This is a genomic window from Citrobacter amalonaticus (assembly GCF_002918555.1).
In the GTDB taxonomy this organism is placed as follows: domain Bacteria; phylum Pseudomonadota; class Gammaproteobacteria; order Enterobacterales; family Enterobacteriaceae; genus Citrobacter_C; species Citrobacter_C amalonaticus_A.
Window position 1 is genome coordinate 403,701 of sequence record NZ_PQMB01000003.1, and the last position, 461,373, is coordinate 865,073.

The 461,373-nt window shown below is 53.0% G+C and carries 448 protein-coding genes, 6 tRNA genes, 1 other RNA gene, 14 pseudogenes and 1 riboswitch (2 of these 470 running past the window's edge); of the genes and pseudogenes, 207 read left to right on the forward strand and 262 right to left on the reverse strand.

All coding sequences use genetic code 11. The annotated features are described in order from the left end of the window. The 13 genes from C3432_RS14465 to C3432_RS14520 all read right to left on the reverse strand — a co-directional run. A protein-coding gene (locus C3432_RS14465) for an S-type pyocin domain-containing protein (protein ID WP_103777294.1) crosses the window boundary here: on the reverse strand, nucleotides 1–857 show its start. Its footprint begins 862 nt before the window's first position; only the first 857 of its 1,719 coding nucleotides appear in the window; it begins with the start codon at nucleotides 855–857; the stop codon falls past the left edge of the window. Nucleotides 858–860: 3 nt separating this feature from the next. Next, a complete protein-coding gene (locus tag C3432_RS14470; protein ID WP_181012924.1) occupies nucleotides 861–1,358 on the reverse strand; it encodes a hypothetical protein in 498 nt (165 codons plus the stop codon). Nucleotides 1,359–2,164: 806 nt separating this feature from the next. Then, nucleotides 2,165–2,488: a TA system toxin CbtA family protein gene (locus tag C3432_RS14475; RefSeq protein WP_103777295.1), complete on the reverse strand. Its 324-nt coding sequence runs from the start codon at nucleotides 2,486–2,488 to the stop codon at nucleotides 2,165–2,167. A 20-nt stretch (nucleotides 2,489–2,508) separates the two neighbouring features. Then, nucleotides 2,509–2,865, reverse strand: coding sequence for a type IV toxin-antitoxin system YeeU family antitoxin (locus C3432_RS14480; protein ID WP_103777296.1), 357 nt, complete (start codon nucleotides 2,863–2,865; stop codon nucleotides 2,509–2,511). Nucleotides 2,866–2,890: 25 nt separating this feature from the next. Next, complete coding sequence (locus C3432_RS14485) at nucleotides 2,891–3,112, reverse strand: DUF987 domain-containing protein (protein ID WP_103777872.1); 222 nt, start codon at nucleotides 3,110–3,112, stop codon at nucleotides 2,891–2,893. A gap of 20 nt (nucleotides 3,113–3,132) precedes the next feature. Further along, nucleotides 3,133–3,612 (reverse strand): RadC family protein, encoded by a 480-nt coding sequence (radC, locus tag C3432_RS14490; protein WP_103777297.1) that lies wholly within the window; start codon nucleotides 3,610–3,612, stop codon nucleotides 3,133–3,135. Nucleotides 3,613–3,623: 11 nt separating this feature from the next. Next, nucleotides 3,624–4,088: an antirestriction protein gene (locus C3432_RS14495; protein WP_103777298.1), complete on the reverse strand. Its 465-nt coding sequence runs from the start codon at nucleotides 4,086–4,088 to the stop codon at nucleotides 3,624–3,626. Between the two features lie 138 nt (nucleotides 4,089–4,226). Then, a complete protein-coding gene (locus C3432_RS14500; RefSeq protein WP_103777299.1) occupies nucleotides 4,227–5,045 on the reverse strand; it encodes a DUF932 domain-containing protein in 819 nt (272 codons plus the stop codon). Nucleotides 5,046–5,161: 116 nt separating this feature from the next. Then, nucleotides 5,162–5,713, reverse strand: a complete 552-nt coding sequence (locus C3432_RS14505) for a DUF4234 domain-containing protein (protein ID WP_103777300.1) — start codon at nucleotides 5,711–5,713, stop codon at nucleotides 5,162–5,164. A gap of 63 nt (nucleotides 5,714–5,776) precedes the next feature. Then, nucleotides 5,777–6,232 (reverse strand): hypothetical protein, encoded by a 456-nt coding sequence (locus tag C3432_RS14510; RefSeq protein ID WP_103777301.1) that lies wholly within the window; start codon nucleotides 6,230–6,232, stop codon nucleotides 5,777–5,779. A 134-nt stretch (nucleotides 6,233–6,366) separates the two neighbouring features. Next, complete coding sequence (locus C3432_RS27685) at nucleotides 6,367–6,519, reverse strand: hypothetical protein (RefSeq protein ID WP_167809833.1); 153 nt, start codon at nucleotides 6,517–6,519, stop codon at nucleotides 6,367–6,369. 180 nt (nucleotides 6,520–6,699) lie between these two features. Next, entirely contained in the window at nucleotides 6,700–7,587 is an 888-nt protein-coding gene (locus C3432_RS14515; protein ID WP_103777302.1) for a GTPase family protein, read from the reverse strand. A 97-nt stretch (nucleotides 7,588–7,684) separates the two neighbouring features. After that, nucleotides 7,685–8,353, reverse strand: a complete 669-nt coding sequence (locus C3432_RS14520) for a hypothetical protein (RefSeq protein WP_258041617.1) — start codon at nucleotides 8,351–8,353, stop codon at nucleotides 7,685–7,687. A gap of 369 nt (nucleotides 8,354–8,722) precedes the next feature. On the opposite strand from C3432_RS14520, the gene C3432_RS14525 reads away from it, so the two are divergent. The 5 genes and pseudogenes from C3432_RS14525 (at nucleotide 8,723) to C3432_RS14540 (ending at nucleotide 10,679) form a co-directional block, all read left to right on the forward strand. Next, nucleotides 8,723–9,337: an inovirus-type Gp2 protein gene (locus C3432_RS14525; RefSeq protein ID WP_103777304.1), complete on the forward strand. Its 615-nt coding sequence runs from the start codon at nucleotides 8,723–8,725 to the stop codon at nucleotides 9,335–9,337. Nucleotides 9,338–9,409: 72 nt separating this feature from the next. Beyond that, entirely contained in the window at nucleotides 9,410–9,616 is a 207-nt protein-coding gene (locus tag C3432_RS14530; RefSeq protein ID WP_103766691.1) for a helix-turn-helix transcriptional regulator, read from the forward strand. 51 nt (nucleotides 9,617–9,667) lie between these two features. Then, a pseudogene (locus C3432_RS28535) lies at nucleotides 9,668–9,745 on the forward strand (putative zinc ribbon protein); the annotation flags it as partial. Nucleotides 9,746–9,885: 140 nt separating this feature from the next. Further along, on the forward strand, nucleotides 9,886–10,224 hold the full coding sequence (locus C3432_RS14535) for a DUF7828 domain-containing protein (RefSeq protein WP_103777305.1): 339 nt from the start codon (nucleotides 9,886–9,888) through the stop codon (nucleotides 10,222–10,224). Continuing rightward, a complete protein-coding gene (locus tag C3432_RS14540) occupies nucleotides 10,224–10,679 on the forward strand; it encodes a zinc-ribbon domain-containing protein (RefSeq protein ID WP_258041624.1) in 456 nt (151 codons plus the stop codon). Before C3432_RS14535 ends, C3432_RS14540 begins: the two co-directional genes overlap by 1 nt. 507 nt (nucleotides 10,680–11,186) lie before the next feature. Here C3432_RS14540 and C3432_RS14545 read toward each other — a convergent pair. Then, nucleotides 11,187–11,837 (reverse strand): GntR family transcriptional regulator, encoded by a 651-nt coding sequence (locus C3432_RS14545; protein WP_103777307.1) that lies wholly within the window; start codon nucleotides 11,835–11,837, stop codon nucleotides 11,187–11,189. Nucleotides 11,838–12,109: 272 nt separating this feature from the next. On the opposite strand from C3432_RS14545, the gene C3432_RS14550 reads away from it, so the two are divergent. From C3432_RS14550 to C3432_RS14580, 7 genes are all read left to right on the forward strand, one after another. Continuing rightward, complete coding sequence (locus tag C3432_RS14550; protein ID WP_103777308.1) at nucleotides 12,110–12,883, forward strand: SDR family NAD(P)-dependent oxidoreductase; 774 nt, start codon at nucleotides 12,110–12,112, stop codon at nucleotides 12,881–12,883. Nucleotides 12,884–12,897: 14 nt separating this feature from the next. Next, nucleotides 12,898–13,608, forward strand: a complete 711-nt coding sequence (locus C3432_RS14555; RefSeq protein ID WP_103777309.1) for an SDR family oxidoreductase — start codon at nucleotides 12,898–12,900, stop codon at nucleotides 13,606–13,608. Nucleotides 13,609–13,693: 85 nt separating this feature from the next. Further along, on the forward strand, nucleotides 13,694–14,974 hold the full coding sequence (locus C3432_RS14560; RefSeq protein WP_103777310.1) for an MFS transporter: 1,281 nt from the start codon (nucleotides 13,694–13,696) through the stop codon (nucleotides 14,972–14,974). Between the two features lie 17 nt (nucleotides 14,975–14,991). After that, nucleotides 14,992–16,131: a mandelate racemase/muconate lactonizing enzyme family protein gene (locus C3432_RS14565; RefSeq protein ID WP_103777311.1), complete on the forward strand. Its 1,140-nt coding sequence runs from the start codon at nucleotides 14,992–14,994 to the stop codon at nucleotides 16,129–16,131. Between the two features lie 2 nt (nucleotides 16,132–16,133). Then, the gene (locus C3432_RS14570; RefSeq protein WP_103777312.1) at nucleotides 16,134–17,015 is read left to right on the forward strand and encodes a D-hexose-6-phosphate mutarotase; all 882 of its coding nucleotides are present in this window, start codon (nucleotides 16,134–16,136) and stop codon (nucleotides 17,013–17,015) included. Nucleotides 17,016–17,024: 9 nt separating this feature from the next. Further along, nucleotides 17,025–18,143: a mandelate racemase/muconate lactonizing enzyme family protein gene (locus tag C3432_RS14575; protein WP_103777313.1), complete on the forward strand. Its 1,119-nt coding sequence runs from the start codon at nucleotides 17,025–17,027 to the stop codon at nucleotides 18,141–18,143. A gap of 2 nt (nucleotides 18,144–18,145) precedes the next feature. Further along, on the forward strand, nucleotides 18,146–18,865 hold the full coding sequence (locus C3432_RS14580; RefSeq protein WP_103777314.1) for a serine aminopeptidase domain-containing protein: 720 nt from the start codon (nucleotides 18,146–18,148) through the stop codon (nucleotides 18,863–18,865). Between the two features lie 36 nt (nucleotides 18,866–18,901). On the opposite strand, the gene C3432_RS14585 is transcribed toward C3432_RS14580, so the two are convergent. Continuing rightward, a complete protein-coding gene (locus C3432_RS14585; protein ID WP_103777315.1) occupies nucleotides 18,902–19,639 on the reverse strand; it encodes a FadR/GntR family transcriptional regulator in 738 nt (245 codons plus the stop codon). A 247-nt stretch (nucleotides 19,640–19,886) separates the two neighbouring features. On the opposite strand from C3432_RS14585, the gene ilvD reads away from it, so the two are divergent. The 5 genes from ilvD to C3432_RS14610 are packed head-to-tail and all read left to right on the forward strand — an operon-like array spanning nucleotide 19,887 to nucleotide 24,794. Next, entirely contained in the window at nucleotides 19,887–21,602 is a 1,716-nt protein-coding gene (gene ilvD / locus C3432_RS14590) for a dihydroxy-acid dehydratase (protein ID WP_248381650.1), read from the forward strand. Between the two features lie 49 nt (nucleotides 21,603–21,651). Continuing rightward, the gene (locus tag C3432_RS14595; RefSeq protein WP_181012925.1) at nucleotides 21,652–22,956 is read left to right on the forward strand and encodes an FAD-dependent oxidoreductase; all 1,305 of its coding nucleotides are present in this window, start codon (nucleotides 21,652–21,654) and stop codon (nucleotides 22,954–22,956) included. 10 nt (nucleotides 22,957–22,966) lie between these two features. Further along, nucleotides 22,967–23,863 (forward strand): NAD(P)-dependent oxidoreductase, encoded by an 897-nt coding sequence (locus tag C3432_RS14600; protein ID WP_103777318.1) that lies wholly within the window; start codon nucleotides 22,967–22,969, stop codon nucleotides 23,861–23,863. Continuing rightward, nucleotides 23,863–24,627, forward strand: a complete 765-nt coding sequence (locus tag C3432_RS14605; protein WP_248381648.1) for an HpcH/HpaI aldolase family protein — start codon at nucleotides 23,863–23,865, stop codon at nucleotides 24,625–24,627. Before C3432_RS14600 ends, C3432_RS14605 begins: the two co-directional genes overlap by 1 nt. Nucleotides 24,628–24,650: 23 nt before the next feature. Further along, nucleotides 24,651–24,794 carry a UxaA family hydrolase gene (locus C3432_RS14610; protein WP_219816742.1) on the forward strand — a complete coding sequence of 48 codons (144 nt, stop codon included), beginning with the start codon at nucleotides 24,651–24,653 and terminating at the stop codon, nucleotides 24,792–24,794. Nucleotides 24,795–25,313: 519 nt separating this feature from the next. On the opposite strand, the gene C3432_RS14615 is transcribed toward C3432_RS14610, so the two are convergent. Together C3432_RS14615 and C3432_RS14620 are read right to left on the reverse strand one after the other, a co-directional pair. After that, the gene (locus C3432_RS14615; RefSeq protein WP_103777320.1) at nucleotides 25,314–26,207 is read right to left on the reverse strand and encodes a dihydrodipicolinate synthase family protein; all 894 of its coding nucleotides are present in this window, start codon (nucleotides 26,205–26,207) and stop codon (nucleotides 25,314–25,316) included. 21 nt (nucleotides 26,208–26,228) lie between these two features. Beyond that, complete coding sequence (locus tag C3432_RS14620; RefSeq protein WP_103777321.1) at nucleotides 26,229–26,924, reverse strand: B3/B4 domain-containing protein; 696 nt, start codon at nucleotides 26,922–26,924, stop codon at nucleotides 26,229–26,231. 43 nt (nucleotides 26,925–26,967) lie between these two features. Between C3432_RS14620 and C3432_RS14625 the strand changes: the two genes are divergently transcribed. From C3432_RS14625 to C3432_RS14645, 5 genes are all read left to right on the forward strand, one after another. Beyond that, on the forward strand, nucleotides 26,968–27,570 hold the full coding sequence (locus C3432_RS14625; protein ID WP_103777322.1) for a helix-turn-helix domain-containing protein: 603 nt from the start codon (nucleotides 26,968–26,970) through the stop codon (nucleotides 27,568–27,570). A 61-nt stretch (nucleotides 27,571–27,631) separates the two neighbouring features. After that, the gene (locus C3432_RS14630; RefSeq protein WP_103777323.1) at nucleotides 27,632–28,093 is read left to right on the forward strand and encodes a GNAT family N-acetyltransferase; all 462 of its coding nucleotides are present in this window, start codon (nucleotides 27,632–27,634) and stop codon (nucleotides 28,091–28,093) included. A 26-nt stretch (nucleotides 28,094–28,119) separates the two neighbouring features. Continuing rightward, nucleotides 28,120–28,638 carry a GNAT family N-acetyltransferase gene (locus C3432_RS14635; RefSeq protein ID WP_103766665.1) on the forward strand — a complete coding sequence of 173 codons (519 nt, stop codon included), beginning with the start codon at nucleotides 28,120–28,122 and terminating at the stop codon, nucleotides 28,636–28,638. Between the two features lie 646 nt (nucleotides 28,639–29,284). Beyond that, nucleotides 29,285–31,105: an ATP-dependent nuclease gene (locus C3432_RS14640; RefSeq protein WP_103777324.1), complete on the forward strand. Its 1,821-nt coding sequence runs from the start codon at nucleotides 29,285–29,287 to the stop codon at nucleotides 31,103–31,105. Between the two features lie 414 nt (nucleotides 31,106–31,519). After that, complete coding sequence (locus C3432_RS14645; protein WP_103777325.1) at nucleotides 31,520–32,302, forward strand: PD-(D/E)XK nuclease domain-containing protein; 783 nt, start codon at nucleotides 31,520–31,522, stop codon at nucleotides 32,300–32,302. Nucleotides 32,303–32,807: 505 nt separating this feature from the next. Here the strand turns inward: C3432_RS14645 and C3432_RS14655 are convergent. From C3432_RS14655 to C3432_RS14670, 4 genes are all read right to left on the reverse strand, one after another. After that, on the reverse strand, nucleotides 32,808–33,986 hold the full coding sequence (locus C3432_RS14655; RefSeq protein WP_103777327.1) for a tyrosine-type recombinase/integrase: 1,179 nt from the start codon (nucleotides 33,984–33,986) through the stop codon (nucleotides 32,808–32,810). Nucleotides 33,987–34,150: 164 nt separating this feature from the next. Continuing rightward, nucleotides 34,151–34,224: transfer RNA gene (locus C3432_RS14660), tRNA-Gly, on the reverse strand. 79 nt (nucleotides 34,225–34,303) lie between these two features. Beyond that, nucleotides 34,304–35,056: an amidase activator ActS gene (actS, locus tag C3432_RS14665; RefSeq protein WP_103777328.1), complete on the reverse strand. Its 753-nt coding sequence runs from the start codon at nucleotides 35,054–35,056 to the stop codon at nucleotides 34,304–34,306. A 60-nt stretch (nucleotides 35,057–35,116) separates the two neighbouring features. Beyond that, nucleotides 35,117–36,010 (reverse strand): LysR family transcriptional regulator, encoded by an 894-nt coding sequence (locus tag C3432_RS14670; protein WP_103777329.1) that lies wholly within the window; start codon nucleotides 36,008–36,010, stop codon nucleotides 35,117–35,119. Nucleotides 36,011–36,219: 209 nt separating this feature from the next. On the opposite strand from C3432_RS14670, the gene C3432_RS14675 reads away from it, so the two are divergent. Genes C3432_RS14675 through idi form a run of 4 tightly spaced genes read left to right on the forward strand, consistent with a single transcriptional unit; the run spans nucleotide 36,220 to nucleotide 39,618 of the window. After that, nucleotides 36,220–37,701: a UbiD family decarboxylase gene (locus C3432_RS14675; protein WP_103777330.1), complete on the forward strand. Its 1,482-nt coding sequence runs from the start codon at nucleotides 36,220–36,222 to the stop codon at nucleotides 37,699–37,701. A gap of 11 nt (nucleotides 37,702–37,712) precedes the next feature. After that, nucleotides 37,713–38,291, forward strand: coding sequence for a UbiX family flavin prenyltransferase (locus C3432_RS14680; protein ID WP_103777331.1), 579 nt, complete (start codon nucleotides 37,713–37,715; stop codon nucleotides 38,289–38,291). A 14-nt stretch (nucleotides 38,292–38,305) separates the two neighbouring features. Continuing rightward, nucleotides 38,306–39,022 (forward strand): DUF554 domain-containing protein, encoded by a 717-nt coding sequence (locus C3432_RS14685; protein ID WP_103777332.1) that lies wholly within the window; start codon nucleotides 38,306–38,308, stop codon nucleotides 39,020–39,022. A gap of 50 nt (nucleotides 39,023–39,072) precedes the next feature. Next, nucleotides 39,073–39,618 carry an isopentenyl-diphosphate Delta-isomerase gene (gene idi / locus C3432_RS14690; protein ID WP_103777333.1) on the forward strand — a complete coding sequence of 182 codons (546 nt, stop codon included), beginning with the start codon at nucleotides 39,073–39,075 and terminating at the stop codon, nucleotides 39,616–39,618. An 88-nt stretch (nucleotides 39,619–39,706) separates the two neighbouring features. On the opposite strand, the gene lysS is transcribed toward idi, so the two are convergent. From lysS to xerD, 5 genes are all read right to left on the reverse strand, one after another. After that, nucleotides 39,707–41,224 (reverse strand): lysine--tRNA ligase, encoded by a 1,518-nt coding sequence (gene lysS, locus C3432_RS14695; protein ID WP_103777334.1) that lies wholly within the window; start codon nucleotides 41,222–41,224, stop codon nucleotides 39,707–39,709. A 9-nt stretch (nucleotides 41,225–41,233) separates the two neighbouring features. Next, nucleotides 41,234–42,332, reverse strand: a protein-coding gene (prfB, locus tag C3432_RS14700) for a peptide chain release factor 2 (RefSeq protein ID WP_103777335.1) whose coding sequence is annotated in 2 segments (ribosomal slippage) — nucleotides 41,234–42,256 and nucleotides 42,258–42,332 — 1,098 coding nt in all. Because the reading frame shifts where the segments join, the coding sequence is not laid out codon by codon here. Between the two features lie 217 nt (nucleotides 42,333–42,549). Continuing rightward, on the reverse strand, nucleotides 42,550–44,283 hold the full coding sequence (gene recJ, locus C3432_RS14705; protein ID WP_103777336.1) for a single-stranded-DNA-specific exonuclease RecJ: 1,734 nt from the start codon (nucleotides 44,281–44,283) through the stop codon (nucleotides 42,550–42,552). A 5-nt stretch (nucleotides 44,284–44,288) separates the two neighbouring features. Then, nucleotides 44,289–45,002: a bifunctional protein-disulfide isomerase/oxidoreductase DsbC gene (gene dsbC, locus C3432_RS14710; RefSeq protein WP_103777337.1), complete on the reverse strand. Its 714-nt coding sequence runs from the start codon at nucleotides 45,000–45,002 to the stop codon at nucleotides 44,289–44,291. A 23-nt stretch (nucleotides 45,003–45,025) separates the two neighbouring features. Beyond that, nucleotides 45,026–45,922, reverse strand: coding sequence for a site-specific tyrosine recombinase XerD (gene xerD, locus C3432_RS14715; RefSeq protein ID WP_103777338.1), 897 nt, complete (start codon nucleotides 45,920–45,922; stop codon nucleotides 45,026–45,028). Nucleotides 45,923–46,025: 103 nt separating this feature from the next. Here xerD and fldB point away from each other — a divergent pair, with 103 nt between their 5' ends. Next, on the forward strand, nucleotides 46,026–46,547 hold the full coding sequence (gene fldB, locus C3432_RS14720) for a flavodoxin FldB (protein WP_103777339.1): 522 nt from the start codon (nucleotides 46,026–46,028) through the stop codon (nucleotides 46,545–46,547). Nucleotides 46,548–46,659: 112 nt separating this feature from the next. Here fldB and C3432_RS14725 read toward each other — a convergent pair whose 3' ends face one another. Further along, nucleotides 46,660–47,067, reverse strand: a complete 408-nt coding sequence (locus tag C3432_RS14725; RefSeq protein ID WP_103777340.1) for a protein YgfX — start codon at nucleotides 47,065–47,067, stop codon at nucleotides 46,660–46,662. Further along, complete coding sequence (gene sdhE / locus C3432_RS14730) at nucleotides 47,048–47,314, reverse strand: FAD assembly factor SdhE (protein ID WP_103777341.1); 267 nt, start codon at nucleotides 47,312–47,314, stop codon at nucleotides 47,048–47,050. Before sdhE ends, C3432_RS14725 begins: the two co-directional genes overlap by 20 nt. A 256-nt stretch (nucleotides 47,315–47,570) precedes the next feature. Between sdhE and ygfZ the strand changes: the two genes are divergently transcribed. After that, nucleotides 47,571–48,554 carry a tRNA-modifying protein YgfZ gene (ygfZ, locus tag C3432_RS14735; RefSeq protein ID WP_103777342.1) on the forward strand — a complete coding sequence of 328 codons (984 nt, stop codon included), beginning with the start codon at nucleotides 47,571–47,573 and terminating at the stop codon, nucleotides 48,552–48,554. A gap of 89 nt (nucleotides 48,555–48,643) precedes the next feature. Here ygfZ and trhA read toward each other — a convergent pair whose 3' ends face one another. Beyond that, complete coding sequence (gene trhA, locus C3432_RS14740) at nucleotides 48,644–49,303, reverse strand: PAQR family membrane homeostasis protein TrhA (RefSeq protein WP_103777343.1); 660 nt, start codon at nucleotides 49,301–49,303, stop codon at nucleotides 48,644–48,646. A 162-nt stretch (nucleotides 49,304–49,465) separates the two neighbouring features. Further along, nucleotides 49,466–49,777, reverse strand: a complete 312-nt coding sequence (gene yqfB / locus C3432_RS14745) for a N(4)-acetylcytidine aminohydrolase (protein WP_103777344.1) — start codon at nucleotides 49,775–49,777, stop codon at nucleotides 49,466–49,468. A 52-nt stretch (nucleotides 49,778–49,829) separates the two neighbouring features. On the opposite strand from yqfB, the gene C3432_RS14750 reads away from it, so the two are divergent. Together C3432_RS14750 and bglA are read left to right on the forward strand one after the other, a co-directional pair. After that, nucleotides 49,830–50,561 carry a MurR/RpiR family transcriptional regulator gene (locus C3432_RS14750; RefSeq protein WP_103777873.1) on the forward strand — a complete coding sequence of 244 codons (732 nt, stop codon included), beginning with the start codon at nucleotides 49,830–49,832 and terminating at the stop codon, nucleotides 50,559–50,561. Nucleotides 50,562–50,678: 117 nt separating this feature from the next. Further along, nucleotides 50,679–52,112: a 6-phospho-beta-glucosidase BglA gene (bglA, locus tag C3432_RS14755; protein WP_103777345.1), complete on the forward strand. Its 1,434-nt coding sequence runs from the start codon at nucleotides 50,679–50,681 to the stop codon at nucleotides 52,110–52,112. Nucleotides 52,113–52,206: 94 nt separating this feature from the next. On the opposite strand, the gene C3432_RS14760 is transcribed toward bglA, so the two are convergent. From C3432_RS14760 to gcvT, 4 genes are all read right to left on the reverse strand, one after another. Beyond that, complete coding sequence (locus C3432_RS14760) at nucleotides 52,207–52,950, reverse strand: SDR family oxidoreductase (protein ID WP_103777346.1); 744 nt, start codon at nucleotides 52,948–52,950, stop codon at nucleotides 52,207–52,209. A gap of 61 nt (nucleotides 52,951–53,011) precedes the next feature. Further along, on the reverse strand, nucleotides 53,012–55,885 hold the full coding sequence (gene gcvP, locus C3432_RS14765; RefSeq protein ID WP_103777347.1) for an aminomethyl-transferring glycine dehydrogenase: 2,874 nt from the start codon (nucleotides 55,883–55,885) through the stop codon (nucleotides 53,012–53,014). Between the two features lie 177 nt (nucleotides 55,886–56,062). After that, complete coding sequence (gcvH, locus tag C3432_RS14770) at nucleotides 56,063–56,452, reverse strand: glycine cleavage system protein GcvH (protein WP_103777348.1); 390 nt, start codon at nucleotides 56,450–56,452, stop codon at nucleotides 56,063–56,065. A gap of 25 nt (nucleotides 56,453–56,477) precedes the next feature. After that, complete coding sequence (gene gcvT / locus C3432_RS14775; protein ID WP_103777349.1) at nucleotides 56,478–57,572, reverse strand: glycine cleavage system aminomethyltransferase GcvT; 1,095 nt, start codon at nucleotides 57,570–57,572, stop codon at nucleotides 56,478–56,480. A 315-nt stretch (nucleotides 57,573–57,887) separates the two neighbouring features. On the opposite strand from gcvT, the gene C3432_RS28540 reads away from it, so the two are divergent. Further along, complete coding sequence (locus C3432_RS28540) at nucleotides 57,888–57,947, forward strand: hypothetical protein (protein WP_445432938.1); 60 nt, start codon at nucleotides 57,888–57,890, stop codon at nucleotides 57,945–57,947. 74 nt (nucleotides 57,948–58,021) lie between these two features. Here the strand turns inward: C3432_RS28540 and ubiI are convergent, their stop codons facing one another. The 4 genes from ubiI to ygfB form a co-directional block, all read right to left on the reverse strand. Continuing rightward, nucleotides 58,022–59,224 carry an FAD-dependent 2-octaprenylphenol hydroxylase gene (ubiI, locus tag C3432_RS14785; protein ID WP_103777351.1) on the reverse strand — a complete coding sequence of 401 codons (1,203 nt, stop codon included), beginning with the start codon at nucleotides 59,222–59,224 and terminating at the stop codon, nucleotides 58,022–58,024. Between the two features lie 154 nt (nucleotides 59,225–59,378). Continuing rightward, nucleotides 59,379–60,557 (reverse strand): 2-octaprenyl-6-methoxyphenyl hydroxylase, encoded by a 1,179-nt coding sequence (gene ubiH / locus C3432_RS14795; protein ID WP_103777353.1) that lies wholly within the window; start codon nucleotides 60,555–60,557, stop codon nucleotides 59,379–59,381. After that, nucleotides 60,554–61,870 carry a Xaa-Pro aminopeptidase gene (gene pepP / locus C3432_RS14800; RefSeq protein ID WP_103777354.1) on the reverse strand — a complete coding sequence of 439 codons (1,317 nt, stop codon included), beginning with the start codon at nucleotides 61,868–61,870 and terminating at the stop codon, nucleotides 60,554–60,556. Before pepP ends, ubiH begins: the two co-directional genes overlap by 4 nt. 18 nt (nucleotides 61,871–61,888) lie before the next feature. Then, the gene (gene ygfB, locus C3432_RS14805) at nucleotides 61,889–62,467 is read right to left on the reverse strand and encodes a UPF0149 family protein YgfB (protein ID WP_146050923.1); all 579 of its coding nucleotides are present in this window, start codon (nucleotides 62,465–62,467) and stop codon (nucleotides 61,889–61,891) included. A gap of 166 nt (nucleotides 62,468–62,633) precedes the next feature. On the opposite strand from ygfB, the gene zapA reads away from it, so the two are divergent. The 3 genes from zapA (at nucleotide 62,634) to C3432_RS14825 (ending at nucleotide 63,806) form a co-directional block, all read left to right on the forward strand. Then, nucleotides 62,634–62,963, forward strand: a complete 330-nt coding sequence (zapA, locus tag C3432_RS14815; RefSeq protein ID WP_003026980.1) for a cell division protein ZapA — start codon at nucleotides 62,634–62,636, stop codon at nucleotides 62,961–62,963. A gap of 42 nt (nucleotides 62,964–63,005) precedes the next feature. Beyond that, nucleotides 63,006–63,189, forward strand: a non-coding RNA gene (gene ssrS / locus C3432_RS14820) — 6S RNA. 20 nt (nucleotides 63,190–63,209) lie between these two features. Further along, nucleotides 63,210–63,806 (forward strand): 5-formyltetrahydrofolate cyclo-ligase, encoded by a 597-nt coding sequence (locus C3432_RS14825; RefSeq protein WP_103777356.1) that lies wholly within the window; start codon nucleotides 63,210–63,212, stop codon nucleotides 63,804–63,806. 381 nt (nucleotides 63,807–64,187) lie between these two features. On the opposite strand, the gene serA is transcribed toward C3432_RS14825, so the two are convergent. Then, nucleotides 64,188–65,420, reverse strand: a complete 1,233-nt coding sequence (serA, locus tag C3432_RS14830) for a phosphoglycerate dehydrogenase (protein ID WP_103777357.1) — start codon at nucleotides 65,418–65,420, stop codon at nucleotides 64,188–64,190. Nucleotides 65,421–65,780: 360 nt separating this feature from the next. Then, nucleotides 65,781–66,440 carry a ribose-5-phosphate isomerase RpiA gene (gene rpiA, locus C3432_RS14835; protein ID WP_103777874.1) on the reverse strand — a complete coding sequence of 220 codons (660 nt, stop codon included), beginning with the start codon at nucleotides 66,438–66,440 and terminating at the stop codon, nucleotides 65,781–65,783. A 160-nt stretch (nucleotides 66,441–66,600) separates the two neighbouring features. Between rpiA and argP the strand changes: the two genes are divergently transcribed. Then, nucleotides 66,601–67,494: a DNA-binding transcriptional regulator ArgP gene (argP, locus tag C3432_RS14840; RefSeq protein WP_103777358.1), complete on the forward strand. Its 894-nt coding sequence runs from the start codon at nucleotides 66,601–66,603 to the stop codon at nucleotides 67,492–67,494. Here argP and C3432_RS27690 read toward each other — a convergent pair. After that, entirely contained in the window at nucleotides 67,445–67,669 is a 225-nt protein-coding gene (locus C3432_RS27690) for a hypothetical protein (protein ID WP_181012926.1), read from the reverse strand. The genes argP and C3432_RS27690 overlap by 50 nt on opposite strands. A 26-nt stretch (nucleotides 67,670–67,695) precedes the next feature. Here C3432_RS27690 and scpA point away from each other — a divergent pair, with 26 nt between their 5' ends. From scpA to C3432_RS14865, 4 genes are read left to right on the forward strand one after another with little or no spacing between them, the layout of a single operon-like run. Next, nucleotides 67,696–69,840, forward strand: coding sequence for a methylmalonyl-CoA mutase (gene scpA / locus C3432_RS14850; protein ID WP_103777360.1), 2,145 nt, complete (start codon nucleotides 67,696–67,698; stop codon nucleotides 69,838–69,840). After that, on the forward strand, nucleotides 69,833–70,828 hold the full coding sequence (gene meaB, locus C3432_RS14855; protein ID WP_103777361.1) for a methylmalonyl Co-A mutase-associated GTPase MeaB: 996 nt from the start codon (nucleotides 69,833–69,835) through the stop codon (nucleotides 70,826–70,828). Before scpA ends, meaB begins: the two co-directional genes overlap by 8 nt. A gap of 10 nt (nucleotides 70,829–70,838) precedes the next feature. Beyond that, nucleotides 70,839–71,624, forward strand: coding sequence for a methylmalonyl-CoA decarboxylase (gene scpB / locus C3432_RS14860; protein WP_103777362.1), 786 nt, complete (start codon nucleotides 70,839–70,841; stop codon nucleotides 71,622–71,624). Nucleotides 71,625–71,644: 20 nt separating this feature from the next. Further along, nucleotides 71,645–73,123 (forward strand): acetyl-CoA hydrolase/transferase family protein, encoded by a 1,479-nt coding sequence (locus C3432_RS14865; RefSeq protein ID WP_103777363.1) that lies wholly within the window; start codon nucleotides 71,645–71,647, stop codon nucleotides 73,121–73,123. Here the strand turns inward: C3432_RS14865 and srsR are convergent. The 3 genes from srsR to argO form a co-directional block, all read right to left on the reverse strand. After that, nucleotides 73,120–74,016, reverse strand: coding sequence for a LysR family transcriptional regulator SrsR (srsR, locus tag C3432_RS14870; protein WP_103777364.1), 897 nt, complete (start codon nucleotides 74,014–74,016; stop codon nucleotides 73,120–73,122). The two genes, C3432_RS14865 and srsR, sit on opposite strands and share 4 nt — an antisense overlap. Nucleotides 74,017–74,186: 170 nt before the next feature. Then, nucleotides 74,187–74,933 (reverse strand): oxidative stress defense protein, encoded by a 747-nt coding sequence (locus C3432_RS14875; RefSeq protein WP_103777365.1) that lies wholly within the window; start codon nucleotides 74,931–74,933, stop codon nucleotides 74,187–74,189. A gap of 268 nt (nucleotides 74,934–75,201) precedes the next feature. Then, nucleotides 75,202–75,837, reverse strand: a complete 636-nt coding sequence (argO, locus tag C3432_RS14880; RefSeq protein WP_103777366.1) for an arginine exporter ArgO — start codon at nucleotides 75,835–75,837, stop codon at nucleotides 75,202–75,204. 200 nt (nucleotides 75,838–76,037) lie between these two features. Between argO and dctP the strand changes: the two genes are divergently transcribed. Further along, nucleotides 76,038–77,084, forward strand: coding sequence for a TRAP transporter substrate-binding protein DctP (gene dctP / locus C3432_RS14885; protein WP_103777367.1), 1,047 nt, complete (start codon nucleotides 76,038–76,040; stop codon nucleotides 77,082–77,084). 41 nt (nucleotides 77,085–77,125) lie between these two features. Here dctP and C3432_RS14890 read toward each other — a convergent pair whose 3' ends face one another. The 6 genes from C3432_RS14890 to C3432_RS14915 all read right to left on the reverse strand — a co-directional run bounded on the left by C3432_RS14890 (nucleotide 77,126) and on the right by C3432_RS14915 (nucleotide 84,123). Beyond that, complete coding sequence (locus tag C3432_RS14890) at nucleotides 77,126–77,986, reverse strand: small-conductance mechanosensitive channel MscS (RefSeq protein WP_103777368.1); 861 nt, start codon at nucleotides 77,984–77,986, stop codon at nucleotides 77,126–77,128. A 126-nt stretch (nucleotides 77,987–78,112) separates the two neighbouring features. Further along, nucleotides 78,113–79,045, reverse strand: a complete 933-nt coding sequence (gene allS / locus C3432_RS14895) for an HTH-type transcriptional activator AllS (RefSeq protein ID WP_103777369.1) — start codon at nucleotides 79,043–79,045, stop codon at nucleotides 78,113–78,115. Beyond that, nucleotides 78,963–79,835: a DUF2877 domain-containing protein gene (locus C3432_RS14900; RefSeq protein ID WP_103777370.1), complete on the reverse strand. Its 873-nt coding sequence runs from the start codon at nucleotides 79,833–79,835 to the stop codon at nucleotides 78,963–78,965. The genes allS and C3432_RS14900 overlap by 83 nt, the downstream gene beginning before the upstream one ends. Before the next feature lie 110 nt (nucleotides 79,836–79,945). Beyond that, entirely contained in the window at nucleotides 79,946–81,208 is a 1,263-nt protein-coding gene (locus C3432_RS14905; protein WP_103777371.1) for a YlbE family protein, read from the reverse strand. A 16-nt stretch (nucleotides 81,209–81,224) separates the two neighbouring features. Further along, on the reverse strand, nucleotides 81,225–82,886 hold the full coding sequence (locus tag C3432_RS14910; RefSeq protein WP_103777372.1) for an acyl-CoA synthetase FdrA: 1,662 nt from the start codon (nucleotides 82,884–82,886) through the stop codon (nucleotides 81,225–81,227). A gap of 13 nt (nucleotides 82,887–82,899) precedes the next feature. Continuing rightward, on the reverse strand, nucleotides 82,900–84,123 hold the full coding sequence (locus tag C3432_RS14915) for an MFS transporter (RefSeq protein WP_103777373.1): 1,224 nt from the start codon (nucleotides 84,121–84,123) through the stop codon (nucleotides 82,900–82,902). Nucleotides 84,124–84,461: 338 nt separating this feature from the next. Here C3432_RS14915 and C3432_RS14920 point away from each other — a divergent pair, with 338 nt between their 5' ends. Then, entirely contained in the window at nucleotides 84,462–85,367 is a 906-nt protein-coding gene (locus tag C3432_RS14920; protein ID WP_016154378.1) for a carbamate kinase, read from the forward strand. Between the two features lie 48 nt (nucleotides 85,368–85,415). On the opposite strand, the gene fbaA is transcribed toward C3432_RS14920, so the two are convergent. The 12 genes and pseudogenes from fbaA to C3432_RS14980 form a co-directional block, all read right to left on the reverse strand. After that, complete coding sequence (gene fbaA / locus C3432_RS14925; protein WP_003027029.1) at nucleotides 85,416–86,495, reverse strand: class II fructose-bisphosphate aldolase; 1,080 nt, start codon at nucleotides 86,493–86,495, stop codon at nucleotides 85,416–85,418. A gap of 88 nt (nucleotides 86,496–86,583) precedes the next feature. Then, a complete protein-coding gene (gene pgk, locus C3432_RS14930) occupies nucleotides 86,584–87,747 on the reverse strand; it encodes a phosphoglycerate kinase (RefSeq protein ID WP_103777374.1) in 1,164 nt (387 codons plus the stop codon). 39 nt (nucleotides 87,748–87,786) lie between these two features. Continuing rightward, nucleotides 87,787–88,815, reverse strand: coding sequence for an erythrose-4-phosphate dehydrogenase (gene epd / locus C3432_RS14935; protein ID WP_103777375.1), 1,029 nt, complete (start codon nucleotides 88,813–88,815; stop codon nucleotides 87,787–87,789). Nucleotides 88,816–89,096: 281 nt separating this feature from the next. Continuing rightward, complete coding sequence (locus C3432_RS14940; protein ID WP_103777376.1) at nucleotides 89,097–89,813, reverse strand: nucleoside/nucleotide kinase family protein; 717 nt, start codon at nucleotides 89,811–89,813, stop codon at nucleotides 89,097–89,099. Continuing rightward, entirely contained in the window at nucleotides 89,810–90,319 is a 510-nt protein-coding gene (locus C3432_RS14945; protein ID WP_103777377.1) for an MltR family transcriptional regulator, read from the reverse strand. Before C3432_RS14945 ends, C3432_RS14940 begins: the two co-directional genes overlap by 4 nt. Nucleotides 90,320–90,334: 15 nt before the next feature. Next, a complete protein-coding gene (glpX, locus tag C3432_RS14950) occupies nucleotides 90,335–91,306 on the reverse strand; it encodes a class II fructose-bisphosphatase (protein WP_103777378.1) in 972 nt (323 codons plus the stop codon). Next, nucleotides 91,303–92,580, reverse strand: coding sequence for a zinc-binding dehydrogenase (locus C3432_RS14955; RefSeq protein WP_103777379.1), 1,278 nt, complete (start codon nucleotides 92,578–92,580; stop codon nucleotides 91,303–91,305). The genes glpX and C3432_RS14955 overlap by 4 nt, the downstream gene beginning before the upstream one ends. A gap of 23 nt (nucleotides 92,581–92,603) precedes the next feature. Then, nucleotides 92,604–93,983, reverse strand: a complete 1,380-nt coding sequence (locus tag C3432_RS14960) for a PTS mannitol transporter subunit IICB (protein WP_103777380.1) — start codon at nucleotides 93,981–93,983, stop codon at nucleotides 92,604–92,606. A gap of 27 nt (nucleotides 93,984–94,010) precedes the next feature. After that, nucleotides 94,011–94,454, reverse strand: a complete 444-nt coding sequence (gene cmtB, locus C3432_RS14965; RefSeq protein WP_103777381.1) for a PTS mannitol transporter subunit IIA — start codon at nucleotides 94,452–94,454, stop codon at nucleotides 94,011–94,013. A 315-nt stretch (nucleotides 94,455–94,769) separates the two neighbouring features. Then, nucleotides 94,770–95,885, reverse strand: a pseudogene (locus C3432_RS28545) (transketolase-like TK C-terminal-containing protein); the annotation flags it as partial. A 180-nt stretch (nucleotides 95,886–96,065) separates the two neighbouring features. After that, nucleotides 96,066–96,818, reverse strand: a pseudogene (locus tag C3432_RS28550) (thiamine pyrophosphate-dependent enzyme); the annotation flags it as partial. Continuing rightward, on the reverse strand, nucleotides 96,715–97,140 hold the full coding sequence (locus C3432_RS14980; RefSeq protein WP_374755470.1) for a hypothetical protein: 426 nt from the start codon (nucleotides 97,138–97,140) through the stop codon (nucleotides 96,715–96,717). The pseudogene C3432_RS28550 and the gene C3432_RS14980, both read right to left, overlap by 104 nt. A gap of 314 nt (nucleotides 97,141–97,454) precedes the next feature. Between C3432_RS14980 and C3432_RS14990 the strand changes: the two genes are divergently transcribed. After that, the gene (locus C3432_RS14990; protein WP_103777383.1) at nucleotides 97,455–98,213 is read left to right on the forward strand and encodes a M48 family metallopeptidase; all 759 of its coding nucleotides are present in this window, start codon (nucleotides 97,455–97,457) and stop codon (nucleotides 98,211–98,213) included. Between the two features lie 141 nt (nucleotides 98,214–98,354). Here C3432_RS14990 and speB read toward each other — a convergent pair whose 3' ends face one another. The 4 genes from speB to C3432_RS28230 all read right to left on the reverse strand — a co-directional run bounded on the left by speB (nucleotide 98,355) and on the right by C3432_RS28230 (nucleotide 101,771). Beyond that, nucleotides 98,355–99,275 (reverse strand): agmatinase, encoded by a 921-nt coding sequence (speB, locus tag C3432_RS14995; protein WP_103777384.1) that lies wholly within the window; start codon nucleotides 99,273–99,275, stop codon nucleotides 98,355–98,357. 143 nt (nucleotides 99,276–99,418) lie between these two features. Then, a complete protein-coding gene (speA, locus tag C3432_RS15000) occupies nucleotides 99,419–101,395 on the reverse strand; it encodes a biosynthetic arginine decarboxylase (RefSeq protein ID WP_103777385.1) in 1,977 nt (658 codons plus the stop codon). A gap of 8 nt (nucleotides 101,396–101,403) precedes the next feature. Continuing rightward, nucleotides 101,404–101,535, reverse strand: coding sequence for an acid stress response protein YqgB (yqgB, locus tag C3432_RS15005; RefSeq protein ID WP_103777386.1), 132 nt, complete (start codon nucleotides 101,533–101,535; stop codon nucleotides 101,404–101,406). Nucleotides 101,536–101,627: 92 nt separating this feature from the next. After that, nucleotides 101,628–101,771 carry a hypothetical protein gene (locus C3432_RS28230; RefSeq protein WP_308457670.1) on the reverse strand — a complete coding sequence of 48 codons (144 nt, stop codon included), beginning with the start codon at nucleotides 101,769–101,771 and terminating at the stop codon, nucleotides 101,628–101,630. 421 nt (nucleotides 101,772–102,192) lie between these two features. On the opposite strand from C3432_RS28230, the gene metK reads away from it, so the two are divergent. Beyond that, nucleotides 102,193–103,344: a methionine adenosyltransferase gene (gene metK / locus C3432_RS15020; protein ID WP_103777387.1), complete on the forward strand. Its 1,152-nt coding sequence runs from the start codon at nucleotides 102,193–102,195 to the stop codon at nucleotides 103,342–103,344. A 362-nt stretch (nucleotides 103,345–103,706) separates the two neighbouring features. Continuing rightward, nucleotides 103,707–105,122: a galactose/proton symporter gene (galP, locus tag C3432_RS15025; RefSeq protein ID WP_258041625.1), complete on the forward strand. Its 1,416-nt coding sequence runs from the start codon at nucleotides 103,707–103,709 to the stop codon at nucleotides 105,120–105,122. A gap of 56 nt (nucleotides 105,123–105,178) precedes the next feature. Here galP and hiuH read toward each other — a convergent pair whose 3' ends face one another. Then, nucleotides 105,179–105,589: a hydroxyisourate hydrolase gene (gene hiuH / locus C3432_RS15030; RefSeq protein ID WP_103777389.1), complete on the reverse strand. Its 411-nt coding sequence runs from the start codon at nucleotides 105,587–105,589 to the stop codon at nucleotides 105,179–105,181. A gap of 134 nt (nucleotides 105,590–105,723) precedes the next feature. Here hiuH and hprR point away from each other — a divergent pair, with 134 nt between their 5' ends. The 8 genes from hprR (at nucleotide 105,724) to ruvX (ending at nucleotide 112,019) form a co-directional block, all read left to right on the forward strand. After that, the gene (hprR, locus tag C3432_RS15035; RefSeq protein WP_103777390.1) at nucleotides 105,724–106,404 is read left to right on the forward strand and encodes a response regulator transcription factor HprR; all 681 of its coding nucleotides are present in this window, start codon (nucleotides 105,724–105,726) and stop codon (nucleotides 106,402–106,404) included. Continuing rightward, entirely contained in the window at nucleotides 106,394–107,761 is a 1,368-nt protein-coding gene (locus C3432_RS15040) for a heavy metal sensor histidine kinase (protein ID WP_103777391.1), read from the forward strand. The genes hprR and C3432_RS15040 overlap by 11 nt, the downstream gene beginning before the upstream one ends. A 38-nt stretch (nucleotides 107,762–107,799) precedes the next feature. Further along, the gene (locus C3432_RS15045; protein ID WP_103777392.1) at nucleotides 107,800–108,297 is read left to right on the forward strand and encodes a SprT family zinc-dependent metalloprotease; all 498 of its coding nucleotides are present in this window, start codon (nucleotides 107,800–107,802) and stop codon (nucleotides 108,295–108,297) included. Nucleotides 108,298–108,391: 94 nt separating this feature from the next. Continuing rightward, on the forward strand, nucleotides 108,392–109,099 hold the full coding sequence (gene endA, locus C3432_RS15050; RefSeq protein WP_103777393.1) for a deoxyribonuclease I: 708 nt from the start codon (nucleotides 108,392–108,394) through the stop codon (nucleotides 109,097–109,099). A gap of 74 nt (nucleotides 109,100–109,173) precedes the next feature. Next, nucleotides 109,174–109,905 carry a 16S rRNA (uracil(1498)-N(3))-methyltransferase gene (gene rsmE, locus C3432_RS15055; protein WP_103777394.1) on the forward strand — a complete coding sequence of 244 codons (732 nt, stop codon included), beginning with the start codon at nucleotides 109,174–109,176 and terminating at the stop codon, nucleotides 109,903–109,905. A 12-nt stretch (nucleotides 109,906–109,917) separates the two neighbouring features. After that, nucleotides 109,918–110,865 (forward strand): glutathione synthase, encoded by a 948-nt coding sequence (gene gshB, locus C3432_RS15060; RefSeq protein WP_103777395.1) that lies wholly within the window; start codon nucleotides 109,918–109,920, stop codon nucleotides 110,863–110,865. Nucleotides 110,866–111,039: 174 nt separating this feature from the next. Beyond that, the gene (locus C3432_RS15065) at nucleotides 111,040–111,603 is read left to right on the forward strand and encodes a YqgE/AlgH family protein (protein ID WP_103777396.1); all 564 of its coding nucleotides are present in this window, start codon (nucleotides 111,040–111,042) and stop codon (nucleotides 111,601–111,603) included. Next, complete coding sequence (gene ruvX / locus C3432_RS15070) at nucleotides 111,603–112,019, forward strand: Holliday junction resolvase RuvX (protein ID WP_103777397.1); 417 nt, start codon at nucleotides 111,603–111,605, stop codon at nucleotides 112,017–112,019. Before C3432_RS15065 ends, ruvX begins: the two co-directional genes overlap by 1 nt. Before the next feature lie 169 nt (nucleotides 112,020–112,188). Here the strand turns inward: ruvX and C3432_RS15075 are convergent, their stop codons facing one another. Further along, nucleotides 112,189–112,875 (reverse strand): IclR family transcriptional regulator domain-containing protein, encoded by a 687-nt coding sequence (locus C3432_RS15075; protein WP_103777398.1) that lies wholly within the window; start codon nucleotides 112,873–112,875, stop codon nucleotides 112,189–112,191. Between the two features lie 68 nt (nucleotides 112,876–112,943). On the opposite strand from C3432_RS15075, the gene C3432_RS15080 reads away from it, so the two are divergent. After that, nucleotides 112,944–115,202 carry an FAD-dependent oxidoreductase gene (locus C3432_RS15080; RefSeq protein WP_103777399.1) on the forward strand — a complete coding sequence of 753 codons (2,259 nt, stop codon included), beginning with the start codon at nucleotides 112,944–112,946 and terminating at the stop codon, nucleotides 115,200–115,202. Here C3432_RS15080 and C3432_RS15085 read toward each other — a convergent pair. Continuing rightward, nucleotides 115,199–116,179 carry a type IV pilus twitching motility protein PilT gene (locus C3432_RS15085; RefSeq protein WP_103777400.1) on the reverse strand — a complete coding sequence of 327 codons (981 nt, stop codon included), beginning with the start codon at nucleotides 116,177–116,179 and terminating at the stop codon, nucleotides 115,199–115,201. The genes C3432_RS15080 and C3432_RS15085 overlap by 4 nt on opposite strands. Before the next feature lie 17 nt (nucleotides 116,180–116,196). On the opposite strand from C3432_RS15085, the gene C3432_RS15090 reads away from it, so the two are divergent. The 8 genes from C3432_RS15090 (at nucleotide 116,197) to C3432_RS15125 (ending at nucleotide 122,872) form a co-directional block, all read left to right on the forward strand. After that, complete coding sequence (locus C3432_RS15090) at nucleotides 116,197–116,901, forward strand: YggS family pyridoxal phosphate-dependent enzyme (RefSeq protein WP_103777401.1); 705 nt, start codon at nucleotides 116,197–116,199, stop codon at nucleotides 116,899–116,901. A gap of 17 nt (nucleotides 116,902–116,918) precedes the next feature. Beyond that, nucleotides 116,919–117,485: a YggT family protein gene (locus C3432_RS15095; RefSeq protein WP_103777402.1), complete on the forward strand. Its 567-nt coding sequence runs from the start codon at nucleotides 116,919–116,921 to the stop codon at nucleotides 117,483–117,485. Further along, nucleotides 117,482–117,772, forward strand: a complete 291-nt coding sequence (gene yggU / locus C3432_RS15100; protein ID WP_003027101.1) for a DUF167 family protein YggU — start codon at nucleotides 117,482–117,484, stop codon at nucleotides 117,770–117,772. The genes C3432_RS15095 and yggU overlap by 4 nt, the downstream gene beginning before the upstream one ends. A gap of 7 nt (nucleotides 117,773–117,779) precedes the next feature. After that, nucleotides 117,780–118,373 (forward strand): XTP/dITP diphosphatase, encoded by a 594-nt coding sequence (locus tag C3432_RS15105; protein ID WP_103777403.1) that lies wholly within the window; start codon nucleotides 117,780–117,782, stop codon nucleotides 118,371–118,373. Continuing rightward, nucleotides 118,366–119,502, forward strand: a complete 1,137-nt coding sequence (gene hemW, locus C3432_RS15110; RefSeq protein ID WP_103777404.1) for a radical SAM family heme chaperone HemW — start codon at nucleotides 118,366–118,368, stop codon at nucleotides 119,500–119,502. The genes C3432_RS15105 and hemW overlap by 8 nt, the downstream gene beginning before the upstream one ends. Before the next feature lie 527 nt (nucleotides 119,503–120,029). Beyond that, nucleotides 120,030–121,016, forward strand: a complete 987-nt coding sequence (locus C3432_RS15115) for a TRAP transporter substrate-binding protein (RefSeq protein WP_103777405.1) — start codon at nucleotides 120,030–120,032, stop codon at nucleotides 121,014–121,016. A 51-nt stretch (nucleotides 121,017–121,067) separates the two neighbouring features. Further along, nucleotides 121,068–121,571 (forward strand): TRAP transporter small permease, encoded by a 504-nt coding sequence (locus C3432_RS15120; RefSeq protein ID WP_103777406.1) that lies wholly within the window; start codon nucleotides 121,068–121,070, stop codon nucleotides 121,569–121,571. Continuing rightward, nucleotides 121,571–122,872, forward strand: a complete 1,302-nt coding sequence (locus C3432_RS15125) for a TRAP transporter large permease (protein WP_103777407.1) — start codon at nucleotides 121,571–121,573, stop codon at nucleotides 122,870–122,872. Before C3432_RS15120 ends, C3432_RS15125 begins: the two co-directional genes overlap by 1 nt. A gap of 189 nt (nucleotides 122,873–123,061) precedes the next feature. Here C3432_RS15125 and ansB read toward each other — a convergent pair whose 3' ends face one another. From ansB to trmB, 4 genes are all read right to left on the reverse strand, one after another. Further along, on the reverse strand, nucleotides 123,062–124,108 hold the full coding sequence (ansB, locus tag C3432_RS15130; RefSeq protein ID WP_103777408.1) for an L-asparaginase 2: 1,047 nt from the start codon (nucleotides 124,106–124,108) through the stop codon (nucleotides 123,062–123,064). Nucleotides 124,109–124,295: 187 nt separating this feature from the next. Next, complete coding sequence (locus tag C3432_RS15135; protein ID WP_103777409.1) at nucleotides 124,296–125,015, reverse strand: YggN family protein; 720 nt, start codon at nucleotides 125,013–125,015, stop codon at nucleotides 124,296–124,298. A 50-nt stretch (nucleotides 125,016–125,065) separates the two neighbouring features. Continuing rightward, nucleotides 125,066–125,392, reverse strand: coding sequence for a YggL family protein (locus tag C3432_RS15140; RefSeq protein WP_103777410.1), 327 nt, complete (start codon nucleotides 125,390–125,392; stop codon nucleotides 125,066–125,068). Continuing rightward, nucleotides 125,392–126,111 (reverse strand): tRNA (guanosine(46)-N7)-methyltransferase TrmB, encoded by a 720-nt coding sequence (trmB, locus tag C3432_RS15145; protein WP_103777411.1) that lies wholly within the window; start codon nucleotides 126,109–126,111, stop codon nucleotides 125,392–125,394. The genes C3432_RS15140 and trmB overlap by 1 nt, the downstream gene beginning before the upstream one ends. Before the next feature lie 161 nt (nucleotides 126,112–126,272). Here trmB and mutY point away from each other — a divergent pair, with 161 nt between their 5' ends. The 4 genes from mutY (at nucleotide 126,273) to C3432_RS15170 (ending at nucleotide 130,258) form a co-directional block, all read left to right on the forward strand. Beyond that, a complete protein-coding gene (mutY, locus tag C3432_RS15155; RefSeq protein ID WP_103777413.1) occupies nucleotides 126,273–127,325 on the forward strand; it encodes an A/G-specific adenine glycosylase in 1,053 nt (350 codons plus the stop codon). Nucleotides 127,326–127,353: 28 nt separating this feature from the next. Next, complete coding sequence (locus C3432_RS15160) at nucleotides 127,354–127,629, forward strand: oxidative damage protection protein (RefSeq protein WP_042998071.1); 276 nt, start codon at nucleotides 127,354–127,356, stop codon at nucleotides 127,627–127,629. 74 nt (nucleotides 127,630–127,703) lie between these two features. Continuing rightward, complete coding sequence (gene mltC, locus C3432_RS15165; protein ID WP_103777414.1) at nucleotides 127,704–128,786, forward strand: membrane-bound lytic murein transglycosylase MltC; 1,083 nt, start codon at nucleotides 127,704–127,706, stop codon at nucleotides 128,784–128,786. A 215-nt stretch (nucleotides 128,787–129,001) separates the two neighbouring features. Then, on the forward strand, nucleotides 129,002–130,258 hold the full coding sequence (locus C3432_RS15170) for a nucleoside permease (protein ID WP_103777415.1): 1,257 nt from the start codon (nucleotides 129,002–129,004) through the stop codon (nucleotides 130,256–130,258). A 49-nt stretch (nucleotides 130,259–130,307) separates the two neighbouring features. Here C3432_RS15170 and C3432_RS15175 read toward each other — a convergent pair whose 3' ends face one another. Then, entirely contained in the window at nucleotides 130,308–132,443 is a 2,136-nt protein-coding gene (locus C3432_RS15175) for an ornithine decarboxylase (RefSeq protein WP_103777416.1), read from the reverse strand. Between the two features lie 532 nt (nucleotides 132,444–132,975). Between C3432_RS15175 and C3432_RS15185 the strand changes: the two are divergent. From C3432_RS15185 to C3432_RS15195, 3 genes and pseudogenes are all read left to right on the forward strand, one after another. Continuing rightward, nucleotides 132,976–133,602, forward strand: a pseudogene (locus C3432_RS15185) (DUF554 domain-containing protein); the annotation flags it as partial. 105 nt (nucleotides 133,603–133,707) lie between these two features. After that, nucleotides 133,708–133,783 (forward strand) — tRNA-Phe (locus C3432_RS15190). Between the two features lie 358 nt (nucleotides 133,784–134,141). Continuing rightward, nucleotides 134,142–134,387: pseudogene (locus tag C3432_RS15195) on the forward strand (transposase); the annotation flags it as partial. 135 nt (nucleotides 134,388–134,522) lie between these two features. Here C3432_RS15195 and C3432_RS15200 read toward each other — a convergent pair. From C3432_RS15200 to C3432_RS27480, 4 genes and pseudogenes are all read right to left on the reverse strand, one after another. Then, nucleotides 134,523–135,086, reverse strand: a complete 564-nt coding sequence (locus C3432_RS15200) for an inclusion body family protein (protein WP_103777418.1) — start codon at nucleotides 135,084–135,086, stop codon at nucleotides 134,523–134,525. A gap of 502 nt (nucleotides 135,087–135,588) precedes the next feature. Next, nucleotides 135,589–135,870 (reverse strand): annotated as a pseudogene (locus C3432_RS15205) (DNA topoisomerase); the annotation flags it as partial. A gap of 403 nt (nucleotides 135,871–136,273) precedes the next feature. Then, a complete protein-coding gene (locus C3432_RS28365) occupies nucleotides 136,274–136,657 on the reverse strand; it encodes an STY4528 family pathogenicity island replication protein (protein WP_374755471.1) in 384 nt (127 codons plus the stop codon). A gap of 197 nt (nucleotides 136,658–136,854) precedes the next feature. Then, nucleotides 136,855–137,559, reverse strand: a complete 705-nt coding sequence (locus C3432_RS27480; RefSeq protein ID WP_146050964.1) for a Crp/Fnr family transcriptional regulator — start codon at nucleotides 137,557–137,559, stop codon at nucleotides 136,855–136,857. A 103-nt stretch (nucleotides 137,560–137,662) separates the two neighbouring features. Here C3432_RS27480 and C3432_RS15225 point away from each other — a divergent pair, with 103 nt between their 5' ends. The 7 genes from C3432_RS15225 to C3432_RS15255 all read left to right on the forward strand — a co-directional run bounded on the left by C3432_RS15225 (nucleotide 137,663) and on the right by C3432_RS15255 (nucleotide 144,389). After that, on the forward strand, nucleotides 137,663–139,780 hold the full coding sequence (locus tag C3432_RS15225) for a TonB-dependent receptor (protein ID WP_181012929.1): 2,118 nt from the start codon (nucleotides 137,663–137,665) through the stop codon (nucleotides 139,778–139,780). Continuing rightward, a complete protein-coding gene (locus C3432_RS15230) occupies nucleotides 139,780–140,877 on the forward strand; it encodes an ABC transporter substrate-binding protein (RefSeq protein WP_103777420.1) in 1,098 nt (365 codons plus the stop codon). Before C3432_RS15225 ends, C3432_RS15230 begins: the two co-directional genes overlap by 1 nt. Then, nucleotides 140,874–141,851 (forward strand): FecCD family ABC transporter permease, encoded by a 978-nt coding sequence (locus C3432_RS15235; protein WP_103777421.1) that lies wholly within the window; start codon nucleotides 140,874–140,876, stop codon nucleotides 141,849–141,851. The genes C3432_RS15230 and C3432_RS15235 overlap by 4 nt, the downstream gene beginning before the upstream one ends. After that, nucleotides 141,848–142,624 (forward strand): ABC transporter ATP-binding protein, encoded by a 777-nt coding sequence (locus C3432_RS15240; RefSeq protein WP_103777422.1) that lies wholly within the window; start codon nucleotides 141,848–141,850, stop codon nucleotides 142,622–142,624. Before C3432_RS15235 ends, C3432_RS15240 begins: the two co-directional genes overlap by 4 nt. After that, nucleotides 142,621–143,235 (forward strand): hypothetical protein, encoded by a 615-nt coding sequence (locus C3432_RS15245; RefSeq protein ID WP_103777423.1) that lies wholly within the window; start codon nucleotides 142,621–142,623, stop codon nucleotides 143,233–143,235. Before C3432_RS15240 ends, C3432_RS15245 begins: the two co-directional genes overlap by 4 nt. A gap of 13 nt (nucleotides 143,236–143,248) precedes the next feature. Then, a complete protein-coding gene (locus C3432_RS15250; RefSeq protein WP_103777424.1) occupies nucleotides 143,249–143,854 on the forward strand; it encodes a hypothetical protein in 606 nt (201 codons plus the stop codon). A 259-nt stretch (nucleotides 143,855–144,113) separates the two neighbouring features. Then, nucleotides 144,114–144,389, forward strand: coding sequence for a hypothetical protein (locus C3432_RS15255; protein WP_103777425.1), 276 nt, complete (start codon nucleotides 144,114–144,116; stop codon nucleotides 144,387–144,389). Between the two features lie 128 nt (nucleotides 144,390–144,517). Here the strand turns inward: C3432_RS15255 and gss are convergent, their stop codons facing one another. Further along, nucleotides 144,518–146,377 (reverse strand): bifunctional glutathionylspermidine amidase/synthase, encoded by a 1,860-nt coding sequence (gss, locus tag C3432_RS15260; protein ID WP_103777426.1) that lies wholly within the window; start codon nucleotides 146,375–146,377, stop codon nucleotides 144,518–144,520. Nucleotides 146,378–146,573: 196 nt separating this feature from the next. Between gss and yghU the strand changes: the two genes are divergently transcribed. Next, nucleotides 146,574–147,440 carry a glutathione-dependent disulfide-bond oxidoreductase gene (gene yghU, locus C3432_RS15265; RefSeq protein WP_103777427.1) on the forward strand — a complete coding sequence of 289 codons (867 nt, stop codon included), beginning with the start codon at nucleotides 146,574–146,576 and terminating at the stop codon, nucleotides 147,438–147,440. 64 nt (nucleotides 147,441–147,504) lie between these two features. On the opposite strand, the pseudogene C3432_RS15270 reads toward yghU, so the two are convergent. From C3432_RS15270 to C3432_RS15320, 11 genes and pseudogenes are all read right to left on the reverse strand, one after another. After that, nucleotides 147,505–147,624, reverse strand: a pseudogene (locus tag C3432_RS15270) (molybdenum ABC transporter substrate-binding protein); the annotation flags it as partial. 38 nt (nucleotides 147,625–147,662) lie between these two features. Further along, on the reverse strand, nucleotides 147,663–147,911 hold the full coding sequence (gene hybG / locus C3432_RS15275) for a hydrogenase maturation factor HybG (RefSeq protein WP_103777428.1): 249 nt from the start codon (nucleotides 147,909–147,911) through the stop codon (nucleotides 147,663–147,665). A gap of 17 nt (nucleotides 147,912–147,928) precedes the next feature. Continuing rightward, on the reverse strand, nucleotides 147,929–148,270 hold the full coding sequence (hypA, locus tag C3432_RS15280) for a hydrogenase maturation nickel metallochaperone HypA (RefSeq protein ID WP_103777429.1): 342 nt from the start codon (nucleotides 148,268–148,270) through the stop codon (nucleotides 147,929–147,931). Further along, on the reverse strand, nucleotides 148,263–148,754 hold the full coding sequence (gene hybE, locus C3432_RS15285) for a hydrogenase-2 assembly chaperone (RefSeq protein WP_103777430.1): 492 nt from the start codon (nucleotides 148,752–148,754) through the stop codon (nucleotides 148,263–148,265). The genes hypA and hybE overlap by 8 nt, the downstream gene beginning before the upstream one ends. After that, nucleotides 148,747–149,241: a HyaD/HybD family hydrogenase maturation endopeptidase gene (locus C3432_RS15290; protein WP_103777431.1), complete on the reverse strand. Its 495-nt coding sequence runs from the start codon at nucleotides 149,239–149,241 to the stop codon at nucleotides 148,747–148,749. Before C3432_RS15290 ends, hybE begins: the two co-directional genes overlap by 8 nt. Then, on the reverse strand, nucleotides 149,241–150,944 hold the full coding sequence (gene hybC / locus C3432_RS15295) for a hydrogenase 2 large subunit (protein WP_103777432.1): 1,704 nt from the start codon (nucleotides 150,942–150,944) through the stop codon (nucleotides 149,241–149,243). Before hybC ends, C3432_RS15290 begins: the two co-directional genes overlap by 1 nt. Beyond that, nucleotides 150,941–152,119, reverse strand: a complete 1,179-nt coding sequence (gene hybB / locus C3432_RS15300; protein ID WP_103777433.1) for a Ni/Fe-hydrogenase cytochrome b subunit — start codon at nucleotides 152,117–152,119, stop codon at nucleotides 150,941–150,943. The genes hybC and hybB overlap by 4 nt, the downstream gene beginning before the upstream one ends. Continuing rightward, a complete protein-coding gene (gene hybA, locus C3432_RS15305; RefSeq protein WP_103777434.1) occupies nucleotides 152,109–153,095 on the reverse strand; it encodes a hydrogenase 2 operon protein HybA in 987 nt (328 codons plus the stop codon). Before hybA ends, hybB begins: the two co-directional genes overlap by 11 nt. Nucleotides 153,096–153,097: 2 nt before the next feature. Beyond that, nucleotides 153,098–154,216, reverse strand: a complete 1,119-nt coding sequence (gene hybO / locus C3432_RS15310; RefSeq protein ID WP_103777435.1) for a hydrogenase 2 small subunit — start codon at nucleotides 154,214–154,216, stop codon at nucleotides 153,098–153,100. 188 nt (nucleotides 154,217–154,404) lie between these two features. Next, nucleotides 154,405–154,692 carry a DUF2623 family protein gene (locus C3432_RS15315; RefSeq protein WP_103777877.1) on the reverse strand — a complete coding sequence of 96 codons (288 nt, stop codon included), beginning with the start codon at nucleotides 154,690–154,692 and terminating at the stop codon, nucleotides 154,405–154,407. Between the two features lie 83 nt (nucleotides 154,693–154,775). Continuing rightward, nucleotides 154,776–156,401, reverse strand: a complete 1,626-nt coding sequence (locus C3432_RS15320) for a methyl-accepting chemotaxis protein (RefSeq protein ID WP_103777436.1) — start codon at nucleotides 156,399–156,401, stop codon at nucleotides 154,776–154,778. 353 nt (nucleotides 156,402–156,754) lie between these two features. Between C3432_RS15320 and C3432_RS15325 the strand changes: the two genes are divergently transcribed. Then, nucleotides 156,755–157,795: an aldo/keto reductase gene (locus C3432_RS15325; protein ID WP_103777437.1), complete on the forward strand. Its 1,041-nt coding sequence runs from the start codon at nucleotides 156,755–156,757 to the stop codon at nucleotides 157,793–157,795. Nucleotides 157,796–157,904: 109 nt separating this feature from the next. On the opposite strand, the gene C3432_RS15330 is transcribed toward C3432_RS15325, so the two are convergent. Further along, complete coding sequence (locus tag C3432_RS15330) at nucleotides 157,905–158,408, reverse strand: ESA_00282 family adhesion-associated protein (protein WP_103777438.1); 504 nt, start codon at nucleotides 158,406–158,408, stop codon at nucleotides 157,905–157,907. 92 nt (nucleotides 158,409–158,500) lie between these two features. Between C3432_RS15330 and C3432_RS15335 the strand changes: the two genes are divergently transcribed. From C3432_RS15335 to C3432_RS15345, 3 genes are all read left to right on the forward strand, one after another. Further along, nucleotides 158,501–158,899 carry a hypothetical protein gene (locus C3432_RS15335; protein ID WP_103777439.1) on the forward strand — a complete coding sequence of 133 codons (399 nt, stop codon included), beginning with the start codon at nucleotides 158,501–158,503 and terminating at the stop codon, nucleotides 158,897–158,899. Beyond that, nucleotides 158,896–159,324 (forward strand): cytoplasmic protein, encoded by a 429-nt coding sequence (locus tag C3432_RS15340; protein ID WP_103777440.1) that lies wholly within the window; start codon nucleotides 158,896–158,898, stop codon nucleotides 159,322–159,324. Before C3432_RS15335 ends, C3432_RS15340 begins: the two co-directional genes overlap by 4 nt. A 77-nt stretch (nucleotides 159,325–159,401) precedes the next feature. Then, complete coding sequence (locus C3432_RS15345; RefSeq protein ID WP_103777441.1) at nucleotides 159,402–160,286, forward strand: SDR family oxidoreductase; 885 nt, start codon at nucleotides 159,402–159,404, stop codon at nucleotides 160,284–160,286. 43 nt (nucleotides 160,287–160,329) lie between these two features. Here the strand turns inward: C3432_RS15345 and exbD are convergent, their stop codons facing one another. Beyond that, on the reverse strand, nucleotides 160,330–160,755 hold the full coding sequence (gene exbD / locus C3432_RS15350; protein ID WP_103777442.1) for a TonB system transport protein ExbD: 426 nt from the start codon (nucleotides 160,753–160,755) through the stop codon (nucleotides 160,330–160,332). A gap of 5 nt (nucleotides 160,756–160,760) precedes the next feature. After that, nucleotides 160,761–161,495 carry a tol-pal system-associated acyl-CoA thioesterase gene (gene exbB / locus C3432_RS15355; protein ID WP_103777443.1) on the reverse strand — a complete coding sequence of 245 codons (735 nt, stop codon included), beginning with the start codon at nucleotides 161,493–161,495 and terminating at the stop codon, nucleotides 160,761–160,763. 261 nt (nucleotides 161,496–161,756) lie between these two features. On the opposite strand from exbB, the gene metC reads away from it, so the two are divergent. Continuing rightward, complete coding sequence (metC, locus tag C3432_RS15365) at nucleotides 161,757–162,944, forward strand: cystathionine beta-lyase (RefSeq protein ID WP_103777444.1); 1,188 nt, start codon at nucleotides 161,757–161,759, stop codon at nucleotides 162,942–162,944. A gap of 139 nt (nucleotides 162,945–163,083) precedes the next feature. Further along, nucleotides 163,084–163,743 carry a DedA family general envelope maintenance protein YghB gene (gene yghB / locus C3432_RS15370; RefSeq protein WP_103777445.1) on the forward strand — a complete coding sequence of 220 codons (660 nt, stop codon included), beginning with the start codon at nucleotides 163,084–163,086 and terminating at the stop codon, nucleotides 163,741–163,743. A 51-nt stretch (nucleotides 163,744–163,794) separates the two neighbouring features. Here the strand turns inward: yghB and C3432_RS15375 are convergent, their stop codons facing one another. Further along, on the reverse strand, nucleotides 163,795–164,694 hold the full coding sequence (locus C3432_RS15375; RefSeq protein WP_103777446.1) for an AraC family transcriptional regulator: 900 nt from the start codon (nucleotides 164,692–164,694) through the stop codon (nucleotides 163,795–163,797). 193 nt (nucleotides 164,695–164,887) lie between these two features. Here C3432_RS15375 and yqhD point away from each other — a divergent pair, with 193 nt between their 5' ends. Together yqhD and dkgA are read left to right on the forward strand one after the other, a co-directional pair. Continuing rightward, the gene (gene yqhD, locus C3432_RS15380) at nucleotides 164,888–166,051 is read left to right on the forward strand and encodes an alcohol dehydrogenase (protein ID WP_103777447.1); all 1,164 of its coding nucleotides are present in this window, start codon (nucleotides 164,888–164,890) and stop codon (nucleotides 166,049–166,051) included. 103 nt (nucleotides 166,052–166,154) lie between these two features. Next, nucleotides 166,155–166,982 (forward strand): 2,5-didehydrogluconate reductase DkgA, encoded by an 828-nt coding sequence (gene dkgA, locus C3432_RS15385; RefSeq protein ID WP_103777448.1) that lies wholly within the window; start codon nucleotides 166,155–166,157, stop codon nucleotides 166,980–166,982. A gap of 35 nt (nucleotides 166,983–167,017) precedes the next feature. Here dkgA and C3432_RS15390 read toward each other — a convergent pair whose 3' ends face one another. The 6 genes from C3432_RS15390 to C3432_RS15415 form a co-directional block, all read right to left on the reverse strand. Further along, nucleotides 167,018–167,452 (reverse strand): carboxypeptidase-like regulatory domain-containing protein, encoded by a 435-nt coding sequence (locus C3432_RS15390; protein ID WP_103777449.1) that lies wholly within the window; start codon nucleotides 167,450–167,452, stop codon nucleotides 167,018–167,020. Nucleotides 167,453–167,585: 133 nt separating this feature from the next. Continuing rightward, a complete protein-coding gene (locus tag C3432_RS15395) occupies nucleotides 167,586–169,757 on the reverse strand; it encodes a YgiQ family radical SAM protein (protein WP_103777450.1) in 2,172 nt (723 codons plus the stop codon). A gap of 402 nt (nucleotides 169,758–170,159) precedes the next feature. Beyond that, a complete protein-coding gene (ftsP, locus tag C3432_RS15400) occupies nucleotides 170,160–171,572 on the reverse strand; it encodes a cell division protein FtsP (protein WP_103777451.1) in 1,413 nt (470 codons plus the stop codon). Between the two features lie 88 nt (nucleotides 171,573–171,660). Next, complete coding sequence (gene plsC, locus C3432_RS15405; protein ID WP_103777452.1) at nucleotides 171,661–172,398, reverse strand: 1-acylglycerol-3-phosphate O-acyltransferase; 738 nt, start codon at nucleotides 172,396–172,398, stop codon at nucleotides 171,661–171,663. Nucleotides 172,399–172,579: 181 nt separating this feature from the next. Beyond that, nucleotides 172,580–174,838: a DNA topoisomerase IV subunit A gene (parC, locus tag C3432_RS15410; RefSeq protein WP_103777453.1), complete on the reverse strand. Its 2,259-nt coding sequence runs from the start codon at nucleotides 174,836–174,838 to the stop codon at nucleotides 172,580–172,582. 119 nt (nucleotides 174,839–174,957) lie between these two features. After that, complete coding sequence (locus C3432_RS15415) at nucleotides 174,958–175,350, reverse strand: YgiW/YdeI family stress tolerance OB fold protein (protein WP_103777454.1); 393 nt, start codon at nucleotides 175,348–175,350, stop codon at nucleotides 174,958–174,960. Between the two features lie 151 nt (nucleotides 175,351–175,501). Here C3432_RS15415 and qseB point away from each other — a divergent pair, with 151 nt between their 5' ends. The 4 genes from qseB (at nucleotide 175,502) to C3432_RS15435 (ending at nucleotide 178,542) form a co-directional block, all read left to right on the forward strand. Beyond that, nucleotides 175,502–176,161 carry a quorum sensing response regulator transcription factor QseB gene (gene qseB / locus C3432_RS15420; protein WP_103777455.1) on the forward strand — a complete coding sequence of 220 codons (660 nt, stop codon included), beginning with the start codon at nucleotides 175,502–175,504 and terminating at the stop codon, nucleotides 176,159–176,161. Then, nucleotides 176,158–177,507 carry a quorum sensing histidine kinase QseC gene (gene qseC, locus C3432_RS15425; RefSeq protein ID WP_103777456.1) on the forward strand — a complete coding sequence of 450 codons (1,350 nt, stop codon included), beginning with the start codon at nucleotides 176,158–176,160 and terminating at the stop codon, nucleotides 177,505–177,507. Before qseB ends, qseC begins: the two co-directional genes overlap by 4 nt. A 108-nt stretch (nucleotides 177,508–177,615) precedes the next feature. Continuing rightward, a complete protein-coding gene (locus tag C3432_RS15430; protein WP_103777457.1) occupies nucleotides 177,616–178,197 on the forward strand; it encodes an NAD(P)H-dependent oxidoreductase in 582 nt (193 codons plus the stop codon). Between the two features lie 30 nt (nucleotides 178,198–178,227). After that, nucleotides 178,228–178,542, forward strand: coding sequence for a putative quinol monooxygenase (locus C3432_RS15435; RefSeq protein ID WP_103777458.1), 315 nt, complete (start codon nucleotides 178,228–178,230; stop codon nucleotides 178,540–178,542). 53 nt (nucleotides 178,543–178,595) lie between these two features. On the opposite strand, the gene C3432_RS15440 is transcribed toward C3432_RS15435, so the two are convergent. From C3432_RS15440 to C3432_RS15455, 4 genes are all read right to left on the reverse strand, one after another. Next, nucleotides 178,596–179,783 (reverse strand): aminotransferase-like domain-containing protein, encoded by a 1,188-nt coding sequence (locus C3432_RS15440; protein ID WP_103777459.1) that lies wholly within the window; start codon nucleotides 179,781–179,783, stop codon nucleotides 178,596–178,598. 171 nt (nucleotides 179,784–179,954) lie between these two features. Next, nucleotides 179,955–181,145, reverse strand: a complete 1,191-nt coding sequence (locus C3432_RS15445; RefSeq protein ID WP_103777460.1) for a glycoside hydrolase family 88 protein — start codon at nucleotides 181,143–181,145, stop codon at nucleotides 179,955–179,957. 23 nt (nucleotides 181,146–181,168) lie between these two features. Then, the gene (locus tag C3432_RS15450; RefSeq protein ID WP_103777461.1) at nucleotides 181,169–182,437 is read right to left on the reverse strand and encodes an oligosaccharide MFS transporter; all 1,269 of its coding nucleotides are present in this window, start codon (nucleotides 182,435–182,437) and stop codon (nucleotides 181,169–181,171) included. A gap of 10 nt (nucleotides 182,438–182,447) precedes the next feature. Further along, nucleotides 182,448–184,268, reverse strand: a complete 1,821-nt coding sequence (locus C3432_RS15455) for a DUF2264 domain-containing protein (protein WP_103777462.1) — start codon at nucleotides 184,266–184,268, stop codon at nucleotides 182,448–182,450. A gap of 291 nt (nucleotides 184,269–184,559) precedes the next feature. On the opposite strand from C3432_RS15455, the gene C3432_RS15460 reads away from it, so the two are divergent. From C3432_RS15460 to C3432_RS15485, 6 genes are all read left to right on the forward strand, one after another. Further along, nucleotides 184,560–185,414: a helix-turn-helix transcriptional regulator gene (locus tag C3432_RS15460; RefSeq protein ID WP_103777463.1), complete on the forward strand. Its 855-nt coding sequence runs from the start codon at nucleotides 184,560–184,562 to the stop codon at nucleotides 185,412–185,414. Between the two features lie 171 nt (nucleotides 185,415–185,585). Then, complete coding sequence (locus C3432_RS15465; protein WP_103777464.1) at nucleotides 185,586–185,741, forward strand: XapX domain-containing protein; 156 nt, start codon at nucleotides 185,586–185,588, stop codon at nucleotides 185,739–185,741. A gap of 235 nt (nucleotides 185,742–185,976) precedes the next feature. Then, entirely contained in the window at nucleotides 185,977–187,185 is a 1,209-nt protein-coding gene (locus tag C3432_RS15470; RefSeq protein WP_103777465.1) for a PfkB family carbohydrate kinase, read from the forward strand. A 27-nt stretch (nucleotides 187,186–187,212) separates the two neighbouring features. After that, nucleotides 187,213–187,947: an outer membrane protein OmpK gene (locus tag C3432_RS15475; protein ID WP_103777466.1), complete on the forward strand. Its 735-nt coding sequence runs from the start codon at nucleotides 187,213–187,215 to the stop codon at nucleotides 187,945–187,947. A gap of 18 nt (nucleotides 187,948–187,965) precedes the next feature. Further along, a complete protein-coding gene (locus tag C3432_RS15480; protein WP_103777467.1) occupies nucleotides 187,966–188,928 on the forward strand; it encodes a nucleoside hydrolase in 963 nt (320 codons plus the stop codon). A gap of 2 nt (nucleotides 188,929–188,930) precedes the next feature. Next, a complete protein-coding gene (locus C3432_RS15485; RefSeq protein WP_103777468.1) occupies nucleotides 188,931–190,160 on the forward strand; it encodes a NupC/NupG family nucleoside CNT transporter in 1,230 nt (409 codons plus the stop codon). A 55-nt stretch (nucleotides 190,161–190,215) separates the two neighbouring features. Here C3432_RS15485 and parE read toward each other — a convergent pair whose 3' ends face one another. From parE to nudF, 5 genes are read right to left on the reverse strand one after another with little or no spacing between them, the layout of a single operon-like run. Continuing rightward, the gene (parE, locus tag C3432_RS15490; protein WP_103777469.1) at nucleotides 190,216–192,108 is read right to left on the reverse strand and encodes a DNA topoisomerase IV subunit B; all 1,893 of its coding nucleotides are present in this window, start codon (nucleotides 192,106–192,108) and stop codon (nucleotides 190,216–190,218) included. 27 nt (nucleotides 192,109–192,135) lie between these two features. Next, entirely contained in the window at nucleotides 192,136–192,717 is a 582-nt protein-coding gene (yqiA, locus tag C3432_RS15495; protein ID WP_103777470.1) for an esterase YqiA, read from the reverse strand. Next, complete coding sequence (gene cpdA, locus C3432_RS15500) at nucleotides 192,717–193,544, reverse strand: 3',5'-cyclic-AMP phosphodiesterase (protein ID WP_103777471.1); 828 nt, start codon at nucleotides 193,542–193,544, stop codon at nucleotides 192,717–192,719. Before cpdA ends, yqiA begins: the two co-directional genes overlap by 1 nt. Before the next feature lie 24 nt (nucleotides 193,545–193,568). After that, the gene (locus C3432_RS15505) at nucleotides 193,569–193,991 is read right to left on the reverse strand and encodes a DUF1249 family protein (protein ID WP_103777472.1); all 423 of its coding nucleotides are present in this window, start codon (nucleotides 193,989–193,991) and stop codon (nucleotides 193,569–193,571) included. After that, the gene (gene nudF, locus C3432_RS15510; protein ID WP_103777473.1) at nucleotides 193,988–194,620 is read right to left on the reverse strand and encodes an ADP-ribose diphosphatase; all 633 of its coding nucleotides are present in this window, start codon (nucleotides 194,618–194,620) and stop codon (nucleotides 193,988–193,990) included. Before nudF ends, C3432_RS15505 begins: the two co-directional genes overlap by 4 nt. A 204-nt stretch (nucleotides 194,621–194,824) precedes the next feature. On the opposite strand from nudF, the gene tolC reads away from it, so the two are divergent. The 3 genes from tolC to C3432_RS15530 all read left to right on the forward strand — a co-directional run bounded on the left by tolC (nucleotide 194,825) and on the right by C3432_RS15530 (nucleotide 198,300). Further along, a complete protein-coding gene (gene tolC / locus C3432_RS15515) occupies nucleotides 194,825–196,306 on the forward strand; it encodes an outer membrane channel protein TolC (RefSeq protein ID WP_181012930.1) in 1,482 nt (493 codons plus the stop codon). Nucleotides 196,307–196,462: 156 nt separating this feature from the next. Continuing rightward, nucleotides 196,463–197,134: a DUF1190 family protein gene (locus tag C3432_RS15525; protein WP_103777475.1), complete on the forward strand. Its 672-nt coding sequence runs from the start codon at nucleotides 196,463–196,465 to the stop codon at nucleotides 197,132–197,134. A 5-nt stretch (nucleotides 197,135–197,139) separates the two neighbouring features. Next, the gene (locus C3432_RS15530; RefSeq protein WP_103777476.1) at nucleotides 197,140–198,300 is read left to right on the forward strand and encodes a glutathionylspermidine synthase family protein; all 1,161 of its coding nucleotides are present in this window, start codon (nucleotides 197,140–197,142) and stop codon (nucleotides 198,298–198,300) included. Between the two features lie 39 nt (nucleotides 198,301–198,339). On the opposite strand, the gene ygiD is transcribed toward C3432_RS15530, so the two are convergent. Then, complete coding sequence (ygiD, locus tag C3432_RS15535) at nucleotides 198,340–199,128, reverse strand: 4,5-DOPA-extradiol-dioxygenase (RefSeq protein ID WP_103777477.1); 789 nt, start codon at nucleotides 199,126–199,128, stop codon at nucleotides 198,340–198,342. A 246-nt stretch (nucleotides 199,129–199,374) separates the two neighbouring features. Here ygiD and zupT point away from each other — a divergent pair, with 246 nt between their 5' ends. Further along, the gene (zupT, locus tag C3432_RS15540; protein ID WP_103777478.1) at nucleotides 199,375–200,148 is read left to right on the forward strand and encodes a zinc transporter ZupT; all 774 of its coding nucleotides are present in this window, start codon (nucleotides 199,375–199,377) and stop codon (nucleotides 200,146–200,148) included. Nucleotides 200,149–200,215: 67 nt separating this feature from the next. Here the strand turns inward: zupT and C3432_RS27710 are convergent, their stop codons facing one another. Next, on the reverse strand, nucleotides 200,216–200,392 hold the full coding sequence (locus C3432_RS27710) for a hypothetical protein (RefSeq protein WP_103777479.1): 177 nt from the start codon (nucleotides 200,390–200,392) through the stop codon (nucleotides 200,216–200,218). A gap of 549 nt (nucleotides 200,393–200,941) precedes the next feature. On the opposite strand from C3432_RS27710, the gene C3432_RS15550 reads away from it, so the two are divergent. The 3 genes from C3432_RS15550 to dsbI are packed head-to-tail and all read left to right on the forward strand — an operon-like array spanning nucleotide 200,942 to nucleotide 204,118. Continuing rightward, a complete protein-coding gene (locus tag C3432_RS15550) occupies nucleotides 200,942–202,738 on the forward strand; it encodes an aryl-sulfate sulfotransferase (protein ID WP_103777480.1) in 1,797 nt (598 codons plus the stop codon). Nucleotides 202,739–202,757: 19 nt separating this feature from the next. Then, a complete protein-coding gene (locus tag C3432_RS15555) occupies nucleotides 202,758–203,426 on the forward strand; it encodes a thiol:disulfide interchange protein DsbA/DsbL (RefSeq protein WP_103777481.1) in 669 nt (222 codons plus the stop codon). Between the two features lie 14 nt (nucleotides 203,427–203,440). Then, complete coding sequence (gene dsbI, locus C3432_RS15560; RefSeq protein ID WP_103777482.1) at nucleotides 203,441–204,118, forward strand: protein-disulfide oxidoreductase DsbI; 678 nt, start codon at nucleotides 203,441–203,443, stop codon at nucleotides 204,116–204,118. Between the two features lie 67 nt (nucleotides 204,119–204,185). Here dsbI and ribB read toward each other — a convergent pair whose 3' ends face one another. Beyond that, nucleotides 204,186–204,839, reverse strand: coding sequence for a 3,4-dihydroxy-2-butanone-4-phosphate synthase (gene ribB, locus C3432_RS15565; protein WP_103777483.1), 654 nt, complete (start codon nucleotides 204,837–204,839; stop codon nucleotides 204,186–204,188). Nucleotides 204,840–204,944: 105 nt separating this feature from the next. After that, a riboswitch (FMN riboswitch) is annotated at nucleotides 204,945–205,093 on the reverse strand. Between the two features lie 132 nt (nucleotides 205,094–205,225). On the opposite strand from ribB, the gene ubiK reads away from it, so the two are divergent. Beyond that, the gene (gene ubiK / locus C3432_RS15570; protein ID WP_146050963.1) at nucleotides 205,226–205,522 is read left to right on the forward strand and encodes a ubiquinone biosynthesis accessory factor UbiK; all 297 of its coding nucleotides are present in this window, start codon (nucleotides 205,226–205,228) and stop codon (nucleotides 205,520–205,522) included. A gap of 39 nt (nucleotides 205,523–205,561) precedes the next feature. Here ubiK and glgS read toward each other — a convergent pair whose 3' ends face one another. After that, complete coding sequence (gene glgS, locus C3432_RS15575) at nucleotides 205,562–205,768, reverse strand: cell surface composition regulator GlgS (protein WP_103777485.1); 207 nt, start codon at nucleotides 205,766–205,768, stop codon at nucleotides 205,562–205,564. A gap of 165 nt (nucleotides 205,769–205,933) precedes the next feature. On the opposite strand from glgS, the pseudogene C3432_RS15580 reads away from it, so the two are divergent. Beyond that, a pseudogene (locus C3432_RS15580) lies at nucleotides 205,934–206,220 on the forward strand (flotillin family protein); the annotation flags it as partial. A gap of 116 nt (nucleotides 206,221–206,336) precedes the next feature. On the opposite strand, the gene hldE reads toward C3432_RS15580, so the two are convergent. The 3 genes from hldE to C3432_RS15595 form a co-directional block, all read right to left on the reverse strand. Continuing rightward, on the reverse strand, nucleotides 206,337–207,770 hold the full coding sequence (hldE, locus tag C3432_RS15585) for a bifunctional D-glycero-beta-D-manno-heptose-7-phosphate kinase/D-glycero-beta-D-manno-heptose 1-phosphate adenylyltransferase HldE (protein ID WP_103777486.1): 1,434 nt from the start codon (nucleotides 207,768–207,770) through the stop codon (nucleotides 206,337–206,339). Between the two features lie 47 nt (nucleotides 207,771–207,817). Then, nucleotides 207,818–210,658: a bifunctional [glutamate--ammonia ligase]-adenylyl-L-tyrosine phosphorylase/[glutamate--ammonia-ligase] adenylyltransferase gene (glnE, locus tag C3432_RS15590; RefSeq protein ID WP_103777487.1), complete on the reverse strand. Its 2,841-nt coding sequence runs from the start codon at nucleotides 210,656–210,658 to the stop codon at nucleotides 207,818–207,820. A 110-nt stretch (nucleotides 210,659–210,768) separates the two neighbouring features. Further along, complete coding sequence (locus C3432_RS15595; protein ID WP_103777488.1) at nucleotides 210,769–212,070, reverse strand: CYTH domain-containing protein; 1,302 nt, start codon at nucleotides 212,068–212,070, stop codon at nucleotides 210,769–210,771. 241 nt (nucleotides 212,071–212,311) lie between these two features. On the opposite strand from C3432_RS15595, the gene C3432_RS15600 reads away from it, so the two are divergent. Next, nucleotides 212,312–212,932: a TIGR04211 family SH3 domain-containing protein gene (locus tag C3432_RS15600; RefSeq protein ID WP_103777489.1), complete on the forward strand. Its 621-nt coding sequence runs from the start codon at nucleotides 212,312–212,314 to the stop codon at nucleotides 212,930–212,932. Nucleotides 212,933–213,004: 72 nt separating this feature from the next. Further along, the gene (locus C3432_RS15605) at nucleotides 213,005–214,246 is read left to right on the forward strand and encodes a multifunctional CCA addition/repair protein (protein WP_103777490.1); all 1,242 of its coding nucleotides are present in this window, start codon (nucleotides 213,005–213,007) and stop codon (nucleotides 214,244–214,246) included. Nucleotides 214,247–214,296: 50 nt separating this feature from the next. On the opposite strand, the gene bacA is transcribed toward C3432_RS15605, so the two are convergent. Both bacA and folB read right to left on the reverse strand, forming a co-directional pair. Beyond that, nucleotides 214,297–215,118, reverse strand: coding sequence for an undecaprenyl-diphosphate phosphatase (gene bacA / locus C3432_RS15610; protein WP_103777491.1), 822 nt, complete (start codon nucleotides 215,116–215,118; stop codon nucleotides 214,297–214,299). Nucleotides 215,119–215,201: 83 nt separating this feature from the next. Then, nucleotides 215,202–215,564, reverse strand: coding sequence for a bifunctional dihydroneopterin aldolase/7,8-dihydroneopterin epimerase (gene folB, locus C3432_RS15615; RefSeq protein WP_103777492.1), 363 nt, complete (start codon nucleotides 215,562–215,564; stop codon nucleotides 215,202–215,204). A 106-nt stretch (nucleotides 215,565–215,670) separates the two neighbouring features. On the opposite strand from folB, the gene plsY reads away from it, so the two are divergent. Next, entirely contained in the window at nucleotides 215,671–216,288 is a 618-nt protein-coding gene (plsY, locus tag C3432_RS15620) for a glycerol-3-phosphate 1-O-acyltransferase PlsY (RefSeq protein ID WP_103777878.1), read from the forward strand. Between the two features lie 31 nt (nucleotides 216,289–216,319). Here the strand turns inward: plsY and ttdR are convergent, their stop codons facing one another. Continuing rightward, nucleotides 216,320–217,261, reverse strand: a complete 942-nt coding sequence (gene ttdR / locus C3432_RS15625) for an L-tartrate utilization transcriptional activator TtdR (protein ID WP_103777879.1) — start codon at nucleotides 217,259–217,261, stop codon at nucleotides 216,320–216,322. 210 nt (nucleotides 217,262–217,471) lie between these two features. Between ttdR and ttdA the strand changes: the two genes are divergently transcribed. The 10 genes from ttdA (at nucleotide 217,472) to ureG (ending at nucleotide 225,553) form a co-directional block, all read left to right on the forward strand. Continuing rightward, nucleotides 217,472–218,383: a L(+)-tartrate dehydratase subunit alpha gene (gene ttdA, locus C3432_RS15630; RefSeq protein ID WP_103777493.1), complete on the forward strand. Its 912-nt coding sequence runs from the start codon at nucleotides 217,472–217,474 to the stop codon at nucleotides 218,381–218,383. Continuing rightward, nucleotides 218,380–218,985 carry a L(+)-tartrate dehydratase subunit beta gene (gene ttdB, locus C3432_RS15635; RefSeq protein ID WP_103777494.1) on the forward strand — a complete coding sequence of 202 codons (606 nt, stop codon included), beginning with the start codon at nucleotides 218,380–218,382 and terminating at the stop codon, nucleotides 218,983–218,985. The genes ttdA and ttdB overlap by 4 nt, the downstream gene beginning before the upstream one ends. 48 nt (nucleotides 218,986–219,033) lie before the next feature. Beyond that, entirely contained in the window at nucleotides 219,034–220,497 is a 1,464-nt protein-coding gene (locus tag C3432_RS15640; RefSeq protein ID WP_103777495.1) for an anion permease, read from the forward strand. A gap of 123 nt (nucleotides 220,498–220,620) precedes the next feature. Next, nucleotides 220,621–221,445 (forward strand): urease accessory protein UreD, encoded by an 825-nt coding sequence (locus C3432_RS15645; RefSeq protein WP_103777880.1) that lies wholly within the window; start codon nucleotides 220,621–220,623, stop codon nucleotides 221,443–221,445. A 10-nt stretch (nucleotides 221,446–221,455) separates the two neighbouring features. Then, on the forward strand, nucleotides 221,456–221,758 hold the full coding sequence (locus C3432_RS15650; RefSeq protein WP_103777496.1) for an urease subunit gamma: 303 nt from the start codon (nucleotides 221,456–221,458) through the stop codon (nucleotides 221,756–221,758). A 9-nt stretch (nucleotides 221,759–221,767) separates the two neighbouring features. Further along, nucleotides 221,768–222,088 (forward strand): urease subunit beta, encoded by a 321-nt coding sequence (locus C3432_RS15655; RefSeq protein ID WP_103777497.1) that lies wholly within the window; start codon nucleotides 221,768–221,770, stop codon nucleotides 222,086–222,088. Next, on the forward strand, nucleotides 222,081–223,784 hold the full coding sequence (gene ureC / locus C3432_RS15660; RefSeq protein ID WP_103777498.1) for an urease subunit alpha: 1,704 nt from the start codon (nucleotides 222,081–222,083) through the stop codon (nucleotides 223,782–223,784). The genes C3432_RS15655 and ureC overlap by 8 nt, the downstream gene beginning before the upstream one ends. 9 nt (nucleotides 223,785–223,793) lie before the next feature. Beyond that, nucleotides 223,794–224,252, forward strand: a complete 459-nt coding sequence (gene ureE, locus C3432_RS15665) for an urease accessory protein UreE (protein ID WP_103777499.1) — start codon at nucleotides 223,794–223,796, stop codon at nucleotides 224,250–224,252. Beyond that, nucleotides 224,252–224,926, forward strand: a complete 675-nt coding sequence (locus tag C3432_RS15670; RefSeq protein ID WP_103777500.1) for an urease accessory protein UreF — start codon at nucleotides 224,252–224,254, stop codon at nucleotides 224,924–224,926. The genes ureE and C3432_RS15670 overlap by 1 nt, the downstream gene beginning before the upstream one ends. 9 nt (nucleotides 224,927–224,935) lie before the next feature. Next, the gene (gene ureG / locus C3432_RS15675; RefSeq protein WP_103777501.1) at nucleotides 224,936–225,553 is read left to right on the forward strand and encodes an urease accessory protein UreG; all 618 of its coding nucleotides are present in this window, start codon (nucleotides 224,936–224,938) and stop codon (nucleotides 225,551–225,553) included. A gap of 81 nt (nucleotides 225,554–225,634) precedes the next feature. Here the strand turns inward: ureG and tsaD are convergent, their stop codons facing one another. Then, on the reverse strand, nucleotides 225,635–226,648 hold the full coding sequence (gene tsaD, locus C3432_RS15680; protein ID WP_103777502.1) for a tRNA (adenosine(37)-N6)-threonylcarbamoyltransferase complex transferase subunit TsaD: 1,014 nt from the start codon (nucleotides 226,646–226,648) through the stop codon (nucleotides 225,635–225,637). Between the two features lie 236 nt (nucleotides 226,649–226,884). On the opposite strand from tsaD, the gene rpsU reads away from it, so the two are divergent. The 3 genes from rpsU (at nucleotide 226,885) to rpoD (ending at nucleotide 231,275) form a co-directional block, all read left to right on the forward strand. After that, complete coding sequence (gene rpsU / locus C3432_RS15685; RefSeq protein ID WP_001144069.1) at nucleotides 226,885–227,100, forward strand: 30S ribosomal protein S21; 216 nt, start codon at nucleotides 226,885–226,887, stop codon at nucleotides 227,098–227,100. Nucleotides 227,101–227,333: 233 nt separating this feature from the next. Next, nucleotides 227,334–229,079 (forward strand): DNA primase, encoded by a 1,746-nt coding sequence (dnaG, locus tag C3432_RS15695; protein WP_103777504.1) that lies wholly within the window; start codon nucleotides 227,334–227,336, stop codon nucleotides 229,077–229,079. Nucleotides 229,080–229,430: 351 nt separating this feature from the next. Further along, entirely contained in the window at nucleotides 229,431–231,275 is a 1,845-nt protein-coding gene (rpoD, locus tag C3432_RS15700; RefSeq protein ID WP_103777505.1) for an RNA polymerase sigma factor RpoD, read from the forward strand. A gap of 46 nt (nucleotides 231,276–231,321) precedes the next feature. On the opposite strand, the gene mug is transcribed toward rpoD, so the two are convergent. Further along, nucleotides 231,322–231,828, reverse strand: coding sequence for a G/U mismatch-specific DNA glycosylase (gene mug, locus C3432_RS15705; protein ID WP_103777506.1), 507 nt, complete (start codon nucleotides 231,826–231,828; stop codon nucleotides 231,322–231,324). 125 nt (nucleotides 231,829–231,953) lie between these two features. On the opposite strand from mug, the gene C3432_RS15710 reads away from it, so the two are divergent. Continuing rightward, nucleotides 231,954–232,029: transfer RNA gene (locus C3432_RS15710), tRNA-Ile, on the forward strand. 158 nt (nucleotides 232,030–232,187) lie between these two features. On the opposite strand, the gene C3432_RS15715 is transcribed toward C3432_RS15710, so the two are convergent. The 25 genes from C3432_RS15715 to C3432_RS15835 form a co-directional block, all read right to left on the reverse strand. Next, complete coding sequence (locus C3432_RS15715) at nucleotides 232,188–232,406, reverse strand: DNA-binding transcriptional regulator (RefSeq protein WP_023135249.1); 219 nt, start codon at nucleotides 232,404–232,406, stop codon at nucleotides 232,188–232,190. A gap of 67 nt (nucleotides 232,407–232,473) precedes the next feature. Continuing rightward, complete coding sequence (locus tag C3432_RS15720) at nucleotides 232,474–233,643, reverse strand: phage late control D family protein (protein WP_039516580.1); 1,170 nt, start codon at nucleotides 233,641–233,643, stop codon at nucleotides 232,474–232,476. After that, entirely contained in the window at nucleotides 233,640–234,125 is a 486-nt protein-coding gene (locus tag C3432_RS15725; protein WP_015406356.1) for a phage tail protein, read from the reverse strand. The genes C3432_RS15720 and C3432_RS15725 overlap by 4 nt, the downstream gene beginning before the upstream one ends. A 13-nt stretch (nucleotides 234,126–234,138) precedes the next feature. Then, nucleotides 234,139–236,580: a phage tail tape measure protein gene (locus C3432_RS15730; RefSeq protein WP_103777507.1), complete on the reverse strand. Its 2,442-nt coding sequence runs from the start codon at nucleotides 236,578–236,580 to the stop codon at nucleotides 234,139–234,141. Next, nucleotides 236,573–236,710: a GpE family phage tail protein gene (locus tag C3432_RS15735; RefSeq protein ID WP_032159022.1), complete on the reverse strand. Its 138-nt coding sequence runs from the start codon at nucleotides 236,708–236,710 to the stop codon at nucleotides 236,573–236,575. The genes C3432_RS15730 and C3432_RS15735 overlap by 8 nt, the downstream gene beginning before the upstream one ends. Nucleotides 236,711–236,724: 14 nt before the next feature. Next, nucleotides 236,725–237,060, reverse strand: coding sequence for a phage tail assembly protein (locus tag C3432_RS15740; RefSeq protein ID WP_088168974.1), 336 nt, complete (start codon nucleotides 237,058–237,060; stop codon nucleotides 236,725–236,727). 61 nt (nucleotides 237,061–237,121) lie between these two features. Continuing rightward, nucleotides 237,122–237,643, reverse strand: coding sequence for a phage major tail tube protein (locus C3432_RS15745; protein WP_001550210.1), 522 nt, complete (start codon nucleotides 237,641–237,643; stop codon nucleotides 237,122–237,124). Nucleotides 237,644–237,658: 15 nt separating this feature from the next. Beyond that, a complete protein-coding gene (locus tag C3432_RS15750; protein WP_103777508.1) occupies nucleotides 237,659–238,837 on the reverse strand; it encodes a phage tail sheath protein in 1,179 nt (392 codons plus the stop codon). A 129-nt stretch (nucleotides 238,838–238,966) separates the two neighbouring features. Beyond that, nucleotides 238,967–239,392, reverse strand: coding sequence for a tail fiber assembly protein (locus C3432_RS15755; protein ID WP_103777509.1), 426 nt, complete (start codon nucleotides 239,390–239,392; stop codon nucleotides 238,967–238,969). A 1-nt stretch (nucleotide 239,393) separates the two neighbouring features. Further along, a complete protein-coding gene (locus tag C3432_RS15760) occupies nucleotides 239,394–241,496 on the reverse strand; it encodes a phage tail-collar fiber domain-containing protein (protein ID WP_103777510.1) in 2,103 nt (700 codons plus the stop codon). A gap of 6 nt (nucleotides 241,497–241,502) precedes the next feature. Then, nucleotides 241,503–242,036, reverse strand: a complete 534-nt coding sequence (locus C3432_RS15765) for a phage tail protein I (RefSeq protein WP_103777881.1) — start codon at nucleotides 242,034–242,036, stop codon at nucleotides 241,503–241,505. Further along, nucleotides 242,029–242,937, reverse strand: coding sequence for a baseplate assembly protein (locus tag C3432_RS15770; RefSeq protein ID WP_103777511.1), 909 nt, complete (start codon nucleotides 242,935–242,937; stop codon nucleotides 242,029–242,031). Before C3432_RS15770 ends, C3432_RS15765 begins: the two co-directional genes overlap by 8 nt. Nucleotides 242,938–242,943: 6 nt before the next feature. Then, entirely contained in the window at nucleotides 242,944–243,291 is a 348-nt protein-coding gene (locus C3432_RS15775) for a GPW/gp25 family protein (RefSeq protein ID WP_001728620.1), read from the reverse strand. Next, nucleotides 243,288–243,929 (reverse strand): phage baseplate assembly protein V, encoded by a 642-nt coding sequence (locus tag C3432_RS15780; RefSeq protein WP_079917006.1) that lies wholly within the window; start codon nucleotides 243,927–243,929, stop codon nucleotides 243,288–243,290. Before C3432_RS15780 ends, C3432_RS15775 begins: the two co-directional genes overlap by 4 nt. 68 nt (nucleotides 243,930–243,997) lie before the next feature. Next, nucleotides 243,998–244,447 (reverse strand): phage virion morphogenesis protein, encoded by a 450-nt coding sequence (locus C3432_RS15785; protein ID WP_103777512.1) that lies wholly within the window; start codon nucleotides 244,445–244,447, stop codon nucleotides 243,998–244,000. Next, nucleotides 244,440–244,907 (reverse strand): phage tail protein, encoded by a 468-nt coding sequence (locus C3432_RS15790; RefSeq protein ID WP_103777513.1) that lies wholly within the window; start codon nucleotides 244,905–244,907, stop codon nucleotides 244,440–244,442. The genes C3432_RS15785 and C3432_RS15790 overlap by 8 nt, the downstream gene beginning before the upstream one ends. Further along, complete coding sequence (lysC, locus tag C3432_RS27830; protein ID WP_240437918.1) at nucleotides 244,870–245,115, reverse strand: Rz1-like lysis system protein LysC; 246 nt, start codon at nucleotides 245,113–245,115, stop codon at nucleotides 244,870–244,872. Before lysC ends, C3432_RS15790 begins: the two co-directional genes overlap by 38 nt. Further along, nucleotides 245,015–245,428, reverse strand: coding sequence for an Rz-like lysis system protein LysB (lysB, locus tag C3432_RS28015; RefSeq protein WP_103777514.1), 414 nt, complete (start codon nucleotides 245,426–245,428; stop codon nucleotides 245,015–245,017). The genes lysC and lysB overlap by 101 nt, the downstream gene beginning before the upstream one ends. Next, a complete protein-coding gene (locus C3432_RS15805) occupies nucleotides 245,425–245,922 on the reverse strand; it encodes a glycoside hydrolase family 24 protein (RefSeq protein WP_103777515.1) in 498 nt (165 codons plus the stop codon). The genes lysB and C3432_RS15805 overlap by 4 nt, the downstream gene beginning before the upstream one ends. Beyond that, nucleotides 245,909–246,205 carry a phage holin family protein gene (locus C3432_RS15810; RefSeq protein WP_103777516.1) on the reverse strand — a complete coding sequence of 99 codons (297 nt, stop codon included), beginning with the start codon at nucleotides 246,203–246,205 and terminating at the stop codon, nucleotides 245,909–245,911. Before C3432_RS15810 ends, C3432_RS15805 begins: the two co-directional genes overlap by 14 nt. Nucleotides 246,206–246,208: 3 nt before the next feature. Beyond that, entirely contained in the window at nucleotides 246,209–246,412 is a 204-nt protein-coding gene (locus C3432_RS15815) for a tail protein X (protein WP_103777517.1), read from the reverse strand. Next, complete coding sequence (locus C3432_RS15820) at nucleotides 246,412–246,918, reverse strand: head completion/stabilization protein (protein ID WP_103777518.1); 507 nt, start codon at nucleotides 246,916–246,918, stop codon at nucleotides 246,412–246,414. The genes C3432_RS15815 and C3432_RS15820 overlap by 1 nt, the downstream gene beginning before the upstream one ends. An 88-nt stretch (nucleotides 246,919–247,006) precedes the next feature. Continuing rightward, on the reverse strand, nucleotides 247,007–247,759 hold the full coding sequence (locus tag C3432_RS15825) for a phage terminase small subunit (RefSeq protein WP_103777519.1): 753 nt from the start codon (nucleotides 247,757–247,759) through the stop codon (nucleotides 247,007–247,009). A gap of 3 nt (nucleotides 247,760–247,762) precedes the next feature. Continuing rightward, nucleotides 247,763–248,830 carry a phage major capsid protein, P2 family gene (locus tag C3432_RS15830; RefSeq protein WP_001247243.1) on the reverse strand — a complete coding sequence of 356 codons (1,068 nt, stop codon included), beginning with the start codon at nucleotides 248,828–248,830 and terminating at the stop codon, nucleotides 247,763–247,765. Between the two features lie 76 nt (nucleotides 248,831–248,906). Continuing rightward, nucleotides 248,907–249,761 carry a GPO family capsid scaffolding protein gene (locus C3432_RS15835; protein WP_103777520.1) on the reverse strand — a complete coding sequence of 285 codons (855 nt, stop codon included), beginning with the start codon at nucleotides 249,759–249,761 and terminating at the stop codon, nucleotides 248,907–248,909. Between the two features lie 165 nt (nucleotides 249,762–249,926). Here C3432_RS15835 and C3432_RS15840 point away from each other — a divergent pair, with 165 nt between their 5' ends. The 3 genes from C3432_RS15840 (at nucleotide 249,927) to C3432_RS15850 (ending at nucleotide 253,824) form a co-directional block, all read left to right on the forward strand. Next, nucleotides 249,927–251,696: a terminase ATPase subunit family protein gene (locus tag C3432_RS15840; RefSeq protein ID WP_103777521.1), complete on the forward strand. Its 1,770-nt coding sequence runs from the start codon at nucleotides 249,927–249,929 to the stop codon at nucleotides 251,694–251,696. Continuing rightward, nucleotides 251,696–252,742 carry a phage portal protein gene (locus tag C3432_RS15845; protein WP_103777522.1) on the forward strand — a complete coding sequence of 349 codons (1,047 nt, stop codon included), beginning with the start codon at nucleotides 251,696–251,698 and terminating at the stop codon, nucleotides 252,740–252,742. The genes C3432_RS15840 and C3432_RS15845 overlap by 1 nt, the downstream gene beginning before the upstream one ends. A 98-nt stretch (nucleotides 252,743–252,840) precedes the next feature. Continuing rightward, complete coding sequence (locus tag C3432_RS15850; protein WP_258041618.1) at nucleotides 252,841–253,824, forward strand: hypothetical protein; 984 nt, start codon at nucleotides 252,841–252,843, stop codon at nucleotides 253,822–253,824. Between the two features lie 527 nt (nucleotides 253,825–254,351). Here C3432_RS15850 and C3432_RS15865 read toward each other — a convergent pair. The 13 genes from C3432_RS15865 to C3432_RS28235 all read right to left on the reverse strand — a co-directional run bounded on the left by C3432_RS15865 (nucleotide 254,352) and on the right by C3432_RS28235 (nucleotide 261,826). After that, nucleotides 254,352–255,083: a hypothetical protein gene (locus C3432_RS15865; protein WP_103777526.1), complete on the reverse strand. Its 732-nt coding sequence runs from the start codon at nucleotides 255,081–255,083 to the stop codon at nucleotides 254,352–254,354. Between the two features lie 82 nt (nucleotides 255,084–255,165). Then, the gene (locus tag C3432_RS15870) at nucleotides 255,166–255,606 is read right to left on the reverse strand and encodes a DinI family protein (protein ID WP_103777527.1); all 441 of its coding nucleotides are present in this window, start codon (nucleotides 255,604–255,606) and stop codon (nucleotides 255,166–255,168) included. Nucleotides 255,607–255,724: 118 nt separating this feature from the next. Further along, complete coding sequence (locus C3432_RS15875; RefSeq protein WP_374755472.1) at nucleotides 255,725–257,941, reverse strand: replication endonuclease; 2,217 nt, start codon at nucleotides 257,939–257,941, stop codon at nucleotides 255,725–255,727. Then, the gene (locus C3432_RS15880; RefSeq protein ID WP_080073830.1) at nucleotides 257,938–258,744 is read right to left on the reverse strand and encodes a DNA cytosine methyltransferase; all 807 of its coding nucleotides are present in this window, start codon (nucleotides 258,742–258,744) and stop codon (nucleotides 257,938–257,940) included. Before C3432_RS15880 ends, C3432_RS15875 begins: the two co-directional genes overlap by 4 nt. Beyond that, nucleotides 258,741–259,013 carry a DUF5405 family protein gene (locus tag C3432_RS15885; protein ID WP_103777529.1) on the reverse strand — a complete coding sequence of 91 codons (273 nt, stop codon included), beginning with the start codon at nucleotides 259,011–259,013 and terminating at the stop codon, nucleotides 258,741–258,743. Before C3432_RS15885 ends, C3432_RS15880 begins: the two co-directional genes overlap by 4 nt. Continuing rightward, nucleotides 259,010–259,414, reverse strand: coding sequence for a hypothetical protein (locus C3432_RS15890; RefSeq protein ID WP_103777530.1), 405 nt, complete (start codon nucleotides 259,412–259,414; stop codon nucleotides 259,010–259,012). Before C3432_RS15890 ends, C3432_RS15885 begins: the two co-directional genes overlap by 4 nt. Beyond that, nucleotides 259,411–259,995: a 3'-5' exonuclease gene (locus C3432_RS15895; RefSeq protein ID WP_103777531.1), complete on the reverse strand. Its 585-nt coding sequence runs from the start codon at nucleotides 259,993–259,995 to the stop codon at nucleotides 259,411–259,413. The genes C3432_RS15890 and C3432_RS15895 overlap by 4 nt, the downstream gene beginning before the upstream one ends. After that, complete coding sequence (locus C3432_RS15900; RefSeq protein WP_103777532.1) at nucleotides 259,992–260,219, reverse strand: TraR/DksA family transcriptional regulator; 228 nt, start codon at nucleotides 260,217–260,219, stop codon at nucleotides 259,992–259,994. Before C3432_RS15900 ends, C3432_RS15895 begins: the two co-directional genes overlap by 4 nt. After that, entirely contained in the window at nucleotides 260,219–260,446 is a 228-nt protein-coding gene (locus tag C3432_RS15905) for a DUF2732 domain-containing protein (RefSeq protein ID WP_001246237.1), read from the reverse strand. The genes C3432_RS15900 and C3432_RS15905 overlap by 1 nt, the downstream gene beginning before the upstream one ends. A gap of 67 nt (nucleotides 260,447–260,513) precedes the next feature. Continuing rightward, the gene (locus C3432_RS15910) at nucleotides 260,514–260,852 is read right to left on the reverse strand and encodes a DUF5347 domain-containing protein (RefSeq protein ID WP_026005870.1); all 339 of its coding nucleotides are present in this window, start codon (nucleotides 260,850–260,852) and stop codon (nucleotides 260,514–260,516) included. After that, nucleotides 260,816–261,016 (reverse strand): phage filamentation protein Fil family protein, encoded by a 201-nt coding sequence (locus tag C3432_RS15915; protein WP_103777533.1) that lies wholly within the window; start codon nucleotides 261,014–261,016, stop codon nucleotides 260,816–260,818. The genes C3432_RS15910 and C3432_RS15915 overlap by 37 nt, the downstream gene beginning before the upstream one ends. A 6-nt stretch (nucleotides 261,017–261,022) precedes the next feature. Beyond that, on the reverse strand, nucleotides 261,023–261,532 hold the full coding sequence (locus C3432_RS15920) for a phage regulatory CII family protein (protein ID WP_103777534.1): 510 nt from the start codon (nucleotides 261,530–261,532) through the stop codon (nucleotides 261,023–261,025). A 30-nt stretch (nucleotides 261,533–261,562) separates the two neighbouring features. Further along, nucleotides 261,563–261,826, reverse strand: a complete 264-nt coding sequence (locus C3432_RS28235) for a hypothetical protein (RefSeq protein WP_058655896.1) — start codon at nucleotides 261,824–261,826, stop codon at nucleotides 261,563–261,565. 130 nt (nucleotides 261,827–261,956) lie between these two features. On the opposite strand from C3432_RS28235, the gene C3432_RS15930 reads away from it, so the two are divergent. The 6 genes from C3432_RS15930 (at nucleotide 261,957) to C3432_RS15965 (ending at nucleotide 267,695) form a co-directional block, all read left to right on the forward strand. Next, nucleotides 261,957–262,529 carry a phage repressor protein CI gene (locus tag C3432_RS15930; protein ID WP_181012947.1) on the forward strand — a complete coding sequence of 191 codons (573 nt, stop codon included), beginning with the start codon at nucleotides 261,957–261,959 and terminating at the stop codon, nucleotides 262,527–262,529. Beyond that, nucleotides 262,529–263,551, forward strand: a complete 1,023-nt coding sequence (locus tag C3432_RS15935) for a phage integrase (protein WP_103777535.1) — start codon at nucleotides 262,529–262,531, stop codon at nucleotides 263,549–263,551. Before C3432_RS15930 ends, C3432_RS15935 begins: the two co-directional genes overlap by 1 nt. A 1,617-nt stretch (nucleotides 263,552–265,168) precedes the next feature. After that, on the forward strand, nucleotides 265,169–265,651 hold the full coding sequence (locus C3432_RS15950) for an Hcp family type VI secretion system effector (RefSeq protein WP_103777537.1): 483 nt from the start codon (nucleotides 265,169–265,171) through the stop codon (nucleotides 265,649–265,651). Next, on the forward strand, nucleotides 265,648–266,127 hold the full coding sequence (locus C3432_RS15955) for a DUF2778 domain-containing protein (protein WP_047499201.1): 480 nt from the start codon (nucleotides 265,648–265,650) through the stop codon (nucleotides 266,125–266,127). The genes C3432_RS15950 and C3432_RS15955 overlap by 4 nt, the downstream gene beginning before the upstream one ends. Further along, nucleotides 266,127–266,393, forward strand: coding sequence for a hypothetical protein (locus C3432_RS15960; RefSeq protein WP_103777538.1), 267 nt, complete (start codon nucleotides 266,127–266,129; stop codon nucleotides 266,391–266,393). The genes C3432_RS15955 and C3432_RS15960 overlap by 1 nt, the downstream gene beginning before the upstream one ends. A gap of 315 nt (nucleotides 266,394–266,708) precedes the next feature. Then, entirely contained in the window at nucleotides 266,709–267,695 is a 987-nt protein-coding gene (locus C3432_RS15965; RefSeq protein ID WP_103777539.1) for a sugar-binding transcriptional regulator, read from the forward strand. Between the two features lie 40 nt (nucleotides 267,696–267,735). On the opposite strand, the gene C3432_RS15970 is transcribed toward C3432_RS15965, so the two are convergent. The 11 genes from C3432_RS15970 to C3432_RS16020 all read right to left on the reverse strand — a co-directional run bounded on the left by C3432_RS15970 (nucleotide 267,736) and on the right by C3432_RS16020 (nucleotide 278,993). Next, nucleotides 267,736–268,740 (reverse strand): GRP family sugar transporter, encoded by a 1,005-nt coding sequence (locus tag C3432_RS15970; protein ID WP_103777540.1) that lies wholly within the window; start codon nucleotides 268,738–268,740, stop codon nucleotides 267,736–267,738. A 102-nt stretch (nucleotides 268,741–268,842) separates the two neighbouring features. Next, nucleotides 268,843–269,484 (reverse strand): L-fuculose-phosphate aldolase, encoded by a 642-nt coding sequence (locus tag C3432_RS15975; RefSeq protein WP_103777541.1) that lies wholly within the window; start codon nucleotides 269,482–269,484, stop codon nucleotides 268,843–268,845. Between the two features lie 30 nt (nucleotides 269,485–269,514). Continuing rightward, nucleotides 269,515–270,630 carry an S-methyl-5-thioribose-1-phosphate isomerase gene (gene mtnA, locus C3432_RS15980; protein WP_103777542.1) on the reverse strand — a complete coding sequence of 372 codons (1,116 nt, stop codon included), beginning with the start codon at nucleotides 270,628–270,630 and terminating at the stop codon, nucleotides 269,515–269,517. 9 nt (nucleotides 270,631–270,639) lie between these two features. Beyond that, a complete protein-coding gene (gene mtnK / locus C3432_RS15985; protein WP_103777543.1) occupies nucleotides 270,640–271,899 on the reverse strand; it encodes an S-methyl-5-thioribose kinase in 1,260 nt (419 codons plus the stop codon). A 1,177-nt stretch (nucleotides 271,900–273,076) separates the two neighbouring features. Next, complete coding sequence (gene fucO, locus C3432_RS15990; protein ID WP_103777544.1) at nucleotides 273,077–274,228, reverse strand: lactaldehyde reductase; 1,152 nt, start codon at nucleotides 274,226–274,228, stop codon at nucleotides 273,077–273,079. Between the two features lie 17 nt (nucleotides 274,229–274,245). Beyond that, entirely contained in the window at nucleotides 274,246–274,698 is a 453-nt protein-coding gene (locus C3432_RS15995; RefSeq protein WP_103777545.1) for a MaoC/PaaZ C-terminal domain-containing protein, read from the reverse strand. Nucleotides 274,699–274,719: 21 nt separating this feature from the next. Beyond that, a complete protein-coding gene (locus C3432_RS16000) occupies nucleotides 274,720–275,052 on the reverse strand; it encodes an L-rhamnose mutarotase (protein ID WP_219816749.1) in 333 nt (110 codons plus the stop codon). Between the two features lie 19 nt (nucleotides 275,053–275,071). Then, nucleotides 275,072–275,974 carry a dihydrodipicolinate synthase family protein gene (locus C3432_RS16005; RefSeq protein WP_103777546.1) on the reverse strand — a complete coding sequence of 301 codons (903 nt, stop codon included), beginning with the start codon at nucleotides 275,972–275,974 and terminating at the stop codon, nucleotides 275,072–275,074. A 48-nt stretch (nucleotides 275,975–276,022) separates the two neighbouring features. After that, nucleotides 276,023–276,892, reverse strand: coding sequence for an amidohydrolase family protein (locus C3432_RS16010; RefSeq protein WP_103777547.1), 870 nt, complete (start codon nucleotides 276,890–276,892; stop codon nucleotides 276,023–276,025). Nucleotides 276,893–276,911: 19 nt separating this feature from the next. Continuing rightward, complete coding sequence (locus C3432_RS16015; protein WP_103777548.1) at nucleotides 276,912–277,967, reverse strand: Gfo/Idh/MocA family protein; 1,056 nt, start codon at nucleotides 277,965–277,967, stop codon at nucleotides 276,912–276,914. 15 nt (nucleotides 277,968–277,982) lie between these two features. Then, the gene (locus C3432_RS16020; protein ID WP_103777549.1) at nucleotides 277,983–278,993 is read right to left on the reverse strand and encodes an L-rhamnose/proton symporter RhaT; all 1,011 of its coding nucleotides are present in this window, start codon (nucleotides 278,991–278,993) and stop codon (nucleotides 277,983–277,985) included. Between the two features lie 267 nt (nucleotides 278,994–279,260). Here C3432_RS16020 and C3432_RS16025 point away from each other — a divergent pair, with 267 nt between their 5' ends. From C3432_RS16025 to C3432_RS16035, 3 genes are read left to right on the forward strand one after another with little or no spacing between them, the layout of a single operon-like run. Beyond that, on the forward strand, nucleotides 279,261–280,403 hold the full coding sequence (locus tag C3432_RS16025) for an extracellular solute-binding protein (RefSeq protein WP_103777550.1): 1,143 nt from the start codon (nucleotides 279,261–279,263) through the stop codon (nucleotides 280,401–280,403). Between the two features lie 2 nt (nucleotides 280,404–280,405). Continuing rightward, nucleotides 280,406–281,560, forward strand: a complete 1,155-nt coding sequence (locus tag C3432_RS16030) for a CaiB/BaiF CoA transferase family protein (RefSeq protein ID WP_103777551.1) — start codon at nucleotides 280,406–280,408, stop codon at nucleotides 281,558–281,560. Next, nucleotides 281,560–282,681: a CaiB/BaiF CoA transferase family protein gene (locus C3432_RS16035; protein ID WP_103777552.1), complete on the forward strand. Its 1,122-nt coding sequence runs from the start codon at nucleotides 281,560–281,562 to the stop codon at nucleotides 282,679–282,681. Before C3432_RS16030 ends, C3432_RS16035 begins: the two co-directional genes overlap by 1 nt. Before the next feature lie 140 nt (nucleotides 282,682–282,821). On the opposite strand, the gene C3432_RS28025 is transcribed toward C3432_RS16035, so the two are convergent. The 4 genes and pseudogenes from C3432_RS28025 to C3432_RS16065 form a co-directional block, all read right to left on the reverse strand. Continuing rightward, the gene (locus C3432_RS28025; protein WP_258041619.1) at nucleotides 282,822–283,559 is read right to left on the reverse strand and encodes an IclR family transcriptional regulator; all 738 of its coding nucleotides are present in this window, start codon (nucleotides 283,557–283,559) and stop codon (nucleotides 282,822–282,824) included. Nucleotide 283,560: 1 nt separating this feature from the next. Next, a complete protein-coding gene (locus C3432_RS16055) occupies nucleotides 283,561–284,277 on the reverse strand; it encodes a FadR/GntR family transcriptional regulator (RefSeq protein WP_181012931.1) in 717 nt (238 codons plus the stop codon). A gap of 211 nt (nucleotides 284,278–284,488) precedes the next feature. Continuing rightward, nucleotides 284,489–284,617: pseudogene (locus tag C3432_RS28370) on the reverse strand (ISNCY family transposase); the annotation flags it as partial. Nucleotides 284,618–285,101: 484 nt separating this feature from the next. After that, nucleotides 285,102–285,803, reverse strand: a complete 702-nt coding sequence (locus C3432_RS16065; protein ID WP_103777556.1) for a FadR/GntR family transcriptional regulator — start codon at nucleotides 285,801–285,803, stop codon at nucleotides 285,102–285,104. 588 nt (nucleotides 285,804–286,391) lie between these two features. Between C3432_RS16065 and C3432_RS16070 the strand changes: the two genes are divergently transcribed. The 12 genes from C3432_RS16070 (at nucleotide 286,392) to fucO (C3432_RS16130) (ending at nucleotide 299,990) form a co-directional block, all read left to right on the forward strand. Then, complete coding sequence (locus C3432_RS16070; protein WP_103777557.1) at nucleotides 286,392–287,078, forward strand: RraA family protein; 687 nt, start codon at nucleotides 286,392–286,394, stop codon at nucleotides 287,076–287,078. A gap of 43 nt (nucleotides 287,079–287,121) precedes the next feature. Then, on the forward strand, nucleotides 287,122–287,886 hold the full coding sequence (locus C3432_RS16075) for an SDR family NAD(P)-dependent oxidoreductase (protein ID WP_103777558.1): 765 nt from the start codon (nucleotides 287,122–287,124) through the stop codon (nucleotides 287,884–287,886). Nucleotides 287,887–288,000: 114 nt separating this feature from the next. Further along, nucleotides 288,001–288,330, forward strand: coding sequence for a UxaA family hydrolase (locus tag C3432_RS16080; protein WP_103777559.1), 330 nt, complete (start codon nucleotides 288,001–288,003; stop codon nucleotides 288,328–288,330). Further along, entirely contained in the window at nucleotides 288,323–289,552 is a 1,230-nt protein-coding gene (locus C3432_RS16085) for a UxaA family hydrolase (RefSeq protein ID WP_103777560.1), read from the forward strand. Before C3432_RS16080 ends, C3432_RS16085 begins: the two co-directional genes overlap by 8 nt. 500 nt (nucleotides 289,553–290,052) lie before the next feature. Beyond that, nucleotides 290,053–291,303, forward strand: coding sequence for an MFS transporter (locus C3432_RS16090; protein WP_258041620.1), 1,251 nt, complete (start codon nucleotides 290,053–290,055; stop codon nucleotides 291,301–291,303). Between the two features lie 198 nt (nucleotides 291,304–291,501). Further along, nucleotides 291,502–292,902: a glucuronate isomerase gene (uxaC, locus tag C3432_RS16095; RefSeq protein WP_103777561.1), complete on the forward strand. Its 1,401-nt coding sequence runs from the start codon at nucleotides 291,502–291,504 to the stop codon at nucleotides 292,900–292,902. A 571-nt stretch (nucleotides 292,903–293,473) separates the two neighbouring features. Further along, on the forward strand, nucleotides 293,474–294,328 hold the full coding sequence (locus C3432_RS16105) for an amidohydrolase family protein (RefSeq protein ID WP_103777562.1): 855 nt from the start codon (nucleotides 293,474–293,476) through the stop codon (nucleotides 294,326–294,328). A gap of 12 nt (nucleotides 294,329–294,340) precedes the next feature. Next, a complete protein-coding gene (locus C3432_RS16110; RefSeq protein WP_103777563.1) occupies nucleotides 294,341–295,720 on the forward strand; it encodes a PTS transporter subunit IIC in 1,380 nt (459 codons plus the stop codon). A gap of 28 nt (nucleotides 295,721–295,748) precedes the next feature. Next, a complete protein-coding gene (locus tag C3432_RS16115) occupies nucleotides 295,749–296,744 on the forward strand; it encodes an aldo/keto reductase (RefSeq protein WP_103777564.1) in 996 nt (331 codons plus the stop codon). Between the two features lie 46 nt (nucleotides 296,745–296,790). Then, entirely contained in the window at nucleotides 296,791–297,891 is a 1,101-nt protein-coding gene (locus tag C3432_RS16120; protein WP_103777565.1) for a mandelate racemase/muconate lactonizing enzyme family protein, read from the forward strand. Nucleotides 297,892–297,920: 29 nt separating this feature from the next. Beyond that, nucleotides 297,921–298,826, forward strand: coding sequence for a dihydrodipicolinate synthase family protein (locus C3432_RS16125; protein WP_103777566.1), 906 nt, complete (start codon nucleotides 297,921–297,923; stop codon nucleotides 298,824–298,826). A gap of 12 nt (nucleotides 298,827–298,838) precedes the next feature. Next, nucleotides 298,839–299,990, forward strand: a complete 1,152-nt coding sequence (gene fucO / locus C3432_RS16130) for a lactaldehyde reductase (protein ID WP_103777567.1) — start codon at nucleotides 298,839–298,841, stop codon at nucleotides 299,988–299,990. Nucleotides 299,991–300,043: 53 nt separating this feature from the next. Here fucO (C3432_RS16130) and C3432_RS16135 read toward each other — a convergent pair whose 3' ends face one another. Further along, entirely contained in the window at nucleotides 300,044–300,655 is a 612-nt protein-coding gene (locus C3432_RS16135) for a GntR family transcriptional regulator (protein WP_103777568.1), read from the reverse strand. A gap of 249 nt (nucleotides 300,656–300,904) precedes the next feature. Next, a complete protein-coding gene (locus tag C3432_RS16140; protein ID WP_103777569.1) occupies nucleotides 300,905–301,672 on the reverse strand; it encodes a siderophore-interacting protein in 768 nt (255 codons plus the stop codon). A 241-nt stretch (nucleotides 301,673–301,913) separates the two neighbouring features. Between C3432_RS16140 and C3432_RS16145 the strand changes: the two genes are divergently transcribed. Beyond that, nucleotides 301,914–302,513 carry a PadR family transcriptional regulator gene (locus C3432_RS16145; RefSeq protein WP_103777570.1) on the forward strand — a complete coding sequence of 200 codons (600 nt, stop codon included), beginning with the start codon at nucleotides 301,914–301,916 and terminating at the stop codon, nucleotides 302,511–302,513. Here the strand turns inward: C3432_RS16145 and C3432_RS16150 are convergent. Both C3432_RS16150 and C3432_RS16155 read right to left on the reverse strand, forming a co-directional pair. Next, nucleotides 302,510–304,075, reverse strand: a complete 1,566-nt coding sequence (locus C3432_RS16150) for a methyl-accepting chemotaxis protein (RefSeq protein WP_103777571.1) — start codon at nucleotides 304,073–304,075, stop codon at nucleotides 302,510–302,512. The two genes, C3432_RS16145 and C3432_RS16150, sit on opposite strands and share 4 nt — an antisense overlap. Nucleotides 304,076–304,386: 311 nt before the next feature. Continuing rightward, nucleotides 304,387–305,907, reverse strand: a complete 1,521-nt coding sequence (locus C3432_RS16155) for a methyl-accepting chemotaxis protein (protein WP_103777572.1) — start codon at nucleotides 305,905–305,907, stop codon at nucleotides 304,387–304,389. Nucleotides 305,908–306,324: 417 nt separating this feature from the next. On the opposite strand from C3432_RS16155, the gene ygjG reads away from it, so the two are divergent. Further along, nucleotides 306,325–307,704: a putrescine aminotransferase gene (gene ygjG / locus C3432_RS16160; RefSeq protein WP_181012932.1), complete on the forward strand. Its 1,380-nt coding sequence runs from the start codon at nucleotides 306,325–306,327 to the stop codon at nucleotides 307,702–307,704. Between the two features lie 76 nt (nucleotides 307,705–307,780). On the opposite strand, the gene C3432_RS16165 is transcribed toward ygjG, so the two are convergent. Next, nucleotides 307,781–308,113, reverse strand: coding sequence for a tRNA-binding protein (locus C3432_RS16165; RefSeq protein ID WP_103777573.1), 333 nt, complete (start codon nucleotides 308,111–308,113; stop codon nucleotides 307,781–307,783). A 223-nt stretch (nucleotides 308,114–308,336) separates the two neighbouring features. Between C3432_RS16165 and ebgR the strand changes: the two genes are divergently transcribed. The 4 genes from ebgR (at nucleotide 308,337) to C3432_RS16185 (ending at nucleotide 314,560) form a co-directional block, all read left to right on the forward strand. After that, a complete protein-coding gene (ebgR, locus tag C3432_RS16170; RefSeq protein ID WP_103777574.1) occupies nucleotides 308,337–309,320 on the forward strand; it encodes a transcriptional regulator EbgR in 984 nt (327 codons plus the stop codon). 202 nt (nucleotides 309,321–309,522) lie between these two features. After that, nucleotides 309,523–312,615, forward strand: a complete 3,093-nt coding sequence (gene ebgA, locus C3432_RS16175; protein WP_103777575.1) for a beta-galactosidase subunit alpha — start codon at nucleotides 309,523–309,525, stop codon at nucleotides 312,613–312,615. Next, nucleotides 312,612–313,061, forward strand: a complete 450-nt coding sequence (locus tag C3432_RS16180) for a beta-galactosidase subunit beta (RefSeq protein ID WP_103777576.1) — start codon at nucleotides 312,612–312,614, stop codon at nucleotides 313,059–313,061. Before ebgA ends, C3432_RS16180 begins: the two co-directional genes overlap by 4 nt. Before the next feature lie 65 nt (nucleotides 313,062–313,126). Then, nucleotides 313,127–314,560, forward strand: a complete 1,434-nt coding sequence (locus tag C3432_RS16185) for an amino acid permease (protein WP_103777577.1) — start codon at nucleotides 313,127–313,129, stop codon at nucleotides 314,558–314,560. 212 nt (nucleotides 314,561–314,772) lie between these two features. On the opposite strand, the gene C3432_RS16190 is transcribed toward C3432_RS16185, so the two are convergent. From C3432_RS16190 to C3432_RS16210, 5 genes are read right to left on the reverse strand one after another with little or no spacing between them, the layout of a single operon-like run. After that, nucleotides 314,773–315,831 carry a glycoside hydrolase family 130 protein gene (locus C3432_RS16190; RefSeq protein WP_103777578.1) on the reverse strand — a complete coding sequence of 353 codons (1,059 nt, stop codon included), beginning with the start codon at nucleotides 315,829–315,831 and terminating at the stop codon, nucleotides 314,773–314,775. Beyond that, nucleotides 315,815–317,398, reverse strand: a complete 1,584-nt coding sequence (locus C3432_RS16195) for an alpha-glucosidase (RefSeq protein WP_103777579.1) — start codon at nucleotides 317,396–317,398, stop codon at nucleotides 315,815–315,817. Before C3432_RS16195 ends, C3432_RS16190 begins: the two co-directional genes overlap by 17 nt. Nucleotides 317,399–317,409: 11 nt before the next feature. After that, nucleotides 317,410–318,237, reverse strand: a complete 828-nt coding sequence (locus C3432_RS16200; RefSeq protein WP_016154601.1) for a carbohydrate ABC transporter permease — start codon at nucleotides 318,235–318,237, stop codon at nucleotides 317,410–317,412. Further along, entirely contained in the window at nucleotides 318,238–319,104 is an 867-nt protein-coding gene (locus tag C3432_RS16205) for a carbohydrate ABC transporter permease (protein ID WP_047499175.1), read from the reverse strand. Between the two features lie 9 nt (nucleotides 319,105–319,113). Next, the gene (locus C3432_RS16210) at nucleotides 319,114–320,400 is read right to left on the reverse strand and encodes an ABC transporter substrate-binding protein (RefSeq protein ID WP_103777580.1); all 1,287 of its coding nucleotides are present in this window, start codon (nucleotides 320,398–320,400) and stop codon (nucleotides 319,114–319,116) included. A 211-nt stretch (nucleotides 320,401–320,611) separates the two neighbouring features. On the opposite strand from C3432_RS16210, the gene C3432_RS16215 reads away from it, so the two are divergent. The 4 genes from C3432_RS16215 (at nucleotide 320,612) to C3432_RS16230 (ending at nucleotide 326,296) form a co-directional block, all read left to right on the forward strand. After that, nucleotides 320,612–321,658: a LacI family DNA-binding transcriptional regulator gene (locus tag C3432_RS16215; protein ID WP_103777581.1), complete on the forward strand. Its 1,047-nt coding sequence runs from the start codon at nucleotides 320,612–320,614 to the stop codon at nucleotides 321,656–321,658. A gap of 25 nt (nucleotides 321,659–321,683) precedes the next feature. Next, nucleotides 321,684–323,072: a phosphomannomutase CpsG gene (locus C3432_RS16220; protein ID WP_103777582.1), complete on the forward strand. Its 1,389-nt coding sequence runs from the start codon at nucleotides 321,684–321,686 to the stop codon at nucleotides 323,070–323,072. Continuing rightward, a complete protein-coding gene (locus C3432_RS16225) occupies nucleotides 323,069–324,136 on the forward strand; it encodes an ABC transporter ATP-binding protein (RefSeq protein ID WP_103777583.1) in 1,068 nt (355 codons plus the stop codon). The genes C3432_RS16220 and C3432_RS16225 overlap by 4 nt, the downstream gene beginning before the upstream one ends. A 141-nt stretch (nucleotides 324,137–324,277) precedes the next feature. Further along, a complete protein-coding gene (locus C3432_RS16230) occupies nucleotides 324,278–326,296 on the forward strand; it encodes an NADPH-dependent 2,4-dienoyl-CoA reductase (RefSeq protein ID WP_103777584.1) in 2,019 nt (672 codons plus the stop codon). Between the two features lie 109 nt (nucleotides 326,297–326,405). Here C3432_RS16230 and rlmG read toward each other — a convergent pair whose 3' ends face one another. Continuing rightward, on the reverse strand, nucleotides 326,406–327,542 hold the full coding sequence (gene rlmG / locus C3432_RS16235; RefSeq protein WP_103777585.1) for a 23S rRNA (guanine(1835)-N(2))-methyltransferase RlmG: 1,137 nt from the start codon (nucleotides 327,540–327,542) through the stop codon (nucleotides 326,406–326,408). An 84-nt stretch (nucleotides 327,543–327,626) separates the two neighbouring features. Here rlmG and C3432_RS16240 point away from each other — a divergent pair, with 84 nt between their 5' ends. From C3432_RS16240 to sstT, 4 genes are all read left to right on the forward strand, one after another. Beyond that, entirely contained in the window at nucleotides 327,627–328,127 is a 501-nt protein-coding gene (locus tag C3432_RS16240) for a M48 metallopeptidase family protein (protein ID WP_103777586.1), read from the forward strand. A gap of 299 nt (nucleotides 328,128–328,426) precedes the next feature. Continuing rightward, entirely contained in the window at nucleotides 328,427–329,425 is a 999-nt protein-coding gene (locus C3432_RS16245; RefSeq protein ID WP_103777587.1) for a Gfo/Idh/MocA family protein, read from the forward strand. A 275-nt stretch (nucleotides 329,426–329,700) separates the two neighbouring features. After that, nucleotides 329,701–330,669, forward strand: coding sequence for a TerC family protein (locus C3432_RS16250; RefSeq protein ID WP_103777588.1), 969 nt, complete (start codon nucleotides 329,701–329,703; stop codon nucleotides 330,667–330,669). Nucleotides 330,670–330,879: 210 nt separating this feature from the next. Then, nucleotides 330,880–332,124 (forward strand): serine/threonine transporter SstT, encoded by a 1,245-nt coding sequence (gene sstT / locus C3432_RS16255; RefSeq protein ID WP_103777589.1) that lies wholly within the window; start codon nucleotides 330,880–330,882, stop codon nucleotides 332,122–332,124. Between the two features lie 21 nt (nucleotides 332,125–332,145). Here the strand turns inward: sstT and C3432_RS16260 are convergent, their stop codons facing one another. The 3 genes from C3432_RS16260 to uxaC (C3432_RS16270) all read right to left on the reverse strand — a co-directional run bounded on the left by C3432_RS16260 (nucleotide 332,146) and on the right by uxaC (C3432_RS16270) (nucleotide 335,822). Beyond that, a complete protein-coding gene (locus tag C3432_RS16260; RefSeq protein WP_103777590.1) occupies nucleotides 332,146–332,700 on the reverse strand; it encodes a YgjV family protein in 555 nt (184 codons plus the stop codon). A 207-nt stretch (nucleotides 332,701–332,907) separates the two neighbouring features. After that, a complete protein-coding gene (locus C3432_RS16265) occupies nucleotides 332,908–334,395 on the reverse strand; it encodes a UxaA family hydrolase (protein WP_103777591.1) in 1,488 nt (495 codons plus the stop codon). 14 nt (nucleotides 334,396–334,409) lie between these two features. After that, nucleotides 334,410–335,822, reverse strand: a complete 1,413-nt coding sequence (gene uxaC, locus C3432_RS16270; protein WP_103777592.1) for a glucuronate isomerase — start codon at nucleotides 335,820–335,822, stop codon at nucleotides 334,410–334,412. Between the two features lie 472 nt (nucleotides 335,823–336,294). Here uxaC (C3432_RS16270) and C3432_RS16275 point away from each other — a divergent pair, with 472 nt between their 5' ends. The 10 genes from C3432_RS16275 (at nucleotide 336,295) to C3432_RS16320 (ending at nucleotide 343,258) form a co-directional block, all read left to right on the forward strand. Further along, nucleotides 336,295–337,596 (forward strand): MFS transporter, encoded by a 1,302-nt coding sequence (locus C3432_RS16275; protein WP_103777593.1) that lies wholly within the window; start codon nucleotides 336,295–336,297, stop codon nucleotides 337,594–337,596. A 132-nt stretch (nucleotides 337,597–337,728) separates the two neighbouring features. Next, nucleotides 337,729–338,505, forward strand: a complete 777-nt coding sequence (gene exuR / locus C3432_RS16280) for a transcriptional regulator ExuR (RefSeq protein ID WP_103777594.1) — start codon at nucleotides 337,729–337,731, stop codon at nucleotides 338,503–338,505. A gap of 350 nt (nucleotides 338,506–338,855) precedes the next feature. Beyond that, on the forward strand, nucleotides 338,856–339,518 hold the full coding sequence (gene yqjA / locus C3432_RS16285; protein WP_103777595.1) for a DedA family general envelope maintenance protein YqjA: 663 nt from the start codon (nucleotides 338,856–338,858) through the stop codon (nucleotides 339,516–339,518). A gap of 3 nt (nucleotides 339,519–339,521) precedes the next feature. After that, a complete protein-coding gene (gene mzrA, locus C3432_RS16290) occupies nucleotides 339,522–339,905 on the forward strand; it encodes an EnvZ/OmpR regulon moderator MzrA (RefSeq protein ID WP_103777596.1) in 384 nt (127 codons plus the stop codon). A 147-nt stretch (nucleotides 339,906–340,052) separates the two neighbouring features. Beyond that, nucleotides 340,053–340,421 (forward strand): DUF1090 domain-containing protein, encoded by a 369-nt coding sequence (locus C3432_RS16295; protein ID WP_103777597.1) that lies wholly within the window; start codon nucleotides 340,053–340,055, stop codon nucleotides 340,419–340,421. 36 nt (nucleotides 340,422–340,457) lie between these two features. Beyond that, nucleotides 340,458–340,763 (forward strand): DUF883 family protein, encoded by a 306-nt coding sequence (locus C3432_RS16300; RefSeq protein WP_103777598.1) that lies wholly within the window; start codon nucleotides 340,458–340,460, stop codon nucleotides 340,761–340,763. A gap of 2 nt (nucleotides 340,764–340,765) precedes the next feature. Further along, the gene (locus C3432_RS16305; RefSeq protein ID WP_103777599.1) at nucleotides 340,766–341,170 is read left to right on the forward strand and encodes a phage holin family protein; all 405 of its coding nucleotides are present in this window, start codon (nucleotides 340,766–340,768) and stop codon (nucleotides 341,168–341,170) included. After that, a complete protein-coding gene (locus tag C3432_RS16310) occupies nucleotides 341,160–341,456 on the forward strand; it encodes a YqjK-like family protein (protein WP_103777600.1) in 297 nt (98 codons plus the stop codon). The genes C3432_RS16305 and C3432_RS16310 overlap by 11 nt, the downstream gene beginning before the upstream one ends. Nucleotides 341,457–341,693: 237 nt before the next feature. After that, the gene (locus tag C3432_RS16315; protein ID WP_181012933.1) at nucleotides 341,694–342,086 is read left to right on the forward strand and encodes a DoxX family protein; all 393 of its coding nucleotides are present in this window, start codon (nucleotides 341,694–341,696) and stop codon (nucleotides 342,084–342,086) included. A gap of 173 nt (nucleotides 342,087–342,259) precedes the next feature. Beyond that, on the forward strand, nucleotides 342,260–343,258 hold the full coding sequence (locus C3432_RS16320; RefSeq protein WP_103777601.1) for a glutathione S-transferase family protein: 999 nt from the start codon (nucleotides 342,260–342,262) through the stop codon (nucleotides 343,256–343,258). A gap of 116 nt (nucleotides 343,259–343,374) precedes the next feature. Here the strand turns inward: C3432_RS16320 and C3432_RS28375 are convergent. The 5 genes and pseudogenes from C3432_RS28375 to mgtL form a co-directional block, all read right to left on the reverse strand. Further along, a pseudogene (locus C3432_RS28375) lies at nucleotides 343,375–343,617 on the reverse strand (hypothetical protein); the annotation flags it as partial. A 56-nt stretch (nucleotides 343,618–343,673) separates the two neighbouring features. Further along, nucleotides 343,674–345,632, reverse strand: a pseudogene (locus C3432_RS16330) (autotransporter domain-containing protein); the annotation flags it as partial. Further along, nucleotides 345,583–349,716 carry a BigA/YdbA N-terminal beta-barrel domain-containing protein gene (locus C3432_RS28555; RefSeq protein WP_103777603.1) on the reverse strand — a complete coding sequence of 1,378 codons (4,134 nt, stop codon included), beginning with the start codon at nucleotides 349,714–349,716 and terminating at the stop codon, nucleotides 345,583–345,585. The gene C3432_RS28555 and the pseudogene C3432_RS16330, both read right to left, overlap by 50 nt. An 841-nt stretch (nucleotides 349,717–350,557) precedes the next feature. Further along, nucleotides 350,558–353,266 (reverse strand): magnesium-translocating P-type ATPase, encoded by a 2,709-nt coding sequence (mgtA, locus tag C3432_RS16345; protein WP_103777605.1) that lies wholly within the window; start codon nucleotides 353,264–353,266, stop codon nucleotides 350,558–350,560. A gap of 144 nt (nucleotides 353,267–353,410) precedes the next feature. Next, nucleotides 353,411–353,464 (reverse strand): mgtA regulatory leader peptide MgtL, encoded by a 54-nt coding sequence (mgtL, locus tag C3432_RS28380; protein ID WP_146050960.1) that lies wholly within the window; start codon nucleotides 353,462–353,464, stop codon nucleotides 353,411–353,413. 449 nt (nucleotides 353,465–353,913) lie between these two features. Between mgtL and treR the strand changes: the two genes are divergently transcribed. From treR to nrdG, 5 genes are all read left to right on the forward strand, one after another. After that, nucleotides 353,914–354,861, forward strand: coding sequence for a trehalose operon repressor TreR (gene treR / locus C3432_RS16355; RefSeq protein WP_103777607.1), 948 nt, complete (start codon nucleotides 353,914–353,916; stop codon nucleotides 354,859–354,861). Between the two features lie 182 nt (nucleotides 354,862–355,043). Continuing rightward, nucleotides 355,044–356,462 carry a PTS trehalose transporter subunit IIBC gene (gene treB, locus C3432_RS16360; RefSeq protein ID WP_103777608.1) on the forward strand — a complete coding sequence of 473 codons (1,419 nt, stop codon included), beginning with the start codon at nucleotides 355,044–355,046 and terminating at the stop codon, nucleotides 356,460–356,462. 48 nt (nucleotides 356,463–356,510) lie between these two features. After that, on the forward strand, nucleotides 356,511–358,175 hold the full coding sequence (treC, locus tag C3432_RS16365) for an alpha,alpha-phosphotrehalase (protein ID WP_103777609.1): 1,665 nt from the start codon (nucleotides 356,511–356,513) through the stop codon (nucleotides 358,173–358,175). 399 nt (nucleotides 358,176–358,574) lie between these two features. After that, nucleotides 358,575–360,713: an anaerobic ribonucleoside-triphosphate reductase gene (gene nrdD, locus C3432_RS16370; protein ID WP_103777610.1), complete on the forward strand. Its 2,139-nt coding sequence runs from the start codon at nucleotides 358,575–358,577 to the stop codon at nucleotides 360,711–360,713. A 300-nt stretch (nucleotides 360,714–361,013) separates the two neighbouring features. Continuing rightward, nucleotides 361,014–361,478, forward strand: coding sequence for an anaerobic ribonucleoside-triphosphate reductase-activating protein (nrdG, locus tag C3432_RS16375; protein WP_103777611.1), 465 nt, complete (start codon nucleotides 361,014–361,016; stop codon nucleotides 361,476–361,478). A gap of 9 nt (nucleotides 361,479–361,487) precedes the next feature. Here nrdG and C3432_RS28030 read toward each other — a convergent pair. The 11 genes and pseudogenes from C3432_RS28030 to C3432_RS16430 form a co-directional block, all read right to left on the reverse strand. Next, nucleotides 361,488–361,592: pseudogene (locus C3432_RS28030) on the reverse strand (type II toxin-antitoxin system RelE family toxin); the annotation flags it as partial. Nucleotides 361,593–361,679: 87 nt separating this feature from the next. After that, entirely contained in the window at nucleotides 361,680–363,593 is a 1,914-nt protein-coding gene (locus C3432_RS16385; RefSeq protein WP_103777613.1) for a BglG family transcription antiterminator, read from the reverse strand. A gap of 22 nt (nucleotides 363,594–363,615) precedes the next feature. Then, the gene (gene dagF, locus C3432_RS16390) at nucleotides 363,616–364,356 is read right to left on the reverse strand and encodes a 2-dehydro-3-deoxy-phosphogluconate aldolase (RefSeq protein ID WP_103777614.1); all 741 of its coding nucleotides are present in this window, start codon (nucleotides 364,354–364,356) and stop codon (nucleotides 363,616–363,618) included. Beyond that, nucleotides 364,353–365,471, reverse strand: coding sequence for a DgaE family pyridoxal phosphate-dependent ammonia lyase (locus tag C3432_RS16395; protein ID WP_103777615.1), 1,119 nt, complete (start codon nucleotides 365,469–365,471; stop codon nucleotides 364,353–364,355). The genes dagF and C3432_RS16395 overlap by 4 nt, the downstream gene beginning before the upstream one ends. Continuing rightward, nucleotides 365,455–366,588, reverse strand: a complete 1,134-nt coding sequence (locus C3432_RS16400) for an amidohydrolase/deacetylase family metallohydrolase (RefSeq protein WP_103777616.1) — start codon at nucleotides 366,586–366,588, stop codon at nucleotides 365,455–365,457. The genes C3432_RS16395 and C3432_RS16400 overlap by 17 nt, the downstream gene beginning before the upstream one ends. A gap of 113 nt (nucleotides 366,589–366,701) precedes the next feature. Next, the gene (locus tag C3432_RS16405; protein WP_103777617.1) at nucleotides 366,702–367,346 is read right to left on the reverse strand and encodes a DUF4310 family protein; all 645 of its coding nucleotides are present in this window, start codon (nucleotides 367,344–367,346) and stop codon (nucleotides 366,702–366,704) included. 11 nt (nucleotides 367,347–367,357) lie between these two features. After that, nucleotides 367,358–368,134, reverse strand: coding sequence for a DUF4311 domain-containing protein (locus C3432_RS16410; RefSeq protein WP_103777618.1), 777 nt, complete (start codon nucleotides 368,132–368,134; stop codon nucleotides 367,358–367,360). A 22-nt stretch (nucleotides 368,135–368,156) separates the two neighbouring features. Next, complete coding sequence (locus C3432_RS16415) at nucleotides 368,157–368,456, reverse strand: DUF4312 family protein (RefSeq protein ID WP_103777619.1); 300 nt, start codon at nucleotides 368,454–368,456, stop codon at nucleotides 368,157–368,159. A gap of 2 nt (nucleotides 368,457–368,458) precedes the next feature. After that, complete coding sequence (locus tag C3432_RS16420; protein ID WP_012134368.1) at nucleotides 368,459–368,821, reverse strand: SFCGS family glycine-rich protein; 363 nt, start codon at nucleotides 368,819–368,821, stop codon at nucleotides 368,459–368,461. A gap of 10 nt (nucleotides 368,822–368,831) precedes the next feature. Further along, nucleotides 368,832–369,170, reverse strand: a complete 339-nt coding sequence (locus tag C3432_RS16425) for a glycine dehydrogenase (protein WP_181012934.1) — start codon at nucleotides 369,168–369,170, stop codon at nucleotides 368,832–368,834. Nucleotides 369,171–369,474: 304 nt separating this feature from the next. Continuing rightward, nucleotides 369,475–370,968, reverse strand: coding sequence for an MDR family MFS transporter (locus C3432_RS16430; RefSeq protein WP_103777621.1), 1,494 nt, complete (start codon nucleotides 370,966–370,968; stop codon nucleotides 369,475–369,477). Nucleotides 370,969–371,048: 80 nt separating this feature from the next. Here C3432_RS16430 and C3432_RS16435 point away from each other — a divergent pair, with 80 nt between their 5' ends. Then, a complete protein-coding gene (locus tag C3432_RS16435; RefSeq protein ID WP_103777622.1) occupies nucleotides 371,049–371,732 on the forward strand; it encodes a TetR/AcrR family transcriptional regulator in 684 nt (227 codons plus the stop codon). On the opposite strand, the gene cybC is transcribed toward C3432_RS16435, so the two are convergent. After that, entirely contained in the window at nucleotides 371,729–372,115 is a 387-nt protein-coding gene (gene cybC / locus C3432_RS16440; protein ID WP_103777623.1) for a cytochrome b562, read from the reverse strand. The two genes, C3432_RS16435 and cybC, sit on opposite strands and share 4 nt — an antisense overlap. A 185-nt stretch (nucleotides 372,116–372,300) precedes the next feature. Continuing rightward, nucleotides 372,301–373,653, reverse strand: a complete 1,353-nt coding sequence (gene pmbA / locus C3432_RS16445) for a metalloprotease PmbA (protein ID WP_103777624.1) — start codon at nucleotides 373,651–373,653, stop codon at nucleotides 372,301–372,303. Between the two features lie 95 nt (nucleotides 373,654–373,748). Between pmbA and yjgA the strand changes: the two genes are divergently transcribed. Beyond that, nucleotides 373,749–374,300 (forward strand): ribosome biogenesis factor YjgA, encoded by a 552-nt coding sequence (yjgA, locus tag C3432_RS16450; protein ID WP_103777625.1) that lies wholly within the window; start codon nucleotides 373,749–373,751, stop codon nucleotides 374,298–374,300. A gap of 82 nt (nucleotides 374,301–374,382) precedes the next feature. Here the strand turns inward: yjgA and mpl are convergent, their stop codons facing one another. Then, the gene (gene mpl / locus C3432_RS16455) at nucleotides 374,383–375,762 is read right to left on the reverse strand and encodes a UDP-N-acetylmuramate:L-alanyl-gamma-D-glutamyl-meso-diaminopimelate ligase (protein WP_103777626.1); all 1,380 of its coding nucleotides are present in this window, start codon (nucleotides 375,760–375,762) and stop codon (nucleotides 374,383–374,385) included. Between the two features lie 175 nt (nucleotides 375,763–375,937). On the opposite strand from mpl, the gene fbp reads away from it, so the two are divergent. Continuing rightward, a complete protein-coding gene (gene fbp / locus C3432_RS16460; RefSeq protein WP_103777627.1) occupies nucleotides 375,938–376,936 on the forward strand; it encodes a class 1 fructose-bisphosphatase in 999 nt (332 codons plus the stop codon). Between the two features lie 43 nt (nucleotides 376,937–376,979). On the opposite strand, the gene C3432_RS16465 is transcribed toward fbp, so the two are convergent. The 3 genes from C3432_RS16465 to C3432_RS16475 form a co-directional block, all read right to left on the reverse strand. Next, nucleotides 376,980–378,092, reverse strand: a complete 1,113-nt coding sequence (locus tag C3432_RS16465; protein WP_103777628.1) for a methyl-accepting chemotaxis protein — start codon at nucleotides 378,090–378,092, stop codon at nucleotides 376,980–376,982. 57 nt (nucleotides 378,093–378,149) lie between these two features. Then, nucleotides 378,150–379,400, reverse strand: a complete 1,251-nt coding sequence (locus C3432_RS16470) for an oligosaccharide MFS transporter (RefSeq protein WP_103777629.1) — start codon at nucleotides 379,398–379,400, stop codon at nucleotides 378,150–378,152. Nucleotides 379,401–379,461: 61 nt separating this feature from the next. After that, the gene (locus C3432_RS16475) at nucleotides 379,462–380,385 is read right to left on the reverse strand and encodes an aminoimidazole riboside kinase (protein WP_103777630.1); all 924 of its coding nucleotides are present in this window, start codon (nucleotides 380,383–380,385) and stop codon (nucleotides 379,462–379,464) included. Nucleotides 380,386–380,600: 215 nt separating this feature from the next. Here C3432_RS16475 and cscA point away from each other — a divergent pair, with 215 nt between their 5' ends. Further along, entirely contained in the window at nucleotides 380,601–382,034 is a 1,434-nt protein-coding gene (cscA, locus tag C3432_RS16480; RefSeq protein ID WP_103777631.1) for a sucrose-6-phosphate hydrolase, read from the forward strand. Between the two features lie 7 nt (nucleotides 382,035–382,041). Here the strand turns inward: cscA and C3432_RS16485 are convergent, their stop codons facing one another. The 5 genes from C3432_RS16485 to ytfQ form a co-directional block, all read right to left on the reverse strand. Next, nucleotides 382,042–383,037 carry a LacI family DNA-binding transcriptional regulator gene (locus C3432_RS16485; RefSeq protein ID WP_103777632.1) on the reverse strand — a complete coding sequence of 332 codons (996 nt, stop codon included), beginning with the start codon at nucleotides 383,035–383,037 and terminating at the stop codon, nucleotides 382,042–382,044. Nucleotides 383,038–383,115: 78 nt separating this feature from the next. Further along, nucleotides 383,116–384,117 (reverse strand): galactofuranose ABC transporter, permease protein YjfF, encoded by a 1,002-nt coding sequence (gene yjfF / locus C3432_RS16490; RefSeq protein ID WP_103777886.1) that lies wholly within the window; start codon nucleotides 384,115–384,117, stop codon nucleotides 383,116–383,118. Next, nucleotides 384,104–385,126 (reverse strand): galactofuranose ABC transporter, ATP-binding protein YtfT, encoded by a 1,023-nt coding sequence (gene ytfT, locus C3432_RS16495; protein ID WP_146050959.1) that lies wholly within the window; start codon nucleotides 385,124–385,126, stop codon nucleotides 384,104–384,106. Before ytfT ends, yjfF begins: the two co-directional genes overlap by 14 nt. Before the next feature lie 13 nt (nucleotides 385,127–385,139). Beyond that, a complete protein-coding gene (ytfR, locus tag C3432_RS16500) occupies nucleotides 385,140–386,642 on the reverse strand; it encodes a galactofuranose ABC transporter, ATP-binding protein YtfR (RefSeq protein ID WP_103777634.1) in 1,503 nt (500 codons plus the stop codon). Nucleotides 386,643–386,711: 69 nt separating this feature from the next. Further along, nucleotides 386,712–387,668, reverse strand: a complete 957-nt coding sequence (gene ytfQ / locus C3432_RS16505) for a galactofuranose ABC transporter substrate-binding protein YtfQ (RefSeq protein ID WP_103777635.1) — start codon at nucleotides 387,666–387,668, stop codon at nucleotides 386,712–386,714. A gap of 305 nt (nucleotides 387,669–387,973) precedes the next feature. Here ytfQ and ppa point away from each other — a divergent pair, with 305 nt between their 5' ends. Further along, on the forward strand, nucleotides 387,974–388,504 hold the full coding sequence (gene ppa, locus C3432_RS16510; RefSeq protein ID WP_036111433.1) for an inorganic diphosphatase: 531 nt from the start codon (nucleotides 387,974–387,976) through the stop codon (nucleotides 388,502–388,504). Between the two features lie 402 nt (nucleotides 388,505–388,906). On the opposite strand, the pseudogene C3432_RS28240 reads toward ppa, so the two are convergent. The 4 genes and pseudogenes from C3432_RS28240 to tamA form a co-directional block, all read right to left on the reverse strand. Further along, nucleotides 388,907–389,080 (reverse strand): annotated as a pseudogene (locus C3432_RS28240) (type VI secretion system tube protein TssD); the annotation flags it as partial. A 100-nt stretch (nucleotides 389,081–389,180) separates the two neighbouring features. Beyond that, a complete protein-coding gene (locus tag C3432_RS16520; RefSeq protein ID WP_103777637.1) occupies nucleotides 389,181–389,525 on the reverse strand; it encodes a gamma-glutamylcyclotransferase family protein in 345 nt (114 codons plus the stop codon). Between the two features lie 2 nt (nucleotides 389,526–389,527). Next, entirely contained in the window at nucleotides 389,528–393,307 is a 3,780-nt protein-coding gene (tamB, locus tag C3432_RS16525; protein ID WP_103777638.1) for an autotransporter assembly complex protein TamB, read from the reverse strand. Further along, a complete protein-coding gene (tamA, locus tag C3432_RS16530) occupies nucleotides 393,304–395,037 on the reverse strand; it encodes an autotransporter assembly complex protein TamA (RefSeq protein ID WP_103777639.1) in 1,734 nt (577 codons plus the stop codon). The genes tamB and tamA overlap by 4 nt, the downstream gene beginning before the upstream one ends. A gap of 215 nt (nucleotides 395,038–395,252) precedes the next feature. Between tamA and msrA the strand changes: the two genes are divergently transcribed. Further along, complete coding sequence (msrA, locus tag C3432_RS16535; RefSeq protein WP_103777640.1) at nucleotides 395,253–395,891, forward strand: peptide-methionine (S)-S-oxide reductase MsrA; 639 nt, start codon at nucleotides 395,253–395,255, stop codon at nucleotides 395,889–395,891. A 64-nt stretch (nucleotides 395,892–395,955) separates the two neighbouring features. Here the strand turns inward: msrA and C3432_RS16540 are convergent, their stop codons facing one another. Beyond that, nucleotides 395,956–397,011 (reverse strand): LacI family DNA-binding transcriptional regulator, encoded by a 1,056-nt coding sequence (locus C3432_RS16540; RefSeq protein WP_103777641.1) that lies wholly within the window; start codon nucleotides 397,009–397,011, stop codon nucleotides 395,956–395,958. Nucleotides 397,012–397,201: 190 nt separating this feature from the next. Between C3432_RS16540 and C3432_RS16545 the strand changes: the two genes are divergently transcribed. The 5 genes from C3432_RS16545 (at nucleotide 397,202) to C3432_RS16560 (ending at nucleotide 402,470) form a co-directional block, all read left to right on the forward strand. Further along, nucleotides 397,202–398,362 (forward strand): Gfo/Idh/MocA family protein, encoded by a 1,161-nt coding sequence (locus tag C3432_RS16545; RefSeq protein WP_103777642.1) that lies wholly within the window; start codon nucleotides 397,202–397,204, stop codon nucleotides 398,360–398,362. 10 nt (nucleotides 398,363–398,372) lie between these two features. Continuing rightward, nucleotides 398,373–398,516: a hypothetical protein gene (locus tag C3432_RS27715; protein WP_181012949.1), complete on the forward strand. Its 144-nt coding sequence runs from the start codon at nucleotides 398,373–398,375 to the stop codon at nucleotides 398,514–398,516. Beyond that, nucleotides 398,513–399,580 carry a Gfo/Idh/MocA family protein gene (locus C3432_RS16550; protein ID WP_103777643.1) on the forward strand — a complete coding sequence of 356 codons (1,068 nt, stop codon included), beginning with the start codon at nucleotides 398,513–398,515 and terminating at the stop codon, nucleotides 399,578–399,580. Before C3432_RS27715 ends, C3432_RS16550 begins: the two co-directional genes overlap by 4 nt. 11 nt (nucleotides 399,581–399,591) lie before the next feature. Then, entirely contained in the window at nucleotides 399,592–400,614 is a 1,023-nt protein-coding gene (locus tag C3432_RS16555) for a Gfo/Idh/MocA family protein (protein ID WP_103777644.1), read from the forward strand. A 518-nt stretch (nucleotides 400,615–401,132) separates the two neighbouring features. Next, nucleotides 401,133–402,470 (forward strand): hemolysin family protein, encoded by a 1,338-nt coding sequence (locus C3432_RS16560; RefSeq protein WP_103777645.1) that lies wholly within the window; start codon nucleotides 401,133–401,135, stop codon nucleotides 402,468–402,470. A 69-nt stretch (nucleotides 402,471–402,539) separates the two neighbouring features. Here C3432_RS16560 and C3432_RS16565 read toward each other — a convergent pair whose 3' ends face one another. Beyond that, nucleotides 402,540–402,746: a DUF1107 domain-containing protein gene (locus C3432_RS16565; protein WP_002886707.1), complete on the reverse strand. Its 207-nt coding sequence runs from the start codon at nucleotides 402,744–402,746 to the stop codon at nucleotides 402,540–402,542. A gap of 323 nt (nucleotides 402,747–403,069) precedes the next feature. Here C3432_RS16565 and C3432_RS16570 point away from each other — a divergent pair, with 323 nt between their 5' ends. Continuing rightward, complete coding sequence (locus C3432_RS16570; RefSeq protein ID WP_103777646.1) at nucleotides 403,070–403,627, forward strand: YtfJ family protein; 558 nt, start codon at nucleotides 403,070–403,072, stop codon at nucleotides 403,625–403,627. Here C3432_RS16570 and cysQ read toward each other — a convergent pair. Then, a complete protein-coding gene (cysQ, locus tag C3432_RS16575) occupies nucleotides 403,617–404,357 on the reverse strand; it encodes a 3'(2'),5'-bisphosphate nucleotidase CysQ (RefSeq protein WP_103777647.1) in 741 nt (246 codons plus the stop codon). The two genes, C3432_RS16570 and cysQ, sit on opposite strands and share 11 nt — an antisense overlap. A 188-nt stretch (nucleotides 404,358–404,545) precedes the next feature. On the opposite strand from cysQ, the gene C3432_RS16580 reads away from it, so the two are divergent. After that, nucleotides 404,546–406,489 carry a bifunctional 2',3'-cyclic-nucleotide 2'-phosphodiesterase/3'-nucleotidase gene (locus tag C3432_RS16580; protein WP_103777648.1) on the forward strand — a complete coding sequence of 648 codons (1,944 nt, stop codon included), beginning with the start codon at nucleotides 404,546–404,548 and terminating at the stop codon, nucleotides 406,487–406,489. A gap of 43 nt (nucleotides 406,490–406,532) precedes the next feature. Here C3432_RS16580 and C3432_RS16585 read toward each other — a convergent pair whose 3' ends face one another. Next, nucleotides 406,533–406,913, reverse strand: coding sequence for a winged helix-turn-helix transcriptional regulator (locus C3432_RS16585; RefSeq protein WP_103777887.1), 381 nt, complete (start codon nucleotides 406,911–406,913; stop codon nucleotides 406,533–406,535). Nucleotides 406,914–407,003: 90 nt separating this feature from the next. Here C3432_RS16585 and C3432_RS16590 point away from each other — a divergent pair, with 90 nt between their 5' ends. From C3432_RS16590 to ytfE, 4 genes are all read left to right on the forward strand, one after another. Beyond that, nucleotides 407,004–407,852, forward strand: coding sequence for an SDR family oxidoreductase (locus C3432_RS16590; protein ID WP_103777649.1), 849 nt, complete (start codon nucleotides 407,004–407,006; stop codon nucleotides 407,850–407,852). An 81-nt stretch (nucleotides 407,853–407,933) separates the two neighbouring features. Next, the gene (locus C3432_RS16595; RefSeq protein ID WP_103777650.1) at nucleotides 407,934–408,758 is read left to right on the forward strand and encodes an AraC family transcriptional regulator; all 825 of its coding nucleotides are present in this window, start codon (nucleotides 407,934–407,936) and stop codon (nucleotides 408,756–408,758) included. A 75-nt stretch (nucleotides 408,759–408,833) separates the two neighbouring features. After that, nucleotides 408,834–409,805 carry a DMT family transporter gene (locus C3432_RS16600; protein WP_103777651.1) on the forward strand — a complete coding sequence of 324 codons (972 nt, stop codon included), beginning with the start codon at nucleotides 408,834–408,836 and terminating at the stop codon, nucleotides 409,803–409,805. A gap of 82 nt (nucleotides 409,806–409,887) precedes the next feature. Continuing rightward, the gene (ytfE, locus tag C3432_RS16605; protein ID WP_103777652.1) at nucleotides 409,888–410,550 is read left to right on the forward strand and encodes an iron-sulfur cluster repair protein YtfE; all 663 of its coding nucleotides are present in this window, start codon (nucleotides 409,888–409,890) and stop codon (nucleotides 410,548–410,550) included. 59 nt (nucleotides 410,551–410,609) lie between these two features. Here the strand turns inward: ytfE and cycA are convergent, their stop codons facing one another. Next, nucleotides 410,610–412,022, reverse strand: a complete 1,413-nt coding sequence (cycA, locus tag C3432_RS16610; protein WP_103777653.1) for a D-serine/D-alanine/glycine transporter — start codon at nucleotides 412,020–412,022, stop codon at nucleotides 410,610–410,612. A gap of 318 nt (nucleotides 412,023–412,340) precedes the next feature. Beyond that, nucleotides 412,341–412,961: an FKBP-type peptidyl-prolyl cis-trans isomerase gene (gene fklB / locus C3432_RS16615; RefSeq protein WP_181012936.1), complete on the reverse strand. Its 621-nt coding sequence runs from the start codon at nucleotides 412,959–412,961 to the stop codon at nucleotides 412,341–412,343. Between the two features lie 407 nt (nucleotides 412,962–413,368). On the opposite strand from fklB, the gene C3432_RS16620 reads away from it, so the two are divergent. Next, the gene (locus tag C3432_RS16620) at nucleotides 413,369–414,019 is read left to right on the forward strand and encodes an OapA family protein (protein ID WP_103777654.1); all 651 of its coding nucleotides are present in this window, start codon (nucleotides 413,369–413,371) and stop codon (nucleotides 414,017–414,019) included. A gap of 46 nt (nucleotides 414,020–414,065) precedes the next feature. Here C3432_RS16620 and C3432_RS16625 read toward each other — a convergent pair whose 3' ends face one another. The 6 genes from C3432_RS16625 to C3432_RS16650 form a co-directional block, all read right to left on the reverse strand. Then, a complete protein-coding gene (locus C3432_RS16625) occupies nucleotides 414,066–415,001 on the reverse strand; it encodes a DMT family transporter (RefSeq protein WP_103777655.1) in 936 nt (311 codons plus the stop codon). Nucleotides 415,002–415,147: 146 nt separating this feature from the next. After that, complete coding sequence (gene rplI, locus C3432_RS16630) at nucleotides 415,148–415,597, reverse strand: 50S ribosomal protein L9 (RefSeq protein WP_012907347.1); 450 nt, start codon at nucleotides 415,595–415,597, stop codon at nucleotides 415,148–415,150. A gap of 41 nt (nucleotides 415,598–415,638) precedes the next feature. Further along, nucleotides 415,639–415,866, reverse strand: coding sequence for a 30S ribosomal protein S18 (gene rpsR, locus C3432_RS16635; protein ID WP_000135199.1), 228 nt, complete (start codon nucleotides 415,864–415,866; stop codon nucleotides 415,639–415,641). 4 nt (nucleotides 415,867–415,870) lie between these two features. Next, complete coding sequence (gene priB / locus C3432_RS16640) at nucleotides 415,871–416,185, reverse strand: primosomal replication protein N (protein ID WP_012134407.1); 315 nt, start codon at nucleotides 416,183–416,185, stop codon at nucleotides 415,871–415,873. Between the two features lie 6 nt (nucleotides 416,186–416,191). Next, complete coding sequence (gene rpsF, locus C3432_RS16645) at nucleotides 416,192–416,587, reverse strand: 30S ribosomal protein S6 (protein WP_044181355.1); 396 nt, start codon at nucleotides 416,585–416,587, stop codon at nucleotides 416,192–416,194. 159 nt (nucleotides 416,588–416,746) lie between these two features. Then, nucleotides 416,747–417,511, reverse strand: coding sequence for a TSUP family transporter (locus tag C3432_RS16650; protein WP_103777656.1), 765 nt, complete (start codon nucleotides 417,509–417,511; stop codon nucleotides 416,747–416,749). Between the two features lie 301 nt (nucleotides 417,512–417,812). Between C3432_RS16650 and yjfY the strand changes: the two genes are divergently transcribed. Then, nucleotides 417,813–418,097 carry a DUF1471 family protein YjfY gene (yjfY, locus tag C3432_RS16655; protein WP_103777657.1) on the forward strand — a complete coding sequence of 95 codons (285 nt, stop codon included), beginning with the start codon at nucleotides 417,813–417,815 and terminating at the stop codon, nucleotides 418,095–418,097. A gap of 109 nt (nucleotides 418,098–418,206) precedes the next feature. On the opposite strand, the gene C3432_RS16660 is transcribed toward yjfY, so the two are convergent. From C3432_RS16660 to ulaA, 6 genes are read right to left on the reverse strand one after another with little or no spacing between them, the layout of a single operon-like run. Then, nucleotides 418,207–418,893 (reverse strand): L-ribulose-5-phosphate 4-epimerase, encoded by a 687-nt coding sequence (locus C3432_RS16660; RefSeq protein ID WP_103777658.1) that lies wholly within the window; start codon nucleotides 418,891–418,893, stop codon nucleotides 418,207–418,209. Beyond that, nucleotides 418,893–419,747 carry an L-ribulose-5-phosphate 3-epimerase gene (locus C3432_RS16665; RefSeq protein WP_103777659.1) on the reverse strand — a complete coding sequence of 285 codons (855 nt, stop codon included), beginning with the start codon at nucleotides 419,745–419,747 and terminating at the stop codon, nucleotides 418,893–418,895. Before C3432_RS16665 ends, C3432_RS16660 begins: the two co-directional genes overlap by 1 nt. Before the next feature lie 9 nt (nucleotides 419,748–419,756). Next, nucleotides 419,757–420,407, reverse strand: coding sequence for a 3-keto-L-gulonate-6-phosphate decarboxylase UlaD (gene ulaD / locus C3432_RS16670; RefSeq protein ID WP_103777660.1), 651 nt, complete (start codon nucleotides 420,405–420,407; stop codon nucleotides 419,757–419,759). 12 nt (nucleotides 420,408–420,419) lie between these two features. Further along, nucleotides 420,420–420,887 (reverse strand): PTS ascorbate transporter subunit IIA, encoded by a 468-nt coding sequence (gene ulaC / locus C3432_RS16675; RefSeq protein ID WP_103777661.1) that lies wholly within the window; start codon nucleotides 420,885–420,887, stop codon nucleotides 420,420–420,422. A 9-nt stretch (nucleotides 420,888–420,896) separates the two neighbouring features. Then, nucleotides 420,897–421,202, reverse strand: a complete 306-nt coding sequence (gene ulaB, locus C3432_RS16680) for a PTS ascorbate transporter subunit IIB (protein WP_103777662.1) — start codon at nucleotides 421,200–421,202, stop codon at nucleotides 420,897–420,899. Nucleotides 421,203–421,217: 15 nt separating this feature from the next. Continuing rightward, nucleotides 421,218–422,615: a PTS ascorbate transporter subunit IIC gene (gene ulaA / locus C3432_RS16685; RefSeq protein ID WP_103777663.1), complete on the reverse strand. Its 1,398-nt coding sequence runs from the start codon at nucleotides 422,613–422,615 to the stop codon at nucleotides 421,218–421,220. A gap of 364 nt (nucleotides 422,616–422,979) precedes the next feature. Between ulaA and ulaG the strand changes: the two genes are divergently transcribed. Further along, on the forward strand, nucleotides 422,980–424,044 hold the full coding sequence (ulaG, locus tag C3432_RS16690; protein WP_103777664.1) for an L-ascorbate 6-phosphate lactonase: 1,065 nt from the start codon (nucleotides 422,980–422,982) through the stop codon (nucleotides 424,042–424,044). A gap of 106 nt (nucleotides 424,045–424,150) precedes the next feature. After that, nucleotides 424,151–424,906: an HTH-type transcriptional regulator UlaR gene (gene ulaR / locus C3432_RS16695; protein WP_103777665.1), complete on the forward strand. Its 756-nt coding sequence runs from the start codon at nucleotides 424,151–424,153 to the stop codon at nucleotides 424,904–424,906. On the opposite strand, the gene yjfP is transcribed toward ulaR, so the two are convergent. Continuing rightward, a complete protein-coding gene (yjfP, locus tag C3432_RS16700; protein WP_103777666.1) occupies nucleotides 424,903–425,652 on the reverse strand; it encodes an esterase in 750 nt (249 codons plus the stop codon). The genes ulaR and yjfP overlap by 4 nt on opposite strands. 181 nt (nucleotides 425,653–425,833) lie before the next feature. Between yjfP and bsmA the strand changes: the two genes are divergently transcribed. Both bsmA and yjfN read left to right on the forward strand, forming a co-directional pair. Further along, nucleotides 425,834–426,163, forward strand: a complete 330-nt coding sequence (bsmA, locus tag C3432_RS16705) for a biofilm peroxide resistance protein BsmA (protein WP_103777667.1) — start codon at nucleotides 425,834–425,836, stop codon at nucleotides 426,161–426,163. 152 nt (nucleotides 426,164–426,315) lie between these two features. Then, nucleotides 426,316–426,591 carry a DUF1471 family protease activator YjfN gene (yjfN, locus tag C3432_RS16710; protein ID WP_146050958.1) on the forward strand — a complete coding sequence of 92 codons (276 nt, stop codon included), beginning with the start codon at nucleotides 426,316–426,318 and terminating at the stop codon, nucleotides 426,589–426,591. Nucleotides 426,592–426,676: 85 nt separating this feature from the next. Here the strand turns inward: yjfN and C3432_RS16715 are convergent, their stop codons facing one another. The 15 genes from C3432_RS16715 to nnr all read right to left on the reverse strand — a co-directional run bounded on the left by C3432_RS16715 (nucleotide 426,677) and on the right by nnr (nucleotide 444,627). Next, the gene (locus C3432_RS16715; RefSeq protein WP_103777669.1) at nucleotides 426,677–428,299 is read right to left on the reverse strand and encodes an isovaleryl-CoA dehydrogenase; all 1,623 of its coding nucleotides are present in this window, start codon (nucleotides 428,297–428,299) and stop codon (nucleotides 426,677–426,679) included. 181 nt (nucleotides 428,300–428,480) lie between these two features. Continuing rightward, nucleotides 428,481–429,212: a 23S rRNA (guanosine(2251)-2'-O)-methyltransferase RlmB gene (gene rlmB, locus C3432_RS16720; RefSeq protein ID WP_103777670.1), complete on the reverse strand. Its 732-nt coding sequence runs from the start codon at nucleotides 429,210–429,212 to the stop codon at nucleotides 428,481–428,483. A gap of 66 nt (nucleotides 429,213–429,278) precedes the next feature. Then, nucleotides 429,279–431,732: a ribonuclease R gene (gene rnr, locus C3432_RS16725; RefSeq protein WP_103777671.1), complete on the reverse strand. Its 2,454-nt coding sequence runs from the start codon at nucleotides 431,730–431,732 to the stop codon at nucleotides 429,279–429,281. Between the two features lie 152 nt (nucleotides 431,733–431,884). Next, nucleotides 431,885–432,313 carry a nitric oxide-sensing transcriptional repressor NsrR gene (nsrR, locus tag C3432_RS16730; protein WP_103777672.1) on the reverse strand — a complete coding sequence of 143 codons (429 nt, stop codon included), beginning with the start codon at nucleotides 432,311–432,313 and terminating at the stop codon, nucleotides 431,885–431,887. Between the two features lie 207 nt (nucleotides 432,314–432,520). Further along, complete coding sequence (purA, locus tag C3432_RS16735) at nucleotides 432,521–433,819, reverse strand: adenylosuccinate synthase (protein ID WP_103777673.1); 1,299 nt, start codon at nucleotides 433,817–433,819, stop codon at nucleotides 432,521–432,523. A gap of 103 nt (nucleotides 433,820–433,922) precedes the next feature. Beyond that, nucleotides 433,923–434,120 (reverse strand): DUF2065 domain-containing protein, encoded by a 198-nt coding sequence (locus tag C3432_RS16740; protein WP_042321436.1) that lies wholly within the window; start codon nucleotides 434,118–434,120, stop codon nucleotides 433,923–433,925. A gap of 81 nt (nucleotides 434,121–434,201) precedes the next feature. Further along, nucleotides 434,202–435,206, reverse strand: a complete 1,005-nt coding sequence (gene hflC, locus C3432_RS16745) for a protease modulator HflC (protein ID WP_103777674.1) — start codon at nucleotides 435,204–435,206, stop codon at nucleotides 434,202–434,204. A 2-nt stretch (nucleotides 435,207–435,208) separates the two neighbouring features. Then, on the reverse strand, nucleotides 435,209–436,471 hold the full coding sequence (hflK, locus tag C3432_RS16750; RefSeq protein WP_103777675.1) for an FtsH protease activity modulator HflK: 1,263 nt from the start codon (nucleotides 436,469–436,471) through the stop codon (nucleotides 435,209–435,211). A 189-nt stretch (nucleotides 436,472–436,660) separates the two neighbouring features. Next, nucleotides 436,661–437,941 carry a ribosome rescue GTPase HflX gene (hflX, locus tag C3432_RS16755; RefSeq protein WP_103777676.1) on the reverse strand — a complete coding sequence of 427 codons (1,281 nt, stop codon included), beginning with the start codon at nucleotides 437,939–437,941 and terminating at the stop codon, nucleotides 436,661–436,663. A gap of 73 nt (nucleotides 437,942–438,014) precedes the next feature. Then, on the reverse strand, nucleotides 438,015–438,323 hold the full coding sequence (gene hfq / locus C3432_RS16760) for an RNA chaperone Hfq (RefSeq protein ID WP_103777677.1): 309 nt from the start codon (nucleotides 438,321–438,323) through the stop codon (nucleotides 438,015–438,017). 157 nt (nucleotides 438,324–438,480) lie between these two features. Further along, entirely contained in the window at nucleotides 438,481–439,431 is a 951-nt protein-coding gene (gene miaA, locus C3432_RS16765) for a tRNA (adenosine(37)-N6)-dimethylallyltransferase MiaA (RefSeq protein ID WP_103777678.1), read from the reverse strand. Continuing rightward, nucleotides 439,424–441,289 (reverse strand): DNA mismatch repair endonuclease MutL, encoded by a 1,866-nt coding sequence (gene mutL / locus C3432_RS16770; RefSeq protein ID WP_103777679.1) that lies wholly within the window; start codon nucleotides 441,287–441,289, stop codon nucleotides 439,424–439,426. Before mutL ends, miaA begins: the two co-directional genes overlap by 8 nt. Before the next feature lie 9 nt (nucleotides 441,290–441,298). Beyond that, entirely contained in the window at nucleotides 441,299–442,630 is a 1,332-nt protein-coding gene (gene amiB / locus C3432_RS16775; RefSeq protein ID WP_103777680.1) for an N-acetylmuramoyl-L-alanine amidase AmiB, read from the reverse strand. A 16-nt stretch (nucleotides 442,631–442,646) separates the two neighbouring features. Beyond that, complete coding sequence (gene tsaE / locus C3432_RS16780) at nucleotides 442,647–443,108, reverse strand: tRNA (adenosine(37)-N6)-threonylcarbamoyltransferase complex ATPase subunit type 1 TsaE (protein WP_103777681.1); 462 nt, start codon at nucleotides 443,106–443,108, stop codon at nucleotides 442,647–442,649. Then, nucleotides 443,080–444,627: a bifunctional ADP-dependent NAD(P)H-hydrate dehydratase/NAD(P)H-hydrate epimerase gene (gene nnr, locus C3432_RS16785; RefSeq protein WP_103777682.1), complete on the reverse strand. Its 1,548-nt coding sequence runs from the start codon at nucleotides 444,625–444,627 to the stop codon at nucleotides 443,080–443,082. Before nnr ends, tsaE begins: the two co-directional genes overlap by 29 nt. Between nnr and queG the strand changes: the two genes are divergently transcribed. Then, nucleotides 444,626–445,765 (forward strand): tRNA epoxyqueuosine(34) reductase QueG, encoded by a 1,140-nt coding sequence (gene queG, locus C3432_RS16790; RefSeq protein WP_103777683.1) that lies wholly within the window; start codon nucleotides 444,626–444,628, stop codon nucleotides 445,763–445,765. The two genes, nnr and queG, sit on opposite strands and share 2 nt — an antisense overlap. A gap of 269 nt (nucleotides 445,766–446,034) precedes the next feature. Here the strand turns inward: queG and C3432_RS16795 are convergent. The 3 genes from C3432_RS16795 to C3432_RS16805 form a co-directional block, all read right to left on the reverse strand. After that, a tRNA-Gly gene (locus tag C3432_RS16795) sits at nucleotides 446,035–446,110 on the reverse strand. 74 nt (nucleotides 446,111–446,184) lie between these two features. After that, nucleotides 446,185–446,260, reverse strand: a tRNA-Gly gene (locus C3432_RS16800). 68 nt (nucleotides 446,261–446,328) lie between these two features. After that, nucleotides 446,329–446,404, reverse strand: a tRNA-Gly gene (locus C3432_RS16805). A gap of 329 nt (nucleotides 446,405–446,733) precedes the next feature. Here C3432_RS16805 and C3432_RS16810 point away from each other — a divergent pair. Further along, nucleotides 446,734–447,474 (forward strand): arginine ABC transporter substrate-binding protein, encoded by a 741-nt coding sequence (locus tag C3432_RS16810; RefSeq protein WP_103777684.1) that lies wholly within the window; start codon nucleotides 446,734–446,736, stop codon nucleotides 447,472–447,474. 38 nt (nucleotides 447,475–447,512) lie between these two features. On the opposite strand, the gene orn is transcribed toward C3432_RS16810, so the two are convergent. After that, the gene (orn, locus tag C3432_RS16815) at nucleotides 447,513–448,058 is read right to left on the reverse strand and encodes an oligoribonuclease (protein ID WP_103777685.1); all 546 of its coding nucleotides are present in this window, start codon (nucleotides 448,056–448,058) and stop codon (nucleotides 447,513–447,515) included. A 106-nt stretch (nucleotides 448,059–448,164) separates the two neighbouring features. Between orn and rsgA the strand changes: the two genes are divergently transcribed. From rsgA to mscM, 3 genes are all read left to right on the forward strand, one after another. Beyond that, nucleotides 448,165–449,217 (forward strand): small ribosomal subunit biogenesis GTPase RsgA, encoded by a 1,053-nt coding sequence (gene rsgA, locus C3432_RS16820; RefSeq protein ID WP_181012937.1) that lies wholly within the window; start codon nucleotides 448,165–448,167, stop codon nucleotides 449,215–449,217. Between the two features lie 95 nt (nucleotides 449,218–449,312). Further along, nucleotides 449,313–450,296 carry an archaetidylserine decarboxylase gene (gene asd / locus C3432_RS16825; protein WP_103777687.1) on the forward strand — a complete coding sequence of 328 codons (984 nt, stop codon included), beginning with the start codon at nucleotides 449,313–449,315 and terminating at the stop codon, nucleotides 450,294–450,296. 67 nt (nucleotides 450,297–450,363) lie between these two features. Next, nucleotides 450,364–453,693 carry a miniconductance mechanosensitive channel MscM gene (gene mscM, locus C3432_RS16830; protein WP_103777889.1) on the forward strand — a complete coding sequence of 1,110 codons (3,330 nt, stop codon included), beginning with the start codon at nucleotides 450,364–450,366 and terminating at the stop codon, nucleotides 453,691–453,693. A gap of 226 nt (nucleotides 453,694–453,919) precedes the next feature. On the opposite strand, the gene epmA is transcribed toward mscM, so the two are convergent. Continuing rightward, complete coding sequence (gene epmA, locus C3432_RS16835; protein ID WP_103777688.1) at nucleotides 453,920–454,897, reverse strand: elongation factor P--(R)-beta-lysine ligase; 978 nt, start codon at nucleotides 454,895–454,897, stop codon at nucleotides 453,920–453,922. Nucleotides 454,898–455,231: 334 nt separating this feature from the next. On the opposite strand from epmA, the gene frdA reads away from it, so the two are divergent. The 5 genes from frdA (at nucleotide 455,232) to C3432_RS16860 (ending at nucleotide 459,163) form a co-directional block, all read left to right on the forward strand. Continuing rightward, nucleotides 455,232–457,016, forward strand: a complete 1,785-nt coding sequence (gene frdA, locus C3432_RS16840) for a fumarate reductase (quinol) flavoprotein subunit (RefSeq protein ID WP_103777689.1) — start codon at nucleotides 455,232–455,234, stop codon at nucleotides 457,014–457,016. Beyond that, on the forward strand, nucleotides 457,016–457,750 hold the full coding sequence (gene frdB, locus C3432_RS16845) for a fumarate reductase iron-sulfur protein (RefSeq protein ID WP_103777690.1): 735 nt from the start codon (nucleotides 457,016–457,018) through the stop codon (nucleotides 457,748–457,750). The genes frdA and frdB overlap by 1 nt, the downstream gene beginning before the upstream one ends. Nucleotides 457,751–457,760: 10 nt before the next feature. After that, nucleotides 457,761–458,156 (forward strand): fumarate reductase subunit FrdC, encoded by a 396-nt coding sequence (gene frdC, locus C3432_RS16850; RefSeq protein ID WP_103777691.1) that lies wholly within the window; start codon nucleotides 457,761–457,763, stop codon nucleotides 458,154–458,156. A gap of 10 nt (nucleotides 458,157–458,166) precedes the next feature. Then, entirely contained in the window at nucleotides 458,167–458,526 is a 360-nt protein-coding gene (gene frdD, locus C3432_RS16855) for a fumarate reductase subunit FrdD (protein ID WP_103777692.1), read from the forward strand. A gap of 106 nt (nucleotides 458,527–458,632) precedes the next feature. Continuing rightward, a complete protein-coding gene (locus C3432_RS16860; protein ID WP_103777693.1) occupies nucleotides 458,633–459,163 on the forward strand; it encodes a lipocalin family protein in 531 nt (176 codons plus the stop codon). On the opposite strand, the gene sugE is transcribed toward C3432_RS16860, so the two are convergent. Then, nucleotides 459,160–459,477 (reverse strand): quaternary ammonium compound efflux SMR transporter SugE, encoded by a 318-nt coding sequence (sugE, locus tag C3432_RS16865; RefSeq protein ID WP_103777694.1) that lies wholly within the window; start codon nucleotides 459,475–459,477, stop codon nucleotides 459,160–459,162. The genes C3432_RS16860 and sugE overlap by 4 nt on opposite strands. 380 nt (nucleotides 459,478–459,857) lie before the next feature. On the opposite strand from sugE, the gene C3432_RS16870 reads away from it, so the two are divergent. Beyond that, nucleotides 459,858–460,445 carry a helix-turn-helix transcriptional regulator gene (locus C3432_RS16870; protein WP_103777695.1) on the forward strand — a complete coding sequence of 196 codons (588 nt, stop codon included), beginning with the start codon at nucleotides 459,858–459,860 and terminating at the stop codon, nucleotides 460,443–460,445. A 34-nt stretch (nucleotides 460,446–460,479) separates the two neighbouring features. Here C3432_RS16870 and ecnB read toward each other — a convergent pair whose 3' ends face one another. From ecnB to efp, 3 genes and pseudogenes are all read right to left on the reverse strand, one after another. Beyond that, nucleotides 460,480–460,626: a lipoprotein toxin entericidin B gene (gene ecnB, locus C3432_RS16875; RefSeq protein WP_032940256.1), complete on the reverse strand. Its 147-nt coding sequence runs from the start codon at nucleotides 460,624–460,626 to the stop codon at nucleotides 460,480–460,482. Between the two features lie 107 nt (nucleotides 460,627–460,733). Next, a pseudogene (locus tag C3432_RS16880) lies at nucleotides 460,734–460,855 on the reverse strand (Entericidin A). 223 nt (nucleotides 460,856–461,078) lie between these two features. Continuing rightward, a protein-coding gene (gene efp / locus C3432_RS16890) for an elongation factor P (protein WP_042321361.1) crosses the window boundary here: on the reverse strand, nucleotides 461,079–461,373 show its 3' portion. The gene runs 272 nt beyond the window's last position; only the last 295 of its 567 coding nucleotides appear in the window; its start codon lies off the right edge, out of view — the gene reads right to left on this strand; its stop codon occupies nucleotides 461,079–461,081.

Genomic DNA, 461,373 nt, shown 5'->3' on the forward strand with positions numbered 1-461,373 from the left:
CCTATCAGTAACCCGGCTACCGATGCGCCAGCCCCGGCGGCGGCAACCTCCCCTAAACCAGCCGCACCCCGTACCGCCCATGTGCCATAGGTCAGGGTACGCCCACCCAGCAGCTCCAGCGAACTCGCCCCGGCGGTCGCGGCCTGCGCCCGCGTTGCGGCAGTTGCCGTGGCGACTGCCGCCTGATAATCCATTTCCTCATGGTTGCCGTTCAGCCACTTCCACAGGGCGCTACGTTTCTTCGGCTTCGGTATATCTTCCGGCCGCTGCGGCTTTTTCTTCGCCGTCTGCGCATGCTGAGGCGCGTCGGTATCCGTCGCCGCATCCGCTGGCGGTGCTGCACGGAAGAAGCTCATTTCTGCAAAGTTGTTGTGCGGCTCCCGCTGGCCTCCGGCATCGTTACAACCCTCGCCCCGCAGGCAGGATTTGGCAAACACCCGGTTACGCTCACGTTCTTCGGCCAGCCGCTTTTCTTCCGCCTCCTGCTCTGTCTTACGTTGTGCCAGAAATGCGGCCTGTTTCTCCGCCGCAATCTGCTCAGGTGATGGAGCGGCTCCCATCCACTGCCCAAGTGGAGCAATAATCCGGTTAGAGCCATAAGGACAGTCACAGCGCACAATTCCCCGATCAACCGCAACAGCAGTGCCGTGAATCGTCCAGCGAGGATCCCCTTCAACAACCGTGCCGGGTTTTCCACACGTCGGACAGGGAGTGGTTTTATCACCATTTCTGATAACACCATAGCCGTATACATTGTAATTAGTGAGAGATATGGATGGAATCAGCCTTGCGCCTGTAGTCGTTTTGTCGCAGGAAAGGGCTTTTCCCCTCCCGTGAATATCTGGTCGGTATCCCATAGATTACACTCCGGGAACAACCAAAAAATCATCCAGCAACGGTATGCCTTCCCTGACAGTCAGCATACTACCACTCTGTGGAGTACTGATTACTTCATCTCCGTTATCCAGCATACTGCCAACCAGCGCCACGCCTTTTCCCTCTGATTCATAGAGAAAGCCCGCGCCACTCACGATCCTTGCAGTGCTGCCATCTGCATAAGTGATAATGCTGCCCACAGTCAGCACACTGGCCCACTCACCATTCTCGAGATGGATTTTATAACCCTCGTTCGGGTCTGAACTGAATTCCTTTGCCGTACCACCGAGACGAGTCAGGCAACCAGCCACTGCAATCCGGTAAATCGCCGTCACCGGGTGGTTTCGCGCATAATCCTCCTGTTCGTCGATAAGCGCACGCACCTCCTCACTCATGGTTGTCAGTTTTTTTTCAGCAAAGGGAGACTGAGCAAGTTCTGCAAAATTTTCCGGAGTCAGCTCATCGGTGTATTGCATATTCATAAAAAATCCTTTTATTGCTTGTGGTTAAAAACCACCAAATCTTACCCTTGTCGTAACTTATCCAAAATTAATGCGCATTTTTTGCTCACAACATCGTAACAGCCGTCAATGAAATACTTTCCGCAATGATGCTGATGCAACCGCTCGTGGACCTAATTTCGTAGGACGCGGTAAACGCTTTTAAGAAATGAGGCGATAGATCCACACCTCGCTAAAGGCTGTTTTTTTCCATCACCTTTCGTAAGCGGATAAGATTGCTTGCCATGTATTAACACTCCTGAGTAGTGGTTAACGATACATGGCAATATTGACACTGGAATACAAGATTTGAAATTCACCTGCTGGAACAAGCACGTTCATTAACTGAGATTCTTAATGTTGTGATGGTTAATCGTTACCAATCACCATCATTATTAAGCTGGTCTTTAGTAGTTCATTCAGAAGTCAATGAGTTTTCACTCAGGGTATTCCTGGGGTTACCTGATTTCAAGGTCTATGAGGGGCATTGTGTATAGTTCCAAAGTGTAGAGCACGAACTATACGCATTACTATACACATGAATGTATAGATTTGAGTAGACGTTAAAAGAAGTGAGTCATGGAGCGGGCGAAGGGATTAGAACAAGACAACCAATAACTTGAAAAATATAGAATTTTCAAGTTATATCTTAACTTATACCCCCAAAGATACCCCCAAAGCACAGAGGCTTTGAATTCAAGTAATTACCTTTGTCGATAAATCAGCAGGAAGCGAGATGATAGCAAATGGCAGGCATACTCGAAAGCAGCGATACCGTTAGCATCAGACTAATTACGATTCATTAAACCCAGATCGCGACGGGCCCTCATGATATCAATAATCGTGAGATATGGCGTTTGTTCTTGCCAGCTAAACCCTCTGCGATCGATACGAACCAGTTCGTACTTTTCCACTAGAAAGTTAATGGCATTAGCGCGAGTGATACCGGCATCGATATGTTCCTGTATGACGGTTTCATCACAGAAAGGTGTATCGTTTAGTGTCAGGCCATAATGCTGTTCCAGCAGACGACTAAGTAGCATTTGCCAGATATTCACGGGCGACAGGCATGGCTTCGCCGCCCGCATATTTGTTGTAGGTAGAAATTTCATTTTTTCTCTCGTGAAAGTAATTAACGTTGAGTGGGATAAACAGCGATGTATACGTAGCCGCAACTGCCAAGGGTGTCGGCTTCGCAAGTAAGCCCATTGTGATATAGCGTGACGCAGTGCTGATGCTGGGGGGAAAGTTCTCCGCTGGTAAGCATCAGCTCCAGTTGCTTGAGTATCAACGGAAAGGCCTGATCCAGGTATAGCGCGTCATCGTCGCAGAAAGCACCGTTAAATCCGGCCCGATCAGCAAGAAAATGCAGGCGGTCGCCTTCTTGCACCAGCCGAGCTCCAAAACAGGGTGTGATCGTACTCTTTAGCCCCCAATGCTGGCAGGGGGGATTCTCCGGTATGGCACCGGATTCTGAGTGATAGTTCATTATTGTTCCTGATTAAAGTGAAGGATTAATTGAGAGTGACGCTTCGAAGAATGACATAGGGACCATTGCGGTCCTGACGACGTTCAGCAAACACGGCCAGTACACCGCTGATATCCTGCACCTCCCGACCAGCATAATGGCAGATACTGCCAGACCATTTATATTTGCCTGTACAGAAGCGAAACAGCCGTGATCCAGGTGGTTGTCGGTATATCGCCATCGCCTGACGTTTGCTGATAATTTTCATGCTGTTGCTTTCCTCTGAAATTACAGCCATCCCCGCTCGGCAAATGAGACGATATCCATTCCACCAACCACCAGGTGGTCCAGCAGGCGGATATCTACCAGATCCAATGCCTGCTTAAGACGTTCTGTGATTCTTCTGTCGGCACCGCTGGGTTCTGAATGTCCAGACGGATGATTGTGTGCGAGTACGGCCGCTGCAGCGTTATGTTTCAGACCTGCCTTCACCACTTCGCGTGGATGCACACTTATGCTGTTGATGGTTCCGAGGAACAGCATGTCATCGGCAATAAGCCGGTGCTGATTGTCCAGCCACAGGACTGTGAATGCCTCGCGATCCATTGGGGCAAGCTGCAGCCGTAGCCAGTCGCGGACGGTATGGCTGGAGGTAAATGCCGCACCGGGTTCACGTAACTGTCGCTCCAGTAGAGTCAGCGCTTCCTGGATGGTTCGCTGTACAGAGGCGGGTAATTCACAGGCAAACAGCGGTAGTTGCTGTTTCATGGTCATCCCCTTCAGTCGATGAGGTGCATGATGGCGCTGCATTCGGGGTGGCTTAGTGCGTAGCCACGCAACCGGTAATAGTGGGCCGTCATGGCATCACATTCCGTTCGGCAGGCATGATAGCTGTATTCCAGCAGACAGGCCGCGATACCGGCCGCCATGGAGCTCATTGCGCCGCGGTTGCCATTCATGGTATTGAACAGTGTCCACTGTTCATCGTTCTCATCATCCGGCTCGGGGGCCATAAAAGCCCCACCATTGCTGAGTGTGTAAAAACGCCAGATGCCGCCGCTGTAATTTTCACAAAGCCGGTCCATCCAGCCGAAGATACGGGGCTCCAGCAGTATCCACTGCGGGATACCGCCAAAGTGCTGCGGCCAGAAATGAAGTCGCTGTGCATCAGGCAGCAAAGTAGCGGTAATGGGAACCGTATTGTCAGTACTGACGGGCGTGTGCAGACTGGTGGTGTTACTCATGGGATATTCCTTATGAAAGATAATCATTGAGGGCCCGTTGAACAGGGCCTTACGGTTGAGAGGCAGGCTTAGGGGGGACAGAAAGATGGATTATTGGCAGGTTACCTCATCCAGGCAGAAGACCAAATGTAGTCCACTTCAGCTCATCACCTGCTGTAGTTCTTCTGCCATTACCCATAATGCGCGGTTAAGCTTGATGTCGCCGTCGATACCGTTTACTGCTCTCGTCCGACTACGTTTCCCCTGTGCTGAATGACCGGACAGACCTCCTTTACTCAGATTTTCCTGCAGGCGGTTGAAGACACTCCACAGGTCATTCTGTTCATCCTGCCAGCGGCGGGCACTCAGCACCTGAGATTCGGTGACGGGCTGATGCTCTTCACCAAAACGGTACGTCAGGGCTGCTTTCGCCAGCGCCTGCTGCGCCGGAGGGGGCAGCAACAGAGACTGCATGGCATCTCGCTTCTCCTCCACCCGGTCAAATACCCCGAGCACTTCATAAGCACCTTCAATGACTTTCTCCACCACATCTCCTTTATGGGGCACCCGCACTTCACCCAATGACGTCCCGCAGACCAGGCCGTTACAGCAGACGCTGCGAAACAGCCCCGGCAGCATCTGATAACTGCTGGAGCCGTCATGCGAGTTGAGCAGAATAATTTCCGGGACCTGCTGACCAGTAATTTGCCCTGCACGGCGTAAGCGCAGCATGTGTTTGGTGTGCTCCCGGCGACTCGGGTCAAGGACGCGAGTCTGGCAGGCAAAGAACGGCTGAAAACCTTCACGCTGCAGACTCTCCAGCAGTGTGATGGTGGGGATATAAGCATACCGCTCACTGCGGGAAGCATGTTTCTCTTCACCGAACACGCTGGGGGTATGCTGCATCAGTTCATCATGGGTTAAGGGGCGGTCGCGGCGGATCAGATTAACGCGACCAAAGCGGCTGGCTAATTTCATGGGATTACCTTTATGGATGACATAAACGAAAAAGCCCTGCTCGTATGAGCAGGGCTTCAGAGGGGTGTATCAGGGAATCGCAGGATTCTTTAATGACAGCGAAAGTTACCGCGCGGTTACTTCGACTCTGTATTGGTTGGGTTATTCTCCGCCGGTAAAGTGGCTTCAGCAGGCGCAGCGGTTAAGCCACCCTGGATAATTTTGTGTTTAGCAAAAGCCTCCGGCATCGCATTAATGCACCAGGTGATATAAAAGACATTGAAGATAATGACATAGAACACATTCATCTTCAGTTCGAACTTAAAGGTGTTCAGTACGTAGCTCTGAAGAGCCGAGCGTGCTTTAAAGGCCCAAATGATGTACATCACACCGCTGGCAATGGACAATACGCCGCCGAGCATGGCAATAGCGTCCATAGTCGAGTCATAACCATACATTCCCGGGTCGGTTGTGCCCATCAAACTGAGTTGGCGCGAAATACCGTAGCAGATGGCTATCCACAGCACGTAAAGGTCAGAGGAAAACGAGACTTTCGTGGTGTCGATAATGATGCTTTGTTTACGGTAGAGCCACATCAGTGGATAGATACCGAAGGTGACGAAGGACAGTAAGACAAAATTCAGCGTTTTCGTGTTAAGACGAGCTCCGAGCGTGGTGATGTCGGTCATAATTGATTTCCTTATTATTCGGGGGATTTATTCAGGAGGATAAATTTGTTGATAATGCGGGGCTTATGGAGCAGCAAATCCAGAAATGCAGCCATCCGTCCCGAATTCAGGAATGACTCCAGAGGCACCCTGCAACGTAAAGACAGCAGCCTTCACACCATCCCCTGAAACAATCACTTTTTTGCCTTTACGCAGTTGGTTCCAGCCAAAGCCAAAATTGTCTGAACCAACATGTGATTCACTGTCTCCCATCTCCACTTTTTCGTTATTGTCGATTTTCACTTCCAGCCGTTTTTCCGTATCGCTGCTAACCTGATTGCCATGAATATCGGTGAATATCACGGTGGCAGCGCGGGAAGCGGTATCCTCACAGGACAGATAAAGCGAGGACTGCCCCTTACCCAGAACGATAAATTCTGATACCCCTTGTCCCCAGCCTGAAGTCCACTTCTCAGTACTGCCGAAGCCGAAAGCGGCTGATGACATCAGTAATGCGGAAAGTACGATAATTTTTTTCATATAAACTCCTTACACGCCAAAGGTATCGACGAGGAAAATCATGGCGAACACGATGAATATCGTGAGCAGAACGTTGATGATGAAGCAGCGGAAGATTTTCCGTGCCAGTCGGTGTGGGAATGCCATAGAGCCCCTCAGTCTCTGACGATGAGAAAGAAGAGCAACCCGGCAAGAATCGGGTCGATAATCATCGCGAGAATAAACCATCCCCAGAACGACCTTCCGGCCCCCTTAGCCAGAAAGCCCAGCACGACGGCCAGAAAAATCCATAACAAAACCAGTGGCATGTCATCTCCTTATAATGTTTGGATGTGTGTATCCATATCTGTTTTATTTCAATCAGATAGCAGCATTTCAGCTCAAGTTTATAACCCGATTGAATGAAGGGATAATGAATAAAACCGATCGGAACGATCGACGAAATCGATCATGAATAAACAAAAATATTTATCGTTGGACGTGAAAAACTAATCGAAGAAGAAGGACCACACGCTGCGGGCAATATGAGCGACGGTATGCGTAACTGCCTGCAGAGTCTTACGGGCAATCAGTGGCAGTGGTGCATTGTCAATAACGCGGTCAAGTGTATCGACGACGGCGTCACTAAAGCCGCTGTGGGCGGTTTCCCGGACGGGCGCGGAGTGATATGACTGATGCAGATGGGGCAGCAGCGGGCTGCGTGCCTGCTTTGGGAGGCGGTTTATCATTTGCTCCACGATACGAGCCAGGTGATAGCGCCCTTTTACGGATACAGGAATAATTACGTCATTCTGTATACCCAACTGGCTGGCAACAGCCTGCTGTTTACGTTTGATATTCTCAAGCTGAGTGGACGATGGCGTGGCTGAGTGCCAGTTCCATCGTTCGGAAGGCTCCACTTTATCCACCTGATTGAGTATCCAGAGCACCGACGGCATGGTGCTGCCGCACTGCGCCAGGATTGCCTGATAAAATTGCTCTTCCACAGAGAAGGCCCGGTCATCCGCTTTTAGCACCCACAGCACCATATCCAGTTTCGGGAGTTGTTCCTGATAGAGCTCGCGGTATTCTTTATCCCGGCTCTGACTCTCGCCCACACCAGGCAGATCCACCAGCGTGAGATAATGTTGCCCAAATCGCAGACGTACGCGCTGTGGTTCACGGGTACAGGCTTCCACGGCATTAACGGCACAGATTTCACTGCGGAACAGGGCGTTGCAGAGGCTGCTCTTACCGACACCTGTTTTACCCATAATGCCAATGACGGGTTCGTAAGTAATTAACTGACTCAGTTCCTTCATCAGGGTGTGACGTAATACCCGGGGATAGCGACGTAAATGGCGACGGATAATCTGATATCCGGAAGGCTGTTTCATTGAACACTCCTCAGAAATGAAACAGGCCATCCCAGAGGATGGCCTGATGAACGATATGCGCTGTTACTCAATGAGATAATATATATCTGAGATTTTTTTAATGTTTACGTTTCAGCGCTGAACCTCCCCATGCTCTGACTCCGGGGATCGACCTCACTCTACGCTGGAGTGTCCCCAGATAGAGAAGAAACTCGTCGGGATTATCGGTGTTGTACCGAAAGGCAGATATTCCGCCACATAAATCCTCATTGATGAATGAGCCTTCCTGTACCTTTTCACAACAGGCCAGACGGGGATGCTTTCCCCTGCAGTACTGAATATTGCCCAGCTCGGTATTGTAATTAATGACTACCGGATAATCACTCCAGCCTCCCTCACGAGCCGCCTTTGCAACCGAACGGACCCATAACTCACTCAAACATTTCGCGATATCGCTGGCACTGGCATCCCCAGGAATGTAAAACAGTGCGTAAATGTAGGGGCGATTTACCCGTTTTTCGTTACATATCAGCCATGAATATCCAGCGACGCACTTCCCGTATTTAAGCACCCGCATGTGATTCAGAAAATGCTTCAGTGCCAGATGAGTCTTCCTGGCATGCTCTCTGGCGCTGTCTTCTGAATACGTGCTCCCCCTGTTGGATTGGGTGATCACAAACGAGAATTTCAGGGCTCTGACCGCGCCTCCGGCAGAGAGATTCCGGAATAATTCCTTAAAGGATTTTTCAATGTTTTTCGCCCGGCGAGAGGAGTAGTAACTGTTCATTTTGAAAACATACAAGTTATGTAAATTGACATACATGTTATAGCTAAATCATTATGAGTCAATGCCTTAGGCAATGGCATCGGCTGTGTGAAAAACCCACATATTAAGTGACTTAACCGCAGGACGGTTATGCCTGCACTGAGCCCTGAAACAACGATGTCTGTAGCGTCTGGATGGGGGATCACACCAGAACGGCAAACGTTGGATTAAGGAATAAAATGATATTTTATAGAGAAGCACTTTCATAACGTCCCCCTTCCATCTCTCCCCCAGAAAACAATCTCAACTGCTTCACGATCCCCATCCTCGTTTCAAAACTAACGCCAGTATCTATTCCCATGACGATATCACCCACATGGAGATTCAGACATGGCTTATCACGACATTACCGACATCAACTTTAATCATGCTCAGCACCGTCCCCTGCAACGTAAATTGCATCATCACCAGAACCAGTTATTTGAGCGTTACTCAAAGCTGCTGATGTTACGGGTGGACTTCTCCTACCGACTGAACAGTGACTCACATCGTGAGGGAGACATTCACGCCGCAGTAGCGGACATGACGCTACTGCTACAGCAAAGCCAGGACATCAAAGGGCTGGTGGGTTACGCATGGGTTCTGGAGCATACCGGACAGCATAGTTATCACATTCACGCTGCGTTTTACCTGAATGGCCAGAAGCATCGTCAGGCGTGGACGGTCTTTGAAGCGCTAAGTAATACCTGGAAGTATGTAACCTGGGATGAGGGGCATGCGTATCGCTGCAAACCCGAGGAGCATTATCGCGTGAGGGGTGAACGGGTGACGGCCCATGACGATACCAGGGGGCGTAAGGGAATGCAGTACATTCTGAGCTACCTCAGTAAACAGGCCCAGAAAAACCGGGGGGTTATTTACCAGTTGAGTGAGATTCCTGCTGCACCAGCCGCTGGCAGACGGCGAAACGCCAGCCAGGCTCCCGTTCAAAAATTACGGCAGTGAGTCATTGTTTGAAGAACGTTCGGTATCTCATCACACGAACGTCTTCTCCCTTACCTCTGACGGAGAAAAACGATGACCACCCCAACCAGTATTCTCAGCGATAAGTTAGTCGATATGGCCTTTATCACTCAGCTTACCGGCTTAACCGACAAATGGTTCTACAAGCTTATTCAGGATGGGATATTCCCTAAGCCTATCAAACTCGGACGAAGCTCCCGCTGGCTACAGAGCGAAGTGGAAGCCTGGTTACAGCAACGCATTGCAGAGTCACGGGGCTGAACACGCACGACGAAGAAACATAACCGCAGGACATGGCAGGCTCCGGTACGCTGGATTTGTCTGCAGTGCCATCGACAATACTGCGGGGAGCGCATGTGTCCGTTCTGCTACAGTATGGTCAAGTTATAGCCGCCGCAGCTAACTGAGTCATCCCCCTCAGCATCACCCACTCATACACTTAAATCTATACCCCGCCTGATACCAGCATGACGGTGCCCATACCGGGACGGTCTATGCCTGTGTGTCATATGACGGAGAGGACTATTACTATGTACCCAAAATCATTTCTTGCCCTCAATAACGCTGGTCGCCTGACCGGTGCCAGAACCGCACTACGCTCTCCTGACGAACAATACACCTGCCAACACTGCGGCAGTATTCTGGTGCTGCACGTTGACGCTGAGCGCCCGTGGTTTGCGCATACCGATGCTGCACTCACTGAGCGAGGCACGCAAGGTTGCCCTTACGTTCACCCTGCGGCTGATGAAATTCAGTTGATACGCGAGCTACGTCGTTACGTACCCAATGCGAAGCCGGTGGTCAGTCATGCAGATCAATACGCCAGTGAATATCACGCTTACGGAGATGAGGAGGTCATATGCTCCTGATGCCATGCTATTGGGCTCTGAATACCAGAGGTGAGCACACAGGCAGCAGAAGCGCGGCCAGCCAGCCTGAAGAAAGCTGGACATGCCCGTCCTGCGGATGTCGTTTGGTACTGCATTCTGATAACCCTGGCATTCGCGCCTGGTTTGAACACGACCAACGGTCAGTGGGGAATGATGTACTGAGGCAGTGCAAGTATCGGGACGACTTTGCCACATTGCCGGGAGACTGGCACACAAGGTTTATATTCACCTTCTTTCCTCTGGATGCCTCTGCGCCTGTGGAGGCCTGGTATTGCGTCTGGTGTGGGCATCACTATGCGGGAGAGAAGCACTGTGCGGGCTGTAACACCGGTATCTACAGCATCGAAGAAACCGCCTGGCGAGAGAATTATACCAGTCCTGTTGATAGTCTGGGTGACCTGCGTTCACTCCCTCGTGTGTCAGGAGGCCGGTAAAATGGCTATAAAATTCCGACCAACAGCACATGTGATTACTGCCGATGGTGAGTGGGTGGCGGTTGATGAGCTTTCTTATCTGCACGCCAGGCCGTTGCGCTGCGGCTCCTGCCACATACACGTGCTTGTCACACGAGATAGCAACGGGGCGTATGAGCTGATTCATCGGCCGCGGTCTGAGATAGGTAGAAGACTGCTCAGGCGCTGTCGTTACGGCAACCCCGTATCGGCGTCACGACGTTTTGAATTCAGAGAACTCTGACTCAGTCATTCGTTTGATAGTAGATTAACCCGCCCTAACTAGACGCTCCCGATCTATAGCGACGCCAGTCTAAATATCAATGTAATTGGATGGCGGTGAAACACAAGGGCACACTCAAGGTCAGTCCAACATTAGGACAGATTTGTCTACGGGCTCGGGGGCACTCCAAATGTTTACGGATAGTGCCAACTACACCAGTGGCACATCCGTTTCCGCATCCTGTCGACGCATTTAATAAAAGCACATCAACGGGCCAGCACTTTATAAGTAAACTCGGTGAAGTAATCGTTGACGTTTTTCGAGGCGCTGGCGGCGAGTTCTTCATCGCCATGACAGATATTGCGCAGCATTACAGCGTTCAGTTGTGATGCTTTCACCAGCTCATGCTGATTGCTGGCGCTAAGCTGAGCAAACCAGAAGCGGCTGGAAAGCCCCTGTAGTGGCGAAAGACACGGCTGCAGGTATTCATTCTCTGCTGCCAGGCCAATCAACGCATAGGCTTGCTTGAGTAATGCGCCAAACTGACGCATATGTGAAATATCGTGAATCGCCTCAAATGATTCCGCCAGTTGCAGCATTTCCTTCTTCTGCTGATGCGTACCGCGCCGGGTTGCCAGACGCACGGCGAACTCTCCCACGCAGCGGCGCAGTTCCAACACTTTGAGCTGTACCTCAACAGAAATGGCAGGGATAAAAACGCCTTTATACGGATAAATCTCCACCAGCCGGTCATTTGCCAGACGCTGTAACGCTTCCCTCACCGGGCTACGCCCAAAGCCCGTCAGCTCCATAAGCTGCGCTTCGGACACCATCGAACCTGGCGCAAGATCCTGAAAAATAATCATGCTTTCAATGGCTTCATAGGCCTGGTTCATTTTATTGACGGGCGGATTCATGACGTTCTCCCTGCTGAGTTGTGGGCATTATCCCTCTAACGCAACAAAAATGAAAATTAGAAATTCTCTGTTAATTAGACAGTTACGACAAAATTTGTGATCTCCATCGTAATTAACCCAACAGATGATGGATGTTTTTTCTGCAAAGTGCAAATCTAATAACCAACTAATATATCAGTTGTTGATTAAGTGATTGAGATATCGTCAACACAGGATGCTACTGCGGCTCTACACATTGCCGTCGCGTGTTGCACACTTAAAAGGAGAAGGTCGTGAGTCTACAAAACCAGGTCGCACTGGTGACCGGTGCGGGAAACATGAAAGGAATAGGTAAAGGCATTGCCTGCGCCCTTGCTGAGGCGGGTGCAGATATTGTCATCAACTACGTTATCAACCCAAAGGAAGCCGAACAGGTTGCCAACATCATTCGAGGGCTTGGCAGGCGCGCGCTGCTGGTTAAAGCCGATATTTCTCATCCAGAGCAGGTCCGCCAGATGTTTAAGGACGTCGACGCTCACTTCGGGCGTCTGGATATTTTGGTGAACAATGCCGGTGTTTGCGTCTGGGAACCCTTCCTTGATATCACTAAACCCGCCTTTGACCATGCGGTAAACATCAACATCAAAGGTACCTATGATTGTGCACGCCACGCTGCACGCATGATGGTGAAAAAAGGTATTCGTGGTCGCATCATCAATGTTGCTTCTGGACATGCTCGCCGCCCAATGGCGTTGATGGGCGTTTATGCTGCGACCAAAGCTGCAATTGATCAGATGAGTCAGTCAATGGCCTTCGAACTGGCACGCTATGGTATTACCGTAAACCAACTCTGGCCCGGGTTTGTCGATACTAATATCAACGATCCGAAGCCCGAACTGGCAACCGATGAAGGACGGAAGAAGTTGCTGGCAACAATTCCTATTGGCCAGCCCGCAACCATTGAAGAGCTAGGCGCCGCCGCAGTCTATCTGGCAGGAAACCACGGTGCCGTCGTAACGGGTGATTTTATTAAAATTGATGGCGGCCAGCATATCCGCTGCATTTAATCAGGAGAATAGAAATGGAAAACAAAAATACCATTCTGATTACCGGCGGTCAGACTGAACCCAACCTGTTATCCACGCTGGAAAAATATTATTCCCAACAGGGATGGAGCGTTTATTTTAGTCAGGAAACTGAATATCACAAAATGGCCATAGCTATTGACGAGATGACTATCGGTGAAAAAAAACTGAATGCCTTTATCTACATTTCCCCACCACCACGCCAGGGTTCAATGTTGGACGATGACGAACATATCATTGCCGAAACGATGAATGACGATCTGGAAAGAGGATTATGGTGGGTACAAAATGCCTGTAAAAAAATGGTACAACAAGGTGTGCAAGGACGTGTTGTCACGCTCGCACATATTGCGGCGTTAGTGCCTACTGAGCACTACTCTTATGGTGCTGCCAGCCAGTTGGCCCTGATGAACGTCTGCCGTTCTGGTATTCAGGAGCTGGTACCTTATGGCATTAAAATCAATACGATATTCCGTGGTTTTAGTGAAGAAGATCCGCAACAAAAAGCGTTTGTCGAGCAATTAAAGCAACTGCATAAAGACGATGGTATTCCACTATTGGAATATGTTAATGCTGAAGAGATTGCCAAAACCAGTATACTGTTAACCGATCCGGATATTCACAGTTTTAACGGGGCTATGTTAACGCTCGATGGCGGTTTTTATGTCACACGAAAAATACGCTATCTGGATCCTGTCAGGGAATGACAGAATAAAATAACGACAAAATAATTCTTACGAATAATTATGTATTATTTTTACCACTAACCTCATATTAGTGAAGGGTACCTCTATGAATACGCAATTCCGTCGTGTCATTCTCGTCATGCTGACGCTGGCGATGATCATCAATTATCTCGACCGTTCAGCATTAGCCTACGCGATGCCCTTTATTACTCAGGACTTTCATCTGACGCCTGAAGAAAAAGGCATTATTTTCGGTAGTTTCTCGATTGGTTATGCCTTATTTAATTTTATTGGCGGCGTGCTGGCTGATAAATTTGGCCCCAAGCGGGTGTTTACCTGGTCAATGTCCATCTGGTCAATTATTTGCGGTCTGACGGCAGGCTGTTTTAACTTCTGGACTATGTTTATTGCCCGTGCCTTTTTCGGTGCCGGGGAAGGTCCCATTTCTACCACGGCCAACAAAGTCGTGAATAACTGGTTTCCTTTAAATGAACGTGCCCGCGCTGTGGGCATTAACCAGGCTGGAGGCCCTTTAGGCGGTGCGATCTCCGGTCCGATCGTCGGTTTTCTGTGTATCACGTTCAACTGGCGTATTTCCTTTATCATCATTGCCTTTATCGGCATTACCTGGGCCATTATCTGGGCCCTGATTGCCACCGACAGGCCCCGGGATAACAAACGGGTATCTGCTGATGAAGCCCAATTGATTGAAGGCGATGAGGACGTGCTCATTCCAGACGCGGAGCCCGGTGCCCCAGCCCCTTCAATGTGGAGTGCGATCCTCCAGCCGTCTATTCTCGCCACCGCGCTGTCGCTGTTCTGCTTCAACTACGTGCTGTTTTTCTTCATGAACTGGTTCCCGACATTCCTCGTCGATACCACTGGGATCAGCCTGAAAGACATGAGTCTGGTCGGTGTGCTGCCGTGGGTTGCCGGGACGCTCGGCTACGTTTCCGGTGGCTTCATTATCGACTTCATCTACCGTAAAACCGGCAAACAGCTCTTCTCCCGCAAAGTGGTACTGGTGACCTGTTTCGGCATCTGCTCCGTCTGCGTGGGGCTGATCAGTCAGACGCAAACTGCGATGGGAGCTGTTGCGTTGATGACTGTCGCCTTTGGCTTCATGCAAATTGCCGCCCCCGCCTACTGGACGTTGATTCAGGACGCCGCGCCGAAAGAGTACGTCGGGAGCGCGGGCGGACTGATGCACGGTCTGGCTAATATCTCTGGCATCGTCGCGCCCACCGTGACCGGCTTTATTGTCGGCTCAGGCTCTTACGCCGCTGCTTTTATCCTCGCCGGTTGCCTCGGCGTACTGGGAGCAACTGTGGTGGCGCTGTTTGTGAAAAAAGCAGCCCGGCATGACGGACATAAATCCCTCGCATAGCACAAAAGGAGGACCGGGTGAAAATTATCGATTTCGAATCCGGGCTGTACCGCGTCCCGCTCACTGAGAACTGGGGGTCGTCAAACTACGCGTTCTCCAGTCTGGAATTTGTGGTGGTGTGGTTAAAAACGGATACCGGACATACCGGTACCGGCTGGACGTTCAGTACTGGCAACGGCGGCAGCGCGTTTAAAAACCTGATTGACCATTATCTTGCCGCTAAAGTGATGGGAGAAGATCCGCTGAATGTCGAGCGCCTGTGGAGCCGCATGTGGCTTGAAAGCCACGATATCGGCTCGGCGGGCGTGACGACCCACGCAATCGCAGCCGTAGATATCGCGCTGTGGGATCTCATTGGTCAGCAGTTGAATCAGCCGCTATACCGACTGCTCGGTGGCTATCGGGATACCTTACCGGGTTACGGCAGCGGCGTGAACCTGCATCTCTCACTCGATGCCTTGCTTGCACAAATGGAAGGTTTCCTCAGCGCGGGCTATCGCACGGTCAAAATGAAAATCGGCAGCGAGGATGTTGAGGACGATCTGGTTCGCCTGTTGGCAGTACGTAACTTTGTGGGACCTTCGATTAACATCGCCGTAGATGCCAACAAGAAGTGGTCCTCGGGTGATGCCGCTCGTCGGATGGCAATACTGAAGCAGGTCGGACTGTACTGGCTGGAAGAGCCGCTGCTCAGCGACGACATCCACGGTCACCGCCTGCTGCGCCAGAAATGCCTTGTTCCAGTTGCCGTTGGTGAAAGCCTGTACACCAAATACCAGTTCGCTCACTGGATCAGCCAGGAGGCATGTGACTACATTCAGCCGGATGTTTATCGGGTGGGGGGAATTACCGAGTTTGTGAAAATCGCGAAATTAGCTGAAAGCCACAACATACCCGTGATCCCGCATTTCGGTATGGAACTGATGGCGCATCTGGGCTGTGGCTTGCCCAACATCCAGCTCTTCGAGGGGTTAAAGGGGGCGAGTCTGAGCGAGATGGGAATAATTTCTCAATCCTGTCAGGTCGTAAACGGCACTATTCGTCCGGGCGAAAGACCAGGACATGGCATCACGTTCGATCGTCCCGCGCTGGCGCGCTATGCGATGAACGACGATCTGTTACACCAGCAAAATGTCACTACACGGACGGATGTCTGACAATGAACGTAATTCAACAGCTATTCGCTCTACCGGTGCTGGAGACGCTCAGCCCCGGGATTACCCGGCGGAAAATGGATGAACTGGATATTCTGGTGATTCAGACACCTTACTGCGACGCCGCCGTAGCCTTACAGGGGGCGCATCTGCTCGCCTGGAGGCCGTTGCGGCAAACAAATTCTGTACTGTGGTTAAGCGATAACACGCCGTTTAAAGCCGGAGTCCCCCTTCGTGGCGGTGTGCCCGTTTGCTGGCCGTGGTTCACCGATCTCGGTGGTGAGCCGTTTCACGGTTTTGCCCGCATTCTCCCGTGGCAGTTAATAGCGCTCAACAGCGCCAGAACTTCCCTTTCTCTGACATTGCGCCTTTGTGAGACACCGCAAACTCGCCAGTGGTGGAACCACGCTTTTCAACTGGAGTTGACGCTGAATTTCACGGCAGAGATCTGCGAATTGCTGCTAACCGCTCACGGTAATTACAGCTCCACCGCCGCCCTGCATAGCTATCTCGCGACGTCAGATATTCGTGCTACGCGTATTCACGGAGTGGGAACGAAAGGCTACGACACCGTTGCAGGGAAACCGCGACAGAATCTGCCATCGCCGCTCTCCCTGAATGGCGAATTTGGCGCGATCTGTTCACATGCGCAACCGCAGACGGTACTCATCACGCCGGACAGAACCCTGACGCTCACCCATGTCAATAACAGCAACGTAGTGGTGTGGAATCCCTGGCAGCAACGGGCTGCACAGATAAGCGACATACCGGATGACGGCTGGCAACACTTTGTCTGTCTGGAAACGGCGGCGATCGATCGTCCCCTTGTCAGCACGCCTCAGCATCCTGCTTCTCTGGGTGTGCAGTTTGCGCTCTCTCATCATTAAGGACACTTTATGCGTATTACGAACATAGATTGCTTTCTGGTCCGTCTGCCTTATACGCCAACAATGACGCGCACCACCGATAAACAAGGTCTCTTTAATGCCGCGCGGTCGCTAAACCCCACCCTGGATGCGTTGTTAGTGAGGGTCGAAACCGATAGCGGACTTACCGGTTGGGGAGAAGCATTTGGTCACGCCTGTAATCCCGCCAGTATGGCGCTGTTAAGCGGATTACTCGCTCCATTCTTTACAGGTGAAAAGTGCGACGACATCGAGGCGTTGATGCAGAAAGCACACTATGCCTTTCACAGCTATGGTCGTGGCGGTGCCATGATGTATGCACTTTCCGCACTGGATATCGCCCTGTGGGATCTGCGTGGCAAAGCAGAGAATCTGCCGCTATGGAAATTGCTCGGCGGCACGCGCTCCCAGGTTGAGTTGTATCCCAGCCTCGCCAGTTTCGACGGAAATGTCGCTAAACTCATGGAGTGTATTAATCCCTTAACTAAAAAGGGTTATCGGCATATTAAACTGCACGAACGAGATCCGCAGGCTATTGTGGAGGTTGCCCAGGCGCTGCCGGATGAGGTCACTCTGATGGTTGACACCAACTGCGCATGGAACGCGCAACAGGCAGAAGAGATTCTCCCCCAACTCCATGCTGCAGGTATCAACTTTGTTGAAGAACCAACATTTCCACCAGAAAACATAAGCCAGCTCCGTTACCTGCGTCAGATGACGGGCGCACGCGTTGCCGCAGGAGAAAACTTTAACAACAGCGAAGAGTTTGCGTTAAGTATGGCGCTTGATGCAGTAGATGTACTTCAGCCCAGTGTCGCCAAAATTGGCGGTATCTCCGCCGTACTGGACATTATTAAACACGCACGCGCGCATGAGAACGTTAGCCTGCTGCCACACTGTTTTTATTATGGTCCGGGGCTCCTTGCGAGCGCCCATCTCCTAAGCGTGTTGCCAAAACCCGTTCCACTGGAAGTACCATGGTTGATGTTTGAACAAATCCTGCATCCGTTTATGCATTTCGAACCGGTGATGGAACTGCCACAAGCGCCGGGTCTGGGCTTTACCCCTGATATCGACGTACTGGAACGCCATCTGATTGCGAAAGGATAAAAATGGACATTGTTATTTCTGACCGTCTGATTGCCAACACGCCTGCGCTCTGGTTTCGTCCAGCAGACGGTAATGCCAGCCGCAGACCGCTCATCGTACTGTTTCATCGCTTTATGGCCTCGCGCGAGTTAGATGCCAATCTGGGTTATATGCTCGCGAAGGCAGGTTACAGCGTGGTTTGTCCACAGGCGGCGCTGCATGGGGTCAAGGATGATGCAACGCTTCGCGCCGCCTCTTTCTGGCAGATCCTGCAACACACCCTGGATGAACTTCCCGTATTAATCGCAGCGTGTCAGCAGGATAATCTGGGCGATATTTCTCGACTCGGCTTGCTGGGTACATCAATGGGGGGATTTGCGGTGCTGGGGGCAATGGCACGTTATCCGGTTATTCAGGCCGGAGCCGCCTACATGGCAAGCGGTTATTTTACCGACGCCATCCCTGCGATTCATCCTCCTTCTGGCAACATGACTGCAAATTGCCTGTGCGGATTGGCCCCTTACGACGTCGCAGGAAAAGAAGCTATTCTGGCTCAACGACCCCTTTTTCTCTGGCACGGTGAGCAAGACACGATTGTCGACGTGCAGTACACTGAACGTCTCCGGAAGGCTATCAACAGTGATTCGCTAACCTGCATCATCGATCCACAGGCTGGGCATAAAATCACACAGTCATCCATTGAGGAAGGCCTCCTGTTTTTTCGTCAGTCCTTACCGGTTTAACTCATGCAGCCCGGTATCACCGGGCTTTGTGCGCAATCAGTCGATCTCTTTATCCACATGCTGGACGATAAGATCGGCAACGCGCGCTGAGTTCTTCGCCGCCAGCGCGTCCAAAATCGCTAAGTGCTCTTCATGCAGCACCTCAGTCTGCTCCGGTGTGAAACCATACTGCCGCCATGCCAGCACCCATAAATGGTGCAGTTGCTCCTGCATGTTGATCAGGATCGGATTGCCGCCCAACCGGGCCACTTTTTTCTCAAAACTCAGATCCAGCGCGCTGTCATCATCATCGCAATCCTGGCACGAGAATTTTTCCCGGTTAAGCTCGATCAATTCCCGTAGCTGGTTAATTCCCGACTTATTAGCGCGCCAGGCGTAGTCTTCAAAGATGGCTCGCTCAATCGACGTCCGTGCCACAATCAGATTACGCAAGAACTCTTTTGTCACCCCACCTTCGATTAACCTTTCAAGGCTATGGGTATCGCTCAGCGACACCGCCGGTGGTTCCGCCAGGAAGGTTCCGCTGCCCACGCGCGTCTCAATACGTCCGGACGATTCGAGTACCTTCAGCGCCTGACGCACCGAGGTACGGCTGACATTGAGCATACTGGCGAGCTCGCGCTCGGATGGCAGGCGCTCACCCGGTTTGATCTGTTTGCTGTCGAGGAAATTAGTGATGTGTTGGATGATCGTCTGAAAAACATCCGTGCGCTTAATGGGGATCATCGTGAATTTATTCTTGTCCGGCATACCGTTACCTCTTCCCAACGACATATCGCACTTGTGGGCAGTTGCTTTCTCTGCACTACGTCGTACTCAATCACTGTGGCGTAAAAATTGGATGGACCACTATATCATTATTAGCCGTTCAGTGCCCTACCTTTCCCTTCGCAAGGATCGAAAAGGCTAAAAAACCTCCATATTTGTGACCTTTATTGCATTTCACTTAAAAATTGGTTGGACAACCAACCCAATTAGAGGATATTCCGGTTCATATAACCACAACCCGATAAAGGAATTCATGATGTACAGAAGCAATTTTAAGCCGGGCTCGACCCGCTGGGCAGTACGTCGTGCGCAATGGCGCAGTATGGGGATCCGCGAAGAAGACATGCATAAACCGAAGATCGCGATCATCAATACCTCCAACAAGCTCTCCTGCTGTTATGTCCATCTGGATGAACTTTGCCGAATCGTTGAGCAAGCGATTCGTGACGCAGGGGGATTACCATTTGAAGTGCGCACTGTCGCACCCAGCGACTTCGTGACCAGTGCGGGAAAAAAAGCACGGTATCTGATGCCAACCCGTGACCTGATGGTTAACGAAGTGGAGTGCATGATGGAAGGCGCAGTACTGGACGGCATGATCTGTCTCTCCTCCTGCGACAAAACGACACCGGCACACCTGATGTCAGCTGCACGATTGAATGTGCCGTCCCTGCTGCTGACCTGCGGATACCAGGTGGGTGGCAAGTGCTCGAACGAAAAATTCGACGACCAGTTCTTCGATATTGATGACGTTTACGAGCAGGTGGGTGCCCTGGCAACCGGAACAATCAGCGAAAAAGATCTGACCGACATGACCGATGTCGCGATCCAGTCGCCAGGCGTGTGCGCCGGTCTGGGTACTGCCAACTCCATGCACATCGTGGCTGAAGCATTAGGCATGACGCTACCTGGCAACTCGCCGATCTGGGCCAACGGTCGCAAAGTGAAAGAGTACGCGCAGGCCGCCGGGAAACGCATTGTTGAACTGACCCAACAACAGGTTCTGCCGCGCGATATCCTCACAGAAAAGGCTATCCAGAACGCGGTCATGACAGTGCTGGCCGTCGGTGGTTCGGTGAACACCGTTCGTCATCTCTCAGCAATCGCCACCGAAGCCGAACTGCCGATCGATGTCGTCAAACTGTATGAAAAATACGGTAAAAACATCAAGTTACTGACATCTGTTCGCCCTAACGGTCCGTTCCGTACAGAAGATCTGGAAGCAGCGGGGGGTACCACCGCGGTGATGAACCAGCTGCGCAATTTCCTCAATCTGGATGCGCTGACTGTCACGCAAAAAACCGTTGGTGAGAACATTAAAGACGCAGTGGTGAAAAACCATGAAGTGATCCGCAGCCTGGATAACCCGGTCAGCCAGCGCCCTGGCGTGGCGATCCTGCGCGGCAATCTCGCCCCGGATGGCGCCATCGTCAAACTTTCTGCTGTGCCGGGGGAACTGGAGCAGTTTACCGGCCCAGCCAATATCTACGAAGGCGAAGACGAAGCCATTGAGGCGTTGGGCGAAGGCAAGATCCAGAGAGGCGATGTGATTGTCCTGCGCAACATGGGCCCGGCAGGCGGCCCCGGCACGGTATTCGCCTGTAGTTTCGTGGCGGCACTGAACGGCGCAGGGATCGCGGAACATGTCGCGGTAATCACCGATGGCGAACTCTCCGGTCTGAACCGCGGCATTATCGTCGGCCAACTGATGCCAGAAGCCGCTGCTGGCGGGCCACTGGCGGTGATCGAACAGGGAGAGATCGTACACATCAACTTCGTCGATCTCAGTATCAATATGGATGTGCCGCAGGAGGTGATCGACACCCGGCTGGCGCAGTGGCAACCCAAACCTCTGCCTCTCGGCGGCGGTAGCGGCACTTACCTGTCGCAATATGCGCAACTGGTGCAGCCGATTGCACAGGGCGCGGTGCTGGGTAAACGTCGCATCCACGCGAAAAACATCGATTAATCATCACAGGATGGGGGTGAGCCTTCACCCTCAGCACGAGGAGGCACTCATGCAAATCTGGCACGAAACCGCCAATGAACTCCCCGTCACATACGACGTTGATGTTCTGATTGTGGGTGGTGGTCCAACCGGTGTTGCAGCCGCAACCGCTGCTGCACGCGCTGGGGAAAAGACACTACTGATCGAGCGCTATGGTTTTTGTGGTGGTATGGCGACCGCAGGCATGTCCGGGGCAATTTGCGGGCTATTTACCTCGGGTAAAGGTCCTCATGAGCAGTTAGTGCACGGCTTTGCCGGTGAGTTTTACCAGCATCTGAAGCATCGCGGCGCCGTCAGCGATCCCTTCCCGTTCGGTGAGACCTGTCTGGTGGTTCATGAACCACACACATGGAAAGAGATCGCCGACGATCTGCTGGCTGACAGCGGCGCTAAGGTGTTGTTTCACACCCTCGCCACCGACGTGGTGATGGAAGGCAATCAGCTGCGCGGTGTGATTATTGAAAATAAAAACGGCCGGCAGTTGATTACCGCGCGTCGTTTTATTGATGCCACCGGTGACGGCGATCTGTGTGTAAAAGCCGGGGTGCCTTATACCTGCGGACGTAACGGGATGGTGCAGTACCCCACGATGGTGTTCCGCATGGGCAATGTCGATATCGCACGCGGTATTGGCCATCCTGTGGCTCAACTAGAAACATGGGTGGAAGCCGCGCAGGCCCAGGGCTTCTACCTGCCACGCAAACATATTTATCTCCTGCCCTCCCCTCGTCCCGGCGAAGTCATGTGCAACGTCACCAGCATATTACGCGACGACGGTAGACCCATTGACGCGACCTGCGCGGAAGATCTGACCTTTGCCGAGCAGCAAGGACGCAAACAGGTACGTGAATATGAACGTTTTCTGCGTGCATGGGTTCCAGGTTTCGAAAAAGCCTGCCTCAACGATGTCGCGGCACAAATTGGCATCCGCCAGAGCCGGACGATCGAAGGGCGCTATCGCCTGACCAACGAAGACGTTTTTCAGGCCCGCAAGAGTGACCGCAAAGTCGCCAGCAGTGCCTGGTGTATTGAAGCACACGGGCAGGACGGCATCTTTATGTTCTATCTCGACAATGACTGGTACGACATTCCCTACGACACATTAGTGCCGGACAGTGTGTCGAACCTGATTACGGCGGGTCGTACGCTGTGTGCCGAACATGAAGCACTGGCCTCTGCCCGTGTGACCGCACAGTGTTTTTTGACGGGGTTCGCCGCCGGAACAGCTGCCTGGCTGAGCCGTCGCGAAAATTGTGCGTTCGCGGACATCAATGTCGCGGAACTGCGCAGCATTATTGAATACCAAACTTATTAAGGTGAAACACATGAAACCAGTTTTAGGCTTTATTGGTCTGGGCATTATGGGCAAACCGATGGTGCGCAACCTGTTGAAAGCAGGCTACACTGTCCATACCTACAGTATTGTGCCACAGGACGTGGAAGAAATTGTCCGCGATGGCGCCGTCGGTCAGACCTCGGCGCGTGCCGTGGCGGAAGCGGCAGATATTACCATCACCATGGTACCCAATACACCACAGGTTGAAGACGTGCTGTTTGGGGAAAACGGCCTCGCCTCTGCGCTGCGGGAAGGCAAAGTGGTTATCGATATGAGCACCATATCGTCCCTGGCCACCCGTAACTTTGCGCAAAAGATCAAAGCACTGGGCGCAAATATGCTGGATGCCCCGGTGAGCGGCGGCGACAAAGGGGCAAAGAGTGGGACACTGTCGATTATGGTCGGCGGCGAAGCGGACGTTTTTGCCCGCTGCAAACCCATCCTTGAGGTGTTAGGTGGGCGGGTAACGCATGTTGGTAGTAATGGTGCCGGCCAGGTAGTGAAATCCTGCAATCAGGTGCTGGCCGCGGCTACCATGGCAGCACTTGGTGAAGCGCTCGTCATGGGCGCCAAAGCGGGAGTGAATCCAGCAAAAATTGTGGAAGTGCTCTCAGCGGGCTACGCACGCTGTGGCGCGCTGGATATCCGTGGGAACCTGATTCTGGAACGCAACTTCGACCCAGGTTTCATGACCCGCTTACAGTACAAAGATCTCAATCTGGCGATGGAACTCAGCCAGGGTATCGACTCCCCGATGCCGATCGCCAGCCTGGTGCGTGAGTTGTATAAAACGTGCATGGCACAGGGTACAGGAAACGAAGACCATTCAAACATTATCAAAGTCTTTGAGCAGCTTTCCGGCATCGAAGTGCAGGCAAGGAGTTAATGATGCGTTTCCCTGATTTCAAACAACGGCTCCGCGAGGGGCCATTACACGGTTGTTTTGTCACCTTCCCCTCTGCGGCGCTCACTGAATTTACCGCCGCGATGGGATTCGATTTTGTGCTTATCGATAATGAGCACGGCAATATGAATCCAGAGACGGTAGAAGATATGGTACGCGCCTCGCACAGCCAGCAGGTGCCTTGTCTGGTACGGGTTCCGTACAACCGTGCCGAATACACGCGAAAAGCGCTGGATTTTGGTGCTGACGGGGTGCAGGTACCGCTGATCAATACCGTAGAAGACGCTCACCTCGCCAGTCGGCCAACACTGTTTCCGCCGCAAGGCGATCGCGGAGTCGCCTTCCTGCCACGAGCGGCAAATTATGGTATGTGCACAGATAAAGCGCGTTATCTGACCGAAGCCAACGCGTCGCGGATACTGTCTGTACATATTGAAACTGTGGAGGCGGTAGATAACCTCGATGACATTCTGGCTGCAGGACTGGCTGACGTTTATTTCGTCGGCCCTGGAGACTTAGCCGTATCAATGGGTTACGGACACGATTTGAACCATCGTGATGTACTGGACACCATTGAACGCTGTATCCGCAAAATCGCCGCCAGTGGCAACATCGCAGGGACTTATGTCGGTACACCGGAACGCGCGGCAGAAGCGATAAGCTGGGGCGCACACTACCTGGTGACGGCAATCACCCCGCATATGGTAAACGGCGCGAAACACTACTTACAAATAAAAAATAACTAATTTGCCTTCACTACCATCAGCGCATGAAAGAAGATATGAATCTCAACTGTGGTGTCGTCATTGACGGAGACGCTACATTGCGCCAGATGGGAGAAGCCTTTTTTGAGAAAATTAACGCAGTCGCTTCCGGAGAAAAGATTAAAAGTGAAGCACTTGGATTAGGCTAAAAATGAGTTCGTTCCCTGGCAGATTGGCGTATTGGCTTAACACAACAGGCGACATGTCCTAACATGTCGCCTGTTTCAGAACTGAACGTAAACGACAGGCCCTATTACCTTCATAATGAGTAAATGTATACTAAACTCACCCTACCATTCAGCGATATAAAGATATAAGCCATCTCTACAGCACACAGATCGATGTACGTTGCCGAACGCCATAAATACCGGTGTGGATGAGACATAGAAGCAAGATGAAGCCTACCTCAGGTTGTATCGGCAGTTACGAACTGAATGTGAATATCTGGGCGCTGCGAGTTGCCGACCGTGCACAGACACAACTAATTCGATCAGAGATGATGCTACATCATAGTCATAATGTCTGTACTGAGCGTAAAGCGAATCTTTGTCATTCTGTAGTAAAATTCGCTATGTGATCAGTTTACAGTAATACCTTCCTTTGAGGGGGTATGAAAGGTATTGCCCAGTTTTCTTAAGGACCTGCAGACTGCTAGTCCATTGGAGGGATTATTTAAGTTCCAGTGCGCGTACCACCCCGCCAATATCCGCTATATCACCCGCCGACAGCGGCTGAATAGGTCGAGGTAAACAATCGGTATCCGTCAGCCCAAGCACGCCTGCGGCGGCAGCAATAACACGGATACTTCCGCCATGTTTACGGAACAGCGCCCACAACGGTTCCAGCCGGGTTGTCAGTGCTGTGACGCGGGCATGATCCTGTGCTGCGGCTGCCTCCGTGATCTTTTTTGCTGTTTCCGGGAACAGACCTCCGCATACGGAGTACCAGACCTCACAGCCAGCATTTAATCCCAGGCCGGCAGAAGCATCACCACTGATACCGATGGTTACGTCAGGGCGCAGATGTTGACGTAACGCATTCACCCGCTCAGTCGCTGCAGCGGGGCTATCCGGTACGCCAGGGATCTTGACCGAGCGAATCCCCTCAAGTGATGAGAGACGACCGTGGAGTTCATCCGTAAAGGTAAAATGCGTCGTGCCCGGATTATCATAGATACACACCGGTACAGACACGTGCCGGGTAACGGTCTCAAAGAGTGAGAATACTTCTTCGTCACGGAGTGGCTGGTAGCTGACCGCCGGGAGTAACAGAGCATTCGCGCCGGCTGCCTGCGCGTCATCTGCCAGATGCAGGATAGCATCGGTACTGACCGCTCCCACACATACCATCATTGGGATATCCCCGGCATGCTGTTTTGCCAGCGTTGCTACGCGCTTACGCTGCTCCCGGGTCAGATAGGCGTAGCTTCCGGTTGACCCCAGGATACCCATAGAATCAACCCGAGCTTCTGTCAGGCGGGAAAGAATATGGCTGAAACCCTTTTCATCCACGCCTCTGGCGGTGACTGGGGTTAATGGAAACGCCGACAAACCGGTAAACATAAAAGTTTCTCCTGAATGATATTACTGCTGTTGTTCTTCGATGAGAGCAACCTCAAACCACAGACCGGGCATCATTTTTTCCAGACCGTCGGTCAGCATCTTCCCGGCTTCGTGAAGTCTCTCCAGCGGCATCTGCGGCAGGCTTTCCAGAATAAACCACATTTGCTGAGCTTCCACACCTAAGCGGGTTCTGCTCCCCTGTCGCCAGTTCCAGCGGCGGCAGGTCACGCCGATATCATCACACCAGATGATCTCGCCTTGTGAAGGATATTCAACGGCCGTTTCCCCCTCTTTGACTGTATCAAAAGGCTCTGTTCCTTTTGCCACAGCCAGACATGGTGAACCCTGATAGGCAGCGATATTCTCTCCACCCACCGGAACGGCGTAGCGGAGACTAACGGCATTATAAAGATCAACGATGGGATCAAGTGCTGGCATCGTTCCGTCACGTAATACGCGCTTGCGTAACGCATCCGCTGAGCAAGGGGTGCGTTTAGGTTTAGCACCAAACTTTTGAAAAACCTCTGCCCATGCGGCCAGATGCGCTTCCGCCCACTCAGGCTCACCGGCCAGAACGGCTTCACAGACTTCTCGCAGCGCTGTTTCTCCGATATCGGGGTTAAGCACTGGTGCAGCTTTTACGTAGACACTGAGTGCCCGAAAACCAGGCGCAATGCGATAAATTTCAGGGGCAATTGACGGAGAGACTGTTAACACGTGATAATCCTGTAATGACCAATTTATCTCATGATAATGACCGATGACCAAAAAAGTCAATTTAATGACCGATGCAGATTCAATCGTCAGCACCGTAAATGAAGCCGTATCTCAGCGGATTAAGCTGTATCGTAAGCAAAAGAAAATATCGCTCGATGAACTCTCCCGCCGGGCGGGCGTCAGCAAGGGCGCGCTGGTTGAGATTGAGGGATGCCGGGCGAATCCCAGCATAGCCCTGTTATGCCGCCTGGCTGTCGCGATGGGGGTTTCGGTAGCCGATTTTGTGGATGTCAGTTCCAAACCGACCGTGCATCTCATTGCTGAAGATGAGATCCCCGAATTGTGGGCTGGTGAAAAAGGCGGGAGAGCAAGGTTGCTCGCTGGTTCGGGCGGCCCTGATATGACCGAACTCTGGATGTGGGAAATGCAGCCGGGGGAAAAATTTGCTTCACCTGGCCATACGGAAGGGACGCTGGAACTGTTTTATGTCCAGTCGGGCACGCTCACACTGGGCGTACAGGATCACGTGTATCGGGTAAAAACCGGCTGTTCGGCAACGGCCAGAACGGACGTTCCTCATTTCTATGAAAACCGGCAGGAAAGTCCATTGGTTTTCATCATGACAGTACATGAGAAAGCATCCTGAGTGTTGCCCGGTATGCCAGTAGGGCTTGTCTTATCAAAGCGAGTTTACAAGGAGTTGTTCAGTGGATAATCAGCATCTGAGTTTTACCAACGGCCAGTTTACCGTCACAACCGATCCCGCTTTTTTTCAACTGGAAGCCATTCACGATTACCTCTCGCAATCGTCCTGGGCTCCTGGCATTGATGTTGAAACGGTCAGAATATCAATCCAGAACAGCCTTTGTTTTGCGCTTCTGGATGGAACAAGACAAATCGGCTTCGCCCGTCTGGTCACAGGCTATGCCACTTTTGGTTATTTGTGCGACGTCTATGTGCTAAATGATTATCAGAAGAGTGGTCTCGGCCGTTGGCTGATTGAATGCTGTCACGCCCATCCGCTGTTGTCACGCCTGCGACGGATAATGCTGGTAACCGACAGCGCTCCCTGGTTATACCGGAAGCTGGGGTATAACCCATTGAACCGACCAGATTTTGTCTGGCAAATCAATCGACCCGATATTTATCGTAAACACGGACAAAAATAAGAATATTTTTCAGAGAGTAATGATCAATGTTAATCCGTAGGGCCGGTCCCACTGATGCAGAAGAACTTGCCATTCTAGCCGAACGAACTTTCAGAAAAACTTTTGAGGATGATAATACTCAGGAGGATATGGAGCTCCACTGCCTGGTAAGTTATTCAACGGATATTCAATTGAAAGAAATCCTCAGACAAGACTGGATTACATTAGTCTGCGAATACGAGAGCAAACTGATAGGATACGCCCAACTGAGGTGGGAAGAGTTTCCACCCTGTGTAAATAGCATCCATGCCGGAGAAATCCTGTGCCTGTATGTCGATGAGCCCTACCATGGTAAAGGATTTGCACAAGCACTTATGCAGAAGTGTTTTGCTGAATTTGAGGCAAAGGGATCGGATCCTGTCTGGTTAGGTGTCTGGGAACATAACCCAAGGGCAATCTCTTTTTACCGTAAGCTTGGGTTTACCGAGATAGGTGAACATATCTTCCAGGTTGGGTCAGATCCCCAGAGAGATATCATTATGAAACGCTCAACTTGGGTTGGTTGAGCAAACGTTATGACGTCCGCTTCACGCCCTGAGACATTCGACATCTTTTTTATCCCAGAAGACAATAATGCACCATTCGCAACAATCTGCTGGTTTTTATTAAATTCTGGCAGTTATCCCTCTTTTCTTCTCCGCAGATCCGAAAAAAGCTAAAGTCGGATCTGGGCAGATTAATCATATGCAAGGGCGAAGGAGATACGAAAGAAAGGGGGCAAAGCAAAAGGCAGGTGGGAAAGAAAGGTCCGCTTTGAGCGAAGAGCGGACATGCGGAAGCATGGACTATGTATGAAAGTTAATAACGAAGTAACTAAACTCTGTTATTGCGGTGATGAAGTCGAATGTGATTGCACTGATAGTAGGGTTGGATTTGCAGTAATTTAAATGCGGTGCGGAAAGATTGATTTTATCGCATATGATTGAAAGCGTTCGGTGCCGAAAACTCGCGAGCAGGGAATTGGGCTGGGAGTACCTATAAGGGTATAGCTTACTCTACATGACACTAGAAATCGAATTCGCAGCATCTTGTACAATAACTGTAGCATTTAATAAAATCGTACACACATCACACTTTTAAGCGATTCCCGAGCATCGATTCAAAGAATATGTTATTGAAATAACACCCTTTTTATCTAAACACAGCTAAAGTATGAAACTAATTCGCATTGACATTCAAAATTTTAGAGGCATATCTTCTGCTTCAATCAATCTTGAGAATTTTACAACTTTAATTGGTTCAAATAACATTGGGAAATCGACAATACTTAAAGCAATTAAAATTCTCGTTGATACGACCAACCCCACTTCTGAAGATTGGCCATTCCGTACAGCAAGTAATGATGAGATGATCATCACCGGTACGTTTTCTGATATTCAAGACTCTGAAAGATCGAAACCCGCAATATCTAATTTAATTCATGATGGTGAATTAAAAATTCGAGTCAGGACCAAATGGGATTATGATAATGAATGTATGGGCATTCCTTCTTATGAAGCTTATTATAATAAAGAAAGCATAGAAGATTTCACGACATCAATCGTTGCAGCGAGATCTATCCCATGGCTTTTGGATATTATTCGCGAGCTTAATTGCAATAACAGCAAAGCCTACAAAGAAATGCAAAATGATGTTATTGGCATAATTAAAGAACGATACCCTGAAAAGGTCACATCTGATTTGTGTTGGACGTCAGATGGTATTAATTTTAAAAATAGCTTACAACAAGCATTACCACACGTTCTATACATCCCTGCATGCTTTAAAATTGAGGATGATCTTAAATCTCAAAAAGGCACTCCGTTTGGATTTTTATTTTCAAATAGAGTATACCCTGTTTTACAGGCTGATTCATCATTCGAACAATATACATCCTCACTTGACCAGCTACATAAAAAAATGAAAGGTGAATTAGATGGCGAGCTTATCGAAGGACTTCAGGAGTTAATGGAATCAATTACTGATTCACTTAACCAAGTTATGGATTTGAAATCCAAAGTAAAATTGAGTCTCACTGATATAGATATTAATGCTGCATTGATGAAAGCAGCGACGTTGGTTATTGAAGATAAATTAGAAACTCAACTTGAGTATCAGGGAAGTGGGGTTCAAAGGGCTCTGGCATATGCACTTTTAGAATCTAATGCATTGTTCGAAGTGACTGAATCTCAAAGGTCTACTATAATTTTATACGAAGAACCAGAGTTATACATCCATCCGCATCTAATGAGATTATTAAGAGATAAACTTAGAGATAAATCTTCAAATTCCTCTTATCAAGTTATCGTCAGTACTCACTCACCTTTTTTAATTGATATCGCTGAAAATCCATCATCCCTAAAACTCATAAAAGATAATAATGAGGGAACAAGGACGGTACATGAAATTGATGATTCAATTTTTCATGTAGGTGAAGAATATGATGAAAGGGAAATGCTTAGAGCAGCATTAGATTTTCACCCGACTGTATGTGAAGCATTTTTTGCCAAGCGAGTTGTTGTTGTCGAAGGTGACACCGAAGTTGCCATACTTAGATTTTCATCTGAGTTATGCGATAAATTAGGGATAAATAAGGATTTAATTAAAGATACAACTATAGTCTCCGCAGGAGGAAAGTGGACGATACTAGCTATAGCAAGAATTTTATCTAAACTGAGTATACCTTTCAAAGTTGTACATGACACCGACCGCAAAGGAATGACAGAAGAGCAAATTGCAAATATTTCTGCTATTAATGCTTTCCGAGCAAATGACAAAATTAGAGATATCGTTGGTGATGCTAATGTATTTCGTGTAAATGACACATTTGAACATCTGCTATGGGACCCTGTGATTGATGGCAATGCTCCATCTGAAGGAGGAAAGCCCTTCAATGCATGGAAAAGGGTTCGCTCTTATATTGATGGTTCTATTGCTTTAAATCCAATCTGCGAGGGTAAACTACGATCTGTTCTTCAATTTATCTACGAATAATTGTCGATACAGTTATCGCATGCCGGTATTTTTACCGGCATGCACTGTAGCAATATGCTCAGTACTCGAAATTTTGTTTTATCTGAGTACTTAAGCAGTATGATGAGAATGGATAGTTTTATGAGCAGGGAGAGTTACCATTTTGAGTACTTCCCTCTCACACCTACCCATTAGCAATGGGGGAGTAATTTCGCGTAGTATACAGGACCATGTAAAGCTATTCATCTAATTTTATAGTATCAAGTGTTTCTAACAAGAAATCTGTAAAAATACATTTTCAAATATTCATTACTCAAATAAATAAGTTGAGACAACAGCGATGTTATTTAAATGTTAATACTAAAAATGTTGTTTAATTGGAAAGTGTTTAATTATATAATAGTGGCTATTTAACGCCAAATAAGGATCTTAATCATGCTAAATCCTGTTGATATTTTAGAAAAGCAAAAAAACATCATACAATCGTTGAAGGGTAATAGAAGAGGAAATAGCAATGGCTTTGAAAAATGGAAACGAGATACAACCGTAGCTATCGAAAAAATTTTTGGCAAAGATTCATCGCATGTGAAAGAGTTCTCAAATATAAGTTATAGTCTATTCATGTTCACAAGTAGTACCCCCGATTATGAATTCGATAGGGCGTTGGACAGAGGACTTGATACAGCATCTACCATGCTTGAATCGATGATCGATGAGATCCATCTTTATGGCTTGGAAAGTGATTTGTCATCATATGAAGCCCATCCAGTAGATGTTGTCAATAAACTTATTAATCGTTTCCATTTGGTTGCTAAACAGCTTAGGCATCGATATAACGATCGTGATTCCTTTGAAATAGTAGATGAGTATGATGTTCAAGATCTCTTACATGGTCTTTTAAAAATTGACTTCGACGACGTAAGGCCGGAGGAATATACCCCCTCTTATGCTGGTGCATCTACACGCGTCGACTTTCTTCTTAAAAAAGAAAAAATAATCATTGAAGTTAAGAAGACTCGAAAAGGATTAACATCTAAAGAAATTGGTGAGCAATTGATTATAGATATGGCTCGATATAAATCTCATCCTGATTGCGAAACGCTTGTGTGCTTTGTATATGACCCAGAGGAAAGAATTAAAAATCCCATTGGACTAGAAAATGATCTTGAGAAAAATGCTATTGATATGAATGTGAAAGTCATTATATCACCAAAATAACATAAAACATTGACCTTTCTATGAATCAAAAGCCAGCTTGGCACGGAATAATTTACTAGTATATCTATATATATTAACTATTTCTTCCGTGACAACTGGTTTCTATCCCGCTTTGCGTAGCTGTTACAGACGATTACCCAATTCACTTACTGCTTGAACTGGCTTAATTTTCAGGAAAGCAACACTTTGACGGTCAATTTCGATACCCGTTTGGCTATAGTGCCTGAAAAAACCATTCATTCCTCCTACTATTCGAAGAAATCAGCGGTTCTGTAAGTATCCCAGCAAAAAGAACCATCAACTTTTAGAGAGTCTCTGGCACCCCAACTTCCGCTTCTGGCACTTAGCAGACAGTCAGACGCAAATGTAACGTTTCTGAAGTAAGCGTAAATGTAAATCAGTACAAAAAAATTACTGAGGTTGAACTCCTCCAAAACGGAGGAGCTAAGCTTTAGAATTCACGCCACCTACTAATAAATGGCTAATTTGACGATAGTCTCATAAGCTATGATTGATTTTTACTTGCTATAAAATCTGCATACCACTGCATCATATCCTTCCTCCCTTCTAGATACTGAGCATGGTTATAGGTCCCACGAATTGAGTTCTTATCGACGTGAGCCAGCTGTAACTCAATCCAGGCCGAATTGAAACCCTGCTCATGCAAAATGGTACTCATCGTATGGCGGAATCCATGCCCTGTAACGCACCCGGCATAGCCGATACGCCTGACCAACACAGTCAATGCCATGTCACTCATCGGTTTCTTAGGATTATTACGCCCTGGGAACAGCAACGCTCCTGCACCTGTCATGGGTTTAAGCTGGTTAAGTAGGTCAATTGCCTGGCTTGATAATGGGACCAGATGAGGGCGGCGCATTTTCATGCGTTCCGCTGGTACATTCCAAACCTTTTTCTCAAAATCAAACTCCTGCCACTCCGATTGCCTCAACTCCCCAGGCCTTACTCCCGTTAAAATAAGCAATTGCATCGCAATCTTAACAAGTACACTACCAGCATAGGTGTTGAGAGTCCGAAGAAAGTCAGGCAATTCATCCTGGGTTAAAAAAGCATAGTGCTCTTTCTCATGAGTAGTCACGGCGCTGGCTAGATCAGGTGCTGGATTGTACTCGGCCCTGCCAGTCACAACAGCATATTTCCAGACCTCTCCACAGCGCTGACGAACCTTACGGACCTTCTCAGTTGCCCCTCTTGCTTCTATCTTTGAAAGAACTGCAAGCAACTCCATCGGCTTGATATCTTTGATTGGCCGGTGACCGATATAAGGGAACACATCCTTTTCGAAGGTTCTCAGCATCTCTTCGCGGTAGGAGACAGACCAGCGGTCATAGCGACGCTGATACCACTCCCGCGTGATAGCCTCAAAAGAGTTTTCTGCGTCTTGTTGACGACTAAGTTTCTCAATTTTCCGTTCAAGAGAAGGATCGTTGCCAGCCGCTAATGTCCTTTTAGCATCCTCTCGCTTGCTTCTGGCTTCAGCTAAAGAAACATTGGGGTAAACGCCAATAGCGAGCAGTTTCTCTTTACCTAGTGAACGGTATTTGAGACGCCAGTATCTTTTGCCGTTGGGATTAACCAGCAGGTAAAGACCACCACCATCAGCCAGTTTGTAGGGCTTCTCTTTGGGTTTTGCAGTTTCAACCTGACGAGCTGTCAGCTTCATTGGGGGTACCTCTCAGCAGGGGGTACAATTATACCCCCATCCATACCCCCACATTGAGCTTGACCTTGGGGGGGTACAATTGAGTTCAATAGACTAATAGAATGCTATAACTGCTGATTTATCAAGGGAAAATTGAGTTGGATAGACTTCAGGAGACTTGAGTTTGGAGCGGGCGAAGGGAATCGAACCCTCGTATAGAGCTTGGGAAGCTCTCGTTCTACCATTGAACTACGCCCGCTTTGAAGTGCGTGAGGCATTATAAACTTTACGCTCTTGTTAGCAAGGGAGTAAAACACTGACTGGCGATTAATTCGCCGTTAGCATTTCGGTTTACTGCCCTGCGGCGGTAAATAACGCAGCGGATCGATCGCCGTTGCACGATAGCGGATCTGGAAGTGCAGACGCACGGAAGCCGCGTCAGTGCTACCCATCGTGGCGATCTTCTGACCCGCCTTCACGCTCTGACCATTATTTACCAGCATGGTGTCATTGTGTGCATAGGCGGTTATGTAATCCTCACTGTGTTTGATCATAATGAGGTTCCCGTAACCGCGCAGCTGGTTGCCGACGTAGACCACCTTCCCGGCTCCCGCGGCATATACTGGGGTGCCGCGCGCAGCAGAGATATCAATCCCTTTGTTGCCACCGTCTGCCGTAGAGTACGGCAGAATCACCTTACCGCTGGCAGGCCACAGCCAGCAACGTTGTCCCACCGGTGGCCAGGAAGATTGCGGCACGGAGGAGGATGGCCTGACCGCTGCCGTCTTCGTGGCGGATTTTTTACTGGTTTTAGCCGGGGCCGTTTTCGAACTGCCGCCAAGCTTCAGCTTCTGACCCACTTCTATCGTATAGGGAGGTGAAATGCCGTTCAGACGAGCCAGTTCTTTAACGCTGGTACCCGTGGTGCGCGAAATACGGTATAGCGTATCGCCCCGCTTCACGGTGTAAACGGAGCCGGAATACGTTCCCTGATCGGATGATTTATTGCCGGAACAGCCTGCCAGTAGCAGAGAAGCACACAGCAGCATCGCAATACTCAAACATTTCTTATTCAGGCGTCCTGCGCTCAAAACAGATCCTCGCTACATTTCAGACGCTTTATCATAGCAGCCCAAAGCCGGATGCCCAATCTATTGCGCCCGGAAAGGGTATCCGCGTGAAATAATCTCCATTATTTCGGGTAGCCAGGGCGTTGCGGGAAGCTTCACCAGCGCCGGATAAAAAATCTGTGGAGAGGGAAACACATCCACCACATAGCATTGCGATAGCTTATCCGGATCCACCTCTGATGAGGGAAGCAGCGTTGCGGCTTCAAGGCCCGACTCCAGCCACTCCAGAATAACGCCTGGCTGGGTGATGTGCATGATGACCTTCGGGTTTGCTCCCGCTTTACGAAACAAATCCATCAGCAGCTCATAGGTTCCTGAATCCTTTGCCCGGTGTAGCAGTACCAGAGGCAACGCCGCCAACGCGGTATAGTCATAAGTTTTTTGGGGGGGCGCTGGCAGACATTTTTTACTGATTACCGCCACCAGCTTAATCGGATCGAATGAGACATAATCGACCCCTTCGCTACGGTAAGGTCGCTGAATTAACGCCAGGTCAATCGCCCCTTCGTTTAATAACGTTTCAAGATAGCTGGAATCCATCACCGAGAGGTTAATTTCAGTACCGGGATGGCGTCGATATAGTTCAAGTAATAGCGGTTTAAAATACGACTGGTAAAGATGAGTTAAGCCGATACGGAGTTCTAATTTATTTTTTTGTGCAATATCCGTTGTTTCTCTTGCGGCATCCTCAACCTGGCGTAATATTTCACAGCCTTTACGGTAAAGGAAAAATCCCGCCTCTGTTGGCTCAATACGATTTCCCCGCCGCTCGAAAAGCGAAACCTGTAGCTCCTCTTCCAGCTCCTGAACTCGCTTGCTGAGCGGCGGTTGCGCCATATTCAGCGACTTTGCCGCCTTACTGACGGAGCCATGCTCAACCACCCGACAAAAATAACGTAAGCGCTTTAAGTCCATTATCATCCTCCCGATTCGCAGGGTATGAGTATCACAATCATGGCGGAAAATAAATGCACGTCATATACCACCATAATATTTCATCACTCATTAACAAATAAGCAAAATAAACTTTTTTGATCTACTCATCCCCTGCTAAACGGTATTTGTTTAAATGACACGAGAAAAATATCGTCTACAGCATCTTTTCTCTGTAAATGGAATTCGTTATGTCAGACACGAAAAATAACGTTCACGATCTCCGTTCAGCACTTGAATTGCTGAAAAGCCTTCCCGGTGAATATGTCGAAACCGATACCGAAGTGGATCCCCATGCGGAACTCTCCGGCGTTTACCGCTATGTGGGTGCAGGCGGCACCTGTCAACGCCCTACCCGTAAGAACGGCCCGGTGATGGTCTTCAACAAAATCAAGGGATTTCAGGACATCAGCGTGGCCATTGGCCTGAATGGATCTCGCCAGCGCGTCAGCCATTTCCTGCAATGTCCACCGGAAAAACTCGGTCATCTGCTGAAAGATTCCGTGGAGCACGCTGTCGCCCCAATCACCGTACAAGGTCAGGCGGTCTGCCAGGAAGTGGTACACCTGGCGAGTGATGCCGATTTCGACCTGCGTAAACTGCTACCTGCCCCCACCAACACAGAAGAGGACGCCGGTCCTTATATCACAATGGGGCTGTGCTACGCCTCAGATCCGGAAACCCGCGAATCCGACATCACCATCCACCGCCTGTGCGTACAGAGCCGGGATGAGCTCTCGATGTGGCTGACGCCAGGTCGTCACATCGACGCCTTCCGCATGAAGGCGGAAGCTGCCGGGCAACCGCTGCCTGTCTCTGTCAGCATCGGCGTGGATCCAGCAATTGAGATCGCAGCCTGCTTTGAGCCGCCGACCACCCCGCTGGGTTTCAATGAGCTGAGCATTGCAGGGGCGCTGCGCGGTAAGCCCGTTGAAATGGTGCAGTGTAAAACCATCAACGAAAAAGCCATTGCCCACGCAGAGATCGTCATCGAAGGTGAACTGCTGCCAAACGTGCGCGTGCGCGAAGACCAGAACACTCATACCGGCCGCGCCATGCCGGAATTTCCTGGCTATACCGGTGAAGCCAAAGAGGCGATTCCGGTCATCAAGGTTAAAGCCGTTACGCATCGCATAAACCCTGTCTGGCGCACGACCGTAGGACCTGGTGAAGAGCATGTGAATATGGCCGGCATTCCGACGGAAGCCAGTATTCTGGACATGGTGGAACGCGCGATGCCGGGCAAGTTATTGAACGTGTTCGCTCATTCCGCAGGCGGCGGCAAACTGCTGGCGGTATTGCAGTTTAAAAAATCCTCCCCGGCAGATGAAGGACGTCAGCGCCAGGCGGCACTATTGGCGTTCTCTGCCTTCCCTGAACTGAAGCACGTCATTCTTGTTGATGAAGATGTCGACATTTTCGACAGCGACGATGTGATGTGGGCCATGCAAACCCGCTACCAGGGCGACGTTGATACGGTATTTATCCCGGGCGTACGCTGCCATCCACTCGATCCGTCTCAGGTTCCGGAATACAGCCCGAGCATCCAGCAGCAGGGGATGTCCTGTAAGACCATTTTCGACTGCACGGTGCCGTTCCATCTGAAGCACAACTTCCAGCGTTCCAGATTCAAAGACGTGGACGTGAAGCGCTTCCTGCCCGATTTCGAGTAAAGGAGAAGGCCATGACAGCACGCATCATCGTTGGTATCAGCGGAGCGTCTGGATTTCAGTATGGCGTGAAAGCGCTGGAATTGCTTCGCCCTCTTCCCGTTGAGGTTCATCTGGTCGTCTCAAAAGGGGCGGAAAAAACCTGTGAGCTGGAGACAGACTACCGGCTGGAGGACGTGATGGCGCTGGCTGATGTGGTTCATCCGATCGGAAATCTTGGGGCTGGCATCTCCAGCGGCTCGTTCAAAACGCTGGGGATGCTGGTCGCTCCCTGCTCAATGCGCTCGTTGGGCGCCATCGCCCACAGCCTCACTGACAACCTGCTGACCCGGGCTGCGGACGTCGTACTGAAAGAGCGCCGCCGTCTGGTGCTACTGGCGCGCGAAACGCCGTTAAGCCTCGGTCATATTCGTAACATGCAGGCCGTGACAGAGATGGGGGGAATTATCTTCCCGCCGGTTCCGGCGCTTTACCAACGTCCGCAAACGGCGGATGACATCATCACCCACAGTGTGAATCGTGCGCTCGATCTGTTTGATCTTGAGGTCAACAATATCCCTCGTTGGGGGGAAGGCGAGCTACGCTTTAATTAACAGGAAATGATTCAATGTTAATCGGCCCATATGTAAATGGTTCCGCCGTCATTATTGGTGGATTAATCGGCGCAATGGCGGGCAGCAAACTCCCTGAGCGCGTTAAAACAGCGCTACCGATGACCTTCGGTCTGTGCTCCGTAGGTCTTGGCATTACGCTGGTTTTAAAAGTGAAATACATGCCCGCCGTGGTGCTGGCGATGGTGATCGGCGCAATTATTGGCGAACTGTTGTATCTCGAAAAAGGCATCGGTAAAGCCGCGGGTTCCACACGCGGTTTGATCAACAAAGTTCTGCCCCCGGTCAACGGACTCGGCCACGAGGAGTTCACGGAAAAGTTTGTCGCCATTCTGGTACTGTTTTGTGCCAGCGGAACGGGTATTTTCGGGGCGATGACCGAAGGCATGAGCGGCGACCCGTCAATTCTGTACATCAAGACCATTCTGGATCTGTTTACCGCCGGGATCTTCGCAACGCTGCTCGGCTATGCGGTGATAACAATCGCCATTCCACAGATCATTATTCAGGTGGCGCTGGCCATGCTGGCGATCTTCATTCTGCCATTGACCACCCCGGAAATGATGGCGGACTTCTCCTGCGCGGGTGGCTTGCTGATGGTCGCGACCGGCTTGCGTATCTGTAACATCAAGTTCTTCCCGGTCGCGAACATGTTGCCAGGACTTGTTTTGGTAATGCCTTTCTCCCATTTATGGGCTACGCTGGTTGCCTGAGTATACGACCCGGCCAGACCGCCGGGTCAGTTTTGATTTCAGGAGTTGTCATGACCGGGGAACACGTCATTTTACTGGACGCTCAGGATAAACCATCCGGAACGCTGGAAAAGTATGCTGCACATACTCGCCATACCCCGTTACACCTCGCTTTTTCCTGTTGGTTATTCAACGCCCGCGGCCAGTTTCTGGTCACCCGCCGCTCTCTGGCGAAAAAAGCGTGGCCCGGCGTGTGGACCAACTCGGTTTGCGGTCATCCGCAGCAGGGAGAAAGCACCGAAGAGGCCATCATCCGCCGTTGCCGCTATGAGCTGGGCGTCGAAATTACCAGCCTGACCCCCGTCTATCCTGAATTTCGCTATCGCACCGCCGATCCAAACGGGATTGTCGAAAATGAAGTTTGCCCGGTTTATGCCGCACGGGTGACAAGCGAACTACAGGCAAATAGCGCTGAGGTGATGGATTACCAGTGGAGCAATCTTGAGGATGTATTAGGTGGAATTCGCGCGACGCCGTGGGCCTTCAGCCCGTGGATGGTGATGCAGGCTTCTGATGATAAAGCGCGCCAGTTACTGCGAGAATATTGCCGGGGCTAATTGATGCCGGATGGCAACGCGAAAGCGTCTTATCCGGCCTACGGGGTGCATGATTCGTAGGCCGGATAAGGTTCCGGCATTTCACATCTTATTTTACCGGACGCATCGCCGGGAACAGGATCACGTCACGGATGGTGTGGCTGTTGGTGAACAGCATAACCATACGGTCAATACCAATACCCAGACCCGCAGTCGGCGGCAGGCCGTGCTCCAGTGCGGTCACATAGTCTTCGTCGTAGAACATCGCTTCGTCGTCACCGGCTTCTTTGGCATTAACCTGATCCTGGAAACGCTGCGCCTGATCTTCTGCATCGTTCAGCTCGCTAAAGCCGTTACCGATTTCACGACCACCGATAAAGAATTCAAAGCGGTCAGTAATTTCCGGGTTCACATCGTTACGACGTGCCAATGGAGAGACTTCTGCCGGATATTCGGTGATGAAGGTCGGCTGAATCAGGTGCGCTTCCGCCACTTCTTCGAAGATTTCGGTCACAACGCGGCCCAGACCCCAGCTCTTCTCAACCTTGATACCGATAGATTCGGCAATCGCTTTCGCTGAGTCGAAGTTATCCAGGGAGGCCATATCCGTTTCCGGACGATATTTCTTGATCGCCTCGCGCATGGTCAGTTTTTCGAACGGCTTGCCGAAGTCGAACACTTCATCACCATAAGGCACTTCCGTTTTACCCAGCACGTTCTGCGCCAGGGTACGGAACAGCGATTCGGTCAGCTCGATCAGATCTTTGTAGTCCGCATATGCCATATAGAGTTCCATCATGGTGAACTCAGGGTTATGACGAACAGAGATACCTTCGTTACGGAAGTTACGGTTGATTTCGAACACGCGCTCGAAGCCGCCAACCACCAGACGTTTCAGGTACAGTTCCGGCGCGATACGCAGGTACATGTCCAGATCCAGCGCGTTGTGATGGGTGATAAACGGACGGGCTGCCGCGCCGCCAGGAATCACCTGCATCATCGGGGTTTCGACTTCCATAAAGCCGCGGCCCACCATGAACTGACGAATACCGGCCAGAATCTGTGAACGCACTTTAAAGGTGTTGCGGGATTCATCGTTGGAGATGAGATCCAGGTAGCGCTGGCGATAGCGTGCTTCCTGATCCTGCAGACCGTGAAATTTATCCGGTAGCGGACGAAGCGCTTTGGTCAGCAGACGCAGTTCGGTGCAATGGATAGACAGTTCACCGGTTTTGGTCTTGAACAGCTTGCCTTTCGCGCCGAGAATATCGCCCAGATCCCATTTTTTGAACTGTTCGTTGTAGACGCCTTCCGGCAGATCGTCGCGGGCAACATATAGCTGAATACGGCCGCCAACGTCCTGCAACGTCACGAAAGAGGCTTTTCCCATAATACGACGGGTCATCATACGGCCCGCAACGGACACTTCGATGTTCAGCGCTTCCAGTTCTTCGTTCTCTTTCGCGTCGAAGTCAGCGTGCAGTTGGTCTGAGGTGTGATCGCGACGGAAATCGTTCGGGAAGGCAATCCCCTGCTCGCGCAGGCCTGCCAGCTTCTCACGGCGCGTTTTCAGTTCATTGTTAAGATCGACTACCGCGTCAGCGCCCTGTGCGTGTTGTTCAGACATGTTGGTTCCTCATAACCCTGCTTTCAAACTTGCTTCGATAAATTGATCCAGGCTGCCGTCCAGCACCGCCTGCGTGTTGCGGGTTTCAACCCCGGTACGCAAGTCTTTAATGCGGGAGTCATCAAGGACGTAAGAACGAATCTGGCTACCCCAGCCGATGTCGGATTTAGTATCTTCCATCGCCTGCTTCTCGGCATTCTTCTTCTGCATCTCCAGTTCATAAAGCTTCGCTTTCATCTGCTTCATGGCCTGGTCTTTGTTCTTGTGCTGGGAACGGTCGTTCTGGCACTGCGTCACAATCCCGGTCGGGATGTGAGTGATACGTACCGCAGATTCGGTACGGTTAACGTGCTGACCACCCGCGCCGGATGCGCGGTATACGTCGATGCGCAGGTCTGCCGGGTTGATTTCGATATCAATATCATCGTCAACTTCCGGGTAGACAAACGCAGAGCTGAACGAGGTATGACGACGACCGCCGGAATCGAACGGACTCTTACGCACCAGGCGGTGAACACCGGTTTCCGTACGTAGCCAGCCGTAGGCGTATTCACCCGAGATCTTGATGGTAACGGATTTAATTCCCGCCACTTCGCCTTCAGACTCTTCAATAATCTCCGTTTTAAAGCCGCGCGCTTCTGCCCAACGCAGATACATACGCTCCAGCATACTGGCCCAGTCCTGCGCTTCAGTACCGCCGGAACCCGCCTGGATATCAAGATAACAATCCGCGCTGTCGTACTCGCCGGAGAACATACGACGAAATTCCAGCTGCGCCAGTTTTTCTTCCAGCGTATCGAGTTCAGCTACGGCTTCGTTAAAGGTTTCTTCGTCGTCGGCTTCAACAGCCAGTTCCAGCAGCCCGGAAACATCTTCCAGACCCTGAGTCATTTGGTCGAGGGTGTCGACAATCGCTTCAAGCGAGGAACGCTCTTTACCCAGCGCCTGCGCGCGTTCGGGTTCGTTCCACACATCCGGCTGTTCCAGCTCGGCGTTTACTTCTTCCAGACGCTCTTTCTTGGCATCGTAGTCAAAGATACCCCCTAAGAACGTCAGAGCGTTCCGTGAGGTCCTGAATGCGGTTATTTACCGGGTTAATTTCAAACATGGTCTGATTTCTTTTATTGGACGAGTCAAAATGCGGTTATAAGGGCGGGATTGTAACCAATCCACGCACTTTTTTATAGCGAATATACACATCATCCTTCAAGCTGCCTCTTTGTTGGCTGCGCGATTTCGCCCCGGTCACGTACTACTCGTACGCTCCCGGGGACTCATCCACTTGCCGCCTCGATGCAGCTTGAATTATTTTGTGTAAGGTGACGCTAAAGTGGCCAGATATTATCGATAATAATTTGTAAACTGCGGTTGCCGCGAAACTCGTTAATATCCAGCTTGTATGCCAGCTCTACTTCACGCACACCGTTGTCGGGCCAAAAGGCGGTATCGACGTTAAATGCGATACCGTCAAGCAATGGTCCGCCGCCAACAGGCTCGACCATCACCTTCAGATGTCGTTCGCCCACCAGCCGCTGTTGCAACAGGCGAAACCGTCCATCAAACAACGGTTCCGGAAACATTTGCCCCCAGGGTCCGGCATCGCGCAGCAGTTGCGCCACTTCCATCGTCATCTCCGCGGCGCAGAGAGGCCCGTCGGAAACCACCTCACCCTGCAACAGCGCCGGATCGAGCCACTCGGTCACCAGTTCGCCAAAACGCTGCTGGAACAGCTCAAACTTTGCTTCTTCCAGCGATAGTCCTGCCGCCATCGCATGGCCGCCAAACTTCAGCATCAGCCCCGGATGCAGTGTATCCAGGCGCTCCAGCGCGTCGCGCATGTGTAGTCCCTGAATGGAACGACCGGAACCTTTCAGCGTGCCGTCACCAGCGGGAGCGAAGGCGATCACCGGGCGGTGGAAACGCTCTTTAATACGCGAGGCCAGAATCCCGACCACCCCCTGATGCCACTCCGGATGGTACATCGCCAGACCACCGGGCAGCGTTTCACGGCTACGCTCAAGCTTCTCGCACAGGATCAGCGCTTCGGCCTGCATCCCTTGCTCAATCTCTTTACGCGTCTGGTTCAGCGCATCCAGCTCGTTCGCCAGTACGCGTGCTTCACCAATGTTATCGCACAGCAGGAGCGCCACGCCGACGGACATGTCATCCAGGCGGCCTGCGGCATTCAGACGCGGGCCAAGCGCAAATCCCAAATCACTGGCCGCCAGCTTTTGCGGTTCGCGGTTAGACACTTCAAGCAGCGCCTTAATACCGGGGCGGCACTTCCCGGCGCGAATACGGCTCAGCCCCTGCCACGTCAGAATACGGTTATTGGTATCCAGCGGCACCACGTCCGCCACCGTGCCCAATGCCACAAGATCGAGCAGATCCGCCAGATTCGGCGGCGCAATACCCCGCTCGTCAAACCAGCCTTTATCACGCAGGAAGGTACGTAACGCCAGCATCAGGTAGAACGCCACGCCAACGCCTGCCAGCGACTTCGACGGAAAGTCGCAGTCATGCAGGTTCGGGTTAATGATGGCTTCAGCCTCTGGCAACGTCTCGCCCGGCAGGTGGTGATCGGTCACGACCACCGGGATATCCAGCGCTCTGGCATGCTCTACACCGGCATGCGAAGAGATGCCGTTATCCACCGTCACAATGAGTTGCGCGCCGCGGGCATGAGCCTGATCGACCACTTCCGGACTCAGGCCATAGCCATCTTCAAAACGGTTTGGCACCAGATAGCTGATGTTATCGCAGCCCAGCGAGCGCATCCCGAGTACGCTCAGCGCCGTACTGGTCGCCCCGTCCGCATCAAAATCGCCAACGACAATAATGCGAGTTCCCTCGCGAAAGGCGTTATAGAGGATCTCAACGGCTTTTTCGACGCCGCTAAGCTGCTGCCACGGCAACATGCCTTTGACGCTGCGTTCCAGGTCCTGCGCGCTGCGCACACCGCGACTGGCGTACAAACGGCGCAGCAGCGGCGGCAGGTCGGCGGGCAAATCGGCCGTCTCGTCGGCTTCACGCCGACGAAGTTGTATCTGCTGTTTCACGCGAATTATTTACCGCTGGTCTGTTTCTGATGTTCGTCAAGGAACGCTTTCATCTCTTTTGGCCCCTGGTAACCCGGCACCACATAACCATTGCTCAGCACAATCGCTGGCGTGCCGCTCACGCCAAACTGCACGCCCAGCGCGTAGTGCCTGGCGATATCGATATCACAGGATGCCGGCTGCACGCCTTTGCCTGCCATCGCCTCATCAAACGCTTTATTTTTATCCTTCGCACACCAGATGGACTTCATGTCCTGCTCTGCCTGGCTGTTCAGCCCCTGACGCGGGAAAGCCAGATAACGCACGGTGATCCCCAGCGCGTTGTAGTCTTTCATCTCTTCATGCAGCTTATGGCAATAGCCACAGGTGATGTCGGTAAAGATGGTGATGACGTGTTTTTCCTGCGGCGCTTTGTAGACGATCATCTCTTTTTCCAGCGTATTCAGATGAGTCATCAGCAGTTGGTTCGTGATGTTCACCGGATGCGCGCCGCTCACGTCGTACATCGGTCCCTGGATAATATGTTTGCCATCTTCAGCAACGTACAGCACGCCGCTATTGGTCAGCACCGTTTTCATCCCTGCGACAGGTGCAGGTTGGATTTCCGTGATCTGGACACCCAGTTTCGCCAGCGACTGGCGAATCGTGGCGTCGTCCGCGTGCGCTATTGTGGAAAATGCAGCGGCCAGCAGGGTGAACATCATAAAACTCTTTTTCATAACCTATCCTTTCCGGTCAGCACTCACGCTCGCGGGTGATGCTGTTGATGAAGTTGACGCAAGCGCTCGGTCGCGACATGTGTATAAATTTGGGTTGTGGAGAGGTCGCTGTGTCCAAGCAACATCTGTACCACACGTAAATCCGCGCCATGATTAAGTAAATGCGTGGCGAAAGCGTGACGCAACACGTGCGGCGACAGCTTTTCGCTGTCGATCCCCGCCAGCACAGCATAGTGTTTAATGCGGTGCCAAAAGGTCTGACGCGTCATCTGTTGCGCACGCTGGCTGGGAAACAAAACGTCAATCGACACGCCGTTGAGCAGCCACGGACGCCCGTGTTCCAGATACGTCTCCAGCCAGTACACCGCCTCTTCTCCCAACGGCACCAGACGCTCTTTATTGCCTTTACCAATGACCCGCACCACGCCCTGACGCAGGCTAATATCGCTCATTGTCAGCCCCACCAGTTCAGAGACGCGCAGTCCGGTGGCGTACAGCACTTCCAGCATCGCTTTATCGCGCAGCTCAAGCGGTTGTTCAATTAGCGGAGCCTGGAGCAGTCGCTCAACCTGCGCCTCGCTTAAATCTTTTGGCAAACGCTGCGGAAGCTTAGGTGAAGCCAGCTGCGAGCTGGGGTCATCCGGACGAAGTTTTTCACGATACAGATGCTGAAAGAAACGTCGCGCCGCACTCAACAAGCGTGCCGAGCTGGTAGCTTTATACCCGCCGTCCATCCGCTCCGCCAATAGCGCTTGCAAATCGCTGCTCTGCACCGTCTCAAGCGTCTTTCCCCGATGGTGCAGCCATTCAACCACCATCGACAGATCGCGACGATACGCGCTTAGCGTATTCTCCGCCAGATTACGCTCCAGCCAAAGCGCATCGAGAAACTGTTCGATTCGCGCAAGATCCTTATCCACCTCTGGCCCCTCTGCGTGTTAAATCAACGCCATTATGCCTGAATTCGACGCCTTTCTGGTACACTAGCCGCATCGTCATCGCAAGAATCGAGAGCAGTACGTCATGAATATCGGCCTATTTTATGGTTCCAGCACCTGCTACACCGAAATGGCAGCGGAAAAAATTCGCGACATCATCGGCCCGGAATTGATCACATTACACAACCTCAAAGACGACTCTCCGACTTTAATGGAGCAGTACGATGTGCTCATTTTAGGTATTCCTACCTGGGATTTCGGTGAAATCCAGGAAGACTGGGAGGCCGTCTGGGATCAACTGGACGCTCTCAATCTTGAAGGTAAAATTGTCGCACTTTACGGCATGGGCGATCAGTCAGGTTACGGCGAGTGGTTCCTGGATGCGCTGGGCATGCTGCATGATAAACTCGCGACAAAAGGCGTCAAATTCGTTGGCTACTGGCCAACTGAAGGCTACGAGTTCACCAGCCCCAAACCCGTCATTGCAGAAGGACAACTATTCGTTGGCCTCGCGCTCGATGAAACAAACCAGTATGACCTCAGCGATGAACGCATTCAGACATGGTGCGAGCAAATTCTCGGTGAGATGGCAGAGCACTATTCCTGATAGATCCTGACAGCCGATCTGACGGATGGCGACGTGAACGCTTTATCGGGCCTGTGTGGCGCACCGAACCGTAAGCCGGATAAAGCGTAGCGCCATCAGGCATTTGTCGGCGTTACCCCTGCGCTCCCTGTTGCAGCATTAACCGCCGTAAATCTCGCCATTCGGCATCATCCATACTGTCCGCGGCCAGCCACAGATGCTGACGCTTACCGGTATCTGAACGCAAACGCAGCATCATGCCCGTTTTAATCGCCCAGGGCGCGCTTATGATGGTCCACTCCTGCCCCTGCCAGCGCAGACGTCCGTCCATCAGGAGCCTTATCTCCCCCTGTCTGGTATTAATGCGCCGCTGACTGCGCACGCAGTCAAAAACCACCAGCGACAGCAGCACCATCCATAATGGGGTGTAGCTCAACGGCCAGGGCATTAATAAAATAATCGCGGCCACCAGCCCGTGAATGAGCAGAGAAAGCCACTGCGCGCGCCAGGAGACGCGTAAATCAGATTGCCACAGGACCACGTTCCCGATTCCGTGTCTGGATGAGTCGCACCATCTGCTCCAGTTGAGCATCTGCCGGTTTACCATGGTTCATCAACCAGTTGAATAAATCCGGGTCATCGCACTCCAGCAGGCGGATAAAAATGTGTTTTTCTTCATCGCTCAGCGTGTCGTACTCATGTTCGAAAAACGGCATGATAGAGATATCAAGCTCCCGCATACCGCGACGACATGCCCAATGAATACGTGCTTTGTTGTTAATATCCATCTTCTTCTTCCTGTCTCTCGAAACGAAGTACCTGGCTATTGTAACGTGTTTTTCATGTTCCATTGCGGGAATCTCAGCAACCGGAAGCGCGATCGCTAAATAAAACCACACTAAGTCAAAGAGTTCATCGATTTTGGATGTCGCCCCGCAAAGCGTAAGATAAGGCACAAATGAGCCTCTGAAAGAGCTTGCAATGGGCAATAGCTCTTTTACCATTAGTCATTATCACTGCGTTAAGCAAATCAGGACATTTACTATGGCTTTTACCTCTTTTCCTCCCCGTCAGCCTTCAGCGTCTGCGCGTTTGCCTCTGACGCTGATGACGCTGGATGACTGGGCGCTGGCGACCATCACCGGCGCGGATAGCGAGAAGTACATTCAGGGCCAGGTCACTGCCGACGTCAGCCAGCTGACCGATCATCAGCACGTGCTGGCCGCCCATTGTGATGCCAAAGGCAAAATGTGGAGCAACCTGCGGCTGTTTCGTCAGGAGGATGGTTTTGCGTGGATTGAACGTCGCAGCCTGCGCGACGCTCAACTCTCCGAGCTGAAAAAATACGCCGTCTTCTCGAAGGTGGCGATTGCCCCTGACGATGAGCGCGTCCTGCTGGGCATCGCCGGATTCCAGGCACGGGCAGCGCTGGCAAATCTCTTCAGCGAACTGCCGGACAGCGAAAAGCAGGCCGTTACCGAAGGCGTATCAACAATCCTGTGGTTCGAACACCCGGCGGAACGCTTCCTGCTGGTCACCGACGTTGCAATGGCAGAGAACATCGCTGAAAAACTGCGTGGCGAAGCGGAGTTGAATAACAGCCAGCAGTGGCTGGCACTGGATATCGAAGCGGGTATCCCGATCATTGATGCCGCCAATAGCGGGCAGTTTATTCCTCAGGCGACCAACCTACAGGCACTGGGCGGTATCAGTTTCAGGAAAGGCTGCTATACCGGTCAGGAGATGGTAGCTCGCGCGAAATTCCGCGGTGCCAACAAACGTGCGCTGTGGTATCTGGCAGGTACAGCCAGCCGGGTGCCGGAAGCGGGTGAAGATCTCGAACTGCAAATGGGCGAAAACTGGCGTCGTACCGGTACCGTGCTGGCTGCGGCTCAACGGGAGGATGGTCAACTTCTGGTGCAGGTCGTCATGAATAACGATATGGAAGCGGACAGCGTATTCCGCGTGCGCGACGATGCCAACACATTGCACATCGAACCGCTGCCATATTCGCTGGAAGAGTCATAAAATTACGCCTGATGGCACGATGCTTATCAGGCCTGCAAGTATTTCCCGTAGGCCGGATAAGGTGTTAGCCGCCATCCGGCAGCAGTGTGTCAGACCGGACCAACGTACAGATAGATCGCCAGAAAGTGGCAAACACTGCCACCCAGCACAAACCCATGCCAGATAGCATGGTTGTAGGGGATGCGTTTGCAGACATAGAAAATCACGCCCAGCGAATAGATCACGCCGCCAACCGCCAGTAACGTTACGCCTCCGGCAGCCAGTTTGATCGCCAGCTCATAGACGACTATGAGCGACAGCCAGCCCATAGTCAGGTAAGTCACCAGCGACAAAATTTTAAACCGATGCGCGATAGTCAGTTTGAATAAAATCCCGAGCAGCGCCAGGCTCCAGATAACAATCATCAGCCCACGCGCCAGCGGCGAATCCAGCCCCACCAGCAGAAATGGCGTATAGGTCCCGGCAATCAGCAGGTAAATCGCACAGTGATCGAACTTTTTCAGCCAGATCTTAGCGCGCTGATGCGGGATCGCGTGATACAGGGTGGAGGCGAGAAACAGCAAGATCATGCTACCGCCATACAGGCTGTAGCTGGTGATAGCGGTAGCACTGGCGTTCATATCAACCGCCTGAACCAGTAGCAGTACCAGTCCGACAATACCAAATACCAACCCAACGCCGTGGCTGATGCTGTTAGCGATTTCCTCTGACAGCGAATATCCCTGTGCGATTAATGGCTTCTGGACCATAGCTTACTCCGGAGAAACGAACACGCGCGTGATTGCACCTCTAGCGTAACTGAGAATGGTTCCAGTGAACACCTGTTAGCTAAAATAAACATCACATTAAGATTAATCATTACAAATCATAATGTTGTATATTGATTTTCAACTAACAGGTGTTTCGTTAAATCAAAGGCATTTAAAATCAATCACATAGAATTGTGTTTGATCAGGGTAGATATCAGCGATCACGCGCCTGAGTTCTTCCAGGGTCATATTTTCCTGTTGCGCATGTTTTTCCGTCAGCGTATCGAGCGTGACGGTAGAAGTACCCAGCACCTCGATTGTGCAGAAGTAACCGTTATCTTCAAAACGCCCAACCCGCAGAACATCGCCAGCGTTGAAGTGCGATTCGGATTCATCACGAATAGTGATAGTTTTACGTCCGGCCAGAATGTCGTCCTGGAAACGCTGAAAAAAAGTGATGTCGTTCGGCTGCATGTTATTATTCCCTGAAGATGAAGTCTGATGAGTGAGTTTTGCCATTGTGAGTATGTTCTCCCACGCCGCCATCGCCAGTCTCAACAATATTGAGATGTTGGTCTACAACTATGTCATCAAAAACCGTGACAAAGTCATGTACATGACTATCCGTGAACTGGCCGATGCCGTGGGCGTATCCACCACCACCGTGCTGCGCTTTTGCCGCAAGCTTAAGTGTGAGGGTTACTCTGAATTCCGCGTGCGCTTTAAATTATATTTAGAGCAGAATGAACAGCAACAGGCGAATTTTGGCGCCAGCGAAATTATCAGTTTTTTTAAAGGTGTAAATAACGACGAATTTGATAAATTACTCGATCAGGCGGTAGAGATTATTTTATCTTCTGAGCGAATTATCTTTGTCGGTGCAGGCACCTCTGGTGCCCTGGCGAAATATGGGGCGCGTTTTTTTTCAAACGTGGGTAAATTCAGTAATCATATTGACGATCCTTATTTTCCCGTCACTAATGATATGGCCAGAAACGCGCTGGCGATTGTGCTCTCCGTCTCCGGGGAAACTGAAGAGATCCTGCGCTTTGCCAGCCAGTTCAGCCTGCACAAGTGTAAAGTACTCTCCGTCACCAGCCATGAACACTCACGCCTGGCGAAACTGGCTGATTTTAATCTCTCCTGGCATGTGCCGCAAACGCGTATTGCCGGGGTCTACGATATCACAACGCAAATTCCTGTAATCTATATTCTGGAATCGCTAGGTCGTAAGCTGGCGAAGAAATTAACGGAATAAAACACCCTGTTTTTTCGTTGTAACAAATCACAATAGCGTTATTTTGTTATATCGTGACATTTATTTTTCCTTTGTTAGACTCAAAATCAGATTGTATTAATTTGAGACTGAACACTAATGAAAAAACTCACCTTACCGAAAGATTTTTTATGGGGCGGCGCGGTTGCCGCACACCAGGTTGAAGGCGGCTGGAACCAGGGCGGTAAAGGGCCAAGCATTTGTGATGTCCTGACCGGCGGCGCGCACGGCGTACCGCGTGAAATCACCCGGCAAGTGGAACCGGGGAAATACTACCCAAACCACGAAGCGGTCGACTTTTATGGTCACTACAAAGAAGACATCAGGCTGTTTGCCGAGATGGGTTTTAAATGTTTTCGAACCTCCATTGCCTGGACCCGCATTTTCCCGCAGGGTGATGAAGCACAGCCAAATGAAGAAGGGCTGAAATTCTACGACGATATGTTCGATGAGTTGCTCAAGTACAACATTGAGCCGGTTATCACCCTCTCCCACTTCGAAATGCCGCTGCATCTGGTACAGCAGTATGGCGGCTGGACCAACCGTAAAGTGGTCGATTTCTTTGTGCGTTTCGCCGAAGTAGTGTTCGAACGCTACAAGCACAAGGTCAAGTACTGGATGACCTTCAACGAAATCAACAACCAGCGTAACTGGCGCGCGCCGCTGTTCGGCTACTGCTGTTCTGGCGTGGTGTATACCGAACATGAAAACCCGGAAGAGACCATGTACCAGGTGCTGCATCACCAGTTTGTCGCCAGCGCGCTGGCGGTAAAAGTGGCTCGTCGCATCAACCCGGAGATGAAGGTGGGTTGCATGCTGGCAATGGTGGCGCTGTATCCATTCTCATGTAAGCCGGAAGATGTCATGTTCGCTCAGGAATCCATGCGTGAACGCTATGTTTTCACCGACGTACAGCTGCGCGGTTACTACCCGTCTTATGTTCTCAACGAGTGGGAGCGTCGCGGCTTTAACATCAAAATGGAAGCGGGCGACGAGGCAATTCTGCGCGAAGGCACCTGTGATTATCTCGGCTTCAGCTACTACATGACCAATGCGGTAAAAGCCGAAGGTGGCAGCGGCGACGCTATCTCCGGTTTTGAAGGCAGCGTGCCAAACCCGCACGTGAAGGCTTCCGACTGGGGCTGGCAGATTGATCCGGTGGGCCTGCGCTATTCTCTGTGCGAGCTGTATGAGCGCTATCAGAAGCCGTTGTTTATCGTTGAAAACGGATTTGGCGCTTACGACAAAGTAGAAGAAGACGGCAGCATCAACGACGACTATCGCATCGACTACCTGCGTGCGCACGTGGAAGAGATGATGAAAGCGGTAACCTATGACGGCGTGGATCTGATGGGCTACACGCCGTGGGGCTGCATCGACTGCGTTTCCTTTACCACAGGTCAGTACAGCAAGCGCTATGGCTTTATCTATGTGAACAAGCATGACGACGGCACCGGCGATATGTCCCGCTCGCGCAAGAAAAGTTTTGACTGGTATAAAGCGGTGATTGCCAGTAACGGCGAGAATCTGTAATTTTTTGCCGGATGGCGCTGTGCTTATCCAGTTTACGGGAACGGAATCTGTAGACCAGATCAGACATTTACGCCGCCATCCGGCAAGCAACGCATTACTTCCCTCCGGCCAGCTCCAAAAAACTGCCCGTGACGTAAGACGCCTTCTCACTCAGCAGCCAGGTAATCGCCTGCGCGACCTCTTCTGGTTGTCCGCCGCGCTGCATAGGTAACATGGATTTCACGCGTTCGACCCTTCCCGGCTCGCCGCCTGACGCATGCATTTCAGTGTAGATAAGACCGGGTCGCACGCAGTTCACGCGTATCCCCTGTGCCGCAACCTCAAGTGCGAGGCCTGTGGTGAGCGTGTCCACCGCACCTTTTGAGGCTGCGTAATCAACATATTCGAACGGGGCGCCAAGCCGTGACGCCGCCGAAGAGACATTCACAATCGCCCCGCCCTGACCACCGTGCTTAAACGACATGCGTTTTATCGCTTCCCGACAGCACAGAAAATAGCCGGTAACATTAGTCGCCAGGACGGAATTAATGCGCTCAGCGGTTAGGCTTTCCACCGTGCTCTGTTCAAACAAAATCCCGGCATTGTTCACCAGCGCAGTCAGCGGCTCGCCTTCACGGTCAATGGACTCAAACATCGCCCCGACCTGGCTTTCATCGCTGATATCTGCCCGCAGAGCAAACGCCTTTCCCCCCGCAGCGGCGATATTGTTCACCACCTCCGTTGCCGCACGAATATTGTGATGAAAATTAACGGCGACCGTGTAACCCTCTTGCGCTAACTGCAGCGCGGTTGCCCGACCAATGCCGCGACTGCCCCCCGTAACCAGTGCTATAGCCATCACTATTCACCCCAAAAATAAAGGCGCCGAAGCGCCTTTAAAACATAGTCGAATCAGCCGATTACTGATATTCGCTCATCGGCACGCAGGAGCAGAACAGATTGCGGTCACCGTAAACGTCATCCAGACGCTTCACGGTCGGCCAGTATTTGTTTGCCACCCCTGCCGGGAAGACGGCGATTTCGCGGCTGTAACCGTGATTCCACTCGGCCACCAGCTCGTTCTGGGTATGCGGTGCGTTAACCAGTGGGTTATCGGTAAGCGGCCACTCGCCGGATTTCACGCGGTCGATTTCCGCACGAATTTCCAGCATCGCATTGATAAAGCGATCCAGCTCCGCTTTGCCTTCAGATTCCGTCGGTTCAACCATTAATGTACCCGCCACCGGGAACGACATTGTCGGTGCGTGGAAACCGTAGTCGATCAGACGTTTGGCTATATCCAGTTCGCTGATGCCGGTCTCTTCTTTCAACGGGCGAATGTCGAGAATACATTCGTGCGCCACACGACCATCACGGCCGGTATACAGCACCGGATAGGCATCCTTCAGACGGCTGGCGATGTAGTTAGCATTAAGAATCGCTACCTGGCTTGCCTGCTTCAGTCCTTCTGCCCCCATCATGCGGATATACATCCAGCTAATGGGCAGAATCGACGCGCTGCCGAACGGTGCCGCAGACACCGCCCCCTGACGGGTCAGCATCCCTTCAATGTGTACCACGCTGTGGCCCGGAACAAACGGCGCCAGATGCGACTTCACGCCTATCGGTCCCATCCCCGGACCGCCACCGCCGTGCGGAATACAGAAAGTTTTATGCAGGTTGAGGTGCGAAACATCCGCGCCGATGAAGCCCGGTGTGGTGATGCCCACCTGAGCGTTCATGTTCGCGCCATCAAGATAAACCTGCCCACCAGAGTGATGCACGATCTCGCACACTTCACGAATGGTTTCTTCATACACGCCGTGGGTGGACGGGTAGGTCACCATAATGCAGGAGAGGTTATCGGCATGTTGCTCTGCTTTGGCACGCAGATCCGCCAGGTCGATGTTGCCATTCTTATCGCAGGCAACGACGACGACCTGCATCCCTGCCATGTGGGCAGATGCCGGGTTAGTGCCGTGCGCAGACGCCGGGATCAGACAGATGTCGCGATGCCCTTCGTTGCGGCTTTCGTGATAATGACGAATCGCCAGCAGACCGGCGTATTCCCCCTGCGCACCGGAGTTCGGCTGCATACATACCGCGTCGTAACCGGTGAGTTTTACCAGCCACTCTGAAAGCTGACCAATCATCTGATGGTAGCCTTCAGCCTGTTCCGGTGGGCAGAACGGATGCAGTTCCGCAAATTCAGGCCAGGTGATGGGGATCATCTCGGCCGCCGCGTTCAGCTTCATGGTGCAGGAACCCAGCGGGATCATAGCCTGATTCAGCGCCAGATCTTTACGCTCCAGAGAGTGCATATAGCGCATCATCTCCGTTTCACTGTGATAACGGTTGAACACCGGATGGGTCAGAATGGCGTCATCACGCATCATGCTTTCCTGAACAGACCGGCTGTCGTGGGCCACCTCTTTATCCAGCACATCAATGTTCAGGCCGTGGCTGTCACCCAGTAGTACGGTGAACAGTTGCAGCACATTGTCACGTGTGGTGGTTTCATCAAGCGTGATGCCCACCGCGTTATGAATGTCGCTGCGCAAGTTGATTTCTGCCGCTTCCGCACGCGCCAGCACGGCGGCTTTATCCGCCACTTCCACACACAGGGTGTCGAAGTAGTGCGCATGACGCAGCTTCAGCCCTTTCTGTTGCAACCCCGCCGCCAGAATGTCAGTCAGGCGATGAATACGGCCAGCAATACGCCTGAGTCCTGCCGGACCATGGTAAACAGCGTACAGGCTGGCGATGTTAGCCAGCAGCACCTGCGAGGTACAAATATTGGAATTCGCTTTCTCACGGCGGATATGCTGCTCACGCGTCTGCATCGCCATGCGCAGTGCGGTATTGCCCGCCGCATCTTTCGATACGCCGATAATACGCCCCGGCATGGAGCGTTTGAATTCATCTTTCGCGGCAAAGAATGCCGCGTGCGGGCCGCCGTAACCCATCGGTACGCCGAAGCGTTGCGCAGAGCCGAATACGATGTCCGCGCCCTGTTTGCCCGGTGCAGTCAGCAGCACCAGCGCCATAAAATCAGCAGCCACGCTCACAATCACTTTGCGTGACTTCAGTTCGCCAATCAGCGCGCTGTAGTCGTGGACTTCACCCGTCGTGCCAACCTGCTGCAACAGCACGCCGAACACATCCTGATGATCCAATACTTTTGCCGCGTCATCGACAATGACGTCAAAGCCAAAGGTTTCGGCGCGGGTGCGTACCACATCCAGCGTTTGCGGATGCACGTCCGCGGCGACAAAAAAGCGGTTGGCGTTTTTCAGTTTGCTGACGCGTTTGGCCATCGCCATCGCTTCGGCAGCGGCGGTGGCTTCATCCAGCAGAGAAGCGGAAGCCATATCCAGACCGGTCAGATCCAGCGTCACCTGCTGGAAGTTCAGCAGCGCTTCCAGACGCCCCTGTGAAACCTCCGGCTGATACGGCGTGTACGCGGTGTACCAACCCGGGTTCTCCAGCATGTTGCGCAGGATCACCGGCGGTAGCTGCACGGCGGTGTAGCCCATGCCAATGTACGACGTGAAGCGCTTGTTCCGCCCGGCGATGGCTTTTAATTCTGCCAGCGCGACATATTCTGTCGCCGCTTCCCCTACCTGAGGAGGGGTCGCAAGCTGAATATCTTTCGGCACAATCTGGCCGATTAGCGCATTTAGCGACCCGGCACCAACCGCATTCAGCATCTCTTGCTGCTGCGAGGCGTCCGGTCCGATATGGCGTTCTATGAAAGCGCCACTGTTTTCAAGCTGGCTTAACGTCTGAGTCATGGGCGATGGTTCCTGAAACGTGCAGTGAATCGTGATTGGCTCTGTTTACTGAATACGGGAAATAATTCGCGTTGCAGGCAGGCGGCAGGTAAGTGAATCCCCATGAAAGTACATAAGTACGTGACCGGGGTGAACGAGCGCAGCCAACCACCTGCAACGTGAAGAATTGAAGCGTATTTATTCGTCTTCTAACAATGCTTCGTATGCGGTCGCATCCAGCAAAGATTCGATTTCGCTTTCGTCGCTGGCTTTGATTTTAAAGATCCAGCCTGCGGCATACGGATCGCTGTTCACCAGTTCCGGAGAATCGCTCAGCGCGTCATTCACCGCGACAATCTCACCGCTTACCGGCGCGTAAATGTCAGAAGCCGCTTTTACGGATTCCGCAACCGCGCAATCGTCACCCGCACTGACGGTGGTGCCTGCTTCCGGCAGGTCAACGAAAACCATATCGCCCAACAGTTCCTGAGCGTGTTCAGTAATACCAACGGTGTAAGAGCCGTCAGCCTCTTTGCGCAGCCATTCGTGTTCTTTGCTGTATTTCAGTTCTGCTGGTACGTTGCTCATCAGTCAATCTCCAAAAAAGGATGAATCACGCGACGGCTTTGCCGTTACGCACAAAAACAGGTTTCGTTACTTTTACCGGCATTTCACGGTTACGGATTTGTACAATGGCAGTCTCGCCAATGCCTGCCGGAACACGCGCCAGCGCAATGCTGTAACCCAGCGTGGGAGAGAAAGTGCCGCTGGTGATAACGCCTTCCTGAGGGTTGCCCTGCTCATCGGTGAAGCGGACAGGCAGTTCATTACGCAGCACGCCTTTTTCTGTCATCACCAGACCAACCAGCTGTTCGTGGCCTTTTTCGCGCTGTGATTCCAGCGCTTCACGACCAATAAAGTCACGGTCAGTCGGCTCCCAGGCGATAGTCCAGCCCATGTTGGCCGCCAGCGGAGAGATCCCCTCATCCATCTCCTGCCCATACAGGTTCATGCCCGCCTCCAGACGCAGCGTATCGCGCGCGCCAAGGCCGCATGGCTTCACGCCCGCCTCCACGAGGGCACGCCAGAAATCCGCTGCCTTCTCATTCGGCATCGCGATTTCATAGCCGGCTTCGCCGGTATAGCCGGTCGTGGCAATAAACAGGTCCCCCGCCTGAACGCCGAAGAACGGCTTCATGCCTTCTGCCGCCTGGCGCTGCTCGTCAGTAAACAATGTGGCTGCTTTTGCCTGCGCGTTTGGACCCTGTACCGCAATCAGTGACAGATCATCACGAACGGTAATGTCGATGGCATACGGTTCAGCATGTTGGGTAATCCAGGAGAGGTCTTTTTCGCGGGTGGCGGAGTTGACAACGAGGCGGAAGAAGTCTTCAGTGAAGTAATAGACAATCAGGTCATCTATCACACCGCCCGAGGCATTGAGCATGCCGGAGTAGAGGGCTTTGCCGGTCTTCGTTAGCTTTGCCACGTCGTTAGCCAGCAGATAACGCAAGAACTCCCGGGTACGGCTGCCATGCAGATCGACGATGGTCATATGCGACACATCAAACATACCAGCATCGGTGCGGACTGCGTGGTGCTCATCAAGTTGAGAACCGTAGTGCAGCGGCATCATCCAGCCGTGGAAATCGACTATGCGCGCGCCACATAGCGTGTGTTGTTCGTATAAAGGAGTCTGTTGAGCCATCTTGTCCTCATTGAATAAGCGGGGCTTACAACCATTTCATGATGAAAATGCACCACGAAACCCGGCGTCGACGCCACTCCAGGGCCCCGACGCAAACGTTCTCTTTGCGTCTGAACTTACCACTGAAACAGACGCTAAACCATAAGGCAAAATTAACCATCACATTAGCTTATGACCAAAACCAACAAAAAACGCATCAGCATAAAAAACCAGACAGCCGCGAGATATTCCAGATTAAATACATACCAATTCGCGATTAATCAGCAACAAACCATATTAAACGCTAAAAAAATGTCAAAAATGGCGTAGTGAAAAATTCATAACATTAGAAAATATAATGCGAAAAGAGTGGTGAAATTAGTTTATTTCAAATGAGGAAAGCCCCCCGGCGCGAAGGCCGGGAGTGAAAAATGTGATGGGTCTCAAACTATCAAAATAGAGGTGAATGTTTAGCGGAGCCATTCAGGCAGTGAGTTTAACCCCATAGCCTGACGGATAAGCTGTGGCTTTACTCCCGGGAGCGTGTCAGCAAGTTTCAGGCCGATATCACGCAGCAGCTTTTTAGCCGGATTCTCACCGGCAAACAGTTCACGAAAACCTTGCATACCCGCCAGCATCATCGCAGCGCTGTGCTTACGGCTACGCTCATAACGACGCAGATAAAGATACTGACCGATGTCTTTTCCCTGTCGATGCAGGCGCTTAAGTTCATCAATCAGTTCTGCGGCATCCATAAAGCCAAGATTAACCCCCTGCCCTGCCAGCGGATGGATAGTATGAGCGGCATCCCCCACCAGCGCCAGACGGTGCGCAGCAAACTGACGGGCATAGCGTCCCGTCAGCGGAAACGCCTGACGTTCGCTTTCAAGGCTGCACAGCCCCAGGCGATTATCAAAAGCGATAGTCAGCGCCTGATTAAACTCGTCAACGCTTGCCTGCTGCATGCGTTCTGCTTCCTGCGGCGAGAGCGACCAGACGATAGAGCACAGGTGCGGGTCACTGAGCGGCAGGAACGCCAGGATCCCCTCACCGTGAAACGCCTGCCGCGCAACCGCGCCGTGAGCTTCCTGCGTACGGATAGTCGCCACCAGCGCATGGTGACGGTAATCCCAGAAGGTCAGAGGAATGTCTGCCTTATTGCGCAGCCAGGAATTTGCGCCGTCAGCCCCAACCACCAGGCGTGCCGTTAACATTGCGCCATCTTTCAGCGTCAGGAAGGCTTCATTTTCGCCCCAGGCAACCTGCTGCAATTCAGCAGGAGCCATCAGCGTAATATCAGAAGAATTTTGCGCCTTTTGCCACAGCGCATAATGGATAACCGCGTTCTCCACGATATGGCCCAGATGGCTGTAACCCATGCTCTGGTCATCAAACGCAATACGACCAAAGCTGTCTTTATCCCAGACTTCCATCCCGTGGTAGCAACTCGCCCTGCGGGCAACAATGTCTGACCATACGCCGAGATGGGTAAGCAGTTTTTCGCTGGCGGCATTGATTGCCGACACGCGAAGCGCAGGGGCAGCATCCGCCGCCAGAGGCTGCGGTTCACGCTGCTCCAGCACCGCGACGCGCAGGCCGCTGCCCTGTAAGCCACAGGCAACCGCCAGGCCAACCATGCCTCCGCCAACAATTGCTACATCAACACTTTGCACAATCCACTCCTGATGCCTGGCTCAGCAGGCGTAATTGTTGCAGCCAGTCTGGACGCGGACAGCGCGCAACAACCGCAGCATACACGTAGTACGTGAGGATAGTGAGCACTGCCGGGGTCCAAAATGGCAAATAAAATAGCCTGGTGTGACCAGGTTAACGCGCCACCCAACCAAGCGTTCTTTGCGCCAGCGCATCGCGAGCCTGGGGAAATAATTCCATCGCCATTAAGCCGATGTTGCGGCCAACAACCAGCGGCGCCCAGCGATTGGCGAACAAATAAACCAGACTGTTCGTGACGCCAATCGTCGCTTCGCAATCGTCTTCGCGGCGCAGTTGATAGCGCGACAGGACGCTGTAGCCACCCACATCCTCCCCGGCCTTACGCGCTTCAACCAGAGTTTCGGCAAGGCTCATGACATCCCGTAAACCGAGGTTAAAACCCTGTCCGGCGATGGGGTGCAGCGTTTGTGCTGCGTTGCCTGCCAGTACGGTACGATGGGTAAAGGCTTTCACCGCCGTGGTGAGTGACAGCGGGTAAGCGCTGCGTTTCCCCGCATGGGTAATTCTGCCAAGTCGCCAGCCAAAAGCAGCCTGTAGTTCACGGCAAAATTGCGCATCTGACCAGGCCATCACTTCATCCCGCTTATCCAGTGGATGACACCACACCAGCGAGCAGCGACCTTCGGACATCGGCAGCATCGCCAGTGGGCCATGTTCGGTAAAGCGTTCAAACGCACGTCCCTGATGGGGAACGGCGGTGGCAACGTTGGCAATCACCGCCAGCTGTTCCCAGGACGCCTGCTGCCAGTCAACGCCGCAGGCGGTAGCCAGTGCAGAACGCGTCCCGTCCGCTGCAACCAGGACATCGCCGGAAACGATGTCGCCGTTTTCCAGCGTAACGTTGACCTGTTCCTGGGTGCGCGACACGCTGGCCACCCGATCGGGGCAGTGCAGGGTCACACCTGCCGCTTTACGCAACAAGGCAAATAGCCTCAGACCAACGTCGTGCAGTTCGACCACCTGCCCCAGCGCCGGAATACGGTAGTCTTGCGCATCCAGCGTAACAAACCCGGCATGTCCGCGATCGCTGACGTGCACGGTATTAATGGCGGTTGCACAATCGGCAATCGCCTGCCACACGCCAATACGCGCCAGCTGCTGGCAGGTTCCCGCAGCCAGTGCAATCGCCCGACCGTCGAACCCCGGATGGCTGCCCGCTTCAGGGGCCGTCGCCTCTATCAGATGGACCGGCAGCTTCCCATGGCTGAGATGAGAAATGGCCAGCGCCAGCGTCGCCCCCACCATCCCGCCGCCAACGATAATCACGCTCATTGTTTTCGCGCCGCCGCCATTAACGCTTCAATATCGTCCGCCTTCTTCACGACGCTGGCGGTCAGGTTCTCATTACCGGTTTCGGTGATAACGATGTCGTCTTCAATACGAATGCCAATTCCGCGATACGCCTCCGGCACGTCCGCGTCCGGCGCAATATAAAGCCCCGGTTCAACGGTGAGCACCATGCCAGGCTCAAGGAGACGGGAGCGATCCGGACCGTACACGCCGACATCGTGGACATCCAGTCCCAGCCAGTGGCTCAGGCCGTGCATGAAGAAAGGGCGGTGGGCATTATCGATAATCAGTTGATCAACGTCACCGCGGAGAATACCGAGCTTCACCAGTCCGGTAATCATGATGCGAACCACTTCGCCAGTGACGTTCTGAATGGAGGTGCCCGGACGATACAGGCGCAGGCTGGTCTCTAATGACTCCAGTACGATGTCGTAGATTTCACGCTGGGCTGGCGTGAATTTGCCGTTTACCGGGAAGGTACGCGTAATATCGCCCGCATAGCCTTTGTATTCACACCCGGCGTCAATCAACACCAAAGATCCGTCGCGCATCTCACTCTCATTTTCGGTGTAATGCAGAATGCAGCCGTTTTCACCGCTGCCGACAATGGTGTTATAGGAGGGGTAACGCGCGCCGTGACGGTTAAATTCGTGGTGGATTTCGCCTTCCAGCTGGTACTCAAACATGCCAGGACGGCAGCGTTCCATCGCTCGGGTATGGGCCAGCGCGCTGATCTCGCCTGCGCGACGCAGCACCGCAATCTCTTCCGGCGATTTGAACAGGCGCATCTCATGCACTATCGGCCGCCAGTCGGTCATCGTTGCCGGGGCTCTCAGATTCTGACGAGAGCCTTTACGCAGCTTATCCAGCGCGGTAAGAACAATGTCATCCGCATACGCATATTCACCCTGCGCATGGTAAACCACGTCCAGGCCGTTAAGTAACTGGAAAAGCTGCTGGTTAATTTCACTGAACGCCAGCGCACGATCCACGCCCAGTTTTTCCGGTGCTGTCTCCTGCCCCAGACGACGACCAAACCAGACCTCCGCCGTCAGATCGCGCACGCGGTTAAACAACACGCTGTGGCTATGTGTGTCATCACTTTTAATCAGCACCAGCACGGCTTCCGGCTCATTGAAACCGGTGAAATACCAGAAGTCGCTGCTCTGGCGATACGGATATTCACTGTCCGCGCTCCGCGTCGCTTCCGGTGCGGCGAAAATCAGCGCGGCGCTGCCGGACTGCATTTGCGCGAGCAGCGCCTTACGACGGCGTAAATATTCTTGCTGTGTCATGACACTCTCCTTCCGTTCTTAATGCAGAGTCGGTTTGCGCACTTCCGGCGCGGTCGGCTGCTGGCGCGTGAAGGTGTCAAAGCACAGCAGTGCAGCAACACGCACATACTCGATGATCTCTTCCAGCGACATTTCGAGTTCTTCCTGATCTTCGTCTTCGTCATAACCCAGCTGGGCGATGTTACGCAGATCGTCAATAGCTTCACCGGTTTCACCGGTGACTTTATCGAGCTTCGGCTGAGAGACACCCAGGCCGAGCAGGAAGTGATTCACCCAACCTGCCAACGCGTCGGCGCGATCGAACACGCTGACATCGTCGCCTTCAGGCAGATAAAGCTGAAAAAGAAAGCCGTCATCCTCTAACGCATCGCTGGTGGCAGAGTGCATTTTGCGTAACGCCTGGGCCAGCTCGTGACCAAAAGCCAGACCTTCGTTCGTCAGGTCGTGAAGCAGCGGCTGCCATGAGCTGTCGTTGTTGCCGCCGCAAATCATCCCACTGATTAAACCGTGCATTTCGGCCGGGGTCAGTCCCGTCCCTTGTTGGTTCAAAAACTGGTTCATTTCGTTGTAACCAGGCATTTCGTTCTGTATAGACATAAGCATTCGTCATCAAAGGGAGGATATTCATGATATGCTACCACTTTGGACCCTGGTGAACCAGAAAAGGGCTTGTATCTTCACATCAGGGTAGCTATAGTGTCGCCCCTTCGCGGACCCAGGGTCTGGAGACGAAGGCAGCGCAGTCAATCAGCAGGAAGGTGGCATGTCTGCACAACCCGTCGATATCCAAATTTTTGGCCGTTCACTTCGAGTGAATTGCCCGCCTGAACAAAGGGATGCGTTGAATCAGGCTGCGGACGATCTGAATCAGCGGTTGCAAGATCTAAAAGTTCGCACTAGAGTCACAAATACTGAGCAGCTGGTTTTCATTGCCGCATTGAATATCAGCTATGAGTTAACTCAGGAAAAAGCGAAGACCCGCGAGTACGCGGCGAGCATGGAACAACGTATTCGGATGCTCCAGCAGACCATTGAACAGGCGTTGCTTGATCAGGGTCGCATAACCGAAAAAACGGGCCAAAACTTTGAATAACACTTTTCGGTTTACTATGGTAGAGTAACCGTGAAGACAAAAAATTCTCTGAGATGTTTGCAAGCGGGCCAGTCCCCTGAGCCGATATTTCATACCACAAGAATGTGGCGATCCATGGTTGGTGAGCATGCTCGGTCCGTCCGAGAAGCCTTAAAACTGTGACGACGCATTCACCTTGAACCAAGGGTTCAAGGGTTACAGCCTGCGGCGGCATCTCGGAGATTCCCCTTCTACCTGGCAATAGCCATGACCCTGATTTCTGAACACTCCCTGTTACGACAAGACATTCGCCAGATGATCCGGCAACGACGTCGTGCGCTCACTCCCCGGCAACAAATCAATTTTGGTCAACAGGCCGCCAACCGCATGCTGGCATACCCGCCCGTAATGATGGCACACACGGTCGCCGTGTTTCTGTCGTTTGATGGCGAGCTGGATACTCAGCCGCTGATCGAGCAACTCTGGCGGGCGGGCAAACGTGTTTATCTCCCGGTTTTACACCCGTTCAGCCCAGGTAATTTGCTGTTTCTGCACTATCATCCGCGCAGCGAGCTGGTCGTCAATCGCCTAAAGATTCAGGAGCCAAAGCTGGACGTACGCGACGTTCTGCCGCTCTCTCAACTGGATGTGCTGATTACGCCATTAGTGGCGTTTGACGGAACAGGGCAGCGCCTGGGGATGGGCGGAGGGTTCTACGACCGGACGCTACAAAACTGGCAGCAGCATCGGATTCAACCCGTGGGCTACGCGCATGACTGCCAGTTAGTAGAAAAATTGCCGGTTGAAGAGTGGGATATCCCACTGCCAGCGGTGGTGACGCCGTCCAAAATCTGGGAGTGGTAGCCGTTTTTTGCCAATTGACAGCGCCGTTTTTTTGACCTAAATTCCTCGATGAAGGGTGAGGGAGGCGAACCTCCCTCCTGCGTACTCTCTGTTAATATGCTGGCCAGGCGATGATTAACAGGATCAGCAGCATGATGACGTATCTCATCATCGTCCCTTTCCTTTTTAGAGCCCCTGCTTCGGTAGGGGCTTTCCCGTTTCAGCGCTATGCTGCCCCCCTATCGTAAATTCCTTTTATTGCTGTACAACACGCAACGCTGCCTTTAGTTGCCAACTGCGGCAAAGCTCGAAAACAGAATGTATGCGTTACAGAAAGAGATTTTGAGGCAGGGAAATCAGAGGAAAGATGGGCAGGTCAACCGCCTGCCCATGTAGAGGAAATCAGTACAGCAGACGGGCGCGAATGGTGCCCGGAATAGCCTTCATCGCCAGCAACGCTTTCTCAGCGACATCCTCGCTCGCTTCGATATCAATCACCACATAACCCATCTGGGCAGAAGTTTGCAGATACTGTGCAGCAATGTTAACCCCCTGCTCTGCAAAGATTTGGTTTAGCGCGGTAAGCACGCCAGGACGGTTTTCGTGGATGTGCATCAGACGACGACCACCGTGCAGCGGCAGCGATACTTCCGGGAAGTTCACCGCAGAGAGCGTGGAACCGTTGTCAGAGTACTTGCTCAGTTTACCCGCCACTTCAAGACCGATATTTTCCTGCGCTTCCTGAGTCGACCCGCCGATGTGTGGCGTCAGAATCACGTTATCAAAGTCGCACAGCGGAGAAGTAAACGGATCGCTGTTGGTGGCAGGTTCGGTCGGGAAGACGTCGATAGCCGCACCCGCCAGATGCCTGGTGGCCAGCGCGTCACAAAGTGCCGGAATATCCACCACAGTGCCGCGCGCAGCGTTAATCAGCAGTGAGCCAGGCTTCATCAGCGCAATCTCTTTCGCGCCCATCATGTTTTTGGTGGAAGCGTTCTCCGGTACGTGCAGGCTGACCACGTCGCTCATATTCAGCAGGTCAGAGAGATGCTGTACCTGGGTTGCGTTACCCAGCGGCAGTTTGTTTTCAATATCATAGAAGTAGACGTGCATCCCCAGCGATTCTGCCAGGATCCCCAGCTGTGTACCGATGTGACCATAGCCCACGATGCCCAGCTTTTTACCGCGCGCTTCAAAAGAACCGGCGGCAAGCTTATTCCACACGCCGCGATGTGCTTTGGCGTTCGCTTCCGGCACGCCGCGTAGCAGCAACAGCAGCTCACCAATGACCAGTTCCGCCACGGAGCGGGTATTGGAGAACGGGGCATTAAACACCGGGATCCCTCGTTTTGCCGCCGCGGTCAGATCAACCTGGTTGGTGCCGATACAGAAGCAGCCGATAGCGACCAGCTTCTCAGCACAGTTGATCACTTCTTCAGTCAGATGGGTACGGGATCGCAGACCAATAAAGTGAGCATCGCGGATGGACTCTTTTAACTGTCCGGCGTCTAACGCGCCTTTATGAAATTCAATGTTGGTATAACCTGCTGCGCGAAGGCTTTCCAGTGCCTTTTGATGCACGCCTTCAACCAGCAGAAATTTAATCTTGTCTTTCTCCAGCGATACCTTTGCCATTTCCCCGACCCTGTATTTTTATCAATCTGATGTGTTGTGTGTGGACTGAACCCGACCTCGTAAAACTATTTTGCTCGTCATGTTGAACCCGGGCAGCACTCACACTGCCTGCGCCAGTAACGCTTTCTGGGTCTGGTTCCTGCATCCGCCTTTCAACATATCAAAAATAATTATTGCGGCAATATGAACGTTTGCGTCGCCATTCTGAATAAATATCATTCAATGGGAAATCGCAGAGGAAAATGCTGGGGATAAGTTTTTCTTTGGAGAGATCGGCAGGACAATGATAATAACGTGACACATGTCACCAAATTTGCCCTGCCAAATTTTTTTGATGGGGGTATTCATTCCCCCATCAGATTATTTCACGATGGTTTTCACGCCGTCAGCGGTGCCAATCAGTGCCACATCCGCTCCACGTCTGGCGAAGAGCCCCACGGTTACAACACCTGGAATCGCGTTGATGGCGTCTTCCATTGCCACCGGGTCGAGGATCTCCATGCCGTATACATCAAGGATCACGTTGCCGTTATCCGTCACCACGCCCTGACGGTATTCCGGACGACCGCCCAGTTTCACCAGCTGACGAGCCACAGCGCTACGCGCCATCGGAATGACTTCAACCGGCAGCGGGAAATGACCGAGAATATCCACCTCTTTGGAGGCATCCGCAATGCAGATAAATTTCTTCGCCACGGAAGCGATGATTTTTTCACGGGTCAGCGCCGCACCGCCGCCTTTGATCATCTGCATGTGACCGTTAATTTCATCCGCCCCGTCAACATAGACGCCGAGGCTGTCCACTTCGTTAAGATCAAACACATGGATGCCGAGACTCTTGAGTTTTTCAGTCGATGCGTCTGAACTGGAGACCGCGCCTTCAATTTGTCCTTTCATCGTACCCAGCGCATCAATAAAGTGTGCGGCCGTTGAACCTGTACCTACGCCAACAATGGTACCGGGCTGTACATACTGAAGTGCCGCCCATCCTACTGCTTTTTTCAGTTCATCCTGCGTCATGATCGTTTCGCCTGTGGTGTGGAAAAATTCAGCCGCATTATAGACCATTGCGTAGAAAAATCTTCCCGCCCCGGCTCGCAGACTGTGGATTTCGTCTGTACCCAGAGCAAATTTATGTCATAGTGCAGAACAACAACAATTTCAGGAGTGCCTTATAGCAATGAAACGCCCGGACTACAGAACACTACAAGCACTGGATGCGGTCATACGTGAGCGAGGTTTTGAACGTGCGGCGCAAAAGCTGTGCATTACTCAATCTGCCGTTTCACAGCGCATAAAACAGCTTGAGAATATGTTCGGGCAACCGTTGCTGGTCCGTACCGTTCCGCCGCGGCCAACGGAGCAGGGGCAAAAGCTGCTGGCGCTGCTGCGGCAGGTAGAGCTGCTGGAAGACGAATGGTTGGGCGATGAGCAAACCGGCTCCACGCCGCTGCTGCTGTCGCTGGCGGTCAACGCCGACAGTCTGGCGACCTGGCTGCTTCCGGCGCTGGCCCCCGTGCTGGCCGACTCCCCTATTCGCCTCAATTTGCAGGTGGAAGATGAAACCCGTACTCAGGAGCGCCTGCGTCGCGGTGAAGTTGTGGGTGCGGTGAGTATTCAGCACCAGGCGCTGCCGAGTTGCCTGGTGGATAAGCTTGGCGCGCTCGACTACCTGTTTGTGGGTTCCAAAGCCTTTGCCGAACGCTACTTCCCCAACGGCGTGACGCGTTCCGCGTTGCTGAAAGCGCCCGCAGTAGCCTTCGACCATCTGGACGATATGCATCAGGCCTTCCTGCAACAGAATTTCGATCTACCGCCCGGCAGCGTGCCGTGCCATATCGTTAACTCCTCTGAAGCCTTTGTGCAGCTGGCACGTCAGGGCACCACCTGCTGCATGATCCCCCATTTGCAGATTGAAAAAGAACTGGCAAGCGGTGAGCTGATCGACCTGACGCCAGGCCTGTTTCAGCGCCGGATGCTGTACTGGCATCGCTTTGCGCCAGAAAGCCGAATGATGCGCAACGTCACGGACGCGCTGCTGGCCTATGGTCATAAGGTACTGCGGCAGGATTAATCGTTTTGTTGCCGGATAGCATCACGTCTGTCCGGCCAGTTTCGCTTTTCCCTTTCACTTCTTTGAAATCCATCACAAAATTAAATATCCCACGCGGCAAAAAACGACGCACCCATGGCTTTTTTTTGCTGGCGACAAGGTGCGCCAAAAAGCTCACCGTATTTGCAATATCCATTTTGATTGCGGAATACGGAGCAAAAAATGTCAGACTTGCAGGAGTGGCAAACACTCGCCAATAAGGAACTCAGTCGGCGGGAAAAAACCGTCGACTCGCTGGTAAAACAGACCGCGGAAGGCATTGCCATTAAGCCGCTGTACACCGAAGCCGATCTCGATAATCTGGAGGTCACCGGCACCCTTCCCGGCCTGGTGCCGTACGTCCGTGGTCCACGCGCCACCATGTACACCGCCCAGCCCTGGACCATCCGTCAGTACGCCGGTTTCTCTACTGCGAAAGAGTCCAACGCGTTTTATCGTCGCAACCTCGCCGCCGGACAGAAAGGACTTTCCGTGGCGTTCGACCTTGCCACCCACCGTGGCTATGACTCTGATAATCCGCGCGTGGCGGGCGATGTCGGGAAAGCAGGTGTGGCAATTGACACCGTCGAAGACATGAAGGTGCTGTTCGACCAGATCCCGCTGGATAAGATGTCCGTTTCGATGACCATGAACGGCGCGGTGCTGCCGGTACTGGCGTTTTATATCGTCGCGGCGCAGGAGCAAGGCGTGACGCCGGACCAGCTTACCGGGACAATCCAGAATGATATTCTGAAAGAGTACCTGTGCCGCAATACCTACATTTATCCGCCTGACCCCTCGATGCGCATTATCGCCGACATCATCGCCTGGTGTTCGGGTAACATGCCGCGCTTTAACACCATCAGCATCAGCGGCTATCACATGGGTGAAGCGGGGGCTAACTGCGTGCAGCAGGTCGCCTTTACGCTGGCCGACGGCATCGAATACATCAAGGCCGCCCTCTCCGCCGGACTCAAAATTGATGACTTCGCCCCACGCCTGTCATTCTTCTTTGGCATCGGTATGGATCTGTTTATGAACGTCGCAATGCTGCGTGCCGCACGGTATCTGTGGAGCGAAGCGGTCAGCGGCTTTGGCGCAACCAATCCGAAATCCTTAGCCCTGCGCACTCACTGTCAGACCTCCGGCTGGAGCCTGACCGAGCAGGATCCGTATAACAACGTCATCCGCACCACTATCGAAGCGCTCGGCGCCACGCTGGGCGGCACCCAGTCGCTGCATACCAACGCTTTTGACGAAGCCCTCGGCCTGCCCACCGACTTTTCCGCGCGCATCGCACGTAACACGCAGATCATCATTCAGGAAGAGTCGGAGATCTGCCGCACGGTAGACCCGCTGGCCGGATCGTACTACGTGGAGTCGCTGACCGATCAGATCGTCAAACAGGCCCGGACGATCATCCGGCAAATTGACGACGCGGGCGGCATGGCAAAAGCGATCGAAGCCGGGCTGCCGAAGCGGATGATCGAAGAAGCTTCCGCCCGCGAACAATCACTCATCGACCAGGGCAAGCACGTTATCGTCGGCGTCAACAAATACAAGCTGGAAAAAGAAGACGAAACGGCGGTGCTGGAGATAGACAACGTGAAGGTACGCAACGAGCAGATCGCTTCGCTGGATCGCATCCGCGCCACCCGCGACAACGCTGCCGTCAACGCGGCGCTGAAGGCGCTGACCCACGCCGCCCGGCATAATGAAAATCTGCTGGACGCTGCGATCAACGCGGCTCGCGTTCGCGCCACTCTGGGCGAGATTTCCGATGCGCTGGAAGCGGTGTTTGATCGTTATCTGGTGCCAGGCCAGTGTGTCACCGGGGTGATTGCGCAAAGCTACCATCAGTCCGATAAATCCGCCGGCGAGTTTGACGCGATTGTTGCGCAAACCGAACGCTTTCTGGCGGAGAACGGTCGCCGTCCGCGCATTCTGATCGCCAAAATGGGTCAGGATGGTCACGATCGCGGGGCCAAAGTGATCGCCAGCGCCTATTCCGATCTCGGCTTTGATGTCGATCTCAGCCCGATGTTCTCCACGCCGGAAGAGATCGCCCGCCTGGCGGTAGAAAACGACGTCCATGTGGTGGGCGCATCGTCACTGGCGGCGGGACACAAAACGCTGATCCCTGAGCTTGTCGCCGCGCTGAAAAGATGGGGACGTGAGGATATCTGCGTAATCGCCGGTGGCGTTATTCCGCCACAGGATTACCCCTTCCTGCAGGATCACGGTGTGGCGGCCATTTATGGTCCCGGCACCCCCATGCTGGAAAGCGTGCGCGACGTGCTGATGCGGATAAGCCAGCATCATGATTAACGAATCCACGCTGGCAGACGCGGTGCGGCGATTGCGTCTGGGAGAGCGAGCCACGCTCGCTCAGGCCATGACGCTGGTAGAAAGTCTGCATCCCCGTCACCAGCCGCTGAGCACGCAGCTGCTGGATGCCATTATGCCCTTTAGCGGCAACGCCCTGCGCCTGGGCATTACCGGTACGCCGGGCGCCGGGAAGAGTACGTTTCTGGAAGCCTTTGGCATGTTACTGATTCGTCAGGGATTAAAGGTGGCGGTGATCGCAGTCGATCCCAGCAGCCCGGTCAGCGGCGGCAGCATTCTTGGCGACAAAACGCGAATGACAGAACTGGCGCGATCGGATGCCGCCTTTATCCGTCCGGTACCCTCGGGCGGTCATCTGGGCGGGGCGTGTCTGCGCGCGCGGGAACTGATGCTGCTGTGCGAAGCGGCAGGTTTCAACGTGGTGATCGTCGAAACCGTCGGCGTCGGCCAGTCAGAAACGGAAGTTGCCCGGATGGTGGACTGCTTCGTGTCGTTACAAATCGCGGGGGGCGGCGACGATCTACAGGGCATCAAAAAGGGAATCATGGAAATGGCCGATTTGATCGTCATTAACAAGGATGACGGCGAAAACCATAACCGCGTTGCCATTGCCCGCCACATGTACCAGAGCGCGCTGCATATCTTGCGTCACAAGTATGCTGAATGGCAGCCACAGGTGCTCAGCTGTAGCGCCCTGGAAAAACACGGCATTGAAGAGGTCTGGCAGGCCATTTGCGATTTCAGAACCCGGCTAACCCACAGCGGGCAGATCCGACAGGTGCGCCAGCAGCAGGCGGTGGACTGGCTGCGGGAGCAAACCGAAGCAGAAGCGCTCCAGCAGCTGTTCGCCCGTGCCGAGTTCGCCCGCGACTACCAGCAGACGCTACAGGCCGTTAAAAACAACAACCTCTCGCCGCGCACCGGCCTGCGGCATATCAGCGAATTTATCCGGAATCATTACTTTAAATAAAGAGATAACTATGTCTTATCAATATGTTAACGTTGTTATTATCCAGAGGGTGGCGGTCATTGAGTTCAACTACGCCCGTAAGCTCAACGCCCTGAGTAAAGTGTTTATGGACGATCTGATGCAGGCGCTCAGCGATCTCAACCGTCCGGATATTCGCTGCATCATCCTGCGCGCCCCTGGCGGGGCGAAAGTGTTCTCCGCAGGTCACGATATCCATGAACTGCCTACCGGGCGGCGCGATCCGCTCTCTTACGACGATCCGCTGCGCCAGATCACCCGTATGATCCAGAAGTATCCAAAACCGGTGATTTCGATGGTTGAGGGGAGCGTCTGGGGCGGGGCATTTGAGATGATCATGAGTTCCGATCTGATCATCGCCGCCAGCACCTCGACCTTCTCCATGACGCCGGTCAATCTCGGCGTACCGTACAATCTGGTCGGCATTCACAACCTGACCCGCGACGCCGGTTTCCATATCGTCAAAGAGCTGATTTTCACCGCGTTGCCAATTACCGCCCAGCGCGCGCTGGCGGTCGGTATTCTGAATCACGTAGTCGAAGCCGAAGACCTGGAAGACTTCACCCTGCAGATGGCCCACCACATCTCCGAAAAAGCGCCGCTGGCGATTGCCGTTATTAAAGAAGAGCTGCGCGTGCTCGGTGAAGCGCACACCATGAATTCCGATGAGTTTGAACGTATTCAGGGGATGCGCCGCGCCGTTTACGACAGCGAAGATTATCAGGAAGGGATGAACGCGTTTCTGGAGAAACGTAAACCTAATTTCGTCGGCCACTGATGCGGTCAAAGGAGCGACATATGAAAGAGCCCTGGTCACGGATGAGCGCCGACGATGCGGCACTGATGATTGAGCATAACGCGATGGTTGCCTTCAGCGGCTTTACCCCCGCCGGTTCGCCAAAGGCACTGCCTGCGGCGATCGCCCGCCGCGCCTGTGAACTGCATCAGGCACAAAAACCGTTCCAGATCCGTTTGCTGACGGGCGCGTCAATCAGCGCCGCCGCCGATGATGCGCTGTCGGAGGCTGACGCTGTCTCCTGGCGCGCACCCTATCAAACATCGAACGGCCTGCGGCAAAAAATCAATCAGGGACAGGTACGATTTGTGGATCTGCACCTGAGTGAAGTGGCGCAGATGGTTAACTATGGCTTCTTTGGCGATATCGATGTCGCCGTGATTGAAGCCTCAGCCATTGCGCCAGACGGTCGGATCTGGCTTACCAGTGGAATAGGCAATGCGCCAACCTGGCTGCTGCGGGCGAAGAAAGTGATCATTGAACTGAATCACTACCACAGCCCCCGCGTCGCCGAGCTGGCGGATATCGTCATTCCCGGCGCGCCACCGCGCCGCAACAGCGTCGCCATTTTTCATGCGATGGATCGCGTGGGTACCCGATACGTACAAATCGATCCTAAAAAAATTGTTGCCGTCGTCGATACCGAATTACCCGATGCCGGGAACGCACTCGATAAGGTCAATCCCATCTGCCAGCAAATTGCCGATAACGTTGTGACTTTTTTGCTGCAAGAGATGGCGCATGGACGAATCCCGCCCGAATTTCTGCCGCTGCAAAGCGGTGTGGGCAAGATCAACAATGCGGTGATGGCCAGGCTTGGCGAGAACCCGGATATTCCCTCTTTTATGATGTATTCGGAGGTGCTCCAGGAATCGGTGGTGCATCTGCTGGAAACGGGGAAAATTACCGGAGCCAGCGCGTCCAGCCTGACGGTATCCGCCGATTCACTCCAGAAGATTTACGACAATATGGATTTCTTCGCCAGTCGCATTGTGTTGCGCCCACAGGAGATCTCCAATAATCCGGAAATTATCCGCCGTCTTGGGGTTATCGCGCTGAACGTGGGACTGGAGTTTGATATCTACGGTCACGCCAACTCTACGCACGTGGCCGGCGTCAATCTGATGAACGGTATCGGCGGCAGCGGTGATTTTGAACGTAATGCCTACCTCTCTATCTTTATGGCGCCATCCATCGCCAAAGGCGGGAAAATTTCCACCATTGTCCCCATGTGCAGCCATGTCGATCACAGCGAGCATAGCGTGAAGGTGATTATCACCGAGCAGGGAATTGCCGACCTGCGCGGTCTGTCACCGCTCCAGCGGGCGCACACCATTATCGACAACTGCGCGCATCCGCTTTACCGGGACTATCTGCACCGCTATCTGGAGAACGCCCCTGGCGGACATATTCATCACGACCTCAGCCACGCGTTTGACCTGCATCGCAACCTGATGGAACACGGTTCAATGCTCGGCTAGCTTGCCGTACCGTCACGATCTTCAGAGATATGCTGAAGCATCGTGGCGGTATAGCGATGGTTTTTCAGCGAGTAGAGATACTCCTGCATATACATTGGGCTGCCGGGCGCGTCGAAATACTTCAGCGTCGCCGGATTCACCAGCCGCCAGGCAAAATGAGGAATCACCGTCAAAAACTGCCCGCGCTCCACCGCGCTAATCTTGGCCATAAAGCTGTAGGGGCGATAGATAATCGTTGGGTTGATGCCACACGGACGCATGTACGCATCCAGCATCGCCTCAAAATTAGCCCGGTTTTGAAAACGCATTTGCAGCCAGGGCAGTTCGCGCAGCAGATCCTGCGGCTGTTTCTCTTCATAGCGGCGAGAAACGAGGAACCCCAGACGCAGCGGCGCAAGTTCATTAATAGTCAGATTATCCAGCTCCTGCACGCGCGACGAAACATGCTGCGGCGAAATGATAAAGTCGAGCTGCCGGTCAAACAGGTTATCAATCACGCCGTTCTCACTAAACTCAACGGCCTGTGCGGTCACCCCGTCATATTTATCGCCAAGGCTTATCAACTGATCGAAAATAATCGTCGGATAGGTGTTGTCTATCCCAATAACGATATTGCGTGAGCGGCGTGCGGAGTGATGAATTTCATTATCGATAGCTGATAAGCGCTGATAAATTGGAAACAGTTTCTGGTACAGCTCCTGCCCCGCTTTATTGAGGCTGATACTGTTATCTTTGCGGGTAAACAGCGTATAGCCAATCTGATCTTCCAGTGCCGAAATGCTTTTACCAAACGGCGATGCGGTCATATGTATTTTCTCTGCGGCCCTGGCAATGTTGTTGGTTTGCGCCAGCAGGATGAAATTACGCATCTTTTTGGAGATAAAAATATCCATAGCTACCTCTTATAAATCGCTATGGCATATCCTCATCCTGGCGAAAAAAAAGACCGGATGCGAAGTCGCACTTTTACAGTTGCTCACAGAATAGATGCGGGTATCAGGAAAAGATGAATGGACCAGACGTACGACGAATGTAGCCCGGCAGGTTTGCCGGGCGGTAAGGATTACTGCGCTTTAGCTGGCGTGGCCTGCTGTTGCTGGCCTGCCGCAGGTTCAAGCTGGAACACCACATCGACCTGATCGTCAAACTGGATAGTGGCCTGCTCGTAGGTTTCCTGGGCGGATACCGGCGCGGCGTCGGCTTTCATCATCCGCACCATCGGGCTCGGCTGATAATTGGAGACATGGTAACGCACGCTATAAACCGGTCCCAGCTTACCGTTAAACCCTGCCGCCAGTTCCTGCGCCTGATGAATCGCATCATTGATTGCGGCTTTACGCGCTTTATCTTTATAAGCGTCTGGCTGCGCCACGCCCAGCGATACCGAACGGATCTCATTCAGTCCCGCTTTGAGTGCGCCATCCAGCAGCGAGTTGAGCTTATCCAACTGACGCAGCGTCACCTCGACGGTGCGCACCGCGCGGTAACCTTTAAGGATACTTTTTCCATCCTGGTAGTCGTAGTCCGGCTGGGTACGCAGGTTGGCAGAGCTGATATCTTTCTTCGCTATCTGGTTTTGCTCAAGGAAGGAAAGATATTGCGCGACGCGTTCATCTGCCTGCTTCTTCGCGGTTGCCGCATCCTTCGCCGCCACATTAACCTCAATGGCCAGGGTGGCAATATCAGGTACCGCGTCCACGCTCGCCGTTCCCGAAGTGACAATGTGCGGTCCATCCGGCAATTCACTTGCCTGCACCGACATTGTCCCCAATCCGACTAATGCCGCCAGGGCTAAAACTTTGAAATTCACTGTCGTTCCTCCATGTTACATATACCCGTCATACTTCAGGTTGCAGGTGGGTTGGCTATGTTCAAAATCCATTAGATCTAAACTATCCGAAAATACAGGCAAGCTTAGCGGGTATAGGGCGATTGTCCATCAGACAACGCTTAGATCCTGCCCCATTAAGCTATTTTGCATGCCATTTTGAACCTGGGCTGTGCTTGCCATCCTCACGGACTCCGTGTACGCTCCGTTGGCTGCCGCTGTCCGTGTTCAACCTGCCTGCGCCAGGCTCTTAGTTGAACAAGGCGTGAACGTGCGCAACACCTTCTTTTGCCAGCTGAAAAGCAATAAACCACATCACTAATCCTACCAGCGTATTGATGATGCGCTGTGCTTTAGCAGTTCGCAGACGCGGCGCCAGCCAGGCCGCCAGCAATGCGAGACCGAAGAACCACAGGAACGAAGCGCTGACGGTGCCCAGCGCAAACCAACGTTTAGGCTCAACGTCCAGTTGTCCACCCAGACTGCCCAGTACCACAAAGGTATCCAGATAAACATGGGGATTCAGCCACGTTACCGCCAGCATGGTAGCAATAATCTTCCAGCGCCCCTGCTTCATCACTTCGGCGCTGGCCAGTTCCAGATGACTGCTCATTGCTGTTTTTAACGCGCCAAAACCGTACCACAGCAGGAATGCCACGCCACCCCACGTTACCAGCGCCATAAGCCAGGTAGACTGCATCAGCAGCGCGCTGCCGCCAAAAATACCGGCGCAGATCAGCAGCAAATCGCTAATGGCGCAAAGCAGCGCAATCATAATGTGATACTGGCGGCGGATCCCCTGATTCATCACAAACGCATTCTGCGGGCCAAGGGGCAAGATCATCGCTGCACCAAGCGCAAGCCCCTGAAAATAATAGGATAACATGTAAAGCATCTCACATAATTGTCTTGTGGGCAGACTATACTGCGCGGGATTCATTAGAGGAAATGGATAATATTAATCATTAATTAGCATTATTAATAATACCGCGCACACTCCCCTCCATATTCAGTCTATGACAATAGCGATTGTGCGTTACCCGGCGTATGCTGAAAGACAAATCTGTCTGTACCAAAGGAATGGGTATGAAGCATAACGCGAGCATTTTTCTCTTCTGTGCCTCGCTGGTAGTTACCAGTTTGTGGCCCACTGTCGCCAGCGCGGACAGAACGCTGCGCTATACCGATCACGAGCCGTATGGAAACATGCGTACCCGGCTCATAAAAGAGACTTTTTTTCGCGCGATCGAACAAGAGTCCCTTGGACGTTTGAAAATCGACGCTCACTGGAACGGCGAGCTGTCCACCAGCTATGACGCCTTAAAAACGATCGGCCAGGGCAGCGTGGCGGATATGGGGATCGTGGTCCCTGAGTACACGCCCGAACAGCTGCCGCGACACCAGATTTTTAAGAGCTTCCCCCTCGGACCAGGTCGTGGTGAAGCGCAGGTCAACGCCTTTCAGCGAATCTTCCGCGAGTATCGCCAGTTTGGTCGCGAGCTGGAAAACAACAACCTGGTGAATCTTCAGTTTTTCCTCGGCTATCCGGTTGGATTTTTTACTACCAGGCCGAACGTCGATGTGGCACAGCTGAATGCAAGCCAATGGCGGACCGCCAGCTTTTGGCATCAATCATTTTTACGCAACGCGGGCGGCGTGCCGGTCAGCATGCCATGGAATGAAAAAATTACCGATGCGCTTCAGACCGGACAGCTTGACGGCCTGATGGTTAACCTCGACAGCGGAGATGATATCCATGCCCAGCGGGCGGCCCCCTATATTCAGCTTTCCCCTTCGCTCTGGCTCGGACACGTTTATCTTCTGGTGATGAATAAAGACGTCTGGGATAGCCTGGACGTGAAGGATCGCGCAGCCATCAATCGGGCGGCCGCCATGACGCAAAAACGTATTGGCGCAGTGCAGGACGCAAGCCTGACCGCAATGGCGAAAAAGATGGCAAAAGATGGCGCACACGTTCACTACCTGACCAACAACGAGCTGAATGCGTGGCAAGCCGCGACCGGGTATCAGCACGTTCAGGCCGAATGGATTGCCCGGCAGGAAAGTAAAGGAATAAACGATGTTGGCGAGCTGATGCAGGGTGTCAGCGCAATTCTTAACAAGACGAGATAAATCAACGCCCGCCTCTCTCTGGCGGGCGTTTTTAGCTGAAGTTACCCGGTCGCGTTTTCTTTTACGCGCCGGAAGTTAACGTCCATCTGCGGATACGGGAAGCTGATCCCGTTCGCATCAAACTCGCGCTTAATACGCTCCAGCACGTCCCAGTAGACGTTTTGCAAATCACCGCTTTTACTCCAGGTACGCACCACGAAGTTGATTGACGATGCCCCCAGCTCATTCAGACGCACGGTCATTTCACGGTCCTTCAGGATCCGCTCGTCAGACTGGATAATATCGGTAAGGATCTTCTTCACCTGATCAATATCAGAATCGTATGCCACGCCGATAATAAATTCATTACGACGCACCGGCTCGCGAGAATAGTTCACGATATTACCGGCAATGATTTTACCGTTCGGAATGACCACGATCTTACCGTCCACGGTACGCATGGTGGTGGAAAAGATCTGCACGTTAAGAACGGTTCCGGCCACGCCACCCAGATCAACATATTCGCCAGCGCGGAACGGACGGAACATCACCAGCAGTACGCCAGCGGCAAGGTTAGACAGCGACCCTTGCAGCGCCAGACCGACAGCCAAACCGGCGGCACCCAGCACCGCAATAACAGAAGCCGTCTGCACACCCACGCGGCCCAGCGCGGCAATCAGCGTGAAGGCGATAATTCCGTAACGCACCAGTGCGGAAAGGAAGTCTGCAACGGTTGCATCGATATGACGCGCCACCATCAGGCGGTTAACCGTATTTGATACGATTCGCGCCACAATCATCCCGATGATGATAATGGCGATAGCCGCAACGATGTTGACGGCATAACTCAGCAACAACGCCTGGTTGCGGACCAGCCAGGTCCCCGCCCCATTTATGCTGTCGACAACATTCAAATCTTCCATTCAATAGTCCTTGAGCATGTCAAAAAAATTACGAGATCGATCTCACGAAAACACCCTATTAAAGGTAAACAAAAAAGACCGAATCTGCCATTTTTCAACATGATCCCTTAAAAGACCGCCGTAAACTCAGTTCTCCGCCGGTCGGTCGACCATCCGCAGGAACCCACTCACCAGCGAATCTTTTTGCTTAAAAATGTCCGCAATTTCACTGACCACCTTTCCGCTGCCCGCATTCTTCCAGGCAATCGAGAGCGGCGACGGCTGGCGCGGATTAATCACCTCACGGGCAACAAGTGCCCCGGATTCAACATAAGGACGACACATCCGCTCGGGTAAAAAGCCGACGCCAAGCCCGCTTAAATGACAGGCCAGCTTGGTGCTGAGATCCGGCACTTTGATCTCCTTTTGCCCGCTAAGCAGCCAGGCGACGCGGCGCGTAAGCGTACGCGAGGTATCTTCAATATTGATAGCCGGATAGCGGCGCAGCATATCGTCTGACAATACCGGCGCAGGATGGCTGGCCAGTGGGTGATTTTGCGCCACCACAAACCGCCAACTGATATCTCCCAGCGGCAACAGAGAGATATTATTGGAGAGTGATTCCGATCCGGTGACGCCAATCGCCAGCTGGAAATCGTCATACAGCAGCGAATCCCACACGCCCATATAGACCTGTCGGGAAATTTGAAATCGGGTGAAGGGAAATTGTTGGTGCAGCCAGGTCAGTAAATCTGCCGTGGTCTGCGGCTGGTACAGCAGATTGTTGATAACGATGTTCACCTGCCGTTCAACGCCCGCGTTGATCTGCTGAAGCTCGTCCGGCATTGCATCCAGCCAGTTAAGCCACTGTCGACAATGCTCAAGCAGATGCTGTCCGGCCAGCGTCAGGCTGACGGAGCGGGTCGTACGTAAAAAGAGCTGCGTCCCCACCTGCTCTTCCAGCGTTTTAATGCGATAGCTAATCGCCGCAGGCGTTTTATGCAGGGAGCTGGCCGCGCGGGAAAAACTCTCCGTCTCCGCAACCCGAATAAAAGTGCGTATTGTTTCCTGATCGAGCATGCGTTCCCCTTGAGTCGACCACCTGTAACCACCGTTGCGCTATCGCGATTCCCAGCAATGTGTCCGCCCCCGAGGAGTGCCCAACCGCAAGCAGGCGTCTGATTGCAGAATGCGGATCGCGTCCGGACTGTAAACCACGTATCACCTTCTGTAGCGGCGTTGAAAATTCGCCCACTCTGGCGCTGTTCAGATAGCTACAGCTTACCGACGTGGTGAGCGGCACAAGTTGCTCCGTCGGGGGTAAAAAATGGCGCAATTTGGCAGAAAGCCCCGCAGCATACAGCACAGCCAGCATCCCCGTCAGCATATCATCGCCGCTGGGCGTCAGTCCGGGGCCGTATCCGATCAGCCAGCGCCAGTCAGGCGTCACGCCACGATGCCAGCGTTCAAGTTGCTCAATGATTTCAGGGTAGTGCAGCATCGTATTGAGTGGCTGATTCAGCGCCCCGGAAAGACCACTGTGTTGAGTGCAATAAGAGAGGTCGACAGGGGCAAGTATGGCAGGATCCAGCGACATCCGGAGTGTGCGACGTGAGCAAAGCGCTATACCCTGCCCCCGCAGGATGCTCCCCTGTTTGATAAGTCGTTCAATATGCGCCACGCGGGAAAACTGCGCGGTGCTCAGCAGCACGCCCGTCGGTCCCATCCCCTTTCCGTATCGAAACAGCGTCAACAGCTCGCCGTCAGGACGGCAAAAGTTAATCGCCTGCGAGAAGCGGCTGTGCAACCTCCATTCACCATCGGGAAGTCGATAAAAACCCGCGCTGGCTAATGCCTTAATCGTCACCATCGATACACTCCAGGACACCGGATGGCGGGGAGAGCGCCCGATCCGGCCTACGGAATGAACTCATTCGCAGGCCGGATAAGACGCAACTGTGTCGCCTTCCGGCAACGTTGTTATGCCGTGATGTGATGCAGTTCCGCCAGCGCTTCAAGCGCTTTTTCAAAACAGAGCAGCGGTGCGCGTACGGTGCCCGCCCCCACCTGGCCGATCCCCGCGTCCTTGTGAGCAATACCGGTGTTAATCAGCGGCGTAATCCCCGTTTCCACGACGCGACGAATATCCAGCCCCAGACATGCCCCTTTGAAATCCCATGACGGGATCTGGAACAGCGGATTGTTGGCAAGATAGATCTCCGCCATCTCTTCCGATGTCTCCAGCGCAGCCCCCATGCCACCCGCGCCAACGAAGCGCGTTACGCCCGGTGCGGCAATCATCGCAGCACCGCCGATCCCCAGCGTTTCCGTGATGGCGCTGTCGCCGATATCCGGGTTGGCATCAGCCTGGCTATAGCCGGTAAAGAACAGCCCCTGCGGCGTGTTCACCGGCGCGGTAAACCAGCGATCGCCTGTGCCGCTCACGCGAATACCGAAATCACGGCCGTTACGCGTCATGGCGGTCACCACAGAACCGGCTTTAATTTCCGCCGCCGCATCCATAACGGCTTTACTGTAGGCCATTGCCAGGTTAAGGAAGAACTGGTCGGTGACGCTCAGGAATTGCAACACCTCAATGATTTCCGCCTTCGGTCGCCCCAGTCCGGCAATCACCGGAGAAAGCGTACGTAGCAGCAGAGAAGAGGCCGCAATATTACGCTGGTGGAACTCATCGCCCATCGTGATAGCCTGCGCCATCAGTGCCGTCAGATCGACGCCGTTTTCCATCTGCGAGAGCGCTTCCTGCAATACCGGCGCCAGCGTATCGCGCATCCAGCGCAGACGTTTCTGCACGTCATCGCCGTAAGCGCCAAAGCGCATCACTTTGCCGATCCCCTCATTGAGGTTGCAGCAGGCCTGATTGCCGTGGACGACATCACGCACGACCAGCACCGGCATATTGGCGGACGTAATACCGCCCATCGGACCTACCGCGCCAACATGGTGGCAAGGAATAAACTCGATCTCTCCCTGCTCCAGCATCCGCAGGGCATCTTCCTCCGTGACCGCCCAGCCTTCAAACAGCGATGCGCCAATACAGGCTCCGCGCATTGGGCCAGTCATCTCTCCCCAGGCGATCGGCGGGCCAGCGTGCAGTAATTTGCGTCCAGAAGATAATTCGGCCACCGCTTCTTTTGCAGGACGCACGGCAACCCAGTGGGGGCGTGCAGCTTTAATTCGTTCGATAATGGCTTCGTTGGCCTGTGCAATAGATGAATACATATCCGTACCTCTGAACTTAATATAACTGTTTGAGTAAGCTGGCAAGACGGGCGTTGCCACCGGCAACAGGCGCCCACTGATAATGCACAACCGGCGTACCGCTGCTTTGCAGATCCAGCGCGAAGCTGCGCAATCCGGCGTTGATGACCTGTACGCCGTCAAGAAGCGCGCTATGCGTCTGTGGAATATTGCGATCCTGGTGATGCGTCAGGCTAACGGCGAGCAGTACCGCCTCTTCCAGGGTTTCCACCACGGCAATCCCGGCCTCGCGGAGTTTCTCTGCCTGCCCGCTGCGGCCCTGCGGATCGCCGTCGGTTCCGGTCAGAGTGGCAATCACCACCAGCGGCGCAGTGCGTTTGGCGCGCACCTGATCTACCGCCTCAACAACCGCCCCCGCTGGATCGGCGCAGGCGCCATAGCCCAGAACGACATCCAGCAGCAGTACCCCGACATCCGGCAACACGGCCAGTTTTTCGATTTCAATGCTGCGGGTGGTTGGGTCAATCATCGGATGCGGTCTGCCCAGGGTGTAGCTGTCGTCCCCGAGGTCGACAATACGATGACCACCGGCATCCAGCATCACGCCCTGGTCGTGGCTTTCACTCACGGGAACCCCCAGCCCTGCAGAGAGCAGCATGGCGGCTTCCGCGGCCAGCGTCCCTCCGGCATACAGACCGTAAATCCCTTTGCCTGCCACTTCCGGCTGAACCCGTCTCTGCTGCGCCACGCGCATCAGCAGCACCGACAGCCGCGCGGCATCAGAAAGTGAATTCGCCAGCCAGACGTTCCCTTCGCGACGCTGCTCCGGCTTGCTGCCCAGAAACAGCGCGACAACCGGTTTCCCCACCTTTTGCATCGCAGCAATGATGCGGGTTCGCACCTGCGGCGACGGCGGCTTGGAGACAAAAGCCATTACCCGCGTGGCATCATCCGCAGCCAGCATCTCCAGCGCGGTCAATGCGCTAATACCGCCCACGTCAGCGCTCAGGTCACGTCCCCCCAGGCCAATCGCATGGCTAATGCCCTGCTGAAGCAGCGCAATCTGCGAGGTAATTTCCTGAATACCGGTACCTGACGCGCCAATCACGCCAATCCCACCTTCAGGCAGGACGTTGGCGAAAGCTAATGGGCTTCCGGCAATCATCGCCGTTCCGCAGTCTGGCCCCATGACGATCAGCCCGCGCTCGCGTGCCATGGTTTTCAGCTCAACTTCCTGCTCCAGCGGTACGTTATCGGAAAACAACATGACGTTTTTATTAGCCTGCAACCCCTCTCTGGCAACAGATGCGGCATATTCCCCGGCGACGGAGACCAGCAGCAGATTGGCCTGAGGTAATTTCTGGCACGCGCTTTCGAAGCGACGAGCTTTAACCAGTTGATGTGAACTCCCCGACGCGTTGGCAATCGCGCTTAGCTCTTTCTCCAGCTGCTCACGAATCAAATCCAGGATCTCAGGCTGTTCACCTTCGGCTCTGACCGCCACGCAAATATCATTTGGCGTGGCGTCGGCAAAGTCGTCGTGCCAGAACCCTGTGGAATCCAGCATCGATTTATTGGCTGGCGTTCCCATCATGACCGAAACCTGATCAACTTCCGGGCGCTCACTGAGTTTTCGGGAAATGATCATCAGGCTGACGGAATCCTGAAAACTTCCCTTTTTAATAAAGGCGTAAATCATTACCGCTACCTCTTTATGTGCGTTTTTCTTTTAAAAACAGCATTGCGAATAAACCAATAGCCAGCAGTACGGCTGAAACATAGAAACTGGAAGCCAGGCTTCCGGTCATATCACGTGCCGCACCGGCAATAATGGGTGCCAGAATGGATGAACTCATGCCGATAAAATTAAATAAGCCAAATGCGGTGCTGTAATTATTTTCATCCACGCTGTCGGCGACCAGGGCAACCAGTACCGGATCCAGCGCCAGCTTACCCACCAGACCATAGACACACAGCGCAGTGATAACACCTGTCATATTCGGCATCCAAATAATTGACAACATGCTGATAATCGCGACCGGCACCAGGAACATAATTAAAGGTTTACGCTTGCCTAATTTGTCAGACAGGCTGGAGAATAGCAGCGCCCCAGGAATGGAAATCCAGGCCACCAGCGAAGAGATAAATCCGGTTTCGCTGCCGGCAATACCCCGTTCATTTTGCAGATAATAGGGAAGCCAGGTCAGGATAACGAAGAAACCGAACAGGCTACAGAACACCATAATATAGGTAATAATTAAATTACGGTTTTTCAGCAGGTCGCTGAATTTCCCCTTTTTAACCGGCGCGCCATCGGCGTCAGCGGTACGTTTCTTCTCTTTCACAAATAGCCAGATAGCCACCCCAACCAGCACGGATGGAACCGCCATCGCATAGAATGGCATCCGCCATGAATATCCCTGATCGTATACCAGCCAGCTTGAGGTCATCAGCCCCAGCGCAATACCAAAAGCCATACCGCTGTTGATGATTGCGCTGCCGAGAGAGCGGTACTTCTTCGGGATCTGCTCAGAGGAAAGACCGTACTGCGGGCCATAATAGGTTCCTTCACCCGCCCCCGTCACCACGCGGGCAAACAGCAGGGTGTACCAACTTTTTGCCCAGCCGGTTACCGCGGTGAAAACACCAAAAAGAATAAACCCCGGAACCAGCACCTTTTTCTTACCAATTTTGTCACCCAGAATTCCGGCAGGTACCTGAAGTAATGCGTAAGAAAAATAGAACACAGAATTAAGAATACCCAATTGTGTGCCGCTTAAGCCAAATTCTTTTTCTAATTCGCCCATCACCGGATTGAGCACCGTGCGGTCGGCATACATAAAAATCCATCCCAGCCAGAACAGGAAAACGGTGACCCACCAGGCCGGTATTCCTCTTTTTTTTGTGGCCTCAGCCACTTCATATGAACCAGACATAAGCAATCTCCCGGTAATCATTACCGCTGAATACCTCATGTTATCTGACAGGATACGTGAGGTTTGATGTTTTAACTGCGTCTACCATATCGGGGTAAAAATTTATTTCATTTGAACGAAATCACACAAAATCCATTGTTATAAATTCCTGGGAACTGGCCGCAACATTATTAAAAAAAGTCTAATAATCATTTTCAAAGCAATTTAAACAAAGAAACAGAAAACATCAGTAATTATCGAGATATTTTTACAGGTATTTGAGTTGTCGACCTTATCACATAATAAAAGCGATAAAACGCTATGTTGACCACGAGATATTTTTCACAATGAGGTCATTAATGAAAAAGAAGATTGTCATTGCGCTTGGTGGCAATGCCTTATTACAGCGCGGAGAAATTTTGAGCGCAGAAAACCAGCAGCGAAGTATTCAGGTATTTGCCGAAATGGCATCCGAATTAGCCCGTGATTATCAACTGGTCATTGTGCATGGTAACGGTCCTCAGGTTGGTCTGCTGGCGCTACAGAACGCGGCTTACAAAGAGTCCCCGGCCTGGCCGCTGGACATTCTGGTTGCGGAAAGTCAGGGGATGATCGGTTTTGCCATTGCCCAGGCGCTGGCGTCATCTACGGGTAACGCGCCCGTGACGACGCTGATGACCCGGGTTGAGGTCGATCCGCAGGATGACGCTTTCTCAACACCCGGTAAATATATCGGCCCCGTCTACCAGCCGGATCAACAGACAGAGCTGGAAGAACGCTATGGCTGGCAGATGAAAGCGGATGGGCAATATATTCGCCGCGTGGTTCCCTCCCCGACACCGCTAAAAATTCTCGACAGTGATGCCATCTGCACGTTGATGGATGCGGGGCACATGGTGATTTGCTGTGGCGGTGGCGGTATTCCGGTCATTGCGCAAGGCGATGGCTACCAGGGAACCGAAGCCGTCATTGATAAGGATTTGACCGCTGCCGTGCTGGCGCAATCCATCAACGCTGACCACCTGCTGATCCTGACGGACGCCGATGCCGTGTATGAAAACTGGGGAACCCCCCAGGCGCGTGCGCTACGACATGTCACGCCAGAAGAGCTGGCGCCGTTTGCCGCGCCTGACGGTGCAATGGGCCCGAAAGCGGCGGCGGTGATACAGTTTGTCAAACAGACCGGAAACGCAGCATTTATCGGCGCCCTGAAGGATGCGCCGCAGGTCCTGGCGGGTGAAAAAGGAACCTGCGTTATGCAGTAAAAAAAATGGCTTCCCAAAGGAAGCCATTTTTACTGTCCGCAGACGGAATTACAGAACGTCAACCGCGTTCAGCTCTTTGAAAGCCTGTTCCAGACGGGTGATCATGGTTGCCTGACCAGCACGCAGCCATACGCGCGGATCGTAGTATTTCTTGTTCGGCTGATCTTCGCCTTTCGGGTTGCCCAGCTGACCCTGCAGGTAAGCTTCGTTAGCTTTGTAGTAGTTCAGAACGCCTTCCCAGGTTGCCCATTGGGTATCGGTATCGATGTTCATTTTCACTACGCCGTAGCTTACGGAGTCTTTGATTTCCTGAGCAGTAGAACCGGAACCGCCGTGGAACACGAAGTTCAGGCTGTTGTGCGGCAGGTTATGTTTCTTAGAAACATAGTCCTGAGAGTCGCGCAGGATGGTCGGGGTCAGAACCACGTTACCCGGCTTGTAAACGCCGTGTACGTTACCGAAGGACGCTGCGATGGTGAAACGCGGGCTGATTTTGCTCAGCTCGGTGTATGCGTAGTCAACGTCTTCCGGTTGGGTGTACAGTGCAGAAGCGTCCATGTGGCTGTTGTCCACGCCGTCTTCTTCACCACCGGTGCAACCCAGTTCGATTTCCAGAGTCATGCCCATTTTGGACATGCGTGCCAGATATTTGGAGCAGATTTCGATGTTCTCTTCCAGAGACTCTTCAGACAGGTCGATCATGTGAGAAGAGAACAGCGGTTTGCCCGTTGCTGCGAAGTGTTTTTCACCCGCGTCCAGCAGACCGTCGATCCACGGCAGCAGTTTCTTCGCGCAGTGGTCAGTATGCAGGATCACCGGAACACCATAGTGTTCAGCCATCTGGTGAACGTGATGCGCGCCAGAGATAGCACCCAGGATTGCAGCGCCCTGAGGAACGTCAGACTTCACGCCTTTACCCGCGATGAAGGAAGCGCCACCGTTGGAGAACTGGACGATGACCGGCGCTTTAACTTTTGCAGCGGTTTCCAGAACGGCGTTGATGGAGTCGGTACCAACGCAGTTAACAGCTGGCAGAGCAAAGTTGTTTTCTTTAGCTACCTGGAAAACTTTCTGTACGTCATCACCAGTGATTACGCCTGGTTTTACGAAATCAAAAATTTTAGACATGTTGCGAGTCCTGTATCTTCGGCCTTGGAAAGGGGGCGCGCTCGACAGCGCGCTAATAATTGGGCAGGTTTCCCTGCCCATTAATGTCTTACTTTTTAGCACGCTCTTCGAGCATGGCTACTGCTGGCAGTACTTTGCCTTCCACGAATTCGAGGAATGCGCCGCCGCCAGTAGAGATGTAGGAGATTTTGTCAGCAATGCCGAACAGGTCGATTGCTGCCAGGGTGTCACCGCCGCCTGCGATAGAGAATGCTTCGCTGTCTGCGATAGCATTAGCAACGATTTCAGTACCCTTGCGGAAGTTCGGGAATTCGAACACGCCAACCGGACCGTTCCACAGAATGGTTTTCGCATTCTTCAGAATTTCAGCCAGCTGCTGTGCGGATGCGTCACCGATATCCAGGATCTGCTCATCTTCTTTCACGTCGTTAACAGACTTCAGAGTCGCAGGCGCAGTTTCAGAGAACTCGGTCGCTACGCGAACGTCCGTCGGAACCGGGATATCACAAGTGGTCAGCAGACGTTTTGCTTCGTCAACCAGGTCTGCTTCGTACAGGGATTTACCGACGTTGTGGCCCTGAGCAGCAACGAAGGTGTTCGCGATACCACCGCCAACGATCAGCTGGTCAGCGATTTTGGACAGGGAATCCAGAACGGTCAGTTTGGTAGACACTTTAGAACCACCAACGATAGCGACCATCGGGCGAGCCGGCTCTTTGAGCGCTTTGCCCAGCGCATCAAGCTCAGCAGCCAGCAGCGGGCCAGCGCAAGCAACATCCGCAAATTTAGCGATGCCGTGAGTAGAAGCCTGAGCACGGTGAGCCGTACCGAAAGCATCCATCACGAATACGTCGCACAGCGCAGCGTATTTTTTGGACAGCGCTTCGTCGTCTTTCTTCTCGCCTTTGTTGAAGCGAACGTTTTCCAGAACCACCAGTTCACCGGCAGCGACTTCAACGCCGTCAAGGTAATCTTTAACCAAACGTACCGGGTTAGACAGTTTGTCTTTCAGGTAGTTAACAACCGGCAGCAGAGAGAATTCTTCGTTGTACTCGCCTTCGACAGGACGGCCCAGGTGGGAGGTTACCATCACTTTCGCACCCTGTTTCAGGGCCAGTTCGATGGTCGGCAGAGAAGCACGGATACGCGCATCGCTGGTTACTTTCCCTTCTTTAACTGGTACGTTCAGATCCGCACGGATGAAAACGCGTTTACCAGCCAGATCCAGATCGGTCATCTTAATTACAGACATGGTGAATCCTCTCGTTGATTCTTAAAGTTTTGTCGACGCTCAAGCGTCGAGCCTGAAACCAATAGCAGCCATCGCTAACGTGGTGTCGAGCATCCGGTTAGCGAAGCCCCATTCATTATCGCACCAGACCAGCGTCTTGATCAGGTGAGCGCCACTGACCCGGGTTTGAGTGCCATCGACGATGGCGCTATGCGGATCGTGGTTAAAATCTATCGAGACCAACGGTAATTCCGTATAGTCAACTATACCATGAAATGCACCTTGTGCTGCTTTTTGGAGCAACTGATTGACTTCATTAGCTTTTACCGGTTTCTTTACCGTAACGCTTAAGTCGATCGCCGTCACATTTATGGTCGGTACGCGCACCGCAATCGCTTCAAAACGATCGTTAAACTGCGGAAAAATTCGCGTAATACCGGCAGACAGTTTGGTGTCCACGGGAATTATCGACTGACTGGCCGCACGCGTGCGTCGCAGATCGGGATGATAAGCGTCGATCACCTGCTGATCGTGCATCGCGGAATGGATCGTCGTCACGGTACCGGACTCTATGCCATAAGCATCATCCAACAATTTAATCACGGGGATTATGCAATTCGTGGTACAGGAGGCGTTTGAGACGATGCGATTCTCTGCACGCAGCTGATCCTGATTGACGCCAAACACAACGGTGGCGTCGAGATCGTTGCTGCCAGGATGTGAAAAGAGCACTTTCTTTGCGCCAGCGGCAAGATGAGCTTCGCCGTGCTCGCGGTTGCCATAGACGCCCGTACAGTCCAGCACGACATCAATGCCGAGCTCCCGCCAGGGCAGCGTATCAAGCGTTCGTTCGTGCAGAATGCGAATAGCATCATCACCGACGATAAGCTGTTCGCGCTCCTGGCGAACATCCCAGGCAAAACGGCCATGGCTGGTGTCATATTTCAACAAATGCGCCATGCCAGCGGCATCCGCCAGTTCGTTGATGGCTACCACGGTGATTTCCGCCCGACGTCCGGATTCATATAAAGCGCGAACCACGTTACGCCCGATGCGACCAAAGCCATTAATCGCTACGCGTACGGTCATAGATCTCCTGCAAGGCTATCCCGATTCAGATGAGGCTGACAGAGTAATCCAGCACACTGTCGAGGAAAACCTTACCTGTCGCAAACTGCGACTGATTGTTTAATTGTCGAACATTTAGTCGACTGAAACGCTTCAGCTAGAATAAGCGAAACAAGGAATAAAAGGAATGATTGTCCAGTTGAAGAAGACAGTTATCTGACCTGCGTCACATTTTATACGCGACCACAGCGGCAATTATTCCAGTGAGCCGTAATAATAATCACGGCATAACTGGAATAAAGTTACCGTTCCACCATCCGGTACTTACCTGCCGGCGTCATCTCCAGCGTGAGATCTGCGGGCAGACTGTTTTCCAGCACCCGGCGAACATTCGGCCCATCGGTACGCTGGTAAAACGCCTCTGCATCGGCCTGGGATACCCCCCCGGCCAGCTTACGGCTCACCAGCCGCTCCCGTAGCGCGTCGATCGGAGCCCGAATAAACAGCGAATAATCGCAAAACTCCGCTAACGCCTGCCATCTTTCGTCATTGCGCAATAACCAGTTGCCTTCCACAATCACAATGGGCGCGGTCACCACTATCGCGTCTTCGACCGGATCGTGCTTTTGCCGGTCGTACTGCGGCCAGGTGCCTTCACCAGTCCTAATCTGACGCAGGTTTTGCGCAAGTTTATCGACATCAAAGGTTTCCGGCGCACCTTTATAAGCACGCAGGTGGCTGGCGTCCAGCCAGGCGTTATAGTGATGGAAACCATCCATCGGCAGCGTCTGGATCTCCGGCAGGCGGGGATCCAGACGAGAGAGGTGCTCCCAGAAGGTTGTCAGCGTCGATTTGCCTGTTCCGGGTGGTGCGCTGAGAAAGACAATCGTACGTCGCTCAGGATTAGCCGCATCTATTTTTGCCAACTGTTGCAACAACGGTTTGTGAACATTCTCAATTTCATCATCATCGTAATGTGCTTCAACGTGCAGCCCATTTACCGTCAGTCCGATTTTCACGGCGTTAATTCCTTTAAAATTGTCGTTACCGCCAGCGTCATTGCCGTCTTGACCATCCCACTAAAACGAACCTCAGACCATGCGGCAAAGTCGGCAAATTTCATCGACTCCAGCGCACCGTAAAGGGTTGCATTGCGGGTGATACAGTTCACGTTGCTGATAAAGTCCCAGGTCACGTCATCCGCGAAGCCGGGGATCTCTTTCTGCTGATTCAGGTACTGATAAAACTGGGAAAAATGGGTAATGTCGGCATAAAGCCATTTATCCATTTTCCCCAGCGCGTAAATCAGACGTAACGCAACGTCGATATCATCAAGCGGCCCGCTCCGGGCGAGTAACGGCTTCACTGCATATTCCACGATCTCTTCATCGTTATTGACAAACAGCGACGGCAGAAAGCGCTTAATGCCCTGAAGCAAAATGTTATGTGCCGTCGTCATAAACGAGAGTAAGTTATTTTGAGCATCCAGCTGCTCAAGCACATCGTCTTCTGTCAGCGTCGTCATTCGTTTCTCGATAAATCACCATGAATGCAGAGAGTCTATTATATTACACGTTCGATCCGCGCCGCCGATCAGTAAAGTTTGCGTGCGCACACCATTCGCAACCTGCTGGATACCATTAACAAGATCGCCACCGGTCACACCCGTCGCGCTGAAGAGGATGTCATGCCCCCCCACCAGTTCGTCGAGAGCATAGACCCGGTTGACCTCAACTCCCATCTCCGCGCAGCGCTGGCGCTCCTGTGCTGCGATCGGTCGATTTTCCGCGCTATCCCCCTTCGCTTGACAAAAATCGATCAGCTCGGCCTGCATATCCCCCCCCAGCGCTTTTACCGCGCAGGCGGAAATAACCCCTTCTGGCGCCCCGCCAATGGTGTACATCAGATCGTAAGGGTTATCCTGTAAACAGGCCAGCACGCTGGCAGCCACATCACCATCGGGCAAGGCAAACACCTTGACGCCAAGCTGTGTCGCCTCGGCAATCGCTGGTTGAAGGCGCGGCTTATCCAGCGTCACCATCCGCAATCGATCCAGCGGTTTACCCAACGCCTCAGCCACATTGCGCAGGTTTTCTGTCAACGGCAGGGCCAGGTTAATCACCCCTTTCGCCTGCCCGTTAACAACCAGCTTTTTCATGTACATATCAGGGGCATGTAGCAGACTCCCACGAGGTGCAAATGCCATGACCGCCAGCGCGTTGCTTTGCCCCATCGCCACCATTCGGGTGCCTTCAATGGGATCGACGGCAATATCAACCTCTGTTCCGCTACCGTTTCCGACCTCCTCGCCAATCCACAGCATAGGCGCGCAATCAATCTCTCCCTCACCAATGACGATTCGCCCGCGAATGGCAATCTCATTCAATGCCTGCCGCATCGCCGTGACGGCCAGCCCATCAATTTTGTTCTTATCGCCGCACCCGGTTTGCGGCCAGGCAGCTAACGCTGCCTGTTCCGTAATGCGAAATAGCGGCCATGCCAGAGACATCATGCCGCCGCCTCCCCGGTATCGACGCCAAATTGCGCCAGCAAATATTTCTCCGCCTTTTCGTTCCAGATTCCGTGCGTCTCTTCAACCAGACGCGCCAGCTCCCTGAACAAGGGGTCGGTTTTTCCTTTTTCGGCGAAATCCGCAATCGCGGTCAGCGGCATGGTGACGCCGTTGTAGATAAGCTTCTTGCCACCGGGTATATCCGGCAAATTAAGAACGGTATCCGGCACCGCATCGAGTCCGCCGATATGGGTCACCATAAATGAAGGCTGAAGCTGGCCTGTGGCACTCAGCGCAATAGCCTCTTTCATATCATCGGTTGAACCACCGGATGTCCCCACGACATGTGTACTGTTGTAATGCACGTTGTAAAAATTGAACGGCACCTTAAAGTGGCTATCCGTAGGCCCGGCAAAGAAGTTCAGGCAGCCATCTTCCGCAAGAAGATCGTCCGCCATCTCAATCACGGCGGGCACGGCGGCATAGACAAAGACATCATCAAACCCGGCGTCATCCGTTAAGGCCCGCAGCTGGGCGGCGGGATCGTCCATTCCGGTGGTATTGACGTAGATAAGTTCAATTCCTTTACTTGCTGCCAGTTCAACCTGCAGCAGTTTTTTGGCCTGTGCCAGACGCACTTCATCAATATCGACAACCACTACTCGCGACGGTTGGATCCCGCCGTTAATGGCGTAATCAATCGCGCCTATCCCCATCGGCCCGGCGCAGGCTAAAAGCGCAATATTGCCGCCGGGTTTAATCCCCATCCGATGTTCATAGACATACGGCGTCGTGTGGTAATTCGCGTTATAGGCGCCAATAATGCAGCACATCGGTTCCGCCAACGATGCAGCGGCAAAATAGGATCCGTGATAGGGTAAAACACAGCCCAGATTAATCGCCACCTCCGGGATAATCATATAAGTGGCGTTCCCGCCAAAATACTCGTAGCTATATCCGGCAGAATAACCACTGGGCAACCCCATTGCCGGTTGTAAAACAAAACGCTGTCCTTTTTTGTATTTATCGATCAGATTTTTTCCAACCTCAACAATTATCCCGGCACACTCATGACCGGTAATGACCGGATGATTCTCCAGGTCGTCCGGCACGCGTTTGTGCTCACTGCCTAATGCTGCCGCTTTCCAGGTTGAGAGACACACGCTATCGGAAATAACGCTGACCAATAGTTCATTTTCCGTTATTTCGGGCAAATCAAACTCACGGATACGAACATCCCGCTTGCCATATATCGCAGCTACTTTCGTTTTCATATCTACTCCGGAAACCAGAAATGTTAATTCGTCGTCAAATGTTTAAACAAATCGTCGAGAAGCGGATCGCCAATATAGTTCTTTATCAGCACTAAAGGTTTTTGACTCACTCGCTTAACGCGCCCTTCAAGGCTGGCATGGGTCACGATAATATCGGCGTCATCCGGCACATTCTCGATGGCATAATGCTTAACGTCGACGGACAGTCCGGCCTTTTCCAGACGCTTACGGAACGTTGTCGCCCCCATGGCGCTGGATCCCATTCCCGCGTCACAAACAAAGGCAATGCGTTTCACATTGCGGTATGAAAAACTGCCTTCCTGCTTCATAGACTTAACTGCGTTGGCTGAATCGCTGAAGGTATCCTCGCTTTCCACGTCGCTGGCTTTTTCCATTCTCAGGATGAAAGAGGTAATGATAAAAGTCACCACCGTTCCCGCCGTTACGCCCGCTATCGTCGCGAGGAAAGAACCTTTCGGGGTTAATGCCAGGTAAGCGAAAATCGACCCCGGACTTGGACCCGCAACCAGTCCTCCGCCTAACAGATTAAATACCCACGTACCGCTCATTCCCCCGGCAATCATGGCGATCAGCGTTAACGGCTTCATCAGCACGTAAGGGAAATACAGCTCATGAATGCCGCCGAGGAAATGGATAATCATCGCGCCCGGAGCCGATTTCTTTGCCATTCCTTTGCCAAAAAAGGTAAAGGCCAGCAGCAGACCTAAACCCGGACCAGGGTTCGAGGCGACCATAAAAAAGATGGATTTGCCGGTCTCTGAGGCCTGCTGCATTCCCAGGGGATAATAGACCCCTTGATCGATGGCGTTATTCAGAAAGAGAATTTTCGCCGGTTCATTAATCAATGACAGCAGCGGCAGATAACCCGCATGGACCAGCGATTCAATGCACTCTTTCACAAAATTATTGGCAATGAGGACTGCCGGGCCAATGATCTCAAACCCCAGCAGGCACAGGATCATCCCGCTAATGCCCAGAGAGAAGTTATTAATCACCATCTCAAAACCGGCAGGAATACGCGTCTCAAGCAGTCGGTCAATGTGTTTAATCACCAGACCACCAAGCGGCCCCATAATCATTGAACCGAGGAACATCGGGATATCAGCGCCCACAATCACGCCAATAGTACCGATGCCCCCCATGACCGCTCCGCGTTTTCCGCCCACCAGATGTCCACCGGTTGAGCCAATCATCACGGGTAATAAATAAGTAATCATCGGACCGACAATTTTGGCGAAGTGCTCATTGGGCAACCACCCCGTCGGAATAAATAGTGCGGTGATAAAACCCCAGGCAATAAAAGCACCGATATTAGGGATGACCATAGCAGTCAAAAATCCCCCAAAAGCCTGGACCTTTGCACGAGCAGACTTGTGTTCCATAATAAAATCCTGTAGAGGAGAAAATAATTATGCGCCAGCTATAATATCTGCCAGCTGTTTTTCTGATTTCGCAGCGAATAATGCTGCTAATGTTTCCTCTTCACATAAGAGTTCGCTTAATGCCTGGATAGCGTCGATATGTGAATCGGCATTTGCTGCCGACAATCCGATTAATAATTTTATGCCATCATCATCTTCGGCGAACTGCACTTCCTGCCTGAGTAACGTTAATGACATGCCTGTTTTTAACGCGCCGCATTCAGGGCGAGCATGAGGCATTGCTACTCCGGGAGCCAGAATGTAATAAGGGCCATTGTTAATCGTTGAATCTTTGATAGCCTGAATATAACCAGGGTTAATATAATGATTAGCCAGCAAAGATGACATGGAAAAATCAATTGCTTCCTGCCAGTCTTTTGCTGCTGATTTTATTGAGATAGAGGCTTCAGGGAAATAATCAATCAACCGCATAAATTATCCTTATTTTATTTTTAGGGTACAGCTTAGTGTTAAAAACAAAATACTCGTGCGGCAAAATGAAATCAATCAAGGGAAAAAAGACGAGGTGTAAAACATGTTTTTTACAAAACGTTAAAAAAACAAAAGGTTGAATATAAGATTATAAAAAGCAACTGATATTATGTGACATTGATTGCAAATATATAAATTTATTGAATATCAATTTTGTGATTCAGATCTAAAATAAACGCTTGTTTGATTAAAAATAATTTCAACCCGAGATAAAAACGGGCCGCCTTAGCGACCCGTTTTGTATCGTTTTGGTGATTACAGCAGCGCTTTCGCTCTGGCAATAACATTCTCGACGGTGAAGCCAAACTCTTCAAACAGCAGCTCCGCCGGGGCTGACTCACCGAAGGTGGTCATGCCGACGATAGCGCCGTTCAGACCCACGTATTTGAACCAGTAGTCTGCGATACCCGCTTCCACTGCAACGCGTGCGGAAACTGCTTTCGGCAGTACGGACTCGCGGTAAGCCGCATCCTGTTTGTCGAACGCGTCGGTAGACGGCATGGAAACCACGCGCGCTTTAACGCCTTCGGCAGTCAGTTTTTCCCAGGCTGCAACGGCCAGCTCAACTTCTGAACCGGTCGCGATGAAGATCAGCTCCGGCTGGCCCGCGCAATCTTTCAGCACGTAACCACCGCGCGCGATGTTCGCCAGCTGCGCTTCGGTACGCTCCTGCTGCGCCAGATTCTGACGGGAGAGGATCAGCGCGGTCGGGCCGTCCTGACGCTCAACGCCGTATTTCCATGCAACGGCAGATTCCACCTGGTCGCACGGACGCCATGTGCTCATGTTCGGGGTCACACGCAGCGACGCCACCTGCTCCACCGGCTGGTGAGTCGGGCCATCTTCGCCCAGACCGATGGAGTCGTGGGTGTAAACCATCACCTGACGCTGTTTCATCAGCGCGGCCATACGCACCGCGTTACGGGCATATTCCACGAACATCAGGAAGGTCGAGGTGTACGGCAGGAAACCACCGTGCAGGGAGATACCGTTGGCGATCGCGGTCATACCGAATTCGCGCACGCCGTAGTGGATGTAGTTACCGGCAGTATCTTCGTTGATCGCCTTAGAGCCGGACCACAGGGTCAGGTTGGACGGCGCCAGGTCAGCGGAGCCACCGAGGAATTCCGGCAGCAGCGGACCGAACGCTTCGATGGCATTCTGGGACGCTTTACGGCTGGCGATTTTCGCCGGGTTAGCCTGCAGCTTAGCGATGAACTCGTTCGCTTTTGCGTCGAAGTCAGCCGGCATGTCCCCCTTCATACGACGGGTGAATTCAGCCGCTTCCTGCGGGAAGGCTTTCGCGTAGGCCGCGAATTTTTCGTTCCACGCAGCTTCTTTTGCCTGTCCGGCCTCTTTCGCATCCCACTGCGCGTAGATTTCAGACGGGATTTCGAACGGCGCGTATTTCCAGCCCAGCTGTTCGCGGGTCAGCGCGATTTCTGCGTCGCCCAGCGGCGCACCGTGGGAGTCGTGGGTACCCGCTTTGTTCGGGGAACCGAAACCGATGATGGTTTTGCACATCAGCAGGGACGGTTTGTCCGTGACGGNTTTCGCATCCCACTGCGCGTAGATTTCAGACGGGATTTCGAACGGCGCGTATTTCCAGCCCAGCTGTTCGCGGGTCAGCGCGATTTCTGCGTCGCCCAGCGGCGCACCGTGGGAGTCGTGGGTACCCGCTTTGTTCGGGGAACCGAAACCGATGATGGTTTTGCACATCAGCAGGGACGGTTTGTCCGTGACGGCACGCGCTTCTTCCACTGCGCGTTTAATCGCGTCAGCATCGTGACCATCCACCCCACGCACCACGTGCCAGCCATAGGCTTCGAAACGCTTCGCGGTATCGTCAGTGAACCAGCCTTCAATATGACCATCGATAGAGATACCGTTGTCATCGTAGAACGCAACCAGTTTACCCAGCTTCAGGGTGCCTGCCAGGGAGCATACCTCGTGAGAGATACCTTCCATCATGCAGCCGTCGCCCATGAACGCCCAGGTGTAGTGGTTAACAATCTCATGGCCCGGCCGGTTGAACTGCGCCGCCAGCGTTTTTTCCGCGATAGCCATACCGACCGCGTTCGCAATGCCCTGACCCAGCGGACCGGTGGTGGTTTCCACACCCGCGGTGTAACCCACTTCCGGGTGACCCGGCGTTCTGGAGTGCAGCTGACGGAAGTTTTGCAGCTCGGACATCGGCAGGTCATAGCCGGTGAGGTGCAGCAGGCTGTAAATCAGCATGGAGCCGTGACCGTTGGACAGCACGAAGCGATCGCGATCGGCCCAGGACGGGTTCTGCGGGTTGTGGTTCANTGTAACCCACTTCCGGGTGACCCGGCGTTCTGGAGTGCAGCTGACGGAAGTTTTGCAGCTCGGACATCGGCAGGTCATAGCCGGTGAGGTGCAGCAGGCTGTAAATCAGCATGGAGCCGTGACCGTTGGACAGCACGAAGCGATCGCGATCGGCCCAGGACGGGTTCTGCGGGTTGTGGTTCAGGAAATCACGCCACAGGACTTCGGCAATGTCAGCCATACCCATCGGGGCACCCGGGTGACCGGATTTGGCTTTCTGTACTGCGTCCATGCTCAGCGCACGAATAGCATTGGCAAGCTCTTTACGTGAGGACATTTTGACTCCAGATCGGATGATGAAGGCCATGCCCTTAACGACTTGACGACAGCGCGTTTTGGGCTACGCCGGAAAAAAGTGCCAACAATGTAACCCAAGCCGCCTGTCATGTACATGGAGCATCCTTTTACCGCTTCAGAAATCTCCGGATCATGCTCGCATGTTGCGTAATCTGTTCGCCCGCGAGTGACTCTTTTCTTTATACTCAGAGCCAGGCCCCCGGGCGTAATGTCCTGGCTCTTAGCCTGCGGGTTGGTTTTACTGCAACCCACGCATTTTTGGAATAATCCTGACTTCGTGCGGAAGAGATAAAAATGAAAATTCGCGCTTTAATGATCGCTGTAAGCGTGGCAACGGTGCTGACCGGTTGCCAGAATATGGACTCCAACGGACTGCTCTCTTCAGGTGCCGAAGCCTTTCAGGCCTATAGCCTGAGCGATGAACAGGTGAAAACACTGAGTGACCAGGCGTGTAAAGAGATGGATGCGAAAGCCACCATCGCGCCTGCCAGCAGTGATTACGCAAAACGTCTGAGTAAAATCTCCGCGGCGCTGGGGGATAACATCAATGGTCAGCCAGTGAACTATAAAGTCTACGTGGCGAAAGATGTAAACGCCTTTGCGATGGCCAACGGCTGCATCCGCGTCTATAGCGGCCTGATGGACATGATGACCGATAACGAAGTTGAAGCCGTTATTGGTCACGAGATGGGCCACGTTGCGCTGGGTCACGTGAAGAAAGGGATGCAGGTTGCGCTGGGCACTAACGCCGTACGCGCCGCTGCCGCCTCTGCGGGTGGCATTGTTGGCAGCCTGTCTCAGTCGCAGTTGGGCGATCTCGGCGAGAAACTGGTGAACTCTCAGTTCTCCCAGCGTCAGGAATCCGAAGCGGATGATTACTCGTACGATCTGTTGCGCAAGCGCGGTATCAGCCCGGCGGGTCTGGCGACCAGCTTTGAAAAACTGGCGAAACTGGAAGCGGGTCGTCAAAGCTCCATGTTTGACGATCACCCGGCATCTGCAGAACGCGCTCAGCATATTCGCGACCGTATGACCGCGGACGGGATTAAATAATCATCTTCCTGTTCGGCAATGACTCAGACGTTATTGACGAAGCCCGTTCAGGCCCGGACAGCGCTCAGCCACCGGAGCGTACACGCAGTACATGAGGATGGCGAGCACTGCCCGGGGTAAAATGGCGAGTAAATAGTCCGATTATTCGCCTTTCTTCGCCGCCTGGATATACAGCATTTCCAGCGCCAGCGTAGCCGCCGCCAGCGCGGTGATCTCTGACCGATCGTAGGCCGGAGCCACTTCCACCACGTCCATCCCGACAATGTTCAGATCTTTCAGACCGCGAACCAGTTTGATCGCGCGATCGGAAGTCAGACCGCCGATCACCGGTGTACCGGTTCCTGGAGCAAACGCCGGATCCAGACAGTCAATATCAAAGGTCAGATAGACCGGCATATCGCCGACGATCTGCAAAACCTGCGCGATGATGTCATCCACGCCGCGATCGTTCACCTGGCAGGCATCCAGCACGGTAAAGCCGTTGTCTTTGTCGAACTCAGTACGAATACCGATCTGCACAGAGTGGTTCGGATCGATCAGCCCTTCATTCGGTGCGGTGTAGAACATCGTTCCGTGGTCGAATTCACAGCCGTTAGCATAGGTATCGGTGTGGGCATCGAAGTGCACCAGCGCCATTTTCCCAAAGTGTTTTGCGTGCGCACGCAGCAGCGGCAGCGTAACGAAGTGGTCGCCGCCGAAAGAGAGCATACGCTTACCAGCAGAGAGCAGTCTCTCGGCGTGCGCCTGCAGTTTTTCACTCATTTCACGGGCATCGCCAAACGCGTACACCAGATCGCCGCAGTCCACGACGTTCAGGCGCTCACGCATATCAAAGTTCCACGGAAAACGGTTATGTTCCCAGGCCAGATTAGTGGAAACCTGACGAATTGCCGCCGGGCCGTGGCGACCGCCCGCACGACCAGAAGTCGCCATATCAAACGGTACGCCAGTAATCACCCAGTCGGCGTCGCTGTCATAAGGCTGGAAATTCAGCGGCAGGCGAAGGAAACCAAAGGCGTTAGAAACCAGGGAGTTATCGTACTGATGACCTAAGGTGCTCATGGCAAAAACCTCTTATTCGTCGATATAAAAAAACCCTTCCGCGTCGTTAGGCCCGACGAGGAAGGGTTTGAAGGGGGCACTGCTTATATGGCTGCGATTATCGCCGTTATATTGCGCAGGTTCAAGTGAGCCGGGTAACAACCTTACTCGTCTTCGAGATAAGTATATCCGTACAGACCGGCTTCGAACTCTTCAAGGAACTGCTGCTGCAACGCATCGTCCAGATCGGTCTGTTTGACCTGATCGCGGAAGTGGGTCAGCAGCGTGTTCGGATCCAGCTGCACGTACTGCAACATGTCCGCCACGGTATCCCCTTCGTCAGACAGCTCAACTTCCACGCTGCCATCCGGGAAAACAAACACGTCTACCGCTTCGGTATCGCCAAACAGGTTGTGCATATTGCCGAGGATCTCCTGATAAGCACCAACCATAAAGAACCCGAGCATTGGCGGGTTATCCGGATCGTAATCCGGCATCGGCATGGTGGTGGCAATCCCGTCACCATCGATGTAGTGATCAATTGCCCCGTCAGAATCACAGGTAATATCCAGCAGTACAGCGCGACGCTCAGGCACTTGATCCAGCCCTTCCAATGGCAGAACCGGGAACAGCTGATCGATACCCCACGCATCCGGCATCGACTGGAACAGCGAGAAGTTGACGTACACTTTGTCCGCCATCCGCTCCTGCAGTTCGTCGATAATCGGACGGTGCGCGCGGTTGCTCGGATCGAGCTGCTTTTGTACCTCATGACACATGCTCAGATACAACTGCTCCGCCCACGCGCGCTCCTGAAGATTAAACGAACCTGCCGAGTAACCTGTGTGGATATCGTGCAAATCCATCTGGCTGTCGTGCAGCCATTCGCGCAGCGAACGACGACCGCCCGGCTCATGCATTTCCTGCCACGTTTCCCACATGCTTTGCAGAGGACGCGCCGCATCGTCAGCCGGCGCTGTCGGCTCGGTATATTCGTTGCGCTCCACGCCAATGATGTTAGACACCAGCACCGTATGGTGCGCGGTGACCGCCCGCCCAGATTCGGTAATTACCGTGGGATGCGGCAGGTTATTCTCTTCACACGCGTCACCAATCGCCCAAATAATATTGTTGGCGTATTCATTCAGCCCGTAGTTTACGGAGCAATCAGACTGAGAGCGGGTACCTTCATAATCAACGCCCAGACCCCCGCCGACGTCAAAGCACTGGATATTCACGCCCAGCTTATGCAGCTCCACGTAAAAACGCGACGACTCACGCACGCCGGTGGCGATGTCGCGAATGTTCGCCATCTGCGAACCGAGGTGGAAGTGCAGCAATTGCAGGCTATCCAGACGCCCGGCTTCGCGCAGGGTTTCCACCAGTTGCAGAACCTGCGTCGCCGCCAGGCCGAATTTGGATTTTTCACCACCGGAGGACTGCCATTTGCCGGAGCCTTGTGACGCAAGACGCGCACGAACCCCCAGGCGTGGAATTACGTTCAGACGCTCTGCTTCATCCAGCACGATCGCAATTTCAGACATCTTCTCGATGACTAAATAGACCTTGTGGCCCATCTTCTCGCCAATCAGCGCCAGTCGGATGTATTCACGGTCTTTATAGCCGTTACAGACGATCACGCTGCGGGTCATTCCGGCATGCGCCAGAACCGCCATCAGTTCCGCTTTCGAACCCGCTTCCAGCCCCAGCGGCTCTCCGGAATGGATCAACGATTCAATTACGCGACGATGCTGGTTAACCTTGATCGGGTAAACGAGGAAGTAATCACCGTTATAGCCATAAGATTCACGGGCGCGCTTGAAAGCGGCGTTAATCGAACGCAGACGATGTTGCAGGATCTGCGGGAAGCAGAACAGTGCAGGCAGGCGCTGGCCTTGCGCTTCACGAGCCTTAACCAGCTTAGCGAGATCGACACGTGCTTGCGGGACGTCAGGATCCGGGCAAACGCTGATGTGGCCCAGTTCATTGACGTCGTAGTAGTTATTGCCCCACCAGGCAATATTGTATGTACGCAGCATCTTGCTGGCTTCCTGGGAACTCATTGCAACCTCCTGCATGGAGCGTAGTACACCGTGTTCGCCTGCTGACGAAGGCGAACCCATAGAAATGTCGTCAGACATAGCGAACCTCAGATTTTAGTAACAAGTGTAAAACAGTTGACTACTATCGCAGCACGAAGTTGCGATAACAACCCATAAACAGACGGTTTTTTCAGCAGATAGTGCTGACACTCCGCCTGCGCGACCGGTTTCTTTTTCATATCATCGTAAACACGTAACCGAACTTAAGTATGACGGTTCGGCGAAACCACGAGAAAACTCTTGTTTTCACAAGAGCGCCCTTGTTCAGTCCTTAGTTGCTGTTACCAGCTCTCGAGTCCTGAGAAGCGCCGAGATGGGTATAACATCGGCAGGTATGCAAAGCAGAGATGCAGATTGCGGGAGACGCGCACACACCAGAACGGTGCGACAGGTTCAGTAGAATACAACGGTTCATTATCTCGTATCACCTCCACGGCCGCCCCGTAAGACGAACCCACAAGCCAAAGCATAAGTTTCAACCCGGCTGGAAGTGGCGACACGAAGACATCGTCGTGTGCTTTTTTAGTATGAGCCGCGCGCCGCGTTTTATACCGATAACCTGGCTAAAAAGCAAAACATAAATGCACACATTGCCAGCAGTGTTCGGAAAAATTTCCACTGATGTTTGCACCCCAGTGAGAGCTGATTCAAAAAAAACTGGAAATTGGGTGAAGAAGTGACCTAAAATAGCCGTCCAGATGTTAATCCATCCATACTGATTAACACTCAGACTGCCAGTGTCACAGTCACCTGCAGACTCATGGTAGAATCTTCTATCAATGACTATTCCACACAACAGTTTGAGCTAACTAAATTCTCCTTAGGTGAAATTAAATATGGCAAAACACCTTTTTACGTCCGAGTCCGTATCAGAAGGGCATCCTGACAAAATCGCTGACCAAATCTCTGATGCCGTGCTGGATGCAATCCTCGAGCAGGATCCCAAAGCACGCGTTGCCTGCGAAACCTACGTTAAGACCGGCATGGTTCTGGTCGGCGGTGAAATCACCACCAGCGCGTGGGTGGATATCGAAGAGATCACCCGTAATACGGTTCGCGAAATTGGCTATGTGCATTCCGACATGGGCTTTGACGCCAACTCTTGTGCGGTGCTGAGCGCCATTGGCAAACAGTCTCCGGATATCAACCAGGGCGTTGACCGTGCCGATCCGTTGGAACAGGGTGCGGGCGACCAGGGTCTGATGTTTGGTTATGCGACCAACGAAACCGACGTGCTGATGCCAGCGCCGATCACCTACGCACACCGTCTGGTGCAGCGTCAGGCTGAAGTGCGTAAAAATGGCACCCTGCCGTGGCTGCGTCCTGACGCAAAAAGCCAGGTGACCTTCCAGTATGACGACGGCAAAATTGTCGGTATCGACGCGGTTGTTCTGTCCACTCAGCACGCTGACAGCATCGACCAGAAGTCGCTGCAGGAAGCGGTAATGGAAGAGATCATCAAGCCAATTCTGCCAACCGAATGGCTGAACGCCTCCACTAAATTCTTCATCAACCCGACGGGCCGTTTTGTTATCGGCGGCCCAATGGGTGACTGCGGACTGACCGGTCGTAAGATCATCGTTGATACCTACGGCGGCATGGCTCGTCACGGCGGCGGCGCGTTCTCTGGTAAAGATCCGTCTAAAGTGGACCGTTCTGCGGCGTACGCAGGGCGTTATGTAGCGAAAAACATTGTTGCTGCCGGCCTGGCCGACCGCTGTGAGATTCAGGTTTCCTACGCTATCGGCGTGGCAGAACCGACCTCTATCATGGTTGAAACCTTCGGTACGGAAAAAGTGCCTGCTGAACAGCTGATCCTGCTGGTACGTGAGTTCTTCGACCTGCGTCCATATGGTCTGATTCAGATGCTGGATCTGCTGCACCCCATCTATAAAGAGACGGCGGCATATGGTCACTTTGGTCGTGAACATTTCCCATGGGAAAAAACCGACAAAGCCGCTCTGCTGCGCGAAGCTGCCGGTCTGTAATCACCCACCAACATTGATGTTCTGAAAGGCCAGCTTTGTGCTGGCCTTGTTGTTTTTGTGCAGCCTGATGCCCTCCATCCACAAGGAGAGGGTCAGACGAAATGAAAGCGCTTACACTAGTTATGAATTACACCTCTTTCAGAATAATCTCTTTGCATGATCTGACTTCATCTGCTGTTACATTCCCTTTCAGTTAAGTCTGAATATTGCGCAACCGCGATGCACATCAAATAATTTAACGCTATATTTTCAAAGTCTTAATTATATTTACAGTTAACAATTAGTGTAACCGATTACACCAATGTGATTCATATCACATATTTTTACGGGTCGCTCACTTACCCTTTACATTGATAAAACTAATAACCCAATCGGAGGGCATCATGCCTGACAATAAAAAACAGGGGCGTTCAAATAAGGCGATGACATTCTTTGTCTGTTTCCTTGCAGCCCTGGCAGGATTACTTTTTGGCCTGGATATCGGCGTTATTGCTGGCGCCCTGCCCTTCATCACCGATGAATTCCAGATTACTGCACACACTCAGGAGTGGGTCGTCAGCTCGATGATGTTTGGTGCGGCGGTCGGCGCCGTCGGCAGCGGCTGGCTCTCGTTTAAACTTGGCCGTAAAAAAAGCCTGATGATTGGTGCGATCCTGTTTGTTGCAGGTTCGCTGTTTTCCGCAGCGGCCCCTAACGTTGAAGTCCTGATTATCTCCCGCGTTCTGCTGGGTCTGGCGGTTGGCGTCGCCTCCTATACCGCGCCGCTCTATCTGTCTGAGATCGCCCCGGAAAAAATCCGCGGCAGCATGATCTCCATGTATCAGTTGATGATCACCATCGGGATCCTCGGCGCTTATCTGTCCGATACCGCCTTCAGCTATAGCGGAGCATGGCGCTGGATGCTGGGCGTGATCATCATCCCGGCGATCCTTTTGCTGATTGGCGTTTTCTTCCTGCCGGACAGCCCGCGCTGGTATGCGGCGAAACGCCGCTTTGTCGATGCCGAACGTGTGCTGCTACGCCTGCGTGATACCAGCGCAGAAGCCAAACGTGAACTGGACGAAATCCGCGAAAGCCTGCAGGTAAAACAGAGCGGCTGGGCGTTGTTTAAAGAGAACAGCAATTTCCGTCGCGCGGTGTTTCTCGGCGTACTGCTCCAGGTTATGCAACAGTTCACCGGGATGAACGTCATCATGTACTACGCGCCAAAAATCTTTGAACTGGCCGGGTACACCAACACCAACGAACAAATGTGGGGGACGGTGATTGTTGGCCTGACTAACGTGCTGGCAACCTTCATCGCAATCGGCCTTGTTGACCGCTGGGGTCGTAAACCGACGCTGACGCTGGGCTTTTTGGTCATGGCCGTCGGGATGGGTATTCTCGGCACCATGATGCACATCGGCATTCACTCCCCGTCCGCTCAGTACTTCGCGATCGCCATGTTGCTGATGTTCATTATCGGCTTCGCGATGAGCGCCGGTCCGCTGATTTGGGTACTGTGCTCTGAAATCCAGCCGCTGAAAGGTCGTGATTTCGGTATCACCTGCTCTACCGCAACCAACTGGATCGCCAACATGATCGTCGGCGCAACGTTCCTGACCATGCTCAACACGCTGGGCAATGCGAATACCTTCTGGGTTTACGCCGGTCTGAACCTGTTCTTTATCATCCTGACCATCTGGCTGGTGCCGGAAACCAAACACGTCTCTCTGGAACACATTGAGCGTAACCTGATGAAAGGTCGCAAACTGCGCGAAATCGGCGCTCACGACTAATCTTAAAAAGGCCTTCTCTGCGTTAAGAGGAGGCCTTTCTTTTCTTTCATCTACCGTTAACTTCCCCGATACGTTGAGTAACCATACTGGCTCAGCAACAAAGGGACATGATAGTGTTCGTCTGCTTTACTGATATGAAACTCCACGGGAACTTCCGGGAAAAAACTCTCCTGATTCTTACTGTCGAAATAAGGTTTAGTTTTGAATGTCACACGATAATCGCCTGGTTTGGCTTGCTGCTCAGGCCATAATGCTTTAATTCTGCCATCCTTGTCAGTATGACCGGTATTTAATTGTTGCCACCCTTCCTTATTCTTTTGCTCCAGAACGACTTCAACATTCGCTGCAGGCTTACCGGTTTGCTGATCGAGAATATGTACACTCAAAATATTATTGGTTGCCGCCATAACCACCGATGGTGCTGAAATTGCAGACAGGATTAATGCAGTCAGGATATATTTTTTCATTTGTCGCTCCATGTTAACGTAGACACAACAACTGTATATGAGCCACTCAGCGCTGACCTGACATCAGCATTACATTTTTGTCATTATTGATGATATTTTTACACCTGCTCCGGCGCTTATGACATAGTGAATTCATGAAGATTCTCCTTATCGAAGATAACCAGAAAACCAGCGACTGGGTAAGCCAGGGCCTGACCGAAGCAGGCTATGTTGTGGATCGTGCGAGTGAGGGTAGAGAAGGATTACGCATCGCTTTGCAGGAACCTTATGCCCTCATCATTCTGGATATTATGCTTCCGGGACTGGATGGCTGGCAGGTGCTGAAAGCGATCAGAACAGCACACCAGACGCCGGTTATTTGTCTTACCGCCCGCGATGCGGTGGAGGACAGGGTGAAAGGGTTAGAATCAGGGGCTAATGACTACCTGGTTAAGCCGTTCTCCTTCGCTGAACTGCTGGCGAGAGTGCGCGCTCAGCTCAGAAATAACAGCGTTTCCCACACGTGTCTGCGGGCTGGCGGGCTGGAGATGGACTCCAGTAAACAAAGCGTCATCCGGGACGGTAAAGCGATTACGTTAACCCGTAAAGAATTTCTCCTGTTATGGCTGCTGTTATCCAGAGCCGGTGAAATTATTCCCAGGGCGGTGATTGCCAGTGAAGTATGGGGAATTAATTTTGATAATGAGACCAATACGGTTGATGTTGCTATACGTCGCCTGCGGGCAAAAGTTGATGACCCTTTCCAGACGAAATTGATCGGCACCGTCAGAGGAATGGGCTACAGATTTATGACAGATGAACAGAATGAAGCCTGAACTATCCATAACGTTACGTCTGACCCTCTCATTTGTCCTCATTCTGACGCTGGTCTGTGCCGGTATTAGCTGGACTTTATACCGGGCGCTGAGCAATGAATTAACGTGGCGAGATGATGTCACCCTGATTAACAGGGCCGAACAAATCAGACAACTGTTAGCGGATGGCGCTAAAGCGGAAAATCTCCCTCTCTATTTTAATCGTATGATGGATACTCGTCAGGATATTCTGCTTATCCATTCCCCTGCCGGAGAGCGTATTTCCGTAAACCATACTGGCGTTAATCCAGGCAGGCTGGACTCGCTTTCAGTCCTCAAAGAACCGACCCTCGAAAAGATTGGCAAAAGCGATATCGCAGGTACGCAGCTTTCAGCAGTGCGGATAGCCGCAGAGAGTCATGGCACGCCGGTGACGATCACCGTCGCCAGGCTGGCTTCGGAACGACGGTATATGCTGGAGCAGTACCGATATAACAGTATCTTAATCTCTATTATCGCCATTATCGTCTGTTCTGTTCTTAGTCCTTTATTGATTAAGAATGGCCTGAAAGCGATAGTCTCCCTGAGCAAGTTAACCGCTAAAATGGACAGCCGCGGGCTTAGCCAGCCATTAAATGAAAATACTCTCCCCGTGGAGCTAAAACCATTAGGGAGCGCATTGAATATCATGCGTCAAAAGCTGGCTGAAGATTTTAGGCGACTGAATCAATTTGCTGACGATCTGGCGCACGAGTTACGAACCCCCGTAAATATTCTTCTTGGTCATAATCAGGTAACGCTGAGTAAAGAACGAACCGTTGAGGAATACCAGCAGGCTCTGGCGAACAATATCGAAGAGCTTGAGGGATTGTCTCGCCTGACCGAAAATATTCTGTTCCTGGCGCGAGCAGAACATAACAATATCATGCTAAAAAAAGAGGCTATTTCTCAGGCTGATTTGATCGGGAGTCTCACTGATTTTCTGGAATATGAAGCGGAAGAAAAGGAGATCGCTTTTACCACTTCATGTGACGGCAATGTTCAGGCCGACCGGATATTGCTACAAAGAGTATTATTAAATTTGCTCAGTAATGCGATCCGCTACTCACCGAATAACGCCACCATCCATATAGTCACCCAGTCCGGAGACGGTGAGAAAATCATTGAGATTATCAATCCGGGTGAGCCATTCGCTGCCCCGGATAATTTGTTCAATCGTTTCTGGCGCGGCGATAACGCACGTCATTCCCCGGGTTATGGTCTTGGGTTATCGATGGTGAAAGCGATCATGGAATTGCATTCAGGTTCTGTGAGCTACCGCTTTGCCGATGGGAATCATATTTTTTCCCTTCGTTTTCCCGCATATCCTCAGGAGTGAGTTGCAGACGTCTTTTTTACCCATTATCCTCTGGCGTTATGAAAACCTCCCGTCTCCCTATCGCCGTCCAGCAAGCCGTAATGCGCAGCCTGCGGGAAAAACTCGCCCTGGCAAACCAAAAGCTTGAACGGCACTACCCGGAACCGAAGCTCGTCTACCAACAGCGTGGTACCTCAGCGGGGACCGCCTGGCTGGAAAGCTATGAAATCCGCCTCAATCCGGTGCTGCTGATGGAAAATATCGAGGCATTCGTTGAAGAGGTGGTGCCTCATGAACTGGCGCATTTGCTGGTGTGGAAACACTTTGGAAGAAAAGCCCCCCACGGCAAGGAGTGGAAGTGGATGATGGAGAGCGTGCTGGGCGTCCCGGCCAGACGAACGCATCAGTTCGAGCTACAGTCCGTACGCCGTAAAACCTTCCCCTACCGTTGCAAGTGTCAGGAACATCAGCTGACCATTCGCCGCCACAATCGGGTGGTGCGCGGCGAGGCCACCTATCGCTGCATTCGATGTGGCGAAGCGCTGGTTGCCGAATAATTAATTGAACAATCAGGAGTTTTCCTGATCTGGCTGATTGCATACCTGAGCAACTTTCGCTACGTTGCGGGCTCGTTTTGACACGGAGTTCGTGATGTACCGTAATATCATTTTTGTCGCTGCGAGTCTGGCAGCGGTATTTTCAGGCCAGGCACTGGCCGAAGGGATCAACAGTTTCTCACAGGCCAGGAGCGCCGGGGTTAAAATTAATGCCGATGCGCCAGGCGATTTCTACTGCGGGTGTAAAATTAACTGGCAGGGGAAAAAAGGGGTCGTGGACCTCGACTCCTGCGGCTACAAAGTGCGTAAAAATGAAAACCGCGCCAGCAGAATTGAGTGGGAACATGTCGTGCCTGCCTGGCAGTTTGGCCACCAGCGTCAGTGCTGGCAGGATGGCGGCCGAAAAAACTGCGCCAAAGATCCGGTCTATCGCAAAATGGAAAGCGACATGCATAACCTGCAACCCGCCGTTGGCGAGGTGAATGGCGATCGCGGTAACTTCATGTACAGCCAGTGGAACGGAGGCGAAGGCCAGTACGGACAGTGCGCCATGAAGGTCAATTTTAAAGAGAAGATCGCGGAACCCCCAGCCCGCGCGCGCGGCGCAATTGCACGCACTTACTTCTATATGCGCGACCAGTACAATTTGACCCTTTCCCATCAGCAAACCCAGCTCTTCAACGCCTGGAATAAGACGTATCCGGTCACTGAGTGGGAGTGTGAGCGCAACGAACGTATTGCAAAGGTGCAGGGAAATCCTAACCCATACGTGCAACGCGCTTGCCAGGCGCAAAAGAGCTAACCTACACTAGCGAGATTCATTTTTAACCTCCCCACGCTCACCCGTGCGTGGGGATATGACGCGGATTTTTAACTATGCGCATTCCCCGCATTTTCCACCCCGAACCCATCACCTCCGGCAGCCAGATTGCGCTGTGCGAAGACGCCGCCAATCATATCGGTCGCGTACTGCGTATGGGGCCAGGTCAGGCGCTGCAACTGTTTGACGGCAGTAATCAGGTATTTGATGCTGAAATCACCAGCGCCACCAAAAAAAGCGTAGAAGTGAAAGTGCTCAACGGCGAAACAGACGATCGTGAATCCCCGTTGCACATTCACCTCGGCCAGGTGGTGTCGCGTGGGGAAAAAATGGAGTTCACGATCCAGAAATCGATCGAACTGGGTGTAAGCCTCATTACGCCACTTTTTTCTGAGCGCTGCGGCGTTAAACTGGATAATGAGCGTCTGAACAAAAAGCGCCAGCAGTGGCAGAAAATCGCTATCGCGGCCTGTGAACAGTGCGGTCGTAACCGCGTGCCGGAAATCCGCCCGGCAATGGATCTCGAAGCCTGGTGCGCAGAGCAGGATGAAGGGGTGAAGCTGAATCTCCACCCCGCTGCCCACGCCAGTATCAATACATTGCCGCTGCCGGTAGAACGTATTCGTCTGTTGATTGGCCCGGAAGGCGGCCTCTCTGCAGATGAAATTGCCATGACCGCACGCTACCAGTTTACTGATATCCTGTTAGGACCTCGCGTTCTGCGTACTGAGACAACTGCGCTCACCGCCATTACCGCGCTGCAGGTGCGTTTTGGCGATCTGGGCTAACGGAGAAGAATAATGATCAAGCTCGGCATCGTGATGGATCCCATCACAAGCATCAATATCAAGAAAGATTCCAGCTTCGCTATGCTACTGGAAGCGCAACGTCGTGGTTACGAACTTCATTATATGGAGATGGCCGATCTTTATCTGATCAATGGTGAAGCCCGCGCCCGCACGCGCACTTTGAGCGTGGAGCAGAACTATGACAAATGGTACGAATTTACCGCTGAACAGGATCTGCCGCTGGCCGACCTCGACGTTATTCTGATGCGTAAAGATCCGCCGTTTGACACCGAGTTCATCTACGCCACCTACATTCTGGAACGCGCAGAAGAGAAAGGCACGCTTATCGTCAACAAGCCGCAGAGCCTGCGTGACTGTAACGAAAAACTGTTCACCGCCTGGTTCTCTGACCTGACGCCGGAAACGCTGGTTACCCGCAACAAAGCGCAGCTGAAGGCCTTCTGGCAGAAGCACAGCGACATCATCCTCAAGCCGCTGGACGGTATGGGCGGCGCGTCCATCTTCCGCGTGAAGGAAGGCGACCCAAACCTCGGCGTGATTGCCGAAACGCTGACCGGACATGGTACCCGTTACTGCATGGCGCAGAACTATCTGCCGGCGATTAAAGACGGCGACAAGCGCGTACTGGTCGTGGATGGCGAGCCGGTGCCGTACTGCCTGGCGCGTATCCCGCAGGGTGGCGAAACCCGTGGCAACCTGGCCGCCGGTGGGCGCGGTGAACCACGTCCGTTAACCGACAGCGACCTGGAAATCGCCCGCCGCATTGGGCCGACGCTGAAAGCCAAAGGTCTGATCTTTGTGGGTCTGGATATCATCGGCGATCGTCTGACCGAGATTAACGTCACCAGCCCAACCTGTATTCGCGAGATTGAAGCGGAGTTCCCTGTCTCCATTACCGGAATGCTGATGGACGCCATTGAGGCTCGTCTGCAAAAGTAAAGCGCCAGGAATGCGCAGAATCGCAGGCCGGATAAGGCAAAGTCGCTATCCGGCAAAGACGTTTAATCGTCACCGGCGGGAGGGAACCCGCTAAGACTGAGAGTGACAGCACCATCGTTTCACCGCATACTGCACATTGTTGCTTTTTTGAACCAGGAAACAGAACCTCTGACAATGAATTTACAGCATCACTTTCTTATTGCCATGCCTGCTCTCCAGGATCCGATTTTCCGCCGCTCCGTGGTGTACATTTGCGAACATAATGAAGATGGCGCGATGGGAATTATTGTTAATAAGCCCCTGGAAAATCTACAAATTGAAGGGATTCTGGAAAAGCTGAAGATTACCCCCGAACCGCGCGATCCGGCGATTCGTCTGGATAAAGCAGTGATGCTCGGCGGCCCGCTGGCGGATGACCGTGGATTTATTCTGCATACCCCGCCCTCTCGTTTCTCATCCAGTATTCGCATTTCGGATAACACCGTGATCACCACCTCCCGCGATGTGCTTGAAACTATCGGTACACAGGAGCAGCCCTCTGAAGTACTGGTGGCGTTGGGCTACGCCTCATGGGATAAAGGCCAGCTGGAACAGGAACTGTTGGATAACGCCTGGCTCACTGCGCCAGCCGATCTCAACATCCTGTTCAAAACGCCGATTGCCGACCGCTGGCGCGAGGCCGCTAAACTGATCGGCATTGATATTCTGACCATGCCGAGCGTGGCGGGACATGCCTGATGAGTGAAACATTACTGGCTTTTGATTTTGGCACCAAAAGTATTGGCGTGGCCATTGGTCAGCGGGTTACCGGCACTGCGCGTCCCTTGCCCGCTCTTAAGGCGCAGGATGGTACACCCGACTGGAACCTCATTGAACGGCTGCTTAAAGAGTGGCAACCGGACGAGATCATTGTCGGCCTGCCGTTAAATATGGACGGCACCGAACAGCCGCTGACTGTCCGCGCGCGTAAGTTCGCCAACCGCATTCACGGTCGTTTTGGCGTGCCGGTCACGCTGCATGATGAACGTCTCAGCACCGTTGAAGCCCGCTCCGGCCTGTTTGAGCAGGGCGGATATCGCGCGCTCAACAAAGGCAGGATTGACTCTGCCTCTGCGGTTATCATCCTCAAAAGCTACTTCGAACAGGGCTACTAACCCCCCCTTCAGGCTAATCCTTCGATCCTGCTCACAGTTCACAGCAGGATCTTTTGCAATTCAGGGAATGTTTCTATAAAAGAAACATATGATGAAGCGCATGAGGTCGTTCCCCTTATCAGACAGATTCTCTGTCCCCTGATAAGGGCTGACGTTACTACCCGTAATGCTATTGAGTGATGCGCTGGTTCAGCGACTTAAGCTCTGCTAAACGTGCCGCGACGATGACGTCGTCAACCTGCCACATCCCGGCAAAGGCCAGCGCCGCAGAGTGTGCACCCAGCGGCTGCGCCATTGAGACTTCACCGTCGGCGTGGTGCCAGACAACGTGCCCCTGGCGACGCTGCTGTTCGACGTGAGGCGCCAGGTTGAGCCACTGTTCCGGCGTAAAACGCTTTACAAGAGACTCATCGCTTTCCGCCGCCAGTAGCGCCATGCCGATAACGGATTGCCAGGCGGGGAGCATATGAAATCCGGCCAGCGCCTGACTTATCTGCGCTCCGGGTCTGGAGTGATAGATATAGATTACCTGGTCTTCCCAGAGTACTCCCAGCGCGACCACGATATCTTTCGGCGCGTAGTGCTCGAGTAGAGGCAAAGCGTGGGAGAAAAGCGCCGAGCCACGAATGGCCTGAGCAGCAAGAGCGTGAATGCCCGGCCCCGGCAGGTAGCGACGATGTTCATCCTGCATGGTCAGTCCGATGGAGGCCATCGTCATCAGCAGTCGGTTCACCCGCGTGGTGTTGATGCCCATCAGCCGGGCCAGTTCGCGACAGCCAATAGCACGTCCGCTGGAGACCAGATATTGCAGACAGCGGATGCCATCTATCAGACTTTGATTCGGTTGGGATGACATGCGCAGTGGCTTCGCTTTAGCTTCAACAGGTTTTCAATTTTACCGCCAGTTCCGAAGGATACAAGGCTATGCAACGCTTTACTCAATGTGACTCAAGAACATTCCCTTCCCGGACCCTGCACGCCGATCTCGTCGTCGCTGGCGGCGGACTTGCCGGGCTTTGTGCCGCACTGGCTGCGGCACGGGATGGCCTGCAGGTCATTCTGGTGCAGGATCGTCCCGTCCTCGGAGGGAACGCCTCCAGCGAGGTCCGTTTGTGGGCCAACGGCGCAACCTCGCATATGGGGAACAACAATCGCTGGGCGCGCGAAGGCGGCATCATGGGCGAAATCATGGAAGAGAACCTGTGGCGCAACAAAGAGGGCAACCCGATAATGTTCGATCTGCTGCTGCTGGATATGGCCAAAAGCCAGCCCGGGCTAACCTTATTGCTCAATACCGCGGTGTACGAGGTGGAAAAACAGCAGCAGCGTATTCACCAGGTCAAAGCCTTCAATGCCATCAATGAAACTTTCTACACCCTGTCAGCCCGTCAGTTCTGCGATGCCACCGGTGACGGCGTGCTCGGTTATCTGGCAGGCGCAGAGTTTCGCGAAGGCGCAGAAGAGCCGGAAGAACTGGACGAAAAAATGGCCCCCGGCGAACACTTCGGTCACAAGCTTGGTCATTCCATCTATTTTTACACCAAAACGACGGCCAATCCGGTGACGTTCGTCCCCCCTTCTTTCGCGCTCGACGATATCACCACAATCCCGCGTTATAAGCGCCTGACCTCCACCCTGAACGGTTGCGATCTGTGGTGGCTGGAGTGGGGTGGCCGTCTCGACACGGTTTATGAAAGCGAGACGATCAAATGGGAACTGTGGAAGATCGTCTGGGGCGTCTGGGATCACATCAAGAACTCCGGCGAATTCCCCGAAGCAGAGAAGATGACCATTGAATGGGTTGGCGCAATCCCCGGCAAGCGGGAAAGCCGCCGTTTTATGGGCGACCATCTGCTGTGCCAGCAGGATATTATCGGGCAACGGGATCACTACGATGCCGTAGGCTATGGCGGCTGGTCCATCGACCTGCATCCGGCGGACGGCGTCTACAGCACCCATGACAGCTGCCGCCAGTTCCACAGCAAAGGCACTTACACTATTCCGCTACGCAGTCTCTATAGCCGCTCGCTGGATAACCTGTTTCTCACCGGACGTCTGATTTCCGCCTCTCACGTCGCCTTTGGCAGCGCCCGGGTTATGTGCACCTGTGGACTTCTTGGCGAGGTTGTCGGACGGGCTGCGGCATTATGCCACCAGCAGCAGCTGACGCCGCAGGCGCTTGCCAGCCACGACCACGTGACTCGTCTGCAACAGCATCTGCAGGCAAACGGCTGCTACATACCTCGCCAGTGGCTGGACGATCCGGCGCTGGGGGCTACCGTCACCACCAGCAGCGAGTACATGATTTCGACCCTTCCCCCAAACGGCCAATGGCTCCCGCTGGGTGAGCGGATGGCGCTACTGCTTCCCGTAAAGGCGGGAGACAAGCTGCCAGCAATGTCCTTCCAACTGCGTGCCGACACGCCACAATCGTTCACCGTTTCGCTGCTCGGCGCGGACAAAGCAGGTAACTTTACTCCGGAGCAGCACTATGCAGAATGCGCAATTGAGGTACACGGCAGCGGGGAATATCGTTGCGCTTTCGACTGGCTTTGCGATCGCGATCGGTATGTGTTCATTGCCTTTCCCGTCCTGAGCGACGTTGAGATTGCCCTGACCGACACGCATCTGCCCGGCATCATGACCGTGTTTAACAGTCTGAACGCCCGGGTGGCAAAACATACCCGCCAGTTACCTGACGCCGATTACGGGGTCGATGCCTTTGATTTCTGGCTGCCACGCCGTCATCCACATCAGGTAATGCCGGCCCTGCGCCTGGACACACCGCTGAACTGCTTTAGCCGCAACAATCTGTTGAACGGTCGTTTGCGTCCGGAACAACAGGCAAACGGCTGGGTTCCGGATGTAAATGACGTTCAGCCTGTCGCCATCTGGCGCTGGAACGCGCCAAAAACCGTGCGCAGCCTGACGCTGGTGCAGGACAACGACTTTGACAACGCGATGGAAACGGTACAAATGGGCCACCCTCGCGCCGTGACGCCTCACTGCATTACACACTACCGTCTGTGGGGCGATAACGCGCTGCTTGCCGAGGTGACTAACAACCGTCACTCCGTATGTCAGCACCGTTTTGCTCACCCACAGCAGTTTAGCGAGATCCGCCTGGAAATCGTCGCCACCGCCGGGGCATTACCCGCCGTTTATTCGCTCAACATTCGCTAAAGCCGGCCCTGGGCCTGCCGCTGTTGCAGGCTCCGGGCAAAGCTCATCATCCCCACCTGCTGTCCGGTCTGGATCACCTGGGGTAGCTGGTGGCTTTTCCCTTCGCGGATCAGGTTTCCTGCCGCTGGCGTATTGATCAGTAATTCAAACAGCGCCACGCGCCCGTCCTGTTTATCACGCTCCAGTTTTTGCGAAATGACCGCCCGCAGGCTGCCCGCCAGCTGGCTGCGCACCGGATCTTTTTCCTGCGCGGGAAAGGTATCCACCAGCCGCTCCACCGCCTGCGCCGCACCGCGCGTATGGAGCGTTGCCAGCACCAGATGCCCCGTTTCCGCTGCCGTCAGCGCAAGGCGGATCGTCTCGCTGTCGCGCAGTTCGCCCAGCAGAATCACATCCGGATCTTCACGCAGAGCCGCCCGTAACCCTGCGGCAAACGAGGAACAATGCACGCCGATTTCACGCTGCTGGATCAGACAGCGCTGGCTGGTATAAAGGTATTCAATGGGATCTTCCAGCGTCAGGATATGCCCATCAATATGTTGGTTGAGATAGCCGACCATGGCCGCCAGAGTGGTGGATTTGCCGCTGCCGGTTGCGCCAGTCACCAGAATCAGCCCGTTCTCGCAGGCGAGCAAATCGGGCAACGCCGAAGGGGTTTGTAGCTCCTCAAGCGCAGGACAACTGACCGGGAGCAGCCGTAGCGCCAGCGACGTTCCCTGGCGTTGGGCAAACGCACTGGCTCGCAGACGCAGGTTGCCGGTCAGAGAAACCGCAAAATCAATTTGCCCATGCCTTCGTAACGCGGCCCGCTGCGCGTCGTCAAGCCATTGCCTCAGTAATGCGTCAACATCGGGAACGACGATTGGCGCAAGTTCCATTCCTCCCCGTTTTCGCCATCGCGCAGGCCATGCATTGCTCAGGTGTAGATCCGAGACGTTATGCTTTACACTAAGGGCCACAATTTCTTCCATATTCATACAAACATCCTCGGAAAATGAACGATATCGCGCATAACCTGGCACAGGTCCGGGACAAAATCTCAGCCGCTGCAATGCGTTGCGGGCGGCTTTCAGAAGAAGTTACATTGCTTGCAGTAAGTAAAACCAAACCTGCGAGCGCCATCGAAGAAGCGATTGCCGCAGGGCAACGTGCTTTTGGTGAAAACTACGTGCAGGAGGGAGTGGAAAAAATCCGCCATTTTCAGGCGTTGGGAACGGAAGACCTGCAATGGCACTTTATTGGCCCTTTACAGTCCAACAAAAGCCGCCTGGTGGCTGAGCACTTCGACTGGTGTCATACCCTCGATCGTCTGCGTATTGCCACGCGTCTGAGCGAGCAGCGTCCGGCTGAGTTGCCGCCGCTGAACGTGCTGATTCAAATCAACATCAGCGATGAGAACAGCAAATCAGGTATTCCTCTTGCTGAGCTGGACACGCTGGCCGCTGAGGTCGCCAGACTGCCGCACATTCGTCTGCGCGGTCTGATGGCAATCCCGGCGCCTGAGTCAGATTATGTAAGGCAGTTTGAAGTTGCACAGCAAATGGCTGTAGCATTTGCCGGGCTGAAAACGCGCTACCCTGACATTGACACCTTATCACTGGGGATGTCGGATGATATGGATGCCGCTATCGCGGCGGGTAGCACGATGGTGCGCATCGGCACCGCTATCTTTGGTGCACGTGATTACACAAAAAATTAAGGAAAACTGAGGAACGCATGAATACGTTGACCTTCCTGCTCTCAACGGTAATTGAGCTGTACACCATGGTGCTGTTATTGCGCGTGTGGATGCAGTGGGCCCGCTGTGATTTTTACAACCCTTTCTCCCAGTTCGTGGTGAAAGTGACCCAGCCCATTATTGGGCCGCTGCGCCGGATTATTCCCCCTATGGGGCCAGTCGACAGCGCATCGTTGCTGGTGGCATTTATCCTCAGCTTTATCAAAGCTATTGCGCTGTTTAAAGTCGTCACCTTCCTGCCAATCATGTGGATCGCGGCGGTACTGATTGTTCTGAAGACCATTGGTTTACTGATCTTCTGGGTGCTGCTGGTAATGGCAATCATGAGCTGGGTAAGCCAGGGGCGTAGCCCAATCGAGTATGTGCTGATTCAGCTTGCCGACCCGCTGTTACGTCCGATTCGTCGTCTGCTCCCGGCGATGGGCGGCATCGATTTTTCGCCGATGATTCTGGTGCTGCTGCTGTATGTCATCAACATGGGTATTGGCGAGGTTCTGCAAGCCACCGGTAATATGCTGCTGCCAGGATTGTGGATGGCGCTATGAGTGCCGTAACACCCTGCGATGACGGGCTGGTTTTACGGCTTTACATCCAGCCGAAAGCCAGCCGTGACAGTATTGTCGGTTTACATGGCGACGAAGTGAAAGTCGCCATTACCGCGCCGCCGGTAGACGGCCAGGCCAACAGCCACCTGGTGAAGTTTCTCGGCAAGCAGTTTCGGGTGGCGAAAAGCCAGGTCGTCATTGAAAAGGGCGAACTGGGCCGCCATAAACAGGTTAAAATCATTCATCCGCAACAAATTCCGCCAGAGATTGCGGCGCTAACAGATTAGGTATCCTATGCAAAAAGTTGTCCTCGCTACCGGCAATGCCGGTAAAGTGCGTGAGCTTGCTTCGCTTCTGAGCGATTTCGGGCTTGATGTCGTGGCGCAAACGGATCTTGGGGTTGATTCCGCCGATGAGACCGGCCTGACGTTTATTGAAAATGCAATTCTGAAAGCACGCCATGCTGCACAGGTTACCGGTCTGCCCGCCATTGCCGACGACTCTGGCCTGGCGGTTGATGCGCTGGGCGGTGCGCCGGGGATCTATTCCGCTCGCTATTCTGGCGAAGACGCCACGGACCAGAAGAATCTTGAAAAGCTGCTGCTGACAATGCGGGATGTACCGGACGATAAGCGCCAGGCGCGCTTCCACTGCGTCCTGGTGTATATGCGCCACGCAGACGATCCGACACCGCTGGTCTGCCACGGGAGCTGGCCTGGCGTCATTACCCGTGAAGCTGCGGGTAACGGTGGCTTTGGCTATGATCCGATCTTCTTCGTTCCGTCAGAAGGGAAAACAGCGGCCGAACTGACTCGTGAAGAAAAAAGTGCGATTTCTCATCGCGGGCAGGCGCTGAAGCTGCTGTTGGAAGCCTTACGTAATGGTTAAGCTGCCGCCGCTGAGTCTTTATATTCACATTCCGTGGTGCGTACAAAAATGCCCGTACTGCGATTTCAACTCGCATGCGCTGAAAGGTGAAGTTCCGCACGACGACTATGTTCAGCATTTGTTGAACGATCTGGATGCTGACGCCGCCTACGCCCAGGGACGTGAAGTGAAGACCATTTTTATTGGCGGCGGTACGCCGAGCCTGCTTTCTGGCCCGGCGATGCAAATGCTGCTGGACGGCGTGCGCGCACGTCTGAATCTGGCAGCGGATGCGGAAATCACGATGGAAGCGAATCCGGGAACGGTAGAGGCCGATCGCTTTGTCGACTACCAGCGCGCCGGGGTGAATCGCATCTCCATTGGCGTACAGAGCTTCAGCGAGCCAAAGCTGAAGAAACTCGGGCGTATTCATGGCCCGGAAGAAGCAAAGCGTGCGGCGAACCTGGCGAGCGGGCTGGGGCTGCGCAGCTTCAATCTTGATTTGATGCACGGTTTGCCGGACCAGACGCTGGAAGAGGCGCTGGATGACCTCCGACAGGCTATTGCGCTCAATCCCCCTCATCTCTCCTGGTATCAGTTGACCATTGAACCCAACACCCTGTTTGGCTCGCGCCCGCCGGTATTGCCTGACGACGACGCGCTGTGGGATATTTTCGAGCAGGGCCACCAGCTGTTGACTGCCGCAGGGTATCAGCAGTATGAAACGTCAGCCTATGCAAAGCCGGGCTATCAGTGTCAGCACAACCTGAATTACTGGCGCTTTGGCGATTATCTGGGTATAGGCTGCGGCGCGCACGGGAAGGTGACCTTCCCGGACGGACGTATTCTGCGCACCACCAAAACGCGTCATCCGCGTGGCTATATGCAGGGACGTTATCTGGAAAGCCAGCGGGATGTGGAACAGGCAGATAAGCCGTTTGAATTCTTTATGAACCGCTTCCGCCTGCTGGAGGCTGCGCCACGCAGCGAGTTCACCCAGTATACCGGGCTTGCAGAAGAGGTGATTCGCAAAGAGATCGATAAAGCCATCGCCCAGGGCTATCTGACCGAATGCGAGCATTCCTGGCAAATTACCCATCATGGCAAGCTGTTTTTAAACTCTCTTCTTGAACTGTTTCTTGCGCAATAGTCTTTGCTGCGGGTGATGACAAAGCCTGAAATACCCGATAGCGCAAGGCTTATCGGGCATTTCAGCGTGACGTTGGCATCACCCGATGATGCGTCTGCGGCGCATATTTTCCTTCCAGCATATATAGCATCTACACCCTAAATAATTCGAGTTGCGGGACAAAACACGTCGTCGTTTGAACAGCGCTTGCGCTGGTCCTGAAGGGGCGAGGCCGAAGGCCGGGTAACAAAGCCAACGCACCTGCAGCTTGAATTATGACGGATATATTCGGTTAAGCCGAGCTCTTTGACAATTATTCATGAATAATAAAGCTGATCATTATTTATATTGATAAATAAAATTAAAAAATACGAAATAAATATATACAGTGCAGCGCACAAAATTAGATCAAACTCCTGGTACCTCCATGTTTTGTGATTAAGATAGCGGATAGATGTCCGACAACTACATCGATTTATCATACAACGTTGGTTTATCAGCCTTTAGATATCAACCAATTTCGGTTCTCAAAAGCTAGGAGTTTACTTATGAAAATTGCTGCGTTTTCCCGTTCACTCGTGTGTGCCTCCCTGTTGGCGCTGCTTAGCACGGGTGTCAATGCCGCAGAGAAGGTCACATTGAAACTGGCTCACAACCTGGAACGTAGCCATGTGGTTCACCAGGCTTTTGAAGAGTTAGCGAAAGAGGTTAAACAGCTGTCTGACGGTAATATGGTGATTCGTATTTATCCCAGTAGCCAAATGGGCAACGCCAGAGAAACAATGGAGCTGTTGCAAAATGGCGCACTGGATATGACAAAAGGTTCCGCCAGTGACCTGGAATCCTTTGATAATACTTATGCTATTTATAATTTACCGTTCTTATTCAAAGATCAGGCGCACTTTAATAACGTCGTCTTTGGGGAAGTCGGTAAAGAGATTATGGACTCGACAAAAGACAAAGGATTCTTTGCCCTGTCTGCTTATGTGGCAGGGACCCGGAGTTTTTATGCCAAAAAACCCATCACTAAACCAGAAGATTTAAAAGGGCTGAAAATTCGCGTCCAGGCAAGCCCAACGACCATTAAAATGATCGAATTGATGGGAGGCTCCCCCACGCCAATTTCTTTTGGCGAAGTTTATACCGCGATGCAGCAAGGCGTTGTTGATGGCGCAGAAAATAATGTTCCTTCATGGGTGCAGACCCGCCACATTGAGATAGCCAAAGTCTTCTCAGAAGATGAACATGCTTCTATTCCCGATTTCCTGGTTATCTCGACGAAAACATGGAATAAGTTAACCCCAGAGCAACAGAATATTCTGACCTCTGCGGCAAAAAATTCAGAAGCTTATCAGCAAAAATTGTGGGAAAAAATCGACAGCGAAACCCGTGCTCAGGCGAAAGCCCAGGGAGGCGAAATTGTGAAAGTCGACAAAGCCCCTTTCCGTGCGGCCGTTCAGCCATTGTTTGATGATTTCAGAAAAGATCCAAAACAGGCTGCTCTGCTGGATAAATTTGAGAATGTAGCGCAATAACAATCACTTTTGGGGGCCAGTCTCCGCCCCCATTTGCTCAGGACTCTCTCAATGATATTTAACCGCCTTAAACTTGCGGTAGACCGCATCATTGCCGCATTTTCTATTCTTGTCATGATTGCGTTGGTGGGGTGTGTCGTCTGGCAGGTATTCAGTCGCTACGTACTTAACCAGCCAAGCACGCTTACCGATGAGTTAGCGCGCTTTTTGATGATATGGGTTGGATTATTAGGCGCGGCCTATACCGTAGGCGCTCAGCGTCACCTTTCAATCGATCTGCTCTCTCTTTCGCTGAGTAAACACAAGCAGGCATTGCTTAATTTATTCATTAACTTATTGATATTCAGCTTCGCCGGTTCAGTTATCGTGACCGGGGGGATCAAGCTGATTAACAAGACGCTGGCGACGTCGCAGGTCTCGGCAGCCATGCAGATCCCCATGGGTTATGTCTATTTTATTCTGCCGATTAGCGGCGCAGTCATGATGTTTTATGCGCTCTGGTTTATTCATCAGAGTATCCACCAACTGAGACAACCTCATGAGGGAACAATTTGATGGATAGCTATATTGCGCTCACCCTTTTTGGCTGCTTCTTTATTTTGGTTTTTGTTGGTGTTCCAATCTCTTTCTCGATAGGCATTGCCACCGTCGCCTCAATGCTGCTGATGTTCCCCTGGGACATTGCCGTGATAACGGTGTCGCAGAGGCTGGCCAACGGACTGGATAACTTCGCCCTGCTGGCTATTCCTTTCTTTATTTTTGCCGGAACGCTGATGAACAGCGGGGGGATTGCCATTCGTCTGATTAACCTGGCGCAGGTAATGGTAGGCCGCGTGCCTGGCTCACTCGGGCATGTCAACGTCCTGGCGAATATGATGTTCGGCTCCATTTCCGGCTCCGCCGTCGCGGCGGCGGCGGCCGTGGGCGGAACGCTCAATCCGATTCAAACCAAACAGGGATACGATCCGGCGTTTTCTACCGCCATTAACGTCTCTTCTTGTATTACCGGGCTGTTAATTCCCCCTTCAAACGTTCTGATCGTTTTTTCACTGACCGCTGGCGGCGTCTCTGTTGCGTCTCTGTTCATGGCCGGATATCTGCCCGGTCTTCTGATGGGGCTTGCGATCATGGTCGTCTGCGCGATTATCGCAAAACAGCGGGGCTATCCGCTGTCCGAAAGACCGACCTGCGCTCAGGCGCTGAAAGCATTTCTGGATGCGCTGCCAAGCTTGCTGTTGGTCATCATCGTGATGGGGGGAATTCTCGGGGGGATCTTTACTGCTACGGAAGCATCAGCCATCGCGGTGGTCTATACGTTTATCCTCTCTGTTCTCATTTATCGTGAAGTGAAATGGCGCGATTTACCCAAACTGATCCTTGAATCGGTAGTGACGACATCCATCGTTTTACTGTTAATCGGTTTCTCTGTCGGGATGTCATGGGCGATGACCAATGCCGATATCCCGTATATGATCAGCGACACGCTGATGGGGATTTCAGATAATCCATGGGTCATTCTTTTACTGATCAATATCGTGCTGCTGATTGTGGGCATTTTTATGGACATGACGCCTGCGGTGCTGATTTTCACACCGATCTTCCTGCCCATCGCTCAGGAACTGGGTATGGATCCGGTGCATTTCGGCATCATGATGGTCGCGAACCTGTGCATTGGCTTACTGACACCACCTGTAGGCAGTGCGTTGTTTGTAGGATGTTCAATATCCGGCGTGAAAATTCAGCATTTAATTAAACCGCTGCTGCCGTTTTATGCCGCATTGTTTATCGCATTAATGATGATCGCCTACATTCCGCAAATATCGCTGTTTGTCCCGCAACTGCTGGGATTGATGTAATCGCAAAATGCCCGGTAGCGTTCTCGCTTACCGGGCATGATTAACGACGTTATGATCCCTTTATACTCGTCATACTTCAAGTTGCTGGTGCGTTGGCTTTGTTACTCGCCCCTTCGGGGCCAGCGCTGTTCAAAACGACGACGCGTTTTGTCCCGCAACTCGAATTATTCAGAGTATACAACCCAGAAATTAATACTGATTAAACATGGTCTGGATCTGTTTTGGATCTTTCGTTTGCGTCAAGGCTAACTGCAACAGTACGCGTGCCTTCTGCGGATTCAGAGATCCAGAAGCGACAAAGCCGTACTTCGCATCATCAATTTCGGCATCCTGAGTCGTTGCGCCGGTTGGTACGCGGGAAGAACGCACCACAACCGTGCCTTTGTTCGCGGCCGTCGCCAGAGTATCGAAGATAGTTTTATACAGGTTGCCGTTGCCAACGCCCGCGCTGACAATCCCGTCATAACCCGCATCCACCAACGCTTTAGCCGGAAGATCGGAAGCATTAGCATAGTTATAAACAATCCCCACCTTCGGCAGCGCGGTCAGCTTAGAGACGTCAAACGGTGTGGAAGTGGTGTGCTTACGCGCAGGTGTACGCTGATAGTCGATTTTTCCGTTATGGATATAGCCCAGCGGTCCGTAGTTAACAGACTTAAAGGTTGCCACATCGGTCGTATTGGTCTTAGCCACATCGCGACCATCAAGCACGGTGTCATTCATCACTACCAGCACACCTCGATTCGCAGAGGCTTTATCTGCCGCCGTGACGACTGCGTTATAGAGGTTGAACGGACCATCCGCGCTCATCGACGTCGACGGGCGCATTGCGCCGACCAGCACAACCGGCTTGTTGCACTTAACGGTCAGGTCGAGGAAATAAGCGGTCTCTTCCATGGTGTCGGTGCCGTGAGTGATAACAAAACCATCGGTTTCATCACACTCGGTATTAATTTTTTTCGCCAGGGTCAGCCAGACGTCATCGTTCATATCCTGAGAACCGATATTGACGACCTGCTCACCTTTAACAACAGCAATATTTTTCAATTGAGGAACAGCATTAACCAGATTTTCTACGCCAACTTTACCCGCGGTATAGTTTGATTTTGTTGCAGAGTCACCGCCCCCGGCAATCGTTCCGCCGGTCGCTAAGATAGTGACGTTAGGTAAAGCGAAGGCTGCGCCGCTGAACCCCATAACCAGTGCGGCAAGTGTCGTTTTCCTGAAAAACTCCATGTTATTTCTCCATTTACGTGAATTTGCCGCATTATCCCAATGCCACAGACGAATAATGTGACGACATCCAATTAACCAGACAAATATATTTTTCGGATTGTTAAACTTAGAGGTAGATACCAAAACGCGGTAAAGAGACAAAAAAAACGGCACAGACGCGATCTGTGCCGTTGTTTAATAAAAAAAATTATTTAAGCGTACTGACCAGCGCTTTGCGGCTGTCCTCCAGCGTGACAACGCGACTACAGACATCTTTACCAAACTGCTGGAAGTCTTTTTCCTGATTCTTCCATTCGCTTTGAATCGAAGTTTGCAGTCCGCCGAGGCTACCCAGCACGCCCTGAAGCGGATTGCCGCCCCCTTTGAGCACCGCCTTCGCCCCCATTTCGTTGATACTGTCCTGCAAAATGCCGCCCATCGCCTGGTTCACCAACTGTTGCCCATCAGCACGAACCTGATCGATCGCTTTATAGTGGAAAGTCAGACCGTCGGTGCGATGTTCAATAATGCGGTTCATCTGCTCTTTCAGCTGCGCATCCAGTTTGGTCAGACGTCCGCGCATCTTACTGCTCTCGCCGACCTCTTTAGCAATAATGTTGTCCAGCGCCACGCGACCTTTTTCCACGCGAGCTCTGGCACCCTCGTCGATCCACGGTAGCGCGCTACGCAGCTCCGCCTGGTAATCTTTCGCCTGTTCGCGCTGCGCGGCGTTCAGCGTGTACTGCTTGCCGTTGTACATCACATTGCCGTCCGGCGTAATCACCAGATTGCCGTTTTCACCCTTCACCTGCACCGTTTGCGGACTCAGAATGACATCGTCACGTGGCGTGACGCTGCACTGATAATCTGCGTGAGCGGCCATCGCCGTTAACGAAAGAACTGCCGCCAGCAGCGTTTTGCGCATCATAACTTTCCCTCAAGACAAATCGGGCCGGCATTTGCCGACCCTTTGCTTTATTAGTCCCACCAAACGTCGAAAAGTTCGCTGGTGCGGACTTCTTCAAGTTTGTGCTCTTCCAGCCATTTACGCACGGCAGCCTGATGTTCTTCAGTGCACTTACCGATTTCCTGCATGCAGATCAGACCTTCCCAGGCCAGATAACCGCTGCCGTCAAACGCCAGTTTGTTCGGCTCGATAACGTCGTTGATAAAGTCATCGACGATTTTATCAACCTGCTCTCCAGATGTACCTTCCGGGAAACGCCATGCAACCGAAAATCCTAATTCCTGGAACTCGTCGATGTGCATTTTCTTACGCAAACGACGGCTACGGTTCTTTGCCATTATTTCACCCTCTCGAACATTAAGTCCCATACGCCGTGGCCAAGACGATGACCACGTTGTTCAAATTTGGTTACCGGGCGCGATTCCGGGCGCGGTACATAATCGTTGCTCTCTGACAGATTTTTGTACCCGTCAATGGAGGACATCACTTCAAGCATGTGCTCCGCATAGGCTTCCCAGTCAGTCGCCATGTGGAATACGCCACCCAGCTTCAGCTTGCTTTTCACCAGCTCTGCAAACGGTACCTGAACGATACGGCGTTTATTATGACGTGCTTTATGCCACGGGTCAGGGAAAAAGAGCTGAACCATGGATAAAGAATTGTCAGGAATCATTTTATGCAGCACTTCGACCGCATCATGGCACATCACTCGCAGATTCCCGACGCCCTCTTCATGGGCTGATGCCAGACATGCGCCGACCCCCGGTGAATGGACTTCAATGCCAAGGAAATTTTGTTCCGGACGCGCCTTCGCCATGGCCACCAGCGAAGCGCCCATGCCAAAACCAATCTCAAGCGTCACTGGCCCTTCACGGCCAAACAGCGCGGCGAAATCCACGTATTCCTCGCTGAATTCAACGCCCATCACCGGCCAGTAGTTTTCCAGCGCGTGCTCCTGTCCTTTCGTCAGTCGTCCCTGGCGACGAACAAAACTACGAATCCGGCGCAGCGGGCGACCGTTTTCATCAAATTCCGGTGAGATGACGTCGTTTTTCATAAAAGTAAGTCTGCTTGTGATTGAGGTCTGAAAACGGGCATTATCCAAAGTTAGTTGCCGGATGCAAGTAAAGGAAGACACTGAGCTGCGGAAAGTTCCGGTTTACACCCCGTTGCCTCTGTGCTGCAATCTGGCCCCCAACAATGAAGAATTTGGTGACCATGCAAGCGTCTCAATTTTCAGCCCAGGTTCTGGACTGGTACGATAAATACGGGCGGAAAACCCTGCCCTGGCAAATTGACAAGACGCCTTACAAAGTATGGCTCTCGGAAGTTATGTTGCAACAGACGCAGGTTGCGACAGTTATCCCCTATTTTGAACGCTTTATGGCGCATTTCCCGACGGTGACGGATCTTGCTGACGCCCCGCTGGATGAGGTGCTGCATCTGTGGACCGGTCTGGGTTATTACGCCCGGGCGCGTAATCTGCATAAAGCCGCACAGCAGGTTACCACGCTGCATGGCGGCGTCTTCCCGCAAACCTTTGACGAAGTGGCGGCGCTGCCAGGCGTCGGTCGCTCAACCGCTGGGGCGGTGCTCTCACTCTCTTTGGGTAAACATTTTCCGATTCTCGACGGCAACGTCAAGCGCGTGCTGGCGCGCTGCTATGCTGTTAGCGGCTGGCCGGGTAAAAAAGAGGTTGAGAAACGACTGTGGGATCTGAGCGAACAGGTTACGCCTGCCCAGGATGTGGAGCGCTTCAACCAGGCGATGATGGACCTGGGGGCGATGGTGTGCACCCGCTCAAAGCCTAAATGTTCACTGTGTCCGCTGCAAAATGGCTGCATTGCCGCCGCCAATGACAGCTGGTCGCTCTATCCTGGCAAGAAGCCGAAGCAGACGTTGCCGGAGCGCACAGGTTATTTCCTGCTGCTGCAACATGAGAACGAGGTTCTGCTGGCGCAGCGTCCACCAAGCGGCCTGTGGGGTGGTTTATACTGTTTCCCGCAGTTTGAAGATGAAGATGCTCTGCAGGAGTGGCTGGCGCAGCGAAATATCAATGCGAATAAGCTGACCCAGCTTAACGCGTTTCGCCATACTTTTAGCCATTTCCATTTGGATATTGTGCCCATGTGGCTTCCCGTGTCTTCATTCGTTTCATGCATGGATGAAGGCAACGCGCTCTGGTATAACTTAGCGCAGCCGCCATCGGTCGGACTGGCGGCCCCCGTGGAGCGTTTGTTACAGCAGTTACGTACCGGATCGCCGGTTTAAGCAATCCGGTAAATAAAGAGGATTTTTTATGAGCAGAACGATTTTTTGTACTTTCCTGCAGCGTGAAGCAGAGGGACAGGATTTTCAGCTGTACCCGGGCGAACTGGGTAAACGCATCTATAACGAGATCTCCAAAGAAGCCTGGGCCCAGTGGCAGCACAAGCAAACGATGCTTATCAATGAAAAGAAACTCAATATGATGAACGTTGAGCACCGTAAGCTGCTGGAACAGGAGATGATTAACTTCCTGTTTGAAGGTAAAGATGTGCATATTGAAGGCTATACGCCAGAAGATAAAAAATAAGTACGTTGCCGGGTAGCACAGCGCTTATCCGGCAATATTGCACAACGACAAACACAACACGCACTCCCGAAATGATGAAAAAATTTCTCGCGCTTGCCGTTATTGCGCCGTTGCTCATCTCCTGTTCCAGTTCGACCAAAAAAGGCGATACGTATAATGAAGCCTGGGTCAAGGATACCAACGGTTTTGATATTCTGATGGGGCAGTTTGCCCACAACATTGAAAATCTTTGGGGGTTCAAGGAAGTGCTGATCGCGGGTCCGAAGGACTACGTGAAGTATACCGATCAGTATCAGACCCGCAGCCACATCAACTTTGACGATGGTACCCTCACCGTTGAAACCATCGCCGGGACAGAGCCTGCCGCGCATCTGCGTCGGGCAATTATCAGGACATTGCTGATGGGCGACGATCCGGGCTCCGTCGACCTCTATTCCGATGTGGATGATATCCAGATCTCCAGAGAGCCGTTCCTCTATGGACAGGTGGTGGATAACACCGGCCAGCCTGTTCGCTGGGAAGGACGGGCGACCAACTTTGCCGATTATCTGCTGAAAACGCGGCTGAAAAGCCGCAGCAACGGTATTCGCATGATCTACAGCGTAACGATAAACCTGGTGCCGAATCACCTGGATAAGCGTGCGCATAAGTATGTCGGTATGGTACGTCAGGCTTCACGTAAATACGGTGTTGATGAATCGCTGATTCTGGCGATTATGCAAACCGAATCCTCCTTTAACCCTTATGCCGTAAGCCGTTCCGATGCGCTGGGCCTGATGCAGGTCGTGCAGCACACCGCCGGGAAGGATGTGTTCCGCGCGCAGGGTAAATCAGGTACGCCGAGCCGCAGCTTCCTGTTCGATCCTGCGAGTAATATTGATACCGGTACCGCCTACCTGGCGATGCTCAACAATGTCTATTTAGGCGGTATCGACAATCCCACATCGCGACGTTATGCCGTTATCACGGCCTACAACGGCGGGGCGGGCAGCGTATTGCGCGTCTTCTCAAACGACAAGATACAGGCAGCAAATATCATTAACAGCATGTCACCGGGCGACGTCTATCAAACGTTAACCACCCGTCATCCTTCCGCTGAATCCCGCCGCTATCTTTATAAGGTCAATACGACCCAGAAATCGTATCGGCGCAGATAATCACGCCCTCCCTCTCCCGCTCCTGTCGTTCAGGAGCGGGAAGGTAGAAAAATGCTACCGTCATCACCCTTTTACATTGCAACTGAAAATTGTTTGCAAATATTTGTCACAGGTAACAAAAAATCACCGACACTCATTGATAGAATCACATCATAATGCAACGGCAAATGTGCCTTTCAAAACATTCATCCGCATAATGGTGTGAGGAAATTAACATGAATCTTAAGCTGCAGCTGAAAATACTCTCTTTTCTGCAGTTCTGCCTGTGGGGAAGCTGGCTTACCACTCTCGGCTCATATATGTTCGTCACCCTGAAATTTGACGGAGCATCCATCGGTGCAGTTTATAGCTCTCTGGGGATTGCGGCCGTCTTCATGCCGACTCTGCTCGGTATCGTGGCGGACAAATGGCTAAGCGCGAAGTGGGTATACGCCATTTGCCATATCGTCGGCGCAATCACGCTGTTTATGGCGGCAGAAGTCACCACGCCAGGCGCGATGTTCTTCGTGATCCTGCTTAACTCGCTGGCCTATATGCCTACGCTTGGCCTGATTAACACCATCTCCTATTACCGCCTGCAATCTGCGGGAATGGACATTGTGACCGATTTCCCGCCTATCCGAATCTGGGGCACCATCGGTTTTATTCTGGCGATGTGGGTGGTGAGCTTCTCCGGCTTCGAACTCAGCCATATGCAGCTGTATATTGGCGCCGCCCTCTCCGTTATGCTGGTTTTCTTTACGCTGACCCTGCCGCATATTCCGGTCGCCAGACAGCAAGAAAATCAGAGCTGGACCTCCATGCTGGGTCTGGATGCGTTCGCGCTGTTTAAAAACAAGCGCATGGCGATCTTCTTCATCTTCTCCATGATGCTTGGTGCTGAGCTGCAAATTACCAATATGTTCGGGAATACCTTCCTGCACAGCTTTGATAAAGATCCGCTGTTCGCCAGCAGCTTTATCGTCCAGCACGCATCGGTGATGATGTCGATTTCGCAGATCTCTGAAACGCTGTTCATTCTGACCATTCCGTTCTTCCTGAGCCGCTATGGCATTAAGAACGTGATGCTCATCAGTATATTCGCGTGGATGCTGCGCTTCGGCCTGTTCGCTTACGGCGATCCAACACCGTTCGGTACCGTGCTGCTGGTTCTGTCGATGATTGTTTACGGCTGTGCCTTCGACTTCTTCAACATTTCTGGTTCCGTGTTTGTGGAAAAAGAGGTTCGTCCGGAAATCCGCGCCAGTGCGCAGGGGATGTTCCTGATGATGACTAACGGCTTTGGCTGTATCCTGGGCGGTGTGGTAAGCGGGAAAGTGGTTGAGCATTACACGTTGAACGGTATTACCGACTGGCAGACCGTGTGGCTTATCTTCGCAGGCTACTCGCTGATTCTGGCTTTCGCCTTCGTCGCGCTGTTCAAGTACAAACATGTTCGTGTACCCGGGGGCGCTCAGACTATCGCGCACTAACGCAACACAGAGAAAGCGGGTCATCATAAGGTGACCCGCTTTTTTGTGCTTACTTCAGCACATATCCATACAACCGTTTAATCCCATCGGCATCGGTTTCACTGTAAACCCCCTGCAGCTCAGGTGAGAAGCCGGGCAGCAGATTTACGCCCTCTTCCAGGGCGAGGAAGTAGCGCTGCACTGCCCCGCCCCACACTTCACCGGGCACGACGCACAGCACGCCAGGTGGATAAGGCAGCGCACCTTCCGCCGCGATGCGACCTTCAGCATCACGAATACGCACCAGCTCAACGTCGCCGCGAATAAAGGCGCTATTGGCATCCTGCGGATTCATCAGCACCGGCGGCAGGCATTCCTTACGGAACATCGCCTTTTGCAGATCCTTTACATCAAAACTGACATAGAGATTGTGCATCTCCTGGCACAGCTCCCGCAGCGTGTAATCACGATAGCGCACCGGATATTTATTGAAGATAGTCGGTAGCACATCCGCAAGCGGCGTATCATCCTCAATATGCTGCTCAAACTGCGCCAGCATCGTCACCAGCAGCGCCATCTTTTCAGCGCTTTCCGCAGGCGTCAGCAGGAACAGGATAGAGTTGAGATCGCATTTCTCCGGCACGATGCCTTTTTCACGCAGGTAGTGCGCCAGGATGGTGGCCGGGATACCAAAGTCGGTATAGCGTCCGGTGTCGGCATCAATACCCGGCGTGGTCAGTAAAAGCTTACACGGGTCCACAAAGTACTGATCCTTTGCGTAACCCGCAAAGCCGTGCCACTTCGCGCCGGGCTCAAAGCTAAAGAAGCGGCGCTCGCGGGCTATCATTTCGGTGGGATAATCCTGCCACGGCTTGCCATCAACAACCGGTGGGATAAAGGGATTCAGCAGTTTACAGTGGGCAAGAATCGCCTTACGCGCCTCAATCCCCTGGGTTACGCAATCTGCCCACAGGCGACGTCCACTCTCTCCTTCATGAATTTTGGCATTCACATCCAGTGCGGCGAACAGCGGGTAAAACGGACTGGTGGACGCATGCAGCATAAAAGCATTGTTCAACCGCTTATGCGGACAAAAACGCGCCTGCCCGCGAATATGGTTATCCTTCTTGTGGATCTGCGAAGTCTGCGAGAATCCGGCCTGCTGCTTATGTACCGACTGAGTGACGAAAATGCCCGGATCGTTCTCATTCAATTCCAGCAGCAGCGGCGAGCCGTCCGCCATCATCGGGATAAACTGTTCGTACCCTACCCACGCCGAATCAAACAGGATGTAGTCGCAAAGATGGCCTATCTTGTCTATCACCTGACGGGCGTTATAAATCGTGCCGTCATAGGTGCCAAGCTGGATGATCGCCAGACGAAACGGACGCGACTGGTTAGCTTTTGTCGGGGCAACCTCACGGATCTGCTCACGCAGATATTCTTCATTAAAACAGCGCTCGTCGATGCCTCCGATGAAGCCGAATGCGTTACGGGCGGCTTCCAGATAGACTGGCGTTGCTCCTGCCTGAATCAGTGCGCCATGATGATTCGACTTGTGGTTGTTGCGATCGAACAACACCAAATCGCCGCGCGTCAGCAGCGCGTTGGTGACAACCTTATTCGCCGCCGACGTTCCGTTCAGCACAAAGTAGGTCTTATCCGCATGAAACACTTTTGCCGCAAATTTCTGTGCATGTTTTGCTGACCCCTCGTGGATGAGCAGATCGCCAAGCTTCACATCGGCGTTACACATATCCGCACGAAATACATTTTCGCCAAAGAAATCATAGAAATGGCGGCCAGCAGGATGCTTCCTGAAGAATGCACCGTGCTGATGACCTGGGCATGCAAAGGTGCTGTTACCCATTTCCACATACTGGGTTAAGGTGTCATAAAACGGCGGCAGCAGGTTCTCTTCATAGCGACAGGCCGCAGACTCCAGCTCCAGCCAGTCCTGCGCATTCCCCGCCACAATCGCTTCTGCACCATCAGGCACTTCAGCTGCATCTTCAGCAAGAATAAACACCGGCAGATGAAAGCCGGTGCGCTTAAGCAGAGCAAGGATGCCGCTGCGGCTGTCCGCAACGGTAATGACGACTGCCGCAACATCGGTAAAATCGGTACTGTCCAGCGCCACCACCTGACGGTGGGTGGAGAGTCGGGAAACCAGCTCACCGCTGGCGGCAATATTCATTGATTTCATAAGCGCAAATACCCGTTTCGGGAGAATAAAAGTCCCGGGCAAGACCTGATGCCTTGCCCAACGAGATGCGGGGTCAACTGGTTACCAGCTCCGACCGCCAGACATCAGTAAAAGCAGACAGCTTCTGATTTTACTGTTGTCCTGCAGTGAGCGTGCGCTACCCTCACCGCATGGTGGGAGCAGAAAGAGAGAACTCAGAAAGGGGTAAACATCGCACAATCGGGCGATCTTGCAGGCAATGTAAGGGGGTTACGTTCATCCCGGACAGCCCCATGCGGACAGGAGAAAATTCGCGCAATCATGGCACCTTTAATCTGGAGGGGCAAGATTTAATTCTTATGCGCGGATATCATGGATAAGCAAGCTATGAGTGTGATAACCAAGTCATAATAATGCTATTCAGCAATATATTTAGAAGGAACTATGCCCTAAATAATTCGAGTAGCAGGACAAAACACGTCGTCGTTTTGAACAGCGCATGCGCTGGCCCCGAAGGCCGGGTAACGCGGCGACTCAGCGACAAATTCGTCAGGAACGAATTCGTGTCTCAATGACCTCCATCTTTGGTCTGGCCTCTCTTGGTATTGGTATTTTACTGGTGATCAAATGCGCCAACCTTCCGGTAATGGTTCTGGCAACGCGGGTTGGGGCACTTATCGGCGAATTTTGCTACCTGGAAAAAGGTATTAACGGCGCGGTCGCCAAAGCCCAGCAGATGTTTATGAAACCGGGGAAGAAGACAACGCATGAATCGTTTATTCAGAGTTTTGTGGCAATCATTGTTCTTTTCTGTGCGAGCGGTACCGGGATTTTCGGGGCAATGCATGAAGGAATGACCGGCGATCCCAGTATTTTAATTGCCGAATCTTTCCTCGATTTCTTCACCGCTATTATCTTCGCCTGCCCGCTGGGGATTGCCGTCCCGGTAATATGCATGCCGGTGCTGATTATCCAGTTGACGCTTGCCACTTGTGCTGCGCTGATTCTACCGCTCACTCCCCCCGCGATGATGGCAGATTTTAGCGCGGTTGGTGGGTTACTGCCGATCGCAACCGGTTTACGCATCTGTGGTATTAAGATGTTCCCGGTGGTCAACATGCTTCCCGCACTGGTGTTAGCAATGCCGCTTTCTGCCGCATGGACTATGTTTTTTGCCTGACGAAGCGTGCAATAACTGCAAAGTGGTGATAGATTGTTCAGTCTGCGTTAATTTGAAGAAATTCCGTTGACGAAACGATACGGATCGGTTTTAATGCGCCCCGTTGCCCGGATAGCTCAGTCGGTAGAGCAGGGGATTGAAAATCCCCGTGTCCTTGGTTCGATTCCGAGTCCGGGCACCACTATTTAAAGAAACCAGCCTACGGGCTGGTTTTTTGCTTTCTGGGATTCCGGTAGATTTCTGGTCGCACTGGCCGCAGATGTTACCCCCCTGCTTCTGCGATCCAGCATGAACTTTTCTCTTAAGTAGCTACCAACCCCTCTGGTCGCTGTAGCCCTATCTGTCAGAATTCAAATTCCCAATAGACACCATTTCCACACAGTACCTGGCTGACGGGTTCATTACTGCAAGGCTACATCCGGTCTTTGTCCGGTCCAGAGAAGGACCATTTTCTCTTCTAATATGCAAACAGCCTCTGAATCGCCACAGGTTTAACAGACACCTCGGAATCATTTAAAATGGCTTAAAGAGAGGTGCACATGAGCAGTAAGCGTTATCCTGAAGAGTTTAAAATTGAAGCAGTCAAACAGGTTGTTGAGCGTGGACATTCTGTTTCCAGTGTCGCAACACGTCTCGATATCACTACCCACAGTCTTTATGCCTGGATAAAGAAATACGGGCCGGACTCTTCCACCAACAGAGAGCAGTCAGATGCTCAGGCTGAGATCCGCCGACTCCAGAAGGAGCTGAAGCGGGTTACTGACGAACGGGACATATTAAAAAAAGCCGCGGCGTGTAAATAGACCCGTTTTAGTTCCATGCATTTTTTGAGATCCCGGCCAATTTCCAACAGTATATACAATAGTCTATAAAACAAATCCAGGCTATATATTATAATCAAATACAGCCTGGACAATTAGTTAATTGACAACGATGGTTGGGTCAAGACGGCCATAACCAACCAATACTTGCCGTTGTCCCATTTCATCAAGCTTATAAACAGCGAAATTAATAGTGAAATCTTCCGAACCAGATTTAGAAATAGAGGAACTAAATTGACTAAATGTCATTTCCTTATATTTCGCTGGCAAACCATCAGCGGAACTCACATCAGGAATAACGGCCTCCTTTCGGACAAAGATATTTTGCCGAAACGGATTAAATACCTGCTCCCCACGAACATGTTCAATTTTATATACAATAGCAGCATCATCTGAGTTGGCATATACAGACATTCCTGTAAATGCAACTATATCGTTAACATTAGCTTTAAATTTTAGACTCGCAGTGCCTTGACCAGAGATAACTCCGCGACAATCTGATACAGTCAATTGGATCAAACTTGTATCATTAATCCAGGTTGGATTGTTTTTATCCTGACTTAATACCGGATATTTTTTTCTGATACGATCGGTATCAATTAACGCATGCACATAAATAAACATATTACTTGCATTGACAATGCTTTTATCTTCAGTATCCATTTTCGTTTCCTTTACTTACAAATCATCAGATTAAAAATAAGCATTATTAAAACAGACAGTAATGCGTCCTTTAAATAAAGGCAACCTCCTCTTATAATTAGAGTTAAAAAAACTTAAATCAGATGAAACCATAAAACAAAACTAAACTTTTTTAATGCTATTATAGTGATCTAGTTATCAATACCTAAATAAATTTTAGTGAAACTCGTATAACCAGCACTCAGATGCATTCAGTATGGCTATAGAAATAAAATAAAAATACAAAAAAAATATTATCAATCCTTTATTTTATATACACACCAATATAAAAATAGAATAGATTAACGATATCAGGCATAAACAAAAAGGCCGATTCCATCCTGGTATCGGGCCTCTGAATCTGTATCACGGGCTCATTGTCTATATCACATCTCCGGACCAGAGCCTTTTTTGGCCGACGTGTAATTTCACGGAGGGTCACGCCTTGCAACCTCATCCAGGTAACAAAATGGGTCGCTATACTGTCACCGGCAGCATCGGCGTCTTCTTCAGCATCTTTACCGAACAAACTCTTCCAGCCAGCAACCACCACCACTTTGGCGCTGGTTTTAAACAACTGCCCGCCACAGTTGAGTGAAACCCGCGTCGCATCCACTTCATGGTTCGCCATAAACTGGGCCAGATAATGCAGCCGGATAAGCTGGTAAACGTTGCGCTCCTGCTCACTCATTTTTGCCAGAGCGCAGGGCTGCTTTGTGGGGATAATACCGTGGTGCACGGTGATCTTGTAAGTATCCCGCCAGATGGTGACATAGTGACCGATTTCCGCTTTGCAATGCACTGCCCCCGCGTCACCAGTGTTAAACTGCCCTTCCCTTGCCCGCTTCAGGTTCGCCAGCAGGTAGGCAGTGACATTCCTGACCTCTGCCGTTTTAATGCGTCCAGAATCCGCTGCCCCAGTTTGTCAGGTAAGGCGTCAAGCTGCTGCTTCAGCCTATCCCGGTCGGGCGTGTTCAGCCGTTCGATTACCGCTGCCGGCCACGACAACCGACTTTCCCCCCTACGTACGTAACGGTTCGATTTTCGAACTAAGCCGCCATCCCCTGATTTCCGGCTTAGTTCGGGATCCGAACCCGGTAAATTTGCCCCCTTCAGAGCGCTAAGTTCGGCTCCTGAACTCTGTGGTTTTTGACCTGATTCGTTTTTTCCTACCGTGACAACACCATTTCCTGCGGGGTTTGTGGGGCGGATAACCGGGCTTCGATCAGCACAACGCGTGAGTGCTGGTGGCGCATACGGGTATCAGATTTGATCTCCTGAAAAACGGCCTGCGCCGTCAGGCGTATCTTTTTATTGATGTGTCGGCAGGCGTCAGAAACGGCATCAAGCCAGCCAGGATCGAAGTATTGCGCGTCAAACTGTCCCAGCGGCTCATTGTGCTGGGCATAGATATTGCTGCGAATGCGCCTGGATTTATCCCTGATTCGCTTACAGAGACTCACCCATCCTGTAAGGCGCAGCACTAACAGCGCCCTGCTGACCGTCTCCCGGGAGGCTTTATCCGAATGAGGCAACGCCAGCTGGCACTGCAATTCGTTATAGACAGTAAAAACAGTAAGTTAAAGAAGCCTGATGGAGCTGAAAAGTTTCCGTCAGTTTTTTTGACATCCGTAATCTTTGGGAGCCTGTTGGTTCGATAAACTACGGAGACCCCCAATACCTCTCACCGATATCGCCATCCGCAACGCAAAGCCGCCCGACAAACCTTATAAGTGCAGCGACGCGCCCACTAAATTTTCCCACTGACTTTTATGAGGAAATCCATATCTTGAAGGTACAGGTTATTTCCCATTCCTTGAATTACCCCTAGCTTTTTCCACTGAGCCAGCAAACGATTAAGGGTCTCAGTACGAATACCCAACTGATGTGCCAGCAGGCGTTGAGTGACTGACAAAGTGATATGGCGCCCCTGTGTTTTGCTGACTTTAAGCAAGTAGCGCGCAACCCGCTGCTCCAGCGTACACAGGCTAAATGACTCAATATTGTCCATTGCCTGTTGTAGCATTTCTCCGGCGCTGGACAACAGGCGAATGCCGATATCAGGTTGAGTCAGGCAAAACTGATGCAGCGTCCTGCGCGGCCAGCGGCACACCAGGGATGACATACTGGCCCAGGCATGTACGGGATAACGTCCCTCCGGCATAAACATCACCAGCGTAGCCAGCAACTGTCCGCGCAGCCTGTGTTGATAAACCAGCTCTTCACCGTTACGGCCATACCGCAAAGTATTCACCTGACCGTTTAGCACCAGATACCAGAAATCAGCCTCCTCCCCCTGATGAAAAAGCGCCTGTTTGTTCTCCAGACGGATAAAAACGCCTTCCTGCATGAGTCGCTCATACAGTTCAGAGCGTATGCCTTCCAGCAACCGCGTTGACTTTAATAGCCGAACGGCGTCCGCAAGCATTACGTTTCCGGCGTTGATAATTGTCATAGCTCAATTTTTCCCTTTGCGCCTACCATCAATTAAGAATGATTATCATTATCCAAATCAAAATATCCAGAAATACTATTGCAAAAAGGGAGTTGACCATCGTATGAAAGTACTGAATTCATCGCGCCTGTGTCTGGGGGCCGCGCTTTTTCTGAATAACGCCGTGATATGCGAAACGCTGGCAGCCGAACCCGATAAAGAGGAACAGATTATCGTTCAGGCGACGCGGTCGACTACCTCGACTGAAAGCTCGCCGCGTACGGTGACCATCATTTCTTCCCAACAGATCGCCGAACGGCCTGGCTATGCCGGTATCCAGAGTCTGTTAGCAGAAATACCGGGCATTCAGTTCGTGCGCTCCGGCGGCCTCGGCGGGCAAATCATGATGCGCGGATTTAACAGCAACGAAGGGCGCATGGTGTTGGCGATTGATGGCGACCGCTACGAGGGCCGCAATACGCTGCAGTTTAATATGCTGGATCCCAGCGCCATTGAACGTATCGAAGTTATCCGTGGCCCGGCTTCGGCATTGTATGGTTCCGACGCGATGACCGGCGTCATTAACATCGTTACCCGGCGCGCCAAAATCGACGCCGATCAGCCCTTCGCCCTGACCCCAACGCTGCGCGCCGCACAGTGGAACAGCGTCAATAATCTTTACGGCGGTCGGGCCGAACTTTCCGGCGGCGGAAACGGCTTTGACGTTATGGTTGGCTCCAGCTACCAGCACGCGAACGACTACAACACGCCGGAAGGAAAAGCGCATAACAGCGATTCGCAGAGCAAAGCGGTGGATTTCAACATTGGCTACCGTCCCGGTGAACTCTCCCGCTGGGAGCTGTCCGGACGTTTTGTCGATGTGGACACCGGGCGCGCCGGAGGGCTGGACGCCGCGCCAGGCTACCCGAACCGACTGGTGAGCGAAAGCCCCATTATCGAACGCTATCTGCGGCTGGCCTACGAAGATAAACGGGCAAGCTGGTTGGCAGACCAGTGGGAAAGTACGCTGTATCGCCGGGATTTCCGCACCGATATCTACCAGATGAACCGCAACCCGAAAACCCAGGCCTATACCGTGCAACAAATCCAGGTATACAGCCCCGAGGTCTGGGGCGGACACCTGACGGCGCAAAAACAGCTGGACGATCACGCGGTCAGCTACGGCGGCGACTTCTGGTATAGCGACACCAAAGGGCGCAAGACGCACACCAAAGCGTATAAGCCCTCAGGCGCACAGGTTTCGCAAACCCCCTGGGTTCCGATGGAGCGGGATACCAGCACGACAAACATCGGGCTTTTCGCTAACGACAACTGGGCGATAAGCGACAGCTTTAATCTGAACTCCGCGCTGCGCGGCGACACGGTGCTGGTGGATATCGGCTCCCCGACTCGCATGGAGCAGCAGATCCAAAAAGACGCCTTCGCCGGTAAAACCAGCCAGAAGCACTATGCCCTGACAGGAAGCTTAGGGGGCGTGTGGAGGATGACGCCGCAATGGCATCTGGTGGGTAACTTAAGCCGCGGTTTCCACGCCCCTTCGGCGCAGTCGATGGTGCTGACCAGCGTGGCGGGCACGGTAAAGACCCTGCCAAACCCGGAGCTGAAGCCGGAAACCAACATTACCGCCGAGCTGGGCCTGCGCTGGTACGGCGACCGACACCAGATATCGCTCACCGGCTGGCAAAGCGAATACGACAATCTGATCACTCTGGTGCCCATCAACAACAGCGGCCTGAATCAGCGGCAGAACGTCGCCAAAGCGACCCTGCGAGGCCTGGAGCTGGAAGGGCAAACCTACTTTAACCAGTACTGGAGCAGCCGCTACAGCCTTGCCACGCTATGGGGCGCGAACGATACCGCTAACCAGCCGCTGCCCGCCATTTCGCCGCTGACCGCGTCGGTATCGCTGCGCTACGATCGCAGCGACTGGTATAGCGAGGCGATCGTGACCGCCGTACAGGGGCGTAAGCGCATCGACAAAAAGCAGGAGCGTGAGACGGCGGGCTTCGTCAACGTCAACCTCTATGCCGGTGCGCATCTTGACGCCTGGCTGGGAGACAGGTTCACCGGCTGGAAGCTGGCGGCAGGGGTAGAAAACCTGTTTGACGCCACCCAGACGCCGCCTTCCGGCACGGAAAACATCCGCCTGCCTCAAACCTACACTAACCCGTTAGTCGAACCCGGCCGGGCCTTCGTGCTGAAACTCACGGTGGACTACTGATGAAAAAAACATCGTCCATTCTGCTGCTGGCCTGCTTCGGTTGGCTATCGGCAACGGAGGCTAATGCCGCGCCGCCCACTATGCGGGTGACCGATCAAAACCAGCAACAGGTGGTTATTGCGCAACCGCCGCAACGTATCATCACCTTTGTCATTCCACTGGCGTCCACCATTATGGCGATTGACGGCGGTCCGGAACGGCTGGTCGGCATGAACCGCGCAAGCGTCAGCGACGTGACGGAAGGGTTGCTGGGGGAAATCTACCCGGCAGCGAAAAATATTGCTGCTGATATTGCCGGCGACGGTTTTGCGCCCAACGTAGAGGCCGTCGCCGCAGCCCGACCGGATGTGGTGTTCCAGTGGGGCGATCGGGGAGACGCGATAGTTGCCCCGCTCAGGCAACTGGGGCTGCCGGTGGTCACGATCAACTACGGCGACACGCGGCTCGCCCGCCACTGGTTTACGCTGGCTGGCGACGTGTTGGGAAAGCCCGGGCGCGGGCGTCAACTGGCCCAATGGTTTGACGACGAAATTACCGCCGTGGAGCGGCTCGCCGCCACAGTCACGCCAGACGAGCGTCCCAGAGTGGTTTATCTCTACCGGGTGCGGGCAGGTCTACAGGTGGCAGGAAAAGGCACCAGCATGGACAGCGACATGCGCCGCACCGGCGGCAACAATATGGCGCAGTCTCTGCCAGGCTTTACTACCGTCGACGTGGAACAGTTGCTGCAATGGAACCCGCAGGTCATTTTGCTCAATAACTTCGAAGCGGGATTGACCCCGGCGGACCTCCTGAACGATCCCCGGCTGGCGGCAATCGACGCGATTAAGAGTAAACGGGTTTACTCCTATCCCCGTGGCGGCTTTCGCTGGGAACCTCCCAGCCAGGAATCCCCACTGACGCAGCACTGGCTGCTCACCCTGTTTCATCCCCATATGGCGCAGGGAAATTTTCGCGCCCGCGTGAAGGAGGCGTATCAGTTTATCTATCACTACGCCTTAAGCGAAGAACAGCTCGACCGCATCCTGAAACTCTCGGTAAACGGCGACAGCCTGAACTATTGCGCTCAGTTTTGCCGTGAACAGGGGCAGCAATGAAACGGTCATGGCGTGTAGTATTCCTGCTGGCGCTGCTGCTTCTGACAGGCCTTGGAGCGCTGATGGTTGGCCGTTTCAGCGTCCCGGCAGGCGAAGTATTACAAGCGCTGCTGGGCGATGCGCCCGCATTACAGCAACGACTTATTGTGGATATCCGTTTACCCAGGGTTCTGCTGGCCCTCATCGTCGGTGCCGGTCTTTCCGGCGCCGGAGCCGCGCTGCAGTTTCTGTTTCGTAACCCGCTGGCGGAACCGAACCTGCTGGGCGTATCGTCAGGTGCGGCCTTTGGCGGCATCCTGATGATGATGTTCATTGGCGACGGATGGCCGCTGATTCTGGGCGCGCTGGCGGGTGGACTGCTGGCTCTGGCGGCAGTGGTCTGGCTGGCGGGCAGCACGCAGAACCAAAGCGCGAACGACACGCTGCTCCTGATCCTTTCGGGCATCGTGATAAGCGCGCTGTTCTCAGCTGGCGTATCGCTAATGAAGCTGCTCGCCGATCCGCAAAACCAGCTGCCGTCGATCGTGTTCTGGCTGATGGGCAGCCTTGCCGGCACGGATCGGCAGCGGGTGCTGACTGCCCTGCCAGTGATCGGTGGCGGCCTGATACTGCTCTGGATGTTGCGCTATCAGCTGATGGTTATCACGGTACAGGGAGCCCACACGCCACGCCTGATGCGGGCGCGGCGGCTGGCGCTGCTGGCTATCGGACTCATCGCCGCAGGCAGCGTCGCGGTGTGCGGCGTGGTCGGCTGGGTTGGCCTGGTGGTGCCGCACCTGGTGAGAATGATGCTGGGACAGAACCATCGCTACTTTCTACTCTATACCAGCCTGGCGGGGGCCAGCTATTTTATTGCCGTGGATACGCTTGCCAGAACGCTGAGCGCAGTGGAAATTCCACTCGGCGTGCTGACGGCGCTGTTGGGTGCGCCAATGTTCGCCGGGTTAATTCGCCGGATCAGGAGATCGCAATGAGCCAGCCTGCCGCAGCCATGCTTTCGGTACATGACATCACCTGGCGCTATTCATCACGCCACTCGCCGATACTGAACAACCTCTCGTTCTCCCTGCCGCAGGGCGCTTTGTGCATGATCCTGGGTGCCAATGGCGCGGGGAAATCAACCCTGCTGAAACTGCTGGCGGACAAGTTATCCTGCCAGCAAGGGCACGTTTCTCGCGGCGGCGATATCGCCTTCGTCCCTCAGCGCACGACGGTTTCCCTGGCCGTTTCGGTATCCGAAACGGTGCTGGTTGGCCGGGCTGCGCATGTAGGCTTACTGCGCGCGCCCAATCATCAGGATTACCGGATCTGTGAACAAGCGCTGGGCCGGGTGGGACTGCAGCATATGGCCTCCCGGGAGTTTTCTTCGCTGTCAGGCGGAGAACAGCAGCTGGCGCTGATGGCGCAGGCGCTGGCGTCCGAAGCGCGGATCATTTTGCTGGATGAAGTTACTGCCGCAATGGACTGGCGCAATCAGGCAACAATTCTGCGACTGTTGCAGGAGCTTGCCCGACAAGGCTATACCATTTCATTTATTACCCATTCTCCACAACACGCGCTGGATTTTGCCACCCACTGTCTCCTGATGTTTCCCGAAGGTGACTGGGCGTTTGGCCCACCCTCAAAGATTATTACCGACGAAACCCTGAGCCGACTCTATCGCCTGCCGGTACGCTGTGCCGTGATAGAAGATCGATGGGTCGTTATTCCACAGTTTACCCACCAACAAGGAGTGTCAATACCGTGAGCCAACTGCTTCATTTACGCTGTATTTCCCATGAACTCCCGGACTTTTCCCGGCTACTGAAAGAGAGTGGAGCGGAATCTCTGTCGGTCAGAGGACTGGCGCAAGAACAGCTGCAACACCGGACAGTTCTTCTGATTGAAGCGCATATCGATCAGCGGGCGCTAATGGCCTGGCGCCAGGAGCTGGAGGATCACCTGGTGGCGGGAGGGCTCATCGTGTTTAACGGCCATCTGGCCTATCCGCTGTTTAACGGCCTCGACCCCTTTCGCGTTGCGGCTGGCCGGGGGCGCGACGACCTGATACTGGAAAAAGTGCACGATCACCCGGTCTTTGTCGGCGTGGACTGCGAGCATCTTTCTTTTCGTCGCGGCGTCGCCGGGTTTTACGCACGGGGCGGCAACCCACCGCCTTCAGGAGCCACAGTTATCCATCAGCTGAAAAAAGACGGCACGCCGGTTGATTGGATCTGGAGACGCCCGCAGGGCGGCGTCATCCTGATGCACAGCGGCAACAATATGTGGCTGTTCCAGAACGACGCCACCAGTGCATCACGCATCGCGCCACAACTATTAACATGGATGCTGGAATATATCGCCAGCGCTCAACGGTAATCGGGAGAACACTATGCGCATTGCTTTTGTTGACGGCGGCACCTACTACCATCATGCCACCTGTCACGATCCGGCTTTCACGCCTTTTTTCTGCCGCAACCTCTATGTCTGCGATATGGCCGATGAAAACCTTGATGACGTAGACTGCCTGTATATCGCCAGCCGCCAGAACGCGCAGGACTTAATCAGCGTCAGGGCCACGCTGGATGCCTTTCTTGCGCGCGGCGGGATGCTGGTCGTGATGGGAGAAAGCGGCTTAGATCAATGGCTGGATGGCATAACGTGGCGCGACGGCGTCTGCAACTTCTGGTGGTGGCTGGAAGAAAATCCAAATTCCGGGCTAAGCCTGGCGGCGCCGGAGCACGGCCTGTTCCGTTACCTGACGTTGCAGGACTGCACCTGGCACCACCACGGCGGGTTGACGCCGCCGCCGGGAGGCAGATCGCTGATAGAGGCGGAGGAAGACGGCTGCATTCTGTTTGACGCGCCGCTGGGCGGCGGGCGAGTGCTGGCGACGACGTTAGACCCGTGCTATCACCACGGCAGCTACTTTATGCCGAACTCAACGAAGTTTATTGCAGGATTACTGCGCTGGCTGAAAGATGGCGCGCCCGGTTAAGGATAAATAATAGCCACGTTCAATAACTTGCCGCACCATAGTTTATACTCTAAATAATTCGAGTTGCGGGACAAAACGCGTCGTCGTTTTGAACAGCGCTTGTGCTGGCCCCGAAGGGGCGAGGCCCCGGGATGGGCCGGGTAATAAAGCCAACGCACCAGCAACTTGAAGTATGACGAGTATATGGGTTATTGAACGGCTACGGCACCTGAATCACAGCAGCATCATACCCTCCGGCTGACGGGAGTGGCATTTAATAATGCTTATTATTGATAACAATAAATATCCCCAGGAATTTATTTTCTCGATTCTGAGTTCATTTGCACCAGACCACTTCCTTGATATTAGTTATATAAATATACTCATCAACGATGCTGAAAATAGAACAAAACCACTCGAACTTGCGGCTGGCAGGGTGTTATTCTCTGGTGTGTCTCTGGATAATAATTATACGCCATGCGTAACGTTAATGTCATTACGGACATATCTAAAGGGAATCGTACCAAAAGAGAGTGCCATTTTGCATGGGGCATGAGTATTCTTCGGCTATAGCCCTACAGGGACAATCACCACCTATCCAGGAGGTGGTTTAGAGCTGACAGTAAAAAGCCGGAGACATCCCCGGCTTTTCGGTTTCAGTTGTTAACCTTCAGGAAGGCAGCACTACTCCCTCTCAACAATCAGCGGCTCGATATCGCTCTCTTTCTTAATAACCAGCGACTCGTCGCCGCGCAGGCATGTGCCGCCATAGTTGCCACCGACGGTAAAGGTACAAACCTGAATATATTTACCAGCCACGCTTGGCAAACACCAAAGCTGCTGATAAATGTTCTTCTGTTCTGCGAACTTACCGCTGGTTTTATCCAGCAGCTCTTCCTGATGACTCACCAGGTCGATGTTGCTGCCACAGCGTCCGGCAATGGGTTTCACCGCATAACCGGTTTGCGCCAGCTCATCGTTAACCGTGAAATCAGTATCAAGCAGATAGCGATGATGCGGGAACAATTGCCACAGGATGGGCAGAATCGCTTTGTTGCCGGGAATTACCGTCCACAGCGGTTCGAAGACCAGTACTTCAGGACGGAGCAGCACATCTATCAGGCGCACTTCCTGATTGGTGTGCCCTGTACGGATCGGCACTGCGGCGTATTCTGTTTCGCTAACCTCTCGAATCTGTTCAATTGCCGTTTCCCACGCCCAGGTTTTCCACACGCAATTAACCAGACGACCGTCGCCATCGATCAACTGACCAGCGTCGTCCCAGCGCAGCTCGTCCAGCCCACGCAGGATCCTGCTCTCAAAACCCGCCTGATGCAGCGCCTGCTGCATAAACTGTGCGTGGTAGTTCTCTTCAATATCCTTATCCTGCATGATGTGCACGAAAGGACGCGCGCAGCTGTGCTTCCAGGCCCCCGCCAGCTCGTTGATTAAGCCTTCTGCCGGATTATGCCCCTTCCCTGTATAACCCTGCTCTGCCCAGCGTTCGAGGATAAGCCCCGCTTCGGTATGACATGACGCGGAATCGGCATTGTACTCATAGACTTTCAGGCCGCGCTCATCCATACAAAAATCCATACGACCGGTGATCATATGGTGGCGACGGCGCTGCCATGAAAGGCGTAAGCGCGGCCAGAGAATTTTCGGGATATCGAACAGGGCCAGCAGATTATCGTCTTTCAGCACTTTGTCAGTGGCGTGCAAATACATCAGGTGCAGCTCATTGGTCGCTTTAACCAGCTCCTGCTCCGCGCTCTCTGTAATCGTAAAGTACTGGTGCGGATCCTGATTAATCACGTGCCCGTTCGCCAGCACATAGGCTTTTTGCAGCGGATCCTGCTCATTCAGCCATTTACCGACAAACTGGTCTTTCTCTTCCAGACGCGCACCGCGGATCTTCAGAGAGTCATTGGCGATCTCCGGCTGCGGCAGGCTGTACTGTGTATCATCCGTCTGGATCATCCAGCCGAGGATCGTGGTGTCATCAAAGGTGTCACGCAAGGTGTAGCAGCCGTTTTCAACCACCATCTCCAGCTCGCGGGTCCACTGTTGTCCCGCCGGTAGCGGAGTGTGAAGCACGTTCTGCTCCGCAATACGAATTTTGTCATCCAGCAGCTGGGTAATAATCGCCACGTGGCCGGTATCTTTGAACTCACCGCCCTTTTGCCAGATGAGCAGTGCGCCAGCGACCGGCGCACGAGGGGAACCATTGGGGAACGCCTGTAGCGGCAGGATGTTGTCATTCACCACTTCGCGCAGAAAACGCAGCGAGAAGATCTCCCACGCCATGCCGACGTCGGTAAAAACCGCACCATAGTTGAGAAACAGAAAACGGCGCGCGAACTCAACGCACTGCCATTTGTGGCCCATGTATTCGTCGTCGATGTAGCTGCGAAATGCGGCATCATCGTCGTAGTCCCGTGGGTTGAGGGAGCTGTAATCTGAAGAGTAGATCGCTACGCCACCGGGGGCATAGCCTAACAATGTCCCGAACGGGGCATCCTGACTGGTCGTTCCTTTGCTCATGCACCTTACCTCAAAACAATACCGCCTGAGCAGCGTCTGATTGTCTGCTCTACAACGTTAATCATCATACACCTCAACGAAGCGACCGGACGCGCAAGGAGAAAAAATAGAGAGGCGTAAATGTCCCAATCAGTTAAATCACTACGTGGTGAACTGCTACACTGCTTCAACACAACCACTCAGAAGGCAGGTCAACATGTCAGACAACACCTATCAGCCCGCGAAAGTCTGGACGTGGGATAAATCCAACGGTGGCGCGTTCGCCAATATCAACCGCCCGGTTTCCGGCCCGACGCATGACAAAACGCTGCCCGTGGGCAAACATCCGCTCCAGCTCTACTCCTTAGGGACGCCGAATGGTCAGAAGGTGACGATTCTGCTTGAGGAACTGCTGGCGCTGGGCGTGGCGGATGCGGAATATGACGCATGGCTGATCCGTATTGGCGAAGGCGATCAGTTCTCCAGCGGCTTTGTTGAGGTCAACCCGAACTCAAAAATTCCGGCCCTGCTCGATCGCTCGCAAAACCCACCGGTTCGCGTATTTGAGTCAGGCTCGATCCTGCTCTACCTTGCAGAAAAGTTTGGTCATTTCCTGCCGAAGGATATGGCAAAACGTACTGAAACCCTGAACTGGCTGTTCTGGTTACAGGGTGCCGCCCCGTTCCTCGGCGGCGGTTTCGGTCACTTCTACCACTATGCCCCGGTAAAAATTGAGTACGCCATCAACCGCTTCACCATGGAAGCGAAGCGTCTGCTGGATGTGCTGGACAAACAGCTGGCGGATCATCAATACGTTGCAGGCGATGAGTATACAATTGCCGATATGGCCGTCTGGCCATGGTTTGGCAACGTGGTTCTGGGTAACGTTTATGATGCTGCAGAGTTTCTCGAGGCGGGGAGCTACAAAAACGTGCAACGCTGGGCGAAGGAGGTTGCCGGACGTCCTGCGGTAAAACGAGGACGGATCGTGAATCGCACCAACGGCCCGCTGGATGAACAGCTGCACGAGCGCCATGACGCCAGCGACTTTGAGACGAATACCGAAGATAAGCGTCAGCGTTAACACAAGATGCCGGATAAGACGCTGACGTCGTCATCCGGCATTATATTGCCTGATTACCCGCCGTTTAAGTAAACCCGTACGGCCCGAGAATCAGCCTCGCCCGTGATGAAAGCAAAAAGTCGGCAAGCGGTTTTCCTTGTTCACTCAGGCAGGCAAAACCATATTCAGCCACAGGATTATAAGGCGAGAGGAGAACACTTAACAGATTGTCATCAGGCGTTATCAGGCGCTGGTGATGTCATATTCCATACGGCGTAGCGCGTCTAACGTGGCTTTGGCTTCATCTTCATCAATGATGCTCATGGCAAATCCCACGTGCACCAGTACCCACTGCCCTCGCAGAGTTTCAGGGCTGTCTTCGCAGATCAGGGCAATATTCACATCACGCTTGATACCACACACTTCAACCTGCGCAAGCTGGTGAATATCTTCACCAACGGCCAGAACCTGACCTGGAACGCCAATACACATAGTTAACCACCTGAAAATTATACAACTTCAATACTTTTCACTTTCAGCGAATCGCCGGTATCCACCCGCAGACGATCGCCCTGACAACGCGGGCATTGCGCATCATGCTGCGTGATTTCAACCACCTGGCTACAGTCCCAACACCACGCCTGAGCCGGTTTATATCCGATGTGCAGTTCACATCCTTGCGCCACCGTTCCCTGGCAGACAATGTCGAAACTAAAGCGAACAGCGCTCTCTTCAACACAAGAGAGCGCCCCGATCTCCAGCCACACGCCGGTGACCTGCTTTACATCGTGCTGCTCCGCTTGCTGTTGGATGATTTCAACCGCACTCTGGCAAAGAGACAGTTCATGCATGCTCGCCACTCCGGCGTCCAAACAGCAGCGCACGGCGTCCGGCCTGCTGCGGCACGTCAGGATCGCTGACCGGCAGGGACAGCAGCATCCGCGCGCAATCGTCCGCCAGACGTATCCCTTCTTCTGCAGACATGCTGTGATTGAGCGGCGACATCAGCGAACAGGAGAGATACTGTGAAACCCGATCCAGTTCACCGACGGTAAATGTCATCTCCCCACAGGGAAGTCGTAATCCGAGTTTTTCACTGACTTTACGCACCGGCCAGAGTTGCTCTGGTCCGGGGAAAATCAGCGCGCTCAGCATCCACGGCGTGATAACGGCCCCCGTCCACTGCCCTTCAAACAGCGTGAAGTCAGAAACATACACAGGCATGTTCGGATGCAGGAAAGAGAGATCGTGCATTGAACGCTGAGCAATCTCTTCAAATGCGTTCTGAACCTGGGTCTTCGGGGAGGTCCGGAATCCTAAAAACTCTTCAGACATGCGCAGCCTCCTTAGGTATAGCTTCAACGCCTGATTCGCGCAGCGCGGCAAGAACCTGCTCCAGGGCAGGTTCAATCATCGCTTCCACCGTCGGCGTTAAGCCGATATGCGGCTCCAGCGATTCCGGAATAACGCCAACCAACGTCAGCTTCTTCGGAAATTCGCCGGTAAAGCGCAGGGCCGACAAAACGTCGGCCAGGCCAAGCTGATGCGGAGAGATTTTATTGGTGAACAGCGCCGGAACCTCATCATCACGCAGGATCATGATCGTTCCCGGCGTGTTTTTTCTTGAGACAATGGCATCAGCGATGATCAGGTGATCTCTGTCCGCCATGTCGCCAAGAAGCTCCATTCCCGCCGTGCCGCCATCAAGGACTTCAACGAAATCCGGCAGTACGTAGCGCTGTTCTAACGCTTCAACGATACGCACGCCGATGGCTTCATCGGTCAGCAAAATATTGCCGACCCCTAAGACTAATATCCGCATTACAGAACCTTAACTGAGACCACTTCGTTCCCGTCAGCGTCCACCACATGTACAGCACACGCCATGCAAGGGTCGAAAGAGTGAATCGTACGCACGACTTCCAGCGGTTTTTCCGGATCGGCAATCGGCGTACCCACCAGCGACTGTTCGTAAGGACCGACTTCATCGTTGAAGTTACGCGGGCCGGAGTTCCAGGTTGACGGAACCACCGCCTGATAGTTACTGATGATGCCGTCTTTGATCACCATCCAGTGAGAGAGCATACCACGCGGCGCTTCGAGGAAGCCGACCCCTTTAAACTCGCCCGTTGCCGGAATATCCGGTTTGACGAAGGTGGTATGGTCACCCTTGCCGATATTGGCGATCAGCGCGCTGTACTGGTTCTGCAAAATTCCCTGCAGTTCGCAGCAGTGAACGGTACGCCCAATGATGCGACCCAGCGTGGAGTGCAGTTGCGCAACTTCCAGCGTGTTGCCCGTCAGCGTCTGATAAATCGCGATGATTTCATTCAGCTTAGCTTTCGTGGACTCACGTCCCGCCGCCAGTTTAACCAGCATGTTAGCCAGCGGACCCACCTCTACCGTTTTGCCGTAGAAGGTCGGGGATTTAACCCACGAGTATTTACCGTCGTCTGACCAGCCGTCGTAAGCCGGGATCGTGGTGCCTTCCCACGGTTCCTGCGGCGCTTCGTCTTTGTACCAGGCGTGCTTCGCGCTCTCCTGAATCCCTTTAATCAGGTATTCATCGGAGTGAGAATCGATCGGACGATATGTCGTCAGATCTGCATTCTGGATGTACCCGCCAGGGAACAGGAAGCTGCCATTTTTACCGTCGGTTGGGAACTCCGGCGCGCTCAGGTAGTTAACCGCACCTTTACCCCGCTCCAGCCATTCCGGGTAGAACGCCGCGATTACCGCCGTATCCACTTTATAAACCTGCTCAACAAAATCGCTCAGCTTGTCGATAAAGGACTTGATATACATCAGGCGTTCCAGGTTCAACACGCCCAGGCCATCAAGGTTAATCGGGTTCGCTACCCCACCCACCGCCAGGTTCTGGATGTGCGGGGTTTTACCGCCCAGCAGCGCCACGACACGGTTTGCGTCACGCTGGCATTCCAGCGCCTGCAGGTAGTGCGCCACGGCAATCAGGTTCACTTCCGGCGGCAGCTTCATCGCCGGGTGCCCCCAGTAACCGTTGGCGAAAATGCCCAACTGACCGCTGGCGACCAGATCTTTGATCTTATTCTGAACCTTCGTGAACTCTTCCGCGCTGTTCAGATGCCAGCTGGAAACGCCGTTCAGCATCGCAGACGCTTTCGCCGGATCCGCCTTCAGCGCAGAGGTGATATCCACCCAGTCCAGCGCGGAAAGCTGATAGAAGTGGACGATATGGTCATGCGTGGTGTGCGCGGCCAGGATAATGTTACGGATGTACTGGGCGTTGACGGGAACGTCGATCTTCAGCGCGCTTTCTGCCGCACGTACGGAAGAGATAGCGTGAGTCGTCGTACATACACCGCAAATACGCTGCACAATCATCCACGCATCACGCGGATCGCGGTTTTTCACGATCTCTTCCATGCCGCGCCACATGGTGCCGGAAGCCCATGCTTTAGATACAACGCCATTTTCGATTTCGCAATCGATACGTAAGTGCCCCTCAATACGGGTTACCGGATCAATAGTAATTCTCTGGCTCATGCTTTGCTCGCCTCATGACGATTATGATCGTTTTGTTTTAAAGGAGGAAGTATCGGCAGTAGACGAATGAGTACGATGTATGCGCAAATCTCAATAGCCACAAAACCAATAGAAATCAACAGTTCTTCCCAGGTCGGGAAGTAGTGGTAGCCACCGCCAGGGTTGAATGCCACCAGCGAATAGGACAGACGCCAGGTTGCACACCCTAACAGCGCGCTAAGCGCCGACAGATACAGCATCCGCGAGTCATTACGCCACTTCGCGACGCGCAGCACTACCAGCGGGAAGAGCATCAGAATCACTTCCAGCCAGAACATCGCGGAGTAAAAATCACCGGCGAACGCATACGACAGCTTGTCCCGATAGACTAGCTCGCCAAAACGCAATACGAGGAAAATCGCCAGCATAATGCTGATGGTATTCGTCAGCTTGATGAACAGGCTCTTTTCATCCGGACCGTTTCCTCGCAGACCGGCCTGGACCAGCGAGCCTTCAAAGATGACGATCGAGAAGCCCATAATAAAGGCGGTCAGCACCGAGAACAGCGGCAGCATTTCATAGCTTTGCCATAGCGGATGCACTTTGTATCCCGCAGAGATCATCAACGACCCCATTGAGGACTGGTGCATGGTCGGCAGCAGCGCGCCAAGCGCGATGATAAAGAACATCAGCTTGTTCAGACGCTTCAACGACAGCTTCCAGCCCAGACGCTCAAATAGCGCAGGGGCAAACTCCAGCGCCATCACACCGATATAGATAGTCATACAGACCGCCGTTTCAAACAGCACCGAGTTCACGTTGAAGTGGCCCGGGATGTAGAAGTACGGCAGGTTCCAGTAACGACCTACGTCGATGGTGATCGACAGACCGCCGAGAGAGTAACCAAACAGACTGGCCAGCAGCGCCGGACGTACCAGCGGATGGTATTGTCCCCGATTGAAGACATACACCGCCCACGCCAGCGCCCAACCGCCACAGGCGAAGCCGGTGCCGATTAACAGGTCAAAGGCAATCCATACGCCCCACGGGAAACCGCCGTTCAGATCGGAGACGGACCCCAATCCGAATACCAGACGCTTCACGATAAGGAGCATACACAGGATGATTAACGGCCCGAAGATGATGACCGTTTTACTGATAACTTTGCCGCCCAGCGGTTTAGGATCATGACTCATGATCGTCTCCTCCGTCGTGATGGTCGTTTTTGGTGTTACGACGAACCAGCACGGTCAAGCCCGCCAGCATTGCCAGTGGTAGCATCATGCCTTTATACAGGGTGTGTTGAACATGTTCGGAACGCGCGCCAGTTGAAATTTCATCCAGCTTCGGCAGATCCAGGTTCTCATAAGGAACCCCCGTCAGTACCAGTACCTGCGTACCGCCGCCCTCTTTCTCACCGTACAGATGCGGGTAGTACTTCGGCACCGTATGCAGGTAAGTGTCACCCGTTTTCAGCGTCTGGCGCGGATAGTGGTATTCGCTGCCAGGCTTAAGCGCCAGGCGTTTTTGCGCCTCCGCTATCAACTCTTCACGGGTACCAAAGATAACCGCACCCGCCGGACACGCTTCAACGCAGCCAGGCAGACCGCCTTTGTCCAGACGCTCAACGCCCTTCTGGTTACACAGTTCACACTTGTGCAGCGCACCAAACGGGTTGTTGTAGTCATACTTCGGCACGTTGTAAGGACAAGCAACCATGCAGTAACGGCAGCCGGTACATACATCTTTGTTGTAATGAATAATGCCGGTTTTGGGATCTTTCTTCAGCGCGGAGACCGGGCAAACGGAGACGCAGTTAGGATCGACGCAGTGCATACACTGTTTCTTAATGTACGCGTAGCCGTTATCGATCTGGTCCTTGTTCACGCCATCGCCGCTACGCCACACCTGAATGATGTTATTGGTATACGGCGACAGTTTGTCGTTGTTCGACCAGGTCTGCTCTCCTTCCGGGTTACGCGCCGGGAAGTTGATATCCTGACACCGGGTCACGCAGGCCTGACAGCCTACACACAGCGTCGAGTCATACAACATACCCAGAGAGCCGGGGATGGGCGGGCGGTTTTCTGCAGCCGCATAGCTGACAGACGGCGCGGCGCCTAACAGCAATGCCCCGCTGGAGGCTGCTTTTATAAAGTTACGTCTGTTCACGGTTATTCTCCCCGTGAGTCAGCGTTATCTTTCTTTTGCTGACGCCCTAATTCACGCACCGCCATCACGCTGACGCCTGCAACAAGGCCGACAACGCCGCCCAGCAACCCGATAGCGCCAGCAGAAACGTTGCCGCCTTCTTTCATGTTCACGTCAGGCTTTTCGGAGCGCGGTGTCTGATTCTCCACGTGAGCAAGCTGGTGAATGCCCTTATGGAAACCAATACCCTCTTCGTTACAGCCGTAGCAGGGGTGACCAATCGCCACCGGCCAGACGCCGCCAACATCGCAGAATTGCAGCGTGGAGCAGTTGCCCCAGGTTTCAGGCCCTTTACAGCCAAGGTGGTAGAGGCACCAGCCTTCACGGTGACCCGCATCGCCGAACTCTCTGGCAAAGCGACCGGCATCGAAGTGCGGACGGCGTTCGCAATGTTCGTGAATCAGGCGACCATAGGCGAAGGTTGGACGGTTTTTCGCATCCAGCTTCGGCGGCTTGCCAAAGGTGATAAGGTGCGCGACCGTCGCCAGGAAGTTATGCGGGTTAGGCGGACAGCCCGGAATGTTGATAACGGTTTTACCTGGCAGTATTTCCTGCAAACCGACGGCGCCCGTTGGGTTAGGATCCGCGGCGGCGACGCCTCCCCAGGCAGAACAGGAGCCGATAGCGATAATGGCTGCTGCGCCTTCTGCCGCTTTGCGGATGTGATCCACAATCGGCTCGCCGGCAACCATGCAATAAATGCCGTTATCTTTTAATGGGATTGAACCATCCACGACCAACACATACTGCCCTTTATACTTCTCAAGCGCGTTGTGTTTGTTCTCTTCGACCTGGTGACCGAAGGCGGCGGAGAGGACTTCGTGATATTCCAGAGAGATCGTCTCCAGAACAAGATTCTCAACCGTTGGGTGGGTGGCACGGAGCAGAGATTCAGTACAACCCGTACATTCCTGAGCGCCAATCCAGACAACTGGCGGGCGCTGCGGGTTGGAAACCGATTCGGCCATCTCTGCGGCGGCTTTGCTACTGAGCCCCATGGTAGCGGCTAGTGCTGCACAAAGCTTCATGAAATCACGACGATTAATGCCGTGAGAATTGATGAGGGTGTTATCTCCAGTCATTTATAGTTATTCCGTTGCGAAGACCTGGCTTTTATTCTGCGTCAATCAGGAAATACTTACTGCGATCAACGCGCCATTTACCACACTTTTTTTATGGATATGTGCACCATAATACTGCGACGGAACAGCAAAACGAAGGGATTGGCCGGTAGTGTAATTAATTAAAGCAAGATAATACCCCTTTTGGATCAACCTTCGAGCCGATAGCCAGCCATGAAAAAGCGAATTGTGGTGCTGGATTGATTTTCGCGAAAGAAATCCATGACCATCTCTTTATCCAGACCGTACCGCCTGGTCAGAATCCCCGCTTCCCAGGCGCTAAGCTGGCGATCGCCCGTCTTTTCAAACATCCGATGCGAAAATCCCAGTACAAAGCCACGTTTATAGTCCGAACAGAATGCCGCCACGTTACGGGCACTGTCAGCGCGTGTGGCACTTAACCCGGCCATCAGGCCCTTACCAAAATGATTGTCCATGATCCCTCCAATCGCTATATAATAAATTATATAGCGATTTTTTAAGCGAGCGCCAGAGGTATCACGCACTTTTTTGTGCCAGATTAAAAGGCCACCCCTTCACTGGTAGAGACAGAATTTGCCATGTTACGCAGGCCAGTTTCTGCAACCATACTGGCGCCATGATTTTGCGAAAGCCGGAAATGCTGAACAGAACGTTGCAGGTCTTCAGTTTGTCGTTCCAGCGCCGCCGCCGCGGAAACCTGCTCTACCAGGGCGGCGTTTTGTTGTGTGACGCTGTCCATCTGGGTAATCGCCACGCCGACCTGAGAGATCCCTTTACTTTGTTCCTCAGAAGCTGAGGCGATCTGTTTCATAATGGTGTTCACTTCAGTGACGCCGCGCAGAATAGCCTCCATCGTTGAACCCGTATCCTTCACCAGCTGCGCCCCCTGATCCACTCGCCGTACCGATTCCGCGATCAACGCTTCAATCTCTTTCGCGGCCCCTGCGCTACGGCTGGCAAGGTTACGCACCTCACCGGCGACGACGGCAAATCCACGCCCCTGCTCACCAGCTCTGGCCGCTTCAACGGCGGCATTCAGCGCCAGAATATTCGTCTGAAAAGCAATGCTGTTGATAACCGTGGTGATTTCCGCAATCTGCTTCGAGCTGGCGGAAATCCCCTGCATGGTGTCGACCACTTCCGAAACCAGCGCCCCGCCTTTACCTGCCGTCGTCGAGGCAGCATCAGCAAGCTGGCTTGCCTGGCGTGCACTCTCCGCGTTCAGTTTCACCGTGGCGGTAAGTTGCTCCATGCTGGCGGCGGTTTCTTCCAGCGCCGCAGCCTGCTCTTCGGTACGTGAAGAGAGATCGTTGTTACCGGTGGAGATTTCCGTCGCGCCGCGCCAGATATTCTCGCTGCCGGTGCGAATATTGCTGACCGCCTCCCGCAGGCCGTCCTGCATCGCACTCAGTAACGGCACCAGTTGCCCAACACAGTTACGGCCAAATACCTCAATCGGCTGGCTGAGATCGCCCCGGGCAATCTGACGGAACTGCTGGCGAATTCGCGCCAGCGGTTTCACCAACATCGCGACCAGAAAACGGTCGGTAAAGAACAGGATCAGAATGCCCAGAATCACGGCGACAATAATGAGGGTACGGATGATTGACGTTTTGCCATCCACCATCACACGCGTGCTGTCCAGCATAACAGCGGCGGCGCTGTTAAATCGCTCCGTGCTGGCGCCGAATGCCCGGCTCAATGCAGGCGTCACGTTATTCGCTTGTTCAGCAAACGCCGTGAGCGTTCCCTGCTGCGCCAGCTGCATCTGCGGCGTAACCCCTTTATCAAGCAGCGTCTGCCAGTTCGCCACCACAGCAGCCGCAATCTCCGGCGCCATCGGTCCCGGAGAGAGCGTTTTCATCTCCTCCAGCTTTTTACTCATGTTGTCCAGCGCCTGTTGCACGGGAGCAAAATCAGGGGTGCCCCCGCCAGTTTTGACATCCATTGCGCGGCTCAGGCGCGTCACAAAGCGAAAATACTGATCGTTCCCCTGACTAAGCACGGTCATTTGCCGGACAAGGTGGCGATCGACCTCATTCCCCTCTGAGACTTCCGATAAAGCATGAACGCTATATAAGCCTACGCCTGTCCAGAGAAGACAAAAGATGCCCAGTATTGTCAGCATCACAATACGTATGGTGAAGTTTTGCAGCAGCCGCATATTCATTTCCTTGCGATATAAAAGGGATAAGCCATCTGGCGATGGCTTATCCTCGTTATCGGCAGGTCAAGGAGAAGGTATACTTACTTTTTATTTTTTTACGGTTCTCACGTCTGGCCAAAACGCTGAGGAGTATATTCATAAGAATGGTAATGAATTATCTGAGCATTATTATTCAACGAATTGTTCTCTTTTTTTAATTTGCAGGATTTTCCCTCTCATCCAAAAGCCTCCATTCAGATTAATCACAGCCTGAATTTTCAACGCACTGTGACATGACCGACGGGATTGATGTACGTTAAGGTCTAGAATAGAAACGTTGTTTTGAAATTCACCTGCATAAAGGAGATCTCATGGCCTGGTTAGCCAATTCTGAACGTTATGAGCAAATGCTTTACCGCTATTGCGGCAAAAGCGGCCTGCGCCTGCCCGCGCTATCGCTGGGGTTGTGGCACAGCTTCGGACATGTTCAGGCACTGGATTCACAGCGTGCCCTGCTGCGTAAAGCCTTTGATTTGGGCATCACTCATTTTGACTTAGCCAACAACTACGGGCCGCCTCCGGGAAGTGCAGAAGAGAACTTTGGCCGTTTGCTGCGCGAGGATTTTGCGCACTATCGCGATGAGCTGATTATCTCTACCAAAGCGGGCTACGACATGTGGCCGGGTCCTTACGGTTCCGGTGGTTCGCGCAAATATCTGCTCGCCAGCCTCGATCAAAGCCTGCAACGCATGGGGCTGGATTACGTGGATATCTTCTATTCCCATCGTGTTGATGAAAATACGCCGATGGAGGAAACCGCTTCCGCGCTGGCTCAGGCGGTACAAAGTGGAAAAGCGTTGTATGTCGGCATCTCCTCGTATTCGCCTGAACGTACGCAGAAAATGGCAGAGCTTCTGCGCGAGTGGAAAATTCCGCTTCTGATCCACCAGCCTTCTTACAACCTGCTAAACCGCTGGGTGGATAAAAGCGGCCTGCTGGATACGCTGGAATCTAACGGCGTCGGCTGTATTGCTTTTACGCCACTGGCGCAGGGGCTGTTAACCGGGAAGTATCTGAACGGTATTCCGGAAGGTTCACGCATGCAGCGTGAAGGGAAAAAGGTTCGCGGCCTGACAGAAAAAATGCTAACCGAGGCAAACCTGAACAGCCTGCGTTTACTCAATGAGATGGCGCAACAGCGCGGTCAGTCGATGGCGCAGATGGCGCTCAGCTGGCTGTTGAAAGATAACCGGGTAACATCGGTTCTGATTGGCGCCAGCCGACCGGAGCAGCTGGAAGAGAACGTACAGGCCCTGAATAACCTGACGTTTACGGAGCAGGAACTGGTGCAGATTGATAAACATGTTGCCGACGGCGAACTGAATCTTTGGCAGGCATCATCTGACAAATAAGCAAACAGGGGGCACCGCTCCCTGTTTTTTATTGCTTATGCCACGTCGGCGTATTGTCCAGAACGTTTCTCGTCCCCCTGTCTCGTAATTAAGCAACAGGAATAAATCCTCACACCTCATCAGGATTAATCAGAGGCCGCTGGTATTCAGGCCAGACCAGCGCCACCAGCGAGGGATAAGCCTCCATGCTGAACTCACGAAAACACTGGCGCAGGTTCAGCACATCAAGATCAGAATGCGAAACCTTATCACCGTTCAGACAACGCTTTTTAATATTGTCATAATATTTATAGACTGCTGAATTCAGATCGCTGCAACGACGCTGCGCGTCAAAGAGCCCTGGTGTTCCGTTGAGTTCTGCCACCGTCATTCGTTTTATCGTGGCGTGAAGGAAATCAATATATTCGTGATTGACCCGCCAGTACCATACCGGTGTAATCATATTCATAAGGGAGGAAAAATGGTCTTCTCCCTCTTCTTTACTCATGGGTTCTGATTGATTTATCGCTGTTCTGGTGTCGGAATCATGATTTTTATTATACTCCCGGATGAATATAAGTACGCCAACGGTGAGTAATAACAGGATAATGACAGAATAAAAAACACTGCTCATCAACGGACTCCGTTTTTGATTTTAGAATTATGTCATGTTATCGTCAACAAAACCTGAATGCTTTAGCGTTTGATAACAAAGGAGCTTACAACATGCTTCCTGAGCATCTTGTTCCACCACGGGCTCATCTTTCCCGGACCACCAAATCCGTAGAAAACAGTGAAAATTTAACTCAGGGAAAAATATCGCTCAGCCACTATGAGTCTGACATTTTAATTAGTACTGCTTCCACAGGTCAATCCAAAAATATGCTTCTTGAAGAGCGCGATCGTCATTTAAAAGACAGACTCTATCGTGTCGCCAAAATTGACACGTTTACTCGTGTCATTAACAACTTACAGGAAGAAGGCGATATAGATGCTCAGGCCTTAAGTAAAATACTGGCCGAAATGACGGAAAAAATAAATAATAGCGGTGAGAAAATCTGGCTTAACTTAATTACTCACGAGAAGAATTCGCCCATCTTTTACTCCCTGGAAGATGAAAAATGAAAAAAGATGTTGAGGATAATAATGTTTATTTAGCTTTAGATAATCATAAAAGTGATGAATTTGTCTTAAAGCAAAACCTTGCGGCGTTAATTGCCAATAAAAATGCCACACTGGAAAGCGTGGCGCAGGAGACGACCTCAATCCCTGCGGCGCTGGTACGCCTTAAATGGCAGAACCGCCGGGAAATCTATGCATTACAGGTAAAAGAAGAGATCTATGGTGCCACGCTGAATGCCATCATGACACAGCATCCACAGCTGCATGACAAAATCATGGCGCGCCTGGAAAGCACATACCAACAGTTGCTGGCACGCGAGACGGCGACCTTACGCCTGACCCGCAAGCTCTCAGACGGCAATTATCGGACAGCCAGCGTGACGACTGTTGCACTGAATGAGGAGAGGATATTGCCCGGTAAAGAGTAAGAATTGTCCTGATTCCTCTCAACAGGCGGTCTCATCAACCAGGCTTAAAGCATGTTGAACCAGAAGGGATAATCGTGATGTCCAGACTACAAGACCCGACAACTCAGTACTTTACCGGGGAATACCCCAAACAGAAGCAACCTGCCCCTGGCGTCCAGGCAAAGATGACTCCCATTCCTGACTGTGGCGAAAAAACCTATACCGGTAGCGGCCGACTTCAGAATCGTAAAGCGCTGGTAACCGGGGGAGACTCTGGCATTGGACGCGCAGCCGCTATCGCTTATGCGCGTGAAGGCGCGGATGTGGCAATCAACTATCTTCCGGCAGAAGAGGAAGATGCAAAGCAGGTTAAAGCGCTTATCGAAGAGAGCGGGCGGAAGGCGGTGCTCCTGCCAGGGGATCTCAGCGACGAATCTTTTGCCCGTTCACTGGTGCATGACGCGCACAAGGCCTTAGGCGGTCTGGATATTCTGGCGCTGGTAGCAGGTAAACAGACGGCTATCCCGGAGATTAAAGATCTTACCAGCGAACAGTTCCAGCAAACTTTTGCTGTAAACGTATTCGCCCTTTTCTGGATCACCCAGGAGGCAATTCCTTTATTGCCGAAGGGAGCGAGCATTATTACGACGTCCTCTATCCAGGCTTACCAGCCCAGCCCGCATCTGTTGGATTATGCTTCAACCAAGGCGGCTATCCTCAACTATAGTCGTGGGCTGGCGAAGCAGGTCGCTGCACAAGGGATTCGGGTAAACATTGTCGCACCAGGTCCCATCTGGACACCATTGCAGATTTCCGGAGGCCAGACACAGGACAAAATTCCCCAGTTTGGTCAGCAAACCCCAATGAAGCGCGCAGGCCAACCGGCAGAGCTGGCGCCAGTGTATGTCTATCTGGCGAGTCAGGAATCAAGCTACGTCACCGCAGAAGTACACGGTGTGTGCGGCGGGGAGCATTTAGGATAGGGGATGGAGTTTTCCCGGCGGCATTCCCCCGCCGGGTGATTCATTATTTCGCTTTCGCGACTTCTTCACCAACCAGGCCAATCTTCAGGTAACCCGCCTGGTGCAGCGTATCCATAACCTTCATCAGCGTTTCGTAATCGACGGTTTTATCCGCGCGGAAGAAGACCGTGGTGTCTTTCTTCCCTTCGGTTAACGCATTCAGTTCCGCCACCATGGTGTCGTAAGTCACCGGATCGTTACCGATGAACATGGTGTTATCCGCTTTCACTGACAGATAAACCGGTTTTTCCGGACGCGGCTGCGGCGTGCTGGTAGAAGCCGGCAGATTCACCTTCACATCCACCGTCGCCAGAGGTGCCGCCACCATAAAGATGATGAGCAGAACCAGCATAACGTCGATAAACGGCGTTACGTTGATTTCATGCATTTCACCGTTATCGTCCAGATTTTCGTTAAGACGCATTGCCATGAAACTTATCCTACACGTAATTTCTGCGCGGTACGTACCGGATGCGCCGCAGCGCTTGCATTCAGATCCAGATCGCGACTCTGCAACAGCAGTACCTGTGCCGCAACGTCGCCAAGCATCGCCTTAAGGCCGCCAATCTGACGCGCGAAGACGTTATAGATAACAACCGCAGGGATTGCAGCAATCAGGCCAATCGCCGTTGCCAGCAGTGCTTCTGCAATACCGGGGGCGACAACGGCCAGGTTGGTGGTTTGCGTTTGCGCAATCCCGATGAAGCTGTTCATGATGCCCCATACGGTACCAAACAGACCGACAAATGGAGAGATCGCGCCAATGGTTGCCAGGTATCCGTTACCCCGTCCCATATGACGACCCACGGCGGCAACACGGCGCTCCAGACGAAAACCGGTACGCTCTTTAATACCTTCGTTGTCTTCGCTGCCCTGGGAGAGTTCCAGCTCGTTCTGAGCCTCATTGAGTAACTGCGAGCTTAAGCTGTATGTGCCAAACCCGGCGGCGATTGCAGAAGCCTGATCTAAAGAGCGGGCTTCGGCCAGCTGCTGCTGTTCACGCTTGAGTCGACGTTTCTGAGTGAAGAACTCAACACTTTTACTAAAGAAGATAGCCCAGGTGACCACTGACGCCAGAATCAGACCAATCATCACGCACTTAACCACAATGTCGGCGTGCTGATACATACCCCAGACGGAGAGATCCGTCTGCATCAAATTATTACCCACTCTGTATCTCCAGGACGCAAATCACAAAATCTGAGCATAATAATATCAAAACGACGTCGAATTGATAGTCGTTCTCATTAGTATTTACACAGACAGGCAGTGTGCCGCACCTTTACTCTCTTTTCTTTGCGTTTACGCAGTAAAAAAGTCACCGAAGGCAATTTGGGTAAAATTTTCGGCTTTATGCGGATTATTCAGGATGCGAACGTCATCATCCATGTTAGTTTAGACATCCAGACGTATAAAAACAGGTAACCCAACATGGCAGAAAAACAGCTCGATACCCGACTGGTGAATGCAGGACGCAGCAAAAAATACACGCTCGGTTCGGTGAATAGTGTAATTCAACGCGCGTCTTCGTTGGTGTTTGATACGGTAGAAGCAAAAAAGCACGCTACGCGTCATCGCGCCAACGGCGAGCTATTCTATGGCCGTCGCGGCACGCTGACGCACTTTTCCTTACAGGAAGCGATGTGCGAGCTGGAAGGCGGCGCCGGATGCGCGCTCTTTCCGTGCGGTGCCGCCGCTGTCGCCAATACCATTCTGGCGTTTGTCGAACAAGGCGATCATGTGCTGATGACCCACACAGCCTATGAACCCAGCCAGGATTTCTGTAGCAAGATCCTCGGCAAGCTCGGCGTCACCACCGGCTGGTTTGATCCCCTGGTGGGCGCAGATATCGTTAAGCATATTCAGCCCAATACCAAAGTGGTGTTTCTGGAATCACCCGGCTCCATCACAATGGAAGTACACGACGTTCCGGCGATTGTCGCCGCGGTCAGAAGTGTCGCACCGAATGCCATTATCATGATTGACAACACCTGGGCTGCCGGCGTGCTGTTTAAAGCGCTCGATTTTGGGATCGATATTTCCATTCAGGCGGGCACCAAATATTTGATTGGTCATTCAGACGCGATGGTAGGGACCGCCGTTTCCAACGCACGTTGCTGGGAACAACTGCGTGAAAACGCCTATCTGATGGGGCAAATGGTGGATGCCGATACCGCGTATATGACCAGTCGCGGCCTGCGTACCCTCGGCGTTCGTCTGCGCCAGCACCATGAAAGCAGCCTGAAGATCGCCGAATGGCTGGCAGCGCATCCGCAGGTCGAACGGGTGAATCATCCGGCGCTTCCCGGCAGCAAAGGTCACTCATTCTGGCAACGTGATTTTACGGGCAGCAGCGGGTTGTTCTCGTTTGTCCTGAAAAAAAAGCTGACCAACGAAGCGCTGTCCGCTTATCTGGATCACTTCAGCCTGTTTAGCATGGCCTACTCCTGGGGAGGCTTTGAATCACTGATTCTGGCCAATCAGCCTGAGCAGATTGCACAAATTCGCCCTGAGGGCAGCGTCGATTTCAGCGGAACCCTGATCCGTCTGCATATTGGTTTAGAGAACGTTGACGATCTGATTGCGGATTTAGACGCAGGATTTTCCCGCCTCATGTAAAATTGACGCCAATGGACATATATGCAGACACTTCTGCTGGAAATGTCTGTATTTGTTGCGTCCGGGATCAAGGCATCCCGCGCCATTCAGGAGTACAATAGGCACATTAAGGCTTAAACGCGGTTCCACAGGAAAGTCCATGGCTGTCATTCAAGATATTATCGCTGCGCTCTGGCAACACGACTTTGCCGCGCTGGCTGACCCACACGTTGTTAGCGTTGTCTACTTTGTGATGTTTGCCACGCTGTTTTTAGAAAATGGCCTCTTACCGGCTTCATTTTTACCTGGCGACAGCCTGCTGCTATTGGCCGGAGCGCTGGTGGCACAAGGGGTGATGGACTTCTTGCCGACTATCGCGATTCTGACCACCGGCGCAAGCCTCGGCTGCTGGCTGAGTTATATTCAGGGGCGCTGGCTGGGAAACACCAAAACGGTGAAAGGTTGGCTGGAGCAGCTTCCGGCAAAATATCATCAGCGCGCAACCTGTATGTTTGACCGTCACGGACTGCTGGCGCTACTCGCCGGACGCTTTCTGGCGTTTGTCCGCACCCTGCTGCCAACAATGGCGGGAATTTCCGGGCTTTCAAACCGTCGGTTTCAGTTCTTTAACTGGCTGAGCGGCCTGCTGTGGGTCGGCGTGGTGACCAGTTTTGGCTACGCACTCAGCATGATCCCCTTCGTTAAGCGCCATGAAGATCAGGTGATGACCATCCTGATGATCCTGCCGATTGTCCTGCTGGCCGCCGGTTTGCTCGGAACTCTGTTTGTCGTGATCAAGAAGAAGTATTGCAGCGCCTGAGACGTTGATTGCCGGATGGCCCTGCGCTTATCCGGCCTGCGTTAACCCTCATTAACTTCCCTGGATTGTCCGAATTCTTGCCGCATCCTCACCCGGCGTTACGCCAAAGTAACGTTTGAATTCACGACTAAACTGCGATGCACTCTCATAGCCTACCCGCATCGCGGCTGCGCTGGCTTTCATGCCATCGTGCACTATCATCATCCGCGCCTTATGCAGCCGATAGGTTTTCAGGTACTGCAATGGCGAGGTACTGGTGACTGACTTAAAATTATGATGGAACGCCGACACGCTCATGTTAGCTTCCGCAGCCAGTTGTTCAACATTGAGATTTTCGGTGTATTTGGTTTCAATCCGCTTAAGCACCCGGCTAATCAGGCTGAAATGGGTCTGGCGGCTCACCAGCGCCAGCAACGCGCCGCCGCGCGGCCCGGTCAGGACATGGTAGAGGATCTCGCGGATAATCTGTTTACCAAGAATACGGGCATCCAGCGGTCGCTCCATTACATCCAGCAGGCGTTCAGCCGCACAGAGGATCTCCTCCGAGAGCGTCGCGGAGTTAATTCCACTCGCCGCCACTGAAGGCTGAAAGAGATCGTCTTCACCGATATCCATCAGCAGCTCCTGCAGTTGCAGAATATCGACATTAATGCGAATACCCGCGAGCGGCACCTCCGGCGTCGCATAGGTTTCACATTCAAAGGGTAGAGGAACGGTCAGCAGCAGATACTCATTGGCGTCATAACGAAACACACGCTCGTTGATGTAGCCAATTTTATGGCCGGAAAAGAGAAATATAATGCCGGGCTGATACATCACCGGCGTGCGCGGGGCGGGTTCTGCGCCATACAGCAAACGCACGTCGGGCAGCAGCGCATTTAGCCTGTTCTCATTGTTTTTCAGCTGTTTAACTTTTTCTGTCAGCAGCAGGCAGATCTCTTCACGATTCATAGCGCATCGGTTTCTCTTCGGTTGACGACGTTTTGATTGTGCGAAAAATTATTCATTTTCTCCAGCACTCTGGAGAAATGGGCAAGACATTGGCAGAAATGAGCATTGAGAGAAAAGCGGTCGGCGACCACAATGTTCACCATCAGGCAGAGCGACGCCTGCCCTCTTTTTTACCCACATAAGGGAACGAGCGATGAACAATTTTAATCTGCATACCCCAACCCGCATTCTGTTTGGTAAAGGTGCCATCACCGAACTGCGCGAGCAGATCCCTCAGGACGCCCGCGTTCTGGTCACATACGGCGGCGGCAGCGTGAAAAAAACCGGCGTTCTCGATCAGGTTCTGGATGCCCTGAAAGGGCTGGACGTGCTGGAGTTTGGAGGTATTGAACCCAACCCCGCTTATGAAACGCTGATGAACGCGGTGAAAATCGTGCGCGATCAGAAGGTGACTTTCCTGCTGGCCGTTGGCGGCGGTTCCGTACTGGATGGCACCAAATTTATTGCTGCCGCGGCGCATTACGCAGAGGGCGTGGATCCGTGGCGTATTCTGGAAACCCGAGGCGGTGATGTGCAAAGCGCGGTCCCAATGGGTTCCGTGCTGACGCTGCCAGCAACCGGTTCAGAATCTAACTCTGGCGCGGTTATCTCACGTAAAACGACCGGTGATAAGCTGGCGTTTATGACCCCGTTTGTGCAACCGGTCTTCGCGGTACTGGATCCGGTTTACACCTACACCCTGCCGCCACGTCAGGTTGCCAACGGCGTGGTGGATGCGTTTGTTCACACCGTTGAGCAGTACGTCACTTACCCTGTCGATGGCAAAATTCAGGATCGCTTCGCGGAAGGTATTCTGCTGACGCTGGTTGAAGAAGGTCCGAAAGCGCTGAAAGAGCCGGAGAACTACGATGTGCGCGCTAACGTGATGTGGGCGGCGACGCAGGCGCTGAACGGTTTGATTGGCGCGGGCGTTCCGCAGGACTGGGCAACCCATATGCTGGGCCACGAACTGACGGCGATGCACGGACTCGACCACGCCCAGACGCTGGCGATTGTATTACCTGCCCTGTGGAACGAAAAACGTGATACCAAGCGCGCCAAACTGCTGCAATATGCTGAACGCGTCTGGAATATCACCGAAGGTTCAGAGGATGCCCGCATTGATGCCGCCATCGCCGCAACCCGCAGCTTCTTTGAGCAAATGGGCGTGCCGACTCGCCTGTCGGATTACGGTCTGGACGGCAGCTCTATTCCGGCGCTACTGGCGAAGCTGGAAGCGCACGGCGGTACCAGACTGGGCGAACATCACGACATTACGCTGGACGTCAGCCGTCGCATTTACGAAGCGGCACGCTAAGCTTTTTTCGCCTCTGACTTTCGTTTTTGTATATTTCGTCCAGGCTTAAGTCACACAATCTCACCGGAGCCTGCTCCGGTGAGTTCATATAAAGGAGGAACGCATGACGAATCCAACCGTTATCAAGCTACAGGATGGCAATATCATGCCGCAACTGGGCTTAGGTGTCTGGAAGGCAAGCAACGAGGAAGCGATAACCGCCATTCATAAAGCGCTGGAAGTGGGCTATCGCTCCATTGATACCGCTACCGCCTACAAGAATGAGGAAGGGGTCGGCAAAGCGCTGAAAAGCGCGGGCGTCGCCCGGGAAGAGCTGTTTATTACCACCAAACTGTGGAACGATGACCAGAAGCGGCCTCGTGAAGCATTGCAGGAGAGTCTGGAAAAACTCCAGCTCGATTACCTTGATCTGTACCTGATGCATTGGCCGGTTCCGGCAATCGACCACTATGTCGAGGCCTGGAAGAGCATGATAGAGCTGCAAAAAGAGGGGCTTATCAAGAGTATCGGCGTGTGTAATTTCCAGATAAACCATCTCCAGCGGCTGATTGATGAAACCGGCGTCACCCCGGTCATAAACCAGATAGAACTTCACCCGTTGATGCAACAACGCCAGCTCCATGCCTGGAACGCAACGCACAAAATCCAGACAGAATCCTGGAGCCCGCTGGCGCAGGGCGGCGAAGGTGTTTTCGATCAAAAAATCATCCGCGATCTGGCCGATAAATACGGCAAATCTCCGGCGCAGATTGTCATTCGCTGGCATCTGGATAACGGGCTGGTGGTGATCCCGAAATCTGTCACCCCTTCACGTATCGCCGAAAACTTCAACGTCTGGGATTTCCGCCTCGACAAAGATGAGCTGGGCGAGATTGCTAAACTTAATCAAAGCAAACGCCTCGGGCCTGACCCGGATCAGTTCGGCGGTTAAATCCCCGTTTAAATCCCGGAGCCTGGTCTCCGGGCTTATTTTTCCAATGCAGACGGGTGACAAATGCCCGCGTCAGGCGCCGAATGCGACGCGTCCGGCAAAGTACATATCACGCGGTAAGCCTCGCCATCAGCCGCATACACCCCGCCAAAACGACCGCCCAGTCGAGCCTCATACGTTTTCCCTTCGGCGGAAATGCGCAGCGTGGAGCGATAGATCCAGTCCATGGGGCCAATCGGCAGAAAGAAGGTCCATTCATACTTATTGGGGAAGGAAAAGAAACCGTCGCGATCGGATACGGTACTGACGGAAGGCGCATTACTTTCTAAGGTTATTTCTGCGCCCTGAACCGGTTTTCCGCCGTTATCGGTCAGTCGTCCTTCCACGGCAGGCTGAGTCTGATGGTATGCCACACAGCCGCTTTGTAATAATGCAATCAGCACCACCGCTGCCCCTGTCCGCTTTGCCATCCTTGCTCTCACTTTAGATTGAGTACGTTTTCCTGAGATGGATGATACTCCGGGTTGGCGATCTCCAGGAATAATTCAGCCATTGTCGATGCAGGAACAGGCCCGGTGAACATAACGTCACCGGGCTGAGGGGTTAACGTCCGGCGACTTTACCGCGCCTTTTTTTCGCGGCAGGAGTCTGGCGCTGGTGCGCCACCGGCGTGTGTTTGGTCAGCGCCGGACGGGTGTTTCGGTTCTGACGGCGCGCTTCACGCATCTCTTCCAGCGTAGGGGCTGGCACCAGACACTCGCGACGACCGCCAATCAGATGCTTTTTACCCATCTCTTCCAGGGCCAGACGAATTAATGGCCAGTTTGCCGGATCGTGATAACGCAGTAGCGCTTTATGCAGACGGCGCTGCTTATCGCCCTTCGGCACCACCACGTCTTCACTCTTGTAGCCAATTTTACCCAGCGGGTTTTTCCCGGTGTAATACATGGTCGTGGAGTTGGCCAACGGTGACGGATAAAAGTTCTGAACCTGATCGAGGCGGAAACGATGACGCTTCAGCCACAGCGCCAGATTCACCATATCCTCGTCCCGCGTCCCCGGGTGCGCAGAGATAAAGTACGGGATCAGATACTGCTCTTTCCCGGCCTGTTTAGAATAAAGGTCGAACAGCTCTTTAAAGCGGTCATAGCTGCCCATGCCCGGCTTCATCATCTTCGACAGCGGTCCTTCTTCGGTGTGCTCCGGCGCAATTTTCAGATAGCCGCCGACGTGATGACTTGCCAGCTCTTTAATGTAACGCGGATCTTCAACGGCGATGTCGTAACGAACGCCGGAGGCAATCAGGATCTTCTTGATGCCGTCCAGAGAGCGGGCGCGGCGATAGAGGTTGATCGTCGGCTCATGGTTAGTGTCCATGTGCGGACAAATATCCGGATAGACGCACGACAGACGGCGGCAGGTTTGCTCCGCACGCGGCGACTTACAGCGCAGCATATACATGTTGGCCGTGGGTCCACCCAGATCGGAAATCACGCCGGTAAAGCCCGGAACGGTATCGCGGATCGCCTCAATTTCATTGATGATCGAATCTTCTGAGCGGCTCTGGATGATGCGCCCTTCGTGTTCAGTGATCGAACAAAACGAGCAGCCGCCAAAGCAGCCGCGCATGATGTTAATCGAGAAACGGATCATCTCATACGCTGGAATGCGGCTGGAGCCATACGCCGGATGCGGCACGCGTTTATACGGCAGCGCAAAAACGCTGTCCATCTCTTCGGTGGAGAGCGGAATGGCGGGCGGGTTGATCCAGATGTAGCGGTCGCCATGCTTTTGCATCAGCGCACGTGCGCAACCTGGGTTCGTTTCGTGATGCAAAATACGTGAGGCGTGCGCATACAGCACTTTGTCGCCCTTCACTTTCTCAAAGGACGGCAGCAGGACGTAGGTTTTCTCCCACGGCTTCGGGCGCGGCGGCTGTACGGTGACAGCTTTGGCTTCCTGTTTTTTCGGGGCAACCGGTTTGTTATCCGCGCACGGCAGATCTTCCCCATACGGATGCGGGATCGGATCAATTTTACCCGGCGTATCGAGACGGGTTGAATCTACACCACTCCAGCCTGGCAGCGCGTCTTTAACCATAATCGCGGTGTTACGCACGTCGCGGATCTGGTCAATGTTTTCGCCCATCGCCAGACGGTGCGCAACTTCCACCAGCGGACGCTCACCGTTGCCGAACATCAGCATGTCGGCTTTGGAATCGACCAGCACAGAGCGGCGAACGGTATCAGACCAGTAATCATAATGCGCGGTACGGCGCAGGCTGGCCTCAATACCGCCGAGGATCACCGGCACATCTTTCCATGCCTCTTTACAGCGTTGGGTGTAGACCAGCGTGGCGCGATCCGGACGCTTACCCGCCACGTTATCCGGCGTGTAGGCATCATCATGACGCAGTCGACGATCGGCGGTATAGCGATTGATCATCGAGTCCATGTTACCCGCCGTCACCCCGAAAAACAGGTTCGGCTTGCCCAGACGCATAAAGTCGTCTTTGCTGTTCCAGTCCGGCTGGGCGATGATCCCCACGCGGAAACCCTGCGCTTCCAGCATACGGCCGCAAATCGCCATGCCGAAACTCGGGTGGTCGACGTAGGCGTCGCCGGTTACCAGTATGATGTCGCAGCTATCCCAGCCAAGTTGATCCATCTCTTCACGTGACATCGGCAAAAAAGGTGCCGGCCCAAAGCAGGCGGCCCAGTACTGCGGCCAGGAGAAAAGGTCGCGATCCGGTTGGATCAGGGAGATAGCACTCATATTGCTTCCAAAAAATTGGCAAAAAAATAAACAAAGGCCGGGGATTATAAGCCTGAATTCGACAGAAATCGAAAGGTTAATTCAGGCGTCCGCCGTTTCCTCTTCAATTGACGCTTAAAGGCGCAGCAGGTGGTTTCTGCCGCGCCTTAAGTACGTTTCTCCGGAGAAAAACGGCTACCTAAACCCTTCTGGCAGCCATAGTCTCAACGTAGAAATTTAACTCCCCACCTGAACAAAAGCTGAAATCCCGGCTGAAGTCAGTAACCCCATTAGCGTTGAGGCCAGCGCGCCATAGCTGTACTTCCGGGCTGCCAGCCTGACGACGTACAGAACTCAAAACCCCGAACCGAAAGGTCGGGGTTTTGTTTTTCACTCACCAGGCTTTTGGACTGCATTCGCGCTTTACGGCGTCGGATTCACCAGCAGCTGCCCTATCGATCCCCGATCCGCCATTTCCAGCGTCTGGCTGTTGAAGTAGAACGGGAAGTGTGCCCAGGAAGGCTGCCCGTAATACACCAGTAATTCCACCTGACCATCCACCCAGACGGTGTCTTTCCAGCCCCGGTCTTCCGGGAACGGCATCGCGCCATTCACGTTACGCACGAGGAAAGAGACACCTTCAATATGGAATGCTTGCGGCATATCGGCACGCACCATCCAGCGCTCCCACGATCCCTGCTGCGCGGTGATATCAATGCGATTTACGTCCCATAGCTGGCCATTGATACCCGGATCGTCGCCGAGGCTGATATCACGGCTGCGAACAGGCGCACCGCTCAGGATGTCCGCAGGCAACAGACGCATCGGCAGACTATCGGTGACCAGCGGCAACAGGCCAGTCGGGCGCAGGGTTAATACCAGCGTAGAGACCAGGATGCTGGAAGGCTCGAAGAAACCGCGGATCCTGTCGACGATGCTTGCCGCCTCACCGCAAGTAATCGAGACTTCATCGCCGTTGGTCATATCCACCAGGATTTCACGACGCTCACCGGGTGCCAGCGACAGCTGCTTCAGGGATACCGGCGCGGGTAAAAAGCCCTGATCGCCGGAGATCACATGCAGCGCGCGACCATCGCTCATCTGTAACAGATAACGGCGCGAGTTAGAGGCATTCAGCAAACGCAGTCGCACCCAACCGCGGGAGACTTCCACATAAGGGCTTTGCGCACCGTTCACCAGCAGCGTATCGCCGACAAAGCCACCGCTTCCCGGCTCGCTGTACTCCGGCGTACCAAAGTTATCCAGCCGCTTATCCTGAATAATGATCGGGAAATCATCCACGCCATAATGATTGGGGATCGGCAGCGCCTTGCTGACCTCATCTTCCACCAGCCACATTCCGGCCAGCCCGTTGTAGACCTGCTGGGCGGTGCGGTTTGGCGTATTGGCGTGATACCACAGCGTGGCGGCGCTCTGACGAATCGGCAGCACCGGCGCCCAGTCTGCGTTTGGCGACATCATCCTCGCTGGCCCGCCCATGAGCGGCCCCGGCACCTGAAGCCCGGCGATGGTCATAGAGACATTTTCCGCCAGCCGGTTGCTGTAGATAAGCTTAACGTCATCCCCTTTCCAGACACGAATGGTTGGTCCGAGATAACGCCCGTTAATACCCCAGACGGGGGCGCGGGTACCCTGCGTGAAGGACCAGTGCGCACGCTGAAGCGTCATAAAAAGCGGCTGACCACGGCGGGATTCCAGCAGCGGCGGAACGGGCAGCGGCTGTTGCTGACCGGCAGCATTCGCCCTCAGCGGAACGGCACCTGCACACAGTGCAATTCCCGATGCCTGAATGAACTGTCGCCGACTGAATGACATATAAGCTCCATGTAAAAACTCGTCATACTGCACGCTGCATGTGCGTTGGCTTGCCTGCAACTTGAATTATTTAGAGTATATAATTGAATCAAATTTTCCCGGCGGCTTCCCGCTCAGCAACTTCTTTATCTAGCTCAGCAATTTTTTGTTCCATCAGCGAGCGGCAATAGGCTGCCAGCTCACGGACCTGGTCTTTCCCGTACGAGCTGATATCAACCGGCGGCAGCATCTCGACGATGACCAACCCGTTTTTCAGGCGGTTGAGGTTAATTTTATTCGAGGTATTGGAAACACACACCGGAATAATCGGCACACCGGCGGCAATCGCGGCGTGGAACGCCCCGGTCTTAAACGGCAGCAAACCGCGACCACGGCTGCGTGTCCCTTCCGGGAACATCCAGATCGAGATGCGACGTTTTTTGAAGTGATTAACCACTTCAGCGATAGTGCCGTGGGCTTTGGCACGGTTGTTTCGGTCAATCAGCAGGTTGCCCGTCAGCCAGTACAGCTGACCAAAGAAGGGGATCCACAACAGGCTTTTCTTGCCGACCGTCACCGTTGGCGGCTGGACGATATTTGCCGCTGTCACCATATCGTAATTATTTTGATGGTTAGCGATATAGATAGCATTACCGTAACTTTCAGCATCAGCAGGTTTACGGCATTCCACTTTCAGACCATACAGCGGCGCCAGGCGACCGAACATACGGCCAAAGGTGGAGACGTGTTTTGGGTTCCGCGGGCTGAACAGGCAGTAAATCGAACCGAAAATGCACACCAGAATGCAGTAGATAACCGTAATAATAAGACGAAAAATATATAGCATAACAACCTCTGAAAGCCTGAGAACCTGGTTTTCTACGTCACCTGACATCAGGTTAAGACATTGTTAGTAGGGTTCTCTGGAAAAACGTATTGTTAATCGCAACGCACGAATAGACAACGGTTTTACGGGATTTTTTAACGCTTTGCTCCCTCCCGGGCGGGAGGGAGAGTGAAAACGCGAATTATTCTTCGCTGTCACCGTGATTTGCTCGTCGTGGAGAATCAATCTCAATACGATCGATACGCTGTAAACCGCGCATCAGCGTACCGCGACGACCACGCTCACCGCTCACCTTCTGTAGCTCTTCAGGACGCAGCTTAATTTTGCGCTTACCGACATGAATGGTCAGCGTGCTTTGCGGCGGCAGAACATACAGCAGCGCCAGCGTATCGTCACCCCGCGCCGCTTCCGCTGACGGGATATTGATGATCTTATTCCCTTTACCTTTCGACAGCTGCGGCAGATCGCTTACCGGGAACATCAGCATACGACCGGCCTGGGTAATCGCCAGCAGCATGTCTGAATCATCTTCAATCACTACCGGCGGCATGACATGCGCATTTTCCGGCAGCGTTATCAGCGTTTTACCCGCTCGGTTACGCGCCACCAGATCGTTGAAGGTACAGACGAAGCCGTAGCCTGCATCAGAAGCCATCAGCAGCTTCTGCTCATCGCCTTCCATCAGCATATGTTCCACCGTCGCGCCCGGGGGCAGCGTCAGCTTGCCGGTCAGCGGCTCGCCCTGACCACGCGCCGACGGCAGCGTGATCGGATCGATGGCATAGCTGCGTCCGGTTGTGTCGATAAACACCACCGGCTGATTACTCTTACCTTTCACGGCGGCTTTAAAGCTATCCCCCGCTTTATAGTTCAGACCCTGGGCATCAATATCATGGCCTTTGGCGCTACGTACCCAGCCCATCTGCGACAGCACAATCGTGACCGGCTCGGACGGCAGCATGTCGTGCTCGCTCATCGCCTTCGCTTCTTCACGCTCGTGCAGCGGAGAACGGCGGTCGTCGCCAAAGGCATCGGAATCCGCCTGCAGCTCTTTCTTCAGCAGGGTGTTCATTTTGCGCTCGGAAGCGAGAATCCCCTGCAACCGCTCGCGCTCTTTCTCCAGCTCATCCTGTTCGCCGCGAATCTTCATCTCTTCCAGTTTGGCAAGATGACGCAGTTTCAGCTCAAGGATCGCTTCGGCCTGGGTTTCGGTAATACCGAATCGCGACATCAGCGCGGGCTTGGGTTCGTCCTCGGCGCGGATGATCTCAATCACTTCGTCGATGTTCAGAAACGCCACCAGCAAACCTTCCAGGATATGCAGGCGCTTAAGGACTTTTTCCAGACGATAGTTCAGGCGGCGGCGCACCGTATCACGGCGGAACACCAGCCATTCGGTCAGGATTTCCAGCAGGTTTTTCACCGCCGGACGCCCGTCCAGACCAATCATGTTCAGGTTGATGCGGTAGCTTTTTTCCAGATCGGTGGTTGCAAACAGGTGGTTCATCACCTGCTCCATGTCCACGCGATTCGAACGCGGCACAATCACCAGACGAGTCGGGTTTTCGTGGTCAGACTCATCGCGCAGGTCATCGACCATCGGCAGCTTTTTATTGCGCATCTGCGCGGCAATCTGCTCCAGCACTTTAGCGCCGGAAACCTGATGCGGCAGCGCGGTGATCACCACGGCGCCGTCCTCTTTGTTCCAGACCGCACGCATCCGCACGGAGCCGCGACCGTTCTGATAGATTTTGCGGATTTCCGCGCGCGAGGTGATGATTTCGGCTTCGGTCGGGTAGTCCGGCCCCTGCACGATATCCAGCACCTCATCCAGCGTGGTTTTCGGCTGGTCAATCAGCGCAATCGCGGCTTTCGCCACTTCACGCAGGTTGTGCGGCGGAATGTCCGTTGCCATACCGACCGCAATCCCGGTGGTGCCGTTCAGCAGAATATTGGGCAGACGCGCAGGCAGCATTTTCGGCTCCTGCATCGTGCCGTCAAAGTTGGGCACCCAGTCTGCGGTACCCTGGCCCAGCTCACCGAGCAGGACTTCAGCATACTTAGACAAACGCGATTCGGTATAACGCATCGCTGCGAAAGATTTCGGATCGTCCGGCGCCCCCCAGTTCCCCTGCCCGTCAACCAGTGGATAACGGTATGAGAATGGCTGCGCCATCAGCACCATCGCTTCATAACAGGCGCTGTCGCCGTGGGGATGGTATTTACCCAGCACGTCACCGACGGTACGTGCAGACTTTTTAAACTTGGCGCTGGCATTCAGCCCCAGCTCAGACATCGCATAAACAATACGACGCTGAACGGGCTTCAGACCGTCGCCAATAAACGGCAATGCCCTGTCCATGATGACGTACATGGAGTAGTTTAAGTAGGCATTTTCCGTAAATTCATGTAGCGCAAGGCGCTCTGCCATATCGCTCATTAACTGTGATTCCTCAACGTATTCGCCAGCCATCGAAGGGGCAATATTGCCGCAGATACTACCTTATCTGGCGCGTCGAGTCACAAAGAAAAGGGCTGCGAACGCAGCCCTGATGGGGATTATTTACTCACTTTATTGATTTGCTTCACGTCAATTTCAACGGAATTCCAGTCTTTATCCACTTCCCCCTGGATTTCAACGGTATCCTGCGGGGTGGCGGTCAGGCCGTTCCAGTGCTTATGGTCGATATCGACATTGATCGTGCCAGTCGCGTCTTTGAACAGATACAGGTCGTCGGAGATACGCTCAACGATATTCCCACGCAGCGTTACCCAGGTATCGTCGCGCAGCGACTTCGCGCTCGCAACCGTCGTGCTGCTCCCGTTCGGGCCAACAAAGCCACCGCTTTTATTTTGCGTCGCCGTGGGGCCAGAAAATCCACCTTGCTGAGTTGCCAGAACCGGTGCAGAGCACAATGCCATTACGGCAATCATAGCAGCCAATTTCTTCATGATAATCTCTCCCTTTGATGTCGATTTCTCATCATTTAATAAGGTAATCCTTAACAACTTCTTAAGGTAAAAAAAGAAATGTTTTTACTGTACAGCGCCAGCGGTAACAGGGTTTACTTGCTCTCAGCAAAGCTGAGCGCAGGGAGAGAAAATGCGAATTTTACTGGTAGAAGATGATGTGCTGATCGGCGACGGCATTAAAACAGGTCTGAGTAAAATGGGGTTCAGCGTCGACTGGTTTACTGAAGGTCGCCAGGGGAAAGAGGCGCTCTATAGCGCCCCCTACGATGCGGCGATCCTCGATTTGACACTCCCCGGCATGGATGGCAAGGATATTCTGCGCGAATGGCGCGAGCAGGGAAAACGTGAACCGGTGCTGATCCTCACCGCACGCGACGCGCTGGCGGAACGCGTTGAAGGCTTGCGTCTCGGCGCTGACGATTATCTTTGCAAACCCTTTGCCCTGATTGAAGTTGCTGCCCGACTGGAGGCGCTGATACGTCGTGCCAGCGGTCAGGTCAGCAACGCACTGCGGCATGGACAGGTAACGCTCGACCCCGGCAGTCTGGTCGCCACACTCGCGGGCGAATCCCTGGCGCTCAAACCGAAAGAGTTCGCCCTGCTGGAACTGTTAATGCGCAACAAAGGTCGCGTTCTGCCACGCAAATTAATCGAGGAAAAACTGTATAACTGGGACGATGACGTTTCCAGTAACGCCGTAGAAGTGCATGTCCATCATCTGCGCCGTAAGCTCGGCAGTGAATTCATCCGCACCGTCCACGGTATTGGCTACACGCTGGGTGATGCATGACGTTCGCATCGCGCCTTAGCCTGCGTCTCAGGCTTACGCTTATCTTCACTATTTTGGTTCTGGTGACCTGGCTGATTTCCAGTTTTGTCGCCTGGAAGCAAACCACCGATAACGTGGATGAGTTGTTTGACACGCAGCTCATGCTTTTCGCCAAACGGCTTATCACTCTTGATCTCGACGAGCTGAAAGCCTCCGAACGCATGGCACACACGCCGAAAAAGTTCAAACATGGTCATATTGATGACGACGTCCTGGTCTTTGCCGTTTATACCCTCGATGGGAAGATGGTGCTGCATGACGGCGACAACGGTCAGGATATTCCCTACAGCTATCGCCGGGAAGGTTTTGACGACGGATACCTGAACGGCGATAACGATCTGTGGCGGTTTATCTGGCTCACCTCAGCGGATGGAAAGTACCGTATCGTCGTCGGTCAGGAGTGGGAATACCGCGAAGATATGGCGCTGGCGATAGTAACGGCTCAGCTCGTTCCCTGGCTGGTCGCCCTGCCGGTGATGCTGTTAATTCTGTTCGTCCTGTTGAGTCTGGAGCTTAAGCCGCTGAAAAAGCTGGCGCAGGCTTTACACTTCCGCGATCCGGAATCTGAAGAACCGCTCAGTACAAAAGGTGTCCCAAACGAAGTTCGGCCATTAGTGGAATCGCTCAATCAACTGTTTTCCCGCATCCACTCCACGATGGTACGAGAACGACGATTCACCTCAGATGCCGCCCACGAGCTGCGCAGCCCGCTTGCGGCACTAAAAGTGCAGACTGAAGTGGCGCAACTTTCTGACGATGACCCGCAGGCACGACAAAAAGCGCTCCAGCAGATGCATACGGGTATCGACCGGGCCACGCGCCTTGTTGATCAGCTGCTGACGCTCTCCCGGCTCGACTCGCTGAATAATCTGCAGGATGTCGCCGAACTCTCGCTGGAAGAGGTGCTGCAGTCCGCGGTGATGGATATCTATCATCCTGCGCGGCTGGCGCATATTGACGTGCGTTTGCAGGTCAATGCCCACGGTATCAGGCGCACGGCTCAGCCGCTGTTGCTCAGTCTGCTGGTGCGTAATCTACTGGATAACGCAATCCGCTATAGTCCGCAGGGGAGCATTGTTGAAGTCACTTTACACGCCCGCAGTTTCACCGTCCGGGATAACGGTCCCGGCATTGCACCAGAGCTATTCACGCACATCGGCGAGCGTTTTTATCGCCCGCCGGGTCAAAGCGTTACCGGCAGCGGTCTGGGATTATCCATTGTCCGCCGTATTGCGTCGCTGCACGGGATGAGCGTCTCTTTTGCAAATGCCGCGGAGGGAGGTTTTGAAGTCACCGTGAAGTGGTAGCCCCTGATTATTGCTTAAGAAGCAAAAGACTTTGCACATTTTGCTAATTTCACCGCACCGCGCATTGACGTAACATGGTCCTCAAACAAGTTTCATTGAGGATAAATAATGAGCAATATTCTGATTATCAACGGTGCGAAAAAATTCGCCCACTCCAACGGTCAACTTAACGACACCCTGACCGAAGTCGCGGACGGCACGCTGCGCGACCTCGGGCATGATGTCCGAATCGTCCGCACTGACGGCGATTACAATATCAAAGAAGAAGTACAAAACTTTGTCTGGGCTGACGTGGTTATCTGGCAGATGCCGGGCTGGTGGATGGGTGCGCCGTGGACCGTGAAGAAATATATAGATGACGTCTTCACCGAAGGTCACGGCACGCTGTATGCCAGCGATGGTCGTACCCGTTCCGACGCCTCTAAAAAGTATGGTTCCGGCGGTCTGGTACAGGGGAAAAAATATATGCTCTCCCTGACCTGGAACGCGCCAATGGAAGCGTTCACCGATAAAGACCAGTTCTTCCACGGCGTTGGGGTTGACGGCGTGTATCTGCCCTTCCACAAAGCGAATCAGTTCCTTGGTATGGAGGCGCTTCCTACCTTTATCGCCAACGATGTGATTAAAATGCCGGATGTTCCACGCTATACCGCAGAATATCGCAAGCATCTGAACGAAATTTTTGGTTAACTGGTAGCCTGGAATTTGAAGGAGTTAACCATGCTTACAGTTATTGCTGAAATTCGTACGCGTCCAGGTCAACATCACCGCCAGGCGGTACTGGATCAGTTTGCCAAAATCGTTCCGACAGTACTGAAAGAAGAGGGTTGTCACGGCTATGCGCCAATGGTGGATCACGCCGCTGGCGTCAGCTTCCAGACAACCGCACCAGACTCAATCGTGATGATTGAGCAGTGGGAAAGCATCGCGCATCTTGAAGCACACTTGCAAACCCCGCATATGAAAGCTTATGGCGAAGCCGTAAAAGGCGACGTGCTGGAAATGAATATTCGTATTCTGGAATCAGGTATTTAAGACTGGCTACGTATCGCCGGGTCTCCCGTCAGGCAGGCCCGGCGATATTCTTATCAGCGCGGCAGCGCTTTTTTCAGTCTCCGGACAGCGTCTTCAAGCTCACTCGCCGTTGGTGTGGCAAACGAGAGCCGCAGCGTACGCTTATCCGGGTTATCGCTGTAGAAAAACTCTCCCGGAACATAGACAACTTTTTCCTCCAGCGTGCGTGCGTGCCACGCCGTAGCATCAAAATCGTAGCGGAAGGTTCCCCACAAAAACATCCCCCCCTGAGGCATATGGAAAGAGATATGCTCCCCCAGCTCACTGCGAATCAGCTCAGCGAGTAAATGACACTTCTCACGATAAGCGCGACGGATTAACTGGATTTGCTCCGCCAGGCGCCCCAGCGACAGGTAACTGGCCGCCATCGCCTGAGAATGTGCGCTGGTGTGCAGATCGGTAGCCTGCTTGACGATAGTCGCTTTTTGTCTAATCCATTCCGGCAGCACCACCCAGCCGACTCGCAGACCCGGCGCCAGAATTTTGGAAAACGTGGAGGTATACAGGACGTGCCCTGTACAACCGCTCTCTTCTGCATACTGGAAAAGCGTTTTAAACGTCTTTTCAGTGAAATTGATTTCGCCGTAGGGATCGTCTTCAATGATGACAAAATCATGCTGTTTCGCCAGCTGCACCAGTTTTTGACGCCGCACATCACTCAATACAACGCCCCCTGGATTACCGAACGTTGGAACGATATAAACGACCTTTATCCTGTGGTTTTGCAGCAGTACTTCCAGTTCGTCAACGATCATCCCGTCTTTATCAGTACCGACGGAAAGAATATCAGCCTGAGAGAGCTGAAGAATCTGTAGTGCGGCGAGATAGGTTGGGCGTTCGACCACGACCTTATCACCCGGATCGACCAGCGTTCTGGAGAGAATATCCAGCGACTGCTGTGAACCATTGGTCACCAGTATGCTGTCAGGCGTTGCCTGAATGCCCCGTTCCCGACACAGCAGGCTGATGGCCTCACGCAGAGGCGGATAACCTTCGCTCAGTCCGTACTGGAACGCATCCAGAAACTGATTTTCCATCATATTGCGGGTGGCGATTTCCAGCCCTGCTTTATCAAACAGTTCCGGACTGGGGATCCCTCCGCCAAGCGAAATGACCCCCGGCATTTTACTGTGTTTTAATAACTCCCGGATGGCCGATGGTTTTAATGCCCCGACGCTCTTTGCCAGATGTGTGTTGTTCATCCTGTTTCCTTATTATTTATGTCGGCGTCTGTCCACGGGAACGGCTATGTTGTCCCTGCATTTTCGCCTTCATTTGAGCGTAATGGACCTCCCTGGCAAGATCAATACGTTATCGTTATGACGATAACCCAGGCCGGGTATATCCGGCCCAGGCAAACGGGAAGAAGGAAATTACCAGTACAACTTCCAGCACTGGGTGAAACGGGCGAGCGCTTCAACATAGAAGTAATCTCCCCAGCTTGCGCATTCATCGACCCCTTTATTGCTCGAAAGATGGTACACAGAGTGCTTTAACAGGCCATTCCCCTTCTCGTCTTTTGCCATCAGGTAATGCTTCGTCAGCGATGCCATGATTCCCATCGCCCACTGCTGATAACGCTCGCGATCCGGATCGGTCACCGGCAGATGCTTAATCAGCTCCAGCAGGCCACACACGGCAATCGCCGCCGAAGACGAATCGCGTAGCGCATCCGTGCCGACCAGCGCCAAATCCCAGTGGCAAACGGCATCTTCCGGCAGACGGTTGAGGAAGTAGTTGGCTAGCTTTTTCGACAACGCCACCATCTCTTTATTACCGGTGTAGATATAGCTCAGCAGGAAACCATAAATCCCCCACGCCTGCCCGCGCGACCAGCAAGAATCATCCGCATATCCCTGCTGCGTGTTGCCATAACGCGGCGCGCCGGTTTTAACATCCATATAATAAGTGTGGAAGGTAGAAGCATCTTCGCGGATCAGGTACTTCGCTGCCTGGGCGACGTGCGCTTTCGCCGCGTCGGCAAAGCGCGGATCGCCGGTCTGCTCGCTCGCCCAGTACAACAGCGGCAGGTTCATGTTGCAGTCAATGATCATCCGTCCGGCCTGTTCTGGATCGGTAAGATCGCCCCACGCCTGAATGATCTGCGCCTGCTCATGAAAACGCTCCAGCAGCGCTTCTGCCGCCATCAGCGAAAATCCGCGAGCATCGCGATTCCCCGTTAGCCGCCAGGCCGCGACGCAGGAGAGCGTGTAGAGGAATCCCAGATCGTGGGTATTGGTGTCGTGTCGTCCGGCAATACGCAGACCAAATGAACGCACATGTTTTTCCGCCATCTCGCGGAATTTTGCTTCACCGCTCATTTCCCAGGCTAGCCATAATTGCCCCGTCCAGAAACTGGTGGTCCACTCGATATTGTCCGTCAACGGGTAATAGCCTTTGACACAGGTTTCGGCAGGAAATTTTTCACCGAATTCCGTTAAATGACGGCCAATCAATTCGAGGACATGCTCACGTGCGCTGTTCATTTCATCCTGGAATTGAACGGGATTCACCGGGCTACCAGGAAATACGCGCAACGTTTCCTCAACGATATGATTTAACATATTTCGGTTCCTTATTACGTAGATTATTTTGAAGCGTTATTTTCAGCAATGTCGAGATGGATATTATTGCGACGTTTACACTGGCATGCCGATAAGGTGAATGCCGAAATAAGCGTAAAGGTCAGCGCAATAATCCCCATGATGATATACGTTTTCTCAAAGCCAATTCGGTCATACATAAGTCCGGCAGGAGAAGAGACCACCACGTTACCGACGTACAGCATTGCCTGGTATCCCAGCAAATACATGGTCGCATTGACACGTTTATCAAAATGTTCGGCAATATATTTAAAAACTGAAACCAGCAGCAGGCAGATTTCCAGACCGTATAGCGGCTTCAGAACGGAGATCAGCAGATGGGAGTCACACAGCCCGGAAATCACCAGGCGCGCGCCGACCAGTACGCCCACAATTAATAATCCGCGTTTGGCGCCGACATAGTTAACAAATAAAGGAATCACCATATACATGACAAATTCCATTCCCGACTGGACGGTTCCCAGATAACCAAACACCGCATTGCCTTCATGTACATCAGAGAAGAAAGTGACAAAATAACGGGAGAACTGTTGCTCCGCGATAAACATCATCCACGCCACGCCCGCCACGTACAGGCAAAATGCCCAGAACTTACGGTTACGCAGCAGCGCATACACATCCGCAGGCGCAATCTTTTCTTTGGTCAATACCTCAGAGGCATTCGCTGAATTCACGTTGACCTTCAGGCTTAGCAGGACAATCAGCATCACCACTGACGCCACGCTCCCCATAATAAAGTTATACGCCGGAGAGAGATTAAACAGCAGGCCAGAGAATGACGATGCCACCGCCCAACCCAGTGAACCCCACATGCGAATCTGTCCAAACTCCATACCGTTAAGACGGCTGTAACGATCGGAATAAGATTCACAGGCCGCCACGCCAGCATACCAGGCGAAGCTCAAATAAATCGCCCCGACGATAATGCCCAACATCGTGTTGGAAATTAACAGTGGTTGATAAACATAAATAAAGAATGGCGCCATCAGTGCCGACATAATCACAACAAAATAGAGCAGATATTTGCTCATCCCGATCTTATCGAGAATATAACCATAAATCGGCTTTAGGATGACAGAAAACACACCATTAACGGCAAACACCGTACCAATAACCGTACCGCTTAATTGTGCCTTCTGCCCCAACCAGATAGCCAGTAAACCAATACTGGCTGACCAGGTAAAGAAATAGAGGAATATAAAACTGCTGATTTTATAGTATTCCGTTCTGTTACTCGTTACGCTATTTTTCATACCATCCTCGCTATAAAAAGAACGACAGCAGGCGTGTGTTTTCAGGTTCGTGAATCACAACCTGGTTGTTATTTATTTGCAGTTGCGGGATTGCCGCATATTTTTTCTGCTGCCCGGAAGCGGCAACCGCACAACACAGCCAGCTTTCGCCCTGCGAAATCTCAGTCGTCAGAGTCGGAATGGAGGCGCATTGCGCAAACATGATGCTGCTGTTGGGGGGTGTCACAACGCTATCCGGCTGGCGGGCCACCGCAGGTGACAGATCGACAATAATGCTTGTCCCGTTTTCCGCAGCCAGAAGACATCCTCGTTCGCGTAACTGATGGTCCGCTTTCATCACCGCGAAGCCGCCTTCCACCGTTTGCAGCGTGCGCGCACTGTTGATGCGATGCAGACGGATATGCCACTCGCCGAACGGTACCAGCCAGCTGTCGATGGTGACATCCTGCCAGGGAGACCAGCGGGAGAAGATAAAATTCTCCTCCACCCTGACGTCATCACACTGGCGACGCCCCCGGAAATAGTTATCCCCCTCTGCCAGCAACAACATAGAGTCACATGCCGCATGTTTGATGCCATAACGCCCGCGCTCAATGGTGAAACCAAAACGGCTGGAGTAGGCAAATTTGGTGTATTTGGCTTCGGTATTTACGTAGTTATTCAGCTCAAGCTGACCAGAAGTGAGCATCGTCACATGCCCGCCGCTGTCGCCGCGCTGCAAAATTTGTGCAGCATGCGCAATAACGCGTTTTTCTGCGAGTTGGGGTAACGGCATTTCCTCAGCCTGCCAGAAGATGTGCTCCTCCGGCAGCGCGAGGATCAGGAAAACTTTCAGCGCCCAGTAAGGAGAACCTGGCGAGTTGTAGTCTTCGCACATTGCCAGGTTTGGACAGGCAAATCCCAGCGTCAGAATGCCGTCACGATCGAAGATCGGCTGCTGCTGCCACCAGCGCAGATGTCGCAGGATCACCCCTTTAATGACGCCCTGAGAAAAGACATTCAGCCCGGCAAACGCCACCGCACTCCAGAAGGCGACCATAGCAAAACGGTAGGTCAGGCTGCGGCCAAAAGGTACGGATGCGCCATCCGCTGCCGACATATAGATAAAATCAGCGGCAAACAGGCGGGCACGTTCGCGCAGGGTAGCGGCACGGGCAGAATCGTCCGGACTCAGCGTGGCATACAGCAGTCCGTAAAAATGGAAAGCCATAGAGATGTAGTAATCTCTTGGGCGTCCAGGGCCATCGGAATACCAGCCATCACCCAGATAGTAGGCTTCCATCATTGCGAAACGTTGGTCGATAGCAGCCTGGGAGTACGGTAGCCCGGCACGTTTAAAGCCAAGCTGGACGATAATCGCAAAGTAATTCCAGTTGCTGTCTGGCATCCGGGCATCCGTGATTTGATTCAACCAGCGGTGCAGGTTTTCCCGTTCCGCTTCACTGAATGCGTCAGTTAAACGCGTCTGGAGTAAGGCCAGGCCCAGGCCATAGGCGGCCATCTCCACCAGTCGCTGATCGTAGGGACCGGTATCCCCCCAGTAGTGCGGACTTTGTGGATCGGTACCGAGCTTAATCGCCTGAATATATTTATCGGCAAACGGCACGTCAGCGCCGCCAGCCAGCAGCGGAAACAGTCCCCAAAGCGCTCTGGACAGCCCTTCCATACAGGCGATGTCCACGCCGTAATGCGCACAGGTTTCCCCCAGTGAAAACTGCGCGTTCCCCGCTGGAAACTGTTTATCCAGCGCGCCCAGCATCGACGTGACGGCGCTGATGACCTCTTCACGTGATGACAATGGATTTGATTTTTCTTCAGTTGCTGACCACATACCTTGCCCCTCTGAATCAGGAAACTGGCCCGTTCGATTATTTTGAACCAGAGCAGTGCTCACGTACTGCGTGTACGCGCCGGTGACTGCGCGCTGTTCGTGATCAAACTGTCTGCGCCAATTACGCCTGATGGGTCCCGTTCTAAGTGGCTAAAGAATAGTGAATCGCCCACTGGCGGAAATGTTATCTGAATCACACCACCAGAATTAAAACAAAACAGCGATTGATAAAATTTAAAAAGAGGGTTTATAAAATGAAATTCATTGGGAAAAATTTAAATTTATTGCACTATGAATACCCCTTTAAACGAAGAACGTCTGGAGCTCATAACCCTCAATAACGCCATTGCGTCATTCAGTCGGTTATTTGCTAACACGGTTCGCTACCACCACTGGCATCAGTGTCTTGAAGTGCTGTATGTGGAAGAGGGATTTGGCGTGGTCATTGTCGATCACAAGCAGTACACCATGCGACCTGGGCGAATGTTCTTTTTCCCCCCTTTTACCCTACATAAAATCATGGTGGACGATCAGGCGCAGGATCGCTATCGCCGGACCATTCTCCATCTTGACCAGCATGCGGTGCTGAAGGCGCTGCGCGACTTCCCGCTCAATCAGCTACGGCTGCACAACCTGTCCGCAAGAGGTGGGGAAGCGTGGGTGGTCGACGCGGCGGATATCCACCCACACGTCGATTTTCTCTTCAGCCGTTACGAAAAAATGTCCACGCAGAAGCCGCTCAACGCTGAACAGGTCTCCTGCCTGTTATTAAGTTTATTCAGCTTGTTACCCGAAGATAACGTCTATTTAAGTGCAGAAGATAGCGGGATTGCTACTCAGGCGATGTTCTGGCTTGATGAAAACTACACCCGAAAATTCAGCCTTGCCGCACTGGCGGAAGAACTGGGGAAATCCAAAAGTTATGTCTCGCGACGCTTCCATTTTGAAACGGGCGAAAGCATCCCCAACTATCTGAATACGCTTCGGCTACGCAAAGCCTGTGAGATGCTGTTGCACAGCGATGCCAATATCCGGGAGATTGCCCGTCAGGTGGGATTTTCTGACGTGACATGGTTTATTACCTCGTTCAAAAAGGGCATCGGCGAAACGCCTCTTCAATACAGGAAAAACCATATGGCCTCCTGAGCGAGTCTCTTTATGGCAACAGAAATATAATCCGAACAGCCTGAGCAAAGCCGTTTTTTTCGGCAATCGGACACAATGTCCGGTTGTCCATTTTTTATGTGAGTTAAACCGCATTCACTGCATCCCTTTTATCGATATTATCCGCACACAGATTAGCGCATGGAGAATTCAATGGATTTATTACTTGCACTGATTGCGGGATTAATTACCGGATTTGTTTTTACATTAATTAAATTACCCATTCCGGCGCCGCCAGTATGGTCAGGCGTTGTCGGTATTATTGGTGTATTAAGCGGCAGTCAACTCTTTAATTATCTGTTCCGATAATATTAGCCTGGCTGCATATATTAAAAATATTACACCGCTTGTTATCTGCAAATGATAACACAATTTATATTCTAAATAATTCGAGTTGCGGGACAAAACGCGTAGTCGTTTTGAACAGCGCTTGCGCTGACCCCGAAGGGCGAGGCCCAGGAATGGGCTGAGTAACAAAGCCAACGCACCAGCAACTTGAAGTATGACGAGTATAATCAAATTTTTATTTAGCGAGGGGTAACTCATGTCCGATCGCTATAAACAAATGCGTCAACGTTTTATTCTTCTTGAAATAAAGAAAAACAAAACGATAAAGATTAACGTCCTCGCAAAAATATTATGCGTCACGGAACGAACGATACGCCGTGATATCCATGCGCTGGCACAAACGGGGCTTATTCGTGCTCGTTATGGTGGGGCCGTCCTTCTGAGTCAGAAAGAGGCATCCCCGTATCAGGACAACCAACTTTATCTGCATACAAATATGGAAATTAACGCTTTTAATTTTACGACGCCAGCGGCCAAAAAGAACGGTCGGGTGTTTATTCTCGGTTCCTTTAATACCGACCTGGTTTATCGCTTACAGCATTTTCCCGGCGCGGGCGAGACGATTCGCGCGCTTTACTCCTGCTGTCTGCCCGGCGGCAAGGGCAGCAACCAGGCCGTAGCGGCCTGCCACGCCGGGGCGCACACCCATTTTACCGCCAAAGTTGGCGAGGATGATTTTGCCCTGAAAGCACAGCAATTTCTCGGTAGCGTGGGTCTTGAAGCGCTGACGCTGTTTAGTCAGCCGGACGTGCCGACCGGCAGCGCCGTCGTGATGGTATCGGAAGACGCGGGGGATAACGCCATTGTCATCAACCCCGGCGCCAACCAGACCATCAGTCGCGATGAGGTGCTGGCCTGCTATGAAGCGATCGGCCAGTGTGATGTTTTCCTTACCCAGATGGAAAATAACCCTGGAGCCACCGCGCTGGCGCTCAACTTCGCCCATAGCTGCGGTTTGACCACCATTTTTAACCCGGCGCCGTGGCGGAAAGAGGTGCTGGATCTGCTGGCATGGGCAACCGTCGTCACGCCAAATCTGACCGAGGCAGAATCGATTATCGGCGCGCCAGTCCGCAGCGAAGCGGACATTCGCGGCGCTGCGGAGGCTATCCATCGCCTTGGTCCGCAAATTGTCATTATCACCCTGGGCAGTAAAGGCTGCTGGCTGTTTGATGGTCAACAGCATCGTTCATTCCCGGCCTTCCCGGCGGTAAACGTGGATACAGCCGGTGCGGGCGACGCCTTTAACGGTGCGCTCGCCGCACAGCTCGCCCGCGGAGAAAACATCACCGCCGCGCTGACCTACGCCAGCGCCTTTGCTTCGCTGGCCGTTGAGCGCGAAGGCGCATCCAACATGCCGGAACACAGCGCCGTCATTGAAAGGCTTAACGCATTAATGAATTAGTCTCCCTCATCATTAAGGAAAATAAAAATGAAGAAAGTATTTTCAGCGATTATTATCGCATTGATTTCATTCTCAGCGTCTGCCGAACAAAAATATGGCTGGGGAAATATCCATTTCGATTATCAATCCTGGGACGCCGGAGTTAAAGATTTAGAATATGAACAGGCGTTAATTGGCATTGAAGGTGGAATGGGATTTGACTGGGGAGAAATGTACGGCTTCTATGATTTTGAAAACATCCTCGACAATGAAGGCAACCAGGGACAAACCGCCAACGGTGAAATTCATACCTATTTATGGGATACTGGCGCCAGTCTGTTTACGAAAGTTTATAACTCGCAAAGCCCCAATTTTAAAGAGACGAATCAGTTTATTGGCGCAGGCTATACCAGTCTGAAAGGGGACGGCTGGTGGTTCAAACCGTGGATTGCCAGACAATATATTACTGCGCATAATAACTTCGGCCCGGCTTATGATATTAACGGTCTCAATGGTTTTTCCATCGGCTGGAATGCCGGGTACGCCTTTCAGCTTTTTAACCAGGATTTACTCTTATCCAACTGGAATGAAATTGAATTAGATCGTAATAGCGAGTACTCCGCCAATAACAACGGCAGCGAAGGTCTCAACGGTGGTCTGAATCTGACCTGGAAAATCACTAATCATATATCCACCACATTTATGTATCGCTATTTCTATAACAAACTCGGCGCCGACGGATACGGTGATATTTTGATCTACCGCCTGGCTTATGATTTCTAATTAACCGGATGAATTGTTATGTCTACTACACCATGGCCAGTGTTAACGCTGGAGAGACGAATGTCGCTGATGTCAGTCCCGGCCGAAGGTCGCGTTCCGGTCGTCATTGACAGCGATACCTGTAACGAAATCGACGATCAGATTGCGATCGCCTGGGCGTACCTGAATCCGGAGAGGCTCGATCTCCAGGCTGTTTATGCCGCTCCGTTTACCAACCATTTTTTTGGCGAAGGAAGTTCGCATATCTACGTCGATAATCCGGAAACGGGAATGACGCTGAGCGTCGAGGAGATCCACCGGGTTTTTGAAAAGCTCCCGACGCGTCAGGCGCTGCCGGAAATTTTTAAAGGCGCGACGCGCTATCTGACCGGCAGCGGCGAAGCGGAATGCTCGCCCGCCGTCGCTGATTTGATTGCCCGCGCCAGAGCCGCAACGCAAACGCTTCAGGTATTGGCCATCGGCGCACCGACCAATATCGCCAGCGCCCTGCTGATCGCCCCGGATATTATCGACAAAATTCATGTGATCTGGCTCGGCGGCAACAGCTACGACTGGAAAGATAACCAGGAATTTAACCTGATGCAGGATCCCGCCGCCAGCCGCGTGCTGTTTGACAGCGGCGTGGCGCTAACGCAAATCCCCTGCTTTGGCGTGGCGAACTGCATGGCGACGTCGGTGCCGGAAATGCAGTTTTATTTTACCCATACCAGCCGCATCGGCAGCTATTTCGCGGAGATCGCTCCGCGCTGTCCGTGGATTGGCTTCGCCTCCCGCAAGGTTATCTGGGATATCACCACCGTCGGCTACGTGCTGGATCCGGGCTGGTACACCTGCCAGTACCGCCCGGCGCCGCTGATCAACGACAACCTGAACTGGAGCTTCGACAACCGTCGCCATCTGATTCGGGTCGTGCAATTTATTGAGCGCGACAATCTGTTTAAAGATCTGTTTCGCAAAATCATTGATGCGGATAAGGAGTGATGATGCAAATTCTTATCCTCTGTTCAGGTATCGTGGCGCTGCTGGCGATTGCCCTGCTCTTTTCCGCCAACCGTCGGGCGATTAATCTGCGCACCGTTTGCGGCGCGTTTGCCATTCAGGCCGGACTGGCGGCATTTATTTTATACGTTCCGGCCGGGGAAAAAATCCTGCTGGCGATTTCCAACAGCCTGTCGGGTGTGCTCGCCTACTCGTCTGAGGGGATCAATTTTCTGTTTGGCGATCTGGGCCGTTTCAAAATGGGTTTCCTGTTCGCCTTCCACGTCCTGCCGATTATTATCTTTATGTCGGCGCTGTTCTCCGTACTCTATTACCTGGGGATTATGCAGTGGGTGATCCGTCTCGTCGGCACCGGCATTCACAAGCTGCTGAAAACCAGTCCGGCGGAATCCATGGCGGCAACGGCCAATATTTTTGCCGGTAATACCGATGTGTTTGTGCTGATGCGTCCGTATGCGCCAAAGATGACCCGCTCTGAACTGTTCGCCCTGATGTGCGGCGGCGTGGCGTCGATTGCCGGATCGGTGCTGGTCGGCTATGCCAGCATGGGGATTGAAATTCGCTACCTGGTGGCAGCGTCGTTTATGTCCGCGCCCGGAGGCCTGCTGATGGCGAAGATCCTCTACCCGGAAACCGAAGCGGAAAACGTCGCCGACGTTTCCGTCGATATGGCCGCCGGAGAAGAAAAGCCGATAAATATCGTCGAAGCTGCCACTAATGGCGCGAGTTCCGGGCTGAAGCTGGCGGTTAACGTTGGCGCGATGCTGCTGGCGCTGATTGCGCTGATCGCGATGGTCAACGGGCTGCTTGGCTGGGCTTTCGGCCTGTTCGGTATGGAAAACATCACCCTGCAACTGATCTTCAGCTATCTCTTCGCCCCCGTTGCCTGGGTGCTGGGCGTACCGTCGTCCGAGATCCTGCAGGTGGGAAATCTGCTTGGGCAGAAGCTGGTACTCAATGAATTTGTCGCCTACACCAGCTTTATCCCGCTGAAAGAGAGCCTGTCTGCCTATTCACAAATTATTGTGATCATGGCGCTGGCGGGCTTCGCCAATCTCTCAGCCCCTGCGGCGCTGATCGGCGTGCTCGGCGGGATAGTGCCGACGCAAAAAAGCTTTATCGCCAAAATGGGCGCAAAAGTGATCCTCGCCGGTACGCTGTCGAACCTGATGAGCGCCGCGTTAACCGGCCTGTTTTTTCTTATCGCCCAATAAAAATGGGGGGAATCACCTTCCCCCCACCTTCAGATAACGCAAACCGCCGCGAAAGCTACGCTTCGATATCCGCCATATCGCCTTTTTCCTGTAGCCAGTTTCGGCGGTCTTCGGAACGTTTTTTCGCCAGCAGCATATCCATCATCGCATTCGTCCGCTGATCGTCTTCGTCGCTAATGGTGAGCTGCACCAGACGACGGGTATTCGGATCGAGCGTGGTTTCACGCAGCTGCATCGGGTTCATCTCGCCCAGCCCTTTAAAGCGCTGGACGTTTGGCTTGCCTTTCTTACGCTTCAGCTGCTCCAGCACGCCTGCCTTCTCTTCTTCCGTCAGGGCGTAATACACCTCTTTGCCGAGATCGATACGGTATAACGGCGGCAGCGCAACGTGGACATGCCCGTGCTTCACCAGCGTGCGGAAGTGTCTCACGAACAGGGCGCAAAGCAGCGTCGCGATATGCAGACCATCGGAGTCGGCATCCGCAAGAATGCAGATCTTGCCGTAACGCAACTGGCTGAGATCGTCGCTGTCAGGATCGATACCGATCGCCACCGAAATATCATGGACTTCCTGTGAAGCCAGCACTTCATCAGAGGAGACTTCCCAGGTATTAAGGATCTTACCCTTCAGCGGCATGATCGCCTGATACTCACGGTCGCGCGCCTGCTTGGCTGAACCGCCCGCCGAGTCCCCTTCCACAAGGAACAGTTCGGTGCGATTAAGATCCTGCGCGGTACAATCCGCCAGTTTCCCCGGCAGCGCAGGACCGCTGGTCAGCTTTTTACGCACGACTTTCTTCGCCGCACGCAGTCGACGCTGAGCGCTGGAAATCGCCATCTCCGCCAGCAGCTCTGCGGACTGTACGTTCTGGTTCAACCACAGGCTAAAGGCGTCTTTCACCACGCCGGAAACAAAGGCCGCACACTGACGTGACGAGAGACGCTCTTTGGTCTGCCCGGCGAATTGCGGATCCTGCATCTTCACCGAGAGCACATATGCGCAGCGATCCCAGATATCTTCAGCCGACAGCTTCACGCCGCGCGGCAGAATATTGCGGTATTCGCAAAATTCACGCATCGCGTCGAGCAACCCCTGGCGCAGACCGTTAACGTGGGTACCGCCCTGCATGGTCGGGATCAGGTTAACGTAACTTTCAGTGAGCAGTTCGCCCCCTTCAGGCAGCCAGAGCAGCGCCCAGTCTACGGCTTCCGTATCCCCGGCAAATGCGCCGATAAACGGTTTTTCAGGCAGCAAAGGCAGACCGTTAACCGCTTCACCCAGATAGTCATTCAGGCCATCCTGGTAGCACCAGCGCTGCTCGCTGTTGTTGACCTCGTCCTTAAACACGATCTCCACGCCCGGACACAATACCGCTTTCGCTTTCAGCACGTGCGTTAAGCGGGATACGGAAAAACGCGGACTGTCAAAGAAGGTTTCGTCCGGCCAGAAGTGGACGCTGGTGCCGGTATTGCGTTTGCCGCACGTGCCGATCACCTGCAAATCCTGTACTTTCTCGCCGTTTTCAAACGCAATGTTATAGACCAGCGCGTCGCGGCGAACGGTTACTTCCACACGCTTCGACAGGGCGTTAACCACTGAAATGCCCACGCCATGCAGACCGCCGGAAAACTGATAGTTCTTGTTAGAGAACTTACCGCCCGCGTGCAGTCGGCAGAGGATCAGTTCTACCGCCGGTACCCCTTCTTCAGGGTGAATATCCACCGGCATGCCGCGCCCGTCGTCAATGACTTCCAGCGATTGATCGGCGTGCAAAATAACCTCCACGCGCTTTGCGTGGCCGGCCAGTGCTTCATCCACACTGTTATCAATAACTTCCTGCCCAAGATGATTAGGGCGGGTGGTATCCGTGTACATTCCCGGGCGGCGGCGAACCGGCTCAAGCCCAGTGAGTACCTCAATGGCATCAGCGTTATAAGTTTGCGTCATGGTTTAATTAGCAATTCGAATTGATTGTCAGCAACTGTGCAGTCCAAGAAAATCGACAATCGGGTTGAAATAATCTTCGAAGCCCGTGAATGCGTGATTTCCGCCCTCAATAACAGTCTGGCGGCAGGAGGCGTAATACGCCACCGCCTGGCGGTAGTCCAGCACTTCATCCCCCGTCTGTTGCAGCAACCAGATCAAGTCCGGCGCTTCCAGTGGGTCGATCTGCATGACTTTAAGATCGTAAATATGGCGAGACTCTAGCACATATTGCTGCCCGGTGTAGGGGTTCTCGTTCTGACCAAGGTAGTCGGTCAACAGCTCAAATGGCCGTACCGCCGGGTTTACCACCACCGCAGGCAACATAAAACATTGCGACAGCCAGGTGGCGTAGTAGCCGCCTAATGAGGAGCCGACGACGCCCAGCGGCTCGCCGCCATGCTCAAGCACGATGGATTCGAGCATCTCTGCCGCATCGGCCGGATACGGCGGTAGCTGTGGAACAACCATCTCCACCTGCGGATGATGCGCTTCCAGCCAGCTTTTCAGCAGGCACGCCTTTGCCGAATGTGGAGAACTATTGAAGCCGTGTAGATAAAGAAGCGTAGACATCAGTAGCCTTCTGAAGCGGTATCGGGACGAAACAGCTCGCCCTCTAAGCGACAGACCTGCGTTTTCAGCGTGCCATCGGCGAAGAGTTCCAGCGTACGCCAGCCCGGGCCAATAGTATCGAGGGTAAAGTTAGCGCAGTGCGGTTTAAACTGGACGCAGGTCGACGGCGTCGCCAGCAGGCGGCGACCATTCCAGTCAAGATCCAGCTCCTGATGGATATGCCCGCAAAGCAGATACTTCACGTGCGGATAGTTAACCAGCACGTTGTCCAGTTCGGCAGCGTTACGCAGGCTGTGCTGATCGAGCCAGCTGCATCCTGCGGGCAGCGGATGATGATGCAAAAGCAGCAGGGCATTGCGTTCCGGCGCATCGGAAAGCTTACGCGCCAGCCACTCAAGCTGAAAATCGCTCAGTTCGCCGTGCGGCACGCCAAACACCTGACTGTCGAGTAACAGGATTTGCCACTGCTCGCCAATCAGCACGCGCTTAGCCGGTGAGATCCCCGCATCCTGTAACGCGCTGTACATCGCGGGTTGGAAATCATGGTTGCCCGGCAGCCAAACGCAGGGCGCACGAAAGCTTGCGATACCCTCAGCAAAATGCTGATAGGCCGCAGCGGTTTGATCCTGTGCCAAATCTCCCGTGGCCACGATCAGATCGTATTCATGCTGTTCGGCGCGGATCGCATCCAACACGGCCTGGTAGCTCTCCCAGGTATTCACGCCTAACAGCGTCTCGTGCTTTTCGGCAAACAGGTGAGTATCGGTAATTTGTAAGATCCTGACCCTGGCCTCACCAGCCAGAGGAAGATTTAACAGGCTTTCCAAATGGTGTCCTTAGGTTTCACGACGCTAGTAAACCGGAATCGCCATCGCTCCATGTGCCAAACAATATCTTAGCCAGTCAGCTAAAAACTGATTAATTTGATGCTTTTCGTCGCGTTGATGCAACTTTTTATTTGGATAATCATACCGCGCTTTGAAGCGGAAGATCTGCTGGCTTGAACACACTTCAGCCACCATTGCGTCATGGTAGAGGCGCACCGTCAGCGACGGCAGGCTCCAGTAGGTGATGGCAGGCGCCGTCTGCTCGATTTCCACCAGCGTAGTGTATCGGGTCGATTCAACAATCGTTAACCGATATTGTGCGTTTGCCACCTGATAGCTTACTGTTTCGCCGGGTGCGTCATTGCGTGGCAACAGGCGGCGTAATTGCGAAAAGTTTGTTTCGCAAAGGCGCATCATTTCAGGGAAGTCAGGTGTGTAACGCTTCATTTTTTCCACTCTTTTTTTAACTCTTGATAATGCAGTTGCAGCCATTGCAAGGCGATGACAGACGCTGCGTTGTCGATTTTCCCCTCTTCTACCCACCGGTAAGCCTGCTCCCGACTTACCACATGAACCCGAATATCTTCGTTTTCATCTGCCAGACCATGAATCCCCTTCGCCGTCGTGGCGTCCACTTCGCCCACCATAATCGATAAGCGCTCACTGGTTCCCCCAGGGCTTGCCAGGTAGCTCAGTACCGGTTTTGTTCGTCCCACGTCAAGCCCAGCCTCTTCCATCGCTTCACGGCGGGCGACATCCTCAACCGTTTCCCCTTCTTCAATCATCCCGGCCACCATCTCCAGCAACCACGGTGTCGCACTGGTGTCATACGCCGCAATGCGAATCTGCTCAATCAGCACAACTTCATCGCGCTCAGGGTCAAAGGGTAGCAAGACTGCGGCGTGACCGCGCTCAAAAATTTCACGGCGGATCTCCTGGCTCATTTCACCATTGAACAAACGATGACGGAACCGGTAAAGGTCCAGGGAAAAAAAACCACGGTATAGCGTTTCTCGTGCAATAATTTCTACATCGTTTTTCGAGAAGGTTACTGGCGAATTGTCTGGTTTGCGCATTGTGCTGTCCTGTACCAATAGTGATTAAAATGTGAATTTCAAGGGCGTTTGACTGCCGTTTCTGCGACCTTGTGGTAAATTGGTGCAAATTAACGCCTGATGGCACAGAACGCCAACTTTTTGCGGTGGCGGATTCTGCTAGAATCAGCAATTATTTTTCCAATTTGATCAGCGCTAAATACTGCTTCACAACAAGGAATGCAAATGAAGAAATTGCTCCCCATCCTTATCGGCCTGAGCCTGTCGGGGTTCAGCACTTTGAGCCAGGCAGAAAACCTGATGCAAGTTTATCAGCAAGCACGCCTGAGCAACCCGGAATTGCGTAAATCCGCCGCCGATCGCGATGCTGCATTCGAAAAAATTAACGAAGCACGTAGCCCATTACTGCCTCAACTGGGTTTAGGTGCCGATTATACCTACAACAACGGCTATCGTGATGCGAACGGCGTAAACTCCAACACCACCGGCGCTTCTCTGCAGTTAACTCAGACCCTTTTCGATATGTCGAAATGGCGCGCTCTGTCACTGCAGGAAAAATCAGCGGGTATCCAGGATGTAACTTGGCAAACCGATCAGCAAACGCTGATTCTGAATACGGCGACGACCTACTTTAAAGTATTGAACGCGATTGACGTGCTCTCTTACACCCAGGCACAGAAAGATGCCGTTTATCGCCAGTTGGATCAGACCACTCAGCGCTTCAACGTCGGTCTGGTTGCTATCACCGATGTGCAGAACGCCCGTTCACAGTACGATACCGTTCTGGCAAACGAAGTCACTGCTCGTAACGACCTGGACAACGCGGTAGAAGAACTGCGCCAGGTCACCGGTAATTACTACCCGGAACTGGCCTCGCTGAACGTAGGCGGTTTTAAAACCGACAAGCCGCAGGCCGTGAATGCGCTGTTGAAAGAAGCGGAAAACCGCAACCTGACGCTGTTGCAGGCGCGTCTGAGCCAGGATCTGGCACGTGAACAAATCCGTCAGGCGCAGGATGGTCACTTACCAACCCTGGATCTGACCGCATCGACCAGCGTATCGGATACCTCATACAGTGGCTCCAAAACCCGTGGGGCAACAGGTTCCCAGTATGACGACAGCAATATGGGCCAGAACAAAATTGGTCTGAGCTTCTCTCTGCCAATTTATCAGGGCGGGATGGTTAACTCGCAGGTGAAACAGGCGCAGTACAACTTTGTTGGCGCGAGCGAACAGCTGGAAAGCGCGCACCGTAGCGTCGTGCAAACCGTGCGTTCTTCCTTTAATAACATCAACGCCTCTATCAGCAGCATCAACGCTTACAAACAGGCGGTGGTTTCTGCGCAAAGTTCTCTGGACGCGATGGAAGCCGGTTATTCAGTGGGAACACGTACTATCGTCGATGTACTGGATGCCACCACCACGCTGTATAATGCCAAGCAGCAGTTAGCGAATGCCCGTTATAACTACCTGATCAACCAGCTGAACATTAAGTCCGCACTGGGTACGCTGAACGAGCAGGATCTGGTTGCGCTGAACAATACGCTGGGTAAACCCATTTCAACCTCCCCGGACAGCGTTGCGCCGGAAAATCCGCAACAGGACGCCAGCGCTGACGGCTACACCGCTAACAGCACAGCGCCTGCAGCACAACCTGCTTCAGCGCGTTCCTCTGACAGCAACAGTAAAAATCCGTTCCGTAACTGATGCTGATGACGGGGCTTCGGCCCCGTCTGAACGTAAGGCAACGTAAAGATCCCCCTAATCAGCCGCATTCTTCGCTCTTCTCGCTTCAATTTCGACCAGTCATCCTCTATCCTGAGCAATATTTCTGTATTTACCACTGGGTCCTGGAAGACAAAAATGAAACGGACAAAATCCATACATCACGCATCGTTCCGCAAAAGCTGGAGCGCACGCCATCTGACTCCGGTTGCTCTGGCTGTTACTGCCGTCTTTATGCTGGCAGGCTGCGAGAAGAGCGATGAGACAGTTTCTCTTTATCAGAATGCCGACGACTGTTCCGCGGCGAATCCGGGCAAAAGCGCGGAATGTACTACCGCATTCAACAATGCGCTGAAAGAAGCAGAGCGTACTGCACCGAAATACGCCACGCGGGAAGACTGCGTTGCCGAGTTTGGTGAAGGCCAGTGCCAGCAAGCTCCTGCGCAGGCAGGTATGGCGCCGGAAAGTCAGGCTCAGGCGCAGCAGTCCAGCGGCAGCTTCTGGATGCCGCTGATGGCAGGTTACATGATGGGTCGTATGATGGGCGGCGGTGCGGGCTTTGCGCAGCAGCCGCTGTTCAATTCGAAAAACCCGGCAAGCCCGGCCTACGGTAAATACACCGACGCGTCAGGTAAAAACTACGGCGCTGCGCAGCCAGGCCGTACCATGACCGTGCCGAAGACCGCCATGGCACCGAAGCCAGCGACAACCTCAACCGTGACCCGCGGTGGTTTTGGTGAGTCAGTCGCGAAGCAAAACACCATGCAGCGTAGCGCCAGCGGCACCACCTCGCGTTCAATGGGCGGCTGAAGCGCATGGAAAGAGTCAGTATTATCGAGCGCCCGGACTGGCGTGATAAAGCCACCGAATACGGTTTTAACTTTCACACTATGTACGGCGAGCCGTACTGGTGTGAGGATGCCTACTACAAACTGACGCTCGCTCAGGTTGAGAAGCTGGAAGACGTCACCGCTGAACTTCACCAGATGTGTCTTAAGGTGGTTGAGAAGGTGATCGCCAGTGATGAGCTGATGGCGAAGTTTCGGATCCCAAAACATACCTGGGGATTCGTTCGTCAATCCTGGCAGACGCATCAGCCGTCGCTCTATTCACGCCTCGATCTGGCGTGGGACGGCACGGGTGAACCCAAACTCCTGGAGAACAACGCCGATACTCCCACCTCGCTGTATGAAGCGGCGTTTTTCCAGTGGCTCTGGCTGGAAGATCAGCTCAACGCGGGCAACCTGCCGGAAGGTAGCGACCAGTTTAACAGTTTGCAAGAGAAGCTCATTGAGCGCTTTGCTGAGCTGCGTGAACAGTACGGTTTCCAGCTGCTGCACCTTACCTGTTGTCGCGACACCGTTGAAGATCGTGGCACCATACAGTATCTGCAGGATTGCGCTGCCGAAGCCGAAATTGCTACCGAGTTCCTCTATATCGAAGATATCGGGCTGGGAGAAAAAGGCCAGTTCACGGACCTGCAGGATCAGGTGATTGCTAACCTGTTCAAGCTTTATCCGTGGGAGTTTATGCTGCGCGAAATGTTCTCAACAAAGCTGGAAGATGCCGGTGTTCGCTGGCTGGAACCGGCATGGAAGAGCATTATCTCCAATAAGGCGCTGCTACCTCTGCTGTGGGAGATGTTCCCGAACCACCCGAACCTGCTGCCAGCGTATTTCGCCGAAGACGACTACCCGCAAATGGAAAAATTCGTCGTGAAGCCGATCTTCTCGCGCGAGGGGGCAAACGTCTCCATCATTGAAAACGGTAAAACGATCGAAGCAGTGGAAGGCCCGTATGGGGAAGAAGGTATGATCGTGCAGCAGTTCCATCCGCTGCCAAAATTTGGCGACAGCTATATGCTGATCGGCAGTTGGCTCATCAACGATCAGCCCGCGGGGATCGGCATTCGCGAAGACAGAGCGCTGATCACTCAGGATCTTTCCCGCTTCTACCCACATATTTTTGTCGAGTAACAGGCTATGCCCGGTGTCATTGCCGGGCATTTTATTCGTTTATCCCACTTGTACCGACAGCATACTCAGACTCCCCATCTCAATGCCGTCGACCGGGATCGTCACCGGTTCCTGACCATCCCACGCGCCTGTAACATACAGCAGCGGCAGATAATGATCCGGCGTCGGATTCGACAACGCGCCACCTTCATGATCGAGATAGTTGACCAGCGGATGCTGCTCAACCGGTCCCTGCCATGTCAGGTTGGCTTTCACAAACTCGTTAAACGATGTTGCCCACGGGTACGGCGTGTTTTCACCGTGCCAGCGGGCGGTACGCAGATTATGCACCACGTTACCACTGGCAATCAGCATGATACCTTCATCGCGAAGTGCAGCCAGTTTACGCCCGATCTCAAAATGCCAGGCTGGCGGTTTGGTACTGTCGATGCTTAGCTGCACCATCGGAATATCGGCGTTCGGGTACATTTTAATTAATACCCCCCATGAACCGTGGTCAAAGCCCCAGGCCTCTCTGTCAAGCGTCACAGGCACCGGGGACAACAGATCAACCAGGCGCTGCGCCAGCTCAGGCGAACCCGGCGCCGGATAATGAGTGTCATACAAAGCCTGCGGAAAACCACCAAAGTCGTGAATAGTCTTTGGCGCTTCCATCGCGGTTACGCCAGTTCCCCGTGTAAACCAGTGGGCTGATACCACCACAATGGCTTTTGGACGCGGCAATATCTCCCCCAACCGCTGCCAGACGCGAGTATAAAGGTTGTCTTCCAGAACATTCATCGGGCTACCGTGGCCCAAAAACAATGCTGGCATACGTGTTGAAGACATGATGATATCCTTACTGAAGGTGTCATTTTGATATCCTCACAATACGCTTTTTCGAAAAATGAAGAACTCAGATAACCATGATGATGATCATCAGTTATTTTGAAGGTCAGAAACATATACTCTACATAATTCGAGTTGCGGGCAGGCGGCAACGCTGGGGCAAGGTCCGGGAATGACCCGGGTAATAAAGCCAACGCACCCACAGCTTAATCTATGACGAGGATAAACAGACTTCAGGAGTGTTGAATGTCAGTACCACTCATTCTGACTTTACTGGCAGGCGCCGCCACTTTTATTGGCGCCATCCTTGGTGTATTAGGGCAAAAGCCCTCCAATCGCGTGCTGGCATTTTCATTAGGATTTGCTGCTGGCATTATGCTGTTAATCTCACTGATGGAGATGCTTCCCGCCGCGCTGGCCGCCGAAGGAATGTCTCCCGTACTGGGCTATGGCATGTTTATCATTGGCCTGCTCGGGTATTTTGGCCTCGACCGCATGTTGCCCCATGCGCATCCGCAGGATTTGGTCCAAAAAACAAAGCAGCCGCTCCCCAGTTCTGTCAAGCGTACCGCCATTTTACTGACGCTCGGGATCAGCCTGCACAACTTCCCGGAAGGGATTGCCACCTTCGTGACAGCCAGCAGCAACCTTGAACTGGGCTTTGGTATAGCGCTCGCCGTTGCCTTGCATAACATCCCGGAAGGCCTGGCAGTTGCCGGGCCGGTCTACGCCGCGACTGGCTCAAAGCGCACGGCGATTTTCTGGGCCGGAATCTCAGGGCTGGCGGAAATATTGGGCGGCGTGCTGGCGTGGCTCATTCTTGGCAGTCTGATATCACCCGTAGTGATGGCGGCAATTATGGCAGCCGTGGCCGGTATTATGGTGGCATTATCCGTGGACGAATTGATGCCGCTGGCAAAAGAGATCGACCCAAATAACAATCCCAGCTACGGCGTACTGTGCGGCATGTCAGTGATGGGAATGAGCCTGGTGATTCTTCAGTCGATGGGGATTGGATAAAGAAACAGCGAATGTTGTCCTGTCTTCAGGACAACATCTGGCACATCCCTGTCACAAGTGGAAAGCATTATTCCTGTTTTTCAGTGACATTATCATCTTCAGCCGCACGACGAAAAAGCTTATTGCGCGCTTCCAGTAATGCATCCCGGTCCTGGCGAAACGCTTTGCAATAGCGCTTCATGTGGCAAAAATAGCCAACGACGACAAGAATAATTAATACGATCCAATACCAGGCAATAAACATCCTTTTTACCCTTGAAATTTAACATTGCTAAACATTTAACGTTAAAAATTTACATATCTATCGCTCAACCTATTCATATATTCGCACAGTACAGAAACAAGTATATGATTTTGATCATATAAAACATCCGGAATTAAAAATAACTAAATCCCCGGCTAAGATAAAACATTGTCGATAAGATCACAGTTCAGAATATTATTTATTTACCCTAAAATTTCACAACTTTATTATCAGGATAATAAAAGAATTTAGATATATTCATAAGTAATATATTTCAAGAAAAACAATCACAATCCTTTTTATTAAAGGAGGGGATGATTCACACCCGTAAATATACTCTAAATAATTCGAATTGCTGGACAAAATGCGTAGTCTTTTTGAACAGCGCTTGCGCTGGCCCCGAAGGGGTGAAGGCCAGGGATGGCCTGGTTAACAAAGCCAATATATCCGCAAATTGAAATATGACGAGTATAAAGATATCTCTCATCAATAAACATAATATATCCATCACTGTTTTACACATATAATTTTATATAAGGAGATATATCAATGTTTCATCAATGCCAAAAAAGACTTCTCACTGGAACTATCGCGCTGATATGTGGGTTAATGTCCGCAAGTTCATTTTCCGCTGGTTTTCAACCTGCGCAACCTGCAGGAAAATTAGGCTCCGTCGTCGTTGACCCTTATGGCAATGCCCCTCTCACCGCGCTGGTTAACCTGGATAGCCATGTCATTTCCGATGTCAAAGTCACCGTTCATGGTAAAGGGGAAAAAGGCGTTCCTGTTACTTATACCGTTGGTGAGCAATCGCTAAAAACGTATGACGGCATCCCTGTCTTTGGTCTTTATCAAAAATTCGCCAACAAAGTGTCCATTGAATATAAAGAAAATGGCAAAGCAATGAAGGATGATTACGTGGTGCAAACATCCGCCATCGTTAATCATTATATGGATAACCGCTCGATATCTGACCTCCAGCAGACGAAAGTGATTAAAGTCGCCCCTGGCTTTGAAGATCGTCTCTATCTTGTAAATACCCATACATTTACGCCACAGGGTGCCGAATTCCACTGGCATGGTGAAAAAGATAAGAATGCGGGTATTCTCGACGCAGGTCCCGCAGGTGGCGCATTACCCTTTGATATTGCTCCGTTCACCTTTGTGGTTGATACACAAGGTGAATATCGCTGGTGGCTGGAGCAAAATACGTTCTATGACGGTCGTGACCTGGATATCAACAAACGTGGCTACCTGATGGGCATCCGCGAGACGCCGCGCGGTACATTCACCGCCGTCCAGGGTCAACACTGGTACGAATTCGACATGATGGGACAGATTCTGGCAGACCATAAATTGCCGCGCGGATTCCTCGACGCTACGCACGAATCGATCGAAACGGTAAATGGCACGGTATTGCTGCGCGTCGGTAAGCGTAACTACCGCAAGGAGGACGGCCTGCACGTACAGACTATTCGCGACCACATTATTGAAGTCGATAAATCCGGTCGTGTGATCGATGTGTGGGATCTGACGAAAATCCTCGATCCCATGCGTGATGCGCTGCTGGGTGCCCTGGATGCCGGAGCGGTATGCGTTAACGTTGACCTTGCTCATGCCGGACAACAGGCCAAGCTGGAGCCGGATACGCCATTTGGTGATGCACTGGGAGTCGGCGCAGGTCGTAACTGGGCGCACGTAAACTCAATCGCTTATGACGAAAAAGATGATTCGATCATTCTATCCTCACGTCACCAGGGTATCGTCAAAATTGGCCGCGATAAGCAGGTGAAATGGATCCTCGCACCATCAAAAGGCTGGAACAAACAACTGGCGAGCAAACTGCTTAAGCCGGTAGACAGCAAGGGTAAAGCGCTAACCTGCGACGAAAACGGTAAATGTGAAAATACCGATTTTGATTTCAGCTACACCCAGCATACCGCGTGGCTTTCCAGCAAAGGAACGTTGACGGTCTTTGACAATGGTGATGGTCGCGGCCTTGAGCAACCGGCATTACCCAGCATGAAATATTCGCGTTTTGTCGAATACAAGATCGATGAAAAGAAAGGTACGGTTCAGCAACTTTGGGAATATGGCAAAGAGCGTGGATATGATTTTTACAGTCCAATAACCTCAGTCATTGAATACCAAAAAGATCGCGACACCATATTTGGTTTTAGTGGTTCTATTCATTTATTTGATGCCGGGCAACCGACTATAGGCAAACTCAACGAAATTGACTACCAAACGAAAGAAGTCAAGGTTGAAATTGATGTGCTTTCAGATAAACCCAACCAGACTCACTATCGTGCATTACTGGTTCGCCCACAGCAAATTTTCAAATAATTTACAGTAAGGATTAACTATGTCAGCTAAATGGATCTCTTCATTATTTAAAAGCGTTGTGATAACTGCTGCGCTGATCGCGCCAGTTACGGCGTCCGCTTTCACCGAAGGAACCGATTATATGGTTCTGGAAAAGCCGATTCCAGATGCCGATAAAACACTTATTAAAGTGTTCAGTTACTCTTGCCCATTCTGCTACAAGTACGATAAAGCAGTAACCGGACCGGTTTCTGAAAAGGTCGCGGATGTTGTTACATTTGTGCCTTTCCATCTGGAAACCAAAGGGGAATATGGCAAGCAGGGTAGCGAAGTCTTTGCGGTATTGATCAACAAAGATCAGGCAGCAGGAATTTCATTGTTTGATAAAAACTCGCAGTTCAAGAAAGCAAAATTTGCCTACTACGCAGCTTACCACGACAAGAAAGAGCGCTGGTCTGACGGTAAAGATCCCGCGGCATTTATCAAAACAGGTCTTGATGCCGCAGGTATGAGTCAGGCAGATTTTGAGAGTGCGTTAAAAGAGCCTGCCGTCCAGGAAACACTGACCAAATGGAAAGCGGCCTATGACGTTGCCAAAATCCAGGGCGTCCCGGCTTACGTCGTCAACGGTAAATATCTTATCTATACCAGGAATATTAAATCTATTGACTCCATGGCTGAACTGGTCAGAGAACTGGCAAGCAAATAAACAGGGAAAAGCTTATGGCTTTCATAAAGGGATTGTGGAGAGATTTATGCATGGCGCCAGTTGAGACGCTGGTGAGATGGCAGGAACAGCGCTTCTTATGGTTGTTAATGGCAGTTGCAATGGGGGGATTGATCGTCCTGGCGCACTCTTTTTTCCAGCACTATCTCTACATGGCACCTTGTGAACAATGTGTTTACATTCGTTTCGCCATGTTTGTGATGGTCTTTGGCGGGCTGATTGCGGCAATTAATCCTGAAAACGTTATCTTAAAGCTGATTGGCTGCGTCGCGGCTTTCTATGGCAGCATCATGGGAATGAAGTTCTCAGTGAAACTCAATGGGATTCATTTTGCAGTACATAACCCAGATCCTGATTCACTCTTCGGTGTACAGGGATGTTCCACCGATCCGACTTTTCCCTTCGGCTTACCGTTGGCGGACTGGGCGCCGGAGTGGTTCAAACCCACGGGAGATTGCGGCTACGACGCGCCGATCGTACCTGATGGCGTCACGCTGAGTAGCACACAGCAGTGGTTTGTAGATATGTATCAGCACGCCGAAGGTTGGTACCTGATCCCGCCATGGCACTTTATGAATATGGCGCAAGCTTGTCTGTTGGCATTCGGCTTATGCTTCATATTATTGGTCATTATGAGTGCCGCGTGGATTCTCAAGCTGACGAGAGCCAACTAATCTGAAACCAACAAAAAGCCGAAGTCAGCAAGCTGGCTTCGGCTTTCTCATCACTGCCGGATGGCAATTAGCTGGCTTTACGCTCGTGCGCCTGACGGTAAGCCACCAGGTCTTCGATCGTCACAACGGCCATATTGTGTTTGCCGGCAAATTCGATGCACTGCGGCGCGCGCGCCATGCTGCCATCGTCATTGGTCAGTTCACACAATACGCCTGCTGGTTTAAAGCCAGCCAGCGTCACCAGGTCAATAGTCGCTTCAGTATGGCCACCGCGGGTTAATACACCGCCAGACTGGGCGCGCAGCGGGAAAACGTGTCCCGGGCGGTTCAGGTCGGAAGGTTTAGCGCCATCAGCGATAGCTGCGCGAACGGTGGTCACACGGTCAGCAGCAGACACACCGGTGGTTACGCCTTCTGCTGCTTCAATAGTCACGGTAAAACCTGTGCCATAGGCACTGGTGTTATTTTCCACCATCATCGGCAGATCGAGCTGTTTGCGACGATCTTCGGTGATACACAGGCAAACAATACCGCTACCATGGCGAATGGTCAGCGCCATCTGCTCAACGGTCATTGTCTCTGCCGGGAAAATCATATCGCCTTCGTTTTCACGATCTTCGTCGTCCAGCACCATCACACCGCGGCCTTCGCGCAGCGCGGATAGCGCATGTTCAACACGTTCAAAAGGCGTACCAAAAGAGGAAAGTAGCGTCTGATTCATGGTAAAAAAACCTCACTAAAATTATGGTTACCAGAATCAGGGCAGTCTTAGGAGTGCCGACAAGCGGCAAAAAAATAACGTGAGCGGGTCCATGCCCGACTGGATCGTTACTCTCTCCCATCCGGACTTTAACCGTCGGCCCCGGAATTACACCGGATCTGCTGACCTTTTCGCATAACGAAAAGCGCTCGCGGGCTTTCAACATACGTTGATTTACCGCCGGTGGGGAATTTCGCCCCGCCCTGAGAATAAGCGTATTAACTATAACGCTATTGATTACCTTCATCAATGCCTTTACTCGGCTACGCTTCACACAATTCTGGTTTATGCCTGTGGCATATCGCACTACAATATGCCTCAACACTTACCAGTTCAGGGAAACCACTATGATTGACCCGAAAAAAATTGAGCAGATCGCTCGTCAGGTTCACGAGTCGATGCCGAAAGGGATCCGGGAGTTCGGGGAAGATGTCGAGAAGAAGATTCGTCAAACGCTGCAGTCACAGCTGACACGTCTCGATCTGGTGAGCCGCGAAGAGTTTGATGTTCAGACTCAGGTTCTGCTGCGCACCCGCGAAAAGCTGGCGCTGCTTGAACAGCGTATCAGCGAGCTGGAAACGCGCCAGACATCAGAAGAAATCAAACCCGCGCCCGCCATTCCGCCAGTAGAACCACAAGAGTAAAAACAGCAACGGGCCGCAAGGCCCGTTGAGTCGATGATATCAGTGTTCTGTTTCTAACTTCCTGGCTTGTATCGCCTGCTGGCAGTAGTGCGCATAACGCTGGCAAAACCAGCTGCGATACTCCTCATCCATATTTCCGGTTACGGCCTGGATATCAACAGGGCGGCCTTCTGCCTGCATTCTGGCAAAACTACGCGCCAGAAAATCGAAATTGTTCAACGAATAAACCGTGTTGTTCATTAGCATATCCTCCAGTTATCGAATATCTGTTAAGGCCATATGCTTTTTCTGATTCCAGTATTCATCGGGAAGCGTAGCAGGTTTGTACATAATGTGCGCAAAATAGCCGACCTGGTTCACACTTTCCCGTGAAATCTGAGGGGGGTGTAAACTGTCTTTTCTGATTCAGGGAAGCCGTCGGTTGAAGGAATTGCCACCGCGGCGCAAACGCTGGGTCAGCGTGCCCTGTCGCCGGAAGATCTCCGTATGCTGGTGGAAGATAAGTTCGTTGATGCCCTGCGCGCCACGGCCTCACAGATGACGATGCTTTCAACCCGAATAACGCCTTTGACGCCGAAGGTTTGACCAGGCTGACGCAGGAAACAGAGCGTCGCCGTGAAGCTGAACAAACCCGTATTATTGCTGAGCGCCAGATTCAGGAAACGGAAATCGAACGCAAGCAGACCGTGCGCCCTAAGCTGAAATCTAAGGACGTCTGATCCGCCTGAGGCCGGATGACCCAACACTTATCCGGCCTGTAAATTTGTCGGCCGGATAAGGTGTTTACTCCGCTATCCGGCAAACTGCCCTGCGGTTATTTATCGCTGTCTTTCTGAATCTTCTTGATAATATTGGTCGTTGAGCAACCATCTTCGAAATTCAGCACCAGAACATCACCGCCGTTAGCCCACACCTCTTCACTGCCGGCAATCTCTTCCGGTTTGTAGTCGCCACCCTTGACCAGCAGATCCGGCAGTACGCCAGCAATCAGGCGCTGCGGAGTATCTTCCTCAAAGGAGACTACCCAGTCGACCGATTCCAGCGCCCCCAGTACGATCATTCGCTGTTCCAGCGGGTTAACCGGACGGGTTTCGCCTTTCAGCCGTCTGGTGGACGCATCGCTGTTCACCGCAACGATTAACCGGTCGCCCAGCTTGCGCGCATTCGCCAGATATGAGACGTGGCCCGCGTGCAGGATGTCAAAAACGCCGTTGGTCATGACCACCTTTTCACCACGCTTACGGGCGCTGGCAACGGCCAGTTTCAGCTCTTCTTCCGTCATTACGCCAAAGCCGGTATCGGCGCGACCACGTACCGCGTTTTCCAGTTCGACAGTGGACACGGTGGAGGTACCCAGCTTACCTACCACAACACCAGCCGCAGCATTGGCGAAGTAGCATGCCTCTTCCAGACTGTTTCCGGCCGCCAGCGTTGCCGCCAGCACGCCGATTACCGTGTCACCCGCACCGGTAACGTCATACACTTCCTGAGCCTGAGTCGGCATATGCAGCGGTGCTTTACCTGGCTGCAAAAGAGTCATCCCCTGTTCAGAACGGGTCACCAGCAGCGCAGAAAGGTCGAAATCGGCAATCAGCTTCATGCCGCGTTCCACAATCTCTTCTTCACTCTTACATTTCCCCGCCACCGCTTCGAATTCAGACAGATTTGGCGTCAGCAGCGTCGCGCCACGATAGCGTTCAAAATCGGTCCCTTTCGGGTCGATCAGCACCGGTACCCCGGCCTTACGCCCCAGAGTAATCATCTGCTGAATGCTTGCCAGCGCGCCTTTACCGTAATCGGACAGCACCAGTGCGCCAATTGAACCCAGCGCCTGGTTGATACGCTCGTGCAGCGGCTGTGGATCAACCCCTTCAAAACCTTCCTCAAAATCCAGACGGATCAGCTGCTGGTTGCGGGAAAGCACGCGCAGCTTGGTGATGGTCGGATGGGACGGCACAGAAACGAAGTCGCATTTTACGTTCACCCCCGCCAGCGTTTTACTGAGCGCACGTGCGGCATCGTCAATACCGGTCAATCCGACCAGACGTGAATTCGCTCCCAGCGAAGCAATATTCATCGCCACGTTCGCCGCACCGCCCGGACGCTCCTCAATGGTATCTACTTTGACAACAGGTACCGGCGCTTCCGGTGAAATACGGCTGGTTGGCCCATACCAGTAGCGATCCAGCATCACATCACCAACGACCATCACACCTGCACGTTCAAACTCTGGCAGCGTTACTTTCATTCCTGTCTCCTGGGAGATTCAAAATTTGCGCGCGATAATAACACACTTCAAATGGCAACCAGCCACTTCTGCCAGCTTGCCCGTACCAGCGTACGTTCTTTATCAAAGCACTCCTGCGCCACGTGGCCCGGGAGTTCCTGCAGTGCGAGATGATGAAGCGCATCGCGTAGTGTTGTATAAGCAGAAGTCAGCGCCATCGCTTCCTGCTCATCCATAATGTCATTTTGCGCCAGTAGCTCCAGAATGCGCACGTTATCCGACCAGCGCGTCAACTTCGGCTTCTCATGGGCATAGCGCAGCACCAGATATTGAGTAATAAACTCAATGTCGGTGATCCCTCCCTCATCAGCTTTGATATCAAAGCGATCCCGATGTTTGTTACCCAGATGCGCGCGCATTTTCTCACGCATCTCGCGCACTTCGGTTTGCAACGTTTTGCCATCACGGGCAGTCGTCATGATATCGCGACGCACCGCGTCAAACTGCGCGGTCAGTAGCGGATCGCCATACACTACGCGGGCACGCACCAGCGCCTGATGCTCCCATGTCCAGGCTTCATTTTTCTGGTAATCAGCAAAAGCGTCTGTCGAAGTTACCAGCATTCCCGCCGCCCCGGAGGGGCGCAGCCGCGCATCCACTTCATACAAAATACCGGAAGAAGTTCGCGTGCTGAACAGGTGCATAATGCGTTGCGCCAGACGCAAATAGAACTGGCGCCCGTCGATTTCTCGCTCCCCGTCAGTCATCACCTCCATCGGGCAATCATGCAGGAAGATCAGATCAAGATCGGAGCTATAGCCCAGCTCCCAGCCACCCAGCTTGCCGTAGCCAACCACGGCAAATCCGCGTCCGCCGCGCTCGCCAGGATGCGCCGGTTGCCCATAGCGCGCCACCATCTGCGTCCACGCCTGCTGCACCACGGCATCAATCATGGCTTCAGCCAGCCAGGTGAGATGATCGCTGACCTTCATCACCGGCAACGTCCCGGCAATGTCCGCCGCGGCAATGCGCAACAGCTGAGTTTGCTTGAACTGACGCAACGCTTCCAGTTGCTGTTCTTCGTCCTCCGCCGGCACCCGCAGCAGATACTGACGCAGTTCATCACGGTAGGCATCGGTCGCCGTCGGCTGATACAGCGTGTTCGGATCGAGCAATTCATCAAGCAGCAACGGATAGCGCGCCAGCTGGCTGGCGACCATTGGCGATGCGGCGCAGAGCGAAATCAGATGCTTCAGGGCGCCGGGGAATTCACTGAGGAGTTCAAGATAGGTGGTGCGGGTAACAATCCCGGACAGCAGCGGCGTAATACGGGACAACGGCACTGAGGCATCTTCACGGGAGCAGACGTCACTCAGCAAATGCGGCATCAGATGGTCAAGCACCTGACGGCCACGCGGGCCAATAGGACGCTTATCCAGCTCTTTGCGAAAATCGGCAATCAGCGCCAGCACGCGTCGGCGATCTTCATCAGCAAGATGCGCCAGCACTGGCGTGGTGTCATCTTCCTGGAGCGCGTCCTGCCACAGCTCGCGCCACTGTTCCGATAACGCCTCCTCCTGGGTCTCCGTTTCGTCATCCCCAATCAGTTCGTTGAAAACCCGACGCACATTCGCCATATGTCCGGCCAGTTCGTCAGCCAACTGCTGCCAGCTCTCAGCGTTCATCCCCCATGCCAGCCTTGCCCGGTTGAGCTCATCGCCCGGCAGCGTTTGCGTTTGCTCATCGTTAATACTTTGCAGCAGGTTTTCCAGACGGCGCAGGAAGAGATAAGCGGTCCGCAGCTGCCCCGCATCGTTTTCGGGCAGCAGATGCAGCGCGGCAATGGTGTTCAGAGTCGGCAGCAAAGAGCGAGACTGTAAAGACGGCTCACGCCCGCCGCGAATCAGCTGGAAGACCTGAACAATAAACTCAATTTCGCGAATCCCGCCCGCCCCGAGTTTGATATTGTCTTTCAATCCCCGACGACGCACTTCGCGGGCAATCATTCCCTTCATATTCCGCAAAGACTGGATCACACTGAAGTCTATATAGCGGCGGAAGACAAACGGCCGCAGCATCGCGCGCAGCTCATCGACATACTGACCGTCGGTGCCCCCCATAATTCGCGCTTTGACCATCGCATAACGCTCCCAGTCGCGCCCCTGTTCCTGGTAGTAATCCTCCAGGGCGGCGAAGCTGAGTACGAGCGGGCCGCTGTCGCCAAACGGACGCAGACGCATGTCCACACGATAAACAAAGCCATCCATTGTTGGCTGATCCAGGACTTTAATCAGCCGCTGCCCCATGCGCGTAAAAAACTGCGCGTTATCCAGCTCACGCCGCCCCCCCAGGGTGGTTCCGTGTTCCGGCCAGGCAAAAATCAAATCGATATCCGAAGAGAAATTCAGCTCCCCACCGCCCAGCTTGCCCATTCCCAGGATCAGCAGCGGTTGTGGGACGCCTTGCTGATTACAGGGCGTGCCCCATTCACGACAGCAGGCGTCATACAGCCAGTCACGCGCACTCACAATGAGCGTTTCCGCCAGATGGCTCAGCAACTGCAAAATGGCAGTATCTTCCACCAGCGACAGCGCCTGCGCCCAGGCAATGCGAACCATGATACGACGGCGAAATAACCGTAGTTCACGCATTAACGCCGCTTCATCAGTCACTGACTGTAGGGCCGCCTGCAACCACGCGGCGTAGTGCAGCCATTCATCTGCCAGAGGAGGCGTGCTTTCGAGCTCAGCCAGCCATTCAGGATGTGCGATAACGCTGTCCTGCACAAAATCACTAAATGTAAGTACTGACTTCGCCTGAGCGCTAAGCGTGGTCTCAGGTATATTGTCCGGCAACCGCTCAACAACGGTCTGCCAGTACTGCTGTAACGATGAGGAGAGCGGCTTCATAGAAGGAGTGTCCTTTAAATACTGCCGGATGGCGGCGGTTCGCCTTATCCGGCCTGGAGGTCGTGCTGGCCGTAGACCCGATCAGCGCAGCGCCATCAGGCATTCCATAGTTATCGTTTTCCGCTATGCAGCCAGAATGGCTCCTGGTTAATTGCCTCATTACGGAAATGTTCAATTTCAATATGTTGGCCGGTTGCAATAGCGTGGCGCAACCCCTGCCAGTTCTCCAGCCAGGCCTGCACCACCACCGCATCGTAGAAGCCCGCAAGCAGCAGAATACTGTCGATATCACGGGTCAGGCGCGGCAGTTGATCTGCATACTGATCGCCCAGCGGTTGTCCGAAAACGCTTTTCAGCTCAGCGGCGTGGCGTGAAAGGTGAATATCAGCAAAACGCTTGAAGGAGTCGGCGATTCTGGCCTGCGCCTTCGCGTCGAGGAACGGCTGCCAGGCTTTGGTGACCAGCCACTCGGTCAACGCCAGTTTCGCCATTGCCGTTTGCGTGGTGTAAACCGCCGTCACGGCAGAGACAGCCGAAGCGATAGTTGCTTCCGACTGGGTCAACAGATCACGTAAGTGAGCGCTCGCTTTACGTGGAACAATACCGCCAAACAGCGTCAGCGTGTGGCGCACCAGCCCCATCGCACCCAACACGTCCACTTTTGCCGCCTCAATGCCGCGTATCCATAACTCTTCGTGGTATTGCCATTGCGCTAATGCCAGCTCCATCGCTGCTTCCAGTCCCTGCTCAACGCTGGCTTTGGCGGGAACTTTCAGCACCGTTGTGGGAATAATTTCGCGCCGTGCGTTCCCCTGTGCCAGATGATAACCGCGTGCCGCTTTGCTCAGACTTCCCTGACGCAGCCCCGTTTGCGAGACCAGTTGATTTGCCAGCTTCAGGACCGCGTGGGTGTCGCCGCTCAGCAGTTCAAGCTCCAGTTCACAGAGTGGCTCGGCAAACTCACCGGCTTTGACTTCGCCGAGATCGAGCGCAATCTCAATCTGGCTACCGTCCACCTCAACCAGCCACTTTTCGCGGTAAAAATCGGTGCTGAACAGCGGCTGTACTCGTTCGGCAAGATCCGCCGGCAGTTCGCCATTCGGCCACACTTCTTGCGGAAACTGCGCCAGATCAAGCGACGGTTCACTCAGCGCGACGTTGTACTCTGGTCGCTGATGCAATCCGCCCGTCACCCGTCCGGCAATTTTCATGGTCATTTCATAGCGACCGTTCTCACCGCGAATACGCAGCCCCATATCATGTCCACGCAGCCATTTATCCGGGGTTTCGTAATAGATATTCAGTAGTGGGTCAGGCGCGTGATGCTCCCCCCCCAGCGTATGCAGATGGTCACGCAGCGCGTCGACGGCGTCGTGATTGACGATAAATTTTAATTCGATTTCCTGAGCCATGGCTTTGTACTTATCGGTTATGTCACATATGAGAAGATTGAAAACGAACTTAATACGATCATTTTTGTCAGTAGATAGTATTTTGCGCCAAATTGCCATGCAACGGGCAATTTGACGGGCGTAAAAGTTTGAAGTAGTGATTAAGCCGACACAGATGATTCCGATTGATGTCGAATGCTTTGCGTAGAGACACTGATACCACTACTATCGTTCCACTTTCTATGACAATAACGACAGCCTGATGCCAAAATTACGCCTGATTGGACTTACTTTACTCGCACTTAGCGCCACTGCCGTCTCACACGCTGAAGAAAAGCGCTATGTGTCTGATGAACTGAACACCTGGGTCCGTAGCGGTCCGGGAGATAATTATCGCCTTATGGGCACGGTCAATGCCGGCGAGGAAGTCACGCTATTACAGACCGACAACAACACCAACTACGCCCAGATCAAAGACAGTACAGGGCGTACCGCATGGATCCCGTTAAAAGAGCTGAAAAGTACGCCAAGCCTGCGTATTCGCGTGCCGGATCTGGAAAACCAGGTTAAAACGTTGACCGATAAGCTCAACAATATCGATGGTACCTGGAATCAGCGCACTGCCGATATGCAGAAAAAAGTGGCGCAGAGCGACAGCGTGATCAACGGGCTGAAAGAAGAGAACCAGAAGCTGAAAAACGAGCTGATAGTGGCGCAGAAGAAGGTGAGCGCCGCCAATTTACAGCTTGATGACAAGCAACGCACCATCATCATGCAGTGGTTTATGTATGGCGGCGGCGTGCTGGGTCTCGGTCTGTTGCTCGGTCTGGTGCTGCCGCACATGATCCCAAGCCGTAAGCGTAAAGATCGCTGGATGAACTAAATCGCCTTCTCCGTCACACTGTCATATTATGGAATGATATGTTTTTCAGTTTTCAGGATGAGGTGACGGGGCGTGAAGATTTATCTGGTCGGTGGTGCGGTACGAGATACGTTGTTAGGGCTACCGGTTAAAGATAAAGATTGGGTGGTGGTTGGCGCTACGCCGCAGGAGATGGTTGACGCGGGTTACCAGCAGGTAGGCCGTGATTTTCCCGTATTTCTTCACCCACACACCCATGAAGAGTATGCGCTGGCGCGCACAGAACGAAAATCCGGTTCAGGTTATACCGGATTTACCTGCTATGCCGCGCCAGACGTCACGCTGGAAGCCGATCTCCAGCGCCGTGACCTGACAATCAATGCGCTGGCGCGCGATGACGACGGACAGATTATCGACCCGTACAACGGGCGTCGCGATCTGGACAACCGTGTGTTGCGTCACGTCTCTCCCGCCTTTGGCGAAGATCCGCTGCGCGTGCTGCGCGTGGCGCGTTTTGCTGCGCGCTATGCACACCTCAGCTTTCGCATTGCCGATGACACCATGGCGCTGATGCGCGAAATGACCCACGCCGGTGAACTGGAACATCTGACGGCAGAGCGAGTGTGGAAAGAGACGGAAAATGCGCTCACTACCCGTAATCCTCAGGTCTACTTCCAGGTATTACGCGATTGCGGCGCGCTGCGCGTGCTTTTCCCGGAAGTGGATGCCCTGTTTGGCGTCCCGGCGCCAGCGAAGTGGCACCCGGAAATCGACACTGGCGTTCATACCCTGATGACGCTGTCGATGGCGGCAATGCTCAGCCCGGACGTTGACGTGCGTTTTGCGACGCTGTGCCACGATCTTGGTAAAGGGTTAACGCCTCCGGAATTCTGGCCACGCCATCACGGCCACGGACCGGCGGGCGTGAAGCTGGTCGATCAGCTATGCCAGCGCCTGCGCGTGCCGAATGAGATTCGTGACTTAGCCAAACTGGTGGCAGAGTTTCATGACCTCATCCACACCTTCCCAATGCTACAGCCGAAAACCATCGTCAAACTTTTCGATTCGATCGACGCCTGGCGTAAACCCCAACGCGTGGAGCAGATAGCGCTGACCAGCGAAGCCGACGTGCGCGGTCGTGCCGGTTTTGAGGCGGCAGATTACCCGCAGGGGCGATGGCTGCGAGAAGCCTGGCAGGTGGCGCAGGCCGTGCCAACAAAAGAGGTCGTTGAGGCCGGTTTCAAAGGTGTACAGATTCGTGAAGAGTTGACCAGACGCCGTATTGCGGCAGTAGCCTGCTGGAAGGAGCAGCGGTGCCCTAAGCCGGTAGCTTAAGGCATCTCAGATGCAGGCCCGATAAGCTTGCGTCATCGGGCCGCCTGAAATCAGAAAAACACCACGTAAACAGCAGCAGCCACAATAAAGCGGTAGATCGCAAACGGGATGAACGAGATACGCTTAATCACTTGCAGGAAGGTTTTAATCGCCACCAGCGCCACCACGAAAGCGGTGATAAAACCAACGGCAAACATTGGAATATCTGCCGCAGTCAGGAACGACCAGCTTTTGTAGAGATCCAGCGCGGTGGCGCCCATCATCATTGGCACCGCCAGCAGAAAGGAAAACTCAGAGGCAGCATATCGGCTCACACCCATCAGCATCCCGCCAGAAATGGTCGCCCCGGAGCGGGAAAACCCCGGCCACAGCGCCAGACACTGAAAACAGCCAATGATAAACGCCTGACGGTACGTCATGTCGTCCAGACCCGGCGCACGCGGCTCTTTTGGCTTCAGGCACTCAGCGGCAATCAGCAGCAAGCCCCCTACCACCAGCGCATACATCACGTTAACCGGGTTGAAGAGCGATTTGATTGTGTCATGAAATACCAGGCCCAGCACCACCGCCGGTATCATGCCGAGCAGAATGTGGATCAGGGTTAAACGGCCTTTCCCCTCACCTTCACGCTGTAGTGGACGACCAAAGTGGATACCGATCAGGCCAAACAGACGCCGCCAGAACATCACCACCACCGCGAGGATGGACCCCAACTGGATCACCACCTCAAAAGTTTCTGCCGTGTCGCCTTCAAATCCCAACAGATGCCCCACAATAATCATATGGCCCGTGCTGGATACTGGCAAAAACTCCGTCAATCCTTCGACCACACCCAAAATTGCCGCTATCAGCAGCGAGTGCATATCGCTCATCAATAAACCCCTAAATAGAAAAAACTACAGCGCAAAAAGATCCTGCTTTATGACTCTTATACAACCGTTTGGTTTAATAATTATTAACCTTTCGGATAACTGCCACGCTCGATGATCACCCCCACATTCGCCGCTCGTGCCACCGCGCCGGGCTTGCTGAGTTTGATGCGCACCCACGGAGAGTTAAAGCGGTTAAGCAGCAGTTCAGCCACCTCTTCGGCGACACGTTCCACCAGCGCAAAGCGTCCACCTTCCACATGATTAATGACCGTTTCAGCAATGTCTGCGTAGCTCAGACAGTCGGCCACATCGTCACTTCTGGCTGACTTACGGTTATCCCACGCCATTTCGATATCGAACACCAGTTTCTGTTCGATGGTCTGTTCCCAGTCGTAAACACCGATAGTGGTGATTACCGAAAGTTGCTCTATAAATACAATATCCATCACGACCTGCCTGCTTTTTGGCTAACCCGGATACCACTTCCGGCGAAATATGCGTATTATCCACAGAAGTAGCGTTTTACACGACATTTTCAAAACGGAACAGCTTATGAGTGCAATCGCGCCTGGAATGATCCTCTTCGCGTACCTCTGCGGCTCCATTTCCAGTGCCATTCTGGTCTGCCGCATTGCTGGTTTGCCCGATCCGCGTACCCGCGGTTCAGGTAATCCTGGCGCGACTAATGTGTTACGAATCGGCGGCAAGGGAGCAGCCCTGGCGGTACTGATTTTCGACGTCCTGAAAGGTATGCTACCGGTCTGGGGCGCATATGCGTTAGGCGTCAGTCCGTTCTGGCTGGGTTTAATTGCCATCGCCGCCTGTCTGGGACACATCTGGCCGGTCTTTTTTGGCTTTAAAGGTGGGAAAGGGGTCGCTACCGCCTTTGGCGCCATTGCTCCTATCGGCTGGGATTTAACCGGCGTCATGGCGGGAACCTGGCTGCTGACCGTCTTGCTGAGCGGCTATTCATCGCTTGGCGCGATTGTCAGCGCTCTGATTGCGCCGTTCTATGTCTGGTGGTTCAAACCGCAGTTCACCTTCCCGGTCTCTATGCTTTCATGCCTGATCCTGCTGCGTCACCATGACAACATCCAGCGTCTCTGGCGCCGTCAGGAGACGAAAATCTGGACGAAGCTGAAGAAGAAACGCGAAAAAGATCCAGAATAGAGGTTTGCCGGATGCTGATGCATAAAGCGCCTTATCCGGCTGACAGAACCTGGTAACCCTCGTCCGGCTTGCCCAATCGTTGCTGACACCACGTCGCCAAAAACTCCACGCATACCCGTAATTTCACACTGCGATATAGCGGTTCCTGATAAACCGCCCAGATATTGGCGCTCTGCGCATACTCCGGCAACACGCGCACCAGCTTACCGCTGGTCAGAAACGGTTGCACATCCCATTCTGAACGCAGCATGATCCCTTTTCCCTCCAGCGCCCACTGCAATACAATTTCACCGCTATTGGAGGAGAGATGCCCGCTGACCTTCACCGATTTTTTCTCATCGCCCTTCCCCAGCTCCCATATTCCGTGGGTCATATCCCGCTCTTTTGTCACCAGACAATCGTGTTGGCTTAATTCCTGCAATGTTTTCGGTTCAGAATGTTTTTGTAAATACGCCGGAGAGGCACACAATATTCTTTTATTCTTTGTTAACAAATGCGCAATATAATAATCCGGGATTTCATCATTAATCCGAATATCCAGATCGATATTATCCTGTACCAAATCAATTTGCCGATCGAAGAGTTCAAAATGAACCTGTAATTCAGGGTAATTGCGCATCAGTTCAGTAATGGCCGGAGCAATATGACTGCGACCAAAACCAAAACTGCAACCAATGCGAATCATGCCCTCCGGACGCGTTTTGATTTGCGTCACATCGTCTACCAGACGCTGATATTGAGTGAGGATCGTCAGCGCATGTTCATAGCAACGCAGCCCGCTTTCCGTCAGCGCGACGCCTCTTGCCGAACGGCTTAGCAACGTGGAGGCAAGCGTTGTCTCAAGGATCTGAATCCGTTTGGTCACAAATGCAGGCGTTTGTCCCAGCGCCGCCGCCGCCGCGCTAAAGCTCCCGGTATGGACAATTTCAACCAGTACCTGCAGGTCTTTCGCTAAGGGATAATTGTTCAGCATTTTCGGGTTATCCATCATTTTGATAACCGCAGTGTAATTCCCTTAACACCATTAATCCCTGCCTTTGCTCAATGTTAATGATCTTTCTGCGTCATGATTCACGAACTGTTAATTACATATACACAGTGGCATAAAATATAAATCCACATTTTTAGTGGTAGTTTACTCCAGAGAATTTATTTCCAGATAAATAAAAGAACTGGAGTTAACATGATGAGCAATCAAAATAACCAAAACGCGGTTAAGAAGCTGACGGATATTGTCGCTGATTTTACCGCAATGATTTCTACCCGGATGCCCGATGACGTGGTGGATAAATTAAAACAGCTCCGGGATGCCGAAACATCAGCAATGGGCAAGATCATCTACCATACGATGTTCGACAATATGCAAAAAGCGATCGACCTGAACCGTCCGGCCTGTCAGGACACCGGTGAAATCATGTTCTTCGTGAAGGTCGGCGCACGCTTTCCGCTGCTGGGAGAGCTGCAAAGCATCCTTAAACAAGCCGTGGAAGATGCCACGGTGAAAGCCCCTCTGCGCCATAACGCAGTGGAAATTTTCGACGAGGTGAACACCGGTAAAAATACCGGTAGCGGCGTGCCGTGGGTCACCTGGGACATTATCCCCGACGGCGACGATGCAGAAATCGAAGTTTATATGGCGGGGGGCGGCTGCACGCTGCCGGGACGCTCCAAAGTACTGATGCCTTCCGAAGGCTACGAAGGCGTAGTGAAATTCGTCTTTGAAAATATCTCCACGCTGGCGGTGAACGCGTGTCCCCCGGTACTGGTGGGCGTGGGTATCGCCACCTCTGTCGAAACGGCCGCCGTGCTGTCGCGTAAAGCCGTTTTGCGTCCGATCGGCACCCGCCATCCGAACCCAAAAGCGGCAGAGCTTGAATTGCGCCTGGAAGAAGGCCTGAATCGTCTGGGGATTGGTCCACAAGGGCTGACCGGCAACAGTTCGGTGATGGGCGTGCATATCGAATCCGCCGCGCGCCATCCTTCAACCATTGGTGTCGCGGTCTCCACCGGTTGCTGGGCGCATCGTCGCGGCACGCTACTGGTCCATGCCGATCTCTCCTTCGAAAACCTGTCTCACACCCGGAGCGCGTTATGAAAAAGATCCTCACAACCCCGATTAAAGCCGAAGACCTAGAAGATATCCGCGTTGGCGATGTGATCTATCTGACCGGGACGCTGGTAACCTGCCGTGACGTCTGCCACCGCCGCCTGATCGAACTCGGGCGCCCTATTCCTTACGATCTTAGCGGTAAAGCGATTTTCCACGCCGGGCCAATTGTGCGTAAGAACGGTGAGAAGTGGGAGATGGTCTCCGTCGGCCCGACCACCAGCATGCGTATGGAAGCCTTTGAAAAAGAGTTCATTGAGCAGACCGGCGTGAAGCTGGTGGTAGGTAAAGGTGGAATGGGGCCGCTAACCGAAGAGGGCTGCCAGAAATTCAAAGCGCTACATGTGATCTTCCCGGCGGGCTGCGCGGTGCTGGCGGCGACTCAGGTTGAAGAGATTGAAGAAGTACACTGGACGGAGCTGGGCATGCCGGAATCTCTCTGGGTTTGCCGGGTGAAAGAGTTCGGGCCGCTGATTGTCTCTATCGACACCCACGGCAACAACCTGATTGCCGACAACAAAAAACAGTTCGCTGAACGTCGTGGCCCCATCGTCGACGAAATCTGTGAGCACGTTCATTACATCAAATAATCCTTCCGGAGAGGCGCGACGCCTCTCCCTCTGCGCAGGGATACAACAATGGCACCTTTAGCTGGTTGGTGGCGATACCTGGCTCCGCTGGTAGTCATCGCCATTATTGCTGTTTTGCCCGTCCCCACCGGTCTTGAGAGCCACACCTGGCTCTATTTTGCGGTCTTTACCGGCGTCATCGTGGGACTCATTCTGGAACCTGTACCGGGCGCGGTGGTGGCGATGATTGGCATTTCAATCATCGCCGTCCTGTCGCCGTGGCTGCTGTTCAGCCCCGAACAGCTCGCGCAGGATGGTTTCAAATTTACCGCGAAAGCCCTCTCGTGGGCAGTATCGGGTTTTTCTAACTCCGTTATCTGGCTGATCTTCGCCGCCTTTATGTTCGGCACTGGCTATGAAAAAACCGGCCTGGGTCGGCGAATTGCACTGTGTCTTGTAAAGAAGATGGGGCACCGTACGCTATTTCTCGGCTATGCGGTGATGCTCTCCGAGCTGATCCTCGCCCCCGTCACGCCATCGAACTCCGCGCGCGGCGCGGGGATTATCTACCCCATTATCCGCAACCTGCCGCCGCTTTATAACTCACAGCCCAACGACGCCAGCTCCCGATCCATCGGCTCTTATATTATGTGGATGGGAATTACCGCGGACTGCGTCACCAGCGCGATTTTTCTGACGGCGATGGCACCGAACCTGCTGCTGATTGGCCTGATGAAAAGCGCATCTCATACGGCGCTGAGCTGGGGTGACTGGTTCTTAGGGATGCTGCCGCTCAGTATTCTGTTGGTTCTGCTGGTTCCGTGGCTGGCGTACGTGTTGTATCCGCCAGTGTTGAAAGCAGGCAACCAGGTACCGCGTTGGGCGGAAGCGGAGCTAAAGGAGATGGGACCGCTCTGCTCGCGTGAGAAGAAAATGCTGGTACTCATGGTGGGTGCGCTGGTGCTGTGGATCTTCGGTGGTGATTACATTGATGCCGCGATGGTTGGCTATAGTGTGGTGGCATTCATGCTGGTATTACGCATCATCTCCTGGGACGACATCGTCAGTAATAAAGCCGCCTGGAACGTCTTCTTCTGGCTGGCCTCGCTGATTACACTCGCCACCGGACTGAACAATACCGGTTTTATCACCTGGTTTGGCAAGCTGCTGGCAGGCGGACTGAGCGGCTACTCGCCGATGATGGTCATGGTGGCGCTGATCGTTGTGTTCTGGCTACTGCGCTACTTCTTTGCCAGCGCCACCGCCTATACCTCCGCACTGGCACCCATGATGATCGCCGCCGCGCTGGCAATGCCGGAAATCCCGTTACCGGTATTCTGCCTGATGGTCGGTGCCGCCATTGGTCTGGGCAGCATCCTTACCCCCTATGCAACCGGTCCAAGCCCTATCTACTATGGCAGCGGCTATCTGCCGACGGCGGATTACTGGCGGCTGGGCGCCATTTTTGGCCTGATCTTTCTGGTGCTGCTGGTGATAACCGGTCTGGTCTGGATGCCTCTGGTTTTGCTGTAACCCCCCGCCGGGGCGGCTTAATGTCGCCCCTTTTTCCATAAGCTTCTCATATGACCGTTTTACCGGAGCGCTGAGGCATACTTTTTGCTATGCACACACCCTCATGCTGATAAGGGAAACGCTCTGGATACGGTTGCGTACGAAACAATTACGCCGGGCTGGCAGGCCGAACTGGACCTGCGGTTTACCCGTACCGCACACAAAACGGTACTCGCTTCGGCGCGCCACACAGGTCCACTGACGGTACAGCGCCCGTTCTACCCGGAAGACGACGTATGTCACCTCTGCTTGCTGCATCCACCGGGAGGAATTGTCGGCGGCGATGAGCTGCGCATTTCCGTGACGCTGGCGGCAAACAGCCACGCCCTGATCACGACGCCCGGCGCAGGAAAATTTTATCGCAGTCGTGGGCCGCTCTCGCAGCTGCACCAGATCTTCACCCTCGGCCCGCACGCCACGCTGGAGTGGCTACCGCAGGATACGATCCTCTTCCCTGGTGCAAATGCAAATATCCGCTCCGTGTTTCACATCACGTCAGAGAGCCGTCTGCTGGGCTGGGAGCTACTGTGTCTCGGACGACCGGTGATGCGGGAAACCTTCAGCCACGGCGCATTACATAGCCGTCTGGAAGTGTGGCGCGACTGTGTCCCGCTGCTGATTGAACGGCTGCAATTACAGGATGGAAACCTCTGCAATGTCGCAAACCAACCCTGGTGCGGCACGCTGCTCTGCTACCCGGCGACGGAAACCATGCTGGACGGCACACGGGAACGGCTTGCCCCGCTCGGTGAGTATGCGGGAGCGACGATGATTGATTCACTGCTCACTATCCGCTTTCTTGCCAGCGATAACCTGATCGTCCAGCGCGTCATGCGTGATATCTGGCACTTTTTGCGCCCGCTGCTCACTGACAAATCCCCCCATGCCCCCCGTATCTGGCAAACATAAGAGAATCATGATGGAACTGACTCCCAGAGAAAAAGACAAGCTATTACTTTTTACCGCCGCGCTGGTGGCAGAACGCCGTCTGGCGCGTGGACTCAGGCTAAATTACCCGGAATCAGTGGCGCTCATCAGCGCTTTCATTATGGAAGGCGCCCGCGACGGCAAGAGCGTGGCTTCGCTGATGGAAGATGGCCGCCATGTTCTGAGCCGCGAGCAGGTGATGGAAGGCGTTCCGGAGATGATCCCGAATATCCAGATCGAAGCAACCTTTCCGGACGGATCAAAGCTGGTTACCGTCCACAATCCGATCGTGTAAGGAGCAAAAATGATTCCAGGTGAATACCGGATCTCAACGGGCAAAATCGCGATCAACGAGGGTCGGGAGATGCGTACGATCGTGGTGGAAAATCATGGCGATCGACCAATCCAGGTGGGATCGCACTATCACTTTTATGAGGTTAATCCGGCGCTCCGTTTTGTCCGCGACGCTGCGCGCGGTTTCCGACTGAATATTCCCGCCGGAACGGCTGTACGTTTTGAGCCAGGGCAAAAACGGGAAGTCGAACTGGTGCGCATAGCAGGTGACCAACGCATTTTCGGCTTTCGCGGCGAGATAATGGGCTCCCCGGAGGCAGGTGATGAGTGAGATTTCCCGGCAGGCTTATGCAGACATGTTTGGCCCAACCACCGGCGATAAAGTGCGTCTGGCAGACACTGAGCTGTGGATCGAAGTAGAAAACGATCTCACCACCTACGGTGAAGAGGTGAAGTTCGGCGGCGGCAAAGTGATCCGCGATGGTATGGGTCAGGGACAGATGCGCGCCGATGACTGTGTGGATCTGGTGATCACCAATGCCCTGGTCGTCGATCACTGGGGGATCGTCAAAGCAGATATCGGCATCAAAAACGGCAGGATCTTTGCCATTGGCAAGGCCGGTAACCCGGATATTCAGCCCGACGTGACGATCCCGATAGGCGTGGGCACTGAAGCTGTCGCCGGGGAAGGCAAGATCGTCACCGCTGGCGGGGTCGATACGCATATTCACTGGATCTGCCCGCAGCAGGCCGAAGAAGCGCTGGTGTCCGGCGTGACGACGATGATCGGCGGCGGCACCGGTCCGGCGGCGGGCACCCATGCCACAACCTGCACGCCAGGCCCGTGGTATATCGCCCGGATGTTACAGGCTGCTGATGCGTTGCCGGTGAATATCGGCCTGCTGGGCAAAGGCAATGGATCCTGTCCTGACGCCCTGCGCGAACAGGTTGCCGCTGGCGCGATCGGCCTGAAGATCCACGAGGACTGGGGGGCGACGCCCGCCGCGATCGATTGTGCGCTGACGGTAGCCGAAGAGATGGATATTCAGGTGGCGCTGCACAGCGATACGCTGAACGAGTCCGGTTTTGTCGAGGATACGCTGGCGGCGATTGGCGAACGGACGATTCATACTTTTCATACCGAAGGGGCGGGCGGCGGCCATGCGCCGGATATCATCACCGCCTGCGCACACGCCAATATCCTCCCCTCTTCCACCAACCCGACGCTGCCTTACACCGTCAATACCATTGATGAACATCTCGACATGCTGATGGTCTGCCACCATCTCGACCCGGATATCGCCGAAGACGTCGCCTTTGCCGAATCACGTATTCGCCGGGAGACTATCGCCGCTGAAGACGTGCTGCATGACATTGGCGCGTTTTCCCTGACCTCGTCCGATTCACAGGCGATGGGACGCGTCGGCGAGGTGATCCTGCGTACCTGGCAGGTGGCGCACCGGATGAAGGTGCAGCGAGGACCGCTAGCCGAAGAGACAGGCGATAACGACAACCTGCGCGTCAAACGTTATATCGCCAAGTACACCATTAATCCGGCGATAACCCACGGCATCGCCCATGAGGTTGGCTCAATTGCGGTCGGCAAGCTGGCGGATCTGGTGCTCTGGTCTCCGGCTTTTTTTGGTGTGAAGCCCGCAACAATCATCAAAGGCGGCATGATCGCCTGTGCGCCAATGGGCGACATCAACGCCTCGATTCCTACCCCGCAGCCGGTGCATTACCGAATGATGTTTGGCGCGCTCGGCGCGGCGCGTCATCACTGTCGCCTGACGTTTCTTTCACAGACCGCCATGGAAAACGGCGTCGCACAACAGCTCAATTTACGCAGCGCAACCGCCGTGGTGAAAGGCTGCCGGACGGTGAAAAAAGCCGACATGATCCACAACGGCCTGCAACCCAATATTACCGTCGATGCCCAGACCTACGAGGTGCGCATCGATGGAAAACTCATCACCAGCGAACCGGCGGAAGTCCTGCCGATGGCGCAACGCTATTTTTTATTTTGAGGAGACAAAATGCTGTTTCTGACACAACGTATTGAAACGCCTGCTGCGGTGACCGCCACGCTGACGCTCCCCATTGATGTACGCGTGAAAAGCCGGGCGAAGGTGCAGCTGAACGACGGTCGGGAAGCGGGGTTGCTCCTGCCACGTGGCCTGCTGCTACGCGGTGGCGATCGCCTGAGCACGGAAGACGGCGCTGAAGTCGTGGAGATCATCGCCGCCAGCGAGGCCGTTTCGGTAGTGCGATGCGCCGATCCGTTCCTGCTCGCCAAAGCCTGCTATCACCTCGGCAACCGCCACGTCCCGCTGCAGATCCTGCCGGACGAATTGCGCTATCACCACGACCATGTCCTGGACGATATGCTGCGTCATTTTCAGCTGGAAGTGACGTTCGCCCATCTCCCCTTTGAGCCAGAGGCGGGCGCATATGCCAGCGAATCTCACGACCATCACCACGGCCATGCGCACTGATGCGTGACCCACAGCAGCAGTTGCGTCTGATGCAGCTCGCCAGCGGCAGCTTACCCGTGGGATCGTTTACCTGGTCTCAGGGGCTGGAGTGGGCGGTGGAAAGCGGCTGGGTGAAAAACGTGGAGGCATTCGCCCTCTGGCAGAAGCAGCAGATGATGCAGAACCTGTTCAGCGTCGATCTGCCGCTGTTCAACCGGCTTTACCACGCCTGCGAGCAGGATGACCTCGACGCCGCGCACCGCTGGACGGCGTATCTGCTGGCCTGTCGGGAAACCCGCGAACTGCGCGAAGAAGAACGCAGCAGAGGCGCGGCATTCACGCGACTGGTGGTGGACTGGCAACCGGACTGTCCTGCGCCGTGGCGCGCGCTTTTTGCTGACAGCCAACTGTGCGGCATGGCCTGGCTGGGCGTCCAGTGGCGAATTACGCTTGCGGATCTGACGCTAAGTCTGGGTTACAGCTGGATTGAGAGCGCCGTCATGGCCGGTGTCAAACTGGTGCCGTTTGGCCAACAGGCGGCGCAACGGCTGATTATTTCGCTCTGCGAGGATTTCGCGCAGGGCATGGGGAAGGCGCTGGCGTGCCCGGATGAAGAACTGGGTGGCGCAACACCGCTTGCAACCATCGCCTCAGCTCGTCACGAAACACAATATTGCCGTTTATTCCGCTCCTGAGGAGAGACAATGACTGAATACAAACATCCCCTGCGCGTTGGCGTGGGCGGTCCGGTCGGTTCCGGTAAAACCGCCCTGCTGGAAGCGTTATGCAAAGCCATGCGCGAGAGATATCAGCTGGCCGTTGTGACCAACGACATTTACACCAAAGAGGACCAACGTATTCTCACCGAAGCCGGTGCGCTGGCGCCGGAACGGATTGTCGGCGTGGAGACGGGCGGCTGTCCGCACACCGCCATCCGTGAAGATGCCTCGATGAATCTGGCAGCGGTGGAAGCGTTAAGCAAAAAGTTTAGTAATCTGGACCTGATTTTTGTGGAGAGCGGCGGCGATAACCTGAGCGCCACCTTCAGCCCGGAACTGGCCGATCTGACGATCTATGTGATCGACGTAGCCGAAGGCGAAAAGATCCCGCGCAAAGGCGGACCGGGGATCACTAAATCTGATTTTCTGGTGATTAACAAAACCGATCTGGCTCCGTATGTCGGCGCGTCGCTGGCGGTGATGGAGCGTGACACAATGCGGATGCGCGGTGAACGTCCCTGGACTTTTACCAATTTAAAAGCCGGAGAAGGTCTGGAGACGATTATTTCGTTTCTGGAAGAGAGAGGGATGCTGCGGGTGTAATGCTTTCGCCGGGTGGCGGCTACGCCTTATCCGGCCTACGGTTTTGCAGGCCGGGTAAGCACAGCGCCACCGGGCAAAAAATCACGCCGCGGGCAGCTCAGCCAGCGGCCAGCGTGGACGCACTGTCACCCCAAGATCGGCGGTGGCTCCGGCTTTAAAACGCACCATACCGGCATAGGCAATCATCGCCCCGTTGTCGGTACAAAACTCCGGGCGTGCGTAGAACACGTCGCCACGACGCTTTCGCATCATCTCCGCCAGCTTTGCGCGCAATGTACGGTTGGCACTTACCCCGCCCGCCATCACCAGACGCTTAAAGCCGGTCTGGTCCAGCGCACGTTTGCACTTGATCATGAGCGTATCCACTACCGCATCTTCAAACGCTCTGGCAATATCGGCACGGGTCTGCTCATCATCGCCATTATTACGAATCGTATTTGCGGCGAACGTTTTCAGCCCGGAGAAGCTGAAATCCAGCCCCGGACGATCGGTCATTGGTCGTGGAAAGACAAAGCGCCCGGCGGTCCCCTGTGACGCCATTTTCGACAGCATCGGGCCGCCCGGGTAATCAAGCCCTAACAGTTTGGCGGTTTTATCAAACGCTTCACCTGCGGCATCGTCGATAGACTCTCCCAGCAGTTCGTACTGGCCCACGCCAGTGACGCTAATTAACTGCGTATGACCACCGGAGACCAACAGTGCCACGAACGGGAATTCCGGCGGGTTATCTTCCAGCATGGGGGCCAGCAGATGTCCTTCCATATGGTGTACAGGGATTGCCGGAACATTCCACGCAAACGCCAGCGAACGTCCGACCGTTGCGCCAACCAGCAGCGCGCCGACCAGCCCAGGACCTGCGGTATACGCCACCGCATCAATCTCTTTCGCCGTCAGGCCCGCCTCTTTGAGCGCCGCCTGGATCAGCGGTACGGTCTTGCGTACGTGATCGCGGGAGGCCAGTTCAGGCACGACTCCGCCGTAGTCAGCATGTAATTTCACCTGACTATACAATTGGTTGGCTAACAGACCGTTTTCATCGTCGTAAATGGCAATGCCGGTTTCATCGCAGGATGTTTCAATTCCCAGTACACGCATGACTTGTTTTACCTCGCTTTAATACCGCGCAGTGTAGGACCAATGCGGGTTGATGTAAAACTTTGTTCGCCCCAGGCGACTGCCTCGTGTATACTCCCAGTCCTTATAAAAGTCCCTTTCAAAATCACGTCGGTGCTTTACAAAGCAGCAGCAATTGCAGTAAAATTCCGCACCATTTTGAAATAAGCTGGCGTTGATGCCAGCGGCAAACCGAATTTATTAAAGGTGAGAGTTACATGCCGGTAATTAAAGTACGTGAAAACGAGCCGTTCGACGTAGCACTGCGTCGCTTCAAGCGTTCATGCGAAAAAGCAGGTGTTCTGGCGGAAGTTCGTCGTCGTGAGTTCTATGAAAAACCGACTACCGAACGTAAACGCGCTAAAGCTTCAGCTGTGAAACGTCACGCGAAGAAACTGGCTCGCGAAAACGCACGCCGCACTCGTCTGTACTAATTTGGTTGAGAGCCGGTGCTCTCAATTCAGACCGAGTTGTAGTTGTAAGGCCGTGCTTCCGGAAGGAATGCACGGCTTGTTTTCGTTTATACACGTCATCATTCAAGCTGCCTCTGCGTTGGCTGCAGTCGCTCCCCCCGGTCACGTACTGATGTACGCTCCTGAGGATTCGCTCCCTTGCCGCATCTTGAATGATTTTGTGTATATAAGTCATAAAAAAATAAAAGGGGCATATGGCTGGACGAATTCCACGCGTATTTATTAATGACCTGCTGGCAAGAACCGACATCGTCGATCTCATCGACGCGCGGGTAAAGCTGAAAAAGCAGGGCAAGAATTACCATGCGTGCTGTCCGTTCCATAACGAAAAAACCCCCTCTTTCACCGTGAACGGTGAGAAACAGTTTTATCACTGCTTTGGCTGTGGCGCGCACGGCAACGCCGTCGACTTCCTGATGAACTACGACAAACTCGAGTTCGTGGAAACCGTCGAAGAGCTGGCCGCGATGCACAACCTGGAAGTCCCGTTTGAAGCCGGCAGTGGACCCAGTCAGATAGAGCGCCATCAACGGCAAAGCCTTTATCAATTGATGGACGGTCTGAACTCGTTTTATCAACAATCGCTGATGCAACCCGCCGCTACCCCTGCGCGCCAGTATCTGGAAAAGCGAGGACTCAGTAGCGACGTGATCGCCCGTTTTGCCATTGGTTTTGCGCCCCCCGGCTGGGACAACGTCCTGAAACGGTTTGGCGACAATACCGAGAACCGCAAATCGCTGGTTGATGCGGGTATGTTGGTTACCAACGATCAGGGACGTAGTTACGATCGCTTCCGCGAGCGGGTAATGTTCCCGATCCGCGACAAGCGTGGGCGGGTGATTGGTTTTGGTGGTCGTGTATTGGGCGATGCCCTGCCGAAGTATCTTAACTCCCCGGAAACCGATATTTTCCATAAGGGCCGCCAGCTTTATGGCCTTTATGAAGCCCAGCAGGATAACGCGGATCCTCAGCGCCTGTTAGTGGTGGAAGGCTATATGGATGTGGTGGCGCTGGCGCAATACGGTATTAATTATGCCGTAGCTTCCCTGGGAACCTCGACGACCGCCGATCACATCCAGCTGCTGTTCCGTGCGACAAACAATGTGATTTGCTGTTATGACGGAGACCGGGCAGGTCGTGATGCCGCCTGGCGAGCGCTGGAAACCGCGCTGCCGTACATGACGGATGGTCGTCAGCTACGCTTTATGTTTTTACCTGATGGCGAAGACCCCGACACGCTGGTGCGTAAAGAAGGGAAAGAGGCGTTCGAAGCCCGGATGGAGCAGGCTCTGCCGCTCTCCGCGTTTTTGTTTAACAGCCTGATGCCACAGGTAGATCTGAGCACTCCGGACGGACGCGCGCAGCTCAGCACGCTGGCGCTGCCGCTGATTACTCAGGTACCGGGTGAAACACTGCGTATTTATCTGCGTCAGGAACTGGGCAACAAGTTAGGCATTCTCGATGACAGCCAGCTTGAACGTTTAATGCCTAAAATTTCCGAAAGTGGTGCTTCACGGCCCGCTCCGCAGCTAAAACGCACGACCATGCGTATACTGATAGGATTACTGGTGCAAAACCCGGATTTAGCGCCGCGAGTGCCGCCGTTGGGCAACCTGGATCAAAATAAGCTGCCCGGACTTGGTTTGTTTATGGAACTGGTCAACACTTGTTTGTCCCAGCCAGGCCTGACTACCGGGCAACTTTTAGAGCACTATCGTGGTACAAATGATGCTGCCACCCTTGAAAAACTGTCGATGTGGGACGATATAGCAGATAAGGATATTGCTGAAAAAACCTTCACCGACTCACTCAACCATATGTTTGATTCGATGCTTGAGCTGCGCCAGGAAGAGTTAATCGCTCGTGAGCGCACGCACGGTTTAAGCAGCGAAGAACGCCGGGAGCTCTGGACTCTAAACCAGGAACTGGCTAAAAAATGAATTGATAGACACAATCAGTCAAGTTGTATTAAAGCAGCAAGAGAATGAACTCCTGGGCGTGGATATAAGTACATGGCCAGAATGACAAGTCCGCAGGGCGCGGATTTGAACGCTGCTTGCGGCGGCCTGCCAGGGGCAAGTCTCAGGAAGAGACCAGTAACGAGCGCAGCTAACGCAGAGACAACTTGAAGGATGCAGTATTTAACGGCTTAAGTGCCGAATAGCGATCGGGAAGCCCCCGACAGCCGCTCTGAGAGGCAGCGGCACAAATATAAGTACGCCCTCGCTTTAAATGTTGGCGGCAACGGCTTGCTGACTCAAATCAAACGAATTAAGTGTGGATACCGTCTTATGGAGCAAAACCCGCAGTCACAGCTCAAGCTTCTTGTCACCCGTGGTAAGGAGCAAGGCTATCTGACCTATGCCGAGGTCAATGACCATCTGCCGGAAGATATCGTCGATTCAGATCAGATTGAAGATATCATCCAAATGATCAATGACATGGGTATTCAGGTGATGGAAGAAGCACCAGATGCCGATGATCTGCTGCTTGCTGAAAACACCACCAGTACTGATGAAGACGCGGAAGAAGCTGCTGCCCAGGTTCTCTCCAGCGTGGAATCTGAAATTGGCCGTACGACTGACCCGGTGCGTATGTACATGCGCGAAATGGGCACCGTAGAACTGTTGACGCGTGAAGGCGAAATCGACATCGCTAAACGCATCGAAGACGGGATCAACCAGGTTCAATGCTCCGTTGCTGAATATCCGGAAGCGATTACCTACCTGCTTGAACAATACGATCGCGTTGAAGCTGAAGAAGCGCGTCTGTCTGACCTGATCACAGGCTTTGTTGATCCGAACGCTGAAGAAGATCTGGCGCCAACTGCCACCCACGTCGGATCTGAGCTGTCTCAGGAAGACCTGGACGACGACGAAGATGAAGACGAAGAGGAAGATGACGACAGCGCTGATGACGACAACAGCATCGATCCGGAGCTGGCGCGTGAGAAGTTTGGTGAGCTGCGTACCCAGTACGAAGTCACCCGTGACACCATCAAAGCGAAAGGTCGCAGCCACACTGATGCACAAGCCGAAATTCTGAAGCTGTCTGAAGTGTTCAAGCAGTTCCGTCTGGTGCCGAAGCAGTTCGACTACCTGGTAAACAGCATGCGCGTCATGATGGACCGCGTGCGTACTCAGGAACGTCTGATCATGAAGCTCTGCGTTGAGCAGTGCAAAATGCCGAAGAAGAACTTCATCACCCTGTTCACCGGTAACGAAACCAGCGAAACCTGGTTCAACGCGGCTATCGCGATGAACAAACCGTGGTCTGAAAAACTGCACGATGTGGCAGATGACGTTCACCGCGGCCTGCAAAAGTTGCAGCAGATTGAAGAAGAAACCGGCCTGACCATCGAACAGGTGAAAGATATTAACCGTCGCATGTCCATCGGTGAAGCGAAAGCCCGCCGTGCGAAGAAAGAGATGGTTGAAGCGAACCTGCGTCTGGTTATCTCAATCGCCAAGAAATACACCAACCGTGGCTTGCAGTTCCTGGATCTGATTCAGGAAGGCAACATCGGTCTGATGAAAGCGGTAGATAAATTTGAATACCGTCGCGGCTACAAGTTCTCCACCTACGCAACCTGGTGGATCCGTCAGGCTATCACCCGCTCCATCGCGGATCAGGCGCGCACCATCCGTATTCCGGTGCATATGATTGAGACCATCAACAAGCTCAACCGTATCTCCCGCCAGATGCTGCAAGAGATGGGTCGCGAGCCGACGCCGGAAGAGCTGGCCGAACGCATGCTGATGCCGGAAGATAAAATCCGCAAAGTGCTGAAAATTGCCAAAGAGCCAATCTCCATGGAAACACCGATCGGTGATGATGAAGATTCGCATCTGGGTGATTTCATCGAGGATACCACCCTCGAGCTGCCGCTGGACTCTGCAACTACCGAGAGCCTGCGTGCCGCAACGCATGACGTGCTGGCTGGCCTGACCGCTCGTGAAGCCAAAGTTCTGCGTATGCGCTTCGGTATCGACATGAACACCGACCACACGCTGGAAGAAGTGGGTAAACAATTCGACGTTACCCGCGAACGTATCCGCCAGATCGAAGCGAAGGCGCTGCGTAAACTGCGCCATCCGAGCCGTTCTGAAGTGCTGCGTAGCTTCCTGGACGATTAAGCTTGTCGGCATAAATATGAACGCCACCTTCCCGGTGGCGTTTTTTTTACAGTCCGCGCGTGATTAACGCCTCGTCTAACTCCCTGAATGCCTCGACCAGCTTGTCCAGTTTGATACGGCTTAACCCGCTCGTATTGGGTAACACCCAAATTTGCGTAACACCAATACTCAGACTCTGCTTGCCCCACTGCGCTCCACGCTGGCTGAAGCCTTGTTCGAATGCCTGCTTTCCCAGTATTGCCAACGCCGCGGGCTGAAAGCCTTCAATCTTTGTCAGCAACTGGCGACCGCCATCATGCAACTCTTTTCTTGAAACTTCAGTTGCCTGTACCGTTGGCCTGTCGACCAGTTTGGTAACGCCACAGCGAAAATCCAGAAGGTGTTCAGCCTCTTCAGGCTTAAGCTGACGATCGGTAAATCCGGCCTGGTGAATGACCTTCCAGAAGCGGTTTGCCGGATGTGCGAATGGGAAGCCGGTGCCCGCCGAAGAGAGTCCAGGATTGATGCCGCAAAACACGACCCGCAATCCGGGGGCCAGAATGTCCTTAACCATAGTCACTCCAGAACAATAGATTGTGAGAAAAGTATAACGGATTGAAAATACGTTGTTTATAAAAACAGCATCCGTACGGTTATGGCTGGATTGCGACACAGAGTTACTTTATAATTCACCGCCACGGCCCCTTAGCTCAGTGGTTAGAGCAGGCGACTCATAATCGCTTGGTCGCTGGTTCAAGTCCAGCAGGGGCCACCAAATTTTAGCTTTAAAATCATATAATTAAGCCACTCAAGCGAGTGGCTTTTTTGTTATCTGGTTTTCTAGTGGCGATGAAATGGCGGTGGCTTTTTTTTACCGCCACTTTCCTGAGCGCATAAAAAACCCGCGCATGGCGGGCATTAAACGAAAATTTGTCAGAGCCACAATGGCCGCTGACCACCGACAGTCGGGTGCGGCGGTGCCGGGTCGATAGCTCCCGGAGTAACAATAAAGCGTTCTATCGTTTCCATTGTCATAAACGTACAACTACAGTTGATGTTCTGGCATTGGTGGTAACGCTCTTTTGTATTCTCTGTTAAATAGCGACTTGTTCGTGCATGTGCGGCATGATGACACTTTGGACAATGAAACATAACTCACCCCGTCATTCTCAATTCGTGAACCAATGATAAACATCAATTCACTTTTTGTGAATACACTTTACTCATCATCCTGTTCAGCACTGTACTCCACATCGGAGAGCTTAACCTCAAGCTCTAATCCCGTCGTGAATCCATTATTATTCAGATTGTGAGTTACCTTACTGATTAACCATGACTGCTCGTCTATGACGCGCTTAAAGCCCGACACGCGCACCGGTGTCTCAGGGAACAAATCAGCCCTACCAAGCGCCAGCGTAATTGAAAATTCCGCAACACCTCGTTGCAACTTATCCCACTTTGCCTGAGCGGCACGCATCGCCTGAGCCTTTGAAGCGTAGACCGTCGTCAGCGCCAGCACGTTATCGGCCTCACCAGCCATATACTCACCCTCGCGCGCTTCCTGCTCTTTTTTGGCTTTTGTCTTTTTGCTGACTGGCTTTGCTTTCGGGTGTTCCAGTGCGCGCAGGTGCTTCTCTTTTGGTTTACGTTTCAGCGTGACCTTCTGCTTTTGCGGCTTCGGGTCTTTGGTGTGCAGCCATTTTGCCGTTACGCCGGTATAAGCCCCACGGTCGGCAATAGCAAACTGATGGCGGTCACCATCACTGCGGGTCAGTGTCATTTGTGGGACTGGTTTGCCGCTGGCCGTCACTGCACTACCGGCTTTCAGAAACAGCAGTTTCCCCGCTTTCACTGATACTGTCGCCCCGTTCCGCTCAGCCAGTCTGGTCAGAAATACTGCGTCGGACTCCTGCGATTGGTCGATATGCGGTACCGGGATTTTTTTCAGCGAATCCGCGACGCTGGCCGTCAGTTTATTGCGTTTTGCGATGGCACTGACCAGCTCACCGAGAGTGGTGTCGTGCCATGATTCCTCACGCCGTGAATTGAGTGTTCCGCGAAAATCTGCGCTACGCGCACGAATGGTCAGCGTATCAGGCGCGCCCCGGTGCTCAATCTCATCAACCGTGAAATCGCCCTTATTCAGAAGTGCCGAACCCTGCCAGCCAAGCCACAGTGTCAGCACCGCCCCGCGCAGGGGTAACTCGACTTTGCCGTCAGTATCGTCGAGCTCAATGTCGAGCTGGTCAGCTTCAAAACCCCGGTTATCTGTCATGGTGAGAGAAATCAGCCTGTCACTAAAATTGCTGGTAATGTCCTGGCTGTTCAGCGTCAGCATAAATGCCGGGGCAAGGCTTGCTCCGGCATCAATGGTCATGCCCGTCATCATGCAGTCAGCCCTCCGAGCATACCCTGTAGCTTATCGGTCAGCTTACCGGCTGTGCCAAGCAGCTCGTTGGCCTGCTTATTCAGGTCACCAAACATCGCCGCCAGTGATTCGTCGACCCGTTTCAGTGAAAGCGTGAAATCAATCTTTCTGGCAGCGCCATCACTGAAAAATTCAGTGTGTGTGGTCGAGACCTTATCGACGATATACATCCCGAGAATATTGCCGGTACCCTCAATCAACGGCCACGCTCTGCCCTCGTCGGCCATCAGTTCAACAGCCCTCAGTGATATACGGCCACCGGTAATGGCAGGATAAAGCGTACCGGCAAGCTGAATTGAGGTCTCCCCCTCACCGAGAAACTGATAAGCGGGAGGTTTACCAACCCTGTCATTAGACACCCAGCGGTAATCCTTCGAGTGTTGCATCGACTGATAAGGCAGGGTGCGGCGTTCAAACACAAACATTCCAAGTGCAAGCATCATTATTTATTCCCCCTCAGTCATGGCTCATGCTGGCGCGCTGCCGTGCACGCTTCTCACGCTCGATCTGTTCGAGTGTGTCGCGTAGCTGTCGGTCAAGCTGATGCCCGGGCGCAACACCACCCGGTAAAGTGATGTTGTACTCACTTTTGCTCTGGTCGATGTAAGAACGTCCCGCCGGTGCGGTCACTGGCTGATAAGCCTGATAACCGCCATATGTGCTGGTTGCCGGGATATAAGAATTACTTTGCGTGGCCGCGTTGGTTTTGGCGGCAGTCTGGTCGAGGCTGTCTGACTCTTTGTTGATGATACCGAGCTTTTCGAGAAGCCAGTCGACACCGCTGCGCAACTTGTTAAATACATTGAGCGGAGCCATCAAAGCAGAGGCCAGCGCCTGACCAAATATGACGCCAACATTTTTGCAGCTATCGAGCGTTTCCTGCGTGGCCTTGACCGGTGCTATCAGGTCTTTAAACCACTGCCAGACGCCGCGCAGTTTCTCACCGAGACCGTCAAAAATGGGTGCCAGTGGAGCGAACATTTCCCCGACAGGGGTAAAGGCGCTCATGACACCCTCAATCACCCCCGAGAAAAATGCGCTGATGGGCTCCCAATATTTACGAATGAGCAGCGCCCCGGCCACAATCGCCGCCCCCACTGCGACAATCGGCCAGGTAATCGCGCCGAGTGCGGTCACAATGGCACTACCGGTGACAGTAAATACCGTACCCAGCACGCCAGCAGCAGCGATAATGGCGTTAATCCCCATAACAACCGGCCACGCAACGAGACCAATACCGCCGATGATACCAATCAGAGCCAGTGCGCCACCGGCGATGATGCCGATGGTTGTCGCCAGCCCTTTGTTCTTCTGGATCCAGCCGTCGAGCTTTAACACGTATTGCGTGGCGGTTTGGGTGAGTTTACGCAGCGAGCCCTCTTGCTGGTCAAACAGGTCGGTGCCAACTGCCTCATAAGCAGACTGGAACTCTTTAAAGTCGCCGCCGAGGTTATCCTGCATGACCTTAACCAGTTCCTCGGTTTTACCGTCCGAGGCTTTAAACGCTGCGGTGAGCCGGTCAAGTTTGCCGCTTGAGGCTGCTTCCATCAGTACCGCCGCCGCCGAGCTGGCCTCTTCGCCGAAAATGGTTTTCATGTACTCGCCGCGCTGGCTTGTCCCGAGATTGTTTTTCTCAAAGCTGCGTTGCATTTCTTTCAGGATGGAGAATATCGGGCGCGTGTTCCCCTTGCTGTCGGACGTTTTGACGCCGAGCTCTTTAATGGCCTCAAACGCTTTTCCGGTGGGAGCCTGCAGGCGGCTGAGAATGGCGCGGCTACCCGTGCCCGCCATTGACCCAGTGATTTTGGCGTCGTGCAGCGCACCGACCATTGCGGCGGTTTGTTCGATGCTCACCCCAGCATTTTTTGCCACCGGCGCGGCATAGGTCAACGCGTCGCTCAGTCCGTCAAAGTCGGCAGCGGTTTTGTTCATCGTCATCGAGAGAACGTCGCCAATGTGCGCAATCTTGTCGTTTGAAAGCTGAAATGCTGATTTCATCCCGGTCAGCAGCGCAGCGTTTTCCTCCATCGAGCGCCGGTTTGACAGTGCCATATTCAGTGTGACCGGCGTCGCCGCCTGAATAGCAGCAGCGTCACCGCCGCTTTTCGCAATGATGATTTGCGCGCTCGCTGCGTCATCTGCAGAGGCTGCAGTATTGTCGCCGAGCTGGCGCGCCTGTTGGCGTAACGCCTGCATTTCTGGCGACTGCTTATCGACCCCGAGCACAGCCTGCAGCTCGGAATTTTTCTGCGCAAAGTCATAACCGGGCATCAGCAATTTAACCCCGGCCATCGTTCCCGCTGTCGCAATACCGACCCCGGCAGCACCTGCTGCAGCCATGTTACCGGCAAGCTCCTTGCCTGATTTATATCGCTCTTTCACGCGGTTTAAGTGCGCCTGCTGTGCGCTGACCTTCGCCAGCGCCTCGCGCTGCCGGTTGAGTTGTGCTGTCGTTTCACTGATGCGGTTTTTTAATCCTCGCTCGTCATTAGCAAGGTTGCGGGTATTGATTCCGGCAGCACCCAGCTCGCGCTGCTGGCGTTTTACCGACTCGGTGAGGCTGTTGTATTTGACCTGCAGACCATCAGCCGCACGTTTTGCCGATTCAAGCACCTGCGCCTGCGCACGCGTTGGCCGTTCGGTATTTTTAAATTGGGTGGCAAGCTCCTCGGCTTCACGTTTCGCTTTTTCAAGCGCCTGACCGGTTACGGCCAGTTGCGCGCTTGTCTTACGAAAGCCGTCGATTTTCGACGCCTGACCATTCAGGTCACGCAGCCCTTTTTGTGTGGTACGAATATCACCCGACAGGGTTTTACTCGCGGTCTGGATAGATTTAAGCGGTCGGGTCGCCTGGTCGACCGCTTTCAGCAATACCTCAAGCCTCAGGTTATTACTCATTGTGGTTTCCGCTACGCTGAAGCGCCTTTTCGCGCCATGTGATGAGCTCGGTCAGGCTCAGGGAATAGAGCTCTGATGGCGGCCAGTGGAATATCACTGCGATATCCGCCATCAGGTCATCGGTCGACAGGCCGGGCGGGAAATCTACTCCGCCGAAGCCGGTGACAAAAAACCAATCACCTTAGCGGCCAGCGACAGCATATCGGGCAGGTTCATTGCGGTGAGTTCCTGCGTGGTGAGTGCCGGGTAGGTCATTCGGGGCAGCACCTTAATCAGCGCATCGACCTCAGACTGCGCCACCGCCGCCAGACTGACGCCGCGCAGGGTGCCTGCGTTCGGTTCAATCAAGGTGACCTTTTCAATCGTCTGACCGGCGCGCTTAATCGGCTTGTCGAGGGTCACGATATTCGGGTTTACGGTGTCAATTTCATTGCCAGCCGTATCAACAAATTCAGGGGTTTTGCGTGGTGCTTTTGCCATGATTTTTTCTCTGCTCTGAATGGGGGTAATAACCGGCCAGCAGTGCTGACCGGTCAGGAAATTACAGCAGCCCGATTGCGCGGCGGTGCTGTTCCAGACGGTCGACGCCGTTCACCTTCTCGACCATGTTGACGGTGTCGATTTCGATAATGTCGCTACCATCAATCGTGAGGCGGTAATAGGTGCAAACGGTCGACAGTTTGGTCGAGGTGTTTTCACCCTGCTTATTCTCGCCGCCGTCGATTTCTTTATGACGGCCACGCATGACCACCTCGACCGCAACGATTTCGCCAGTGTCGTCACGCTGGTAAGAGCCAGCAAAACGCAGCGGCACGGCATCAGCACCCGGCGCGGCATACTGCGCCCACAGCGCCACATCAGGCAGGCCACCGACAGACCATTCGACGGTAAGTGCATCATCGTCGAGGCCGAGGTCAATCGCTGCTGCGCCATTCATACCACCGCCGCGATAGTTTTCGAGCTTGCGGGTCAGCTTTGGCAGCGTCACGGATTCAACAACGCCCATGTAGCTAAGGCCGTCATTGAACATGTTCAGATATTTAAGTTTGCGGGGTAGTGCCATGTTGTTTCAGGCTCCTTAGCTGTTGACCGATTCGGCCAGATTCACCAGATATTTATCGGTGATGCGCTGGCGCAGGGTCAGGCTTTCCAGTGGGGGAACCGGTGTATAGTCGTAGTCGATATACAGTTTCCCGGCCTTGAGGGTTTCCTTGTCGTTCGATTCCTCATCGAACCAGCATTCACCGTCCACGATGTAGCCGTTAGATTTCAGCTCGCGGAATTTGGCGTTAATGCCGTCGACAATGTCACGGATGAGCGATGCGGTGATGGGCTTATCGACTGCCCACATGTGCGCCTCAGCCATTGTGTCGGCCAGCACCTGCGCGGTGCGGGTGTAGTTCTCAAACAGGAAAAGCGGGTCATCAGAACAGGTGCGGTTCCCCCAAAAACGGAAACCATCCTTGCGCACCAGCGTGGTGACTCCGGCCTCGTTGAGCAGGTCAGCATCGGTGCCGGATGCCTGCAAATCCCAAAAGACTGACGCGCTGATGCCGGTGACGCCTTGCACGCCAACGTTAGACAGCGTTTTGTGCCAGCCGATAGTCTGGTCGATGTAGGCACGCAGACCGAGTGCGCGGGCGGTGGCGTATGCCGTGGCGGTGGCGTTTGCGGTGGTATCCCATGCGAGGAAGTCAGGCCAGATGACCATCAGTTCGCGCTGGCTGAAATTTTCGCGATAGGCCATCGCCTCGGAAATGGTTTTACAGCCCCACGCACTGACATAGCAAAATGCGCGCAGTTTGATAGCGGCTGACGCAAGTGCGACCGCCACCTCCTGCGTATCGAGACCCGGCACCCCGAGAATGCGCGGCTTAACGCCGGTAACCGCTTCGGCAGTCAACAGCGCTTTAATGCCGGTGTATTTTCCGTTCTCATCCGTGCCACCGATGATGTTGGTAACGGTCTGCGCTTCTGCGTCGTCTCCGGTACCTTCGGCAACGCGCACAACGACAGTGACAGGTTTAGCCTGGTCGGCGATGGCCTGCAGACAGGTTGCCAGCGTGCCTTTTTTACCGGCTTTCGCAATGGCGCTCTGCACGCTGGTAATCAGTACGGGCTCATTGAGGGGGAATAGCTTTTCATCTGCATCACTTGCCGTGCAGACTATGCCGATGATAGCGGTCGAAACAGTGGAAATGACGCGGGTGCCGTCGTTAATTTCAAGCACCTGCACGCCGTGGTGAAAATCACTCATCCGGTTAACTCCGTGGTTAAGGGGTGAGCATATTTTCTTTTGTGCTGTAACGGTGGGCTATTTGTCGGCGTTGGGTAGCGGATGGCACATAAACAAATCATAAAAAAGACGGGCATCAGCCCGCCTGAATTATTCCGGTTTTACAGGCCAGTCAATATCTGGCGCTTTACTGGTATCCACCCGATTAAGCAGTACGCGATATTTCTTCCACGCCAGCCAGTGCGCTTTTTCTTCATCTGTTGCCATACCTAAATCAACGGCATCCTGTAGCGGTGCAATAGCTGTTGCGGCTTCGGTTAACAGGCGTTGTTTTTGATCTTCTGCCTTTGCAATCTGTTCCTCCTGTGTCGGTACCGGTATATCGTCCCATGCTGGTAATCCATCATCCCCGGCTACACGTATTTTCCCTTCTGGGGCTTCGTCGGCTGCAAATTCCTGATATACAGAATCTTCAATCTCAACAGCATCATCAGGCCAGGAATCATTAACAGCATATTCCTCCTGTAAAGAATCCGGGTAGAATGCATTAAGTTTTGCACTATAAAAATAATTCATATTAATACCCCACAGCCCACCATGTAATTACGCCAGAGCGGGCGTCTGAATTTCCAGAGTTTGATTGAAAAATGACAGTCGCAGTGGAATTTGTCATTGCCTGCCCCCACACAGACAGCATTGCATAGTTGTCCTCTGTCTTTGTGCTGCGCTTAAGTGTTGGTAAAAAAGCAACACACGATGATGGAAAGGCTACAGGGAACGAAATAGAAGTGGGGGTGTCATCACTAATTGAAGATGTTGTACCCCACTGGTATACCAGACCAGTATTAGTGTCCTTGAACCAGCCATTAATAGCTTTTGATGCAGTATTAACCCTCTGGTAACGAGCATCAAAGTATGTCCAGTCTGTCAGGGACAGTCTGCCCATCGTTGGATAACCCGTTTCCAGATTAACGGTAAGAGGGCGCAGGGAATTATAATTCCCGAGTGGATCGCCACTATTCGTCAACATCAGGTAGAGAGTTGAACCATCATTACGCCAGAATGTGCCGTAGTTTCCGTAAGCTATCCGGAAATTATTGGCAGAAGTACCATAAATTTCACCCGGATAAGCAGGGCTATAAAACTCAACCCATTCCGTCCATGTCGAGCCTGCCGGGTTATAATCTCGCACGAATAGACGCCGTGAGCTAAACGTACGATATTCCTGAACGCAGGCTTCAGCACCATTCGCCCCGGTCTGATAAACAGATAACGCCCCGGCCTCTGATATCGGGTAATTGTTGCCATTCGTTGCATTAGCGCTCATTGACTGGTAATAACGACCAAACTTCGTTCCCGTCAACGTGTTCAGGTTTGTTGCACCCAGCCCCCCATAATCCGGAACTGCTGAAACATCTGCCGCAGTTGGTTTATTCAGCGTTGAATAGAATGCGGCCCATTCCCCCCAGGCATAACCTGAACCTGTACCGGAATAATTTCGGTAATAAATAATGTTACCGCGCCACGGGAAATATAACTGTGTGCAGCCGTCGCTATACCCGGCATCTTCGATGACTACCAGCCCACCGGCTGACGATACAGGATAATGCAGCCCACTCCAGTTAACGTTAGTGTTTGTCTGCTTGTATTGCCCGGGAATTGTGATGGTATTCAGGTCAGTGGTTGTGGCAATAGTCATAGCTGCGCCCACGCCGAAATTCCCATACCTTAATATACGCCCCGACGCCCGGTCAGTAGCAGAGGTCGTCACATCACAATAAGCAGCAGTACCCAGACTGTCTGTAATTTCTTTCTTAGCTGCTTTTAATGCTTTTGGTGTTGCGGCCAACACCTCAGAATCACTGTCGGTGACATTGCTGAGCTGTACAAGACCTTTTCGCGACGTAGTGGCGTCTACAGCCGTAAATTTACCGCTTGCAAGGTCATACGCCGCCTTAACCGCTTTCGGAGTTGCTGCGAGCGTCTCAGACGAGCTGTCTGTCGCGCTGCTGAGTTGCACAATACCTTTTCGCGACGTGGTGGCGTCTACAGCCGTAAATTTACCGTTCGCAAGGTCATATGCAGCCTTAACTGCTTTCGGCGTTGCCGCGAGCGTCTCAGACGAGCTGTCGGTCGCGTTGCTGAGTTGGGTAAAACCTTTTTCTTTGAGTGTGGCGTCAGGATGGCGGCGGGACTGCTCATGCTCGGCGAGCTTATCGTCAACGTATTCCTGAGTTGCCATCACTGTTGTCGAGTCAATAGTCAGCTCCACCGACTCAATGCTACTGACAATAATAACCATGCGGCACGTCTGCGCACGACCTGAACCCTCGGCCAGTTCCGGTTTGTAGCTCTCCGCCATATTGGCGACAGCAATCAATGCCCCGGCATCATCATACAGACCAAGCTCGCGCACCCAGAAACCGCCTACCTCTGGCGGAATAACCAGTTCAGCCACAATATAATTTTTCTTCTTGTTGTCCTGGCTGATTTTATTCAGCGCATGACGCCAGACCTCATTAATGAGTTTCGTCTGACTGGCGTTAGGTTCCGGCAGCGTGCCGCCGCCATCGCCCACGGCCATCGCGGTGATATTCACTTTTTTACCACCCGGCACAGTGGCTGCAGCCAGTTTCTCAGCACCGGCAGTGGTAATAATTGTTTTAAATTTTTTGCTCATTATTCCTCACTCATCCGGGTAAACCGTAATAATGTTGCCGTCATATGCCACACCGCCGGTGTACATATAGCCCGCTATGTCCTGGATAATATTCAGACCAATCAGGTGACGGCTGGCGGGTTTTGCATCCGCAATTAATCGTTCCATTTCTAAATACATTTCTTCGGTGATGCCGCTTTCCAGTACACCGATATCAAGGCGAAAAGTGCCCGCCGGGTCGTCATTCTCCCACCACTCAGTAACGTTAATGACGTAACCGAGCGGCTCAACCACACGCCGGACTGCGCCTATCGTCCCTTTGTGGCAGTGGATGTAATACGCACTGCGAATAACGTCACGCTTGGTTTCTTCCGGCCAGTTCTCATCCCAGCGGTCAACGGAAAATGCCCACGCCAGCCACGGTAAAAGGTTTGCAGGACAGGTGTCAGGGCTCCACAGACGGCGTAACGGAACAGGTGTATTTTCAATATCGGCGCAGGCTCTGGCAGCAGCCACCTCAAGAGGCGATGAGCCTGCAGGTAACAGACGCGCATCACTCATCAGAGCCACCAATCACTATCTGATAGTCTGTGCAAAAGGATGCCTGCGTTTTATCAAGCACAATGTCAGCCACTGGCGCCGTAAGTTCGACACGCTGCACCCCCTCAACATGTAACGCGGCATAGATGGCTGACAGGCGAATATCCCGCCCTAACCGGTGTTGAGCGCTGGCATAGGCTTTGAGCCTCGCCTCAGCCGCTGCGCGAATCGGTTCACTTTCCGGCCCCGGATAAGTGAAAATCGTTGCACGTATCTGGTAATCAACAATCAGAGCCGACTGCACCGTTACACGGTCAGCAACCGGCCTCACGTCCTCCCCATTAAGCGCATTGCGCACAATGCTCAGTAGCTCATCAGATGCCGCGCCGTTGTTCTCGCGCGAGAGCACAGATATCGTGACGCAGGCGGGGGAAGGGCTGATAACCGAAATATCAGCGACACGCCCGTCAGCACTACGGCCATGAAATTCATAGGCACCCGTAGAGCCCGCCACGCTCATTCCTTCGAAAGCCTGCTGTATACGCAGACGATAATCGGCGTCGAGTTCCATTTCTGCCGGGGTGGGTGGAATGGTGGTGTCATCAGCAGGCGTGACCACAAGGCGCTCAACATTGAAATTTGCCCCGATATTATCGAGGTCACTGTCTATGGCATAAGCCAGCATGACTGCGCGCGCAGCTTCATTGACACGCTGACGCCAGATAACCTCACGGTAGGCGTTTTCCTGCAGCAGCTTAACAACCGGCTCTGACTCAAGTGCGAGCGTCCGGGCGACGGCTTCCTGCTGGTCTTCTGGATAGAGCGAAATCAGCGTCGCAATGCGCTCCGCAAGGATAGTTTCATAGTCCAGTTCCTCGACCACATCGGGAACAGGGAGCAGGCTCAGGTCAACAGTTGCCATAGTGATTTAACTCAGTGAAACAGTGGTTGAAACTGACGCACCGGTATCGGTACGCATCCCGGTAATATCGACATACATTTCGCCAGCGTCGCCGGTCTCAAAGCTGATGGATGTAAGCCTGATGCGTGGTTCCCACTTCTGGATCGCGGAATAGCACGCCACCATGATTTGCAGCCTTAGCGCCGGGGTTTGCGGCATATCAATCAACGCAGACAGGAGCGAGCCATATTCACGACGCATAACCCGCGAGCCGACCGGCGTCAGCAGAATGTCGCGCATGCTCTGGCCGATATGCTCACTGTCACTGATAGCGAGGCCGGTATTTCGGTTCATCCCCATATAGCGAGCTGTCATCTGGTGCCCTCCGTCCAGCTCCCGCCCCGTTGCACGCCGCCGTGACCGTGGTCATCAACCTGCACACCGTTTGATTTCAACGTGCCGTCGGTATGTTCGATGTTTCCCCGCATGGTGCCGCCTTTCTGCACCTCAAGCGTCGCCGTCGTCAGTTTGTTGGTGCAGACCACCTCCGGGGTGTCGAGGGTGATACGCTCTGCCGCTTTGACCAGCACCACCGGCACGGTGGCGGTGATGGACTCCGATGCCGTCACATCAGCAGTCTTGATGCCACTGACCGTCAGCGCACCGGTTTCCGGCTCATACTCAATAACCGCGCCATCAGGGAACACTACATGCCACGCATCCGCCGAGGCTGACGGGGCGGGGTTATCGTCTGAGAAAATCCCCGGCAGCACGAAAGCGGTATCAAGCTCACCACCAATCGCCAGCAGCAGTACCTGCTCACCGACCGAAGGAGCCCACCATGTACGCGAACGACCGGCGCGGGTAGTCAGCCAGTTCAGCCATGTAGTCTGGATCCCGCCGCTTTGTACGCGGCACAGCCCCTGCACAGTATCGACCTCAGTCACCACACCTGAGCGGATGAGGTTGCGAATTGCGCGCGCGAGCTCCTGTAGAGTGGATAACGTATTCATAGTGCAAGAATGCCTCTGGTCTGGAGCCGCGCCAATTCGCGCGGCACCGGTGATGGCTCACACAATATTTATTTGCCGAGGTGACTGAGAATGACGTCTTCAATCATCTGCTCATCGTCGCGGGTGAAACCGAGCAACGGGCGCGCCTCGTACTGCACCTCCCGGCTGTTGCGGTTTGGCCGGTCTTTGAGGCCATACTGATGCACCCGCGCCATGCGCTGCACTTTGCCGGTAAATTCCACCACTGCTGCACTGTCGCTGCCTTTGGCTTTCATAAAGCGGTTAGTGCGCAGTCTGGCGAACATTTCACGCTTAATGCGGCCTTTTTTGCTCCGCACCGGCTGGCGCTTTCGCGCGGCATACGGGGTGCCGTCGGGTGCCTGCTGCCGCCTGATGCGCTGTTGCTGGCTGGTGCGCAGCTTTTTCGCAATCTCAGCCGCCATTTGACGACGTGCCGCCGGTGACAGGCTGGCAATCATACCGGCAAGACGTTCCTGCAACGCGGTTAACTCACTCATCCCACTTACTCACCAGTTCGCCGTTAACGTACAGCTCGACCGGGCGCGTCACCGGCTCAGGCAACGGCGGCTCAGGGGCATAGCTGACATGCAGCGCGCCGTCGACCTCTCTGACGAGCGTGCGCTCGGTGAGTCTCAGGCTGATACTGATATCGAGCGAATCGTCGTTATTGATATCAATCATCCAGGTGAATCCTTTTTCCCGCCCGTCGTCGGTGGTCATAATGTCCGGCTGATGTTCACGCAGCCACGCCTGCACCGGCACGAATATCAAATCGAGGTCGCCGATGAAGTCAGTCACCACCACGTTAAGCACGTACACCTTTTCAAACGACAGCGAGCTCGCCAGTCGGGAATCGGTGTGCCCGTTGTCGGCAAACAGGCGCAGCATATCGGGGTTATTTCGGAGTTGCGGCACGGCGTTAATCAGCGCTTTGCGCAGGCTTTTGTGCTTTTGCATCGAGTTCATCCTGACAGTGTTTGACGGTTTTGACCTGCAGCGCACAGGCAGTCAGCGCGCCCTCAAGACGGCGAATATCCGCGCTCAGGTCACCATTCGTTTTCGGGTCACTTTCCGGCATCGGGCAAAGGCTCACCCTCGGGCATCCGTTGACCACAATCACCGGCGCTGGCGCAGGCAGGGCGGGTGTGCAACCGACGCACAACATCAGGCAGAGCAGCGTTATACCAGCGGCGAAAGGCTTCATTTTCATTAAGTAACCTCGTTATCGTCTGCTCACGGCGGCTGGCTTCTGCGCTTGCCTTTGCGAGCTGTTCGCGCAGTGCCACCTGCGCGGATTCATTACGTCTGGCGAGCTGACCGGCAACACTGAGCTGATTTTTCAGCATGCCAATCGTCGTCTTTTGCTCGCTCGCAACACGGTTTGCCACCTCAAAGGAGCGGGATAAATTGCCGTTCTCATGGCGCAACCACAGCAGCCCGAGCACGGCCAGCACAAGCAGCGTTATCAGGACTTTCATGCCATCACCCCGCCAGCCGAGCGCCAGACGGTGACCAGCTTTTCGAGACTGTGCTCGCGCTGGCCGTAACCGGCACCCGGTAATGACGCCCAGATATTGCGGCAACGGGAAACAGCACGCTCAATACGCCCCGCCCGGATATCGTCAATAGCGCCGCGCTCCCGGATTAACTGAATCGCGAGCTTGTCCTGCGACAGTGGGCTGAAATCAGGCAGTGCGAGCTGTTTCTTGTAGTGCGGCCAGAACAGATAAAGCTGCTGATAACGCCCCGATGCAGTGGATTTCTCACCACGGCGATTAAACACTTTCGGTGCTCGGCCATGCGCGAAAGGGTGGTCGCTGTAATCGGTGAAAATCTCTGGCCTGCCATCAATGCCGGTGACAATGACGTCGTAGCCACGATTTTTCGTCAGCGGATGGTTCGCTGTTCCTTCGGAATACGCCAGCATGTCCAGAAAAGCGGCGATATTCTGGTGGGTATTAATGACTGGCATCGTCGTCCCCCTTCTGTGACTTAAAGCGGCGCTGTATGGCGATTTCCACCACCTGATAACCGGCAATGCCGAGCATGGATCCAATCCCGCACACGGCAGGCAGTGACATATCAGGAAACTGCACCAGAACAACACCGGCGACCATCGAAACGAAGCCGCCGAGCAGCATGCGTCCGACAAACAGGCGCGGGGTGATGGGCTCACCACCTGCCAGCACTTTCCCGACAACAATCATCACGCCAATCACAAACAGTGACAGGACGCCTTTTTCCCCTTCTATCATGGTTTACTCCCAAAGATTGATAGTGTTAGTTACTGGTGAAGACGGCACGTCGGGCAGGTCAATCTCTGTACCATGCGGCAGAATGACACCCAGCTCAGACAGACCCGGATTAGCCTGCAGCACCGTCTCGACCACACCCTCAGTGCGCCCGTAATACCGGGCGCAAATCGTATCGAGGGTGTCTCCCTGCATTGCCCGGACTTTCATCAGAGCTGACCCACAATGCAGCGCGGCTTGTCCTGCAGGCGCGCAACCGACCAGCGCATATCCCGCCACAGGTCATCAATGGTGGTTTCCACACTGTCGGCTTTTTTGTCACCCTTACCGGTGGCCTCAACGCCGCGATAGCGCTCATACAGGGTGGCGGTTGCCATCGCCGTCACGGCGCTCAGGTAGTGGAAAACACGCACATTCTCGCCGTCGATTTCCTCGGCAGGCACGTCGGCCAGTTGCTTAAATCCGGCGGCAGTCTGGCGCAGCCGGTAGTCGTAAAGCTCCGCATTGGTCTCGGCCATGCCGGTCTTGATGGCATTGCGCAGGCGCGCATCGGAAACCGTCTGCTCAAGGCGCATCAGTTCACGCACGCGCTTCGGATCCACATCAGGAAAAAAGAACGTGTTTTTAATCACTGCGCCGCCCGTTTCCAGTGCGGGAATCACCACGCCCGGTACGTCCTGCGGTTCGTCGGGCTGGTTCAGAATCACTGTTGTCATGACAACCTCATCAGGTTGGGCGGTGGACGCCGGTCGCCGTCAGGTCTTTGCCTGCTTTGACCGGCGTGCCGCCCGGCTCGGGGAGCGTTCAGTTAACCGGCGGTTTTGCCGCCTTTGGTGGACGCCCGCGCTTTGCTGCCGGTCTGGCGGCAGGTTTGCGCGTGCGCGGTTTAGTCGTTTTACGGGGGGCGCCCTCTGGCTTTGGCTTCAATGCCCGTTCCAGTCGCTCAATCTCCTTGCGCACACCGGCATTGCGGTCGAGCTGCATCGCACGCTGAAACTGCGCCAGCGCCTCGGCATTCATACCGGCATCACGCAGGGTCAGGCCTGTCACCTTATGCAGACGGGCGCGCACCATATCGGGAACGTCAGCACCGTCGGTCAGGTCGATAGCGGTCTGCAGCCAGGAAAGGTCGACAGACTCACCTGCATCGCGCAGACGCTGCGCGGCAAGCGCCACTTCCTCAACCAGCATGTAAGGTGTTGTGCGGCGATGGTCAGAGATGAGGCCGTATTTCAGCGCGTAGGGGGCTATTTCCAGTGCGCCAGCGATATCACCGGCATCGAGACGCCACAGCATGACGGTCATGACAATGTCATCCTGCGCACCACGACCATCAGCCAGCACACCGGCGACCCACGGCGCATAGAACGGCAGCAGCTCGCGCTTTTTCTCGGCTTTACGTTCGTTTGAACGGATGTTTTTTAACGTGCGGCGGTCATCGGCCAGCTTAACCAGCATCTGCTCATAGGCGGTTGCATGGCGCAGCGGGGCTTGCTCCCGCTGCGCGGCTTGAGAGGCCGAGACCCGCATCATGTGACGCTGTGCGGGGCTCGTCATGGTTTAGGCTCCGCTTTCCGGTGCTGCAGGTGCGGTGAAGTCGCCCAGGGTGATGTTTTCCAGCAGGCACCCGGCGGCATACGCCTCGACCACATAGTCGATATTCATCGACTCGTAGTTTTCAACGCGGTCTTTTTTCGGGTTTTCATCAATGCTGCGGCGGTGGCTCTCATCCATGAAATAGATAGAGAGGTTTTCCAGCGTAGTCACTAACACGGCATTCGCCGGGAAGTACGGCACGCGCACAGCGGGCAGGTTGCCGATTCGCTTCTGGCTGATGATGATATCTGCCGCGAGCGCCTCGCTGTTTTCCTGCGGCTTGTTCACCAGCGGGAAATATTTGTCGGCCAGCAGCTTACGGCCAACGATGGCAACGAGTTTCGGGTCATCCTGATAAACCTCGTCAATCAGGTTGTTGGTCGCATCCATCACCAGCGCGTCGAGGTTCTCATAGTCGCCGTTTCGACCGACGCGAATCACTGCCGAAACGACCTTACCGTCAGCATCGGTGATATTGCTCATTACACGCGTTGGGGCTTCATTGCGGTATTTCTGCAGCCAGCCGACGGCCACATCCTGCAGCATCGGATTTTTGGTGCGGTCAGAGGTGGCGGCACGGGTGGTACCGTTAAAACCGGCCATGATGAAATCGAGCGCCTGACGTTTGACAATGGCGTCGCGAATGCGGCGCTGGAAATCCTGAAAACGCGCCCACAGGTCGAGGGTTTTATATTTCAGGTGGAAGTCAAAGTTAATCTGGTCGCACTCGTACTTGTTGGATTCAAGCGCGGTGAAGTCTGCGGTCTTACGCTCATCATCGCCCGAGGTGTCAGTCGTGCTGGCGATAGTACCGGTCACACCGACGCCGATTTTCTCACCCTTCATTTCTGCAACCGGCAGAATATTAATCGTCTGCAGAAACGCGGATGACTCCTGCACTTTGTTCATCAGCGTTTGCGTGACGGACGGCTCGACGGTGAATTTTTTACTGACGTCATCAGTGCTGATGCCGTTCAGCTCAGCGACGCGGGTCAGATAGGCATTGAACTTAAAACGGGTTTCCGGGCGCATAGTATTTCCTGTTTGAATTTATCGGTTAGTCACTGCATCGGGCGGGGTTGCCGCCCGGCTTTGGGTCTGCGGTTTATCAGCAGTCGGTCAGCAGCTCATCGCCACCACCGCCACTGGCTTTCGTGCGTCGCGGCTGGCTGAAACTTTCGGTTTTATCGAGGGTGGTTTTCAGGGTGGAAAATGCCTGGCTGGTTTCTTCAACCTTGCCGGTCAGTTCCTGTTTAAAGGTGGCAAGCGCGGTTTCCATATCGGAAATACGCTTATCCTGCGCAGTGAGGTTGGTCTGCACATGCTCGCTGACGGCGGTCACCGCTTCATGCACATCATTCATGCGCGCATCGTCGCTGACCTGCTTACGGCTGAAAATGGCTTTCACCTTGTCAGTCAGGGCGGTAAATACCGTTTCCGGCTGGTCTTCAAACTCAAGCTCGGCAAGCGTTGCCGCTGAAATCAGGTTTTCAGGGTTAGCCTTAAAGCGGTTAAGCGGGTTGTGTTTTGCATTGCGACAGAATTCGAGGTATTCGGTGCCGAGGCTCGCCGGGTCATCCGTCACAGCCAGACCTACGAGATAGCATTTGCCGGTATTGGCAAAATTCGGCTGAATTTCCATTGAGGTGTAGACCTTCTGCGCGGCTTTATTCATCGCAATAAGGTCATCGGTCGGAGTGATTTTAGCGAACAACGCCCATTTGCCGTTAAGCGCAGAATCGTCGTCAATTTTCTCGGCTTTCAGTTCAACCACATCACCCAAGCGCTTAAAGTCGCCGTCGGGGAAGAGACCGCGAATATGCTCAAGGTTGATGCGGCAACCATAGACGCGCGGATCAAACGACTCGGCCATTTCCTGAATATCGTTACCGCTGATAATGCGGCCGTCGCAGGTATCACCCTCGACGCCGATGCGAAAGAATTTTGAGACTTTTTTTGCCATTGTCAGGAGTCCTGAGGTTAGGGTTACTGGTCAACGCCAGTTTCCAGACTCAGGGCACACCAGACCACCAACGACGGCTGGACAATCTCCCACACAACAGCACCTTAGCGAATCACTGACGGCCATTAAGTAGCCTTGCCCTGAATCCACTACGGCGAGGCATCAATGACCATTTCCACCGATACAACCTTGTTGCATGACCCGCGACGACAGGCATCGCTGCTTTACTGGCAGGGGTTTTCCGTACCACAGATTGCCGAAATGCTGCAGGTCAAGCGCCCGACCGTGCAGAGCTGGAAGCAGCGCGACGGCTGGGACGGCATCGCGCCGATTTCCCGCGTTGAAAGCAGCCTTGAGGCGCGCCTGATTCAGCTCATCGCTAAACCACAGAAGACAGGCGGCGATTTCAAAGAGATTGACATGCTCGGACGGCAGATTGAACGGCTGGCGCGCGTCAACCGCTACAGCCAGACCGGCAACGAGGCCGACCTTAACCCCAACGTAGCCAACCGCAACAAAGGGGAGCGCAAAAAGCCGAAAAAGAACTTTTTCAGCGACGAGGCTGTCGCAAAACTTGAAGAAATTTTCTTCGACCAGTCTTTCGAGTACCAGTTGCAGTGGTATCGCGCAGGGCTGGAGCACCGTATTCGCAATATTCTCAAATCCCGCCAGATTGGCGCGACATTCTACTTTGCGCGTGAGGCGCTGCTACGTGCGCTCAAGACCGGCCACAATCAGATATTTTTATCAGCCAGTAAAACGCAGGCTTACGTGTTCCGCGAATACATCATTCAGTTTGCGCGACTGGTCGACGTCGACCTGACCGGTGACCCCATTGTGCTCGGTAATAACGGCGCAAAGCTGATTTATCTCGGCACCAATTCCAACACCGCGCAGAGCCACAACGGCGACCTGTTGGTCGATGAAATCTTCTGGATCCCGAATTTTCTGAGGTTGCGCAAAGTTGCCTCGGGCATGGCCTCGCAGAAGCACCTGCGCTCAACCTACTTTTCGACGCCCTCAACGCTGGCGCACGGTGCTTACCCCTTCTGGTCGGGTGAGCTGTTCAACAAGGGGCGCGCCAGTGCCGCTGACCGCATCGAAATCGACATCAGTCACCGCGCGCTCGCCGGTGGTCAGCTCTGCGACGATGGTCAGTGGCGGCAGATTGTCACCATTGAGGATGCCCTAGCCGGGGGCTGCACCCTGTTCGACCTCGACCAGCTCAAACGCGAAAACAGTGATGATGATTTTAAAAACCTGTTTATGTGCGAGTTTGTCGACGATAAGGCATCGGTATTCCCGTTCGAGGAGCTGCAGCGCTGCATGGTCGATGTGATGGAAGAATGGGAGGATTTTGCCCCGTTCGCCGACCATCCTTTCGGCTCTCGCCCGGTCTGGATTGGCTACGACCCGTCGCACACTGGCGACAGTGCCGGGTGCGTCGTGCTCGCACCGCCGGTGGTCTCGGGTGGCAAGTTCCGCATGCTGGAACGCCACCAGTGGAAAGGCATGGACTTTGCCGCGCAGGCAGAGGGCATCCGAAAGCTAACCGAGAAATACAACGTCGAATACATCGGCATTGACGCAACCGGCCTCGGCCTCGGCGTGTTCCAGTTGGTGCGCTCATTCTACCCGGCGGCACGCGGCATCCGTTACACACCTGAGATGAAAACCGCGATGGTGCTCAAGGCGAAAGACACCATTCGCCGTGGTTGTCTGGAGTACGACGCCGGGGCAACCGACGTCACGCAGTCGTTTATGTCGATTCGCAAAACCATGACCAGCAGCGGGCGCAGCGCCACCTACGAGGCCAGCCGCACTGAGGAAGCCAGTCACGCCGATATCGCATGGGCGACCATGCACGCCCTGTTAAACGAACCGCTTTCTGCCGGTAGCGGCATGCAGCCTAAATCAATTCTGGAGTTTAATTAATGGGTAAGCAAAAATCCCGCAAAGCCACTGCGCAGAAAACACGCGCATCACAGCCACTGCAAGCCGACGTACCGCAAAAAATGGAAGCGTTCACCTTCGGTGAGCCTGTGCCGGTGCTCGACAAGCGAGATATTCTGGATTACGTCGAATGCATCAGTAACGGCAAATGGTATGAGCCGCCGGTCAGCTTCTCCGGGCTGGCAAAGAGCCTACGCTCTGCCGTGCATCACAGCTCACCGATTTACGTTAAGCGCAACGTACTCGCGAGCACCTACATTCCACACCCGCTACTGTCCCGTCAGGATTTCAGCCGTTTTGCGCTCGACTATCTGGTATTCGGCAACGCCTTTCTTGAACAGCGCCACAGCGTCACCGGCCAGTTAATCAAGCTACTGACCTCACCGGCCAAATACACCCGCCGTGGGGTTGATGATTCGATTTTCTGGTTTGTGGAAAACTTCACTCTGCCGCATGAATTCGCGCCTGACACCGTGTTTCACCTGCTGGAGCCTGACATTAATCAGGAGATTTACGGCCTGCCGGAATATCTCAGCGCACTTAATTCTGCCTGGCTGAATGAATCCGCGACGCTGTTCCGTCGCAAGTATTACCAGAACGGCGCGCACGCGGGTTACATCATGTATGTGACCGACCCGGCGCAGAGCGCGACCGACGTCGAATCGTTACGCGAGGCGATGCGCAACTCGAAAGGGCTCGGCAATTTTAAGAACCTGTTTTTTTACGCCCCCGGTGGAAAACCGGACGGCATAAAAATCGTGCCACTGAGCGAGGTCGCCACAAAGGATGACTTTTTCAACATCAAGAAAGCCAGCGCCGCTGACCTGATGGACGCGCACCGCGTGCCGTTCCAGCTTATGGGCGGCAAGCCCGAGAATATCGGCTCACTCGGTGACGTTGAGAAGGTTGCAAAGGTATTTGTGCGCAACGAGCTGTCGCCGCTACAGGACAGGTTCAGGGAGGTAAACGACTGGCTCGGCATGGAGGTCATCAGGTTCAAAGAGTACACCCTCGACAACCCGGAATAACTTAGGCCGCCACAATCTCTGCGCTCATCATTGAAGATGCAATCTGCGAAAGCTATAGTGCATCGAATATCAAAACAATGGGCGCGGAGATTAATATTTTGGAAACTGATTTTAAAATAACCCTCGAAGGTTTCGCTACTGAGCAAGAGGCAAATAATATCGGTAATTTCACACTAGAAGCTATCCGAGCTTTAACAAAAAATCTCAATCTTAATATTTCAAAATTAAAATGCGTGGTTGTTTCCTATAACTTCAGTGAAGCTCTTCAAAAGGTAACATCCTCTTACCAACACAAATCCCCAAGTTCATTTACCAATAGCAAACAGGGCGCAGCCGTCGGGCAGTTAGTAACAAAAATTGGCAATGATGGGTTATGTGAAGAATATACCCTTGTGCTATCGATTGATTTTTTTGTTGAGCTTTTCAATGATGGTAGCTTCTTAAAACTCAAAGAAGAAGGATACCGCGCAGTCATCCATCTCATTCACCATGAATTAGTGCACGTACATGAAAAAAACTTACTAACATGCTTAACCCAAAACTTTACAGTCAACGAGTATGGCTGCGCGCTTCTTATCTCAGCCACGCGCGCATGGTCTGAATATCTCGCTAATTACATGTCTTCGGGGTCTGCCCCTCAAGAAACTATCGATTTATTTTTAGAGAATCTTGACACTGTTGTAAATGAAGTGTCTGACGAGATTGAAAAACTCATCTGGGGTTATAAACACGATAGTATTTCTCTGAATGACATGTATCTCGAAGTAAAAAAACGTCTCAGGCTAATCATCAACTCTTATGCTTATGCGATGGGTTACGTCCATTCTCTAAACATTAACATTGAAGAATACGATCCAAAGCTAGCCCTTACACTATCCAACTCAAAGATAAGATATCAATTATCAGAATTAGGCATTGCTTTTCAGAATCTTTATGGCAAGTTTAATGACCAGCACATTACAGGTTTTGATGATTATCGGGAGATAACAATAGTCATTGATGAAATATTCAAGCAGTTTGGGCTTGTTTTAGAGTGTCCCGATTGGTCTGGCGACTGTGAACTCTACATACATGTAGATTAGTTTAATCGTTGTATAAACATAATTAGCAGTTTTAATCCCGCCACTCCTGTTAAGCCGCTGCCTTTAGGCGGCTTTTCCATGCACACCACCATCACGCATCAGATGCGTCTCACGCGCACGAACACACCCGACCACCAACGAACCAGCAGCGACCGCGACCGCGCCATTACGGCGCTCTCAGACGATAATTTTTATTATTACGCACCACCGCTGGCGCGCAATGCTTTCCCCGCCACGCCTGCCCGCTTTACGGGTAGGTTTTAATGCAGGTGCATGACCACTCTGGATCCGCGCCAGCTCTGGCGGTGCACGACCAGAACGGGCAAGCCTGACGCATGCAAAACCATGCACCTGTTGCATGCACGGCTAAAAAACGGGGAAATCGCGGGAAAATGGCATAAAAAAACCGGCTTTAATGTTGCCGGTCTTGGGCGGATACTCAGGGTCAGGCTAACGCCTCGCGGGGCTCGTTGTTCAACCCCGCCAGCACTGAAAGCGAGTTTCAGCACCGGCGGCGTTTGTCATATTTAATTGTCGAGTATCGAATCGACCTCGCCCGTTCTCACGTTGACGCGTGCCGCTACGGTCTGTTTGACCACGCCACCATAAGCATTAGTGCCGCGAAAAGTTGTTTTTACAACGGCATGCGGGTCTTTATTCAAAATCAGATGGTAGACCGTTGAAACATGTTTATAAGAGGAATCATCATTCATACTGGCTTTTATCAGCTTCTCTAACGGGCGATAAGAGCCATCCCAACCGCTAAAATTACCCTGAAATGCGTCAAGGTTGATTTTATTATTCAGAGATTGTGGATCCTTCTCGAAGTCGTTGAAACACCACCCCAACAAATCACCGAGCTTTAACGCATCATCTTTAGTAAAAGTGTACTCGCTCATACAGGCATAAAAGGCATCAGCAGAGCTGGCCGGTACACCTTTGAAGCCAACATAGCTTTTAACGATATCGTGCCGGGTTTCTTTTGGCTCGTTGCGATATTCTTTGAGGGTTTTATCTACGTACTCAAACGCTGGCGTAGCCGGTTCCACTTTAACCGCCGGTACGTCAGTTTTTGCCACCGGCTGACTTTTTTCAGTCGGCCATAAGATTGAGCCAATAACGCCCAGCGCCAGACAGCCACCGAGATAAACCGCACTGGAGCGCTTACGGTTCGGCATTCGAACCAGCGACGGCTTGATTAACCCCACGATAAAAGCAATAAAGAGAGCCAGAGATAAAAATGCTATTACGGTATCCATGATTTTCCTTTGTGTGTAATCCCCATACAAAACAACCCCATGCTATCAAACATGGGGTCGAGGTTTGCACATTTTTCAGAGATTAACGCCAGCTCTCATCTTCCCACACTTCCTGAAGGATACTATCCAGCGCTTCGCGGTCTGAATCTTTATCGAACCCCATCAGCTCGACACCGGTCATGGATCCCTTTTTAACCGTTACGCGCGTTGACGGGAAAACAGACTGTATTCGCCTGGTCAATTCGCATTGAAAAGCATCAATTATCGGCTGTCCTATTTTTTGGTCTTTATCTAACGTGATATTTACCTTCACCTTGCTTTCTTTTGCAAAAGTCTCATCGACAGGCGGAGCGGAAAAAACAACGGAAAAATTATTGTTTTTCATTAGGTTGCCTTTTGCTATTTCCGCAATCAAATTTAAGGCAATTTCTCGGTCTCGCTCCTGACAACTACCCTCAGTCGTCAGACGCGCAATCATTTCGACACGCTCAATCATGACGTGCTCTCTCAACTCTCTATCCACACAACCTCCACTACGAGATACTGTATAAACATACAGTAGCACGTATTGGCAAAAGGTGTGAAGAAAAAAATCACAGTTAAATACACTGTATGTACATGATATGGATGAATATTAGCAGTTACATTTTCGTTGCCATTTCAGCTAAAGCCGCAACACGATTAAGGATTTTCCTAGCTTTAGCCTCATGCGATGGCGCTGCGGAAAATATTTCACCTTTGGCCGTTCCGCGTAGCCATTTGCCATCAAAACAACTTTTACCACCGGCCATCAGGTGCAGGGCTTCGCCCCGGCTGATTGTGATGCCGGTTGTCAGGTGTATCTCGTCGATAGTTTTCACTATAGCTGCTGTTTGCTCGTCCGTTCCGTGAGTGAATTTTCGCCGTACTGCTGGCTTTTGCTTCCTGAGTCGGTTCGTCAGCTCTCGTCTTTCACGCCGACTAAGCGGTTTTGTTAAATCCATTATCGGTGGATCGCTTTCGCTTCCCGTACAGTTATTGACAGAACTCCGAGAGGGCGCAGGAGCGCCCTTAACGTCAACGGCCAAATCAACGGCACGCTTCGGCACAATTTTCCACTGCGTTAACCGGGTTAAAATCGGGGTGCCAGCGCCGACAACAGAGTCGTAGACGCCACGGATGCAGACGGTTTCCTCGCCATACTGATTAAACTCGGCGCGCGGTTCATACAGCGTGCGCACCTGCAAATCATCGCGACGGACAAACGGGCCACCCTGCGCATTAACGTAACCAGCCCAGTCACCGGCGTCAGCGGCATCATGGACGGCGGCAAACTCAACGCTCAGGCCGTGCGCGGTTTCGGTATCAGCGAGACGACGCAACTCACGGTAGACCGTCACCGGCGCACCGCCGACAAACTGGAATTGACGGATGTGCCAGCGTGCCGCCCATGCCGAAACGGCGGGAGCTGTCTCTTTCAGCAGCTCACCGCTTTCGTCATCGGTTTCACCATCAAGAGCATAGCCGTCGATATTTTTCGAAATGTATTTAGCAACATAGCCGGTAGCACTGCCCTTTTCCGGGTCAATGGCCTCGGCATGAAAGCGCGCCTTTTTGGCCTTGTCGCTTCTCAGTTCGTGACGGTCTTCCTCCCACGCGTAATCGCGAATGATGAGGCGCACGCGCTCGACATCTTCCGGCAACATGAACATAAGCATGTGCCAGTGAGGCGTTCCGTCGTGATGAGGCTCGGCAACACGGATGCCGAAAATGCGGATTTCTTCCCGGTGCAACTTGGCACGTATGCGCGCCCAAAGGCCGGTTAGATAACTCTGCGTGTCTGACGGGCTGGCTCCGTTCCATTTGCTGTTACGGTAGCCCGCTTTAGTTGTGGCGTGATATTTAGACGGCGCGGTCAGTGTGTAAAACTCCCCGACATAACCGAGTTCATTGCAGATATTTTCAAACCCACGGATGCGGGTCATCAGCTCGCAGCGACGTATCGCTGGGTTGGCGACCGAGCCATCATATTTTTCAATCAGGCTGATGCGGTTGCCGTCTTCGTCTTCGAGATCCAGCCCCTTGAGAAATTCACGCGTGCGACGCTTCTGCTCGCGCCAGTCGGTCACGCAGTTTTTACTCGCGTATGCGTGTCGTTTTTTGCTGACATTACCGACTGCGATTTGCAGATGTTCGCGCCATGCAGCCGCAATGCGTCGCAAGCGGCCACGCCACCAAACCTCATTAAACATGCGGGTGATAGCAGGGGCGATTTCATCCTCACCGACATATTTCTTTGTCACCCGCTCCCAATGCGGCGGGGTAACGTTGAATTGCAGGGAAATAAAACCAGCCCGCATGTACCAGGTGTACAGCGTTTTGAGCTCGCTAAATCCGGTGTCATCAATATCGGCCAGTTCAGCACGAATGAAATTAGCGATATCAGCAGCCAGCAGGTCAATATCGGCGCGCGACATATCAGGGAGGCGGTTATATCTGGCGACCATATTGACCATACGTGACGCCAGATATTGCATAAGCTGGGTATCAAAATGACCACCAAAAACAGCGGCTGATACGTTGCTTTTAATACCCGCGCACTCATATTTTTTTGCGACCAGTTCAAGACGTGGCAATGCCTTTTTGCAGAAGCTGATTAAAAAGGCATTGGCTCGGTGACTGCCCTGATTTTGCTCCAGCACCGCAGCGGTGCGATAGACATCAAAACGCACACACTCAGGCTGGAGAGAAAGCACCTTTCTCGCATGCAGCAAAGCCGCGAACATACGGTCGCGGCGATACTGTTGCTCATAGGTAAGATATGGGCTGGCTATTGCCGGTCGAGGTGCATTCCACGGAAAAGCATACTCAAGCCTCACAATGACTCTCCGCAGCTCTCAAGAAATGCGCTGATAAACTCGGCGGCAAGTTGTGGAACTATCGCGTTCCCATAACCGCGCAGTAGCTCCACCCTTGAGGAAACCCCATTAGAAGCCTCGCCATATCCGGCAGGTAACATTCTAATCTGACCATCTGCACCCTCGTTGGGTTGCCAGTCAGACCAAAAGTGTGAAGCCACATTTGACGATAAAGGGTGTCGTTTCTCATCCGCCCATCCTTCCTGAAAAATGACTTGCTCAGATTTCCTGAATCCTTTCCAGACCTGGCTGTTACTGTCGCCCAAGACCGCACCAAAACAGATGCGCTCTCTTTTGTGAGGAGCGCCGACGCCTGAAGCTGGCAATACTGACGCTGCGCAGGCGTAGTTTTCATTTTCCAGTTCATCGAATAAATCATCGAGCCAGTATTTCCCAATCGCCGCTTTAACTTGCTCTCCAAAGAGGACTGTAGGGCGGCGCTGTTTAATGAGCCGCACGAATGTCGGCGCAAGATGCCTCGGGTCAAGTCGTCCGAGTTGTTTTCCCGCTGTACTGAATGGCTGGCATGGTGGGCTTCCTGTCCAGCAAGGGTAATCATCGGGGACGCCAGCGAGGCGGAGGGCAAGCGACCATCCGCCAATTCCCGCGAAGAAATGACATTGTTTAAAACCGTTAAGGTCGGATGGTGTGACATCTGAAATACTCCTGTCGTCAACGATACCGGGCGCGATTAGCCCGCTATCAATTAGATTGCGCAGCCATTGCGCCGCAAATGGGTCAAACTCGTTGTAATAAGCCGTCACGCTTTTTCCCCAAATGCTGAAATGCACAAGTGGCCGATGCGTTCAATTTCATCAGCCATGCCTTTGAGCGATTTAATTTCCGAGTTTTGTATATGATGATGAATCAGACCGGAAATAAGCTGATTAACCTTCGGGTAATAACCAATAGTATCGAGCCATTCCTCGCCAGCTTTTTTACCTGACTTAACGACTTTCTTTTCATTCAGGATGAATTGATATTGGTCGCTGGTAACAACCCATTTATCACCTATTTCGATGCGAATACTCATGCTTCACCGCCTTTTTTAATTGCGGCACGGCATGCGTTCCAGCCTTTTACCCACTGACTACAATCGCGTAATTTAATACCATACCGAGTTACAGCAATACGACCGGTCATTTCTACCGGGATAAATTCAGCAATAGCCAAATCAACGGCTATCCCAAAAGCCTTATTTGCCATTGGTGGGATTTTTGGGCCTCTTGCTGGCACAAACATTTTATTATTGATAACAGCACCAGCTTTAACAGATACCTCTCTGCATTCCCTGAGTTCTTCCAGTGCAGCAACTATCCCAGCGTGATATATCTGGTCGGCAGTACGTCGCTCTTCGTGAGCATTATCATTAGCCAGACTCTCAATAGCGATAAGCTGGTTTAAACTTTCATCGGTTATGCGGTTCATAGTCATACGGCACCGCCTTGTGCTAAAGCCCTGATGACACCAACGGTCATTTTGCAATCTGTTAAAGCACGGTGTGCCTGCCCTTCGACCACAACCCCTTCATGCGCAGCGGCATCAACTAACTTATGCCACTTATAACCATGATATTTTCCCGGCTCGCCACGATACTCTGCATATAATTTCATGGCGCACAGGGAGTACTCACCCATAAACGAAGATAGTCCGTCAGTCCCTAATCCATTTAATTCTGCTGTTTGACGTATCAGGCGAGTATCATAATCCGCATTATAAATAACGAATCCATAATTAAAGAAAAGGTCAGCTACTGCACCGTGTACATCTTTCCAGGCTGGTGCGTGAGCAACCATTTCATTTGTAATGCCATGAATTGCTATAGCCTCATCGGGAATAGGCTTAGTCGGTTTAATTAGCGTATTCAGCATAATGAAACCATTTTTATCTATAATGCAGATTTCAACGATTTCCGCATCATCACCCAATCCAGTCGTTTCGGTATCAATAAATAAGCGCCCATCATCAAGCCAACGCTTGGCACGTTGGCTAATTGTTGTATTGGTAATGCTCATACAGCACCTCCGTTATAGTGTTTACCTTTAAGTTCTGAAATTTCCTGACAGGTTACGCAGTACTGCACGCCCGGTATCGCAATGCGACGAGCTTCCGGGATTGGTGCGTCACATTCCTCGCAAAGAAAACGGGAAGGTGCAGCGATACGGCTGCGCGCGTTGCTGATATGGCGTTCGCGGTCTTCCTGCTCGCGAAGTTGTGCTAAATCCATTGCGTCGGCCATTAGTGCAGCTCCTGTGATTCATTCTCAAAGCGGGTTGCTTCACGGCGCAGCAGTTCTGCAGCTTCGGTGCCGCTCATACCCTCTTTGGTGATATGGATAGCCAGCGCCTCAAGGCGGATGGAAACAGCGAGCGCGCGGTCTTTACGCTCTTCTTTTTTTGCATCGGTCAGCAATACGGCCAGCGCATCACTATCAGTGTTAAAACTACGGATTTCGGTATTACGCATAATTAACTCTCCTGATTTCGGGCAATAAAAGGCCCAGCGGGTTTACGCCATTAAATTTCTGTTTGGATTAATTCGGCATGGTTAGTCGTTTGGGAAATAAGCTCACTACTGCACGAAAATGATTCATCGCTGTAATAAGCGCCTTTTTCTCGTCAGTAGTCAGCTCACTTAATTCGAGCTCATGACGAGCCGCCGGTATTTTTGCCAGAAAGAAAATAGCGGCCAGCGCCCGATTATTTTCTTCAAATTGTGAGTCACGTTTATCGCGCATATCATCGACAAACCGCTCAACCTCTTTCCAGCTATCGCCCCAATATCTCGCGCGCAATTCAGCCACATGATTGAGACCGGCCAGACGTTCACCCGCTTTTAGCGGAACAGTCGCGGAAACAGCTTCGATAGCCATGATTCCCCCTGCTTTTGAGTAGAGAGGCCAGCCAGTAAATCAGCCTGTGAATTGCTCGGGTGCCAGCGCTTTCCGTCCTTACCTGCGATCCAGCCGTGGCCGTAGTGCATACCCGGACTTTGCTTAACGAGAAGTGATGCAAATGACGGTTCGTTAGTCAGCATAAGTCCTCACACCAAACCGAAAGTTGCGCCAATGCCGGTCACTGAATCGACAACGCTCGACATTGCCGGGTTAGCCTGTAGACGTGCATGCAGCGCCAGCGCAGACAGTGAGAGCATGCGAATACCTGCGTTTACGCTCTCAACCATGCTGTGCTTACGGTCAGAGGTCATGCGTTCAGTCGAGACCGCACCGTTTGCCAGTTCTCCGAGTGAATTCATAGCGCGCATGACGTAGGTCTGTAATTTGTCTTTCGCCAGCTCGTTCACGGGCACACAAGGCAGACAATGAATCTGAGCCAAGAAGCCATCGACGAGGGTTGAATCTTCGGTCAGGTCGGTCAGCAGCCACAGCTCAGGCGGCGTGAGCTGGTGAGGCTGTTCCGGGTTGAGCTTGTTACGAAGCGTCTGAACTTTGATACCGGCGCGCTCGGCCAGCTTCACCATGTTGTGACGTTGTGCAAAAGCGCGACATGCTTCGTCATAGTGAGGATGTTTGGAAATCTGAAAATCAAACATGTTGCATCCTTAAAATTCACATAAAGTGAATTAAGCGCCTATGACAAGTTGAAATCGGGAATGACCCAACACCTTACGCAACTGTTCTTCTTTCCATCGTGCGTAGTAAATGCGAACAGGACCGCCAGCTTTCTTGCAGCCTTTACGGATTTTGCGAGGTTCGATTGGTACACATGGATTATCTCCTGTTGTCCAACGGTAAGCGGTGCGTTCTGAAACCCCCTCAAGCTCTGCAAACTGCTGCAGGGAAACCACAGGGGCTGGGATTTTGAAGATTGCGATTTCGGAAGCCATGTTGCATCATTTCCTCTTTGCCAATATTTGCCATATGGTTGCCAACGTTTGCCAATGTTTGCCACCAATTGCCACCAACAATCGAATCCTAATGCGATTATTCGCATTGGTCAACATGAGAATGCGATTTATGGACTTTGAAAGCCAAATTTCAAACGAGGAAGTGTTAGATAGAATTTGTCAGGTCTACGGGTTCACACAGAAAATTCAACTCGCAAACCATTTCAATATCGCAGCCAGCACACTACAAAACCGCTATACACGCGGTAACGTCTCCTATGATTTCGCTGCATTCTGCGCCCTTGAGACTGGTGTCAATATCCAATGGATCCTTACCGGAAAAGGACCACAAAAATCTGACGAGCACTCAAAATCGTCTTATGAACTCAAATCATTCACATTAAGTGAAGGTCGCCTCACTGATAATGGAGTTTTGAAAATCGACCCTGAGCTTTTCGAAAAACCTTTGAAAAGTGCTATCTGCGTTAAAAACGAGAGCAAAAGCTACATCACTGAGAAAGATGCGCCTTTAGCTGACGGTCTTTGGATTGTCGATGTTGAGGGCGCAATCAGCCTCCGAGAGTTAACGGTTCTACCCGGTAAAAGATTGCATGTGGCAGGAGGTAAAGTACCGTTTGAGTGTGGGATTGATGAGATAAAAACTATTGGTCGAGTGGTGGGTGTATACAGCGAGGTTAACTGATGGCCGTCCGTAAAAATCCGGCTGGAGGGTGGATTTGTGAAATCTATCCTAATGGGGCAAAAGGCAAACGCATCAGAAAGAAGTTTGCCACCAAAGGTGAAGCGCTGGCTTTTGAACAGCACAAAATACAGCACCCTTGGCAAGAAGAAAAAGAAGACCGCCGTTCTCTAAAAGAGCTTGTCGATTCCTGGTATAGCGCGCATGGAATCACCTTAAAGGACGGCGAAAAACGGAAACTTGCTATGCACCATGCTTTCGATTGCATGGGCGAACCGTTAGCTCGCGATTTTGATGCGCAGATGTTTTCCCGCTATCGAGAAAAACGGTTAAAAGGCGATTACGCCCGTTCAAACAGGGTAAAAGAAGTATCACCTCGCACGCTTAATCTTGAGCTGGCCTACTTTCGTGCTGTTTTCAATGAGCTTAATCGACTCGGGGAATGGAAAGGGGAAAATCCGCTGAAAAATATGCGCCCGTTCCGCACGGAAGAAATGGAAATGGCCTGGCTCACGAAGGAACAGATTGCAGCGCTTCTTGATGAGTGCAAACGACACGAACACCCTGATTTAGTATCTGTCGTGAAAATATGCCTTGCGACTGGTGCTCGTTGGTCTGAGGCCGAAGGGCTCAAAAAATCACAGCTCTCAAAATATAAAATTACCTACAACTACACTAAAGGTAAGAAGAATCGCACTGTGCCTATCAGCAAAGAGCTTTATGAAGAATTACCGGTTAAAAACAAAGAGAATGGTAGTTTATTCCAGAATTGCTATGGCGCTTTTCGTTCGGCACTGCAACGCACTAACATTGAGCTACCTGCCGGACAACTTACCCATGTGTTGCGGCACACCTTCGCCAGCCACTTTATGATGAATGGTGGTAATATTCTCGTATTGCAGCGTGTGCTCGGCCATACCGACATCAAAATGACGATGCGATATGCTCACTTTGCCCCCGACCATTTAGAGGATGCTGTTAAACTCAATCCACTGGCGACGAGTGGCGATAAAATGGCGGTGTAAATGGCAAATATTGGCAAACGCTGGCAAACATTGGCAAACTAAGTCAATGTTTAATAACGCAAACTATTGATTTTCGGTTGTTCTGGTAGGAACTCATAATCGCTTGGTCGCTGGTTCAAGTCCAGCAGGGGCCACCAAACACCGCAAGGGCTGGCGGGGAGTTACCCACCAGCCTGTATTTTCCGGGGATATGCCGGGGATATTCCAGAAAGGTAACCATAGTGATTTATGGTTATTTTTTGACCGCCTACACCTCATTTTTTTCTCAAATTCACTTCAACAGCATTATTTGCCACATCAACTGAGTGAGCATCACTCATAAAAAAGGTATTTAGACGGCTAAACAGCTATACGGGGAGGGGGTGGTGTAATCGCTGTAGCCCGCAGCGCGCGTGACGGCCCGCTTCATCGATTTTTGCATCCGCGAAATTAATACTGGAGGTAACGAACCAGGCATTAAGGGCGGCTAACTGATGAACAAATAGCCCTTTCGTCTGGAGTCTCAGCCTCAATGATTAGTCACAGGAGGCGGGGTTATGGTGAGTTTTGACAAGCTATAAAAAAGGCTGGCACGGCTTACAGCTTAGCAGGTACGCAAAAAGGGTACGCACGTCTTTTTTGCGTACCCGGTTTTTCACTGCGCAATCTGATGAATCACCTCGTCAATCCCTGCTGAATAGCGTTTCTGATGCTTGTCACGCTGCCAGCGAATTGCTCGCAAAACCCTGGCATTTCTAAGCATGAGAATGGCTCGTGAAACGTTGTGTTTTCTAACCATTTTACTGGCTTGCGCATCAGTTTTGATGTTGCCGCTGTCCCCCGCGGATAACACGAGAAACCTTAGGAATTCTTAGGGGCTGGCTGGAGGTCACAAATGCCGCGATCCCTTCGGACTTGTACCCGCCAGGCGGTATGCGTCGATGAGTTTTTCGCGTTTTACCGACTCCGAATTCGCACTTTTTCGGAGTTTTTTGCGCAGAATTCGCAGTTTGTTTTTTTTTGCGAATTCGCAGCTTTTTGCGCCGATTATTTATCTTTGACATCGTCTTTTTTTCTCCCCACGGACGCAGAGTCTGAGTTAAAAAAGTGCGAGTGGCTTCGGTAAACCAGGCGATCAGTGGCGGCTCAAGTCTGAGTGCCACGTTAGTTAATAAAACAGGTTAATAATTATTAAAATAACCGAAAATGTAGATAATCAATATCCGATAGATAACAAACAATATCGAACCAATAATTTACATTATCCTGAATGACTTTCTCTGGTTATCTCGGTGCACAATCCCTTCAAATATTCTATCATTACATTGGGCTGTTCACGATTGGCGGCCAGCATCTCACCCGAAAGTGAGCCTCATAAAAATCCATGGTGATCGACAAAGAAAAATGCTTCAGAATTTAAAGACCACTTATATTCTTCTTTTTTTAATTCCAAATTACTGCATTTATGAATTTTTTGATGTTTCACGATTTCACTTTTCGCATTAATTTCTTATATAGATTCAAATAATACATTCACATGCCTGTTATTTTCTGGCTTACAATAAAATCATTTTGGGACTTACTAGCGGCTTAGGTTATAGGATTTAGTTACCTCATTAATCAAAAGGAGTTTATATAATGGCTATTCCCGCATATTTATTTTTAAAAGACGACGGCGGCGCGGATATCAAAGGTTCGGTTGATATCCAGGATAGAGAGGGAAGTATAGAGATCTTATCTTTTGGTCATGGTCTGCATATACCGACAGACAGTGGGACCGGAAAGCTCACCGGCACCAGGCAACATGCCCCCCTTAACTTCCAAAAAGAGTTCGACTCTTCCAGCCCGTATCTTTACAAGGCTATTGCCACCGGGCAGACACTTAAAAGCGCAGAATTTAAATGGTACAGGATTAACGACGCCGGGCAGGAAGTTGAATACTTCAACATGTTGCTTGAGAACGTGAAGGTCGTTAGCTCCGCGCCACATATGCTCGATATCAAAAACCCGGCGACCGAAAAACATAATCATCTTGAAAACGTAGCCATGCGGTATGAGCGGATTACCTGGAAATACTGCGATGGCAACATTCAGTTTTCTGATGCGTGGAATGAAAGATGATCCGGTGCACCTTCCATCTTAATGGCGGGCAGCTATCTACATTAAGTTGCCCGGGCGTGGGTTTCTTCCCGGCGTACTCAGGAAATGCAGGGCCACACAGGAATAACCCTGCCTCGATTACAGTAGTAAAAAAAGGGCCATTGCCGCCCGGTCTTTACTACATTGTGACGCGCCAAAGAGGCGGACTTCACTCCCGCTGGCGGGATATGGTGCACGGCTTAGAGAGCGGCTCAGATCGCGATCTATGGTTTGCGCTTTATCGCCAGGATAGCCAAATTGATGATATCTCATTCATAGACGGTGTTGAGCGGGGTAACTTCCGTTTACATCCTGCGGGTAAATCGGGCATTAGTGATGGCTGCATTACGCTGCCCAGCCATGCAGATTACGCGATCTTACTTGAAGCTTTATTAAGCACACCATCAGTTATGGTTACGGCTCAATTAAAAGCGTTCGGCACAATACAGGTGTACTGATGAAACCGGCAACACATGTTTTTTTATGGCTTTCTGAACTGCTCGCCCTGACAGTGGTTTACACCCTGCTTTGTTACTTCATCCCTGATGAAGAGCTTATGGCGTGGTATGAGGAAAACTATGGATTCATACAGGAAGTGCACTGGAATGACGGGTTTTCACTGATTCTGTATTTTCTGGCTATAGCCATCACTACGCTTGCGATCTGGTTTATTGCTGCTGCCAGACAAAGGAAGTGGAAGAAATCACAGGGTGAAAACACATGACGTTTGCAACACAGTGTCCAGGCTCTGCCAACGCATTGCTTTGTGACGAATAAAAGAGAGCGATATGGAACCATTGATTGTGCTGGAGGAGTGATCTCTCAGTCATCTTGCACAGGAAACTGATAAAGTCGGAGCATGCCTCCGGCTTTATCAGATTGGGGGAACTGAGGTCGGTCACTCAGTTGGTATGCTGGTTTATTTAATGTAAAAGAATAAAATATCTGTATAAAATCATGCCACTGGCAATCTGCATCAACTCTCCGGGCAAAAAGGGTCAAGATGAGCATTTCCCCGGCATAATACAGGGATACAAAAGTGGATAGAGATCAAACAAACAGCAGCCTGTTCAATGATGATCCCGTACTTCATGCAACATGGCTGTACTATCAGGAAGGCAAAAGCCAGACTGAAGTTGCAGCCATCATGGGGGTATCCCGCGTCACGGTTGTCAAATACCTGCAAACAGCCCGGGAAAATGGCCTGGTTCATATCAACCTGGATGTGAATGTCTTTGGATCTATCAACGCCGCTTTGCAAATTCGCGATAAATTCAATCTCCAGAGAGTGATCATCGTGCCTGATGGCGAACATGCCGGAAAACGTGATGATACAAAGCTGATGCGTACTCGTCTTTCACGTGCCGGTGGCATGTATCTGAATCAGGTGATTGAGAATGGTGATGTGCTGGGGGTTGCCTGGGGAAGAACAATCCATCAGATGAGCAAAACCATGACGCCGAAGTCATGTAAAAATGTCACCGTAATTCAGATGCTCGGTTCGATGCCCTCTCAGCCAGACCTGACAATTATTGAATCCTCATCGCAAATCGCTTACAAGCTTTCAGGCCGTGTCGCCTCGCTTCATGTTCCCGCCGTGGTATCAAGCGCCAGACTGGCAATGGAGTTACAGGCAGAACCTATTATTCGATCGAATTTTGACGTTCTGACGCGTTGTACGAAAGCCTTTTTCGTCGTGGGTAATGCTCTTGATGAAAATCCCCTTATTCGGGTGGGCGTGCTGAATAAGAAGGAAATGCAGGCGTATCGGGATTTAGGCGCGGTAGGTGTCATTTGTGGCCGCTTTTATGACAAGGAAGGGATGCCCGTCGTGGCTGATGTTGACCAGCGTATTCTGGGAATAAGTCTGGCTCAGTTAAGGCAGATTGAACGGAAGATCTTCCTTGCTGGTGGAGAAAGAGGCTATGACGCGACGCTGGGTGCCCTGCTGGGGGGATACGTCACAGACCTGATTGTTGATGAAGGAACGGCAGAGTTTTTGCTGGCGTGTGAATTACCGCAGTAAAAGAATGAACAACTGCCCCATGTTGATATGGGGCAGTATTTTATTGATTAGCGGCGATAATAAGAACAATACCCACAATGTATGAAATAAACATAGTCAGCAGCAGTTTATTGGTTCCGGCTGGCGCACTGGCAAATTCTCTCCAGATGAATACCCCCCAGATCACGGCAATCATCGTTGCCCCCTGTCCCAGACCGTAGGAAATGGCATAACCCGCCTGACCAGACGCAATCAGACTAAATGCCAGACCAACACACCAAATCATACCACCCAGCCAGCCGCAAACATGATCCCGTAAGCTCCCGGAAAAATACATTTTCCCGTTGACAGGTTCTCCTGAAATAGGCTTTTTCATGACCAACGTATTAAGGACAAAGTTCGACAAAAACAGCCCTACGGCAAACAGGACAAGTGCTGAGTACGGCGTCATCAGACCGCTGACGGGCTGGCTGAAATTGTCAGACATGGAGTCAGCCAGGAAGCGGAAAAACCATCCCATGATGATACCCGCCAGAATGGCAGTGATGAGACCTTTGTTACGACGGGATTTATCCGCCTCCTGCGTGACACGACCATAGGCTATCGCGGTAAAAATAATGGCGACCACGACGCAGGCGACACCGAGGAACAGAATGAGCGGATCGCCCTGCGGATTGCCGATATAGGTGGTGATCACACCCAGAGCCAGTGCCAGCCCCACACCCACAGGGAAGGCTACCGCCATACCGGCAAGATTAATAGAAGCCACCAGAAGAATATTGGAAATATTGAAGATAATCCCTGCGAGTATTGCCGACATCAAACTACTGCTACTCGCCTGCTGAATATCAGGTATAAAGCTACGACCGGCTTCGCCCATAGAACCCAGAGTGAAGGCAAATAACAAAGAACACAGCAATAATCCAATTGAATAATCCCAATAGAATAGAGGAAACTCCCATTTTTTATTGCTTACAAGTTTTGTTGTATTCGCCCATGAACCCCAGCATATCATGGTAATAAAACACATTATTATGGCGACAGCATACGATTCCACGATAAACATAAATAACTCCTTGTGGTAGTTATAATCAATCGTTGTGGACAGAGGGGGTAACAGCCATTCCGCGAATGGCTGTCATATTTTTTAATTAAAATAAAGCTGTAATTATGCTTTCAAACCATACGTTTTGAATTTTTCAAGAACGATGGTCATTTCGGCTTCAGACAGCACGGGAACATCATGATGTAATCCGCCACATTTGATGTATAAATCAGCCAGTGTCTCGGTTTCACCCGCCAGCCACAGCGTCTTTTCCAGCGTGACGTCCATGGCAAGCATGCCGTGGTGCTGCATAAGCAAGGACTTACTTTCTCCGATCCCTTTAGATACACCGTCGGCCAGTTCAGGGCTACCAAAGGTATAATAGGGAATACAGGGAATATGATCCGTCCCCGTTACCGCCACCATATAATGAATTGCCGGAATTGAATGATTATGTATTGCCACAGCCGTGGAATTCACCGCATGCGTATGTATGACAGCATTCAATTCTGGCCTGGTTTTATAACACGCCAGATGAAACAACCATTCACTTGACGGTATTTTATTCGCTTCAGATACTCCCTTATCGTCAACAAAGACGATCATGTCTGGAGTCATCTTTGAATAGGCAATTCCACTCGGCGTAATCAACATGCCACCAGCATATCTGGCACTCACATTACCTGATGTTCCTTGATTAAGGCCTGAAGCATTCATTTCCCGACAAGTAGAAATGATATTTTCTGCTAACTTGATCCTTTCCATTCCTGCTCCTTAACAGCAGTGGCAGTCGCTTTAATGCTGCTCGTCCTGAAGTGCTTTACTCTTCAGGTCAGCAAACATACGCGCCAGCGCTGACTCACTGGCGGCACAGACTCCCCGTTCAGTAATGAGGCCGGTGATATATCTGGCAGGCGTGACGTCGAAAGCGTAGTTTCCACAACGGGTTCCTTCAGGGGCTGTATTAACCCAGCTCAACTCTCCCTGAGGGTTTATCCCGTAGACATGGGACTGTTCTTTTCCATCACGTTGCTCAATCGGGATGGTTTTTCCGTCTTCGATGGTCCAGTCAATGGTGGGTGAAGGTAAAGCGACGTAAAAGGGCACATGGTTATCATGGGCTGCCAGCGCCTTAAGATAGGTGCCTATTTTATTACAGACATCCCCTCTGACCGTTGTTCGGTCGGTCCCCACAATACAAAGATCAACGTCGCCGTGCTGCATCAGGTGACCGCCCGCATTGTCGGCAATCAGGGTGTGAGGAATGCCATGCGAGCCCAGTTCAAATGCCGTGAGCCCCCCCTGATTGCGTGGCCGCGTTTCATCCACCCAGACATGAACGGGAATTCCGTTTTCATGCGCTTTATAGACAGGAGAAAGCGCCGTTCCCCAGTCTACGGTCGCCAGCCATCCTGCATTGCAGTGCGTCAGGATATTGACCACACTCCCGGCCGGTTTTTTCTGGGCTATTTCGCGAATGAGTTCTGCGCCATGTAATCCAATTTGTTCACACAGTGCGACATCTTCCTCGGCAATTTCTGCCGCCAGCGCCCAGGCCGCATCCTTGCGCTCTGATATACAGAGATCCTTCAGTGTGGCTATCATCCTGTCGAGAGCCCATTTGAGGTTAATTGCCGTCGGTCGGGTTTTGATGAGAAGGTCATAGTAACGCTGCAGACCATTGTCACTGGCGTCGTGATTCATTCCCAGCGCGATACCATAGGCAGCAACGACACCAATAAGCGGAGCGCCGCGAACCCACATCTCCTGAATAGCCGTAGCGGCCATTTCCGCAGAGGTAAGCGCTACCACCTCAAACTTAAAAGGCAACTTAGTCTGATCGATGATTTCTACCGCATTCCCATCCCCGGAAACCCAGACCGTACGGTAGTGTTTACCTTTAATATTCATAATGACCTCTTACTTAACCTTCGCAGACTGGATGACGGAATCCATATTGTTAAACTGGCGGGCATTGACGATAAGATCGCGTGCCATGATCAACGCACGTCGTTCACATTCTGCACGAAGCTCTGTATTTTCAATCAGTTTCAGCTCGGCAACGCCAGCAAAACCAATAATCCGGCGATTCATTTCCATGCCGGCATTCACCAGGGAATCTTCAAGCAGCGTGGCAAAAAACTGATCCTGTGCGTCCTTCAGTATGGCTCTGTTCTGTTGATACATTTCTGTCGGCCACGCATCCCCCTGTGTTTTGTTGTCCCACAGCTGGCGGAACTCCCGGGTGAAAACAGACCAGGTTTCGACAATCTGCTGAAGTAGCCATTCCTGATAAGCAGTGCGACGTTGTTCATTCGCATCCCACCCTGGGCGTGAGAAGAAAGCTAACAGAAGGTTGCCGATATAGTTGCCGATATCAAACGCCATTGGCCCCATGAAACCAAATTCTGGATCAATCACTTTTGTATCCGTGTCGGTCACCATGATTGACCCTGAATGAAGGTCACCATGTAACAATGCCTGCGCCTCTGTCATAAATTTGTACTTATAACGCATGGCAACCTGGGCCATCTCTATATCAGCCCAGGCCTTATGGACGGCATCGTCCAGCTCAGGAGAGGTCCAGTTATTCCGTTCAGCGTTGTAATAGGGTTCAGTGAAAATCAAGTCTTCCGTGATTTTGCACAGCTCATGATTCAACGCGAACTCGGCGGTAAGCGCTTTTTTCTGATCGGCCGGCATGCCAATATCAGAAGTATTGAAGAGAGTCTGGGCTAAAAACGTGCCGATATCCTCAGCAAGATTAGGGAATTTTTTGCCGTTAATCAGCTCTTTGCGCAAAATTACGTGAGGTGTCAGATACTCCATGGCAAACAGTGCCATCTCCGGGTCGTAAAAATAGACCTGCGGTATCAGTTTGTGACCCGCATACTTTGCTTCCTGGCATAAGACGTTGCACTCAAAGCCTGCACGGCTCAGAGATAAGGGCCATCCTTCTCCTCCAGCGCGAAGCCAGGGAAGAGCTTGTTTTACTATGATGGTTTTATGCGTCCCCTCAACGATAAACACCATGTTCAGGTTTCCGTCCCCCACTTCTGAAACTTTCCACTCTTCAGGTAAACCTCCCGGTTCGCATGAAGAGGTCAGTCTGGATGAGAGATAACCAGGCAGCGTGTCACATGTCAGCGGTTTATAACCTGATGGAATTGAATCCGTCATAACAGTTCTCCTTGTCTACACAGAACGATAAACAACTTATCATGTGAAAACTATACATTATCAAATGTAAATCAATTTGTGATGCATGTAGATATTTTAGAACGGGGGGAGATCAGAACGATGTTGTATGGAATTGTGACGTTCTCAGGAAGAAGGGAGAGTTACCACCCATAATTTTATTATATTATTCATCATGTTACTTAATACAAAATGATTCCCCTGGGATTGTTACAGGGAACATTAAGCGAGAGAACGTACTGGAATGGCAGAAATAATTACACTGAAATGAATTACAGCTGTCACACATCGATTGTCTTTTGTTTTACTGGTGCATCACATGTATCATGCTGCCGTTTTGAGAATCCGTTGCCGGAAACCTTCTGTCAGGTTAGAAATTAGTGTTCATCCTGCAGGATAAACAACCCGTATTTTATTGCACTTTGTATCGTGTTAATACGATGCTTGTTTACAGTGTCCGGGAACCGACCACGTGCAACGTTTATTTGCAGGATTTGACGTTGTGTGAGGTGTTACCGGGCAGCTTTTTTACGACGATTACCCCATCCAGCTTGTAGGCTGGTTTTCTGAATAAGTGGTGCCGGACTTGAAATCGATGTTTGCGTATAACATTCTGTAAAATATAGTATTCATTTGATTTGAATAATTTTGCACCCTCGATCCGTCTCGACAGAATCAGAAAATCTAATCGGGGACAGAATGCGGCAGGGTATGGGGGAAAGCGGGTCTGATACATCACGCTATATTTTAATAAACTCCCCGAAAATGTACCAGAAACGCCAGCGCCACGTGGTGCACCGACGTTCTTTTGTAATCGGCCTCAAGCATAGAATGATACGTAAAAGCATAGATTAAATAAGCTCATTTAACCTCTGTTTAAATTGAGATTAATTAAACAAGCCAGTTCCCCCCCAAAAAAAATACACGCCAGGACTTTCCCCGCATAAAGAAAAACCTTAAAAAGTAGCTTTAATATGAGAATGCGTTCAACTAATAATACTTATTTTTATTAAATACCCATTCTCTCTTTGAATCGCAATGGGTTTAACAAACACCTCTGAGTCATTGAGGTGCCTTAGCCGTACGCATTCTCATGGCTGTTCTATAAGAGCATACTTTATTCTTACAATAGTACGATGCCGGGTGGCGGTTAAAGCTGTTACATCGCCAACTCATAGAGAGCTTTAATGTCTTCTAAAGAGGCCGCTCGTGGGTTACCACCAGTGCATACATCGTTTAAGGCCGCCTGCGCCAGTTGAGGAATATCTGCGCTACTTGCGCCAGCCAGACTAAGTCCCTTCGGAATACCTACCTCGCAGCACAACGTTCGCACAGCATCCACGGCCATTCTGCGGGCGTCGGCAAGGTTCACGCTGTGAGCATTTTTAACCCCCATCGCACAGGCAATATCGCGATATTTCTCGCCGGTATAGTCGGCATTCCATTCCATGATATGCGGCAGCAGAATAGCGTTGGCGACACCGTGGGGCATGTTATAGAACGCACCTAACGGATGCGCCATCCCATGAACCAGTCCTAACCCTACGTTAGAAAAGCCCATCCCGGCAATGTACTGTGCCAGCGCCATCCCCTCGCCTCCTTCAGGTTTACCGGCCACGGAATCGGCAAGGCTACGGGAGATCAGCGAGATCGCTTTCAGATGCAGCATATCCGTCATCTCCCATGCCCCGAGGGTCGTGAATCCTTCAATCGCATGGGTCAACGCGTCAATCCCGGTGGCAGCTTTTAATGCTGGCGGCATAGTGGCCATCATGTCTGAATCAATAACAGAAACCAGCGGAATATCGTGCGGGTCGATACAAACGAATTTCCGCCTTCTCTCTTCGTCGGTTATGACGTAGTTAATGGTAACCTCCGCCGCGGTCCCCGCCGTCGTCGGAACAGCGATAATCGGTACGCTGGGTTTGCGGGTCGCGGCAAATCCTTCCAGGCTGCGAACATCGGCAAATTCGGGGTTATTAATGATAATCCCGATGGCTTTACAGGTATCCTGGGGCGATCCGCCGCCAATGGCGATGAGATAGTCAGCCGATGCGCGTTTAAATACCTCAACCCCTTGCTGCACCATCGCGATGGTCGGGTTAGGCAGAACGTCGGCAAAGACGTCGAACTCCAGCCCGGCCTGCACCAGCAGTGAGGTGACTTTTTCAACCGCGCCGCACTCCACCAGCACCCGATCGGTCACCACCAATCCTTTCATATATCCCCGGCGCTTCACTTCCTCAACGATATGATTAATCGCTCCGGCACCAAACCAGGCAGTTTCATTAAGTATCATTCGATAGGTCATTGTTCACTCCTTTTGATTTAATTCACGAGATCCCGTTTTTCTACCAGCAGCACGTGCTGCGTCGCCATTACGCACTCATTACGTTGGTTAACGACCTCAATTTTCTCCGTCACCAGACCATATTTCGCCTTACGCGGATGATCGCATTTTTCGCTAATAGCAATATTTACCCGAATCGTATCGCCAATAAACACCGGGTGTGGAAAACGTAATTTTTCATAGCCATAGGTCATGGCTTTGGAATTAATCACCCCCGCAGTCATGCCGACTGCAATAGCGAATGTTAAGGTTCCGTGGGCAATCCTTTGGCCGAACGGCTGAGTTTTACACCACTCCGCATCCATATGATGAGGATAAAAGTCGCCGGTCTGCCCGGCATGAATAACAATATCGCTTTCGGTAATCGTGCGTCCCGTGGTAGTCCGACATTCAGACAGAGAAAAATCTTCGAAATATTTATCAATAAACATAATCTTTACCTCAAGCAGCGGTTATTCCAGGTGGTAAACCTCTTCCATTGATGCCCACAGCTCCCCTTCCTTTCTGCTCTCAAGCGGTATCAGGCAAGGGATGCACTCCTCCCACCAGCGCTGCGTAACCGGATCGGCGGCCATCTTCGCCATATCCTGCTGGTAATCCTCGCCGTGATATTCGTAATAGCTAAATAACCAGCCATCTTTAAAGTAAATGGAGTAGTTAGAAATATTGCAGGCTTTAATCATGGCATTTACTTCCGGCCATGGATTAGCATGCAGCTGCGCATAATAGGCATATTTTTCAGGTTTGACCTGAATAACGCCGCCAAATCGTTGGATCGTTTTCATATTAACCCCAATAAATCAATCAGATAATGGCACTTTGCTTCAGCACCTCATGAATTTTAATTTTGCGCGTTTCGGTTAATGGCCCGGTAGGGCGCAGTGAATTAACCGGCACATCCAGACCGATGAGCTGCAGGGCATATTTAATGACATTATAAAAAGGCACATCCAGGCCATAAAGCTGCGGGATCCAGGAGAGCCGCTGCTGTAAGGCGACCGCTTCGCTCAGCGCACCATTACGCCAGTGCCGATAAATGCCGCAGGTTAGCTCCGGGGCGAAGTTGGCGCTGGCGGGGATCGCACCGTCACCGCCCAGGATTAAGGTACCGAACAGATACTCGTCGTAACCGGAAAAGACAGCAAAATCCGGGCGCACGGGCTTAACCGCGTGAATCACTTCGCGAATATGGTTCAGGGTGTCAACGGTATCTTTTAGTCCCACGATATTCGGGCAGGCTTGAGCCAAACGCTGGATACAGGAGACAGGTATCGCCTGGCCGGTCAGCGCAGGAAAATTGTACAGTAGGATGGGCAACGGCAGCTGTTCGGCAATATAGCGGAAATGCTCAAACAGGTACTCTTCGGTCAATGGGTTGTACCATGGGTTAATCACCACCACGCCGTCCGTTCCCGCCTCCAGCGCTTTGCGGCCAAACTCAACAGTTGCCTGCGTGCCGGGACACGAGATACCGACCAGTACCGGCTTGCGCCCTGCGACGTATTCAATACAGAACTCCATCACTTCAAGGCGCAGGCGGTCCGACATATGAGCGAACTCTCCTGCGCTGCCCAGAAAGAAAAGGCCATCCACATCGCTTGCAAGCAGGTGGTCAATCAATCGCGACATCGCCGGTCGATCTAGCTGCTCGTGTTCATCAAACAACGTCGGAACCGGAGGGATGATGCCGCTAAATGTTGTACTCATATGTCACTCCTGATGTTCTATAAAATTTCGGTAAGAGACGCCCTCGCGTCATGCTTCCGCTAACCGATAAAGTTGTTGCGCATTGTGGCTAAAAAAGCGCTGTTGCCAGGTTCGTCCCTGTCCATCGGTAATGCGCACCAGCGTATTCACCCACGGGATCAGTCCTGTACTTAACGAACAGACCGGGTAATTGCTGGCGAAAACGACCCGGTCGGCGGCAAACGTCTCAAGGCACTGCTCAACTACCGGGCGAACCCGATCGCTGTCGCTGCCCGCAGGAATATTGACGCCAGAGACTTTGCACCAGACGTGCCGCTGCTGCGCCAGCGCGGATAAATTTCGCCGCCAGTTCGCCGCATAGCTCGCCTCTTCTTTCAGGCGAGCGCTATCAACATTGCCCATATGATTCAAAACCAGAGTGGTTGACGTCCTTTCGGCCAGCTGCACCGCATCCGCCAGATCTTCATTACGCAGGCAGATTTCAAAACAGAGCCCCGCATTACCCAGCGCATTGACATTATTGATAAAGTCAGAGGTCAGACAGGCTCCGGACGGCTGGCTGGCGACGTGCAGTACATGGCGTACGCCCTTCACCGCCGGGTGATGTTCACCGCGGGCAAGCCAGCGCGCAACCGCCTCAGGCCGCTGCATGTCAAGCGAGATGATGCCGCCCTCAACAAAATTGCCCGGATCGCTGCATAGTTCCTGTAAAAACAGACTCTCCTCGCCGCGCTGCTCCGGCGCAACGTCGACTTCTACGTACAGCGCGCGATCGATGCACCAGGCGTCCTGATTGACCAGCGCGTGATAATCCTGCCAGTTGACGTCATGATTCAGTTCCGCAACCGCGCTGAGCCACGGCAGTTTAAAGCGTGACAGATCCCATAGGTGGAGATGGGTATCGGTAATGTGCAACATGCCTGACCTCCCGTAAAAATCAGTATTTCACCATCGTCGCGCCGCTTGCGGTTGACTGATAGCAGGCTTCAACCACGCACATGGTTTTCCACGCATCGTTAATATCGTTAAACCAGTGGTAATCCGGCTCTATTAGTTTGCGCTGCAAACCCGCCATTGGTCCGATAAAGGCATCCGGGAACCAGGTTCCTTCAACAGGCAAGGTTCGCCAGCCTTTGCCATCATCAAGAATAAATTCGAATTTATCGTCAGCGCCCTGCGGATAATTCAAAATAACGCCAATCTGAATTTTAATCGCGCCTTTGGTCCCCTCGATCTTAAAGAAACACTCCTGTTTATCCGGTGCGTAATCATGACCGTGATTAGTATGGATATTGGCGCGAATGACATCGCCATAGTCCATAATGATGGATGAACGGGTTTGCGCCAGCTCCATCATTTTTGGATGCTTCATGGTTTTACAATATACGGACTGAGGGTCACCGAGAAAGAAACGAATCGCATCGATATAATGGATGCTGTGATAATTTACCTCCATACGCTCTTTCTCGAATAAGAATTCCCACAGATTCCACGGTGTCTGGCAAATAACACGCATTTCGACGTCATGAATTTCACCCAACAGGCCTTGATCAATCATTTTTTTCGCGGCGATCATAAAAGGCGCGCGACGTAGCTGGAAATTAATTCCGGCAACGATATTTTTTTCACGGCAGCAGTCAAGAATCGCCTTTGCCTGTTCAAGCGATTCCCCCATTGGTTTTTGTATCAGCACGCCAACGTGGGTGGGTAATTTTTGTAAAACGGGCAGAATCTCAGAAGCCGGTAGCGCGATATCAAATACGCAGCCCTCAGACTGCGCCAGCGCAATCAGCTCATCCATCGTCTGGCAAGCGTGGGGAATATCCCACTGGCTGACCACGTTCTGCGCTTTCTGATAATCGCGGTCAAACAGGCCAAGAACCTTGAACCCTGCCTTACGATAAGCGGGTAAGTGCGAATCGGTGACGATTCCACCGGCGCCGATAATGACAATGGGTTTACTCTGTTGTGCCACGTTCAGTTGCGTTGTCATTTATTTATCCTCTTCTTAAGCTAATCCATTGGCATATCCGACGATAACGACGGAGAGCACCAAAATCACATTACCCAGCAGCATAACTTTTTTCGGTTTTTCATAGCCTTGCCATTCGCCCGTTTTGAGGCCCCAGGCGTTGGAAATTATCAGTGCCCCTGATAAAAACGCTATCCAGCCGATGACCGGTCCCAGTTCCCCCAGTAGCGCTGTGGATTTGGCATAGAGGCCCAGAGCGGCGAACCAGATCCCCCCGGTCAACAGCGCTTTGAACCAGGCAAATGAGGAACCCGGTCGGGCAAAGTCGCTAAAAGTATTGTTTTTTCTTAATACCCACAGCGCATAGCCGATATTGGAAATGAAGCCGCCGGACGCAAACACGATGACGTAGGCGATCAGGCTGGCGCTGACTGGATTAACGCCATCGTCTACCGCCAGCGCGCTGGCCCGGCTCGCATAGGTATAGCCGACGTTCATCGCCGCGGTACCAAAACCGGAAGCCAGAGCCATTAGCAGACCGCTGACGAATTTTTCATTTTTTACCCGCGACGCATCCTGTTTTGATTGTTTATCCTTAAGAATACCGGCTTTAGTAATTACCCCTACGCCAATCAGCATTACCGCCATGCCGGCCAGCAGCCAGCTGAGAGAATTAGCGGGCGGAATTTTGTTAAGGATAAAAAGGGGTATTAATGACCCGAGAGAACACCCTACTCCGGTATTTATACCGACGGTCAGTGACATACCGATATTATCAATACCCTTACCATACCAGATGGCACTTATTCCCCACAAAAAGCCGCAAGCGGCTGCAATCGCTAAAATCCAGCCAGGCGTCATGAGGATATATTTTAAAAATCCGGGAACTTCAATCCATGTCCAGACGACAGGAATGATTAATATGCCAATAATGGAAAATATAACCCAAAAGGCCTCCCAGGAAAATGGCCGGTAGTTTTTCATACCGAGACCAAAGCTTCCCTGGAACATACAAGCGATCATTAAGACAAAAAATCCCGCGAGCATAGTTCTTCTCCTGTTAATTAGATTATGTAGTCAAGGAACATCCTGATTCACTTGTTCATATATGTGAATTAATGCCCACAAATAAAAACTAATTGAAAGCTAATCCTCGTTTTTTTTAGGGTCAACCGAAAAATTAGTTCAATTATTATTTTTCAAGGCAGATCACAATTTCACCTAATCTGACTACAAAAGTATCAGTAGCTGTGACTCAATGGTAGTGCGGTAGTACCAATTTTATGTGAAGTTCATTACAAAAAAGGAGTTGTTATGGTGACGTTGAGGGGCATTACCTGGGGTCATAGCCGCGGATTTACATCCGTAGTGGCCACCGCGCAACGTTTTAGCGAGCTGAATCCGCACGTCGAAATCATGTGGGAGAAACGTTCATTACAGGAGTTTGCCGACGGCGATCTGGATGAGCTGGCGCGGAATTACGATCTACTGGTCATCGATCATCCGTGGGCGGGTTTCGTCGCAGAGAAAGCGATCCTGCTGCCTCTGCAGGACTATCTGCCGAAGGCGTACCTTGACGATCAGGCGGCAAATTCGGTAGGAGGTTCGCATGAAAGCTATCTTTTCAACGGGTTCCAGAGCGCTCTGGCCATTGATGCGGCAACGCCTGTCGCCGTCTATCGACCGGACCATTTGCAGCAGGGACAATTCGAACTGCCGGAAACCTGGCAGGACTTACTCACCCTCGCCCGGAGCGGAAAAGTCATTTACGCCGGGATCCCCATCAACCTGTTGATGGACTTCCTGATGCTTTGCGCCACTCGCGGCGGCACCTGGTTTGACGAAGAGAGTATTGCCAGCCGCGACACCGGCATCGAAGCGCTTGAGGCGCTGCGTGAGCTAGCCAGCCTTTGTTCTAAAGAGATATTTGACTACGATCCTATCGCCGTTCATGAACAGCTTTCGACTCGCAATGAATGGAGCTACTGTCCCTACGCCTACGGCTATTCAAACTATTCTCGCGCCGGTTACGCCCGCTATCTGCTGAAGGCGACCGATGTTGTCTCATGGCACGGCGAGCCGCTGAAAACCGTCCTTGGCGGTACCGGGCTGGCGATATCCGCAAAATGCCAGCATAAGGATGTCGCCCTCGCCTACGCCAGCTATACCGCTTCGGCGGAAGTACAAAAAACGCTCTTCTTTGAAAACGGCGGGCAACCGGGCCATCGCGGGGCCTGGCTTGATGAAGAGGTGAATCGCCGTAGCCTCAGTTTCTTTACCGACACCCTGGCCACGCTCGATCGCTCGGCTAAGCGCCCGCGCTATAGCGGTTTTTTAAACTTTCAGGATCGTGCCGGCGATCTGGTGCGGGAATACGTGATGAATGGTGGAGACAGTAGTACTGTTTTCGCCGCCATGAACGCGCTTTATCAAAAATCACGCGGCTTAATGGAGTAACTATGCTTCCTTTAACAGGTTTAGTGGTACTGGATTTCAGCCAGTTTCTGGCCGGGCCTTCCGCTGCGCTGCGCCTGGCGGATATGGGGGCCAGGGTCATAAAAGTGGAACGTCCCCACAGCGGGGACGCCAGCAGAAACCTGAGCCTTAACAATCAATGGGTCAATAACGATAGCCTGCTTTTTCATACCATCAATCGCGGTAAAGAGAGCTTTACCGCGAATCTGAAGGAGCCCCGGGAGCTGGCTCAAGTGAAACAACTGATCGCGCAGGCCGATATTCTTATCGAAAATTTTCGCCCCGGTGTCATGGACAAAATCGGCCTCGGCTACGAAGACGCCAGACAAATTAATCCACGGCTAATCTACGCTTCAGTCACCGGCTACGGCACTGAGGGGCCATGGGCTAAAAAACCCGGTCAGGATCTGCTGGTGCAAGCCATGTCCGGCCTCACGTGGCTCAACGGCAACGGTGACCAGCCGCCAACGCCGTTCGCGTTATCGGTTGCCGATTCGCTTGCCGGCGCGCATCTGGTCGAGGGGATCCTCGCCTGCCTGATTCGCCGCGCTAAGACCCGGCTCGGTGGACGAGTTGAAGTCAGCCTGATGGAGTCGCTGCTCAGTATGCAGTTTGAAGTGCTGACCACCTGGCTTAACGATGGACATCAGGCACCCTGCCGCAGCGCGCAGAACAACGCTCATGCTTATCTTGCTGCGCCTTACGGAATTTATGCCACCCAAAAAGGCTATATCGCACTCGCCATGGGCTCGGTGGTCGAACTGGGCAAAATTCTGCAATCGGCGGCCCTTGCCGAATATAGCGAACCTGCCGAATGGTTCAGCCACCGCGATGAGATTAAGCAGGTGATTGCCGGGATTCTGGCCAGCGAAACCGCCAGCTTTTGGCTGGCACGCCTTGAAGAAGCCGGGTACTGGTGCGCCGAAGTGAACGACTGGGCAACCCTGACGGCGAGCGAGGGATTTCGCGCGCTGGATATGACTCACGATGTTCAACTTGAAGATGATAAAACGATTGTTATGCTGAAATCGCCGCTGCGCTTCAACGGCACGCGTACCGCCACCTCCCGCCCCGCGCCGATTTTAGGAGCGGATACGACGCGGATCCGGGCCGATTTCAACTTACCGGAGGCTGATTGATGACCCCCCTGACAGGCATTAATGTACTGGACTTCAGCCAGTTTCTTTCTGGCCCATCCGCGGCGCTTCGCCTCGCCGACTTAGGCGCCAGCGTAATCAAAATTGAAAATCCGGACGGCGGCGATATCTGTCGTAAGCTCTATATCTCCGAGCTGCAAATTGATGGCGACAGTTCACTGTTTCATGCCATTAACCGCAATAAAAAAAGCATCACCGTCAATCTCAAAGATGAGGAGCAAAAAAACGCTCTGCGTCCGCTGATCGAGCAGGCGGATGTGGTTATCTTTAATTACCGCCCGGGCGTCTCAAAACGCCTTGGCCTGGACTATGCGTCGCTGCGGGAAATAAATCCTGGTCTGGTTTACGGTGAAATTTCCGGCTACGGCGAAAGCGGCCCCTGGGTTTCCCGTCCAGGCCAGGACTTACTGGTACAGGCGCTCTCTGGTCTAAGCTGGCTCAACGGCAATCAGGAGCAGCCGCCGCTTCCCTTTGGGCTTTCCGTCTGCGATATTTTCGCCGGGGAGTATCTGGTCCAGGGGTTGATGGCCGGGCTGGTACAACGCGCCAGCAGCGGAAGCGGATGCCTGGTCCAGGTCAGCCTGCTGGACAGCATCCTCGACCTGCAGTTTGAAGTCTTAACCACCTGGCTGAACGATGGTCAACAGCCGCCGCGCAGGAGCGCGGTGAATAACGCCAACGCCTATATTTCCGCACCGTACGGTATTTATCCCACCGCCGATGGCTTTATTGCGCTGGCGATGACGCCGATTCCCCGCCTTGGAAATCTGCTTGCATGCCCCGGGCTGCTCGAATTTATCGAGCCTCAGGAGTGGTTTAGTCGTAGGGATGAGATCAAACGGATCCTGCTGGAGCATTTGCGGCAAAAGAAAAGCGCGGAGTGGTTGAGCATTCTGGAAGCGGAGGACATCTGGTGCGCACAGGTGATGGACTGGCAACAGCTCATTGCCAGCGAAGGTTTTCAGTCACTGAATATGCTCCAGGAAGTTCGCTTAAAAAGCGGAAAAACCCTGCAAACTACCCGCTGTCCGATAAAAATTGACGGTGAGATCTTCACCTGCGCCGTCGGAGCTCCGCCGCTCGGCGCGCATAATCAGAGATAAGTGCACGCCTCTGCGCTCTTTACCCGAGCTACAGGACCGCAAACGGCTGAATAGCTATAGCCCGGACAGATGCACAGCATCGCCTCTGAAAGGATTGCACAACACCAGACGGATGACCGGGGTATTCCCGGTCACTCTGGCTATTGCACCAAAACCCGGCACTCTTTCATCACCGCCAGCACATCGTTAATCGCGAGCGACTCCCACTCCCAGGCAAGAACGGTTACGCTAAATGCCGCTACCATTTTTCCCGCTGAAGAAAAAATGGGCAACGCAATACAAGCTGCCCGCTCATTGGCCTCTCGTTGCTCAATCGCGTATCCCTGCTGACGCACCTCGCGCAATTCGGCCAGCAACATCGGCAGCGTACTAATAGAGTCCACCGTCATTTTTTCCAGAGGCATTTCGCCATACAGTTGCCTGATATCCTCGTCGCTGTATTGGCTAAGCAGCACTTTCCCGACGGCGGTACAATGCGCCGGCAGATGATTACCGATATGCCGCATCAGCGAAAGGTCTTCCTGGGTGAGCGTTTTTGCCAGGTAAACCACCTGCTTGCCGTCCAAAATCGCCGCGTGGCTAGTTTTACCCAACCGCTTACTCAGAAATGCTGTCAGCAGCCGTAGATCACGAACCAGATCGGTGCTCTCAATACAGTTAGCGGCAATTTTTATCAGCGCCAGACCCGCGTGATACAGGCGCGTATCCGGCATATACAGCAAATAGTCGTTATCAAGAAACTCCTGAATCAAACTGTGAGCGGAGCTTCTGGGGATATCGAGGCTGGTTTGCAGATCGGTGAAGCTTAGCCCCTCGCGATGGCTGGCAATCAGCTCCAGCAGGCGGAAAGCTCTCTCCGCAGATTTCACTCTGGCCATATTATTTGTCTGTATTATCCGCGATACTATCGTAAAATTTGCGCGAAGAATTGTAGAAAGACTTCAGATTTTTTCGCAGCTGGACCTTATCCCGCTGGATAAAAGCCTCATGAATACTCAGCCTTAGCTTAAAGCTGTGCGCCATCGCGCCATCGGCGTTTAGCAATTTGCGCGAGAAGTCCTTACGCAGCATCACGATGGTCTGCATCAGCTTGTCATAAATCTGGTTGCCGCACAGACGCCCCATTAGCAGATCGTATTCATCAAGCAGCTGGTGGTAGGCTTCCGGTTGGCCATCCCGGCTAATCAGCTCTGCCATCTGGTCGATTAATGCCTGAAAACGGATACGATCGTCGTGGTTCACCACGCTAACCGCGGTGAGGTAGACCTCTTCTTCTATGAGTTTCCTTGCCGCATATATTTCATCGAGGTTGTGAATCTCTTTATGGAAGATCCAGGTCATCGTCTCTTCAGGGAGCTGCGGCTTGTTTTCGCAGACATAGCTGCCATCACCGGGTTTTATTTCTATAAGCCCAATCAGAGATAACGCGCGTAGCGCTTCACGCACGCGACTGCGGGTGACCTTAAACATTTCCCCCATTGCTCGCTCGTTAGGCAGCCGCTGACCGGGCTTGAGCTTTCCAGAGGTAATCTGCGAGGCGATCTGATCCATAATCTGTTCGGTAAGTGTAGTTTTTTTCAGTGCTGTCACATCCATGGCATTTCCCATACGCGGACAAAGTTCATATCCTTGAATTTACGGTAGACTTGTCCCTTGTGCAACCACTTGATGTTCATCATTCCTTCACACACAACCATCATGTATCTGACGTAATGAAACTAATTAATCACTGTGGCATGAAGTCAGACTCAGAGTCTGATAGCTTTGAATCCCTGATAGCCGGGCAGGAAGTGTCAGGAAAGGAATAGTGGAGAATCTGAGCCAGCTCGTCTTCTGTCATACCTGTCATTTTCATGACAGTGTTGCGGTCAATGCCATTCAATCCGGTAACGTTCGTAACGTGTGGGTGCTCCCCTGCGCTCAGCCCCCTCACCCTGGAATGCACGTGTTAGCGTAATACGGCTCTGGTTATGGCTGCCCGGGTTACCAGCCTGCCGATCGGCGAAACGGAAATCTGCGCCACATCGCCGCGTTCTCCTGCAAATCTTATACTTTTTCCTGATGGACGATGACAGGTCCCCGGCTTAGCTTGATTCGCTGGATATACCTCGCGCTACCGAAGGAGACTATTCCCACTTGCCGCTACCCATTTGCAGCAATGATATGGTCACCAACGAAACAAGTATCACCCTGAGCTGATGTCGGTCGTTACCGATACACTTGAAAACTGACCGGTCGCAAACGTATTGGTATATGGTAAAACGGTTATGATATCGCGTTTAGCCGACGGGTTAGCGCATGGTTCAATCTTGCTTTATCCTGGTACACATTTACGACATTTAACCATGCAGCAGGACATTAATCCGTTATTTCCAATTAAGGATAGGATGTCGCTTTAAAGATTCAACGTTGCTCGACGGCTAATCGATTAACGCGTCGATGGCATTTTCAAAATGATCGGCCATAGCCTGTACGGCGCGTTCAGGTTCTCTGGCGCATACGGCATCGCAAATACGCTGATGCAGCGCGATTATCTTAATTTCATACTCTTTTTCTTTCTTACTCTGTGCAACCAAACCGGCGCGCATCGAGGTCATTAGCTGTTCATGCAGCGACTGAAGTAAAATAGAAAGCAGTGTATTACCCGACGCGCGGGAAAGAATAAAATGGAATTGCAAATCGTGGCTAATAAAATCGTCAACCTCCTTAAAGTTTTCCTTTATTAGCCGCATTTCTTCCCTGAGTTTTTCAAAATCCTCTTCTTTGCCGTTAATTGCCGCCAGATGTACACACCCCATTTCAAGATGACGCCTGACTGCGAGTATATCCTTGTGGGTGACCTGCTCTGTAATGACCGCAAAATTGATAATAAGCTGCAGAACATTGGTGTCGATTTTTTTTATGGTCGGCAATTTACCGCTCTGAATCTCTAATATTCCCAAAGCGGCTAAAGAACGATAGGCTTCCCTTACCACGCCCCGACTGACTCCCAGATCCTGGATCAGTTGCATCTCGCTGGGTACCGCCATTCCTGCAACCAACTTTTCCTTCATAATCAGTTGCAGGATGTAGTTCTTAACCTGCGAAGATAATGTGTCTTGCCTAAGTAATGTTTTTTTCATCCCTACTGTATTCCGTCGTTATTAAGAACCTGTCTCAGTACGGATTTACTCTCATTTCAGATAACGCCTCTGAAACTAAGATGCTATACCGACTGCTCATTTTCAGGGAGTTACCCTTACTAACCGACCTCCACCGGGGGGCGAGCACCGGTCATGTTGCTTTGCCACATGCCATCCCCAGCCCGTCACAACCTCCGCCTGCGCCAGGGCTCATCTTATTGCTTATTTTCCCACAAAAAAAGTAAAAACGAATCCGCCGATTCCGCCTGAATTCGAGCAATACCGGGCAAAATTTACATCACGACGATCTCCGCGCTCTGCCATACCGACACTAATCTCGTCGGCAATAATCGCTGTTGATGCCGACATGAAAGGGACGAGCACCTCATTGGTTTAAAATCATGATCATTATCACATAACTAACACACTCATCATATACACCTGTCTGACAGGTGTATATGATGAGTGTGTGTAACGCGTTTAGATGTTTTTATGAATCGCCGAACACAATAACGGGCCTCTCACGTAGTCATTGATTTCGTAAGTATATTGATTTCATTCAAATAAATGATGAGATAGGGATAAAGTATGTGGGAAAATGACAAAGAGCTTTTTCACTTAATGCGAACAAATCTATTCCCCGCAGCTGTGGGGGATATTCTTGATACGCTGGGGTATTTACACCAGTTTATTGCGCCTGTGGTTAAGCCCATTCGTTCAAATATGGTGGTGGTTGGCCGGGCAATGCCGGTATTAGAGGCCGATGTATTTGAACTTCATTCCAGTTCGAATAAAAGCGACATAGGGGAAAAACCCTTTGGTATTATGTTTGAAGCACTGGATTCCTTACAGGAAAATGAAGTTTATATCACGACGGGATGCTCTCTGCGTTACGCGCTCTGGGGCGGACTTATGTCGGCCCGCGCCATTAAACTAAAAGCGGCAGGTGCCGTACTGGATGGTTTTTCTCGTGATACGTCAGAAATTTATGCCCTGGATTTTCCGGTATTTTCCCATGGAACTTACGCCCAGGACCAGGGGCCGCGGGGAAAAGTTATCGATTATCGCGTGCCGATTGAATTCAGCGGGGTGCGCGTCAATCCCGGTGACATCGTCTTCGGCGATCGCGACGGCGTTTTAATTATACCGCAAGCGCTGGAGACGGAGGTTATCAGTAAAGCGTTGGAAAAAGTATCGACGGAAAACCAAGTCCGAAAAGCGATAGCCAAAGGTATGAGTACGGTAGAAGCTTTTGAAAAATTCGGCGTGATGTAAGCATTCTGTCAAAGCGGTAATAAATGATTTTTGGGGAAACAGTATGTCAGACACAAGCATATTTTCTTTAACGAATAAAAAAGCCTTAATTACCGGTGCCGGCAGCGGTTTGGGTTATGCGATGGCAAAATGCATGATCACCAGCGGCGCACAGGTGATCATTGCCGACATGAACGCCGATGCCGCCAAAAAAGCGGCCGACGATTTAGGGCCGAACGCTTCATGGACGCAGTTTAACGTCGCTGATACCGATGAGACGGAACGCTGGGTCGGCGATTTACTGCAACAACATAAGCACATCGACATTCTGGTGAATAATGCGGGCAATCACTGTAAGAAGCCTATCGAAGAGATGAGCGTTAAAGAGTTCGAATCGGTGCTGGATGTGCACGTCGTCGGCGCTTTCGCTCTCACTCGCGCGCTGGTGCCGCATATGAAACAGCTCGGCAATGCTTCGGTGTTGTTTACCGCCTCCATGACCTCGTTCCTCGGCCAGCCTTATGTCACCGGCTATGCGGCGGCAAAATCCGCCTATCTGGGATTGATCCACGGCCTGGCGACGGAGTTATCCGGCGCCGGCATCCGCGTGAACGGCATCGCCCCCGGCTGGATCGATACGCCTATGTTGCGTAAGGCCATTGAGGGCGACGATGAACGTAAAAACAAGATCCTCGGCCGTACGCCGATGAAAAAATTCGGTAAGCCGGAAGATATCGGCTGGGCGGCGACGTATTTTGCGTCCGACGCCGCGGGATTCGTCAGCGGCCATGTACTGATTGTCGATGGCGGCGCGCTCATCGGTTTTTGAAAACAGGGCAATTCTCGCCATCAGGCACGGAGGTCGATGTTATTAAGGGAGGGATGCCAACCGTTATGTCTTTAACAGTGCAGATCCCTGGCAGCTATTAAACCGGAAGCGACTATGGACAATGTGGTATACAAAATTAATGCAACCGATAACGTTGCAACCGCGCTGACATCGTTTAAGCACGGAGAAACGGCGAATATTCGCGGTGCCGAAGAGGGGGTAATCGATGCAAATGAAGAGATTCATATCGGCCATAAGATTGCCCTGTCTTTTATCGCCCAGGGCGCGCCGATCGTTAAATATGGTATTAGCATCGGCACGGCCACGCAGGATATCAGTCCAGGAGACTGGGTGCATTTGCACGTAATGTGCAGCAATTACGATCGACGTTCCGCCAGTCTGGATGTCGTCACCGGCGCGCCAAAGGATATTAAATATGAATGAGTCTGATAGTCTGAAAACCATAAGCTGGCAGGGCTACCAACGCCAGAGTGGCGCAAAAGGCATCCGTAATAAAACATTGGTCATTTATACCGTTGAATGCGCCCATTTTATTGCGGACAAAATCGTCGCCCGGATTAACGATTCCGAAGTGGAGGTCGTGGGCTTTTCAGGCTGTACCGATAACGAATATGCCGTAAGAATGCTTATTGCGTTGATTCGTCATCCCAACGTCGGCGGCGTTCTCGCCGTTGGGTTGGGGTGCGAATATATTCAGCCGGAGTGGCTCAGTAATATCGCGAAAGAAGAAGGCAAACCGACCAACTGGTTTTTCATTCAGCAGGCCGGCGGCACAAAAAGCAGTATTGAGCTTGGCGTTAAATACGTTAAACGCATTCAGGACGAATTAAGCCATACGCCGCGCGTGGCGATGGGATTCTCCGATCTCATCATCGGCAGCGAATGCGGCGGAAGCGATTATACCAGCGGCCTGGCGGGCAATGTGGCGGTAGGGAATTTTTTCGACTGGTTAGTTGATGCCGGCGGTACCGCGATCTTTGAAGAGATTGTCGAAGCCATTGGTCTGATTGATATCTTGTCGGCAAGAGCCGCGACAGAAGCCGCCAGGGAGCAAATCATCGCCACTTACAATAAGGCGCTGGATTACTGTAAGTCGGTGAGGCAATACTCCGTCAGCCCCGGTAATTTCGCTGGCGGATTGTCCACTATTGAAGAAAAAAGCATGGGCGCAGTGATAAAAAGCGGCTCCCGCCCTGTTCAGGGAGTACTGAAAGTCAGCAGTAGCCCGAGGGGAAAAGGGTTATGGCTGCTTGATTCCACCCCGGACCCTCATTGGATGCAATTCGGCATTACCAACCCCAATGATAATGAAGGGCTGATGGCGCTTATTTCCTGCGGCAGCCATATTATCTTTTTTGTTACCGGACGCGGCAGCGTAGTCGGTTCCGTCGTCGCCCCGGTCATTAAAATAACCGGCAACAGCCAGACTTACGCCAACATGTCGGAAGATATGGATGTGGATGCAGGCCGTCTTTTAAGTGGCGCACTCTCCCAACAGGCGCTTTCAACAGAAATAGCCGAATTGGTTATGGCAATCGCCTCCGGGAAAAAAAGTAAAAGTGAAGAACAGGGGCATAAAGAATATTTTATTCCTTATAAATATCAAAGCAGAGATGTATTGATACCCGCGCGGTGTGAAAACTAACGTTGAATAAGGTGGGTAAAATTTTTCTATTATTAATATAACGTTAGGTCTGCCAGACTGAAAACAGAAGTAACAGGCGTACCGCTTTGCTCATCTTATTCGGAGGATGTACTGCGGCGACATTATTTAAATAACAAGTAAGCCTGTCGTGATCTTTATCACGATCGGAACAATCACCCACCATGTCATGCAGGTTGATAGGGTAAGTGGGCGGCGTGATGATAGCCTCGAAGGTGAGAGTTACCTGGGCGTCCTCCCTTGTGCAGCACAGTTGTCCACCACCAGAGGCACGGTAAATTAATAATGAGCGTAAATAGCCCGTATGAATTGAAATTACCTCGTTGAGAATAACAGTCGGTCGCTTCGTTATTGCTCTGGCTGAAAAATCTCTTTTATTAGACGCATAACAATTCTTGTTGGAGATATTTATTGTGACAGACATAGTATATAAAGAAGGTATACAGCCCGAAGCTGATACCAGAACGATAAGAAAAGTCGTCGTGGCTGGTTCGGTAGGTACAATTATCGAATGGTACGATTATGCGCTCTATGGTGCGGCGGCAGGCTTAGTCATAAACAAACTCTTCTTTCCCTCCCTTTCGCCGTCGTCCGCCTTATTAGCCGCGCTGGCGACATTTGCCGTCGGCTATTTCGCCAGACCGCTGGGAGGGGTAATCATCTCTCACATCGGCGATAAATGGGGACGAAAACCTGCCCTGATATTTTCTATCGTCCTGATGGGATTTACAACCGTCGCGCTGGGCCTGCTGCCGAGCTATTTTCAAATCGGCGTGTGGTCATCCGTGCTATTGGTGCTGTTACGCTTGCTACAGGGGTTTGGCGCCGGTGCCGAACTGGCGGGGGCGCTAACATTTGTCGGGGAATATGTTCCCTTTAAGCGCCGGGCTTTCTATACCTCTATCATCAATGCGTCGACCGTTGTGGGAATTATGCTTGCGACAGGCGCCTTCTTGCTGGTTTCGCAATTACCGGAAGACGCGTTTCTCAGTTGGGGATGGCGCATTCCATTTTTAGCCTCCTCAATACTTTTTATCCTCGCTTTTTACATCCGGCATAATCTGGATGAGACGCCGGCTTACCAAAAAAGCATGGCCGAAGCCGAGAAGAAAAAGAAAACGCAGAAAGTTCCCCTCACTGAGTTATTAAAAAATAGCCCGAAAGAAGTATTCTATGCCTTTCTCAGCGTCACGGCGCATCAGGCAAATTCCTATATCCTGAGCGTGTTCAGTATCAGCTACATGGTGAATACCCTCGGCATGACGAGAACGGACAGCCTGATTGCGCTTATATGCGGATCTATCGCCGGCATTATCGGTACGCCTGTTATGGGGAGTATTTCCGATAAAGTGGGTGCGGCGAAAGTCTACTCGCTAGGCTGTATTTTTATCGCTCTGTTTAGTATTCCCTTTTTCGCGATTCTTGATACGCAAAATCTGGCTTTCGTTATCCTCGGCATGTGTATTCTTTACGGCATCGGCTACGGCGCGACATCCGGCTCTCAGGGTGCCTTTTTAGTGAATTTATTCCCGATACGCTACCGGTTTTCAGGGGTTGCGTTGTCAAGAGAACTAAACGGTATGCTAATCGCCGGACCGACCCCGTTTATCTGCGCCTGGTTAGTGACGCTGGCCGAGGGTAAACCCACCTATGTATTTGGTTATATCTGGGCATGCTGTTTACTGTCCGTTGTCGCCGTGCATATTATTAAACACAAAGCGAACAACCAATAAGTCATCATACCCCTGAATAATTTGAGTTACGTGAAGGCTGCTACCACACGAGTCCCAGGATTTTACTCAGGTAAGCGACTGGGGCAAGTAAGGGCAGCCAACGCACAGGCAGCTTCAAGTATGACGGGTGTAAATAGCGCACACGACCTTAAACAAAAAGGTTGACTTAATAAATTATTCTTATGAGGAGGAAGTCTTATGTCATTTATAAAAAAAGACTTTTTATTGAGAAGCTTAACAGCGCAGAAGTTATATTTTGATTACGCAGAATCGATGCCGATATTTGATTTTCATTGCCATCTTATCCCGGAGCAAATCGCGACTGATAAGCGTTTTGATAATATTACCGAATTATGGCTGGGCGGAGATCACTATAAGTGGCGTTTGATGCGTTTTGGCGGTGTAGCAGAAAAATTCATAATGGGCGACGGCGACAATAAAAGTAAATTCATGCATTACTGTAAGGTATTGCCTTCAGCCATCGGTAATCCGGTTTATCACTGGAGCCATTTAGAATTACTGCGTTTTTTTGATATTGAAGATGAGATATCCATTGAAACAGCAGAATATTTGTGGGAGCAGTGTAATAAAAAAATAGCCTCCCCCGACTTTTCAGCACAGAAATTAATGCTACGGGCCAATGTTAACTATGTCTGCACCAGCGACGATCCGGTCGACGACCTGAAATACCATCAACACTTAGCCGCCCAGGACGATTTCCGCATCGGCGTATTTCCGACTTACCGCCCTGACAAAGCGCTGGCTATAGATAACCCGAATTTTATTGATTACGTTGAAAAACTGGCGGCCCGGTCAGGCATAAGGCTCGATAGTTACCAGAATTACTGCCGGGCGTTGAGTAATCGTATTGATTTCTTTCACCAGCAACACTGCCGAATGTCGGACCACGGCATAGATCTGATGCGGTATATTCCGGCCACGCCGTCAGAGTTGGAGCATATTTTTGAAAAAGCGCTCAATCGCGACCCTTTAAGCGCGAAGGAAGTGATTCAATTCAGAACCGAAACGCTCTGCTTTCTGGCTTCCCGTTATGCCCAGCTTAACTGGACCATGCAAATTCACATCGGCGCCACGCGCAGCGTGAATAGCCGTATGCTGGCACATCTCGGACGCGACTGCGGTTACGATTCGCCGACCGACCGCCCGTGTCTGGATGATTTGGTGTTATTGCTCAATCGTATGGAACAGCAGGAGAGCCTGCCTGATACCCTGTTATTCAGCCTTAATCCAACACTGGATTCAGCTCTGGCAACACTGGCGGGGAATTTCCCGGGCGACAAAGCGTTGGCAAAAGTGCAACCTGGCCCTGCCTGGTGGCATAACGATCATAAAGTCGGCATGGAAAACCAACTTACGGCATTTGGCAACGCGCTGCTATTAGGTCACTTTATCGGCATGGCGACCGATTCCAGAAGCTTTTTATCCTACCCCCGGCATGAGTATTTTCGTCGTATTTTATGTAATTTTGTCGGTGATTTAATTGAGCGCGGGGAATATACGAATCAACTGTCGGTCGCAGGGGGAATGATACAAAATATCTGTTACTTTAACGCTGAGAGGAAATACTTTAAAAAATAAAAACAGCATGACGCCATCACCACGCCCTGTTTACGAATAACACCATAGATAGGGCGCAGATCAACGCATACTGGCCTCATCAGCGTGGACTACCGGGCGACGCTGACTCTTCCGGCCCATCCGGCCATGGTACTGACAGGCAGATCAAGATCCGCACGAGCCATGAGTGGCAGTCATTCCTGAAATCACGCTGTCTGGAGGGTAGCATGAGTCGTCGCGTTAACTTTTGATTACATCGAACTGTGTTATAACTGTAAGCGTCGGCATGGTTCCAACGATCAGATGCCACCGGCTGAACATGAAAACCTATATTATCAACGGCTCAGAAGTGTCTGGATTATCCGTGGCGACTCTGATGGCAATGTCGGTATGATGTGCATCCTTACGCTAATTTTTACCCGCATACCTTAACCAAAGTTCTTTCCGATAAGGTTTCTGTCCCCTCTTTTCTTTCGTTATGCCATACAAAACTGTGATTTATTGCGCATAAAACAAACATGATGATTGCATTTTCATCACCACTATTTATTGTATTCATATTGTATACAATAAGAATACATAAGAGGTGAGAATGCGAATTATCGATACCCATAACCATATCTGGCACTGCCATGGCGAGCATTTTGCCTGGATAACCGACAGTTTGTCGTCTATTCGCCGTGATTTCCTTATTGAGGATTTAGAGGTAGTTCTCGCGGAAAACCATGTAGAAGGAGCCATTTTAGTTCAGGCGATCCCGACAATTGCAGAGAGTGAATGGCTGCTGGAGATTGCTGAAGGAAACGACAATATTCGGGGAGTCATTGGCTGGGTGGATATAAGCCAGGGGGCGGCGATTAAAAGCGATCTCCAGCGCCTGCAAAATAAATCCCGTTGCCTGAAGGGTATCCGCTATATGTCTCAGGGCCTGCCGGATGAGCACTTACTGACTCCGGCATTTATTGAGGGGGTACGCTGCGTTGGCGAGCAGGGACTGGTCTATGAGCTGCTAATTACCTCCCAACAGCTGGAAGCCGCCAGACTGCTGATCTCTGCCTGCCCTGAGGTCACCTTTGTTATTGAGCATGCGGCGAAACCTGCAATCCGTAACGGCGAAATTGCCGAATGGCGTGAGAAGTTGATGCAAACAGCCAGGGAGCACCGCAATGTCTATTGCAAACTTTCCGGCCTGATCACTGAGGCGGATTATTCGCGCTGGACCGGGCCAGAGCAGGCCTACCGGGAGATTGAGCCGTATATCGACGCAGTATTCGCCGCATTTGGTACCGAACGCGTGATGTACGGTTCAGACTGGCCCGTTTCTCTTCTGGGATTGCCCTATGCAGAGGTTCTGGGGCTTTATCAGCGCTATCTGCAAACTCACCGCACGCTTTCATCCGATAACTTTTTTTATCGCGTAGCCAAAAACGTTTACTCAATAAAGTAACAGGAGGCTCTCATGGAAATTGTACAATATATCCTCGGATTTGGCCCGGCGGTGGTCATTCCAATGATTATGTTTTTATTTGCTGTACTTTTTGGCGCAAAGCTTGCCGACGCCGCAAAGAACGCGATGACGGTGGGTATCGGTTTTCTCGGTCTGTCATTGCTCATCGGGTTTATGGTTACCTCACTCAGCAGTTCAACAGAGGCGATGGTGAAAAACCTCAACCTGCATTACGAGGTGTTGGATCTTGGCTGGCCCCTGATTAGTGCTTTTAGTCTGGCGGCGCTTTCTCTGCCGGTAGTTTATGCCCTGTGTTTTGCCACAAACTTATTGATGATTTCGACCAATACCACAAAAACCTTGAATGTGGATTTCTGGAACTACTGGCACTTTGTGTTTGCCGGTATCATTGTGGAACAGGTGAGCGGGTCGTTTTGGGCGGGAATTTTTGCCAGTTGGATTACCTTCATTATTACGCTGAAAATTGCTGACTATATAGCCCCGCACGTACAGAGATTTTGCGATACGCCTAACGTCACCATTACTCAGGCGGAGATAGTGGCCTGGGCTCCGCTGGCATTTTTAATGGATCGTATTATTGACCGTATTCCGGTCATCAACAAAATCGATCTGAATCTGAGTAAAATTGAAAGCAAACTGGGCTTCTTTGGTAGTCCGCTCGCGATGGGGGCCATTCTGGGGGTAATCATCGGTATGCTTGGGGCGCTACCCTTCAGCGATATTATTAAGAGCGGTATGAATTTTGCGGCTGTGATGGTGTTATTACCAACAATGGCCGGGGTTCTGGTCAGTGGCCTGGTGCCAATTACTGAAATTGCTTCAGAGTGGGTAAAAAAACGCTTCCCGACAAAGTCACTTTATTTTGGCATTAGTGGTGAAATTGCGTTTAAAAATCCAGCCGTTTTATCGGTCGGTATTTTGATGGTCCCGCTTACTATTCTGATTAGCACAATCTTACCTTTTAATACTATGATGCCGTTTGCCGACATTCCTTACTTACCCATCTTTGTTGTGTTTGGCACCGTAGCCTGTAATGGCAATATGTTTCGCGGTCTAATAAATGGCATTGTGATTGTGTGCGGGATTTTGTGGTTCGGTTCAGATCTTGCCGTGGTATCACAGGCGCTGGCAGAAAAAGCCCAGCTTAATGTGCCAAAGGAGATGATGGCCTCTTCTATTGATGGCGGTTCGCATGCTGTTTCCTGGATTTTTTATAAAATGTATGAATTACTGCATGGAACACACCCCGCGCTGCTAAGTGCATTAGCGCTATTAATAATGGGCATCATTATTTACGCGTTGAAATTAATTTTTAATATTAAGAAGAGAGAAGCATTAAGCTCACCTCTGGCAGAAAACAAATCCGAGTAAAACACTGATAAAACATCAGGAGAAATTTATGATTACCAATAATACGATTAAAAGCGTAGGGATTAGCGTACCCAGTTTAACGTTTGGGGCAGCCAGTCTGGCTAATTTATTTAAAACTCTGAGCAATAGTGAAGCGATGGCGATTGTTGATAAGGCCATTCAGGTTGGTTGGCGCTACTTCGACACGGCGCCTCATTATGGGAGTGGTTTATCAGAGCTGCGTTTAGGCCTGGGATTACGCGGTCTCGAGCGGAGTGAATATGTATTATCAACCAAGGTTGGTCGTTTACTGCAATCCAGAAAACAGCAGCCAGGGCTTGAGGCTGGGGAATTCTTTTTTGAGGAAAATCCATTTAATCGCCTCGCTGACTACTCTTACTCCGGCATTATGCGTTCTTATGAAGACTCTATTCAGCGTCTGGCAACCCGCTATATCGATATTCTGTATGTCCACGACCTCGGGACTTATACCTACGGTAATACGGAGACAGAACGTCAGCATTTCAAGACCTTCTGCGATTCTGGTCAGAAGGCGCTGGAGGAATTGAAGCGTAATGGCGATATCAGAGCCTGGGGGGTTGGTGCGAATGAAGAGGCCATTCTGATTGAGGTAATGGAAAACGCCGCGCCGGATATTTTTATGCTTGCGAACCGTTATAACCTGCTGGAAACCGATCGCCAGACATTTTTTGACAAGTGTGAGGAAAACAACGTGTCAGTGGCCGTTGCCGCACCGTTCGCGACCGGAATTCTGGTCGCAAAAGATAAAGCCGCTGCGCTGTATGAATACGGCTCTGCGCCTGCTGACGTTATCGAAAAAGTCAATGCCATTGATTCATTGTGTGCAAAACATGGCGTGCCAATTGGTGCCGCAGCGCTGCAATTTCCGTTAAGGAATAAGAATGTTGTGACCGTAACCTGTGGTGTTCAGTCTGTCGAACAGGCTCTCGATAATTACTCATGGGCCAACTGGAATATTCCGCAGGCGTTGTGGGACGACCTCGCCTCTGTCGGAATTAAATAACCGTAGTATGAACTCTCGCACAAAGATAAACAGACATTGAGGATGTATGAAAATAATTAAAGCCGAAATCTTTATGGTTGATTTAAAACCTAAAGTGAAACGTGTTGATGCCATTCAGTCATTTGTTTCCCAGGAGACGCCGATTATTCGTTTAACCACATCAAGTGGAGAGATCGGCGAAGGATATACCTACACAATCGGCACTGGCGGTTCCTCTGTGGTTGCGCTACTGCGGGATCATCTGCTGCCGAAGCTGATTGGTCAGGATGCAACCATGATTGAAGGGATCTGGGAATCGTTGCTGTTTTCGACCCATGCCACGTCGGTAGGAGCAATTACCTCTCTCGCATTGGCCGCTATTGATACCGCGTTATGGGATTTGAAGTGTAAGCGTATGAATTTGCCTCTTTATAAGGTGGCGGGTGGGGCGAAGTCGCGTATGAAGTTGTATACCACCGAGGGCGGTTGGCTGCACTTAAGTACACAGGAACTGGTTGATGATGCGCTGCTCGTTAAGGGACAAGGCTTTTGCGGCTCCAAAATCAAAATTGGGTCGGAAAGCCCGGTGCATGATGTTGAACGTTTGCAGGCGGTACGTGATGCGGTAGGCGATGAGTACGTCATCATGACCGACTGCAACCAGGCGTTCAAGTTCTCAGAAGCGAAGCAACGCGCCGCCCTGCTGGCACCGCTCAATATTTCATGGATTGAAGAACCGTTCCTTGCTCATGATGTTGACTCCCATGAAAAACTGTGTGAATCAACCACCATTCCGGTTGCGGTGGGGGAATCCATTTATTCTATACAGCACTTCAAAGAATACCTGCAAAATAATGCCGCAGATATTATACAAGTTGACGTTGCGCGCATTGGCGGAATTACCCCCTGGCTGAAAGTCGCGCATATGGCTGAATGCTTTAATAAGATCGTCTGCCCTCATTTCTTAATGGAACTACATATATCGTTATGCTGTGCTATCACCAACAGCCGTTGGCTGGAGTATATTCCACAGCTCGATAGCATTACCCTTAGCAAAGTAAATATCAGTGAAGGTTTTGCTTTCCCGCCAGAAGAACCGGGGTTAGGGATCCAGTGGGACTGGCAGAAAATCAATGCTGAAACCGTGCTTTATCACGTCATCGAATAACGCTGCTATTGTTTTATCTGGAGAATATTATGTCTGAAAAAAATGGCCCGTTTCATGGCGCATGGTGTCCTTCGATTACGCCCTTTAATGAACAAGGGAATATCGATTTACCGGCACTTCAGCAGCATTTTCAACGTCTGGAAGAGGCAGGGACTGATGTTATTTTGCTGATGGGGAGCATTGGGGAGTTCACGTCGTTAACGCTGGATGAACGGCTGCAATTAATCCGTGAAGCACGGAAAATGTCACCGCTTCCGATGGTGGTCAATATCTCCACCACTTGCATGACCGATATGCTACGTCTGGCGGAAGAAGCCTGGGATTGTGAATATCAGGCGGTAATGATTTTGCCGCATTACTATTTTCAGCAAACGCCGATTCAGCTGCTGTCATACTATCGCGAGCTGGGACAACGTCTGCGCGGTAAATGGTTCGCCTATAACTTCCCTGCGCGGACGGGATGCGATTTGGACGCGGCGCTGGTCGCACAACTCGCGGAGGAATTTCCCAATTTTGCCGGGGTTAAGGACACGGTGGATTGCCTGTCACATACCCGCGCGATTATTCAGGCCGTTAAGCCCGTCAGATGCGATTTCGCCGTCCTGTCCGGTTATGATGAATATCTTATTCCCAATCTGTTGGCCGGTGGCGCAGGCGTTATCTCTGGCTTGAATAATATCTGCCCGGAGCTGTTTGTACAGGCAATCAAATCCTGGGAAGGAAATGATGTGGTGCAGCTTAATCATATCCAGCGTGAGATTAGCCGCCTTTCCAGTATTTATACAATAGGTAATGATTTTGTTACTACCATAAAAACGACAGTGGCGCGTAAGTTTCAATATGCCGGGGAAAAATCGCGGAGCTTCGCGGGTGAATTAACAGAACATGAATGCCGGTCCATTGATATATTGTTTGATATCAAAGACGCATATTAAAAGGAGTGCGAAATGGCTCATCGGATGATTTTAAACGAAACCTCATATTTTGGTTCAGGCTCAATTAGCTGTATTGTTGATGAAGTAAAAAAACGGGGTTTCAGAAAGGCACTGGTAGTTACTGATGAGGATCTTATTCTTTTCAGGGTTGCGACTAAGGTCCTTGATATACTTGATAGCGCGGGGTTGCCCTACAGCGTATTTGATAAAGTTATCCCTAATCCTTGTATTGATGTGGTTCAGAAAGGCGTTGAGGCGTTCAAACAATCGGGCGCTGATTATTTGATAGCAATTGGCGGCGGCTCGCCACAGGATACCTGTAAGGCGGTGGGGATTATCATTAATAATCCAGAATTTGCAGATGTTCGCAGCCTGGAAGGAGGCGCCGATACTAAAAATGCGGCTGTTCCGATGATCGCCATCCCAACTACCGCGGGTACGGCAGCGGAAGTGACCATCAACTACGTGATTACCGATGTTCAGAACCGACGTAAGTTCGTTTGCTATGATCCACACGCTATCCCGGTGGTGGCAATTATCGATGCGGAAATGATGGCCAGTATGCCGGCCAGCCTGAAGGCGGCAACCGGTGTGGATGCGCTGACCCATGCCATTGAAGGATACCTTACTAAGGGGGCATGGGAGTTAACGGATACGTTGCACCTGAAGGCTATTGAGGTGATTGGCCGCTCGCTACGCGCTTCAGTACAGGGGGATGCGCAGGGCGTTGAAGACATGGCGCTGGGGCAATATATTGCCGGGATGGGCTTCTCTAACGTGGGGCTGGGCCTGGTTCACGGCATGGCGCATCCGCTGGGAGCGTTCTACGGTACGCCGCATGGCGTCGCCAACGCGGTGCTGTTGCCGCATATCATGGCTTACAACGCCGGTTCCACGGGCGATAAGTATCGCGATATCGCTGTTGCTCTGGGCAATCTGCACGCCGCAACACTGCCGATTGCTGAAGCACGTCAGGCGGCGATTGAGGCGGTATCCCAGCTTAACCGGGATGTTAATATTCCCACCAGGCTGCGTGATTTGGGGATGAAAGAAGAAGATATTGACGCTCTGGCCGCCGCCGCAATGGCAGATATTTGCACCAGTGGTAACCCACGTGATACCAATGTGGAAGAGATTAAAGCCCTTTACCGCCAGATTTATTAATTTTTAATCGAACCGTCGACCGGTAGCAATACCGGTCACACTACGTTTGATGATTATTGAAAACTGGAAAATAAGCGGTTATAAGAATTTTTGACGTGCTGAGCAATAGCCTCACGTGTCTGTTCAATGTCGCGGGCGATAATTCCGTCGCAAATTTTCAGATGCTCTTCTGAAGAGTCAATAATAGAGTCGCTCTTCATCTTATCCGAACGTAACATACGCAATCTATCGTAAATAAATGATAGCGTTTTAGTGACAATCGCATTGTGGCAGTCTGAAAGCAGCTGTTCATGCAATTCGTTATCAGCCTCAAGCAATAATGATGTATTTTGTTGCTCAAATCCCGCTTCGATTTTATTTTTAATTGCCTGATAACATTGCGGAACCTGATTATCCCATGACAAATTTAGCACCATGATTTCAATATCTTTTCTGATCTGGAAAATATCGCGGATTTCACTGAATGTAATGGGCTTTATGGTCTTGGTTTTATTTTTGGAAGGTTCGATCCAGCCTTCGGTCATCAGGCGAAAAAGAGCCTCCCGCAGCGGAGTACGGCTGACGTTGAGCTCCAGACACAGTTCATTTTCAGAAATAGCCCCTTTCAACTCATTGGCGATGATTTTGGCTTTTAACTGCTGATACGTTTTTTCGCTGATGTTCATAGGCTGGGTTCAATGACGGTAATACTGCATGTTTAGTTATCTACAAATTAGCCGCTTGCTGCTATGAAATCAATGGGTAAGCCAGTCTGGCTGTTATAAGTGCGGCATCAGGCTGGCAATCATTTCAAACGGACGCTGTCCGCCAGCATAAACACAGAAGCAGAATAAGATGAGGTATCGGTGGCCTAACGTTGGTCATGCTCACATTTTTGATCGTCACACTTCTGCTTCTGATCCTGAACGAACAGACTATTTGTTATGCCAGTATGCCGCCGCGCGAACACGTTGCTGATCAAACGGTTCCTGCTCAAAGCGGCTGCTGAGGTGCTTAACCACCTTCCCTTCACCGGTAATCCAGATGAAGTAATCTTCCGTCGGGACGTGAAGTTGCGCCAGGCGTGCCGCTATCGCCTGCTCATCATGTGCCAGCCATTCGATAGTGAAACCATCAAGGTGAGCAAGATAATCCCGATAAGCCGGATCCTGTACGCTCACCAGCGCTGTCACCTGCGGCTTCACCGCTAACCGGCTGAGCGCTTCCAGCCGTCGACGCAGAGCGGGCATACCCGATTCGTCGCACACATAAACCTGATATGCGTAGTCCTCAGGGACAACCAGCGAGCCGCGCGGTCCGGCAATGGTAAGCGTATCGCCCTGACGTGCGTTCATTGCCCAGGCGCACGCGACGCCGCCATCATGGATAAAGAAATCCAGTGCCAGTTCATGCCGGGCTTCATCGTACAGCGGCGTGTAGTCCCGGGATGCAGGGCGCACACCTTCGGCCCAGACGATCCCTTCATCCGTGACCGTCGGCGGCTGGAAATGGCTGCCCGGCTCCGGAAAAAAGACTTTGGTGTGATCGTCAAAACCGCGTGAGACAAAGCCTTCCAGCGCTTCGCCGCCGAGCACAATGCGCTGAAAACCCGCGCTGATACGCTCAACGCGCAGCACGGTCAGTTCGCGAAAACGCAGCTCATTACGAACGCGCTGTGGGTAGCGCGAGTGTTTATTTGTCATTTTTTTCGCCTTCGTGATGATAATACGATATATCTAAAATATTCATTCAAATGATAATGATTGCTAATCAGCAAGATTGCAAGCACTTTTTTGATATAGACACCTTTGGTTTTCAATACCTGCGAGCAAACAATTTCACAATTAAAATCAAAAGATTATAAAAAAAACCCAAACCGTTATTGCAATACTTTTCTTTTACGATATAAATTAGATATATCTAAAACAGATGAGAACACGAACGATGAGACATCAATATGAAGGCTGCTGTCACGGTGAAAACCATCAGCATGAGGGATGCAGCAGGGAAGAAAGGGAACACCGCCATCACGGGCATGAGCAGGGTTGTGAACATCGACAGGGTAAAGGCGGCGGACGCCGCCAGCGCTTTTTCGGCCACGGCGAGTTACGTCTGGTGATCCTCGACATCCTCTCACGCGATGCCAGCCACGGTTACGAGCTAATCAAAGCGATTGAAACGCTGACTCAAGGCAACTACACCCCAAGTCCCGGCGTTATCTACCCGACGCTCGATTTCCTGCAGGATCAGGCGTTCATCAGCATCAGCGATGAAGAAGGGGGCCGTAAGCAGATCACCATTACGGAGCAAGGACAGCGGTGGCTGGAGGAAAACCATGAACATCTGGCACACATTCAGGAACGCGTGAAAGCACGCAGCGTAGGGTTTGAATTACGCAAAAACCCACAGATGAAGCGTGCGCTGGATAACTTTAAAGCCGTGCTGGATCTACGCGTGAATCATGGTGATACCAGCGACGCGCAGATCAAAAAAATTATCGGGATTATCGATCGCGCAGCGCTGGATATTACCCAACTGGATTAAGCAGGCCGTGCGTCGTCCTCACGTATGCGGAACACGTTAACCATCTCTTTTAAGTGCAACGCCTGCTCGTTCAGCGAAGCCGCTGCCGCAACAGACTCTTCCACCAGGCTGGAGTTTTGTTGCGTGGTAGCGTCAATCAGGCTAATCGCGCTGTTAATCTGCGAAATACCATCAGTCTGCTCGCGGCTGGCCTGGCCAATTTCCCGCAGTATCACGTCCATCTCCTCAACATTTTGCACCATGCCGTTGATCAACACGTTGGCCTTCTCTACCAGATCCATTCCCTCCTGAGTCTGGCTGCCGGAGTCTTCAATCAGGTTGCGGATCTCGCTGGCGGAAGAGGCGCTTTTTTGCGCCAGTTGACGAACTTCTCCGGCCACCACCGCAAATCCCCGACCATGCTCCCCGGCGCGGGCAGCTTCGACAGCCGCGTTGAGCGCCAGGATATTGGTCTGGAAGGCAATAGAATCGATCAGATTGATGATGTCTGACATCCGGTTGGCCGTTTCATTAATCACGCGCATTTTCTGCGTGACCTGGTTCATCATCTCACCATTGTTTTTCACCACTGTCGCCGCCCCGGCTGAAAGCTTTGTCGCTTCGCTGGTATGTTCCGCGGTGTTTTTTACCGTTGCGGTAATCTGTTCCATAGAGGCCGCAGTCTGCTCGACAGAGCTGGCCTGCTCTTCCGTACGCGCCGCCAGATCCTCGTTCCCGGCGACAATCTGTGCCGCCGCACTGGAAATATTCTCAGAGCCGTGTTGTACTTCCTGCACAATCTCCCGCAGACGAATATTCATTGTCATTAGCGCCTGCAACAGCACACCGGTTTCATCTTTTTGCGTCGTGCTGACGCTGCGGGTCAAATCCCCCTGGGCAATCGCCCCGGCAAACTGAACAGCCTCATTGAGCGGACGGGTTATGGAACGGACGATATAGCAGCCCATCACGCAGCCGACGACAATGCTAATCAGCGCCAGAATAATCAATAACGCCCGGTTAGTTTTAAAATCACGTTCAACCTGCGCGCCATCATTGACCATCTGCGCATCTTCAAGAGTGATCAGCTCCTGTACCTTCGCTTTATACGCCTGCTGGATCGCCATCGTGGTGGTCATCATCTCCTGCATCGCGGCCTGGCGGTCGTAGTTTTGTAGCGCCTGCAGAATACGGAACCGCGAGGCGAGGTACTGCTCGCGTACGTCGCGGATCCCGGCAATAATTGCTTGCGATTCAGCGTTGAGTGCCATATTGCTGAGGTCATCGAGAAGCAGCGTGATCTGCTGGCTCATCGCCTCCATCCTCTTCTCCGCCCCCTGGCTCCACTTCCCTTCCTCATCCATTAGCACCAGCTGCTGGGTATTGACAAAATCCTGGAAATTGTCGATTAGCCTGTTGGCTTTTACCGTAATGGGATAGTCGTTATTAATGATATTCTGCATACCACTATTAGCCCGATCCAGGCTAAACAGGGACAGGCCCGAACTCACCATCATCAGTACAATTAACAAGCCAAATGCGACAAATAATTTCGAGCGAATCTTAACGTTACGCAAAAACATATTCCCCTCCTGGAGATTTTTTTCTAAGACAAATAGCGTTATCGGTAAGGAATCTCCTAACTTTATGATATTGATCGCTTTTTAATTAATCGCGCTATTATGAAATAGCTTTCGACGATGAATGAAGCCAGACTTATCGTTATATAAGTGATTTCTGAAGATTTAAATAAACGAAAGATAAGAGAAGATAAATTAATAACAAAAAATAATGAATTAATATGAAGACATTAATATTTAATATATAATTAACATTAACGTTACAATAACGCTTACCGGAGAGGGTAAGCGTTTGAAGGGAAAATACCGGGAAATTAATGCAGTACCGTAACCGCATCCTCCAGACGCGACGCACGGTGTTTCACCATCGCTGAGACCTGCGCACTCTCCTCCACCAGCTCGGCATTTTTCTGCGTGATATGGTTTAACGCATCAACGGCGCGGGTCAGGCTGGAAAGTCCCTCCGCCTGCTCCTGGGATGAGTGGCTGATTTGAGCAATAAGCTGCGTTACGTTTTGCACCTGGGTCACAATATCATCCATCGTACGCCCGGCGGCATGTACCTGGAGTGAACCAGACTGGACTTTATCTGCGCTGGCATCAATTAACTTACGGATATCATTGGCGGCGCTGGCACTACGGCTGGCAAGGTGGCGCACTTCACCAGCCACTACGGCAAAGCCCTTACCCTGCTCGCCCGCCCTTGCAGCTTCAACCGCTGCGTTCAATGCCAGGATATTGGTCTGAAAAGCGATATCATTGATAAGCGTAGTGATAGTACCAATCCGCTGGGTGCTGTTGGCGATATCATCCATCGTCTTAATTACCGTGTTCATCGCCTCTCCCCCCTGCGTCGCCGCACTGCTGGCCGCGATGGAGAGCTTATCAGCCGCAGAGGCCGTCTCGGAGTTCTGTTTCACCGATGCCGCCATCTGATTCATCGTGGTTACCGTTTGCTGCACGTTATCGACCGTCTGACGGGTATGCCTGTTCAGGTCATCATTGCCTTTCGCCAGCGTGTCACTGCCGTTTCTGACGCTCGAGACCTGACTTGAAACATCATTAATTAACCAGCGGCACATCAAACCAAGCTGGCCTACCGCACGTAGCGTCAATCCCAGTTCGTCGCTGCGGTTCATATGTATCACGCTATTACGCTCGCCCGTCGCCACTTTCAGCGCCTGTTTCGCCACATTCTCGACCGGGCGGACAACCTGCCATTCAAAGCAGACGGTTGTCAGCAGCATCACCAGGGCCGCCGTCATCTGGGCAATCAGAGAAGCGCCAGATGCCTGCAAAGCCGCCGCCAGAATAAAAAACATCAATAACATCAGGCAGCGCACGCGCCAGCGTAGCGGCATTGCCGGCAGTTTCCCCAACCAGCTCTTGCGCACCACCAGTCCCTTGTGAACCCGCCGGTTACAGCGGCCTTCATTCAGGGCTTTGTATAAAGGCTCCACTGCCGCAATCTCTTCGTCCGTGGCGCGAATCCGAATCGACATATAGCCTGTGACCTTTCCTTTGCGAATCATCGGTACCGCATTCGCCCGTACCCAGTAATGGTCGCCATTCTTACGCCGATTTTTAACGATTCCGGTCCAGGGCTCTCCTTGTTGCAGGGTGTACCACATATCAGCAAATGCCGCTTTGGGCATATCAGGATGGCGTACCAGGTTATGCGGCTGCGCCAGCAGTTCGCTGAGCTGATAGCCGCTCACCTGAACGAAAGTGTCGTTAGCATGAGTGATGTAACTTTGCAGATCAGTAGTAGACATGAGGGTCGTATCGTCATCCAGTGGGGTATTGTGCTGGGTAACGTAGAGATGAGAAGACATAATAGCGTCCTGTGCAGAGTATTTTGTTGTTAACTTCTTGTCATATGTTATGTCGGCGCTAAAAAATTTATCTTTAGTTGTTAAATTTGATTTAGATCGTAATTTGCGATAAGCCTCACAATTTGTATGCTTTTTAATTGATTGATTTCACATAATTTCGTCAGTCGCATTCCCCCTTCTTTCTGTTTACCGCCCCAATAGTGCACAAAATTTGCACCATAACGACGCATTTTTCGGGTGAGAATTACCGTCAGAACTGTGCAAAATAACACCAAATGTTATGAATTAAGATTAAATATTGCGCAAATGCAGTTACCCCTGGTGTTTATCCCGATTTTCACTCGCTGCGCTGGAATGGCGCAATCCCTGCAATACTTAACTCAGTATCATGTGATACTTAAGCCCCAGGAGCACATTTTGAACAGGTTACCTTCCAGCGCATCGGCTTTGGCCTGTAGCGCACACGCCCTGAATCTCATCGAAAAGCGCACGCTTGATCATGAGGAAATGAAAGCACTGAACCGAGAGGTGATTGACTACTTCAAGGAGCACGTAAATCCGGGTTTTCTGGAGTACCGAAAATCTGTAACTGCTGGCGGGGATTACGGAGCCGTAGAGTGGCAGGCGGGAGGTTTAAATACGCTTGTCGACACCCAGGGACAGGAATTTGTCGATTGCCTGGGGGGTTTTGGAATTTTCAATGTGGGGCACCGTAATCCAGTCGTTGTATCCGCCGTACAGAATCAGCTCGCCAAACAACCTCTGCACAGCCAGGAGCTGCTTGACCCGCTACGGGCCATGCTGGCGAAAACTCTCGCAGCGCTTACCCCCGGCAAACTGAAATACAGCTTCTTTTGCAACAGCGGTACCGAATCGGTCGAAGCAGCGTTAAAGCTGGCGAAGGCGTACCAGTCGCCCCGTGGCAAGTTCACTTTTATCGCCACCAGCGGCGCGTTTCACGGTAAATCGCTGGGGGCACTTTCCGCGACCGCGAAATCAACGTTCCGTAAGCCGTTTATGCCGCTGCTGCCGGGCTTCCGCCATGTTCCTTTCGGCAATATTGAGGCCATGCGCAGCGCGCTCAGCGAGTGTAAGAAAACCGGTGACGATGTGGCAGCCGTCATTCTGGAACCTGTCCAGGGCGAAGGTGGCGTGATCCTCCCGCCGCAGGGGTATCTGACTGCCGTGCGTAAACTTTGCGATGAGTTTGGCGCGCTGATGATCCTGGATGAAGTGCAGACCGGGATGGGACGTACCGGCAAGATGTTCGCCTGCGAGCATGAGAATGTGCAACCCGATATTCTCTGTCTGGCAAAAGCGCTGGGCGGCGGCGTAATGCCCATCGGCGCGACGATCGCCACTGAAGAGGTGTTCTCAGTATTGTTTGATAACCCGTTCCTTCACACCACGACCTTTGGCGGCAATCCGCTGGCCTGTGCGGCGGCGCTGGCTACCATCAACGTCCTGCTGGAGCAAAACTTACCCGCGCAGGCGGAGCAGAAAGGCGACATGCTGCTGGACGGCTTCCGTCAGTTGGCCAGAGAGTACCCGGATCTGGTACAGGATGCGCGTGGGAAAGGGATGCTGATGGCAATTGAGTTTGTTGATAATGAAATCGGCTACAGCTTTGCAAGCGAGATGTTTCGTCAGCGGGTTCTGGTTGCCGGTACGCTCAACAACTCGAAAACCATTCGGATCGAACCGCCGCTAACGCTGACCGTAGAGCAGTGTGAACAGGTGTTGAAAGCGGCCCGTAAAGCGCTGCTGGCCCTGCGGGTGAGTGTCGAAGAAGCGTGACAAGCATGTCGGGTGGCGCTTCGCCTATCCGGCCTACAGGGATCCTGACGGTAGGCCGGATATCACGCGTCAGCGCTCACACCACCCGTACGCCCGCAGGCATCACGCGTTCCGGCGTCAACAAAACGCTTTCACTGCCGTCATCCGTCTCCGCACACAGCAACATACACTCTGAGGTTTCACCACGCATTTTTGCTTTTTGCAGATTACACAGCACCACTACCGTTTTTCCCATCAGCTCATCCTCACGATAGTAAGGCACCAGGCTGGTCACGGTTTGCAGCGTCTGCTCGCCGACGTTAACCTGCACAATGTACAGCTTGTCGGCATTCTCATGGCGCTCAACCTTAACGATCTTTCCTACGCGTATTTCCAGTCGCGCAAAATCTGCAAATGCCACCTTTTCCATACTTTCCCTCCGGTAAATTTTACTAAATAATAGCAAAAGTTTTTTCTTCCGCCGTTCTTAAAAAAGGGAAAATGATGCGTTCATCACACTATAAAGCGGAAGTTTTACCCTGAGTGAGTCAAATAAAGGCGCTTTATTTACTGAAAACAGATGCATACACAGGTGCTTCCTTTACAATGAGAAAGCCCTCCGGGAGAACAGTGGAATAGTCGAAAAGGTAATCATGGCAACACTTAAAGATATCGCAATTGAAGCTGGCGTATCCCTGGCGACGGTGTCCCGGGTTTTAAACGACGATCCCACACTGAACGTCAAAGAAGAGACCAAGCACCGCATTCTGGAGATCGCAGAAAAGCTGGAATACAAAACCAGCAGCGCCCGGAAAAGCCAGAACGTCACCGTCAGTCTGCAACATATTCTGGCTGTCTACAGCTATCAGCAGGAGCTGGAAATTAACGATCCCTACTATCTGGCCATTCGCCACGGGATTGAAACACAATGTGAGAAGCTGGGCATTGAGCTGACTAACTGCTACGAACATAGCGGATTGCCGGATATAAAAAACATCACCGGTATTTTAATTGTCGGCAAACCCGCCCCCGCACTGCGCGATGCGGCCGCCGCATTGACGGACAATATCTGTTTTATCGACTTTCACGAACCCGGTAGCCAGTATGATGCGGTTGATATCGACCTGGCACGCATCAGCAAAGAGATCGTCGACTTCTATATTGCGCAGGGCGTCACCCGTATTGGTTTTATCGGCGGGGAGGACAATCCGGGTAAAGCTGACATTCGCGAAGCCGCGTTTGTGGAATATGGACGCCTGAAGCAGGTTGTGAGTGAAGAAGACATCTGGCGCGGCGGCTTCTCCAGTTCATCTGGCTATGAGCAGGCACTGAAGATGCTGGCAAAAACAGACTACCCGCGAGCGTTATTTGTCGCGTCCGACTCCATTGCCATCGGCGTACTGCGCGCCATTCATGAACATGGTCTGGAGATCCCACAGGACATTTCGCTGATTAGCGTGAATGACATTCCGACGGCAAAATTCACCTTCCCACCGCTTTCCACGGTGCGTATCCATTCCGAAATGATGGGCAGTCAGGGTGTGAACCTGCTGTATGAGAAGGCTCGCGACGGGCGAGCACTGCCTCTGCTGGTCTTCGTGCCCAGCAAGCTGAAACTACGCGGTACCACCCGCTGACGCGTTTTCCCGCCCGGTTTTCCTGCGACCGGGCGCACATTTCAGTTTGTCCCTCCTCCTGTTACCTCTCATTTTCGTGATCGAGTTAAAGTAAATCATTTTTACTGCTATATTTTAGTAAAAGTTTTACTAAAATCGTTTCCAGTGACTCTTACTTACCATCACCTTGAATGGTTCCGATTTCTCTCCACCGGGAGGCCTTATGAATCGCTGGGAAAACATTCAGCTCACCCACGAAAACCGACTGGCGCCACGCGCCTACTTTTTTTCCTATGATTCGGTTGCACAGGCTCGTACCTTTGCCCGTGAAACCAGCCGCTATTTTCTCTCTCTGAGCGGCCAATGGAACTTCCGCTTTTTTGACCACCCGCTACAGGTTCCGGAAGGGTTCACCTGCGAATATATGCACGACTGGGGAACGATCGCCGTTCCCGGAATGTGGCAAATGGAAGGCCACGGCAAGCTGCAATATACCGACGAAGGTTTTCCGTTCCCGATTGATGTGCCTTATGTTCCCAGCGACAACCCAACCGGCGCCTATCAGCGCATCTTCACGTTAAGCGAAGGCTGGCAAGGCAAACAAACGCTGATTAAATTCGACGGTGTCGAAACGTATTTCGAAGTTTATGTTAACGGTCACTACGTAGGATGCAGCAAAGGCAGCCGCCTGGCGGCTGAATTCGATATCAGCGCGGTAGCCAAAACGGGTGACAACCTGCTGTGCGTACGCGTGATGCAGTGGGCGGATTCCACCTATATTGAAGATCAGGATATGTGGTGGTCGGCGGGGATCTTCCGCGACGTCTATCTGGTCGGCAGACATTCCACCCATATTCAGGATTTTACCGTCCGCACCGATTTCGATGATGATTACCGCGATGCCACTCTATCCTGCCAGCTTACCCTGGAAAATCTGGCTGACGTACCCGCGCTGACCTCGCTGGAGTACACGTTATTCGACGGTGAAAACCTTATCCACACGGGCGCCCTCAACGCGCTGAACGTCAGCCATCTCACCGTGGCTGACTTTGCTTTCCCGGTTAGCGCACCGCAGCAATGGTCGGCGGAATCTCCATATCTGTATCATCTGGTCTTCACCCTGAAAGACGCCGACGGCAAGATCCTTGATATCGTGCCCCAGCGCGTAGGTTTTCGCGATATTAAGGTTCGCGACGGGCTGTTCTACATTAATAACCACTACGTGATGCTACACGGCGTCAACCGCCACGATAACGATCATCTCAAAGGTCGTGCTGTAGGCATGGATCGCGTCGAGAAAGATCTCCAGTTGATGAAGCAGCACAATATCAACTCGGTACGTACCGCGCACTATCCTAACGATCCGCGCTTCTACGAGCTGTGCGATATCTACGGCCTGTTTGTGATGGCCGAAACCGACGTGGAATCGCACGGTTTCGCCAACGTGGGCGACATCAGCCGTATCACCGACGATCCGGCCTGGGAGCAGGTTTACGTAGAGCGCATCGTGCGCCACATCCACGCACAGAAAAACCATCCGTCGATCATCATCTGGTCGCTCGGCAACGAATCCGGATACGGCTGTAACATCCGCGCGATGTATCACGCCGCCAAAGCGCTGGATGAGACGCGCCTGATTCACTACGAAGAAGACCGCGATGCTGAAGTGGTGGATATCATCTCCACCATGTACACCCGGGTACCGCTGATGAACGAATTTGGTGAGTATCCGCACGCGAAGCCGCGCATTATCTGCGAGTACGCTCATGCGATGGGGAATGGCCCCGGTGGACTGACGGAATATCAGAACGTCTTTTATCAGCATGACTGCATTCAGGGACACTACGTCTGGGAATGGTGCGACCACGGCATTCAGGCAAAAGATGATGATGGCAACGTCTGGTACAAATATGGCGGCGACTACGGCGACTACCCGAATAACTACAACTTCTGCCTGGATGGCTTAATTTACGCCGATCAGACTCCGGGACCGGGCCTGAAGGAGTACAAGCAGGTGATTGCCCCGGTCAAGGTGTATGCCCATGATCTGCAACGCGGCGAACTGCGGGTGGAAAACAAGCTGTGGTTTACGACTCTGGATGACTATACCCTGCACATTGACGTCCGCGCCGAAGGGGAAACGCTCTCCACGCAGCAGATTAAACTGCGCGACGTCGCACCAGACAGCGATACTTTGCTGCACTGCGACCTGCCGGAGCTGGATGCCCGCGAGGCGTTTCTCAACATTACCGTGACCAAAGATTCCCGCACGCGCTACAGCGAGGCGGGACACTCTGTCGCCACCTGGCAGTTCTCGTTAAAGAGCAGAACATCGCAGCCGGTTCCTTACCATCACCCCAATGCGCGCCCTCTGATCCTGGAGGAGGACCGTCTCAGCTGTACCGTGCGTGGCTACAACTTCCACCTGAGCTTCTCAAAACTGAACGGTAAACCTGGCGTCTGGCAGGTAGATGGCGAAGCGCTGCTGACACGCACGCCGAAGATTAACTTCTTCAAGCCGATGATTGATAACCACAAACAGGAGTTTGAAGGGTTATGGCAGCCGAATCATCTGCACATCATGCAGGAGCATCTGCGGGAGTTTACCGTTGAGCAGACGGCAGATGCGGTACTGATCACCAGCCGAACGGTGATTGCCCCGCCGGTGTTTGACTTCGGGATGCGCTGTACCTACCGGTGGCGTATCGCCGCAGATGGCCAGGTAAACGTTGAGCTTTCCGGCGAACGCTATGGCGAATATCCGCACATTATTCCGTGCATCGGCTTCACTATGGGTATTAACGGCGCATTCGACCAGGTGGCGTATTACGGACGCGGGCCGGGTGAAAACTATGCCGACAGCCAGCAGGCCAATATTATTGATGTCTGGCAAAGCCGCGTGGATGACATGTTCGAGAACTATCCGTTCCCGCAAAATAACGGTAATCGTCAGCACGTGCGTTGGGCTGCGCTGACCAATCGCCACGGCAACGGCCTGTTAGTGGTTCCACAGCAGCCGATCAACCTGAGTGCCTGGCATTACACGCCGGAGACTATCCATGCCGCCCAGCACTGTCATGAGCTACAGCGCAGCGATGATATCACCCTGAACCTGGACCACCAGCTACTCGGTTTAGGTTCCAACTCCTGGGGAAGCGAGGTTCTCGACTCATGGCGAGTCTGGCTACGCGCATTCAATTACGGATTTACGCTACTGCCGGTTTCTGGCGGAGAGAGCACCGCTCAGGCCATCGCCAGCCACGCCTTCGGCGCGGATTTCTTTTCCACGAATTTGCACAGCGAGAATGAAAAATGAGAATCCTCGATAACTTAGCGCAGTTCCAACAAATTTACGCATCCGGGAAGAAGTGGCAGCGCTGCGTTGAAGCGATTGAAAATATCGACAATATTCAGCCGGGTGTCGCTCACTCAGTCGGTGATTCACTCAGCTATCGTGTTGAAATCGACTCCGCCACCGATGCGCTGTTTACCGGTCATCGTCGTTATTTTGAGATCCATTACTACCTGCAAGGACAGCAAAAAATTGAATTCGCCGCCAAGAACGCGCTACAGGTGGTTGAATATTATCGTGATGAAACCGATCGTGAATATTTGAAGGGCTGCGGAAAAACCGTTGAAGTCCACGAAGGCCAGATGGTGATTTGTGAAAACCACGAGGCTTACCGTTTTATTTGCCATAACGCTGTAAAAAAAGTCGTCCTCAAAGTGACCATCGAAGACGGTTATTTTCATAATAAATAAAAACACAGGTGGCGCCAGTGATGCGCCGCCAGTACCCTATAATAATCAGGAATCGGAGATGTGCTATGTCTGATACCAAGCGTAATACCATCGGCAAGTTCGGCTTACTGTCTCTCACCTTTGCCGCTGTTTATAGTTTTAATAACGTTATCAATAATAATATTGAGCTTGGGCTGGCATCGGCACCGATGTTTTTCCTCGCCACTATTTTTTACTTTATTCCCTTCTGCTTAATTATCGCTGAATTTGTATCGCTGAATAAAAACTCCGAAGCAGGCGTTTACGCATGGGTGAAAAGCTCCCTCGGCGGGCGCTGGGCGTTTATTACCGCTTACACCTACTGGTTTGTTAACCTGTTCTTTTTCACCTCATTACTACCACGCGTTATTGCCTACGCCTCTTACGCCTTCCTGGGGTACGAATACATTCTGACGCCCATCGCCACAACGATACTGAGTATGGTCCTGTTCGCTTTCTCCACCTGGGTTTCCACCAACGGCGCGAAAATGCTGGGGCCAATCACCTCAGTCACCTCCACGCTAATGCTGCTGCTGACTCTCTCCTATATTTTACTCGCCGGGACAGCGCTGGTTGGCGGCGTGCAGCCTGCGGATCCGATCACTGTTGATGCAATGATTCCGAACTTCAACTGGGCATTCCTCGGCATTACCACCTGGATCTTTATGGCGGCAGGCGGCGCAGAATCCGTTGCGGTTTACGTTAACGACGTCAAGGGCGGGTCAAAATCGTTCGTGAAGGTCATTATCATTGCCGGGATTTTTATCGGCGTGCTCTATTCCATCTCGTCTGTGCTGATCAACGTCTTTGTCAGCAGTACAGAGCTGAAGTTTACCGGTGGCTCGGTGCAGGTATTCCACGGCCTGGCGGCATTCTTTGGCCTGCCGGAACTGATCGTTAACCGCTTTGTCGGCCTGGTTTCCTTTACCGCGATGTTCGGCTCTCTGCTGATGTGGACCGCAACGCCGGTGAAAATTTTCTTCTCTGAAATTCCTGCCGGTATTTTCGGGAAGAAAACCGTTGAGCTGAATGAAAACGGCGTCCCGGCGCGTGCGGCCTGGATCCAGTTCCTGATCGTCATTCCATTGATGATTATCCCCATGCTGGGATCCAATACCGTGCAGGAGCTGATGAACACTATCATCAACATGACCGCCGCCGCATCGATGCTGCCGCCGCTGTTTATTATGCTGGCTTACCTGAATCTGCGCGCAAAACTGGACCACTTACCGCGCGACTTCCGCATGGGTTCGCAAAGGACCGGTATTATTATCGTTTCAATGTTAATCGCCATCTTCACCGTCGGCTTTATCGCCTCAACCTTCCCAACCGGAGGCAATATTCTGACGATTATTTTCTATAACGTGGGCGGGATTGTTATTTTCCTCGGTTTTGCCTGGTGGAAATACAGCAGATACATTAAAAGTTTAACCAAAGAAGAAAAGGATATTGAAGCATCCCCAGCTACAAATATTAATTAAAATATTGATAACGATAAAAGGCTGTCTGTTTTCTTGCGCGCCTGAAATACAATGTGAAATTAAATATACAGATTTGCAGGGCATTTATTGCCCTGCCCTTCTGTTACGTATTTTCATTATTTGCAGCAAAGATTCGTCCACCAGCGGCTGCAACGAGTAAATCGACGCCCCTGCCAGAAGCGGGTTTACCTGCCCAGGACGCTCTGCGGCATTTATTTAACCCCCAGATGCCGCCACAGTTTGTCCAGCGGCATTGTCGCCAGCGCCACACACTCATCGGCGGCGCCATACCAGACGTGCAGCGTCTCATCGCGGATCAGCGCCCCACAGGTGAACACCACGTTGCCGAAGAAGCCTTCGCGCTCGTAAGGCGCATCTGGCTCCAGCAACGGTACCGGTGATTTCGCCAGAATGCGGGTCGGATCGTTGAGATCCAGCAGCAGCGCGCCGAGGCAGTAGCGCTGATCGGCATCCACACCGTGGTAGATCTCCAGCCAGCCGCGATCGGTTTTTAATACCGGTGCGCCGCCGCCTGATTTACGGCAGTCCCAGGCATCGCCGGACCGTCCCAGCAGGTGGCGATGGTTGCCCCAGTGCAGCATATCCGGCGACTCGCAGATCCAGATTTCCGGATGACCGAAGTGGCACGGGGCCGGACGGGTCAGGGCGTGATATTTACCGGCGATCTTTTCCGGGAAAAAGCAGACGTCGCGGTTGTCCGGGCAGAGGATCAACCCTTTTTTCTCCACCGTGACAAAATCTCTGGTCACCGCCAGCGCGGTAGAGATCCCCAGCGACGACACCGCCGAGTAGTTGATGTACGCGATATCATCGATGCGGGTGATCCGCGCATCTTCGCAGCCGAACTCTTCATATTGCGTATCGGCGATGATAAACGGCTGGCTGTCAATCCGGAAGTTCACCCCGTCGCGGCTGCGCGCCAGGCGCAGATGCGACATGGAGGTCAGCCACACCCGCGCCGGATCGCTTTTCAGCACGATCACCCGCGGATCGCTGAAATCATAGCGTTCATCGCGACGATCGAAACTCGCGGTGGCCTGTATCCAGCCCGCATCGGTTTTTTCCAACAGCGGTACGACACGCTGCTGCGGGTCGGAATTGATCACGCTTTCCGCCACCCGCAGCAGCAGAACGATCTCCCCGTCACACTCCGTTACGCCAGCATTGAAAACACAATCGACCTTCCTGCCGGGCAGTGAAGGCGTCACGTCTGCCGGGGTAATCAACGGGTTTTTACTGTGCCTGTCCATGTACTCTCCTTTTGATCAAACATTGATTCTTGCCAATCCATTGCGCCTCCTCTCCGTACAGCACCTCAGCCTCAATCTCCTGCCACGGATTGCGAACGGGCGCACCAAAGTTGATGGCGACCCAGACCTGATCCGCCGCCGTCGCACGGGTAAACCAGACGCATTCATCAGTGAGGTTAAGCGAGTCCTGCTGTCCCTGATGCAGCGCCGCAACGCGGCGGCGCAGGGCGATAAGCAGCCGGTACTGATGCCAGAACGATGTCTCATCCTGCTGCTGGCGCTCCGCGTTAATCAGGGCGATATCGCCGCCGACGGGCATCCACGGCGCGACGGAGGAAAATCCGCCAAAGGGGGCGTCGCGCCAGGGCAGCGGCGCGCGCGAACCATCCCGCGAATGTTCAATAGCCAGCGCCAGCGCCTGCTGCGGGCTGCTGCCTGCGGCAAGGGCGGTGCGGTAATGGGTTTTTCCCTGAATATCAAAAAGCTGCTCTGCCGTTTGCGGACGGTAGTCGGTCACCCCCAGCTCTTCTCCCTGGAAGATAAACGGCACGCCGCTCACCGTTAGCTGGAGCGCCAGCACCGCCAGCGCCCGCCCGGTATCGCGCTCGTTTTCGCCAAAGCGGCTGATCATCCGTGACATATCATGGCTGGAGAAAAACAGCGTCGGTAAACCCGACTGCGCAGCCAGCGTGGTTTTTAACTGGCTGAAAAGACGGGAAACATCAAAGGTTTTCTGGCTGCCGATATTGAAATTAAACACCACGTCCATCAGTTGCGGGCTTTGATAGCGGCTGAGCACGTCAGGGTCTTCGCTGCCGATTTCGCCAATCAGGAAATAGTCCCCCTGCGCCCGAACATGGGCACACAGCCGTTGCAGCGTCTCCGGGAGTCGCGGCTGATTGATGTCAAATTCATGGCGCTGCTCGCCGTTCTCTTCCGGGTTATCAGGCCCAATGCCGTCGGTAGTAAGAAAGTTGATGACGTCAAAGCGAAAGCCGTCCACCCCCTGCGTAACCCAGAAATCCACCACCCGGTAAATTTCCTGTTCCACCGCGGGGTTGGCCCAGTTGAGATCCACCTGGCCGGGCGCGAATTTATGGTAATAAAACTCGCCGGTGTCAGGCTCAGCGGTCCACGCGCTGCCGGAAAAGAAAGAACGCCAGTTATTCGGCTGGCGGCGAAAAAGGAAATAATCACGATAGCGGCTGCCCGGATTATTCCACGCATCGCAAAACCAGGGATGTTCTGAGGAGACGTGATTGACCACCAGATCGATAATCACCCGAATGCCTCTGGCGTGGCAGCCGTCAACCACCCGGCGAAAATCGTCGAGAGTGCCGAAACGGGCGTCAACGGCGCAGTAATCGCTGATATCGTAGCCGTTATCCACCAGCGGAGAGGGATAAAACGGCGTGATCCACACCGCGCCGATGCCCAGCGCCTGCAAATAATCCAGCCGGGAAATCAGGCCCGGAAAATCGCCCAGCCCGTCGTTATTGCCGTCGCAAAACGAAGGCAGATAAATTTGATAACAGGTACACGCCTGCCACCACGGTTGCTTTTTCACCGTCACGTTCCTTATTTCAGTGATAACGACATGCCTTCGAGGAAGTATTTTCTGAACAGAATAAACAGGACAACGATTGGCAGCATCTGCACCACCGACCCCGCCAGCACCGGTCCCAGGTAGATGCCATAGGATTTACTGAAGGTGGCGAGCAGCACCGAAAACGGCATTTTGTCCACTTCGCGCATCACGATCAGCGGCCAGAGAAAGTTGTCCCATGAGCTGGAAAAGGTGAACAGCGCGACAATCGCCAGAATGGATTTATTCAGCGGCATCATCACATGCCGCAGGATCCCCCACAGGCTGGCGTGATCGAGCCTTGCGGCGTACAGGTAATCATTCGGCGTGCCTTTAAAGCTCTGCGAAACCATGAAAATGCCCCAGGCGCTCATCGCATACGGCAGGATCATCGCCCCGTAGCTGTTGATCAGCCCCAGTTCACGCATCAGGACAAACTGTGGAATGATGAACATAAAGACCGGGAAAACCATCTGCACAATCAACAGGTTGCGAAACGCATTTTTGCCGCGAAACTCGGTTTTCGCGACGGCATATCCCACCAGCATTGAGGTCAGCGTGACGCAGACGGTAATGGTGAGCGACACAAACAGCGAGTTAACCAGGGTGCGCAAAAAAGGTTTGTCCGCCCGGTTGCTGTTATCGAACAGAAAAGCGTAATTCTCCAGCGTCAGATGACCGGAAAACAGCCCGGTCGTGTAGATTTGCGCCGTCGGTTTCAGCGAGGAGATCACCATCCAGATAAAAGGATAGAGCCAGGTGAGCGCCAGCAAAAACATCACGGCGTGAATGAGCAGCGTTAAGGGAGTCAGTTTCTTCATTCACACAATCTCGATATGTTTTTCGAATACTTTGCGGAAGACCCAGATGGCGAGGAAACTGCATGCCGCAACGATAATCGACATGGTCGCCGCCCAGGTTGGCTTCATTTTCTGGAACGCCACTTCATACATCACCACCATCGGACTGGTGGTGCTGTTGAGCGGTCCACCGCCGGTGATAAGATACGGCTCGGTAAAGATGCTGAACGCCACGGTAATCGCCAGCACCATCACCATCACGATTTGCGCGTTCATCATCGGCAGGGTAATCGCCCAACTTTGCTTAAACTTCCCGGTTTTATCCAGCTGCGCCGCACTGTAAATATCCGCGGGGATCGCCACCATCCCGGAATAGAGAATCAGCCCGTAATAACCGACGAATTTCCAGGTCACAATTAACGCAATGGATAACATGGCGCAGTCAGGGTTGGTAAACCAGGGCACAGAGATGCCGAAACTGGCCTGTAAAAATTGATTGACCGGCCCGTATTCGCTGAACAATTTTGAAAAGACGATGGAATAGGCCACCCCCGAAGAGATATTCGCCAGTAAAAAGCTCAGGGCAATAAAACTTTTCCCGTACTTAATTTTTCGTAATCCCGCGGCAAACAGCAGCGAGGCAAGAAAGACAATCGGGATATACCACATTAAAAAACGGCACACGTTCCACATCGACTGCCAGAATAACGCGTCATGAAACACGCCAATGATATTCTGTAATCCGCTAAACGTCGGCGTGCCAATAAATTGCCAGTTCGTCACGCTGAGCACGACCAGCCAGCACAGCGGATAAAACCAGAACAGCAGCGAATAACCGATCCACGTGGAGGCCAGCAGGCCTCCGGTGCGGGATTCATATCCAGCCATTTTTTCCCCTTATTTCGCCAGCAACGTATTAATTTCCTGCGCGGATTTATCGAGGGTGGCAGCCGGATCGGCGTGGTTGAAAATGACCTGCTCCAGCATCTGCGTCATGCTGCGCTGAATCTCCGTGGTTTGCGTAGTGGCCGCTGGCGGCAGCGCGACGTCCACGTAAGAAGCGATCGCCTTCTCCAGCGGGTTTTTCTCAAAGTAATTCACAAACAGCGGATTACTCATTAAATCACTGCGTGCTGGCGGCATACCGGTCAGCTCCAGCCAGCTCCGGTCATGTTCAGCGTTGTTAAAGACCCACTGAATAAACGCCCACGCCTGCGCTTTGCGCTTGCTGGAACTGAAGATCACCACCCCTTTGCTGTCGCCGAACGTATACGGGTGCGCGTCGCCTTTCTCGGTGAGCATCGGCCCAATTTGCAGCGTTTTGAGGATCTCCGGATACTGCTTATGGTAGCGGGCGATATCCCACGGACCGCGCGCGGACGCCAGCACCTGCCCGGTCGCTAACGGATCGTCGGCGGCGGTGAAATCGTAGCTGCTCCACTTGCTGTTAAAGACTTTCCCCATAAAGGTCAGTACCGCCTGTCCGGCAGGATCGGCAAACGTCGCCTGATGACCCGCGAGGTAAGGTTTACCCCCGTTTTGCGCATAATAAAGCGGAATAAAATCGAACCAGCGTTCCCACCAGTTTTTCCCGGCGGTCATCTGGATAACATAGCCGTTATTATCCGCCGCCCGGCGCTCTGCCAGCTGATAAAGCTCATCATAACGGGTCGGAACATGGTCAAAACCATACTGCTTAAGTAAATCGCCCCGCCACCACCAGACGATAGGATTAATATAGATCGGCAGAACGTGTTGCTCGCCGTTTAATTGCCATGCAGGAATAATTTTGCCCATCTGTCGGTTATTAACGAGTTCATTAAAACCGCTCATTTTAGAAAGGTCTTCCAGCTGACCAATTTCCACCAGCTGGCTGGCAAAACCGATAAAGATATTACTGGAGATATCGGGTTCCGTGCCGGAAGCCAGCGCGTTCATTATTGCCTCTTCAGAACTGCTGGCGGCAGGAATGGGGGTAAATTCGACCGGGGTATGCGCCGGGTCTTTATTCCATTCTTTAACCATAGTATTCCAGAAGGCTTCTTCATTTTCGTTTGGTGCCACCCACATTTTAATTGGCGCTTTTGCTGTCTCTTCGGGTTTTTTATCATCCGGACCGCAGCCGGAAATACAAAAGGCGAATAGTACACAGGCTGTCAATTTAGCTGTTTTTACAACTCTCACGATAACTCTCCATTCACTTTCAATAAGTATTGATTTACCGCTACCCTGCTATTGAATGGAGCGTAAATTAACACCCCCTTTTTATGTTTAACGTTAAACAAATCACAAAACGATTTTTGTTTAACGTTAAACTTTGCATCAACGTTCAACGCAATGGACGACAGAAATAAATAATTCACGCAAATATATAACCCCAGCAAATATATTAAAAATGAAAATAAACGTTAATGATAATAAAGATAAGAAACGTATTACGATAAAATCATTGGCCAAAGTTATGGGTATTTCCCATACCACGGTGTCGAACGCATGGAATAATCCGGAAAAATTATCCCCGGAGCTGCGCCAGCGAATTTTGCAATATGCCAGCGAGCTTGGCTTTCAGGGACCGGACAAGCTGGCGCGCGCGCTGCGTACCGGCAAATCTGACACCATCGGCGTGATATTCAACGACTCTATGAGTTACGTGTTTATCGATCCCCACGACATTGCGCTGATGCGGGGGATCGCCGTCCAGTGTGAAGAACAAAACGTCAATCTGGTCTTGATCCCTTTGCGTAAGCGGCAACAGACGCCGCTCAACACCCTGGTTGATGGCTATATTCTCAACGCCACGCATAACAATGCGGCCATGATCCAGCACGCGCTGGCTCACGGACGTCCGGTGGTCACGCTCGATTTTCAGTTTCCCGACCACAGCAGCGTCTCCATCGATAACGCCTGCGCCATGCGCGATATTGCCCGCTATCTGGCCGATAAAGGTCACCGGCATTTCGGCATCATCGCCTTTCCGTCACAGCCCCCGGCGCAGGGAATGTGCGATCTGACCGCCCCCGTCACCGGCGACAACCTGCTGATGCTCTCCCGCGTGAATGCCTGCCGGGAGGTTTTCCGGCAGCGCGGCTTCGCCCTTGAAACGTGCTGGCTGTATCAAACCCGACACGATGAAGAACACGGCGAAAAGGCGGCCAAAGCGTTACTGGAAACCCATCCGGAGATCACTGCGCTGATCTGCCTTTCCGATCGCTTCGCCGTCGGCGCGATCCACTACTGCCAACGGCAGCAGCTGGCGGTCCCGCAGCGGGTTGCCGTTACCGGTTTCGATAATCTTGCCGTGGATGTGGCGGGAATGCGCCTGACCACCATCGCGCAAGACGCGGAAAAGAAAGGGGAAATGGCCGTCAAATTGCTGCTCACCAGGGGACCGGTGACCCACTATGAATTGCCTTACCAGCTCATCATTCGGGAGTCAGCCTGACTCATTAATTACAGAAGAGTGGATTATGGATGAACTAACCTGTTTTAAAGCCTACGACATTCGCGGTGAGGTTGGCGTCAACCTGACGCCGGATATCGCCTTTCGTATCGGTCGCGCCTACGCCGCCTGGCGCCATCCGCGCCGGGTGGTGGTCGGTGCCGACATTCGCCTTAGCTCGGAATCATTAAAATCCGCCGTGACCGACGGGCTGATTTCCAGCGGCGTGGATGTTATCGACATTGGTCTGTCAGGCACCGAAGAGATCTACTTCGCCACCCGGGAACTGCGTGCCGACGGCGGCATTCAGATTACCGCCAGCCATAATCCGGCGCAGTACAATGGTATGAAGCTGGTGCGCGAAGAGGCGCGTCCGATCAGTAATGACAACGGCCTGCTGGAGATAAAAGCGCTGGCGGAGCAGAACCGCTTTGCGCCGATAGTCAGACACGGCAGCCTCATCCCTTATGATAATCGCCCCGCCTGGATTGCCTGCCTGCTGCGCTTCCTGAGCCGCCCACCGCGCCGCACGCTGCGCGTTGTGGTCAACGCCGGGCACGGAACCGCCGGTCCGGCGCTGGATGCCCTCGACGGCGCCCTGCAATCCCACGGCATGGATATTGAATTTATCCGTCTGCACCATCAGCCTGACGGTCATTTCCCGGCGGGCGTGCCGAATCCGATGCTGGAAGAAAATCGGCGGGTGACGCAGCGGGCCGTTATCGCCCATCAGGCCGATTTCGGCGTCGCCTGGGATGGCGATTTTGATCGCTGCTTCTTCTTTGACGAACGCGGCGAGTTCATCGAAAGCTACTACCTGGTGGCGCTGTTCGCCCGCCATTTCCTGCAACAGATGCCGGGCAGTACGGTGATCCTCGATCCCCGCCTGACGTGGAATACGCTGGAAACGGTCAGCAACGGCGGCGGCAAGGCGATTATCAGCAAAACAGGGCACGCCTTTATCAAAGCGCGGATGCGCGAAGAGGATGCGGTCTACGGCGGAGAAATGAGCGGCCACCACTACTTCCGCGATTTTGGCTACTGCGACAGCGGGATGATCCCACTGGTATTGATGCTGCAAATTATCGGCAGCGACAGCCGTCCGCTGTCGGCGTATATCGAACACGCCCAGGAGCGCTTTCCGGTTTCCGGCGAAATCAATCTGACGGTGGCCGATCCGCAATCGATCATGCAATCCATTGCCGCTCACTATCTGCAAGCCGGCGGCCTGCGTGACGATTGTGACGGGTTGAGCATCGACTTCGTTGGCTGGCGCTTCAACTTACGCGCCTCCAACACCGAGCCGCTGCTGCGCCTGAACGTGGAAACCCGCGCGGATACGGCACTGCTGGCGCGCAAAACCGATGAACTTTTAACGCTGATTACAGCCTGGGATTCTGACAAGGAGAGGTTATGACCGCGCTAAGCCTGAGCAATATTCATAAAGTCTGGGGCAAGAACACCATCATTGAAAATCTGTCGCTGGAGATCGCCTCCGGGGAATTCATTGTGCTGGTTGGCCCTTCCGGATGCGGGAAATCCACGCTGCTGCGGATCATCGCCGGACTGGAAATCCCCGACGGCGGTAAACTGGTCATGGGGGGAAAAGAGGTCACCAGGCTTGCGGCGGGTAAACGCAACCTGTCGATGGTGTTTCAGTCCTACGCCCTCTACCCGCATATGACCGTCAGGGAAAATCTGTCATTCGGTTTACGTAATATCAACATGCCCGCCGCCGGGATTGATAAGCGGGTCGCTCACGCCGCCAGCATGCTGAAGCTGGAAGAGATGCTGGACAGGCTGCCGCAGAATCTCTCAGGCGGACAGCGCCAGCGCGTGGCGATCGGGCGTTCTATTGTCCAGCAACCGGAACTGTTTCTGTTTGATGAACCGCTGTCTAACCTGGATGCCGCGTTGCGGGTCGGGATGCGCCAGGAGATCCAGCAGCTGCATAACACCCTGAAAAACACCATGATCTATGTAACGCACGATCAGGTGGAGGCGATGACGCTGGCCGATCGCATCGTGGTGCTTTACAAGGGAAAAATTGAGCAGGTGGGCACGCCGCTGGAGCTGTATAACACCCCGGCAAACCTGTTCGTCGCTGAGTTTATCGGCACGCCGAAAATCAATGTTCTGCCAGCGGTATGGCGCGAAGGCGCGCTGCATATCGCCGATAACCTCGTCTTCCGCCTCACCCGTCAGCCCGCAGGCGTCAGCGACGGGGACAAACTGTTTGTCGCCATCCGCCCGGAGCATATGCAGTACCAGCAGACCGGGGATTTCACGTTGCAGGGGCGTACCCGGCTGTGTGAATTACAGGGCGATTCCACGCTGGTGTGGTTGGATCTGGCCGGCCACCCCGTGTGCCTGAAGTCTTTTCAACAGCTTAGCTTCATGCCGGATACCCCGCTTACGCTCACCGTACAGGAGTCACACCTGCACCTCTTTGACGGTCTGGGGAAACGACTGGCGTTCTGACCTACACGCCCTTGCGCCCGCAGGGGCATTTTTTGAATCCCATCACAATCATTGCATTCCCCTTTTCCCTTTTACGCCGCGACGGCTAAATTAGTCACTCATCCGACCACATAACAATAATTTTACATACGGGACACCCTTATGAGCTATCCGTCGCTGTTCGCCCCGCTCGATCTGGGCTTTACCCGGCTTAAAAACCGTGTGCTGATGGGTTCGATGCACACCGGACTGGAAGAGCATCCCGATGGCGTCGAACGCCTGGCGGCTTTCTACGCCGAGCGTGCCCGGCACGGTGTCGCCCTGATTGTCACTGGCGGTATTGCGCCGGTCTCCTCCGGGGTGGTGATGGAGGGCGGCGCGCTGCTCAACGATGCCAGCCAGCTCCCCCATCATCGCGTGGTTACCGATGCGGTTCACGATGCGGGTGGCAAAATCGCGCTGCAAATCCTGCACACCGGCCGCTACAGCTATCAGCCACAGCTGGTAGCGCCTTCGGCAATCCGCGCGCCCATCAACCGTTTTACCCCCCACGAGCTCAGCCACGCTCAGATAGAGCAGTTGATTGAGGACTTTGCCCATTGCGCACAGCTGGCGCGGGAAGCGGGTTATGACGGGGTGGAGGTTATGGGTTCGGAAGGCTATCTGATCAACGAATTTCTCACCCTGCGCACCAACCAGCGCGACGACGAATGGGGCGGCGATTACGGCAACCGGATGCGTTTTGCCATTGAGGTGGTGCGGGCGGTGCGCCAGCGTGTCGGGAACGATTTTATTATTATCTACCGCCTGTCGATGCTCGATCTGGTAGAGAACGGCGGCACCTTTGATGAAACCGTGCAGCTGGCGCAGGCGATTGAAGCGGCTGGCGCAACACTCATCAATACGGGGATCGGCTGGCATGAAGCGCGTATTCCGACGATCGCCACGGCGGTGCCGCGCGGGGCTTTTAGCTGGGTGACGCGCAAGCTGAAAGGTCACGTCACGATCCCATTAGTTACCACCAACCGCATTAACGATCCTCAAGTCGCCGATGACATTCTGGCGCGTGGTGATGCGGATATGGTATCGATGGCGCGCCCGTTTCTGGCGGATGCCGAACTGTTGTCAAAAGCGCAGTCGGGACGTGCCGATGAGATCAACACCTGCATTGGCTGCAACCAGGCCTGTCTGGATCAAATCTTCGTCGGCAAAGTCACCTCTTGCCTGGTGAATCCACGCGCCTGCCACGAAACCAAAATGCCGATCGTTCCGGCCACGCGGATCAAAAACCTGGCCGTCGTCGGCGCTGGCCCCGCCGGGCTGGCGTTTGCGATTAATGCCGCGGCGCGGGGACATCATGTGACGCTGTTTGATGCGAACGCTGAGATCGGCGGGCAGTTTACTATTGCCAGACAGATCCCCGGCAAAGAGGAATTTTATGAGACGCTGCGCTATTACCGGCGAATGATCGAGGTCACCGGCGTCACCCTGAAGCTCAACCAACGGGTGAGCGCAAACGATCTTCAGCCGTTTGATGAGGTGATCCTCGCCAGTGGCATCAAACCGCGTAAGCCGCCAATCGAGGGAATCGATCACCCGAAGGTGCTGACTTACCTTGAGGTACTCCGCGATAAAGCGCCCGTGGGTAAACGCGTGGCGATCGTTGGCTGCGGCGGGATCGGCTTTGACACCGCCATGTATCTCAGCCAGTCCGGCGACCCGACCAGCCAGAGTATCGCTGAGTTTTGCGTAGAGTGGGGGATCGACACCAGCCTGCAACAGGCTGGCGGTCTGCGCCCGGAAGGGCCGCACCAGGCACCAGGCTCGCGACAAATTGTGATGCTACAGCGCAAGGCCAGCAAGCCGGGCGAGGGGCTGGGCAAAACCACCGGATGGATCCACCGCACTACCCTGCTCTCTCGCGGCGTGAAGATGATCCCGGCGGTGAGTTATCAGAAGATCGATGACGAAGGGTTGCACATATTAATCAATGGAGAACCGCAGACGCTAAACGTGGATCATGTGGTGATTTGTGCAGGCCAGGAGCCCGCACGGGATCTCGTCGATCCGCTACGCCATGCCGGTAAAACGGTACATCTGATTGGCGGATGCGATGTTGCGACAGAACTGGATGCCCGCCGGGCAATTGCTCAGGGCACCCGTCTGGCGCTGGAGATATGAAACAGCCCGATGGCGTCACGCGTAACATGCTGAAAATTTGTGTTTTATAAGCCGGATAAGCCGCAAGCGAGCTATCCGGCAGAACAGGCGTGACGTTCCTGCTATCTGGTTAACGACGACGTCCCAGCTTCACTGATTTCAGCACCACAAACTTATTGTTGGTGGCAATGGTGACGCAGTTGCCGAAAATCTTCTTCAGCTTGTGGAAGTAGTCGAGGTGACGGTTCGCCACAATATACAGCTCACCGTTGATCTTCAGGCAGCGACGAGCGTGGTGGAACATCTCCCAGGCGATGTTATCGGTCAGCGCATGCTTCTGATGAAACGGCGGGTTGCACAGCACCGCGTTAAAGCGGAACGGCTCAACGCCGGACAGCGCGTTGTTAATCATAAATTCGCAGCGATCCAGCGCGTCCGGCAGGTTGGTTTCCACGTTCAGACGGCTGGAAGCCACCGCCATCGGGGATTCATCAACAAATACCACGCTTGCCTGCGGGTTTTTCTCTAAAAGCGTCATCCCAATCACGCCGTTACCGCAGCCGAGGTCAACAATCTCGCCTTCCAGATTTTCCGGCAGATGCTCGATAAAAAAGCGCGCGCCGATATCCAGCCCGGTACGGGAGAAGACGTTAGCGTGGTTGTGGATAGTCCAGTCGGTGCCTTCCAGTTTCCAGCTCAGGGTCAGAGAGGTGTCGGCCAGCTCAGGCTTGCTGAACGTGCAGTTAATCAGGCGCGCTTTCTTCCACGCCAGCGTGGTAGTGGTTGGACCCAGCACCTTTTCAAACAGCTCCAGCGTCGACGTGTGAATATCGCGGGCTTTCGCCCCGGCGATAATTCGCGTTTGTGGTGTCACCACGTTGCGCAGCGCGCGCAGCTGTTGCTCCAGCAGCGCCATCGTTTTGGGGATCTTAATCAGCACCACGCCCGGCGCCTGCGGATATTCCGCGGTGCTGTCGAGAAATTTGACGCTGGACTCCGCGATGTCGTTATGGCACAGGTTTTCACGCGTCGCCAGCTCGCTTAAGTAAGAATCGCCAATGCTGTACGGCGAATGTTGCGCCAGCGCACAGCCCAGCGCGCCGAAGGTATCATTCAGGATCAGCACCGGACCGCTAATCGCAGTATCGTCCAGCTGTTGCAGCAGATATTCATCCGCCGCTTCCCACGCCAGCAGTGGGTTAACGTCATCCGTCTTTGGAAAACGTTTTAGTGTCAGTGAACGGAAACCGTTGTCTGTGTGGCTCATCGGCCCTCCTGAATGGTAAAATTGCGGCGTTATCCCTGAAAAGGGTGCGTGAGTATACACTTTTTATGATTGGTATAGGCAAACATGAGCCAACTAACCTACCTCCAGGGATACCCGGAGGATCTGCTTTCCCAGGTGCGCACGCTGATTGCCGGGCAGCGGCTTGGCGCGGTACTGGAGAAACGCTATCCGGGAACGCACGACTTCGCCACCGATAAGGCGCTCTGGCAATATACCCAGGATCTGAAAAACCAGTTTCTGCGTAATGCCCCGCCGATTAATAAAGTGATGTACGACAATAAGATACACGTGTTGAAAAATGCGCTGGGACTGCATACCGCGGTATCGCGCGTTCAGGGCGGCAAGCTGAAAGCCAAAGCTGAGATCCGCGTCGCGACGGTGTTTCGTCACGCGCCGGAGCCGTTTCTGCGCATGATTGTGGTGCATGAGCTGGCGCACCTGAAGGAAAAAGAGCACAACAAAGCTTTTTATCAACTTTGCTGCCATATGGAACCGCAGTATCACCAGCTGGAGTTTGATACCCGCCTGTGGCTGACGCATCTCGCGCTGACGCAAAATAACTGAAAACCGCCTTTTGCCACGGCGAAAACAGCATCACTATCGTCGCTCAGAAATCGGTTAACCGGTGCGCGAGTAAAATGCCAGAGTGCGCACTAGCGCACTGGCTTTGTCATCAAGACATGCTATACAAGTCATACTTCAAGTTGCTGATGCGTAGGCTTTGTTACCCGGCCCATCCCTGGACCTCGCCCTGTGGGGCCAGCGCAAGCGCTGTTCAAAACGACGACGCGTTTTGTCCCGCAACTCGGATTATTTATGTATAAATTGGCAAAAGATTCCCTTTATGGAGCACGAAGGCATTTATGATACGTTTCGCAGTGATTGGCACAAACTGGATCACCCGCCAGTTTGTGGATGCCGCCCATGAAACCGGCAGATATAAGCTAACCGCAGTTTACTCCCGCAGCCTTGAACAGGCGCAGAGTTTCGCTAATGATTACCTCGTCGAACACCTGTTTACCTCGCTGGACGAGATGGCGCAAAGCGATGCGATTGATGCGGTGTACATTGCCAGCCCGAATTCCCTGCACTTTCCGCAAACTCAGCTATTCCTCAGTCATAAGAAGCATGTCATTTGCGAGAAACCGCTGGCATCAAATCTGGCGGAAGTCGAGGCGGCTATCGCCTGTGCCCGTGAAAATCAGGTGGTGCTGTTTGAGGCCTTTAAAACCGCCAGCCTGCCTAACTTCCTGCTGCTACAGCAGTCACTGACGAAAGTGGGCCCCCTGCGCAAAGCATTCCTCAACTACTGTCAGTACTCCTCTCGTTATCAGCGCTATCTGGACGGTGAAAACCCAAATACCTTCAACCCAGCCTTCTCCAACGGCTCGATTATGGATATCGGTTTTTACTGTCTGGCTTCAGCGGTAGCGCTATGGGGTGAACCGCGTGGCGTACAGGCTTGCGCCAGCCTGCTGGAGAGCGGCGTTGATGCCCACGGCGTGGTGGTGATGGATTACGGTGATTTCAGCGTCACCCTGCAGCATTCCAAAGTGAGTGACTCGGTACTGGCAAGCGAGATTCAGGGAGAAGCCGGTTCCCTGGTTATTGAAAAGCTCTCCGAATGCCAGAAAGTGTGTTTCGTGCCGCGTGGCGGGAAAACGCAGGAGCTCACCCAACCTCAGCACATCAATACTATGCTGTATGAGGCTGAGGCCTTCGCCCAACGGGTGGAAACCAATGAGGTCAATCATCCCGGTATTGCAGTGAGCCGTATTACCGCGAAGCTGTTAACGGAAATCCGTCGCCAGACCGGCGTGGTTTTCCCGGCAGACAGCGTGAATCCCGAGGCCACTGCGTAAAACAATGTAAAAGAGATGTAACAGGCCATTGACTGGATCGATGGCCTGTCATATTTTGTTCCCCGCAAAGGGGAGTAACTTCATTGCCGGTCGATCGTCATTACGATGTGTGAAAAAAAACACATCCGGTCACCGGGCAACAAAACAGGAATGCGACACCGTATTCCTTTCTTGTTGTAAGTGAGACCTTGCCGGAAGGCGAGGTCTATGCATAGAAAAAGCAGCGGCTGACGTCTTCTGACGTTGGTCGTTTTTTTTATGTGTAAGGAAATTCTATGAATACTGTCGGCACACCGTTGTTATGGGGCGGATTCGCAGTCGTTGTGGTGATTATGCTGGCTATCGACCTTCTGCTCCAGGGACGTCGCGGCGCGCAAACCATGTCGATGAAACAGGCAGCGGTATGGTCCCTGGTCTGGGTGACGCTCTCATTACTGTTCAACGCCGCGTTCTGGTGGTACCTGGCTGAAACCCAGGGACGAGCCGTGGCAGATCCGCAAGCGCTGGCGTTCCTCACCGGCTATCTGATCGAGAAATCTCTGGCGGTTGATAACGTCTTTGTCTGGCTGATGCTGTTCAGCTACTTCTCCGTACCGCCTGCGCTACAACGCCGGGTGCTGGTGTACGGCGTACTGGGTGCGATCGTCCTGCGTACTATCATGATCTTTGCGGGAAGCTGGCTTATCACCCAGTTCGAATGGATGTTGTACGTGTTTGGCGCCTTCCTGTTGTTCACCGGCGTGAAGATGGCGCTGGCAAAAGAGGATGAATCCGGTATTGGCGACAAACCCCTGGTTCGCTGGCTGCGAAGCCACCTGCGCATGACCGACACCATTGAAAACGAACACTTCTTCGTGCGTAAAAAGGGGCTTCTGTTCGTCACGCCGCTGATGCTGGTGCTGATTCTGGTTGAGCTGAGTGACGTGATTTTCGCCGTCGACAGCATTCCGGCGATCTTCGCGGTCACCACCGACCCGTTCATCGTCCTGACCTCCAACCTGTTTGCCATTCTCGGTCTGCGTGCGATGTATTTCCTGTTGGCCGGTGTGGCGGAGCGTTTCTCGATGCTCAAATATGGTCTGTCGCTGATTCTGATGTTTATTGGTATCAAAATGCTGATTGTCGACTTCTACCATATTCCTGTTGCCATTTCGCTGGGCGTGGTGTTTGGCATTCTGACGCTGACGCTTATCGTCAACGCATGGGTCAACCATCAGCACGATAAAAAACAGCAGAAGCAGTAATCCACTGGCCGGGGAGCGCTAAGCTTACCCGGCCCTGAATGTGAAAAATCAGTTAAAAACCATGACACAAAGCGTAAATTTTAGCACTTTACGCTTCCCCAATAGTGATCTTTCCTTATACTCATTCAGGCAAACACTTTGTTACATCCAGAAAGATGCGTCCACAGAACGCACAAAGGATGAGCAACAACACAATAAAAGGATCATCAAATGACTACGCAACGCTCGTCGGGGCTGCTCTGGCGTTTGGCTCAGGGAAGCCTGGTTAAACAAATTCTGGTGGGTCTGGTACTGGGGATTTTACTGGCGCTGGTTTCTAAACCGGCAGCAGAAGCCGTTGGTTTACTCGGTACGTTGTTCGTCGGGGCTTTAAAAGCCGTGGCGCCGATACTGGTATTAATGCTGGTCATGGCGTCAATCGCCAACCATCAGCAAGGACAAAAAACCAATATCCGTCCTATTCTGTTTCTCTATCTGCTGGGGACGTTCTCCGCAGCGCTCACCGCTGTTGTATTCAGCTTCGCCTTCCCTTCAACGCTGCATCTGACCAGCAGTGCGACAGATATCGTGCCGCCATCCGGTATCGTTGAAGTTCTGCACGGCCTGCTGCTGAGCATGGTGGCGAACCCGATCGCTGCCCTGCTTAACGCCAACTATATCGGCATTCTGGTGTGGGCTGTGGGGTTAGGTTTTGCGTTGCGTCACGGTAATGAAACGACCAAAAATCTGGTTAATGATATGGCGAACGCCGTCACCTTTATGGTGAAACTGGTGATTCGTTTTGCGCCGATTGGTATCTTTGGCCTGGTCTCTTCGACACTCGCCACCACAGGTTTTGAGACACTGTGGGGCTATGCGCAGCTGCTGCTGGTGCTGATTGGCTGTATGGCTCTGGTGGCGCTGGTTATCAACCCGCTGTTGGTATTCTGGAAGATTCGCCGTAACCCCTATCCGCTGGTTCTGGCCTGTCTGCGTGAGAGTGGCGTCTATGCTTTCTTCACCCGCAGCTCCGCCGCCAATATTCCCGTCAATATGGCGCTGTGTGAAAAACTGAATCTCGATCGCGATACTTATTCCGTTTCTATCCCGCTGGGGGCGACCATCAACATGGCCGGGGCCGCGATCACGATCACCGTATTAACGCTGGCTGCGGTTCATACGCTGGGCGTGCCTGTGGATCTCCCGACGGCCCTGTTGTTAAGCGTGGTGGCATCATTGTGCGCCTGCGGCGCATCAGGCGTTGCGGGGGGGTCGCTGCTGCTGATCCCACTGGCGTGCAATATGTTTGGCATTCCTAACGATATCGCCATGCAGGTGGTCGCGGTCGGCTTTATTATCGGCGTACTGCAGGACTCCTGTGAAACCGCGTTGAACTCCTCCACCGACGTATTGTTTACCGCCGCAGCCTGTCAGGCTGAAGACGAACGTCTGGCAAACAACGCTCTGAGTAGCTAACTCACGCCTCTTCTCCCTCCGTTAACGTGCGGAGGGAGACTCTTCCTGGGCACTTTTTTCAATTTTGAAGGGATCGATTCCGCGTCGTTTCATGCGCCAGAAACGAATGATGTTCAGACCATTCATCACCAAAAAACTGCCCTCAATCATCGTGCCGCCAATTGAGCCCAGCCAGAAATTGTGAACCACCCAGCAGGCTGTCGCGCACCACATCACGCAGCGAACGGTTAACCCCTTACAGCGGAACAGCGCCCAGGTACTGGCGAGCGTCCCGATAATGGGCAAGATTTCCATCGCGTGCTGTAGCTTCGCCAGCCCAAGCACCAGCGTCAGGATGATAAACACGACCATCACCCACAGTCTGCGGGTACGCATCGACACCAGCGTGCGTATGGTATTCAGCCCGGCGCTCATGCCCGCCGGATACGCCCCCATCAGAAAGAAGTGCACGCCGATGATGGCGCTATAGACAGCAAGCTGCAACCTGAAGCGACGTTCATCGCGGTTGAAAAAGGTGGTAATACCGATCAAAAAGGCGATGACACCTACGCCCTGGGCCAGCCAATACGCGGTCATGGAAGATCCTTGTCAGGAAATAAAAATACAAACGGCGCTCCATGTCAGGATACGCCGTTTTTTAATTCCACCTTAAGCGGTTTTACCCAAAAGATTTTGTGCCACAGCAAGGCGGCAAGTTCGCTCATCCCCGGAAACTTACATGAGTAAGTCACCGGGGTGGGCGAACGCAGACAACACCGCTGCGGTGCACAAAATGAAGGGTAATTATAGCGTCACGCCGCTCTTAAAAATTGCCAGTTCACGGAAGTCATTACGCTCGTTACAGGTCTGCTTGCCATTGGCAAACCCGACGATCGTATCAACAAACTCGCTCAGCAGCTGCGGCATGGCTTTACCGTGGATCAACTGCCCGGCGTCAAAGTCGATCCAGTGTTTTTTCTTCGCTGCCAGCTCACTGTTGGTGGCAATTTTCACCGTCGGCACAAAACCGCCGTATGGCGTCCCGCGTCCGGTACTGAACAGCACCATGTGGCAGCCAGCTCCCGCCAGGGCGCTGGTCGCAACCGCATCGTTACCCGGCGCGCTGAGCAGATTCAGGCCGTGGGTCTTCAGGCGTTCGCCATAGCGCAGTACGTCCACCACCTGGCTGGAGCCCGCTTTTTGCGTGCAGCCCAGAGATTTATCTTCCAGCGTGGTGATCCCGCCCGCTTTGTTACCCGGCGACGGGTTCTCATAAATGGGCTGCTCATGGGCAATGAAGTACTGTTTGAAATCATTCACCATGGTAACCAGCTTGCCGAAGGTTTCTTCGTCACGACACTGGCTCATTAGCAGTTGTTCAGCGCCGAACATTTCCGGCACTTCCGTCAGCACGGTGGTGCCGCCATTTGCAATCACGTAGTCAGAGAAACGTCCGAGCATTGGGTTGGCGGTGATCCCGGATAACCCGTCAGAACCGCCGCACTCAAGACCAAACTTCAGTTCGCTCAGCTTGCCCGGTTCGCGTTTGTCCTGACGCATCACATCGTACAACTGATGAAGGTGTTCAATCCCCGCTTCAACCTCATCATCCTGGTGCTGGCAAACCATAAAGTGCACGCGCGCAGGATCGAAGTCACCCAGCGTCTCACGGAAAGCATCAACCTGGTTGTTTTCGCAGCCCAGGCCAACCACCAGCACAGCCCCCGCATTCGGATGACGGACCATGTTTTGCAGCATCGTCCGGGTGTTGATGTGATCGTCCCCCAGCTGTGAGCAGCCGTAGGTGTGGCTGAAGAGGTGAACGCCGTCAATACCTTCGGCGTCATTCGTCTCTTTCAGAAAACGGGTCTGCATCTGACGTGCCATTGCGTTGACGCAACCCACCGTTGGCAGGATCCACAGCTCATTGCGCACCCCCACATCCCCGTTCGCACGACGATAGATCTGAACCTCACGATCGGCCGCCTGGGCAGCAAGATCCTGAAAATCGGGTTGATAGCTATACTCGTCCAAATCACTCAGATTGGTGCGGGTGTTATGGGCGTGAATATGTTCACCTGCCGTAATATCCGTCAGGGCATGACCAATCGGCTGACCATACTTGATGACGTTTTCATCACGCGCAATGTCGCTCAGCGCAAATTTGTGCCCGCGCGCGACGTCCTGAAGAAGCGTGACGGTTTGGTTATCGACGCTCACCTGAGTACCCTGCGCCAAATCGGCCAGCGCTACCGCAACGTTATCCTGCGCATGGATCTTGATGTATAGCATATCAACCCCGGACCTTAGTTCAGTTCAATGGCGAAGTAATCACGCGCATTGTTAAAGCAAATATTTTTCACCATCTCACCCAGCAGCTGAATGTCGGCAGGCGCTTCACCCGCGGCAACCCAACGGCCAATCATCTGACACAGAATGCGCCGGAAATATTCGTGACGGGTGTAAGACAGGAAGCTACGGCTGTCGGTTAGCATCCCCACAAAGCGGCTCAGCAGACCAAGCTGCGCCAGCTGGGTCATCTGACGTTCCATACCGTCTTTCTGATCGTTAAACCACCAGCCGGAACCGAACTGCATCTTGCCCGGCATCCCTTCCCCCTGGAAGTTGCCAATCATGGTTCCCAGCACTTCGTTATCGCGCGGGTTCAGGCAGTACAGAATGGTTTTCGGCAGCAGATTCTCTTCGTTCTGCTTGCTGAGCAGTCTGGACAACTCTTCCGCCATCGGACGGTCGTTGATAGAGTCGAAACCAACGTCCGGCCCCAGCAGTTTGAACTGACGCTGGTTGTTGTTACGCAACGCACCAATATGGTACTGCTGCACCCACTCACGGCGTGCATATTCAGCGCCCAGGAATACCAGAACGGCCGTTTTGAACTGCGCCACTTCGCGCTCGCTCAGGGTTTCACCCGCCAGGCGACGCGCCAGAATGCTGTCCAGTTCAGCTTCATTCGCTTCGGCAAACATCACCACATCGAGCGCGTGATCGGAGACTTTACAGCCGTGAGCGGCAAAGTGATCCAGGCGTCTGGTCAGTGCGGTTTGCAGGTCGACGAAGCGACGAATCTCGGTATCAGAAACCTCACCCAGTTTCGCCATGTAATCGTTAAAGGTTGCCTGCTCAATATTGAAGGCTTTATCCGGACGCCAGCTCGGCAGCACTTTGATGGAGAAAGTGCTGTCTTTCGCAACCGATGCATGGTGCTCCAGAGAGTCGATCGGATCGTCGGTAGTACCGACCATCTTCACGTTCATCTGCTGCATGATGCCGCGTGCGGAGAACGTATCCTGCGCCAGCAGTTCATTGCACCGATCCCAGATCGCATCCGCTGTAGACGGAGAAAGCAATTCGCCTGTGATACCAAACGGACGGCGCAGTTCGAGGTGCGTCCAGTGATATAACGGGTTACCAATCGTATGCGGTACGGTCGCCGCCCACGCGTCAAATTTCTCGCGATCGGAAGCATCCCCGGTACACAGACGTTCAGCAACGCCGTTGGTACGCATTGCACGCCATTTGTAATGATCGCCTTTCAGCCAGATGTCATACAGATTGTTGAAACGGTAATTTTCCGCGATCTGCTGGGGCGGCAGATGGCAGTGGTAATCGAAAATAGGCTGGTCTTTGGCGTAGTCATGGTACAGACGGCGGGCAAATTCGGTATCTAACAGAAAATCTTCAGTCATAAACGGGGTCATTATCGTCTTCCTCTCAACGAGTGCGTCTGATTGCTTATGGTGCGATGCTGACAAAGTTATCACACCAATTTCCATAGTCAGAGGATATTTTCGTGAGATAGATCAATAAATGCCAACAAATTAATTACGCGCAAAGAGGTAAACAACCTCCCAGACCGCGCCAATTCTGGCGTTATCTAATCGAAATAATGACCCTGCTAAGAATCACACTTTTGTGATGGCACTCACCTTTTAAAGTTGTATGACAAGTTATCTTTCTGCCGTCGCGATACATAAGCCGACCGAATAAAAAAGTTACCGATGATTCAGCATCGGATTGACCGGTAAGGAAACCGAATTAGCACAATTAAATTAATGGCAACGTTCGGGCGTACCGGTTTTTTTCGGTTACCCCGTCGTAAATAACCTCCCCGCGCCCTGGCTGGGGGATGACCGCATTCCTTGCGGAAATAACAAAACGATGAGGTTTTCCATGCGTAAAATTAAAGGGTTACGTTGGTATATGATTGCACTGGTGACGCTTGGCACCGTGCTGGGTTACCTGACGCGTAACACTGTGGCGGCAGCTGCGCCGACTCTGATGGAAGAGTTGCACATCTCCACCCAACAGTATTCCTATATCATCGCGGCCTATTCTGCTGCTTACACCATTATGCAACCCGTTGCCGGTTACGTACTTGACGTTCTGGGTACGAAAGTCGGCTACGCGATGTTCGCCGTCCTGTGGGCCGTCTTCTGCGGCGCAACGGCGCTGGCAGGGAGCTGGGGCGGTCTGGCGCTGGCACGTGGCGCAGTGGGTGCCGCGGAAGCGGCGATGATCCCGGCGGGACTGAAGGCCAGTTCTGAATGGTTCCCGGCAAAAGAACGTTCCATTGCTGTAGGCTACTTCAACGTGGGTTCTTCCATTGGTGCGATGATCGCGCCGCCACTGGTAGTCTGGGCTATCGTCATGCACAGCTGGCAAATGGCGTTCATTATTTCTGGTGCTCTGAGCTTCATCTGGGCAATGGCGTGGCTGATTTTCTATAAACACCCGCGCGACCAGAAAAAACTGACCGATGAAGAACGTGACTACATCCTGAATGGTCAGGAAGCGCAGCACAAAAACGGTAGTAAAAAGAAAATGTCCGTCGGGCAGATCCTGCGTAACCGCCAGTTCTGGGGCATCGCGCTGCCGCGCTTTCTCGCAGAACCGGCCTGGGGTACCTTCAACGCGTGGATCCCGCTGTTCATGTTTAAAGTCTACGGCTTTAACCTGAAAGAAATTGCCATGTTCGCCTGGATGCCTATGCTGTTTGCCGACCTCGGCTGCATTCTCGGGGGTTACCTGCCGCCGCTGTTCCAGCGCTGGTTTGGCGTGAACCTGATTGTTTCCCGTAAGATGGTCGTGACCATGGGCGCGCTGTTGATGATTGGCCCAGGGATGATCGGCCTGTTTACCAGCCCGTATATCGCCATTGCCCTGCTGTGCGTGGGTGGCTTTGCTCACCAGGCGCTGTCCGGCGCACTGATTACGCTCTCTTCTGACGTCTTTGGTCGTAACGAAGTGGCGACGGCGAACGGTCTGACCGGGATGTCCGCCTGGCTGGCGAGCACACTGTTCGCACTGGTGGTTGGCGCCCTGGCGGATACCATTGGCTTCAGCCCGCTGTTCGCGGTGCTGGCGGTGTTTGACCTGCTCGGGGCGTTGGTTATCTGGACGGTGCTGCAAAACAAACCCGCCAGCGAGATCGATCCCAGTCCACATACCCACGATCCTGCCACGCAAAATTGACCTGACACAGTAAGTGATTAATTACCGCGATAGCCGCCTGTTAACAGGCGGCTTTTTCGTCTTCCCGGGTGGAGCCAGACTCGCTAAAGTGGTATAACAAATATAGTCTGCCGTATCATGCCTGGAGCGCATATGGAAATCACTGAACCACGACGTTTATACCAACAACTTGCTGCTGATCTGAAAGAGCGCATTGAACAGGGAGTCTACCTTGTAGGTGACAAACTCCCCGCCGAGCGCTTTATCGCCGACGAAAAAAACGTCAGCCGCACCGTGGTTCGCGAAGCCATCATCATGCTCGAAGTAGAAGGGTTCGTGGAGGTTCGCAAAGGTTCCGGGATCCACGTCATTTCAAATCAATCGCGTCATCAGCAGACAACCGACGAATCCCTTGAGTTTGCCAATTATGGTCCTTTCGAGCTGCTTCAGGCCCGTCAACTTATTGAAAGCAACATTGCCGAATTTGCCGCCACGCAGGTCACCAAGCAAGACATCATGAAATTGATGACGATTCAGGAACAAGCGCGCAACGAAAAATGCTTCCGCGACTCAGAATGGGACCTGCAGTTCCATATCCAGGTCGCGCTGGCCACGCAAAACTCCGCGCTGGCCGCTATCGTGGAAAAAATGTGGACTCAGCGTAGCCATAACCCCTACTGGAAGAAGCTGCACGAGCATATCGATTCACGTACCGTCGATAACTGGTGCGATGACCACGACCAGATCCTTAAAGCCCTGATCCGCAAAGATCCCAATGCGGCAAAGCTGGCGATGTGGCAGCACCTTGAGAATACAAAAATCATGTTGTTTAACGAAACCAGCGATGATTTCGAGTTCAACGCGGATCGCTATCTTTTTACCGAAAACCCGGTCGTTAATCTCGATACCGCCGCCAATGGGATGAAATAAATATTCTTCTTCCGACAGGCGCGCCGTTGCGCCTGTTGGCGGTATTTCAGTAAGCATTAGGTATAAAGTGTCAGCCTGTGTAAATCCTCTCGCCACCCCTCTTTGCGATCAGCAAAATCAGACGCCAGGGACATGTAATTTCTATAACGGACTACGTTGACCTTTGTTACAATTGGATGCACTTTGAATTTATGCTTGTTAGTACTTGCTTACTTCTCAATTTCACAAGGAATAGTTCAGGCCGCGAATTTGCGCCTTCCCGCACTCCAGCTAAAAATCATTAATAATGATGCGGCAATGCAAACTCCCTATACCGGCGTGACGTTAACCAATTCGACCTGGAACACTGAATGGAACTTTTGACCCAATTACTGCATGCCCTGTGGGCGCAGGATTTTGAAACGCTGGCCAACCCTTCAATGATTGGCATGCTCTACTTTGTTTTGTTTATGATTTTGTTTCTGGAAAACGGGTTGCTTCCTGCGGCCTTTTTACCCGGCGATAGTTTACTGGTTCTGGTGGGCGTATTGATCTCCAAAGGGGCGATGGGATTTCCGCAAACGGTCCTGCTCCTGACCACCGCGGCCAGCCTCGGCTGTTGGCTTAGCTATATTCAGGGGCGATGGCTGGGCAACACCCGTATCGTACAAAACTGGTTGTCACACCTGCCCGCGCACTATCATCAACGCGCACATCACCTTTTTCATAAGCATGGCCTGTCGGCGCTGTTGATTGCCCGCTTTATCGCCTTCGTCAGAACGCTGCTGCCGACGATTGCCGGGCTATCCGGACTCAACAATGCACGCTTTCAGTTCTTTAACTGGATGAGCGGTTTGCTATGGGTGCTGATTCTGACCACGCTGGGCTATCTGTTAGGTAAGACGCCGGTATTCCAGAAATATGAAGATCAGCTGATGTCCTGCCTGATGCTGCTCCCGGTGGTGCTGCTGATATTTGGACTGGCGGGTTCACTGGTCGTGCTGTGGAAAAAGAAATTCGGGGATCGGGGATAACGTATGCTGAAACCACGCATCACGCTCCGACAACTGGCCTGGACCACCTCCTTTCTGATGCTGATTGGCGTCATGCTACTGGCCTGGTCAGCCATTCGCCAGCAGGAATCGACGCTGGCTATTCGCGCCGTTAATCAGGGTGCGGCAATGCCGGATGGATTCTCCATCTGGCACCATCTTGATGCCAACGGCATTCGTTTTAAAAGTATCACTCCGCAAGATGACGCCCTGCTAATCACCTTCGACTCCAGCACGCAAAGCGCTGCCGCAAAGGTCGTTCTCGACAAGACGCTGCCACAGGGTTATATCATCGCCCAACAGGATGATGACAGTCAGGCCGTCCAGTGGCTGACCCGTTTACGGGACAGCTCTCACCGCTTCGGATAATGACCAGGAATCCGAATCATATCACTCACTTTGGTGATTTCGCTGATTTATGGCTATGATTGATAAGACGGCGAGATTGTTCGCCGCTTTATCATCTGGATCATCGATCCCCTCATTTGGGTTCGAGTCACAACGGAAGGTTCAAGAATGAAATACCGCATCGCTTTAGCTATTACCCTTTTCACTCTCAGTGCTGGCAGCTACGCTAATACCCTTTGTCAGGAAAAAGAGCAGGATATCCAGAAGGAAATCAGCTACGCCGAAAAGCACAATAACCAGAATCGCATTAACGGTCTGAAAAAAGCGCTCAGCGAAGTCCAGGCCCATTGTACTGACAGCAAGCTGCGTGCTGACCACCAGGAAAAAATCGCCGAGCAGAAAGAAGAAATCGCTGAACGTGAGCGTGATTTAGCCGAGGCGAAGCAAAAAGGCGATGCGGATAAAATTGCGAAACGCGAACGTAAGCTGGCTGAAGCTCAGGCAGAGCTAAAAGAACTTGAGGCCCGCGACTACTAAACCTAACGGTAACCCCTTACTCACCTGGAGAAAACTATGTCGAAAGATAACACGTCGGAACATCTGCGCGCTGAGTTGAAATCCCTGGCCGATACGCTTGAAGAGGTGCTGAGCTCCTCTGGCGATAAATCGAAAGAAGAGTTGAGTAAGATTCGTAGTAAGGCCGAACGCGCGCTGAAAGAGAGCCGCTATCGTCTGGGTGAAACCGGCGACGCCATTGCCAAACAGACCCGTGAAGCGGCGGCTCGCGCCGATGACTATGTGCGAGAAAATCCGTGGACTGGCGTAGGTATTGGCGCTGCCGTTGGCGTGGTGCTGGGCGTTCTGCTGTCGCGTCGTTAATCATGGCGGATACTCATCACACGCAAGGGCCCGGTAAAAGCGTTCTCGGAATCGGGCAGCGGATGGTTACCATTATTGTTGAAATGGTGGAAACCCGTCTGCGGCTGGCCGTCGTTGAGCTGGAAGAGGAGAAAGCGAACCTCTTCCAGATGCTGCTGATGCTGGGTCTCACCATGCTTTTTGCGGCTTTTGGGTTGATGAGCCTGATGGTGTTGATTATCTGGGCTATTGATCCGCAGTATCGTCTCAACGCGATGATTGCCACCACCGTCGTGCTGCTGGCTCTGGCGCTGACTGGCGGGTTATGGACATTGCGCAAAGCGCGCACGTCGACTCTGCTACGCCATACGCGTCATGAACTGGCAAACGACAGGCAAATTCTCGAGGAGGATAGCCGTGAGCGGTAAAGTCGAACGTGAACAGCGTAAGGCCCGACTGCTCAGTGAGATCCAGCAGCAAAGGCTGGATCTTGCAGCCAGCCGTCGCGACTGGCTGGAAACCACGGGTGCCTACGATCGCGGTTGGAACACGCTGCTCAGCCTGCGCTCCTGGGCGCTGGTCGGCAGTAGCGTGATGGCGGTCTGGACGATTCGTCACCCCAATATGCTCATCCGCTGGGCAAGGCGTGGTTTTGGCGTCTGGAGCGCCTGGCGTCTGGTGAAATCCACGCTCCGACAGCAGCAGCTGCGTTAATTTTCTTTTCGTTTTACGGCCCGATAGCGCTTTGCTTATCGGGCCGAAATCTGGCGATTAAGCCCACTCCCCTTCCGGTTATACCTCAAAATCTTTGAATAATATTGACAGTTTTCCTTGCTAACAATTCCCATAAGCCACGTTTATGATTCTCTCCATCGAACGCAACGACGCGCTACGCCGTGAAATTGCACAAAAAACAAAAACAGCCGCCTGAAGGGTTTCCTGGAGAGTAAGATGAAAAAATTAGAAGATGTTGGTGTACTGGTAGCGCGTATTCTGATGCCAATCCTGTTTATTACCGCGGGCTGGGGAAAAATCACCGGATATGCAGGGACCCAACAGTATATGGAGGCCATGGGCGTACCGGGATTCCTGCTGCCGCTGACCATTCTGCTTGAATTTGGCGGCGGTCTGGCGATTCTGTTTGGCTTCCTGACGCGTACTACCGCGCTGTTTACCGCAGGTTTCACCCTGCTGACCGCATTCATTTTCCACAGCAACTTTGCTGAAGGCGTGAACTCGCTGATGTTTATGAAAAACCTGACCATCGCTGGCGGCTTCCTGCTGCTGGGTATCACCGGTCCGGGTGCATTCAGTATCGACCGTCTGCTGAATAAAAAGTGGTAAGCACACTATACTGAAATAAAAAGCGAGGGGGCTGACCCCTCGTTTTTGCTATTAACACCCTTTGGATGTCGGGTGGCTTCGGGGCGGGCAAGAGTGGGACAAATTCGTCAGGAACGAATTTGAACAGCCAACAAAGAAGCAGCCTGAAACACGATGGGTACAGGAGAGAGAAAATGGGACAACTACTTGACGGCGTCTGGCATGACACCTGGTACGACACCAAATCCACCGGTGGCAAATTTCAGCGTTCTGCTTCGGCTTTCCGTAACTGGCTCACTTCTGACGGCGCGCCGGGTCCATCTGGCGAAGGGGGTTTTGCCGCCGAAAAAGACAGATATCATCTGTATGTCTCGCTCGCCTGTCCGTGGGCGCATCGCACGCTGATTCTGCGTAAACTCAAAGGTCTGGAGCCCTTTATCTCTGTCTCAGTGGTCAATCCACTGATGCTGGAAAATGGCTGGACCTTCAACGATGACTTTCCGGCGGCGACGGGCGACACGCTGTATCAGCATGAATTTCTCTATCAACTCTATCTGCACGCGGATCCGCACTACAGCGGTCGCGTCACCGTACCGGTTCTGTGGGACAAAAAGAATCACACCATCGTCAGCAATGAGTCTGCCGAAATCATCCGCATGTTTAACACCGCATTCGACGGGCTGGGCGCAAAGGCCGGGGATTACTACCCAACCGAACTGCGCGGTAAAATAGACGAGCTGAACAGCTGGATTTACGACAATGTGAATAACGGCGTTTATAAAGCCGGATTCGCAACCCGCCAGGCGGCTTATGATGAGGCAGTAGAAAATGTCTTTACCTCCCTGGCGCGTCTTGAGCAGATCCTGGGACAGCATCGCTATCTGACCGGCGATCGGTTAACAGAGGCGGATATTCGACTGTGGACAACGCTGGTGCGCTTTGATCCGGTCTATGTTACCCACTTTAAATGTGACAAGCACCGAATCAGCGATTACCTCAATCTTTACGGATTCCTGCGTGACATTTATCAGATGCCGGGCATTGCAGAGACCGTGAATTTTGACCACATCCGTAATCACTACTTCCGCAGTCATAAGACGATCAACCCAACGGGGATTATCTCTGTCGGTCCGTGGCAGGATCTCACCGAACCGCACGGGCGTGATATCCGTTGGGGTGATGACAACGCCTGAAATGCCCGATAGCGCAGGCCTGATCAATCGCACCGGTAAAACAGGCGTGACGCTCATCAGCAAAAAACCGCCGGAAATCACTCCGGCGGTTCTGCTTTTACCCACTCTGGCTGTTATCAGAAATGGTGTTTAACGTTCAGCATAAAGCCCTTGTCGCTGATGCCGTCTTCTTTCCAGCTGTACGCATCCACCCCCATCCGGGTGTTGTCTGAACTGTAGCTCACCCCGGCCTGCGCCATGCCGTTCACGCTGCCGCCTTTCTGACCGTCGTCAACGCCGAAACGCTGACCCGCTGCACCCTGCAGGGACGCCGTGCGGCTGCCCTTCGCGTAGCTCAGGTTCGGCCCGCCTTCCAGAGANAAAAAACCGCCGGAAATCACTCCGGCGGTTCTGCTTTTACCCACTCTGGCTGTTATCAGAAATGGTGTTTAACGTTCAGCATAAAGCCCTTGTCGCTGATGCCGTCTTCTTTCCAGCTGTACGCATCCACCCCCATCCGGGTGTTGTCTGAACTGTAGCTCACCCCGGCCTGCGCCATGCCGTTCACGCTGCCGCCTTTCTGACCGTCGTCAACGCCGAAACGCTGACCCGCTGCACCCTGCAGGGACGCCGTGCGGCTGCCCTTCGCGTAGCTCAGGTTCGGCCCGCCTTCCAGAGATGCCGTCGCCGCCCAGCCGTCTTTCCCGGCGTAGTTCAGCTTCAGACCCACCACCGAATCCACCGCCGTTTCCGTACTGCTGCTCATGCTCAGGTTGAAATCACCTGCCCCGCTCTCGCGGTACCCCTCTTCCGTGGTGTGACGCATTTTCAGTCCGGCAAACGGCGTTACCGTGAAACCGTCCTGCACGGTGAAGGTTTTCGCCCCTTCGGTACGGAACTCCAGGTACTGCTGACGGCTGTCCGCCTTCGCCGTTTTGCTGACGTCGCCGTACTCCACTGAGCGGTTGCTGTCGAGGTTATGCACGTCATAACGCAGGGCGTTGTTCCAGCTCAGACCGTTTTCACCCAGCGGCATACTGTGCTTCAGCCCGAAGAACTGGCTGTAGCCGCCGGTCACCCCGTTATCACCCGCCGTCGCGCTGCCGTTACCGTCCAGACGCGCGATACCGTACTCCATCGCCAGCGTCTGGTTGTCGCCAAAGCTCAGGCTCTGGCGCAGCGCCATCATGTCGTATTTCGTCTCGTTGCTCAGCTCAGCACGCTGGTCGCCCTTCGCCACCACGTTAAACGCCAGGCCGTTGCCGTTAACCGGGGCCGCATCCGCCAGCATATTAAAGCGGTTGCTCAGCACGCGGGCATCGCGGAACACGGTGCCGGCTTTGCTGCCGGAAATCTGCTTCATCGCGCTGTTCAGTTCCGCGGCGGTTTTCAGGTTCAGGCTGCTGAACAGCTCGTTACTGGTGTACGCGGCATCCAGCGCACCGGCAACACCGCTGACGCTGCTGTCGGTCACCACGTCAGTGTAGGCGTTTTTGGTCATGGTGACGTCCACGTTGCCGTTAGCGTCTTTCTGACCCTGCGCGCTCCACACCACGCTGGTGGATTTGATGTTCTGCTCGCCCTGAATATCTTTACCGACAAACACGTTGTCGAAGGTTTGGGTGGTGGCAGCCGTACCTGCGGTGAAGCCGGTATCCACGTCCACATCGCCCAGGTCAACATAGTCGGCGGTCAGCGTACCGGCGGTGCCGCTGGCGCTGGTGCCGATGGTGTACTGGCTGACGCTGGAGCGCAGGCCTTTACTCTGCACCGGGGCCGTCGGGTCAACCGGCAGGGTCCAGGAAGCCGCATGGATTTCCGTGCCGTTGCCGCCGGTGCCGCTACCTTCCACCGTCACGCCGGACTCTTTCACCAGGGCGCTGCCGGTGCCTTCCAGCAGCACCGTGCCGTTGTTGATGATGCGACCGTTAGCCCCCAGACGGCTGAAGGCGTAAGAGTCTTTGGCGTAGATATTAATCGCGCCGTTGTTCTCAATCACCGCATCAGCCGTGGCTTTCGCATCCAGCTGCATGGCAATCATGCCGCTGTTAACGTCAACCGTCTCTTCAGTCCCCAGGTTGATGGTGCCATTGTTGACCAGTTGGCTGGTGTTACTGCCCTTCATCCCGATGGCGCCGTTGCCGTGGAGATTAATGGTGCCGTCGTTCAGTGATTTGATGCCGCTGCTGCCTGTGGTATTAATGGCCACCGCGTTGTTGCCGGTACCCGCGGTAAAGTCCATCACGCCGCCGGTCTGGTTCCATATCCAGCCGGTCGTGGCAGAGGCGGTTCCGCCAGAGCGGACATTCACCATGGTGGCACCATTGCCGGTCATTGTTCCCTGGTTAATCACCACGCCGCCGCCAGAGTTCAGGTTGATGGCACCGCCGTTGGAAGCCTGGCTCATCTCTACGGCCTTTGTTGACAAAAGTACTCTTGCCAGCCAGGTACATGGCGTTGCTGACGGTATTCAACGTTACCGTCCCGGCAGTGTCGTTGGTAAATACCGACGAGTCACGCAGGNTGCCATTGTTGACCAGTTGGCTGGTGTTACTGCCCTTCATCCCGATGGCGCCGTTGCCGTGGAGATTAATGGTGCCGTCGTTCAGTGATTTGATGCCGCTGCTGCCTGTGGTATTAATGGCCACCGCGTTGTTGCCGGTACCCGCGGTAAAGTCCATCACGCCGCCGGTCTGGTTCCATATCCAGCCGGTCGTGGCAGAGGCGGTTCCGCCAGAGCGGACATTCACCATGGTGGCACCATTGCCGGTCATTGTTCCCTGGTTAATCACCACGCCGCCGCCAGAGTTCAGGTTGATGGCACCGCCGTTGGAAGCCTGGCTCATCTCTACGCTGCCTTTGTTGACAAAAGTACTCTTGCCAGCCAGGTACATGGCGTTGCTGACGGTATTCAACGTTACCGTCCCGGCAGTGTCGTTGGTAAATACCGACGAGTCACGCAGGTACATCAGCGTTGTATCACCACCGGAACCTGTCGGACCATTGGCGACAGTGCCGCTGTTCACCAGCGAGGTGGTGCCGGAAATATCAAAGCCCTGATTCATCATGCCGCTGTTTTTGACTTTAGCGCTGCCGGAGGTCTTCACCAGCCCGTTGATGGCGCCAGTGTTATTCAGGGTGCCCGATGTGACCTTCAGGGTCGGGGCGTTGTATTTTCCGCCGTTGAGGATGCCGTTGTTATTCACCACACCGCTGGCGTTAACGGTCACAGGTGCGCTGGTCGCTGCGCCGGTCTGGTTGTTATAGATGCCCTCGACTGTCAACGTTGAGGTGCCATCAACCGTGCCGGTATTTTTAACTGTTGAGCCTGATGCAACAATCGAACTATTAGCCAGCGTGGTACCGCCCAGGTCGGCGCCATCAGTCAGCTCCAGTGTCTCAAGGTCAGCGCTGTTATCCGCTGTTTCCGGTACGCCAGTGCCCAGATTAATCTGCCCACGGTTGATAATGCGGTTATTGACATTACCGTCGGAATAAAACGCCTGACCGTTCTCAGCATTGATATTAATCACACCGGTGGTGTCGTTAATGGCGGAACTACCGCCAGTCACGGCCATGCCAATTAATTGCGTATCCGCTGCAGGTGTTGTTCCGTTTGTACTCTCAAGGTTGATGGTGCCTTTATTGATCACAGAGCCGCCATCAAGGGCATACATCCCCACGCCAGAATCGTTGACGGTAATGGTGCCGTTATTCGTCGCGACTCCCTCGACTCCTGCAGCAATCATGCCGCCACCAATAGCAGAAAGACACGCTTTGTCAATGCTACACTGAAGCGTTAAGTCTTGCGTCGCAGAGTTTGCATTGTGAACAATCTTACCGTCGGTTTCGTTAGTCGCGATGCTATTTGGCCTCGCGCTTATTGCCCAGGTATTCCCTCCCGTCGCGGTTATTGTTCCACTATTAGATGCTTTTGCACCTGATCTTACTGACATCCCTGCTACGAAACTCTGTGGCCCAGTAGGATTAAAATCACTCGTATTACCATTTGCTTTCTTATCAGCTTTCTTATCGTTGATGACATTAATCTCACCAGTATTGATGAGTTGAGTATCATTATCCTCACCTGCTAAAGCGACAAATGTATACCCCACCCCTGACGGCAAACTTAACGGTGTTGTGTCCAGCGTCATGGAACCACGGTTCTCAGTTATAGCGCCGTTACCATTATAAACAACAGTGGTGGAAGCCCCGCCTGTGGCGGTGAACTTGACGTTACCTTTGTTAATAAATTTACTTTGGGCATCCGTAACCGAAACGGACTGACCAAAAATAGCCGCGCTATTAGCGTTATTTTCAGAAAGGATATCCAGCGTCGCCCCACTATCTAATATCAACGAACTGCCGCCAGATACGTCAGCAAATTGCATGTAACCATCACCTGCACTTCTACTCGTTAAGCTTGATGCCCCCTGAACAGTAACCTGGTTTCCGGCACCCATTGCCACAATACCGACCATATCCGGCGCAATGACCCAGTCGGATGTTTCTGTGGCACTGTTAAGATTGATACCATCTTTGACCACCACCGTATTGTTGGTTCCGCTAACATTCAGCCCTTTCACATGGTCCTGATAAGTGTTAGTCGCGCCTTTAATTGTGCCGTTATTAATCAATTCAGTGTGATAAGGCGTTGCATCGAGAGAAATTGATCCGGTCACCGTCACGTTATTAAAGGCTCCAGATACATCCAGACCGGTCATATCACGGCCAAACGGCACCGGATCGGCAGGAGAATTCGGATACGCCATCGGGTCGGTGCGGTTATCCTTCACGTTGATAGAGCCATCAACCAGAATGTTGGTGGCATTTTGTGCAGAGTCATTTTGCGACGAGACGACAACGCCGCGATAGCCCAGACCGTCTGCAAAGCGTAATGGCCCACTGAGTGAATCCTCAGTATTAGCGACAACATTCACTGTACCGGATAATTTAACATCCGCCGATGTGCCAGAAACATCCAGACCTGTTGCAGAGGTGTTAACATTCATCGCGCCTGTCAGCGTGACCTCGTTGTCATCACCAGCAACTATGACTCCAGTTGCCTGTTTACCGGTAATTGTAATTTCGTCAGACGTAAGGTTGACGATGTTGCCTCGCCCCGTCACTTTCAGACCGGTGGATAACTCGCCCACAACCATTTTACCGTCTTGATTTACAGTGTTACTGTCACCGCTGACGTTTGTTCCCGTAGCACCGCCGGTTATCGAACTCTCACCTTCGTTATTGATTTTGTTTTTATCACCGGTGACATCCACGCCGGTGGAGCCTGCCCCTGCTGCGCTGGTGCTGCCGGTGTTGTCGATCTCGTTGCCGTTACCCGCCACCTTCGTACCGGTAGCGCCGTCGGTGGCGCTGCTGGCACCTTCGTTATTGATTTTGTTTTTATCACCGGTCACGTCCACGCCGGTTGAGCCTTCTCCTGCTGCGCTGGTGCTGCCGGTGCTGTCGATCTCGTTCCCGTCGCCCGTGACTTTGGTGGCGGTGCCGCCAGCAGTCGCGCTGCTGTCGCCTTCGTTGCTGATTTTGTTTTTATCACCGGTCACGTCCACGCCGGTTGAGCCTTCGCCCGTGGCGCTGGTAGCGCCGGAGTTAGCGATCTCGTTGCCGTCGCCGTCCACTTTGGTGGCGGTACCGCCACCGGTGGCGCTGTTATCGCCCGGTACATCAATTTTGTTTTTGTCGCCGCTGATAATCGTGCCGGTTTCACCCGCCGCCCCCGCAGAGGAGTTGCCATCAACGGTTTTCTGCTGCCCGTCGCCGCTGATAACCTTCGTGTCCGGGCTTGCCWGGGTAAACGCCCCTGCGCTGTTGTACGACCAGAACAGGTTGTCAGCRCCGTAACTGCCCTGCATCACCAGGGTATTGTTGGCCTCTTTCAGGCCGGTCACGGTCAGGGTTTTCCCGTCCGGGGCGGTCAGCAGGTAGCCGTCGCCCTGTTTTGTAATGGCGAAGGTGGTATTGGTATAGGTGACGCCGTTCACGACCAGCGAGGCAAAGGTCAGGGTTTTTGCGCCCCGGTCAAGGGTGACGCCATTRTCGTAAACGGAGGTGGAGGTGTCAGGTATAACGGGGTCTACRGGCGTTACCGGATCGACGGGGTCCACCGGATCGACAGGCGTTACCGGGTCTACCGGATCCACGGGGTCTACAGGGTCAACCGGATCTACCGGGGGCTTGTTGTGCGAATTGTTATCATTGCTGTCGCTGTTAAGCGCGATGCCGACCGTGGCGGCCACGGCAGCGATACCGCCCACCGCCCAYGCCAGGTTCTGCTCTAAAACGCTTTCCGTGGCTTTCTGACACTCTGGCGACAGTCTGGCAAGTTCAGTCTGAGAAAGGCTGCTGATATTAGCAGGACACTGCTTTTTTTTGTCTTCATTGTCATTAAGTTCGGCGGCAAATGTATTACCGCTTAATGCCAGGGCAATACAAAATGAGATAGCTTTCCTTTGCATAATGTGACTCTCTGATGTGAGCGAAATAAAACGACATAACCACACCGTCACAGATTCTCCGAATCCGNCGTGGCGGCCACGGCAGCGATACCGCCCACCGCCCACGCCAGGTTCTGCTCTAAAACGCTTTCCGTGGCTTTCTGACACTCTGGCGACAGTCTGGCAAGTTCAGTCTGAGAAAGGCTGCTGATATTAGCAGGACACTGCTTTTTTTTGTCTTCATTGTCATTAAGTTCGGCGGCAAATGTATTACCGCTTAATGCCAGGGCAATACAAAATGAGATAGCTTTCCTTTGCATAATGTGACTCTCTGATGTGAGCGAAATAAAACGACATAACCACACCGTCACAGATTCTCCGAATCCGTGAGACAGCGACGCCATAAAAATAAAATTATATAAAAACGGAGTATATCGAAAGACATATTTGCTGACAACGAATCACCACGATGAATACATACCGTAACGCATTGTTTTTTATGAGCGCGGATAAAAAACAGAACAAAACACCCATTAAAAACGGATAAAATACAACATGTTACAAACATGGATTTGTCTGTAAATTTTTTAATACGCGCCATTTTAGCGGGCTGAATGGCGGGGAGAGACCAAGGCATATCTTATAAATTATAATTTTTATTATATGAATATGAAAAATAAATACTCCATATGAATATATTCACTTATTATTCACATTTATCGCAACAAATATTATTTAAAAGAAATAATAATACGCATAAATTTTCTGCGGCGCGAATCATCTGGCGATACCAATATTCCTCCTGCGTCAGGTTACGGCTGCGTTGGTTTAATAAGGGGCCAACGCAGCCGATATTTTGTGCTTATTGCCAGCCGTAGCGACGGCTATAAAAACCTTTTACCAGCTGCGTTAATGTCATGTAGCCAGCAAGAATGGCAATCAACCACGGGAAGTAGCTCAACGGCAGCGCCTGCAGCTGCAAATAGCTTGCCAGCGGCGAAAAAGGTAGCGCGATTCCCACTACCATCACCACCAGCGTCATCAGCATCAGCGGCCACGCGGCACGGCTCTGAATAAACGGCACGCGACGGGTGCGGATCATATGGACAATCAGCGTTTGCGACAGTAGGCCCACCACAAACCATCCCGACTGGAACAGCGTTTGCGATTCCGGCGTATTGGCGTGGAATACCCACCACATCAGGCAGAAGGTCAGAATGTCGAAAATCGAGCTGATCGGTCCGAAGAAGATCATAAAACGCCCCAGATCTGCCGGATTCCAGCGCTGCGGTTTCTGGATCTGCTCGTCATCGACGTTATCAAACGGGATCGCCACCTGGGATACATCGTACAGCAGATTCTGAATCAACAGGTGCAGCGGCAGCATCGGCAGAAAGGGCAAAAAGGCGCTCGCCACCAGCACGCTGAAGACATTACCAAAGTTAGAACTGGCCGTCATTTTGATGTATTTCAGCATGTTGGAGAAGGTACGACGCCCCTCGATAACCCCCTCTTCCAGCACCATCAGGCTTTTTTCCAGCAGGATAATATCGGCCGCCTCACGAGCGATATCGACGGCTCCATCAACAGAGATACCGATATCCGCCGCCCGCAGCGCAGGCGCATCGTTGATGCCATCTCCCATAAAGCCAACCACATGCCCTTCACGCTTGAGCAGCGTCACGATGCGCTCTTTGTGCATCGGGGTCAGGCGGGCAAACAGCGTGGTTCGTTGTGCAAGCCGGGCCAGATCATCATCGCTTAACGCTTCGATATCGCTGCCAACCACCACATCCCCCGCATCCAGCCCCACCTCGTAACAGACTTTCGCTGCCACCAGCTCGCTGTCGCCGGTGAGAATTTTGACGGTAATCCCGCTGGCTTTCAGCGCCTTCAGGGCCGGGGCGGTCGTCTCTTTCGGCGGATCGAGGAAAGCAATGTAGCCTTCGAGGATCAAATCAGACTCATCAATACGCTGGTAATCCCCTTCGCGGGCAGGCAGATATTTGGTCGCCACCGCCACCACGCGCAGCCCCTGCCGGTTCAGCGTGTCGGTCACCCGTTTCACCCGGCGCAGCATGTTGTCGTCTAACGGGACAATCTCACCGTTATGGCGCACCTGGGTGCAAACGTTGAGGATCTCCTGCAACGCCCCTTTGCACACCAGCTGATGGACATTACGCTCCTCTGCCACCACCACGGACATCCGACGCCGCTCAAAATCAAACGGGATTTCATCAATTTTCTGCCAGCGGGTAGAGAGTTGACGGGCCGATGCTTCATCGACACCTTCCAGTACCGCCGTATCCAGCAGGTTTTTCAATCCGGTCTGATAGTGGCTGTTCAGCCAGGCGGAATGCAGCACGCGCTCACTGGGCTTACCGGAAATATCGGTATGATTCTCCAGCACAATTTTGTCCTGAGTCAGCGTTCCGGTCTTATCGGTGCAGAGGATATCCATCGCGCCAAAGTTCTGGATGGCGTCGAGGTGTTTGACGATAACCTTTTGCTTTGACAGCTTCACCGCCCCGCGCGCCAGCGTGGAGGTGACGATCATCGGCAGCATTTCCGGCGTCAGGCCCACCGCCACGGAGAGAGCAAACAGCGCGGCTTCCCACCAGTCGCCTTTGGTATAGCCATTAATCACCAGCACCACAGGCGCCATCACCAGCATAAAGCGGATCAGCAGCATACTGACGCGGCTGATCCCTTTCTGAAACGCATTCTGCTCGCTCTCCTGCTCGCTCACGCGACCAGCCAGTTGCCCAAACCAGGTATTCGCCCCGGTGGCAATAACCATCGCCTGCGCCGTGCCGCTCACCACGTTAGTCCCCATAAAGCACAGCGTGTCGCACTCCAGCGGATTGCTCTGCTGCGGGTCACGCGTGGTTGCCACCTTCTCAACCGGCAACGACTCACCGGTTAAGGAGGCCTGCGCAACAAACAGATCGCGCGCCTGTATGACGCGCAGATCCGCCGGGATCATATCCCCCGCCGCCAGCTTGATAATATCGCCCGGTACCAGTTGGTCGATCGGCAGTTCAACCCAGTCGTTTTCTCCCTTCTCGTTTACCACGCGTAGCACCGTGGCGGTATTGCTGACCATTGCCTTCAGCGCATCCGCCGCTTTGGTGGAGCGCGCTTCCTGAACAAAGTTGAGCAGCGTGGAGATCGCCACCATAAGGGCAATGACGCCTGCGGCAAACAGATCTTCCGTGGCATAGGAGATCGCGCCCAGGATGGTGAGCAGGATGTTGAACGGATTACGATAGCAACTCCACAGATGCACCCACCACGGCGACGGCTGCTGGGCTGGCAGCTTGTTCTCGCCGTGCTTCGCGCGCGCGGCTGCAACCCCGGCGGCGTCCAGCCCTTCCGGATGCGCGTCAAAGGTTTGCCAGAGCTGTTCCTCGGTCATCAGCGCCATTTTCAGGCACTGTTCGCTCATAGAAGGTGGGATCGGCTTGCTGGCGATGCTCTGGCTGCCGGGCAGCGGATCGCGATGCACAAGGCGATAAGGTAAATGGCGGTTCAGCCGGGCAAACAGTTGGCGGGTGATATCTTTCAGCATACACAGTTCCTCCGTACCGAAAACGTCGGCACAGAATATTTATCCAGGCATGAAACAACCTTACCTGGCGGGTAATTAAAATTTCATGACAGAGACTTAAGAACGTCGCTGTCTTACATCACCGGTAAGACAGACTAAGCAGGCTTACCGGTAAAAGATGCGGTTCCGTCGGGGGAGAGGAGTGGGATCGGGATCCATAGAGCCTCCGGTAAGTGAATGATTTACGTCGCGCAGAATAGCCGGAAAACCCTAAATTTTGTGGCTATTATGGCGAGATATACAGAAAATCATTCAAGCTGCATCAAAGCGGGATGGGGCGAATCATGCAGCCAGCGCAGAGGCAGCCTGAAGGATAAAATGTATAATAACGCTGTGTTATTAAACCTAACGTATACACAAGAACATTCATTAAAAAGTCAGTTAACAGAGGAAGCATAAACTCTGAAAAATTCGGGCTGCGGGACAAAACGGCGTAGTCGTTTTGAACAGCGTTTGCGCTGGCCCCGCAGGGATGGGTCGGGTAACAGAGCCGACACATCCGCCCCCTGAAGTATGACGAGTATATAAACCAAACTTTGCCCATTGCGTTCTGGATGAATAAAGTTACTCTCTTTGACATCATTTGATGCTTACCGTGGGAAAACAGGATGCAAAATCGGCTGACCATTAAAGACATCGCCCGCTTAAGCGGCGTGGGGAAATCAACCGTTTCCCGCGTACTCAACAATGAAAGCGGCGTGAGCGAACGTACCCGAGAACGCGTGGAAGCGGTAATGAATCAGCATGGTTTTTCACCTTCCCGTTCTGCCCGTGCGATGCGTGGTCAGAGTGATAAAGTGGTCGCCATTATCGTCACCCGTCTGGACTCGCTTTCTGAAAACCTTGCCGTTCAGACCATGCTGCCTGTGCTCTATGAGCAGGGTTACGATCCCATCATGATGGAGAGCCAGTTTTCACCGGATCTGGTGGAAGAGCACCTTGGCATGTTAAGACGGCGTAATATCGACGGCGTGGTGCTGTTCGGTTTCACCGGTCTTCGTGAAGAAGAGCTCATCCCCTGGCAGAATTCGCTGGTTCTGCTGGCGCGAGATGCCAGCGGATTTGCTTCCGTCTGCTATGACGATGACGGCGCGATTAAAACGCTGATGCAGCGCCTGTACGATCAAGGCCATCGCAATATCAGCTTTCTCGGCGTCCCCCACAGCGACGTCACCACCGGTAAACGTCGCCATGAGGCCTATCTGGCCTTTTGTAAAACCCATAAGCTGCATCCCGTCGCGGCCCTGCCCGGCCTCGCCATGAAGCAAGGTTACGATCATGTGGCCAGCGTGATCGCCCCGGAAACCACCGCACTGCTGTGCGCCACGGATACCCTCGCACTCGGGGCCTGCAAATACCTGCAGGAGCAGCGTATTAACACCCTGCAACTGGCGAGCGTCGGCAACACTCCGCTGATGAAATTTCTTCATCCTGAGATTGTCACCGTTGATCCGGGCTACGCCGAAGCCGGTCGTCAGGCGGCTTTCCAGCTGATCGAACAGATTAACGGGCGCAGCAAGCCCCGGCAGATCGTGATTCCTTCAACCCTCTCCTGATCGTTTACTGAACGATAATTTGTGATCTTCGCTGCGTTTCGGGAACGTTCCCATTTTTTAATATTCGTCGAAGATATACTCTCTGCGCTAACAAAACATGTCATCCATACCCAAGGGCTTTCAGGCTGTAACACGGTGCCAGTACGGATTGAAAGGCGGCGGGTATATCACGGGGCTTTATGATGAGCAAAGTAAAACAAGCAGATATCGACCGGTTGATAGAACTGGTCGGCGGACGCGAAAACATCGCCACGGTGAGCCACTGCATTACTCGCCTTCGCTTTGTGCTAAACCAGCCAGCCAACGCCAAACCAAAAGAGATTGAAGAGTTGCCAATGGTCAAGGGGTGCTTCACCAACGCCGGGCAGTTCCAGGTGGTAATCGGCACCGATGTTGGTGATTACTATAAAGCGCTTCTGGCCACCACCGGACAGTCCAGCGCCGATAAAGAGCAGGCCAAAAGAGCCGCACGGCAGAATATGAAGTGGCATGAACAGCTGATTTCCCACTTTGCGGAGATCTTCTTCCCGCTATTACCCGCGCTGATCAGCGGCGGTTTGATTTTGGGCTTCCGCAACGTGATCGGCGATCTGCCAATGAGTAATGGTCAGACGCTGGCGCAGATGTATCCGTCGCTGAACACCGTCTATGACTTCCTGTGGCTGATCGGCGAAGCGATCTTCTTCTATTTGCCCGTCGGGATCTGCTGGTCTGCGGTGAAGAAGGTAGGCGGTACGCCAATCCTCGGCATTGTGCTGGGCGTGACGCTGGTTTCACCACAGCTGATGAACGCTTATCTGCTGGGTCAGCAGCTTCCGGAAGTGTGGGACTTCGGTATGTTCAGCATCGCGAAGGTGGGTTATCAGGCACAGGTCATCCCGGCGCTGATGGCCGGTCTGGCGCTCGGTTTTATTGAAACACGCCTGAAACGCATCGTTCCCGATTACCTCTATCTGGTCGTGGTGCCGGTGTTCTCGCTGATTATCGCCGTGTTCCTTGCCCACGCCTTTATCGGTCCCTTTGGTCGTCTGATTGGCGATGGCGTGGCCTTTGCCGTGCGCCACCTGCTGACCGGAAGCTTTGCCCCGATTGGCGCGGCGCTGTTCGGTTTCCTCTATGCTCCGCTGGTGATCACCGGCGTACATCAGACCACGCTTGCCATCGACATGCAGATGATCCAGAGCATGGGCGGCACACCGGTATGGCCGCTCATTGCGCTGTCGAATATCGCTCAGGCCTCCGCGGTGGTCGGCGTCATTATCTCAAGTCGCAAACAAAACGAGCGCGAAATTTCTGTTCCGGCGGCAATCTCCGCCTATCTTGGCGTAACGGAACCGGCGATGTACGGCATCAACCTGAAATATCGCTTCCCGATGCTGTGCGCGATGGTCGGTTCCGGCCTTGCCGGTTTACTGTGCGGCCTGAACGGCGTCATGGCCAACGGGATTGGCGTCGGCGGGCTGCCGGGCATCCTTTCTATTCAGCCGAGCTACTGGCAGGTGTATGGCATGGCGATGGTTATCGCGATTGTCATCCCTGTCGTACTGACCTCCATTGTCTGGCAGCGTAAGCACCGTCAGGGCACGCTGCATATTGTTTAGTCTTCTTCGGGGCGCAGTTGCGCCCCATTGCATACGCAGGAACCCATAATGAACACCCTTCCTCACTGGTGGCAAAACGGCGTTATTTATCAGATCTACCCTAAGAGTTTTCAGGACACGACCGGCAGCGGAACCGGCGATCTGCGCGGCGTCACACAGCGTCTCGACTATTTGCAGAAGCTCGGAGTGGACGCCATCTGGCTGACCCCGTTCTATATTTCCCCGCAGGTTGATAATGGTTATGACGTGGCGAACTACACCGCCATCGACCCGGCCTATGGCACGCTGGATGATTTTGACGCGCTGGTATCCGAAGCAAAAGCGCGCGGTATCCGCATCATTCTGGATATGGTGTTCAACCACACCTCAACGCAGCACGCCTGGTTTCGCGAGGCGCTGAATAAAGAGAGTCCGTACCGTCAGTTTTATATCTGGCGCGACGGCACGCCGGAAACGCCGCCTAACAACTGGCGCTCAAAATTTGGCGGTAACGCCTGGCGCTGGCACGCTGAAAGCGAACAGTACTATCTGCATCTTTTCGCCCCGGAGCAGGCCGATCTGAACTGGGAAAATCCGCAAGTGCGCGCCGAGCTGAAAAAAGTTTGCGAATTCTGGGCCAGTCGCGGCGTGGACGGTCTGCGTCTGGACGTGGTGAATCTGATCTCCAAAGATCGGTCATTTCCGAATGACCCCGAGGGTGATGGACGTTGCTTTTATACCGACGGGCCGCGCGCGCATGAGTTTTTGCACGAGATGAACCGCGATGTTTTCACTCCACATCAGCTGATGACGGTTGGCGAGATGTCATCCACCAGCCTGGCGCACTGCCAGCGCTATGCCGCCCTGGATGGCGGCGAGCTTTCGATGACCTTCAACTTTCACCATCTGAAGGTCGATTATCCTGATGGCGAAAAGTGGACGCAGGCAAAACCCGACTATGTCGCGTTGAAAACGCTTTTCCGCCACTGGCAACAGGGTATGCACAATGTCGCATGGAATGCGCTATTCTGGTGTAACCACGATCAGCCGCGCATTGTTTCGCGTTTTGGCGACGAAGGTGAATTTCGCGTTCCGGCAGCAAAAATGCTGGCGATGGTGCTGCACGGTATGCAGGGCACCCCTTATATTTTTCAGGGGGAAGAGATTGGTATGACCAACCCGCATTTCCGCCAGATCACCGATTACCGCGACGTGGAAAGCCACAACATGTTCGCAGAGTTGAGCAGCCAGGGACGCAACGCCGATGAACTGCTTGCCATTCTCGCCAGTAAGTCTCGCGATAACAGCCGCACGCCAATGCAGTGGGACAAGAGCGAACACGCAGGCTTCACCCAGGGCGAACCGTGGATCAACCTTTGCGATAATTACGCAGACATTAACGTGGCGGCAGCGCTGGCGGACCATTCGTCGGTGTTTTACGCCTATCAGAAGCTGATCGCCCTGCGCAAATCTGAGCCGGTGTTAACCTGGGGGGATTATCAGGATCTGTTGCCGGACAGCCCACATTTGTGGTGCTATCGCCGCGAATGGCAGGGGCAAACCCTGCTGGTGATTGCCAACCTGAGTCGTGACTTCCAGTCCTGGCAGCCAAAGCCGCTCCCCGGACGCTGGCAGGTGATAATGAACAACTACGATGAGGTCGCTCAGGTTCCCGCCGCGATGACGTTAAGGCCTTTCGAAGCCATCTGGTGGCTGCAAAAACCTGCTGTTTAATCTCTCAATTCTGCTGATTCAGCCACAGTCGGGCAACGAAAGCGTTGCCCGGCTTTACCCTACTGTTTTTGTTGAATAATTAATCGGAATTTTCTAAGAACAATTTACAATGGCTATAATGCCCGCCATCTGTACACTCCAGGTTTTACTTTGCGCTACGTCAATAAAATCGCAAACATCCTTGATGCAAATCACTACATATAGAACTTAAAATGCACTCCGACCCAATATGTTGTATTTATCGTCTACAATTGCTTCAACTACAATGTCCAGTTAAACGGAAAAATTGTGGATAAGTGGGTCTGGATTGCGGGAAGTCATTGGCAAGGTAGATGAATAAAACAATGCGCGCCTCCCCAATCTCTGTGGATAACCTGTTCTTATAAATATGGAGTGATCATGACACCGCATGTGATGAAACGTGATGGCTGTAAAGTGCCGTTTAAATCAGAGCGCATTAAAGAAGCCATTCTGCGTGCAGCTAAAGCAGCGGGAGTCGATGACGCAGATTACTGCGCCACCGTCGCAGAAGTCGTTAGCAGCCAGATGAATGAATGCAGTCAGGTCGATATCAATGTGATTCAGACTGCGGTTGAAAACCAGCTGATGTCAGGGCCATATAAGCAGCTTGCCCGCGCATACATCGAATATCGTCACGATCGTGACATTCAGCGAGAGAAGCGTGGTCGTCTGAACCAGGAAATCCGTGGTCTGGTAGAACAAACCAACTCCGCACTCCTGAATGAAAACGCCAACAAAGACAGTAAGGTGATCCCAACCCAGCGCGATCTGCTGGCAGGTATCGTCGCCAAACATTACGCTCGCCAGCATCTGCTGCCGCGTGATGTGGTACAGGCACACGAACGTGGCGATATCCACTATCACGACCTCGATTATTCTCCGTTCTTCCCGATGTTCAACTGTATGCTGATCGACCTGAAAGGCATGCTGACGCAGGGCTTTAAGATGGGTAACGCGGAGATCGAACCGCCGAAATCTATCTCTACCGCCACTGCCGTTACCGCGCAAATTATCGCGCAGGTCGCCAGCCATATTTATGGCGGCACCACCATTAACCGTATTGATGAAGTGCTGGCGCCGTTTGTGACGGCAAGCTTTACCAAACATCGCAAAACAGCAGAAGAGTGGCAGATCCCGGATGCCGAGGGTTACGCGCATTCCCGTACGGAAAAAGAGTGCTACGACGCCTTTCAGTCTTTGGAATACGAAGTTAACACGCTGCACACCGCCAACGGTCAGACGCCATTTGTTACCTTTGGTTTCGGCCTTGGCACCAGCTGGGAATCGCGCCTGATTCAGCAGTCCATTCTGCGTAACCGTATCGCGGGCCTGGGCAAAAATCGCAAAACCGCCGTGTTCCCGAAACTGGTCTTCGCGATTCGCGACGGTCTGAACCATAAGTTTGGCGATCCGAACTACGACATCAAACAGCTGGCGCTGGAGTGCGCAAGCAAGCGCATGTATCCGGACATTCTGAACTACGATCAGGTGGTGAAAGTGACCGGCTCCTTCAAAACCCCGATGGGCTGCCGCAGCTTCCTCGGCGTCTGGGAGAATGAGAACGGCGAGCAGGTTCACGACGGACGTAACAACCTGGGTGTGATCAGCCTCAACCTGCCGCGCATCGCGCTGGAAGCCGGTGGCGATGAAGCCGCATTCTGGAAGCTGCTGGACGATCGCCTGGTACTGGCGCGTAAAGCGCTGATGACGCGTATCGCTCGTCTGGAAGGCGTTAAAGCTCGCGTTGCACCGATCCTTTATATGGAAGGCGCCTGCGGCGTGCGTCTGAACGCTGACGACGATGTGGCGGAAATCTTCAAAAACGGGCGTGCGTCGATTTCGCTGGGCTACATCGGTATCCACGAAACTATCAATGCGCTGTTTGGCGACGCACACCTGTACGACAGCGAAGCGCTGCGTGCAAAAGGTATCGCAATTGTTGAGCGTCTGCGTCAGGCGGTCGAGCAGTGGAAAGAGGAAACGGGCTACGGCTTCAGCCTGTACAGTACGCCAAGCGAGAACCTGTGCGATCGCTTCTGCCGTCTGGATACCGCCGAATTCGGCGTCGTGCCGGGCGTCACCGATAAAGGCTACTACACCAACAGCTTCCACCTTGACGTGGAGAAGAAGGTGAATCCGTACGACAAAATCGATTTTGAAGCGCCGTACCCGCCGCTGGCGAGCGGGGGCTTCATTTGCTACGGCGAATACCCGAACATTCAGCACAACCTGAAAGCGCTGGAAGATGTCTGGGATTACAGCTATCAGCACGTGCCGTACTATGGAACCAACACGCCGATCGACGAGTGCTACGAGTGCGGCTTTACCGGCGAGTTCGAGTGTACCAGCAAAGGCTTCACCTGCCCGAAATGCGGTAATCACGACGCCGCGCGCGTATCGGTAACCCGCCGCGTGTGCGGTTATTTAGGCAGCCCGGACGCACGTCCGTTTAACGCCGGTAAACAGGAAGAAGTGAAGCGCCGCGTTAAGCATTTAGGGAACGGGCAGATCGGTTAATTTATACTCGTCATACTTCAAGTTGCAGATGCGTTGGCTTTCCTCGCTCACCCCAGTCACGTACTCGTGTACGCTCCTGGGGACTCACTGCGTCGCCGCCTTCCTGCAACTCGAATTATTTAGAGCATAGACGATTTTATTGCCCGGCGATGCGACGCTTTTCGGGCCATTATTTCCGCAACGCAATTCACGTCATAGCAAGGCAGCAAATGAGTAAGCCCCGGGGAGCTTACATAAGTAAGTGACTCGGGCGCCCGAACGCAGCTATGGCGCGAATTGATAAACGGATGAGAAGCGAAAATGAATTACCATCAGTATTACCCTGTCGACATCGTTAATGGTCCCGGCACTCGCTGTACCCTGTTTGTTTCAGGATGCGTGCATGAATGCCCCGGATGCTATAACAAAAGCACCTGGCGACTGAATTCGGGGCAGCCGTTCACCAGAGAGATGGAAGATCGGATCATTGCCGATCTGAACGATACGCGGATCCATCGTCAGGGGATTTCGCTCTCCGGCGGCGATCCGCTCCATCCGCAAAACGTGCCGGATATCCTGAAGCTGGTGCAGCGAATTCGCAAAGAGTGTCCGGATAAAGATATCTGGGTGTGGACCGGTTACAAAATTGCTGAACTCAACCCAGCCCAAATGCAGGTGGTGGATCTCATCAACGTGCTGGTTGACGGTAAATATGTGCAGGATCTGAAAGACCCGGCACTGATCTGGCGCGGCAGCAGTAATCAGGTTGTACATCACTTGCGGTAACGCGGTTCATCAGAGATGTTTGTCTGCCTCATGGTAGGCAGTTGATTTCTCTCGATTGCCAATTGCAACCACCAGCACTATTACCCTTTCATCTTTCACCTGATAAACCAGACGGACGTTAAGCGTGGCCATTATGCCTCCAGCGAAAAAAGACGTGTAATGCATTACAGCGGCATTACTTTCATTTCTGGAAAACGCCTCTCAAAAACGGCTCACGCACTCCATCGCTACCGCTTTAAACTCGGCAAAGTTCTGGCTGGCGCACAGACGCGTCATGGCGCGCTCGCGCAGGAAGGTGACGAAAATATCGTAGATTGCCATTGCCTCTTCGTATTCGCTTTTACTGATGGCGAGCAAAAAGATGACATGTGCCGTTTCATCGCCCCAGGCGATTCCCTGGGGAGCAAGTACGGTATAGACCACCGTTTTCTTCGCCAGCAGTCCCAGGGCGTGCGGCAGCGCAATACTGTCGCCAAGCATGGTGCTGACAATGGCTTCACGTTCCACCACCGAGTCGAGAAACTCTGCATCGACAAACCCTTCGCTCTGTAGCTGATCGCACAGCGTTTTGAACAGCGTCTGCCTTTCCATCTCACCATCAATAATGCGGAAATGAGCGGCGTCGAAGTATTTGTTCAGCATCCACGGCCGGGTTCTGTCCACCAGCACCAGCTTGCCAATCTGCTCCAGTTGATAATCGGTGGGGAATGGCGCGATCATCACCACCGGCTTGTCCTTCTCAGTGATGCGGGCGGTAGAGATAACAAAGTCTTCGCCGATGCTCTCCCGTTGCTCGTAGTCGCGCAGCGTCAGGGTACGCCCGATCTCAATCTGCGGATATTTTCGCGCCAGTACCGCTTCGATCATTCGCACCATCGCATTTCCGGCATCGCATACCAGCAGCACTTTTGGCTGCCGCTGGTAACCTATGTTGTAACTACGTTCCAGGCCAACACCAATATGCAGCACCAGAAAACCAATCTCATTTTCGCTGATAGTGTACGGCGTATATTTTCCCCAACTGGATACCGCCGCCAGGGTCATATCCCAGGCCATCGGGTAATGCTGTTTGATGTTTTCCAGCAGGGGGTTGGGCAGCATAATCTGGTAGCGCACACGCGTTATCATGGTTTTGATATGGGTGAGCAGATCGGCATGTAACTGCTTGTCATTCAACAGGTTATAGTTGTACTGGGTATTGATAAAGCTGAGGATGTAATTGACCAGGGCTTCTTCGTTGTCAGCATTGATGGCGCTCGGCGCAATCTCCTGCACCTGACGGGCAGCGATATGCACCTTCAGCCAGTTCTCTTCCGATATTGCGAGCGGCTTATCGGCCAGGCGGTGCAACACGCCCGCAATTTCTCGCGCCGCAAGACAGACATTCTCTTCAACCTCTTCGGTCACAAAGTCAGAGAGCGGGTACCCTTCGCTGATACGCCGTACCGCCACCGCGCAGTACAAACGTAAAAACAGCTCGCCCTCGTCGGTCAGGCGAATATGAAAATGGCTAAAAATATCCTGCAAAACGGACTGTAGCTGCTCCGGCACGCCCGCATTGAGCGCCTCTTCCGTCACCAGAGGATTCGCCGGATCCTGTTGCGCCAGCGTCCACAGAAGATCGGTCAGGCAGGCGCGGATCGCCATCTCGCTGCCAAACAGTTTCATGCCATGGCGCGGACGCGTTTCCAGCGTCAGATGATAGCGTTGCAGCCATTCACGCACCTCCGCCATGTCATTTTGCAGGGTTGCCCGGCTGACAAACCATTCATCAGCCAAATCTTCAAGTTTGATGGAAAATGCGGACGTCAGGAAACGAACCATCAGATAGTGTACCCGCTCCTGACTGGTACGCGGAATGCGCAGCAGCGTACCAGGCTGCTGCGTTTGCAGGGTTTTAAAGCTTGCCGGGTCATCGATTCTGAGCTGATAACCGTTGCCCCGGCTCAGGACAAACTGCGCGCCATACTGAGCCAGGAGCGCATTGAGCGCGGTGATATCCGCACGGACGGTACGTGTGGAAACCGACAACCGCTGCGCCAGTTCATCCTGCGGCAGCGTCTCGTTTTGCAGCATATCAAACAGTTGCGCTAAACGTTGGTTGGGGAATCGCACGTCAGTCTCCTCGCATTATCAGTTAGCCTGTGCACGCCCGGGTCAGCGCAAGCAGCTGGCGCACATCGTCCGGACGGGTGTTCCCACTCACCTTATCAATAATCGAACTATAAATGTGAGGAATGATTTTGCTCACGCCGGCATCAAGAGCGATTTGTAGAATCTCGGCAAAGTTTTCCAGATCGATACCGCCTGTCGGCTCCAGCCAGAAGTCATGGCGGGCGCAGGCTTCCGCCACCGCTTTGTATTCGTCACGGCATTTCAGGCCGCCCATCGGGAAGTATTTAATCGAGCTGCCGCCCATGTCCTTCAGCAAGGCAATCGCCGTCTCCAGCGGCACGATGCCGTCCGGCGCGCGGCTGCTCAGCGGACCAGTTGAGATCTTCACCCTACCCGGCGTGCCGGTCGGGGATACCAGGCCGTTCACCACCGTCTCATTCTGCCCCAACAGCGCGCGGCTGGTCGCCACGCCGGTAAACACCTGATTAACGTGCTGCGGCTGTACCTGACGGGAGATTTCACTCACCATCGCGGACTGATTCGGATCGCCTGCGCCCAGACCAACAGACAGTGCGTTATCAATCAGCGCTGCGTATTCGCGCATATCCGCCACCGCGCTTTCGACATCCGGATAATTTTTGGAGAGCACGCCGACCAGCACATGACCTTCCGCCGCCGCGTAAATTTCACAGGCGTTCTCCTTCGAGCCTGCCAGCACGTTCAGACAGACGCGATCGCGGTAAAAGTTAGGGGTCAGTTTCATGCTTTTTTCTCCTGATTAATCACATCACCAATACGGCGTGCCACAATTTCCAGCTGCGCGCGGTCCACGCTGCGCACATCGGCCTCAATAATTCCTTCGTTGGCTTTATAACCACGGAAGTAAATCGCGTACTCGCCCTGCCTGAGTGCGTCAACCAGCTCGCCCGTTGCAATACCGGTTACCGCTTCGTCAAACTTGATTTCCGCACGTGCGATATCGCGACCGGCGCTATCCCACACCACGCGCGCACTCACGCCATTCAGGGTGTTCAGCGTCTCGATAAACGGCGTCATTTTTTCCACCATCTCCGCACCGCTCTCTTTCTGTGCGCTCAGGTAGAGTTCAATGGCGCAGGTCAGGCCGAGAATGCCCTCTTTGCCAACCTTCATCGCCCGGCCAATCCCTGCCGACTGGCGTTTTACCCATTCGACATACTGCGTTTTACCAATCACCAGCCCGCTGGTCGGTCCTTCAATCGCTTTCGCACCGCTGTAAATCACCAGATCCGCACCAGAACGGTAGTAGCACTGCAAATCTTCTTCCGCTGCCGCATCCACAATCAGCGGCAGATTGTGTTTACGCGCAACCACGACCGCCTGCTCCACGCTGAGCATACTTTTTTGCACGCAGTGGTGAGACTTGATATACAGAATCGCCGCCGTGCGCGGAGTAATCGCCGCCGCCAGTTGGGCAGCAGAGCATTCGTTGGCATAGCCCGCTTCCACCAGCTTGCCGCCGCCCAGCGCCACCATGGTGCCAACCGGGGCGCCAAAGTTGACGTTGTGACCTTTCGGCAGAACAATTTCGTTGTTTTCTATCGGCGTAACATGCAGATTCTCCAGCAGCCAGTCGCTGTCCTGAACCAGCACCGCCGCTACCGACTGAGCAATCCCGGCGGATGCGCAGGCAACCACTGTCGCCCCTTCCACATCCAGCAATTTTGCGATGTACTCTCCGGTTTTATTGACCAGATCTTTCATCTCGAAATACTGATTCATTCCGGCCATCGCCGCGTCTACCACTTCCGGACGCGGCGTGGAGACGCCGAGCGCCGTCATACGGCCGGAGGTGTTAATCACCTGTTTTAAATTGTATTTCTCAAAAATCGAAGGCATGTTCCGCGCTCCCTTGTTCGGTCATATAGCCCTTGCCCGCACGTATCGCGGCAAGCGGCACCAGCAGTTTCTCAGCCTGTAAGCTGTCGTTTTCTGCGTCCACCAGCACGGTTGGCTGGCGCTTAAGCGTAAAGAGGGTCAGATCGGCATCCAGGCCCGGCTGGAGGCGACCTTTGGTTTTCAGATTCAGGCCGTCGGCGGCGTTGGCCGTCACGCACTCAATGACCTGCGGCAGCGACATACCGATGGCGAGGAATTTCGACATCACGTTAGCCAGCGTTTTGACCGGGCCGCTGATGCGGTTACGGCAGTAAATATCGGAGCTGATGGTATGCGGCAAAATCCCTAAGCTGATGGCGCGCTTCGCCACCGCAAAGCTCAGGCTGGCAGTGCCGTGACCGACGTCCAGACGCACGCCGCGCTGAAGCGCCCGGCTCACCGAAGCCCGCAGTTCACCTTCCGGCGTCAGAATTCGGTTAGGTTTGCCGTTGTAGCAGTGGGTGATGATATCGCCCGCCGTCAGTCGTTCGGCAATTTCATCCAGATCCGGCGGGTTGTTACCAATGTGCACCATCAGCGGCAGGTCGCCGTTCTCTTTCTGCATCGCTTTGGCGCGGTCAAGCGGCGTAATACCGTTCTCACCGACCACGCTGCTGCTCATCCGCGCCTTCAGGCCGACGATAAAATCAGGGTGACGCTTCACCGCCTGCTTCACCGCATCAGCATCGATATGGGCCATGTTGGCCAGCTCATTCTGGGCGATAAGCCCAACGCGGGAGATATTCAACAGCGCATAGACTTCGGTGGCGGCCTCGCGGGTCAGGGAATAAAAATCATCAATATCGTCTGCGCCGGTACTGCCCGCATCGACGACGGTGGTTACCCCGGTCGCAATCCCAACGCTGTCCGGCTCATCGTAATAAATCGGGGATTTCGGGTAGCAATGAACGTGAGAATCAATCCAGCCGGCGCTCACGTAACATTCGCCACGCAGATCAACGGTTTTCACTGCCGGTTGTTGGATATCGCCCAGCAGGGCAATTTTGCCGTCCTTTAACGCGATATCACAGACCGTATCGTCGACCAGTCGCGCATGGCGCAGGAGTAAATCAAACATATCTCTCTCCTGAAAAATGGAGGAACCTCTTGTCGGATGGCGGCGTAAGCGCCTTATCCGACCTGCACAATCACAGCAACGTGCAGGTCTTAACGCTGCGCGCCATCAGGCAATTAGCTAATAGCAATCGGGAAGATTGAACCCAGAATCATTGCGCCGAGGATCGCGCCGCCGGTGATCGGCTTCTGCCAGATGTAAAACAGCAGTGCGCCAGCCAGGGAACCCACGCCAATAGGAATGGATGCGGTCATCGCGCTGAGGATGATAAGCGGACCCAGGAAACGGCCAGAGGCGTTACCGGCCCCCATCATCACGTCCGCCCCGTAGGTGGAATCGCTCTGGTTAATCGTGAACTTACGCGCCAGAATGATGATGTAACCAATCGCCAGACCAATCACCAGACCGGTGGCCAGAGAAGCGATAAAGTTGGTCACCGGGAACATAATGCCCGCGCCCAACAGCAGCGCCGGAACCCCCAGGCCCACGCCGGTCTGAATCGCCCCGCCGATGTCCAGAATCCCCACCAGCGACCCTTCGATAATGCGGGCAAACAGGAAGCTTGCGCCAAACGCCGCTACCGCACCATAAGCACCGGTATCAATCCCCGCTTTCAGCATCGCCACGAAGGCAACTTCGTTAAACGCGCCAATACCGTAGAGGTAGTACATGTGCGTCCCGGCAAACACGCCGGATGAAAGCAGACCAACAAAGATCGGGAACGACCAGTCAGCAAACCAAAAACCTTTATTCTGTTCCATTATGGCCTCCGTTATTTGCCGCTCAGTGAGTTGTGGATAAGTTCCAGCCAGTTCGGCACGGTCATGTTGAAGGACTCAATCATCTTCATATCGAAACCACGGAAGAATCCGCTCAGGACAAACAGCAGAACAATCGCGACCATCATCACTTTAGTGACGTGGTTCCAGCCGCTCTCTTCCACACCTTTCCCGATCAGGATGCCCAGCACCAGGCCAGGTACGGCGTTGCCCATAATCAGCTGCGCCGCGCCGCCGAATACGGTCGCCCAGAAGCCCGATTTCTTACCGGCGTCGATGGCTGCCAGCCAGAAAATCACCGGCATCACGGTGTTAACCAGCAGGTTTGCTGCCGGTACCAGCACCTTAACGGCGGTCACCTGAAGCGCTTCCGGTACTGAAGAGGCAGTAAGGTTAAGGAAGGTCACGACGATCATGCCGATGATGCCGCAGGAAATCGCCATGCGTTTAGGATCGTGCAGCGTCTCACCGACGTTGCGGTTTTTTATCATCAGCGCGGCTGCGCCCCAGTTAGGGATGATGCGGTGATCAACGTCCTGGGTGAAGGAGCCTGCCGCAACGGATGAGGCCCAGGCGTTGAAGAAGAAGCCCAGACCAAAGGAGAAGTGGGAAGCCGGATCCCCTTCACAGGAGTTCAGTTCCCCCAACGTACGAAACGCGCCCATCCCCTGAGTGGTAGGCGCATGAAACATGCGTGCAGCTCCGGCCCCCACCCCGACGCCAACCAGGGCGCCGATAATGAGCGATTTTATTAAAATTATCAGGAACATAGTTATGCCTTCTTAAAAAGAATCAGCGTTGCGCGACAAATTCCACCTTGTCCAGATTGATGGCGGTCACGTTGACGGTCACATCCAGCTCCACGCTGTAAGTGTGTCTTTCCCGGCGCAAAAAGAAGAATAAAAAGGCCTCTTTACGCACCGTTTCACGCGCCTGAACAACCTGCACATCCTGTGGCTCAATACGCAGTAAGATATGCGGCGATGCCTTCATCACCGCTGCCTGAACGTGGTTCAGGGCGTCGGCAAAGGCGCGCGTTTTCGCTTCGCCTTTACCGGTGACTCTCACCGTGGTGGTGAATTGCTCTTTCATACCTACGCGCCGTATTTCTTTTGCCACGCCTGAACCAGACGCTCGCCCAGCTCTTCTTTATCCATAAAGCCGAATCCCAGCACGTTGCAGCCTTCATTGATGGCGGTGACGCCCTCATCGACAGAACGCATACCGTATTTGGCTTTATAGCCATACTTGTTTTGCGCAGTGATGGCCCCCGCACCGCCGCTGCCGCAGAACGAAATACCAAAGGTGGCATTTTCTGCTTTCATCACGTCGCCAAGTTTCATATCTGCCGCCACGCCTGGTACCACCACCGCGCGACCGCCCGCTTTCTCGACGCCTGCCGCCACTTTCTGGCCTTTACCCAGACGATCGCCAATCACAACTGTAATCTGTTCCATTTTTTGCTCCTTAAAGATTGTCTTTCGCGACTTCGAAATGGACTGACAGCAGCCAGGCTTCTTCCTCTGGAAGGTTGCCAAACGCTGCGACCACGTCGCGGGCAAGCGCCATTGATTCGGCTGAAATTTCATCAAATAAGCTGGCTTCCACTTCCGGCAAAGGCTCGCCGGTCACTGACCGGTGCGCCATGGCGCGAACATGAGACGTCAGCATTTGTTCCTGTACGGCGTTGGGAATGATGTGATGTTCGCGAAGTAAGGCATATACCTGCGCCAGCATGCGATCGGCCAGTTCACCAACCTGCGTCACCTGTTCCCCCATGTCGTTCATTACTGCTCCGTTATTCACTCGTCATACCCCGTTAATGGCTCTGAAGCTAAACTAACGGCGGGGGTTAAAAGTTTGTAGCGAGTTGTTTTCCACTTCAAAGTGGAAAGGCGAGTGGCGATAGTGATCTGTTCCACAAAAAAGGCGGCATTCACGATGAATCGCTGGAAAAACGTGATGTCTGTCGCGAAGTGAAGCGGAAAAAGGGGGTGGAAAACGCATATTTCCGCAGTCAATGAATATGAAGAAATGTGACCGGGATAGGGTTTACTGATGATAAACGCAGAAAGGCCTGATAGCGATCATCAGGCCTGGAGACGACACGTTAGCGTGTTGCCGTTTTCAACGGTGCCTCCTTAAGCAGCCAGGAGAGAACAAACGCCACCGCCATAATGCAGGCCGCCATCAAAAACGCCGCATGAATGGCGGCGCCAAAGGCATCGAGGTAATCGGTACGAATCTCCGCAGGGAGATGCTGTACGGCAACCGGATTCATCCCCGGCGGTAGCCCGGTCCCTTCCGGCAGCAGACGGAGTAAATTATTTTGCAGCACATGGCTAAACACGGCGCCGAACAGCGCCACGCCAATGCAGCCGCCAATGGAACGAAAGAGCGTCACGCCGGACGTTGCCACCCCATACATTTGTGCAGGCATGGCATTTTGTACCGCCAACACCAGAACCTGCATGACAAGCCCCAGCCCCATTCCCAGCACGCCGGTAAACAGATACAGCTGCCACACAGGCGAGTGGATGGTAATCCGGGTCAACAATATCATTCCCGTCACGCCCAGCAAGGTACCGAGAATCGGGAATATCCGGTACTTACCCGTGTGGCTGATTATGCGTCCGCTAATGACAGAGGTCAGCAGCAGGCCGCCCATCAGCGGAATCAATTGCAGCCCCGCCTCCGTTGGTGTCGCCCCTTTCACGACCTGCAAATAAAGAGGCAGAAAGGTGACTGAGCCAAATAACGACATGCCGATGACAAAACCAATCAGGCTGCACAACAGGAAGCTGCGGTTACGGAATAACGACAGCGGAATGATCGGCTCAAAGGCCAGCCGCTCCTCATAGATAAACCCGGCAACCCCGACCAGGCCAAAAGCCAGAATGCACCACAACTGCGGGTCGCTCCAGGCGCGAACGCTGCCGCCCTCGGTGGTAAAAAGGATAATACACAGCAACGCCATACTGAGATAAAACGCCCCCAGCCAGTCGATCTGATGCAGGCTGCGCTTATTACTGCTGTGAAACACCGCGCCAATGACCAGCAGCGCAAACAGGCCCAGCGGCAGATTGATGTAGAAAATCCAGCGCCATGAAGCATGCTGAACCAGGAAACCCCCGGTCAGCGGCCCAATAACTGTCGCAAGACCAAAAACCCCGCCGAACAATCCTTGATAACGTCCACGGTTAGCGGGCGGAATGACATCCGCGACCGCCGCCATGCTGATGACCATCAGACCCCCACCGCCCAGCCCTTGCAGAGCGCGCATCAGCACAAGCTGCGTCATATTCTGCGCGACGCCACACAACGCGGAACCGACGAGAAACAGCACGATCGCCACCTGCAGGACAACCTTGCGGCCAAACAGGTCCCCAAATTTACCGTACAGCGGCACCACGATAGTCGAACTGAGAATATAGGCGGTCACCCCCCAGGAGAGCTTATCCAGCCCACCCAGTTCACCCACAATGGTTGGCAGCGCGGTAGAAACAATGGTCTGATCCAGTGCCGACAGCAGCATCACCAGTAACAATGCGCTGAACAGCAGGCGAATCGATGGCACTGACTGAGGCGCAACATCAGATTTCATAACATCACTCACTTGAAATTAATTAACTGCATAATTAATATTTAGGGAAATGATGAATTCGGTCAAGAGATCGCTCAGAGATGTCAGCACAAAAAGACAACGAAACCCCTCGCCGCCCTGGACGCCCACGGGGCAAAAAATCAGGAACAGCTAACCGTGAACAGTTGATGGATATTGCGCTGGCGCTGTTTGCACGCCACGGGTTCGCCCCTGTCTCGCTGAATGCTATCGCCAAAGAGGCCGGTGTGACGCCAGCCATGCTGCATTACTACTTCAGCTCACGAGAGACGCTGGTAGAACAGCTGATGGAGGAGCGCTTTATGCCGTTGCGTAATGATATCAGTCAGATTTTTGTTGCCCATCCAGAGGAGCCCGTCGCCGCGCTCAGGCAGCTGGTTGAGGCGCTGGCGAAGATCGCGGAAAAAAATACATGGTTTGCGCCGCTGTGGATGCAGGAGATCATCGGTGAGATGCCGGTGTTACATCAGCATATGCGCAAACGTTTTGGTGATGAGAAGCACCACCAGATGCTGGAGAGCGTGCGCCGCTGGCAGCGGGAAGGCAAAATAAACCCCGCGCTCTCGCCAGAACTGCTGTTCACCTCGTTGATAAGCCTGGTATTAGTGCCGTTTTCGCGTACCCGGACAGACATACGATTACAACATATTGATAGTCAAACCATTGTCGACCACGCGCTGGCGATGATGCGCTCGGGAATAACGGGCAAGCGCTCACCTGACGCATCAGGTGAGCTTAAAGATTAACGATACTTCTTGTGGTACGCGTTGCGGGTGGTTTTAAAATCCTCCGCCGCAGCCTGCGCTTCTTTGACTTTACCTTCGTTCGCCAGCTTCAGCGCGCCGTCGATCTGCCCGACCAGGAGATCAAAACCGTGGCGGAAGTCTTTCATTTCCGGGCTATCAGGCGACTTACCTTCCAGCTTCGGCGGCGTCGCTTTTTGCGCATCCAGCGCAGCGGCACGCATCTTAGTTAACGCGTCTTTCACTTGCGTTGCGTTATCCGCCTTCTCGACCACCTTCAGGTTGTCGTTAAGCGTGTTCATATTGTCTTCAAGATCGGCAGCAAACGCAGAAGATCCAAAAACCAGCGTTGAAGCTGCGACGATCGCTAACAGGTGTTTACGCATTGCTCACTTCCTTTTTTATTATTAACAATAAACTCAGAGCCAGGCCATCAGGCATCACCGGCGCAGGCAGTTTGAGCACTGCCCAGGTTCAAAATGGCAAGCAAAATAGCCTGATGGCCGGGCTCTTAATACCCTGAATAATCCACAAAGCCGTTTTTGTCATGCCGTTCGAAGTATAGCGGGTATTACTGCCCGGCGATTTTCATCTCCGGCAACAGGACCGAACCACACTGTATATTGCTCCGCGTTTCAATATCGTTACCGACGGCGACAATATTGCGCCACATCTCTTTCAGGTTTCCGGCAATAGTGATTTCGCTCACCGGATACTGGATCTCGCCGTTCTCCACCCAGAACCCCGCCGCGCCGCGGGAATAGTCGCCGGTGATCGCGCTGACGCCTTGTCCCATCAGCTCGGTCACCACCAGACCGGTGCCCATCTCTTTAAGCATCTGCTCAAAGCTCAGTCCCTGTCCCGCGATACGCCAGTTATGAATACCGCCCGCATGACCCGTACTCTTCATCCCCAGTTTGCGCGCAGAATAGTTGGTTAACAGCCACTGGGTCAGCACGCCGTCTTTGATAATATCGCGACGTTCCGTGCGCACGCCTTCGCTGTCAAACGGCGAAGAGGCCAGCCCTTTCAGCAGGTGCGGATGCTCTTCAATGGTCAGCCACTCAGGGAGGATCTGCTTACCCAGCGAGTCGAGCAGGAAGGTCGATTTACGATACACCGCCCCGCCCGCAATTGCGCCGACCAGGTGGCCAAACAGACCGGTCGCCACTTCACTGGCAAAAATAACCGGGGCTTTCATTGTCGAAAGCTTACGCGGAGAAAGGCGGGATAAGGTGCGGCGAGCACAGTCTGCGCCTACCCATTCCGGCGTTTGCAGATCGCTCATCGCACGACCAATGGTGTAGGCATAATCACGCTCCATGTCGCCGTTTTCTTCGGCAATCACGCAGCTGGAGAGTGAATGGCGGGTGGAGCAATAGCCCTGCAACATGCCGTGGCTGTTGCCAAATACTTTAATGCCGTAATGGCTGTTAAAGCTGCCGCCCTCGGTATTGGTGATGCGCTTGTCCGCCTGCAAAGAGGCCTGTTCGGCGCGGGCGGCCAGTTCGATAGCGTGATCCGGAGAAACGTCTGCCGGATGGAACAGATCCAGATCCGGCGCGTCAAAGGCCAGAAGCTCTTTATCCGCCACGCCCGCACACGGATCTTCCGAGGTGTAACGCGCAATGTCCAGCGCCGCCTGTACGGTACGGGCAATCGCCTGCGGGCTTAAATCCGTGGACGACGCGCTGCCTTTACGGTTCTGATGATAAACCGTGATCCCCAGCGCCCCATCGCTATTGAATTCGACGTTCTCCACTTCACCATAGCGGGTGCTGACGCTAATGCCGGTGGTTTTACTTACGGCGACTTCTGCACCGTCCGATTTGCCTGAGGCTAACTCCAGCGCTGTCGAGACTGCTTCTTCCAGAATCTTACGTTGCGCTTCAACTTGTGAGATTACTTTCATTGCAAATGCCATAATGTAGAGAGAGTTTCTCTGAAGTCTAACAGAGAACCGTTTTTCAGTGCGCATCTTAACTGGTAACATTAGCCTCTTTTTTTAAGGAGCCTGAAATGACAAAGCAGCCCGAAGACTGGCTCGACGACGTTCCCGCTGATGACATCGAAGACGAAGACGATGAAATTATCTGGGTCAGTAAAAGTGAAATTAAACGCGATGCCGAGGAGTTAAAACGCCTGGGTGCGGAACTGGTCGATCTGGGGAAAAACGCGCTGGATAAGATCCCGCTGGATGCGGATCTGCGTGCCGCTATTGAGCTGGCCCAGCGTATCAAGATGGAAGGTCGCCGCCGCCAGCTGCAGCTGATTGGTAAAATGCTGCGCAGCCGTGATGTCGATCCCATTCGCCAGGCGCTGGATAAGCTGAAAAACCGCCACAACCAGCAGGTGGTGCTGTTCCATAAACTGGAGCAACTGCGCGATCGCCTGATCGTGGAGGGGGATGATGCTGTGGCAGAAGTGCTGAACCTGTGGCCTGACGCTGACCGTCAGCAGCTTCGCTCGCTGGTGCGCAACGCAAAGAAAGAGAAAGAAGGAAACAAGCCGCCGAAATCAGCGCGACAGATCTTCCAGTATCTGCGTGAACTGGCGGAAAACGAAGGGTAATTCATTGCCGGATGGCCCTGTGCTTATCCGGCCAGGGATTCGCGGCAGGCCCGGTAAGCGACAGCGCCACCGGGCCTGCTTCTTACTCTTGCTCTTCAGCCTGGGCTTTTTTCGCCAGACCTTCCAGCAGCTTTTGATGGATACCGCCAAAACCACCGTTGCTCATCACCAGAATATGATCGCCCGGCTGCGCGGTCTTCACGATCATCTCGGCCAGAGCATCAACATCTCCACTCCAGTGCGCGGGTTGAATACAGGCATCCGCCACTTCCGCCACTTGCCACGGAATATGCGGCGGCTGCAACAGGAACACCTCGTCCGCACGGCCTAATGATGGCGCCAGATCGTCCTTGCACAGCCCCATCTTCATGGTGTTTGAACGCGGCTCCAGCACGGCGATAATACGCGCCGTACCGCCAACTTTACCGCGCAGCGCGGCGAGCGTCGCCAGAATCGCCGTTGGGTGATGGGCGAAATCATCGAACACCGTCACGCCATTGGCTTCTCCGCGCAGCTCAAGGCGACGACGGGCGTTGATGAACGATCCCAGCGCGTTAGCCGCATCCGCAGGCGTGACGCCAACATGACGGGCAGCAGCAATCGCCATCAGACCGTTGTGCATGTTGTGCTCGCCAACCAGCCCCCACTTCACCTCGCCGGCTTTCTCGCCGTCCAGCCAGACTTCCCATTCAGAAGCATCGGCGTTGAGCTTCTTCGCCTGCCAGTGACCCTGCTCGCCCACCAGCTCCTGTTCGCTCCAGCAGCCCATCGCCATCGTCTGCTTCAGGTTGATGTCGTTTTCCGGGTAGATGATGCGTCCCTGGCCCGGCACGATACGCACCAGGTGGTGGAACTGTTTCTGAATCGCCTTCAGATCGTCAAAGATATCCGCATGGTCAAACTCAAGGTTATTGAGGATCAGCGTGCGCGGGCAGTAGTGAACAAACTTGGAGCGCTTATCGAAGAACGCACAGTCGTACTCATCTGCTTCAATCACGAAGAAGTCACTTTCGCCCAGCCGCGCAGAAACCTCAAAGTTCCCCGGCACGCCGCCAATCACGAAGCCCGGTTTATAACCACAGGCTTCCAGAATCCAGGTCGCCATCCCTGCGGTGGTGGTTTTACCGTGGGTGCCCGCTACTGCCAGCACCCAGCGATCGCGCAGAACAAAGTCATGCAGCCACTGTGGACCGGACATGAACGGGATGTTCTTCTCCAGCACCGCTTCCACACACGGATTCCCACGCGTCATGGCGTTACCAATGATCACCAGATCCGGCTGCGGATCGAGCTGGGAAGCCTCGTATCCCTGAATCAGGTCAATCCCCTGCTTCTCAAGCAAGGTGCTCATCGGCGGATACACATTGGCGTCCGAACCCGTTACTTCGTGGCCAAGCGAGCGCGCCAGCATCGCCAGACCGCCCATGAACGTGCCACAAATTCCCAAAATATGAATGCGCATACGTCACTATCCTTTTTTAATCTGGGGGCCATTTTACGCATATGTCAGGCAAGTGAGAAACGCATTTAAGGATAATCCGTACTTTGCTGGCGCGATTCACCTGAGCGCGAAGGATGAAATATTTGTTAAGATTGTTGCGATCGCTTTACTCCATACAATTTGCAGGGAAAGTGTTATGAAAACGTTAGGTGAATTTATTGTCGAAAAGCAGCACGAGTTCTCTCATGCAACCGGTGAGCTGACTGCTTTGTTATCGGCAATAAAACTGGGCGCCAAGATCATCCACCGTGATATCAATAAGGCCGGTCTGGTCGATATCCTGGGTGCCAGCGGTGCTGAGAACGTGCAGGGCGAAGTTCAGCAGAAACTCGACCTGTTCGCGAACGAAAAACTGAAAGCTGCACTCAGGGCGCGCGATATTGTGGCGGGCATAGCCTCTGAAGAAGAAGATGAAATCGTCGTCTTTGAAGGGTGTGAACACGCAAAATACGTGGTGCTGATGGATCCTCTTGATGGCTCGTCCAACATCGATGTTAACGTCTCTGTCGGTACTATTTTCTCTATCTATCGTCGCGTAACGCCTGTTGGTACGCCGGTAACGGAAGAAGATTTCCTGCAACCGGGCAATAAACAGGTGGCTGCGGGCTATGTGGTGTACGGCTCCTCAACCATGCTGGTTTACACCACCGGTTGCGGCGTTCATGCCTTTACCTACGATCCGTCGCTGGGCGTATTCTGCCTCAGCCAGGAGCGTATGCGCTTCCCTTCGATCGGCAAGACCTACTCCATCAACGAAGGTAACTACATTAAATTCCCCAATGGCGTGAAGAAGTACATTAAATTCTGCCAGGAAGAAGACCTTTCCACACACCGCCCGTACACCTCACGCTATATCGGCTCTCTGGTTGCGGACTTCCACCGTAACCTGCTGAAAGGCGGGATTTATCTCTACCCAAGCACCGCCAGCCACCCGGAAGGGAAACTGCGTCTGCTGTATGAGTGCAATCCAATGGCTTTCCTCGCAGAACAGGCGGGCGGCAGAGCGAGCGATGGTAAAGAGCGCATCCTGGATATTACCCCGGAAAGCCTGCACCAGCGCCGCTCGTTCTTCGTCGGTAACAACCACATGGTTGAGGACGTTGAACGCTTTATCCGCGAGTTCCCGGACGCGTAATTCGCTATGCCGGATAACGCTGACGCTTATCCGGCGATTCACATCAGGCCGTCTGCAACTTAAACGAGGCCATCGCCGCCATTAACGCATGCGACTGTTCTTCCAGCGAGCGGGTTGCCGCCGAAGATTGTTGTACCAGCGCCGCGTTCTGCTGTGCCGTCTCATCCATCTGACTTACCGCAATATTGACCTGTTCAATGCCGCGACTCTGTTCCTGAGACGCACTGGCGATTTCCCGCATCAGTTTCGTCATGCGCATCACTTCGTTGGCAATCTCATCCATCGTTTCGCCGGCCTGTATCGCCAGATCGCTCCCTTCTCCCACCTGCGACTGTGAATCGCTAATCAGCGTGCGGATCTCCTTCGCCGCCTCGGCGCTGCGGCTGGCCAGGTTACGAACCTCTCCCGCCACCACGGCAAAACCGCGCCCTTGTTCACCCGCACGCGCCGCCTCAACGGAGGCGTTCAGCGCCAGAATATTGGTCTGGAAGGCAATACCATCTATCACGCTCAGTATGTCGCCAATCCGGTGCGAACTTCCGGCAATATCGCGCATTTTCTCAATGACATAACACACCATCTCGCTACCGCGATCGGCAGTGTCTGAAACCGACTGTGCCAGCTGGTGCGCCTGGTTAGCATTTTCCGCATTTTGTTTTACCGTTGCGGTCAGCTCTTCCATGCTGGCGGCGGTCTCCTCCAGCGAAGTGGCGGTCGATTCCGTACGCTGTGCCAGGTGTTGGTTACCCGCCGTCAACTCCCGACTGCCGGTATCAATTTGCGCGCTGGCGTCACGCACGCGCATCACGGATTTACTTAGCGCGGCGCGCATCTCTTCGAGCGCGGAATTCAGGCGATTAAACTCCGTGCTGGCAAACCGGCTCACCGTTACAGACAGATCCCCCGTCGCCAGACATTCCAGCTGCTCAACGACATTATCAAGCGGTTTCAGAAGCTTATTACGCAACATAAACCATATCAGCCCCAGCAGGATGATGGCCCCCAGCGTTGCCCCGGTCATGACGGCATAATAGATCCAGGAGGTAATGATACGTGTGGAAGCGTAGATCCCCATGCTGCACGTCAGCAACAAGAGCAGAGAAAGCAGGGAGAGTAAAACCAGCAAACTGGTCCGAATGGAGAGTGATTTTGGCATTGTTATCTTTCCGGTTGTAGGGATATAGAGAAACTATCGACAACAACCGGAAAAAGTTTACGCTTCTGTCGCTGAATTGAGAGAAGGTTCCAGCGTTGGCCGCTCACGTTTTTTACTCAGGAAGAAAACGCCGAACAGCAGCATCAAGCAGACGATACCCGAGATGGCGAAAAACACGGTCTGGTAGCCTGCCATGTCAAACAGAATCCCTATGGGTGTCGAAAGCAAAACAATGCCCAGTGAGCTGGCAATCTGAAAGCCGATAAGGAAGATAGTCGAGGACAGCCGCTTATCAAAATTCGCCACGCTGTACTTGAAGACGGAGATGACGCAAAGCGGGACCTCGATGGCATGCAGTAACTTCACCAGCGAAATGACCCAGGGATTCACGAACAGGGCGCACGAGAGGATGCGCAGCATCATAATCACCACGCCAATCAGCAACGCGTTTTTTGGCCCAACCCGATTCACAAAGAAGGGGATCATCGCCATGCACAATGCTTCAATCACCACCTGAAACGAGTTGAGATAACCATATACACGCGTTCCGACATCGTGAGATTCAAACAGGCCTGCGTAGAACACCGGAAAAAGCTGTTGGTCGTAAATGTTATAAAAAGACCAGGTTCCCACAATAAACAGGACGAAGATCCAGAAGTTACGATCTTTAAAGACCGCGATAAAATCCTCTTTTTTTACTCCGCCTGCCTCAGTCGCTACGCGCTGCTGCTGGTCTTTAAAGCGCATGTTGATCATCATGAACGCGACGCCAAACAGCGAAACCAGCCAGAAGTTGATATGGGGATTGATACTGAAAAAGATGCCCGCAAAAAATGCGCCAATGGCATAGCCAAAAGACCCCCAGGCGCGGGCGGTACCGTATTCGAAATTAAAACTCCGCGCCATTTTTTCGGTGAAGCTGTCAAGCAAACCACAACCAGCCAGATACCCCAGGCCAAAAAAGAGCGATCCCAGAATCAGCCCCGCGGAGAAATGGCTTTGTAATAACGGTTCATAAACGTAAATCATGAACGGCCCGGTCAGCACCAGGATAATACTCATGCACCAGATAAGGGGTTTCTTCAGGCCGAGCTTATCCTGAATGATGCCGTAGGTGACCATAAACAGCATACTGGTAAACTGATTGACCGAGTACAGCGTGCCTAATTCTGTCCCCGTCAGGCCCAGATGCCCTTTTAACCAAATGGCATACAGCGACCACCACAATGACCAGGATATAAAAAAAAGAAATGAGTAACTGGATGCAAAACGGTAGTACGCATTTCTGAAGGGAATGTTCAGTACCATGATTACCTGCCTGTCGTTAAGTGAATTCACGTCCTGTTCAGAGGCAAAAAACGCCTTATGTTTACCGAAACTGTTCCAGCTCTTGTCGACATGGCAGCGCAGTCATTGCACCTTTAGCCGTCACCGCGAGCGCGCCACAACGCTGGGCGCGGTCTATAAGTTGCGGTAATTCACCCTCCTGAATCGGAAAGCCCGTCGCGGATAAACCGGCCAATAATCCGGCAACAAACGCATCCCCCGCTCCGGTACTGTCAATACAGGTCACGGACATCCCGGAAAAATGGTGAACCTCTCCCCGGTAACAGACCACCACGCCTTCGGCGCCTTTTGTCACCAGCAATAGCGTAATTTTATGTTCTGCCGCCAGAGCGCAAATAACGCTATCGCTGTCATCCTCCCCGCTGATGAACGACAGCTCTTCCTGTGAGAGCTTCACCACATCCGCAAGCTGGAGCGCCTGCAACAGGCACAAACGCAGCAGCTGTGGGTCCTGCCAGAGATCGTCCCGAATATTCGGATCGAAGCTGACAAATCCCCCGGCACGATGTAACTCAGTCATGGCGGTAAATGCGCAGCTCCGTGAAGGTTCAGCGGACAGGGCGATAGAACAGAGATGTAACCATTCGCCCGGTCGCCACTGGGGTAAATCTGTTGATTCTAAAAACAGATCTGCGCTGGGGCGGACCATAAATGTAAATGAGCGCTCGCCCTGATCGTTCAGATCGACCAGCACGGTGGATGTCCGGTGCCATTCATCCTGCTTCAACTGTGTGGTGTCGACGCCTTCCGCGGCGAGCGTTCGTTGCATTAACGCCCCAAAGGGATCGTCTCCCACCCGGCCAATAAAGCCGCTTGATCCTCCTAATCTGGCGATCCCTACCGCAACGTTAGCCGGTGCGCCTCCGGGGCAAGGCAGTAATCGTCCATCCGCTTCAGGCAAGAGATCCACGACCGCATCACCTAAAACCCATACTTTGGCTGACATGTTTATTCCTCACTTCATCTTGCTTACGCACATTGATAAACCGCTTTTTAAGAAATGCGTTGTCAATTTGCGCCGACATGCCTGTTTGATCACAAAACCGCATAGTTAACGTTAACATTTGCGGATATCATCACATTTAGAGAAATAAGGGACTTTATTTTTTAGAAAGTTAACGTTAACAATTCAGCAAATTTGCTGAACCAGGATGATGTAAGATGACGCAATCTCGTTTACATGCGGCGCAAGATGCGCTGGAAAAGCTTCGTGCCCGCCGGGGAAATACCTTTTATCCCCACTTTCACCTCGCGCCTCCGGCAGGATGGATGAACGATCCCAACGGTCTGATCTGGTTTAACGACCGCTATCACGCGTTTTATCAGCATCACCCGATGAGCGAGCACTGGGGACCGATGCATTGGGGGCACGCCACCAGTGAAGATATGATCCACTGGCAACATGAGCCGATCGCCCTGGCCCCGGGAGATGAGGAAGACAAAGATGGCTGCTTCTCGGGCAGCGCAGTAAATGACAACGGCGTGCTGTCGCTCATCTACACCGGCCACGTCTGGCTTGCCGGGGAAGGCAATGACAGTGCGATTCGCGAGGTGCAATGTCTGGCCACCAGCCGGGATGGGATCCACTTCGAGAAACAGGGCGTGGTGCTCACCCCACCAGAAGGAATCATGCATTTCCGTGACCCCAAAGTATGGCGTGAAGCCAATAGCTGGTGGATGGTGGTAGGCGCGAAAGATCCTAGCAACACCGGGCAGATCCTGCTTTATCGCGGCAAATCTTTACGTGAATGGACCTTCGAGCGCGTGATGGCCCATGCTGACGCTGGCGAAAGCTATATGTGGGAGTGCCCGGACTTTTTCAGCCTCGGGGAGCGCCATTATCTGATGTTTTCCCCCCAGGGAATGCAGGCGGAGGGTTATCGCAAGCGGAACCGCTTTCAGAGCGGCGTGATACCGGGTGTATGGTCGCCTGGGCAGATCTTCGCACAGTCGGGTCCGTTTACTGAGCTTGATCATGGGCATGATTTTTATGCGCCGCAAAGCTTTTTCGCTAAAGATGGCAGACGCATTATTATCGGCTGGATGGATATGTGGGAATCCTCCATGCCATCAAAACGTGAAGGCTGGTCGGGTTGTATGACGCTGGCGCGGGAATTGTCAGAGAGCAACGGCAAACTCATTCAGCGCCCGGTTCGCGAAGCCGGGACGTTACGCCAACAGCATCAGCCACTCCCGGCTGGCGAAGTGAGCAGCACATCCATTTTGCAGGAGAACGCGCAAGCGGTTGAAATTCAATTGCAGTGGGATCTTCAGCGCAGCAATGCTGAACATTATGGGCTGCAACTCGGGAGCGGAATGCGGCTTTATGTCGACAATCAGGCACAGCGGCTTATCCTCTGGCGGTACTACCCACAAGAGAACATAGATGGCTATCGCAGTCTTCCCCTCCCGCAAGGTGACACGCTCGCGCTGAGGATATTTATCGATACGTCATCCGTGGAAGTATTCATTAACGAGGGGGACGCGGTAATGAGCAGCCGGATCTATCCGCAGCCAGATGCGCGTGAACTGTCACTCTACGCCGCTCATGGTGAGGCCACGCTGATAAAAGGCGCGCTCTGGCAGCTGGGATAACGCGTTATCAGGCGGAACAACGGATCAGCAGCGGACAAGGGATCCGTTTCTGACCGCCGCCGGTACGCCCTTCAATCACATGCAATGCCGCCTCCCTGCCGATAATGTCGTGCGGAAGCTGAATTGTGGTCAGGGGCGGTAAAAACAGATGCCCTACACCGACCAGATTATCAAACCCCATCACGGCGACATCCTGCGGAATGCGGACCCCTTTTGCCAGAAGCACCTGATAGGCCACGAAGGCGGCGCGATCGTTACCGCAGATCAGTACATCAAAGCCGGGTTTGCCGGACTGAAGCTGTGCATCCAGCAAATCCGCAAGATCGGTGTAATGATCGTCCCCCATTGCCATATGACATTGCATCACCCCTGCCGGATCCCGTCCGGCGTCACGCCAGGCCTGTTCAAAACCCCGGCGGCGATAACCGGTAGCCAGCGCATCTTCCGGGAGCCAGAAGCATAGCGGCTGGCGATAACCGGCCGCGATCGCATACTCGGTCGCCTGGTACTGCGCAGTGTAGTCATCGGGGATATAGCAGGGCAGCGCAGGATCGTCTGCCACGCAATTCGCCAGGACGATATTTTCACCGTGCAGCACCTCAGGCAACGTAATATGACGCAGCCCCATCGTGGTATAGATGATGCCATCCGGACGGTGAGCCAGAAGTTGCCGCGTCGCCCTGGCTGCATCATTTTCAGAGAAGATATTGATCAGAAAGCTGTTCCAGCCAAATTCGCTGGCAGTTTGCTCAATGGCAAGCAGGATATCCACAGAGAAAGGCGTGGTGGCGGTATCCTGCGCCAGCACGGCGAGGGTTGAGGGTTTACGTCCCTGCGCGCGCATCTTACGGGCAGACAGATCGGGAATATAGTTCAGGGTCTGGATCGCCTGCAACACGCTGTCACGCGTTGCAGGACGCACTGATTCCGCATTATTCATCACCCGGGAGACGGTCATCATCGACACTCCCGCGAGGCGCGCAACATCCTTTAATGAAGCCATATCCAACCCGTTAACCGTAAAACAGGCACTGTAGCAAAAACCCCCTGCCCTGTCCTGGACTGCGTCGGCAAACCTGGGTCAGCGCTGACTTTCTGACGCAGAAATACGCGTCACCGGCGAGCTCAGGCGGTTCTCCCAAAGCACCGTCAGCCCGCGCTGTAATGCAATGAAAATAAAAAGTAAAATGCCGATGGCGATTTTCGTCCACCATGAACTGAGCGTGCCGTCGAAATTAATATAGGTCTGGATCAGCCCCTGAATTGCCACACCAAACAGCGTTCCCAGCACCGTGCCAACCCCGCCGCTGAGTAATGTGCCGCCGATAACCACCGAGGCAATAGCGTCCAGCTCGACCCCCACGCCCGCCAGCGCATAGCCCGCCTGGGTGTAGATGGAAAAAACAATCCCGGCCAGCGTCGCCAGCCCGGTTGAAAGCATATAGATACGAATTGTGGCGCTACGGGTGGAAATCCCCATCAAATTCGCGGAGGTCGCATTCCCCCCAATGGCATAAACCTGATTGCCAAATCGCGTGCGGTGGGCGAGAAAGATACCCGCCACCACGACCGCCAGCATCAGCAGCCCCATTGCGCTCAGACGCCCGCCGCCGGGAATTTTCCACGCCAGGCTCGAAAGGGCGTCATAGACGGGATGGTTGATCGGGATCGACTCTTCAGAAACCAGATAGCTCACCCCGCGCAGGAAAAACATCCCCGCAAGTGTGATAATGAACGCCGGAATTTTCAGCGCGTCGATCAGTAGCCCCATAAACGCCCCGAACGCGCAGCCCATCGCCAGCACCAGCGGGAAGGCCAGCAGCGGTGAAATCCCCCAGAAGCCAATCGCTTTTGCCAGGAAGACGCCGGTGAAGGCAATGACCGAACCGACGGAAAGATCGATACCGCCGGAGAGGATCACAAAGGTCATCCCAACGGCGATAATCCCCAGAAAAGCATTATCGGTCAGAATATTGCAGACAACGCGCGTGGAGGCGAAAGCGGGAAACTGCGTCAGGCAGTACAGATAGCCCAGCACGAACACCCCGAGAGTAATCATTAACGGTAAGTTACGTTTTAACACGGCCACGCACTCCTTTTATCAGGCTGATAAAGCGCCGGGACTGCACAATCAGCACGCAAAGCACCACCACGGCTTTGACCACCTGGTTCAGTTCCGGCGGAAAACCGGAGAGCAAAATACCGGTGTTCATCCCCTGAATGATCAGCGCGCCAACCACCGACAGCGCCAGGTTGAAACGCCCGCCCATCAGCGAGCCACCGCCGATCACCACCGCCAGAATGGCGTCCAGCTCCAGCCAGAGTCCGGCGTTGTTGGCATCCGCCCCGCGGATATCCGCCGTCACAATAATGCCCGCAATCGCCGCGCACAGGCCGCTCAGCACATAGGTCAGCATGACGACAATACGGGTGTTCACCCCGGCGTTCTTCGCCGCCCGGATGTTGATTCCCGCCGCTTCAATAAACATGCCCAGCGCCGTTTTGCGGGTCAGCCCCCAGAACAGCACCAGGGTTAACAGGGCAATCATCACCGGCGTCGGAAACAACAGCAGCGAGCCGCTGCCAAACCAGGAAAGAGACGGCGAGCTAAAGGTGACAATCTGCCCTGAGGTGATCAGCTGTGCCACGCCGCGCCCTGCCACCATCAGGATCAGCGTGGCGACGAACGGCTGGATTTTAAGGATCGCCACCAGAATACCGTTCCACAGTCCGGCGAGGATCCCGCTCCCCAGCGCGGCGAGCAGCACCACCGGCAGGCTGTGCCCGGCGACGGTCATTGCGGCCGTGGTCGCCCCCGCAATCGCCATGACGGCGCCAACAGAAAGATCGATGCCACCGGTGGCGATCACCAGCGTCATGCCGATTGCCAGCAGCGCAACGGGCGCGGCCCGGTTGAGAATATCAACAGGACTGCCAAACAGACGGCCATCCTGCAACACAACCTGATAAAAGTGCGGCGCCACCAGGCTGTCCACCAGCAGCACCAGCAGCAATGCCACGAGCTGCGGCATACCTGTCGGCCAGCGGAAGCGTCGTTCTGGCGGCGTGGTTTGCGGGAGAGATTGAGGCATCACACGATTCTCCTTATGCCGCAATGGCGTTCATGATCGCCGGAACGGACAGTTCAGCCAGCGGGATCTCCGCCACCTGCTTGCGATCGCGCATAATAATGACCCGATCCGCATAGCCCACCAGCTCTTCCAGTTCGGACGAGATCACCAGTAACGCCAGGCCATCGGCGCACAGCGTTTCGATCAGGCGGATGATCTCAGCGTGCGCCCCCACGTCAATTCCACGCGTAGGTTCATCGAGGATCAGAAACTGCGGTTTGGTCAGCAGCCAGCGCGACAGCAGGACTTTTTGTTGATTGCCGCCGGAGAGAAATTCAACAGGTTGCTCCGGGCCGGGCGTGCGTATTCCCAACTGGCGGATGAAACGTTCGGCGATGTCGTTTTGTTCTTTGCGCGGGATTGGTCGCAGCCAGCCGCGCTGGGCCTGCAATGCCAGAATGATATTTTCCCGCACCGACGCGGCGGCAATAATGCCGTCTGTTTTTCTGTCTTCCGGGCAAAAGCCGATCCCCAGGCAGGAAGCCTGATGCGGCGATCGCAACGTCTGCGCCTTGCCTTTGATCCACGCGCCGCCGCTGTCGGCGGGTTTTATGCCGAAGATAACCTCTGCCGTTTCGGTACGTCCCGATCCAAGCAATCCCGCCAGACCGACGATCTCACCTGGGCGCACGTCCAGATCGAACGGGGCGATCGTTCCCTTCTTACCGAAATCTTTAAATGCGGCAACCGGTTTGTCACTGAGTAAAGTACGACCCGCACGCTGCAAGGCGTGGGTATCCAGCTCACGCCCGAGCATCATTTTTACCAGCTCTATCTGAGGCAGTTCGCCGGTTTCACGACACCCCACAAAGCCGCCATTGCGTAACACGGTGATCCGATCGCTGACCTGATACACCTGATCGAGAAAATGGGTGACGAAGATCAGGCTGACGCCGCGATCGCGCAGATGACGCATCAACCCGAACAGCATCTCAACCTCTTGCGTATCGAGGCTCGCGGTAGGTTCATCGAGGATTAGCACCTTCGCGGAGAGATCGACAGCCCGACAGATGGCGACAATCTGCTGCATCGCAACCGAAAAACGGTTAAGCGGCTCACGCACGTCCAGTGAAAAACCGTAAGAAGCCATCAGCTCCGCGGCACGCCTTTCCATCTCTTTACGCCGCAGCAGACCAAAACGCCGGGGTTCACGTCCGATAAACAGATTATCCGCCACCGACATGTTCGGCAGGAGGTTCACCTCCTGGTACACCGTGCCGATGCCCAATTGCTGCGCATGTGCAGTATTCTTTGGTGAGATGGCCTGCCCTTCCAGCCAGATCGTACCGCGATCGGCATGGTAAACCCCCGTCAACGCTTTGATGAGCGTCGATTTCCCGGCACCGTTTTCACCGAGCAGCGCCATGATTTCACCACGACGCAGACTAAAATCGACGTTATCCAGCGCCTTCACGCCCGGAAAGAACTTGCTTAATCCCTCGGTACGGAGGATTTCCAGGTGTCGTTCATCGGTCATGTGATCCCCCTGTATCAGGCTGCCGGATAAGCGAAGCGCCATCCGGCACTTTTCCCTCACGTTAAGGGCTTAGTAGCCCATGTTTTTCTTTTTCTCTAACTCTTCTTTGGCAGTATCAGGCAGGTACAGGGTTGATTTGGTGATGGTCAGCTTCGGCGGCATCGTGCCGTCTTTTTTGAACTTTTCCAGCGCGTCGAAAGCCGGACCCGCCATGTCCGGCGTCAGCTCCACGCTGGCGTTCGCTTCGCCGTCCATCATCGCTTTATAGATATCCGGTACGCCGTCGATGGAGCCGGTGAGGATATCTTTGCCCGGCTTCAGACCGGCTTCTTTAATCGCCTGGATTGCCCCAATCACCATGTCATCGTTATGGGCGTAAACCATGCAAATATTCTTGCCGTTGTTTTCCGCTTTGATAAAGCTCTCCATCACCTCTTTACCTTTACTGCGGGTAAAGTCACCGGACTGAGAGCGGATGATTTTGATGTTCGGCGCTTTGGCGATGGCTTCAGCAAATCCTTTCTTACGGTCGATTGCTACGCTGGCGCCAACGGTACCCTGCAGCTCAACCACGTTACATGGCTTACCATTGACCTCTTTCACCAGCCAGTCGCCGATAAGTTTGCCTTCCAGCACGTTGTCAGCGGTAACGGTGGTCATATAGAGAGATTTGTCTTTAACATCAATAGAACGGTCGAGAAGAAAGACCGGAATCTCAGCATCTTTGGCTTCTTTCAATACCGGTTCCCAGCCTGTCGCCACGACCGGCGCGATGAAAATCGCATCCACACCCTGAGCGACAAAGGAACGCACGGCTTTAATCTGGTTTTCCTGCTTTTGCTGACCGTCGGCGATTTTCAGCGTAATGCCGCGCTTTTCGGCCTCGCTTTTCGCCACATTGGTTTCAGCGGCGCGCCAGCCGGACTCCGATCCAACCTGCGAAAATCCTACGGTTAAGGAGGCAGCGATTGCCATAGATGACATAGCTGCCGAAACTGCTGTAACTAAAAGTAAGCGCTTCCACATAAGTGCATCCTCGTCGGGTGATCATTGTTGATTAACAAACCGTCGCGGAAAACTATAGACAATCGAACATGTAACAGATTGCGTTACATCACACTTCAAAAAAGTAAATAAAACGTTAATCACAAGTTTGTAATCGCTTCCATGACCTTATGAAACATGCGGCTGAAGTTATGGATTTTTCTGCTGCGGAAGGCGTCTGAAAATGACATCGCGGAAAGGAGAATGGCGAAAACAGGCGAAGACTTTCGCCGTGAGATGGCTATAATACTTGCCACTTGTTTACGACACAGTTAAAGGAAACAGACATGAGCTTACTCAACGTCCCAGCGGGTAAAGATCTGCCGGAAGATATCTACGTAGTTATCGAGATCCCGGCGAACGCAGATCCGATCAAATACGAAGTCGACAAAGAGAGCGGCGCACTGTTCGTTGACCGCTTCATGTCCACCGCGATGTTCTATCCGTGCAACTACGGTTACATCAACCACACCCTGTCCCTGGACGGTGATCCGGTTGACGTGCTGGTCCCAACGCCGTACCCGCTCCAGCCGGGTGCAGTGATTCGTTGCCGTCCGGTTGGCGTACTGAAAATGACCGACGAATCCGGTGAAGATGCGAAGCTGGTTGCGGTACCGCACACCAAGCTGAGCAAAGAGTACGATCACATTAAAGATGTGAACGACCTGCCGGAACTGCTGAAAGCGCAGATCACTCACTTCTTCGAGCACTACAAAGATCTCGAAGCGGGCAAATGGGTGAAAGTTGACGGCTGGGACAACGCTGAAGCGGCGAAAGCTGAAATCGTGGCGTCCTTCGAGCGCGCGGCGAAGAAATAAGTTCGTTTTCTAAGGTTGGCATAACCTATTGAAGCCCCTCGTTTTATGAGGGGCTTTTATTTGATATTAATCTATACTCTAAATAATTCGAGCTGCGGGACAAAACGCGTCGTCGTTTTGAACAGCGCTTGCGCTGGCCCCGAAGGGGCGAGGCCCAGGGATGGACCGGGTAACAAAGCCAACGCATCTGCAACGTGAAGTATGGCGAGTATATACGATTAGTTTCAGTTCAGGCTTTGTTGCAAAGAAACTTTCCTGCTCCTCGGATATGAAATTCCCGTCAACATCAACCATAACATCAAGATTCGTTGATGGGTTGAAGTAATGATAAACATCTTTTTCCCATCGATATTTCCCTTTTATCCTCACAGTGCCTGCTGTATTTATATGTTTTCTCATTGCACTTATCAGGTGTTTACTGAGGAGATAATCATAATTGACAGATATTGTTTCTTTATCTATCTGGTTTTTTATAACACGAAGCTGAATGCTTGATATCGAAGCACCTCTTAATTGAATATAATAATATTTCTCCCATTGACCATATCGATTAATACGGTAAAACCAGAACGCCAAATTTTGGGGCGATGAAGAAAGGGATAAATACGTCCTGACACTCCAGGACGACAGGTTGGCACCGCATAAAACAACGCCACCCGAAGGTGGCGCGTTTGTGTCAGTACTGGTCTCTGTCTAACCAGTTACCGCTTTCGATTAGCGTTAATCCTTCAACCGGACGTTGGTACACATACATCCATGCACTTCCGTACGGCGTCTGGATCAGCTGGCGTGCGTACTCTCCGCCTCTGGTGCGCAGGGCATCCAGTTCGGCAAGCGTCGCGTTATCAATACGATAAACTTCACCGTGTACCGTTCCGTTCCCCGGAACCGCGCCTGGATAGTGGCCCAGACTGTACAACTGGTAGTTATCGATACTGAAATTTCCCAGCAACAGGGCATTGGTCATCCAGTGGCTGTTGCCTTGTTTGGTTAGTAAACTGCCGTAGACAAATATTCGCATTGCTAAAACTCAAACTGATAGAGCAAATCCAGTGCCTGATCTACGCCAGACACCGCTTCCAGATATAGCTTAGGCATCAGGCGATAACGTAACGTGAGCGTTGCCAATGAGTCAAATATACCCACGCCGTATTTCACCTGCAGACCTGGCAGTACGTACCCGCTGACCACCACCTGAGAGGAATCACCCGCCCCTTGCGTGTCCAGTGCCAGATTGCTTACGCCAAACGTCTCCCCGATTTTACCCACAATCTGACCACTTTGTGCAACCCCCAGGCCAATAAGCATTGAGGTCATCGCCGCACTGTCGCTCTGATCGCTGTTCAGCCCCTGCCCTCGTAACAGATAAGAGAGCGCTTCCTGCTGCGACATTGCCGGGTCGGAGAAGATCTCCGCCTTCGGTTCGTCCGCCGTCCCCGTGACGCGAACACCAGCGATAACATCATTTTCTGTAGCATCCGGGTTACGAATAGCTTCGATATTGAGTAATGGCTGATCCGGCGGACCGGAGAATAACAGCTCGCCTTTTCGCACAATCAGATCCTGACCATAGGCATGGAAACGCCCGTCCGGAATATTGATCTGTCCGTTCAGCCCCAGCCCCTGCTTATCCTGTGCAACCTTCAGATCCCCCGCCAGGCGCGCTTTCAGACCAAACGCATCGATGCGCACATTGTTGCCCACATGCACAATCAGGTTACTGTTGATCGGAATTGAGGCAGTCTGCGGCTTCTCCGGCTGGAGATCGTTATTGAGCATCACCTCATCGCTGGAGACACCCACCGCGCTTTCCGGCAAATCATGTACCACGATGCGCGCCCACGGCACATCCACACGACCATCCAGAGTGAACAGGCTCGGCGTGGCCTCGAAGACCACGTCCGGCGAGACGTCCAGCCGCACCATCGGTGGTACGGTGATCCGCACCCGGCTGCCTTTCGCCGCCACGCGCGCGCGCCAGTTATCAATCTGGCTCCAGTCAGCATCGCCGCTGAGGTTGATCTGCCCCTGCTGCGTGCGTACCACGCCCGCCAGCGTCGAGCGCGTGCCGTTGAAGATGATCCCAAGCTGGCTGGGCTGCATATCAAACGGCATAAAGTTACCGTCGATATCCAGATTGTTAAGCTGTAGCTGACCAAACAGCTGCGGTCCCTGGAGATCGCCGCCCAGACGCAGACTGGCGTTCAGCATCCCCGCCGCTTTCTCGCCGCGCGAGAAAATGGGGTTGACCATCGCCAGGTTGAAATTACGGATGTTGACGTTGCCGCCCAGATTGCGTCGCCCCTGCGGATCGGTCACCTGTACCTGCCCGTCCAGCTGTCCATTGTTGGTCAGGCGAATCAGCCAGCCCAACTGGGCGCGGTTATTGTGCAGATCGGCGCTCAGGTTTAATGTCTCAAACGCCACCGGTAACGGCGCGTCATTGACGATCTGCGTCACCTTGACGTTACGCCCTGAGAGCGTGACGTTACCCTGCGGCAGCCCCTCTTTGGTGGTGTCCCACGAGACGTCCGCTTTACCGCTAAAGACGCCGCTGGCCTGAGTCGCCTCTGGCATAAACGGCTTTAACATCGCCAGATCAAAGCGGTTGAGATTGACCACCGCATGTCCTTGCGCGCCCGCATCAATCGTCTGCGGGACACACAGCTCTGCATTCGGGTTCGCCCAGCAGTGCGGCCCAATACTGATTTTCTGCTCCTGATTACGGTAATCCAGCGCGATGGCGCGGTTCAGCGACCACGGACCGACCGGCGTCTGGAAGCGCGTGTTGCTCAACGTCCCTTTCCAGCGCTCCTCTTTACGGTCAAAGCTGCCTGCCAAATCCAGCTGGCCGGAAACCGGCTCGCCCTGAATGCGCAGCTGCAGTTCATGCTGCTTTTCACTGCCTTTGGCGTTGAGGGTAACCAGGTTGATATTGACGTCAGGCTGCGAAATCCGCTCAACGCGCACGTCGAGCTTACCGGCAATCTGGTCGGTCGATTTCACGTCGCCTTCCACCCGCACCTGCGCCACAGAAAGCGCCTGCCAGCGCAGATTACGGGCCGAGATATCCGCCAGCAGCTGCGGCGCATCGACGGTACCTCGCACTTTTACCCGCCCTTTTGCCGTGCCGCCAAGCCCCGGCAACGCGTTGTCCAGCCCTGGCGCGTCAATAGCGGCGTCAAGATTGAGATCTTTCACGCCCAGCTCGCCCTTCACCTCAGCGCTGTTTGGCCCCAGCTCCAGATGTAGCCCCGGAATGGTCCACTGCATATAGCTGTTGCCCTTCAGCGTCCCGTTAACATTGACTTTGTTCTGCTTCACGTTACCGGTTAGCTTCAGCTCCGGCACCTCCATCTGCCAGGTTCCGCCATACAGGCTGCCGCGGGTTTTAATCAAACCATTGAGCTTCGATGGCCAGTCCGGCACCTCTTTCGCCGTATTGATGCCATCCAGCGTCAGCTCACCACGCCAGCTGATCGCCTGCTGCCAGTCCACCAGAGCCTTCAGCTCCGTTTTCCCCTCCAGCGCCGCCACGCTGAGTTTGTCGAGATTAATCTGCTGCTCGTTACCTTTGGCGTCCAGCGTGATGGTCGCCGGAGGAATATCCTGCCCTTTCACCGCCGTGTGCATCGATAGCCGGTAATCCGTCATCTTGCCGGTAAGCTTGAGCTTGATATCATCAGCCTGGAACTGTTTATCACCAGTGAACGGCCAGTAAACCTGTTTACTGACCACTTCAATATTCAGCGGCAATCCGGCCTCAGCCAGGCGCGTCTGGGCGCGCAGATCCATATCCACCGGACCGGAGAGATTCACCCCCACTTCCAGCTGTTCGCGTAGCGCACCGCCCACCTTCAGCTTCAGCTTTTCGCCTTTCAGCGGCTCGACGTTCAGCGTGCTGTTGAGCGTGATATCGACCGGCCAGCTGTTGGTCAGCTGCGCCGTGCCGGTCGCATTGACGGTGCCCTGGTCAGAATCGATGTCCAGCGCGTCCAGCGTCATGTTACCGTCGATACTGCTCACCTTCAGCAGCATGTTGTACACCGTCAGATCGGTGTCGCCCGTCACGCGCAGCTGTTCCCCCTTAAACGCCTCAATATTGAGATTAAGGGGCAACTGGACATCCGTCATCTCCGGCAACACCGGTTTTGAGAACAGCGTTTTCAGCGTTTCGCCGAGCGGTTTTTCATCGGGTTGTGGATTTTCAATCTTCGGCTCAACCACCTGCTCCTGCGCAACCTCCGCGACTTTCGGCAGCGCAATCAGTAGCCCCTGCAGCGACGTGGGCTTCAGCGTCAGGTTTTTATCCTGCCAGTTCAGGCCGGAGGTAAAATCCATCACTGAAACAGTGGTGTCATCGATTTTGATATTGACGTTGTTGAGCGCCAGCCGTGAGAGCGTGATGGGATACGGCGTCGAAAGATTTAGCGGGCCGCTGCTCTCCTCTTCCTTCACCGGCCCGGAAGGCGGCATCTTTTTGCTGTCGATGGCAACGTTAATATCCTTCAGAGACAGGTCGTTAACGCACAGACTGCTGTTCCACAAACAGTTAAGACCGACAGCCAGATGAATTTCGCCCGCATTGACCGCCACGCCGGGCTGGTCGTAACGGATATTCTTCAGCGATAAATCACGCCAGCCGCCGGTTACCTGCCCTATTTCCAGACCCGGAACCCAGCGATTTGCCGCCTTGAACAGCAGATGCAGGCCGCTGGTCGTTCCCACCAGAAACGCCACCGTACCCAACAGCAGCAGAATAAAAACCAGTACGCCGAGGCTTATCTTCTTCCATAAACTCATAATTCAGGCCCCAGACCGATATAAAACTGTAAACCGTGTTCATCTTTGTCACCGACAGGAACGGCGAAATCGAGCTTGATCGGCCCGACCGGCGACTGCCAGCGTACGCCCACCCCGGCGCCGGTTTTAATATCGCTCTTACGAATATCGCTGACCGCTTCACCGCTATCGACAAACATCGCTCCCCACCATTTTCCGGTCACGTTGTACTGATACTCCAGCGATCCCGTCGCCAGCTTCGAGGCGCCTTTCAGATCGCCGTTACTGTATTTGGGTGAAATAGACTTGTATTTATAGCCACGGATACTGCGATCGCCCCCGGCGAAAAAGCGCAGATCCGGCGGGACTTTGTCAAAATCGCCGGTCTCGATCCACCCCAGGTTACCGCGCATCACAAAGCGATGGCGATCGTACAGCGTACGTATCCAGACGTTTTGTGCCTGAAAAACGGAGAAATCAACATCTGATCCCCAGGCGGTATTTGAGTAATCAACAGAGTAACGCTGAGAGTCGCCCCATATCGGCATCAGGCCGCCGCGCGAACGCGTCCGGCTGATCATCACCCCCGGATAAAGCAGCATTGTGGTATTGGTCACTTCGCCCTGGGTAAAGTGGTCAAAGCTCCAGCGCAGGTTGATAGCCCGCTGCCAGCCGCTGGAGAGATCCCAGTAACGTGAGACCGCAAGGGTGGTGGAGTCCTGTTCTGTATCATTGAGATCGGTACGCTTAAAGCCACCCTGCACAAGGTAATACTGCTCCAGTGGATTCTTCAGCAGCGGCATTTTATAGCTGAAATCGAGCTGCTGCTCCGGTGCCGAGATGCTGGCGCTGGTGGTCAGGCTGTGACCCAAGGAGTTCATCCACGGCTTTTTCCACGTCGCCTTCACGCGTGGCCCAACGTCGGTTGAGTAGCCCACCCCGGTTTCAATCGTGTTTTCAGTGCGTGGGGAAACCACGCCTTTAAGCGGCAGGACTTTCGTTTTGCGCGCCTGATCGAATTCCGGCGCGACAACCACAGAGTTGAACCAGCCGGTAGCGGAGAGACGGCGGTTCAGCTCCGCCAGCTCTTTCGATTCGTACTCATCGCCCTCTTTAAACGGCACCAGATTTTGCAGATACTCATCCCGAATCTGCGATCCCTCAAAGGAGACATGACCAAAGCGATAGCGCTCGCCGCTGTCATAATCAATGTCCCAGAACGCCTGATGGCGATCGAGGGCGATGCCCAGTTCGCTCTTATTGAATTCGCTGTCGAAATACCCTTTACGTAGCGCCACGCTGGTTAATGACTTTTTAAAACTGTCATAGTCCCCGTGATTGAGTACCGTACCTGTCGCCGGACGCGTTTTCAGCAGATCCAGATAATCGCTGTCGGTACGCGCGCCGCCGCGTAAAATGACTTCAGTCCCGCCGATGCGCACCGGTTCGCCCGGCGTCACGTTGACCACCAGAACCTGGCGCCCTTTCGCCGGAGGCGGGCGTAAATCAAAATCAATGGTGGGCTGGTAGTAACCCAGCGCTTTTAGGCCTTCGCGGATAGCATCATCAACGCGTGCGCGAAACCGCCGATCGGGCGTAACTTCGTCGCTTTGGATCGTAGACAGCTGCGCACGGACGTTTTTCTCCAGCTCACCCGATAATCCTTCTACCTGCAAACGAACGTTCGCTGCATTCGCTGCGCCGCTTAAGCACAGCAGGCTGACCCAGCATAACTGACGGATATGTGGCACTTTTTCTCCTGAATATCCCTTATTTCCACCCCTGGAAAACAAATATTATGCCTTTCCACGGCTTAACAAAAACCCAACAATTGGGATTGAAAAACAGACGACACCCCAAATATTTCTTATGTTTACTTTAGACGTATTCGTAACTGTTATTGTGTGCAAATACGCGTCTTGTTACAACCTTAACGCCAACGACGGATTTTCGGGAGAACGCTACCATGAGTTTATTTGATAAAAAGCATCTGATTTCACAGGCAGATGCGCTACCCGGACGCAACACCCCGATGCCCGTAGCAACGCTACATGCCGTGAACGAGCACTCCATGACCAACGTACCAGAGGGGATGGAAATCGCCATTTTTGCCATGGGCTGTTTTTGGGGGGTGGAGCGACTGTTCTGGCAGCTCCCCGGCGTTTACAGCACGGCGGCAGGCTACACGGGCGGTTATACCCCTAATCCAACCTACCGCGAAGTCTGTTCCGGCGAAACCGGACATGCCGAAGCGGTACGCGTGGTTTACGACCCTGCCGTCATCCGTTATGAGCAACTGCTACAGGTCTTCTGGGAAAACCATGACCCGGCGCAGGGTATGCGACAGGGCAATGACCACGGCACCCAGTATCGTTCGGCCATTTATCCATTAACGCCCGAACAGGATGCCGCTGCCCGCGCCAGCTTCGAGCGCTTTCAGGCCGCAATGACTGCCGCAGGCGACGATCGCCGCATCACCACGGAAATCAGCAACGCCGCGCCGTTCTACTATGCTGAGGACGATCACCAGCAGTATCTGCACAAAAACCCCTACGGCTACTGCGGTATCGGTGGTATTGGCGTCTGCCTGCCGCCAAACGGATGAATGACTCTTGCCTGATGGCAAGCCACGGTTCCGTCAGCCGGATATGCGACAGCGCCATCCGGCATTAACGTGTTACGGTCACCCGCGCCGCATGTCGCGTTGCCCGGGCGACCGTGCCTCTTTCCGCAACTTTCCCTTTCAGCAGCAGGTTAAACACCGGGGCAGAAGGACGATTAAGACGGTTTTGCAGCAGATGTACCGCCTCCACGCCCAGTGCCCGGCAGGGGATGGTGATACTGCTTACCGCGGCGACAGTATGCGCGTCCAGCTCCTGCACATCCGTCGTCATCAGCGACATCTCTTCGGGGATGGATATGCCTTTCTTTTCCAGCACGCTACGGATACCGGTCGACATCGACGTCCCGGCGCAGAAGATTGCCTCCGGCCACGCGTCACGCGGCGTATTGCGCAACCAGTCATCGACAGCACTTCCCGACTCTGCCTGCGAAAACCCTTCCGTCACCAGCAGATCGCGTGTGTTATCGAACGGGATCTGATACTGACGATAGATCTCTTTTATTCCTTCCAGACGCCAGTACAGCGTCTCCCGCCGCAGGCTTGTGACATTGAGGATCCGCCGATGCCCCTGCTCAAACAGATACTGCGCGGCCAGATTGCCTGTCGCCCGGTGATCCGGTGAAACCGCGTCAAGCAAGCCTTCCCTGTCTTGTGAATTGATCAGAACGCACGGTTTCCCCAGCGACTGTGCCAGCTTGTGAACTGTCGGATCATCAATTCCAATCATGATGATGGCGTTAATGTTTTTATTACTGGCTTTCTCCAGAAAGACGTTGATATCCGCCCGCTGCTCCTCCAGTCCGCAATACGTCAGCCAGACATCATGTGGGGCAACCGCTTCTGCTATCCCACGGGTGACTTCGAGGTAGAAGGCGTCCCCCTGCGCGGTAAAGGTGCGCTGCGGGGCGAACACCGCAATCCCGTTAATGAGCAGTCGGCCACTGGCCAGCGAGTCGAGAACGCCCAACTGTCGTGCGCATTTCACTATCGCCTCGCGGGCTTTATTGCTGGTGTAGGACTTCCCGCTCAATACTCTTGAAACCGTGCTGACCGAAAAACCCGTTAAGGCCGCAATTTCGTCCATTTTCAGCTTGCCCGACATTCTGTGACCTCGCTCGCAATCTATCTTTGCAAATTTTTGCAGACCCAGGCGATTGATTCTAAAACGCCTTTTTGCTTTACGTACGATCTTATTCTCCGGCCTGCAACCGTTCTCACAAAATCACATTGTCGATAATCCAGGCGTTTCTTATGTTCCGGTTATCCCTCATTTCTCCTGAATAAGGCATGACATGAAAAAAGTACGTTTTGGCATTATTGGCGTTGGGAACATCGGTTCCCATCACGCCCGCTACCTGCTGGCAGGTACGGTACCAGAGGCGGTGCTCACCGCAGTCTGCGATAACAACGCCGACAAACATACGGCAATCCGCCAGCGGATCGGCGAAGAGGTGGCACTCTTTCACGACGCGCGTGAAATGCTGGAGAGCGGTTTGATTGACGCCGCGATCGTCGCGACGCCCCACTACGATCATCCGGCGCTGTCGATGATGGCGATGCGCCTGGGTATCCATACGCTGTGCGAGAAACCTGCCGGGGTGTATACCGCTCAGGTTCATGAGATGAACGCCTGCGCGCTTGAGAGCGGCGTGGTGTTCAGCATGATGTACAACCAGCGCACCAATCCGCTGTACCAGAAGGTCAAAGAGCTGATCGACAGCGGCGAACTGGGCGAAATACGCCGTTCTAACTGGATAATTACTAACTGGTATCGATCACAGAGCTATTACAACTCCGGTGGCTGGCGTGCCACCTGGAAAGGCGAAGGCGGCGGCGTTCTGCTCAATCAGGATCCTCATCAGCTCGATCTCTGGCAATGGCTGGTCGGTATGCCGGTGCGACTGCGTGCCTTTTGCCAGTTTGGTAAGCATCGCCAGATAGAGGTGGAAGACGAGGTGACCGCTTACGCGGAGTATGCCAACGGTGCGACCGGCGTCTTCATCACCACCGTCGCGGAAACACCTGGGACAAACCGGCTGGAAATCACGGGCGATCGCGGCAAAGTGGTGGTGGAAGACGGTCGCCTGCGCTTCTGGCGACTGCGCGAATCCGAAACGGAATTCAACGCCCGCTGGCAAAACGGTTTTGGCGAGCCGGAGTGTTGGGAGGTGAACATCCCCACGGCGCCAGAATGCAGCGAACACCATGTCATCACCCGCAATTTCACCGCGGCAATCCTGCACGGCGAGCCGCTTATCGCTCCCGGTCTGGAAGGCATTCGCGGCCTGACGCTCTCTAACGCCATGCATCTCTCCACCTGGACCGACGACTGGGTTGAACTGCCAGTCAATGAACAGCACTACTGGCAGTTGCTGCAGGAGCGTATTGCGTCATCGGTCGAGAAAAATACCGCCAGCCGCACGCTGGACGCTTCCGGTAGCTGGCAACGCTAAGGAGAAAATCATGTTGAATATTGCCATTGTCGTCACCGGCAACATCCTCGAAAAAGCCCCGCATTTTTATCAGAAATCCGCCGCCGTGAGCCATTTTGCAGAAGTGGGCGCCATCCCTCCGGGTAAAGATTCAGATTCAGGAGTGACAGAATGAACAAGAAAGATGGAATGAACTATGCCCCGACCGGTAAACCTCAGCCGGTCGTGAAAGCAGGTGAATTTGTGATTGCCGCCGCTGCCCTCGATCACGGGCATATCTACGGCATGTGCAACGGGCTGATTGAAGCCGGTGCCATGCTGAAATGGGTTTACGATCCCGACCCGTCAAAGGTGGATAAATTTCTACAGCAGTACCCACAGGTGCAGGCGGCAGACACGCTGGAAACCATTCTGAATGATGCCGCGGTGGATTTGGTCGCCGGGGCGGCAGTCCCGTCGGAACGCTGTGCGCTGGGGCTGAAAGTGATGTCCGCAGGGAAAGACTATTTCACCGACAAAGCGCCGCTGACCACGCTCGAACAGCTGGAAGACGCCAAAATGATGGTGGAGAAAACCGGGCGCAAGTATGCGGTCTACTACAGTGAACGTCTGCATGTGGAAAGCGCCGTTTTCGCCGGTGAACTGGTGAAACAGGGCGCAATTGGCCAGGTCATGCAAACCCTGGGGACCGGGCCGCATCGCGAGGGTACCGGTCGCCCGGACTGGTTTTATGACCGTCGTTATTTCGGCGGCATTCTTTGTGATATCGGTAGCCACCAGATTGAACAATTTCTGTTTTACACCGGTAACAGCGAGGCGCGCGTGGTCGCAAGCCAGGCGCGCAACGTGAACCATCCGCAGTATCCGCAGTTTGAAGATTTTGGTGATGCCATGCTGGCCGGCGACAACGGCGCAACCGGCTATTTCCGCTGCGACTGGTTTACACCGGAGGGACTCAGCGCCTGGGGCGATGGCCGTCTGACGCTGCTCGGCACCGAGGGGTATATCGAAATCCGCAAGTATGTCGATATCACGCGTGGCGAGCAGGATGTCGTTTATCTGGTTAATAAAGAAGGAGAATTCCGTTATCCGGTCGCAGGGAAAGTGGGCTTTCCGTTCTTTGGCGAGCTGATCCTCGACTGCATTTGTCGCACCGAGAACGCCATGACCCAGGCACACACCTTCAAAGCCGCCGAGCTTTGCGTCAAAGCACAGATGCTGGCAAATGCGCGCATCTGACGGGAGGTACGATGAAAACCCTGAACGCTGCCATCATCGGCTGTGGCGCGATCCACGCCACGCACGTTGAGGCGCTAAAACAGCTGCCCAACGTCTCACTGCGCGCCATTGCGGAGACGGACGTCAACAGAGGGCGGCAGCTCGCCGCCCTGTACGGCTGTCATTTCTATCATAACTACCACGAGATGTTGCTGGATGACGCCATTGACGTCGTGCATATCTGTACGCCCCATGACCGACACAAACCGATGATCCTGGCCGCACTGGCGGCAGGAAAGCAGGTCTTTTGTGAAAAACCGGCGGTGATGAGCGCGCTGGATGTGGCTGAAATCCAGACCGCAACGCTGGATGCGTCAGGAATTCTGGGCATCTGTTACCAGAACCGGCTGAACCCCACCAGTATTGCGATCGGCCAGCAGCTACAAGCGGACACGATTGGCAAAATGCTTGCCATCAAAGCGGTGCTGACGTGGTCACGAACGGATAGCTATTACACCGACAGCCCATGGCGTGGGCAACACGCGACCGAGGGCGGATGCCTGCTGATCAACCAGGCCATTCACACCCTGGATTTGATGCAGTGGTTTGGTCAGGGTGTCGTGCGGGTAAAAGGGGTGGTCGACAGCAGTTGGCTGGCTGAGGTGATTGAGGGCGAAGACAGCGCAATGGCCACATTCGCCTTTCGCAACGGGGCTCGCGGGCTGTTTTACGCCAGCAATTGCCACACCGCGAACTCCCCCCTCCAGCTGGAAATTCACGGTGAGAAAGGAACGTTGCAACTTGAAGGGAACGAACTATGGCGGGTCCGCGACGGTACACGCCAGAAGCTGGCAAGCGACGTCCCCCCGGACGGTAGCGGGAAAAGCTACTGGGGGGTGGGCCACCAGCAGGCTATTCGTCAGTTTTACGCAGCCATCGAAAATCCCGCTGCCGGTCGCTGGTGCGGGATTAACGAAGCGGCACAATCATTGCAAATCGTCGATGCTATTTACCGGTCGTCGCAATTACGCCGCTGGATTAATCTGGAGAAATAAGCATTTCGCCTGAAAAAAACAGGGCAGTTATGCTCTCAATACTTCGCGCTGCGGGAGAGGATCTTCGCAGGCGTCATGGTACTGACGCGTAAAAAGTACCGTGGCTCTGGCTATTATGATCGTTGGCCTGGTGCTGGAGCAGAACGGCGTTATCCAATCTCGCGCGAAATCCCGCTCAGCCGTAGCGGAAAATTAACCCTCTGGCGGCTTTACAGTACCTTACGCTATACTAGCCTCTGAAATTACCGGCTCACTTCCACGAGCCGGTTTTCAATACGATTTACCACATGGATTTATACTCAATGAATTTCGGGATGCAGGAAGGCGGCAGCGCTGTGACAAATTCGTCCGGAACGAATTTGAACGGCCGAAGGCGGCCTTCGGTGACGGACATCGCCGGGAGCATAGAAAACGATGCAACCGGGGTGAATGAATGCAGTCAACGCCCCCGCAGTTCGAAAGACAACGAGTATCAACTTCTCCCTTCCGAGGATCTGACCGGTACGGTCAGATAAGATATGTTAAACAGTATTTTGGTCATACTCTGCCTGATCGCCGTGAGTGCGTTCTTCTCGATATCTGAGATCTCACTTGCCGCTTCACGCAAAATTAAACTTAAGCTGCTGGCCGATGAGGGCAATCTCAATGCCCAACGCGTGCTAAAGATGCAGGAAAACCCCGGGATGTTCTTTACCGTGGTGCAAATTGGTCTTAACGCCGTTGCCATCCTGGGCGGTATCGTCGGTGACGCCGCATTCTCTCCGGCTTTTTACAGCCTGTTCTCCAGATACCTGTCGCCTGAACTCTCCGAGCAGTTGAGCTTTATCCTCTCCTTCTCGCTGGTGACTGGCATGTTCATTCTGTTCGCGGACTTAACCCCGAAACGCATCGGTATGATTGCGCCAGAAGCTGTGGCTTTGCGTATCATCAACCCGATGCGCTTCTGTCTGTTTATCTTCACCCCGCTGGTCTGGTTCTTTAACGGGCTGGCGAACGTTATCTTTCGCCTCTTTAAACTGCCGATGGTACGTAAAGATGACATCACCTCCGATGATATCTATGCGGTGGTTGAAGCCGGTGCGCTGGCGGGCGTCCTGCGCAAACAAGAGCATGAGCTGATCGAAAACGTGTTCGAACTGGAATCCCGCACCGTGCCGTCCTCCATGACATCACGCGAGAATGTGATCTGGTTTGATTTACATGAAGACGAGCAGAGCCTGAAGAACAAGGTGGCGGAGCATCCGCATTCAAAGTTCCTGGTCTGTAACGAAGATATCGATCACATCATCGGCTACGTGGATTCAAAAGATCTGCTTAACCGCGTACTGGCAAACCAGAGCATGGCGCTGAACAGCGGCGTGCAGATCCGTAATACGCTGATTGTGCCGGACACGCTGACGCTCTCTGAAGCGCTGGAAAGCTTTAAAACCGCTGGCGAAGATTTCGCGGTGATCATGAACGAATACGCGTTAGTGGTGGGGATCATCACACTCAATGATGTGATGACCACGCTGATGGGCGATCTGGTCGGTCAGGGTCTGGAAGAGCAGATTGTGGCACGCGACGAGAACTCCTGGCTGATTGACGGCGGTACGCCAATCGATGACGTGATGCGTGTGCTGGATATCGACGAGTTCCCGCAGTCTGGCAACTACGAAACCATCGGCGGCTTTATGATGTTTATGCTGCGTAAGATCCCGAAACGTACCGACTCGGTGAAGCTGTCAGGCTATAAGTTCGAAGTGGTGGATATCGATAACTATCGTATTGATCAACTGCTGGTGACGCGCCTGGATAACAAAGCGAGTACGCTGACGCCGAAGCTGCCGGATGCCAGAGAAGAGACGAAGGCCTAATAGCGTCTTCCGGAAACATCAACGGCTCCCATCGGGAGCCGTTTTTTTAACTACTGCATAGCACTTTGGTTAAGCCATCTCTGTCTGCAGACGCAAAACCTGACGGTTAACTTCGGACATCACTGACAGATGCAGTTTGTCCTTCACTTTTGGGATAAGGATCTTGCCCTTATCAAATTCAAAAGCGCCAACGTCCTTGATATATAACCGTCCACGGAACAGGATCTTCACGTACTTCGCCACCTGAAGTGGGTTGTACCGTTGGAAAATTTTCATTGTTGTCTCCTGCTTTATTCTCGCCCTTGCGGTACCACAATCGGTCCAACAGTTCTAAGGCGCAAATTTTAATGCTTAATGACTATAGACTATCTCTGCGATGTTTCCAGTATGTATAAGTTTATTTACCGTATGATTACAATTATTCAGAGTAATCTAAACATTGAAGCCGTGAATCCAGTATAAGCCTTCGTTTTACGCAGGATTTGTGCGCCGCACCGCAAACTGGCATTGCGCTTGCGTGAAAAAGCATCATTCGCACATATGATTAAATGTCGGGCCTAAGTGGTCGGATCACCTGCAAACAATAAGAAGGAAACACCATGACCTTACGTAAACTTATGGCGCTGGCGTGCCTGCTGCTGCCGATGATGGCCTCCGCACATCGTTTCGAAACCAACGAACGCGTGCCACCCGTCGGGATAGCCGATCGCGGTGAATTGATTCTGGATAATGATACGTTTAGCTACAAAAGCTGGAACAGCGCACAGCTCCCCGGAAAGGTGCGGGTGTTACAGCACATTGCCGGGCGTACTTCCGCTAAAGAGAAAAATGCCACCCTGATTGAAGCGATCAAATCGGCAAAACTACCGCATGACCGATACCAGACCACCACTATCGTTAATACCGATGACGCGATCCCCGGCTCCGGCATGTTTGTGCGGAGTAGTCTTGAGAGTAACAAGAAACTCTATCCGTGGTCGCAGTTTATCGTCGACAGTAACGGCGTGGCGCGTAAAGCCTGGCAGCTGGATGAAGAGAGTTCAGCCATCGTCATCCTTGATAAAGACGGGCGCGTACAATGGGCAAAAGATGGTGCGCTAACTCAGGAAGAGGTGCAGCAGGTCATCGCCCTGCTGCACAAGCTGCTCAGTAAATAGCGACCCGGAAGCCGGGGTTAAGGAACGATTCACGCGGGGTGTAATCCAGCGATTTCCCTTGCCAGTCATGAACATGCGCCCCGGCAGCCGCAGCGACCGCATGGCCTGCGGCGGTATCCCATACGTTAGTTGGCCCAAAGCGCGGGTACAGCTGCGCATGACCTTCCGCCACCAGGCAAAACTTCAGCGAAGAACCTATCGACGTCGTCTGATGTTCGCCAAGCTGCTGTAAATATTCTTTCAGTTCGTTGTCGGTATGCGAGCGGCTGATCACCACCAGCGGAGGACGCGCGTCGCGCACCTGAATCTGCTTACGCACCCCACACTCTTCTTTCCAGGCCTTGCCCTCTGCCGCGCTGTACATCACCTTCATCACCGGCGCATACACCACGCCCAGCACCGGCTTACCTTTGTCGATCAGCGCAATGTTGACGGTGAACTCCCCGTTGCGCTTGATGAACTCTTTGGTCCCGTCCAGCGGATCCACCAGCCAGTAACGCTGCCAGTGCTGGCGTACATCCCAGCCCGGAGGATCCTCTTCAGACAAAACCGGAATATCCGGCGTCAGCGCCTGTAGCCCTTCGAGAATCACGGTATGAGCGGCAATATCTGCTGCGGTGACCGGAGAATCGTCCTGCTTGCGGGCGAACTCCATCGGTTTGGCTCCATCATAGACCTGCATAATGGCATCGCCCGCGTTCCGTGCAAGCTGGCATACATGTTCTAACATTCTCCACCTCGTTTATGGCAGTGGTGTTAACTCGTTGTTTTACTTATACCCGATCGTTGGAGGATCCGCCAACTGTGATAGCGTCTGCGGTTTTGGCGGATAAATTCATGGCATGATTCACAGTTCTGTAAGCAAGAAAACATATATACATTTTCTTTTGTGGCTTAGATCTTAAAAGGATGCCCCTGATGATTAAGTTTAGTGCAACGCTTCTGGCTACGCTGATTGCGGCCAGCGTGAATGCCGCGACCGTCGATCTCCGTATAATGGAAACCACTGATTTGCATAGCAACATGATGGATTTCGATTATTACAAAGATACCGCGACTGAAAAATTCGGACTGGTACGCACCGCAAGTTTAATCAACGCCGCCCGGGATGAGGTGAAAAACAGTGTGCTGGTTGATAACGGCGATCTGATCCAGGGTAGCCCTCTGGGCGACTACATGGCGGCCAAAGGGCTTAAAGAGGGGGAGATCCATCCCGTCTATAAGGCACTGAACACGCTGGATTACGCCGTGGGCAACCTCGGTAACCATGAGTTCAATTATGGTCTGGCGTTTCTGCATAAAGCGCTGGCTGGGGCGAAGTTCCCCTACGTTAACGCCAATATCATCGACGTTAAGACCAAAAAGCCGCTGTTTACGCCCTATCTGATTAAAGATACAGAGGTCGTCGATACGGAAGGCAATAAGCAGACGCTCAAAATTGGCTACATCGGTTTCGTTCCGCCCCAGATCATGACCTGGGATAAAGCTAACCTCAGCGGCAAAGTGACCGTAAACGACATTACCGAAACGGCGCGTCAATATGTGCCGGAGATGCGGGAGAAAGGGGCTGACGTGGTGGTGGTTATCGCCCACTCGGGGCTTTCTGCCGATCCGTACCAGAGCATGGCGGAGAACTCTGTTTATTACCTCAGCGAAGTTCCCGGCGTGGATGCCATTATGTTTGGTCACGCACACGCCGTTTTCCCGGGTAAAGATTTTGCCAATATTAAAGGCGCCGACATCAACAAAGGAACGCTCAACGGCGTGCCGGCTGTAATGCCGGGCATGTGGGGCGATCATCTGGGCGTGGTTGATCTGGTGCTCAACAACGACAGCGGTAAATGGCAGGTCACGCAGGCGAAAGCGCAGGCGCGCCCGATTTATGACGCCGCGGCGAAAAAATCGCTGGCCACGGAAGATAAAAAACTGGTGGATATCCTGAAAGCCGACCACGACGCCACCCGTGAATTCGTCAGCAAACCCATCGGGAAGTCAGCCGACAACATGTACAGCTACCTGGCGCTGGTACAGGACGATCCCACGGTACAGGTGGTGAATAACGCGCAGAAAGCCTACGTCGAGCACTTCATTCAGGGCGATCCCGATCTGGCGAAACTGCCGGTGCTTTCTGCCGCAGCGCCGTTTAAAGTTGGCGGACGTAAGAACGATCCGGCCAGTTTTGTTGAGGTAGAAAAAGGACAGCTCACCTTCCGTAACGCAGCCGATCTGTATCTCTACCCCAATACGCTGGTGGTTGTGAAAGCCAGTGGAAAAGAGGTGAAAGAGTGGCTGGAGTGTTCCGCCGGGCAGTTTAACCAGATTGATGTGCACAGCGATAAGCCGCAGTCGCTTATCAACTGGGACGATTTCCGCACCTATAACTTTGATGTGATTGACGGCGTAAACTACCAGATTGATGTTTCGCAGCCGGCCCGCTATGACGGCGAATGCCAGACGGTGAACCCAAAAGCGGAACGTATCAAAAATCTGACCTTCAACGGCAAACCTGTCGATCCAGAGGCGATGTTCCTGGTGGCGACCAACAATTATCGCGCCTACGGCGGTAAGTTTGCCGGTACCGGCGACGACCATATCGCCTTCGCTTCCCCGGATGAAAACCGTTCCGTGCTTGCCGCCTGGATTAGTGCGGAGTCGAAACGTGCAGGGGAAATTCACCCGGCGGCGGATAACAACTGGCGTCTGGCGCCGCTTCACAGCGATAAGAAGCTTGATATCCGCTTTGAAACCTCACCCACCGATAAGGCCGCCGCGTTTATCAAAGAGAAGGGACAATACCCCATGCAGAAAGTCGCCACCGACGATATCGGATTTGCGATTTATCAGGTGGATTTAAGTCAGTAACACGGAGTGTCGGATGGCGGTGATTGCGCCATCCGACAAAAACTTACGCCGCGCGATCTTTCCGCTGTGCCAGCACATGCGGCAAATTAAGTTCTATCCAGTCCGCCAGTGCCGCAACTTTATCACTCACTTGCTCACCCAGCCCGGTCAGGCTGTACTCCACGTGCGGTGGCACCACCGGAAATGACACCCGGTTAATAAATCCATCTTGCTCCAGCGCCTGTAAAGACTGCGCCAGCATCTTCTCACTCACGCCGCCCATTTTGCGGCGTAAATCGCTGAAGCGATGCGTCCCGTCACGTAGCGCCACCAGAATCAATACGCCCCAGCGGCTGGTCACATGTTTCAGCACCTCGCGGGACGGACACTGCTCGGCAAACAAATTACCGTCGCGTAGCTGCCGGGAAAGCGTCGAAGTGGTCATTTTCATACTTACCTTTTTGTGCGTACTTACTAAAAGTAAGTTTAAGTGCTAGCTTAAATAAACACAAGCGACACATTAAGGAGTTTCCCCATGATTGCGATTACCGGTGCAACTGGCCAACTGGGCCACCACGTTATTGAAAACCTGCTGAAAACCGTTCCTGCCAGTCAGGTAGTGGCGATTGTCCGTAACCCGACGAAGGCAACCGCTTTAAGCCAGCTGGGCGTTACCGTGCGCCAGGCGGATTACAGCGATGAAGCCGCCTTCACCACGGCTTTACAAGGTATCGACAAACTGCTGCTGATTTCATCAAGTGAAGTGGGACAACGTGCCACACAGCATCGTAATGTGATCAACGCGGCGAAGGCCGCCAGTGTGAAGTTCATCGCCTACACCAGTCTGCTGCACGCCGATCGTTCCCCGCTGGGGCTGGCTGATGAGCATGTGGCCACCGAGCAGATGCTGGCAGATTCCGGTATTCCTTACACCCTGCTGCGCAACGGCTGGTACAGCGAAAACTACCTGGCGAGTGCGCCTGCCGCGCTTGAACACGGCGTCTTTATCGGTGCGGCGGGTGAAGGAAAAATTGCCTCAGCCACCCGCGGAGACTATGCCGCCGCCGCCGCTCGGGTGATCGGCGAAGAGGGGCATGTCGGTAAAGTGTATGAACTGGCTGGCGATGAAGCCTGGACACTGAGCCAGCTGGCGGCGGAACTGACAAAACAGAGCGGGAAAAATGTCGTCTATCAGAACCTGAGCCAGGCTGACTTTGCTGCTGCGCTGAAAGGCGTGGGTTTACCTGCGGGTCTGGCGGATATGCTGGCCGATTCTGACGTCGGCGCCTCCCAGGGCGGTCTGTTCGATGACAGCCATACCCTGAGCAAACTGCTTGGTCGACCGACAACCACGCTCGCCGAAAGCGTCAAAGGCATCCTGTAAGTGTTAAAAAATCGTTAATTATGGTGGCATCCCCACGCATCCTCTCTGATAATGACAGAACGGTTCGTGGGGAGAGATAACGTGCAAGGTGTACCTGAGCAGTTTACTGATGAGAAAGACAGCGCCCGCTTTCGCCATCTGGCGCAGGTGCCCGGTGTTGAACTGTACCATGCGCATATCTCACGTTACGCCTTTGAGCCTCACACCCATGAAGCGTTTGGCATTGGCGCCATAGAAGCCGGTGCCGAGCGCTTTCGCTATCGCGGCACGCAGTACGTTGCCCCGGCGAATTCTGTCGTTACCATGAACCCTGACGAGCTGCATACCGGTGAAGCGGAAACCGCCGACGGCTGGCGCTACCGGATGGTCTACCTGGAGCCCGATCTGCTGGAAGAGGTTACCGGGATCCGTCACTGGTGGTTTCAGGAAGTCACACGCCACGATCCTCAGCGCTCACGCCAGATCTGCTCGCTGATCCACGGCCTGTGGCACACCGACGATCCGCTGGCGCAAAAAGGATTGCTGCTGGATTTGATCGAAACCTTCCAGCCGCTGGCGCGTCATGCCCCCACGTTGCAGGAAGGCTCGCACCGTTTTGAACGGGTACGCGACTATCTGCACGACAACTATATGCACCCGGTGACCCTTGACGAACTGGCGCAGGTCGCATCGCTCAGCCCCTGGCATTTTCAGCGTCAATTCAAAGCCCATTTTCACGTGACGCCGCATCAGATGCTGATGGCGATTCGCCTCTGGCGAGCGAAGGCGTTTCTCACCCTCGGTATGCCCGCCGCAGAAGTTGCCGCCGCCACCGGCCTGACCGACCAGTCGCACCTCACTCGCGCGTTTACTCATCGCTACGGTATTACGCCTGTGCGCTATCAGAAACAAGTCGCCAGACGTTGATCAGCAATCTCATACAATACACCCTCGTTTTCCCTGCCTACACTCTTCGCAACGTTAAAATGTATGGATGTAAAAATGATTAGCGGTGTGTTGTATGCCCTGCTGGCAGGGCTGATGTGGGGGCTGATCTTTGTCGGGCCGTTGATCGTGCCGGAATATCCGGCAGTCCTGCAGTCGATGGGCCGCTATCTGACCCTGGGGCTGATCGCCCTGCCCCTGGCGTGGCTGGGGCGCAGGCGTCTGCGGCAACTGTCGCGCCAGGACTGGGTAACCGCGCTGGCGCTGACGATGATGGGTAACCTGATTTACTACGTCTGCCTCGCCAGTGCGATTCAGCGTACCGGTGCGCCCGTCTCGACCATGATCATTGGCACGTTGCCCGTTGTGATCCCGGTCTTTGCTAACCTGCTCTATAGCCATCGCGATGGCAAGCTCTCCTGGTGGCGTTTAGCTCCTGCCCTGGTGCTGATTGGTATCGGGTTGCTGTGCGTCAATATTGCGGAGCTTAGCCAGGAGCAGCCCGATTTTAACGGCTGGCGCTATGGCTCAGGAATTGTTCTGGCGCTCATTTCCGTGGTGTGCTGGGCGTGGTATGCACTGCGAAATGCCCGCTGGCTGCGGGAGAACCCGGACAAACATCCGATGATGTGGGCAACGGCCCAGGCGCTGGTCACGCTACCGGTGTCACTGCTGGGATACGTGGCCGCCTGTGCCTGGCTGCATAAACAGACACCCGATTTTTCCCTCCCCTTCGGCCCGCATCCTGCGGTTTTTATCGGGCTGATGGTGGCGATTGCGGTGCTGTGCTCATGGGTCGGGGCATTATGCTGGAACATCGCCAGTCAGAAACTGCCGACGGTCATCCTGGGACCGCTGATCGTGTTCGAAACGCTGGCTGGTTTGCTGTACACCTTTATTCTGCGTCAGGAGATGCCGCCGCTGCTGACGATAAGCGGTATTGCTTTGCTGGTTGTCGGCGTCGTCGTGGCGGTCAGAGCGAAACTGGAAAAGCCCGCACTACACGAGTGGGCCAGTGAGGAAAAATAGCCTGGTATCCTAAAGGGGTATTCCCCTGACCTTAAGTTGCATTTAAAATGCAACTTAAACTATTGAGAATGAGGTAACGGCTATGGCTTATCGCGATCAACCTTTAGGTGAACTGGCGCTCTCTGTCCCCCGCGCTTCTGCCCTGTTTCGTAAGTACGATATGGATTACTGCTGCGGCGGTAAGCAGACGCTGGCGCGTGCCGCCGCTCGTAAGGCGCTGGATGTTGAAGCTCTTGAGGCTCAGCTTGCACAGCTGGCTGAACAGCCGGCAGAGAAAGACTGGCGAACCGCTAAACTTGCCGAAATCATCGACCATATCATCGTGCGTTATCACGACAGGCACCGTGAGCAGCTGCCGGAACTGATCCTGCAGGCAACTAAAGTTGAACGCGTACACGCCGACAAACCCAACGTACCAAAAGGTCTCGCAAAGTATCTGACCATGCTGCATGAAGAGCTTTCCAGCCACATGATGAAAGAGGAGCAGATCCTGTTCCCGATGATTAAGCAGGGTATGGGCAACCACGCAACGGGCCCGATCGGCGTGATGGAAAGCGAGCATGAAGAGGCCGGAGAATTGCTGGAGGTGATCAAACACACCACGCACAACGTCACCATCCCGCCCGAAGCCTGCACCACCTGGAAAGCGCTGTACAACGGCATCAACGAAATGATCGATGACCTGATGGAACATATCAGCCTGGAAAACAATGTATTGTTTCCACGCGCCCTTGCAGGGGAATAAATAAAGGCGCCCGAAAGCGCCCTGATTCATAGAGTATTGAGCCGCATTGCGGCTCTTTTTTATTTACGCAGATCAGCCATACGCTTCTTGCCGATAAACAGCCAGCCCAGACCCAGCGCGATAAACCACAGCGGCGTCACGAGCAACGCCTGACGGGTATCATCTTCCAGCGTCAGCAGTACCAGCACGAAGGCGAAAAACGCCATGCACACCCAGCACATCAGTTTGCCCAACGGCATTTTGTAGATGGATTTCTCATGCAGGTGCGGACGCTGTTTGCGGTACACCAGATATGAGCACAGGATGATGGTCCAGACGAACATGAACAGAATCGCCGACACCGTGGTAATCATGGTGAACGCGCCAATCACGCTTGGATTCACGTACAGCATCACTACGCCACCCAGCAGGCAGATGCAGGAGAAAGTCAGCCCTTTCGCCGGTACGGCACGCTTAGAGAGCTTAGCGAACGCCTTTGGCGCCACGCCCTCCTGCGCCAGGCCGAACAGCATACGGCTTGTAGAGAACACACCACTGTTGGCGGAAGAAGCCGCAGAGGTCAGCACCACAAAGTTAATCAGACTGGCCGCGGCAGGCAGCCCCACCAGCACGAACAGCTCAACGAACGGACTCCTGGCCGGTACCACCGAGCCCCACGGCGTCACTGACATGATAATGATCAGTGCGAAGACGTAAAACATGATGATACGGATCGGAATCGAGTTGATCGCACGCGGCAGCGATTTTTCCGGATCTTTGGTTTCTGCTGCCGTCGTGCCGACCAGCTCAATCCCCACAAACGCGAACACTGCTATCTGGAAGCCGGCAAAGAAGCCGCTTAAGCCTTTCGGGAACCAGCCGCCGTCATTCCACAGATGGGTGAACGAGGCTTCCACGCCCGTGGGTGATTTGAAGTGCATCATCACCATCACCAGGCCAACCACAATCAGCGCCACGATAGCGACGATCTTAATCATTGCAAACCAGAACTCCATCTCACCGAACATTTTAACGGTAGCAAGGTTCAGGCTCAGCAACAGAATCACCACCGCCAGCGAGGCCACCCAGTCGGAGAGACCGGGGAACCAGAACTGGGCATAGGCAGTAATCGCGACGACGTCCGCCATCCCGGTAACCACCCAGCAGAACCAGTAGGTCCAGCCGGTAAAGTATCCCGCCCACGGACCGAGCAGGTCAGAGGCAAAATCACTAAAAGATTTGTATTCCAGATTCGAGAGCAGCAATTCCCCCATTGCCCGCATCACGAAAAAGAGCATGAAACCGATAATCATGTAGACAAAAATGATCGATGGCCCAGCGAGGCTGATGGTTTTACCGGAGCCCATAAACAAACCCGTGCCGATGGCGCCGCCAATAGCGATAAGCTGAATATGCCGATTTGTGAGATTGCGCCGTAGCGACTGTTCAGCCGGAGCCTGTTCGTCGGCCGCGACTTTAACCTGATCTACCATGTTTATTCTTCCTGTACCTGTCTGTGTTGTTCGGGCTCTGCGGCCTTTCGTTGTCTGTCGTGCAATGATGTTACGACGATCCTGTTATCAGGACTCATCGATATTAGGTAAGATTCGGCGGGATGAATACTAAGAATTAAATGTAATGTTAATTATATGTTTAAAATGAGTGTCATATCACTCTGGTAACGCGAATTAGCTCACAAAAATACACGCAACAACTGCATTTGCAAGATAAAATACCAACATTCGTCGTAATTAAGGTGTTATTGCGCGTTTCCTGCTCCCCCCGGTGAGGAGGGGAACAGAAGTCACTGCTTACAGAATTTCCAGCAGCTCAACGTCAAACACCAGGGTGCTGAACGGAGGGATGGACGCACCCGCGCCACGTTCGCCATAAGCCAGTTCCTGAGGGATAGTCAGCTCCCATTTTGAACCGACCGGCATCAGGGTCAGCGCTTCAATCCAGCCAGGGATCACGCCGTTAACCGGGAATTCAGCCGGTTCGCCGCGCGCAACGGAGCTGTCGAATACGGTGCCATCAATCAGTTTACCGGTGTAGTGGACGCGTACGCGGTCGGTGCGCGCCGGGATTGCGCCTTCGCCCTGAGTCAGAACGCGGAACTGCAGACCGGATTCGGTGCTGTTAACACCCTCTTTTTCGCGGTTCTCTTCCAGGTATTTTACGCCTTCAGCCGCCATTGCCTGAAAACGTTCGCGACGTACTGCATCAGCACGTTCGTGGATTTCACGCAGCGCACGGTGCACCACATCAACCGGCACCGCCGGTTGTTTGCCTTCCAGCGCATCGGCAATACCTGCAACCAGCGCCTCAGGCAACAGCCCTTCCAGACCGGATTCGCTCAGCTGCTGTCCTACCTGCAAACCAATGCCGTAGCTTGCTTGCGCTTCGATAGTGTCAAAAGTCGGGGTTGCCATCGTATTTCCTTTCATCGGATATAAAGTAGCGGGCAGCATAGCAGCCATGCTTCTTCTGGTAAAACTTTGTCGCGGGGAGGATGACAAATCGTGAGGAAAAAGAAACAATAGGATATCCGTGTGAGGTCACGAAAGCGGACAGTACGACAAGTATCATAGCTGCTATCTATACACAAAATCATTCGAGAAGCATCGAGGCGGCAACTGAATGACAAATTCGTCTGGAACGAATTTGAACAGCTGAAGGCTGCCTTCAGTGAGGAACAAGGATGTCCTTCATTAATTACCTGACGCTTACACAAGTCAGTGACTGAGGTAAGTAAAGGAAGCCAATAAAGAGGCAGTTTGAAGAATGACGTGTATATACTCTATGATTCAGGAACGAAACGCGGAGCAGGAGGAAAGCCATGCCCGGGCGCTTTGAACTAAAACCAACCCTGGCGAAAATCTGGCATGCACCGGACAATTTTCGCATCATGGACCCACTGCCGCCAATGCATCGCCGGGGCATTATCATTGCCGCGATTGTGCTGGTGACTGGCTTTCTGCTTCCTTCAAACGATACCCGCGATGCGCCCGTTGTCACACGCAACGCCCAGCTCGATCTTCAGTCACAGTCTCAGCCGCCGACGGAAGCGCAGCTTCAGGCACAGCTCGTTCCTCCGCAAAACGATCCGGATCAGGTTGCTCCTGTGACACCCGAACCGGTCCAGGAAGGCCAGCCAGAAGAACAACCGCAGACGCAGCCATCTCAGCCCCAGACCCAGCCTTTCCAGCAGGATAGCGGGATTGAGCAGCAGTGGCGCTCTTATCGCGTGGAGTCGGGTAAAACAATGGCGCAGCTGTTCCGCGACCACGGCCTGCCGCCAACGGACGTTTACGCAATGGCCCAGGTTGAAGGTGCAGGCAAGCCGCTCAGTAATCTGAAAGATGGTCAAATGGTACAGATTCGCCAGAACGCGAATGGCGTGGTAACCGGTTTAACCATTGATACCGGTGATAACCAACAGGTTCTGTTTACCCGTCAGCAGAACGGCAGCTTTGTGCGTGCGCGTTAATTCCTGACGCCGGGTGGAACCTGAGTGGTGTGCACCCGGCCTGCAGTTAGCGAATTTTACTGACCTTATTGACCCACCAGATCCCCGAGCAGACCAGCACCAGCGCCAGCGCGTATTTCCACTCCAGGATATTTTCTCCGAGGAAAATGGCCGACAGCACCGCGCCGGAGACAGGGATCAGGAAATTAAACGGCGCAATCATTCCCACACGATTGTACTTGAGCAAAATACTCCACAGCGCAAAAGCCACCGATGAGAGCAACGTCAGATAACCGAGAATTGCCACGGAAAAGAGGCCGTGGACGGTAAGCGAGCCGCCAAAGAGATACCCGCCAATCACCAGCGCCAGACCACCGATGCCAAGCTGGTAACCCGTCATCACCGTCGGATCCACCGTCTGCGAGATCCGCTTGCCGTAAAGGGTCGCAGCAGAAAGGATAAAGGCCGCCAGCACCACCGAACCATCGCCCAGCAGGCTAAAGTTGAAATCCATCAGGCCGCTGTTGAAGTTCACGACCATCACCCCGGCAAAGCCAAGAATACAGCCCAGCGTCTTGTTATAGCTCAGCCTGTCGTTCTGATAGATGAAGTGGGCCAGCAGTACGCTAAAGAACGTACCTGTCGCATTCATAATCGAGCCTTTCACACCGGTGGTGAACGCCAGACCAATGTAGAAAAAGATGTACTGCAACGAGGTCTGGGTCAACCCCAGCAACGTCAGCTGACCGAACTGGCGCGAGCTTAACCGGCCAATCGGCTTGCGTTGCAGTATCGCCAACACCAGCAGCAGCAATCCCGCAAACAGGAAGCGATATCCGGCAAAGACAATTTTGGACGGGATATCATCCGTCGCAATCTGGAAGATCTCGTAACCACTCTTGATCGCCGGGTAAGCGCTTCCCCACAGCAGACAGCAGAACGCAGCGCTCAGCCAGACAATATTTTTACGGGCAAACAGGGGCTGCGGGTGTGCGGTATCCATTCATCACCACTTTGAAATTATGTTTTATTTTTAACGATTATCCTGAAAAGGGTAAAGAATAGCCAGAGAGAAAAATGGAGAGGGGTCATAAAAGCAAAACGCCGACACGAGGTCGGCGTTTTTCACGAGGCTGTCAGAATAAAAACTTATTCTGCAACAACGTTAATGGTCAGCTTAGCGAATACTTCGCTGTGAACCTGGAAGTTCACTTCGTGCTCACCAGTGGTACGCAGAACGCCGTTCGGCAGACGAACTTCGCTCTTAGCCACTTCAACGCCAGCCGCAGTAACAGCGTCAGCGATGTCGCGAGTACCGATGGAACCGAACAGTTTACCTTCGTCGCCCGCTTTGGACGCGATAGTTACGGTTTCCAGAGCGTTGATTTTCTCAGCGCGTGCATTTGCAGCAGCCAGAACGTCAGCCAGTTTAGCTTCCAGTTCAGCGCGACGTGCTTCGAAGTACTCAACGTTTTTCTTGGTAGCAGGAACAGCTTTACCCTGCGGGACCAGGAAGTTACGAGCATAGCCCGCTTTAACGTTAACCTGATCACCCAGGCTACCCAGGTTTGCTACTTTATCAAGCAGAATAACTTGCATTACCTTATCCTCTCAAAGTCGTATTAATGGACCGTGACCGATTACTGATGACGATCAGTGTACGGCAGCAGGGACAGGTAGCGAGCGCGTTTGATAGCGCGAGCCAGCTGACGCTGGTATTTTGCACGGGTACCGGTGATACGGCTTGGGACAATCTTACCGCTTTCGGTGATGTAGTTTTTCAGCGTAGCGATATCTTTATAGTCGATCTCTTGAACGCCTTCCGCGGTGAAACGGCAGAACTTGCGACGACGGAAATAACGTGCCATATGGCTAGTCTCCAGAATCTATCAATTCAATCTGCTCGGCATGCAGAACCATTTTGCTCAGACCGTTCTTTGCCTTGTGGCAAGAGATGAACCCCTGAACGGTTATGCGGCTGCCGACCGTTATACTGTGAGTAATGGCCTGGTTTTCGTGTCCGCTAACAATAACGGGCATTTGGCACCACGCCTGCCGGTGAAATCCGGCTTCCTCCTGCACAGAACGATGCTCAAGCACGAACTGGCAGTGAGGAATTCCTGATGGACTGACCTTTCGAAGGGGCATCCTGCACACGGTGCCGGACAACGCCAGACGGTTGGTCATCAGAAATTACTCTTCAGAATCCCCAGCATCTGCATCATCTGCGGTTTCATTTGCGAAATCATCGCGACGCTCACGGCGCTCGTCTTTCGCTTTAACCATCGGAGATGCTTCAGTAACAGCGTGTTTAGTACGCATAACCATGCTGCGGATAACGGCATCGTTGAAGCGGAAAGTTGTTTCCAGCTCATCGATCACTTCCTGCGGTGCTTCAACGTTCAGCAGAACGTAGTGAGCTTTGTGCAGTTTGTTGATCGGATAAGCCAGCTGACGGCGGCCCCAGTCTTCCAGACGGTGGATCTTGCCTTCTGCACCAGTGATGGCAGCAGAGTAACGCTCGATCATACCCGGAACCTGTTCGCTCTGGTCAGGATGGACCATAAAAACGATTTCGTAATGACGCATCGAATTGCTCCTTACGGATTATTCAGCCTCCTGTCTGGGTCAGCCGAGGCCCGGGGAGGCAAGGAACGTGTTAAAGGTCGGCTGAAAAATTGACGCGTCATAATACTGGCGTCAGGCGGTAAACTCAAGGTGATTGTACGGATATTTATCAGAAAGCCATCAATACATATCCAACAGCATTTTGACGCTGATGCAGATTGAGACCATCACGATCATCGGCCTGATGACCTTTTTGCCGCGCGTCAGCACCACCGATGCGCCAAGACGCGCCCCGAGCGACTGCCCCAGAAACATCACCAGCCCCAGCGACCAGATCATTTTACCGCCAAATATAAAGAACAGAATGGATGCAATATTGGAGGCAAGGTTGATGAAATTAGAGTGAATTTGCGCCTTATCAATACTGTATCCCCAAAGCAGAATGTAGCTCAGGGTATAAAAGGAACCGGCTCCCGCTCCGAGGAATCCGTCATAGAATCCCACACATCCACCGCAAACCAGTGAAAAAAGAAACAGCGACACCTGCTGCTTCTTTTTGGGTTCACTCAGATTGGGGGCAAAAATAAAATAGAGAGCAACCGCAATAATGAGTACTGGCAACAGTTTTTTCAGCAGCTCAGGCTCAATAAACTGAATAAGCGTGGTGCCTAACGCCGAACCGATAAAGGCGGATAAAAAGACATATTTGTGCTGCTGGACGTTGATATGACCGCGACGCAAAAAATAAATTCCGGAGGTTAACGAACTGCCCAGTGCCTGAATTTTATTGGTCGCCAGCGCGTTGGCGGGCGGTAAACCCGAAATCAGCAGTGCGCCAATCGACAAAAACCCGCCGCCACCCGAAACCACATTAATAAAACCGGCTATCAACGCGACCAGAAACATAATCGCAAAGTAGCTGAAATCCATGAATGAAGTATCCATCACTTTTTGCCTTATTATCATAAAGTTATCTTTATGCTGCGTTTCACTATAAACGGCATATTCCGGCAGTGAAATTGACTATTCGGTAAGAGTTCTTGCCCACAAAGCAGGTGTTGTCTCATAACAACGAGAAGACTCAGCTGGCTGTAAATTAACGAGAAGGATGGAATGCGGTAATTTTTTGAACAACTGCATCAGAAATGGTCGCTATCGATGTCGCCGACAGCGATTAAAATTAAATCAGAAGCTATCCACTCACAGGGGAGACAGCCACTCAGAGACCGCAGTCGAGGAGGTACCTATGCGAGTCCGTATTTTGATCCTTCTGGCCGGGCTTTTGCTAAGTGCAAATGCGATGGCAGCCATTGAAATTAACAACCAACAAGCCGGAAACATGGATGATGTGCAGAGCTTAGGCGTTATTTATATTAATCATAACTTCGCCACTGAAAGTGAAGCAGATCAGGCCCTGAACGAAGAGGCCGATGGGCAAGGCGCAAAGTACTACCACGTGATCCTGATTCGGGAACCCGGTAGCAACGGCAACATACACGCCAGCGCGGATATTTATCGCCAGCTGCCGTAGTTTGATTACCCTCATGACCTGGGGGTTTTTGCCCTTATCAGGAAACATACATTGCCCCGGACAGACCGGAAACGCCCATCCGAAGATGCACGCGTCCGGGGCAAATACTTTACTTCTGTCCGTACCAGGCGTTTGGGCCGTGCTTACGCAGAAAGTGTTTATTCATCAGATAACCGTCGATGGGCTGGAGACCCGGATTAATGCCGCGCGCAATCCACGCCATCCGTGCAACCTCTTCCATCACTACGGCGTTGTGTACCGCATCATGGGCATCTTTTCCCCAGGCAAACGGACCGTGCTGATACACGACAATACCCGGCGTATGCAGCGGTTCCACATCACCTAACGTTTCAATGATCACCTTTCCGGTGTTCAGCTCATATGCCGCCTCCACTTCAGCTTCGCGTAACGCCCTGGTACAGGGAATATCGCCAAAAAAGTAATCCGCGTGCGTCGTGCCCAACGCCGGTATCGCCAGACCCGCCTGCGCCCATGCCGTCGCGTGGGTTGAGTGGGTATGCACTACACCGCCAAGCGACGGATAACGCAGATACAGCGCCAGGTGCGTAGCGGTATCGGTGGAAGGACGATAGCCGCCCTCCACAACGTTACCTTCCATATCCACCACCACCATGTCATCCACAGTCATGGTTTCATAGGCGACACCGCTGGGTTTAATCACCACCAGCCCGCGTTCACGATCGATGGCGCTGGCATTGCCCCAGGTAAAGGTCACCAGCCCGTGGCGCGGCAAATCCATATTGGCGTCGAAAACCTGCTGTTTAAGCTTTTGCATTACGCCACCTCCAACAGGCCAGCGCTTGCCATGCGCGCTTTCACCCAGTCACGCGCTTTCGCGACCTCAAGTGCCGGATCGTCCGCCGTTTCGCTCCACATCTCAATCAGGTACGGCCCGCAATACCCGCTCTGTTTGAGCGTCGCGAAACAGCGTTCGAAATCGACAATACCGTCACCAAATGGCACATTCTTGAACACCCCCGGCCTGGTGTCTTTCACATGTACCGCCACGATATGCCCCACTCCGGCCTGTAGTTCCATCTGCACATCGTTGTCCCACGCTGACAAATTGCCAATATCAGGATAAAGCTGGAACCACGGGTTATTCAGATAGTGCGCGTACCCTAACGCCTTGCTGATGGAGTTCATCAGAGGGTAATCCATGATCTCCATCGCCAGCGTGACCTGCGCGCGGCTTGCCATCCCGACACTCTCCTTCAACCCTTCACGAAAACGACAGCGCGTCTCGTTATTGGCCTGCTGATAGTAAACGTCATAACCCGCAAGCTGGATCACGCGAATGCCCACATCCTGCGCGAACCTGATGGCTTTATGCATGATCTCCAGACCCTGCTCGCGAACGGCGTCATCTTCGCTGCCCAGCGGGAAACGACGATGCGCACTCAGGCACATGGATGGCACGCGGACACCGGTTTCGGCGATCGCATTCACCAGCGCTAAACGCTCCTCACGGCTCCAGTCAAGACGGGAAAGGCGCGCATCGGTTTCATCAACCGACATTTCGACAAAGTCAAAACCCAGCGCTTTCGCCAGATTCAAACGTTCCAGCCAGCACGCCCCGGCGGGGAGCGCTTTTTCATAAATGCCAAGAGGGATCTGTTTTGACAGCATATCCGCGCCTTATCCCCATAACTGGGCGATGGAACGTTTGAACTGGCGTGCGGCTTCCACTGGGGAGGCGGCGTCGCGAATACTACGGCCCGCAATAAAGACGTGAACGGGGATCCCCGCGAACAGCGGCAGGTCCTCCAGCGCCAGGCCGCCGGTGACGGTGACCTTAAAGCCCATATCAGAAAGGCGTTTGATAGCGCTGATATCCGCTTCACCCCATGCCACACCTGCGGCCTGTGCGTCGCGGCTGCGGTGATACACCACCTGCTGAATGCCCGCTTCACGCCACTCCTGCGCCTGCTCCCATGTCCAGTAGCCGGTCAGCTCGATCTGCACATCGCCGTTAAACTCTTTCGCCACGTCCAGCGCACCTTTGGCGGTATTGATATCCGCACAACAGATCACGGTTACCCAGTCAGCATTGGCTTCAAAGCACATACGCGAGAGGATTTTACCCGCATCAGCTATTTTGGCGTCTGCCAGTACAATCTTATGTGGATAAAGCGCTTTCAGATCGCGGACGGCGCGCACGCCTTCCCCAACGCACAGAATGGTACCCACTTCGATAATATCGACCTCTTCGGCGATCAGCCGGGTCGTCTCATAAGCACTATCCATCGTCTGGTTATCCAGCGCGACCTGCAACATTGGTAATGACATCTCAATTCTCCCTTAAACAGCCGCCGCCGTGGCGTGATCAATTAAATCCAGCACTTCCTGCTCGGTACGGCAGGCGCGTAAACGGTCGAAGTTGGCTTCATCATCAAACAAGTTAACGATCTGCATAATGCCCACTTCCTGATGGGTATTGGCGTCGACTGCCGCCATAGTGATCAGGATATCAACCGGGTCGTTATCTTCGTGGTTAAACGCCAGCGGCCTCTTCAGCGTCACCAGCGCAAAACCGGTCTTCTTCACCCCCTCTTCCGGACGACCGTGCGGCATCGCCAGCCCAGGGGCAATCACAAAATAGGGGCCAAACTGCCCGACGCCATCAAGAATGGCCTGATAGTAGCGCGGCTCAACCACATCGGCGGCCACCAGCAGATCGACGCCAATTTTCACCGCATCCTGCCAGGTATCGGCTTCCGCCTGCAGGCAGATAGAATGGTTTTGCGCCAGCGAATCACGTAATTTCATATGGCGTCCTTACTTCACGTCCTGCGGGAAATGCGTTTTGATCACCTCCAGCAGTTTCGGACCAAAATCCGCAGGCGACAGCATGTTGCGCACGCCAACCACATATTTGTTACCGGAGACGCTTATCTCGCCTGCGATATGGGTGGAGGCGATAATGATGTCCGCGCCGCTCAGCTCACTTTTGTATTCACCCACTGCGCAACTGTTTACCGTGTGGTCAATATTTGACTGGGTTAAAAACTGATCCACTTTCATCTTCATGATCATGGAACTTCCTTGCCCGTTGCCACACACAGCCAGAATACGTACGGTCATAATCAAAACTCCTTATTAAGCAGAGTGTTCTGCCAGTTGTTTTTCTGCGTCTTCTTCAGCACGCAACGAGCGTCCTGCGAAGAACATATAAGCCAGCGCGATAATCAACATAACGGCCATAAACGCGATACCAACGGATACGAAGCCCTGCATCATCGGCGGCGCCAGAATTGACCAGTCCGCCATGCCCATCCAGGCGCTCATCCCCGTGAGTTTCACCGCCCAGACGCAGCCGAAGATTTCAATCATGCCCATCACCAGACAAATCTTGAGCGCAGCGCGCCAGCCGCCAAAGTGGTTGGCAAAGACGCCGATGGTGGCGTTCGAGAAGAACATCGGAATAAAACCCGGAATGATCAGAATGGAAGAACCGCAGCCCACAAGGATACCCACGGCAATCAGCTGACCGATGGTGCCCCACATAAAGCCCCAGACCACTGCGTTTGGCGCGAAGCTATAAATCGCGGCACAGTCAATCGCCAGAACGGCGCCGGGAATCAGACGCTGGGAAATACCGTTAAAGGCTTCAGAAAGCTCGGCGACGAACATGCGCACGCCCTGGGTGATGATGAAAATGGCGACGGCGAAAGAGAAACCGGTTTGCAGGATATAGACAGTCCAGTGGGTTTTACCCGCCATCGCCTGCACGGTGTCGATACCAAAAGAGAGCAGAATCGCGCCGAAGAAAATCGTCATCACAATGGCCGTGGAGACGATGTTGTCATGGAAAATGTTCAGCCAGCCCGGCAGCTTAAGGTCTTCAACGCTTTCTTCTTTTTTCCCCAGATACGGCGCAATTTTATACGCAACCCAGGACGCAAACTGCTGCTGGTGACCAATAGAAAAACCGCAACCGTCAGTCACTTCCTGGGTCGGTTTGTACATCATATTGGAGGTGATGCCCCAGTACAGGGAAACCAGTATTGCCGTGCAGATAATGGTGGTCCACATCGGATAGCCAAAGATATAGAAAGAGACCGCAATAAGCCCCGCCTGCTGGAACATGATGTGCCCGGTCAACATGATGGTACGAATGCCGGTGATACGTCGCAGCAGGACGTAGCCGATATTCAGCGCCAGCGCCAACAGCACGGCATATCCGACCCAGCTATAGGCCTCGCCCATGCGTTCAATGGTCGCCATCATCGAGGCGTAGGTATCGGAAATCGCACCGTTGATGCCGTAGACCTCGGACATCTTCGCCACCACCGGTTTGAAGGTGCTGGTCAGAATGCCTGACCCCGCCTGTAACAACATGAAACCAATAATGGTTTTGATAGTGCCTTTGATAATAACGCTGACACTTTTGCGCAACAGGATATAGCCAAGACAGGTCACGATACCCAGCAACAGCGGGGCATTGGTCATTACCTGGTTAAAGAACACGGTAAAGATGTTGTAGAGGATCTCCATAACGATCTCCAGTAGACGAAGTTGCCGGGCTTTCCACGAGCCCCGGATGTTGTGCACCCACTCTAATTTTCAAAAGTAATCACAACAAGATTGAATTTGATTAAATGTGATGTAACACGCAAATAATTCCCGGATAGTGGACAAGGTTTAACTCCCCCGGAAAAAGAAAATAATAAAACACAACAAAATCAATCATATAAAAACATAATTAAAGCATAAAACCCCACAAATTCATGACGATAATGCTACGCTCATATTGTTTTCTTCAAAAACAGACCATTGCCAACGTGAAAAAAGAGTGCCAGTATTAATCAAAACTAATCACTAAATGATTCAATTTGAATAAACATGAAGGGAAATGGCGATGAGTAAAGTAAAAAGCATCACACGTGAATCATGGATCCTGAGCACCTTCCCGGAATGGGGAAGCTGGCTGAACGAGGAGATTGAACAGGAACAGGTTGCACCCGGCACCTTTGCCATGTGGTGGCTTGGCTGTACCGGGATCTGGCTGAAATCTGAAGGTGGCGCCAATGTCTGCGTTGATTTCTGGTGCGGCACGGGTAAACAGAGCCACAGTAATCCGCTGATGAAAACCGGCCATCAGATGCAACGTATGGCGGGCGTGAAAAAGTTGCAGCCCAATCTGCGTACCACGCCGTTTGTTCTCGATCCTTTCGCCATTCGTCAGATCGATGCCGTACTGGCGACTCACGATCATAACGATCACATTGACGTCAACGTTGCGGCCGCGGTGATGCAAAACTGTGCCGATGACGTACCGTTTATCGGACCGCAAACCTGTGTGGACATCTGGATCGGCTGGGGCGTACCGAAAGAGCGCTGCATCGTGGTGAAACCAGGCGACGTTGTGAAGGTAAAAGATATTGAAATTCATGCGCTTGATGCGTTTGACCGCACTGCGTTGATCACACTTCCGGCAGATCAAAAAGCCGCAGGCGTCCTGCCGGACGGTATGGATGAACGCGCGGTTAACTATCTGTTCAGGACGCCGGGCGGTACGCTATATCACAGCGGTGACTCCCACTACTCCAACTACTACGCAAAACATGGCAACGAGTATCAGATTGACGTGGCACTCGGTTCTTATGGTGAGAATCCTCGCGGTATCACCGATAAAATGACCAGCGCCGACATACTGCGCATGGCAGAAGCGCTGAACACCAAAGTGGTCATTCCGTTCCACCACGATATCTGGTCAAACTTCCAGGCCGATCCACAGGAGATCCGCGTACTGTGGGAGATGAAAAAAGATCGTCTGAAATATGGCTTTAAGCCTTTTATCTGGCAGGTTGGGGGGAAATTCACCTGGCCTCTGGATAAAGACAACTTTGAATATCACTATCCGCGCGGCTTTGATGACTGTTTCACTATCGAGCCGGATTTACCGTTCAAATCCTTCCTGTAAGCCTGAAAGTGCCGGGTTTTTCCCGGCACTTTTTCGACATTTACTTTAGTATTTTCAGGCTATTTCAAATATCATCTTTAAAAATCATTTTGTATCGGAATAGCTCATGACTGAAGCACAAAGACATCAAATCTTACTGGATATGCTGGCGCAGCTGGGCTTTGTGACCGTTGAAAATGTCGTCGAACGACTGGGCATCTCACCGGCGACGGCACGACGGGATATCAACAAACTCGATGAGAACGGCAAGCTAAAGAAAGTCCGTAATGGCGCGGAGGCCATCACCCAACAACGGCCGCGCTGGACGCCGATGAATCTGCATCAGGCGCAGAATCACGATGAAAAAGTACGAATCGCCAAAGCTGCTTCCCAACTGGTTAATCCTGGCGAAAGCGTGGTGATTAACTGCGGCTCCACCGCTTTCCTGCTCGGGCGCGAAATGTGCGGCAAGCCGGTGCAGATCATCACCAATTACCTGCCGCTGGCAAACTATCTGATCGATCAGGAACACGAAAGCGTGATCATCATGGGGGGGCAGTACAACAAGAGTCAGTCCATTACGCTGAGCCCGCAAGGGAGTGAAAACAGCCTCTACGCGGGACACTGGATGTTCACCAGCGGTAAGGGGTTAACGGCAGACGGCCTGTATAAAACGGACATGCTCACCGCGATGGCAGAACAGAAGATGCTCAGCGTGGTGGGTAAACTGGTGGTACTTGTCGACAGCAGCAAGGTCGGTGAGCGGGCAGGAATGCTTTTCAGCCGTGCGGATCGGATTGACATGCTGATCACCGGGAAGAGTGCCAACCCGGAGATCCTGCAACAACTGGAAGCGCAGGGAGTCAGCGTTCTGCGCGTTTAAAGATGCTGACGAAAAAACGACACCGTGGCTGCCAGCGCTTCTGGCGTAATACGGTGTCGGACGCCCGCCTCCCACAGACAGGTCAGCTTGCTGTCCAGACCCGCCTGAATGAGCGCCTGCTGCAAACGGAAGGTTTCAACTGCCGGTACCACGTCGTCATCCTGCCCGTGCCATAACAACAATGGCCTGTCCGCCAGGCGTTCCAGCTGATGTGATACCTCCCATTCCGCAAGGGGGGCGATAATATTCTCAAACTCAGCCTGCTGCGCGGCGGTTTTCAGCGTCGAAGGTGGAAACAGGGTTCGGGCCAGTCGGGTGAAGTATCCCGATCCCATCAGGCTGGCAACACACCGGACCTCCGGATGCCGGGTCATAATTCCCAATGCGGTCATCGCCCCCATTGATGCCCCCGCTACAGCAAGTCGATCGTCAGACAACCATTTTTCCGCGACGACCGCCGCACGTAACGCAGTAAATTCCTGCATATTTTGCTGCAAAATCTGCCAGAACTGGCGCATCCTTCCCTGTGTATCACCAGTGAATCGCGCCCCGTGATCGGGCGCATCGGGCATAATAATCCGCAAGCCTGCCTGCGCCAGGGCAACGGCAAAATAGCTGTAAACCAGGTTTGATGAGGTAAATCCATGATAAAAGATGATGCATGGTAAAGGCGTTTTACTTTTCCCTGTTGGATAAGCGTGGAGGATCGGAATACCAGCCAGCTGTCGCGTTTCAATTTCTATCATGTGTCTCCCCTTTCTTTCCGGTATGCCATGAGGAAATGCTTAACGCAAGTTTAAGTGTGCAGCAACATTTCGCGATGTTGAGAACCAGATTACGCTTTCGCAACATTTTCATTCGAAAATCGAGTGGGAGATAACAATTCGGGAACATTCCCCTAAATGGAAATGGATAAGGCACTACACTATGGTTATCAGGAAACGAGATAGAGTTATGCGCCGGTTTGCCTCTTTGATGCTGGTAGTGTTTTTATGTGGATGCAGCGTGCTGCAGGGGACTCCACAGCCAGCACCTTCCGTCACCGATCGCCCTCAAGAAATTCGTCGCGACCAGACACAAGGGTTGCAGCGAATGGGAACCGTGAGTTCGCTGGTTCGGGGGTCCCCGGATGATGCGGTCGATGTGATCAGAGCTAAAGCCGCCGCAGCCAAAGCAGATTATTACGTTATCTTATTGGTTGATGAAACCATCGTGACGGGTCAGTGGTATTCACAGGCCATTTTATACCGTCGATAGTCGATACCAGGTGATTGTTTTTAATCAAATTTACATCGCTTTGCATCTCTGTACGTTTACCTGTGCACAATAAACCGACAGCAGGAAGCTCGAAGTTTATTACCGCGACGGAATGCCCTACCGATGTGGGGAAACGAAAAATGGAGCTGACGATGAAACAATCACTTGCCTTATCCTCACTGCTGCTTTCTGCCGGACTGGTGAGTACCACGGCACAGTCTGCCGAATTCGCCAGTGCTGACTGCGTGACGGGCCTGAACGAAATTGGTCTGATCTCCGTCAGTAATATTTCAGGAAATCCGCAGGATGTGGAGCGAATCGTGGCGTTAAAGGCCGATGAGCAGGGTGCCTCATGGTATCGGATCATTCAGATGTATGAGGATCAGCAGCCTGATAACTGGCGGGTCCAGGCCATACTCTACGCGTAACAGAGTGCCGGATAGCATAAGCTTATCCGGCCTGCACCAGTTGCAGGCGTGATAAGACACATCCGCGCCGCCATCAGGCAAATCGTTAGCGTAATCCTCCTGTTGCCCGCAGTAGCAGATCGTTCACGACCCGATCGGGCAATCGCGCAACACCTCGCGTATCCAGCATCACCTGACACCAGGCCTGCGCCACCGGCGGCGAAGCATGGCGTAGCATCTGTGCACCGCAGCCAAGCAAAAACAGCCACTGCGAGATCTCCCGCCCTTGTTCCTCAGAAGGTTTGCGCAACCGCTGCTGGAGTCGACGTACCGCCAGGTCGAAATACCGGTCCTGACCTTTCACTTGTGCAAACGCGTCAGCGAGCAGATCCAGGGTGCCGCTTTGTTTGCTTAACACACGTAATACGTCAAGACACATAACGTTACCTGAGCCTTCCCAGATACTGTTCACCGGCATTTCACGATACAGGCGCGGCAACTCGCTCTCTTCGCAATAGCCGATGCCTCCCAGCACTTCCATCGCCTCAGCGACAAACGGGATGCCACTTTTACAGACCGCGAATTTTGCTGCGGGTGTAAACAGGCGTGCCCATAGCGCTTCTTTCGGATCGCTACGCCGATCCCACGCATGTGCCAGACGGAACAACAGCGCCGTTTGACCTTCGAGCTGCAACGCCATGCGCCCCAATACCTGACGCATCATCGGTTGCTCAACTAACGGCTTGCCAAAGACCTGCCGCTGATGCGCGTGATAAATAGCTATGGAAAAGGCGCGTCGCATCATTCCGTGGCTACCCAGCGCGCAGTCAAAGCGCGTCATTCCGCCCATCTTCAGGATATGGCGGATACCTTCGCCCTCCTCACCCAGCAACCACCCTATGGCATCCTGAAACTCCACTTCACAGCTGGCATTAGAACGGTTTCCCAGCTTATCTTTCAGTCTCTCCAGCCGTACCCCATTACGTTTACCGTCAGGCAAAAAACGCGGAACAAAAAAGCATGACAAGCCTCCTTTCGCCTGCGCCAGCACCAGATGCGCATCGCTCTGTGGCACAGAGAAAAACCATTTATGCCCTACCAGCCGGTAAGCGCCATCCTCCAGCCGTTCCGCCCGGGTGGTATTGCTGAGCACATCGGAGCCTCCCTGCTTTTCCGTCATTCCCATCCCAACCAGCAGACCGCGTTTTTGTCCACCTGGCAGCAGGTGTGAATCATAACGATCGCTGCGTAGCGGCGTCAGCCAGTCGTGAAAGGAACTGTGCAGCATCTGCAATAACAGCGGCGTCGCGGCAAACGTCATTGTCACCGGACATAACGTTCCGGCTTCCACCTGCGCATGGAGAACAAAACGCGCCGCGCGTGCAACAAACGATCCTGAGCGAGCTTCCTCTTCCCAGGCAAGGTTATGCACGCGATTGGCGCAAAGCCCTTGCATTAACAAGTGCCATGCAGGATGAAAGCGTACGTCATCCAGCCGCTGTCCTTGCGGGTCATAATGTAGCAGTTCAGGAGGGTGGACATTTGCCAGTCGTCCCAGCTCAAGGGACTCTGCGGTCCCCAGTTGCTGACCGATACTGGCGAGAAGATCGCGGTCCCAACCAGCACCTTCCCGGGCGATCGCTTCACAAAGTGCGACGTCAGACAGGAATAAGTTACTGTTATTAAGCGGTGTCGGCTGATTAAAAACGGTGTGTGTTTGCCAGTGCATTGTGTCTCCCTCCTTCAATGGCAGCCCTGCGATACTCGTCATACTTCAAGTTGCAGGTGTGTTGGCTTTCCTGCAACCCGAATTATTTAGGGTATAAGTATGGTCAGGAAGGAGAAAGTACGCCTGGGATTAAGGTCACAAAAAAGCCATCCCGAAGGATGGCCCGATAAGACAGTAAATATTAACTGCGCTGACGGACGGCCTCAAACAAGCAGATGCCCGTTGCAACGGAAACGTTGAGCGATGAAACGCTGCCCGCCATTGGAATGCTAATCAGTTCGTCACAGTGTTCGCGGGTAAGACGGCGCATACCTTCGCCTTCTGCGCCCATGACCAATGCCATGCGACCGGTCATTTTGCTCTGGTACAGCGTATGGTCGGCTTCGCCTGCGGTACCGACAATCCAGACATTCTCTTCCTGCAGCATCCGCATGGTACGCGCCAGGTTCGTCACACGAATCAGCGGCACGCTCTCCGCTGCACCACAGGCCACCTTCTTCGCTGTCGCATTCAATTGTGCGGAGCGATCTTTAGGTACAATGACAGCATGCACGCCCGCAGCGTCTGCGCTACGCAGGCAAGCCCCAAGGTTGTGTGGATCGGTAACGCCATCAAGGATCAGCAGAAACGGTTGATCGAGAGAGGCTACCAGATCCGGCAGATCGTTTTCCTGATACTGACGACCCGGTTTCACGCGGGCAATAATGCCCTGATGTACTGCACCCTCGCTTTTCTCGTCCAGGAACTGACGATTCGCCAGCTGGATAACCACGCCCTGCGCTTCCAGAGCATGGATCAGCGGCAGCAGACGTTTATCTTCCCGGCCTTTAAGAATAAAGACGTCCTGAAAACGTTCAGGCGCGCGCTCCAGCAGGGCCTGCACCGCGTGGATGCCGTAAATCATTTCACTCATGAATGTACTCGTTAATAGTTAATCATGCCGGGTGACGCTATGCATCCCCGGCTTAGGCTGTGTGGCTTACTGTGTATCTTTCTTTTTCGCCGCACGCTTAGCTTTGGTGGCAGCGGCGATTTTAAGCGTTTTTGCCGATGGCTTTTTCACTTTTTTATCGCCTTTTTTCGCCGCCTTTGGTTTGGCTGACGCATTCCCTTTTTTCTCGCCGCGGAAAGCGCTGTCCGGTTCAAAGTTAACCTTTTTACCGGCCTGACGACGTTTACCGGCATTTTTGCCTGCGTCACCTTTCTTCGCTTTCTCACGCGCCGTCTTACCAACGTTACGCGGGGCGCGCTCGCTGGAGATCAGGCTAAAGTCGATTTTGCGCTCGTCCATATTGACCGCTTCAACGCGCACTTCCACACGGTCGCCCAGACGGTAAGTCTGCCCGCTGGACTCGCCCGTCAGACGTTGGCCTACCTGGTCGAAACGATAGTAATCGTTGTCGAGGGAAGAGACGTGCACCAGGCCATCAATAAACAGCTCATCCAGACGCACAAAGAAACCAAAACCGGTTACGCTGGCAATCACGCCTTTAAAGACGTTGCCTACCTGATCCAGCATAAAGTCACACTTCAGCCAGTCGGCAACGTCGCGTGTCGCTTCGTCGGCGCGTCGCTCGGCCATGGAACAGTGCTGACCCAGTTGCAGCATCTCCTCCATCGAATAGTGGTAGCCGCCCGTTTCCGTGGTAGTTCCCTTGTGGCCCTGCTCATGCGCCAGCAGATATTTAATGGCGCGGTGCAAAGAGAGATCCGGATAGCGACGAATCGGTGAGGTAAAGTGCGCATACGACTGGAGCGCCAGACCAAAGTGACCACGGTTTTCCGGATCGTAAATCGCCTGCTTCATTGAACGCAGCAGCATGGTCTGCAACATTTCAGCGTCAGGCCTGTCGGCAACGGATTCCAGCAGTTCCGCGTAATCTCGCGGCTCCGGCTTGTTGCCGCCAGGCAGTTCCAGCCCCAGTTCCGCCAGTACAGAACGGAAGGCGGTGATCGCCTCGGTGGTCGGCTTATCGTGAATACGGAACAGCGCTGGCTCTTTGGCTTTCTCAACGAAACGGGCCGCCGAGATGTTCGCGAGGATCATGCACTCTTCAATCAGTTTGTGCGCGTCGTTACGCTGAGTTTGCTCAATACGTTCAATGCGACGCTCGGCGTTGAAGATAAACTTCGCCTCTTCACTTTCAAACGAAATACCGCCGCGCTCTTCACGCGCTTTATCCAGCACTTTGTAGAGGTTGTGCAACTCTTCAATATGCTTCACCAGCGGCGCATACTGCTCGCGCAGCTCCCGATCGCCCTGCAACATATGCCAGACTTTGGTATAGGTCAGACGCGCGTGTGAACTCATCACCGCTTCATAGAATTTGTAGCCCGTCAGGCGACCTTTCGTCGAAACGGTCATTTCGCAGACCATACACAGGCGATCTACCTGCGGGTTCAGCGAACACAGACCGTTAGAGAGTACCTCCGGCAGCATCGGCACGACCTGTGACGGGAAGTAGACCGATGTACCACGGTTGCGCGCTTCCTGATCCAACGGGGTCGGCGGACGCACATAATAGCTCACGTCAGCAATAGCAACCCACAGGCGCCAGCCTCCACCGCGTTTCTTCTCGCAGTAGACCGCGTCATCAAAGTCACGGGCGTCTTCGCCATCAATGGTCACCAGCGGTAAATCGCGCAGGTCTACACGACCGGCTTTCGCCTCTTCCGGGACCTCTTCTTTCAGCCCGGCAACCTGTTTTTCTACCGCCTGCGGCCAGACATAAGGAATTTCATGGGTGCGCAGCGCCATATCAACGGCCATGCCGGTACCCATGTTATCGCCCAGCACTTCAACGATTTTACCGACCGCTTTAGTACGACGGGTCGGACGCTGGGTCAGTTCGACCACCACCACAAAGCCCATACGTGCTCCCATCACCTCTTCAGGTGGGATCAGTATGTCGAAGCTCAGGCGACTATCGTCAGGCACCACAAAGCCTACGCCCGCTTCGGTAAAATAGCGACCGACAATCTGGCTGGTTTTCGGCACCAGAACGCGGACGATACGCGCCTCGCGGCGACCTTTACGATCTGCGCCCAGCGGCTGTGCCAGCACCTGATCGCCATGAATGCAGGTTTTCATCTGCTCGCTGGAAAGATACAGATCGTCTTTGCGTCCTTCGACGCGCAGAAAGCCATAGCCATCACGGTGCCCAATCACGATGCCTTTCAGCAGATCAAGACGCTCAGGCAGCGCATAGCACTGGCGGCGGGTGAAGACCAACTGTCCGTCACGCTCCATCGCACGCAGACGACGGCGCAGAGCTTCCTGCTGCTCTTCACCTTCAATATTCAGTTCTGCAGCTAACTCATCACGGTTGGCTGGTTTTTCACGTTTGGTTAAATGTTCGAGGATAAATTCCCGGCTCGGGATAGGATTCACGTATTTTTCAGCTTCGCGTTCCTGGAAAGGATCTTGTGACATTGAGGTTCCTCCATTGTCAGCTCTGGTGGAATTCTTTCGTCTTTCACGCCGCCTCTTTGTTGGCTGCCTTTGCTCCCCCAGACGCTTACTTTTGTATGCGCCAGAGAAGTCGCTCAGTTGCCGCCGGGATGCGACGCGAAATACTTTAGATTTTATTCTTCCACCAGCAATAATTTATAAAGCGGTTGATTATGTTCAACCAAATCGGCAAGCGTGTAGTCGTCCAGTTCCGTAAGAAAACGTTGCACGGCCTTAGAAAGCGCCTGCTTGAGTCGGCAGGCTGGGGTAATGTGGCAAAACTCGCTGCTGCAGTTCACCAGCGACAGGGGCTCCAGCTCGCGCACCACATCACCAATACGAATTGTGCTCGCGGGTTTCCCCAGGCGGATACCGCCATTTTTCCCTCGGATAGCAGTAACGTAGCCCGCCCGGCTAAGTTGATTGATTATTTTGACCATATGATTACGGGACACACCATAAACTTCTGTCACCTCAGAGATACTGGTCATGCGTCCTTCGGGTAGTGACGCCATATAGATTAGCGCACGTAATCCGTAATCGGTGAAACTCGTTAACTGCACATCAACCTCAGGAAAAGGGGATTCGGGATACAACTTATTTGTATTGATGATAAACCAGCCAACAGCCAGGCCGCTAATTTATTTCGGTTTGGGAAGGAAAAAAGCGAGGATTTAGCATGATGTCGGACAAGCGTTGTGCTTTGTCCGACATGACAATGTATCACATCATTGGCCCGGCAAGCAAAAAGCCTCCCGGGCATCCATCAATTATGCGTCGAACGGGTCGCGCAGAATCATGGTTTCAGTGCGATCCGGGCCGGTAGAAATAATATCAATCGGCACGCCGGTCAGTTCTTCAATGCGCTTGATGTAGTTCAGCGCAGCCTGCGGCAGGCCACTACGCTCCTTCACACCAAAGGTAGATTCAGACCAGCCAGGCATAGTTTCGTAAATCGGCTCAATACCTTTCCAGTCATCTGCCGCCAGCGGAGTGGTTGTCACTTCACGACCATCCGGCATACGGTAAGCCACACAGATTTTCACCTCTTTCAAACCGTCCAGTACGTCCAGTTTGGTCAGGCAGAAGCCAGACAGAGAGTTGATCTGAACGGCACGGCGTACGGCAACGGAATCCAGCCAGCCGGTACGACGACGACGACCCGTAGTCGCACCGTATTCATTACCTTGCTTGCACAGGAACTCGCCGGTGTCATCAAACAGCTCAGTCGGGAACGGACCCGCCCCCACGCGAGTGGAGTAAGCTTTGATAATACCCAGAACATAATCCACATAACGCGGACCCAGGCCAGAGCCGGTCGCTACGCCACCAGCGGTGGTGTTAGAGGAGGTTACATATGGATAGGTACCGTGGTCGATGTCCAGCAGCGTACCCTGCGCACCTTCGAACATGACGAAATCGCCACGCTTACGCGCCTGGTCCAGCAGATCGGAGACATCAACAACCATACCGGTCAGGATGTCGGCAATCGCCATCACATCATCCAGCACTTTCTGGTAGTCGACTGCTTCCACTTTGTAGAAGTTAACCAGCTGGAAGTTGTGATATTCCATCACTTCTTTCAGTTTTTCAGCGAAGGCAGCTTTGTCGAACAGGTCACCCACGCGCAGACCGCGACGTGCCACTTTATCTTCATAAGCAGGCCCGATACCACGACCGGTGGTGCCGATTGCTTTCGCGCCACGCGCTTTCTCACGCGCGTTATCCAGCGCAACGTGATAATCAAGAATCAGCGGACAGGCTTCAGACAGCAGCAGGCGCTCACGAACAGGGATGCCACGATCTTCAAGTCCTTTCATCTCTTTCAGCAGCGCAGCCGGAGACAGCACAACACCGTTAGCGATGATGCTGGTTACGTTCTCACGGAGGATACCTGATGGAATAAGATGGAGGACGGTTTTTTCACCGTTGATTACGAGAGTATGGCCAGCGTTGTGTCCACCCTGGTAGCGCACAACATATTTAGCCCGTTCAGTCAGAAGATCGACGATCTTTCCTTTACCTTCGTCACCCCATTGGGTGCCCAGTACGACGACGTTGTTACCCATTTTTCAAAATCACCGTTTGCTTAAAAATGGATTCTACCATCGCTTTTTCAGATATACAGCACTTTCTGCATCCAAAATTCAGCTAATTTCGCACATTTTTTGATCAGCCAATCGTTTTCCTCAACATGTAGTAGACCACAATGCCCGCAACCACAAGTCCACCGCCAAAACGGCGCAATGTATTTTCAGGTAGCTGCGTCATAGCAGAAATCATCTTTTTCCATGCGCGGGGATAGAGCATCGGGCCTAGCCCTTCAAGCACCAAAACCAAAGCAAGCGCCAGCCAGATTGTTGAGTTCATCGTGAGTCCTTATAAAAAGAAAACCACCGCATCCCTGAAGATGCTGGTGGTTTTGCTGGTCTAAAACCGCTGACGCTAATTTTATCGTGTTGTAGCGTTCGGTGTCTTCATGTAACGGAAGAAATCGCTGTCCGGGCTCATCACCATCACGTCCTGATTACCTTCGAAGCTCTTCTCGTAAGCACGCAGGCTACGAATAAAGGAGTAGAAGTCAGGATCCTGACTGAATGAGTCGGCAAACAGTTTCGCCGCTTCGGCATCGCCTTCACCACGCATGATGCGACCCTGACGCTCGGCTTCAGCCAGCGTTTTCGTCACTTCATAGTCGGCGGTCGCACGCAGTTTCTCCGCCTCTTCCTGACCCTGTGAACGGTGACGACGGGCTACCGCTTCACGCTCAGCGCGCATACGGTTGTAAATCGCCTCGGAGACTTCGGCCGGCAGGTTGATCTGCTTAATACGCACATCCACCACCTCGATGCCCAGCGCCGCCATACTGTTCGGGTTGACGACCGGCACTTTACCGTTGGTTTCAGCGGTCACGCGTTCAGCCGCTTCGGCAATCGCGCTATCCGCTGCCGGGGTCGCCACTTCATCTTCCGTTCCGGCAGAACCAGAGTTCAGCGCGTCACGCACTTCGAGCGTTAAGCGGCCACGGGAGTCGGTCACGATGTCTTTCACATCCAGACGACCAATCTCAGAACGCAAACGGTCAGAGAACTTACGTTTCAGCAGCACTTCCGCCTGAGAAATATCGCCGCCGCCCGTTGCCAGGAAGTAACGGCTGAAATCGCTGATGCGCCACTTGATATAGGAGTCGACAATCAGGTCTTTCTTCTCTTTCGTCACGAAACGATCGGCCTGGTTATCCATCGTCTGAATACGCGCATCGAGCATTTTCACCGATTGAATAAACGGAACCTTGAAATGCAGCCCTGGTTCATAAATCAACGGCTTCTTATCGCTATCGCGCACGACGCTGCTGAACTGGAACTTAATTCCGCGCTCGCCTTCTTTAACCACAAAGATTGAGGTGTACAGCACTACCAGCACGATGATGATAATCGCAATAACTGACTTACGCATCGTTATTCCCCCTGACGCTGGTAGTCGTTACGCTGCGCGTTTGCGCGGCGTTGGTCCATAATATCGCCCTGACTGGTGGACGAGGTGTTGCTTGCTCCGCGAGTGCTGCTGGATGAAGAAGATGACGGCAGACGCAGCAGATTGCTGGCATTGTTGTCACTCTTCGCCGCAGGCGCACTACCACCTTTCAGCATCTGATCCAACGGCAGAACCATCAGATTGCCACCCTTATCGTTAACCAGCACCTTACGGGTATGGCTCAACACATTTTCCATTGTTTCGATATACAGACGCTCACGGGTAATCTCTGGCGCAGCTTTATATTCCGGCAGGATTTTAGCGAAGCGCGCCACCTCACCCTGAGCTTCCAGGATGGTTTGCGTTCTGTAAGCACGCGCTTCTTCAAGGATACGCTGTGCCTGACCGTTTGCACGCGGCTGAACTTCGTTGGTATAGGCTTCCGCTTCACGGATGTACTGCTGTTCGTTCTCACGTGCAGCAATCGCGTCATCAAACGCGGCCTTCACCTCTTCCGGCGGACGAGCAGCCTGGAAGTTGACGTCCAGCAGGGTGATACCCATGTTGTACGGACGGATGGTCTCTTCCAGCTCACGCTGAGTATCGCTACGAATAACGGTACGACCTTCAGTCAGGATTCGGTCCATGGTGTATTTACCAATGACGCCGCGCAGCGCACTGTCAGTCGCCTGGCGCAGACTGTCATCGGCACTGGTCACACTGAACAGGTACTTCTGCGGATCGGTGATGCGGTACTGCACGTTCATCTCAACGCGCACCACGTTTTCATCAGAGGTCAGCATCACGCCGGAAGCGGCCAGTTCACGAACGGCCTCCACGTTCACCGGGGTCACTTCGTCGATGAACGTCGGTTTCCAGTTCAGACCGGGTTCAACCAGATGACTGAATTTACCGAAGCGTGTGACCACGCCGCGTTCCGCTTCTTTGATGGTATAGAAACCGCTGGCTGCCCAGATAATAACGATCGCTGCCGCCGCGATGGTGACAACTCGACCGCCCAGATGCGGGCGCGGGCCTTGCGATGAACTGCCACCGCCAGAACCGGTTCCCTTACCACCACCCAGACCACCGAGTTTTTTACTCAGTTTGCGGAAGATATCATCGAGATCAGGAGGCCCCTGCTCGCGACCACCTTTGTTTCCATTTCCCTCAGAGTTGCCGCCTGGTTTGCTGCTTCCCCACGGGTCGCGGTCTTGTCCGTTATTACCGGGCTGATTCCACGCCATGTTTGTGCTCCATATTTGTTATGCGATGCTATACCTGCGTCTTTTGCGCTGCAGATACGTTGGCTACGTCCCTCACCCCCAGTCACATAGTTGACTATGCTCCTGGAGATTTCAGGACTTGCCGCCTTCCTGCCGCACAAAACCCACAAGGTATAGAGGCGAAAAAATCTTCAGGCCATATCCGTCAGGTCAGACAACATAGTCTTCCAGTGCCGGTTCCTGTTTACAGAGGCGACGCCAGTCAACGATCGGCATACGAACCTGCAGACTTACGCTGCCGTCATCCTCCATCCACTCTTTTTCTATTGCCTGAAGCTGATAAAACCGACTTCTCAGACGCCCTTCCTGCGGCGGTAAACGCAGCGTATGCTGCGCAACTTCGCCAGAAAGTCGCTCTGTCAAAGCCTGAAAAAGCTGTGGTATCCCAACGCCAGTCTGCGCGGAAAGCCAGACTCGGATGGGTTTGTTCTCTTCATCTCTGTCAATACGCGGCTCAAAGTCGTCCAGCATATCGATCTTGTTCATCACCATCAGCGTTGGGATCTCGTGAGCCTCGATCTCTTCGAGAACCGTATTCACTGCGTCGATGTTCTCCTGCACACGCACATCCGCCGCATCAACAACGTGAAGCAGCAGAGTGGCCTGCCGGGTCTCCTGCAGGGTGGCTTTAAACGCCGCCACCAGATCGTGCGGGAGATGTCGGATAAACCCAACGGTATCCGCCAGTACGGTTTCCCCGACATCCACTACGTCAATACGACGCAATGTCGGGTCCAGAGTCGCGAACAGCTGATCTGCTGCATAAACTCTGGCTTCTGTTATCTGATTGAAAAGTGTGGATTTTCCGGCGTTGGTATATCCCACCAGTGAGACGGTCGGGACATCCGCTTTAATACGCGATTGTCGCCCCTGCTCACGTTGCTTCTCAACTTTTTCCAGGCGCGACTGTATTTGCAAAATGCGATTACGCAGCAAACGACGGTCGGTTTCGAGCTGGGTTTCACCCGGACCGCGCAAACCAATCCCGCCTTTCTGCCTTTCAAGGTGGGTCCAGCCACGGACCAGACGTGTGGCCAAATGACGCAGCTGCGCCAGCTCAACCTGCAACTTACCCTCATGGGTACGCGCACGCTGGGCAAAAATATCTAAAATGAGGCCCGTGCGGTCGATCACCCGACACTCGCACAAACGCTCCAGGTTACGCTCCTGAGCAGGACTCAATGCATGATCAAAAAGCACGACCGCAGCATTAGTCGCTTTCACGGCTTCCGCAATTTCAACAGCCTTACCTTCACCAACAAAATACTTCGGGTGCGGTGCTTTACGGCTCCCGGTAATCACCTGCATTGCTTCGACACCGGCGGAAGAGACAAGAGATTCAAACTCCTGAAGGTCTTCCATATCTTTGTCTTGCGAAAAATAGATGTGTACCAGCACCGCCTGCTCACCGGCATCATAACGGTCAAACAAGCGTTAACCTCTCAATATAGATCAGCGGGGAACGCAGACACCTGGCTCCCCGTGTGTAAAACAGCCCAAAGCCTTATTCGGCCTCTTCGCTGTCCTGTTGCGCAGAAGAACCCTGCGCGCTGCTACCGTGATGATAGTTACTGCCAGTGCCGCCACCCGCATTATTGCTGTGATGAGAAACCGGGCGAGACGGGACAACAGTAGAAATCGCGTGCTTGTAAACCATCTGGCTGACCGTGTTTTTCAACAGGATCACGAACTGATCAAAAGACTCGATTTGACCTTGCAGCTTAATACCATTCACCAAATAAATAGAAACTGGAACACGTTCCCGACGCAGTGCGTTCAGGAACGGATCTTGTAAAGATTGCCCCTTAGCCATTCTTTCTTTTCCTTATATGCTTATTTGTACTTATACACTTCATCCTTCAGGCTACCTCTGCGTTGGCCGCCTTGACGCAGCATGAATGATTTCGCGTATAGCTGAACCTTACTAAATTTCTGAAAAATTGCGCACGATACGCCTCAATTGTACACATTCAGTTCGCGATAGCACCAACAACCTGCAATACTTCGTTTCGTGCCTGGTCAGGCTTTTCACTGTCAAGCCAGTGGACCCCTTCCCAACCGCGCAACCAGGTTACCTGACGCTTCGCCAACTGCCTCGTGGCGCAAACACCTCTATAAACCATTTCATCATATGATATTTCGCCTTCAAGGTATGACCACATCTGGCGATATCCCACACAACGAATGGAAGGCAAGTCCGTATGCAAATCTCCTCGGGCAAAGAGCGCCCGGACTTCTGCTTCAAAACCTGAAGCCAACATCTGATGAAAACGCTGCTCAATTCGCTGATGGAGCAGTTCACGGCTCGCCGGGGTGATAGCGAACTGATGCACCTGATACGGCAGAGCGTCTCCCGACGTTTGCGTCAGTTCCGTTAAAGTTTTACCCGAAATGAAAAAAACTTCCAGTGCCCGGGAAAGTCTTTGCGGATCATTTGGATGAATTCGTGCCGCCGCAGTCGGATCGATATCCTGAAGCTGCCGGTGCAACGCATCCCACCCCTGCTCTGCTGCCTGCTGCTCAATTCTGGCTCTGATCTCGGGATCCGCCGAAGGTAACGGCGAGAGCCCTTCCAGCAATGCCTTGAAATACAACATAGTTCCGCCCACTAACAGCGGAATACGCCCTGCTGCAGTGATATCAGCCATCTCCGCTAGCGCATCGCGACGGAAATCTGCAGCCGAATATGCCTGCGACGGATCGCGGATATCCAGCAACCGGTGCGGGGCAGCGTTTAACTCTTCAGCATCCGGCTTCGCCGTACCGATATCCATCCCTTTGTAAATAAGGGCAGAATCAACGCTTATCAACTCTACTGGCAAAACTTTACGCAACGCAATGGCCAGCGCCGTTTTGCCGGAGGCCGTCGGCCCCATCAAAAAGATTGCCTTTGGCAGGCTCGCCTTACTTACTTCACTCATGTTTCAGGGTGTTTATAACCGAATGTAAATCAACAGGTTGTAACAAACCACCCGGCGGCGCCTTCACAAGCTGCGGGCATAACCGCTCAACATCCGCTAACAGAGTAATGGCCTGGGCAATGCTCCACTGCGGATGTTCACTTATCAAATTACGTGCAATCCACTGGGCAATATTGCCAGGTTCAAATTCAGACTGCTGCGCCAGGTAGCCTATCAGTTCAGGAATCAAGATTTGTAAATTTTGTTGGCGTAAGGGTAAAGGCACCGCGCGAATGGTCACATGCTGGGCATCAACCTGAAATTCAATCCCTAACGACACCAGCTGGCTCTGCGCTTTCTCCAGCGCCGCTTTTTCATCAACGGTCACTTTTAAACGCAGCGGAATTAACAACGGCTGGGCACAAACGGGCTCCTGTCCCGGCGTGAGCTGCGCCTGACGCAGCCAGCGCTCGGCAACCGGCAGCGCCAGCAGCTGAATCTGCCCCTCGCGTTCAAGCAACGCACAGTCGTGCCCGACAATCGTTAACACACGACCAAAACTCTGACAGTGACCTGCCAGTAAAGGTTCAATCGGTTCCGGCATGGGTGCTTTGTGCACCGGAGCCGGCGTTTTCAGCAGTTGCCGATAAACTTCACCTTGCTTCTTCTGGTATCCCGGATGAGCATGCGGCCAGGTTCCCGCTGGCTGATGCCCGCCGTGCCCCTGTTCCCCTGGCGATGCAGTAGAGTAGCGCGGCGTTGCCGATTCACGCGCTATCGCAGGCTCGGCAAAGTGGTTACGTCCGGCTGCGACGCGGTTTTCAGGGATACGTCCTGTCGCGGGTTCGTCATCGGATTCCAGCGGCAGCGGCGACGCCAGCTGCTGTTGCAGCACGCTCAGTACGCCCTGATAGATAAAATCATGCACCAGACGTGACTGATGGAAACGCACCTCATGTTTGGCCGGATGCACATTCACATCAACCTGGTGCGGATCGATTTCAAGGTACAACACGAACGCCGGCTGCTGATCGGCGCCCAGTTTATTTTCGCACGCCTGGCGGATGGCGTGATTGATTAACCGGTCGCGCATCATGCGTCCGTTCACATAGCAATACTGGATCTCCGCCAGCGCCGTAGTAGTGTGGTTTGGATCCGCCACCCAGCCGCGCAGCGTTAAATCACCGTGCTGCCATTCAATCGCCAGCGCCTGCTCCAGAAATGGGATACCGCAAATCGTGCCTAACCGGCGTTCCTTCTGCCCGTCCTGCCCAACCGCCCGGTATTGACGCACCATCTTGCCGTTGTGCGACAGATTAATAGTGACGTCGAAACGTGCCAGCGCTATACGGCGAATGATCTCATCAATATGATTGAATTCGGTTTTCTCGGTGCGCATGAATTTGCGCCGTGCCGGCGTGTTGTAAAACAGATCCAGCACCTCCAGCGTCGTTCCCACCGGATGTGCCGCCGGTTTGACCGTCACGTCCATATCACGCCCTTCCGCATATGCCTGCCAGGCTTCTTGTTGTTCCGCGGTCCGCGAGGTGAGGGTGAGACGTGAAACTGAGCTGATACTGGCCAATGCTTCGCCGCGGAACCCCAGGCTGACGATCGCTTCGAGATCGTCAAGCGAGGCGATTTTACTGGTAGCATGTCGCGCCAACGCCAGCGCCAGTTCGTCCTTTTTGATGCCACAGCCGTTGTCGCGGATGCGAATCAGCTTCGCCCCACCGCGCTCGATGTCAATGTCGATCCGCGTGGCCCCCGCATCGAGGCTGTTTTCCACCAGTTCTTTGACTACCGACGCAGGTCGTTCGACCACCTCACCTGCGGCAATCTGGTTCGCCAGTTGTGGCGGTAAGACCTGAATCGGCATGCTTATTCCTTAGTTAATCAACGACTCACCCGGTGACACAGCGCTGGCAGTTTGTGCCGGTGCCCCTTGCGGAGCGGATTGCAGCGGATGTGCCTGGAAGTAGTTGCGTAGTCCTTTGTAGATCGCGTCTGCCAGCTGTTGCTGATAGTCATCGCTCGCCAGCAGGCGCTCTTCGCTGCTGTTACTGATAAAGCCGGTTTCAACCAACACCGACGGAATATCCGGAGAGCGTAATACGCCAAGGCTGGCATGTTCCGGGCGACGCTTATGCAAAGAACCAATACGTTGCAGCTGACTTAGCATATTTGTCGCCACATCATACCCTACGCGCTGGGAATGGCCGAACTGCAAATCCAGCACTGCCTGGCTTAAGTAGGGATCGGACTGGCTGTTCGCCAGCACATCGCCCGCCCCGCCCAATAGCTCAGACTGCTTCTCATGCTCTTCCAGCCAGTTCGCCATTTCACTGTTAGCGCGGCGGTTCGAGAGCACCCACACCGAGGCACCCGTGGCGCTACGGTTTGGCGCGGCATCTGCATGAATCGATACCAGGAAGTTCGCGTTTTGTTTGCGCGCCACGTCGGAACGCCCCATCACAGAGATAAAATAATCGCCGTCGCGCGTTAATACCCCTTTGAACATCGGATCGTCATTAAGCAACGTGCGCAGTTTACGGGCCACCGCAATAGTGACGTTTTTCTCACGCGTACCGCCGGGGCCAATCGCGCCGGGATCCTGACCACCATGACCGGCATCAATCGCGATGACGACTTTATCGTCGTTGCTTGAAGAGGCTCGCGCCGCCGGACGCGTGACCGTATTGCTGCTGGTAACGGCAGTTGTACGGTCGTTACCAGTCTTAAACGGATTCCGCGCAGGTTCGCCCGGACGCGGAGTCACACCCGGCGCCTCGGCGCGTTTTGCCACAACTGGCGGCGGAGGTGGCGGAGGCGGTACGTCGGCATTGATGGTGAAAACTACGGTATAGTTTCCCCCGTTTTGTCGTTTCACCGCTTCGGTTTTGCCGTTTTCAGTGAGATCCACCATCAGGCGCAGAGACTGCGCGTCTTTCGGCGTACCTGAACGGATCGACTTCACCAGGTTATTACCGCTAAACACCAGCGGCAGTCCCTGAATCACGCCGGTCTGCTTAATATCCAGCGCGACAGCACGTTTACTCTCATGGGAAAACGCATAATCAGGATCGCCAATAAAACTGAGCGTAATTCGCGCCTGCCGTTCGCCATTGGAAACCTGAATATCGGAGAGGCTGGCAGCACCGGACTGCGCGCACAACAGGACCAGCGTGGCTACCAACCAATTTCTGATGCGATAAATCATCCCGCCACCCTTACGGTTAACCGGCTAAACGCGCCAGTAACAAATTACCTGATGAGGAGACAGCGCTAATGCGCGCCTCACGACCTTGCGCCTGGTAATCTATGTGTATTTCGACGTCCGGGTCAGGGAGTACACCTTTACCCTGTTGTGGCCATTCCACCAGGCAAATGGCATCGTTGGCAAAATAATCGCGGATCCCCATAAATTCCAGCTCCTCAGGGTCCGCAAGGCGATATAAATCGAAATGATATACCATCAGGTTATCGAGGGAATAGGGTTCAACCAGGGTGTAGGTTGGGCTTTTGACATTACCTTTATGGCCCAGCGCCTGCAAAAATCCCCGGCTAAAAGTGGTTTTACCTGCACCCAGGTCGCCGTACAAATAAATTACGGTGGCGCCCTTGCAGGCGTTGGCCACCCGTAGCCCCAGGTCTAAAGTTGCCTGCTCGTCAGGGAGCGGTATGACTCGATTCATCATGATATACGTCAATCACATCAGGGTTAACAATACGCTGTAGCGTGGAAAAAAGATCGGTCGCCAGCATGCCGCGAGTACCGAAACGCGCCGCGAGCACATCCGCCGCCGCGCCGTGGGCGACGCATCCCGCACACGCTGCATCATACGGGGTAAACTTCTGTCCGAGCAATGCGCCAATGATTCCGGAGAGCACGTCCCCCATCCCGCCACTGGCCATTCCAGCATTGCCCGCATCAACAATCCCTAAACCGTGCGGCTCTGCGGCAACGACCGTCCCTGCGCCTTTCAGCACCACAACGCCGCCGTACCGTTTTACCAGGCGCTGGGCAGAATCTAAGCGATCGTTTTCAATTTCTGCGACAGCACACCCCAGCAGTCGCGCAGCTTCGCCCGGATGCGGCGTGATCACGCGATTGTGACGTTTATCAGGGCTGATTGCCAGCAGGTTCAACGCATCGGCGTCCCACAGCATGGGTTTGCGAAAATTCTCAACCTTCTGCAACGCTTTCTTGCCCCACTCCTGCTGCCCGAGGCCGGGGCCAATCACCACGACATCGGCCCATTCCAGGCTGTCGTCAAGGGACTGCGAGGTCAGCTCATGAACCATTAACTCAGGCCGGGCGGTCAGAAGTGGCGCGATGTTTTCGCTGCGCGTAAGCACGCGAACCAGCCCCGCTCCGGCACGCAGCGCCGCCTCGCTGGTCATACGAACGGCTCCGGCCGTTCCGCGATCGCCGCCAATTATCACCAGTCGACCATGATCGCCTTTGTGCGATGTCGCACGCCGCGGAGTTAGCCAGTGCGCGAGCAATGAGGCATCAAAGCGCTGAACGGGTACGGCCTGCCCCGCCAGCCACGCTTCCAGCCCTAACGCATCGACATGCAAACAGCCAACAACATCGCGCGCCTTCCCGGTCAAAAGCCCGGGTTTAAGCGCGACAAACGTAACGGTATGCGAAGCGTTAATCACAGCGCCCGGCGTCGTCCCCGTTTGAGCCAACAGGCCAGAAGGTATGTCAATCGCCATAACCGGTGCAGGGTGAGCATTGGCGCGCTCAATGAGTCTGCTGACAGGTGCGCGCGGGGCTTGTTTCAAGCCGGTGCCCAGCAGCGCGTCAATAATGACATCCACGCCTTCTGGCCAGAGGATATCTGAGGCATGAATCACGCCACCGGCATTTAGCCAGGCTTCGCGCGCCAGCGAAGCCTCTTCAGGTAGCGGCTTGTCACTCTCCTGCGTCAACAGCGTCACGGTAATGCCCACCGCTTTTGCCAGACGTGCCAGTACATATCCATCGCCGCCATTATTTCCATGACCGCAGAGCACCAGCCATTGGCGGGCGTCAGGCCAGGCACTCCGGGTCGCATGAAACGCCGCCTCTCCCGCCCGTTGCATCAGCTCGTACAACGTCAGTCCTAAACTGTCTGCCGCCTCTCGCTCCATCCGCCTGATGTCGTCGGCGGGCCAGATGGAGTGTGGTATACTTATGAGGTTTTTCTTCATTGTATGGTCCGTCATGTCAGAGCCCCTCGATCTCAGTCAGTTAGCGCAAAAAATTAAGCAGTGGGGGCTGGAACTGGGCTTTCAGCAGATCGGTATTACCGATACCGACCTTAGCGGAACCGAACCCAAACTGCAGGCATGGCTGGACAAACAGTACCACGGCGAAATGGAGTGGATGGCGCGTCACGGCATGATGCGCGCCCGGCCTCACGAACTTTTGCCAGGAACGTTACGCGTCATCAGCGTACGCATGAACTATCTCCCTGCCAACGCCGCCTTTGCCAGCACGCTGAAAAATCCCACACTGGGTTACGTCAGTCGCTATGCGCTGGGTCGTGACTACCATAAGCTTCTGCGTAACCGCCTCAAAAAGCTGGGTGAGAAAATCCAGCAACATTGTGTTTCGCTGAATTTTAGACCTTTTGTCGATTCCGCGCCCATTCTTGAACGCCCCCTGGCTGAAAAAGCCGGGCTTGGCTGGACGGGTAAGCACTCACTTATCCTCAACCGCGAGGCGGGTTCCTTTTTCTTTCTTGGCGAGCTGTTGATTGATCTCCCCTTGCCAGTCGATCACCCCGTGGAGGAAGGATGCGGGAAATGCGTCGCCTGCATGACTATCTGCCCAACAGGCGCCATTGTCGAGCCTTACACCGTTGACGCCCGCCGCTGCATCTCCTATCTCACCATTGAGCTGGAAGGGGCAATTCCAGAAGCATTCCGAGGATTAATAGGCAACCGTATCTATGGCTGTGACGACTGCCAGCTTATTTGTCCATGGAATCGCTATTCGCAGCTGACGGAAGAAGAAGACTTCAGTCCGCGCAAAGCGTTGCACGCGCCGGAGTTGATCGACCTGTTTGGCTGGAGTGAGGCCCGTTTTTTGAACGTCACAGAAGGCTCCGCGATTCGACGCATTGGCCACTTACGCTGGTTGCGAAATATTGCCGTCGCGCTGGGCAATGCGCCCTGGAATGATGCCGTTTTAACAGCGCTGGAAAGCCGCAGAGGTGAGCACCCACTTCTCGACGAACACATAACGTGGGCGATTGCGCAGCAAATTGAGAAACGAAACGCGTGCGTGGTTGAGGTACAGCGCCCCCAAAAACAGCGTCTGGTCAGAGTGATTGAAAAAGGACTGCCACGGGATGCCTGAATCATCCACAGCTTGTGTATAAAAATAAAAATACATTGCGATTCAAGAGGGAAAAATTCGTCAAGTGATCGCGTTAACAAATTGAAATGATATTTAATCATTAAAATTCAGTTATTTACAACGATACCCTTCACCAGGCGAAGTTTCTTGCCTTCCAGGATTTTTGCCCCGTCCTGTGGATAAGTTTGTTCACAAAAGTGTGTCACAGGCGAAACAAAAGAGCCACAGCGCGATAATTGTTTGTGGATAATTTTATGAGGGTAAGAATCTGGAGCGGGAAACGAGACTCGAACTCGCGACCCCGACCTTGGCAAGGTCGTGCTCTACCAACTGAGCTATTCCCGCTTAATCTTCGTCTTTCAGAAAGCTCTCTGAAAGCCTGTGATTGGGTGGTGCGTATCTGCTGATACTTTCAAATTTGGAGCGGGAAACGAGACTCGAACTCGCGACCCCGACCTTGGCAAGGTCGTGCTCTACCAACTGAGCTATTCCCGCTTAATCTTTGTCTTTCAGAAAAGCTATCTGAAAGTCTGCGATTGGGTGTCTGGTACTGCTATCAAATTTGGAGCGGGAAACGAGACTCGAACTCGCGACCCCGACCTTGGCAAGGTCGTGCTCTACCAACTGAGCTATTCCCGCTTAATCTTCGTCTTTCGAATGCGTTATCCGAAATCCTGCGATTAAATTTGTTGCTGCCGTAATTCACATTTCTGCGTCGTTACGGGAGGCGCATTATACGAGAAATCCGTTTAGCTGCAAGCCCTCAAACGCATTTTTTCGTGATTTTTGTTCGAGTGCTGATTTAATCACCAAACACGACCAAAAATGAGCAAAGAGTGGGCAATACAACAAAAAACTTTTCACACGCCGCCTGAAAGCACATCATCAGGATGACGCTTTGCGCGAACAAAAGAATAGCACGGTGTCTCAGGAAACCCACTACACAACAATCAATATCAGGGAAAAAGATGAAAAAAAGTTTTCTCTTCATGCTATTAGCCAGCCTCTCCATTCACGCCGCTTCCGCATCCGCCAGAACCTTGCATTTTGGCACCTCCGCCACCTACGCGCCGTATGAATTCGTGGATGCAGATAATCACATCGTCGGTTTTGACATTGACGTCGCCAACGCGGTCTGCCAGGAAATGAAGGCGGAGTGTGCGTTCACTAACCAGAGTTTTGATAGCCTTATTCCCGGCCTTCGCTTCAAGAAGTTTGATGCGGTGATTGCCGGTATGGATATGACGCCCACGCGTGAACAGCAGGTCTCTTTCAGCCAGCCATACTATGAAGGGCTCTCTGCCGTGGTAGTCACCCGCAAAGGCGCTTACCACAGCTTCGCCGATCTGAAAGGGAAAAAAGTCGGTCTGGAAAACGGTACCACCCACCAGCGTTATTTACAGGATAAACAAAAAGAGATCACGCCAGTCGCCTATGACAGCTACCTGAACGCCTTTACTGATCTGAAAAGCAACCGTCTTGAGGGGGTTTTTGGCGACGTTGCAGCAATTGGAAAATGGCTCAAAAACAATCCGGATTACGCCATCATGGACGAGCGCGCCAAAGATCCTGAGTACTACGGCAAAGGATTAGGGATTGCGGTACGTAAAGGCAATGACGCACTGTTGCAGGAGATCAACGCTGCGCTCGACAAGGTGAAAGCCTCGCCGAAATATGCGCAGATGCAGGAAAAGTGGTTCACGCAGTAATTCAGCGCCGGGCCGCGATATTAGCGCCCCGGCCCCCATTACAGCTTAATAAAATTCTCGCGATACCAGGCCAGTTCAGCCACCGATTCGCGAATATCATCCATCGCCTGGTGCGTTCCCTGTTTGGTAAAACCATCCAGAATTTCCGGCTTCCAGCGACGTGCCAGCTCTTTCAGAGTACTCACATCCAGATAGCGGTAGTGGAAATATGCTTCCAGCTCCGGCATGTATTTGAACAGGAAGCGACGGTCCTGGCCGATACTGTTCCCACAAATCGGCGATTTACCCGCAGGCACCCACTCTTTCAGAAATGCAATGGTTGCCAGCTCGGCTTCACGATCGCCCATCGTGCTTGCTTTCACGCGCTCCACCAGCCCACTCCCGGTATGTGTACGTACGTTCCAGTCGTCCATTAATGCCAGCTGTTCATCCGACTGATGTACGGCGATGGTTGGCCCTTCTGCCAGAATATTCAGGTTGGCATCGGTGACCAGCGTAGCGATTTCAATTATGCGATCGCGCTCGGGATCCAGACCGGTCATCTCAAGATCGATCCAAATCAGGTTGTTTTCATTCGCACTCATGCTATTTTCCACCCTTCATACGTCACATTCGGTGTGACTACTTTCATTTAAAATTGTGTGTATCATAGATGTTTTGCCCGTAATGGGCGACCAGGAGCCAGTACGATTGAGTAAAAATAAACTCTCCAAAGGCCAGCAGCGCCGCGTGAACGCGAATCACCAGCGTCGTCTTAAAACGTCTAAGGAGAAGCCCGACTACGATGACAACCTGTTTGGCGAAACCGCTGAAGGTATTGTCATCAGCCGTTTTGGCATGCATGCCGACGTTGAATCTGCCGATGGCGATATTCACCGCTGCAATATCCGCCGCACAATCCGCTCGCTGGTGACCGGCGACCGCGTGGTCTGGCGTCCAGGCAAAGCCGCGGCCGTTGGGGTCAACGTTAAGGGCATCGTCGAAGCGGTCCACGACAGGACATCGGTACTGACGCGCCCGGATTTTTATGATGGCGTGAAACCTATCGCCGCCAACATTGACCAAATCGTCATTGTCTCTGCCATTTTGCCGGAGCTATCGCTTAATATTATCGATCGCTACCTGGTTGCCTGCGAAACCTTACAGGTTGAGCCTATTGTCGTCCTCAACAAAATCGATCTACTGGACGACGAAGGAATGGCATTTGTTAACGAGCAAATGGATATCTACCGCAATATTGGCTACCGCGTGTTGATGGTTTCCAGCCACACGCAGGATGGCCTGAAGCCGCTGGAGGAGGCGCTGACTGACCGTATCAGCATCTTTGCCGGACAGTCCGGCGTGGGCAAATCCAGCTTGCTGAATGCGCTGCTGGGCCTGAGGGAAGAAATTCTCACCAACGATGTCTCTGATAACTCTGGTCTTGGCCAGCACACCACCACCGCAGCGCGGCTGTACCATTTCCCACACGGCGGCGATGTGATTGACTCACCGGGCGTACGCGAGTTCGGCCTGTGGCATCTTGAGCCGGAACAAATCACCCAGGGCTTTGTCGAATTTCATGACTATTTAGGGCACTGCAAATACCGCGACTGTAAGCATGACACCGACCCTGGCTGCGCCATCCGTGAAGCGGTAGAGAATGGAAAAATTGCGGAAACCCGTTTCGAAAATTATCACCGTATTCTTGAAACGATGTCGCAGGTAAAAACGCGTAAAAACTTTTCTGATACGGATGACTGACAACTAAGCTAAGCGTCGTTAGAATCGTCCCCTTTTTTCAGGATCCGGCATGAACGCCGGATCAGGAACGACAGAACAATGGCCTGGAGGCTACCTTGTTAAACTCATTCAAACTTTCGCTACAATACATTCTGCCAAAACTATGGCTCACTCGCCTGGCGGGCTGGGGCGCGAGAAAGCGAGCGGGATGGTTAACTAAACTGGTTATCGACCTGTTCGTGAAGTACTACAAGGTTGATATGAAAGAGGCGCAGAAGCCGGATACCGCCAGCTATCGCACTTTTAACGATTTCTTCGTTCGCCCACTGCGCGACGACGTCCGTCCGGTGAATACCGATCCGAACGTACTGGTGATGCCCGCTGACGGCGTGATTAGCCAGCTTGGGAAAATCGAAGAAGATAAAATCCTGCAGGCAAAGGGGCACAACTACAGTCTGGAAGCGCTGCTGGCAGGAAACTACCTGATGGCAGATCTGTTCCGTAACGGTTCATTTGCCACCACCTATCTCTCGCCGCGTGACTATCACCGCGTACATATGCCATGTAACGGCATTCTGCGCGAGATGATCTATGTGCCTGGCGATCTGTTCTCCGTCAATCACCTGACGGCGCAGAACGTGCCGAATCTGTTTGCCCGCAACGAACGCGTTATCTGCCTGTTTGATACTGAATTTGGCCCAATGGCGCAAATTCTGGTGGGCGCGACCATCGTTGGCAGCATCGAAACCGTATGGGCGGGCACCATCACGCCGCCGCGTGAGGGCATCATCAAGCGCTGGACCTGGCCTGCAGGCGAAGCAGAAGGCTCAGTCGCCCTGCTGAAAGGTCAGGAAATGGGCCGCTTCAAGCTGGGTTCAACGGTTATCAACCTGTTTGCACCGGGCAAAGTCAATCTGGTCGAAGAATTACAAAGCCTGTCAGTGACTAAAATTGGCCAGCCGCTGGCTATCTCTACCGAAACATTTGTGGTGTCTGAAGCGGAACCCGCTCCGTTGCCTGAAGAAGAGATCAAAGCCGAACACGATGCCAACCCGCTGGTTGATAACAAACTGGTTGATGACAAAAAAGACGAAATCTAATACATACTAAAAACCCTTCTGGTGGCTTCAAAACGGCTGAAAGGTAATTGGTATGAAGGATACTGTTGTGCGCCTGATTATAACTTTCCTGATGGCCTGGTGCCTCAGCCTGGGGGCGTACGCTGCGACGGCCCCCGACGCCAAACAAATCGCCCAGGAACTGGAGCAGGCAAAAGCGGCAAAGCCCGCTCAGCCGGAGACCATTGAGGCACTCCAGTCTGCACTGAATGCGCTCGAGGAACGCAAAGGTTCCCTTGAGCGCATCGAACAATATCAGCAGGTTATCGACAATTTCCCAAAAATGTCCGCTTCTCTGCGCTCGCAGTTGAGCAACCTGCGTGATGAACCGCGTAGCGTCTCTCCCGGCATGTCCACCGATACGCTGAACCAGGAGATTCTCCAGGTCAGCAGCCAATTGCTGGATAAAACGCGTCAGGCGCAGCAGGAACAGGAACGCGCCCGGGAGATTGCCGACTCTCTAAGCCAGCTTCCGCAGCAGCAAACCGATGCCCGACGCCAGCTTAACGAAATTGAACGCCGTCTCGGTACCTCCACGGGTAATTCAGCGCTGAATCAGGCGCAAAATATCAGTATGCAGGCGGAGTCCGCCAGGCTGAAAGCGCAAGTGGATGAGCTGGAGCTGGCACAGCTTTCAGCCAACAACCGTCAGGAGCTGGCGCGTATGCGTTCAGAGCTGGCGGAAAAACAGAGCCAGCAGCTTGACGCATATCTACAGGCATTACGTAATCAACTGAACAGTCAGCGCCAGCTGGAAGCCGAACGGGCGCTGGAAAGTACGGAACTGCTGGCAGAAAGCAGCGCCGACCTTCCACCGGATATCGTCGGGCAGTTCACCGTAAACCGCGAACTTTCAGCGGCACTTAACCAGCAGGCTCAGCGTATGGATCTGGTGGCATCCCAGCAGCGTCAGGCGGCCAGCCAGACATTGCAGGTTCGCCAGGCGCTGAACACCCTGCGTGAACAGTCGCAGTGGCTGGGCTCCTCCAATCTGTTGGGCGAGGCGCTGCGCGCGCAGGTCTCGCGACTGCCGGAAATGCCAAAGCCGCAACAGCTGGATACAGAAATGGCGCAGCTGCGCGTCCAGCGCCTGCGTTATGAAGACCAACTCAACAAGCAGCCGCAGCTGCGTCAGATTCACCAGGCTGACGGTCAGCCGCTCACCGCTGAGCAAAACCGTATTCTGGAAGCACAGCTGCGTACGCAGCGTGAGCTACTGAATTCCCTGCTGCAAGGCGGCGACACGTTGATTCTCGAATTGACCAAGCTGAAAGTGTCTAACAGCCAACTGGAAGACGCGCTCAAAGAGGTCAACGAAGCCACCCACCGCTATCTGTTCTGGACTTCCGACATTCGTCCGATGTCCTTCTCCTGGCCGCTGGAAATCGTCCAGGATCTGCGCCGCCTGATTTCGCTTGATACGTTCAGTCAGTTAGGCAAAGCCAGCGTGATGATGCTGACCAGCAGAGAGACCATTTTGCCGTTGTTCGCCGCGCTGATACTGGTCGGGTTCAGCATCTATTCCCGCAGATACTTCACTCGTTTCCTGGAGCGCTCGGCCGCCCGGGTTGGTAAGGTCACTCAGGATCACTTCTGGCTGACGCTGCGTACGGTCTTCTGGTCAATTCTCGTCGCCTCGCCGCTTCCCGTTTTGTGGATGACGCTCGGCTACGGATTGCGTGAAGCCTGGCCTTACCCACTGGCCGTCGCGATTGGTGATGGCGTAACGGCGACGGTCCCTCTGCTTTGGGTGGTGATGATTTGTGCCGCCTTTGCCCGCCCGAATGGCCTGTTTATCGCCCACTTTGGCTGGCCGCGTGAACGCGTCACGCGGGCAATGCGCTATTACCTGATGAGCATCGGTCTTATCGTACCGCTGATTATGGCGCTCATCATGTTCGACAATCTCAACGATCGGGAATTCTCCGGCTCGCTCGGTCGCCTCTGTTTTATCCTGATTTCAGGTGCATTAGCGCTGGTTACGCTGAGTCTCAAAAGAGCAGGTATTCCGCTGTATCTCGATAAAGAGGGCGGCGGCGACAACATCGTTAACCGTATGCTGTGGAACCTGATGATCGGCGCGCCGCTGGTCGCGATTCTGGCTGCCGCCGTGGGCTATCTGGCCACGTCACAGGCGCTACTCGCGCGTCTGGAGACCTCCGTCGCCATCTGGTTCCTGTTGCTGGTGATTTACCACGTAATACGCCGCTGGATGCTGATACAGCGGCGCAGGCTGGCGTTCGACCGCGCGAAGCACCGCCGGGCTGAGATGCTGGCGCAGCGAGCACGTGGCGAAGAGGAAGTACACCACTCAAGCAGTCCGGAAGGGGCAATTGAAGTGGATGAGAGCGAGGTGGATCTCGACGCAATCAGCGCACAGTCGCTGCGTCTGGTACGCTCTATTCTGATGCTCATCGCCCTGCTGTCGGTCATTGTGCTCTGGTCAGAAATTCATTCTGCTTTTGGCTTCCTGGAGAATATCTCGTTGTGGGATGTCACTTCCACAGTTCAGGGCGTGGAGAGTCTGGAGCCGATAACACTGGGGGCTGTGCTGATCGCCATTCTGGTGTTTATCATCACCACACAGCTGGTGCGTAATCTGCCGGCATTACTGGAACTCGCGCTATTACAGCACCTGGATCTGACGCCAGGTACCGGTTACGCCATCACCACCATTACCAAATACCTGCTGATGTTAATTGGCGGGCTGGTCGGCTTCTCGATGATTGGTATTGAGTGGGCGAAGTTACAATGGCTGGTCGCCGCGCTCGGTGTTGGTCTGGGCTTTGGCTTACAGGAGATTTTCGCCAACTTTATATCGGGCCTGATCATTCTGTTTGAAAAACCGATTCGTATTGGCGACACGGTAACCATTCGCGATCTCACCGGCAGCGTGACCAAAATCAACACCCGCGCCACCACCATCAGCGACTGGGACCGCAAAGAGATTATCGTGCCGAACAAAGCCTTTATCACCGAGCAGTTTATCAACTGGTCGCTGTCGGATTCGGTTACACGTGTGGTGCTGACCATCCCGGCGCCGTCCGATGCCAATAGCGAAGAGGTGACGCAAATTCTGCTTACCGCTGCGCGCCGCTGCTCGCTGGTGATCGACAATCCGGCCCCCGAGGTCTTCCTGGTGGATCTGCAACAGGGGATTCAAATCTTCGAGCTGCGTATCTACGCCGCGGAGATGGGACACCGTATGCCGCTGCGCCATGAAATCCACCAGTTGATTCTGGCGGGCTTCCATGAGCACGGTATCGATATGCCGTTCCCACCGTTCCAGATGCGCCTGGAGAGTCTGGGTGGAACGAAAACACCTGCGGGAAGGACGCTCACCTCCGCCGGACGCGGACGTAAGGCGGGCAGTTTGTAATTTTGAGAGTGAACACATCAGATAGCGAAGAATAAACCGCCATAACCAAAAAGGCAGAAGCGCTGATAAAAAACAGATTCTGCCACCAATGGTCTTATTTTTTGAATAATCATTCTTCCATATATCACTCAGAGCCTGACCCACCCGGCTCTGAGTGATATATCCAGAAATGCCTGAACAAAGTCGTGTGCGGTAGCGTTTTTAACGCTGCTACTGCACGGTATTATCAGGCGCGATCGACCGTGAAGGCCATCACATCCGCAATCTGTTCCGCTCCCAGCGCCAGCATCACCAGCCGATCGACGCCTAACGCCACCCCAGAGCAATCCGGCATACCGGCTTTCAGCGCGTCAAGAAGGTTATTGTCAATCGGGTGTTGCGGTAAACCACGCGCAGCGCGTTTACGGTTATCCTGTTCGAAGCGCTGTTGTTGCTCACGGGCATCGGTCAGCTCGTGGAAACCATTCGCCAGCTCAATACCTTTATAGTAAACCTCAAAGCGTTCCGCGACGCGGTGATCTTCGGTACTGATTTGCGCCAGCGAGGCCTGACTTGCCGGAAAGTGGTAAACAAACGCGGGCTTCTCTTTACCGATATGCGGCTCTACGCCCACGGTAAACAACAGCTGCAGCAGAGTATCCCTGTCTTCTTCGGTATCGGCAATGTTACTGAGATCCAGCTTCGCCGCCACTTCTCGCAGTTGCGCTTTGTCAACAGACAGCGGGTCAATCTCCAGATGACGCTGGAAAGCCTGCTGATAAGAGAGGCTTTCCGCAGCCGGACATTCGAGAACCTGCTGTAGCAGATCGTCAACTTCATTCATCAGCCGGTACATGTCGTAATGTGGGCGATACCATTCGAGCATGGTGAATTCCGGGTTGTGATGACGTCCCATCTCTTCATTACGGAAACTACGACACAGTTGATAGACAGGCCCACACCCCGCCGCCAACAGGCGCTTCATGTGGTACTCCGGGCTGGTCATTAACCAGAGGCTCATTCCCTGTGAGTGGCCGGGGCCGACGAAACGCGTTTCGAACGGGAACAGATGGATATCCGTAACCGTCGCCTGGCTCATGCAAGGCGTCTCAACCTCCAGCACTCCACGGTCGGCAAAGAAACGACGGATCTCCGTCATAATTGCCGCACGTTTTAACAGGTTAGGGATGGACGCGCTCGGCTGCCAGGTTGCCGTTTCGCTCATGATACTTTCTCCGATTTAAGACAAGGGCACGAAGTCTACTCGTATCGATTCAGAGAGACAAATTTTGCACGGGAATAACACGGGAATAAATAGTGTGATCTGGGTAGTTAAAAAACTGCGGTTCAATGGTTTAGTAATTAAATTAATCAAAATCCATGATAATTCAGGCCTGTGATACGCTAAAAAAATCGAACACGTCAAATTTCCCCAACATCCCTCAGACTATACTGTTGTACCTATAAAGGAGCAGTGGAATCGCATTCGCAGCCCGCCGCTTTCAGGCTCTTCGTCTGACTGGCGAGGTTACGGAATAACAACAATCTGGAGGAATGTCGTGCAAACCTTTCATGCCGATCTTGCCATAATTGGCGCCGGTGGCGCGGGATTACGTGCTGCAATAGCTGCCGCGCAGGCAAATCCAAACGCTAAAATCGCACTAATCTCAAAAGTGTACCCAATGCGCAGCCACACCGTTGCTGCCGAAGGGGGTTCAGCCGCTGTCGCTCAGGATCATGACAGCTTCGACTACCATTTTCACGATACGGTAGCGGGTGGAGACTGGCTATGTGAACAGGATGTCGTGGATTACTTTGTCCACCACTGTCCAACTGAAATGACCCAACTGGAGCAATGGGGCTGTCCGTGGAGTCGTCGTCCGGACGGCAGCGTCAACGTACGTCGCTTCGGCGGTATGAAAATTGAGCGTACCTGGTTTGCTGCGGATAAAACCGGCTTCCATATGCTGCATACCCTGTTCCAGACCTCCCTGCAGTTCCCACAAATCCAACGCTTTGATGAGCATTTCGTCCTGGATATCCTGGTCGATGATGGTCATGCTCGTGGTCTGGTGGCGATGAACATGATGGAAGGCACTCTGGTGCAGATCCGCGCGAATGCCGTGGTCATGGCAACCGGCGGCGCAGGCCGCGTGTATCGCTACAACACCAACGGCGGCATCGTCACCGGTGACGGCATGGGCATGGCGCTGAGCCACGGCGTTCCACTGCGTGATATGGAATTCGTTCAGTATCACCCAACCGGTCTGCCGGGTTCCGGTATCCTGATGACCGAAGGCTGCCGTGGTGAAGGCGGCATTCTGGTCAACAAAGATGGCTACCGCTACCTGCAGGATTACGGCATGGGTCCGGAAACTCCGCTGGGCGAGCCGAAGAACAAATATATGGAACTGGGTCCGCGCGACAAAGTTTCTCAGGCGTTCTGGCATGAGTGGCGCAAAGGCAACACCATTTCCACACCGCGTGGCGATGTGGTTCACCTTGACCTGCGTCACCTGGGCGAGAAAAAACTGCTCGAACGTTTACCGTTTATCTGCGAGCTGGCGAAAGCCTATGTGGGTGTCGATCCGGTGAAAGAGCCGATCCCGGTACGTCCGACCGCGCACTACACCATGGGCGGTATCGAAACCGATCAGAGCTGCGAAACCCGTATAAAAGGTCTGTTCGCCGTTGGCGAGTGCTCTTCTGTGGGTCTGCACGGCGCTAACCGTCTGGGGTCTAACTCACTGGCCGAACTGGTGGTCTTTGGCCGTCTGGCTGGTGAACAGGCGATGGAGCGTGCGGCGACAGCCGGTACGGCTAACGATGCCGCACTGGACGCACAAGTTGCCGGCGTTGAACAACGTCTGAAAGACCTGGTTAATCAGGAAGGTAACGAGAACTGGGCAAAAATCCGCGACGAAATGGGTATCTCTATGGAAGAAGGTTGCGGTATCTACCGTACGCCGGAACTCATGCAGAAAACCGTGGATAAGCTGGCTGAGCTACAGGAACGCTTCAAACGCGTCCGTATCACCGATACTTCCAGCGTCTTTAATACCGACCTGCTGTACACCATCGAGCTGGGTCATGGTCTGAACGTGGCTGAATGTATGGCGCACTCTGCGCTGGCACGTAAGGAATCACGCGGTGCGCACCAGCGTCTGGACGAAGGCTGCACCGAGCGTGATGACGTCAACTTCCTCAAACACACCCTCGCCTTCCGCGATGCTGATGGCGCGACCCGCCTGGAATACAGCGACGTGAAGATCACAACTCTGCCACCAGCAAAACGTGTTTACGGTGGTGAAGCGGAAGCTGCCGAGAAGAAGGAGAAGGCGTAATGTCTGAGATGAAAAAGCTGAAAGTTGAGGTGGTGCGCTACAATCCGGAAACCGACACCGCGCCGCACAGTGCTTTCTACGAAGTGCCTTATGATGAAACAACGTCTCTCCTGGATGCGTTGGGCTACATCAAAGATAACCTGGCGCCAGACCTGAGCTATCGCTGGTCCTGCCGTATGGCGATCTGCGGCTCTTGCGGCATGATGGTCAACAATGTGCCAAAACTGGCGTGTAAAACCTTCCTGCGTGAATACACCCAGGGTATGAAGGTTGAAGCCCTTGGGAATTTCCCGATTGAGCGCGATTTGGTTGTCGACATGACGCACTTTATCGAAAGCCTGGAAGCGATCAAACCATACATTATCGGCAACTCGCGCACGCCGGATCAGGGTCCAAATACCCAGACTCCAGCGCAAATGGCGAAGTATCACCAGTTCTCTGGTTGCATCAACTGTGGTCTGTGCTATGCCGCCTGCCCGCAGTTCGGCCTGAACCCTGAGTTCATCGGTCCGGCTGCGATTACGCTGGCGCATCGTTACAACGAAGATAGCCGTGACCACGGTAAGAAAGAGCGTATGGCGCAGTTGAACAGTCCGAACGGCGTATGGACCTGTACTTTTGTGGGCTACTGCTCCGAAGTCTGTCCGAAACACGTCGATCCGGCTGCGGCCATTCAACAGGGTAAAGTGGAAAGCTCGAAAGACTTTCTTATCGCCACCCTGAAACCACGCTAAGGAGTGCAACATGACGACTAAACGCAAACCCTATGTGCGGCCAATGACGTCCACCTGGTGGAAAAAACTGCCGTTTTATCGCTTTTACATGCTGCGCGAAGGCACAGCGGTTCCGGCTGTCTGGTTCAGCATTGAGCTGATTTTCGGCCTTTTCGCGCTCAAGCACGGCGCGGAATCCTGGATGGGGTTCGTCGACTTCCTGCAAAATCCGGTGGTGGTGATCCTCAACCTGATCGCCCTGGCGGCAGCAATTCTGCACACCAAAACCTGGTTTGAACTGGCGCCAAAAGCAGCGAACATTATTGTAAAAGACGAAAAAATGGGTCCGGAGCCAATTATCAAAGGTCTCTGGGTGGTTACTGCGGTTGCGACCGTAGTCATTCTGTATGTTGCCCTGTACTGGTAAGGAGTCCGGGATGATTAATCCAAATCCAAAACGCTCTGACGAACCCGTATTCTGGGGCCTGTTCGGTGCAGGTGGTATGTGGGGCGCGATCGTTGCGCCGGTCATGGTTCTGTTGGTTGGCATTATGCTGCCACTGGGACTTTTCCCCGGCGATGCCCTGAGCTATGAACGCGTGCTGGCGTTTGCCCAGAGCTTCATTGGCCGTGCGTTCCTGTTCCTGATGATCGTTCTGCCGCTGTGGTGTGGCTTACACCGTATGCACCACGCGATGCATGACCTGAAAATTCACGTGCCGGCTGGCAAGTGGGTCTTCTATGGCCTGGCGGCGATCCTGACCGTTGTAACCGTGATCGGTATCCTTACGGTATAACGGTATACGCCCTCTTATTTTTCGAATGAGAGGGCGTTTTTTCTCTTCCACCTCTTATTTTCCCCGCAAGGCTCTACACTTAGGTAAAAAACCTAAGGAAAATATTATGCGCCTGCTTCCCATCGTTGCCGCCGTCACCGCAGCGTTTCTGGTCGTTGCCTGTAGCACTCCCACACCGCCTAAGGGCGTTACCGTCGTGAATAACTTTGATGCGAAACGTTATCTCGGTACCTGGTATGAAATTGCGCGGTTTGATCATCGTTTCGAGCGCGGACTGGAAAAAGTCACCGCAACCTATAGTCAGCGGGACGACGGCGGACTGAACGTGGTCAACAAAGGCTATAACCCGGACAGGGAAATGTGGCAGAAAAGTGAAGGGAAGGCCTATTTTACCGGCGACCCCGGCCGTGCAGCGCTCAAGGTTTCATTCTTCGGCCCCTTCTATGGCGGATATAACATCATTGCGCTCGACAGAGAGTATCGTCACGCGCTGGTCTGCGGCCCGGATCGCGATTACCTGTGGATACTCTCACGCACGCCGACCATTTCTGATGAAATAAAGCAGCAGATGCTGGCCGTCGCGACCCGGGAAGGCTTTGATATCAGTAAACTAATCTGGGTGGAACAGCCCCATTAATGCGTGCTGAGCTTCAACCCGATGATCCCTGCCACGATCAGGGCAAGGCTGGCAATACGCATCGGGTTGGCTGACTCGCCGAGCAGCAGGATACCGGTAATCGCCGCGCCTACCGCACCGATCCCCGTCCAGACCGCATAGGCGGTGCCGACAGGCAGCGTTTTCATCGCCCATGACAACATCGCCATGCTGACAATCATCGCTGCAATGGTAATGACGCTGGGCGTCAGGCGGCTAAACCCATGGGTATATTTCAGACCCACGGCCCAAACAACTTCGAGCAAACCCGCAATTAACAAGATTATCCAGGACATATCAGGCTCCGGAGAAATGGGGCCGTCCCCGGTGAAAGAAGCGTTTATACCCGTCATACTTCAAGTTGCAGGTGTGTTGGCTTTCCTCGCTCACCCCAGTCACGTACTCGTGTACGCTCCTGGGGATTCGCTGTGTCGCCGCCTTCCTGCAACTCGAATTATTTAGGGTTTACAGGTCGTCCTGCAAAGCTGGTCGTTGGAAAAGTATTTTTGCCTGAAAGAAAGTGAATTTCAACTTTTTTGTCTCCGCCCGGCTAAGAGCAGAATTAGATGTAATTCGCTGCGTACTTTGCGCATTCAGCACTCATCCGAGTTCTCTATGATGAGAAGCTTTCTGAAATCGGGAAGTCGTTAGCCTTACCTCTGAATGCGAAAAATCTATGTTGAAAATTTTAGTGATTGACCGTTGCCACTTTACTCGTATCGGAATAGAGGCCTGGCTTAATCATTCTGAGTTGTTTAACTCTACATTTATGGTTGCCGGGCTCAATAATCTCTTGCTGGCGAAAGAACATATATCGCAATGGAAACCGCATCTGGTTATCGCCGATCTGTATGGTTTTCTCCGCGATGCATGGTCACTTCAGCAAATCGCCCCGTTCTTTATGGCCAACAGTTCAGGCTCATTGATATTACTGCAATCGGGAGGCACAGAAAGCCAGCCGCACTATCCTGTTCATGCAACGTTATCAAAACAGGTAACCCTGCACGAGCTGGCGCTGAGTATCCATGATGCGTTGTATACCAGTCAGATATCAGAAGCACCGATCACCACCACACCGTTGCTGACGCCGCAGGAAGAGAATGTACTGACATTATGGATGGAAGGTGCAAGCAATAATGCTATCGCCAGCGCGCTGGGTATTCGCGGAAAAACGGTTTACACCTACAAGCGGAATATTCGGGTGAAATTGCATATGGATAATCGTTTCTCCCCCTTTCTGGCTATACCTGAGCAGAAAAACTAACGGCACGACCGTTTCCGTCGTACCGTTAACTTTATTACTGCTGAGCTTTAGTTGCCGCGCCCGAGATAGCGTTACCGCCGTCGGAGATGTCTTCCCCCACACCACGAGTGGTATTACACGCCGTCAATACTGAGGAAAGCACTAAAACAGAAAAGATCGCAGCAATTGTTTTCTTAATCATAACGTCTTCCTTTTCTAACCAATGTTGTTTGTGTATAGCAACTTAAGCATAGACAAAATCCCGAAAATTGACGGGAGTTCGACGAAATTTAAGACAACGGGAAGCGGTCAGCTGGCTGCGTGAGAAATGGAGTTACCAGGATGTTTAAGCCACGTGCGGTGTTACAGCCCGCCAGCAACGTTGTGGTGAGAAGGAGAAGAGTTACAAGGCCGGGAAGACGTTTCATCATTCCTGCCCTGGAAACGTGATGGCGCAGCAAAACGCTGCACCTCATTTACTACGTCCACAAAATCATTCAAGCGGCGTCGCGACGGCAAACGAACTTGTACAGCCGCAGGCTCCCCAGGCAAGGGGCAAAGATGCCTCTCATACGATCCCCACAGCACAGATAACTCTGCGACAGGGGTTTCAGAGAGCAGCCAACAAAGAGGCAGCCTGCAGAATAAAGTGGATTATTTAACGCGGGATACGTACTCGCCAGAACGCGTATCCACTTTGATCACTTCGCCAATCTGTACGAACAGCGGAACTTTAACCACTGCACCAGTCGACAGCGTCGCCGGCTTACCGCCAGTACCTGCGGTATCACCTTTCAGACCTGGATCGGTATCAACGATTTCCAGCTCCACAAAGTTCGGCGGCGTCACGGAGATCGGCTGACCATTCCACAGCGTTACGATACACTCAGCCTGGTCCAGCAGCCATTTTTCGCTATCGCCAATGGCTTTTGCATCTGCAGACAGCTGT

Coding starts and splice junctions, on each gene's coding strand:
- C3432_RS14470 (WP_181012924.1), bottom strand. CDS start 1,358: ATGAATATGCAATACACCGATGAGCTGACTCCGGAAAATTTTGCAGAA.
- C3432_RS14475 (WP_103777295.1), bottom strand. CDS start 2,488: ATGAAATTTCTACCTACAACAAATATGCGGGCGGCGAAGCCATGCCTG.
- C3432_RS14480 (WP_103777296.1), bottom strand. CDS start 2,865: ATGAACTATCACTCAGAATCCGGTGCCATACCGGAGAATCCCCCCTGC.
- C3432_RS14485 (WP_103777872.1), bottom strand. CDS start 3,112: ATGAAAATTATCAGCAAACGTCAGGCGATGGCGATATACCGACAACCA.
- radC (WP_103777297.1), bottom strand. CDS start 3,612: ATGAAACAGCAACTACCGCTGTTTGCCTGTGAATTACCCGCCTCTGTA.
- C3432_RS14495 (WP_103777298.1), bottom strand. CDS start 4,088: ATGAGTAACACCACCAGTCTGCACACGCCCGTCAGTACTGACAATACG.
- C3432_RS14500 (WP_103777299.1), bottom strand. CDS start 5,045: ATGAAATTAGCCAGCCGCTTTGGTCGCGTTAATCTGATCCGCCGCGAC.
- C3432_RS14505 (WP_103777300.1), bottom strand. CDS start 5,713: ATGACCGACATCACCACGCTCGGAGCTCGTCTTAACACGAAAACGCTG.
- C3432_RS14510 (WP_103777301.1), bottom strand. CDS start 6,232: ATGAAAAAAATTATCGTACTTTCCGCATTACTGATGTCATCAGCCGCT.
- C3432_RS27685 (WP_167809833.1), bottom strand. CDS start 6,519: ATGCCACTGGTTTTGTTATGGATTTTTCTGGCCGTCGTGCTGGGCTTT.
- C3432_RS14515 (WP_103777302.1), bottom strand. CDS start 7,587: ATGAAACAGCCTTCCGGATATCAGATTATCCGTCGCCATTTACGTCGC.
- C3432_RS14520 (WP_258041617.1), bottom strand. CDS start 8,353: ATGAACAGTTACTACTCCTCTCGCCGGGCGAAAAACATTGAAAAATCC.
- C3432_RS14525 (WP_103777304.1), top strand. CDS start 8,723: ATGGCTTATCACGACATTACCGACATCAACTTTAATCATGCTCAGCAC.
- C3432_RS14530 (WP_103766691.1), top strand. CDS start 9,410: ATGACCACCCCAACCAGTATTCTCAGCGATAAGTTAGTCGATATGGCC.
- C3432_RS14535 (WP_103777305.1), top strand. CDS start 9,886: ATGTACCCAAAATCATTTCTTGCCCTCAATAACGCTGGTCGCCTGACC.
- C3432_RS14540 (WP_258041624.1), top strand. CDS start 10,224: ATGCCATGCTATTGGGCTCTGAATACCAGAGGTGAGCACACAGGCAGC.
- C3432_RS14545 (WP_103777307.1), bottom strand. CDS start 11,837: ATGAATCCGCCCGTCAATAAAATGAACCAGGCCTATGAAGCCATTGAA.
- C3432_RS14555 (WP_103777309.1), top strand. CDS start 12,898: ATGGAAAACAAAAATACCATTCTGATTACCGGCGGTCAGACTGAACCC.
- C3432_RS14560 (WP_103777310.1), top strand. CDS start 13,694: ATGAATACGCAATTCCGTCGTGTCATTCTCGTCATGCTGACGCTGGCG.
- C3432_RS14570 (WP_103777312.1), top strand. CDS start 16,134: ATGAACGTAATTCAACAGCTATTCGCTCTACCGGTGCTGGAGACGCTC.
- C3432_RS14575 (WP_103777313.1), top strand. CDS start 17,025: ATGCGTATTACGAACATAGATTGCTTTCTGGTCCGTCTGCCTTATACG.
- C3432_RS14580 (WP_103777314.1), top strand. CDS start 18,146: ATGGACATTGTTATTTCTGACCGTCTGATTGCCAACACGCCTGCGCTC.
- C3432_RS14585 (WP_103777315.1), bottom strand. CDS start 19,639: ATGTCGTTGGGAAGAGGTAACGGTATGCCGGACAAGAATAAATTCACG.
- ilvD (WP_248381650.1), top strand. CDS start 19,887: ATGATGTACAGAAGCAATTTTAAGCCGGGCTCGACCCGCTGGGCAGTA.
- C3432_RS14595 (WP_181012925.1), top strand. CDS start 21,652: ATGCAAATCTGGCACGAAACCGCCAATGAACTCCCCGTCACATACGAC.
- C3432_RS14600 (WP_103777318.1), top strand. CDS start 22,967: ATGAAACCAGTTTTAGGCTTTATTGGTCTGGGCATTATGGGCAAACCG.
- C3432_RS14605 (WP_248381648.1), top strand. CDS start 23,863: ATGATGCGTTTCCCTGATTTCAAACAACGGCTCCGCGAGGGGCCATTA.
- C3432_RS14610 (WP_219816742.1), top strand. CDS start 24,651: ATGAAAGAAGATATGAATCTCAACTGTGGTGTCGTCATTGACGGAGAC.
- C3432_RS14615 (WP_103777320.1), bottom strand. CDS start 26,207: ATGTTTACCGGTTTGTCGGCGTTTCCATTAACCCCAGTCACCGCCAGA.
- C3432_RS14625 (WP_103777322.1), top strand. CDS start 26,968: ATGACCAAAAAAGTCAATTTAATGACCGATGCAGATTCAATCGTCAGC.
- C3432_RS14635 (WP_103766665.1), top strand. CDS start 28,120: ATGTTAATCCGTAGGGCCGGTCCCACTGATGCAGAAGAACTTGCCATT.
- C3432_RS14640 (WP_103777324.1), top strand. CDS start 29,285: ATGAAACTAATTCGCATTGACATTCAAAATTTTAGAGGCATATCTTCT.
- C3432_RS14645 (WP_103777325.1), top strand. CDS start 31,520: ATGCTAAATCCTGTTGATATTTTAGAAAAGCAAAAAAACATCATACAA.
- C3432_RS14655 (WP_103777327.1), bottom strand. CDS start 33,986: ATGAAGCTGACAGCTCGTCAGGTTGAAACTGCAAAACCCAAAGAGAAG.
- C3432_RS14670 (WP_103777329.1), bottom strand. CDS start 36,010: ATGGACTTAAAGCGCTTACGTTATTTTTGTCGGGTGGTTGAGCATGGC.
- C3432_RS14675 (WP_103777330.1), top strand. CDS start 36,220: ATGTCAGACACGAAAAATAACGTTCACGATCTCCGTTCAGCACTTGAA.
- C3432_RS14680 (WP_103777331.1), top strand. CDS start 37,713: ATGACAGCACGCATCATCGTTGGTATCAGCGGAGCGTCTGGATTTCAG.
- C3432_RS14685 (WP_103777332.1), top strand. CDS start 38,306: ATGTTAATCGGCCCATATGTAAATGGTTCCGCCGTCATTATTGGTGGA.
- idi (WP_103777333.1), top strand. CDS start 39,073: ATGACCGGGGAACACGTCATTTTACTGGACGCTCAGGATAAACCATCC.
- lysS (WP_103777334.1), bottom strand. CDS start 41,224: ATGTCTGAACAACACGCACAGGGCGCTGACGCGGTAGTCGATCTTAAC.
- dsbC (WP_103777337.1), bottom strand. CDS start 45,002: ATGAAAAAGAGTTTTATGATGTTCACCCTGCTGGCCGCTGCATTTTCC.
- fldB (WP_103777339.1), top strand. CDS start 46,026: ATGAATATCGGCCTATTTTATGGTTCCAGCACCTGCTACACCGAAATG.
- sdhE (WP_103777341.1), bottom strand. CDS start 47,314: ATGGATATTAACAACAAAGCACGTATTCATTGGGCATGTCGTCGCGGT.
- ygfZ (WP_103777342.1), top strand. CDS start 47,571: ATGGCTTTTACCTCTTTTCCTCCCCGTCAGCCTTCAGCGTCTGCGCGT.
- trhA (WP_103777343.1), bottom strand. CDS start 49,303: ATGGTCCAGAAGCCATTAATCGCACAGGGATATTCGCTGTCAGAGGAA.
- yqfB (WP_103777344.1), bottom strand. CDS start 49,777: ATGCAGCCGAACGACATCACTTTTTTTCAGCGTTTCCAGGACGACATT.
- C3432_RS14750 (WP_103777873.1), top strand. CDS start 49,830: ATGTTCTCCCACGCCGCCATCGCCAGTCTCAACAATATTGAGATGTTG.
- bglA (WP_103777345.1), top strand. CDS start 50,679: ATGAAAAAACTCACCTTACCGAAAGATTTTTTATGGGGCGGCGCGGTT.
- C3432_RS14760 (WP_103777346.1), bottom strand. CDS start 52,950: ATGGCTATAGCACTGGTTACGGGGGGCAGTCGCGGCATTGGTCGGGCA.
- gcvP (WP_103777347.1), bottom strand. CDS start 55,885: ATGACTCAGACGTTAAGCCAGCTTGAAAACAGTGGCGCTTTCATAGAA.
- gcvH (WP_103777348.1), bottom strand. CDS start 56,452: ATGAGCAACGTACCAGCAGAACTGAAATACAGCAAAGAACACGAATGG.
- gcvT (WP_103777349.1), bottom strand. CDS start 57,572: ATGGCTCAACAGACTCCTTTATACGAACAACACACGCTATGTGGCGCG.
- ubiH (WP_103777353.1), bottom strand. CDS start 60,557: ATGAGCGTGATTATCGTTGGCGGCGGGATGGTGGGGGCGACGCTGGCG.
- pepP (WP_103777354.1), bottom strand. CDS start 61,870: ATGACACAGCAAGAATATTTACGCCGTCGTAAGGCGCTGCTCGCGCAA.
- ygfB (WP_146050923.1), bottom strand. CDS start 62,467: ATGTCTATACAGAACGAAATGCCTGGTTACAACGAAATGAACCAGTTT.
- zapA (WP_003026980.1), top strand. CDS start 62,634: ATGTCTGCACAACCCGTCGATATCCAAATTTTTGGCCGTTCACTTCGA.
- C3432_RS14825 (WP_103777356.1), top strand. CDS start 63,210: ATGACCCTGATTTCTGAACACTCCCTGTTACGACAAGACATTCGCCAG.
- serA (WP_103777357.1), bottom strand. CDS start 65,420: ATGGCAAAGGTATCGCTGGAGAAAGACAAGATTAAATTTCTGCTGGTT.
- rpiA (WP_103777874.1), bottom strand. CDS start 66,440: ATGACGCAGGATGAACTGAAAAAAGCAGTAGGATGGGCGGCACTTCAG.
- argP (WP_103777358.1), top strand. CDS start 66,601: ATGAAACGCCCGGACTACAGAACACTACAAGCACTGGATGCGGTCATA.
- C3432_RS27690 (WP_181012926.1), bottom strand. CDS start 67,669: ATGGATATTGCAAATACGGTGAGCTTTTTGGCGCACCTTGTCGCCAGC.
- scpA (WP_103777360.1), top strand. CDS start 67,696: ATGTCAGACTTGCAGGAGTGGCAAACACTCGCCAATAAGGAACTCAGT.
- meaB (WP_103777361.1), top strand. CDS start 69,833: ATGATTAACGAATCCACGCTGGCAGACGCGGTGCGGCGATTGCGTCTG.
- scpB (WP_103777362.1), top strand. CDS start 70,839: ATGTCTTATCAATATGTTAACGTTGTTATTATCCAGAGGGTGGCGGTC.
- C3432_RS14865 (WP_103777363.1), top strand. CDS start 71,645: ATGAAAGAGCCCTGGTCACGGATGAGCGCCGACGATGCGGCACTGATG.
- srsR (WP_103777364.1), bottom strand. CDS start 74,016: ATGGATATTTTTATCTCCAAAAAGATGCGTAATTTCATCCTGCTGGCG.
- argO (WP_103777366.1), bottom strand. CDS start 75,837: ATGTTATCCTATTATTTTCAGGGGCTTGCGCTTGGTGCAGCGATGATC.
- dctP (WP_103777367.1), top strand. CDS start 76,038: ATGAAGCATAACGCGAGCATTTTTCTCTTCTGTGCCTCGCTGGTAGTT.
- C3432_RS14890 (WP_103777368.1), bottom strand. CDS start 77,986: ATGGAAGATTTGAATGTTGTCGACAGCATAAATGGGGCGGGGACCTGG.
- allS (WP_103777369.1), bottom strand. CDS start 79,045: ATGCTCGATCAGGAAACAATACGCACTTTTATTCGGGTTGCGGAGACG.
- C3432_RS14900 (WP_103777370.1), bottom strand. CDS start 79,835: ATGGTGACGATTAAGGCATTAGCCAGCGCGGGTTTTTATCGACTTCCC.
- C3432_RS14905 (WP_103777371.1), bottom strand. CDS start 81,208: ATGTATTCATCTATTGCACAGGCCAACGAAGCCATTATCGAACGAATT.
- C3432_RS14910 (WP_103777372.1), bottom strand. CDS start 82,886: ATGATTTACGCCTTTATTAAAAAGGGAAGTTTTCAGGATTCCGTCAGC.
- C3432_RS14915 (WP_103777373.1), bottom strand. CDS start 84,123: ATGTCTGGTTCATATGAAGTGGCTGAGGCCACAAAAAAAAGAGGAATA.
- C3432_RS14920 (WP_016154378.1), top strand. CDS start 84,462: ATGAAAAAGAAGATTGTCATTGCGCTTGGTGGCAATGCCTTATTACAG.
- fbaA (WP_003027029.1), bottom strand. CDS start 86,495: ATGTCTAAAATTTTTGATTTCGTAAAACCAGGCGTAATCACTGGTGAT.
- pgk (WP_103777374.1), bottom strand. CDS start 87,747: ATGTCTGTAATTAAGATGACCGATCTGGATCTGGCTGGTAAACGCGTT.
- epd (WP_103777375.1), bottom strand. CDS start 88,815: ATGACCGTACGCGTAGCGATTAATGGCTTTGGTCGCATCGGGCGTAAC.
- C3432_RS14945 (WP_103777377.1), bottom strand. CDS start 90,319: ATGACGACGCTGACAGAAGACGATGTGCTTGAGCAGCTGGATGCTCAA.
- glpX (WP_103777378.1), bottom strand. CDS start 91,306: ATGATGTCTCTGGCATGGCCGCTATTTCGCATTACGGAACAGGCAGCG.
- C3432_RS14955 (WP_103777379.1), bottom strand. CDS start 92,580: ATGAAAACGAAAGTAGCTGCGATATATGGCAAGCGGGATGTTCGTATC.
- C3432_RS14960 (WP_103777380.1), bottom strand. CDS start 93,983: ATGGAACACAAGTCTGCTCGTGCAAAGGTCCAGGCTTTTGGGGGATTT.
- cmtB (WP_103777381.1), bottom strand. CDS start 94,454: ATGCGGTTGATTGATTATTTCCCTGAAGCCTCTATCTCAATAAAATCA.
- C3432_RS14990 (WP_103777383.1), top strand. CDS start 97,455: ATGAAAATTCGCGCTTTAATGATCGCTGTAAGCGTGGCAACGGTGCTG.
- speB (WP_103777384.1), bottom strand. CDS start 99,275: ATGAGCACCTTAGGTCATCAGTACGATAACTCCCTGGTTTCTAACGCC.
- speA (WP_103777385.1), bottom strand. CDS start 101,395: ATGTCTGACGACATTTCTATGGGTTCGCCTTCGTCAGCAGGCGAACAC.
- yqgB (WP_103777386.1), bottom strand. CDS start 101,535: ATGAAAAAGAAACCGGTCGCGCAGGCGGAGTGTCAGCACTATCTGCTG.
- C3432_RS28230 (WP_308457670.1), bottom strand. CDS start 101,771: ATGAACCGTTGTATTCTACTGAACCTGTCGCACCGTTCTGGTGTGTGC.
- metK (WP_103777387.1), top strand. CDS start 102,193: ATGGCAAAACACCTTTTTACGTCCGAGTCCGTATCAGAAGGGCATCCT.
- hiuH (WP_103777389.1), bottom strand. CDS start 105,589: ATGAAAAAATATATCCTGACTGCATTAATCCTGTCTGCAATTTCAGCA.
- hprR (WP_103777390.1), top strand. CDS start 105,724: ATGAAGATTCTCCTTATCGAAGATAACCAGAAAACCAGCGACTGGGTA.
- C3432_RS15040 (WP_103777391.1), top strand. CDS start 106,394: ATGAAGCCTGAACTATCCATAACGTTACGTCTGACCCTCTCATTTGTC.
- C3432_RS15045 (WP_103777392.1), top strand. CDS start 107,800: ATGAAAACCTCCCGTCTCCCTATCGCCGTCCAGCAAGCCGTAATGCGC.
- endA (WP_103777393.1), top strand. CDS start 108,392: ATGTACCGTAATATCATTTTTGTCGCTGCGAGTCTGGCAGCGGTATTT.
- rsmE (WP_103777394.1), top strand. CDS start 109,174: ATGCGCATTCCCCGCATTTTCCACCCCGAACCCATCACCTCCGGCAGC.
- gshB (WP_103777395.1), top strand. CDS start 109,918: ATGATCAAGCTCGGCATCGTGATGGATCCCATCACAAGCATCAATATC.
- C3432_RS15065 (WP_103777396.1), top strand. CDS start 111,040: ATGAATTTACAGCATCACTTTCTTATTGCCATGCCTGCTCTCCAGGAT.
- ruvX (WP_103777397.1), top strand. CDS start 111,603: ATGAGTGAAACATTACTGGCTTTTGATTTTGGCACCAAAAGTATTGGC.
- C3432_RS15075 (WP_103777398.1), bottom strand. CDS start 112,875: ATGTCATCCCAACCGAATCAAAGTCTGATAGATGGCATCCGCTGTCTG.
- C3432_RS15080 (WP_103777399.1), top strand. CDS start 112,944: ATGCAACGCTTTACTCAATGTGACTCAAGAACATTCCCTTCCCGGACC.
- C3432_RS15085 (WP_103777400.1), bottom strand. CDS start 116,179: ATGAATATGGAAGAAATTGTGGCCCTTAGTGTAAAGCATAACGTCTCG.
- C3432_RS15090 (WP_103777401.1), top strand. CDS start 116,197: ATGAACGATATCGCGCATAACCTGGCACAGGTCCGGGACAAAATCTCA.
- C3432_RS15095 (WP_103777402.1), top strand. CDS start 116,919: ATGAATACGTTGACCTTCCTGCTCTCAACGGTAATTGAGCTGTACACC.
- yggU (WP_003027101.1), top strand. CDS start 117,482: ATGAGTGCCGTAACACCCTGCGATGACGGGCTGGTTTTACGGCTTTAC.
- C3432_RS15105 (WP_103777403.1), top strand. CDS start 117,780: ATGCAAAAAGTTGTCCTCGCTACCGGCAATGCCGGTAAAGTGCGTGAG.
- hemW (WP_103777404.1), top strand. CDS start 118,366: ATGGTTAAGCTGCCGCCGCTGAGTCTTTATATTCACATTCCGTGGTGC.
- C3432_RS15115 (WP_103777405.1), top strand. CDS start 120,030: ATGAAAATTGCTGCGTTTTCCCGTTCACTCGTGTGTGCCTCCCTGTTG.
- C3432_RS15120 (WP_103777406.1), top strand. CDS start 121,068: ATGATATTTAACCGCCTTAAACTTGCGGTAGACCGCATCATTGCCGCA.
- C3432_RS15125 (WP_103777407.1), top strand. CDS start 121,571: ATGGATAGCTATATTGCGCTCACCCTTTTTGGCTGCTTCTTTATTTTG.
- ansB (WP_103777408.1), bottom strand. CDS start 124,108: ATGGAGTTTTTCAGGAAAACGACACTTGCCGCACTGGTTATGGGGTTC.
- C3432_RS15135 (WP_103777409.1), bottom strand. CDS start 125,015: ATGATGCGCAAAACGCTGCTGGCGGCAGTTCTTTCGTTAACGGCGATG.
- C3432_RS15140 (WP_103777410.1), bottom strand. CDS start 125,392: ATGGCAAAGAACCGTAGCCGTCGTTTGCGTAAGAAAATGCACATCGAC.
- trmB (WP_103777411.1), bottom strand. CDS start 126,111: ATGAAAAACGACGTCATCTCACCGGAATTTGATGAAAACGGTCGCCCG.
- mutY (WP_103777413.1), top strand. CDS start 126,273: ATGCAAGCGTCTCAATTTTCAGCCCAGGTTCTGGACTGGTACGATAAA.
- C3432_RS15160 (WP_042998071.1), top strand. CDS start 127,354: ATGAGCAGAACGATTTTTTGTACTTTCCTGCAGCGTGAAGCAGAGGGA.
- mltC (WP_103777414.1), top strand. CDS start 127,704: ATGAAAAAATTTCTCGCGCTTGCCGTTATTGCGCCGTTGCTCATCTCC.
- C3432_RS15170 (WP_103777415.1), top strand. CDS start 129,002: ATGAATCTTAAGCTGCAGCTGAAAATACTCTCTTTTCTGCAGTTCTGC.
- C3432_RS15175 (WP_103777416.1), bottom strand. CDS start 132,443: ATGAAATCAATGAATATTGCCGCCAGCGGTGAGCTGGTTTCCCGACTC.
- C3432_RS15200 (WP_103777418.1), bottom strand. CDS start 135,086: ATGGATACTGAAGATAAAAGCATTGTCAATGCAAGTAATATGTTTATT.
- C3432_RS27480 (WP_146050964.1), bottom strand. CDS start 137,559: ATGACAATTATCAACGCCGGAAACGTAATGCTTGCGGACGCCGTTCGG.
- C3432_RS15225 (WP_181012929.1), top strand. CDS start 137,663: ATGAAAGTACTGAATTCATCGCGCCTGTGTCTGGGGGCCGCGCTTTTT.
- C3432_RS15230 (WP_103777420.1), top strand. CDS start 139,780: ATGAAAAAAACATCGTCCATTCTGCTGCTGGCCTGCTTCGGTTGGCTA.
- C3432_RS15235 (WP_103777421.1), top strand. CDS start 140,874: ATGAAACGGTCATGGCGTGTAGTATTCCTGCTGGCGCTGCTGCTTCTG.
- C3432_RS15240 (WP_103777422.1), top strand. CDS start 141,848: ATGAGCCAGCCTGCCGCAGCCATGCTTTCGGTACATGACATCACCTGG.
- C3432_RS15250 (WP_103777424.1), top strand. CDS start 143,249: ATGCGCATTGCTTTTGTTGACGGCGGCACCTACTACCATCATGCCACC.
- C3432_RS15255 (WP_103777425.1), top strand. CDS start 144,114: ATGCTTATTATTGATAACAATAAATATCCCCAGGAATTTATTTTCTCG.
- gss (WP_103777426.1), bottom strand. CDS start 146,377: ATGAGCAAAGGAACGACCAGTCAGGATGCCCCGTTCGGGACATTGTTA.
- yghU (WP_103777427.1), top strand. CDS start 146,574: ATGTCAGACAACACCTATCAGCCCGCGAAAGTCTGGACGTGGGATAAA.
- hybG (WP_103777428.1), bottom strand. CDS start 147,911: ATGTGTATTGGCGTTCCAGGTCAGGTTCTGGCCGTTGGTGAAGATATT.
- hypA (WP_103777429.1), bottom strand. CDS start 148,270: ATGCATGAACTGTCTCTTTGCCAGAGTGCGGTTGAAATCATCCAACAG.
- hybE (WP_103777430.1), bottom strand. CDS start 148,754: ATGTCTGAAGAGTTTTTAGGATTCCGGACCTCCCCGAAGACCCAGGTT.
- C3432_RS15290 (WP_103777431.1), bottom strand. CDS start 149,241: ATGCGGATATTAGTCTTAGGGGTCGGCAATATTTTGCTGACCGATGAA.
- hybC (WP_103777432.1), bottom strand. CDS start 150,944: ATGAGCCAGAGAATTACTATTGATCCGGTAACCCGTATTGAGGGGCAC.
- hybB (WP_103777433.1), bottom strand. CDS start 152,119: ATGAGTCATGATCCTAAACCGCTGGGCGGCAAAGTTATCAGTAAAACG.
- hybO (WP_103777435.1), bottom strand. CDS start 154,216: ATGACTGGAGATAACACCCTCATCAATTCTCACGGCATTAATCGTCGT.
- C3432_RS15315 (WP_103777877.1), bottom strand. CDS start 154,692: ATGGACAATCATTTTGGTAAGGGCCTGATGGCCGGGTTAAGTGCCACA.
- C3432_RS15320 (WP_103777436.1), bottom strand. CDS start 156,401: ATGCGGCTGCTGCAAAACTTCACCATACGTATTGTGATGCTGACAATA.
- C3432_RS15325 (WP_103777437.1), top strand. CDS start 156,755: ATGGCCTGGTTAGCCAATTCTGAACGTTATGAGCAAATGCTTTACCGC.
- C3432_RS15330 (WP_103777438.1), bottom strand. CDS start 158,408: ATGAGCAGTGTTTTTTATTCTGTCATTATCCTGTTATTACTCACCGTT.
- C3432_RS15335 (WP_103777439.1), top strand. CDS start 158,501: ATGCTTCCTGAGCATCTTGTTCCACCACGGGCTCATCTTTCCCGGACC.
- C3432_RS15340 (WP_103777440.1), top strand. CDS start 158,896: ATGAAAAAAGATGTTGAGGATAATAATGTTTATTTAGCTTTAGATAAT.
- C3432_RS15345 (WP_103777441.1), top strand. CDS start 159,402: ATGTCCAGACTACAAGACCCGACAACTCAGTACTTTACCGGGGAATAC.
- exbD (WP_103777442.1), bottom strand. CDS start 160,755: ATGGCAATGCGTCTTAACGAAAATCTGGACGATAACGGTGAAATGCAT.
- metC (WP_103777444.1), top strand. CDS start 161,757: ATGGCAGAAAAACAGCTCGATACCCGACTGGTGAATGCAGGACGCAGC.
- yghB (WP_103777445.1), top strand. CDS start 163,084: ATGGCTGTCATTCAAGATATTATCGCTGCGCTCTGGCAACACGACTTT.
- C3432_RS15375 (WP_103777446.1), bottom strand. CDS start 164,694: ATGAATCGTGAAGAGATCTGCCTGCTGCTGACAGAAAAAGTTAAACAG.
- yqhD (WP_103777447.1), top strand. CDS start 164,888: ATGAACAATTTTAATCTGCATACCCCAACCCGCATTCTGTTTGGTAAA.
- dkgA (WP_103777448.1), top strand. CDS start 166,155: ATGACGAATCCAACCGTTATCAAGCTACAGGATGGCAATATCATGCCG.
- C3432_RS15390 (WP_103777449.1), bottom strand. CDS start 167,452: ATGGCAAAGCGGACAGGGGCAGCGGTGGTGCTGATTGCATTATTACAA.
- C3432_RS15395 (WP_103777450.1), bottom strand. CDS start 169,757: ATGAGTGCTATCTCCCTGATCCAACCGGATCGCGACCTTTTCTCCTGG.
- ftsP (WP_103777451.1), bottom strand. CDS start 171,572: ATGTCATTCAGTCGGCGACAGTTCATTCAGGCATCGGGAATTGCACTG.
- plsC (WP_103777452.1), bottom strand. CDS start 172,398: ATGCTATATATTTTTCGTCTTATTATTACGGTTATCTACTGCATTCTG.
- parC (WP_103777453.1), bottom strand. CDS start 174,838: ATGAGCGATATGGCAGAGCGCCTTGCGCTACATGAATTTACGGAAAAT.
- C3432_RS15415 (WP_103777454.1), bottom strand. CDS start 175,350: ATGAAGAAATTGGCTGCTATGATTGCCGTAATGGCATTGTGCTCTGCA.
- qseB (WP_103777455.1), top strand. CDS start 175,502: ATGCGAATTTTACTGGTAGAAGATGATGTGCTGATCGGCGACGGCATT.
- qseC (WP_103777456.1), top strand. CDS start 176,158: ATGACGTTCGCATCGCGCCTTAGCCTGCGTCTCAGGCTTACGCTTATC.
- C3432_RS15430 (WP_103777457.1), top strand. CDS start 177,616: ATGAGCAATATTCTGATTATCAACGGTGCGAAAAAATTCGCCCACTCC.
- C3432_RS15435 (WP_103777458.1), top strand. CDS start 178,228: ATGCTTACAGTTATTGCTGAAATTCGTACGCGTCCAGGTCAACATCAC.
- C3432_RS15440 (WP_103777459.1), bottom strand. CDS start 179,783: ATGAACAACACACATCTGGCAAAGAGCGTCGGGGCATTAAAACCATCG.
- C3432_RS15445 (WP_103777460.1), bottom strand. CDS start 181,145: ATGTTAAATCATATCGTTGAGGAAACGTTGCGCGTATTTCCTGGTAGC.
- C3432_RS15450 (WP_103777461.1), bottom strand. CDS start 182,437: ATGAAAAATAGCGTAACGAGTAACAGAACGGAATACTATAAAATCAGC.
- C3432_RS15455 (WP_103777462.1), bottom strand. CDS start 184,268: ATGTGGTCAGCAACTGAAGAAAAATCAAATCCATTGTCATCACGTGAA.
- C3432_RS15460 (WP_103777463.1), top strand. CDS start 184,560: ATGAATACCCCTTTAAACGAAGAACGTCTGGAGCTCATAACCCTCAAT.
- C3432_RS15465 (WP_103777464.1), top strand. CDS start 185,586: ATGGATTTATTACTTGCACTGATTGCGGGATTAATTACCGGATTTGTT.
- C3432_RS15470 (WP_103777465.1), top strand. CDS start 185,977: ATGTCCGATCGCTATAAACAAATGCGTCAACGTTTTATTCTTCTTGAA.
- C3432_RS15475 (WP_103777466.1), top strand. CDS start 187,213: ATGAAGAAAGTATTTTCAGCGATTATTATCGCATTGATTTCATTCTCA.
- C3432_RS15480 (WP_103777467.1), top strand. CDS start 187,966: ATGTCTACTACACCATGGCCAGTGTTAACGCTGGAGAGACGAATGTCG.
- C3432_RS15485 (WP_103777468.1), top strand. CDS start 188,931: ATGCAAATTCTTATCCTCTGTTCAGGTATCGTGGCGCTGCTGGCGATT.
- parE (WP_103777469.1), bottom strand. CDS start 192,108: ATGACGCAAACTTATAACGCTGATGCCATTGAGGTACTCACTGGGCTT.
- yqiA (WP_103777470.1), bottom strand. CDS start 192,717: ATGTCTACGCTTCTTTATCTACACGGCTTCAATAGTTCTCCACATTCG.
- C3432_RS15505 (WP_103777472.1), bottom strand. CDS start 193,991: ATGAAGCGTTACACACCTGACTTCCCTGAAATGATGCGCCTTTGCGAA.
- nudF (WP_103777473.1), bottom strand. CDS start 194,620: ATGCGCAAACCAGACAATTCGCCAGTAACCTTCTCGAAAAACGATGTA.
- tolC (WP_181012930.1), top strand. CDS start 194,825: ATGAAGAAATTGCTCCCCATCCTTATCGGCCTGAGCCTGTCGGGGTTC.
- C3432_RS15525 (WP_103777475.1), top strand. CDS start 196,463: ATGAAACGGACAAAATCCATACATCACGCATCGTTCCGCAAAAGCTGG.
- C3432_RS15530 (WP_103777476.1), top strand. CDS start 197,140: ATGGAAAGAGTCAGTATTATCGAGCGCCCGGACTGGCGTGATAAAGCC.
- ygiD (WP_103777477.1), bottom strand. CDS start 199,128: ATGTCTTCAACACGTATGCCAGCATTGTTTTTGGGCCACGGTAGCCCG.
- zupT (WP_103777478.1), top strand. CDS start 199,375: ATGTCAGTACCACTCATTCTGACTTTACTGGCAGGCGCCGCCACTTTT.
- C3432_RS27710 (WP_103777479.1), bottom strand. CDS start 200,392: ATGTTTATTGCCTGGTATTGGATCGTATTAATTATTCTTGTCGTCGTT.
- C3432_RS15550 (WP_103777480.1), top strand. CDS start 200,942: ATGTTTCATCAATGCCAAAAAAGACTTCTCACTGGAACTATCGCGCTG.
- C3432_RS15555 (WP_103777481.1), top strand. CDS start 202,758: ATGTCAGCTAAATGGATCTCTTCATTATTTAAAAGCGTTGTGATAACT.
- dsbI (WP_103777482.1), top strand. CDS start 203,441: ATGGCTTTCATAAAGGGATTGTGGAGAGATTTATGCATGGCGCCAGTT.
- ribB (WP_103777483.1), bottom strand. CDS start 204,839: ATGAATCAGACGCTACTTTCCTCTTTTGGTACGCCTTTTGAACGTGTT.
- ubiK (WP_146050963.1), top strand. CDS start 205,226: ATGATTGACCCGAAAAAAATTGAGCAGATCGCTCGTCAGGTTCACGAG.
- glgS (WP_103777485.1), bottom strand. CDS start 205,768: ATGCTAATGAACAACACGGTTTATTCGTTGAACAATTTCGATTTTCTG.
- hldE (WP_103777486.1), bottom strand. CDS start 207,770: ATGAAAGTAACGCTGCCAGAGTTTGAACGTGCAGGTGTGATGGTCGTT.
- glnE (WP_103777487.1), bottom strand. CDS start 210,658: ATGAAGCCGCTCTCCTCATCGTTACAGCAGTACTGGCAGACCGTTGTT.
- C3432_RS15595 (WP_103777488.1), bottom strand. CDS start 212,070: ATGGCTCAGGAAATCGAATTAAAATTTATCGTCAATCACGACGCCGTC.
- C3432_RS15600 (WP_103777489.1), top strand. CDS start 212,312: ATGCCAAAATTACGCCTGATTGGACTTACTTTACTCGCACTTAGCGCC.
- bacA (WP_103777491.1), bottom strand. CDS start 215,118: ATGAGCGATATGCACTCGCTGCTGATAGCGGCAATTTTGGGTGTGGTC.
- folB (WP_103777492.1), bottom strand. CDS start 215,564: ATGGATATTGTATTTATAGAGCAACTTTCGGTAATCACCACTATCGGT.
- plsY (WP_103777878.1), top strand. CDS start 215,671: ATGAGTGCAATCGCGCCTGGAATGATCCTCTTCGCGTACCTCTGCGGC.
- ttdR (WP_103777879.1), bottom strand. CDS start 217,261: ATGCTGAACAATTATCCCTTAGCGAAAGACCTGCAGGTACTGGTTGAA.
- ttdA (WP_103777493.1), top strand. CDS start 217,472: ATGATGAGCAATCAAAATAACCAAAACGCGGTTAAGAAGCTGACGGAT.
- ttdB (WP_103777494.1), top strand. CDS start 218,380: ATGAAAAAGATCCTCACAACCCCGATTAAAGCCGAAGACCTAGAAGAT.
- C3432_RS15640 (WP_103777495.1), top strand. CDS start 219,034: ATGGCACCTTTAGCTGGTTGGTGGCGATACCTGGCTCCGCTGGTAGTC.
- C3432_RS15650 (WP_103777496.1), top strand. CDS start 221,456: ATGGAACTGACTCCCAGAGAAAAAGACAAGCTATTACTTTTTACCGCC.
- C3432_RS15655 (WP_103777497.1), top strand. CDS start 221,768: ATGATTCCAGGTGAATACCGGATCTCAACGGGCAAAATCGCGATCAAC.
- ureC (WP_103777498.1), top strand. CDS start 222,081: ATGAGTGAGATTTCCCGGCAGGCTTATGCAGACATGTTTGGCCCAACC.
- ureE (WP_103777499.1), top strand. CDS start 223,794: ATGCTGTTTCTGACACAACGTATTGAAACGCCTGCTGCGGTGACCGCC.
- C3432_RS15670 (WP_103777500.1), top strand. CDS start 224,252: ATGCGTGACCCACAGCAGCAGTTGCGTCTGATGCAGCTCGCCAGCGGC.
- ureG (WP_103777501.1), top strand. CDS start 224,936: ATGACTGAATACAAACATCCCCTGCGCGTTGGCGTGGGCGGTCCGGTC.
- tsaD (WP_103777502.1), bottom strand. CDS start 226,648: ATGCGTGTACTGGGAATTGAAACATCCTGCGATGAAACCGGCATTGCC.
- rpsU (WP_001144069.1), top strand. CDS start 226,885: ATGCCGGTAATTAAAGTACGTGAAAACGAGCCGTTCGACGTAGCACTG.
- dnaG (WP_103777504.1), top strand. CDS start 227,334: ATGGCTGGACGAATTCCACGCGTATTTATTAATGACCTGCTGGCAAGA.
- rpoD (WP_103777505.1), top strand. CDS start 229,431: ATGGAGCAAAACCCGCAGTCACAGCTCAAGCTTCTTGTCACCCGTGGT.
- mug (WP_103777506.1), bottom strand. CDS start 231,828: ATGGTTAAGGACATTCTGGCCCCCGGATTGCGGGTCGTGTTTTGCGGC.
- C3432_RS15715 (WP_023135249.1), bottom strand. CDS start 232,406: ATGTTTCATTGTCCAAAGTGTCATCATGCCGCACATGCACGAACAAGT.
- C3432_RS15720 (WP_039516580.1), bottom strand. CDS start 233,643: ATGATGACGGGCATGACCATTGATGCCGGAGCAAGCCTTGCCCCGGCA.
- C3432_RS15725 (WP_015406356.1), bottom strand. CDS start 234,125: ATGATGCTTGCACTTGGAATGTTTGTGTTTGAACGCCGCACCCTGCCT.
- C3432_RS15730 (WP_103777507.1), bottom strand. CDS start 236,580: ATGAGTAATAACCTGAGGCTTGAGGTATTGCTGAAAGCGGTCGACCAG.
- C3432_RS15740 (WP_088168974.1), bottom strand. CDS start 237,060: ATGGCAAAAGCACCACGCAAAACCCCTGAATTTGTTGATACGGCTGGC.
- C3432_RS15745 (WP_001550210.1), bottom strand. CDS start 237,643: ATGGCACTACCCCGCAAACTTAAATATCTGAACATGTTCAATGACGGC.
- C3432_RS15750 (WP_103777508.1), bottom strand. CDS start 238,837: ATGAGTGATTTTCACCACGGCGTGCAGGTGCTTGAAATTAACGACGGC.
- C3432_RS15755 (WP_103777509.1), bottom strand. CDS start 239,392: ATGAATTATTTTTATAGTGCAAAACTTAATGCATTCTACCCGGATTCT.
- C3432_RS15760 (WP_103777510.1), bottom strand. CDS start 241,496: ATGAGCAAAAAATTTAAAACAATTATTACCACTGCCGGTGCTGAGAAA.
- C3432_RS15765 (WP_103777881.1), bottom strand. CDS start 242,036: ATGAGTGATGCGCGTCTGTTACCTGCAGGCTCATCGCCTCTTGAGGTG.
- C3432_RS15770 (WP_103777511.1), bottom strand. CDS start 242,937: ATGGCAACTGTTGACCTGAGCCTGCTCCCTGTTCCCGATGTGGTCGAG.
- C3432_RS15775 (WP_001728620.1), bottom strand. CDS start 243,291: ATGACAGCTCGCTATATGGGGATGAACCGAAATACCGGCCTCGCTATC.
- C3432_RS15780 (WP_079917006.1), bottom strand. CDS start 243,929: ATGAATACGTTATCCACTCTACAGGAGCTCGCGCGCGCAATTCGCAAC.
- C3432_RS15785 (WP_103777512.1), bottom strand. CDS start 244,447: ATGAGTGAGTTAACCGCGTTGCAGGAACGTCTTGCCGGTATGATTGCC.
- C3432_RS15790 (WP_103777513.1), bottom strand. CDS start 244,907: ATGCAAAAGCACAAAAGCCTGCGCAAAGCGCTGATTAACGCCGTGCCG.
- lysC (WP_240437918.1), bottom strand. CDS start 245,115: ATGTTGTGCGTCGGTTGCACACCCGCCCTGCCTGCGCCAGCGCCGGTG.
- lysB (WP_103777514.1), bottom strand. CDS start 245,428: ATGAAAGTCCTGATAACGCTGCTTGTGCTGGCCGTGCTCGGGCTGCTG.
- C3432_RS15805 (WP_103777515.1), bottom strand. CDS start 245,922: ATGCCAGTCATTAATACCCACCAGAATATCGCCGCTTTTCTGGACATG.
- C3432_RS15810 (WP_103777516.1), bottom strand. CDS start 246,205: ATGATAGAAGGGGAAAAAGGCGTCCTGTCACTGTTTGTGATTGGCGTG.
- C3432_RS15815 (WP_103777517.1), bottom strand. CDS start 246,412: ATGAAAGTCCGGGCAATGCAGGGAGACACCCTCGATACGATTTGCGCC.
- C3432_RS15820 (WP_103777518.1), bottom strand. CDS start 246,918: ATGACAACAGTGATTCTGAACCAGCCCGACGAACCGCAGGACGTACCG.
- C3432_RS15825 (WP_103777519.1), bottom strand. CDS start 247,759: ATGACGAGCCCCGCACAGCGTCACATGATGCGGGTCTCGGCCTCTCAA.
- C3432_RS15830 (WP_001247243.1), bottom strand. CDS start 248,830: ATGCGCCCGGAAACCCGTTTTAAGTTCAATGCCTATCTGACCCGCGTC.
- C3432_RS15835 (WP_103777520.1), bottom strand. CDS start 249,761: ATGGCAAAAAAAGTCTCAAAATTCTTTCGCATCGGCGTCGAGGGTGAT.
- C3432_RS15840 (WP_103777521.1), top strand. CDS start 249,927: ATGACCATTTCCACCGATACAACCTTGTTGCATGACCCGCGACGACAG.
- C3432_RS15845 (WP_103777522.1), top strand. CDS start 251,696: ATGGGTAAGCAAAAATCCCGCAAAGCCACTGCGCAGAAAACACGCGCA.
- C3432_RS15865 (WP_103777526.1), bottom strand. CDS start 255,083: ATGGATACCGTAATAGCATTTTTATCTCTGGCTCTCTTTATTGCTTTT.
- C3432_RS15885 (WP_103777529.1), bottom strand. CDS start 259,013: ATGAGTATTCGCATCGAAATAGGTGATAAATGGGTTGTTACCAGCGAC.
- C3432_RS15890 (WP_103777530.1), bottom strand. CDS start 259,414: ATGACTATGAACCGCATAACCGATGAAAGTTTAAACCAGCTTATCGCT.
- C3432_RS15895 (WP_103777531.1), bottom strand. CDS start 259,995: ATGAGCATTACCAATACAACAATTAGCCAACGTGCCAAGCGTTGGCTT.
- C3432_RS15900 (WP_103777532.1), bottom strand. CDS start 260,219: ATGGCCGACGCAATGGATTTAGCACAACTTCGCGAGCAGGAAGACCGC.
- C3432_RS15905 (WP_001246237.1), bottom strand. CDS start 260,446: ATGCGTAATACCGAAATCCGTAGTTTTAACACTGATAGTGATGCGCTG.
- C3432_RS15910 (WP_026005870.1), bottom strand. CDS start 260,852: ATGGCTATCGAAGCTGTTTCCGCGACTGTTCCGCTAAAAGCGGGTGAA.
- C3432_RS15915 (WP_103777533.1), bottom strand. CDS start 261,016: ATGCTGACTAACGAACCGTCATTTGCATCACTTCTCGTTAAGCAAAGT.
- C3432_RS15920 (WP_103777534.1), bottom strand. CDS start 261,532: ATGTTTGATTTTCAGATTTCCAAACATCCTCACTATGACGAAGCATGT.
- C3432_RS28235 (WP_058655896.1), bottom strand. CDS start 261,826: ATGGCTTCCGAAATCGCAATCTTCAAAATCCCAGCCCCTGTGGTTTCC.
- C3432_RS15930 (WP_181012947.1), top strand. CDS start 261,957: ATGGACTTTGAAAGCCAAATTTCAAACGAGGAAGTGTTAGATAGAATT.
- C3432_RS15935 (WP_103777535.1), top strand. CDS start 262,529: ATGGCCGTCCGTAAAAATCCGGCTGGAGGGTGGATTTGTGAAATCTAT.
- C3432_RS15950 (WP_103777537.1), top strand. CDS start 265,169: ATGGCTATTCCCGCATATTTATTTTTAAAAGACGACGGCGGCGCGGAT.
- C3432_RS15955 (WP_047499201.1), top strand. CDS start 265,648: ATGATCCGGTGCACCTTCCATCTTAATGGCGGGCAGCTATCTACATTA.
- C3432_RS15960 (WP_103777538.1), top strand. CDS start 266,127: ATGAAACCGGCAACACATGTTTTTTTATGGCTTTCTGAACTGCTCGCC.
- C3432_RS15970 (WP_103777540.1), bottom strand. CDS start 268,740: ATGTTTATCGTGGAATCGTATGCTGTCGCCATAATAATGTGTTTTATT.
- C3432_RS15975 (WP_103777541.1), bottom strand. CDS start 269,484: ATGGAAAGGATCAAGTTAGCAGAAAATATCATTTCTACTTGTCGGGAA.
- mtnA (WP_103777542.1), bottom strand. CDS start 270,630: ATGAATATTAAAGGTAAACACTACCGTACGGTCTGGGTTTCCGGGGAT.
- mtnK (WP_103777543.1), bottom strand. CDS start 271,899: ATGACGGATTCAATTCCATCAGGTTATAAACCGCTGACATGTGACACG.
- fucO (WP_103777544.1), bottom strand. CDS start 274,228: ATGACCTATCGAATGATACTTAATGAAACTGCCTGGTTTGGTGCCGGA.
- C3432_RS15995 (WP_103777545.1), bottom strand. CDS start 274,698: ATGTTTATTGATAAATATTTCGAAGATTTTTCTCTGTCTGAATGTCGG.
- C3432_RS16000 (WP_219816749.1), bottom strand. CDS start 275,052: ATGAAAACGATCCAACGATTTGGCGGCGTTATTCAGGTCAAACCTGAA.
- C3432_RS16005 (WP_103777546.1), bottom strand. CDS start 275,974: ATGAGTACAACATTTAGCGGCATCATCCCTCCGGTTCCGACGTTGTTT.
- C3432_RS16010 (WP_103777547.1), bottom strand. CDS start 276,892: ATGTTGCACATTACCGATACCCATCTCCACCTATGGGATCTGTCACGC.
- C3432_RS16015 (WP_103777548.1), bottom strand. CDS start 277,967: ATGACAACGCAACTGAACGTGGCACAACAGAGTAAACCCATTGTCATT.
- C3432_RS16020 (WP_103777549.1), bottom strand. CDS start 278,993: ATGCTCGCGGGATTTTTTGTCTTAATGATCGCTTGTATGTTCCAGGGA.
- C3432_RS16025 (WP_103777550.1), top strand. CDS start 279,261: ATGGTGACGTTGAGGGGCATTACCTGGGGTCATAGCCGCGGATTTACA.
- C3432_RS16030 (WP_103777551.1), top strand. CDS start 280,406: ATGCTTCCTTTAACAGGTTTAGTGGTACTGGATTTCAGCCAGTTTCTG.
- C3432_RS16035 (WP_103777552.1), top strand. CDS start 281,560: ATGACCCCCCTGACAGGCATTAATGTACTGGACTTCAGCCAGTTTCTT.
- C3432_RS28025 (WP_258041619.1), bottom strand. CDS start 283,559: ATGGCCAGAGTGAAATCTGCGGAGAGAGCTTTCCGCCTGCTGGAGCTG.
- C3432_RS16055 (WP_181012931.1), bottom strand. CDS start 284,277: ATGGATGTGACAGCACTGAAAAAAACTACACTTACCGAACAGATTATG.
- C3432_RS16065 (WP_103777556.1), bottom strand. CDS start 285,803: ATGAAAAAAACATTACTTAGGCAAGACACATTATCTTCGCAGGTTAAG.
- C3432_RS16070 (WP_103777557.1), top strand. CDS start 286,392: ATGTGGGAAAATGACAAAGAGCTTTTTCACTTAATGCGAACAAATCTA.
- C3432_RS16075 (WP_103777558.1), top strand. CDS start 287,122: ATGTCAGACACAAGCATATTTTCTTTAACGAATAAAAAAGCCTTAATT.
- C3432_RS16080 (WP_103777559.1), top strand. CDS start 288,001: ATGGACAATGTGGTATACAAAATTAATGCAACCGATAACGTTGCAACC.
- C3432_RS16085 (WP_103777560.1), top strand. CDS start 288,323: ATGAATGAGTCTGATAGTCTGAAAACCATAAGCTGGCAGGGCTACCAA.
- uxaC (WP_103777561.1), top strand. CDS start 291,502: ATGTCATTTATAAAAAAAGACTTTTTATTGAGAAGCTTAACAGCGCAG.
- C3432_RS16105 (WP_103777562.1), top strand. CDS start 293,474: ATGCGAATTATCGATACCCATAACCATATCTGGCACTGCCATGGCGAG.
- C3432_RS16110 (WP_103777563.1), top strand. CDS start 294,341: ATGGAAATTGTACAATATATCCTCGGATTTGGCCCGGCGGTGGTCATT.
- C3432_RS16115 (WP_103777564.1), top strand. CDS start 295,749: ATGATTACCAATAATACGATTAAAAGCGTAGGGATTAGCGTACCCAGT.
- C3432_RS16120 (WP_103777565.1), top strand. CDS start 296,791: ATGAAAATAATTAAAGCCGAAATCTTTATGGTTGATTTAAAACCTAAA.
- C3432_RS16125 (WP_103777566.1), top strand. CDS start 297,921: ATGTCTGAAAAAAATGGCCCGTTTCATGGCGCATGGTGTCCTTCGATT.
- fucO (WP_103777567.1), top strand. CDS start 298,839: ATGGCTCATCGGATGATTTTAAACGAAACCTCATATTTTGGTTCAGGC.
- C3432_RS16135 (WP_103777568.1), bottom strand. CDS start 300,655: ATGAACATCAGCGAAAAAACGTATCAGCAGTTAAAAGCCAAAATCATC.
- C3432_RS16140 (WP_103777569.1), bottom strand. CDS start 301,672: ATGACAAATAAACACTCGCGCTACCCACAGCGCGTTCGTAATGAGCTG.
- C3432_RS16145 (WP_103777570.1), top strand. CDS start 301,914: ATGAGACATCAATATGAAGGCTGCTGTCACGGTGAAAACCATCAGCAT.
- C3432_RS16150 (WP_103777571.1), bottom strand. CDS start 304,075: ATGTTTTTGCGTAACGTTAAGATTCGCTCGAAATTATTTGTCGCATTT.
- C3432_RS16155 (WP_103777572.1), bottom strand. CDS start 305,907: ATGTCTTCTCATCTCTACGTTACCCAGCACAATACCCCACTGGATGAC.
- C3432_RS16165 (WP_103777573.1), bottom strand. CDS start 308,113: ATGGAAAAGGTGGCATTTGCAGATTTTGCGCGACTGGAAATACGCGTA.
- ebgR (WP_103777574.1), top strand. CDS start 308,337: ATGGCAACACTTAAAGATATCGCAATTGAAGCTGGCGTATCCCTGGCG.
- ebgA (WP_103777575.1), top strand. CDS start 309,523: ATGAATCGCTGGGAAAACATTCAGCTCACCCACGAAAACCGACTGGCG.
- C3432_RS16180 (WP_103777576.1), top strand. CDS start 312,612: ATGAGAATCCTCGATAACTTAGCGCAGTTCCAACAAATTTACGCATCC.
- C3432_RS16185 (WP_103777577.1), top strand. CDS start 313,127: ATGTCTGATACCAAGCGTAATACCATCGGCAAGTTCGGCTTACTGTCT.
- C3432_RS16190 (WP_103777578.1), bottom strand. CDS start 315,831: ATGGACAGGCACAGTAAAAACCCGTTGATTACCCCGGCAGACGTGACG.
- C3432_RS16200 (WP_016154601.1), bottom strand. CDS start 318,237: ATGAAGAAACTGACTCCCTTAACGCTGCTCATTCACGCCGTGATGTTT.
- C3432_RS16205 (WP_047499175.1), bottom strand. CDS start 319,104: ATGGCTGGATATGAATCCCGCACCGGAGGCCTGCTGGCCTCCACGTGG.
- C3432_RS16215 (WP_103777581.1), top strand. CDS start 320,612: ATGAAAATAAACGTTAATGATAATAAAGATAAGAAACGTATTACGATA.
- C3432_RS16220 (WP_103777582.1), top strand. CDS start 321,684: ATGGATGAACTAACCTGTTTTAAAGCCTACGACATTCGCGGTGAGGTT.
- C3432_RS16225 (WP_103777583.1), top strand. CDS start 323,069: ATGACCGCGCTAAGCCTGAGCAATATTCATAAAGTCTGGGGCAAGAAC.
- C3432_RS16230 (WP_103777584.1), top strand. CDS start 324,278: ATGAGCTATCCGTCGCTGTTCGCCCCGCTCGATCTGGGCTTTACCCGG.
- rlmG (WP_103777585.1), bottom strand. CDS start 327,542: ATGAGCCACACAGACAACGGTTTCCGTTCACTGACACTAAAACGTTTT.
- C3432_RS16240 (WP_103777586.1), top strand. CDS start 327,627: ATGAGCCAACTAACCTACCTCCAGGGATACCCGGAGGATCTGCTTTCC.
- C3432_RS16245 (WP_103777587.1), top strand. CDS start 328,427: ATGATACGTTTCGCAGTGATTGGCACAAACTGGATCACCCGCCAGTTT.
- C3432_RS16250 (WP_103777588.1), top strand. CDS start 329,701: ATGAATACTGTCGGCACACCGTTGTTATGGGGCGGATTCGCAGTCGTT.
- sstT (WP_103777589.1), top strand. CDS start 330,880: ATGACTACGCAACGCTCGTCGGGGCTGCTCTGGCGTTTGGCTCAGGGA.
- C3432_RS16260 (WP_103777590.1), bottom strand. CDS start 332,700: ATGACCGCGTATTGGCTGGCCCAGGGCGTAGGTGTCATCGCCTTTTTG.
- C3432_RS16265 (WP_103777591.1), bottom strand. CDS start 334,395: ATGCTATACATCAAGATCCATGCGCAGGATAACGTTGCGGTAGCGCTG.
- uxaC (WP_103777592.1), bottom strand. CDS start 335,822: ATGACCCCGTTTATGACTGAAGATTTTCTGTTAGATACCGAATTTGCC.
- C3432_RS16275 (WP_103777593.1), top strand. CDS start 336,295: ATGCGTAAAATTAAAGGGTTACGTTGGTATATGATTGCACTGGTGACG.
- exuR (WP_103777594.1), top strand. CDS start 337,729: ATGGAAATCACTGAACCACGACGTTTATACCAACAACTTGCTGCTGAT.
- yqjA (WP_103777595.1), top strand. CDS start 338,856: ATGGAACTTTTGACCCAATTACTGCATGCCCTGTGGGCGCAGGATTTT.
- mzrA (WP_103777596.1), top strand. CDS start 339,522: ATGCTGAAACCACGCATCACGCTCCGACAACTGGCCTGGACCACCTCC.
- C3432_RS16295 (WP_103777597.1), top strand. CDS start 340,053: ATGAAATACCGCATCGCTTTAGCTATTACCCTTTTCACTCTCAGTGCT.
- C3432_RS16300 (WP_103777598.1), top strand. CDS start 340,458: ATGTCGAAAGATAACACGTCGGAACATCTGCGCGCTGAGTTGAAATCC.
- C3432_RS16305 (WP_103777599.1), top strand. CDS start 340,766: ATGGCGGATACTCATCACACGCAAGGGCCCGGTAAAAGCGTTCTCGGA.
- C3432_RS16315 (WP_181012933.1), top strand. CDS start 341,694: ATGAAAAAATTAGAAGATGTTGGTGTACTGGTAGCGCGTATTCTGATG.
- C3432_RS16320 (WP_103777601.1), top strand. CDS start 342,260: ATGGGACAACTACTTGACGGCGTCTGGCATGACACCTGGTACGACACC.
- mgtA (WP_103777605.1), bottom strand. CDS start 353,266: ATGCTGAAAGATATCACCCGCCAACTGTTTGCCCGGCTGAACCGCCAT.
- treR (WP_103777607.1), top strand. CDS start 353,914: ATGCAAAATCGGCTGACCATTAAAGACATCGCCCGCTTAAGCGGCGTG.
- treB (WP_103777608.1), top strand. CDS start 355,044: ATGAGCAAAGTAAAACAAGCAGATATCGACCGGTTGATAGAACTGGTC.
- treC (WP_103777609.1), top strand. CDS start 356,511: ATGAACACCCTTCCTCACTGGTGGCAAAACGGCGTTATTTATCAGATC.
- nrdD (WP_103777610.1), top strand. CDS start 358,575: ATGACACCGCATGTGATGAAACGTGATGGCTGTAAAGTGCCGTTTAAA.
- nrdG (WP_103777611.1), top strand. CDS start 361,014: ATGAATTACCATCAGTATTACCCTGTCGACATCGTTAATGGTCCCGGC.
- dagF (WP_103777614.1), bottom strand. CDS start 364,356: ATGAAACTGACCCCTAACTTTTACCGCGATCGCGTCTGTCTGAACGTG.
- C3432_RS16395 (WP_103777615.1), bottom strand. CDS start 365,471: ATGCCTTCGATTTTTGAGAAATACAATTTAAAACAGGTGATTAACACC.
- C3432_RS16400 (WP_103777616.1), bottom strand. CDS start 366,588: ATGTTTGATTTACTCCTGCGCCATGCGCGACTGGTCGACGATACGGTC.
- C3432_RS16405 (WP_103777617.1), bottom strand. CDS start 367,346: ATGGAACAGAATAAAGGTTTTTGGTTTGCTGACTGGTCGTTCCCGATC.
- C3432_RS16410 (WP_103777618.1), bottom strand. CDS start 368,134: ATGTTCCTGATAATTTTAATAAAATCGCTCATTATCGGCGCCCTGGTT.
- C3432_RS16415 (WP_103777619.1), bottom strand. CDS start 368,456: ATGAAAGAGCAATTCACCACCACGGTGAGAGTCACCGGTAAAGGCGAA.
- C3432_RS16420 (WP_012134368.1), bottom strand. CDS start 368,821: ATGGAACAGATTACAGTTGTGATTGGCGATCGTCTGGGTAAAGGCCAG.
- C3432_RS16430 (WP_103777621.1), bottom strand. CDS start 370,968: ATGAAATCTGATGTTGCGCCTCAGTCAGTGCCATCGATTCGCCTGCTG.
- C3432_RS16435 (WP_103777622.1), top strand. CDS start 371,049: ATGTCAGCACAAAAAGACAACGAAACCCCTCGCCGCCCTGGACGCCCA.
- cybC (WP_103777623.1), bottom strand. CDS start 372,115: ATGCGTAAACACCTGTTAGCGATCGTCGCAGCTTCAACGCTGGTTTTT.
- pmbA (WP_103777624.1), bottom strand. CDS start 373,653: ATGGCATTTGCAATGAAAGTAATCTCACAAGTTGAAGCGCAACGTAAG.
- yjgA (WP_103777625.1), top strand. CDS start 373,749: ATGACAAAGCAGCCCGAAGACTGGCTCGACGACGTTCCCGCTGATGAC.
- mpl (WP_103777626.1), bottom strand. CDS start 375,762: ATGCGCATTCATATTTTGGGAATTTGTGGCACGTTCATGGGCGGTCTG.
- fbp (WP_103777627.1), top strand. CDS start 375,938: ATGAAAACGTTAGGTGAATTTATTGTCGAAAAGCAGCACGAGTTCTCT.
- C3432_RS16465 (WP_103777628.1), bottom strand. CDS start 378,092: ATGCCAAAATCACTCTCCATTCGGACCAGTTTGCTGGTTTTACTCTCC.
- C3432_RS16470 (WP_103777629.1), bottom strand. CDS start 379,400: ATGGTACTGAACATTCCCTTCAGAAATGCGTACTACCGTTTTGCATCC.
- C3432_RS16475 (WP_103777630.1), bottom strand. CDS start 380,385: ATGTCAGCCAAAGTATGGGTTTTAGGTGATGCGGTCGTGGATCTCTTG.
- cscA (WP_103777631.1), top strand. CDS start 380,601: ATGACGCAATCTCGTTTACATGCGGCGCAAGATGCGCTGGAAAAGCTT.
- C3432_RS16485 (WP_103777632.1), bottom strand. CDS start 383,037: ATGGCTTCATTAAAGGATGTTGCGCGCCTCGCGGGAGTGTCGATGATG.
- ytfT (WP_146050959.1), bottom strand. CDS start 385,126: ATGCCTCAATCTCTCCCGCAAACCACGCCGCCAGAACGACGCTTCCGC.
- ytfR (WP_103777634.1), bottom strand. CDS start 386,642: ATGACCGATGAACGACACCTGGAAATCCTCCGTACCGAGGGATTAAGC.
- ytfQ (WP_103777635.1), bottom strand. CDS start 387,668: ATGTGGAAGCGCTTACTTTTAGTTACAGCAGTTTCGGCAGCTATGTCA.
- ppa (WP_036111433.1), top strand. CDS start 387,974: ATGAGCTTACTCAACGTCCCAGCGGGTAAAGATCTGCCGGAAGATATC.
- C3432_RS16520 (WP_103777637.1), bottom strand. CDS start 389,525: ATGCGAATATTTGTCTACGGCAGTTTACTAACCAAACAAGGCAACAGC.
- tamB (WP_103777638.1), bottom strand. CDS start 393,307: ATGAGTTTATGGAAGAAGATAAGCCTCGGCGTACTGGTTTTTATTCTG.
- msrA (WP_103777640.1), top strand. CDS start 395,253: ATGAGTTTATTTGATAAAAAGCATCTGATTTCACAGGCAGATGCGCTA.
- C3432_RS16540 (WP_103777641.1), bottom strand. CDS start 397,011: ATGTCGGGCAAGCTGAAAATGGACGAAATTGCGGCCTTAACGGGTTTT.
- C3432_RS16545 (WP_103777642.1), top strand. CDS start 397,202: ATGAAAAAAGTACGTTTTGGCATTATTGGCGTTGGGAACATCGGTTCC.
- C3432_RS27715 (WP_181012949.1), top strand. CDS start 398,373: ATGTTGAATATTGCCATTGTCGTCACCGGCAACATCCTCGAAAAAGCC.
- C3432_RS16550 (WP_103777643.1), top strand. CDS start 398,513: ATGAACAAGAAAGATGGAATGAACTATGCCCCGACCGGTAAACCTCAG.
- C3432_RS16555 (WP_103777644.1), top strand. CDS start 399,592: ATGAAAACCCTGAACGCTGCCATCATCGGCTGTGGCGCGATCCACGCC.
- C3432_RS16560 (WP_103777645.1), top strand. CDS start 401,133: ATGTTAAACAGTATTTTGGTCATACTCTGCCTGATCGCCGTGAGTGCG.
- C3432_RS16565 (WP_002886707.1), bottom strand. CDS start 402,746: ATGAAAATTTTCCAACGGTACAACCCACTTCAGGTGGCGAAGTACGTG.
- C3432_RS16570 (WP_103777646.1), top strand. CDS start 403,070: ATGACCTTACGTAAACTTATGGCGCTGGCGTGCCTGCTGCTGCCGATG.
- cysQ (WP_103777647.1), bottom strand. CDS start 404,357: ATGTTAGAACATGTATGCCAGCTTGCACGGAACGCGGGCGATGCCATT.
- C3432_RS16580 (WP_103777648.1), top strand. CDS start 404,546: ATGATTAAGTTTAGTGCAACGCTTCTGGCTACGCTGATTGCGGCCAGC.
- C3432_RS16585 (WP_103777887.1), bottom strand. CDS start 406,913: ATGACCACTTCGACGCTTTCCCGGCAGCTACGCGACGGTAATTTGTTT.
- C3432_RS16590 (WP_103777649.1), top strand. CDS start 407,004: ATGATTGCGATTACCGGTGCAACTGGCCAACTGGGCCACCACGTTATT.
- C3432_RS16600 (WP_103777651.1), top strand. CDS start 408,834: ATGATTAGCGGTGTGTTGTATGCCCTGCTGGCAGGGCTGATGTGGGGG.
- ytfE (WP_103777652.1), top strand. CDS start 409,888: ATGGCTTATCGCGATCAACCTTTAGGTGAACTGGCGCTCTCTGTCCCC.
- cycA (WP_103777653.1), bottom strand. CDS start 412,022: ATGGTAGATCAGGTTAAAGTCGCGGCCGACGAACAGGCTCCGGCTGAA.
- fklB (WP_181012936.1), bottom strand. CDS start 412,961: ATGGCAACCCCGACTTTTGACACTATCGAAGCGCAAGCAAGCTACGGC.
- C3432_RS16620 (WP_103777654.1), top strand. CDS start 413,369: ATGCCCGGGCGCTTTGAACTAAAACCAACCCTGGCGAAAATCTGGCAT.
- C3432_RS16625 (WP_103777655.1), bottom strand. CDS start 415,001: ATGGATACCGCACACCCGCAGCCCCTGTTTGCCCGTAAAAATATTGTC.
- rplI (WP_012907347.1), bottom strand. CDS start 415,597: ATGCAAGTTATTCTGCTTGATAAAGTAGCAAACCTGGGTAGCCTGGGT.
- rpsR (WP_000135199.1), bottom strand. CDS start 415,866: ATGGCACGTTATTTCCGTCGTCGCAAGTTCTGCCGTTTCACCGCGGAA.
- priB (WP_012134407.1), bottom strand. CDS start 416,185: ATGACCAACCGTCTGGCGTTGTCCGGCACCGTGTGCAGGATGCCCCTT.
- rpsF (WP_044181355.1), bottom strand. CDS start 416,587: ATGCGTCATTACGAAATCGTTTTTATGGTCCATCCTGACCAGAGCGAA.
- C3432_RS16650 (WP_103777656.1), bottom strand. CDS start 417,511: ATGGATACTTCATTCATGGATTTCAGCTACTTTGCGATTATGTTTCTG.
- yjfY (WP_103777657.1), top strand. CDS start 417,813: ATGCGAGTCCGTATTTTGATCCTTCTGGCCGGGCTTTTGCTAAGTGCA.
- C3432_RS16660 (WP_103777658.1), bottom strand. CDS start 418,893: ATGCAAAAGCTTAAACAGCAGGTTTTCGACGCCAATATGGATTTGCCG.
- C3432_RS16665 (WP_103777659.1), bottom strand. CDS start 419,747: ATGCTGTCAAAACAGATCCCTCTTGGCATTTATGAAAAAGCGCTCCCC.
- ulaD (WP_103777660.1), bottom strand. CDS start 420,407: ATGTCATTACCAATGTTGCAGGTCGCGCTGGATAACCAGACGATGGAT.
- ulaC (WP_103777661.1), bottom strand. CDS start 420,887: ATGAAATTACGTGATTCGCTGGCGCAAAACCATTCTATCTGCCTGCAG.
- ulaB (WP_103777662.1), bottom strand. CDS start 421,202: ATGACCGTACGTATTCTGGCTGTGTGTGGCAACGGGCAAGGAAGTTCC.
- ulaA (WP_103777663.1), bottom strand. CDS start 422,615: ATGGAGATCCTCTACAACATCTTTACCGTGTTCTTTAACCAGGTAATG.
- ulaG (WP_103777664.1), top strand. CDS start 422,980: ATGAGTAAAGTAAAAAGCATCACACGTGAATCATGGATCCTGAGCACC.
- ulaR (WP_103777665.1), top strand. CDS start 424,151: ATGACTGAAGCACAAAGACATCAAATCTTACTGGATATGCTGGCGCAG.
- yjfP (WP_103777666.1), bottom strand. CDS start 425,652: ATGATAGAAATTGAAACGCGACAGCTGGCTGGTATTCCGATCCTCCAC.
- bsmA (WP_103777667.1), top strand. CDS start 425,834: ATGGTTATCAGGAAACGAGATAGAGTTATGCGCCGGTTTGCCTCTTTG.
- yjfN (WP_146050958.1), top strand. CDS start 426,316: ATGAAACAATCACTTGCCTTATCCTCACTGCTGCTTTCTGCCGGACTG.
- C3432_RS16715 (WP_103777669.1), bottom strand. CDS start 428,299: ATGCACTGGCAAACACACACCGTTTTTAATCAGCCGACACCGCTTAAT.
- rlmB (WP_103777670.1), bottom strand. CDS start 429,212: ATGAGTGAAATGATTTACGGCATCCACGCGGTGCAGGCCCTGCTGGAG.
- rnr (WP_103777671.1), bottom strand. CDS start 431,732: ATGTCACAAGATCCTTTCCAGGAACGCGAAGCTGAAAAATACGTGAAT.
- purA (WP_103777673.1), bottom strand. CDS start 433,819: ATGGGTAACAACGTCGTCGTACTGGGCACCCAATGGGGTGACGAAGGT.
- C3432_RS16740 (WP_042321436.1), bottom strand. CDS start 434,120: ATGAACTCAACAATCTGGCTGGCGCTTGCTTTGGTTTTGGTGCTTGAA.
- hflC (WP_103777674.1), bottom strand. CDS start 435,206: ATGCGTAAGTCAGTTATTGCGATTATCATCATCGTGCTGGTAGTGCTG.
- hflK (WP_103777675.1), bottom strand. CDS start 436,471: ATGGCGTGGAATCAGCCCGGTAATAACGGACAAGACCGCGACCCGTGG.
- hfq (WP_103777677.1), bottom strand. CDS start 438,323: ATGGCTAAGGGGCAATCTTTACAAGATCCGTTCCTGAACGCACTGCGT.
- miaA (WP_103777678.1), bottom strand. CDS start 439,431: ATGAGTGAAGTAAGTAAGGCGAGCCTGCCAAAGGCAATCTTTTTGATG.
- mutL (WP_103777679.1), bottom strand. CDS start 441,289: ATGCCGATTCAGGTCTTACCGCCACAACTGGCGAACCAGATTGCCGCA.
- amiB (WP_103777680.1), bottom strand. CDS start 442,630: ATGATTTATCGCATCAGAAATTGGTTGGTAGCCACGCTGGTCCTGTTG.
- tsaE (WP_103777681.1), bottom strand. CDS start 443,108: ATGATGAATCGAGTCATACCGCTCCCTGACGAGCAGGCAACTTTAGAC.
- queG (WP_103777683.1), top strand. CDS start 444,626: ATGTCAGAGCCCCTCGATCTCAGTCAGTTAGCGCAAAAAATTAAGCAG.
- nnr (WP_103777682.1), bottom strand. CDS start 444,627: ATGACGGACCATACAATGAAGAAAAACCTCATAAGTATACCACACTCC.
- C3432_RS16810 (WP_103777684.1), top strand. CDS start 446,734: ATGAAAAAAAGTTTTCTCTTCATGCTATTAGCCAGCCTCTCCATTCAC.
- orn (WP_103777685.1), bottom strand. CDS start 448,058: ATGAGTGCGAATGAAAACAACCTGATTTGGATCGATCTTGAGATGACC.
- epmA (WP_103777688.1), bottom strand. CDS start 454,897: ATGAGCGAAACGGCAACCTGGCAGCCGAGCGCGTCCATCCCTAACCTG.
- frdB (WP_103777690.1), top strand. CDS start 457,016: ATGTCTGAGATGAAAAAGCTGAAAGTTGAGGTGGTGCGCTACAATCCG.
- frdC (WP_103777691.1), top strand. CDS start 457,761: ATGACGACTAAACGCAAACCCTATGTGCGGCCAATGACGTCCACCTGG.
- frdD (WP_103777692.1), top strand. CDS start 458,167: ATGATTAATCCAAATCCAAAACGCTCTGACGAACCCGTATTCTGGGGC.
- C3432_RS16860 (WP_103777693.1), top strand. CDS start 458,633: ATGCGCCTGCTTCCCATCGTTGCCGCCGTCACCGCAGCGTTTCTGGTC.
- sugE (WP_103777694.1), bottom strand. CDS start 459,477: ATGTCCTGGATAATCTTGTTAATTGCGGGTTTGCTCGAAGTTGTTTGG.
- C3432_RS16870 (WP_103777695.1), top strand. CDS start 459,858: ATGTTGAAAATTTTAGTGATTGACCGTTGCCACTTTACTCGTATCGGA.
- ecnB (WP_032940256.1), bottom strand. CDS start 460,626: ATGATTAAGAAAACAATTGCTGCGATCTTTTCTGTTTTAGTGCTTTCC.